Origin of the sequence: Ectothiorhodospira shaposhnikovii (assembly GCF_047222355.1) — a bacterium.
In the GTDB taxonomy this organism is placed as follows: domain Bacteria; phylum Pseudomonadota; class Gammaproteobacteria; order Ectothiorhodospirales; family Ectothiorhodospiraceae; genus Ectothiorhodospira.
On record NZ_CP178333.1, the window covers coordinates 315,172 to 768,099 of the forward strand.

Below are 452,928 nucleotides of genomic sequence, written 5' to 3' on the forward strand. Positions count from 1 at the left end.
TCCCCTTCTCTCTGGCCACCCCCCCCCTTGGAACCTGGCACGGTTTAGGCTATCCTGCGCCACCTTGCCGCAGTCGAAATTTCCCGCATCGGCAGGCGGCGTTTCCCGGCGCACATTCGCCCTGAAACGTGCTAACATCTTCTTTCACGCGCCCGTAGCTCAGCTGGATAGAGTACTGCCCTCCGAAGGCAGGGGTCACTGGTTCGAATCCAGTCGGGCGCGCCATAAAATAGATAGTAAAAACAGCCGCTTACAGGATATCCTGGGCGGCTTTTTTGTTGCCTGGTCACATGGAAATAGTACTGTGTGCCCATCCCCGCGCCCTCCTTCAAAGCACTATGCATGCCTGTGAAAGGCTAGCCAAAAGATATTTTCAGCGGCGTTGCCGCGTCTCGGGTTGAGTACAGGCGCCGAATCAAGGTTCCCTGGAGTGAGGGCGGCATCCTACCTCAGTAGGTGGTAGTGTTCGGGGTCGAACAGATGACGCAAAGCCATCTACGAAACCCATCAATAACAGGAATGCAGAATCGATGGAATTGCCGGATGGTATCTACGACCGGCTGCTCACGGAGTCGTTAAGGGATGCCCTCGCCAGTGTCGCGGACGAGCGGAGCCGTACACTCAAAGGGCTGTCCACCGGGGATGCTTCTGAACGGCTGGTTGAAGCGATAACATCCCAGCTTGGCCGCATACTGGACGACCTGCCAGGTGACGGACAGGAGAAAATCCAGCGCCAACTGGCGCTTGCCAACGCCGTGCTGTTACATGCTCGCCAGCATCTTGATGGCCATGAGGATAGGGGGGATGCCCTGGTTGAGCCATTGCAACTGTTGCATGCCGTCCATCGGCATTCCTCCGCACCCGTGTTGCCGGATACGGGGCTGGCCCTGCCTTGGTTGTTCACAGCCGGCAAGGGCTCGCCATCCCTGTTGTCCGAACTGCGCCGGGAACTCTCCGCCTGCGATCAGGTGGATATTCTGGTCAGCTTCATCACCCTTTCCGGGGTGCGCAAGCTTTTGGATATCCTCCAGTCTGCGACTGCAGTAGGGGCGGATGGCCGACCACGAACCGGGCTGCGTATCCTCACCACCACCTACACCGGCGCCACAGAAGTCCAGGCCCTGGATGCACTGGCCCGGCTGCCAGGTTGCGAAATCCGTGTCTCCCTGGACGGTCGCCGTACCCGCCTGCACGCCAAGGCGTGGTTGTTCCACCGGAGATCAGGTTCCGGCACCGCCTATGTGGGGAGCGCTAACCTCTCGGGTGCTGCGCTGATGGGTGGCCTGGAGTGGACTGTCAAGTTCACCGAGCGCGGGCAGACCGATCTGTTCGAACGGGCCAAGGCCCATTTCGAAACACTTTGGGAGGATCGGGAGTTTCAGCCCTTTGATCCGTACAATCAGCAGCATAGGGAAGCGCTAGGGGAGGCCCTGAAACGGGAATCAGGCGAGGATATCATCGCTCGCCCCACTTATTTCGACCTCGAACCGAAAACCTATCAGCAGGAGATGCTCAATCAGTTGCAGATCGAGCGGGACCACGGGCGCCGTCGCAACCTGGTAGTGGCGGCCACGGGCACCGGCAAGACTGTGGTGGCTGGGTTCGATTACAAACGTACCTGCACACAGGCTGGAGGGTTGCCTCGGTTGTTGTTCGTGGCGCACCGGGAAGAGATCCTTAAACAGGCATTGCGCACCTGGAGGGAGGTCCTGCGGGATCACAGCTTTGGTGAAATATTGGCCGGTGGCCGCGAGCCCGAGCAGTTCGACCACATCTTTGCCACCATCGACAGCGTGACTGCCAGGAATATGGTGGGCCGGTTTGGTCCCGAGCACTGGCACACGGTGATCGTGGACGAATGCCACCGCCTGGCAGCGCAGCGATTTCACGCTTTTGTCAGCGCAGTCAAGCCCAATATCCTGCTGGGCCTGACCGCGACCCCGGAGCGCAGTGACGGCCAGCCGATTCTGCACTATTTTGATAATCGGCCCGACGGCTCACCGGCGGTGGAACTGCGACTCTGGCACGCTCTGGATCTGCAACTGCTCTGTCCCTTCGAGTATTACGCCTGTGACGACGACACGGACTTTTCCACTGTGCCGTGGAATCAGCCCGGGGAACTGGCGGCCATCGACAATCTGGTGACCGGCAATGACGTGCGTGCACGGCTGGTGCTGAATGAATGGCGTCGTCTGGCCGGTGACCCGGCGCGGGGCCGAACCTTGGTGTTCTGTGTTTCCGTGGCCCATGCGCAATACATGACGGACAGGCTCAACGTTTCCGGCATCAAAGCCGTCTGTGTGGTCGGCGCCACGGCACCAGATGAGCGGCGGCGTGCACCGGAGCTTCTTGCACGGGGCGAAGTTTCCGCCATTGTGACCTGCGATCTGTACAACGAGGGTGTTGACCTGCCGCTGGTGGACACCCTGTTACTGCTGCGCCCTACCCAGAGCCCCGTGCTGTTCCAGCAGCAGATTGGCAGGGGCTTGCGGCTGGCCCACGGCAAGGAAAGCTGTCTGATCCTGGATTTTGTGGGGCGGCACCGTCAGGAATTCCGGTTCGATCGACTACTTTCCTCCCTCACCGGTTTGCCTCGCGGGGAGCTGATTGACGCGGTGGAAAAAGGCTTCGGCTCTCTCCCCCCGGGCTGCCACCTGCATCTGCAACGCAAAACGCGTGAACAGGTGCTAGACAGCCTGAGAAGGCTGGTGCAGCAAAACTGGAGACGCCTGCGCACCGAATTGCAGACCTATGCTGCCTTGCGTGGCCGAAACAATATCCGTCTGGTCGATTTCCTGCGGGAGCAAGCCATCGAACTGGAAGATATCTATCGCCGAAGTGGCCGCTCCGGCTGGACCCATCTCAAGCGTGATACCGGGTTGCTGAACCAGGATGCTGGTGCTGAGGAAGCCTATTTCGGGCGTCGTTTCTCCGACCTGCTGCATTTTGATGATCCCGAGCGCATCGATCTGCTGCTCAAGGTGGGAGAGAGCAAGGCAGGCTATCCACCCGGTAGCGATCGGGAACGCCTACTGATGCAGATGCTCGCCTATCAGATCGATGCCCAGCACCATCAGTCTGGCACCGGCGAGGCTTTTCTGCATCGGCTGCATGCCTATCCGGAGCTCATCGCCGAGGTTGGCGAGCTGGGGGAGGTGCTGCAGACACGCTCGCGTCTGCTTCATCGTCCAGTCCCCGGGCTGGACGATGTGCCGCTCTGCCTGCATGGCCGCTATGGTATCCGTGAGATATTGACGGCGCTGGGGTGGCTCACAGCGGAGCGCCGCGCCCCGTTTCAGGCCGGCGTGTTGCCCTTGAAGGATCGCAAGATCGAATTGCTGTTCGTCACCCTGGACAAGCGGGAAGGCTACCATGAGCGCATCGCCTATCATGATTACGCCATCAGCACAGAGCGCTTCCACTGGCAGTCTCAGAATGCAGCCGGGCCTAACACCACCGCTGGGTGCCGTTACCTGGAAAGCCCTGGAAACGGCTGGCGCTTCCAGCTTTTCGTGCGTGCAGCAAAGGGGGACCCCTACCACGCCTGCGGCCCGGTAACCCTGGAGGGTGCGGAAGGTGAAAAGCCTATGAGTATCCACTGGAAACTGGGCATTCCTTTGCCGATCAGGCTGTTTCAGGCATTCAGTGTACTGAGAGAGGCTTGATTCTCGCTCACCAGACACTGCAATGGACACCCCATCCGGTGGGGGCATTGGCAAGTCCTACGGTTTCAATCCCGACGGCAAGATGGGGGTGGGTCGATCGGCGATCCAAAGCATCTGTTCCGTCAGCTTCTGGGGTTATCGTGAGCGCTTTTGCTCTCAGCAGGGTGAGGGCTGTAAAGAGCGGCCTTGATCCACATAAGGGTGCCCGGCGAAGTGGGTCACGGTATGAACCCATCCTTCCCAAAGAACCATGTGGCGTAGGATAAGCAATCATGTTCACGAAGGTGGGTCACCGGATGCGAATGCTTCACGGTCAGCGGCAGTCGGAACCTCGTGGTGCCGCGACTCTGCTTCAGGCGGGGTGAATGAACTCAGGAGAGTCAAGCCAAATGATGCAGGATGATCGTGAGCAGCAACTGCCACACGGGTGGGTCTGATGAGTTCACATGTATCCCCCAGCCTGAAATCACGTTACCGGGGTGTACTGCTCGGCCTCGCAGCCGGCGACGCCCTGGGCACGACGCTGGAATTCGCTTCACCGGGCAGCTTTGAGCCGATCAGCGACATGGTGGGAGGTGGGCCTTTCCAGCTTGAGCCGGGGCAGTGGACCGATGACACCTCCATGGCCCTGTGTCTGGCGCAAAGCCTGGTGGCGCGATGGCTATCTCAGCAGCACCGGTACCTGTTTCGATATCGGCAACACAGTGAAGGAAGCCCTCTCCGCTTACTTGCACAGCCAGAACCCCATCAGCGGCTCGACGGCCAGAAGCAGCGCGGGCAACGGATCCTTGATGCGGCTCGGCCCCGTGCCCCTGGCCTATCGCCGTCATTCCACCCGCGCCATGGCGGCCGCCGCGGCCAGTTCCAAAACCACCCCCGGAGCCCCGGAGTGCCTGGATGCCTGCCGGGCGTTCAGTGGCTTGTTGCTGGCTGCACTGGAGGGCTGGAGCAAGGAGAGACTGTGTACCGCATCCTGGCAGGAACTGCCGGGCTTTGTGGCGGAGGACGAGTTGGAGCCGGCCGTGAAATCCGTGATGCATGGTTCCTATCGTCAGGGCCACCCGCCCCGGATTCGTGGCACGGGCTATGTGGTGCAAAGTCTGGAGGCGGCGCTCTGGGCCTTTTACCGAAGCCAGGATTTCCGCCAGGGTGCGCTGCTTGCCGCCAATCTGGGCGATGATGCCGATACGACCGCAGCGATTTATGGCCAGCTTGCCGGCGCGTTCCATGGCGAGCAGGGCATCCCCGAGGCATGGCGTTCCAGGATAACCTGCGGGGATCTCATGGTGGAGTTGGCGGATGCCTTGCTGTCCCTGTCCGAAGAGGGCAGGGATGGGCCTCATCTGAATACGGATCCGGGAGCGACGACATGACCCTGGTACGCACCAGTGAAATGCACCCTCTGCGGATTGACGCGCTCACTCTGCCCGGAGGTGGCCAGATCGGGATCACCTTCTGTCCTGGAAAGCATCAGCGGGATGCGATGACGGGCCGGTGGAAGCGGGATCTTCAGGCCGATCTCAAGTCCATCCAAGTGTGGGGCGCGTCAGCGGTCATCACGCTCATCGAGGATCACGAATTTGCCGAGTTGTCCGTGCAGGGCCTGGGCGACATGGTACGTGCCCTGGGCATGACCTGGCATCACCTGCCCATCCCGGACATGTCGGTGCCGGATCCGGGGTGGGAGCAGCGCTGGCAGGGTGTGTCCCCATCAATGCACGCGCTGCTGGATCATGGCGGCCAGTTGCTGATTCACTGCAAGGGCGGCCTGGGGCGTGCCGGCACGGTGGCCGCCCGGTTACTGATCGAACGCGGGTATGCCCCGGATGACGCCATGGCCAGGGTGCGAGCGGTCCGGACGGGTGCGATTGAGAATGCGCTTCAGGAGCGGTATCTGTTGGCCGGTTTCCGCCCTGGATAGCGCTGTGCCGACGAGATGCCCTGGTGTTACCTGATGGGAAGACGCCCGACGCAACGAACGGCCAGGGCGAGGGTAACGATCAGCAGCCCGGTATCCTTGGGGCTGTGCACGATTCGGCGGATTCATGGACAAGGCCGCCAATGGACGGCAGCCGCTGCATTGCCCATCTCGACATGGATGCGTTCTATGCGTCCGTGGAATTGCTGCGTTATCCGCAACTGCGGGGGCGGCCCCTCGTGGTCGGTGGACGGCGCGTCACGGCCCCGATGGCCGGCGACGACGGTGTTCTTCAGTTTACCCATCTGCGTGATTACCGTGGGCGAGGCGTGGTGACCACCGCGACCTACGAGGCGCGCGCCCGGGGTGTGCGTTCCGGCATGGGCCTGATGACCGCCGCTCGACTTGTGCCGGATGCGGTTCTGCTGCCCGCTGATTTCACGGCCTACCGGCACTACTCGATGCGCTTCAAGACGGCGGTTGCCTCCCTAGTACCGAGGATCGAGGACCGCGGGATTGACGAGATCTACATCGATCTAACCTCCCACAGCAGCGACCCTGAGCCGATCGCCCTCCGCATCAAGGAGGCGGTGCGTGCGGCGACGGGTTTGTCCTGTTCGATCGGCATCGCGCCCAACAAGCTGCTGGCGAAGATGGCTTCGGAGTTCGACAAGCCGGACGGTCTGACGCGCGTGGGTCCGGCGGATCTGGTGGCCCGGATATGGCCGTTGAAGGCCAGCAAGATCAACGGGATCGGGCCCAAGTCCACAGAGCGGTTGGCGCGTCTGGACATTCATACCATCGGTGATCTCGCCCGGGCAGAACTCGGGCTTTTGCAGGAACACTTCGGGCCCCGATATGCCGCCTGGCTGCACGATGCCGTGCACGGGCGTGACGGCCGGCCGGTGGTCACGGAGGCCGAGCGAAAGTCGGTCAGCCGCGAGACCACCTTCGAGCGTGACCTGCACCCGAGACCGTGCCGAACTCACCGGGATCCTGGTGGCACTTTGCGAACGGGTGGCCGCTGATCTGCAGGCGTTGGGCGTGCGTGGACGGACCGTGGGTACGCGGATTTTCGCACACTGACCCGGGACCACACGCTGCGCGAGCCCGTTCGACGAGCAGGGGGAGCTGGCCTCGAGCCGGGAATGCCTGCGTCGGGCGCCTATGGATAGGCCGTTGCGGTTGCTGGGCGTGCGCGCCCTGGTGCCGGTTGCCGATGTCGCTGAAAATCCTGGAGTCTGGGAGCAGGGCGAGTTGGCCTTCGACGAGTGAAGTTGTTGGCGCCTGGCAAGGCTGGGGACGTGGCGTCGGGATGGATGCCTGCAGTCGACCTTGAGCCGCCGTCGAGCCGTTGCTCACGAACGACTCCTCACTACTGTCCTGCGGACGCCAGAAAACCTCCATCGCGGGCATCCTTTTTTGGGATATTGCAATTCATGCCGGCGACCGGAAGCCCCATAATCTTGCAAGTCCGAAGCAGGCTTGCATTAATCTTCGAGCATTACACATAATGTGTACCATGAGTGCACAAAAAGAGGGAAAGCTGAAGAATGTCTTGAAAGCTGTTCCCGCAGGCTTTGTGGTGGATGCGCGCTGGCTGGAGAACCACGGCGTCAGCCGGTTCCTCACCCGGAAATATGTGGATCGCGGCTGGCTGGAGCGCCTGGAGCGCGGTGTCTTCCGTCGCCCCACGCCGCATTCAGCCCCTCCGGACTGGAAGAGTTGCATCCTGTCTCTCCAGAAAATCATGGGTTATCAAGTCCATGTCGGTGGCATGTCCGCCCTTGACCTCCAGGGTTACCGCCACTATCTCCCGCTGGGCGCGCATCCGCCCGTGTGGGTCTACGGCAGTGACACACCAAGCTGGCTGTCGCGCCTCAACCTCGACGCACCGCTCATCAGCCGCCCCCTGTCCCTGTTCGATGACCCGTTGCTCGGTCTGACGGAATACAAACATGGCAATGCCCCGACGCTGCCCTGGGGCTGGACGCTCCGAATATCCTCGCCCGAGCGCGCGATCCTCGAAGCACTTGACGAACTGCCCGCGCATGAGAGTTTCCATCACCTTGACATGGTTTTCGAGGGGCTGGCGACGATGCGGCCTCGCCAGCTGACGGCGCTGCTGCAGAGCTGCCGCAAGATCAAGCTCAGACGCCTATTCTTCGTCTTCGCCGACCGCCACAAACATGTCTGGCGCGAGCGTCTTGACCCCGGCGACTTCAACCTCGGCACGGGTGACCGCGCCCTGATAACGGGCGGCAAAATCCATCCGCGCTACCGCATCATGGTCCCGCCCGAATTCGTTGATGTCCCAACGGGAGATGCCGATGGCCCGTGACGCCTATAGTGCACAGGTCGCGCTTCTGGTGCGCCTGCTGCCCTTCATCGAGGCGGAACCCGTGTTCGCGCTCAAGGGCGGCACTGCCATCAATCTGTTCTACCGCGACATGCCGCGCCTGTCGGTAGATATCGACCTGACCTACCTGCCGGTCAAGGACCGAGCGGAAAGTCTGAGGGAGATCAACGAGACGCTCGACAGGATCATGGACGCGGCCAACGCCGGCATTCCGCGTCTCCGCGCGCAGCGCATCGAGGGTGGCAGTGGCGGCGCCACCCGTATCCGAGCCCGGCTTGACAGTGCCGAAGTCAAAATTGAAATCTCACCGGTCACGCGGGGCGTCGTGCACGATCCTGAACGCCGCGCCGTATCCCCAACGGTCGAAGATGAATTCGGGTATGCCGCCGTCCAGGTTGTGTCATTTGAGGATTTGTTCGGTGGCAAACTCCATGCGGCGGTCGATCGCCAGCACCCGCGCGACCTGTTCGATATCAAGCTGCTCTACGAACACGAAGGGCTGACCGACGCACTGTTCCGCACCTTCCTGGTTTATATCGCCAGCTCCCCGCGCCCGACGCATGAACTGCTCGGGCCCGGACTGAGCGATCTGCATGAACCCTATGCCAGGGAATTCGTCGGCATGACGACCATCCCGATCTCCGTCGAAGAGCTCGAAGCGACCAGAGTTCGGCTCATCGCCGATATCCGCGGTCGCCTGTGTGACAACACCGCGCAATTCCTACTCGGCCTGCATGACGGCGAACCTGATTTCGAAGCGATCGGATTGCCGCAGGCACAAATCCTTCCAGCCGTCCGCTGGAAACTCTTCAACCTGAAAAAGCTCGCGCACGAGAACGCAGCCAAACATGCCGCGCACCGCATGGAACTCGAAAATCTTTTCCGCAACTCCTAGCCCATGGGGCCGTGAGCTTGTTAGCGAGCAGGGGAAGTCGGGTTTGATGTCTTGGCCACTGCCAGGACCGCCTTGGCGAAAGTCCGCTGTTCGTTGCAAAAAAGTCTCTGGCCTGGCTCGCATCAGTGGCCGCTTCGGGCCGACACCCGACACCAGCCTACCTTCGCATGCAGGTAAAACCGGCTCTGCGGGTGGTGTTGGGGGCCAGACCGTCCAGCATGTAGGCGCTATCGAAGGATTTCAGGTGGACAACCCGGGCCGGTGGGTAGACATTATGGCGCATGAACCCGCATGCGCTGCAGGAGTGGATTGCCGATCTCGCCGAGGCGTTCGCCGTGCCCGGCGTGGCCGCGGGTGTGTGGCACGCCGGGAAGGTGAGTTTTGCTTGCCATGGGGTGACGAGCATCGAGAACCCGTTACCGGTCGATGAGCGCACGCTGTTCCAGGCGGGATCCATTGGCAAGACGTTGACCGCCACGGCAGTGGTCCGGTTGGCCGAGTCCGGGCACGTGGAACTGAATGCGCCGGTACGCCGCTACGTGCCGGAATTGCGTCTGGCGGATTCCGCTGCAACCGTGCAGGTCACGTTGCTTCAGCTTCTGAATCACACCGCCGGTTGGGAAGGGGATTTCTTTCCGGATACGGGGGAGGGTGATGATGCGCTGGCGCGTTTCGTTGCACGCATGGATGAGCTGGAGCAGCTGACGCCGCCGGGAACGGCCTTTTCCTACAACAATGCCGCGTTCTGCCTGGCGGGCCGCGTGATCGAGCATGTCACCGGCGACACCTATGAGACCGCTATACGCAGGCTGATCCTCCAGCCTCTGGGACTGTGTGAGTCCTTCTTCTTTCCCAACGAGGTCATGACGCGCCGCTTTGCCGTCGGTCACAAGCCGTCGGCCGATAGCAGCTTGCAGGTGGCCCGACCCTGGGCACTGCCGCGCAACGGTGCGGCGGCCGGAGGCCTGGCCACCTGCATCGGCGATCTGCTGGCATGGGCCAGATTTCATCTGGGCGATGGCCGGGGGGCGGATGGTACGCGGGTGTTGAGCACTGCGGGGCTGCAGACCCTGCGTGAGCCCACGGTGTGCATGCCGGGTAGCGCGTTTGGAGATGCACTGGGCATCGGTTGGTTTCTGGGCGATATCGGCGGCGTGCGCAGGGTGGGGCATGACGGCAGCACGAACGGCCAGGAGGCCAGTCTGTGGCTGTTGCCGGAACATGACTGGGCGCTGGCCTTGCTGACCAATGCCAGCCCGGGCGGCCTGGGGTTGAATCCGGTGGTCCGGCAACGGGTGCTGGCGGCGTGTACCGGTATCGTCGAGGAAACGCCTCTGCCGGTGTCGGCGGCGTGCGAGGTGCTCACCCCGTATGAGGGGCTATACGGGGGCCGTGGCATGCGTTGCCGGGTCACCCTCGGCGAGGCCGGTGATCTGTTGTTCACCCTGCACAATGACCCCGACATGCTTGCCCAGATGTTTGAGCAGGATGAAGCGCCGTCGCCCCAGCCAACCACGCTGCATGCGAAACTCGTGAGCGGCCATGTGGACCGGTACGTGTTTGTGGACGGGCCACTGCCGGGCGTCACCGGCTATTTTGTCCGTGACGGCCACGGCCACGCACAGGCGTTGCATCTTTTCGGGCGCCGACTGCCGCTTCGGGAGCTGTGATTGCCGTGTTGATGGGAGGAGACCTGAAGGAGAGCCACCCATGAAATTTTCGCAAACGTTCAGAGGGCGGGAGCAGGACATCATTGATCTGTTCCATGCGACCTTTGCCTGCGCCGAGGGCGCGGAGGAGGGCGCATTGATCGGCAATCTGGTCCGCCATCAGATGGCCGGTACCGCCGAGCCGGATCTCCATGTCTTCCTCGCCGAGAGGGATCGAGCCATTGTTGGCGGGGCGATCTTTTCCCGGCTGACCTACGATCAGGACGACCGATCCGTGTTCATCCTCGCACCGGTGGCCGTTGCGAGCGAGTGGCAGGGGCAGGGCGTCGGCAAGAAACTCCTGGCCCATGGTCTGGAAGCACTGAGAAACGCCGGGGTTGACGTGGTGCTGACCTATGGTGATCCGGACTACTATTCGCGTGTCGGCTTCAAGCCCATCAACGAGTCGTTGGCCCCGGCGCCCTTTATCTTGAAGCAGCCCGAAGGCTGGCTGGGACAATCCCTGACAGGTGGGGAGATGGTGCCTTTCAAGGGGGCGCCGCGCTGTATCCCGGCGCTCAATGATCCTGTCTTCTGGTAGGGGAGCAACACGCGCCTTATTCATACCACGAAGGCCCGGCGCAGGCCCATCTGCTCGGGTGCCTTGAGCCAGTCGACCTGCTTGCCCAGGACAATGAGCATCTCCTGCTCGTCACAGTTGTTCTCCAGGCGGAAGAGGGCGGCGACCACGCTGGTCGCGGGTCATACGGGGCGTGCCTCCGCGAGCACCTTGGCCCGGAAGTTCTCGGGCAAGGCGTTGGGGGTCAAAACGTCCACAGGAACACCGAGCAGCTTGCCGAGTTCGTGGCGGATTGCGCCGATGTCGAGCAGGGTCGTATCAGGCGTCGGATCAATCAGGATATCCAGGTCGCTGCCATCCGTGTCTTGGCCGCGCAGGGCAGATCCAAACACCCGAGCATTGCAGGCGCGGTGAGACTCGACCACATGCCGGATCGCGGAACGATTCGAGTTCAAGGCTTCAGAGGGCTTCATGATCTACTCAACGGCTTCAGGCCCGCTTTACCTCTTCCAGCAATTCTGGATGGCGATCCAGCACTCGCAGAAACTTTACCACGGATCGTGGTGGATCGACTTCACCACGCTCATACCGACTAAAGGCGTTCACACCGCCTCCGAATACCTCGGCAGCAGCCTTTTGGGTCAGTTTGAGGCGGGTGCGAATTCGGCGCACCTCCTTGCCCCGCTGCCTCCGGCGTTCAATCACCAGATTATCCATCGCTGAGGCGTACCGAGCCGCGCTGTCACTGTCAGCAAACTCGATCTCCCCACACTGGTCACAGAACCAACCGCGTACGTTGCCCACCTCTTGGGTGAGCCCGTCCAGGCTGGCCTTCACAGTGCGTGTCTCGAGATTCATCTGCCCGGTTTCGCAAAGTGTGCAGGTTCGATTGGTCATCACTATCGCCTCTTGAATGAAATCACAATAGCCCCGTCTGTGCGCCTCCATCCAGCGCTGTTCGCGTAAATGCGCGGATGCCGATCTTGGCCACCTGATCCTTGATGCGCTCGAGCGAGTAGTGGGGGCTACGTTTTTCCATGCCAGAAGTTAACCATATGGGTTAATCCAGACTATACTGGTGGCTCACCAGAGGGTCAATTACGTTCCTCTCTCATCCGCGTGCCCGGCAGCCGGCATCAAAGTCGGTTTCAATTCGTACCCCATGGCCCGATACCCTCGCTGGCGCTTGGCCCACATGCGGGCGAGCTGGGGCTGATCGATCTCGGCGTAGTCGTGGATCCGCACATCCCTTTTTTCGGCATGCTCTCGGTGCAAGCGCCCGGCATATTGCTGCAGGGTGCCTTTCCAGGAGATGGGCATGGCCAGTACCAGGGTATCGAGCGGTGGATGATCGAAGCCTTCACCGATCAGACGACCGGTGGCCAGCAATACCCTGGGCGTGGATTCGTCCAGTGATTCCAGTTCGGCAAACACCGCCGTGCGCTGTTTCCTCGACAGCCGGCCATGCAGCACGAAAACATGTTCGATTTCATTCCCCAAAGCGCCCTGCAATAACGGCAGATGGTCTGTTCGCTCGGTGAGCACCAGCACTTTGCGTCCTTCCCGGTAGGCGGCCAGCACATCCTCAGCGATGCACCGGTTGCGTGCATCATCGGTGGCCAGGGTGCGGAATACGTCCTGTATGGGGGAGTCCGGCGCCAGTTCGGGTGCGGGTAGCATTTTCGGCCAGACTTCGAGCCTTGTTGGACCCGTTTCAGGTCTGCTGGCGGTGTGCCTGATGGGGCCGCACTGCATGAAAATGATGGGGTGATGGCCATCGCGTCGAACGGGGGTGGCCGTCAGACCCACCACGTATTTCGCCCTGGCCTGCTTGAGTATCGACTCGAAGGAGAAGGCTGACAGGTGGTGGCATTCATCAATGATGATCTGGGTGTACTGGTCCAGGAACTCGCCCAGGTCTTCACGGCGTGTCAGTGATTGCATGACGGCGATGTCGATCTGGCCAGAGGGCCTTTTCTTGCCCCCGCCAATGACACCCAGTCCACCTTTGGGAAGATCCAGGAATCCGCCCAGGCGCTCCTGCCACTGACGGAGTAATTCCGTGCGATGCACCAGTACCAGGGTGCTGACCTTTCGCCGGGCGATCAGTGCGGCGGCGGTCACGGTCTTGCCGAAGGCCGTCGGCGCACAGAGTACGCCGAATTCGTGTTGGATCATCTCCCGCATGGCTGCCTTCTGATCCGGGCGCAAGGTGCCGGTGAACCTGGCCTTCACTTTCTGCCCGGCAAGGCGTTCATCCTGCAACTCTGGATGGATCTGGTTCTGTTGCAATAGGGCCAGCACGGCTTCAAGGCAGCCGCGCGGGAGGGCTACATGCCGGGGGAGATTCTCGCAGGTTCGAATCCTGCCGGGCGCGCCATAAAATAGATAGTAAAAACAGCCGCTTACGGGATGCTCTGGGCGGCTTTTTTTGGTCCTGAATCAGACGGCTGAGGTGCTGTGTTACTGATATGTTACCGTGATCATGGCCTCAAAAGCATGAATTGACCGGCTCCTCCCGGGCAGATCGCGATATCAGTGTGCGGCCGTCCTCGCGTACGGTGGCCTGAGATATTCGATAGTGTCATGGGGCAGGGAGGGGCATGCGGGGCTTGCATTGCATTCCGGTAGAGTTCGTTCATGCTACAAGAAGACGAAAGTGCCATGGAGGTGGATAGTGGGTGTGTTTCTCGGACTCAAGATATTTCCAGACCGAATTCACCCGGACGACTGGGGTGACTTCTACGACGATTCGCTCCGATTACTCGTCTCCTTCTCCGAGCCCCTTATCAGCCCTAACCGGAGAATCATCCAGGGGTTCGAGTGCGTCAGCTACTCTCATGACATTGAGAGAGATCTGGACGATCCGATGTCACGCCATTGGCATGTCTCGGGTTCGATGCGGGACATCAGCGTCATGGAGGCGGCCAAGGACCAGCAATACCTGGCCACAGCTCAATCGTTCCGGATGTTCCGAGCGTTGCAGAGGTACAGGAGTCCGGGGGAAGGTTCCAAAGCCGCTGGGATCGTCGACGCGGTGGATGATGAGGCGGGTGAGGCGGAATCCTGCCTGGTCTTTTTTGCCAAGACCCAGGGCCTTGCCTTCCATATTCCCTTGCTCGCAGTTGCCATGCTCGCTGAGCACCGCTTCCCTGACTGCGCCATCACATTTGGCGATATTGATGCGTCGCAGGCTGATCAATCACAGAGCATTGTATTCAGGCACTTGGGCGAAAGGATTCCTCATCCCTTGCTCACCGATTCCTCGCGCCTTCTGGAGAAGGTTCTGGGCCGGCAGGGGGACATCAATGGATTGGAGCAATTCATTCGCGTGTACAGTCCACCCCGGGAAGCAGCATCGCAATTGTTGAAGACTCTTGTGGACCACAATCAATGGGGGCTGGCCCGGGAATGGTTCCTGAAGCACTTCAGGGTGTTATCACCGGGTTCCATCGGTGCCGGGAAGTGCTGCCTCAGCTGGATTCAGGCCACGTCAGATCTGAAGGAGCTGTTTGTGATGACCTGTAAGTCTCCCGCGGGGCCCCAATTCAAGCCCGAAGATGTCCTGAAGTCCCTCGCTGAGGCGGGGATTGGCAGCACCGACGAGGAGATGCGCTGGGTGGTGGAAGCAAACCAGCGCCTGGAGAACGCAGACTCACTCAGTGCCCTCATGGTCAGAAGGGTTCTGAGTCAGTCATCCTTCGCTACTGACCCGCGGCCTCCGGTTGTGGAAGTCGGGGCCCTGAAAGATGCCCTGGTGACCGTTTTTGGTACCGCTGAAGGAGAGCGCCTGATGGTCCGGTTTGAAGAACACAAGAGAGCTTTCCTGGATGCGCTGACTGCCCTCGAAGGGTCCATCGACTCCATCATGGACGAGTCTGATGGCTCCCTTGCAGAAGAGCTCTCCTATGAAGAGGAATTTAAGCGTGACGAGGACATCCTTGGCATTTTTGCTCAAAGCCTGCATCCAGCCTGGTGTTCGGTCAAAGAGTCGACCGATGAGCAAGCCCGTTCCAGCGGTGGGTCTGTGGTCTCGGTCACCCGCCGCTTGTTGTTCAGGGAGTGTGCCTCCCGGCATTTGCCGCTGACGGAGACCGCCTGGGACTGGATCGAAAATGAGCAGGACCGGGACGTGCTGACGCTGCTCCTCACGCTGGTACTCGTCAAGAACCCCGAAATCCACTTCTGCGCAGTCAGAGACTGCGTCATGAACAACAGACACCGCTGCCAGATCCTGGTCAGTGCCCTCAAGGCGCTATCCTCAAGCGACAGCTGAATCCATTCATGGCACCAGGGACGTGAACGACACCACCCATTACTACAACCAGCACGCCGGCCAGTTCATCGCCGACACCCTGCACGTGGACATGGAGCCCCTGTACCAGTGCTTTCTGCGCCACTTGCCGGCCGGCGCGCGGGTGCTGGATGCCGGTTGCGGTGCCGGGCGCGACGCCCTGGCCTTCCAGCGGCGGGGCTATCGGGTGAGTGCCTTTGATGCCAGCGCGGCGCTGGCGGATCATGCCTCACAATTACTCGACCAGCCGGTGCCCGTGCAGCGGTTCGATGAGATGGACGAGGTCGAACGGTATGACGGCATCTGGGCCTGCGCCAGCCTGCTGCATGTGCCCACCGCCGAGATGCCCAGTAACTTCCAGGCACTGTGGCAGGCCCTGAAGCCCGGTGGCGTCCTCTACTGCAGCTTCAAGCGGGGTAAGGGTGAACGTGATCGCAACGGCCGACACTTCACCGATGCCGATGAAGACCAGGTCCGCGTCTGGACTCGGGAACTCCCCGGACTGGCCGGTCTGGAATACTGGTTCACCGAGGATCAGCGCCCGGATCGGAAGGAACAGTGGCTGAACTGTCTACTGCACAAGGCCACCCGTCAACTCATTACCGGTGGTGACGACAACCCCTTCCTGCCCCATCTATGCAGCGGCATTCACCGGGCCGATGCCATCGATATGGCGGTGGCCTTCATCAAGCACACCGGCCTGCGCCTGTTGCTGCCTGATCTGCAGGCGGCGCTGGACCGCGAGGCGGCCGGCCGCCGTCCCGCGCGTATCCGCATCCTCACCAGCGATTACCTGGACATCACCGATCCCCAGGCGCTGCGGGCCCTCATGCTGCTTCAGGAGCAGGGGGCGCAGGTGCGGGTTTACCAGAGCCGGGGCGGCAGTTTTCACCTGAAGGCCTACCTGTTTGCCGGTTCGCAGGATAGCGATGCCCACTGGGGCTGCGCCTTCATCGGCTCCAGCAACATCAGCCGCCAGGCCCTGCAGCAGGGGCTGGAATGGAACTACCGGATCAACTATCCGGGTGACAAGGGCTTTCTGGAAACCCGGGCGCGCTTCCAGGCCCTGTTCAGTGATCCGGCCACCGTGCCGCTGTCGGATGAGTGGATCGACGCCTACGAAGCCCGCCGCATCCCGCCGGAGCGTTCATGGGAGCCGGGCAGCACCGAGTCGGAGCCGCCGCCTACGCCCTCGCACATCCAGGCGCAGGCCCTGGAGGCACTGGCGCAGACACGCCTGGACGGCTACCGGCGTGGTCTGGTGGTCATGGCCACCGGCCTGGGCAAGACCTGGCTCGCCGCCTTCGACACGCAGCAGATGGGCGCCCGCCGGATCCTGTTCGTGGCCCATCGTGAAGAGATCCTCAACCAGGCCGCCGCCACCTTTGCCCGCATCCGCCCCAGCACTCGGATCGGCTTCTATCACGGCCGCCAGCGGGACGCCCGGGTGGATATCCTCTGCGCCTCCATCCAGACCCTGGGCCGGGTGGATCACCTGGAGCGCTTTGGGCCGGGGCATTTCGATTACATCGTCGTGGACGAATTTCACCACGCCGCCGCGCCCACCTATCACCGCCTGCTAAACCACTTTGCGCCCGCCTTCCTGCTGGGCCTCACCGCCACCCCCGACCGCACCGACAACGCCAGCATCCTTTCCTTGTGCGATGACAATCTGGTGTTCGAGAGTGATCTGTTCACCGGGGTGAACGAGGATCTGCTGGTGCCGTTCCACTACTACGGCGTTTTCGACGAGGACGTGGACTACCAGAGCATCCCCTGGCGCAATGGGCGTTTCGACCCGGACCTGCTGGGCAACCGGCTGGCGACCCTGGCTCGTGCCCGTCATGCCCTGAACACCTGGCGGGAACGGGCGCAGCGGCGCACCCTGGCCTTTTGCATCTCCATCCGCCACGCCGATTACATGGCCGATCAATTTGTTCGGCAGGGCGTCAGGGCGGCGGCGGTCTATGCCGATTCCAGGCTGTCCCGGGGTGAGGCGCTGGAACAATTGGCCAACGGCCAGTTGCAGGTGCTGTTCTGCGTGGACCTGTTCAACGAGGGGGTGGACCTGCCGGCCATCGACACCGTGATGATGCTGCGCCCCACCGAATCCCGCATCCTGTTCCTGCAGCAACTGGGTCGGGGCCTGCGCAAGGCCGAGGCGAAGGAGAGACTGGTGGTGCTGGATTTTGTGGCCAATCACCAGAGCTTTCTGCACAAGCCCATGGCGTTGATGAACCGGACCATGACCCATGATGATCTGGCCCGGTTTGCCCGCGATCTGGAAAACGAGAGCCTGGATCTGCCCACGGGCTGTTACGTCAACTACGATCTGCGGTTCATCGATTTTCTCAAATCCCTGGGCGGCAACGACCTTCAGGATCAGTACCACACCCTGCGCGACACCCTCGGCCGTCGGCCGACCCTGACCGAGTTCTACCGCGCCGGTGCCAGCCTGCAGGCCGTGCGTCGCCAGTATGGTCACTGGTTCGGGCTGATCGCTGCCCTGGATCCCAATCTTCAGGCCGAGGAGCGGGCGGTGATTGAGCGGCAGGCGGATCTGCTCCGGGAACTGGAGACCACCGCCATGACCAAGAGCTTCAAGATGGTCCTGCTGGAGGCCTTCCAGGAACTGGATGGCTGGCGGGAGGCGCCCACCCTGACGGATCTTGCTACCCGCTCCTGGCAGGTGTTGCAGCGTCGACGCCCGCTGCTGGCCGACCTGCCGGACGCCTATCAGAACCTCACCGAACCACCGGATGACTGGCTGGGCTATTGGCGAAAGAATCCGGTGTCGGCCTGGGCCGGAGGGTCTTTTTTCACCCTTGAGGGAGATCGTTTCATCGGCGTCACGACGGTGGCTCCAGACCACATTGCCACTCTGACAGCCCTGGTACAGGAAGGGGTGGATTACCGGTTGGCCACCTATGAGGTCAGGCAGGGTCTGGGTGGCGCCACGGTCACGGCCTTGTCCAGCCGCAGGCCGGAACAGGTCTCGCTGCCGTATTTCCCCAACCTCAAGATCGCCTGCGGCCACTTCAAGACGGGCACCGCCGATTGTGAGGAATACCGCAGTCTGCCGCTGGAAGGCTACGGCCGCCTGGATCCCGGTCGGCACTTCATCGCCCGCGCCTCCGGCAACTCCATGAACGGCGGCAAGCAGCCGGTGGAGGATGGGGACTATCTGCTGCTGGAACTGGCCAGTGCCGAGAGTGCGGGCCGGATCACCGGCGACATCCTGGCCATCGAGCGCCAGGATGGGGCGGGCGACAACCAGTACCTGCTGCGCAAGGTGCTCAAGGACCCCAACGGGCAGTATCGGCTCCGGGCCAACAATCCGGATTATGAGGACATCGTGGTCACGCCGGAGCTGCAGGAGCAGTTCCGCACCTTTGCCCGACTCAAGGGCGTGCTGGATCCGTTATCGATGGTGGTGGGGGAGCGGTTTGCCCGAGAGGAGATACCCGGCCTTTTCAACGCGGAGTTCAATCCGGGCAGTTGGAACACTGGTCATGTGGTGCTTGGAGACCAAAAGGTCCATGTGCTGCTGGTGACGCTGAACAAGCAGGGCAAGGCGGCCGATCATCGCTATCTGGACCATTGGGTGGACGACACCCGGTTCCACTGGCAGACCCAGAATCAGACAACGCCCCAGAGCAAGCGGGGCCGGGAGATCCTCCATCATGAGGAGATGGGCATCGGTATCCATCTCTTTATCCGGGAAAACAAGCTGGAGCAGGGGAAGGCCGCGCCATTCACCTATTACGGGTCGGTGCGGTATCTCAAGCACCAGGGCAGTGGACCAATGAGTGTGGATTTTGAGGTGATCCAGCACCCAGGTGGATTTCGATCTGCAAAGCAACTGGATGGGTGAAGAGCACTGGTCGGCTGTCTTGACATCCTTCCCTCCCTCTCGGTGAAGAAACGGCTGGGAGTATCAGTCCAGCGGCAACGCTGGGTGCAAGCATGACCAGGCCAACACAGGTGACGGCGTCCCCAAGATACATTGGGTGGCGCGTAGGGAAAAGACCACCGCTGCGAACCAGCCGAACCGGGTCCTGCGGCTCAGTGCAGGTCACACCTTTGCGGCGAAGTAGGGCGTAGTGCGCCAGCGTGATGCAGCCACCGAAGACCACCAGTAACTGGGCGAGGGGGATAGCTGGACTCGGCCAACCTGGTAGCCCACCCGCTAAGAAGCGCTCAATCACCAATCCGATGAGTACGCTAATGGCTGCCACCTTTGTCCACCACGCTGCTGAATCTTTCAGAGTCATTGTTTCGACTTCCCGATATGGATGCCTGATTTCGGCCCTGAGCGGACATCGGAGGGCTTGGATCTGAGCGGCTGAAGTCGATTCTCTAACGGACACGCCGAACCAGCCTGATCCACATGGGGAGCGCTTCGGGAAGGCCTTCGAGGTTGAAGGGTGAAGGTTTTACGGGTTTCACAAAGTTGGTCTCAGCAGTCGGAATCAGGTGTGGATGAAACTTGGTGCGTCAAGTGATGGACGTCATTGCATGGCGTATACCGATGCTATACGATCAGGAGCGTGATCAAGAGCTTCCGGCACAAAGGCCTTCAAAAATTCTTCGAGACTGGGTCCAAGGTGGGTATCCAGAGCGGGCATGCTGCCAAACTGTCCCGTCAACTCGCTGTGCTGAATCGGGCTAGCACCCCGGAGGACATGAATCTGCCGGGCTGGGCTTTGCACCCACTCAGAGGCAACCTGTCGGAGCATTGGTCCGTTTCGGTCAGCGGCAATTGGCGGCTGACCTTCAAGTTCGATAACGGTGATGCAATCCTGGTCGATTATCAGGACTACCACTGAGGAGGGTCATGATGACGATGCACAATCCACCGCACCCCGGAGAAATCCTGCGAGATGACGTGTTGCCAGCGCTGGGGCTTTCGGTGGCGGCCGCGGCTCGCGAACTGGGCGTCACGCGGGCAGCGCTGTCCCGTGTGCTTCACGGTCACGCGGGTATTTCACCAAAGATGGCTTTGCGCATCGAGCGCTGGCTGGGTGTGGAGCGAGGCGGACGTGCCGAAGTCTGGGCGGGAATGCAACTCGATTACGATCTTTGGCGTGAGCGCCACGGCAAGGCGGCTTAGTGTTGGGACTGCGGGGTATGCGCCCGAAATAACGCGGTACCGGATGGTAAGTTGACCAGTGGATCACCCGACCGCCCCGGCGCTGGTCGACATACGCAATCATCAAGTCACAGTTCATCCCGCAGGGGGCTTGATCTGTGGTCTTCAATCCCATCGCATCCGGGGTATTTCGAGTGGCAGCTGTGAGTACGACTGGAGTCTCTCTACACTTCCACAGACCGTCCGCTATGGGCCGAGTGCCGACCTTCGTCACCTGGCGCCTCCTACCGCTATGCTGTTGTGGAGCGCCCGCGCTCAGTCTCCAGCATGTGGGTACCCAGGGCGGGAGTACCTGCCCGGTAGCCCCCGTATTCCATAGTCCCCACTGATCCTCCATCGTCACCGGTACGATCTCAAGCAATAAGGGGATGTGGCGGATGAGCAGAGGTGTCCGACAGCGCAAGCGTGCTTTCTGGAAGGATCTGGTCCAGCAGTGGGCGGCCTCAGGCCAGAGCAAGGCGGCCTTCGCCCGTCAGCATGGGGTCACGCCCAGTTATCGCAATGGGCGGCGCGATACCCGGAGTGGGTGCTGGGCGAGGCTGAGCCAGGGCGCGCGCCTTCGAAGCCGACAGCCGTGCCGCAGCGGTTTTTGGCGGTCCGCACGGTGGAGGACAAGCCCGATCCCGTGGCCCTGTCGCTGCAGCCCGGGGTTGGACCGGTGGTCGTGGCGCTGGGCAATGGCCGATGGTTGGAACTGTATCCGGGGTTCTGCGCGCAGACCTTGAAACGGGCCATGCAGGTGCTGGAGGCATGATCGGCTGGCCCACGGGGATGGCCATCCATCTGGCAGTGGCGCCGGTGGATTTCCGCAAGGCCTTCGATGGCCTGTGTATCGAGATTGTTGAGGTGCTGGAGCGGGATCCGCTCAGCGGCGAGCTGTTCGTCTTCCGCAACCGGGCCGGCGACAAGCTCAAGGCCCTGTACTGGGATGGTCAGGGCTTCGTGATGATCTACAAGCGCCTCCGGGTCACGCCGCTGATCCAGCCATCGTGCCAACCCCAACAACGCTTTAGAGGTAACCTCGAAAAATACGTTCTGCTCAGTCATGATACAGATCAAGGGTGAGCTTGACCCGCCCGGTCCTGCCTGAACCAGCTACCCCCGGGGTTAGCTGACCCACCCATGCGCTATACTTGTATGACATCTACCCTCATAGGAACGTCCCCATGCTGGCAGTACGCCTCCCTCCTGAAATTGAGCAACGCCTTGAGGCGCTGGCCAAGGCCACCGGTCGCACCAAGAGCTACTACGCCCGCGAGGCCATCCTGGAACACTTGGACGACCTGGAGGACATCTACATGGCCGAGAAGGCCTTGACCCAAGTTCGACGCGGGGAGATGAAGACGCACAGCCTCGAGGACGTGGAGCGCGATCTTGGCCTGGCGGATTGAGCTCACCGACGACACCCTGAAGCAGCTGAAGAAGATCGGTCATGCAGATGCCAAGCGCATCCGGGACTTTCTGCGTCATCGTCTGCAACCGTTGGAGGATCCCCGGCAAATCGGGAAGCCGCTGACCGGCCAGCTGGGAGACCTATGGCGCTACCGGGTGGGCAACTACCGAGTCATCGCGAGCATCGAGGATCATGAATACGGCTTCCCCGCCTGTTGTTTCCCAGATTATTCCACCCTCCTTTTCTCACACGGATTCTGGCTGCAGGCCGAGGGTTTTTCCGGATTATGCCCTCGGCCTTCACCGATGCGTTTGCGCAGATGGCAGATGTTATATTGCCGGGTGGTTTTGAACGGCCCTCGTCCGCCCAGTGATTTCGGGTGCGCGAAAGCCCGGACGACGAATCCCCCTCTGGAGGCTGAGCGATGGACAGACAGCGTGCCCTTGACCTGCTAAGCCGCAGCAAGCCTGAGTTGCAGGCCCGTTTCGGCGTGACCCGACTGGCCCTGTTCGGCTCCACTGCCCGTAATACGGCGAGCAGTGGCAGCGATATCGATGTGTTGGTGGCCTTCGACGGCCCTGCCACCTCCAAACGTTACTTCGGCGTGCAGTTCTACCTGGAGGACATGTTTGGCTGCCCGGTCGACCTGGTCACAGAAAAGGCCCTGCGGCCGGAGCTTCGCCCCTACATTGAACAGGAGCGAGTCAATGTCTGATGCCAGGCAGCGCGAATGGCGTTTCTACCTCGACGACATGATCGATAGCCCCTCCTGGCGCCAGCGTTCCTCTCCATTGTAGAGCACCACCGGCAGGACAGGCGGCAGCTTGCCGCTGGGCGTCAGTTTGTTCTGGCGGATCAGGTCCTGGTAGAGCAGTCCCACATAGTTCATGGCTCATGATGCGCACCGCCATGAACCGGTCCACGCTGCTTTGAAATTCCAGCAGCAGGTACACATACAGCCAGTCCTTTCCCCAGCGGATGCGCCAGATGATGTCATCCTCGCGATCACGCAGTTCGTCGGTCACATAGGAGCCGCTGACCTTCTCCAGGGCTAAATCATTGGCCCGAGGTCAATATCCCGTTGCCCTCAGTTCAATGATGTCGGTGATCCTTTCGCCATCCCATCGATATTGCAGGTGCCTGCCCTGCCGGGTTGGCCCAAGGGCGGGTGGCCTCAGGACACCCGCACACAGACCGCCCTCGGCATCCCTTACACTGGGATAGATGAATCCGTAACGACCTGCTTGTCGGGCCTGAAGTCCCAGATGCTGCGAAGGCCGCCAATCGTGGGGGTCGAGGTAGGGAGTGCCAGTGGGGGCGCAGAGGTCGAGCAGCGGCGCCCGCAACTCTGCCAGATAAACCCGCATTTCCAGGTTGATCGAGGGTTCCGATGATTCACGGAGGAAACGCTCGCGGTGATGACGGGTTTCGGCCACTGCGGTGTGCTCGTCTCGGGCGCAGTAATACACGCCGTAGCCCCCATCGGAAAAACGACTCTGGGCCGGGTAGGTAAAGGCGGCCATGACCGGCGTGTATCCGGGCCCGAATCGGCGATCCTGTTCGGGTACCAGATGGATCTCGCCGGCCGCCTCGCGCAGGCGATTCGAGGTCAGGCCCTCGAGCTCATGGAGGGCCGCCAGATCGCCGGCTTGTCCGGCAACACCCTCGAAGAGGTCTATGGGTGGGAAACGGGAAGGTACGATCCGGTAGCTCTTGGGCCAATGCACCTCCACCTCTGAAAACTGGGCGAGAAGATCAGCCTCGGGCGGCATCCAGATGCTCCCGCACAGCCACCAGGTCTGCTACATGCCCCCCAAGCATGCGTTCAAGGGGGGGGTGTCCGCCAAAGCGGGGGTTGGTGTTCGGTCGTCTCACCCAGCCATGCGCGGATTCGGGCCTTGGCAGCAGGATATGCAGCGCTTTGTAGATGCCGAGAATCAGGGAGAGACGCTCCAGCAGGTTCACATCCGCCTGTACCCGTTCCGGGTCACGCTTCCAGCGTCGATAGGTTGGGCCGGAGACCCCCAGCAGTCGCGCTGCCTCCTGCTCCTTGAGCCCCCATGCCCGGGCAATGTTTGGATAAGCCCGCAAACCGGCGGCAGCCAGTGTCTGGCGTTGCTCCGTCGTCATCGTCTGCATGGGGCACCTCCTGGGAAATGGCCTGTTTCGTTATGGAACACTTGATCGCTCTTTTAATTATAGCGCTCAAATGATCTGTCTGTCTTTCTGGTTCGCGAAGCGCACCATGTGGTGTAAACCATGACCCATGGTCGATGTTGTCACGAAACGTAATTGCGTCTATCAAACGGCGTACCATGTGATCTGGTGCCTGCGAATATCTGGCTTTTGCCGACCCGAACCGGACATCCGGTCTCTGCGGATGAAGGTCTCCAGTGGTGCCCCAAGCGGACCGTCCTGGAAACCACTGGTGCTAAGGCAGGACTGAGTTTGCCGGTGTCGCTGGGTTCAGTCCCAGGCTCTGCCTGGTGTCATGATCACTTGGTCAATTGGCCGTCGAGGGGAGGGTGGCGGTCGCTTTCTCGTGTAGCCCAGGCGTATCAGCAACAGGGGTTGTTCCCCGCTATTCAGTGCCAGGTGAGCTGCGAGCCGCCCGCGAATCGGCTCGACTTCGCAGGGCATGTTGACATGAGCGTGGGCGATGCCCAGGGAGGTCGCAACCAGCGCCACCCGTTCGAAACTGCGGCCCAGGTCAACCCAGTGACGCTTGTCGTGATCCCGGACGATAAAGAGCAGCAGCGCGGAGGCACTGCGGATGGCCTTCTCCTGCCGGGCGGCCTCACTTTCCGGTTTGACCCGCTTCGTCATGATCCAGTATCCAAGCCAGCGGGGAATCGCAGGAAACCCCAAAGCTTGTGCGGTCAGGCCATCCCTTTGCTCCGATGCCTCTCGCCGGGAAAACCGGATCCACGACACGAGTTCCCTAACGAAGGCCGGTTCGTTGAACTGGGCGATGTTGCCCTCCCGGACAAAACCGATGATCGGTTCGATATCCGGATGACCGACCCGGAAGGATCGCACCATCACTGATTCGCAAGGATTGGCCTCCAGAAGCCTTTCAAGATCCGATTCATTGATCGCGCGACCATCGTAAATTCCGCGGTTCGACTGCCGGGCGGGAATCGCCCGGAACAGTGCCTCCACATTCTCCTGAGCCCCCTCACACAGACGAACCCGCAGGCATTCCTTGGGCTCGTCGGGAGGAAAGTAGTCAGTTCGGGCTGAAAGCCCTTGATGTGCGGCCGCAATGCTCAGGTTTTCGAGCGCGCAACCCAGGCTGATGAACAGCGCGTGATTGTCCGGGTCGACGACGGACAGGTGCCGGGACAGGTCGGGGTAGATCCTGATGATGTCTCGATCCACCGAAAACTGCCACGGTTGGGTGTTATGGCCTGACGGGGCACGCACGGCGAACGAGATCAATTCCCGGGCAAGGTGGTTCATCGTCGCAGGGGCTCCCCTCAGTCGGTGTGTGGCCCTGACCAGCTTGTCCATGGAAACGGGCGTTCGTCAGACTCGCCGGTCAGAAAACGGGCGGTGACCGCCAGCCAATGGGCGATGCCTTGGCCGAACCAGGCGATACCCGCGTTGCGCTCGTTGGTGAACAGCATCCAGAAGAACTGGAGGATGGCGCAAATACCGAGCACGGTTTGGGCGAGATTCACCAGGAGCACCAGGATCAGCATGATGAGACCATGAAACCAAAGGTTCTTCGGCGGGGGCGGCACGGTATGGGGCGGCGAGTTCATGGGGCTGGCTCCTGGAGGATGTGGGTAGGGGCGGCGGCACGAGACACGTTCACCGTGTCGGCCTGATACCAAAGATAGCCGTTGTCGCTGCCGAGTGCTTGGCAAAAGAGGATGACTCGCCGGTACTTTCGAGCGCATGCCGCTCAATCCTGTTCTGGTCACAAGCGCATATAGGCGGACTGGTTTTTCGCTGGGCTCAAAACCAGCCGTGAATGCGGGCGTTATGACGGAAGCGCGGGATAAATTGGGCAGTTGAAACCGCGATCAACTTTGATTCGTGGGGTGCTTTGGACGTGCCCGGAATCGTATTCCGACCGGCCGCTCAGGATGAGGGGCAGGGCTGGGGCTGCTCGCGGTTCTCGGAATCGGCCTCCCGCTCGACGAAGGCATCTGGGTCGGGGCGATCGCACTGTTCGCGGTGTTGACGGCGCTGGCGGTCGTGCACGGGTTCCGCCGCCACCGCGGGGTCAGTTTGTCGCTGCTGGCTGCCGCCGGCGCGGTGGGCTGGGATATCTGGCTGCGCCGACGGCAAACAGGCAAGGCTGCTGGGGCTCAGCCGTGGCAGGGCAAACGTGTTGAGAGCCAAGGATCCTGCAGGCGGACGCAAGCGACGCGCGGGGCTTGGGAGGAGTGGCCGCTAATGACCGACTGCAGACTCTTCCCCATATCGGATGGGGCACTATGTTTGCTGATGGCACGGGGAACCTTCGGAAGCTATCCCAAAGACCTCGACGTTTCCGATCAATGGATCGGTGAATCCATCTCCCTTCCCGAATGACCATTTTTCCCCGATACGAATCATTTACGAAACGCGACGCAGTTCCCGGATGCGGGACCCGCAGGCGTGCTACATCCTGCTCAGGACGGCTCACCCCCGGTAATACCACATCGCCTGTGGCAACCTTCGCCTGAGCGAAGATTGCGGGAACACCTGCTCACTTCACAAGGAGGCTGTTTCATGAACAAGTCACTCATCCTTGGATTGACCCTCGTCCTGCTGCCCGGCTTCGGTGCGGCCCAGACGACACCGGAGCTCCCCATCTACGGCAGCCAGCTCATGACCCAGGAGGAACGAAACGAATATCGTGCCCGGATGCGGGCCGCAACCACCCCCGAGGAACGGGCCCAAATTCGGGAGGAACATCATGACCGCATGAAGGCCAGGGCCGAGGAAAGGGGCATTGAATTGCCGGACGCCCCCCCGGGCCAAGGGGGGCGCATGGGACCCGGCGGCGGCATGGGGCCCGGTGCAGGGGGCATGGGTCCGGGTAACGGCATGGGGCCTGGCGGTCGCTGGGATAACTGACTGAGAAAGATCTGCACAAGCCCATGCGGAAAGGCTCCCCTTACTTTAATGCCACCAATTTTTCCGCCACCTCGGTAAGGGTCTTGCCGGTGACGTCGGCGGGCAGGAAAACGTCGCCAGGTTGAAGTTCAAGGCGGGCACACCAGCCGGCAAGCGCGCCGGCCCGCTTGGCGCCGTGGCAGTCCCAGGCATGCACGGCAACGAGCGCCATGCGGCCTATCGGTGTTCGCATCTGCTCCGCGGCGAAGTGGTAGATTCTCGGGTGAGGCTTCCACATGCCGGCCGCTTGCGCGGTGATCACGTGATCAACACACTGAAGCAGTCCGGCACCCTCAAGGAACGATCGCGTGTTATCCGGGCTGCCGACCGTAAGGCAGCCGACGGTGATCCCTGCCTCCGACAAAGTGCGGAGGGCCGGTGCAGCGTCATCGAAGGTGGGCAGCGAGGCGAAGCCCGCGAGGATGTAGTCGATATCGGCTTCGCTGAGGGTCTGCCGCGACTCGGTCCGCAGGGCCTGACGGGCAACCGGCTCGAAGGGGGCGGCATCGCCGGCAAGGCTCAGTGCCATGGCATCGCGTTGGAATCGCATGAACCACGGACCCAGCATGGCTGCCGGTTGGCCTACCTTTTTGAAGCGTTCCGCCAGTGGATCAAGGTCAAGCAGGGTTTCTAACACATCGAAAACGACGACATTCGGTCGAACTGGCATTTGGGGTGCCTCCGTGTCGGCGATTGCGGTAACGTCGGTATGACTCCTGGCATTCTTCCGGCAGCCTACGCTCTCCTCCGGGATGCGTCCAGCGCCGCGCACCGTGGCCTATGCCCGCGTGTCCAGCTTTTGCGCTATAGTGGACCCCGATATCTAGACAGCAGTTTAAGCTCTGAGTGGGGGGCTGAATCGGGATACTAACAAGATGACTGAAAAACGGAAGAGAAACACGTACAACGCTGAATTCAAGGCGAAAGTTGGTCTTGAGGCGATTCAGGGGGTCAAGACCGTCAACGAGATCGGTCAAGCCTACGGGGTCCATCCCGCCCAAGTGACCCAGTGGAAGAAGGCGATCCTCGAGCAGGCTGGCACGCTCTTCGAAGGCAAGCGGGGCCCCAAGCCAGTGTCGGAAAAGGATGCCCCGGACCGTCTCTACGGTGAGATTGGGCGCCTGAAGATGGAACTCGATTGGCTCAAAAAAAAGTCCGGGATCAACCTGCCGTGAACCGTCAAGACTGGATTGACGCGGGTGGCGAGATCTCCATCGTTCGCCAGTGTGCGCTGGCCGGGGTTTCCCGGGCGACCGTGTATGCGCGCTGGCGTTTGTCACCGGATGAGGCCGGCGACCTGCTGCTGTGTGGACTCATCGACGAGATCTACACACGACGGCCGTTCTACGGGAGTCGGCGCATGGTGGTCGAGCTGCGGACCCAGGGCCATAAGGTCAACCGTAAGTGTGTCCAGCGCCTGATGCGTCGGATGGGGTTGGCGGCGATCGCGCCGGGTCCGCATACCAGTCGTCCGCACCCGCAGCACAAGGTTTATCCGTATCGGCTGCGTGGCGTTGTGGTCAACCGGCCCAACCAGGTTTGGAGTACCGACATCACCTACATCCGTCTGGCTCAGGGCTTCGCCTACTTGGTCGCGATCCTGGACTGGTACAGCCGCAAGGTCTTGAGTTGGCGGCTCAGCAACACCATGGATACGACCTTCTGCGTTGACTGCCTCGAAGAGGCCCTGCAGCTGTACGGGCCACCGGAGATCTTCAACAGTGACCAGGGCTCGCAGTTCACGGCTGACTCGTTCACTGGCGTGCTCAAGCGAGAGGGAGTCACTATCAGCATGGATGGCCGCGGAAGGGCCTTTGACAACATCTTCGTCGAGCGACTCTGGCGGACGGTGAAATATGAAGACGTCTACCTCAAGGGCTACGCCAATCTCAAGGAAGTCACGCTGGGACTGATGGACTACTTCGCGTTCTACAACGGCGAACGCCCCCACGCGGCTCTGGCGAACGAGACACCGGATACGGTCTATCGGAACCGGCAGGGCGGAGGCGCACTGATCGTGGATAAGTACGGCCCGTCGGCTGTGACGCCACCCAGTGAAACCGCAGTACCAGGGCAGCGCTGTTCCGCTGCGAGCGAACCCCAAGCTATTGCTTAAACTCGTACTCTTTCTGTCTTGACGATGGGGTCCACTTTACAAGGCCAAGGCAAAACTGGCACGACTGCATGCCCGCATTTAGACACTTCTGAGCAGGTTTGGGTAGGCATGAGGGAACGGTTGTGATTGCCGTGTTGATGGGTGATGGCATATGCCCAGGTTTTTAGTGGCTCGGTATTGGTCTGGTCGAGTCGGGTCTGTGCCCAAGTGGGAATTGCACCGTACTTCTTGACGATCTGTCGGGCAAGCATGCGCCGGGTATCTTCCTCGCGCCCTTGCTCAAGGGCCCCTATTTCCGGAGAGATTCGCAATGCACGGCATGTTCTGGTTGGTGCTATTGGTGGCGGCAGGGGCGTTCTTGTCGTTCTCGGAGATCGCGTTTGCGGCGGCTCGGCGGACGCGCTTGGAGATGCGCGTACGTCAAGGTGATTGGCACGCGCGTCTTGCGTTGCAGCTACGGGAGCAGCCGGGTCGCTTCTTCACGGTCATCCTTGTTGGTGTGAATGTTCTTGGCGTGCTCGGAGGGATGCTTGCAGAGGCGGTCTTGGCGCCTTGGTTTCAGTCGCTGATGGGCGGCGCCGAGCCGTGGCGTCTGTCTGGCGGCTTTGAACTCCAGACCAGTCTTGTGGCCTCAATTGCAGCCTTCTTGCTGGTCACGCTGGCCTTTGTTCTGTTCTCTGACTTGATCCCCAAGCGCATTGCATTGTCAGCTCCCGAGGGCGTTGCGGCGTACACTGCCCGGCCGATGCGCATACTGATCTGGGTACTGCGTCCGGTCGCATGGGCGATCGACGGTCTCGCGACGGCCATCATTCGACGCCTGGGGATCCAACTCACGCAAAAGGAAGCCGTCACCGCGGACGAAATCATCGCGATGACCGAGGCCGCGGCGCAGTCCGGCGAGGTGCTCATTGAAGAGCAGACATTGATTTCAAAGGTGTTTGCACTGGATCAGCGATTGGTTACCTCGTCGATGACGAGTCGCGACGACATTGTTTGGCTGGACCAGCAAGCCCTGCCGGAGCGGCTGTCGGAACTGATGCGCAAGCATCCGCGGCGCCGCTTTCCGGTGTGCGAAAAGTCGCTCGATCGCCCCGTGGGCTATGTCGAGACACACGATCTGCTCTCCCGTCTGCTGGCGGGTGAACCCATGGCCCTCACCCCCGAGACGATCCGGCGGGACCTGTTGGTTTTTCCCGATACGCTGACCCTGCTCGAAGCGCTGGAGGCGTTTCAGGGCGCCGGCCAGGATTTCGCCCTGATCATCAACGAGTACTCGATGGTCGTGGGGCTGATCACGTTACGCGACGTGATGGATACCGTCATGGCCGCGAGCAATTGGGCCGTGGAAGAACGCATGATCGTCCGTCGCGACGGCGACTCCTGGCTCATCAATGGCCTCACCCCGGTGGATGAGGTCTGCTCGGTGCTTCAGATCGAACGCTTCGAAGAAGACGAGAATTTCGAAACGTTGGCCGGGTTCCTGATGTGGAAGCTGCGCAAGATTCCTCGCCGCGCCGACGCCGTCGAGCATGCTGGTTACCGCTTCGAAGTCGTCGCGGTGGAACACTTCCACATTACACAAGTTCTTGCCACCCGCCTAACGCCGCCCGAACCACCTCCACAGTCCAATCTGTAGGTGGAGGGCGAGAATGCGATTGATCGCTTTCAGCCGTGATGATGCTCAACGGGCATCGGGCCTATGAATAGCATCATGGCTAATCCAAGCAAGATGAGCACCACGCCACTATCCGCAGTGGCACCCGGCGTTCTTCTCCATGTCCGGGCTATCTCTTTGTTCCAGCGATGGCTGTCGTTCCGTGCGAAGTGCGTGTGTGCGATGTTCAGGAAGATCACCGTCAGCGCGATATGTTCGAAACCGCGGCCGATGTCGACCCAGTGCCGCTCAGGAAAAGGCAGCGAGTTGTCTGTGGGGCCGCGGCTCGCCAAAGAGATGACCCTGGCCGTAGTCACATCCCGCCGCGATCAACAGGTCCCGTTGCTCGGGTGTCTCCACCCCCTCGGCGATCACCCGCAGACCCAAGCGATGGGCCATGCTGATCATGGTATTCACGATGGTTCGATCCGTCGCGTGATGGGGCATGTTCTGCACGAAGCCCTGGTCAATCTTCAGCAGGTCGATGGGATAGCGCTGCAGGCAGGGGATGCCCGTGCGGCTGATGCCGAACTGGCTCAGGGCAATCTTCATTCCGCTGTCGTGAACCTGAGTGATCCAGTCGTAAATCCGCTGGCCGTCTTCCTGCAGCAGACGCTCGGTGATCTCGATGACCACGCATTCCGGTGCCACGCCAAAGGAACGTAACTGTGCTTTCCATTCATCCACGCCCTGGACATCCCCCAGGCATTGAGCCGACTCATTGATGGCCACTTGCAAGGGGGGGGCGCCACGGCCGGCGTTGAATTGCTTGATGACGGCCAGGGACTCCTTGAATACCCACTGATCGATCCGGTGTAACAGGCCGCATTCCTGGGCCAGACCCAGGAACTGCCTGGCATGGAGTATGCCGAGTTCGGGGTGATCCCACCGCAGCAGCGCCTCGATCATGGCGGTTCGGGTCGTTGCCAGCTCGACAATGGGTTGGAAATGCAGGGAGAACTGGCCCCGCTCCAGGGCCCGAGGCAGATCGATCATCAAGGCATTGCGAAGCGCCAGGGCAGCATTACCCTTGCCTGAGTAATGCTTCAGACGGTGTCCTCCCTCCTGCTTGGCGGCGTACATGGCCTGGTCCGCGGCCCTGAGCAGATCCCTGATCTCGATGCCGTCGGTGGGGCAAAGGGCAATGCCGATACTGGTGGACAGGCTGAGTGTGTGGCCCTCCACGACAAAGGGTTGCTCCATAGCTGTGAGGATCTTGCCGGCCAAATCATCCGCACCGGCATCACCGGCCAGATCCTCCACGATCACCGTGAATTCATCACCGCTGAGACGGGCCAGGGTATCGCTCTTGCGCATGCTCCGGCTGAGGCGCTGGGCGACTTCCACCAGCAGGGCATCACCGACGTCATGGCCAAAGCGGTCATTGACCTCCTTGAACTTGTCCAGATCGAGGAAAAGCAGGGCCAGAAAGTGGCCGTGACGCCGTACCCGCGCGATTCCCTGGCGCAGTCGGTCCTGAAACAGCAATCGGTTGGGCAGGCCCGTGAGCGAGTCATAGTTGGCCTGACGCCAGATGGCTTCTTCGGCGCGGCGCTGTTCGGTAATGTCCCGGAATACGGTGATGTATCGCAGCGGGTGGCCCTGTTCGTCCTTGAGCAAGTGGATCGTGGTCCAAGCGGTGTAATGCACGCCATTCTTGTGACGATGCCCGATTTCTCCCTGCCAATGGCCGATCGTGCTCAAAGTGCGGTCAAGATGCGCATCAAAGCCCTCCGGCTCCTGGTGGGCGCGAATGAGATCGGTGGTCTGTTCGCAGGTCTCGTGGGTGGTGTAACCGGTCAGGCGGGTAAAGGCGGGATTGACCGACACGATCCGCCGGCGATCGTCGGAGATCATCACGGCCTCATCCAGGGCCTCATAGACGGAGGCCGCCACGGCCAGGGTCCGACGGGCTTCCGCCATGGCGGTCACATCCGTGCCGGTCAGCAGACAGTGGGTGGCTTCGACGGGGTGGATCCCGGCCTCGATCTGGAGCACCCGTTGGCCCCCGCCCACGGGGTGAATGGTCACTTCCCGGCGCTGGGTGAACTCACCGGCAAAGGCTCGGCGCAGCAGGTCAATGAGTGCGCCGCGCTGATCCTGGGTGACGAACAGCCCAAGCCGGCGTCCGACCAGTTGCTCACGGGGGATGCCCAGCAGTTGGGACGCGGCCAGATTGGTGTTGAGGATCGTCCCCTCCGGATCCAGGCTGAAATAGGCCACCGGGGCATGGTCATAGAGTTGCTCAAACAGATCCCGGGTGCGCTCCGCCTCTTTCCAGGCCTGTTGCAGGGCTTCGTTTTGCATCTCCAGTTCGATCTGGTGCACCCTTAGCTCGTGAATCAGGGCCTTGAGACTGGCTTGGTCGAGAGTCGGGTCCGCTGGAGGCTGTCTTTGTGCGAGCACCTCCTCTGCCTTGCGTCGCAACTCATCGGCATCTTCGGAGATGTCAGTGCTCATGTTTGCCGGCCTCTTCGTTGGTGCCCGAGCACGACGTCAGAGCCCGGAGTCTTGATTCCAGTGTTTTGGCCTTGGTGATGTCCGAGAAACTGATCACGACACCGGCAATCACGTCATCCAGGGTGCGATAGGGCATGATCTTCACCTGATACCAGCGGCCGTCGCGGGTGGGGATTTCTTCCAGTGAGAACGTCAGCGTTTGCAAGACTTCCCGGGCGTTTTCAAACAGGTCGGGGTAGTCCAGGTCGGTGACGATGTCGCTCAGCGGTCTCCCCACGTCGCCGGGGAGCAACTTGAAGATCTGCTGGGCCGGACTGGTGAAGCGTCGGATGGTCAGGTTGCTGCTCAGGAATATCGTGGCAACGTCGGTGCTGTTAAACAGGTTGTTCATATCGCTATTGGCTTCGGTGAGTTCCTCCAGCTTGGCTTGTAACTGCGCGTTCATGGTCTGCAGTTCCTCGTTCAGGGACTGCATTTCTTCCTTGGAAGTGGTCAGTTCCTCGTTGGTGGATTGAAGCTCTTCATTGAGATCCGTGGCGAAGATCTGCAAGGTCACCTGGCCGGTGGGGGCAACCGTTTCCAGTGCCTCGCGAAAGGCAATGGCCAGAGAATAGGCCTCCTCGCCCGTGGAGCACCCCGCTACCCAGGCCCTCAAGGTACTTAAGGGGCCGGCTCTTTGGATCATGGGGATCAGGGCCTGCTTGATCAGGGCCTCCCAGGCAGGGGGATCCCGGAAAAAGTGGGTGACCCCGATGAGCAGTTCCTGGAATAGCAGGTCCACCTCCTGGGGGTTGTTCCTGAGGTACTGGATATAGCCCGGCAGACTGTCCAGTTGGTGCAGGCCCATGCGCCGTTCGATGCGCCGGCACAGCGTTTTGGTTTTGTAGTGGGTGAAGTCATGGCCGGTACGTGCGCGCAGAATAACGATGATCTCCTCCAGTCCGATGCCCAGGTTCCCATCGCGGGGATGCCATGGCGCCGAGTCACCCTGATGATGTCGCCCCAGGAAGTGGGTGATGCGCTCAAACATGGCACTGGCCGGCAGGACCAGGTCCACCACGCCGGCGTCGATCACGCTGCGTGGCATGTCGGGGAAGCGAGCCTCCTCCGGACTCTGCGCCAGAGTGATGCCACCGTGCTCGCGAATGGCCCGCAGTCCCAAGGTGCCGTCACAGCCGCTACCGGAGAGGATCACGCCAACGCTGCGGGCCTGTTTATCCGTGGCCAGGGAATGCAGAAAAAAATCGATGGGTAGCTTGGCGCCCCGTCCGGCGGGTGGCTCCAGCAGGTGCAGCTGTCCATGCTGCACGGACAGGTTCTTGCCCGGCGGGATGACATAGACCTCGCCCGGCCGCACCGGCATGTGATCCTGTGCCTCCCTTACCGGCAATGGCGTGGCCTTTTGCAGGAGTTCCGGAAGCAGGCCGCCGTGATCGGGGAGTCGGTGTTGTACCACCACGAAGGCCAGCGGACAGTCTGCCGGCACGGGTGTGAGAAAGTGCTCAAGGGCCTCCAGGCCGCCGGCCGAGGCGCCGATGCCCACGATCACGGTCGGGGCGGGGGAAACCATGGGTTCCGGGGGGGGTGCGCCATCCGTCGAGGGGTGGCTGGTGGGTGGAATTGTGCTCTGTGGCAAGGGGTCCTTCCTCGTGCGGTGGCAACACTTGGAAGCATATACCATGGGTGCGAGGATGAAGGAACCGGGAGGGGCAGGGTCACGATGCCCCGCGCCCGGACTCATGCCGCCGCCGGGTCCCAGGCACCTCTCTTGGGTCGGGGGACGCCGGCAGTTCGATGCCTCTTTCCCCAAAACCTCTCAATTAGGGCGGAGCTGGATTAGAATCGACAGCCTTGGCGCCCCGCTCGGCGCCGTTGAGCCCAAGCCGTCACCTCCGTGGCGAACAACCAGGAGTAGAAACCCGCAATGATCATCAAACCCCGTGTCCGCGGCTTTATGTGCGTTACCACCCATCCCCTGGGCTGTGAGGCCAACGTCAAGCAGCAGATCGACTACGTCAAGGCGCAGGGCCCGGTCGCCGCTGGGCCGAAGCGGGTCCTGGTGATCGGGGCCTCCACCGGCTACGGCCTGGCTGCGCGGATTACCGCTGCCTTCGGCTCCGGCGCCGCGACCTTGGGGGTGTTCTTCGAGCGTCCAGGCAGCGAGAAGAAGCCTGGTACCGCCGGCTGGTACAATTCCGCCGCCTTCCACAAGTTTGCCGAGGCCGAGGGGCTGTACGCCAAGAGCATCAACGGCGATGCCTTCTCCGACGAGATCAAGGCCAAGACCCTGGAGACCATCAAGCAGGACCTGGGCCAGGTGGACCTGGTGGTCTACAGCGTCGCCGCGCCGCGCCGCACCCATCCCAAGACCGGCGAGATCTTCAGCTCCACCCTTAAGCCCATCGGCAAGACCGTCACCCAACGTGGTTTGGACACCGACAAGGAAGTGGTGAAGGATTTCACCATCGAACCGGCCAGCCAGGAGGAGATCGACAGCACCGTGGCCGTGATGGGTGGCGAGGACTGGCAGATGTGGATCGATGCCCTGGACGCCGCCGGCCTGCTGGCCGAGGGCGCCCAGACCACCGCCTTTACCTACCTCGGCGAAAAGGTGACCCACGACATCTACTGGAACGGCACCATCGGCGCCGCCAAGAAGGATCTGGACCGGCGGGTACTGGACCTCCGCCGGCAGCTGGCCGCGCGCGGCGGCGATGCCCGGGTGACCGTGCTCAAGGCGGTGGTGACCCAAGCCAGTGCGGCCATCCCCGTCATGCCCCTTTACCTGGCGCTGCTGTTCCGGGTCATGAAGGAGAAGGGCACCCACGAGGGCGTGATCGAGCAGATCGACACCCTGTTCCGCGAAAGCCTGTACGGCAGCGCCCCGGTGCTGGACGACGAAGGTCGCATCCGGGTCGACTACAAAGAGCTGGATCCGGAGGTACAGGCGCGGGTCGAGGCGCTGTGGGGCCAGGTCGAGGACGACAATATCTATCAACTGACCGATCTGGCCGGCTACAAGCACGAGTTCCTGCGTCTGTTCGGCTTCGACGTTGAGGGCGTGGACTACGATGCCGACGTCAATCCGGACGTGGAGATCCGTGGGCTGGTCTGACCCGCCACTGTGCCGGCCCACACGCAGCGGCGATGAGGGCGAGAGCGATGTCAAAAAATAAGAAGCCCAAATGTTGCAAGAAGTACAAAGACAAAGATCGCAAACACTGCAAGGATTGCCCTAAGCGCAAGGGCTGATCCATGGATGGTGTGGTCAGTGGGGCCGGGCAGACAGCTGCTGGGATTTTAAAGGCAATGGGGCACCATCAGGTGCCCCATTCGACTCTGATACAGTCGAAACTACTCACTCCGCCACGAGGCGACCCTCAACTGCCCGGGTGACCGGGGAATGGTTCTCAAATTCAGCGATGAAGGCATCAAGCATCAGAAAGAAGGTGTCCTCGCAGAAATTACCGGAGCGTTTGCAGGCCTGTGCGAGGGATTCATAGAAATCGCCACCGCTCGCCAGGAAGTTATTGGTTACGATGCGGTAGGTCTGATCGAGGGTAACCTCCTCACCACCGATCTCCACACGTGTCACCACGCCGCCATCACGCAGTGAATCCGCGCACGAGGCCGGAGGCAGAACCGCCGGGTCGGCCTGAATGTCCGCAACCGTTGCCAGGCAGTAGGTGACCGTCATGCCCGCGACTTGAGGCCAGGCACCGGTTGAGCGAATACGGTTTTCGCCGGCGTCGTAGGCATGGGTCAGTCCGTTGTCGAGTGCGGCCACCAGCTCCTCTCCAGTGACATCCATTACAACCAGTGAGTTGCCGAATGGCAAGACCGAGAGCGCGTCGCCGTAACTGACATCTCCCGAATCGATCGAGGCCCTGATGCCGCCCCCGTTGGCGAGGGCTGCGTCGACGTTCAGGGGTGCGATCTGATCGAAGTTCAGCATGGTGTCGGTCACCAGGTTGCCCAAGGGCATTTCCTCGTAGCGCATGCGGTTACGGTTACCGTCGAAGACCATCCCAGAGGAGCCGATGATCACATCGGCAAACGCATTCACAGGGACCCGGTAATCCGCCACCTTCTGCGCCAGGTCGGGTTCCTCCGCGATACTCAGTTCAGTCATGATCGGGCCACCGGACCAGTTGACGACCCGACCGCGGTCATCGAATTCCACATCAAGACGCCCAACAGCCCGTGTCCACTCCCATGCGCTGACCACGAGTGTCGTGTTGCCGTCGAGGTCTTCGACCACTGCCGGGTAGGGACCCCGGATATGGCGATGCGTCCACTCCGGCAAATCGTTTTCGTCTCCCAGCAACACATGGTCATGGCCAGATACGATGATGTCGACGCCAGAGAGCTGTCCGGCAAGACGAAGGTCATCGGTGTAGTTGACGTGTGAGAGCAATACGATGTGCCGAACACCGTCGTTGTGTAACCGGTTGACCTCTGCTTGCACGCTGTCGACGTAATCAAGGAACACCACGTCGGATCCCGGGCTGGAAATGTTCTGTGTCGTGTCGGTGATCAGACCAACGATGCCGATCCGGACTCCCGCCTTGTCCACAATCGCGCTGGGCTGAACGCGAGCATCCAGTTCAGGAACACCGGAAAGATCCAGGTTGGTCACCACCACAGGCATTGCAGCTGCTTCGGTGGCATAGTCCACACCCGCGATGGTCACGGGCAGCCCCTCAAGGCGGGCCGCCAAGTTAGCCGGACCCAGATTGAATTCGTGATTGCCCAGCGTGATGGCGTCGTACCCGATGTCGTTCAGGAACATGATCGCATCGGAGGTCTTCCAGGCGTTCCAGAAGATCGTTCCCTGCGAGTAGTCGCCGGCATCCACGAGCAGCACGTTGTCGTCACCGACTTCGGAACGGACCTGGTTGACCACGGTTTTCACGCGGGCCACGCCACCATGTTCGGGGTCGCCGTCAAACGTCGCGGAAACAGGTTCGAGACGGGCATGAATGTCGTTCGTGTGTAGCAAGGTGAGAGTGGCGCGTGGAACCGTATCTTGGTCATTGCTCGAAGAATTTGACGAGTTGCACCCGATCAGCCAGATGGGTAGGCCCGTCAGGAGTAGAGTGAAAATCACCTTTCTCATTGGAAATCAACCCCCTAGGTCTAGTCCCTTCAATGATAAAGTCAGTGTGCCAAGGCTAAGGTCGAGACACGAAGGGGCTCTCTGCACGGGATATGTCGCATGGCAGCCTCTCCGTAAAGTCACCGGATGCAATGCTAGCGTCAGGGTATGACAGCGAAGTGATGGAGGCATGAAGCTCCTCGGACGAAACAATGACAGGGGGCGGCGCCCGCTGTCACGACAACAAAACCGGGCCCTGGTGATGGTCGAACCGCTCATCGTGCTGTCTGAGAGTCGACTGCATGCCCGAGTAAACGGTTGATGAGAAAGAAGTTTGCAGTGGCCGCCGTGCTTGATCCCTTATGCGGGATTGAACATGATGGGCTGGACTCCAAGAACAGGCAAAATAGGCATTCCGGATGTTAGGGGATCAAGGACGCAACATGGCGCACCTGCTACGCATCGTGATGATTCATGGCCATCTCGAAGGGGTGGTCGAGCTGGATGTGGATGGTCACACCAATATCTGCGGCACCAATGCCTCGGGCAAGACGACCCTGCAGCGGCTGGTGCCGGTGTTCTACGGCGAGTTGCCCAACAAGGTGGTGCCCCGGACGCGGCTCAAGTTCGACCTTTTCTACCTGCCGCACCGCAATAGCTACCTGGTCTATGAGTACCGTCGCGAGGCGGGTGATGTCTGTCAAGCGGTCCTCACCCGCAAGAGCGAGGGTGGGGTGGAATATCGCTTCGTCGGTGCTCCCTATCGCCCCGAGGATTATCTGGTCGTGAGCGAGGGGGGTGTGACCGCGCTGGATTACGTCCAGTGGGCCACCGGCCTGCGCCGCCAGGGCATCGAGGTATCGCAGAAACTCGGTGCGAGTTCCGAATACCGCGCGGTGATCCAGAACGATTTCACCCAGCAATACGGCAACAGCCGCGAATCGCTGCGCCTGCGCCAGATGGCGGCCCGCTTCAGCCTGGTGGGTACCGGGCATCGCATCCGCCACATGGAGAAGCTGGTCTCGGCGGTGCACGCCAAGGAGGGCAAGATGGACACCCTCAAGACCATGCTGGCGGCCATCTTCGAGGAAGATGGCGTCGAGCTGCCGGTGACCCGTATCCGCAATACCAAGGCCCGGGAATGGATCGCTCGCATGCGCCAGTCCATGCGTCTCGCCCCCCTGCAACGGGCCCTGGAAGACCTGCAGCGCCTCGACCGCGAGATGGCCGATCTGGAGGCTGCACTGTCTCGGCTACAGCCCAGGCTCAAGGCGGACCTCCAAGGTGCCGAGCGCGCAGGCGCTGACCTTGAGGCTCAGCTCAATGCGCTTCGGCGTGAGTTCCAGGCCCGCGAAGAGGCCCATGAGGAGGCCCGCGGTGCCCTCAACGACCGCATCAGCGAACTGGACAGCGAACTGGATCAGACTCGACGCGTGCTCGACGACCTGCAACGCCAGTTTGAGGCCTTCAAGGCAGCCGATATGCCCGGGCTTGAGCGCGACCTTGAGGCACTGCCCCATTGGCGTGAAGCGTTGCAGCAACTACGTGATCATCTGGAGTTGATGCAGCAGGCGGCGCAGGAGAGCAGGGCACGCCTGAATGCCCGGCTGGTGGAGCTTGGCGATCTGCTCGAACGCCGCGGCGATGAGGCTCAGGCCCGCATCGACGCCCTCGACAAGGAGAAGGAAGCCTGTCGCGAGGCCCGGAGTGAACAGGAACAACGCCTGGAGGCCGACCATCAGGAACGCCGAAGGGCAGTGGATGATGGCTACCGCAGCCGCCTGGATGAGGGGGCCAACCGGCTTGCCGAGCTCAAGGCCCAACTGTCCCATGACGGCCAGACGACCGAGGAGGTCCACGAGGCCCAGCAGGTCCAGGCCCGGGTCGACCAGGCCCAGAGCGAACAGGGAGCGGCGGCCGCCGCGGTGGAGGCGATTCGCGGCGAACTCGAAGCGTGCAAGCGTGAACGGGATCATGCCGAGCAGGATCTGGAGCTTGCCCGTCAGCAGCGCTCCCGGGCCGAACGGCGCCTTGATGGGTTGCTGATCCAGCGTGATCCCGCCCAGGGCAGCCTGCGCCATTTTCTGCGCCACCAACGCCCGGGTTGGGAGCAGAGCCTTGGCAAGGTGATCGCCCCGGAACTGCTTGATCGTCGCGACCTGGCCCCGCAGTTCAACGACGCTGCCAGCGACGATCTTTATGGCTTGGTGGTGGATCTCGCTGCCATCCCCCTGCCTGATCACGCCTGGGATGAGGCCACCTTGCTGGCCGAGATCGAGACTGCCCAGCAGGCGCTGGATCAGGCGGGTAAGGCCGAAGACTCTGCCGAGAAAGCCCTCAAGGCCCGCCATGACAAGGTACAGGAGGCCTCCGCACGGCTCGATCGTGCCCGCGCCGCCCACCGCCGTGCTGCTGAAGACGTGAACTATGCCCTGCAGGCGCGCAACCAGTGCCACCAGCGCCACGAGGCGGCCCGTCAGGCCCGGCGGGCCGCCTGCCGCGAGGCCCTCAAGGAACAGGAGAGCCTGCAGCAGGCACTGAATGAGGAGCGGGAACAGGCCCTGCAGGCGCTGGCCGAAAGCCACCACGCCCAGCGCCAGGCACTCAACGACGAATTCCGCGGGCGTCTCGCCGGTTTCGATGAGCAGATCGCCCAGCACCGGCGCCAGTTGGCCGAGTTCAAGAACGAAAACCGTCGTCAGCGCGAGGAACTCGAGGCCGCCTTCGAACGTGAACTGGCCGAGCAGGGCGTGGACACCGCCAGTCTCAACGAGACCCGCTCACGCTCAAAGGCGCTGGAGCAACGCATTCGTCAGACCGAGGGCCGTCGTGAGGAACTCGAAGCCTACGCGCGTTTCATGCGGGTGGACTGGGGCGAGCGCAAGCCGCATCTGCTGACCCGGCAGACCGAGCTGGGCCGCGAGCACCAGAGTGCCGTGCACGAACGGGAACAGCTCAAGCAGCAGTTCGAGACGGCCCGAAAGGCACATGGGGCAGCGGTTGCCGATCTTGAGAAGCGGCGCGGTGCTGAACAGCAACTGGTCGAGACCCTTGCACCACTGCTCACCCGGCTTGACGACTTGCACCTGGAGCCGGCACCGGCCTCCCAGGGCGAGGCTCCGGGGGATGTCGGCGAGCGCATCGAACGTGTCCGTCAGGCGCTGGCGGATCACACCCGCACCCAGGACGCGCTGCGTCAGGGCTGTCAGAACATGGAGTCTGACCTGATCAAGGGTGCCAGTGCGGATTTTCACGAGACCCTGGCTGCAGAGCGCGCCCGGCTCGACGACACCGGCCCCCGTCGCATGCTCGGTGTGCTGGCCGGCATGCTCCAACTGCTCGAGAGCCGACAGGAGCAGCTCCAGCAGGAAGGACGCAACATGGGCGACGACCTGGACAAGTTCTTCACCGTGTTCCGCGACCTCAACCGACGCATCAACGCTCAGAGCCGACGCCTCTCCGACGAGGTGGCCGATGACCTCAAGCTGGAGGGCATTGGTCGCGCCGAGGTGAAGATCCAGTCCACCATCGACGAACTGGGGTTCTGGGAGCCGCTCAAGCGCTTCACCCAGCGCTACCGGGAGTGGCGTGATTCGGGCCAGCCGCTGCCCGGAGACGACTATCTGGATGCCCTGGCCGACGTGGTGGAGTTGCTGCGCAGTGATCAGCAGTACAGCTTCGAGAGCCTGCTGCGCCTGGAACTGCACCTGAGTGAAGGCGGCACGGACCTGGTGATCAAGAGTGACCGCCAGTTGCTGGAGTCCTCCAGTCACGGCATGGCTTACCTGATCCTGTGCAAGTTCCTGCTGGCCTTCACTCGCCTGTTGCGCGGCCAGGCTCAGGTGGCCGTTCACTGGCCCATCGACGAGATCGGCACCCTGGCCTATCACAACGTGGAGAAGATCTTCGACGCCTGCGACAACAACGATATCCATATCGTCGGTGCCTTCCCCAACCCGGAGTCGGACGTGCTGCTGCTGTTCCACAACCGCTACCTGATTGACCGCGATGAGTCGGATCCCGGCAAACGCCGTCTCAAACGCATCGAACCGCGTCTGAGCCGCCTGGCCCAGCGTCTGCAGGCGCGCGCCGAGGAGGTGTCCCCATGATCGAACAGGGCCCGCTGCTGGAGCGTCTGCTGGCCGGCGAATTCCTCTGCGCGGTGAGCGATGAAACCGCCTTCCGCCACCTTCAGGATGAGACGGTCCGTGAGCAGATCGACGCCTACCTGCGTCCGCTCAATCGTCGTTTGGCCACCAACACCGATGGGAATGTGTATTTCCTGGCCTGGCTGCGGATCGATGAGGCCGCCCGTGAGCAGCTTTCCCGGCAACTCAGCGACACGGTGGGCAGCCTGCTGCCGATGCTGGAGTGGCTGCAGCTGGTGCAGGAGACATTGGGTCGCGACGGTCTGGCGGCCCCCGGGGACGTACTCAAGCCCGCCGACTTCAGCTCCCGCTGCGAGGATCACCAGGGCCTGCGGGATCGCCTGGATCGGCTGGCCTCCGATCCCTTTTTCGGCTCCCAGAGTGACCAGCTGGATGCCCAGCTCAAGCAGGTCTTCAAGCGTCTCAAGGAGCATGGCTACCTGCTGCAGCCCCATGCCGACCGGCAGTACTACGTGGTGACCGGCAAGATCGACTACCTGATTGATCTGGTACGCTTCATCCGCGACGAGGAGCATCTGCCCATCAAGGATCAGTCCTCGTCCAGTCAGCAGAGTCTGCTATGAGCAGCGGTGATCCTCATGCCCTGGAGAGTCGGCTGATCAGCCTGGGTATTGACCGCCTGGGGCTGCTGGGCCGGCACGCCGAGACGCTGATGGCGGGCTACGCCCGCGACGAGGTACCGCTGGAAGGTCTGAGCACCCAGGCCCTGAACCGTCTGCTGGGTGCGCGGATCCTGTGGCGCCCCGACGAACAGGGCGGGGTGAAGCTGGCCCCCAAGGTGCGCGAGCTGATCGCCGAGATGCTGGCCGACGAGGCCCGCCGTCACGTCAATGCCGATGTGGCCGAGACCCTGGAGCTGATGCACAGTCTGGTGCAGAGCTACCGCGAGGCCCGCGACGCCGGCGAATATTGGCGCCAGGAACAGCAGCTTCTGCGCCTGCGCCAGGAGGTGGATGACCTGAACGGTCGTTTCGCCGACGCCATCGACAGCCTGTGGCGGCGCCTCAACAGTGACTTCGGTTTCGTCAGTCGCCTGGGCGACAAGATCCGCGAGAACGAGCGCGCCCAGAAACAGATCGTGCGCCTGCTGGACGGCCTGGAGCTGATCAAGTTCGACGAACTGATCGAACTGGTGGGCAGCGACGGTGCCCTGCGCAAACTGCTGGTCAGCGGCCTGCAGCAGCAACTCACCCACCATTACACCAGCCTGCGGGAGGTGCAGCGGCGGCTGATCGAATTGATGGCGCGGTTCCGTCAGCAGCAGTCGCGCAGCCGGCTGGTGGCCGGCATGGTGGGTTTCCTGCGCGAGCACCCAGGCTTCGTGCCTGGAAACTACGCTCGACGCAGCGAGGTGCCCGAACTGATCAACCGGGCGGCACCCATCAGGCCCGCCGGGGCGGTTGCCCTGGATCACGATGCCGACGCACGCCTGATCACCGAACTGCTGCACTGCCTGCCACGGTCGGTGTCGCGCCCGGAACCGGTCACCGCCGCCGGTGTCGCCGAGTGGCCGGAGGACACCCGGGTGGCCGCTCGCCGGCAGGCCCTCAAGGAAGATGTGGAGGGATTCTATCTGGCGGTGGTGGATCAGGACGGCGAGGGGGTGAGCGCCCTGGAGTATCTGCAGGGGAGCGATCTGGACTGGGACGAGGAACTCTGGCTCTTCCAGGTGATTGCCGAGTATCAGGCGCTGCCGCGAAGCGAGCAGCGTGCCTTCCGGCTGCACCGGGTGGAGACCGAGGCCAGCCCCTTCAACCATCTGCGCCTGATTCACGATGTGCACTTACGGCTGGCGCTACCCGCATGAGCCTTTCAGCGAGTGCCTACCGGCTGTTGCGTGATGTGCGCAGGAAGCTGCGCCAGGAAACCCGCGTCGACAAGTCCCGCGGTGGCAAGGTCATGGCGGAGATCGAGGCCTGGTGCCATGCGCATGACGTGGAATTGGGCATGCGCTGCGCCGGCCGCACCTTTCGCTTCGACCAAGACCTGCTGGCGCAGATCGATACGATCCTTGAGGCATCGAGTTTGCCGACCCTTGCGGTCGATCTTGGCGGCCTGACCACTGCCGAACAGGCCCGTCATGGCAATCTCGAAGAGAAGGGCCTGCGGGAAAGCCCGCGCCACCACCGTGTGCTGGTCAGCCTGCCAGCCGGAGAATCCCGGCCCGGCATCACTCCGGCGCCCCGGGACATCCAGGATCTCGACTGGCGCCATATCGATCTGTCCGCCTTCGATGTCCTCGTTCAGGTGGAGAACCTGGATAGCTTCTACGACCTGGAACCGGGTCTTCCCGTGCTGGCACGTTGGTCCCGTCCACTGCTGCTCTATCGCGGCGACAGTCATTATGGCGGTGGTTTCGGCAGGCTGGCGCAGGCCTGGGCCGGCACGGGCAGGGCGCATGTCTACTTCGGCGACTTCGATGCGGCGGGTGTCCGCCATGCCCTGAGTAGTGGCGCGACCGATCTTTTGCTGCCGCCTATCGCCTGGCTGGCCGAGCGGGCCACCGCCGGGCATCTGCCCGCAGAGCAGCAACCCTGCCAGGCAATCTTGCGTGACCATGCGGCACGCCTGCCCTCGGGGCATCCGCTGGCCGATTACCTGGCCCTCATGCTTGGGCAGCAGCGCGGCCTGCGCCAGCAGTGGTTTGGTGCCCAGCTGATGGTGGTATCACTGGCGCCATCTTCCGCCCCGGACCGTTGATTCATCCAGCCCCGGGTGGATGCAACTGTTCAAGCCCCGGCTTCTCGTGGCTTCGAGAGAGCAATGTTCGCGGCCCGTCGAATGGCATGCCTGAAGCCGCCGATTCCGCTAGGATATCGGCTATTTTTTCGCTCCTGCCCGTCGATGGCGGGCCTTAGCCAAGGATTCGTGGCCATTTCAGTTCAGTTTTTATGGTCATTCTTCTGTAAACAACCCGCGACTGAAGTCGCAGGCTTTATCGTAGGACGAGACAATGCCTATCCCCGACATTAGGCCGGTTTACAGCAGCCCTTGGCGAGACGGCAGTCTCGCCAATCCGCCGATATTAGCGCCTCGGTGGAGAACGGCTACAGATCCTGTGCTCCCACCGCTTTGCGGTAACCTGGGATGCCGGCCACCGGGAACCCCGGTGCGCACCATTGGATTGGGAGCCATGCACAGCGACTTGAACGCAAGTGGCTTGATTTTACCACAGGGTGCGCTTCGCCCAACCGCAATTCCTCCCGCGATTGAAATCGCGGGTTTCCTTGCGGAGGTTCTATGAAAATGCTTGTCAAACCCCTGGTCATTGCCGGCCTGCTTGCACTGGGCGGCTGGTATTACTATGCGCCTTACTACACGGCTTCCCAGATGCAGGTGGCAGTGGAAGCCCGGGATGCGGACAGGCTGGCCCGCCATGTGGACTTTCCGGCCCTGAGGGAAGATGTGCGTCAGAGCCTCAATGAGGTTCTGGCCCAGGAACTGGCGGATTTTCGCCGGGACAACCCGTTCGGCGGGCTCGGTGTGGCGGTGGCGGGTGCGCTGCTCAAGCCGCTGGTGGATGCCGTGGTTTCTCCGGCCGGGATAGCCACCATCATGGAGGGATACATCCCCGAGCCGGATGGTCGCGGCATGAGCTTTACTTCCCAGGGCGAGACCCGCATCCGCATGGGGTATGCGGGTCTGGACCGGTTTGTGGTCACCATCGAAAGCGAGCGTGACCCGATTCAGCAAGTGGATCTGATCCTGCATCGACAGGGGAATTTTTCGTGGAAACTGGCTTCCCTTGGCCTCCCCTGGGCTGCCGAGGTCCGGCCCTAGGGAGGCGGGGACGGCCTCAGTCCGCTTTGTTGCGCTCTTCCATGGGCAGGTAATGGGCGTTTGTGGTCCCCGTGTAGATCTGCCGCGGCCGCGCAATCCGGCTACCCGGCGCCTGGTGCTGTTCCCACCAGTGGGCGATCCAGCCGGGTAGCCGTCCGATGGCGAAGATCACCGTGAACATGTTGGTGGGTATGCCCATGGCCCGCAGGATGATGCCGCTGTAGAAGTCCACATTGGGGTAAAGCTTGCGATCCACGAAGTAGGGGTCCGACAGGGCGATCTCCTCCAACCGACGGGCAATGTCCAGCAGGGGATCGTTGCGGTTGAGTACAGGCACCAGTTCCTGGGCGATCTTCTGCAGCATCTGGGCGCGGGGATCGAAGTTCTTGTAGACCCGGTGACCAAAGCCCATCAGCCGCACCTTGCTGTCCTTGTCCTTGGCCAGCTTGACGTATTCCTCCGGCGTGATGTTGCCCTGGTGGATCTGCTCCAGCATGTTGAGCACTTCCACATTGGCGCCGCCGTGCAGCGGTCCCCACAGGGCACAGACCCCGGCGGCACAGGAGGCGAACAGATTGGCGCCGCTTGAGCCCACCATGCGCACGGTGGAGGTGGAGCAGTTCTGCTCATGGTCCGCGTGCAGGATCAGGATCAGGTTCAGGGCCTTGCTGACGATTTCCGGACAGACGTACTGCTCGTAGGGCTGGGAGAACATCATGTGCAGGAAATTGGGCACGTACCGCATCGCCGGATGGGGATACATGTAGGGCAGGCCCTTGGAATGCCGGTAGGCGTAGGCGGCGATGGTGCGCACCTTGCTGATGAGGCGGGCCGAGGCCTGGCGGAACTGCTGCTCGTCTTCGAGTTCGTGCAGTTCCGGATAGAAGCAAGAGAGGGCGTTGATCATGGCGGACAGGATGGCCATGGGCGGCGCGGCCCGGGGGAAACCCTGGAAGTGATACTTCATGCCCTCGTCGATGTTGGCGAAGCGGGTCAGATCCGCCGAGAAGGAGGCGTATTCCTCGGCCGTGGGCAGGGTGCCGTTGATCAGCAGCATGGCCACTTCGATGAAGGAGGGACTGTCGGCAAACTCCTCGATGGGGATGCCGCGGTAGCGCAGGATGCCCTTATCGCCGTCGATGAAGGTGATGCCGCTCTCACAGCTGCCGGTATTGCCGTAGCCGGGGTCCAGGGTGATGTGGTTGGTCTGGCCGCGCAGGTTGGAGATGTCGATGGCGCGCTCGCCCTCGCTGCCTTCCACCACGGGGAGGCTGATGGTCTGCCCATCCAGTGTCAGGGTGGCGTTGCCTCGGGATGTGGATGGGTTAGGGCTGGTCATGGAAGGACCTCCAGGGCGGGTGAGGGACAAAGTGACGGCCGAGCCGTAAAAGACTCAAGATATGCAATGCGGGCATCACAGTGCAATGGGTCATGCAGGTACCTAAGGCGCTTTCTGCAGACGCTTGAGTCGTTCCATGAGGCCGATGCCTTGTTGTCCCAGTTGTCTGAGCTGATCGGCCAGCTGTTCCTGCGGACCAAAGCGGGCTTCATCGTAGCCATGGCGACGGGTCGGCAAGGGCAGTTCATGCTCACGCATCGTGACGGTATCGTCTCGGCTGAAAAGGGCCTCCGAGCGTGGAGTCGGGGGTGATGGGGATTCTGCCGACGGCATTGTATCGGGTTCATCCCGGGGTGTTTCAGTCTCATCCGGTACCTTGTCAGGCGCCCTGGTATCAAGCCAGCACTGGCTGAACCGACGGCCGGGAGTCTCGACCGGCGGTGCATTTTCCAGGGCATCGGCCATGCGCTGGAATGTCCTGTGGGAAGGGTCATGCTCGGGGAACAGGGCCACGGGATACTGTAGCAGTACGGCGTTGCGCAGGCTCTCATCCCGCTGGATGAAGCTCAGAAAGTTGACTCGGGCCTTGAGGTATTTCTCAACCGCGCCACTGAAGCGCTGAAAGACATTGCGGGCCTCATGCACATCACCGACCATGTTGACCAGAACTTGGCAGTTCACGTCGCCCTGCCGCAGGGCCAGACGCAGCAGGGAATAGGCGTCCGTCAGGGAGGTGGGCTCCGGGGTCAGCACCAGCAGCATGCGGTGAGCGGCACCGATGAACGAAAGGGTGGTCTCGGAAATGCCCGCCGCGGTATCCAGCAGCAGGTAGTCGAACTCGTCCTCGATGCGGGCCAGCTCCCGGGCCAGGTGCTGTTTTTGGTGGATATCCAGGTCCACGCACTCGGAGATGCCATGGGCACCGGGGATCAACTTCAGACCATGGGGGCCTTTCTGGATGACCGCTTCAATGGTGTGCTTGCCCGAGAGTACGTGCTCCAGGCTGTATTCCGGCCTCAGTCCCAGCAGGAGGCTGACATTGGCAAGCCCTGTATCCGCGTCCAGGATGCAGACGCTGTGTCCGCGCATGCAAAGACACAAGCCCAGGTTGACCGCGATGCTGGATTTGCCCACGCCGCCCTTGCCGCTGGTAATGGCGATGACCTGGGGGCGCCGGTACTCCGCTTTGTTTGCCGATCGGGGGTGCGCCGGCGCTTGAGCGGCCTTGGCGTGAGGTTTGTCGAGGAACATACTTTATCTCAAAATCCACACTATATTTGTGATCAAACAGAGTTTAAGTATTCTCCTCTGATCAAGTCATTCCCGCGCGGGCGGGAATGACGGTGGGGAAGCTTTCTTGACGTTATCATTCATCGGTCGGCCGGTCCGACCGGGGGCGTTTGCCACCAGGGGGAGAGCCAGCGGTATGCGCGTAACGACCCGTCGGGCCATTGGATAGTCATGGCCCAGGAAAATTTGCTGATGGAGACGATGCCGAGCCTGCCGCAGGTTCTGCTGAACATTCTGGATGCGATTCAGGACGAGCAGGCCGATCTGCGCAGTTTGGGCGAGATCATCCTGCAGGACCCGGCCATGACCGCACGCCTGGTGGCGGTCGCCAATTCCGCCCACTATGCCAGGGCCGGAGGCTGCCATTCCCTGGATCGCGCCGTCATGATCCTGGGACAGCGCACGGTGAAGAACGTGGTCATGACGGCGGCAATGAAGCAGGTGTTCGATGAATTTGGCCGTCGTCACCGTCGTTTCCTGAAGGAATCCTGGCGTGGCACCCTGGTCACCGCCGCCCTGGCCCAGGCCCTGGCCGCCCTGACCCGTTACCCCCGTCCGGAAGAGGCCTATCTGTGCGGCCTGTTGGTCAATCTGGGACGTCTGGCCCGATTGACTCTGGATGAGGCCCGTTATCCCGCACTTCTGGAAGCGGCAGAGAACGATCAGGACCTGATCCGCCGGGAACAGGCCACCTACGGCGGTAGCCATTGCGAGCTGGCGGCCGGTCTGATGGAGCAATGGGGACTGAGCCCCTTGCTGGCCGATGCGGTTCGCTATCATCTGGAACCGGCGCTGCAGGTGCGGGATGCCCATCACCTGGTGAAGTTGGTGAATCTGGCCCATGGGCTGGGGGCGGGCGAGAACCTCCGTGATGGTGCTCTGGAGGCCGCCGACATCCTGTTCGGGCTCAACGAGGGCTTGAGCACTGAACTGAGGGCCGGGGTGCAGGGAGATGTCCGGCGTCTGGCGGCGGCCCTGGAAATCGATCTTGATGGTCAGGACCGGACGATGTCCGATCGCCACGCCGAGCGGCGGTTGGGCGAGTGTCTGAGCGACCTGGGTCAACTTGACAGGGTGCAGGCGGAGTTGAGTCGGGTGCGGGATGTCAGGCATGGCTGCCAGGCCGTGCAAAAGGTCCTGTTCATGACCCTGGGGGTGGAACACAGCCTGCTGTTTCTCATGGATGCCCGTCAGGGCCTCATGAGTGCATGGATGGATCCCGCCGATGACGCCGCCTTCGTGTTGCCCCTGGAGCGTGGCAGGAGTGCCGTGATCGATACGAACCTTGATCGCCGCCCGCGGGTATTGTCCCGTTCGGAAGAGGAAAGCCTTCCCGTGGTGGATCGTCAGCTCTTCAGGGCCTGTCATGCCGATCTGCTCTGGCTGTTGCCCCTTGTCGGCGGGGATCGTAACGTGGTCGGCGTGCTGGTGCTGGGTGTCCCCGGCGCCCAGTCGGCCCGCCTGGAAGGGCGCCGCGGTTTTGTGTTGGCCCTGGCAGGGGAAATCGCCCGGTTACTGGCCGATGATCTGCAACCTCCCGGGGTTGATGGATCCGATCTGCAGAAGCATGTCCATGAAATCATCCATGAAGCGGGCAATCCCCTGACCATCATCCAGAACTATCTGGCCATGCTGCGCATCAAGCTGGGAGAGACCCATGAGTTGCAGCAGGATCTGGATCTGATCCGTGAGGAGATCGACCGGGTGGGACGGATCCTGCTGCGAATGAAGGACGTGCCGGCGCCGGGCAGGGCCGAGGACTTGCCTCTGGATCCACTGGTGCAACAGGTGGCCGAGATTTTCAGTAATTCCCTATGTCAGACCCGCGGGATACGGCTGTCCCTGAGTCTGGCCGCGGGTGAAGCGGGTACCCTCGGTCACGCCGATCACCTGCGCCAGATCCTGACCAATCTGTTGAAAAACGCCATTGAGGCATTGGGAGAGGGCGGGGAAATCCTGCTTGGGACCCGCGCTCCGGTGAATCTCAACGGCTGTCCATACGCGGAGCTGACAGTCCAGGATGATGGTCCCGGCATTCCGGACTCGATCCAGTCGCGGCTGTTCTCTCCGGTGACCTCCACCAAGGGGGAAGGGCATTCCGGCCTGGGTCTGAGCATCACCCGGCGCCTGATCGACGAGATGGGCGGGAGCATTGTCTGTGCCAGCGGCACGCAGGGTACCCGCTTCCAGATTCTGTTTCCGCTCGATGGTCAGGGATGATGCGACCATGAACATTTCCCGGACCCCGACAGATGAATTCAGCACCGCCTTTTCACGAACCGCAAGACCCTGCCTCCGCCCGCATTCTGCTGGTGGATGACGATCTTCGTCTGTTGTCGAGTCTGCGCTCACTGCTGGAACTGCATGGTTTTCGGGCGGACACGGCGGGAGGCGGGCGGGAGGCCATGGAAAAGCTGCGGGAGCGCAGCTATGACCTGGTGTTGCTGGATCTGGGCATGCCCGAGGTGGGGGGGCGGGATGTGCTGCGCTTCATGGCCGCCGAGCAGCTACCCTGCATCACGGTGGTGGTCAGTGCCAACAGTTCGATCCAGGACATGACGGGGGCGCTTCGGGATGGTGCCTATGATTACCTGAAGAAACCCTATGTCTCGGAAGAGCTGTTGGCGACCGTCCACAATGCCCTGCGTCGAAAGCATCTGGAGGAAATGAACCGCTGCATGCGAGGGCGCCTGGAGCGTTCGGAACGCCTGCACCGGCTGATCGTGAACAATTCTCCCGATATCGTCTTCATTCTGGACGAGGCGGGACATTTCAGTTTCATCAATTCCCGGGTGACGGATCTGCTGGGCTACGAGCGCGAAGCCCTGCTGGGATGCCCGCTATTGTCTCTGGTGGACGAGGAAGACCAGGAAAAGGCGCATTATTTCCTGGGTCAGGTGATGCGCCGGCACCGGGATGTCCGTTCCGTGGAGTTGATTTTGCGTCCTTCCGGGCAGATACATAGCCGAAGACACTTCGAGGTGGCGGTCTGGCCCCAGCAGGAAGAGCTGGAGCATGGTCCCTTCGGTGATATGGCCCATTCCATCTACGGGACCGCCCGGGACATCACCGAGCGCAAGGAATCCGAGGCCTTCATCACTTTTCAGGCCTATCACGACCTGCTGACTCGCCTGCCTAATCGGGCCCTGTTCAAGGACCGGGTCAGCCTTGCCATTGCCCAGGCCCGGCGCAAAGGGGTGCGGCTGGCCGTCATGTTCATCGACCTCAACCGTTTCAAGGTCATCAATGATTCCCTGGGACATACTCTGGGGGACCGGCTGCTGCAGGCAGTGAGTCAGCGGCTACTGGCTTCCATCCGACAGGGTGACACCCTGTCCCGTTTCGGCGGTGATGAATTCACTCTGTTGCTGCCGGAGGTCCAGGATGCCCACGCCGCCGGACAGGTGGCGCAGAAGATCATCGACTGTCTGAGCCGTCCCTTCCAGATCGGTGGTCACGAGCTCTATGTGGGAGCCAGTATCGGTATCGCCCTGTATCCGGAGCAGGGGCAGGGGCTGGATGAGCTGATCAAGCACGCCGACATCGCCATGTACCGGGAAAAGCGTTCCCGCAGGAACGGGTTCCGTGTCTTCGACCCCGAGATGGGCAGCGATGCCCAGCCTCTGCAGCTGGAACAGGATTTTCGGCGGGCGCTGGAGCGGCGGGAGTTTCAGATCCTCTATCAGCCCCAGGTGGATGCGGACCGAGGCCGCTTGGCCGGCGTGGAGGCGCTGGTCCGTTGGCCTCACCCTGTCCATGGTGTGCTCAGTCCTGCGGATTTCATTCCCTTGGCGGAAGAAACCCGTCTGATCATCGACCTGGATCATCTGACGCTGCGTTCGGCTCTGGAAGAGGTGGGGCGGCGTCATCTCGGGGGCTGCGCCGACATGAGACTGGCCGTGAATCTCTCGGCCATCGTGGTCGAGCATGACGATTTCGTTGCGCGGATCAGCGAGACGTTGTCGGAGACCCGTTTCCCGCCCCATCTGCTGGAGCTGGAAATCACCGAAAGCCTGCTGATGAGCGATGCCCATGCCACGGTGGAGAAGCTCGCTGCCCTGAGTCGGCGGGGGATACGCATTGCCATTGACGATTTTGGGACGGGCTATTCGTCCCTGAGCTATCTGCAGAAACTGCCGGTGCATACCCTGAAGATCGATCGCAGTTTCACTCAGGGGATCAACGCCCGCGAAGATCAGTCCTGCCTGGTGAATGCCATCGTGTCCATGGCCAAGGGGCTGCAGATGGGGGTGGTTACAGAAGGGGTGGAGACCGAGGTGCAGATGGATTATTTACGCAGCCTGGGTTGTCCGATGATGCAGGGGTATCTGTTCGGGCGGCCGGCGCCGTTGTCGGACATTCTCGAACGACCGTTGCCGTTGGGTAATCGGGTAAATGGTCACCTTGATGAAGCTCCGCGACAAGCCTAGGGGCGGTCTGTCAACGGCGTGTCACAGTGTCCGGTTAAAGTGACGCACCTATCGCGCCCCGGGATCGGGCGAATTCCCTCCGTTCCGGACCTGTACCGTGACTACCTGCCAGACCATAGAATGCATCCTTGCCCGCGGTGAACTGCATGCCCTGTTCCAGCCGGTCGTAGCCTTGCAGCAAGGCGGGATCATGGGTTACGAAGGCCTGATCCGCGGTCCCTCCGACAGCCCCCTGCATGCCCCGCAGAAATTACTGGCCGAAGCAGCCCGCGCGGGGTGTCTGTTTGAACTGGATCTGCTTTGTCGTCGAGTGATTTTGGCGCGCTTTGCCGAGCTGGGGCTCCAGGGCCGCCTTTTCCTGAACGTCAATCCGGATGTGCTGGCGGATCGCAATGCGGTTCATGGCATGACGCTGCAGCTCTTGCAGGAGAACGGCATCGCCGCTGAGCAGGTGGTGATCGAGCTCACCGAGCAGCAGCCCATCCATGAGTACGACATCATGCGCGAGGCGGTACGACATTACCGGGAAATGGGTTTCGCCATTGCGCTGGATGACTTGGGGGCGGGTTACAGCTGTCTGCGCCACTGGTCGGAGCTGCGGCCGGATTATGTGAAGATCGACATGCACTTTGTACAGAATGTGCACAATGATCCGGTCAAGCGCCATTTCCTGCATTCCATCCGGGAGATTGCCCACAGTCTGGGTACCCGTCTGATTGCCGAAGGCATTGAGACCGAAGCCGAGTACGAGGTGGTGCGCAGCCTGGAGATTCCCTATGGGCAGGGTTATCACTTTGCCAGACCGGCCGCGAACCCGCCGCGGGAGCTGCGTTGTCTTGTTCGGCATCGGGGCGGTGAGATGTCCCGCTTGCGTCACCGGGGAGAGACGGTGGCTGTGCTGGCCCAGACCAATCCGACCACTTCCCCCGAACAGCCCCTGGGTACCACGGTCAGCCGCTTCCAGGCGGAGCCCGGCCTGCATTGTCTCCCGGTCATTCACGACGGCTGTCCCGTGGGCATCATCCGTCGCCATGACATCCTCGCGCTTTATTCACAACGGTTCAGTCGTGAACTGCACGACCGCAGCCCCATCCGTTTCTTCATGAAACGGGACCCGCTGCTGGTTTGTCAGGACCAACCCCTTGAGCAGTTGAGTGAAACCCTGACCGCTCGGGATACCGTCGATGATGAGTTCATCATCATCGACGGAGAGGGCCAATACGTGGGTGTCGGTCGACTGCTGGAGTTGTTGCGCCGGATCACCGCCCTGCAGGTACGTTATGCGCGCTATGCCAATCCCCTGACACAGCTTCCCGGCAGCGTCCCTGTCAATGAGCACGTGGATCGCCTCATCGAGCTGGGCGTGCCCTTTGTGGTGGCCTATTGTGATCTGGATAACTTCAAGCCCTTCAACGATTACTATGGTTATGCCCGGGGGGATCAGGTCATCTGTGCACTGGGAGACATATTGCGGTCCGTGCAGGAGGAAACCGAGGACTTCCTGGGGCATGTGGGGGGAGACGATTTCATCCTGGTGCTGACCGGGGACCAATGGCGCCGTCAGTGCAGGGAGGTGCTGGACCGTTTTGCGGTTTCCGTCACGGGTTTCTACGATGAAGCGGAGCGACGCATGGGAGGAATCCATACTCTGGACCGGCGGGGTGAGGAGCGATTTTTCCCGTTGCTGAGTCTATCCATCGGGGCCGTTCAGGTGTGTCCGGGTGGCTTCCGTTCCCATCTGGAGATCTCTCAGCGCGCTTCCGAGGTCAAGTGCCGGGCCAAGGAAGAGGCAGGCAATACCCTGTTTCTGGACAGGCGCATGGCAAGGGGTGACACCATGACCGGATTCGCCATCGAATCCGCCTGCCGCTCGGAATCGTTGGTGCAGCCATGACCGCTTCACCCGTTCAGTGTCAGGATGGGGACAATCTTCCCTCGGCCCTTTCCCGCCATTTCATCGGGTCTGCCCAGGATCTGCTGATTCACGTGGATCCCGTAACCCCGGGCCATACCAACGAGCAGATTGCCCAGATCTTCAGCCTCAAGCGCCAGCTACAGAATCTGCCGGTGGTGCATGGAGAGCGTCCCATGGGGCTGATCAATCGCAGCCTGTTTCATAACATGATGGCCAAGCCCTATTACCCTGAACTCTACAGCCGCCAGAGCTGCATCGCCTTCATGGACAAGAATCCCCTGGTGGTGGACGTGGATACCTCCATCGACACCCTGACTGCCCTGGCGGTACAAACGGGAGAGAAGGTGTTCGCGGATGGGTTCATCCTGGTGGAGGATGGTTGCTATCGGGGCGTGGGACATGTTCTGGACCTGATGCAGGCCATGAACGATCTACAGGCCCGGCAGCACCGCCAGCTGGTGGACAGTATCGATTACGCCAGCCTGATTCAGTCCTCCCTGCTCAAGTCTTCCCGCCAGGCCCTGGCGGATCGCTTTCCAAATGCCCATTGGGTGCTGTGGCAGCCCAGGGACACGGTGGGCGGCGATATCTTTCAGTGCTTCAACCTGGCGGATGGCTTTCTTGTCGCCGTGTTCGACTGCACGGGCCACGGCGTGCCCGGTGCCTTCATGACCCTGATTGCGGGGGCCGCCCTGGAACGGGCCATAGCAAGCCATGGCCATGATGATCCGGCGCTGCTCCTGGCCTCCATGAACCGTTACATCAAGCAGACCTTGAGCCAGCATAGCGCATCTTCCCGGAGTTCGGAGCATCCGGACAACTCTGATGACGGCCTGGAGGGGCTCATAGTGCGCGGGTTTCCCGACGCCGGTCATGTTCTGCATGCGGGGGCGCGGATGCCATTGATCCGTATCCGCCCGGAAGGCGGGGGGCATGGCGAGGTGATCCGCTCCGAGCGTCGCGGGGTGGGCTACGCGGCTACACCGGTGGATCACGAGTGGCGCAACCAGCGGCTGGACATGGCCCCCGGGCAGCGTCTCTATCTGGCCAGCGATGGGGTGATCGACCAGATCGGTGGTCGTCGACGGATTGCCTTCGGCAAGAAACGGCTTGTCCAGACTCTGTTGGAGACTCGCGCACTGGACATGTCCGGTCAGAAGCATGTCTTCATGCAAGCCTTCAACGAATATCGCGGCCGACAGGTGCTGCGGGATGACCTCACCTTACTCGCCTTGTTGTGGCCTGGTGCCTGAGCGGATGACCCACATGAATCAGTATCTTTCTCCCTGTCACGATCGCCAGGCGTGCATCACTCGGAACCAGGGGCTGGTGTTTTATTACGTCGGCTATTTCTCCCAGAACATCATTAACGCCATCGGTGATGCGGTGCGCCTGCGGCTGGAATGTTCCGAGACTCCGGGTAGTCTGCGCCGCAAGATCTTTTCCATCTTCATCGAAATGGCGCAGAACATCGTCCATTACTCCAGCGATCAGCTGACCCTTGAGTCGGACCGGACGCATGAGATGCGGGCCGGCTCGGTGTGTATCACGCAGGAGTCGGGGCACTTTCTCATTATCTGCAAGAACCCGGTGACCCCTGAGTGGGCACAGCAGCTGCGCCAGGAGCTGGAGGCCTTGCGAGTCATGTCCGTGGACCAGATACGGCAATCGTACCGGGAGCAGCTGCGCCGGGAAGCACCGGAGCACAGCAAGGGGGCGGGGCTTGGGCTTCTGACCATCGCGCGTGACAGCAGCGGACCCATCGAATATGCCCTGGAAACCAATCCTTGCGGGGATGTGCTGTTCACCCTCAAGGCTACCCTCTAAGGTCCGATTCGCAGGAGCGACTTCATGGAAACCAGACTCTATATTCCGCCTTCCCCCAATACCCCCGAAGTGGACTAAAGTGGACCCCATCGTCAAGACAGAAAGAGTACGAGTTTAAGCAATAGCTTGGGGTTCGCTCGCAGCGGAACAGCGCTGCCCTGGTACTGCGGTTTCACTGGGTGGCGTCACAGCCGACGGGCCGTACTTATCCACGATCAGTGCGCCTCCGCCCTGCCGGTTCCGATAGACCGTATCCGGTGTCTCGTTCGCCAGAGCCGCGTGGGGGCGTTCGCCGTTGTAGAACGCGAAGTAGTCCATCAGTCCCAGCGTGACTTCCTTGAGATTGGCGTAGCCCTTGAGGTAGACGTCTTCATATTTCACCGTCCGCCAGAGTCGCTCGACGAAGATGTTGTCAAAGGCCCTTCCGCGGCCATCCATGCTGATAGTGACTCCCTCTCGCTTGAGCACGCCAGTGAACGAGTCAGCCGTGAACTGCGAGCCCTGGTCACTGTTGAAGATCTCCGGTGGCCCGTACAGCTGCAGGGCCTCTTCGAGGCAGTCAACGCAGAAGGTCGTATCCATGGTGTTGCTGAGCCGCCAACTCAAGACCTTGCGGCTGTACCAGTCCAGGATCGCGACCAAGTAGGCGAAGCCCTGAGCCAGACGGATGTAGGTGATGTCGGTACTCCAAACCTGGTTGGGCCGGTTGACCACAACGCCACGCAGCCGATACGGATAAACCTTGTGCTGCGGGTGCGGACGACTGGTATGCGGACCCGGCGCGATCGCCGCCAACCCCATCCGACGCATCAGGCGCTGGACACACTTACGGTTGACCTTATGGCCCTGGGTCCGCAGCTCGACCACCATGCGCCGACTCCCGTAGAACGGCCGTCGTGTGTAGATCTCGTCGATGAGTCCACACAGCAGCAGGTCGCCGGCCTCATCCGGTGACAAACGCCAGCGCGCATACACGGTCGCCCGGGAAACCCCGGCCAGCGCACACTGGCGAACGATGGAGATCTCGCCACCCGCGTCAATCCAGTCTTGACGGTTCACGGCAGGTTGATCCCGGACTTTTTTTTGAGCCAATCGAGTTCCATCTTCAGGCGCCCAATCTCACCGTAGAGACGGTCCGGGGCATCCTTTTCCGACACTGGCTTGGGGCCCCGCTTGCCTTCGAAGAGCGTGCCAGCCTGCTCGAGGATCGCCTTCTTCCACTGGGTCACTTGGGCGGGATGGACCCCGTAGGCTTGACCGATCTCGTTGACGGTCTTGACCCCCTGAATCGCCTCAAGACCAACTTTCGCCTTGAATTCAGCGTTGTACGTGTTTCTCTTCCGTTTTTCAGTCATCTTGTTAGTATCCCGATTCAGCCCCCCACTCAGAGCTTAAACTGCTGTCTAGATATCGGGGTCCACTATAGACTTCGATTTTGCCGCTCGCCGTCTATGCATTCGGGGGGAGTCCTATCCCGAAAGTGCGGTCGGCTTCTATCACGAGATCCTGCAACGTACCCGGGATTTCCTGGGCTCCCTGGAAGAGGGTGAGGTACAGGTGATCATCGAGCTCCGGTATTTCAACAGCTCCAGCACCAAGATGCTGTTCAATCTGGTGGACGAACTCAACGCCGCTGCCAAGCTCGGCAACCAGATTACCTTGGACTGGTACCACGACGCCGAGGACGACACCATGCTGGAGTTTGGCCAGGAGCTGGCGGATGACTTTCCTGAGATCCACTTTCGGACTCTCCCGATAGAGACTTCATGAGCATCGGAACCCCTGCAGATTTTGCGGATGGTGGCCGGGACGGGCGAGGGAAGCCGCCGGATCTCTTTGAGTCCGAAATCCGAGCCCTGGAGACTGCTTGCCAAGCCCTTGACAACGGTAATCATCAGGATCATCGGCGCGCTCTGGAGGCGCTGATCCGGGAGTTCGACCGGGTCATCAGGGACATGCGTCGTCTCATCAACCATGCCGATCGCACGGAGCGGGAGCTGAGCCGGGCCAATCAGCGCCTCACCGAGCTGACCCGCGGCTTGGCCTACCGGAACCGGCACGACGGCCTCACCGGCCTGCTTAATCGGGAGACCCTCATTGACGAGGCGGAAGCCTTGCTGGCGGTCCAGGCAATGGCCTTGATTCTGATGGATATCGACCATTTCAAGCAGGTCAACGACCGCTATGGACATCCGGTGGGTGACCAGATTCTAAGGGATGTGGCCGGGGCCATGCGCACCCTCGCTCCCGAGGATGGCCTGTGCGGCCGACTGGGGGGCGAAGAGTTCGCGGTGATTTTGCCCGGGCAGATCGCCGGTAAGGCGCTGGGCTGCGCAGGTTGCATTGCCGATGCCATTCGTGCCGTGCGCCGGGATGGTCATCCCGGACTTCGGGTGACGGCTTCCTTCGGTATTGCCCTTGCCTCGGCCGGTACTTCCTTTGATCGGCTCTACATTTGCGCCGATGACGCCCTCTACAGGGCCAAGCATAGTGGTCGGGATCGTATCGAGGTGGTGGCAGACTGTATTCGGGGCCTTCCATAACAGCCAGGCCTTCTCCGCCGTGACGGCGGAGAAGGCGCGCAATGAGACTCGGGGGCTCAGCGGGGGAAGCGGTCTCCCAGTCTTTCAGACAGTCTTTCCTGAACCCGGTCGCGGATGCTCTGACCCAGGTTCGGCAGGTGGCTGCCGCAGTGGCGCTGCCACTGATTGGAGTTTTGCATCAGCTCGATGGCCTGGGCCGGAACGAAGGCGCGGCCCTGATTGTTGGCCGCCCGGGGCACATAGACCGCCAAGCCCTCCATCTGGCAGCTCTGGTCATTCCGGTAGAGCAGGTCGGTGCCGGAGGACATGTGCCATTCCCCCATGCGGATGACCGGCTTCTGCGGATTGGAGCGGTCAACCACGGCCTCGGGGAAGTGTTCGTGCACATCCACGAAGAGACGCTGATTGAGGCCGGCGGGGTGGGTCAGGGACAGGTTCAGGCCGAAGGCCTTGGCCACCGCCTGGGCGATTTCCGTGTTGTCCAGGTAGCCTCTGGGGGCGCCGGGGCCGAAGCTCCACAGGGGAACGTCTTCACCGGTGTGACCATGGGTGCTCCAGCCGAAAATGGTGTGGCGCTCACTCACCACGCGGCCGATGGCATAGGTCATGCCGACGCTGGCGGCGGCACTGCGGATGGCGTTCGCATCGTCTTCGGTCAGGCTAATGCCCCAGTAGTTCTGTACCGCTTGACGGATGTCGTCATTGCCCGGGTTGCGGGGCAACTGAGCGGCAATGAAGCCTGCCGTCACCTTCATGCCCTTGAGCGGGTCGATCACCTTTTCCACGGAGGTGCTGGTGTAGTTGCTGGAAGTGGCGAAATTGCCCAGGGTGAGGGCGCCGGTATTATGGTCGGGGACCACAATGATCATGGTCTGGCGGTCTTTCTCGGCGAAGTCCAGGGCGACCCGTACCGCATCGTCAAAGGCCAGGAAGTCCTGCAGCTTGTAGGCCGGATCGGTGGCATGGCCGGCCCAGTCTACCTGACTGCCTTCCACCATGAGGAAGAAGCCGGAGCGATTCTGGGAGAGCAGTTCGATGGCCTTGGCGGTCATCTCGGCCAGGGACGGCTCGGCCTGAGCCTGCTCGGCGGCATTGCCGGGGTAACGATGGCCGTTTTCAAGCAGGTAGCGCCGGTCCAGGTCGGGCATCATGTGACTGGAGGCAAACATGCCCCATACCGGTGTGGTGCGCACGGTGGCCAGTTCCTGGGCGGTTTCCACATACGCATAGCCACGATCCAGCAGGACCTGCCTAAGGTTTTCCCCATCGGTGCGGCTGCCGCCGGCGCTGTTGGGCAGTAGGTGGCGGCTGCCGCCACCGAAGGCCACGTCCAGATTCTGATAGACCAGGTGACGGGTGATCTCGTTTTCGTTATTGCGGTTGTCCACATGCGCCCCGAAGGCAGCCGGGGTGGCATGGCTGATGCGGCTGGTGGCCACCAGGCCGGTGGACTTGCCCTTGAGTTTGGCGCCCTCGAGCACCGTGGCCAGGGGGCGATAGGCCAGCCAGTCCCAGCGATCGGCTTCCGACGCCCCGGGCACGTCCATCGGCAGGGTGTAGTTGCTGATGGCGTCGTCCGGGCGCGGGGCCAGCCCGATGAAGGGTTCAGTGGTCTTGTAACCGGTGGAGAAGGCCGTGCCGGCGGCGGCGGAGCCGGTGATGATCGAGTTGGCCATGCTGGTATTGACCATGCCGCTGGCGATCTCGTCCAGGGCGAGGTTTTCTCCTCGATACAGGCGTCCCAGGGTGACGACGGACTGGGACATGCCGTCCGGGATGAGGACGATGACATTGCGGACCTGGGTGGCATGGGCCGGCGTAGCCAGCCACATGGCGGTCAGGAGCATGGCGGCCGCCGCCGCTGGGCGGGTGGATTTCTTGCGCAGGATCACGGGTCTTGCCTCCCTGAAATAATAAAAGTTCTGGCGTGTTTTCGGATGACCGTCGGTTATTCGCGATCCGACGGATGACATGACCCCATGGGTTCAGTGTCATGAGTCGGAAGCTAGAACTCAGGGATGACAGGGGGGTTCTTTTTTTTTGACGTTGTTTTGAACATTTCAGAAACTCAGCCTGATTTGTCCATAGAAACCGCGACGGGTCTGGGTCGGCAGGAAGGTGGGGGTCAGGGAATAATATTCCGTGCGTTCGGAATCCAGCAGATTCTGGGCTACCAGGGCCAGTTCCAGTTGCCTCTCCGGTCGCCAGGCCAGTCTCAGGTCCATCGTGGTATACGCGTCCAGGGGGGGGAGAAAAGGCTGGTGGCGCCTGTCCACGTGCCTGATCCAGAGGTCCATGTCCATCTGGTGACCGATGTTCCATGCGCTGCGCAAGGATGCGATATGCCTGGGGATGAAGCTGGAAAACAGGCGATCGCCGCCGGTGAATTCACCGATATCGTTGAAGCTGTAGGCAAGCTGGAAACGCAGGGCTTCACCGGCACGCCAGTCACCCGATAGTTCCACCCCCGTGACGGTGAGTTCTCCGCGATTGATGAATTGGGTGGGGGCGATCAGATAGGCATCGTTTTCACCCATCAACAGCATGTCAGGGTCCGTCACCGTCGTTGCTGACCTGAGATTGTCATAGCGATGCACGAAAGCGGTCAGATCCAGGTAGAGACCGGGAGAGGGGTGGCCGCGGTAACCTGCTTCGAAGGCCGTCAGACGTTCCGAGCCGTAGGCATCGTTGCCGCGCACCTCACCCTGTATCGGCAGGTTTGCCAGGGCGTCATCCACCGGTCGATCGAGCCGGAACTGACCCGGACGGGCCACCGTCAGGATATAGTCCGCCGTGCGCTCGCCCCGGGATGGGATGCGTTTGGCACGGGACAGGGATGTCCAGAGACTGTGCCGGGGTGTCACGTTCCACAACATGCGGATCGTCGGCTGGAATTCCGTGCTCGTGTAGCTGTTGTGATCAAGGCGGCCGCCCAGACTCAGGCGCAGCCCCTGATTCAGCAGGATTTCATTTTGTGCAAACAGGCTGGCGATATGGAGTGTTTCCCGGGGCCGATCAAAGCGGGTGGTCAGACCGCCGGAGATGCTGTCGTCGTACCAGCGATAGCCGGCCCCCCAGGTGATGGCATGCCGGTCGGGAACATCCAGGCGCTGCTGGAACTCCAGGTCGACGATGTGCTGTTGCTGATCCGCCAGCATGATCGCCTCCACGTCGGAGTAACTCCAGGAGGCATTGAACCTGATCTCTGAATGTTCCGAGGTCTGCCGGATCAGCTCCCCCTGCAGATCCACGCCGGAGAAGCGGTCGGTGATGGTTTCCACCCGCCGGTAGGTGGGTGGGGAGAGCGGGTCACGGACAACGCCGATACCATCCGAGTCGGCTCGAAACAGACTCCCCGCCATCATCCAATTGTCGCCTGTCTGTCCTCCATCCAGGCGGAAACCGGCGGACAGATGATCCGACCGATCATGGTGATCATCGCCGGTCTCGGTCAGGGAGTCGCGGCCCTCCCGGGTTTGCAGATACACGTTGAAACTCCGGTCTTCTCCCCAGGGGCCGCCCTGCCTCAACAGGGCGAACAGACCGGTATCGTTGCCGAAGCCCGCGCTGACCAGGGTGCCGTGAGCGGCGTGTGAGGAGCGGGTGATGATATTGATGACCCCGTTGACGGCATTCACGCCCCAGACCGCGCCTCCGGGGCCTCGGATGACTTCAATGCGGTCGATGTTTTCAAGAGGGATCTGCAGGGTATTCCACAGTACGCCGGAGAAACTCGGGCTGTAGGCGTTGCGTCCATCCACCAGCACCATGAGCTTGTTGGACAGATACTCCGTGTGACTGCGAATGGAAACGGCCCAGCGATCCTCGCTGACGCGAGCAACGTCCACCCCCGGGGACAGTCGCAGTGCTTCCGGTAGGGAACGGGCTCCCGAGCGGCGGATGTCTTCGGCCGTGATGACATGCACGGCGGCGGCGACATCGGACAGACGCTGGGATCGACGGCTGACGGAGATGACTTCCTGCTGGAGGAGATCTTCCAGGGACAGTTCCAGAAAGTGTTCGATGGCCGCGGCCTGGGAGGGCGGCAGGACACAGCCGAGCATCAAGACGGGGAGTACCATGGAGGGCATTCGTCTTGGGTTTGCCGGTCTGTCCATGATGCGCTCACTCGGTGAATGATGCCGCTGTCGGCCTCGGATTGCGGCTTGCCTCAGATCGAGGCCGGCCCGTCGTTTTTCTTGTGCTTGTCCAGTAGTGCAAGAATCCGATCCGACGATACGGGTTGGCTGAAATAATATCCCTGCAGGGCATGGCAGGATTGCTGTTTCAGTATTTCCGCCTGCGCCAGGGTTTCGACTCCCTCGGCGGTCACCGTGAAACCCAGGCTTTCCCCCAGGGAAATGATGGCTTTTATGATGGCCAGGCTCTCCGTGTCATGGGGCAGGCCGCTGACGAAACTGCGATCCACCTTGAGATTATGCAGGGGGAGTCGCTTGAGGTAGCTCATGGATGAATAGCCGGTGCCGAAATCATCCAGGGAAATCTTCAGGCCCATTTCATGTAGCTCGCGCAGGGTCTGCAGGGTGGTGGCGCTTTCGTCCATCAGGGTGCTTTCCGTGATTTCCATTTCCAGATGAGCGGCCTTCAGGCCGGTGTCCTGAAGGATATCCCGAACGATGTCCGTCAGGACGCCGTGTCTGAACTGTGCCGGGGAAAGATTGACCGCAACCCGCAGGGGATGTCCCCGGGCATGCCAGTGCGCGACTTCCCGGCATGCCGTTCTCAACACCCACTCACCGATGGGGATGATCAGCCCATTGCTTTCAGCCAGGGGAATGAATTCCATCGGCGAGATCATGCCCTGCTGGGGATGTGCCCAGCGGATCAGGGCTTCCACCGACAGGATCCGCCCCGTGCTCAAGTCCAGTTGAGGCTGATAGACGAGATAAAACTCCTGGGCTTCCAGGGCGCGACGCAGTGCCGTTTCCATGTTCAGACGCCGCATGGCCTGATGCGTGAGGGACGGGCTGTAAAACTGAATGTTGTCTCGTCCCAGATACTTGGCATGATACATGGCGGTATCCGCATGCTTGATCAGGGTATCGGCATCCTCGCCATCATCCGGATACACGGCGATACCGATACTGGCGGTCAGCACCATTTCCCGTCCCGTGATGAAGAAGGGCTGGCGCATGAGTTCCTGTATCCGATGGGCCACCGTCAGGGCATCTTCGGGGTGGATCATGTCCGGAATGATCACGGTAAATTCGTCACCGCCGAGGCGCGCCAGATTCATCCCCCGGGATTCATGCGATGGGCGGGATACCGTATCAGTGGGGCGGACGCCCAGTCGCAGGCGCTGGGAGGCATGTTGCAGCAGCATGTCACCGGTGGCGTGGCCGAGGGTGTCGTTGATGTGCTTGAATCCATCCAGGTCCAGGAACAGCACCCCAAGCTGACTGTGGTTGCCGCTGGCGCGGCGAATCTCGCCCTCCAGTCTTTCTATGAGATGTTGGCGGTTTGCCAGCCCTGTCAGGGTATCGAAGTAGGCCAGCCGGTATATCTCGGAGTCGGCTTCCTTGCGCGCCGTGATGTCACGAACCAGACAGAGCGTTTCCTGGCTGTCGATGAGCACGATCCGGGTTTCGAAGTAGCGGGAGGACTGATCCTTCCCCGGGAGCGTGTATTCGATATGTTGCAATCCCCCTTCCGCGCGCACCTGCCTGACTGCGTCCAGATAGGCCTGGGTAACCTCGGTGGGCAGATTGTGTTGCAGGTGGGTGCCGGGCTGGGGGTGGGTATGGTCATCCTGACCGGCCAGCCTGTCCAGTACCATGCCGTCATTGGTGAGACGGAACATGATGTCCGGCAACGCGCTCAGGATGGCCGCGTTGCGGGCATTGGCCCGATGCAGGGCAAGTCGTGTCAGATGGGCACGCCACAGGTATTTCACCCGGTGTCCGATGAGGTTCCAGTGGATGGGCTTGGAAAGGAAGTCCGTGGCACCCGCCTCGAAGGCCCGTGCGATGGAGTCCAGGTCATCCATGCCGGTGACCATGACGATCGGCAACTCATCACCGGCCTGCCGACGCAGGTGGATACAGGCCTGGAAGCCGTCCATGCGGGGCATGTCCACATCCAGTAGCACCATGTCGCAGCGTGTCTGTTCAAACGCGGTCAGGGCCTCCGCCCCATCCTGCACGCTGAACGTGGTGAAGCCGGCCTTTTCCAGGGCGGCACCCATCAGCATGAGTGCAGTGATGTCATCATCAGCCAGGAGAATCCGAGGCATCTCGTTCATGTTGCCGCCCGGATACGATGACTGATCTCATCCAGAGTCGCGTGCGAGAGCGGCTGGAACTCTCCCAGCAGTCTGCCCGCGGCATCCATGCGCTGGTCGCGGGCGCAGGCCTCCAGTTGTCGGCAGATGTTTGCAAGGCGCATGGCGCCGACATTGCCCGAGCTGGATTTCAATGCGTGTGCGGCGCGGCGTAACGACTCGGCATCTTCCGCCGCCACGGCGGTCTTGATCTGTTCTGCCAGCGAGGGGGCGGTGTCCAGAAAGGCCTGAAACACCTTGATGAGCAGATGATGGCCCGTGGATTCATTCAGGCTCCGCAGTTCGGCAAGGGTCCGCGGGTCAAGGAGAGGACCGTCATCAGGCGACTCCGGGGAAAGTGCTGCCTCCGCGCCGCCCATGGCAGGGCCGCCGCCGGCGGGAAGCCATGGTTGCAGGATGTCGTGGAGTTGCCGGAGGGTATGGGGTTTTGACAGGCAGGCCTGCATGCCTGCGGCCAGGCAGTGCTGCTGCTCCTGCTTCGACGTGTTGGCGGTTAGTGCGATGATGGGTACATCCCGGTAACCCGATACCCGTCCCCGGCGTATCGCCGCGGTGGCCTGATAGCCGTCCATCACCGGCATCCGGCAATCCATCAGGATCAGATCCGCCTTGATTGCATCCAGCATGGACAGCGCCTCTTTTCCATTATTGGCAATGCTGTACCTGAGTCCCAGTTGTTCCAGCATGCTGCCGGCGACCAGCTGATTGACCGGGTTGTCTTCCACCAGCAGGATGCGACCAGCCAGCGTCCCGATGTCGTGACTGTCCCGAGCCGGCGCTATCCCATCGGGGAGGTGTTCCGAGACGGCGGGCCCGTCGCTTGCCTGCAGCTTCAAGTGGACAATAAATGTCGAGCCTTGTCCAGGGGTGCTTTGCATGCTGAGGCTGCCCCCCATGAGCTCCACCAGACGGTTGCTGATGGCGAGTCCCAGGCCGGTGCCCCCGTAACGCCGCGTGGTCGATCCATCCGCCTGGGCGAACCGATCGAAGATCTTTTCCCTGGCCTCGGCTGCGATCCCGATGCCGGTATCCTTCACCATGAGAACAATCGTGTCCGCCTGCCCGGATACCCTGTCGACCTCGACACGGACCTGAACCTCGCCCTGATGGGTGAACTTGATGGCATTGCTCAGCAGGTTGGTCACCACTTGTCGCAGCCTTAATGGATCGCCCTGAAACCATAGCGGCCGATCCGCCGGCGAGAAGTCCATCGACAGTTTCAGGCCTTTCCCTGCTGCCGACTCATGGAACAGCTTCACGCAATCCCGGACCAGCGCGGTGAGTTCGAAGTCCAGCAACTCCAGATGCATGTGGCCGGATTCGGCCTTGGAGAAGTCCAGGATGTCGTCAATAATGCTCAGTAGCTGGCGACTGGCCTGGATGGCGGTTTCAGCATAGCGGCGTTGCCTGGCATCCAGTGGTGTGTTAAGCAGCAGCTCGGTCAGGCCCAGCACCCCGTTCATCGGGGTTCTGATCTCATGGCTCATGGTGGCGAGAAATTCGCCCTTTGCCCGGTTGGCGGCCTCGGCCGCTTCCTTGGCCTGGAGCAACTCGAAGGTTCGGGTCGCCACCTCCTCTTCCAGATGTTCCTTTTGCCGACCAAGCCGCCGGTCCCGTTCCTGGATTTCCTCCAGCATGCCGTTGAAGCCCCGTGCCAGGGTGTTGATTTCCAGAAGGTCGGCATCACCGGCCCGAACACCGAGGTCCGCGTCCTGGGTGACACGTCCCATCAGTTCGGTCAGATCCGCAACCGGCCGGATCACCAGCGTTCCCAGGCGGGTCATCAGCATTCGGCTGGCCAGCAGGGCAAGCGCGGCGGCCAGTGCGGTGATCAGGATCAGCACCAGCATCTGCGCATAGAGTGATCGCAGGCCGATGGCGATCTGAATCGCCCCCAGCGTTCTGCCTTCCATCGTAATTGGTTGGGTCAGCCTGACCGTGGTCAGCCCATAGTCCGTGTATTCCCGCAGCCTGACCTGATCATTGATCCGGATAGCGGTGGTGGACTGATAGCGGGCGAAGGGACGGCCATCCCCGTCGTAGATCACTGCCGCCCGAGCATCGGGGGAGTGGCGCAGGGAGGCCAGCAGGTCAAGCGCGGCCTTTTCGTCACCGAACAACAGGCTGGCGGCGGCGTTTTCCGCCAGAACCCGGGTCTGGACGCGGTTGGCATCCACCAGACTGAGGAGATTGACGGTCAGGGCGCCGAGGATGGTGATCACGACCATGATCGTGATTGAGATTCCCAGGGCCGCACCATTGATGCGGCGCAGCCGTTCCGCCAGGGTAAGAGGGCGGTTGCCGGTCGATGAGGTGGGTTTCATTGTTCCACCTCCGTCGCCAGGCGAAGCAGCCTGGAACTCAGGTTCAGGCCTTGTGCCCGTGCCGCCGTCAGATTGGCTTCAAAGGCAATCCGGTTATGCTGCCTGACCATGTTGAGCGCCACACCCTGACGCATGGCGCCCGGGGTATCGGCCACCGTCAGCACGGGTATGCCTTCCAAGGCTTCCAGTATCCGGGAAAGTTGGCCGATGGCGGTATTGCTGATGAACACCATGTGGCAGCTTTGAACTTCGTTCAGCGTCAGGGTGTGGCGGGTGAGGATCGTGCGTGTCCCCACCTGTCTGTGATCGAGCTTGGCCAGGTCCTCACCGAAGGGGTCGCGGCCATGGATGCAGAGGTAAAGGGTGTCTCCGACCTGGTCGGGCCATTCGGTGAACAGGGCAAAGTTGTAAAGAAAGGCGGCCTTGAGCTGGTACTCGGACGGGGGGGCTGACGTGCCGGGTATGGGTAGGCAAAAAAAGAAACACAGAAGGCACAGCGACCGGGTGAGTATTCCCATCTGCCGCGCCTCACCCTTGTGTGACCGCATGTCTCTCCGTGTGCATCGTCCAGGATCAGGGTTGAAAAGGCCCGCCTCGCCAAGTGTTATCGAGTGCGGCAGCCGTCATGAGTGTAGGCTAAGGCGGCTTGCTTGTCTGCTCTCGGTCGGGGCGATAGGCTTGACCCCCTCCTTACTTACACCGGATTCCAGCCATGTTTGCCAGCCAGAGCCGAGAGCAGCTCAGACAGATGTATTGTCAGGCCTGGAGAAAATCCCGGGCCGGGGAACCCTTGCAGCCGTTGGAACAGCAAATCGCCAGGGTGGTTCGGGATCATCCGGAGTATCAGGCCATGCTGGAGGCGCCGGAAGCCGCCTTGGCGGCAGAGTTCACGCCGGAGCAGGGTGCGGTCAATCCCTTTCTGCACATGGGCATGCATCTGGCCATCCGGGATCAAGTGGCCACGGATCGCCCCCACGGGGTTCGCGCGGCCTACGAGCGCCTGCTGCCCCGGCTCGGTCCCCTGGAGGCGGAGCACGCCATGATGGACTGCCTGGGACAGGCGTTGTGGGAGGCCCAGCGGTCGGGGCGGCCGCCTGATGAGGCCGCCTATCTGGAATGCCTTCGCCGCGTCTCCACCCAGGGGGTATGACGCCGCCACCCGGTCGCCCGGCGGGGTCGGATGTAGACAATTTTTCCGCGCGTCATGTGAGTTCTCGGCCCGTGCCCGGCGACGGCGGCTGACTGTCCGAATCCGGGGGCGGCACGGGCGAATGAGAACCGGTCACGCTCTATCTCCCTGTAGAAACTGAGTTTATGGCGCTCATGACTGGTTCCGGAATATCCTTCTAATCCTTGTGAATTCGCAAATCCCCTGCCGAAAAAGCGATTTTTCATCGCCTTTGGTCTTTAATCCGCTTGACCCCGTCAGCGCCGCAAGGTACGTTTTGTCATCAATTGTTCACTGCACAAAAGCCTGGTTATTCACTAAGAAATGTGTTCACCGTGACTTCTCCGATCCTGCAAATAGCGCTGGCAAGCGGTTTCATGGCTGGTCTGGGCATACTCCTGGCCGGCATTCTGGCCATTGCCAATCGACGGCTCTACGTCTTCGAGGACCCGCGCATCGACCAGCTGGAAGACCTGTTGCCGCGCGCCAACTGCGGTGCCTGCGGCGTGGCCGGCTGTCGCCCGTTTGCCGAGGCCCTGCTGGAAGGCCGTCTGGAGCCGGCCCGCTGCACGGTGAACTCCACCGACATGAACCAGCAGATTGCCGACATGCTGGGTGTGGCCCTGGGCAGCCACGAGCGGCAGATTGCCCGCCTGGCCTGCGCCGGTGGTTCCCACGTGGCCGCCACCCGTGCCCGTTATCAGGGCCTCAAGTCCTGTCGTGCCGCCGCCCTGGTTTCCGGCGGCGGCAAGGGCTGCACCTGGGGTTGCCTGGGGCTGGGGGATTGCGAGGTGGTCTGTGATTTCGATGCCATCCGCCTGGACCGCTACGGCCTGCCGGTGGTGGATCCGGTGCGTTGCACCGGCTGCGGCGACTGCGTGGATGTCTGCCCGAAGGACCTGTTCAGCCTGCAGCCGGAGAGTCATCGTCTCTGGGTGGCCTGTCTCAACCAGGATCCTCAGGATGAGGCCATGGCCCACTGCCAGGTGGTCTGCACCGCCTGCGGTCGCTGCGCCGCCGATGCGCCGGAGGGGCTGATCCGGATGGAGTCCAACCTGGCCGTCATTGATTACACCAAGAATGCCCTGGCCTCCCCCGTGGCCATCCAGCGCTGCCCCACGGGGGCCATTGTCTGGCTGGAAGGGCAGGCGCCCCGCAAGGGTTCGGGCGCCCGCAAAGTCACCCGCAAGGAACCACTGCCTCGCATGGAGCCCCTGCCGCGCGTCTGACCGCACGCACGGCAGCACCAGGGCTCGCCGGTCGACATGGCGTCGACCGGCCCTTTGGCATCCCCGCATGGAAGGCGCAGATACCGATTACAAAAACGTGACGGCCAGCGAGCCGGCAGGAGAGAAACGACATGCTGTTCAAGCGCAAGTCATCGCAGGGCTTCAAGTATCAGGGTACCCGCGCGGCCCTGGACGGCAATACCGCCGTCATCTATTGCGAGCGTGAGTCTTCCGATGCGGCGGGGGCCTACCCCATCACCCCGTCCACCCAGATGGGCGAGATGTGGGCGGAAGAGGTGTCCAAGGGGCACATCAACATCTCCGGCCGTTCCCTGGTGTTCATCGAGCCGGAATCCGAGCATGCCGCCGCTGCCGTCACCGCCGGTCTGGCCATGACCGGCATGCGGGCGATCAACTTCTCCTCGGCCCAGGGCGTGGCCTTCATGCACGAGTCCCTGTACGCCGCCGCCGGCAAGCGTCTACCCTATATCCTTAATATCGGTTGCCGTGCCATCACCAAGGCGGCGCTGAACGTGCACGCCTCCCACGATGACTACCACTGCGTGGACGACACCGGCTTCTTCCAGGTATTCGCCAAGAATGCCCAGGAAGCGGCGGACCTGAACATCATCGCCCACAAGGTGGCCGAGCTGGCTCTGAACCCCGGGATCGTCGGTCAGGACGGCTTCCTCACCACCCACCTGATCGAGTCCATGAAGGTACCGGAGCGGGAACTGATCGCCGAGTTCCTGGGCCGTCCCGATGACATGATCGAGTGCCCGACCCCGGCCCAGAAGATGATCTTCGGCGAGAAGCGACGCCGCATCCCGGCCACCTGGGACGTGGACAACCCCATGGTGTCCGGTGCCCTGCAGAACCAGGACGCCTACATGCAGCAGGTGGCGGCCCAGCGGCCCTACTTCTACGACCATGTGGCCGAACTCACCGATCAGTGCATGGAAGAGTTCTATCAGCTCACCGGCCGTCGCTATGCCCGTGCCTCCGGCTATCGCACCGACGATGCCGAGTACCTGATCGTGGGGCAGGGCAGCATGGTGGCCACCGCCGAGGCCGTGGCCGATTACCTGCGCGAAACCCGGGGCATCAAGCTGGGCGTGGTGAACATCACCATGTTCCGTCCCTTCCCCGGCAATCTGCTGGCCGCCCTGCTCAAGGGCCGCAAGGGCGTGGCCGTGCTGGAGCGCACCGACCAGCCTCTGGCGGAAGACCTGCCGCTGATGCGCGAGACCCGCGCCGCCCTGGGCAAGGCCATCGAGAACGGTCTGGCCGGCAAGGGCGAGGCCCTGCCGTATCCCGACTATCCGGCCTTTGATCGCAACGGCGACATTCCTCGCCTGTACTCCGGTGCCTTCGGCCTGGGTTCCCGCGACCTGCAGCCCGAAGGGCTGATCGCCGCCGTGGAGAACATGCTGCCCGAGGGCGGCAAGCGCACCTTCTTCTATCTGTCGGTGGATTTCATCCGCGACCAGGCCGCCAGTCCCAAGCAGGAACTGCACCAGCAGGCCCTGCTGGAGGCCTATCCCAACATCAAGAGCATGGCCCTGCGGGGTTCCGAGAATCCGAGCCTGATGCCCGAGGGCGCCATCGCCGTGCGCCTGCACTCCGTGGGCGGCTGGGGTGCCATGACCACCGGCAAGAACCTGGCCATGACCCTGTTCGACCTGCTGGACTTTCACATCAAGGCCAACCCCAAGTACGGTTCCGAGAAAAAGGGGCAGCCCACCACCTACTACCTCGCCGCGGCGCCGGAGCCCATCCGCATCAGCAACGAGCTCAAGCAGGTGGACGTGGTGCTGTCCCCCGATCCCAATGTGTTCGATCACTCCGATCCCCTGTCCGGTCTGAACAAGGGTGGCGTGTTCATCATCCAGTCTTCCCTGGAGAACCCGGAAGCGGTATGGCGCAGTTTCCCGCCGGCCGCCCAGCGCTATATCCGTGACAACGAGATCCGCGTCTTCTATCTGGACGCCTTCAAGATCGCTCGCGACGAAGCCTCCAACGCCGATCTGCAGTTCCGCATGCAGGGCATCGCCTTCCAGGGTGCCTTCTTCGCCGCTTCCCCGGTGATGCAGCGCAAGAACCTCACCGAGCAGACCCTGTTCAAGGCCATCGAAGAGCAGTTGCAGGAGAAGTTCGGCAGCAAGGGCGCCCGTGTGGTGCAGGACAACCTGCGCGTGGTGCGGCGTGGTTTCGAGGAACTGGTGGAAGTCACCGAGAAGCAGCCCACCACCGACAACCTGCCGGCCCTGGCGGATCGCAGTGCACCGGAAATGCCGGTGATGCTCAAGCGCATGCCTCAGTCCCTGAGTGCCTCCGGCGACATCCATCGCTTCTGGGAGCAGACCGGCAGCTTCTATCTCTCCGGCCAGGGTAATGACAATCTGGTGGACCCCTTCATCGGCATGTCCCTGATCCCGGCCTCCACCGGCATCTTCCGCGACATGACCCAGATCCGCTTCGATTATCCGGAGTGGCTGCCGGAGAAGTGCACTGCCTGCGGCGACTGCTACACCGTTTGCCCCGACAGCGCCATCCCCGGCCTGGTCCACACCCTGGGCGAGGTGTTCGAAACCGCCGTGCGCCGTATCGAGATCGGCGGCAAGCCCACCCGTCACCTGCGCCGTGCCGTGCGTGACCTGGAAAAACGTCTGCGCAATGCCCTGACCCAGGCCGGCGACGGTGCCGACGTGCGCGCCGAGCTGGACTTTGCCATCACCCATCTGCTGGCCGAAACCGACCTGCAGGGTGATGACAAGAGCCGTCTGGAAAAGGAACTGGGCTGGCTCAAGGAGTCCATCGGCGACTTCCAGTTCGCCGCCACCCGTCCCTTCTTCAGCGCCATGGAAAAGCGTGCCAAGGGTAGCGGCGGTCTGTTCTCCTTGACCCTCAACCCCTACACCTGCAAGGGCTGCATGGAATGCGTGCGCATCTGTGAGGACCAGGCCCTGGTGGTGACCCCCCAGACCCCGGAAAGCGTGGACACCATGCGCCGCAACTGGGATTTCTGGATGGATCTGCCCACCACCCGTCCGGACTACATCCGCATCGAAGATCTGGACGAGGGCATCGGCGCCCTGGAAACCCTGCTGCTGGACAAGAAGGCCTACGGTTCCCTGAACTGCGGCGATTCCGCCTGCCTGGGTTGCGGCGAAAAGACCACCGTGCATCTGTTCACGGCCACCGTGACCGCCCTGATGCAGCCCCGCGTCAAGGCTCAGCTCAAGAAGCTGGATGATCTCATCGGCCGGCTGGAACAGCATGTGCGCCTGAAGCTGGCCGAAGGCATGGATCTGTCCAATGTCCAGGCCGTCAACCAGGTGATCGGCGAGCATGCCGACAAGGATCTGACCCTGGCCCGCCTGTCCACCGCCCTGGATGCCGGCGGCAGCCACACCGTCGATCCGGACTGGCTGCAGTGGATCACCGGCGTGCTGGCCAAGCTCAAGGACCTGCGGTGGCGTTATCTGGAAGGGCCTTCCGGTCGTGGCCGTACCGAGATGGGTGTCATCAACGCCACCGGCTGCACCTCCGTGTGGGGTTCCACCTTCCCCTACAGCCCGTATCCGTTCCCATGGGCCAGCCATCTGTTCCAGGACACCCCGTCCATGGCCATGGGCATCTTCGAAGGTCACATGGCCAAGATGGCAGAGGGCTTCAAGGCCATCCGCATGGCGGAGCTGGAGCTGGCCGGTACCTACAACCCGGTGGAGCATGAGCCCTTCTTCGCCCAGTTCAACTGGGAGCAGTTCAGCGACGAGGAATTCCACCTCTGCCCGCCGGTGGTGGGGATCGGTGGTGACGGCGCCATGTACGACATCGGCTTCCAGAACCTGTCCCGCGCCCTGATGTCCGGCATGCCCATCAAGGTGCTGGTGGTGGATACCCAGGTGTACTCCAACACCGGCGGCCAGGCCTGTACCTCCGGCTTCATCAGCCAGGTGTCCGACATGGCTCCCTACGGCAAGGCCTGGAAGGGCAAGGAGGAGATCCGCAAGGAGATCAGCCTGATCGGCCTGGCCCACCGTACCAGCTACGTGATGCAGGGCGCCATCTCCCATGTGACCCACCTGCTGGAGAGCTTCATCGAGGGCCTCAACGCCCGTCGTCCGGCCCTGTTCAACGTCTATGCCGTGTGTCCGCCGGAGCATGGGGTGGGTGACGATGTGGCCTTCGCCCAGTCCAAGCTGGCGGTGGAGTCCCGTGCCTATCCGTTGTTCCGCTACAACCCGGACAAGGGCGTGACCTTCCGTGAGTGCTGCACCCTGGAAGGCAACCCGGCCATCGATCAGGACTGGCCCACCTACACCCTGAAGTATCAGGAAGAGGACGGCGGCGAGGCCACCATGGAACTGCCCATGACCTTTGCCGACTTCGCCCTGACCGAAGGTCGCTTCCGCAAGCACTTCCGCAAGGCGCCGGTGGAGACCTGGAACGACGACATGGTCCCCATGGCTGAGTTCCTGAAGCTGTCCGAGGACGAGCGGGAAGGTCGCTTCCCCTATGTCTGGGCCGTGGATGCCAAGAACCGCCTGACCCGGGTGCTGGTGTCCGAGGAACTGGTGCGTTCCGCCGAGGAACGACTGGAATTCTGGCATCAGCTCAAGGGGTTGTTGGGACTGGATCACGAGGTGGTGGATGTGGACGCCGTGGCGGCCCAGACCCGTGCCGACATGGCCCAGCGTCTCTCCAGTGCCCTGCTGTCCCTGGTCAGCGGCGAGGGCGCCGCGAAGCTGGCGGATACCCTGCAGGCACCGGCGCCCGCACCGGTGGTGATTCCTGCCGCCCCGGCGGCACCGGCACCCGCCGTGTCGGCGGCGCCGGTCAATGGCAGCAACGGCAACGGTCATGCCGCCCAGGGCAATGGACTGGAATACGAGCCGGTCTGGGTGGAGACTACCGAATGCACCGCCTGTGACGAGTGCGTGCAGATCGCTCCCGGCGTGTTCGCCTACGATGACAACCGCCAGGCGGTGGTGACCAACCCCCAGGGGGCGCCGTACAAGGACATCGTGCGGGCCGCCGAGAAGTGCACCGTGATGGCGGTGCATCCGGGCACCCCCTTCAACCCCAACGAGCCCGACGCTGAAAAGCTGATGAAGCGGGCCATGAAGTTCAACTGACCATGGGCCTCCTGTCATTTCTGACGGGGCTCACCTTCCCCCGGGGGGTTCATCCCCCCGGGCTGAAGGAAGACACCCGTGACAAGCCCATTCGTCGGTTGCCCTTTGCGCCCCGCATGGTGGTGCCCCTGCAGCAGCATTTCGGCCGGCCTGCCCGGCCCCTGGTGGTCAAGCATCAGGAAGTGCTGCGGGGACAGCCCATTGCCGAGGCGGATGGTTTCGAGTCCGTGCCCCTGCATGCCCCGGTGACCGGGGTGGTGGAGGGGATCGAACTCATGGCCACATCCCGGGGACCCAAGACCGAATCCATCCTGATCCGTACCGCGCCCGGCGACAGCCAGGCCATCCACTGGGCCCGGCCCCGGGATCTGGAACGGCTCAATCGCCCACAGCTGATCCAGGCCATCCAGGAGATCGGCCTGGTGGGGCAGGGTGGGGCGGCCTTCCCGACTCACATGAAACTGTCGGTGCCGGATGGGTACGATATCGATACCCTGGTGGTCAACGGGTGCGAGTGCGAGCCTTATCTCAGCGCCGATCACCGCATCATGCTGGAGCAGACCGATGCCGTCATCGCCGGTATTCGCATCGCCATGAAGGCTTTGGGTGCCACCCGCGCCGTCATCGGTGTGGAGGATGACAAACCCGATGCCATCGCGGCCCTCCAGGCCCGGCTGGACAAGGAAGGCCCCATCACCGTGGGCAAGGTTCGGAGCAAATACCCCCAGGGCTCGGAGAAGATGCTCATCAAGGCCCTGCTCAAGCGGGAAGTCCCTTCCGGGCATTTCCCGTATCACATCGGTGTGGTGGTCAACAATGTGGGCACCATGGCCCAATTGGGGACGCTGTTGCCCCGGGGCGAGGGCCTGGTGGAGCGGGTGGTGACCGTGGCCGGTCCCGGCATTACCCGTCCGGGGAATTACCGGGTGCCCATCGGGACTCCGCTGCGCTATCTGCTCCAGCACGTGGGGTTCACGGGCAATGACGCCAGCCACATCATCCTGGGCGGACCCATGATGGGTAATACCGTCTCGTCCCTGGACGTGCCCATCACCAAGGGGGTGTCCGGCGTGGTGGTGTTGCCCGACCCGGAGGACGAGGACATTCGCATCCAGCCCTGCATCCGCTGCGGCCGTTGCGTGGAGGCCTGTCCCGTGGGCCTGAACCCCTCCGATCTGGGCAAGCTGGCCGCGGTTCGCCGGTACGAGGTGATGGAGGAGCGCTACCATCTCAATGACTGCTTCGAGTGTGGTTGCTGCAGCTATGTCTGTCCTTCCAACATCCCCCTGGTGCAGTACTTTCGCATCGCCAAGTCCCTGAACCGGGAGCGCCTCAAGTGACCCCGCTGAAAATCGAACTCAAGACCTCGCCGCACTTGAAGCAGGCGGGCAGCGTGGAGCAGATCATGCGCCACGTGACCTACGCCCTTTTGCCCATCTGCGCCTTCTCGGTCTATCACTTCGGCATCAGTGCCCTGGCACTGATCATCACCACCGTGGTGACCTGCGTGCTGACCGAGCACTTGTTCGCCAAGCTCTCCGGCAAGCGCAGCAGCGTGTCCGATTTCAGCGCCGTCATCACCGGCTTGTTGCTGGCCCTGACCCTGCCGCCATCCTTCCCCCTGTGGATGGCGGCCCTGTCCGGTTTCATCGGCATCGCCCTGGCCAAGGTGATGTTCGGCGGCATGGGCTACAACCTGTTCAACCCGGCCCTGGTGGGGCGGGCGTTTGCCCAGGCCGCCTTTCCGGTCTCCGTCTCCACCTGGACGGTGCCGGGTCATCCGGATCGGTTCACCGAATTCCTGCCATCCACCCTGGCCATGCCCTTCACCACGCCGGCGCCGGTGGATGCCTGGACCACGGCTACGCCGCTGGCCCAGTGGAAGTTCGAAGGTGTCCATGTGGAGACATGGTCCTTGTTCACCGGCATGACGCCGGGCTCCGTGGGCGAGACTTCCGCCATCCTCATCCTGCTCTGCGGCCTCTATCTGATCGCCCGGGGCATGATGAACTGGCGCATCCCGGCAGCGGTGCTGGGCAGCGCCTTCGTCACCGCCTCGGTGTTCTACTGGATGGATCCCACGTTTTACCCCACACCCTGGTTCGTGCTGCTGTCCGGCGGCCTGATGCTGGGGGCCATGTTCATGGCCAGTGACATGATCGCCTCGCCCATCACCCGTTCCGGTATCTGGATCTACGGCATCCTGATCGGCTTCCTGGCGGTGATCATCCGCTTCTTCGGTGGTCTGCCGGAGGGGATCATGTACGCCATCCTGCTGGGTAACGCCATGGCGCCGTTGATCGAGCGCATCACCCAGCCCAGGCCCTACGGTACTCGCAAGCGGAGGGACGCGGCATGAGCACGACTCCCCAGACCACTGCCGCGGAACGCCCGGCACCCACCTCCAGCTTCAAGCTGGTGGCCACCCTGGGTCTGATCGCCCTGTTCTCGGGGTTGCTGGTGGTGAGCGTGTTCGAGTTCACCAAGCCCTATATTGCGGAAAACCAGCGTCGTGCCCTGGAGGCCGCGGTCTTCCGGGTGGTGCCCGGCGCGGTGACCCGCCAGGACTTCGTGCTCACCGCCCAGGGTCTGTTCCCGGCGGCGGAGGCACCAGCCCCGGGACAGCGGGTGTTTGCCGCCTACGATGCCGAGGGGAACCTGCGGGGCATTGCACTGCAGGCCTCGGCCCGCGGCTATGCGGATGTGATCCGCGTCCTCTACGGCTATGACCCCTCCTGTCAGTGCATTGTCGGCATGACCGTGCTGGAAACCCGGGAAACCCCCGGCCTGGGCGACAAGATCGAGACCGATGCCCGGTTCGTGGCCAACTTCGAGCGTCTGGATGCTCGCCTCAACCCGGCTGGTACCGGCCTGGCCAATGCCATCGTTACGGTGAAGCAGGGTGACAAGGAACATCCCTGGCAGATCGACGGCATCACTGGGGCCACCATTTCCGCCAATGCCATCGGACGCATGCTGAATGACAGTGCCGGTACGGTACTGCCACAACTGGCGCCGTACTGGACCCTGCTTGAAGGAGGCGCCTGAACATGGCGGCCAATACCGAAAAACCCATCAGTCTGGATACCTTCCTGATCGGTCTATGGCGGGAGAATCCGGTGTTCGTCATGCTGCTGGGCATGTGTCCGGTGCTGGCGGTGACCAACTCCGTGGTCAATGCCCTGGCCATGGGGTTGGCCACCACCTTCGTGCTGTTGTGCTCCACCGCTCTGGTGGCGCTGCTGCGGCGGCACATCCCCAAGGAGGTGCGCATTGCCTCCTACATCGTGATCATCGCCACTTTCGTGACCGTGGTGGACTACCTGATTCATGCCATCAGCCTGGAGATCTATCAGGCGCTGGGTGCCTTCATCCAGCTCATCGTGGCCAACTGCATGATCCTGGGCCGGGCCGAGGCGTTTGCCTCCCGCAACCGGGTGAGCACCACCCTGGTGAATTCCCTGGGCATGGGGGTCGGCTTCACCATTGCCCTGTTGTGTCTGGGGTCTGTGCGTGAACTGCTCGGGGCCGGTACCCTGCTGGGCATCCCGGTGTTCGGCGAAGGCTTCGAGCCCTGGGTCATCATGCTGCTGCCGCCGGGTGGCTTCTTTGTCCTGGGGGCCTGGTTGCTCCTGTTCGCCTGGGTCAAGGAACGGCAGCTCAAACAGAAGACGGCCGGCGCCGGGGAGGCGGGTGTCCATGCACGCTGATTCACTGACCTACATCTTTCTGAATGCGGCCATCATCAACAACTTCGTGCTGGCCCTGTTTCTGGGGATCTGCCCCTTGCTGGGGGTATCCGGCAAGATCAGCACGGCCTTTTCCATGGGGCTGGCCACGGCTTTCGTGATGCTGATCAGCTCGGTGTCGGCCTGGTTGATCAATGAATTCCTGCTGCACTTCAACCTGGAGTTTTTGCGCCTGATCGCCTATATCGCGGTGATCGCCTCGGCGGTGCAGTTGGTGGAGATGACCATCAAGAAGTTCAGTCCGCCCCTGTACCGGGCGTTGGGGATCTTCCTGCCCCTGATCACCACCAACTGCGCCATCCTGGGTGTGGCCCTGTTCCAGACCAACTACGAGTACAGTTTCAGCCAGTCCCTGGTGTACAGCCTGGGAGCCGGCGCGGGCTTCATCATCGCCATCGTGCTGATGGCGGGGCTGCGGGAGAAGCTGGAACTGGCGGATGTGCCGGCCATCGCCCGGGGCGCGGCCATGAGCCTGATGCTGGCGGGTATCCTGTCCCTGGCCTTCATGGGCTTTGCGGGGCTGGGCGGCGGCACCGCATGAAGACCTATCTGCTGGCGGTGGGCCTGATCTTCCTGATGTTCACCGGCTGGGTGCTGGTACAGGCGGCGGCCCGCCGCCTGGCCCGGCGTCACCCGGAGCTGGGTCCGTTTCGGGAGGGGGGCGGTTGCGGCACGGGACAGTGCGGCTGCGGCTCCCCTTGCGACAAGGCCCGGGACGCGCGCGACACCCGGTGAACCACCCCGCCCGCGGGCCCACGGAACTCAGGCGGTAAACCGGGTCTCGATCTCGGCCGCCGCCACCGGGCGACTGAACAGGTAACCCTGCCCCACCGGACAGCCGTGTTTCAGCAGGAAGTCCCGCTGGGCGGTGGTCTCCACCCCCTCGGCAATGACCTCAAGTCCCAGGTTTCCGGCCAGGCCGATGATGGCCCGGATGATGGCGGCATCTTCCGGATGGGCGGCGGGATCGTTCGCCAGATCCTTGACGAAGGACTGATCGATCTTCAGGCTCTGTACCGGCAGGCGCTTGAGATAGTTCAGGGAGGAATAGGCGGTGCCGAAGTCGTCGATGGAGATGCGAAAGCCCATGCGGGTCAACTGGGACAGGATGTCGATGGTCTGTTCCACCGAACTCATGGCGGCGCTTTCGGTGATCTCGAATTCGATCAGCCGGGTGTCCACCTCATACTCCTCCATGATCCCCATGATCCGTTCCAGCAGATCCGTTTGATGGAACTCCCTGGGAGACAGGTTGATGGCCAGGGGCAACAGGGGACGTCCACTGGACTGCCAGGACTTGAGCTGCAGGCAGGCCTGTCTGAGCACCTCGGACCCCAATTCAATGATCAGTCCGGTCTCTTCCGCCAGGGGAATGAACCTGCCGGGCATCACCATCCCCCAGTCCGGATGTTGCCAGCGGATCAGGGCTTCCATGCTGAGCATGCGGTTGTCCCGCATGTCCATGCGGGGTTGATAGTGAAGCAGGAATTGTCCCCGTTCCAGACCCCGTCGCATGGCCTGTTCCAGTTGCATGCGCTCATGGAGTTGTTCGTCCAGGTCGCGGGTATAGAAGTGATAGCTGCGCGGTCCCTGTGCCTTGGCCCGTGACAGGGCGATATCCGCGTGTCGGATCAGGTCTTCGGCACGATGGCTGTCGGTGGGGTACATGGCCAGGCCGATGCTGAAGCCGGTGACCAGCGGGATCTGACCCAACGTAATGGGCTGGGTAAAGGCCATCTGCAGCTTTTCCACCACGGGTATCACATCCCGGGGGGCCTGGAGTTGGGTCAGCATCAGGATGAATTCGTCGCCGCCAAAGCGCGCCACCGTATCGCCTTCGCGCAGCAGCCCCTTCAGACGCTCGGCCACCATGCGCAGTAACTGGTCTCCCTGTCCGTGGCCGAGGGAGTCGTTGACGGTCTTGAAATCGTCCAGGTCCAGAAAGGCGACGGCGAGCAGGGTCCTGTCCCGGCGGGCCTGAACCAGGGCCTGGCCCAGGCGATCCATCATGAGACTTCGGTTGGGCAGCCCGGTGAGCGTGTCATGGAAGGCCAGGAAGTCCAGTCGATCCGTGAGCTGCTTGCGGTCGGTGATGTCTTCCGCGAGCTTGATGTACTGGACGATGGTGCCGTCCTCGTCGCGCACCGGGTAGATGCGGGCCTGTTCCCAGTAGGTTTCCCCCGATTTCTTGCGGTTGCGGAATTCACCTTCCCAGGTATGCCCCTGTCGCAGGGTGAACGCGAGGTTCTGCTGGATTATTTCCTCGGTGGGCGTCTGGGCCAGGGCGCGGGCGTTGACGCCCAGCATTTCCTCCGGGGCAAACCCCGTGACCTCGCAGAAACGCCGGTTGACGTACTGGATGGCGCCGTCCGGGTCGGTGATGACGACGATGCTCGGACTCTGATCCACGGCAAAGGCCAGGCGTTGCAGATGCCCTTCGGTGCGGCGGCGTTCGGTGATGTCCAGGTGTGAGCCCACCATGTGTGACGGTCGACCGTCCGGCCCATGGATCAGCGAGCCCTGGGCCAGTATCCAGCGGTAGGAACCATCCTTGTGGCGCATGCGAAACTCCATGACATAGCGTCGTCCATCGGCGCATTTCAGGTACTCGGCCACCTGCTTTTCCGTGGCTTCCCGGTCATCGGGATGCAGCAATGTCCACCAGGAGGCGTAATCGCTGCCGATCTCTTCCTGGGCGTAGCCCAGTTGCGTCTTCCATTCCTGCGAGTAGTACACCTCGCCGGTCTGTAGGTCCCAGTCAAACAGGCCGATGCGCCCGCCCTTGATGGCTTCCTGAAGACGCAACTGATCCCGGAGCCTTTCCTTGCGTTCCGTGACGTCCCGCAGATAGACCACGGAGACTTCCCAGCCTTCCATGCGCATGGGAACGGCCCGCAGATCGGCGGACAGCATGCCCCGGGTGGCATGGGCGATCTCGATCTCGGTGGGTTCGTCGGGGGCCACCACGAAACCGAAGGTTTCTCCACGCAGTCGCTCAAGGGGGCACCCGAACAGGTGGGCCGCCGCCTGGTTGGCATACTGAATGACACCCTGGGCGTTCAGCAGCAGGATGGCATCGGAGGCCTGTTCCACCATCTGTTCGAAGTGATGGGGGTTGGGTGCGTGGAGGGTTGCCGGGGTGTGTTCGGTGGATGGCTTGTCGGCCGGAGACTGGGGGGACTGGCTCATGGATGTGGAGATGACTCGGGTGATCTCGCGGGCTCTAGGTAGCCGGGACCTGAATCAAGTCCATTTCAGGTGGCTGGAGGTATGTTGGGAAGCAGACTCCATGGTCGGATGATCATAACACGATGACACGTCCGTGTTGGCGGGGACCGGTGGCTTCAATGTCGCCCGCAGGAAAATACTGTAGAATCTCGGCCGGTCGAATCATTCAGAATGCAGTGATCCCCTGAGTGATGATGGCAGGTATTCTCCGCCGTATCCCGGCGCTTCGGCCCCTGAGCCATTTCAATCAAACCTTTCCCGCCAAATGACTCAGAACTCCTCGACGATCATCCGTAACAGAAAGCGCCAGAACAGCATTTTTATCGCGCTGAAGCAGAGTCGGGCGCTGCTCATGATGCATGCCCCGGAACGCAAGCAGCAGGGGCTTACGCAGATCATCGCGTCGGATCTTGAGGGTGAGGCGTTGCTGTTCGACATTCCCAACGATGAAACCTTGGTGAAGGGACTTGAAGAGGGCGTGCGTCTGACGGTGAGAGGCGCTCTGCAGGGGGTGCCGGTGCGCTTTGACACCTATCTTATGGGTCTTGATCGCCATGAGGGAGAGGCGGTGCTGGTCTGTCGGTGGCCCGAGGAACTGGATTACCAGCAACGTCGCAATGCCTTCAGGGTGCAGATTCCCCGCGGCATGGACAGCCATGTTCTGTGGGTGCGGGAGCGACATGGGCAGAACCCGCCCACCGGCGAGATGCCGGGGGAAGTGGCAGAGACCCTGGTCCATGAAAGCCGTCCTTCGGACCTTTCCATCCAGGGTTTGTGTCTGGAGTGCGATTTGTCGGAAGAGATGTGTCCCCAGGTCGGCGATGCCGTGCTGATCCGGGAGCTGCGCATCGGCGGCCAGCAGTGGTCGGATCTTCGCGCCGAAGTCCGCAGCATCAAGCCGGTGGACGGCAGGTCACTGCTCAGGCTGGGCGTGCTGTTTCTGGATCTCAGCCCCAGTGCGGATCGTTCCCTGAACCGACTGTTGATGGAGCTTCAGTACGACGCCGCCCGGCGGTCATGACGACTCGGAGGTCGGCAGGCCCATCAGCTCCCCCCAGCTCATGGGCTGTCCGAACAGATAGCCTTGGAAGATACGGTATCCCATCTTCTCCAGAAAGGCCTTCTGCGCCGGGGTTTCCACGCCTTCGGCCAACACTTCCAGACCAAGCCCCTCGCCCAGGGACAGAGCCATCCGCATCAGGGAGGCATCATCCTCGTGATCCAGTGCCCGGTGCAGGAAGCTTTCGTGGACCTTGATCTGGTCCAGGGGCAATCGGTGCAGATCCCCGAATGACAGTTTCCCGATCCCAAAATCATCCAGCGAAAAGCGCAGGCCCCTTGCCCTGAGTCGCTGCATCCTGGCAATGGCCTCTCCCATTTCCCCGTTCAGGCATTCTTCATTGATTTCCAGGCGGATGCGTCGGGGATCGACGCCGGTTTCATCCACCATGTCCATGATTATGGCTTCCAGCCCTGGCTGACGGAATTGTCTGGGACTCAGGTTGATGGCCAGCACCACGTTGGACCAGTCCCGATGTTCGGACCAGCGTTTCAGATCCTGGAAGCCCTGTTTCATGATCCATTGACCGATGGACAGGATCAGCCCCGATTCTTCCGCCACCGATATCACCTGAGCGGCCTTGATGAGGCCCCGGCGGGGATGTTGCCACCGCAACAGGGCTTCCGTTACCCGGATACGGCCATCGAGGTCATATTGCGGTTGGTAATGAAGGGTCAGTTGTCGATCGACCATGGCCTGATGCAGTTCATGGGCCAGGGCGGAGCGGGTTTCCAGGGATGACTGCATGGAGGGCTCGAAGACGCGCGTGCCACTGCGTCCCTGGCGTTTCATCTCATACATGGCCATGTCGGCCTGTTGCAGCACTTCGTCGGTACTGACCGTATGGCCGTTGAAGAGGCTGATGCCGATGCTGGGGGTGACGACGTGTTCCAGCGTTTTGAGCAGATAGGGCCTGCTCATGGTCTTGAAGATCTTGTCGCCGATCTCCTTGGCCATCTTCATGGCGCCTTCTTCCCGTAACCCGAGATTTTCCAGCATCACCACGAATTCATCTCCGCCCAGTCGAGCGACGGTGTCCACTTCCCTGACGCAGGCCTTGAGGCGATCGCCGACCTGTTGCAGCAGCAGATCTCCCATGCCGTGTCCGTAGGTGTCGTTCAGGACCTTGAACCGGTCCAGATCCATGAACAGCAGGGCACCGTGCTGGCCGCTGCGTCTGCAGGAAACCAGGGCCTTGTCGAGTCGATCCAGCAGCATGCGACGATTGGGCAGCCGGGTCAGGGTGTCATAGAAGGCCATCTGCGCGATGCGCTCACTGGCCTGTTTCTGTTCGGTCACATCCCGGATGACCGCCATGACCTCCCGGTCATTGAGCTTCACCAGGCGCGCCTCGAAGGTGCGCCGGGCGCCGGATACGTCCAGCGTGTATTCCACGAAATGCATGCGGTCCTCCGCCAGGACCCGCCGAATGGCGTCCAGAACGCGGACGGCGATCTCCAGGGGCAGCACTTCGGACACGTTCTTGTGCAGGAAGGTCTCGGGGGATTTGTAAAGGAGGCCTTTCTGACCGGCATGCCAGTCCAGATAACGTCCGTCATGGCTCAGGCGGAACATCAGGTCCGGCATGGCTTCGAGCAGGGCGCGGTTATAGCGTTCACTCTCAGCCAGCGCCGCTTCCGCCTCCTTGCGGCGATGGATGTCTTTGTGCACGCCGATCACCCGTGTGGGTACGCCCTGTGCGTCCCGGCTGATCACCTGCCCCTGGTCCAGAACCCAGAGATAACTACCGTCCTTGCAGCGCAGTCGGTACTCCGACTCATACATTGATGTCAGGCCGTCCAGGTGCCGCTGGAGATCCTTGATCACCCGATCCCGGTCATCGGGATGCAGGCGCTCCCTCCAGGCATCAATCGATGGCGGTACCTCCTCGGGCGCATGACCCAGCATCAGTGCCCAGCGGGGAGAGTGATAGGTCTGCCCGGTGACGGTATTCCAGTCCCACAGGCCCTGATGACTGCCCTCCAGGGCAAAGCGCCAGCGCAGTTCATTGTCCAGGATGGTGGCCTGTTGGGCCTCGGCCTGAATCCGCAGACGGATGTTCTCATTGAAACTGGCCTGGATGCGGGTCGCACTGACGAAGACGAACAGCAGGAAGAGGCAGACAATCAGCCCGGCCATCACGGACAGGGGTTCATCCTGCATCAGCAGGGCAATGGCCAGGGGCACCAGCATGGGGCCGACCAGGAACAGGGTGGACAGCCGGTCGGTGGCCAGGGAAATGATGGCTCCGGCGGTGATGCCGGCGATGGCGAAGGCCAGAAAGGCCTGAAAACTCAAGTCGCCGGACTGGGTGAGCAGGACGCAGCCGATGCCCCAGCCGATGCCGGCGGCCAGGGTGGTGGCCCTGAAGTACCTGAGCCAGACGGGGCGCTCGGGGGTGTCGGTGCGCTGGTAGGCCAGCCACAGTCCGCCCCGGACCAGGGCAACCAGCAGGATGAGGCAGAACCAGCCCAGCAATATGGGGACCGGCAGCACCGGCAGATGAATCAGGGCCAGGATGGCGGCCGCGCCGATGGAGACCGCCACGGTGGCGGGCAGTCCCTCATAGAGGTAGCGGGTCTTTTCGATATGACTGGCCAGTTCGGTCATCGGGACGACTCCCTCTGACGGGTTGACCGACCGGAGTACCCGGTGTCGGGTCCGGTCTGGGAACGGCATCCATCTCGTGTCGGGCAAGCCTGGTTCATGCCCGAGGGCATCGCGTATCCGTTGCCGCGCATCCTGTTTGCATGCCTCGTGTCTCAGCTGCGTGGGTCAGCATGTCACAGCGGATGCACACTGACCATGTCCGGTTGACCCATCGATCCTGCCGCTTGAATCTTCGGTTCGTCACCGGCCTGCGGCGGCGGGTGTCTTGTCCTTGAAATCGCACAGGTCGGCGATCAGGCATTGCCCGCACTTGGGGATGCGCGCGATACAAGTATAGCGCCCATGCAGGATCAACCAGTGATGGGCGTCCCGCTTGAATTCCGCGGGTACCACCTTGAGCAGGCGTGTTTCCACCGCCAGCGGCGTCTTGCCCGGCGCGATGCCGGTCCGGTTGGCCACACGGAAGATATGGGTGTCGACGGCGATGGTAGGCTCGCCGAAGGCGGTGTTCAGCACCACGTTGGCGGTCTTGCGCCCGACCCCGGGCAGGGCCTCCAGGGCGGCCCGCTCATGGGGTACTTCTCCCTGCCACTGTTCCACCAGGATCCGGCAGGTCCTGATGATGTTTTCCGCCTTGCTGTTGTAAAGGCCGATGGTGCGGATATGGCTCTTGAGGCCTTCCAGCCCCAGGTCGAGGATGGCCTGGGGGGTGTTGGCCACGGGAAACAGCAGGGCCGTGGCCTTGTTGACCCCCTTGTCGGTGGTTTGGGCCGAGAGGATCACGGCGATCAGCAGTTCAAAGGGGGTGCGGTAGTTCAGTTCCGTGGTGGGGTGGGGGTTGGCCGCCCGCCAGCGGGTGAAGATCTCCCGGCGCTTGTCGTTGTTCATCGTTCAGCCGTCCGCCTCAGGCCCGGGCCTCCCCGAGGGCCTCGGCGCGACGGGCGGCCCGTTTTGCCAATCGATCATCCACCAGGTTCTTCATGGCCAGCAAAAGGCCCAGGCCGATGAAGGCCCCCGGTGGCAGGATGGCCAGCAGAAAGCCCCGGTAATCCTCGATCAGGGTCACCGTGAGTCCCCGGGCCGCCTCGCCGAACATGAGGTGGGCCTGGTCGAACAGGGTGCCTTGGCCGATGGCTTCGCGCATGCCCCCCAGGGCCACCAGCACCAGGGTGAAGCCGATGCCCATGATCAGCCCGTCGACGAAGGCCTTGGGGATGGTGTGCTTGGAGGCAAAGGCCTCGGCCCGGCCGATGATGGCGCAGTTGGTCACGATCAGCGGAATGAAGATTCCCAGCACCAGGTAGAGTTCATGGAAGTAGGCATTCATGGCCAGTTCGATGGCGGTGACCACCGAGGCGATGATGAGCACGTAGATGGGGATGCGGATTTCCGGCCGCACCCAGTTGCGGATGAAGGAGACGCTGACGTTGGAGGCGATCAGGGTCAGGGTGGTGGCCAGGCCCAGCCCGAGGGCATTGACCACCGTGCCGGAGATGGCCAGCAGGGGGCACAGGCCCAGCAGCTGCACCAGAGCGGCGTTGTTGTACCAGAGGCCGTCGGCGACGATCTTGCCGTAGGGGGTGTCATTCATCAGTGTGCGCCTCTTCATCCGTGTCATCGACGGGCATCGGCTCGAATACCTGTTCCCGATGGGTGTCGAAGTAGATCAGGGTGTCGCGTACCGCGCGCACCACCGCCCGAGGGGTGATGGTGGCCCCGGTGAACTGGTCGAAGATGCCGCCATCCCGTTGCACCGCCCAGCGTTCCACCGGCGGATTGCCCAGTTCCAGGTCGTCAAAGCCCAGGATCCAGTCGGAGCGGCCGGCCTCGATGTCGTCGCCCAGCCCCGGCGTCTCCCGGTGGCTGACCACCCGCACGCCGGCCACGCGGCCGTCCGCGCGCACGCCCACCAGCAGGTGGATGTCACCGGAATAGCCGCCGCGGGCAATCACGGTGAACACCGCGGCCACCGGCTCGTCTCCCAGGCGCGCCCGGTAGACCAGATGATTGCCGCCGCCGAGCAGGGCATGGCCGAGCACGGTGGTGTCGTTGATGATGTCGTTGTCGTATTCACCGTCGGGCAGGATTTCATGCAGGCGGGCCAGGGTGGCCGCCTCCCGGTTGGCTTCGATGCGCTCCGCCGTGCCCATGTGGACCAGGGCCACCAGTCCGGCCCCCACCAGTCCGAAGGCGGCCAGCAGGGCCGTGGAGAGATAGATTTCCCGCAGCACGTCCTAGCCCTCCTTGCCGGCCGTGGTCTTGCCGAAGACCCGGGGCTGGGTGTAATGGTCGATCAGCGGGACCATCATGTTCATGAGCAGGACCGCGAAGGCCACCCCTTCCGCATACCCCCCCCAGGTACGGATGACGAATACCAGCGCCCCCACTCCGGCACCGAAGATCAGGCGTCCCCGGGGCGTGGTGCTGGCGGAAACCGGGTCGGTGGCGATGAAAAAGGCGCCGAGAATGGCGGCACCGCTGAAGACGTGGAACAGGGGGGAGGCGTAGGTCTCCGGATTGATGAGCCAGAACAGGCCGGAGAGCAAGGTGAGGGTGCCCAGCATGGCCACCGGGATCTGCCAGCCGATCACGCCGCGCTTGAGCAGCCATAGCCCCCCCACCAGGAACCACAGGCCGATCCACTCCCAGCCGACGCCTCCCAGATAGCCGAAGAAGGGGGAGTTCTGGATCTCGCTGATGGGGTGTGCCAGTCCCACCCCGGTCTGGATCCGGTCCAGCGGCGTGGCGGCGGTGATCATGTCCCAGGTCAGCCCGTCCGGGAGTGTGCCGGCGAAAATGGCGGCAAAGGTCTGGGGCAGGCTCAGGTTCAGTTCGGCGATGACGGAAGGACTCAGCCACAGGGTCATTTCCCGCGGAAAGGAGATGAGCACCACCACATAGCCCACCATGGCCGGATTGAAGGGGTTGTAGCCCAGGCCGCCGTAGAGATGTTTGGCCACCACCATGGCAAACCCGACCCCCACCAGGGTGACCCACCAGGGTGTCAGCGGCGGCACGGCCAGGGCGAACAGCCAGCCGGCCAGCACCGCGCTCAGGTCGGTGATGTGGGGCGTCAGGGTGCGACCACGCACCAGCAGCATCAGGGCCTCGCAGGCCAGGGCCACGGTGACGGCCAGGGAGACATTGATCAGCACCCCCCAGCCGAAATACCAGGTCATGGCCGCGGTGCCGGGGATGAGGGCCAGCAGTACCTGTCCCATGACCCGGTTGACACTGCGGGCGGGCGCCATGTGCGGCGAACTGAAGGTCTTGAAGCGCATCAGCGGTTTTCGTTGTCGTTTTCGGAGGCCGGCGCGGCGGCGGTGGTGTCCTGGGCGGCCTGTTCGGCCTTGCGGGCCTGAGCCCGCGCCAGGGCGGCACGGATCACCGCCTGCTTGGGATCTTCCCCCCCGTCGGCGGTGGGGGCCGTCTGCTGGGCGGCGGCCTGCTTGCGCTTCATGCGCTCGGCCTTTTCCCGTTCTTCCCGCTCCAGGCGTTCCCGGCGCAGTTCGTGGCGCTGTTTGGCGGCCTCGGCCTGGCGGCGCTCCCGTTCCTGGGACCAGATCTCGTTCTTGGCAAAGCGGTAATACTGCACCAGCGGAATATTGCTGGGACAGACGTGGGCGCAGCAGCCGCATTCGATGCAATCGAACAGGCTGTATTCCTGGGCCTTGTCGAAGTCACGGGCACGGCTGAACCAATACAGTTGCTGGGGCAGCAGGCCGGCAGGGCAGGCCTTGACGCATTCTCCACAGCGGATGCAGGGCATCACCGGACCGGGGCGCTCCACGTCGGCGGCGCGGGCGGCGATGATGCAATTGCCGCCCTTGATGATGGGTACCGCGTCGCTGGCCAGGGCAAAACCCATCATGGGGCCGCCCATGATCAGTCGCTCCACGTCGTCGGTGTAGCCCCCGGCCAGGGCGATCAGGTCCGCCACCGGGGTGCCCAGGTAGACCTGGAGGTTGCGGGGGCGGTGGACCCCGCTGCCGGTGACCGTCACCAGGCGGGAAATCAGGGGTTCCCCCAGGACCACCGCCCGGTAGATGGCGGCCAGGGTGCCCACGTTGTGGCAGACCACGCCGACGTCGGCGGGTAGCCCCTCGCTGGGGACTTCGCGGCCGGTGAGTACGCGCACGAGCTGGCGTTCGCCGCCGGTGGGATAGATGCTGGGAATGGGGACGATGCGGATGTTGTCCCGTTCCTCGCCGCCCAGGGCCTCGGTCATGGCGCGGATGGCCTCGGGCTTGTTGTCCTCGATGCCGATCAGGCATCGCTCGGGTTTCAGGGCGCGGCGCACCAGATGCATGCCGGCGATCACCGTCTCCGCCTGGGTGCGCATGAGCATGTCGTCGCAGGTGATGTAGGGTTCGCACTCGGCGCCGTTGATCACCAGGGTGTCGATCTTTTGGTGGGGGCGGGGGTTGAGCTTCACCGCCGAAGGGAAGGCAGCCCCCCCCAGGCCCACGATGCCGGCATCGCGCACCCGGTTGCGCAGCTTGACCGGATCGATGTTGCGATAGTCCTCGATGGGCGGCATCCGGCTATCGCCCCAGTCATCCTCGCCGTCGGCCTCGATGACGATGCTGGGGGCGGACAGGCCGGAAGGGTGGGGCACCGGCTGATCGCCGATGAGGGCGATGCGACCTGAGGTGGGGGCGTGCAGGTGGGCACCCACATAGGTATCCGAGCGGGCGATGAGCTGTCCCTTCTTGACGTGCTCGCCGCGCTTGACCACCGGCACGGCGGCCTCGCCGATGTGCTGCCGCAGCGGCAGGATCAGCCGCTGCGGCAGGGGCGCGGCGGCCACCGGCTCGGTGGTGCTTTCCGCCTTGTGGTCAGGCAGCTTGACGCCGCCATGGAATCGCCAGAGTGTGTGGGAACTTGCGGTCATGGGTTGTCGTGGTCAGCGGGGGCTTTTGCGCCTCAGGCGCCGGAGCCCGCGGATGCCGGTCGGGCCAGATCCACCAGGCAGAGGCGATCGGCGGCGGTGTCCATGGGGAAGGGCCATTTCCAGGTATTCAGGTCCTGGGCAATGGGCACCATGCGGATGCAGTCCACCGGGCAGGGCATCAGACACAGCTCGCAGCCGGTGCACTGGGTCTCGATGACGGCATGCAGTTGCTTGGCGGCGCCGACGATGGCGTCCACCGGGCAGGCCTGCACGCACAGGGTGCAGCCGATGCAGCTGTTTTCGTCGATACGGGCCAGGGCCTTTTCCTTGACCTTGCCCTCGATGGGCTTGGCGTCGCGCCCGAGCATGTCGGCCAGGGCCATGAGCAGGCCGGTCCCCCCTGGAGGGCAGAGATTGATGTCCGCCTTGCCCTCGGCGATGGCGGCGGCATAGGGACGGCAGCCGGCAAAGCCGCATTGCCCGCATTGGGTCTGGGGCAGCATGTTGTCGATCTTCTCCACCACCGGATCGCTTTCCACGCGAAAGCGGATGGCGGAATAGCCAAGGATCATGCCGAACAAGGCGGACAGCGAACTGATGACTAGGACGGCGGCAAGCATGGGCGATTACGGCTCCTGGCGCGTCGATGGCGGCATCCGGGTCAGGGGGCCAGCCCCAGAAAACCCATGAATGCCAGTGACATGAGGCCCGCGGTGACCAGGGCGATGGCACTGCCGCGGAACGGTACCGGCACATCCGCGGCGGCAACCCGCTCGCGCATGGCGGCAAACAGGATCATGACCAGGGAGAAGCCGGCGGCGGCACCCAGGCCGTACATCACCGACTCCAGGAATCCATGGCTTTCCTGCACGTTGAGCAGGGCGACCCCCAGCACTGCACAGTTGGTGGTGATCAGGGGCAGAAAGATCCCCAGTACGTTATAAAGCAGCGGGCTGGTCTTGTGTACCACCATCTCGGTGAACTGCACTACGGCGGCGATCACCAGGATGAAGGCAATGGTGCGCAGGTATTCCAGACCGAAGGGCGCGAGCAGATACTCGTTGACCAGATAACTGCAGACCGAGGACAGGGTCAACACGAAGGTGGTGGCCAGGCTCATGCCGATGGCCGTTTCCACTTTCTTGGAAACCCCCATGAACGGGCACAGGCCCAGGAACTTCACCAGGACGAAATTGTTGACCAGGACAGTGCTGACCAGGATCAGTAGGTACTCGGACATGGGTCTCCCGCTCTGATGATTGAGTATCCGCTACCGGGCGCGCTGCCTGCAACCGGGCGGGTCATGGGGAAATCGCATGGAATCAGGGCTCCAGCCGGATCTGGTGAAAATCCGTCACCACCGGATGAGAGCCGGAGGCGGCCGCGCCCTGTCGCTGTACCAGGGTGGTCCGCAGGCCGGCTGCCGCCGCGGCATCCAGTTCCCGCGTGTCGTCGCAGAGGAACAGGGCCTCGCCCGGGGCGCACCCGATGCGTTCGGTGATGAGCTTGTAGGCGGCAATATGGGTCTTGCCGCCGATGCGGGTGTCGAAGTTGCCGCTGAACAGGGGGCGCAGGTCGCCCGCCTCGCTGTGGGCCAGGAAGTCTTCCTGGGCGCGTACGGAGCCCGACGAAAAGACATGCAGGGTGATTCCACGGTCATGCCAGGCCCGCAGGCAGGCCACGGCGTCCGGATAGACATGTCCCTTGAAATCCCCCCGGCGGTAGCCTTCTTCCCAGATCAGGCCCTGCAGGGCCTTGAGGGGCGTGATCTTCTGATCCGCCGACATCCAGGCCACCATGCGTTGCATCAGAGCCTCGTCATCCAGGGAGCCACCGGCATAGGCCCGGATGTCGGCCAGCAGGCGCTTCACCTCCGGTACCGTCCGGTGGGTGCGGACGAACTCGGGCAGGTGCTTGACCGCATGGGGGAGCAGCACTTCCCGGGTGAAGGACACCCCGGACAGGGTGCCTTCGATATCAGTGATGATGGCCCTGATCATGGCCGTGATTTCCGGATCTGGATGGGTGTCATCATGGCTTGAGTCTGCGCAGTTGCAGTTCACAGTCAAAGAGGAATTCGAAGGCTTCCACATGATGCCGGGCCTCGGCCGCATCCCGCCCCCAGGTATAGAATCCATGGCCCTCGATGAGGTAGCCGGGGGTGTCCGGGTGACGGTTCATGTGATCATCCACCTGCGCCGCCAGTTGGGGGATGTCCTGATCATTGCCGAAGATGGGCAGGGTGATCGAGGCGTCCCGGCAGGCGATGCCCGGCAGGGTACGGAGGACTTCGCAGTCGGTGAGGGTCAGTTCGGCGCCCTCCACGATGCGGGACAGCACGGTGGCGCTGACGGAATGGGTATGCATCACGGCACCGATCCGCGGGGAACGGCGATAGAGGATGATGTGCAGGAAGGTCTCCGCGGAGGGCTGCTTGCCGGGGGACAGGACGTTGCCGTCCAGATCCACCATCATCAGGCCGTCGTGTCCGAGTTCGCCCTTGTTGCGACCGGATTCCGTGATCACCATGCGGTGATCGTCCAGGCGCGCCGACAGACCGCCGGCGGTGGCCGGCATCCAGCCCCGGTGATAGAAGAAGCTTCCTGCCGAGATGAGTTGGGCGGCACGTGCCCCCAGGTGCTCGTGTGTCTCTTCCATACCTGCCTGATCAAAGGGAAAACAGCGGGTTAATGTACGCGACCCATGCGGCCGCGTCCATCCTGCCGGTCCCTTCGTTCAGGCACAGTGCGAAATGCCCTCCGGGACCTCCATGTTGCGGCACAGGGCTTCCAGGTTTTCCGGGTCCGGGTTCTGGGCCGCCCGCGCCACGTGCTCATGGGTGAGATGCGGGGCGAGCAGGGTGATGAAATCATACATGTAGCCGCGCAGCCAGGCGCCCCGGCGAAAGCCGATGCGGGTGATGTTCTCCGACAGTCCGGGTTCCGTGTCCAGTGCCACCAGGTCGTCGTCATGGCCCTTTTCCAGGGCAATGCGGGCGATGATGCCCACGCCCATGCCGTGGCGTACGTAGGTCTTGATGACATCCGCGTCCGCCGCCGTCAGCACCACGTCCGGGGTGAGTCCGGCGCGGCGGAAATCCGCGTCCAGCTTGGTGCGGCCGCTGAAGCCGTCCAGATAGGTGACGATGGGGTAGTCCGCCAGCCGTTCCAGGGGGATGGCGCCGGCACCGGCCAGCTCATGCCCCTTGGGAACCACCACGCAGTGAGACCAGCGGTAGGCGGGCAGCACGATCACCTGGCCGGAGGCCAGCATGGGCTCGGTGGCGACGATGAAGTCCACCTCGTCATGGGAGAGCATGTCGGCAATCTGCCGCGGCGTGCCTTGGTGGATCTGTACCCTGACCCGGGGGAAACGATGGCGGAAGGCGTCCACGATGGGGGGCAGGATGTAGCGGGCCTGGGCATGGGTGGTGGCAATGCGCAGATCCCCGGCTTGTTCATCCCGGGCCTCTTCCGCCGCCGCGCGGATGTTTTCCACTTCCCTGAGGATGACTTCACTGTATTCCAGCACCCGGCGACCCACGGCGGTCATGCCGGACAGATGCTTGCCGTTGCGCTGGAACAGGGGGACACCCAGTTCTTCCTCCAGCAGGCGGATCTGCTTGCTGATGCCCGGCTGCGAGGTGGCCAGGCGATCCGCGGCTTCGGAGATGTTGAGGTTGTAGCGAGCAATGGCCTGCAGATAGCGAAGTTGCTGGAGTTTCATGTCGAGATTATCCTGTGATCAAGGGCAAATGGCCCCGGATCAATCGGCTCCGAAAGGGAGCGTTGTCTGTATCGGCCCAAGTATACATATATAATCTTGCGTTATGTATCCGCCCCTCCGAGAAACACCCAAGAGGTTTGCTGCCGTCATTCCAGGGCCTTTGCCGTCGCTCCCGCGCAAGCGGGAGACAAGGGTTTTCGGCCCGTGACTGGATTCCCGCTTGCGCGGGAATGACCCGTTCATCATTCCCCCCTGCGGGAGCCGGTCTATCGGTGGATTCAATGCTCGGGCAGGTCAATGCCCTCGAAGATCCGGTCCACGCTCTCCTGGGTCCGGGCATTCAGGGCTTCCTGGACCCTTTCCTCTCCCGCGTGGGGGGCGAGCAGATCCATGAAGTGGCACATGAAGCGGCGCAGGTAGACGCCCTTGCGGAACCCGACCCGGGTAACATTTTCCCTGAACAGTGACTTGGCATCCAGGTAGGCCAGATCCGTATCCTGGCCGGGCTCATAGGCCATGTGGGCAATGATGCCGATCCCCAGTCCCAGTCTGACGTAAGTCTTGATGACGTCCGAGTCCGCCGCGCTGAGCACGATCTCCGGCGCAAGCCCGGCATTGGCAAAGTCCTGTTCCAGACGGCCCCGACCGGAAAAGCCGTGCACGTAGGTGACGATGGGGTAGCCGGCCACGTCTTCCAGGGCCAGGGACTTGACCCCGGTGAGCGGGTGCCCCTTGTCGACCACCACGCAATGGTGCCAGCGATAGGCGGGGATCATGAGCAGTTCCCGGTTCAGGGCGATGGCTTCGGTGGCAATGGCAAAGTCCACTTCACCGGAGGCGGCCATCTGGGAGATCTGTACCGGGGTGCCCTGGTGGATGAGCAGATGCACCCGGGGATAGCGGCGCCGGAACTGGGTGATCAGGGGCGGCAGGAAGTAGCGGGCCTGAGTATGGGTGGTGGCGATGCGCAGGGTGCCCCGCTCCTCGTCCCTGAAGTCTTCCGCCAGGGCATGGATGTTCTGCACTTCACTGAGGATGTTTTCGGCCCGGGCCAGGATCTGGCGACCGGCGGGGGTGACGTGACTGAAATTCTTGCCGCTGCGATGGAAGATCTCCAGCCCCAGTTCCTCTTCCAGCAGTTTCACCTGCTTGCTCACCCCAGGCTGGGAAGTGAACAGGCGCTCGGCGGCCTCCGTCACATTGAGGTTGTTCTCGACGATGGCCTTCAGATAACGCAACTGCTGGAGCTTCATGGGGACCCGGGTCTGTGTTGCTAATTCTATTGGGTGATTACAACACAAATTTATATTCTTTCAACCTGGCTTCGGGGGTTGCTAGATTTGATTTCAATCAAATGAGGAGGACCCGTCATGGCCCAGTCCAGCATCCACACCCCTGCCCAGGCCCATCATCGGGAAGTCGCGCTCAGACGTCGCATGGTGGCGCTGGAGCGGGAATTGCGTCACCTGGAAGAAGAATTGAACCAGGTACACCAAGCTACCGGAGCGCAGGGCCTGCCGAGTCGGCAGCCCCACAACCCCGGGTTCAGTCATCCGATTCCCGTCGCCGCCGGCTGACGGGCGGCCTATTTCACCCGCATGCCCGGCTGGGCGCCAGTATCCGGTGACAGGATGAACAGATCCTTGCCGCCGGGACCGGCGGCCAGCACCATGCCTTCGGACAGGCCGAACTTCATCTTGCGCGGTGCCAGGTTGGCCACCATCACCGTCAGGCGTCCTTCCAGGTCGGCCGGATCATAGGCCGACTTGATGCCGGCGAAGACCTGTCGGGTCTCGCCGCCCAGGTCCAGGGTCAGGCGCAGCAGCTTGTCGGCGCCTTCCACATGCTCGGCCCGGCTGATGCGGGCGATGCGCAGATCCACCTTGGCAAAGTCGTCATAGGTGATCTCTTCCCGGATCGGGTCCCGGGCCAGCGGCCCCTGGGGCTGGGTCGGCGTGGGTGCCAGACTTTCCTTCGAGGCCTCCAGCAGGGTCTGCACCGCCTGCGGGTCCACCCGGGTCATCAGGGGTTCGTAGGCGTTGATGCGGGTTCCCACCAGGGGCTGCCGCACCGCTTCCCAGGTGAGGGCGGGAATACCCAGAAACCCTTCCGCTTTCTCCGCCATGGACGGCAGCACCGGTCGCAGATAGGTGAGAATGGCCCGGAACAGGTTGATGCCCTGGGTGCAGACGGCCTGGACATGGGCCTGACCGTCTTCCTGCTTGGCCAGCACCCAGGGTTTTTGTTCATCCACATACTGGTTGGCCAAGTCCGCCAGGGCCATGATCTCCCGCATGGCCTGACCGAATTCCCGCCGTTCATAGTGTCCGGCGATTTCCTCGCCGGCCCGCACGTAGCGGTCATACAGATCCGGATCCGGCAGGCTGTCGGCCAGGCGGCCGGCAAAGCCCTTGTGGATGAATCCGGCGCAGCGGGAGGCGATATTCACCGCCTTGCCCACCAGATCGCTGTTCACCCGGGCGATGAAATCGTCCAGGGACAGATCGATGTCATCCACGCCGGGGCCGAGTTTGGCCGCGAAGTAGTAGCGCAGGTATTCCGGCTGCAGGTGGTCCAGATAGGTGCGGGCTTTGATGAAGGTGCCCCGGGACTTGGACATCTTCTGGCCGTTGACGGTGAGAAAACCATGGCAGTGCACCGCCGTGGGGGTACGAAAGCCCGCGCCGCTGAGCATGGCGGGCCAGAACAGGGTATGGAAGTAGGCGATGTCCTTGCCGATGAAGTGATGTAGCTCCGCCGTGCTGTCGGCGCGCCACCAGGCATCGAAGTCCAGGCCCTGCTGCTCGCAGTAGTGCTTGAAGCTGGCCATGTAGCCGATGGGGGCGTCCAGCCAGACGTAGAAGTACTTGCCCGGTGCATCCGGGATCTCGAAGCCCCAGTAGGGGGCGTCCCGGGAGATGTCCCAGTCGTTCAAGCCCGCCTCGAACCATTCCCGCAGTTTGTTGCGGATCTCCCCCTGCAGGCTGCCGGAGCCGGTCCATTCCCGCAGCATGGCGTGGAAGTCGCCCAGTTTGAAGAAGTAGTGCTCGGACTCCTTTTCCACCGGCGTGGCGCCGGAGATGGCGGAGACCGGGTTTTTCAGGTCCGTGGGGGCGTAGGTGGCGCCGCAGGCCTCGCAGGAGTCTCCGTACTGGTCCGCCGCGCCGCAGCGGGGGCATTCCCCCTTGATGAAGCGATCCGGCAGGAACATCTTCGCTTCCGGGTCGTAGGCCTGGCGGATGGTGCGCCGGGCGACATGTCCGGCATCCCGCAACCGGGTGTAGATCAGTTCGGCAAAATGGCGGTTTTCTTCCGAATGGGTGCTGTGGTAGTGGTCGAAATCCACCAGGAAGCCGGCAAAGTCCTCCCGGTGTTCCCGGCCGATGCGCTCGATCAGGACCTCCGGGGTGATGCCTTCGCTTTGCGCCTTGAGCATGATGGGGGTGCCGTGGGCGTCATCGGCGCAGACGTAGATGCACTGGTGGCCGCGCATCTTCTGGAAACGCACCCAGATGTCGGTCTGGATGTATTCCACCAGATGGCCCAGGTGGATGGGGCCGTTGGCGTAGGGCAGGGCGCTGGTGACCAGGATGTTGCGGGTATCGGATGTCATGATCTTGGCGGGGGCAGGGAAAATGATTAAAGGTAGCAGGTCGGACGGATCGGGGCCAGTTTGTCGGCCTTTTTCAGCCTGCCCCTGTAGGGTTTGATGTTTTTTCGGGTTAGATTGGACGTCGAACCGTCTGCCGTTTGCAGATGTCAATAAACTCAAGGATCCATCGCCATGACACGCCACTTCATCGCATTACCCCGACACCTGGCCTGGTTCGGCGCCGTGCTGCTCCTGACCGCCTGCGTCACCATCAACATCTATTTCCCCGCCGCCGCCGCCGAGGATGCCGCCCGCACCATCGTGCGGGACGTGCTGGGCGAGACCGTGCGGCCCGCCGATGAGTCCCCGGAAGCCGCGCCAACCGCTCCGGACGCCCGTCTGGACGGCACCTCCCGGCGTGTGCTGGCGCTGATCCTGGACACGGTCATCCCGCCGGCCCAGGCCCAGCAGGCCAACATCAACATTCGCACCGCCACCATCGACGGTCTGCGGGCCTCCATGCGCTCGCGCACGCCGTCACTGCAGCCTCACTTTGCCTCCGGGGCCATCGGCTTCACCCGGGACGGGCTGGTGACCATTCGCGACCTCAATGCCGTACCCCTGCGGGACCGGGCCGCGGTACAGCGCCTGGTGACGGAAGAAAATGCCGACCGCAACGCCCTGTACCGGGAGATCGCCAGGGCCAATGACCGTCCCGAGTGGGAGTCGGACATCCGCGCCACCTTCGCTCGGGTCTGGGTGCAGGAGGCCCCACGGGGATATTGGTACCAGGATGAGCGGGGACAGTGGCGGCAGAAGTAGCCGTCCAGGGTGAATGACTGCATCGGCTACACTTCTTTCCATGTCGGATCGATATCGCCGCCTGGCTCCCTCTCCTCCGCGCCGTTTCCTGGTCACCCTGTCGGCAGCTCTGGTCCTGTGGTGGATCCTGACCGGCGGCGCGCCCGGTGCCTGGGCCATCGGTATCCCGGTGGCCCTGCTGGCTGCCGCCTCGGTCTTTGTCCTGCCGCCGGGGCGGCGCTACCGGCTATCCTTGCGTGGTCTGATGGTGTTCATGGGCTTCTTCCTCTGGCAGTCCTTCGTCGGCGGCCTGGATGTCTCCCGTCGGGCCCTGTCGCCACGGATGCCTCTGGCTCCCGGATTCATCGATTACCCGGTCCGGTTGCCGCGGGGGCCGGCACTGACCTTCTTCATGAACGTGATCGGCCTGCTTCCGGGCACCCTGAGCGTGGGGCTGCATCGACGCCGCCTTCAGCTCCATGTGCTGGATGTGGGGATGCCGCTGCATGCTTCCCTGTCCCGGCTGGAAGATCGGGTGGCGGCGCTCTTTGGTCTGCGGCTGGAGGCTTCGTGACATGACCGTGTTCTGGCTTTTCTGCGCCCTGTTTCTGCTTTTCACCGTTGCCGTGGGCATGGTGCGGGTACTGTCCGGCCCCACGCCGGGAGACCGGATGCTGGCGGCCCAGCTCTTCGGCACCGCCGGGGTGGCCATCCTGCTGCTGCTCTCCCTGGCCATGGAACAGCCGGCCCTGGTGGACGTGGCCCTGGTCTTCGCCCTGCTGGCGGCGGTGGCCACGGTGGCCTTCGTCAGACAGCGGGGTTTGCCACGGCAGGGGGGAGATCAGGCATGATGGGTCAGGTCATGGATGCCGTCAGCATGGGATTGGTGCTGATGGGGCTTGTGTTCTTTGCCGCCGGCAGCATCGGCATGCTGCGGTTCCCGGACGTCTATACCCGGCTCCATGCCTTGACCAAGGCCGACAATCTGGGGCTGGGGCTGGTGGTCGCGGGGGTGGCCCTGCAAGTCGGCAGCCTGCCCCAAGTGTTCAAGCTGATCCTGATCTGGGGCCTGGTGCTGGCGGCCGGCGCGGCCGGGTGCCATCTGGTGGCCCAGCGGGCCCGCCGGCGGGAATCCCATCGGCTCTGACTTCCCTGTTCGTTCATGCGACCACGCGATGCCTGAAGAGATCACCACCTGGTTTTTGATCGGTTTTGATGCCCTGCTGGTCCTCACCCTGCTGGGGGTTGCCTGGCGTCTGCTGGCGGGCGGGGATCTATTCCGGTCCGTGGTCCTGTTCATTGCCTTCGGTTTGCTGCTGTCCCTGGCCTGGGTGCGTCTGTCCGCCCCCGACGTGGCCCTCGCGGAGGCCGCCATCGGTGCCGGCGTCACCGGTGCCCTGCTGCTGGTGGCCCTGGGACGGTTGCGGCGTCTGGAAACCCGGGTCTTCGGGGGAGGAAAAAAGCGATGATCCGGCATCGCTCCGCACCGGCCCTGGTGCCCTTGATGAGCCTGACCCTGGCTGGGCTGCTCCTTGTTGCCGTGCTGGATCTACCGCCACAGCCCGGGCTGGTCGAACCGGTGGCCGGCGCCATGGACCGGGCCGGTGTGGATCATCCGGTCACGGCGGTGCTGCTCAATTTTCGCGCCTACGACACCTTCCTGGAACTGGCGGTGCTGTTGCTGGCCGTGCTGGCGGTCTGGTCCCTGGGGCGTCGTGATCCCATTCCGGCCCGACCGGTGCAGGGGCCGGTGCTGCACGGCACCCTGCGTCATCTGATCCCGGTGGCGGTGGTTACCGGGGGCTATCTGGTTTGGGTAGGCAGCAGCGACAGCGGCGGCGCCTTCCAGGGCGGGGCCGTGCTGGGGGCCGCCGGCGTCATGTTGATGTTGTCGCGTCCCCGCGAGCTGCCCATGTTGCCCGCGCCGCTGCAGCACCTGGGTCTGGCCCTTGGGGTCTGTGTTTTCCTGGCGGTGGGCACCGCGGGTCTGCTGGCTGGTCACGGCTTCATGGGGTATCCCCCCGCCTGGGCCTACCCGTTGATCCTGGGTATCGAACTGGTCGCCGCCCTCTCCATCGCCCTGACCCTGGTGCTGCTGTTCCTGGGAGGGCGCCATGGCCACTGAGCCCGTCAGTCTTCAGATCTACCTCGCGTGCGGCACCCTGCTGTTCGTGATGGGACTGCATGCCCTGGTGGTGCGTCGTCATCTGCTGCTGAAGATCCTCGCCATCAACATCATGGGTTCCGGGATATTCATGGTCCTGCTGGGAGTGGCCGCCGGCGGTGATGGCGGAGTGGATCCGGTACCCCATGCCCTGGTTATTACCGGCATCGTGGTGGCACTCAGCGCCACGGCCGTGGCGCTGGTGCTGATGCTCAGGGTGAAGGCGGCCACCGGCCTGGCGCGATTGCCCCGCTCCGGGCCGGAGGACTGACATGCCGCTGGCCGCTGTCATGGCAGACGTGCTCCTGGCTCCCTGGCTGGTGATCCTGCCCCTGGCGGGTGCCTTGCTGGCGGGACTGTGGCCTGCCGCGGCCCGGTGGTGGGGGCTGCTGACGGCGCTGCTCACCCTGGTCATGGCCCTGCTGCTGGCCCTGCAGGTGCATGCCCAGGGTCCCGTGATCCTGGATCTGGGGGGCTGGGCGCCGCCCCTGGGTATCACCCTGGTGGTGGACGGCCTGGCCAGCCTGATGGTGCTGATGACCGCCGGAGTGGGGCTGGCCATCAGTCTGTATGCCCTGGGCTACCTGGGCGGAACAGACCGGGGCCGCTGGTTCTGGGTCCTCTGGCTGTGGCTGTGGGCGGCCATGAATGCCCTGTATCTGTCCGGGGATGTGTTCAATCTCTATGTCACCCTGGAACTGGTGGTGCTGGCGTCGGTGGCCCTGGTGGCCCTGGCCGGCGGTGCCGCCCCCCTGGTGGCGGCCATGCGCTACCTGCTGGTGAGCCTGCTCGGATCCATGGCCTACCTGATGGGGGTGGCCCTGCTCTACGGGGCTTATGGCACGCTGGATCTGCAGGGGTTGGGTGCCCAGGTGGTACTGTCGTCGGCCCCCATGCTGGCGGCGGTGCTGATGACCGTGGGGTTGCTGGCCAAGTCCGCCCTGTTCCCGCTGCATGTCTGGTTGCCCCCCGCCCATGGCAGTGCCCCGGCGCCGGTCAGCGCGGCGCTTTCGGCCCTGGTGGTCAAGGTGTCCTTCTATCTCATCCTGCGGCTTTGGCTGACGGTCTTCCCGGCATTGCCTCTGTCGGGGCTGGATGTGCTGATGGGGGCGCTGGCCGCCGGGGCGGTGCTCTGGGGCGGCCTCATGGCGTTGCGGGGCCCTCGGCTCAAGCAGGTGGTGGCCTATTCCACCGTGGCCCAGGTGGGCTATCTGTTCCTGCTGTTTCCGTTTCTCCGGGCGCATCCGGAGGGCTGGAAGGCGGTGGTCTTTTTCGCGGTTGCCCACGGGGTGGCCAAGGCCGCCGTGTTCCTGGCCGCCGGCACCCTGCAGCGGGCGGCGGGTCACGACCGGCTGGCGGAGTTGGGGGCGGTGATGCGGGGGCGGCTCAAGACCAGTTTTGCCCTGGGGATTGCTGGTGCCGGTCTGGTGGGTTTGCCCTTCACCGGGGGTTTCATCGCCAAATGGCTGCTGGTGCAGACCGCCCTGGAGGCCGGGCTGTGGATCTGGGCCCTAGTGGTGCTGGGTGGCGGGCTTCTGGCCGGCGCCTATGTGTTCCGTCTGCTGGGGCCGGCCTTTGAGCCGGGCCCCGCGGATCGGGGGCGTCCCTTACCCGCGGTGATGGAATGGGCGCCCCTGGCCCTGGCCCTGCTGACCATCGGCCTGGGGTTTGCCGGTAGCCCGGCCTTGTCGTTGCTGGCCCGAACCCTGGCCGGGGGAGGGGGCTGAAATGGCAACGGGGGGATACATGCTGCTGCTGATTCTCCTGAGCTCCCTGCTGCCCGGGGTGGCCATCTTCTTCCTGCGGGAGCAGCAGTTTGCCCTGCGCACGGCCCTCAACCTGGGGGGCGCCACCCTCAAGTTCCTGCTGATCATTGCCCTGTTGGTAGGAGTGTACCGGGATGGCAAGACCTACAGCCTGAGCGTGAACCTGTTGCCGGGGATCGATCTGGTGCTGGCGGCGGATGCCCTGTCCCTCTTGTTTGCCACCCTCTCGGCGGTGCTCTGGCTGGTCACCACCATCTACGCCATCGGCTACCTGGAGGATTCCCCCAACCGCAGCCGCTTCTTCGGTTTCTTCAGCCTGTGCGTGAGCGCCACGGTGGGGATCGCCTTCTCCGGCAACCTCATCACCCTGCTGATCTTCTACGAGATCCTGACCCTGGCCACCTGGCCCCTGGTGGTACACCGGGGCACGGCGGAATCCTTCCGGGCCGGGCGCATCTATCTGGCCTACACCCTCCTGGGGGGCGCGGTGCTGCTGGGGGCCGTGGTCTGGCTGACCCTGTTGGCGGGTTCCGAGCCCTTTGTCGCCGGCGGTTATCTGCGGCATCTGAGTGCCGACCAGGGTCCGGTTCTGATCATGATCTTTGCCATGCTCATGGCCGGATTCGGGGTCAAGGCGGCCTTGCTGCCCCTGCATAGCTGGCTGCCCCGGGCCATGGTGGCCCCGGCCCCGGTGAGTGCCCTGCTGCACGCGGTGGCCGTGGTCAAGGCCGGGGCCTTCGGCATCGTGCGGGTGCTCAATGATGTCTACGGGGTGGAACTGGCGGCGGATCTGGGGGTGACCCTGCCGTTGCTGCTGCTGGCCATCATGACCATCGTCTATGGTTCGGTGCGTGCGGTGTTTGCCGATGATCTCAAGCAACGGCTGGCCTTTTCCACCGTCAGCCAGGTGTCCTACATCATCCTCGGCGTGGCCCTGGCCGGACCCATCGGTGCCGTGGGGGGGCTGGTGCATCTGGTCCATCAGGGGGTGATGAAGATCACCCTGTTCTTCTGCGCCGGGAATTTCGCCGAGACCCTGGGCATCCATCGGGTGGATGAGATGCGTGGGGTGGGCCGGCGCATGCCCTGGACCATGACCGCCTTCACCCTGGCGGCCCTGGGGATGATCGGCATTCCCCCGCTGGCCGGGTTCATCAGCAAATGGTATCTGGGCCTGGGCGCCCTGGAGGCGGGAATGGCCTGGGTGACCGGCGTGCTGGTGGTCAGCAGTCTGCTCAACGCCCTGTATTTCCTGCCGCCGATCCTGCGGGGCTGGTTCAGTCGCCGGGAGGGGCCGTGGCCCGATGAACGTCACGGGGGACGACGGCTGGAAACCCACTGGATGCTGCTGCTGCCCACGGTGACCGTCGCCGCCATGGCCCTGGGCATGGGGCTACTGGCCTCCCTGACCATCAGTCCCCTGTACTGGGTGACCTTCATCGTGGAATTCGAGTACGGCTACGATCATATCTGGCGCGCCATCTTCGAATGGGAGACGCCATGACCCCGGATCTTTGGCTGCTTCTGATTCCCCTGACCCCGCTGCTGCTGGTGTCTGCCCTGGCGTTACCGGTGGTGGGTCGTCATCTCTGGCGCCTGACCCCGCTGGCGGTGCTGCCGGCCCTGGCGGGTGCGCTGTGGCTGCCGGAAGGGGCATGGGCCTTCTACCCCTGGCTGCTGCTGGGCACGGAACTGGCCCTGGATCCGGTGGGACGCGGCTTTCTGCTGCTCACCGCCCTGCTGTGGGGCGCGGCGGCCGTTTACGCCCAGGGGTATCTGGGGGCAGGTCCGGCCCGGGTGCGTTTCCACGCCTTTTTCCTGTTGGCCATGGCGGGCAACCTGGGGCTGGTGGTGGCGGCGGACGTGGCATTTTTCTATACCAGCTTCGCCCTCATGAGCCTGGCCTCCATGGGTCTGGTGGTGCATGAACAGCGTTTTGAGTCCTGGCGGGCCGGGTGGGTCTATCTGGGCATGGCCCTGATGGGCGAGGTGGCCCTGTTCACGGGCCTGATCCTGCTGGTCCATGATGCCGGCGGGCATGGTCTGGTCCGGGTCTGGGAGCAGCCGCCGGGGACGGCGGCTGTGATCCTGTTGCTGGGTGGCCTGGGAGTGAAGGCCGGGATGGTGCCCCTGCATCTGTGGCTGCCCCTGGCCCACCCGGCCGCGCCCACCCCGGCCAGCGCCGTCCTGTCGGGGGCCATGATCAAGGCGGGCCTGTTGGGCTGGATGCGCCTGCTGCCGCCGGGTAGTGTGCCGGAAGCCCTGGGCACGGTCCTGGTGGTGCTGGGTCTGGTGGGGGCCGGTTATGGGGTGCTGGCCGGGGTGTTTCAGTATCGGGTCAAGACCGTGCTGGCCTATTCCAGCGTCAGTCAGATGGGCCTGATGACGGCGGGCCTGGGGGTGGCCATGCTGCATCCGGCCCTGGCACCCGTGCTGATACCGGCCCTGGTGTTCTATGCCCTGCACCACGGCATTGCCAAGGCCGCCCTGTTCCTGGGGGTGGGCATTGCCCAGCGGGTGGGGCGAACGGCGGCGCTGGCCTGGTTGCTGCTGCCGGGACTGGCGCTGGCGGGGATGCCCCTGACCAGCGGGGCCGTGGCCAAGACCCTGCTCAAGACACCCATGTACGATGCGCCCGTGGATCTGTCCCTGGTGACCCTGTGGCTGTCCACGGCCGCGGCCGGCACCTTCCTGCTGATGCTGCGGTTCTGGGTGCTTGCCGCCGGTGGTTCGCGGGAGCCCCGCCCGGTGCCGGTGTCCCTGTGGATGCCCTGTCTGGTGCTGGTACTGGGCACGGTGGCCCTGCCCTGGGTGCTGGCGCCGGAGGATGCCTTCAAGGCCCTGGCCGTCGAGCCTGCGCTGGCGTTGCTCTGGCCGATGGGATTGGGTTTGCTGATCGGCGGCATTGCCCTGTTGCTGGCCCGTTTCCGGGGCTGGACCCTGCCCCGATGGATTCCCGAGGGGGACTTGTGGGTGCCTTTGGAGCGGGGCGGTCAGGGGGTGCTGGGATGGATTTCCCGTACCCCCGGGTTCTGGCACATGCCGGGCGGCGGGTTCACCCTGGCCCTGGTCCATGGGCTGCCCCGGCTTTGGGCGGCATGGCTGGTCCGGGTGGCCCGGGGCGAGCGCCTGCTGCTGCGCTGGGAGACCCTGGGGCTGCTGTTCATCGGTCTGGTGCTGTCGATGCTGGTGGCGATCTATCTGGGGGCGGTCATGGTCATGTCATGAATGGCCGTTAATCTGTCGGGGTTTTTGACAGTTTCCTGCGTCATACTCAAGCCCCGTTCCTGGTGATCCATGAAAATCACGATCCGATTGATGGCCGGAGCCACCGTGCTCACCGGCCTGGCTGTGCTGTTGTCTGCCGTCACCACGAGCCATGTGGCCGACCGCAGTGCCACCCAGGTGATCGAACATGCCATCGGTCAGCAGTTCCAGACGGTGGCGGATGGTCGTCAGGCACGATTGCTGGACGAGATGCAGGGGCTGGAAAATCTGCTGCAGACCCTGGCCCATGGCCGTCTGGTGCAGGATGCGGTTTACGGCTTCATCCGCCCCTTTGCTTCCTACCGCTACGAGGTCGAGGGTGGGTCCACGGAACAGCTGCGGCAACAGGTGGGTCGGTGGTATGAGGATCGCTATGCGCCCTTGTACGCGGCCCGTACCGGGGGCCTGAGCGCGCCCCTGGGAGATTGGCTGGGGGCCATGTCCCACGAGGCCCTGCTGATCCAGCGCTATTATGTGGCCGACAACCCCCATGACCCGGAAGACCTGAAGGCCCTGGTGGACCGCCGTGACGGCAGCATCTACGGACAGCAGCATCTGCGTTATCACCAGAGCTTGCGGGATACCCTTGAACGCCTGGGGTTCAATGACCTCATGCTCATTGATGCCCAGTCCCTGGCGGTGATCTACTCGGTGACCAAGGGGCCTGTCTTCGGTACCTCCCTGCGCCAGGGGCCTTTTTCTGACAGCGCCCTGGGGGCGTTGGCCCGGGGGATGATGGAGAATCGGGGGGCGGACGGGTTTCGCATGGCCCCCTTCGAGGACTTCTCGGGACGCTTCAATGAACCGGTGGTCTTCATCGGCGTGCCGGTCTTTCATGCCGTCTACAGTCCCGAGCGTCCCCTGGGCATGCTGGTGGCGGAGATCCCCGCGGCGCGTTTCACCCAGATCATGACCAATGCCGGTGGTTGGGTACAGGCGGGGCTAGGGGCCACGGGAGAGTCCTATCTGGTGGATGAACGCCATCGTCTGGTGACCGAGTTGCGGCCCATGCTGGAGAATCGCACGGAATTCCTGCGCCGGTTGCAGGCGGTTCGTCCCGACGCCCTGTCTCCGGATTTTCAGCGCGCCGCCGGCCAGGGCCGGATTGCCGGGCACCTGACCCTGGATACCGGCGCGGTCCGCGCCGCGCTGGCAGGGCATGGCGGCATGGGCCTTGAAACGGATTATCTGGGACGGGACATGTTCATGGCCTGGACCCCCCTGGAGATCGCGGGCCATCGTTTTGCCCTGGTGACCCAGCAGGATCCTCTGGAGATCATGGCGCCATTGACGCAGATGCGGCGGGATCTGAGTGTCGGCGCCGTTTCCGGAGTGATTGTCCTGTCCCTGCTGGCGGCGCTGGCTTCCTGGTGGTTCGCCCGTCTCATCAGCCGCCCGCTGAGGGATCTGGCCCGCAACATCGGCGAAGCCGCCTCCCATCAGGATCTGACCCGTCGTTTTTCCAATGGTCGCCGGGATGAGATCGGCATGATTGCCACTGCCCTGGATGGCCTGTTCCGCGAGTTGGAGTCCTTCGTGGGCGGTATCGTGACCCGGTCGGGGCGTACTGCCGCCCTGGCGGACGGCAATGCCGCCACCAGCGAGCAGTGCCTGTCCTCCGTGCACGACCAGCGGGCCGCCCTGGATGCGCTGGACGCAGAGGCGACCGCCATGGAGTCCGCGACCGATCGTATCGTCGAGCAGATGCAACGGGTTGCCGAATCCGCCTCGTCGGCTACCCGGCTGGCGGAGGGTGGCCAGGCCCAGGTGCGGGACGTGGCCGGACTGACGGATGAACTGGCCCGGCAGGTCACCGAGTCCAGCGCACATCTTCAGGCACTGCAAGTGGCTGCCGGGGATATCGATTCCGTGCTCACCACCATCCGCAAGATAGCCGAACAGACCAATCTGCTGGCCCTGAACGCGGCCATCGAGGCGGCCCGGGCGGGAGAGCAGGGGCGTGGCTTTGCCGTGGTGGCGGAACAGGTACGCGGTCTGGCCGCCGATACCCGCGAGGCCACGGGGCGCATCCAGGGCATGGTGGAGCGTTTGCACGGCAACATGCGGGAGGTGGTGGATGCCATGGAAAACGAGCGGCAGACCGCCGAGCGCTGTGTGACCGAGACCGGCGAGGCGGTGACGGCGCTGGTATCCATCGGGCAGGCGGTGGAGGCCATCCGCCATGTGACCGAACAGGTCTCCGGGGATACCGACGTGCAGCGCGGCAAGACCCTGAGCATGCGCCGGCGTCTGGAGGTTTTGCTGCGGGAGGCCAATCAGACCGAGCTGGCCATGGCGGAGCAGGCCGCGGCTGCCCGGGAGCAGAAGCAAGTGGCGGCGGAGCTGGATCAGGCGGCAGGGTGTTTCAGGATTTCATCGCCCCACGGAGCGTCGCCCCAGGCATCGTCCGCCCCGCCGGTGGCGGGGCCGATCCCTCAGCCCCGGTCGAGGGCCTTGAGGACGGCATCGGCGGCACTTTCCACCACCTGACGGGGCTTGTCCACGCCGATCCACTCCAACCGGCCGTTGTCGATGATCATGGCATAGCGCCGGGAGCGGACCCCCATCTGACTGCCGGTGGCATCGGATTCCAGTCCCACGGCCCGGGTGAAGTCCCCATTGCCGTCGGAGACCATCATGATCCGGTCGCCCACTGCATGGATGTCGGCCCAGGCATCAAGGACGAAGATATCGTTCACCGCCAGGCACAAGAGGCGCTCGATGCCGGCGGCCCGCAGCTGCTCCGCCTTGTGGATGAAGCCGGGCAGATGAACACCGGAGCAGGCGGGCGTGAAGGCGCCGGGAACGGCGAACAGGGCGCTACGGTAGCCACTGAAGAGTTCCGTGGTGGTGATGGGGTGGTCACCTGCCGGTGTCATCACGCGCAGGGTGATCTCGGGGATCTGATCGCCGACCTGGATGGGCATGACGGGCGCTCCTTGAATCAATCCGGGTGGGGCAGTGTAGCCGCTCGTTGAGTAATAGATAAGTATTCACGGGATTGTGCTACAACCTGATCATGTTCACCGGCTCCACCCATTCCGTGACGATGCACAAACGAGGCAGTTCATGTCGGTAACGCAGCAGAGGATCGTCAACCCGCCGGAACTGATCCTGTTCGGGCTCTGGGTGCTGATCACCTTTCTGCTCGGCCTGACAGCATGGTTGCTTGAAGGCGGCGCCAGAGTAGTGATCCTGGATATGCTCCATTGGACTTCCGCCTTTGCCCTGTCGCTGGCCCTGGCATGGCGGGGCATGCGCCTGGCGGCCACGCACGATGCGGATGTGCTGTTCTGGCTCGTTCTGGGGGCGGGGCTGATGCTGGTTGGCCAGTTGGTCTGGAATCTGCAGGTGCTTGCCGGCTGGAATCCTTTTCCCTCCCTAGCCGATGTCCTGTTCCTGGCGGTGGGTCCCCTCTGGATGATCGGACTGATGCGCGCATTGAAGCTGCATCTGCCCGCGGACCGTTTCCATTCCGCGATGCTGGACATCTGCGGAATGGTATTTGCCCTGCTGGCGCTGGTGCTCACGCTCTATGTCCCCCATGGAGAGGAGATTTCCCTGATTGCCCTGCTGGTGCTGGTCTTCTATCCGGTCAGTTTTCTCAGTGCCGCCTTCTTTGCCCTGTTGATGATCCCCGGCATGGCCCTGCGCATGGCGCCGGCCCATCTGCTGCTGATGGTCGGTATCACCGCCTATGGGCTGACCTGGATGCAGTGGAATCTGATGGTGCTGGATGGCCAGCTGCAGGCAGGCATGCTATTCAACATGGCCTTTGGCGTCAGTGCTTTGTTGTTGGGCCTGGGTGCCCGTTTCTGGCGCATCGAGGTTCGACAGGAGCCGGGATATCTGAATGCCTGTGAGAGGGTCATGAATCATGTGCCCCTGCTTGCCATGTTGCTGGCCCTGGCGTTGCTGTTCCATTTCTTTTATGCCTTGACTGAAACGGGGTTTGAGCGAGGCATCATTTTCGTCTGCTGTTTGCTGACGCTGCTGCTGGTGGGGGTGCGCCAGACGCATATGTTAGAGGTGCTGGAGCGCCTGCGTCAGGCGGAAACGGCCATTTTGCAGAATCAGGAGCAGATGTTCCGGCTGGCTCATTATGATGCCCTGACTCATTTGCCAAACCGACTGTTCTTCGAGAACCAGATGGAACACGCCTTGCAAATGGCGGCTCGACGCCATGATCGAGTGGCCTTCATGCTGGTGGACCTCGATCATTTCAAGCAGATCAATGACATTTACGGCCACCGCACCGGAGACATGTTGTTGTGTGAAGCCAGCGCCAGGATCAGTCGTTCGCTGGATGATCGGTGTACCCTGGCCCGCATGAGCGGTGATGAATTCATGGTGATGGTGGAACAGTGCCGATCCAGAACGGAGGTTGCACAGCTGGCCGAAGGGATTCTGCAGGGGTTTTCCAAGCCATGCCTGGAAAGCGGCAGAGAGCCGCATTTTGTCACTGCGAGTATCGGCATCAGCCTGTACCCGGACGATGCTTCCACCGTGATGGAATTGGTCCGAAACGCAGACTTGGCGCTGAATCAGGTGAAATCCAGCAATCGCAACAGTTACTGCTTCTATTTGCAGGAATACACGCTCATCGCCCGTAAGCGCCTGGAATTGAGCACCCTGCTGCATCGTGCCCTGCCGGAAGGACAATTCCATGTTCTGTATCAGCCGCAAATGGATGCGGCCGGGCGGCTTGTGGGGGCAGAGGCATTGTTACGGTGGACCGTGCATGGCCAGCCGGTTTCGCCGGAGGATTTCATTCCCCTGGCCGAGTCCACCGGACTGATCGTACCCATCGGGGAGTGGATCTTCCGGTCTGTCTGTCGGCAGTTGAGGCAATGGCGGCAGGGTGGGGTAGAGATCGGAGCCGTCTCCATCAATATTTCGGCGGTACAGCTACGCCGACCGGAGCTTGCCCGTCAACTGCTGGACATCGCACGGGAGGAAGGCACTTCTCCTGATACCATCATGCTGGAGGTGACCGAATCGGAAATGCTTGATGACGAGGTCATCCCCACCGTGGTGGCCTTGCGGGAGGCCGGATTCGGCCTGTCCATCGATGATTTCGGCACCGGGCAGTCGTCCCTGGTCAAACTCAAGAAACTGCCGGCGGGTGAGTTGAAGATCGACAAGGCCTTTGTACGCGACATTGCCCACGACGAAGGGGATCGTCAGATCTGCGCCATGATTCTGGCCCTGTCCCACGCGCTGGGCCTGACGGTGGTGGCGGAAGGGGTGGAAACGCCGGAGCAGTTTCGACTGCTCCGTGGCATGGGCTGCCATCGCTTTCAGGGATGGCTGTTTTCTCCCGCGGTCGAGGCGGATGCATTGGTAATGGCAATTCCGGGCCTGATGGCTGGACTTCCCGGAAATGATGCCGGAAATACCCCGATCACCGATGGGGCCGCGTCTTGTGACACTGTTTGAGATGCATCGGGCCTTATCTCACATGTGACAGCCTGCTCCCGCGCGGCCTATCATGGTGTCATGCGTATTCTGCAAAGGAGCCGATCGGTGAAGATTGCGGACTATCCCGAGCACCTGAGAAAACTGGTGGAGCAGGGTGACCTGCGACGCATGCCCCGATCCCAGGCCCGGGCGGTGGGTGCGGCGCGGGCGGTCATGAGCATCGGCCGGGAAGTCTCCGCCGGTCAACTCAACCTGCATGCCATGAGCCTGGTCTATACCAGCCTGCTGTCGGTGGTGCCGTTGCTGGCCCTGTCCTTTTCCGTGCTCAAGGGGTTTGGTGCCCACAACGCGGTGGAACCATTCCTGCTGATGGTGTTGGAGCCCCTGGGCGAGCAGGGAGAAGAGATCGCCGCCAACGTGGTGGGCTTCGTGGATAACATGCGGGTCGGGGTGTTGGGTTTTATCGGCCTGATCTTCCTCTTTTTCACTGTGGTCGGTCTGATCCAGAAGGTGGAGACGGCCTTCAATTACATCTGGCATGTGACCTGTCCGCGCGGTTTTGCCCAGCGGTTCGCCAATTATCTCAGCGTGATCCTGGTGGGGCCGGTGCTGATCTTCTCCGCCCTTGGCATCACGGCCTCGGTGATGGCCACGGATGTCGTACAGAGGGCCATGGACTATGGTCTGGTGGGGGAGTCGGTGGCGTTGTTGAGTCGCCTGGTGCCGTATCTGCTGGTGACGATGGCCTTCGCCTTCATTTATGTCTTCGTGCCCAATACCCGCGTGAAACCGCTGCCCGCGCTGACGGGGGCGCTCGTGGCCGCGCTGCTCTGGCAGACCACCGGCTGGGGCTTTGCCTCCATGATGGCCGGGTCCACCCGGTACGATGCCATCTATTCCGGATTTGCCATCGTCATCATGGCGCTGTTCTGGCTGTATCTGAACTGGCTGATCCTGTTGGTGGGCTCCCATGTGGCCTTCTATGTGCAGAATCCCGGCTATCTGCATGTGGCCCAGGGGGTGCCGGTCAGACTCTCGGGGGATCTGCAGGAGCGTCTGGCCCTGAGGGTGATGCGGCTCACCGCGGAACGTTTCTATCAGGGCGAGGGGCCGACGCCAAGGATACAGATGGCCCGGGACTTCAATCTGCCCGAAGAGGCCCTGGCGCCGGTGCTGGAGGCGCTGAAGCAGGCCGGTCTGTTGGTGGCGGCGAGGAAAGAGGACGCAACCTATGTGCCGGGGCGGGATCTGGAACGGATCAGTTTGAAGGAGATCCTGGATTCGGTGCGCGGCTATGGCAGTTCGTTGCTGGATGACGGGCTGCCCGGCGAGGATCGGCGGGTGGACCGGGTATTGAGGGAGCGGGACGAGATGCTGCGGGAGCGCCTGGGCGGCATGACCTTGAAGGCGCTGGTGACCGATGAGGGATCGGTACGGGGCGATAAGGATGGTGCCGGGGATGTGAAGCAACCCTGACCCATCGGGGCCGCGCCCGTTCGTGGACAGGCCCGCTCCTGCGGGTCTGTGTCCAGGACGGGTCTGTCACCAAAATGTCATGCTCTCTTCACAAACCTGACACCGCAGGTTTTCATACTGCCTCACGTCAAGACGGTAGGTAGCCCTTGCGGGCTTCTCGACACACGCACACCCCTGTCCAGAGGAAATCAATGATGAACCTGAAGAAGGCCCTTGTCGCCGGCGTGGCCGCGGCCCTGATGGTTTCCGCGCCCGCCATGGCGGATCGCGTCGACCCCAACCTGCCCGACTACCAGCGCGTCTCCGGCATCTCGGGCAATCTGTCCTCCATCGGCTCCGATACCCTGAACAACCTCATGACCCTCTGGGCCGAGGAGTTCAATCGCTTCTATCCCAACGTCAACATCCAGATCCAGGGTGCCGGCTCCGGCACCGCTCCGCCGGCCATCACCCAGGGTACCGCCAACTTCGGCCCCATGAGCCGTGCCATGCGCTCCTCCGAGATCCAGGCCTTCGAACAGGCCCACGGCTATCCGCCCACGGAAGTGGGTGTGGCCATCGACATGGTGGCGGTGTTCGTGAACAAGGATAACCCCATCCAGGGCATGTCCATTCCCCAGGTGGACGCGGTATTCTCCGCCACCCGCCGCTGCGGCCATCCCGAAGACATCACCCGCTGGGGTCAACTGGGTCTGACCGGTGCCTGGGCCAACCGCGACTTCACCCTCTACAGCCGTAACGCCGTCTCCGGCACCTATGGCTTCTTCCGTGAATTCGCCCTTTGCGGGGGTGACTTCAAGCCTAGCATCAACGAGCAGCCTGGTTCCGCCTCTGTGGTTCAGGGCGTGACCGAGTCCATCAACGGCATCGGCTATTCCGGCATCGGCTATCAGACCGCCGGTGTGCGCGCCATTGCCATCGGCAAGGATGAGTCCCAGCTCTTTGAGCCCACGGCGGAAAATGCCGCCACCGGTGACTATCCGCTGGCCCGTCAGCTGCTGGTCTACGTGAATGCCCACCCCAACCGGGGCATGGCGCCGCTGGAAAACGAATTCGTCAAGCTCATCCTGTCCAAGCAGGGGCAGGAAATCGTGTTCCGTGACGGCTACATCCCCCTGCCGGCCTCCGTGGCCGCTCAGGTGCGCGAGCGCGTCGGTGTGAAGTAAGCGGTCCTTGCGATCGACTGCAAACCGGCCCCGGCGAGGTATCGCCGGGGCCGGTTTTTTTGTGCCTCGCTTCCGTCACTCCCGTCACTCCCGCGAAAGTGGGAGCCCAGGCCTTTCAGTCCACCACTGGATTCCCGCCTTTGCGGGAATGAAGACATGCGTGCCTTTCATGAAATATGACAGTCCGTAACCATACTGTCACTTTCATGGGTTACCGTGCGCGCAAAGTGCAATCCCTTCGGACGGCGATTTCCCCATGACTGATGCATCCATCACAGCCCCGGGCAAGGACAGCAGGCCGTCGGCCACGCTGCTCCCCAGCGGTGAAAAACGTGCACGCCTGCGCAAGTGGCGCTATTTCAAGGACGGTGTGTCCCGCTATGGCGTGGGTGCCGGCGGTATCGGGGTGGTGTTCGCCCTGGGTCTGATCTTCGTCTACCTCTTTTACGAGGTTTTCCCGCTGCTGGTGCCGGCGGATGTCTCCGTCGAAAGCACCTACCAGCTCCCCGGTGATGCCGACGCCGATACCCTGTTTCTGACCCTGGAGCGCTATCAGGAACTGGGGGTGCGCTTTTCCGACCGCGGTATCGCCACCTTCTTTGAAACCGGCGATGGCCGCGTCCGCGCCCAGGCGGCCATGCCCATTCCCGAAGGGGTGGCTGTCACCAGCTTTGCCCATGGCGAGGCTCGCCAGCGACTGGTGGCCTATGGCCTGTCGGACGGCAGCGCCATCATCGGCCGCCATGCCTATGACCTGAGCTATCCGGATGACATCCGTTACATCACGCCCAAGGTGGATTTCCCTCTGGGGGATGACCCGGTGGTGGTGGACCCCCAAGGCAGGGCCCTCACCCAGATTGCCGTCCAGGAAGGCCCCCAGGGTTTCGTGCTGGCGGCGCTCACCGAAGACAACCGTCTGCTCATGAGCCGGGTACGCAGCACCACCAACCTCTTCACCGGGGCCGTGGACGTGCGGCGGGACTCTTTCCAGTTGCCGTCTCCACCCGGTAACACCCGGCAGATCCTGGTGTCAGGGGATCATCGCAGCGTCTTCGTTGCCGATGACCTGGGACAGCTCCATTACTACGACATCTCCGTGCCGGCCAATGCCCGTCTGGCCGATTCCGGCCGGGTGGTTCCCCAGGGACATCAGATCACGGCCATGGACTTCCTGGTGGGCACCCTGTCCATCATCGTCGGTGGGTCCGACGGTTCGGTGTCCCAGTGGTTCCTGGTGCGGGATGAGCAGAATCTTCATCACTTGACCCTGGTACGGGAGTTCGAGCCCCATGCCGCGCCCATCACCGCCATCACGCCGGAACTGGCCCGCAAGGGATTCTATGTGGGAGATGCCTCCGGTGTACTGGGCATTCATTACGCCACCTCCCACCGGACCCTGCTCAAGCGTCAGGTGACCGATGGTCCGATCCTGGACATCGGTCTGTCACCGGTGAATCGGGCCATGCTGGTGAGGGACGAGGCCGACAACATTTTGTTCCTGGACCTGCGCAATCCCCACCCGCAGGCTTCGTGGCAGGCTCTGTGGAGCCGAGTGTGGTACGAGGGGCGCAGTCAGCCCGAATTCATCTGGCAGTCCTCCGGCGCCACCGATGATTTCGAGCCCAAGTTCAGCCTGATTCCCGTGACCCTGGGTACCCTGAAGGCCGCCTTCTTTGCCATGCTGTTCGCCACCCCCCTGGCCATCATGGGTGCGATCTATACCGCTTATTTCATGCAGCGCCACCTGCGCACCGTGGTCAAGCCCACGGTGGAGATCATGGAGGCCCTGCCCACCGTGATTCTGGGCTTCCTGGCGGGCCTGTGGCTGGCGCCGTTCATCGAGTCCCATCTGCCGGCGGTGTTCAGTATCCTCATCCTCATGCCCCTGGCCATGCTGGCGGCCGGCTTCGCATGGACCCGCGTGCCCATGAGCGTGCGCCAGTACGTCCCCCTGGGCATGGAGATCCTGGTGTTGGTGCCGGTGATCCTGTTGGTGGGCTGGCTGTGCGTCGCCGCCAGTCCCCTGATGGAGGTGCTGTTCTTCGGCGGCAGCATGCGTCAGTGGTTGACCGACGTGGGCATTACCTACGACCAGCGCAATGCCCTGGTGGTGGGGATCGCCATGGGTTTTGCCGTCATTCCCACCATCTTCTCCATCGCCGAGGATGCGGTGTTCAACGTGCCCAAGCACCTGACCCAAGGTTCCCTGGCTCTGGGCGCCACCCCCTGGCAGACGGTGGTGGGCGTGGTGCTGCCCACCGCCAGCCCCGGTATCTTCGCCGCCGTGATGATGGGCTTCGGTCGGGCCGTGGGCGAGACCATGATCGTGCTGATGGCCACCGGCAACAGCCCGGTGATCAACTTCAACATCTTCGAAGGCATGCGCACCCTCTCGGCCAACATCGCCGTGGAACTGACCGAGACCGCCGTGGGCAGCACGCACTACCGCATCCTGTTCTTCTCCGCCCTGGTGCTGCTGATCCTCACCTTCGTGGTGAACACGGCGGCGGAGATCATCCGCCAGCGCCTGCGTCAGCGCTACAGCAATCTGTAGGCCGGGGAGGGCATGACATGATGATTTTTCTGGAACTGGACCGGAACATGCCGGGAACAAGCAAATGACTCTCAAGAACTGGTTCAAGAGCGGCAGCCCCTGGGTCTGGCTCAATGCCGGCGCCATCGCCATCAGCATGATCATGGTGGTGGGCCTTTTGGCCCTCATCCTGGTGCGCGGTTTCTCCCACTTCTGGCCCTCGCCGATCCTGATGACGGATCTGATCACCCATGACGGTCGCGAAATTCGCATCGTTGGCGAACTGTCCCGCTCCCAGGTGCTGCCGGCCCAGGTACTGCGGGATGCGGGGGTGCCCATCGATGACGATATCCAACTGGTCACCCGTCACCTGATCAAGCAGGGTAACCGGGATGTCTGGGGGCGGGACTTCGTCTGGTATCCGGAAATCGGCATGAGCCAGTGGTCCTATCCGAGAGATGTCATGCGCCTGGAGCGGCGTGAATGGGGCGATTTCTACGGCTTCCCCGTGCGCATCCTGGAACAGGGCCGCACCGTGGCGGAAGGAGACCAGCTGTGGCCGGAGCTGCAGCAGCGCATTCGCCGCGCCAACGATATCTTTGATGAAATCCGCCGCATCGAGCGACGGGAGATCGGCAACGTCAATCACCGCATGGAGCGGGTGCGTCTGAGCGAGCGGCGCCTGGACCTGCAACTGCGTGAAGGCCGCATCACCGTGGCCGAGCGGGATCAGGGCATGGCGGCCTTGGCCGCCCAGCGCCTGGTACTGGACCAGGAATACGCCGTGCTGCAGGAGCAGCTGGACGCGCTGTACAAGGACGTGCGTCGCGACACCCTGGTGACGCGGGTGATGGATGGTCGGGAATGGGAAATTCCCATGGCCCAGATCATTCGCGCCATCCAGCCGAACGACATGAATGTGTTCAGCAAGATCGGCCTGTATCTCAAGCAGTTCTGGGAGTTCATGAGCGGCTATCCCCGTGAGGCCAACACCGAGGGCGGCATTTTTCCGGCCATTTTCGGTACCGTGACCATGGTGTTCATCATGTCCATCATCGTCACCCCCTTCGGTGTGCTGGCGGCCATCTACCTGCGGGAATACGCTCGCCAGGGGCCGCTGTTGCGGGTGATTCGCATCTCCGTGTACAACCTGGCGGGGGTACCCTCCATCGTCTTCGGGGTGTTCGGCCTGGGCTTCTTCGTCTATTTCATGGGCGGGGCCATTGACCGCAACTTCTACCCGGAGGCGCTGCCGTCGCCCACCTTCGGCACGCCGGGTCTGATGTGGGCGTCCTTCACCCTGGCCCTGCTGACCCTGCCGGTGGTGATCGTGGCCACGGAGGAGGGATTGTCGCGGATTCCCAGCACCATCCGTCACGGCAGTCTGGCCCTGGGTGCCACCAAGGCGGAGACCCTGTGGAAGGTGGTGGTACCCCTGGCCACGCCCGCCATGATGACCGGCCTGATCCTGGCCATCGCCCGGGCCGCGGGCGAGGTGGCGCCGCTGATGCTGGTGGGGGTGGTGAAGCTGGCTCCGACCCTGCCCATCGACGGTAACTTCCCCTTCATTCATCTGGAGCGCAAGATCATGCATCTGGGCTTCCACATCTTTGACGTGGGCTTCCAGAGTCCCAACGTGGAGGCGGCCCAGCCGCTGGTTTACGCCACCGCCCTGACCCTGGTGGTCCTGATCGTGGTGCTGAACCTGACCGCCATCAGCATTCGCAACCATCTGCGCGAGAAATATCGTGGCGAGTCGGATTGATCCCGATCGAAGAGATTCAAGAATATGGACGGCATGACAACCATGACAGAGCAGAACACCATGACCCACGGCGTCACCGCCGGTCTCTTCGAGAACACCGAGCGCAAGCGTCTGCGCCTGGCCGACGAGACCATTGCCCTGGAAGTGCAGGACCTCAACCTCTACTACGGTGAGGCCCAGGCCCTGAAGCGCATCTCCATGAAGGTGGCCGCGAAGCGGGTCACCGCCTTCATCGGCCCCAGCGGCTGCGGCAAGTCCACTCTGCTGCGCTGTTTCAATCGCATGAACGACCTGGTGGATGCCTGCCGTATCGAGGGCAAGATCCTGCTGGAGGGGGACGACATCTATGACCGCAAGGTGGACGTGGCTGAATTGCGTCGCCGGGTGGGCATGGTGTTTCAGAAACCCAACCCCTTCCCCAAGTCCATCTACGAGAACGTGGCCTACGGCCTGCGCCTGCAGGGTGTGCGGGACCGCAAGGTGCTGGACGAGGTGGTGGAGCGATCCCTGCGGGGCGCGGCCCTGTGGGACGAGGTCAAGGACCGTCTCCACCAGAACGCCTTCGGGCTTTCCGGGGGTCAGCAGCAGCGTCTGGTCATTGCCCGGGCCATCGCCATCGAGCCGGAGGTGATCCTGCTGGATGAACCGGCCTCGGCCCTGGACCCGATTTCCACCGCCAAGATCGAAGAGCTGATCTATGAGCTGAAGAAGGAATACACCATCCTCATCGTCACCCACAACATGCAGCAGGCGGCCCGGGTATCCGACTACACCGCTTACATGTATCTTGGCGAGATGATCGAATACGGTGACACCATGACCCTGTTCACCAATCCCAGGAAGAAGGCCACCGAGGACTACATTACGGGTCGTTACGGCTGATCGGCCGTTCTTCACCGACATTTTCGAGGCAATAGCGATGGACAAGAACAAACTGGGTGGTCACTACCTGGAGAAATACAACGAGGAACTGGAGAGCCTGCGCAACCGCGTCCTCGCCATGGGTGGTCTGGTGGAATCCCAGGTGATCGATGCCGTGAACGCACTGGTGGCCGCCGACGTGCGCCTGGCGGATCAGGTCATCAAGAACGATGCCCGGGTCAACAGCCTGGAGGTCATCATCGACGAGCAGTGCGCCGAGATCCTGGCCCGCCATCAGCCGGCGGCCAGCGATCTTCGCTTCATTATCTCCATCGTCAAGACCATCACCGATCTGGAGCGTATCGGCGACCAGGCGGAGAAGGTGGCCCGCATGGCGGTGCACTTGGCGGAGAAGGACAGACCCAAGAATCAGTACGCGGATGTTCAGTCCCTGGGCGAACGGGTGGCGCGTCTGGTGCATGAGGCCCTGGATGCCTTTGCCCGCATGGATGTGGAAGTGGCCCTGGCGGTGGCCAGGGAAGATGCGAACGTGGACCGGGAGTACGAGTCCGTGATGCGCCAGCACATCACCTACATGATGGAAGACCCCCGCACCATCACCCGTGCCCTGGACGTGATCTGGGCCCTGCGGGCGCTGGAGCGCATCGGCGATCATGCCCGCAACATGTGCGAATATGTGATCTACCTGGTGAAGGGCAAGGACGTGCGCCACGTCAGTCTGGAGGAGATGGAAAGGGCTGCCCGGGGCGAGACGCCGGGAGAGGAATAGGCCGCCCTCGCGGGAGTCTCCCGCATCGTGACTGCTGGTGCCCGGCTCTCAGTAGAGCCGGCCGCCGGTCGCCAGATACTGATTGAGCACGGCCACGGCCTCCTCCCGCAGCACCCCTCCCGTCACCCGGATGCCTCGCCGTTCCAGGGCCTGCGGCCAGGCCGCGGGCTTGTCGCCCTCGTCAAACCCGATGGCCCGAACATCCTCGTCCAGGGCCGCGTAGACCAGTTCCCGGATGCCGGACCAGGGCAGGGCACCCATGCACATGGCACAGGGTTCGGCCGATACCGCCAGCCGATACCGGTGTTGCCCGCCATCGCTCAGGTCGTGCCGCCCCACCCTCTGCTGGGCCATGGCCAGTGCCACCATCTCCCCATGCAGGATGGAACAGCCCCGGCTCACCACCATGTTCACCCCCGGTGCCACCAGGGTCCCGTCCTCGTCGAAGATAGCGGCCCCAAAAGGCCCGCCGGTGCCGTGGATCACATTCTGTCGGGACAGTTCGATGGCGAACCGGACCTGTGCCTCGGCGGTCTCCAGCACGGGAACCGGTCCTCGCAGTTGTGTCTGCAACCAGTCGGGCAGGCGGACTGTCAGCTCGGGTAATTCCATGATGCCTCCAGGTGGTCAACTGCCTGGGCTTCATTGTAGGCCTTGCGGGGCGTTCCTGAATCTGGCCGACACTCCCCTTGACCTGCCTCATATTCACTAAAAGAATCAATAGATGAATACAAATTCTTTTTTGATCGTTATCAATTGAAGTAACCTCCTGCAAAGCTCAAGAATGCAGGAGACGGCAGACAATGTACCAACAGGATGAATGGGACCAGGCCCTGCTGCGGGAGCGGGTGGCGGAATTCCGCGACCAGACACAGCGTTTTCTGGCCGGGCAGCTGACCGAGGATGCCTACCGTCCGCTGCGCCTCATGAACGGCCTCTATGTGCAGCGCCATGCCCCCATGCTGCGGGTGGCCATCCCCTATGGTGTCCTCTCCTCGGACCAGTTGCGGGGGTTGGCCCATGTGGCCGAGCACCATGACCGCGGCTATGGCCATTTCACCACCCGCCAGAACATCCAGTTCAACTGGCTCACGCTGGCGTCGGTCCCCGATGTCCTGGCCGAACTGGCCGAGGTGGGTTTGCATGCCATCCAGACCAGCGGCAACTGCATCCGCAACGTCACCACCGATCCGCTGGCGGGACTTTTGCCCGGCGAGGTGGATGACCCCCGGCCCTGGTGCGAGCTGATCCGGCAATGGGCCACCCTGAACCCCGAGTTCACCTTCCTGCCGCGCAAGTTCAAGATCGCCGTCAGCGGCCGCCTGCACGACCGCGCCGCCTGCCGGATTCATGATCTGGGGCTGGAACTTCGGCGGGATGAACAGGAGAAGCCGGGATTCCGGGTCTGGGTCGGCGGCGGCCTGGGTCGAGAGCCCCATCTGGCCCAGTGCCTGCGGGAGTTCCTGCCCGCTGATGATCTCATCGACTATCTCACGGCGGTATTGCGGGTCTACAACCAGGCCGGGCGCAGGGATCATCTCTACAAATCCCGTATCAAGATCCTGGTCAAGAGCCTGGGGATCGAGGCCTTCTCGAATCAGGTGGAAGCAACCTGGCAGGACATTCGTGAAACCCGGTCCATCTCGGCCCTGGCCGCCCTGGCGCGGATCCAGGCCCGATTCACCGAGCCGGCCCATGATCCCGCGCTGGCCGATGACCGGATCGAGCCCACGCCCACCGGGGCTTTTGCCCGCTGGCTCCGGTACAACACCCGTGAACACCGGGTACCCGGGTACCGGGTGGTCTTCATCCTGCTCAAGGGGCTGGAACGGGCGCCCGGCGACCTGACGGCGGTGGAGATGCGCGTGCTGGCCGATCTGGCGGATCAGCACGGCTTCAGCCGGTTGCAGACCACCCATGATCAGAACCTGCTGCTGCCCCATATTCCGGTGCGGGCCCTGCGGGAGGTCTGGCAGACCCTGGACATCCTGGGTCTGGCCAATCCCGGCATCGGCACGGTGAACGATGTGACCGCCTGTCCGGGACTGGATTACTGCAATCTGGCCAATGCGGCCACCCTGCCGCTGGCGCAGCAGATCCAGCAGCGTTTCCAGGATCTGGATTATCTCCATGACCTGGGGGAGGTCCACCTGAAGATCTCCGGCTGCATGAACGGATGTGCCCATCACCACGTGGCGGACATCGGTCTGCTGGGTGTGGAAAAGCAGGGCGGTTCCTGGTTCCAGCTGCTGCTGGGAGGCCGTGCCGGGGCCGAGAGCCGGCTGGGGCGCGTGCTCGGGCCGGCCCTGCGGGCGGAGCAAGTCCCGGACGCCATCGAAACAATACTCGCCCTTTACGCCGCCCGGCGGCTGTCGGGGGAGCCTTTTGCGGAGACGGTGCAACGCATCGGTCTCAAGACTTTCAAGGAAACGGTTTATGAACAACATGATCATTCTCGACGGGCAACTCACCACGGATCACTGGCGCACAGTGAGGGATGACGAATCCCTGCCGCCGGACGGAAACCTGCTGTTCGGGTATGAGCGGTTCGTCGCCAACGCCCTGTTCTATTCCCAGCGCCCCGGCGGACTGGGCGTGATCCTGCAACCGGAAGACAGCCTGGAGCCGATCCTGCCGTGGCTCGGCCGATTGAACCTGATCGGACTGCATTTTCCCCGGGTGGCGGATGGCCGGCACTACAGCACTGCCCGGTTGCTGCGTACCCGGCACGGCTATCAGGGCGAACTCAGGGCGACCGGCGAGGTCTATCGGGATCAGCTGGACTTCATGCGCCGGGTCGGTTTCAACGCCTTCCAGTTGCCGGAGAGTGAAGATCCGCAGGCGGTGCTGAACGGTGTGAGGAGTCCGAGGGCCTATCCGGATCTGCAGTATGATCTGCTCAGAACCGCTTGATCGTCCGGTCTCCAATTTCCATATGGCTTTGGTCAGGCCCCGTTCAGGTCTTTTGGTCTATCCTCCCACGGAAGCCTGAACCTGTCTGCGCAAAAGACCCGGGAGCATCATCATGACCATTCTGAGCAAGATCAGCATTGCCGCCATCATGGGCGCGGCCGTCCTCGTCGGCGGCTGTGCGACGGGACCGACCCAGGAGCAGACCGGGGCGGTGATCGGCGGGGCCCTGGGCGGCGTCATCGGCAGTCAGGTTGGTGCCGGCAGGGGGCGTACCGCCGCCATCATTGCCGGCACCCTGGCGGGCGCGGCGGTCGGCGGTTCCGTGGGACGGACCATGGACGAAGTGGATCGCATGAACGTCTCCCGTGCCCTGGAAACCTCCCCCGACAATCGCCCGGTGGCCTGGCGAAACCCGAATACCGGCCACAGTTTCCAGGCCACCCCCACGCGTACCTACCAGGCCTCGGGTCAGGACTGCCGTGAATATACCGTCATCGGCAATATCGACGGTTCACGGGAAACCATCACCGGCGTGGCCTGCCGGGATGCCCAGGGGCGCTGGATCAATCAGTAGTTCTTTCAATCGATGACCGTAGCCGGTCCGGAGTCAATCATGTCCCCCGCAAAGGATGTTCCATTTTTCCTGAAACCCATCCTGATGCTGTCCCTGTTGATCGGTGCCCTGTCTCTGGGGGGGGTACAGGCGGAAGACGTGGCCATCACCGTCTACAAGGACCCCGACTGTGGGTGCTGTACCCTGTGGGAACAGCACCTGGAGGCCAACGGGTTCCGGGTGGACAGCCGGGAAACCCGTGCCATGGGTCTGGTCAAGGCGCAGGTGGGGTTACCCCGTGCCATGGCCTCGTGTCATACCGCCATTGTGGATGGGGTGATCGTGGAGGGACACGTTCCTGCCGAGGTGGTGCATCGCTTCCTGGCCGAGCGTCCGGCGGGAGCGGTGGGTATTGCCGCCCCGGGCATGCCGCTGGGTTCTCCCGGGATGGAGATGCCCGATGGCCGGACCCAGCCTTATGACGTCATGGCCTTCGATGCCGAAGGCCGCAGTTGGGTCTACAGCTCCCATAACGACGGTCAGTAGCCGAACACTACCACTGGCTCACACATGCTCATGCAACCCGCACTCGCGCTTGAGGCCGAAGAACCGCATCTGTGACGGGTCATCAATCTCATGTACCGAGCGCGTGGTATGGACATCACCGATGGACAGGTAGCCCTCGTGCCACAGCGGGTGATAGGGCAGTTCATGGCGGGTGAGATAGCGGTGCACATCCCGGTCGGTCCATTCGATGATGGGGTGAATCTTCAGCCGCCCATTCTGTGAGGCCACGATATCCAGGTTTGCCCGGGAGGCCGACTGCTGTCGGCGCAGCCCGGCAAACCAGGCGCGTGCCCCCAGTTCACCGAGTGCCCGCTGCATGGGTTCCACCTTGTTCATCCGGTTATAACGCTCGATTCCCTCCAGCCCCTGTTCCCACAGCTTGCCGTAGCGCGCCTCCTGCCAGTGCGGGGAAAGGGCGGCGCGGTACACATGCAGGTTCAGGTTGAGGCGCGAGGACAGTTCATCCACGAACCGATAGGTTTCTGGAAAGAGATAACCCGTATCCACCAGGATTACGGGGATATCCGGTTGTTCACGGGTCACCAGATGCAACATCACCGCGGCCTGCGCACCAAAACTGGAACTGAGCACGATTTGCTCGCCGAAGTGCTCCAGTCCCCAGCGCACCCGGGCCTGCGCATCCAGGGATGCCAGTGTGCGGTTGATGCCTTCCAGGTTTTCGTGGTTGTGCCGTTCAATGGCCGGTGCTGACATGCCGTGTTCCTCCATTCGTCGTTGGAGGTACAGTAGCAAGGATTGCGGATGGTCAAAAAAGAATAAAATGTAACTTATCGATTCATTTTTGATATTTATGGCGGTCTAGCCGGCCAGCCGCAGAGCCCGGAGCTGGGCGGTCTTCTTGTGCTGATGGGCCTGCATCCGCACCAGGATGCTGTCCAGGGTCTGAAGGGCGTCCAGGATATAGGGACCCTTGTTGAGCATGACGCATTCGGCCCGTCCCGCCATGGCGGCGTCCGTCAACTCCGGCCGCGAGATCAGGCCTTCCTTGGCCAGGCTTTCCAATACCTGGGTGGCCCAGATCACCGGCACATGGGCCGCCTCGCAGAGCCACAGGATCTCTTCCTGTATCTCCGCCAGACGTTCTCCCCCGATCTCCACCGCCAGATCGCCGCGAGCGATCATCACCCCCAAGCGGTGGCGCCCCAAGGTGGCCAGGATGATCTCCGGCAGATTCTCCACGGCTCGGCAGGTCTCGATCTTGGCCACGATGCCCAGGCCCGAGCCTCCTCGCCGGGCCAGTTCATCCATGAGCAGCATCATGTCCTGCCGGGATTCGACGAAGGAATAACCCACCAGATCCGCGTGGGCTGCCACGAAACCCAGGTGTTCGAGATCCTGCGGACTCAGGCCGGGCAGGTTCAGCGAGGCGCCGGGGAAATTGATGCCCCTGTCCGGCCGCAGGCGATGTCCCTGGGGACGGCAATGGGTGATGCGGATCATGACGCCGTCGTCAGTGAGGTGATCCACCGTACCGCCAATCTTGCCGTCATCGATCCAGACTTTTTGTCCCGCCTCCAGGGCCGCCAATGCCTCGGGCGTGGTACAGGCAATATGTGCGGGCAGCAGACATTGCCCCCTGTCGTCCACCGTTGCCGGTTGTCCCGGGGTCTGGGTGCGAGTCAGGTGCAGCAGATCATCCTTGAACAGTCGGATCGTGACGGGTTCCAGCGCGGGCCAGTCCAGTTGCAGTGTCTGTATCTCCTGCCAGTCACCCATACCGTTACGGCGTTCATGAACGAAATGGGTGGACTGGGTGAAATAGGCGCCGCGGTCCAGGGTGGCCAGCCGACCGCCATGGTCCAGTGTCTGCACGATGCTCATCCGGCGCTTCTTGCCCCGGGTATCTTCGAAAACCAGTCGGTCACCGGCCTGCATGCGATCCAGACAAGGAGCCGGCAGCAGATATTGATACACACCCTCACCCACAGTCATCAGCGTCCCGTTCGCGGGATTCAGGATGATCTGCGCTGGTTGCATCACCCTGCCAAGCAGGTTGCGCCGTGGTTTGACATGAGAAACCGGCGGGCGATGGGCCAAGGGACCGGTGCGTAGCTTGTGACCCGCCAGATCCATCAGGATCGTACAGCGGGAGTTCAGTCTTCGCTCGGCGGCGCGCAGGTGGCGGATCATGGCGGACCAGACTTCCGGATCATCATGGGCGCAGTTGATGCGGGCGCAGTCCATGCCGGTTTCCATCAGTTTCTGCACCAGATCCTCATGCAGGGCGGCTTCCCTGGGCAGTGTGACCATGATGCGCACCTGCCTTCCGGCCGGCGGGGTTCCGAACAGATGGTCGGCATTTTCCTTGAGCGTGTGCTGACCCCGTTCGAAATCGATCCCTGCGGGTTCGGGATCGGCTTCATGGTTGCGGTGGGTGAGCCGGGTCAGTACCCGCAGCACCTGATTGATGCTGGCCATGACATGGGCTTCCGTGCGCCCCAGGGAAGAGAGCCCCTGTCTTGCCAGGCATGTCTGCAAGGGGCGCAGGTCTATTGCCCTCAATGCCAGATACTGGGCCAGATTGCGGGCGGAAAAGGGAATGATGTCCGGGCAATCGGGATGAAATTTCTTCAGCCGCTGTTCAGCGCCGGACACCACCTCGCTCCTGAGCTTGAGCATGGCATCCGTCAAGGTATTGAGGTCTGCCAGAGAGGCATCCGGGGTTGCCGAGGCGGGGCGCTGAGTCATGGGTTGGAGAACCTGTATCGCGCGTGGCCATTTCCACGCATCCACCCGTGAATACCATGCGGGCATGACAGGCGCGTGAACTTTTACAAAGACACGGCATTGTCAGCAAATTGTCATCGTGAATGCATAGCATGAGCGTGTTTTGCTTATCGAATCTCATCTCGACAATGGCTGGCTGTGAGGAATGATTGTAATGAAACCGAAATTTCCCCTCCTGCTCGCAGGTCTTGTGCTGGTGCTGGGCGTGACGGGTTGCCAGACTGCGCCGGAAAAGTCCCCGATGGCTCAGGGGTCGTCACCATGATGCGCGAGAAGCCCCCGGCTTTAGCCGTGGGGAGGGATAGCGCTCGCCGAAGGCGGTGATTGCTTGTATTATCCTGAGGCCTTCGGAATAATCCATCGATATGGAATACCGGTCCAACAAAAACGTGGTGTTCGCCTGTCAGTACCATGTCATTTTCTGTCCGAAGTATCGGCGGAAGGTATTGGTGGGTGAGGTGGAGAATCGGCTAAAAGCCATTGCGCGTGAAGTGGCGGAAGCCATGGATGTGGAAATCATCGAAATGGAAACCGATCAGGACCATATCCACCTGCTGGTGAGCGTAGACCCTCAGTGGGGCATCCATCGCTTCGTCAAAGCCCTCAAGGGGCTCAGTTCGCGTCTGCTGAGGGCAGAGTTCCCGCATCTTCGGCGCAAGTTGCCGACGCTATGGAGCAATAGCTATTTTGTGACCACGGTGGGCGGTGCGCCCCTGACGGTGGTGAAGCAATACATCGAAAGCCAGCAAACATCCGAGCGCCCGAAAGAGCGCGAGAAGTGGGCACGCTATCTGGAGGCCTTGAGTTGACTGATGCCGCCAAAACCATCATCAAGACCCTGAGCGTGCGGGTGAAAGACCGGCACGCCAAGGTGCTTGATCGCATGGGGTTCGAGGTCAATCAGGTTTGGAATCTGGCCAATGAAATGGCCTATGAGGCTTGGCATGTTCCCGTGCCCGAGGTGGGCTGGATTCAGGGGGGCTGGTTGCATCCCTTTGACATCCAGAAAGCATTGGCCGGAATCAACAAGGCTCGTGGATGGCTGATTGGTTCGGCCACGATCCAGGAAGTGATCGCGGTCCACGGAAAGTCCCGAAAACAGTTCAAAAAAAGCAAACTACGTTGGCGGGTATCCGGTGGCCCTCGTCGCAGTCTGGGCTGGATTCCGTTCAAGTCCCGCGCCGCGCGGTTTGAAGGCGGCAAGGTGCGTTTTGCCGGGGAAAGTTTTGGGGTATGGGACAGCTACGGGCTTGAAAACTTTAAATTCCGTGCGGGGAGTTTTTCCCAGGATGCCCGAGGCCGTTGGTACTTTCATGTGCAGGTGGAGGTTGCTGCTCAGGAAAAATCGGAAGGCTCCAGTGCGGTAGGCATTGATCTTGGACTCAAGGACGTGGCCACCTGCTCGGATGGCGAGCGTTTATCGGCCTCGCAGCCCTATCGAGCTTTGGAAGAAAAACTGGGCATTGCGCAACGGGCCGGAAAGAAAAAACGGATCAAGGCCATCCATGCAAAAATCAAACACCGGCGCAAGGACGCCATCCATAAATTCAGCACCATGCTGGTGGAACGGCATGGTGCCATCTTCGTCGGTAACGTGAGCAGTGTCAGCCTGGCTAAAACCCGCATGGCAAAGTCCGTGCTGGATGCCGGCTGGGGAATGCTCAAGACCCAACTCCAATACAAGGCGATAGCGCGGGGAGCTTGGTTTGAGGAAATCGACGAGGCGTATACCACCCAAGCCTGTTCGTGCTGTGGTCATATCGGCAACAGCAGTCCGAAAGGTAGGACAGGACTTGGAATCAGAGAATGGACCTGTCAGGCGTGCGGTACGCGCCATGACCGCGACATCAATGCCGCAAGGAATATTCTCGCGCTTGGGCACAAGCGTCTCGCAGGAGGAATCCCCCGGCTTTAGCCGTGGCGAGGGTGTCAAAACAGGCTGACATGAAGGGCCCCTTTGATCCTGGAGTATCCCCACGAAATCATGCAGGGATCCCGGCGGCAAACACGGTTCGTATGGTCGATCTGATGCGCTGTAAGGTGTCGTCGAGGATGTTGGCTGATTCTCGCCGCAGCACTCTCAAGCCCAGGAAAAAATGGGATAACACCCGTCGCTTCGCGGTGTTGGGCTGGTAATGACGGTGGCGTCCCTCATGCTCTGCCGCCAGACCCACCAACCAGGCCGCAAAACTGGCCAGGGCGGCAATCAGCAACAGCACATCAAATCTTTGCGCAGAGCGGGAGCGGGAACGATTCACGCCAAGTCCATAATGCTCATTTTTGCTGGCACGAAAATCCTCTTCAATTTGCATCCTCAGCGAATAGAGCGCTATCACCCGGTCGGTGATCTTCGCCCCTCCAAGCAGGGAGGTGGCAATGACCCAGGGCTCTCTCTGCCCAGTTGCATGCGCGCGACTCTTGCCAGCCTGGGCGCGCCGGCCAGACCGGGTCGCATGAATACGACCCTGAAGGCGCTTGCGCAGGCCATACACCTGGCATTCCAGGGAATCGTGGCGGGTCATGGCAAAGGCACCCATGAAGGTCGGCTGATTTTCATCCAGCAAGCATCCCAATTCGCGGGTATTGAGCCAGATGTCCTCGCCTGGCCGCGTCATCTGGACCAGACCTCGCGCTCGGCCCACCCAGTCCCAGCCCAAAGCTTCCACGGCGCGAAACCAGGGTTTCTTGAAACCGGCGTCCGTGACGATCACCGGGCGGACTCCGGCGGGCAAGACCTCCGAGAGGCGCTTCAAAAAGTCCTCCTGGATCTCGCGGTTAGCGTACTTGGACTGAGGGTGGCACTCCTGGTACAGGGTTCTTCCCTGGCCGCCCACGGGCACCGAGGCGCGCAACACGTGAATGCTCTCATCCACCGCCACCGGCGACCAGTCCACCAAGATCACTGGGCGCTCTTCCTGCCCAACCAGCCAGTGAGCCATGGCCTGATAAACCGTCGCCGCCTCTCGATGCATCCTGGGGTTACCGATGAGCCGATCCATCTGCTTGATGCTCGCCTTTTCGGTGATCTTTCGCTGCGATGCCCGGCCAAGACCGGTGACCGAGGTGGTCTGCCCGTCCAGAGCCGCCGCCGTGGCGATCAGCAGCGCGTTGAAGCGGGTGCGGTGAATGGATTGACAAGCAACCCCCAAGTTTGCGTGAATCAGGTCCGTGGCGTGCATCGGTGTGTTTCGTGGCTCTTTTTTGGCTTCGTCACCTTAAAGAATCACGATCTTGCCGGTGCATGTCCACCCCCACCTCCCCTTATCCCACTGTTTCACAAGGAATTCCGCCCGCAAAAACGTGGGGATAGCCCAGCCTTTGATCGCCCTGGATTCAGGGTGGAGGCCTCGGATGGCCGTTTGTGGGTGCTCAAGCCGGGCCAGGAAAAAAGTGGTGAGCACGTGGCCCTGATCGGTGCGGGTCCCCAGGGGATGACAGTGCGTGCCGTGGACCGTGATACCGCGCTGGAATATCTGGCCGCCAAGCCCGGATTCCAGGTAGAGGCGAAGGATGGGCGTCTGTGGGTACTTAAGCCTGGACAGGAGAAGAGTGGCAACCATGTGGCACGTATCGGCGTCGGTCCATTGGGCAGCACTGTCCGTGCGGTAGATGCGGAAACCATGGAAGCGTATCTGGCCGCTCAGTCTTGATTTTTAATTCGCTAATTAAACATATACAATTTGGCCGGTATGGATGCTTGATTTAGAGGAAAATAAAAGCCTTGAAAAGTCAAGTCATTGAGTTTCTGGATTGGTAATAAGTCAAGGCAGGTCAACGAGAAGCGCTCTGAAGTGAATTTCAGAGTGCTTCTTTTTTTGCGCTCCATTTGAATATTTGATGTGGAAACCGGTCTGCTTGCTTGAAACCTTGGATAAGGCATAGTTTGAATACGTCATTCCCGCTTTCGCGGGAATGACGGCAGGGAGGGGGCTTTTTTCCCTGATGTTGGATTGCCTGATGTTGAATTGAATTTGTCAAATGATGTCTTTATCCATCTTTTTGTTTTTTAAAATGCTATCAAAAAGGGTTTTCCTGATAACAGTTCCGGGCCCAATTCTCTCCCATCTGCCGTCTGGGTGGCGTATCCAGTTGGGTTCTTTTGGTAGTTTTTCAGTTTTTAGTAGTGACCATTGCCAGTCTTCAGAATTGATATTTATAGGCGCGTTCTTTTTTGCTTGCGCATCTTCTTGGTGATTTTGGTCTTTGTTTTCCATGAATCTTAATATGTAGCAGTAAATTTCTTCTGCTTCTTCCGCTGTGTATTTGTTTTCCAGGCAGTCTGATATGTTTATTAGTTTGTATGTCAGGTAGGCGCTTGGCGCTCCGTTGGTAATTAAGTCGGCTGGTGGTCTTATGATGCTTAGGTGTGTTTCTTCGTATTTTGTTGGCTTAACTGGGTTATGAATGTCGTGAATTAAGAATGATATGTCGCTCCAATTTACAGTGTCTTGTCTTTTTGATAGCAGTTTCGGGATGTGGACGATTTGATTTTTTTTGTCAAAGATTACGAATCTGTTGTGTTTTTTGTGGTCGGTTATTTTGAATAATAAAATACCCGCGGGTATTAGCAGGATAAGCCACGTCATCCATAGATTTATATTGTAAAAAAATGCCGATATCGGCATGATTACTCCAGCTAGAAGCATTGTTGTAGCGATCGTGTCAATGGTTGAGCTCCAACTGTTGTCTCCGTATATTAATAAGTTTTCATCATGTCTTGCTGGCGCCGGATTTTGTAGTTCATTGTTTTTTATCTTTGCGATATTCTTTTCTGAAATTAGTGATGTATTTTTTTCTTTTGATATCCTTACGTCAGATCTTTTGAAGGTTTCAATTAGTGGTGACTTTATAGTTGATCTTGCGATGCTCATGCTATTTTTATTTATGGTTTGTTGTGTTGACTGATTTTTAGCGATGTCTTTTCGTAAATATATTGTTCGTCGGCCAAGTCTGCTCTATTTTTTCGGTAAGTTCGTTTTCTATCCCTTGTAGCTTTATTTCTATTTTTGTTTTTATTCCATGTATTATTTCTTTTCTTTTTGCTTCTAGATATAAGTGGATTCTTTGTTCTTCTTCTGTTTTTGTTGTTTTTGATTTTGTTTTTTTCGTGATTTTTCTGGTGGTTTTGTAATAATTTAATTGTATGCTGCCGCTGATGTTTTGTCTTTTTATCAAGTTGGGTTGAGTGGATATTATTATTTCGATGATGACTGGGTCTTCCGGGCCTAGATCTTGTGTTTTTCTGTGAATTTTTACTAGATCTTCGTGGGTTTTCGGTTTTTTGTTTTTTATTTTGTTTGACTTGATGTCGTGAATTTTTGTTTCTAGCTTTATTCTTATTGTCGAGATTATTATTTTTTCAATTTCCTTTTTTATTTGGTTTTTGCTTTTTGTTTTTGGTGTTTTTCCAAAGTGGCTATTTATTATTGCCTTTTCTGTTTTGCTTCTTGTGTTAGCTGTTATTATTGCTTGCCCTAATGCGCCAATAGCTAGCGCTGTTAGTATTATTATTCCTGATCCTGCTGGGATGAGAAAAGTTATAGCTCCTGAAATAAATATTAGTGAGCCGCCGAAGGCTTGGCCCATATTTTGAGACTTGATTCCATTTCTTATGGCTATTAAGGCAGTTGCAGACTCTATAAGCCCTGCGCCACGGGTCAATCGTCTGCTTGTTCTTTGTAGCATTCTTTCATGGAAGCTTTTTCTGTTAGCGATTTTTCTTGCTGTCTCTGTTTCTAATTCATTTATTGCGAATATCGCAAGAGTTGATAAGGCGGACATTAGGTTTAGATGTTCTTCAAGTGTTGCATTTTTTGGATTGCTTGCGGCGCTGAAGATGTTTGCTGTGATTATTGGTATTTTTATGGAGTTTGCAGTTGCTCTGTAGTGTGGGCTGGATGTAATATTTTGGCTGATCTGGATGTAGTGTACTGGGTCGATTATTTTTGGTGGTTTCGGTAATTTTATTTTTTTGGACTGAATTATTGTCTGTCCGATTATGTTTGTGCTATTGATTTCTTCTAGTTTGGTTTTTGTTATTTCAAGCCTTACTTTTGTTATCCTACTTAGCATTTCTGCTGTTTCTTGAATTCCTTTCTCTGGTGTTTCAGTGTTTATGTTCAGCGTGGCTTCTGTCAGTGCCTGTAATATGCCTTCAATGGCGCCTGCGGAGAATGTGATTAACTTTAATCGGTCAATTTCCTTTAGGCTTTCTAAGGGTTTGCTTTTTGTTTTTAGTCTTTCTTCGTTTTCAAGCCAGGTGTATAGGATTGATCTTGCTTCGCTATCCTTGCCATTGATAACTGGGATTTCCTCTGTCTCTCCTATCGCTATTTTATATAGATAGCCCAGAGATTCTTGAGACTCATTTTCAAAAACCGCATATCCCCAGTGCAATATCCCTATGGCACGTGTCTCCGGGTTATTGCTGCTGGTAAAATCCTCCATGGATCTTTTAAACTCTATTGAGTTTAGTGTTTTTGCTAATTTTCTTTCTGTTGAGTTTTTTATGTTGTTGGATCTGGTTGTTATTTGATCCAGTTCGGTAAGTCTTCTTTTTATTCTTATGGTGTCCGCTACTTTTGTTAGTTCTGGGTTTTTCTCTATCATTTTCTGGATCAGTCTTCCAAGTGCTATTTCTCCTTTTGTGGCGGATTCTTCAATTTTTTCTAGTGTGGTTAGTTGCTCGTCTAGTTGATTTTTTAAATCTCTTGTCATCTGCAAGGGGTCTTGAAATATTGCTATAAGACAGCTGGAGGCGTCTCGTAATGTGAGCATGTCATTTCTGTCGTCTTGCAGCTGAAAATGTCTACGTGGTTGCCCTCCATGTTCTGCGTTATATCCAAGGCGACCCGACCTTGCGCTATCTCTGCCTAAACATAGAGGTTGAAACCTTTCTGCCACAATCGAATCATTACGGTTAGGCTTATTTGTGTTCATTGATATTGATGAGGATTGATTCCTCAAATCCCCCCACGCCATCCCCCCAAAACCCTCGATCCGTTCCCAGTGCCAGGGGATCTCGCTCATGGCCAGGTGATATTCATGGAGATGTCCTGCCACGTAGTGGGGTAGGAGTATTCTCGCGCCCAGAGGACAGTGCGCAGGCCGCTCGTCCTGGCCCTGCCATTGAGTCAGGTTGACTTCAAACCAACTGCCCTCGGGGCCGGCTTCCAGTTCCCGCCAGAGATGTCCGTCACGAAAGAGGTAAACCCGGCATCCGGGACGTATCGGGGCGGTTTCCCGCTGATCCAGGTCCAGTGCCCGATGCAGGACGATAGCGGCAAACTGATGGTGGTGGCGATGCACCCTGAGTTCCGGGTCACCTGCAAGGTTCCTTTTCCGCGGCATGACTCCACTGGCCAGCGGAACCCGGTAGATGCCGTGAAAGGGATCATCCAGCCGCAATGCGAGGTCGACAGGCGCTTCTTCGAGCCCGGTGAAGATCATCCGATGATGGCCTCGGTGACCGGGTTCCGGTTCGGGGTAGGCTTCCATGTGTCGCTGGGTGGAACCCTGGGTTGTCAATTCCATCAGCAGTCCTTTTCCTTCGGCGCGATCCAGATCGATGTCCAGACGCAGGGCGTAAGGAGATTCCTCGACAGGCGGTGCCTGCAGTATCTCGAGATCGATTTCAGGCGGGGGTGCGCAGCCTGGCTGCATCAAGGGTGCCGGCGGTGTGTTGCGGCAATTGGAAACCATCTGGTCGAATTGCCGGACGGCCGGGCGTCCTTCGAAAAAGACATTGCCGGAAGCGGTCAGAAACTCCGCATGACCCTGCCGGGTACCGGAGCGAAGGCCACCGCAGTGACCGGCTTCGTCGCCTCGACTTCTGGAAAACCGTGAATCCAGGTGGCAGGCGGGGTGACCATTGATGAGGATGCTGCCGGCGGTGCCGACGGCATCCATGCTCTCGGCCACATTCATGTACGGGATGGGTTTGCACTTTTTGCCGATGCGGGTGCGGCAGACGTCGATGGTGGTGAGGATGCCTTCCGAGCCGGCATGGACCGCGCTGCGACCGTTGATGGCGATGTTCCGGTTACCGGAAGTCCGGGGTGAGTCGCCTCCCGCGTGACCGGACTCAGGTTCTCCCGAACTGAGTGGGCGGGTGAGGATGGTGCCCGGAATCAGACCGATGTGAGCTTCAACAGCATCGGCGATGGCTCGAATGTCTCCCGGGTTCAGCCTGCCCAGCAGGACATCACCACCCAGGCCGGTCCGTGGACAACGGCTTGTTCGCCCGCCATCCGGCGTGGAGGTCTCCGGTAGTGTCCAGTCGGGATCAATGCGGCGATAGAGGCCGGCCAGCGTCAGATGCGCGGTTTCCTGTCCTCCGAGCCAGGCCTTGAGTGCCCGCCGGCCTTGTTCCAGAGAGGGGAAGACGGGCAGGCCCTGGGCAATGCCGATACTGCCATTGTCCAGGGCCGCCATGCCCAGGCCCAGGAGCCCCGGGTTCTGGGTGCGCCAGGACAGGCTACCCCCTCGAAAGATGGTGAGAACTTCCGTGTCGTCAAAGTAATGGACCTCCTGATCGGAGGCGCCACCGGCAGCCGTGAACATGGGGGGCGTCCTTGCCTCTGGGATCGAAGAGAATCATTTCCCGGCGTTGTTCAAGGATCAAGTCCCTGGCCTGATTTTTTGGGAAGAGTTCTCATTTTTTTGTTGGATCTGACAGCTTTTGGTCGGCAGCGCAGCCGCTCAGCCACGGGTCACCCATGCGTTGCACCACCCGCCGGCCGCCACCAGTTTGCCGGGGAAGACGGCGCAAGGTCCCCATTCCGCCTGGGATGGATCGCTGAACATCAGGCAGTTGGCGCAGTTATGGCCTTCCTTATAGGCACTGTGGGTGGAATCCGAAGCATTCTCCACATAGCTCATGGCCTTTGCCTGTGCGCTGTTCGGATCCAGGCGTTCTGCCGCCAGGGCTGTGTGCCATGACAGGGGCAGGATGGTGACCGCGGCACCGGCCGCACTCATTTTCAGGAACCGGCGACGCTGCATGGAAGCATTCTTGTCACTCATGTTGCTGTTCTCCTCTATCTCGCTTTTGTCGTGTGCTGACAGCGTCGAGACCTTCTGCAGAGAGCGTGCCATCCTGCTTGCATCACTTCATGGGCGTGATGCCCCGACGACGGACACCCCGTTCCGTTCTTGGTTTATGTGCGCATAAAAGCTTGTGATCTCAATGGTTTTAGCGATCGATGCCGGGGCTTGTCGGGATGCCCGGCGTTGATGCCGGATGCGCACTTTTCCCCGAATCCTGGGGGATCGAATGCGCTGGTGCTGTTCATTCTCTGCGCAAGATGATCATAACCTGCTCACGTCATCGCCGATGACCGCGCCTGTTGACGGCCTTGATTCCATTCGAGCTGAAGGGTGGGGTGCTGGAAGATTTTTTACCAGCCCGGCGTTGGTCGATCTGTTTTTAACCACCGGCCATGATCGTTTCAACCCGGGGGTCAACATAAGAATCAACGATTTACATATGGTTTTTTTGTTGGCCCGCATCCTGCATCAGCAGGCTGGCGAACCTTGCCCCACCATCCAGCAGTCGATGCTGACCTCCAGGTCTGCACAGGGCCTGCGCAATAACAAACAGGGGCAAACCAGAGGGGGTTGTGATGAGGCATTGGTTACTCGTATTCGGCATTGCACTGGCGATGGTGCTGGTACCCGTGGCGCCCGCCTGGGCGGTGGGTGGTGATCCCGAGCGGCCCGTGCGGGGTGTTGACAAGGTGCCCAAGCTGGAGGTGGACCGCTCCGCCCGTATCCAGGAACACGTGCAGCGTATCTTCAGGACACCCCACGCCAACTTCGCGGATGAGCGCACGCCGTTTGCCCAGGGCATGTGCAATCGCTGTCATGGGGCGGGGATGGAAATCTTCTTCAATCCGGAGAAGGAATCCGCCGAGCGCATGAACCAGCCCTGCCTGAGCTGTCATGAGGAGGGCGCCCGTCGCCACTGGCACGGCAGTACCCATGAATTCTCCGGTCTGGCCTGCGTCAACTGCCATGCCATGCACAATGAGCGCCCAAGACTGCTCAAGGCCGATACCCAGCTTGAGGTGTGCGGTGCCTGCCATCTGGATCGTCGCGCCGATTTCGGCAAGCCCTCCCATCATCCGGTCCCTGAAGGCCTCATGCAGTGTACCGACTGCCACAACCCCCATGGCACGCCCGGCCCCAGCAAGCTGATCGGCCATACGGTGAATGAGACTTGCTACAACTGCCATGCCGAAAAGCGGGGACCCTTCCTGTGGGAACACAACCCGGCCCGGGAGGCCTGCACCACCTGCCACGACCCCCACGGTTCCATCCACCGGCCGATGCTGGTCAGCCGTCCCCCCATGCTGTGTCAGCAGTGCCACCTGGGTTCCCATTCCGACGTGGCACTCACCGGGGCGCGGATGGACTTCCGGGTGCAGGGTCGCAGCTGCCTGAACTGCCATAGCCAGGTCCACGGTTCCAACCATCCCCGTGGCTTCGTGTTCAAGGAATGAGGCCAACCGTCACCGGCAACTGCCGGTGGATGAGGTGCGAGGAGAGAATCATGAGCAGAATGTCGAAATCACTCTTGACCACCACGGTCTGCGCCGTGGGTCTGGCCACGCCGTTGACCCTGGCCGCCCAGGAGGGATCAAACCAGATCGTGAGAAAGGAGATCCGGGCCGGCGTCGGTTATCTGAGCGAGGACTCCTTCCGGCTGGGACGCTTTACCGGCGTCGATCAGGCCGGTGTGTTCCTGGATTTGGGGTTCCTGCTGCGCGGGCTGGATCCCCATGACGGTGACACCAATCGCTACTGGCGGCTGGAAGGCCGCAACCTCGGACTGGATTCCCGCGGCTTGAAACTGGATGCCGGCGAACGGGGACGCTACAGCACCTTCCTCTATTACCAGGAAATGCCCAGCTATCAGTATCGGGACGTGGGCACGCCTTACCGTGGGACCGGGTCGGGAAATCTGAGCCTGCCGGCCGGCGGCGGGGCCGCAACGGCCGAGGATTTCCTGAGAGATGTGGATCTGGGCGCCCACCGTCAGCGTCTGAGCGTGGGGGGGCGGGTCAATCTGGATACCCGCTGGCGGGCCAGCACGGCGGTGCATTACGACCGCAAGGACGGCCTCATTGCCCGGGGTGTGAACAACGACTACTTCTGGGCGTTGCAGCGATCCGCCGTGGTACCGGTGCCGGTGGACTACGAGACCACGCGCTTCGAAGCCGATATCACCTATGACGGTGAACAGTTGCAAGGACGGCTGGGGTATCACCTGTCCGTCTTCTCCCAGCGTGACGGCCAGAGCCTGGAGGTCCCCGACGCCACGGTGGCCAACTGGGACAACGCACCGAGCCGCACGGTGGCGCTGGAACCGGACAATCAGTTTCATCAGATCACCGGTTCCATCGGTTATACCTTCACCGACAGCACCGCCCGGGTCGGTGCCGACGTGGCCCTGGGCAGAATGACCCAGGATGAGCGGTTCGTGGAGGCGTTCGCGGGGCTGCCTTCATCCCTGGACGGTCAGATCAATACCACCCTGGTGAATCTGCGGGCCAGCGGCCGTCCCCACGAGCGGCTGAACCTACGCGCGGGGTATCGCTACGACGACCGTGACAACCGCACCTCCGCCTATGACGTGGAACACAACGGACGGACCTGGTCTTCACGTCCGGTCAGTTCCACCCAGCACCGCTATCACGTGGATGCCAGCTACCGGGTGCAGGATCGGACCTATCTAAATCTGGGGGTGGTCAGGGACGAGCGGGAACGGACCTTCGATGACCGGGAACGCACGGATGAAACCGCCTACAAGGCCGGCATTCGCACCCGGGCGATTCCACGCACCACCCTCAGCGCTGAATTCCAGTATGCCGAACAGCGGGGTTCCAACTGGGAGCGGGACACGGCACCCGAAGCCCTGCGCAAGTACTACCTGGCGGATCGTGACCGTCAGAGCATCACCCTGCTGGCCACCTTCCAGGCCAATGGCCGGCTGCAATTCACGCCACGGGTGCAGTGGATCGACGATGACTATTCACGTTCCGAGCTGGGACTGCAGTCCGCCGAGCGCCAGATCTGGGCCATGGATGTCTCCTATGTCCCCACTGACCGGATGACTGCCTTTGCCTTTTATGCCTACGAGAACGTCAAGGCGGATCAGGACGGTTTCCGGGCACCGACCCCGACCCGTCCCGGCGGCGAGTTCTGGCGTTCGCAGCGGGATGAGGACTCCCTGACCCTGGGCCTGGGTGGTGAATACGTGGTTCGCCCGGGCAAGCTGACCCTGGGGACCGAGCTGATTCATATCGAAAGCTCGGGCCGTGCCCGGGTGAGGTCCGAGCTCGGCAACGGCGTCTATCCCAGCCTGGAGGCACGCCTGACCCAATTCAGCCTCTACGGCGATTACCGACTGCGCCAGAACCTGGATTTCCGTTTGCGCTACATGGTGGAGCGTTACCGGGAAAAGGACTGGGCTCTGGATGGCGTGGGCGTGACCGGTGTCGGCAACCTCATCCTGCTGGATCAGGAAAGCCCGGATTACACCTCGCACCTGATCGCGGGCACGTTGCGTTATCGATTCTAGATTATTGATTTTAAAATAATTAATTCGATGGGTTGGGCGATATGGATGAGCGATGTTCGGCCTGGTGCCGGAATCGCTGCGAGCGTCCACGGCGAATCAACCTGGAGGTGGGGAGCATGGCACGAATCAGACGATCGAAAATGGAATACTTCACCGGTGGGGGATCTTCACCCCCGGTCACTCTCAGTGAGGTGGGGCAAGGTCGGTCTCATGGCCGCATGAATGTCGTCGTGAGGAACGGCATGCATCTGGCCCTGGTCACCCTGCTGGCCCTGGTGCTGACGGGCTGTCTAGCCAGCGACAGTGGTTTTGATGAAACCACCACCGGCGGCGGTGGTGGCGGTGGTGGTCTGCCGGCGCTGCCGGGTGATTCGGCCGCCGGCCCGGATCTGCGCATCACTAGCGCACAGGTCAACAATGAGGGGCATCCGGTGGTGGAATTCACCCTGCTGGATGGACGGGGTGCGCCCATCACCGACCTGTCCGCGGCCAGTTTCACCTTTGCCAAGCTGGCCCCCAGGAGCCGGTATGGTCAGGGCTATGACTGGGTGAACTACATCACCCGGGAACGTCCGGTGGCCGATTCCGGGTGGATGCTGGCGGTCTCGGAGAACAATCCCACCGGGGCGCCCATGTTCGGCAATGCCATTCAAGGGAATATCGAGAACAACGGTACCTTGGAGAATCTGGGCAACGGCGAGTATCGCTACACCTACAATCTCAATGTGAATCAGGCCAGCCGGACCATCACCGGCGAGAACGTGGGTCAGCTGTGGCGCTGCGTGGAAGATGGCTCTCATGATAGCCATGAATTCTCCGATCGCCGTCAGGCAGAGACTGAGCTGGGCGAGGCCATCCGCTGTTCCTGGGCGGATGGCACCACGCTGCCCCGGGGGGTTCGCATCGAGGGCAGTGGCAATACCCTGACCTATACGGTGGAATACAACGACGACTGGACCCACCGGGTGGGCATGCAGCTGGGAGGCGGCCTGGTGGCCAACGCCTGGTATGACTTCATCCCGGCCACCGGCGAGCGTCCCACCCATGGGGTGGATGCCACCCGGGACATGATTTCCCTCGACAGCTGCAACACCTGCCACGACGGCACCCTGCGCAAGCATGGCGGCAACCGGGTGGAGCCCCAGTACTGCGTCACCTGTCACAACCCGGGCAGCGTGGATCCGGTCAGCGGCCGCAGCATCGACTTCAAGCAGATGGTGCACAAAATCCATCGGGGACAGTCACTGCCCAGCGTGCGTGCCGGTGTGCCCTATTTCATCCGCAACAACGACTTCAGCAAGCTGCGATTCCCTCAGGCCGTGCATGACAATGGCAACATCGGTCATGTGGGCAACTATGCCTCCCACGGCGTCCTGCCGAATGGCAACCCGATCCCACGTCAGGCCTCCTTCGGCATCGACAATTGCGTGAAGTGTCACATGGGTCAGGAGACCCGGGACGAGCTGGTGCTGATCGCCGGCGGCGAGGATCTGTTGGCCAAGCAGAAGCTGGCGAGGGTGACCCCGGACGGTGACAACTGGTGGGGTCCCACCCGTACCGTCGAGGCCTGCGCCGCCTGCCACGACAACGTGTTCTGGTACAACTTCTCCGATGCCGACGTGGCGCTGCCGGGTGGCGTTCATCCGGATGAGACCCTGCCGGCTCTGCTGGCCCAGCGTTTTGGGGCCTCAACCGAAGGGCCGAGGGGAGACTGGCGCAGCGGCCACCGGACCGGGTTCAATCCGGATACCGGATGGCAGGGTGACGGCACCCTGGCCGGCGCCTTGGGTAGTTCCCTGTTTGTCACTGGGAACTGTGGCGGCTGTCACAACCAGACCCCTGTCGGCGATGCCGCCAACATCGGGTTGCGGGGGATCGAGCAGGGCGGCAACAACCGGGTTCGCGTGACCCGGGCCCACCTGAGTTTCACCCGGGCGGGCATTCGCCAGGACCAGCTCCGGATCGAGCTGGAACCGGCCACCCTGGATCCGGCCGCCGAGACCGTGACCTTCCGCCTGCGGGTGCGGGATGACGCCAAGAACGTCTACCTGAGACACGACGTCAATGCCACCTTCTCCCTGGGCTTCGTCATGGGCTGGCGCGAGGAAGGTTTTGCCGACTTCACCCACTCCAGCGACGTCAATAACAACTGGCCGGGTCGTACCACGGACTTTGGTTGTAATGCCGGTTGCTGGACCAGTGGCTCGGGCAGCAACATCACCATTGCCGGACCCACGGGGAGCGGGTATTACACGGTGACCCTGGATGTGTCCTCCATCATCGACACCATGCCCGAAAACGGCACCGGCTCCATTGCGGTGCAGCATCAGGTGGTGCCGCTGGATGCCCTGGGTGCGGTGGATAGCGTCTGGGATGACAGCCGCACGCCCATCGTCAACGCCCTGCATCGGGTGACCACCTTTGCCATCGGCAACGCGGTTCCGACGCCTCGGCGTCAGGTGGTGGATGTGGAGGACACCTGCCGGTCCTGCCATATCCGTTTCGCCAAGCACGGAGGCAACCGCCGCAACAACCCGGAGCTGTGCGTCCATTGCCACAATCCCAACAATACGGACATTTCCCACGCGGCACGCCGGGGCGTGGAGGGGCAATTCGATGGCAAGCTTGAGGAGTCCAAGGACTTCAAGCGCATGATCCATCACATCCACAGGGCCAACATGGGGGCGGACGGCATCCAGCTGCGTGCCCTGGTATTCGGCGGTCCGGCTCCGCGGGGAGATGAGGATGGTCAGTGGGAGAACGCCCATCACTTCCCGGGCAGCATTGCCAACTGCAATACCTGCCACGTCAACGACAGTTACAAGCTGCCGTTGGCCGAGGGGGTGATTGGTTCCACCCATCGCAGCTTCGACTGGGAGACCGGCAACTTCGCCAATGCCGGTGCGGTGGCCTTCGGTGCCGATAACGAGCTGAATAACCTGGAGCAGCACCGGAAGTTCAGCCCGATTGCCTCGGTCTGTACCTCCTGCCACACCAATCCGGACTGGTTTGAGAACCATATCCAGCCCCGGGGTGGTTCCATGTCCGCCGGTATCAACAACCTGGATCCTGGCGGCGAAAACTGCCTGACCTGCCACGGTCCCGGCGGTGACGCGGACATCAGCCAGGTCCATGACATTCGGCCTCGGTGATGGGATGACCGGGGGGCTTTCAGTCCCCCGGCCATGACAGGTGTTCGTCCTTTTGACCCCTCCCAATGATTTTTCCAGGGAGGGGTTTTTTTTGGAGTTTTTCCACGGATTTCCTGGTGCTGGAGGTGGCATCCCGGGCCGGCATAAAGACCCTGTAACTTGACAGTCATTTTATTTGTGGTTATATGTCCATCACATTTGACAATAATCAAAGGCCGAAAGAGTGCCGGGCCATGTACCCGGCGCCTTGAGAAAAACGGCCGACATGCGACCTGGGGCGAGGAGAGAAGAGTGGACACCATGAGCGGCAATGTCATTCTGATCGGCTGGGACTGCAGTGCTCAAGGCAAGGCAGTGGAACGACTTCTCACGGCACAGGGACTGGCATGCGAGCATCGACCGACGCAAGAGGTCGTCGGCCCCGTGAGTGAGTCCGCGGAGGTTCTGCTGGTACGGGAAAGCGGTACCCGGGCCCCGGGACTGCCGGTACTGCAGGCCCTGCATGACAGCGGCAACACCCGGTCCGTGATCCTGGTGGGGGATCGTCTGCTACCGGAGCAGGTGGTGCAGGCCACCCGGATGGGGGCGCTGGATGTTCTGCCCGAGCCACTGGATACCGATCGGCTGATGGCCGCCCTGGAGCAGGCCCGTCTCAGCAGCCTGAGCGCCCATGTGGACGAGGTCATCCGGGAGGACTGTCCCTCGATCCTCGGCTCCTCTCCCAAGATGGTGGAGGTTTTCAAGCAACTCGGGGTGGCGGCCTCCAATGACCTGAACGTCCTGCTTACCGGCGAGACCGGGGTGGGGAAGGAGGTCTCTGCTTACTGTATTCACCGTCACTCCGCCCGGGCCGGCGGTCCCTACGTGGCCATCAACTGCACCGCCATCCCCGAAGGTCTGCTGGAAGCGGAACTGTTCGGCCATGCCCGCGGGGCCTATACCAACGCCGTCAATGACGGCATCGGCAAGATCGAGGCGGCGGAAGGAGGCACCTTGCTGCTGGATGAGATCGGCGACATGTCGCCCACCTTCCAGGCGAAGCTGCTGCGCTTTCTGGAAGACAAGCATTTTCACCGCTTGGGGGATGCATCCGCCCGTTCCGCCGATGTGCGCATCATTGCCGCCACCAACCGGAATCTGCTGGCCGAGGTGGAGGCCGGACGGTTCCGGCGCGACCTGTATTATCGCCTGGCCCAGTTCCCCATCAGCATCCCGCCCCTGCGTGAGCGGCCCGACGACATCCGTTCCCTGGTACGTGCCTTCGTGGCTGAGGCCAATCTGCGTCTGGGTCTCAAGATCACCGAGGTCTCCGAGGAGGCGGAGGCGGCTGCCCTGAGTTATCACTGGCCCGGGAATGTGCGGGAATTGAAGAATCTCGTCTATCAGGCCGCGGTGCGAACCCGTGTCGGCGGCATCACCGGCTTTCCCTTCGTCGTCGGGGCGGCGGGCGAGTGCCCGGCCGGTCACGAGGTCGGATCGGGTGGTGGATTGGAATCACTGGTGAAGCGGGCGGTGGCCGGGGGGCAGGTGCGGCACCTGCTGGAGGAATTCGAGGCCCTGACCCTGCGCAGTCTGCTGGAGGCCTTCGAGGGCAATCGCAGCCGGATCTCGGAAGAACTGGGCATCTCTCGCAATACCCTCAGGGCGAAACTCAAGGTCCACGGACTTTAATCCAGCAGTTCCAGCCCGCGAGTACGCCAGTTCACCACCGCCGTGTGGGGCACCATGCGGCGGGCCAGCTCAGGGAAATCCTTGCGAATGACCTCGCGGGCAAAATCCGTGAGGAAGCGGGATTCCAGCATGGCCCGCGCCCGGTCCGGGCCGATCTCCTCATAGGGCGCCGAGGTCAGCAGCATGAAGCCGTCATCGGGTATCCGTCCCGCGGCCATGTTGTCCTCGATGATCCCCGCGGCCTTGTGCACGGGGGTGGACAGATCCGGGCTGTAGGGGCCGATGATCAGGGCCGTGTTGGGTACGTGCAGGAAGTCGAACCCCCGGCCGACGCAGATGGCCCATTCCCGATGCTGGATGTCCAGCTCCCGGGGCACGCCCCGCAGGGACTGTACATGGGCCAGGTTACCCTCCAGCAGGGGCAACAGATCCCGCCGCACTTCCGTCGGCATGTCGGGACAGACCGGCATCAGAAGACCTTCCAGATCCGCGGCATTCTCCGTCTCCAGACGGCTGATATCCAGCACCTCGTCCCGGTCACCGTGGATGATCAGGGCATCGCTATCGGTCTCGAAGCCGCAGACCAGCGGGTACACCTGCTGCCGGTCACGGCCGAACAGGGCCTCTGCCTGAGCACGAATCTGATGGGTGTGGGCGATGGCGGCCTCGGTGTCGTAGCCGAAACCGGCACAGCCCCGCGAACAATCGCCCCGGGATAGGTGATCATCAGCAGCACCCGATGCCCGGCGGAAGCCGCATCCTGCGCCATCTCTGCGATCAGCTTGCCCAGAAAGGGCCAGCCCAGATCAAAGCGTCCGCCCAGGTTGCGGAAAGGGCGGATGATGCCCAGCGGGGTGCGGGTGGCGTGGGGGATGTGAATGCGCCCGTCCATGCATTTGAGCACGGCGATGCGGGTGGAATGCCGTGCCAGATAGCGATCCCGGGCGAGAGAGGCCGCCGGGCTACAGAACAGTTCCGAATGCTTGCGGGACAGGTTGATCAGCCACTGGATGCGTTCCTCGATGGGGTAGGTGTGCACCTGCATGTTCTGGGTCGCCGGTCTTGATTTTATGCATGATAACACCAGCGATGGCAGGGCTCTTGAGCCAAGGACACAGCGGTCGGGACCGCCGGTGTCACGCCGGCGGCGTCGGGGCTCAGGCGGACGGACTGGAAAGGCGCAAGGCCGCATCGGTCCGATCCAGCGAGGCCTGAATCTCGGCCTCCCGTTCCACGGCAAAGGCAAGGAAGGCCCGGGCGATCAGTGACAGGTCCCGTCCCTTGGGGTGGACCAGGTACCAGGCACGCTGAATGGGGAAGCCTTCCACATCCAGCATGGTGAGTCGTCCGGCACCGCCGTCCAGGTTCAGGGAGTGCAGGGACAGGGTGGAGATTCCCAGGCCGGCGATGATGGCGTGCTTGATGGCCTCGTTACTGCCCAGTTCCATGCGCACGTTGGGCTTGAGGCCGTGCTTGCTGAACAGACGGGTTACCGCATCCCGGATGCCCGAGCCCGGCTCGCGCAGGATGAAGCGCTCCTGGATGATCCGCTCCAGCGGGATGTTCTTTTCCCCGACAAGGGGATGGTCGGCACGGGCGACAATGATCAGGGGGTTGGGCGCCAGATAGGTGGCCTCCACGGACAGGCCGATGGAGTCCGGTTCGCCGAAGATGTACAGGTCGTCCTCATGGTTGAGCATCCGTTCGATGATGCGGTCACGGTTGCTGACCTTGAGGGAGACATCGATGCCGGGGTAGGTCTCGCAGAAGGCCCCAAGGATCTCCGGGGCGAAATACTTGGCCGTGGTGATGACGCCCAGGCGGAACCGGCCCCGCTTGAGGCCCTTGAGATCCGCCAGACGTATTTCCAGGTCCGCCAGGGTGTCCAGGATGCCCCTGACGGCCTGATAGACCTCCCGGCCTGCCTCGGTGGGTTCCACGTTGCGTCCCGACGGCATGAACAGGGGCGCGCCCACGGTCTCGGAGAGTTTCTTGATCTGCATGGAGACGGTGGGCTGGGTCAGGAACAGCTCTTCCGCGGCCCGGGTGAAGCTGCCCAGCCGGACGATGGCCTCCAGGATCTGCAACTGCCGCAGGCTGGCGTGGCGGATGAACCGGTTGGGCATGTCCGGCTGGCGCGATTCATCCTGGGATCCCGCATCCTCCGTGCCGGTGTCGTGTCGCTCGTCCATGAGGGTCACTCAGTCGGGCCAGACCCGGCGGCCCGGAAGGTATCCGGTGTCGGCGGTTCGGGGCTGTGGCTTGCGGGTGGACGGGCCGGATTTGCCGGCCGTGGCCGGGCTCCGACGGCGCCGGGGCGTGGCCGTGGCCGGACTACCCTGTGCCGTGGGCGTGTGGGTGACTTCCGGATTGGCCCGGGTCGTATCGGCGGATGAGGCGGGGGCCGAGGGCTTTGCGCCAGCCGTGGGCGGTGATTGCTCGTGCTTGGGTTCGGTCATGGGTGCGCCTCGTTGGTGTCCGTGGGCTGGAAGGCATCCAGGGCGTCGACGAAACGGCGTTGTTCGTCGCTCAGTTCGGTGGCGTTGTCGTCGGCATGCAGGGTGATGTTGACATAGGTGCGTCCGAAACTGATGTCGGGGTACACCCCTTCCTGTTCCGACAGTGCCCCGGCCTGTTCCAGAAAGCGGCGTGTGGCCTCGTAGTCCGGAAAAGCCAGACGGCGCTCCAGTCGCAACGGGCGTTCACGGCGGGTCCAGTCGGGATGCATGGGCAGCTCTCCTTCAGAAATAGACACGATCTCCGAAATCATGATGCCGTGTCGGGGCCAGCGACGCCAGCCACTGTTCCAGTCCATGAAATCCATGGATCTCTTCTTCCAGCAGCGCGGCGAAGAAGTCTTCGTGGCCGGCGTCACCCAGACGGCGGCAGCACGTCACGGCATCCTGATAAAGCGCGATGATCTCCCGTTCCAGGCGCAGATCTTCCCGCAGCAGGGCTGCCAGGTCACCGCCCGCGCGGGCCGGACGCAGCTGGGAGGCAGCGGGGGCGAACCCCAGCGCGAGCATGCGCTGGGTGAGACGGTCGGCGTGGTGCATTTCCTCCACCATCTCCCGGCGCAACCGTGCCGCGGCTTCCGGCAGGCCCCAGGCCTCCACCAGCGAGGCCTGGGTCATGTACTGCTGGACTGCCGAAAACTCAAGGCTCAGGGCGCGACCGAGATAGCCGGGGATGCGGGGATGAATGCGGCCGGATGACACCGGACGTCCCATCATCGTCAGGCGGCGCTACCGCCGGTCTTGCCCAGGATCGGCTCCACCTCCCGGTGGGGACGGGCGATGATATGAGCGGCCACCAGGCCGTCACCCACCCGCTCGCAGGCATCGGCGCCGGCCCGCACGGCGGCGTTCACCGCGCCGGTCTCGCCGCGCACCAGCACGGTCACATAGCCGCCGCCCACGAATTCCCGTCCGATCAACCGCACCTCGGCGGCCTTGGTCATGGCGTCCGCCGCCTCGATGGCGGGCACCAGGCCTCGGGTCTCGATCATCCCAAGCGCGATACCGTAGTTGTCATTGGCCATCTTCGTCTCTCCGATCATTCACTTTGATGTGTGTTCATCCCGATTGCCGGGTCATTCGGTGCTGGGGCCGCCCACGGGCAGGATGGGCTCCACCTCCCGGTGGGGGCGGGCGATGATATGGGCGGCCACCAGGCCGTCACCGACCCGCTCGCAGGCATCGGCGCCGGCCCGCACGGCGGCGTTCACCGCGCCGGTCTCGCCGCGCACCAGCACGGTCACATAGCCGCCGCCGACGAACTCCCGCCCGATCAGCCGTACCTCGGCGGCCTTGGTCATGGCATCGGCCGCCTCGATGGCGGGGACCAGGCCGCGGGTCTCGATCATCCCCAGGGCAATGCCGTATTTGTCGCCACTCATGGTGTCTCTCCTGTGTTGTTTCGGATCATCGTTGTCAAAATCCCCGTCATGCCGGTTCCCACTGGTCAATCACCCCGCCCACGGTCAGGTCGGTGAGGATGTCCGCGTTGCCCATGGCATAGCGGGCCGCGGAACCACTGACCAGGAACACCCAGTCACCCGGGCGGGCACCCACCGGATCGGTGGCCACGGCCTGGCGGCCCTGGGGGTCCCGCACCAGACGCAGATCCACATGGGCCAGCCCCGGAATTCGCTGTGTACAGACCACCGACCCCACCACTTGCCGGACTTCCATCAGCTCGACTCCCCGCCGCCGGCTTCGTTTTCCGGCGGCCAGCGGTCGATGATGCCGACGATGGTCAGGTCGCTGGGAAACTCCTTGCTGCCGGCGGCCTCCCGGGCCGCCGAGCTGCCCACGCAGATCACCCAGTCACCGGGGATGCAGCCCACGGAGTCCACCGCCACCTGACGGGAGCTGCCGTCGCGCACCACCAGCAGGTGCTTGTGTTCAAAGCCGGGTATCCGGTTGGTGGATACCAGCGGGCGTTCCACCTGACAGATCTTCATCAGTGTCCTCCTTGTCCGCTTGGGTCCGTGGACGCGGCCACCCGCTCCAGACCGCCGCGGGTGTCACAGTCCCGCACCACCAGCAGGCGGTGCAGCAGGCCGTCCCGGACGAGGGGGGCGTAGCGTTCGGTCATGGCCCGGTCCACCTGCAGGCAGCGGGCGATGGCCCGCTCCCGGGCGCCGGGCACCTGGCCGTGGTAGTCGAATCGGATCACCACCGGGATGGGCAGGCCGTGGGGGTGATTGAGTCCCCCCAGGATGCGGCATCCCACATCCAGGTCGGCGGCACCTTCCTCCACCGTGTGCAGGTAGGCGAAGAAGGTGAGGTTGCGCAACTGGATCTCCTCGAAACCGATGCCCACGCCCATGAAGCGCTCCGCGTGGCCCTGGTCCGGGTAGGCACCGCCGTGACGGCGGTCCACGTAGTCCAGTTGGGACAGGTTGTGTTCCACCAGATGGGCGATCAGCTTCACCATGCCTTCGTCGGGTGCGGCGGGGGCGTGTCGGCGAACCTGCTCCAGAATGTGGCCGCGGGCGGCCTCCGGCGTCATGGACAGGGTCTGACGGTAGATGTCACGGGTATCCAGGCCCGATTGCAGGTCCATGTGCCCACCGGCGTCGGGGACATGGATGCGCAGGGCATCGGTATCCGTGTCCAGGCCGATGAGCAGCAGGGCGACGGAGGCGCCGCAGCAGAATCCGTTTTCCACCGCCTGGCGGAAGGCCTGCAAACGTTCCAGACCGGCCCGGGCCGCCGCCGTATCGTCGGAGCCGTGGGCGGCGCAGCCTTCGTGGGCGGGATGACGGGAGCTGAAGTGGTAGATCACCGTCTTCAGATATCGGGTCGGGGCATCGGCGGTGTTGGGCGTGCCGGCCCGGTAGCGGGCATGCTCCACCTCCACCCATTTGCTCACCGTGTCCTCCACGTCGAACAGGGCGCCGGCGGATGAGCGCCGTCTGACCGCGCCGAAGGGCAGGCGCAGCACATAGCTGATGGCGTGGGCCAGACGACCGTCGGCACAGGGCGTGACGTCCATCAGGTGAAAGCCACAGCCTTGCAGGAAGGTATTGAATGCCCGGGTGTCATGGCCCTTGAGCGGGTCGTGGGCAAAGAAACCATCGGCCATGCGGCAGTAGGTCTCGAACAGACAGGCGGCGTGGAGGCGGGGCAGATCCAGTCCCTTGATCCAGGCATCCGCCAGCAGATGATCCGGCAGCCGGAATCCCAGGGTTTGTTCCGCCAGGGCCTGGGCCTTGCCGACAAAGCCCTTTTCCCGCTGCAGTCCGGCCAGTTCCCGCAACAGCGGCAGGATCCGGTCGAAGGATGACTTCACCGCGGTTTCGTAGGCCTGGAGCCGGTGGTTGGCCGCCTTGTCGGTGAGGGGATGCAACTGAGCTTGGGACCGACCGTTCCCGGCCGGGGATGAAACCCGATGCACATGCCGGGGATGCGCTTCCCGCACCGGCATCGCCTCGGACGGCGGCTCCGTCCGGGCGATCGGCGAGGGCTGGGTGGATGCCGCGCCGCGGCCATGACGACGAACCGTCGGGGCAGTGGCCCAGATCAGACTGTCACGGTGTGAGCGGCGGCGGGTGAGCATGGTGTGTCGGTCTCTGGTTCGTGTGGGTCGGTTTCAGTGGTGGTTTCAGTGGTTTTGAAGGGACAGGGTCCGTGCGGGTCAGCCCCGGGCGCCGCCTGAGTAGGTAACCAGTGATCCTTTTTCCGTATTGCCGCTGCTGCCGGTCACGCGACTCACCGGCGGCGGCACATCCTGGTTACGCTTGTGGGTGACGGCCGGCATGGCACCCATCAGACCGGGCCGGGTGGGATTGCGGCGGCGGGCGGAACTGCCCTCGGTGCCGGTCACCCGGTCGCCCCGTTCCCAGTCATCGCCGGTGATCTTGCTGCCGCTGGACTGGCCTTCCCCGGTGATACGGGCACGGCGGGGTGTTTCCGGCTGGGGATCAAAGTCGGTGGATGCCGCCTCCGGCAAACCCGCGTCCAGATCCCCCAGCGCGGCGGGCAGCCGTTCCGGACGGGCCTGATCGGTACCGGTGATCTTGTCCGCCGCCATGTCGAAGGGGCCGGTGATGCGACCGCCCTGCTGGTCATAGCGGGTACCGGTTACGCCCACGCTGCGCCGTTCACGCTCTACCTGACGGGCCGGCGAGGTGACGGTGAAACCCTGTCCCGGCGTCGTTTCCAGGGGTTGCGGGAAATCCGGCTGACCGGGTTGGGCGGCCAGGGAAGTCCGCTGCTCGATCCGGGCCTGGGCCTCGGGCGGGCAATAGTCCGCGATCTGTTCCGGGCTGGTGTAGGGCGTGCCGGTCACCGCCTGACAAGTGCCCGGTTCGTCGCCGGTCACCTGACGGGAGCGGCCGGGCAGGCTGCCGGAGACGGTGCGACCCCGGGCGGTGGTGGCATGGGTCACCTTGGGCGGCTGGGTCGGTCCCGGCGGCGGCGTGTCGCAGAACTGTTCGTACTGCTCCTGGCCGACGTACTCGTTCCCGGTCACACGGCGGCAGGTGCCCGGCTCGTTGCCCGTCACCCGGGCGCCACGGCCCAGTTCGTTGCCGGTCACCCGACTGCCCTGACCGGTGCGGGTGACATGCACCTTTTCCGGCCGGTTGGGCGGGGTGGTCTGGCAGAATTCGTGAAAGATCTCCGCACCCAGGTATTCAGTGCCGGTGACGGCGCGGCAGGTGCCCGAGTCATCACCGGTCACACTGCGGCTACGCCCCACCCGGGTACCCGTCACCGACTGGCCTGCGGCGGTTTCCGACAGCCCCACCTTCCAGGGCTGATCCTGGGCCGGTCCGGACCGGCCGGGCCGGGTGCGTCCGGCCGGAGCGGTGCGACGGGTACCCATGGCACCGCCCTGGCTGCGCTGGGCCCGCACACTGCGGGCCAGTTCCCGCCCGGACAGGCGGGGATTGGCCTGCCGGGCCAGGCTGGCCGCCGAGGCGGGGGTGCCGGCGGCCGACTTGCCCCGGGTGGACAGGGCGGCGCGCCGGGCCCGGGACTGCAGGCGTCCGGCCGGCTGGGTGTTCGGGGCATTGCGGCGCGGTACGTTCCGGCGACGGTCCTGGGCGGTGCCGTTTCCGGTACGGTCGCTGCTCCGACGGGAGAGGGAATGACTGCGGGTCACGGTCCGCTCGGTCCGGGGTGTGGCGGATTCGTCGTTGCGGCCGCATTGCCCGCCGCACTGGCAACCGGAGGCCGTGGACGGCTGAACGGTGTCCGGCGTGGCGGCCACGGGGGCCTGCCGGACCCGGTCGCTGGAGGTGTCGGCCCGCTTGCCGGCCCGGGACAGGGCGGCACGGCGGGCCAGTGCCTGGGCGCGACCGGAAGCCTCGGCGACCACGGGGCGGGCGGCAGTGGCACGACCACGAGCGGGGGATGTCGCCGTCGGCGCGGACAGGCGGGCACGGGGTGCCGGCCGGCTCACGGCCGGTTCCGGCGCCGGCCGTGGGGCCGCTGGTCGAGGGGCGGCACCCGTGCTGCCCTTGCCCCGGCTGGAGAGGGCCTGGCGGCGCGCCAGGGCGGCCTGGCGCCCGCTGGAACTGCTGGATGGTCTGTTAGCCATGGTCTTTCCCCGCTCGTGGTCTGCCTTGGTCCGTGATCAGCGCCGCCCCTCGAACACCACGAAGGATGCGCCTTGGCACTGGGTGTAGTTGTCGTAGCCCGTGAGCCGCACATGGTGATCCGGGTAGGCCCGATGGCAGGCCTCCAACTCGGCGGCCACATGGTCCAGGTTCACCTCGCCGAAGAAGGGCAGCTTCCACATGGTCCAGTAGTGGTTCATGGAAAAGTCCGGATGCACATGTTCGATGCCCGGCGTCCAGCCCTGGGCAATGATGTAGGCGATCTGGTCAAAGACCTCTTCCTGGGTCAGCGGGGGCAGGAAACCGAAGGTTTCCAGGGTCTGTCGGGTCTGGTAGTCACCCATGGTGTTCTGGAAAGGCATGTCTGCAGGTCCTCATGTTCGGAAGGGGGAGTGATCCGGCCCGGTGCGCGGGATCAGCCCGCGTCCAGCTTGTCCACGGTGTCGAACTCGAACTTGATCTCTTTCCATGTCTCCATGGCGATGGCCAGTTCGGGGCTGTGACGGGCCGCGTCGGTAAGGATCTCGCGGGATTCCCGCTCCAGATCACGGCCTTCGTTGCGGGCCTTGATGCAGGCCTCCAGGGCCACCCGGTTGGCGGCGGCGCCGGCGGCATTGCCCCAGGGATGGCCTTGGGTACCGCCACCGAACTGCAGCACGGAGTCGTCGCCGAAGATGGTGACCAGGGCGGGCATGTGCCAGACGTGGATACCGCCGGAGGCGACGGCGAACACCCCGGGCATGGAGCCCCAGTCCTGGTCGAAGAAGATCCCGCGGGAGCGGTCTTCGGGGATGAAGGACTCCCGCAGCAGGTCCACATAGCCCAGGGTGGAGGCCCGGTCACCTTCCAGCTTGCCCACCACGGTGCCGGTGTGCAGATGGTCGCCGCCGGAGAGGCGCAGGCACTTGGCCAGGACGCGGAAGTGGATGCCGTGCTTGGGATGACGGTCGATGACCGCGTGCATGGCCCGGTGGATGTGCAGCAGCATGCCGTTCTTGCGGCACCACTTGGCCAGGCCGGTATTGGCGCAGAAGCCGCCGGTGATGTAGTCGTGCATGATGATGGGCTGGCCCAGTTCCTTGGCGAACTCGGCCCGCTCGTACATCTGTTCCGGGTCCGGCGCGGTCACGTTAAGGTAGTGGCCCTTGCGTTCGCCGGTTTCCGCCTGGGCGGCGGCCACGGCCTCGGCCACGAACTCGAAGCGGTTCTGCCAGCGCATGAAGGGCTGGGAGTTGACGTTCTCGTCGTCCTTGGTGAAGTCCAGGCCGCCGCGCAGACATTCATAGACGGCGCGGCCGTAGTTCTTGGCCGAGAGGCCCAGCTTGGGCTTGATGGTGCAGCCCAGCAGGGGGCGGCCGTACTTGTTGAGCTTGTCCCGTTCCACCTGGATGCCGTTGGGCGGACCCATGCAGGTCTTCACGTAGGCCAGGGGGAAGCGGATGTCTTCCAGGCGCAGATGGCGCAGGGCCTTGAAACCGAAGACGTTACCCACCAGGGAGGTGAGCACGTTGACAATGGAGCCTTCCTCGAACAGGTCGATGGGGTAGGCGATGAAGGTGTAGAAGGATTCTTTGTCGCCGGGCACGTCCTCGATGCGGTAGGCTCGCCCCTTGTAGAATTCCATGTCGGTGAGCAGTTCGGACCACACCGTACTCCAGGTCCCGGTGGAGGACTCGGCGGCCACGGCGGCGGCCACCTCTTCCCTCGGCACTCCCGGCTGTCCGGTGACCTTGAAGCAGGCCAGCAGGTCGGAATCCAGGGGGACGTAGTCCGGGGTCCAATAGAGTTCGCGGTACTCTTTCACACCCGCGTCGTAGGTCTTCACGCTCATGGTCATCAGCTCCTGTGGTCTGTGCCCCGCCTCTGACGGGAAGGCGACGTTTGCTCTATGGGAAAGCTACAGCAGGAGTGGGTATATCTATAAATCGATTGTTTCTATTTAATGGATTGACAGGAGTCTATGTATGGGTGGGAAGGTCGTGATGACATTTGATGAGTGAGCGTCACGTCTGCACGTCTGCGCCCGTGCCCTTTTACACCGTCATTCCCGCTTTCGCGGGAATGACGGATCAAGTGCTGGGAATGACGGATCAGGTTACGGGAATGACCGACCTTCATACACTCGGGAACCTGTTCAGGCATGGCGATGCCCGAATCCGGAGTACTCATAGATTCAATGATATGAGTCCATTTACGAAATTCGATTATTGTTGAACTGAATCCCCTTCGATAATGGGGCCACTCAATGAGGAAGCCCAGATGCGAGTCTTCAACGAGATCCGGTTCAACAATCTGAAGGGAGACCTGTTCGGCGGCGTGACGGCGGCGGTGATCGCCCTGCCCATGGCCCTGGCCTTCGGCGTGGCCTCCGGCGCCGGCGCGGAGGCGGGGCTTTACGGCGCCATCCTGATCGGCCTGTTCACCGCCCTGTTCGGCGGTACGCCCACCCTGATCTCCGAACCCACCGGCCCCATGACGGTGGTGTTCACGGCGGTGATCGCCTCCCTGATCGCCGCCAATCCGGAGCAGGGCATGGCCATGGCCTTCACCGTGGTGATGCTCACCGGCGTGTTCCAGATGGCCTTCGGGGCCATGAAGCTGGGACGCTACGTCACCATGATGCCCTACACCGTGATCTCCGGGTTCATGACCGGCATCGGCATCATCCTCATCATCCTGCAGTTGCCCGGCCTGCTCGGGCATGCCACCCCGGCGGGGGGGGTGATCGGCACCCTGCAGGGGTTGCCCGGCCTGCTGGCGGCCATTGATCCGCTGGAACTGCTGCTGGGTGGCGCCACCCTGGCCATCCTGCTGTTCATGCCGGCCCGCCTGAAACGCTATCTGCCGCCCCAACTCATCGTGCTGGTGCTGGGAACGCTGGCGGTCATGTACTGGCTGGGCGGTGAGCAGGTAAGGGTGATCGGCCCCATCAATACCGGGCTGCCTTCCCTGCAACTGCCGGTGTTCACGGCGGAACAGTGGCTGATCATCGTGGTGGACGCCCTGGTGCTGGCCCTGTTGGGGTCCGTGGATGCCCTGCTGTCGTCCGTCATCGCCTCCAGCATGACCCGCCATGAATCGAACTCGGACAAGGAACTGGTGGGGCAGGGCATGGGCAACCTGGCCTCGGGTCTGTTCGGGGGCCTGCCGGGGGCGGGGGCCACCATGGGGACGGTGGTGAACATCCAGGCCGGCGGGCGTTCGGCCCTGTCCGGTATCGTGCGTGCCCTGATCCTGGCCGTGGTGGTGATCTGGGCCGCCGGACTCACCGCCAACATCCCTCTGGCGGTGCTGGCCGGAATCGCGGTGAAGGTGGGGCTGGACATCATCGACTGGCGCTTTCTGCGCCGTGCCCACCGGGTGTCTCCCAAGGGTGCCCTGATCCTCTACGGGGTGATCGCCATGACCGTGTTCGTGGATCTGATCACCGCCGTGGCCATCGGCCTGTTCGTGGCCAACGTGATGACCATCCGGCGACTGGCGGACGTGCAGGCGGAGTCGGTCTGCATCCTGCCGCCCCGGCGACCCGAGGATAACGACACCAACGGTCGCTGCGCCGACCTGTCACCGGAGGAACGGGCGCTGCTGGCCCAGGGCAAGGGGCGCTTGAAGATCCTGCATCTGAGCGGTCCCCTGGTGTTCGGCGCGGCGGAGGCGATCACCCGTCAGGAACCCAAGCTGGAAGGGGCCGGTGTGCTGGTGGTGGATCTGGCTCGGGTACCCCATCTGGGCGTGACCACGGCGGTGGCCCTGGAGGCCGCCATCCGGGGTGCCCTGGACGGGGGTGTGCAGGTGATCATGTCCGGGGTGCAGGACCAGCCCAGGGCGCGGCTGGCCCAGTTGGGGCTGGACGCCCTGCTTGGCCCGGATGCCTGGATCCCGGAGCGGCACCAGGCGCTGGCGCAGGGAGCGCAGCGTCTGATGCCGCCGGTACAAGGCCAGTGACTTACCGGCTTTCCAGCGGTGCCTGGTCGCGACGGGCCCTCCACCAGTCGGCCATGTCCTCCAGCAGTTTATAGAACAGCGGCACGAACAGGAGGGCCAGGGTACTGGCCGCCAGCATGCCGCCCACCACCACGGTGCCGATCTCCTGACGGCTGGCCGCGCCGGCACCGCTGGCATACACCAGCGGCAGGCTGCCGACGATGAAGGTGAACGCGGTCATCACGATGGCACGGAAACGCTGCCGTGCCGCGGCCGTGGCGGCCTCGGTGGTGGACATTCCCTCGCGCCGGTTCTGGGCCGCAAACTCCACGATCAGGATGGCGTTCTTCGCCGCCAGACCGATCAGCACCAGCAAGCCCACCTGGAAATAGATGTCGTTGGGGAAGCCCCGACCAAAGGAGGCGATCACCGCCCCCAGTACCCCGAAGGGCACCGCCGAGGCCACGGCCAGCGGCAGGGTCAGACGCTCGTACTGGGCCGCCAGAATCAGGAATACCATCAGCATTCCCAGGGCGAAGGCGGCACCGCCGGCCCCGGCCCCCGCATCCAGCTGGTAGGCCTCACCGATCCAGCCCAGCACGGTGTCCGCGTCCTGATTCAGTTGCGCCGCCACGGCCTCCAGGGCCTCCTTGGCCTGGCCGGTGGTGTAGCCGGGTGCCGGGTCAGCCAGGATCTTGGCCGCCGGGAAGATGTTGAAGCGGTTGATGATGTCCGCGCCGCTGGTGCGTTCCAGGGTCACCAGGGAACTGAGCGGGATCATGTCGCCGCTGCCGGAGCGCACGAATACCCGACGCAGGTCGTCGGCCTGGCTGCGGAACTCACCTTCGGACTGCAGGTTCACCTGCCACAGACGTCCTGAATAGGTGAAGTCATTCACATACAGGGAACCGAAGGTGCTGCGCATGGCATCGAAGACCTCGGTGATGGGCACGCCCGCGGCCATGGCTTTCTCCCGGTCCACCTCGGCGTGGTAGCGGGGGATGCCCGTGGTCAGGGTGCTGCGCACGTTGGTCAGTTCCGGCCGCTCGTTGCCCAGAGCCGCCAGTTTCTGCGCCAGGGCCTCGATCTGCGCCGGGCTGGTGTCTCCCCGCACCTGCAGATAGCCTTCCACGCCGCCGGTCAGGGACAGGCCCATGATCGGGGGTGGGATGAAGGCAAACACATTGGCCTCCTGAATCCCCATGCCCATGCCCATGACGCGGCGGGCGATGGAGGCGGCATCCTGTCCTTCACCCTGGCGATCATTCCAGTCGGTCAGGTTGGCAAAGCCCACGGCGGCATTGGTGCGCAGGGAGCCGGCGATGATGTCGAAGCCGGCAAACGAGGTGAAGTCCTGGATCTCCTCCTGCCCGATGAGCTGGGCGGACAGGGTGTCCCGCACCTGTTCGGTGCGTCCCAGGGCCGACACCGGCGGCAACTGTGCCACCACCAGGGAAACCCCCTGGTCTTCCTGGGGCACCAGTCCCGTGGGCATGCGCTCCAGCAGCCACACGGCACTACCGGTGAAGCCGGCAAACAGCACCACACCCAGTATCCAGCGGCGCAGCAGGAAGGCCACCGTCGCCACGAAGGCGTCGGTGATGCGGTCAAACAGCCGGTTGAAGAGGCGGAACGGCGCGCTGGGCGCGTGGGGTTGCTTGTCCAGCAACAGGGCACACATGGCCGGGGTGAGGGTGAGGGCGACGATGCCCGAGACCACCACCGAGACCGCGATGGTCACCGCGAACTGGCGATACAACTCGCCGGTCAGCCCGCCGAGGAAGGCCACCGGCGCGAACACCGCCACCAGGACCAGGGTGGAGGCCACCACGGCGCCCGCCACCTGCTGCATGGTCTGGATCGAGGCCTCGCGGGCCTTGAGGCCCTTTTCCGCCATCAGGCGTTCCACGTTTTCCATCACGATGATGGCGTTGTCCACCACGATGCCGATGGCCAGCACCAGTCCGAACAGGGTCAGCAGGTTGACGGAAAACCCCAGTGCCTGCATGCCGGCGAAGGTGCCGATCAGGGACACGGGGATCGCCGCCACCGGGATCAGGGTGGCGCGCAGGTGCTGCAGGAACAGGAAGGTGACCAGGATCACCAGACCCACCGCAATGAACAGGGTGATGAACACCTCGCGGATGGAGATCTCCACGAACTCGGTGGTGTCGTAGGGGATGTGATAGGTCAGCCCTTCCGGGAAACGTTCCGAAAGCTCACCCAGCGCGGCACGCACTGCCCGGGCCGTGTCCAGGGCGTTGGCCCCGGGCTGCAGGTAGATGCCCATGGGCACCGTGGGCCGGCCGTTATGGGTGGCGGAGAAGGCGTAGTTCTGCGCCCCCAGTTCCGCCCGGGCCACGTCTCCCAGTCGCAGGGTGCTGCCGTCGGGCTGGGCGCGCAGGATGATGCGTTCGAATTCCGCCGGGTCCGCCAGCTGTCCGCGGGTGGTCACGGTGAAGGTGAAGGCCTGATCCACCGGGGCGGGTTCGGCGCCCAGGCGCCCGGCGGCGAACTGGGCATTCTGCTGCCGGATGGCGTTGGCCACGTCGGACGGGGTGAGATCGAACTGGGCCAGCTTGTCCGGCCGCAGCCAGATGCGCATGGAGTAGTCCTGAGCCCCGAACAGGGAAGCATCTCCCACGCCGGGCAGGCGTACCAACTCGTCCAGCACGTTGAGCAGGGCGTAGTTGCTGATGAAGATGGGGTCGTAACGGCCGTCCGGGGAACTGAGCACCGTCACCAGCAGGATGTTGGTGGAGCGGGCCTGTACCCGCACCCCCTGGTCGCGCACTTGCTGGGGCAGGCGGGGCAGGGCGGCCTGAACCCGGTTGTTGACGTTGATGGCGGCCTGGTCCGGGTCCGTGCCCATCTCGAAGGTCACGGTGATCTGGATGGTGCCGGCGTCGGTACTGGAGGACTCCATGTAGATCATGTTGTCCACCCCGTTGATCTCCTGCTCCAGGGGCGCCGCCACCGACTCCGACAGCACCTGGGCGCTGGCGCCGGGGTAGCTGGCCTGGACCACGATCTGGGGCGGCACCACGTCCGGGTACTGCTCGATGGGCAGCGCCCGCAGCGAGGCCAGCCCCGCGACGATGATGATGATGGAGATGACGGATGAAAAGATCGGCCGATCAATGAAGAAGCGCAACATTACTGGTCCCGTCCCTGAGCGTTCACGGGAGAGACCTTGACGCCGTCACGCAGGCCCACGTGGCCGTTGATCACCAGGCGTTCACCGGCCGAGAGCCCGTCCAGGATCACCTGCCGGCCATCCACCATCGGTCCCAGACGCACGTGCCGGGCGTGGGCGGTATCCTCATCGTCCACCAGGAAGACCCGGGGGCCGTCCCGGTCCTGGCTGACCGCGGTCGGATCGATCAGGAACACGTCCTTGAGCTCCTGCACCATGATGCGCACCCGCACGAACTGACCAGGGACCACCAGACGGTCCGGGTTGGGAAACACGGCGCGGGCGGAGACGGTGCCGGTGCGGGGATCGATGCTGCTGTCGGTGAAGTCCACCTGGCCCGTGTGTTCATACAGGCTGCCGTCGGGCAGCAGCAACTGGACCTCGTGGCTCTGGACTTCTTCGCGCCCCATCATGGCCTGGCGGGCGGTGCGCTGGATGGCGGCATCCTGCTCCGGCAGGGAGAAACGCACATGGACGGGATCATGCTGGGTCAGGGAGGTGAGCAGGGTGCCCTGGCTGATGAGACTCCCCTCGGGCAGGCTTTCCAGTTCCGTGGTGCCTTCGATGGGCGCCACCACAGTGGTATAGCGCAGATTACGCTGGGCATCGGCGACCGAGGCACGGGCCAGATCCACCCGGGCGCGGGCCAGTTCCAGTTCGGACAGGGCCTGATCCCGGTCCCGGGTACTGACCACGTTGCGCTGATACAGGTCGGAGATCCGGTTCCATTCCCGCTGCGCCTGATTCAGCCCGGCCTGGGCGTTGGCCTGTTCCGCCTCGGCCATCTTCAGGGCGATCTCGTAAGGCTCGGGGTCGATGCGGAACAGCGGAGTGCCCTGGCCGACGGCCTGCCCTTCCACGTAGAGCCGTTCTTCCAGAATCCCGTCCACCCGGGCGCGCACTTCCACTTCCCGTGAGCCGCGCACCCGCCCGGCGTAGTCGCCACGGACCTTCACATCCTCCGTGGTCAGGGTGCTCAGGGTCACCGGCGGCGGGGGCATGCCGCCGGACCCGTTACCCGCGGCTTCGTCGCCGCTGCCGCAGGCGGACAGCCAGAGGGCGGCGAGCAGGGTCGCGGTCAGGCCGGCGGCGGGCAGGGCCCGGCGGGTACGGGAGGGGGTGGACATGGAGCGAGTCTCCGGAGCGGGGGTGTTTACAGAAACATACAGACGTGCATGTATAATAGGTCCGAAATTCTGACTGTCAAGCGCGGGAACCATGCGACGCACCAAAGAAGAAGCCGAACAGACACGAAACCTGTTGCTGGATGCGGCGGAAAAAGTCTTTCTGGAACAAGGGGTTTCCCGGGCCAGCCTGGAGGCCATCGCGCGCGAGGCGGGCATGACCCGGGGGGCCATCTACTGGCATTTCCGCGACAAGGCGGCCCTCTACGGGGCCATGCTGGACCGGGTGCGTCTGCCGCTGGAACGGCTGCGGGACGAATTCGTCCGGGAGCCTGACGCGGACCCCGCCGAGGTCATCGAACGGCTCTGTCTTGCGGCGCTGGAGACGTTGGCCGGCGATGCCCAGGTGCAGCGGGTGTATACCATCGTCTTTCACCGTCGGGAGCGGGAGGCGGACAACCAGGTCTGGCGGGATGCGGAACTGGAAGGGCGGCGCCGGGCGGCCCGGGTCATGCTGGAATGTTTCCAGGCGGCCCAGGCGGCGGGGCGACTGCGCCCCGGGGTGACGCCGGAAATGGGGCAGCTCACCCTGGAACTTTATTTCACCGGCCTGTTCTATGCGTGGCTGCTGGAGCCGGAATACTTTGATCTGTTGAAGGATACGCCCGCCATGATCCGTCGTATTCTGGACGGTCTGCTGCTGCCGCCCGGATAGGCCGCGCTTGCGCTACCTTGTCCCGTCCTTTGGATGGACCCGCACACAGTCACCCGACCGAGACGCAATCCATGGAAACTCCCCTCAAGGATCTCTGGCATCACCTGCACCATGACGAAGTGCTCGAAACCCTGGACACCCACGAGCAGCACGGTCTCACGGAACAGCAGGCCCGCGAACGTCTGGCCACCCACGGCCCCAACACCCTGACGGCGGCCCGGCAGACCTCCTGGCTTAAGCGCCTGCTGCTGCAGTTTCACAATCCCCTGATCTACATCCTGCTCATCGCCTCGGCCGTGACCCTGGCGCTTGGGGAATACATCGATTCCGCGGTCATCTTCGGCGTCGTCCTCATCAATGCCGTCATCGGTTTCGTTCAGGAGTCCAAGGCCGAGGATGCCATCAATGCCCTCAAGGGCATGCTCTCCTCATCCGCCGCCGTGGTCCGGGACGGTAGCCGCATCACCATTGCCGCCGCCGATCTGGTGCCCGGCGACATTGTCCTGCTGGCTTCCGGCGACAAGGTCCCGGCCGATCTGCGTCTGTTGTCCTGCCGGGATCTGCAGATCGACGAGTCCGCCCTCACCGGGGAGTCCGTGCCGGTGGACAAGCAGCCCGGACAGCTGGCCCGGGACACGGTGCTGGCGGATCGCGGCAATATGGGATTTGCCGGCACCCTGGTGACCTACGGTACCGGCCGGGGCGTGGTCATCGGCACCGGCGATCGTACCGAGACCGGCAAGATCGCCGGCATGATCAATGACGCCGTCACCCTGGAAACCCCGTTGACCCGCAAGATCAACGCCTTCAGCAGGATCCTGCTTTGGGTGATCCTGGTGCTGGCCGGCATCACCTTCGGCGTGGGCCTGCTCTACGGCCAGGACTGGGTGGACACCTTCATCGCCGCCGTGGCCCTGGCGGTGGCCGCCATCCCGGAGGGACTGCCGGCGGTGGTCACCATCACCCTGGCCATCGGGGTACGCCGCATGGCCCTGCGCAACGCCATCATCCGCAAGCTGCCGGCGGTGGAGACCCTGGGGTCCACCACCGTGATCTGCTCCGACAAGACCGGCACCCTGACCGAGAACCAGATGACGGTGCAGCGGATCATCGCCGCCGATACGGAATTCGAACTCACCGGGAGCGGCTACAATCCCGAAGGCCGGATTCTGAGGGACGGCAGCCCGGTCGAGGCTCCCGCTGCTCACCATCAGGCCCTGTACCATTGCCTGCTGGCCGGCCTGCTGAGCAATGACAGTGAGCTGGTGGAACGGGACGGTCGCTGGAGCGTCCACGGCGATCCCACCGAAGGGGCACTGATCGCCAGCGCCCTCAAGGCCGGGTTCGACCGTCACGACATGCGTGGTCGGCTGCACCGTGTCGATGTCATTCCCTTCGAGTCGGATCGACAGTACATGGCCACGCTGCACCGCCATGATGAGGGCCACCGGGTCTACATGAAGGGGTCGGCGGAGCGGGTGATCGCCCATTGCAATCGGGCCATGAATGCCGAGGGAGAGCGGGTACCGATCCATCGGGAACAATTACAGGCACAAGCGGAGGCGCTGGCGGCCCAGGGTCTGCGGGTGCTGGCCTTTGCCATGGGTGAGACCGATGCCAACCGGCTGGATGTTCCCGACCCGGACAAGGACGAGGATCGGCTGATCTTCCTGGGCCTGCAGGCCATGATCGATCCGCCCAGGGAGGAAGTGATCCATTCCGTGGCCCTGTGCCGCAAGGCCGGCATCCGGGTGAAGATGATCACAGGCGACCATGTCCTCACCGCCCGCGCCATTGCCGAACGCATCGGCATCATCCGGGATGAAGACAAGGATCAGCGACGGGCATTGACCGGGCGCCAGTTGGCGGAGTTGCCGCCGGATGAATTGAGCAAGGCCGCCGACCAGGTCTCGGTCTTTGCCCGGGTGGCGCCGGAGCAGAAGCTTCGGCTGGTGGAGGCCCTGCAGGCCCGGGGCCATGTGGTGGCCATGACCGGTGACGGGGTCAACGATGCCCCCGCCCTCAAGCGGGCCGACATCGGCATCGCCATGGGGATCAACGGCACGGAAGTGTCCCGGGATGCCTCGGACATGGTGCTGGCGGACGACAATTTCAGCTCCATCGAGGCGGCGGTGGAGGAGGGGCGCAACGTCTTCGACAACCTGATCAAGTTCATCACTTGGGTCCTGCCCACCAACCTGGGGCAAGGGCTGGTGATCATGGTGGCCATCCTGCTGGGCCTGACCCTGCCGGTGCTGCCGGTGCAGGCCCTGTGGCTGAACATGACCACGGCGGTGTTCCTGGGCCTGATGCTGGCCTTCGAACCCCGGGAGCCGGGGATCATGGCCCGGGCGCCCCGTCGGCCCGATGCGCCGATCCTCAGCGGCGAAATCATCGGCCGCATCTTCTCGGTCAGTGCCTTGCTGCTGGTGGGGGCCTTCGGTCTGTTCCAGTGGTCACTGGCCCAGGGTGCGAGCCTGGAGGAGGCCCGCACCCTGGCGGTGAGCCTGTTCGTGGTGGTGCAGAGCTTCTTCCTGCTCAACTGCCGTTCCCTCTCCCGCAGCGTGTTTCGCACCCATCCGTTTTCCAATCCCTGGATCTGGTGGGGGATCGGGGCGATGTGGATGGTCCAGCTCCTGTTCGTCTACACACCGTGGATGAACCTGCTGTTCCAGAGCGCGCCGCTGTCATTGCAGCACTGGGGCCTGATCCTGGGCTACGGTGTGTTCGTACTGCTGCTGGTGGAACTGGAAAAGGGGCTCTGGCGGCGCTGGAAACGGGAGGGAAATCCGGTCAGCGCGGGGTCTTGAGCCACTCCCCGAACCGCCGCAGTACCCGACTGCTCTCCGGGGTCGGCCGGATGTTGGCCAGCAGGCCGTCGATCTGCCGCCCCTGTTCCGCCAGCCGGTCCCGGTAGTACATGACGTAATGGGGGGTGATGCGTTCATCGAACTCCGGATGAAACTGCACCCCCCAGGCGCACCCGTTCACCACGAACCCCTGGTGGGCCTCCATGTCGCTCTCGCCCAGGGCCATCGCCCCGGGCGGCAACGCCACCACCGACTGGCTGTGGCTGACCTGGCCGTAGAACCGGCCCGGCAGCACCGAGAACAGGGGGTCTTCGGCGGCCTCGCCGTGGAGCCGGACCTCCACCGTGCCCACCTCGATCCCCCGGGGATTCCAGTCCACCCGGCCGCCCAGGGCGTGGGCCAGGATCTGGTGGCCGAAGCAGATCCCCAGGATCGGCACACCGGCTGATACCGCGCGCGCCAGCCAGTCGGCGGTCTGCTGGATCCAGGGGGCCTCCTCCGTGACCATGGCGCCGGAGCCGGTGATGACCACGCCGACAACGTCCCCCGGTGCCGGCAGCGGATCACCGGCCTGGACATCCACCACCTTCGTTTGGGTTTGGGGCCAGTCCATGCCGGCGGCGATCCAGTCTTCGTAATCCCCGGGAAAGTCCTGAAGAGAGTCGATCTTGGTACCGGTCTTGATGATGAGCAGTGTGTCCATGGGATCTCTCGCGATGCGTCCGCAATGCAGGAAGTCAAGAGATTACTCCAGAAAGCTGCAGTGCATCAAAACCACGACCTGCCAATGAGCCAGCGGGGTCTGGCCGGGATCTGCTCCAGGATCGGGCGCGGGTCATAGGCCACGGCCGGCACCGGTAACCCTGATACATGCGCATCACCAGGCCGGGCGAGGCCATGGGGTTGAGAAAATAGAGCACCACCACCGCGGTCACCACCCCGGTACTGTGAACCGGGCCGCCGATGAGCCAGGCGATGGTCCCCAGCAACAGCACCATGGCCCCCACCAGGGCGAGGGACTGCAGGCGGTTGTGCAGGTGGTGGGCTGTGTGGGGCATGGCGGGGCAGGGTTCGGGTGATATACCCATTGACCCGGTCACCCGGTTTTCGTTCTGCGCTCCCCGCCGTCCTTCACGCCCGATCCAGGCTCTTGCGCAGGTCCTCCAGTCGCTTCACCGACACCTTCTCCACCGTCCCCAGTTCCTGGGCAAACAGGGACACCCGTAATTCCTCGATCAGCCAGCGGTAGCGCGACCACTCGCCGCCGGTGCGTCCGGCCGCCCGGCGGGCCTTGCAGTCCTCCCACAGGGGTTCCACGTCCACCCGGGCGCGCCGGTCCTTGTCCGGCGCATGGTCCAGCCGTTCCATGCGCCGCTCGATGGCCGCCAGATAACGGGGATACTGGGCCAGCCGGTCCGGCGGCGTTTCCAGCAGGCAGTGGGGATGGATCAGGTGTTCCAACTGGTCCCGGATGTCTCCCGCCGCCTCCACCCAGGACAGGGGCAGGGCGCCCTTGAGGCGGGCGCGGATGCGCTGGTAGACGGCCAGGATCTCCCCCGCCAGGGCGCACAGGGCATTGGTTGCGTCCACCAGTTCGCCCCGGCCCGCCTCCAGGCGCTGCCGAAACCCTTCCGCGTCCGTGGGCCAGGGCTCGGCCATGAATACCCGCTCCACCGCCGCAAACACCAGGTCATCCTTGAGGGCCTCGCAGCGATCCACGGGGTTGTACTGCAGGCACAGGCGCTGAATGTCCGGCAGGTTTCGGTACAGGTACTTCACCGGCTCCCTTGCCCCCAGCATGAACAGCCGTCGCAGGCCGGCACGATGGATCTGTCCGGCCCGGGCCGGACTGTCCGCCAGGATCAGGGCCACGCTGTCGCCCCGGTCCTCCAGGGCTGGATAGCCCCGCAGGGTGGCGCCGTGCTGACGAAATTCCACGTACTCCGTCAGGGGGCCGAAATCCCAGTCGGTAAGACCGTCCCGTTCCATGTCCTCGGGCCGGTGAGCCTCGAAGCTCTCCACCGCCCGTCCGGACAAGCTGTCCTTGAGGGCCTGCAGATCCCGGCCGGTCACCAGCGTCTTGCCCTGGGCGTCCACCACCTGGTAGCGCAGTTGAAGATGGGGTTCCAGGCGCTCCGGCTGCCATTGGTCCAGAGGGACGTCGGTGCCGGTGATCTGGCGCAAGGCCCGGGTCAGGGCCGGGATCAACTCGCCCTCGGGCTCTCCCAGCCGGGCCAGGGCCGCCCGGGCGAACTCCGGGGCCGGCACGAAATGGCGGCGCAGGGATTTGGGCAGGGTCTTGATCAGGGCGGCGAGCTTTTCCTCCAGCAGACCCGGCACCAGCCAGTCCCCCCGATCAGGGGCCAGGGCATTGAGGGCCGCCAGGGGCAGGGTGAGGGTGACGCCGTCCGCCTCGTGGCCCGGTTCAAAACGGTAACTCAGGGGCAGCCGCAGGCCACCGCTCTCCAGCACGTCCGGGAAGCGCTCCCCGCCCAGGTTCGGGGCCTCGCGCTGCAGCAGGGTGTCCCGGTCCAGACGCAGCAGGGAGGGATCATCCCGCTCCGCCTGCTTGCGCCAGCGTTCAAAGCCCGCGCCGTCATGGACCTCGGCCGGCAGACGGCCATCGTAAAAATCGTAGAGCACCTGCTCGTCCGCCAGCAGATCCCGGCGCCGTCCGCGGGCTTCCAGGTCCTCGATCTCCCGGATCAGGGCCTGGTTGTGGGCCAGGGCAGGGGCACGGCTACGCAGCCGACCCGCCACCAGACCCTCGCGGATGAACACTCGACGGGCATCCGCCGGGTCCACCCGGCCATAGTTCACCTTGCGCCGGGGGTTGACGATCAGCCCGAACAGGGTCACCCGGTCCCAGGCCGCCACGGTGCCCTGGCGGGGTTCGAAATGGGGTTCATGGTAGTGGTGCTTGAGCAGATGACCCGCCACCGTTTCCAGCCACTCCGGACGGATGGCGGCGCATTCCCGGGCATAGACCCGGGTGGTCTCGGCGATCTCGGCGGCCATGACCCAGGCCGGGGCGCCCTTGAACAGTCCGGAAGACGGATGGATGTGAAAGCGCCGGTTGCGGGCGCCCAGATAGTCGTGCTTTTCCGTCTTCACCCCGACCTGGGTCACCAGCCCGGTGAGCAGGGCCCGGTGGATGGCCGCCGGATCGGCCGGTTCCTGGTTCTCCTTCAGGTCCATCTCCCGCAGGCTCTGGCGTAGCTGGCCGTGCAGATCCTGCCATTCCCGCATGCGGATGAAGGACAGGAAATGCTCCCGGCACCAGGCCCGCAGCTTGGCCTTGGACAGATGGCGGGACTGTTCCCGCCAGGCGGCCCACAGCTTCAGGTAACCCAGGAAGTCCGATCCCGGTTCCCGGAATCGGGCGTGGGCCTCGTCGGCGGCCTGACGTTTCTCGGCGGGGCGTTCCCGCGGGTCCTGGAGGGCCAGAAAGGCCACGATCAGGGTCACTTCCGCCAGGGCCTGCTCCCGGGCCGCTGCCAGCAGCATGGCCCCCAGGGTCGGGTCCACCGGCAGCCGGGCCAGTTGCCGGCCCGTGGCGGTGATGCCGTGGGCATCGTCCACTGCCCGCAGGGTCTGCAGCAGCTTGAAGCCGTCCCGGATCAGACGGGCGTCCGGCGGCTCCACGAAGGGAAAATCCTCCGGATCGCCCAGGTTCAGGTGGGCCATCTGCAGGATCACCGAGGCCAGGTTGGAGCGCAGGATCTCCGGGTCGGTGTACGCCGGGCGAAGCTGGAAGTCCTCCTCGCCGTAGAGGCGGATGCAGATCCCCGGCCCCAGGCGCCCGCAGCGCCCCGCCCGCTGGTTGGCGGAGGCCTGGGAGACCGGCTCCAGGGACAGGCGCTGGATGCGGGAACGCCAGGCATAGCGGGCAATGCGCACCAGCCCCGAATCGATCACATAGCGGATGCCCGGCACGGTGAGGGCGGTTTCGGCCACGTTGGTGGCCAGTACCACCCGCCGGCCGGTGTGGGGGGCAAAGACCTGGTTCTGTTCCGCCGCCGACAGCCGGGCGTAGAGGGGCAGGATCTCCGTATGCCGGGGATGGTGCTTGCGCAGGGCCTCGGCGGCTTCGCGGATCTCCCGCTCTCCGGGCAGGAACACCAGAATGTCGCCGGGACCGGCCTGGGCCAGTTCATCCACCGCCGCCAGCAGGGCCTCATTCAGATCCCGTTCGGTGTCGGCGTCATCCTCGCCGGTGACCGGGCGGTAGCGGATCTCCACCGGGTAGGTGCGGCCGGGGACTTCGTAGACGGGGGCATCGGCGAAGTGGCGGGCGATGCGTTCCGGGTCCAGGGTGGCGGAGGTGATGATGAGCTTGAGGTCCGGCCGCCGGGGTAGCAGACGCTTGAGATAGCCCAGCAGGAAGTCGATGTTGAGGCTGCGCTCGTGGGCCTCGTCGATAATGAGGGTGTCGTAGGCACTCAGTAGCGGGTCCGAGCGCAGTTCCGCCAGCAGGATGCCGTCGGTCATGAGCTTGACCAGGGTGCGGGGGCCGACATGATCGGAGAAGCGCACCTTGAAGCCCACCTGCTCCCCCAGGGGGCTGTTCAGTTCCTCGGCAATGCGGCTCGCCACCGAGCGGGCGGCGATGCGCCGGGGCTGGGTGTGGCCGATGAGGCCATCGGTCCCCCGGCCCAGGGACAGGCAGATCTTGGGCAGCTGGGTGGTCTTGCCCGAGCCGGTCTCGCCGCAGATCACCACCACCTGATGGGCCTGGATCAGACGAGCGATCTTCTCCCGATGGGCGCTGACGGGCAGATCGTCGGGGAAGTTCGGCGAGGGCAGGGCCTGGCGGCGTTGTTCACGGGCCAGGACCGAGGCTTCGATCCGGCCGGTCAGGCGTTCCAGGAGACGGTCGGCGGGTTTGCCGGTCCGGAGCCGGCGGCGGGCGCGGTCCAGCTCCTTGCGAAGGGCGTCATGGTCCCGTGTCAGGCAAAGGGGAATGCGTGCGGCGAGCTGATCGGGGTCCGGGTGAGACATGGAGACGTGTCGGTATGGAGCACTGACGCCGTCAGGCGTCAGGCACCCGCACCATGATGGTCTGGACCTGGTTGGCGTGCAGTCGCTCGCGCATCCGGTTCAGGTTGTCCAGTTCCGTGAACGGTCCCACCTGTACCCGGTGCCAGGTATCCCCGTTCACCGTCACGGGCTGGATGCGGGCCTCCACCCCCATCAGGGCCAGGCTGGCGCGCAGGCGGTCCGCTTCCTGATGGGAGCGGAAGGAACCGGCCTGCAGCAGATAACGGCCGGGCTGCTGCACCGGGGTCGGCGGGGGCGGCGGGCCGCCGGGGGCCGTGCGGGGCTGGACCTGGGGTTCCGGGACCACCACTTCCAGTTCCGGCAGCAGGGTATAGAAGTCGAACCGGGGCCTGGGCGCCTCTTCCGCCGGCTTCTGGGCGGGTGCCTGGGCCGGGCGGGCGGGTTGCGGCTGCTGGACGGGCTGTTGCTGGATCTGGGGCGCCGCCACCGTCGTCGTGGTGGTCGGTGCGTCGCGCTGGGTCTGCAGATAGACCACCGCGGCAGCGAACAGGCCCACCGCCAGACCGGCCACGCCCCAGACCCAGCCGGGCAGGGGTGGCCTTTCTTCCGCCTGTCGGCGGCGGCTGGCCTGGCGCCGGGAGCCGCGGGCCATTACATCTCCTCGGGCGCGGAAACGCCCAACAGCGTGAGACCGTTGGCCAGTACCTGACGCACGGCCAGGATCAGGTTGAGGCGGGCATCCCGCAGATCGGCATCGTCCACCAGGAACTGGTGTGCGTTGTAGTAGGTGTGGAAGTCATTGGCCAGATCCCGCAGGTAGTTGGCCACCTGATGGGGTTCTTCCGCCAGGGCGGCCGCTTCCACCAGTTCGGGGAAGTGGGCCAGGCTGCCGAGCAGGGCGGATTCATGATCCTCCGTCAGCCGGTCCAGGTGGGCGTGGCCGTTGGCCGGGTCATGAGTCAGACCCTTGGCCTGCATCTGTCGCAGCACGCTGCACACCCGGGCATGGGCATACTGGATGTAGTAGACCGGGTTGTCGGCGGACTGGGACTTGGCCAGATCCAGGTCGAAGTCCAGGTGCTGTTCGCAGCGGCGCATGACATAGAAGAACCGGGCGGCGTCGTTGCCCACTTCCTCGCGCAGTTCCCGCAGGGTGACGAAACTGCCGGAGCGGGTGGACATCTGCACCCGCTCGCCGCCCCGGTAGAGGATGGCGAACTGTACCAGCAGCACGTCCAGACGGGCATCGTCCCGGCCCATGGCATGGAGTGCCGCCTTCACCCGCGGCACATAGCCGTGATGATCGGCGCCCCAGACATCGATCACCCGGTCATAGCCCCGGTCGAATTTGTCCATGTGATAGGCGATGTCGGAGGCAAAGTAGGTGGTCTGGCCGTTGTCCCGCTGAACCACGCGATCCTTCTCGTCGCCGTATTCGGTGGAACGGAACCACAGGGCGCCGTCCTTTTCATACAGGGCGCCCTTGTCCCGCAACTGTTCCAGGGCCTTGTTGACGGACCCCTTGTCGGTGAGGGAGCGCTCCGAGTACCAGGTCTCATAGGTGACGCCGAATTCCGCCAGGTCGTCACGGATGTCATCCAGGATGACGTTGAGGCCCAGTTCGAAGACGTAACGGTAGCGGTTGTCGCCCAGCAGCCCCTTGGCCCGCTGGATGACCGCGTCGATGTATTCTTCCTTGTCGCCGCCGTCCGGTTCGTCCGCCGGCAGGCCGTCCATCAGGGCCTCGGTGGTGACGGCATAGTCCTGGCCGTGTTCCTGGAACAGGGTGTCGGCGATGTCCCGCACGTAGTCGCCCCGGTAGGCGTTGGTGGGGAAGTGGAACTTCACCCCGCAGCGTTCCAGGTAGCGCAGCCAGACGCTGGTGCCCAGGATGTCCATCTGTCGGCCGGCGTCGTTGACGTAGTATTCCCGGTGCACATCGAAGCCCACCGCTTCCAGCAGGTCCGCCACCGCCGCGCCGTAGGCGGCGCCGCGACCATGACCCACGTGCAGGGGGCCGGTGGGGTTGGCGGAGACGAATTCCACCTGCACCTTCTTGCCGGCGCCCAGACGGCTGCGACCGTAGGCTTCTCCGGCCTCCAGCACCTGGGTGATCACCGCCAGACGGGCATTACGGCTGATGAACAGGTTGATGAAGCCGGGACCGGCGATCTCCACCTTGTCCAGGATGTCCGATTCGGGCAGATGGTCGATGATCAGCTGCGCCACGTCCCGGGGTTTGCGGCCCAGGGGCTTGGCCAGTTGCAGGGCCAGGTTGGTGGCGAAATCACCGTGGGCCTTGTCCCGGGTGCGCGTCAATTGAACCTCCACCGACCGGTCGGCGGGCAGGGTGCCGTTGCCGGTGAGGGTGTGGAGGGATTGTTCGAGCAGAGCCTGTAATTGAGGTTTCAAGGTTTCGGTATCCGAAGAAGAGCGAACGGCGGGGAAATCTGAACGAGGGCAGATTCTATCGGGAATGGCAAGGGGGGTGAATACCCTTGCCGGGATGAGGCGCCCGGGGAGCGGCCGGGATGGGGCAAAGAGCCCGCGGTTTACTGCAGATCCACCGGGTCCACGTCCACGGACCACCTGACCTTTCTGGCCCCGGGCAGCCGGGGAAGATCGGGCAGCCAGATCGCCAGGGCCTTTTGCAGGTCCTGCCGCCGCCCTGCCTGCAGCAGCAGATGGGCCCGATACCGTCCCGCCTTGCGTTCCATGGGGGCCGGGGCCGGCCCCCAGGCCTGCACCCCCCGGGGGTTGCTCGACTCCAGGGCGTGACGAGCGCCTTCCAGAAACACCCGGGGCGCCTCGGCTGCCGTGGCTTCCGCCCTGAGCAGCGCCAGTGCCGCGTAGGGGGGTAGGCGGGCCTCCCTGCGCTCGGCCAGTGCCGCCTGGGCAAAGGCCCCGTAGCCGGCGCCCAGCAGGGTCAGCAGCAGGGGATGCTCCGGGTGATGGGTCTGGATCAGCACTTCTCCGGGCCGGGTGCCGCGCCCGGCCCGTCCAGCCACCTGCACGATGGTCTGGGCCAGCCGCTCCACCGCCCGGAAATCGGCACTGAACAGCCCCTGATCCGCCTCCAGGATGGCCGCCAGGGTCACGTTGGGAAAGTCATGGCCCTTGGCCAGCATCTGTGTCCCCACCAGGATCCGGTGGCGGCCGCTGCGCACCCCTTCCAGGGCGGATGCCAGGGCACCCTTGCGTCGGGTGCTGTCCCGGTCGATGCGCACCACCGGCCAGGCGGGAAAGTGCCGTCGCAGGGCCTGTTCCACCCGCTCGGTGCCCTGGCCCCGGCCGGCCAGGGGGCGGCCGCAGTCCGGGCATTGAGCGGGCACGCCGCTTTCATGGCCGCAATGATGGCAACGCAGGCGGCGGATGCCCGCATGCCAGGTCATGCGGGCGTCGCAGCGATGACAGTCGGCCACCCAGCCGCACTCATGGCAGATCAGGGCTGGGGCATAGCCGCGCCGGTTGAGGAACAGCAGCACCTGGCCGTCATCCTCCAGGTGCTGCTGCATGCGGTCCAGCAGGGGGACGGACAGGCCCTCGTCCATGAACTGGCTGCGCACGTCCAGCAACTTCAGGCGGGGCGCCGAAGCGCCGCCGGCCCGGCCCGGCAGGGATAGGTGCCGGTACTGCCCCCGCTCCACGTTGGCCAGGCTCTCCAGGGCCGGGGTGGCCGACCCCAGCACCACCGGCACCTGTTCCCGGTGAGCGCGCATCACCGCCAGATCCCGGGCGTGATAGCGGAAGCCGTCCTGCTGCTTCAGGGAAGGATCATGCTCCTCATCGACAATGATCAGGCCCGGCCGTGCCCAGGGCGCAAAGACCGCCGAGCGGGTGCCGATGATGACCCCGGCCTCGCCGCCACGGGCACAGAGCCAGGCGCAGTGACGCTCGCCGTCGCCAAGGCCGGAGTGGAGCACGGCAATGGGGGTATCCAGGCGTGCCCGGAAGCGGCCCAGCAGCTGGGGGGTGAGGGCGATCTCCGGCACCAGCACCAGGCATTGGCGTCCGCTTGCCAACACCTGCCGGATCACCTGCAGATAGACCTCGGTCTTGCCGCTCCCGGTGACGCCTTCCAGCAGATGGCAGGTGAATCGGCCCAGGGTCGCCGCGATGGCGTCCACCGCCTGTTGCTGGGCGGCGTTGAGTGCGGGCGCCGGAGCCGGGGGCGTATCCGCCGGGCTCAGGCAGGGGCGGGCGTATATCCGTGCCAGTCCCTTGTCCACCAGTGCCTTGAGGGACTGGCGGGGATCGGTGTCCTGTTGCTCCCTGAGTCGTTCCAGGGCCAGATCCTCCTTCGCGTCCTGCAACAGGCGCAGCAGGGCGGCCTGACGGGGAGCGCGGGTGAGGGTGGCCGGGTCGGTGCGGTGGCCCGCCTCGGTCAGGGTGCAATACTCGATGCCCCGGGCCTCGGCCGGTTTGCCCTGGCGCAGGGTGACGGGCAGGGCGGCGGCCATCACCTCACCCAGGGGGTGCTGATAGTAGTCGGCGGCCCAGGCGAGCAGGTTCAACAGGGCGGTGTTCAGTAGCGGCCCGGTATCCAGGGTGGCGCCGATGGGCCGTAGCCGGTGGCTCGGCACACTGGATGCGTCACCGTGGCCGATGACCACACCCACCACCTGACGCCGTCCGAAGGGCACCCGCACGCGGGCACCGATGGCGGGCAGGTCGGCCTCATTCGGAGCGGGCAGGTAGTCGAAATACCCCTGCACGGGGGTGGGAACGGCGACACGGAGGATGGTGGGCGCGGAGGACTGAGGCATGGTGGCAAATAATGCCACATCCGCCCGATGATAAAGCTGCTCTCCCCCTGGCGGGAGAGGGGTTGGGGTGAGGGAGTAAAACGAAAAAAGCCCGGCGATGACGCCGGGCCTTGTCACTTTCCGTTGCGGGATCGGGATTAACCGATTTCCTTGATGCTGGAGATCAGCTCGCTGGCGGCCTTCTGGCCGTCGCCGTACAGCATGCGGGTGTTGTCGGCGAAGAACAGATGGTTCTCCACGCCGGAGAAGCCGGCACCCTTGCCACGCTTGATCACGATGACGTTCTTGGCCTGGTCCGCGTTCAGAATCGGCATGCCGTAGATCGGGCTTTCCGGGTTGGAACGGGCCACCGGGTTCACCACGTCGTTGGCACCGATGACGATGGCCACGTCGGCGGTCTTGAACTCGCTGTTGATCTCATCCAGGTCGTAGATGATGTCGTAGGGTACGCCGGCTTCGGCCAGCAGCACGTTCATGTGACCGGGCATGCGGCCTGCCACCGGGTGAATGGCGAACTTCACCGTCACGCCCCGCTCCTGCAGCAGCTGGGTCAGTTCCCAGATCTTGTGCTGCGCCTGGGCCACGGCCATGCCGTAACCGGGGACGATGATCACCTTGTCGGCAAACGCCATCATCACGCCGGCGTCGGAGGCCTCGATCTCCTTCATGGTGCCGGTCACTTCGGACTGATCGCCACCGCTGCTCTCGCCGAAGTGGCTGAACAGCACGTTGGAGATGGGACGGTTCATGGCCTTGGCCATCAGCTGGGTCAGCAGGGTACCGGCGGCACCCACCACGATACCGGCAATCATCAGCGCGGCATTGTCCAGCACCAGACCCTTCAGGCCCACGGCCAGACCGGTGAGAGCGTTGTACAGGGAGATCACCACCGGCATGTCCGCGCCGCCGATGGGCAGGGTCATGAGGATGCCGAAGGCCAGGGCCAGGAGCAGGAACACGGTCAGCAGGGCACCGTTCACCTGAGCGCCGCTGAAGCTGATGATGATGCCCAGCAGCACGGTGGCGCCGAGCACGCCCAGGTTGATCTTCTGTTGCATGTCAAAGCGCAGGGACTTGGTGATCAGGCCCTGCAGCTTGGCGAAGGCGATCAGGGAGCCGGAGAAGGCCACGGCGCCGATGATCACACCCAGCACGGCGATGAACTGGATGGTCCAGCTCAGCTCGTAGGAACCCATCAGGGCCACGATGCCGATACCGGCGGCCGCGCCGCCGCCCATGCCGTTGTACAGGGCGATCATCTGCGGCATGTCGGTCATGGCGACGCGCTTGCCGGTGTACCAGGCCAGACCGCCACCGATACCGATGCCCAGGATGATCAGCAGGTAGTTGATGAAGCCGCGGACTTCAGGGTGCAGGAAGGTGACCACCGTGGCGATGACCATGCCCCAGCCGGCCCAGATGATCCCGCGACGGGCGGTGACCGGCGAGGCCATCTGCTTGAGGCCGACGATGAACAGCACCGCCGCCGCAAAGTAGGCTACGTTGATGATGAAACCCATTTACTTGGCCCCCTTGCTGGACTTGAACATCTCGAGCATGCGCTCGGTCACCACGTAACCACCCACGGCGTTACCGGCGGCCAGGATCACGGCGATGAAGCCCACCCACATCTGGGCCGTGGTTTCGGCGTGGCCCAGGGCCACCATGGTACCCACCAGCACGATGCCGTGGATGAAGTTGGAGCCGGACATCAGCGGCGTGTGCAGGATCACCGGCACCTTGGAAATGACCTCGTAGCCGGTGAAGGCGGCGAGCATGAAGATGTAGAGTGCAACAAAACCCTCGATCACTTTTGATCTCCTTCCACAAGGCTGCGGGTTGCGTCGTGCTTGATCTCACCGTCGTGGGTCAGACAGCTCTTGGCGATGATCTCGTCGTTCCAGTCCAGGTTCAGCTTGCCGTCGGCGAGCACGGGGGACAGGAAGTTGAGCAGGTTCTTGGCGTACATTTCGCTGGCGTGCAGCGGCACCTGGCTGGGCACGTTCAGGGGGCCGTGAATGGTCACGCCGCCCTTGGTGACGGTCTTGCCGGGCTTGGTCAGCTCGCAGTTGCCGCCGCCCTCGGCGGCCAGGTCGATGATGACCGCGCCGGACTTCATGCCGTCCACCATCTTCTGGGGGATCAGCATGGGCGAGGGGCGGCCGGGGATGGCGGCGGTGGTGATCAGCACGTCGCACTGGCTGATGAACTTGGCCAGGGCTTCCTGCTGTTTTGCCTTTTCCTCGTCGGTCAGTTCGCGGGCATAGCCGCCTTCTCCTTCCGCCTTCACACCCAGATCCAGGAACTTGGCGCCGAGGGATTCCACCTGCTCCTTGGTGGCGGAGCGCACGTCATAGGCCTCGACGATGGCGCCCAGGCGGCGGGCGGTGGCGATGGCCTGCAGGCCGGCCACGCCGGCACCGATCACCAGCACCTTGGACGGACGGATGGTGCCGGCCGCGGTGGTGAGCATGGGGAAGAAGCGACAGGACAGGTCCGCACCCATGATGGCGGCCTTGTACCCGGCCACGGCGGCCTGGGAGGACAGGGCATCCATGCTCTGGGCACGGGAGATGCGGGGAATCAGCTCCATGGCGAAGCTGGTGATCTTCTTCTTCTGCAGCGCCTTGACCACATCCGTGTTCTTGTGAGCATGGAAGAAGCCGATGAGGGTGGCTCCATCCTTCATCATGTTCACTTCCTCCTGGGTGGGCGGGGCCACCTTGACCACGATGTCGGCTTCCGACATCAGGGTCTTGGCATCGTCCACCACGCGGGTGTCGGCATAGGCCTCGTCCGGGAACTGGGCATCGCGCCCGGCACCCTTCTGGATCATCACTTCAAGACCCAGTTTGGCAAAGCGCGCGGCGACCGTGGGGTCCAGTGCGACGCGCCGCTCGCCCTGGGCGGTTTCTTTGGGTACGGCTATCTTGATCGGCATGGGTTGACTCCGTCTGCCCGTGCAGGGGTAATGGCCGGATGACGACCGATCCTGACGATGAGGACTGCAACGGTTTTTGGGTGGATGCGAACCAGTTCGGGCGCCGCCGTCAGGCGGGGATGCCCAAAAACAGGGCATGGTAGCGGAATTTTTCCGGCCTTTGAACATCCAATGTCGATCATGTTGGAATCCGGGTACGAAAAATCGTGTCGGACCCTGCCGAACATGGGGGCTCAGGTCAACGAATCAACGGCTTGATAATTGCTTTCTGGGTCCGTTTGCGGCAGAGTCGGGCGGTGCCGGTATAACCTCCCGAGGGTGCAGAGGTGTACGAGTTCAGTCAGCAGGTACTGCGAACTGACGCATCGGGCATGCCGATGGAATGGATCGATTATCAGCATGCGGTGCGGCTCTACCACGCTGAGCAGGTGGCCTACACCTGCGGCTCCCTGTTGTACCGGATTCGTGGCGGCATCAATGCCCGAACCGGCCGGCGCAGTCTGGTGGAGGTGAATTCCATCATTGCCACCCACGGCACCAACAAGGCCGTCAGTCAGGCCTATTCACCGCCACTCAACAATGCGGCCTTGTTCAAGCGTGATGCTCATTTATGTCTTTATTGCGGCAATCACTTTCAGCACCGCGACCTGTCGCGGGATCATGTCACCCCCATCAGTCAGGGGGGGCAGGATCTATGGTGCAACGTGGTGACCGCCTGCAAACGCTGCAACAACCACAAGGCCGGCCGCACGCCCGAGCAGGCCGGCATGCAGTTGCTGGCGGTGCCGTTCATTCCGACCCATGCGGAATACATCTATCTTCAGGGGCGCCGTGTACTGGCGGACCAGATGGAATTTCTGCAGGCTCATTTTCCAAGAACCAGTCCCCTGCGGCTGCGTCCGCGGCAGTAGTGCGCCACGTGTCAGGTATCATCGGCGGCGTGGCCCTGTCCGGGATCTGGTTTCCTTCGGCCTGCCTTGAGGGGGCAGGCTGTCCGTCCGCGGGGCCGTACCCCGGTGCTGGTGCATCCTCGCCGGCCGGTTTACAGTCGCGCCTTATGTCCTGGGGGGAAGGGTCCAGATGGCTCTTGAAGTAGGGAGGAGTACACTCGGCCTTCGCGGCCCCGCACTGCGGGGGGAGGGTGATTCTGTCGCTTCAGCGGCCGATCACGCGGCCCGAGGGTTGTCGTCAAACCATAAAGCAGAACAAGCCATGACCTATATTGGCGAGCCGAATTACCGACATGGGAGTCTCCATAGCCTGGGGGTGCTGATCACCAACCTGGGGACGCCCGATGCGCCCACGCCGCAGGCGTTGAGGCGCTACCTCAAGGAATTTCTCTGGGATTCCCGGGTGGTGGAGGTGCCGCGCCCCGTGTGGTGGCTGTTGCTCAACGGCCTGATTCTCAATACCCGCCCGCGCCAGAGTGCGGCCAAATATGCCCGTATCTGGGGCAAGGACGGCTCCCCGCTGCTCACCATCACCAAGGCCCAGGGCCAGGCGGTGGGCCGCCGAATCGCCGAACGGCTCTACGGGCCGGTCAAGGTGGCGGTAGCCATGCGTTACGGCAACCCCTCCATTCGTTCCGGTCTGGAAGAGCTGCGTCGGGCCGGTGCCCGACGCATCCTGGTGTTGCCCCTGTATCCCCAATATGCGGCCTCCACCACCGGCTCCACTTTTGATGCCGTCACCCGCGCCCTGAGTGAATGGCGCTGGGTACCCGAGACCCGCTTTGTCATGGGCTATCACGACGACGACGCCTACATCGATGCCGTGGCCGCCAGCATCCGTGAGCACTGGGCGACCCATGGCCGGGGCGAGCGTCTGCTGTTTTCTTTCCACGGTATTCCCCGCGACTATCTGGACCAGGGCGACCCTTACCATTGTTACTGTCAGACCACGGCCCGCCTGGTGGCGGAGCGTCTGGAGCTGCCGGAAGATCGCTGGCTGGTCTCCTTCCAGTCCCGTTTCGGCAAGGCCCAGTGGCTGACCCCCTATACCCTGGAGACCATCGTCGGTCTGCCCGGGCAGGGCGTGAAATCCCTGGATGTGGTCTGCCCCGGCTTTTCCGCCGACTGCCTGGAGACCCTGGAAGAGATCGCCGACGAGAGCCGCGAGGCCTTCATCGAGGCAGGTGGCGAGCGATTCAGCTACATTCCCTCCCTCAACACCCGTCAGGACCACACGGACGCCCTGGCCGACCTGATCTGCCGTCATGTGCAGGGCTGGCCCGAAGCGGACGAGAACTATGATCGCGAGGCACAGCGGGAGGCGGGTGAACTGATTCGTGCCCGGGCGCTGGCCATGGGTGCGAAGAACTGAAGCGTAACCGGCGGGGGGATGTGGCAGGAATGCAGATCGGTGGCCTGATCATCGGTGATGAGCTGCTGTCCGGCAAGCGGCGGGACAAGCACATGGATTTTCTCATTTCGGTACTGGCCCGGCGTGGGCTGGAACTGTCCTTTGTCCGTTTCGTCGGAGATGATCCCGGCCTGCTGACCGAGAGTTTGCGTCAGACGCTGGACTCCCAGGCCCTGATCTTCAGCTTCGGCGGCATCGGTGCAACGCCCGATGACCGTACGCGTCAATGCTTCGCCCGTGCCGCGAATGTGGAACTCGGACTCCATCCCGAGGCCGTTGCCATTCTGGAGGAACGCTTCGGCGAGCAGGCCTATCCGCACCGGATCCGCATGGCGGAACTGCCCGTGGGGAGCACGCTCATTCCCAACCCGGTGAATCAGATTCCGGGTTTCAGCATGCGCCACCACCACTGTGTTCCCGGTTTCCCCAACATGGCCTGGCCGATGGTGGAGTGGGTGCTGGACACCCATTACAATCACTTGTTCTCCCGGATTCCGTGCATCGAACGGCTGATCCTGGTCAGTAACACCCCGGAGAGCGAGCTGGTGCCGGTGATGGAGGCGGTGCTGGAGCGGTTTCCGGAGATTCGCATGTCCAGCCTGCCTTCATCGGAGAACGGTTGCCGGGAAGTGGAGCTGGGCATCAAGGGGCTGGCCGATCAGGTGGCCGAAGCGGCCGCCCTGGTGATCGAATCCCTCAACCAGGGCGGCATGCCCTGGGTGGAAAAGCCTCAGTTGTCGCAGATCCCGTCGTAGGCAGGGAAGGGATTGAGGCAAAGCAAAAGGCCGGGCAAATGCCCGGCCTTTTGCTTATGTCGACGGCTTTTTGAGTCCGGCGTTAGTTGAACAGGCTGATACGGGTGGTCACCCAGTCCCGGCGCACGCGGGCATGGTAGAACGCCGCCGCCACATGGATCACGATCAGCGCGATGATGCACAGGGCCACCACGGTGTGGGCCTGGAACAGGGTTTTGGACAGCTCGGGATCCTGGCCGATGAAGCCGGGCAGTTCATAGGTGCCGAAATTCACCGGATTGCCCGCGGCGGCGGTGGCCAGCCAGCCGATGATGGGCATGGCAATGACCAGCACGTAGAGCAGGAAATGCACCAGACCGGCAAAGAAATGCTGGGCGCGGGACAGGTCGATGGCATATTCAGGGGTGCCCTGGCTCACCCGTACCAGCAGGCGCAGGACCATCAACCCCAGGATAGTGATGCCCAGGGTCTTGTGTCCCATGTAGGCATAGCCGGCCATCTCTACCCCGACCAGTTCCACGAGACGTTCATAGCCCAGCGTGCCCAGGGTCATGCCGCCGATCAGGGCCGTGATGAGCAGGACGGCGATCACCCAGTGCAGCAGGCGCAGCAGATAGGAATAGCGTGGTAGCCCGGAGGCCACACCAACAGTCGGATAGGCAGTGCTCATGTTTGCTCCCTTGTGGGTTGTCATCAGCTTGAGTGCGGGCCGACAGGCCTGTTCTCCCCCTGAACCCGTCTGCGGGTATGTGTCTTGCAGACGTGATCAATGCCGACCCTGCAGAAAACCACAATCTAGCTTAGCAGTATCGACGGGTCTTGTTCGGGGTGTCCACGATCTGGGACAAAAAAATGCCCTGAAAATCGTCGGGATGTTCTTTCTTTATCCCCGTCTCGCCGGGATGTCGTGCATCCAGGGCGCGTCGGGACGCCGCACATCCTGGTCACGATAGCCTGCCGGCCGCTTATGGACAGTCCGTCATTGATGCAGCAACATGCCTATATGAATGATTCGTGCCGGAGGTGTCACTATGGCCATCACGACCCTATCCAGTCGAGAGCTTAACCAGAACGTTACCCGCGCAAAGAAGGCTGCCAAGAGTGGCCCGGTGTTCATCACGGATCGCGGCAAGCCGGCGCATGTGCTGTTGAGCATTGAGGAGTACCAGCGGCTGACAAGGCAGCGCCGCAATATTGCTGATGCCTTGGCCATGCCGGATGTTGCGGACATCGAGTTTGAGCCGCTGCGTGTGACCATTGGCACCCAGCCGGCTGATGTCTCATGATGTCAAACCAACGTGGTGGATGGATTGATTGGTGGGCCCGGTCGGACTCGAACCGCCGACGCAGCGCAAGCCGGACGTGACGCCAGAAGATGCGCCATTCCCCAGGCTGGCCGCCACCGAGCAGCAGCGCCCGGAGCATGGCGAACGCCTCGCCCGGCCGCTTGCTCACTGCTATCCATTGGCCACATGGGGCTTATTCTTTCCACGGGTTAATAACCGTTACACCCGCTGCCTCAAAAGGGCTGGTATCCCGCGTGGCCACCGCAAAGCCGTTGGCTGCCGCCGTAGCAGCAATAAAGCCATCAGCTGCTGCAATCGCCAGCCCGGCCTTTTGAGCCTTGGCGATAAGCTCGGCGTAGGTTTGGGTGCAGGGGAGATCAAACGGAAGCACACGTCCGGCAAAGAGCGGCAGTACCCGCCGTTCCAGGCTCTCCAGCAAGCCGGTACGGCGCTTTCCTGCCGGAAGCAGGGCAATGCCCGATCGTAGCTCAGCCACAGTGATGGCGGACAGGTAAAGGGTTTCCAGAGCCTGTGCGTCGATCCACTCGACAACACGAGGCTCTGGCTCCCGGCGCAGTGGCTCGGAGATGACGTTGGTGTCGAGCAGGATCATTCAAAGTTCACCGGCTTGGCTGGCGTCTTGTCACGGACTTGCTCAAACACGGCAAACTCGTTGTCGGTCAGCTTGGCCTGCTTGCCGATGTCGGCCAGTAGCGAACCCAGCTTGATGCGCCCCTCCGGCGCTACAGCAGCCTCCAGGATCTCGCGTACCTCCGCTTCCATGCTGCGCCCATGCAGGGCTGCACGGACGCGCAGGGCACGGTGTACCTCATTGGGAAGATTGCGAACAGTCAGCATGGCCATTGGAGGTGTCTCCCATTGCATTCAGTGCATTCAGTGTATGGGGTTGACTGCACCTTAACAAGATGTGACGCGGCAGCGGCTCCACTCTCGGAGAGCAGGATAGCATCGAGCCCGCCGGGGCAAGTAAGTTCATGTATTTGCGTGGTTTGCGTGGGTATGGATGTCGACCCAGCCGCCCGGATTGTCCCGCTTGGGTGCCCCAGTGGTACCCAGCAGGGGAGGGGGGGAGGCCGTGGAAGCGTTGAGCGGCTGTAAGTGCCTGATTTTATGGTGGGCCCGGTCGGACTCGAACCGACGACCAAGGGATTATGAGTCCCCTGCTCTAACCAACTGAGCTACAGGCCCAAGGGGAAGGAAATCAGGATAGGGGAAGATACAAGAGATCGGGCGGCAGGGGAAGCGTGTCCTTGGCGTTCCGGCCTTTGCGGGGTGTTGCTGTCCGTGGGTGCCTTGTTGCTCGCCGGTCGGCTCCCACGGTTGCATCTGTGGCAATCGGTGTGGGAGCCGACCTGTCGGCGAATCAGGCGTATTTCACTCTACTTATTCCAGGTCCAGGAAGCTGCGCAGCATCTCCGAGCGGGAGGGGTGACGCAGCTTGCGCAGGGCCTTGGCCTCGATCTGGCGGATACGCTCGCGGGTGACGTCGAACTGCTTGCCCACCTCTTCCAGGGTGTGGTCGGTGTTCATGTCGATGCCGAAACGCATGCGCAGCACCTTGGCTTCCCGCGGGGTCAGGCTGGCCAGGACCTCGCGGGTGGTCTCCGACAGGCTTTCCCGGGTGGCGGACTCGATCGGGGACTGCACGTTCACGTCCTCGATGAAATCCCCCAGGTGGGAGTCCTCGTCGTCGCCGATGGGCGTCTCCATGGAGATGGGCTCCTTGGCGATCTTGAGCACCTTGCGCACCTTGTCCTCCGGCATCTCCATGCGCTGGGACAACTCCTCCGGGGTGGCTTCGCGGCCCATCTCCTGCAGCATCTGCCGGCTGATCCGGTTGAGCTTGTTGATGGTCTCGATCATATGCACCGGGATGCGGATGGTGCGGGCCTGGTCCGCGATGGAGCGGGTGATGGCCTGGCGGATCCACCAGGTGGCATAGGTGGAGAACTTGTAGCCGCGCCGGTATTCGAACTTGTCCACCGCCTTCATCAGGCCGATGTTGCCCTCCTGGATCAGGTCCAGGAACTGCAGGCCGCGATTGGTGTACTTCTTGGCGATGGAGATCACCAGACGCAGGTTGGCCTCCACCATTTCCTTCTTGGCGCGACGGGCCTTGGCCTCGCCGATGGACATGCGGCGGTTGATGTCCTTGATTTCGCCGATGGTGAGGCTGGATTCCTCCTCGATGGCCACCAATCGCTTCTGGGCGCGCAGGATGTCATCCCGGTGCTCGGCCAGCAGTTCCTTGTATTTGCTTGCCTTGCCCTTCAGGCACCCATCCAGCCATTCCAGGTTGGTCTCGTTTTCCGGGAAGGTGCGAATGAAGTCCTTGCGGGGCATCTGGCAGGTGTCCACGCACAGGCGCATGATGGCACGCTCCTGGTTGCGGATGCGTTCCACCATCTCGTGCAGGTCGGCGGTGAGCTGATCCACCAGCCGGGGCACCAGCTTGAATTCCATGAAGTAGCGGGCCAGTTCCTCGCGGGCCTGGCGGTATTCCTCACGCTTGTCGGCGCCGGCGTGGGCAATGGCCTTCTCGTACATGGCCTTGAGGTGCGTGAAGCGGATGCGGGCCTCTTCCGGGTCCGGGCCGGTATCCTCGGGGGCGGCGGCTTCGTCGTCGCTGTCGTCCTCATCCCCGTCATCGTCGCTATCGCTGTCGCCGTCGTCGCCGTCATCGGCCGCCTTCACGGAAGGCGTGTCTTCCTTGGGCAGGGAAACGGCGGCGATCTCTTCCGCGTTGGGGTCGATGAAGCTGACCACCACATCGGTGAGCTTGGTTTCGCCCGCTTCCACCTGGTCCCATTCGGCCAACAGGGAGGCGATGGACTTGGGGTAATGGGCCAGGGCGAACAGCACCTGGGACAGGCCGTCCTCGATGCGCTTGGCGATCTGGATCTCGCCTTCGCGGGTCAGCAGTTCCACCGTGCCCATCTCGCGCATGTACATGCGCACGGGGTCGGTGGTGCGGCCGAATTCACCATCCACGGAGGCCAGCGCGGCGGCGGCTTCCTCGGCGGCGTCGTCGTCGGTGGAAACGGAGCTGTCGGAGAGGATCAGACTGTCGGAATCAGGCGCCTGTTCATGGACGGTGATGCCCATGTCGTTGATCATGGCGATGATGTCTTCGATCTGTTCGGGATCGACGATGGTGTCCGGCAGGTGATCGTTCACCTCGGCATAGGTCAGGAAGCCCTGCTCCTTGCCTTTGGCGATGAGCTCCTTCAGGCGGGATTGCTGTTCTTCGTGATTCATGGAAACCTGCTCAAGCTGGGAACTGTGCGCAAACCGGGGAGGCTCTGGCCGGGACTGAAACGTTCAAGTATAGCACCCATCATGGGTGGCTGCCATCTCCGCCCGAAACGGGACGGTACCCTCCTGGCAGCTTCGGCGCCGGGCGCGGCTTACCGGGACTTTCTCGTCAGCAGGGCCTTCAGCTCGGCCTTTTCATCCTCCGACAAGGCCGACCGGGACGCCTTGGCCAGCAGGGCTTCGGTGCGCTGCTCGGTGTACTGTCCGCGCAGGCGGCCCAGGGCATCCCGCAGCAGTGTCGGCACCGATTCTTCCTGGCTGGGCGGCGGTTGCCACTGAGCCAATTTTAGTAGATGTCGTCCGGTTTCGCTGTCTCTCCAGCGCTCCAGCAACCCCGCGGTGGTTAGATTGGGGTTCTGCGCCAGAGTTTCAAGCACCTGAACCAGGACCTTGACCCCGGGGGCTTGCAGATCCTGCAACCAGCGCATGTCGTCCAGCTCCCGGGCCAGCGTCGGTTGATCCAGCAGGATCGACAATGCCAGACGCACCGGCGTGATCTCCAAGCGTTGCCGCCGGTTTGCCGGGGTGGGGCGGTGGGAAGGCGAGGGGGGCGGAGGTGGGTCGGCTTCACGTGGCGCCAGGCCCCGCTCAAACTGATCCGTGGACACGGTGGCCAGTTGTGCCAGTTCGTTGACGATCTGGGCGCGCAGCAGGCCGTCGGGCATGTCCCGGATCAGGCGGGTGGCCTGGGTACCCAGGGCGGCACGGCCTTCCCGGGTGCCGGCATCATGTCGCTGCCTGAGTTCGTCGATGAGGACATCCGACAGGGGGCGGGCCTGGCCCATGCGTGCCCGCAGACCCTCGATGCCTTCCCGGCGCACCAGGGTATCCGGGTCTTCCCCTTCCGGCAGGAACAGGAAACGGACCTGGCGTCCATCCCGCATCACCGGCAGGGTCTGTTCCAGGGCACGCCAGGCGGCCTCCCGGCCGGCGCGGTCACCGTCGAAGCAGAACACCAGATGGGGGACCACCCGGAACAGTCGCTCCAGATGATCCCGGGTGGTGGCGGTGCCCAGCGTGGCCACCGCATTGCGCAGTCCGAACTGGGCCAGGGCGATGACATCCATGTAGCCTTCCACCACCAGCAGTTCCTCCAGCCGGGGGGAGGCCTTGCGTGCCTCGTACAGGCCGTAGAGTTGCTGTCCCTTGTGGAAGACCGGGGTTTCCGGGGTGTTCAGGTACTTGGGTTCTCCCGGCCCCAGCAGACGGGCGCCAAAGCCCACCACCCGGCCTCGGCTGTCGCGGATGGGGAACATGATGCGGCCCCGGAAGCGATCATAGGGTGGACCGCCGTCCCTTTGGGTGGCCAGGCCCGCGTCGAGCAGCTCCTGTTCCTTGAAGGTCTTGCCCAGGGTCCGCAGCAGGTCATCGCGGAGATTGGGGGCAAAGCCCAGGCGGAAGTCCCGGGCAATTTCGCCGGTGAGTCCCCGTTGCTTGAGATAGTCCACTGCTTCCGGGTGGCGGCGCAGATTGTCCGTGAAATGGGTGGCGGCGGCCTCCTGGGCGGCGATGAGGCGTTGGAAGCCTTCACTGTCCCCGCGGCCCGGGCCGCTTTCCCGGGGTACTTCCATGCCGGCCCGCCGGGCCAGTTCTTCCACCGCCTCGACAAAATCCATGTTGTCGTACTCCATCAGGAAGCTGATGGCGGTGCCGTGGGCGCCGCAGCCGAAGCAGTGGTAGAACTGCTTTTGCGGGGTGACGTAGAACGATGGGGTCTTTTCCGCGTGGAAGGGGCAGCAGGCGGCATATTCCCGGCCCTGTTTCTTCAGGGTGACGCGGCTACCCACCAGCTCCACGATATCGGTGCGGGCCAGCAGTTCATCAATGAAGGCTTGGGGGATGCGGGACATGAATGTTCCAAGCCCTTCTCCCCGGTGGGGAGAAGGGCGGGCCTGCGACGGATATCAGTTCGCCATGGCGTCCTGTACCGACCGGAAGCTGCGAATGAACGGCTGATTGCGCCGCACTTCCGCCGGCAGGGCCGGGATGGCGCTACGGGCCGCATCGGCGGAGGCATAGGAGCCGAATACCAGCACATACAGGGTCTGATCCCCGCGCCGCATGGGGAACCAGGCGACATCGCCGGGCAGATTGGTGTTGCGGGCATAGTCCCGAACCGCCGCCTCATTGCCGCTGGCCAGGATCTGGATGGTGAAGCGATCCGGGGACTGGGCGCGAAGCCACTGGGCATCACGGATCCGCTTGCCGTCGGCCGTGGTGGTCGGTGCCGGGGCGGCCGCGGGTGGCGACGGTTGGCGCGGTGCCGCCGGAGCCGGTGGCGTGGGAGCCGGGGCCGGAGTCGGCTGTGCCGGTGCCGGTGCCGGTGCCGGGGGCGGCGTGGGCTCCGGTTCCGGCACCGGTTCGGGCTCGGGTTCCGGCGCCGGCATCGGGGTCGGTTCGGGCGCCGGCCGGGGTGGGGTGATCGGTACCGGTTGAATCGGTACCGGTTGCAGCACGCGATCCTGGGGTGTTTCCGCCGGTGCCGGTCTCGGGGTTTGCTGAGGCAGCATGATGGGCTGGCTGAGGGTGGTCTCGGCCGGATCTTCACGACCCGTGAAAATGCTGGTCAGGATCAGCACCACGCCCACCAGAACCACGCCGGCCACCGCCGGCGCAAACCAGCGTTGCTGCCAGAAGGCCGGTGAGCCGTCGGCGTCGTCGTCTGTTTCATCCTCGCTGTCCCCGGCGGTATCGGTCGTGCCACCGAAAAGGGCGGCCAGGCGCTTGTTGGCCAGGGTGTTGATGCGTCCCGGCAGCCCGTTTGAATCCCGATGGATGGCCTGGATCGCGTCGTCGTCCAGCAGGCGGGGGTTTTCCAGTCCCGCGGCCTGCAGGCGATGTCGCAGGTAGGCGGCCGTTTGCTCCCGGGTAAAGGGGCGCATCTGGACGGTCATCTGGGTTTCCGGGCTGTCCAGGGATTCGTCCAGGGCGCTCAGGTGTTCTTCGATCTCCGGTTCGCCCACCAGCAGCAGGCTGAAGCACTGGTTGGTCTGATCGTGAACCCGGCGCCGAGCCTGGACCAGTTCCGCCAGCACCGCCGAGTCAAGCAGATGGGCGTCGTCGATGGCCAGCACCGGGCGCATGCCCTGCTGGACCATGGCGGCCATGAAACTGTCCAGATGCTCACCGCCCTGGGGCGGGGCGGCATCCTTCCAGTACTGACGCACGGTGTAGTCGATGGCCGCCAGGCTGATGTTGGCGCGGGCCTTGAAGGCGCAGAAGTCCATGCTCTCCCGGCCCTGTCCCAGGATCCGCAGCAGCTGGGTGCTCTTGCCCACCCCCAACTCGCCCTTGAGGATGACGATGTTCTGGTCATTGCGAAGATGTTCGAGGACCACGTTCACCGGCATGTCGGTGGCCGGGTCCGTGTAGAGGAATTCTTCGTTGGCGACTGGACCGAAAGGTTGTTGCCGGAGTCCGAGTCGTTCGAGACAGTCGGCGGACAGCATATCGTTGGCCATGGCTTACCTGGATGTCATGAGAGTGTGTTCGGGTCGAACAGGCGACCGTATTCGGCAATGGCAAAGCGATCGGTCATACCTGCCAGATAGTCGGCGATGGCGCGGGCCCGACCGGCATCGCCGGTCTCCGCGGCCAGGCGCTTCGCCTTGTGTTCGTGTTCGGTCGGCAGCAGGGCGGGGTCGGCCATGTAGGCCTGGAACAGCTCCGTCAGCACTCTGGCTGCCTTGACGGTCATGCGTTTGACCCGGTAATGACGGTAAAGATGCTGACGCAGAAACCGTTTCAACTCAAGGTTATATTCCCGGATCTGTGGACTGAAGCAAATCAGCGGACGAGGTTGCAGGCGCACGGCCTCCAGGCTGTCCGGCGCTGCCGCGAGGATGCGGGCCTGGCTGCTGTCGATCAGATCCGTGACCAGGCGGTTGATCATGCGGCGGATCACTTCATGACGGGTGCGCTTTTCACTCAGATCCGGAAAGCGGGTCCGCACTTCCTGAAAGGCCTCCCGGAACAGGGTGACTTCCATGAGCCGGTCCACGGTGATCAGCCCCGAGCGCAGACCGTCATCCACGTCGTGGTTGTTGTAGGCGATCTCGTCCGCCAGATTGTTGAGCTGGGCTTCCAGGCTGGGCTGGTGACCCTGGATGAAGCGGGCGCCGACATCGCCCAGGGCGGCGGCCGCCGCCGGGGTACAGTGCTTGAGGATGCCTTCCCGGGTCTCGAAGGTCAGGTTCAGACCGTCGAATTCCGCGTAATGGGCTTCCAGCACATCCACCACCCGCAAGGACTGCAGATTGTGCTCGAACCCGCCGTAATCGGCCATGCACAGGTTCAGGGCGTCCTGACCGGCATGTCCAAAGGGGGTGTGTCCCAGATCGTGGGCCAGGGCGATGGCCTCGGTGAGATCCTCGTTGAGGCGCAGCACCCGGGCAATGGCGCGGGCGATCTGGGCCACTTCCAGGCTATGGGTCAGGCGGGTACGGAACAGGTCTCCCTCGTGATTGACGAACACCTGGGTCTTGTATTCCAGGCGACGGAAGGCGGTGGAATGAATGATGCGGTCCCGGTCGCGCTGGAACTGGCTGCGATAGCGGGGTGGGTCCTCCGGGTGATGGCGCCCCCGGCTGTTGCCTTCATGCGCCGCATAGGGGGCAAAGCGCTCGGGGTCCATGACAGGCGCCGGGTGGGTGTTCATGGGTGGGCCAGGGCCTCCAGGGTGTCGTCCAGGGCGCGGGGATCGAAGTCGGCGGTGACCAGCGACCGGCCGATGCCCTGCATGAGCACCAGGCGCAGCCGGCCCTGCTGAACCTTCTTGTCCACCGCCATCAACTCCCGGAAGCGGGCGGCGGAGAGACCCGGCGGGGCCTCGACGGGCAGCCCGGCGGCACTGATCAGGGCGGTGATGCGTGCGACTTCGGACTCGCTCATCCAGCCCATGCGGCAGGACATCCGCGCGGCCATCACCATGCCCATGGCCACCGCCTCGCCGTGCAGCCAGCGGCCGTAGCCCAGGCCGGTCTCGATGGCGTGACCGAAGGTATGCCCCAGATTGAGCAGGGCGCGGCGACCGGATTCCCGTTCATCCTCCGCCACCACCCGGGCCTTGTCGGCGCAGGAACGGCGGATGGCGAAGGCCAGGGCCTCCGGCTCCCGCGCCAGCAGGCGGGGAAGGTGCTGCTCCAGCCACTGGAAGAACTCCGGATCATCGATGAGGCCGTACTTGATCACCTCGGCGATGCCCGCGCTCAGCTCCCGGTCGGGCAGGGTGTTGAGGGTGTCGGTATCGATCAGCACCAGGCGGGGCTGGTGAAAGGCCCCGATCATGTTCTTGCCCAGGGGGTGATTGACGCCGGTCTTGCCGCCCACGGACGAGTCCACCTGGGAGAGCAGGGTGGTGGGCACCTGGATGAAATCGATGCCCCGCTGATAGCTGGCGGCGGCAAAGCCGGTGATATCGCCGATCACCCCGCCCCCCAGGGCGATCAGCACGGCGCCGCGGTCCAGCCGTCGTTCCAGCAGGGCGGTGTAGATCGTGTCCAGGGTCTGCAGGTTCTTGAACTGCTCGCCGTCGGGCAGGATCACCGTCTCCACCGGGCCGGTGTCGGTCCGTGCCAGGGTCCGGGTGAGGGTGTCCAGATAGAGGGGGGCGATGGTTTCGTTGGTGACCACCATGGCCCGGCGGCCCTTGAGGGCCTGGTCAAGCCATGCCGGTTCATCCAGCAGGCCCCGGCCGATATGGATCGGATAACTGCGTTCGCCAAGTTCAACGGTGAGTGTGTCCATGGGGTCATCATACTCGACGTGTGAAAACCAAGGCCAGATGCGTGTCCGCCGGCAGGCTCAGGTCCCCGCGACCTGGTCCGCGCCCGCGCTCCGGGGGCGGGAGGACGTGTCTCGGGGGCGACGAAAACGCCGGGCAATGGCCCTGACCGTGCCGCGCAGGTGTTCCCGGTCGGTGTCCACGATCAGGTCGGCGATCTCCCGGTATAGGGGGTCCCGGGTACGGAACAGCGCCTCCAGGCGGGCGCGGGGGTTGTCGGTCTGCAGCAGGGGACGGTTGCGATCCCGCGAGGTGCGTCGGAGCTGGGTATTCACCGAGGCGCGCAGATAGACCACCAGGCCGCAGCGGGCGAGCCGGGTCCGGTTTTCCGGACGCATCACCACGCCGCCGCCCGTGGCCAGCACGATGCCCTGACGGCTGCACAGATCATCGATCACGGCCGCTTCCCGGTCCCGGAAACCGGTCTCGCCCTCGTATTCGAAGATGGTGGGGATGCTCACCCCCGTGCGCCGCTCGATTTCCTTGTCGCTGTCCACGAAAGGCAGATGCAGATAGGTGGCCAAGTGCCGGCCCACGGTGGACTTGCCGGCACCCATGGGGCCGATGAGGATGATGTTGGTCATGCCGGCCAAGACGGGGAATCCCACTGGTTTCACGTGGTTGCGATGGTGGCATGGAGCGGTGAAGGATGGCAAATACCGCGGACATGTCGGCGGCAACGGAACTGGATTACACTCAGGAAGGACCGCAATCATTCCAGTGCGCACCTCACCATGGAGTCATTCGCATGATGCAAAAGACACTGCTTTCCCGTTCCGTGACGGCCCTGATCCTGCTGCCGACACTCATGCTGGCGGGGTGCGGCCAGACCAGCCATTCCACCGAGGAACGACTGGAGCGCGCCCTGAGCTTTCAGGCAGAAGGCGATCTGCGTGCCGGCATGATCGAATACAGAAACATCCTGCAGGCGGAACCGGAGCACGTGGAAGCCCGCTGGCGTCTGGGGCTGGCTCATCTGGAGTTGGGAGAGGCCGCCGCCGCCGAGAGCGAATTCCGGCGCGCCATGCAGCTGGGTTGGGATGCGCCCGAGGCCGCGGTGCTCATGGCTCGGGCTCAGCAGATGCAGGGTCGCTTCGACAACGTGGTCAGCGGCCTTGATCCGGCCCGGCTGCAGCGCCCGGAGGACATCCGTGACGCCGAAGTGCTGATGGGTTGGGCGCTGCTGGGACTGGAGCGTCCCGACGATGCCGCCGAGTCCTTCCGCAAGGCGCTGGAACTGGCGCCCCGCCATGCCCCCGCCCTGACCGGTCTGGCCCAGGTCCATTTGCTCAAGGGCGAGACGGACCGGGCCAGGCTGCGTCTGACCGAAGCCCTGGAACACCAGCCCGACTACACCGATGCCTGGGACCTGCTGGGGGAGATCTTCCGCGCCCAGGGGCGTCTGGATGATGCCGAACTGGCCTTCACCCGCATGATCGAAAGTGCCGCCATGCCGTACATGGGGCATTTCAAGCGGGCCCTGACCCGCATTGCCCGGCAGGACTGGGAGGGTGCCGCGGCGGATCAGCGGGCACTGGCGCGGCTGGGCGGTGATCTGCCTGCCACGGCCTATATTGATGGCATGATTCGTTTCCACGAGCGTGATTTCCAGGGCGCCGTGCGCGCCCTGGAAACCACCCTGCGTGGCAATCCCGGCTATCTGCCGGCCCTGTTCTTTGCCGGAGCCTCCCATTTTGCCCTGGGCAATCTCCAGCAGGCCGATACCCATCTGGGGCGATTCGTGCGGGTGCAGCCCGACTCGGTCGCCGCCAATCGCCTGCTGGCCGCCGTTCGCATGCAGACAGGACAGGTGGAGGATGCCGAGGTGTTGCTGGATCGGGTCCTGACCCGGGATCCCGCGGACCTGCTGGCGCTGGAACTGATGGCCGGCGTCCAAGCCATGCGCGGTGATGCCGCCGCCGGCATCGGTCTGTTGCGGGAGCGGGTGGCGCTGGATCCGGAATCCATCCCCGCCCGCATGCGTCTGGCCCGGGCACTGATCGAAGGGGGTGACCGGATCGCCGGACTCAAGGAACTAGAATCCCTGCAGTCCCTCATTCCCGATGAGCAGATGCTGGAACTGGCCACGGTGGTGCGCCTGCTGGAAGAACGCAACTTCCAGGAAGCCTTGACCTTGGCTCAGGAGCTGGATGAAAAGCAGCCGGGTCAGGCCGCGCTCAGCAACCTGATCGGCGTGGCCCATCTGGGACTGGGGGATCTGGCCCAGGGCCGGGAGGCCTTCGAGCAGGCCCGCCGCCAGGAACCCGGCAATCTCATTGCCACCCGGAATCTGGCGGTCCTGGCAATGCAGATGGAAGGGCCGGATCAGGCCCGGCAGATTCTGGAGTCCTCCCTGCGGCAGCGTCCCGATGACCATCGCCTGTTGCTGCTGCTGGCCAATCTGGAAGAAAACCGGGGCGACCGGACGCGGGTCGGCCCCTTGCTGGAACGAGCGGTGGCCGCCGCTCCCGAGGCACTGGAACCGAAGATCCTGCTGGCCCGCTACTACCTCAACACCGATGAGTCCCGACGCGCCGTCTCACTGCTGGAAGGGTTGCGCGCCGCCAACCCGGATAATCCCGCCCTGCTGGAGACCCTCGCCTTGTCCCAGGCGGCCTCCGGGCAGATGGACAATGCCATCACCAACCTGCGCCGTCTCACCGAGATCACGCCCCGGAATGCGGAAGTGCATCACCGTCTGGGACTGTTGCAGCAGCAGGCGGGGCGTCAGTCCGAGGCGCGCAGCGCCCAGGCCCAGGCCCTGGAGCTGAACCCCGAGCACCTGGGCGCCCTGGCGGCCCTGGCCAACCTGGAACGGGAGGCAGGGCGCCCGCAGGAAGTGCTCGCCCTGTCCCGGCGCCTGCAGTCCCTGGAGGCCGGCCGCGCCTTCGGCTGGTTGCTGGAAGGGGATGTTCACTACGTGGCTGAGTCCTTCGGCAAGGCGGCCGACGCCTATGAGTCCTCCTATCAGGCCCAGGCCACCACCGAGTCCGCCATCAAGTACTTTGAGGCCCGGCGCCGGGCGGGAGATCTGCAGCAGGCCCGCCGGCTACTGGCCGGCAGGGTGGACGCGGTTCCCGCCGATGCCCAGTCGCGGATGGTGCTTGGCACGTCCTACCTGGAAACGGGGGAATACGACCGGGCGCTGCCCCATTATGAAATCCTGGTGGAGCAGGTACCGGGCAACGCCATCGTGCTCAACAATCTCGCCTTCATGTATCTGAGGCAGGGAGACGAGCGCGCCCTGGCGATGGCCCGGGAAGCCCATCGGCTGGCGCCCGAGATTCCCCACATTAAGGACACCCTGGGCATGGCCCTGCTGGAGCAGGGGGATGCCGCCGAAGCCCTGAGACTGATCCAGGCCGCCCGTGAGGCCCTGCCGGAGGATCCCACCATCGGCTACCACCATGCCCTGGCCCTGCATCACAACCGGCGTTCGGCGGAAGCCCGTTCCGTGCTTGAGTCCGTGCTGGCCGGTTCCGGTGCCTTCAGCGAGCGTGCGGCGGCCGAGGCCCTGCTGACGCAGCTGAAGTGATGGACGCCTGATCCGGCCCTGCCTCCGCGGGGCCGGGTCTTTGTGCATTAAAAAATGTCTCGGGCTGTGTACACTCAAGGATTCAAGGATGAACATCTGGCCAGAGGTGCCGACCCATGTTGCCTGCCTGTGATATGTGTGATGACCGTGCCGGACGGCACCGAGGTTTTTCCCTGACCGAGGTCCTGGTGGCCCTGCTGGTGCTGTCCATCGGCCTGCTGGGGCTGGCGGCCCTGCAACTGAACGGCCTCAAGGGCGTGCACTCCGCCTATCAGCGCACCCTGGCCGGCGTGATCGCCATGGATGCCGGCGAGCGGCTGTGGATGAGTCTGGCCGATGGGAAAGAACCGGAGGACATCCAGGCCGAATGGCTGAGCGACTGGGGGAATGACACAGATTCACCCGGTTACACTCCGGGCAGGGCCACCTTGCCGGGCTTGAGTGCCAGTTCCATTGACCCTGACAATGGGGGATGGATTATCACCGTGCGCTGGTCCGAGGGACGATTTGACGAGCCCTCCGGTCAGTCGGTGTTCGAGTACCGCCTCACCCTGCCTACAGGGGGTGGCTCATGAGCGCACCTTCCTCTTGCCGGATTCCCTTGCCGCGTGAGTCGGGCCTGTCCCTGGTGGAACTGATGGTGGCCATGGTCCTGGGCCTTCTGCTGCTGGCGGGGGTGATCCAGGTCTTTCTGGGCAATCAGACCACTTACCGGGAGACTCAACGCCTGGCCGCCCTGCAGGAGGCCATTGGCTACGGCGTGGACTTCATGGTTCGGGACATCCGGGGCGCCATTGCCCTGGAGGTGGATAACGGGATGCTGCGGGTGACCCGCGACCGGGATCTGGCCTGGTGCGGCGTCGATGCGGGTGTGGGGGATGTCTTCTACTACGTGGCGGCCGGTGGTCTGCGCTGCGGTGACGGCGCCACCCAGAACCATGAGCTGGTGCCGGGGCTGAAGGATCAACCTATTGTAGTCGACGGCGACTTGATATGGAGTAACGGCCAAGTCATCGGCGTCCGTATAGAACTGGTTTTTGAAAGCCGTTCCGCCCCCAATCAGCCCGTCCATGAGCACCCCGTGGAATTTCATGTGGCGCTGCGCAACGCCCTTCTGCCTTACGTTCAATAGCCTCTTGCCTGCACCGAACTCTGAACCAGTTCAAGGTTTTCCGGGTATCGGGTTGCTTTAATGGATGAATCGAGGCGACAGACGGACTTGTCAGGGAGGTTGAGATGTCCATTTCTCCGGTTCGCGAGCGGGGTGCCGTGCTGGTAGTCAGCCTGGTGCTCCTTGTCCTGGCCACCCTTGTGGGCGTGAGCGGCATCAGCACGGCGGTGATTCAGGAAAGGATTGCCGGTAATCACAAGCAGATCTCCGATGCCTTCATGGCGGCGGAGAGAGGTCTTGGCAACGTCGTCAAGGCGGTTGTTGCGGATCCGGAGCCATCCGGCATGGAGTTCTGGAGTTCGAAGGAGGACATGGTCCAACTCATCGGTGCCGGTCGCCACTATGTGGGCGGGGCCGACGGCCCGGGTGCCTACTGGGAGCTCGACGAGAGCGCCAGCATGATTGACGGGCATCAGGCGGAAGTCGTCCTGATCGGCCGCAGTTCCGATTCGGAGATCGCCGCCCAGCGCGCCCTCGTCCTGCAAGTCAGCCGCTGGTTCGATCCCTCTCCCGATTCCGCCTACACCTGCATCGGCGCGGCTTGTGAACAGGATCGGGTGTTGCCCATGCGAAGGTACAGGACCATCCAGTACGATGGCAGGGACTGGACTCCCCCCAGCCAGGTCAGCTGTGAGTCGGGTAGCTGTCAGGCGGAGATCAGCCAGGAAGAGGGTGTCGGGCCCATGGCGGGTATCCACCTGATGCCCCAGGATGCTGGCGACCAAGCAGGTTCTTTCGAACTGCATGATGCCGAAGGCGAAGTGATCGGCAGTCCCCAGCTGAGGATCACTTCACTGCCGTCCTCGCCGAACGAGGGGGGCGTGCGTAGCTGGCAGCAATACCTGCAGACCTTGCTGGCCGGTTCGTCTGATCGCATTATCCATGTGGACCTTGGTGCCTCCGCAGATGCTGACAGTCCAGCGCTTGGCGAGATCATCGGCACAAGCGAGCCCGGGGTCTATCACATCACGGGATCCGGCAGCATTGGTCTTTCCGGAGATGTTCACGGTGCCGGTGTACTGATCATTTCCGGTGACCCTTCCTCCGGTGCGTCACAACAGACGGTCAACCTGTTCCCCTCCAGCGGTTCATTCACGTTTGAAGGTCTGGTTATCCTCCGGGATGGCGTCATCCTCAATGCTGAACAGGCCGACGTCAGCCTCTATGGTGCCGTGGTGGTCATGCTTGGCGAGCATCAGGGTTCGGGCGGCGGACTGGTGGGTAATGTGGATATCCGTTACAGCAGTAAAGCCTTGGCAAAGCTCACCGAGCATCGTCTATGGGATCCCGTGCGCCCCGATTTCACCTGGGCCTGGAAAGAAAAAATGGACCTCTATGCCCTGAATGAGGAAGCCTCTTGATCATGTGCTGAACATGTCGAATTTCTTGACGGCCGTTTTCAATGCGGTCGATCGGGTCACGTGTTTTTTCCTGTAAGCTTATATTTTTATTGATTTTTATTTTTTTGGCCTTATTTTTGCTTTTAGTTGCCCGGAATTCTGTAATTCAAAGAAAAAGGGGCAACTCAATGAGTTTAAGAAGATCAACAATAGCCGTGGCATTGGTTGGGGCGGGTTTGCTCGGTTTTTCCGGGACCAGTTCTGCGATCTCCATTTCGGGTTGGACCGGTGAGGGTAATTTCGGTACATCGGGTGCGGACGGCGTAGTCACGCTTTCTCCCTTCGAAGGTTCCACCCAGTATGGCTGGGTTTCCACTGCGGAGGGGGTAGAAGGTGTCGCACTGGAAGGTATCGGTGGTGAGGGCGTACCCACAACAGGGTCACGGCTGAGAAGCACGATGTTCACTGCCGGCGAGGGGGATCTGCTGGAGTTTTACTTCAATTACGTGACCTCCGACGGCGCGGGCTTTGCCGACTATGGGTGGGCCCGGTTGCTTCTTGATGAGACGCTGGAAGAAGTTGCACTGCTCTTCACGGCGAGAACCACGCCAGCGGGAGATACGGTGCCCGGCTTTGAGATGCCGGAACTCAATGCGACGCTGACCCCTGATGCAAGCCCCATCATCCCTAGTGAGACGACATGGTCGCCACTTGGCAGTGATTCGGGGCGGTGCTTTAGTTCGTCGGGATGCGGACACACTGGATGGATTTTGGCCTCCTACGTCATTGGAGAGGCGGGTCGTTACGTTCTTGAGTTTGGCGTGGTCAACTGGGAAGATACTGCTTATCAGTCCGGACTCGCCTTCGACGGTGCAACCATCGGAGGGGTTGAAATCGGTAATCCTTCACCGGTTCCGGAACCCGCATCCTTGGCCTTGCTTGGGCTTGGGCTAGCCGGAATGGCTGCGATGAGGCGCCGCAAATCCTGATACGTCAACGCGCCCGGAAACCAGTGATTCCGGGCGCTTGAGATCAAGTGTCGTTCTGACAGTTTTCATACTCACCTGACCTCACATTCATGAATACCCACCCCTCGCGGGAATGACAGGAAAGCGTCACTCCCGCGAAAGCGGGAGTCTTGGGTATTCGGCAGTCTTTCCCTGGATTCCCGCCTCCGCGGGAATGACGGCGGGTGGCGCTCTGGTTGGGAATTCTCCGCGGGAATGACGGCGGGAGGGCGCCTTCGCCCGGAATTGTCTCATCTCCACTGTTGATTCTGGTTTGTTATGTTATAACATCTGCCTGGTTTGCCGAATCAACGCACCAGACTGAAACGGAGATGACCATGGCCACGAAACGCCTTCCGCTGACAGCGGCTGCCTTGCTGCTGTTTCCCTTGTCCGGAGTGTATGCCCAGGAGCCGCCACGCGGCAGCACCCTTGCCGGCGCCACCATGACCCCGCTGCCGGCATTGGGCGGTGAACGGGTGTCTTCCGGCAGCGCCTTCAACCCGGATATCTCGGTCATCATCGATACCGTGTATTTGAACGAATTCAGCGGCCATGTGGGCACCCCGGCCGGATTCGGCGGCGGTCATGATCACGACCACGGTCATGATCACGGCCATGACCATGATCACGGCCTGGAGGAGGGCTTCAATTTCCGTTCCGCGGAACTCACCTTCACCGCCTCCGTGGATCATTACTTCGATGCACTCCTCACCCTGCACCTGGATGAAGACCACGTGGAGGTGGAGGAGGCCTACATCACTACCCGCAGCCTGCCCGCCGGCCTGCAGATCAAGGCGGGCAAGTTCCTCTCGGACATCGGCTACATCAACGCCCAGCACACCCATGACTGGGCCTTCGTGGATCGCCCCCTGGTGAACGAATACCTCTTCGGCGACCACGGACTGCAGGAGAAGGGCGTCCAGCTCACCTGGACCCCGAAGACCGCTTTCTACAGCGTCTTCGGCCTGGAACTGCTCCAGGGCGAGACTGCCGGCATCGCCTCCTATGAAGGGCATGGCGAGGGCAAGCCCTTCAGCGACAAGTCCGGTCCCCGGCTCATCACCGGCTTTGCCAAGCTGGCTCCGGATCTGGGCTACAACCACGCCGCCCAGTTCGGCCTTTCCTATGGCCATGCCCGCGCCTTCCAGCTGTCGGACTTCCACGACCACGGCGACCACGGTCATCGCCTGAGCTGGGACGGCACCGCCTGGTTTGCCGGTGTGGACGCCGTCTACAAATACGACGCCGGTCGGTCATTCGGTCATGGGGACTGGGTGGTGCAGGGGGAGTATTACCACCGGGAGATCGATGTGGATTTCCGGAATAACCAGCGTCCTCCGGTGTCCGGCGTGGCCCGCCAGGACGGCCTGTATGTGCAGGCGGTGTACGGCATTGCACCCCGCTGGCAGTTCGGTGTCCGGGCCGATGCCCTGGGCATGACCAACCGCAACACCCTGCAGTGGATGGGACACGGACATCAGGGTTACGAGTCCTTCGGCACCTCCTACCGCTATGCCGCCAATCTGACCTTCCGTCCCACCGAGTTCTCCTTGCTGCGTGCCCAGGTTAACCGGGCAGATTTCGCCAGTGAGGACGATCATGACGAGGATGGCTGGGCCTTCATGCTGCAGTTCCAGGTCGCACTGGGCGTGCACGGTGCCCACCGGTTTTAAAGGAGATCAGGACGATGCACAAATGGCTGGCAGGACTGTTGCTGATGTGTCTGGCCGTCACGGCCCAGGCCTCCCTCCAGGTGGTGGCCACCACCTCGGCCATGGGCATGCTGGCGCAGACTGTGGGCGGTGACGCCGTCACGGTGCGGGTGCTGGCACCGCCGGATCGGGATGCCCATTACCTGCAGGCCCGCCCGAGCATGATGGCGGCCCTGCGCGGCGCCGATCTGGTGGTGGCCGTGGGGGCGGACCTGGAAGTGGGCTGGCTGCCCGCGGCCATCCAGGGGGCCGCCAACCCGGCCCTGAACCCCGGCCGAACGGGTTACTTCGAAGCCGCCGCCCAGGTGGCGTTGATCGACGTCGGCGGTCCGGCGGATCGGTCCCTGGGGGATGTCCATCCCGCCGGAAACCCCCATGTGAACATGGACCCGGTCCGCATGGCCGAGGTGGCCCATGCGCTGTCGGAGCGCCTGTCCCTGCTGGTGCCGGAGGATGCCGCCAGGTTCCGGGCCAATGCCGAGGCCTTTGCCGATAAGGTAGAGGCCCGACTGCCGGCGTGGCAGGCCCGGGTGGCCGGGGCGCCGGGGGTGGTCTTCTACCACAAGGATGCGGATTATCTGGCGTTGCGACTGGGGGTGCCGGTGCTGGGTTACGTCGAACCCGTACCGGGTGTTCCGCCCACCGCCCGGCATCTGCGCGATCTGGTGCGTGACCTGACGGGCCGGGACGGCGTCGTGATCCGGGCCGTTCACCATCCGGAGCGGGGGCCGCGCTTTGTGGCGGAACAGCTGGACTGGCCCCTGCATGCCCTGCCGCTGGATCCACCCCTGGGCGCGGATGCCGAGGCCTATCTGGCACTGATCGACCAGTGGGTGGAGGCCATGGTCGGGAATGCTCGGTGATGCAGCCCCTGCTGGTCTGTGACGGACTGATCGCCGGCTATGACAGGCCGGTGGTCGGTCCGGTCAGTTTCGACCTCTACGCCGGGGAAGTGGTGGGTCTGCTGGGCAGTAACGGGGCGGGAAAATCCACCTTGCTCAAGGCCCTCACCGGTCAGGCCCGGATCTTCGACGGTTGCCTGACCAGGGCACCGGGGCTACGCATGGCCCATCATCGCCAGCAGCCCGTTCGCCCCCGGGAGTGTCCTCTCACCGGGGATGACCTGGTGCGCCTCACCGGGGCCGGTCGACGGACGCCCCCCGGTGACGTGGCCCGGTTGCTGGACTGCCGCATGGATCAGCTCAGTGGCGGGCAGTTCCAGATCGTACAGATCTGGGCCTGTCTGGGCAGTCCGGCCGATCTGATCCTGCTGGATGAGCCGACCAACAACCTGGACCCGGAGGCCACCGCCGGCCTGATCCGCCTGATTCGGGAAGGTCTGGGCGGGCGGACCCTGTTGGTGGTGAGTCATGAAGCCGACTTCATCCAGACGGTCTGCTCCCGTGTCGTGCCCGTGAGTCCGTGATGCTTGAACTGCTTCTGGATCCCTTGTTTCACCTGCCCTTCGTGACCGGTTTGTTGCTGGCACCGGTCGCGGCCATGGTGGGTGTCTATCTGCGGCTGCGGGATGAATGGCTGGCGGCCCTGGCCTATGCCCAACTGGCGGGGGCGGGTGGTGTGGTGGCTGTGGCACTGCACGCACCGGTCATGCTGGGTGCCGTGGTGGCCGCCGGTGGGCTGGCCGTCATCAAGGGCCTGCTGACTCGTCCCGGCAACGACCACTATGTGATCTTCATCCTGGTGGGGTGGGGCGTGGCGCTGGTGGCCTCGGCCTTCAGCGCCCACGGCGACATGGTGGGCAAATCCTTGATGGATGGACAGCTTTATTTCACCGGTCGTCCTCATCTGATGGCGGCCGTGGCCCTGATTGTGGCGGGAGTGCTGTGCCTGCCCTGGTTGTCCGGCTGTCTGCTCATGTCCCGTTTCTATCCGGATCATTTTTCGGCCAACGGCCTCTCGGCGCGGCCGCATCAGATCACGTTCGACCTGCTGGTGGTGGCCACCGTGGCCATCACCACCACCAGCTTCGGTGTCATGGCCGCCTTCGCCCTGCTGTTCGTGCCGGCCTGGATCGCCTGGCGCCTGGCCCGTGGCTGGGTGTGGGTGTTGTGGCTGGCGGCCGGGATTGCCGTGGTGGCCTATCTGCTGTCCTTCGTGCTGGCGGTGGTCCTGGACCAGCCCTTTGGCCCCGTGCTGGTGCTGGTATTGGCGGCCATGAGCCTGCTGAGGTGGTTACCCATGCCGGTGCCGGGGCGGCGCTGAAGCTGGAAGATCCCGAACGGGCCGGTGCCCTGCTGCGCGAGAGCCTGCCCAAGGCCCTCACCGACAAGATGGCTGGTGATCTCCAGCCCGTCGAGGGTTCCTTCATCGACGAGAACCTGCGCGGTACCCACAGTGACCGGTTGTTCCAGGTGGCTCTAAGGGATGGCCGCAGCGCCTTCATCTACACCCTCATCGAGCACAAGTCCTGGCCTGACATGGGGGCGCCCCTGCAACTGATGGGCTACCGCCACCGCATCTGGACCCGCTACGCCCAGGACAAACCGGAACGACTGCGCAAGCTGCCACCCATCATCACTCTGCTGGTCTACCATGGCCGGACCCCATGGAACGTGCCCACCCGCCTGATCGACTGCATCGATGCCGACGAGGATCTGCTGGCACTGCAACGGGATGGCGGCTATGCGGTCAAAGACCTCAACGGCAATACCCCGGCCTACGAGAACTTCTCCGACCACCCCCTGCTGCGGGCAGGACTGGCGGCCCTGGCATGGGCCTTCGTCAAACAGTTTCACCCCGAACAACTGGCCCGGTTACTGCGGGATTTACCCGATGAACACCCCCTGACCCGGCAGATATTGATTTACATCGTCCGGGTCCACACAATGACCGAAGATGAATTCAAGCAAGGGGTGGCCATGGCCAAACCCCATCTCGTGGAGGCACTTACCATGTCGCTGGCTCAGGAATGGATGGATCGCGGCGAAGCCAAGGGGCTCCAGAAAGGCATTCAACAAGGGCTTCAGCAGGGGCTTCAACAGGGGCTTCAACAGGGCGAAGCTCAGACCCTGTTGCGTCAGATCGAGCGCAAATTCGGTCCCCAGGCCAGGATGCACTGCCAACAGCGCGTCCAACAGGCCGGTGAGGCTCAACTCCTCCAGTGGATCGATAACATCCTCATCGCGGAACGCCTGGAAGATGTCTTCCAGAACGATTCCTCCCTACAATAATCTGTCCACCCCGGCATGGATTGCCGGGAACAGCAACTGGGTGAATTCCTCGAAACAGGATTCCAGGGCATCCTTCCACGGGCTGTCATGATCCGTGGGCCGCGCCCATCCCGCGCAGGAATTTCGCTTGGCGGGATGCACGCACCGACCCGGCAAAAGGCAAAAGGCAAAAGGCAAAAGGCAAAAGTGGGTGTCCTTTGGATGTTTAGATGATGAACTACCATCCCTAAACCGCTTGAGCGGTTGTAGGCATGGTTTCCGGTTTCGATGATCTGTGCGCAGTTGGGCGCTTGCCCTTCTGCGACTGACCCTGATCTCCACCGGCGTAGCCGTCCGGGAACGGCGGTTCGGGGCGCACCGCCCCTACCTGTTGAAGAGATTTGCACTGACCGATCACCGTTGTGACGCCGCGTCGGGCAATCACCCGGCTGGCGTTGTGGTCGGCATGATCGGTCTGCCCGCAGCGTTGACAGACAAATCGGCTCTGACTGAGCCGATTGTCGGGATGAATGTGGCCGCAAACGGCACATTCCTGCGAGCTATGGTGCGGCGGCACCACGAGAAACAGCACGTTGTTTCTCGGTGCCTTGTACTGGGCATAGGTTCTGATCTTGCCCCAGGCGCTATGGAGGATGCCCTTGTTGAGCCCCGCCTTGGCGCGGGCACCGTTGGGTGCGTGGCGCCCCCGCTCGTCGGTCTTTGCCTTCGGGCGACGACTCATGGAGGCCACCTTGAGGTCTTCCATGACCACGAGCCTCACCCCCGGCGCCATCACCAATGCGTGACTTGTCTTATGGGCAAAGTCCTTGCGCACGTTGTTGGCGTAGGTGTGGGTGCGGGCCACGCGCTTTTTGGCCTTGTGCCAGCCGGATGAGCCCTTGGCACGTCGCGCCATGCGCCGCTGCCAGCGAAGGCGCTGGCGTTCCTTGCGGGCCATTCGCTGCTTTTGCACCGGGTCGAAGGCATACACCGATCCCGTGCTGGCGTAGGCAAGCACCGCCACGCCGCGATCCACGCCGATGGTGGCCGCGTGCAATGAAGCCTCATCCCACTGCGATAACTCGGCCTGGATCTCTGCAGGGCGCGGATGGATCACATCATCCTCGGTGGCAAATGACACATGCCACTGACCGGCGTTGATGCTGATGACGATGGATGCGGGCAATGTATGAGGCCGATCCGCGACATAGCGCAACCGACCGAGCGGGTGCTTTTTCGTGCCGACCCGAAGGTGATAACCCCCTTCGCCATCATCCTCGAAAGCAAATAACTCCCGCGTCAGCCAGACGCCTTGTTCGCCGCCTTTTCCATGAATCGTTGGGCGACCGGATAATTTCTGGAAGAAGCGACTGTAGGCTTGTTTCCATCGGACCGCGCCATTGCGCAATACCTGGGAGGGCACCTCCCGCAACCACGCCGTATCGGGGCCGATGAACTGGCTGTATTGTTGGTCGATGGGTGGTTTTTGCCCGGTCAGCGACAAGGCTTTTCGGGCAAAGGCACGAAAATAACGGTCTTCTCTGACCTTGCTGTTATAGATGAATCGCTGACAGCCAATCCAACGCAGCAGGATATTTTCCTGCTGGCGACCGGGATAGCAACGAAAGCGATGTCCGATCATGCCCATGCCTGCTATCGTTCCATGAAAACCACCAAGGCGCAACCATGGAAAGTAGCACTAAATCTCGTTCTCACGCCGTTTATGACATTAAGCTGCATGTTGTTTTTGTGACCAAGTACCGTCGCCCTTGCCTGCATGAAGAACTGAGGGACTACCTGGAGGGGGCGTTTTCGGAGATCCTGGCGGCATGGCGTTGTGAACTGATCGAATTTGGTGGCGAGGCTGATCACGTTCACCTGCTGATAGCGATCCATCCGGCATTGAACCTTTCCACGCTGGTCAACAATCTCAAGACAGCCAGCGCCCGCCGCGCCCGCAATCGTTTTGCCGAGCACTTGGCGGCGTTTTATTGCAAACCGATGTTTTGGCACCGCGCCTATTACGTCGGCTCTGTCGGTGGGGCATCCCTGGAGACGGTTCGGGCCTACGTGGAATCACAAGGCACCAAACCCCTCAAAAGAAACCCCGCTTGACCCCCTCCTGGCTAACGCCTAGCAGGGGGAATGCGCGGGGAAATGTTCAACCTCTGTTTGGCAATCCCTATGCAGGCCTCCGTCAATAGTTGCAGGTTGCGCTCTGCCGCACGATATATCAGGGGCGACAGGCCCTGCGGCGCCTGACTCAATGCGTGAAGCTGCTCAAGCTCTTCAGTCAGAGTGGCCAGATGCTCCCGCATGGCGCTCACGTACTCGATTTCCACCGTCAGGTGTTCGGAAGGCAACCGCCAAGTCGTAGTCGCTCGTCTCGGTAGCGGTATTTTTCGCACGAGAGCCATAAAGCCATAGCACGGCTATTTCCCTGTCGGCCGATGCCATTTCCGTCAAGCGTTCCAGTGTTGTTCTCACTTGGATTCTCGTGGCCGGGTTCTGCGGCAGTGCTGTACGAGAGCAAAAGGCAGGTGTCCTTTCGCGATTGGTTTGAGAGCGTCACTCCCGCGAAAGCGGGAGTCCGGGGGATTCGGCAGTCTTTCCCTGGATTCCCGCCTGCGCGGGAATGACGGCGGGAGGGTACCTTCGTTGTGAAGCGCCGTGGGCAAAAAGTGGGTGTCTTTAAAGTCCTCGAACGGCAGTTAGTGTAGCGCAGCCAGCGCGGCTTCCGGGGCCTTGTCCAGCACCTTGAGCAGCGATCTGGCCGCGCCCGTGGGACACCGCTTGCCCTGCTCCCAGTTGCGGATGCTCTCCAGGGGGACATCAATCCGTCTGGAGAATTCGGCTTGGCTTAATCCCAGACGTTTGCGAACACGGCGCACGAAGCGGGCCGTATCCTGCATGCTTGCCTCCTCATCAGCCGCCGCTTGCCTGGCAATATCGGCCTCGGTCGTGGCGTCCACCCGCGCCGGGTCAATGCGCCCGGAAACCAGCGATTCCGGACTCGCGGGATCAATCGTCATTCTGACTGTTTTCATACTGCCTGACCTCACGTTGGTTGGCTTTGCGAGCTGAGATGATACGGATGGCGTTGTTTCTTGGCGTGTAGACCACCACGAATACCCGCTGTTCGATCTTGCCCATCAGTTGATAACGATCTTCGCCATAGCTATGGCGAAGATCTTCATGAATCACGCGGTCTGGGTCGAAGAAGGCTCTGGCGGCGTAGCCGAAGTCGAAGCCTCGCTCGGCAAAACATGCATCGCTCTTGGATTGATTCCATTCGAAATTCATGCGTCAAGTGTAGTTCAATGGCCTAGTCTCGGCAAACCAGGCAACGATATACTAGACCACGGTGCAAAATGGTGGGTGTCCTTTAAATTCGAGTGGGAGGCCACATGAGAGAAAAGATTTACGACTACGATCCGGCGGCAGCCCTTGAAAGTGAAGAGGCGATTGCCGTATTCCTTGCAGATGCGTTGGAAACAGGCGATGCCGCCTACATTGCGAAAGCCGTGGGCGTGGTAGCCCGCGCCAAAGGCATGACGGAACTTTCCCTTGACACCCTCCCCACGGCTAAAGCCGGGTGATTCCTCCTGCGAGACGCTTGTGCCCAAGCGCGAGAATGTTCCTTGCGGCATTGATGTCGCGGTCATGGCGCGTACCGCACGCCTGACAGGTCCATTCTCTGATTCCAAGTCCTGTCCTACCTTTCGGACTGCTGTTGCCGATATGACCACAGCACGAACAGGCTTGGGTGGTATACGCCTCGTCAATTTCCTCAAACCAAACTCCCCGCGCTATCGCCTTGTATTGGAGCTGGGTCTTGAGCATGCCCCAGCCGGCATCCAGCACGGACTTTGCCATGCGGGTTTTAGCCAGGCTGACACTGCTCACGTCACCGACGAAGATGGCACCATGCCGTTCCACCAGCATGGTGCTGAATTTATGGATGGCGTCCTTGCGCCGGTGTTTGATTTTTGCGTGGATGGCCTTGATCCGTTTTTTCTTTCCGGCCCGTTGTGCAATGCCCAGCTTTTCTTCCAAAGTTCGATAGGGCTGCGAGGCCGATAAACGCTCGCCATCCGAGCAGGTGGCCACGTCCTTGAGTCCAAGATCAATGCCTACCGCACTGGAACCTTCTGATTTTTCCTGAGCAGCAACCTCTACCTGCACATGAAAGTACCAACGGCCTCGGGCATCCTGGGAAAAACTCCCCGCACGGAATTTAAAGTTTTCAAGCTCGTAGCTGTCCCATACCCCAAAACTTTCCCCGGCAAAACGCACCTTGCCGCCTTCAAACCGCGCGGCGCGGGACTTGAACGGAATCCAGCCCAGACTGCGACGAGGGCCACCGGATACCCGCCAGCGCAGTTTGCTCTTGTTGAACTGTTTTCGAGACTTGCCATGGACCGCGATCACTTCCTGGATCGTGGCCGAACCAATCAGCCATCCACGAGCCTTGTTGATTCCGGCCAATGCTTTCTGGATGTCAAAGGGATGCAACCAGACCCCCTGAATCCAGCCCACCTCGGGCACGGGAACATGCCAAGCCTCATAGGCCATTTCATTGGCCAGATTCCAAACCTGATTGACCTCGAACCCCATGCGATCAAGCACCTTGGCGTGCCGGTCTTTCACCCGCACGCTCAGGGTCTTGATGATGGTTTTGGCGGCATCAGTCAACTCAAGGTCTCCAGATAGCGTGCCCACTTCTCGCGCTCTTTCGGGCGCTCGGATGTTTGCTGGCTTTCGATGTATTGCTTCACCACCGTCAGGGGCGCACCGCCCACCGTGGTCACAAAATAGCTATTGCTCCATAGCGTCGGCAACTTGCGCCGAAGATGCGGGAAGGCCTCAGGATAACACAAGCAATCACCGCCTTCGGCGAGCGCTATCCCTCCCCACGGCTAAAGCCGGGGGCTTCTCGCGCATCATGGTGAGCAAGGCAACCCAACACTCAAAACGTTGCTGACCGTAATGCGAGCGCTTGGTGTTGATCTGACGGCACGGCCTCATGGGACAACTACATAGCCGTGTATGTCTACAACACCGCCCGCCGGGCCGCGCCCATCCCGCGCAGGAATGACGCAGGATCAGTGTTTACCGAGTAAGGTGTCCAGGCTGTCGGCCGACAGAATCTGCAGGACCCACTCGTCCAGCTGGGTATCCGTGGCTGAGGCCAAGCGTTTATCAGCCCATGCGGGCAGATCGCCAAACTTCAGGGTAATCAACTTGCGTAAAGTGCCTTCGACTCCTTCGTGACGGCCCCGTTCCAGGCCCCGCTCAAGGCCCTGCTTGATTCCCTGCTCAATCGCCAAGCGCTCAATGGTGTTCACGTAAGGCATGTGTCTCTCCTCCTGAATGGCATGGACCGCCTGAACAAATTCGGGTTCCAGTTCTCTTGGCAGCTGGATCATCCAGTCGATGATGTGGAACAGCCGCATGATTTCCCGTCGGTGGTATCCTCGTTCATAGAGCAACCGGATCAAGGCCACCTTCGTGTCCTTGCGCGAGGCACCCTGCTTGAGTCGCTTGGCCTTGATCTGTGCCATCACCACCAGGGCAAAGACATTCTCGCTCGCCTCCAGCCCCGGCCATCGTTCCTCCCAGTCGATCAGCTTGGCGGTGGGGAAGGTGAAACTCAGCTCGCAACCCCAGCGGGCATACCGATAGCACATCGGCCGAAAGCTTGAGCGGGTATCCGCCAGCACCGCCAGGCTCACCACGTCGATGCCGTAGCGGTCCCGCAGACGATACTGATAAGTGTACATCCGCTCGGCAAAGGCGTCTTCCGGCTCACCCTGAACCTCAACATGGATCAGCACCCAGGTCTCCGCCCCGTCACGGGCCTGGACCTTGATCAACTTGTCCGCATGGCGCCGGCCACTCTCGGCATCCGCCGTGATCTGCTGCAGCTCCTTGTCCATGGGGGTATATCCCCGCGACCAGTCCACCTCATCGTGGATCGCCGGGAACAGCAACTGCGTGAATTCCTGGAAGTAGTATTCCAGAGCCTCCTTCCACGGGCTGTCATGATCCGTGGGCCGGGCGGTGTCTTGATCGGTCATGGCCCCACTCCTGTTGGAAGCGAATAGCCTACAACACCGCCCGCCGCTCAAACACCCGCCGGGCCGCGCCCATCCCGCGCAGGAATTTCGCCTGACGGCAGGCCGCATGTTCCACCAGCTTCGCCGGCTTGCCCACCGCGTGGCCGAATGCCTGCAACAGGCTCGTGCCGTGGGCAATGAAGGCCTCCGCGTCCATGCCCAGACGATCCAGCAACTTCGGTGTCTGCGCCGGCATGAATCCCCGCTTGGCGGGATGCACGCACCGAGCCAGCATCTCGGTGGAAAGTGGGTGTCCTTTAGATTCGTCGGGTCATGGGGTGAGGGTCTCAGGGTGGGTGGGGGAGTTCGGCGTAAAGTGGGTGTCCTTTGGATTTTGGATTTTTGGATTGTTCCAGTGTTGTTCTCACTTGGATTCTCGTGGCCGGGTTCTGCGGCAGTGCTTTACGAGAGCAAAAGGCAGGTGTCCTTTCGCGATTCGTTTGAGAGCGTCACTCCCGCGAAAGCGGGAGTCCGGGGGATTCGGCAGTCTTTCCCTGGATTCCCGCCTGCGCGGGAATGACGGCGGGAGGGTACCTTCGTTGTGAAGCGCCGTGGGAGCGGGCCGAGAACAGCCATCAATGAGACGGATCCGGATGCAGGGCCTTCACTTCGTCCAGGGGCAGGCCCGTGACCTGGGCGATCTGCTCATCAGGGAGCACGCCCAACTTGAGCAGATTGATGGCCGTGTCGCGGGCCGCTTCCTGTCGACCCTCTTGCCGTCCTTCCTGCCGTCCTTCCTGCCGCCCTTCCTGTCGACCTTCTTGCAGACCTTTCTGGAACCCTTCTTGCCGTCCCAGCCGTTCAGCCGTATTGATGTAAGGCATGTGATTTTCCTCCTCGATGGCGTAGACCGTCTCTAGAAACTCCCGTTCCAGTCCCTTGGGCAACTGGATCATCCAGTCGATGATGTGGAACAGCCTGAGAATCTGCTCGCGACCGTAGCCTCGCTGGTACAGTAGCCGGATCAAGGCCACCTTGGCATCCCTGCGGGTGCCACCCTGTCGCAACCGCTTGGCCCTGATCTGCGCCATCACCACCAGGGCAAAGACATTCGCGCTTGCCTCCAACTCCGCCCAGCGCTCCTCCCAGTCGATCAGCTTGGCGGTGGGGAAGGTGAAACTCAGCTCGCAACCCCAGCGGGCATACCGATAGCACATCGGCCGAAAGCTTGAGCGGGTATCCGCCAGCACCGCCAGGCTCACCACATCGATGCCGTAGCGGTCCCGCAGACGATACTGGTAAGTGTACATCCGCTCGGCAAAGGGGTCTTCCGGCTCACCCTGAACCTCAACATGGATCAGCACCCAGGTCTCCGCCCCGTCACGGGCCTGGACCTTGATCAACTTGTCCGCATGGCGCCGGCCACTCTCGGCATCCGCCGTGATCTGCTGCAGCTCCTTGTCCATGGGGGTATATCCCCGCGACCAGTCCACCTCATCGTGGATCGCCGGGAACAGCAACTGCGTGAATTCCTGGAAGTAGTATTCCAGAGCCTCCTTCCACGGGCTGTCATGATCCGTGGGCCGGGCGGTGTCTTGATCGGTCATGGTTCCACTCCTGTTGGAAGTGAATAGCCTACAACACCGCCCGTCGCTCAAACACCCGCCGGGCCGCGCCCATCCCGCGCAGGAATTTTGCCTGACGGCAGGCCGCATGTTCCACCAGCTTCGCCGGCTTGCCCACGGCGTGGCCGAATGCCTGCAACAGGCTCGTGCCGTGGGCAATGAAGGCCTTCGCGTCCATGCCCAGACGATCCAGCAACTTCGGTGTCTGCGCCGGCATGAATCCCCGCTTGGCGGGATGCACGCACCGACCCAGCACCTCCACCAGCGCCAGATAATCCGCCCAGGCAAACGGCACCGCCCAGGGCTCCCGGCCGGTGGCATCAAAGGGCATCAGCGGGGCGACGGCAAGGGGCGCCAACCTGTGCTCGCAACGCAGTGCATCACGCCAGTGCGGGATGTCGGTCCCGGTCTCCCCGGACACCCGTGCCTCGTCCCCCTGGACCGAGTGCTTGGCCAATGCCGCCCGCATCCGTGCCTCGGCCCTGTCCGGGCACAGGCGGGCCTCAAGACTGGTGTGCTCGCTGGTTTCCGGCGTGTCGGCGATCCCCGCCCGGATGGGGTTGAGATCCACATAAGCCATGGCACTGAGAATGGCCTGCTCATCCAGCAAGGCCTGGCTCTTGAAACGACCTTCCCAAAACCGCCCCCGAACCCCGTCCTCGGCATTGGCCTTGCGGGCGATGGTCTCGTTGAGCACCCGCATGAACCAGGACAGATCCACCAGACGGGAACGATAGATACCCGCCCACTCCCGAACCTGGGCCAGTTCGGCATCGTGGAGGGTGTCCCGGGCCTGTGGGTCCAGATACCGCTGCACCACCGGCGGCCCGGAGAACACGCTGGTCCAGCGGCGCAATACCGCCTCATCCGACCAACCCTGGGCGCGGCCCTGATCGATCCGCAGCACGATGTGATAGTGGTTGCTCATGACCGCATAGGCCGCCACGTCGATGGCGAAGACGGCGGCCAGTTGCCGAATTCTGGCCTCGATCCAGCCGCGCCGGTGTTCGAAGTTCTGGCCGGTGTGGTGGTCCTGCCCACAGAGGAAAGCGCGGCGGACACAGCGCGACACCACGTGATACCAGGGCGTGTCGGTGACGGATACCAGTTCTGAGCGGGGTCGGGTCATGGGGTGAGGGTCTCAGGGTGGGTGGGGGAGTTCGGCGAAAAGTGGGTGTCCTTTAGATTTTAGCCACATCGATAGCGAAGACGGCGGCCAGTTGCCGAATTCTGGCCTCAATCCAGCCGCGCCGGTGTTCGAAGTTCTGGCCGGTGTGGTGGTCCTGCCCACAGAGGAAAGCGCGGCGGACACAGCGCGACACCACGTGATACCAGGGCGTGTCGGTGATGGATACCAGTTCTGAGCGGGGTCGGGTCATGAGGTGAGGGTCTCAGGGAGGGTGGGGGAGGTCGGCGAAAAGTGGGTGTCCTTAAGATAGCGACAGCCTGAACAGCTACGGCGAAAAGTGGGTGTCCTTTAGATTGCTTTTAGTGGTTGCTCATGACCGCATAGGCCGCCACGTCGATGGCGAAGACGGCGGCCAGTTGCCGAATTCTGGCCTCGATCCAGCCGCGCCGGTGTTCGAAGTTCTGGCCGGTGTGGTGGTCCTGCCCACAGAGGAAAGCGCGGCGGACACAGCGCGACACCACGTGATACCAGGGCGTGTCGGTGACGGATACCAGTTCGGCGAAAAGTGGGTGTCCTTTAGATTGTGGATACCAGTTCTGAGCGGGGTCGGGTCATGGGGTGAGGGTCTCAGGGTGGGTGGGGGAGGTCGGCGAAAAGTGGGTGTCCTTTAGATTTTTTGGGGAGGTTGGCGAAAAGTGGGTGTCCTCTAGATTTGCGAAAAGTGGGTGTCCTTTAGATTTGGGGTGAGGATCTCAGAGAGGGTGGGGAGGTTGGCGAAAAGTGGGTGTCCTTTAGATCTTTTAGGGAGGGTGGGGGAGGTCGGCGGAAAGTGGGTGTCCTTTAGATCTCTTGCAGAGGAAAGCGCGGCGGACACAGCGCGACACCACGTGATACCAGGGCGTGTCGGTGACGGATACCAGTTCTGAGCGGGGTCGGGTCATGGGGTGAGGGTCTCAGGGTGGGTGGGGGAGTTCGGCGAAAAGTGGGTGTCCTTTAAATTTATAGGTGGGGGAGTTCGGCGAAAAGTGGGTGTCCTTTAAATTTATACCAGGGCGTGTCGGTGACGGACACCAGTTCTGAGCGGGGTCGGGTCATGGGGTGAGGATCTCAGAGAGGGCGGGGGAGGTCAACGATAAGTGGGTGTCCTTTGGTTTAGGATCTCGATGTGTCCCTTGCCCAGGTCGATGCGGATCAGGCGCAGCGTCAGGGGTTGGTCACAGACCTCCAGGGCGGCGCAGTCACTGCGCATCGCGGCGCTGGGTGTCCACTGAATCACGGTCTCGGTGTCGCCGGAGGCAACGAATTGCGTGACCTGGGTAGTGAAATTCAGGGTCAGTCGGGCACAAAAAGCCACTTGGGCATGGCGATGGGCAGCGAACAGGGCAAATGAGGGGAAACCACGGTCATAGATGGCCAGATCGTCAGTTCGCAAACCACTGAGCAGGCGTTCGGCCAGGAAACGTTCTCCCATGTACACCGGTGAAAGCTCACAACTCAGCGGCACGCGGGTCAGGACATCCTGGTGGCTGACCAACAGGGCCATCGGTCGCCGGGTTTTGGTCTGGTTGCCCTGGGTGCCAAACTCATCGGCCAGGTCGTCGTTGAGTGGCAGTCGTATCTTGGTGCCATCCACGGCGACGAGCCGGTAGCCCATCCAGCGGCGGGGTGCCTGCACTGCATGGAAGGTGTTCACGGCCTGCTGCTGCAGGCTGACCAGGGCTTCATAGGGAAACTTTTGGCAGGCTTTGGACACCGCTTGCTTGGTGACACGGGTCTCCTCTCCCAAGCCGCGAAACAGCTTGTCAATGCCGAACTGGAGAGAAGGGACCGCGCCGGAGAGGAAGAACAGCGCCATGCGCTTGAAGGTCAGCGAGCGTTGCCGGGAGAAATCCCGGGGGTGGTAGCAGTGCTCCCGGATGAACGTGGGATCACTCACCGATGAGTCGATACGGTTAAGAATTATTCTCATAAAGGCAAGCGGGTTTCTGAAGTGCCGTCAACAAGTTTTTCATGATTTGAATGTCTCAAGCTTTGCCGTGAATTGCTTTTATTTTAACAAAATCATACGGTTATTGTTGTTGGTTAAGTTGACGGTATTGGGCCCATGGGGCGTCCGCGGCGTGATGATCGTCAGATGCTCAATGGAATCCTCTGGATTCTGTGCACTGGCGCGAAGTGGCGTGATCTGCCGGAACGGTTTGGTCCCTGGAAGACTGTGTACGACCGTTTTCGGAACTGGCGAGATGACGGCACTTTCAACAGGGTGCTGGAACGGTTGCATTTACGCCTTCGCCAGGATGGCCTGATGGACTTGGAGACCTGGATGGTCGATTCGACATCAATCCGCGCGACTCGAGCCGCTTCCGGAGGCGGTAAAAAAGGGGGCCTGAAGAACCCGTAAACCATGCTTTGGGGCGTAGTCGGGGTGGCTTGACCACGAAGATTCCACCTGGTGTGCGACCGTCATGGCCATCCGCTAGCATTCGAGTTGTCGCCGGGTCAGGATGCGGATTCGCGATGGTTTACGGCTGTGCTGGAACGTGTTCATTTGCCTGGCGCTTTTGGTCGCCCTGTCAAACGCTGTGACGACATCGTGGCCGACAAAGGCTATGACAGTGACGCTCTTCGGAAATACTGTGATCGCTATGGCATGAGGCCTGTGATCGCCAGCCGAAAGATGCACAGAAAACCACGTCCAGGTCGGAGTCGGGGGTTTGACAAGGCGCGCTATCGACAAAGGAATATTGTGGAGCGCCTTTTTGGCTGGTTGAAGGAGATGCGACGTGTGGGTACCCGATACGACAAGCTCGCCAGGAGTTTCCGTGCCATGGTCTGTCTCGCCTGCATTGTCCGATGCTTTCGATCTTACTTTTCAGACAGAACCTAAACTCCATCCAATGGAGGACCCGCGCATGCCATCAATCACCCTGGAATCGGCCATCCAGCTGACCGGTCTAAGCAGAAGGACCCTCTGGCGGCGCATCGCCACCGGCACGGTAAGGCGCCTGGGCAGGACAGGAGGGCGAGGGCCGGGACATGCCAGGATCGAGCTGGAACTGATCCGCGGGGATATCCCCCTGCCGGATCTGGAAGACGAGGATCTTCAGGTCATCCAACAGGCGGACGCCGGTGACCCCGCTGCCCGCCACGACGTGGCCCTGATGTTGATGGAGGCCGGCTGCCAAGAGCTGGCCATCCATTGGCTGACAGCCGCCGCGAACCAGCAATACCCGGACGCCATGCACTGGCTGGGCCGCTGTCACATCACGGGAGAGGGGGTGCCCAGGGATGAGGCCCTGGGACTCTCCTGGATCCGACGCGCCGCCGAGCGTGGCCACTTCATCAGCCGGTATCAAATTGAAGCCTTGGTGGGTTCGGGAACGGCGCGCTGACGTCTTCCGTCCACTTTGAATGGCCTTTCGTCGCCTGAAATCCCACTAACAGCCTGATTTGCTGTCAAATTAGCTACCAGTTCCTGCTGGAGGTAGCGAAATGAAATCAGTGGCTTCGGTAATGACGATCCTTCTCGTCGCCGTGATCAGCCCGGTTCAAGGGCAGGTGTATCGCTGCACAGGGCCTGATGGTCAGGCAATCTTTTCCCAGGCTCCCTGTGCCCCCGATGCCGAAATCATTGATATCCGCGCGGCTAAATCAGACCCCACGAGTGCTGCGCGCATGCGGGAGATGGCCAGAGCCAATGCCTCGGAAACGGAGCATCGGCAGCGTCTTGCTCAAGCCGAACGTGAACTACGAAGGCTTGAACATGAGCGGCGCGTCAAGCTGGCAGAGGTCGATGAGCGCCATCGTCTCATGCTGATGGAGCAGAGCCGGCAAAACGACACCGGCTGGCTGCGTTCCCTGTCGAAACAATTACGAGAAGTCGAGTCTCTTTATGATCCACAGATCAAGGCTCAGCACGAAGAAATTGCCCGACTGAGAAGTCAAGGGCCTGATTTGTAAATGTTACCAGCACTCATCCGGTGTTCTCACGCCTGCTTGGTTGATGGTCATTTCGTTGCAGTAAGAGAGCACACGCCCCGTTATGCCGGTTGCCGTCACTGTGAAAGTTCCGGCGGACTCGCTTTCTGAAGCAACTGAATAGAATCCCTCGGGGGATGAATTGGGAATATCGCAATTTTCATATGAGAGCTGTGTTGTATAACAGCGCTCAAGCCTTTGCGCCGCATCCAGGAGTGCAACTTTTCCGTCAGTGGCCTGGGTCCTTTCCACATATCTTACATAGGAAGGATAGGAGATCGAGGCAAGGATGCCGATGATGACTACGACAATCATGACTTCAATCAGTGTAAACCCTGCGATGGCTTTTGCGGTGGATTTCAGTTTCATTGGTTGTTGTCTCTGTTGTGATGGTGTTCCCGTGGGTTTGCCGTTGATTATGTATTGATGGCGCTGGTTGTCAAGTCGTTAACTATCCTGCTTGGCCGGTCATTCCCTTTAATCCCCCGTTTGTCGAGTTCGTCAATGAGGTGAGGTTGGTCCTGCTATACTGATCCAAGGTCATTTAAGCCTTGGCTGGTCTTTGTGGTTTTAAATATTGATTCTGGTCTTTTGTAATTTATTTTTTGATTTGGATGTGCTGGTATTCAATGGTTTGTTGGATTCAGGGTCTTTGTTGTTGGGGTATATCACTGATTCATCTGTGGTCAGGACAACCAGCGAAGTATGTAACCGAGCAAAACATTATGGCAAGAGTAATGATTTTTCCCTATCCACGCATGTGTTGCCAGAGAGGTCTTTCTCTCGTTGAAGTCATGGTTGCAGTTGTTGTTCTTTCCATGGGGTTGCTTGGTTTGGCCGCGCTTCAAATCAAAGCGCTTCAATCCGGGCAGTCTGCTTATATGAGGACGGTGGCCAGTGTGATGGCTATTGATGCAGGTGAAAGGCTCTGGGCCTTAAGTGCATACAAGGCGCCTGATGCCGCGGATATCACTGCCTTGGAAACGGCATGGCTCAGTGATTGGCAAGGTCAGGATGCGGGTATTTTTCGTTTGCCAGGAGGGATGGGCTCAAGCATTGCGCTGGATGACGGCACTTACTTGGTTACCGTGGAATGGGATGAGGGGCGCTTTGCCGGTGATGGAGAGCAACAATCTTCTTTTTCTTATCGAGTTAACTTGCTCAGGTGATTCCTGATTAAATGATGGCTGGTCTGGCGCTCATGAAGAAAAAATATTATTCCCGCAGGTTTTCATCCGGCTTCAGCCTTGTTGAATTGATGATTGCAATGGTGCTCGGGCTGATCGTGCTGGCCGGAGTCGGGCATGTATTTTTAAGTGCCCGCATGTCCTATACTGACCTTCAGCGAATATCTGCAATGCAGGATAATGTGGGGTTTCTTTCCGATTATCTGGTAGTCAGTCTGAGGGGTGCCGAAAATGTTGTTTGGGATTCTTCCGACAACAGGCTTGGTTTTCAGAATGGCGATGAAAGCTATGAGTGTTTTTTAGTGCAGGGTCAATTTAGATGTGAAGATGACGATGGTGTTGTGGTGGAGTTGGGAGGGGGCGACGATTTTCTGTTTCAAAGCATGGACGTTGGCTGCATGACATATGATGTCGGCGCGGCAAGTTTTGCTTCTGCCGCTTCATGTGATGTCTCGGATAATGCGGTTTTGGTTCGTTTTGAGTTTTTGGTGGTGTCGGGCGCGGTGGAAAGTGAGCTTGTTTTTAATGTGGCTTTGCGTAATAGAGTGATCAATATGATTTAGATTGCTCTGTGGTTTTCTGTTTTATGTTTTTTGATGCTCAACTGAGGCTTGTTCGAGTCTGATTGTTGCTGGTTTTTTGAGTGTGCTCAATCAGAATTTTCATTTTGTTCTGGAGTTCCGTTATGTACGCACAACAACGAGGTGTGGCGCTGGTTGTAAGTCTCGTCATGTTGCTGCTGTTGACCATTGTTAGTATTGCCAGCATGAATAGTTCTCAAATGAATGAGCGCATGGCTGGTAATCAGCGGCAGATGGCCGAGGCTTTTTTTGCTGCCGAGACAGGCTTGGTTGCAGCGAAGCTGGAGTGTGACGCGGGGAATTGCCCAACCACTGTTACCGATGATTTTAAGCGCAATAATGTAGATATTGAGTGGGTTGCCAATATTATTCCCGCCGGTGATGGTGATCATTGTGAACCGCCGGCGCAGTTTCAAATTGAAAGCACGGGGCGTGTTGTCGCAACAAATGTAGAGAGGGTCTTGTTGATTTGTTATTCCCCCGCCGATCCGGTCCTGAGCAGGACCGCGGCGATCAACATCATAGGCACCATCGGTTCATTCGATACCGCGAATTCCAATGCCCTTAAAGTATATGGCAGAGGGGATGGTGAGGGTGGTTATATTGGTCCGGCCATAGCAACAACGCGGATGGATGCTCAGCGCCAGACAGTGTCCGATGGGGCCGGTGGATGCAAGGAAGTGGTTCCCGAGAAATCAAACTATGACATTATTGTTGAGGATATCGAAGCCAAGGGTCGAATGGATAACTATCATGGAGGGATAGCCGAGGTCGATTTTGATACGCCTTTTGGTAATCCAGAAGCTTTGATGGAGTTTATTTCTCAGATCAAGCAGACAGTGATTGATAATCCTGCCGTCGCGGGTAGCGCTCCCAATAATATGGGGTCTGCCGGATCTTTGAAAATTACCGTGGTCCAAGGTAACTTGGAGCTGAAGGGTAATAATTCCGGTGCGGGTATTCTCCTTGTCGAGGGGAATCTTAGCTTCAGTGGTACGCCTAATTTTGATGGTCTGATTATTGTGACCGGTCAAAGCTTCAATGTATCCGGTGGTGGGAAAGGCGGTAATCTTGGTGGTTCGGTTGTTTTTGCAAATCCGGTGATAGGCTGTGATGGTCAATGGCAGTTTGGTAATGCAGAGGCAAATTTTGAGTTTGATGTTGACGGTGGTGGTACTTCTACTTATCGCTATGACGAAGGTGCACTTGTTGCGGCTCGCGAGTTGTTGAATGAGCAGGCCAAGGCAATGTGGAATCCCGTGGAGTCAGTGGATAACGATGTTGTGGAAAGGCAGGGACGGTCTTCTCTGAGTAGCTGGTCGTATCATTAAACCGTTTTGATTGAATGCTTTTCCTGCTTCTGGAGGAGCTTGGTCGAGAATCCTTTTCCATGTCCGCGATGATGACAATGGTTCGGGATAAGACCAAGCCCCTCCACGGTTGATATTTACAACTTCCTTATTCAGGCAAATAATCCAATATCTGAATATGGGTGACACTGACGGCGTCACCCGACCCCGTGGTGAGATAGCTGATGTACGTCCCCGGCCGGAGCTGCTCAAAGTGCGATCGACCGTCATCCAGGGCGGTGATCTTCAGATTGCTGCTCAGCCTGTAGACGGTTTCATCGATGATGATGCTGCCTCGGGCGATATCCACGGCGTTTATGTTCCCCACGATGCTGACCGGGTCTGCCAGGGTGGTGACCGGCAAGGCACCAAGCGCCGCGAGCAGCATGACCCGCAGGCCCTTGCCGATCCATGGCCCGCCGACGAGGCGGGCGTTGGTGGTGTTGTGCCAATCCATATCCGTTACCTCAGTTGTTGCCAGGACTGACGTCCGTGCATCCGGGGGTCTTCGACCGTGATCCGTCTACCCTGACCGTCAAAGACATAGCCGGACACACTGATGGGGCGCTCTCCCGTGCCGAATTCAAGGCCGGTGGGGGGCGCGTTATTCCAGTGGTCGTCCGCGTCAAACTCGCCGTCTTCGTTCAAGTCAAAGATCACACGGTCCGGCCGTGATCCCGAAAACAGGTTCAGTTCCATCAGGAACCCCCTGCGGCCGGTGCCGCAGGGGTCTTCATCCGGGATCATGGTGGTGAAGCGCACCCGTTGCTCGTTGAAGCCGCGCGGCAGCGTCGGACCACTGATCACCCGTTCCCCCGTGATCCAACTCAGGTCGATGTACCAGCCCCGGTGGTTGGATTGGAGATCGTAGTCGGAGATCCGGCGAAGTGTGTAGCTCCTGCCCCCCGTGGTGTGGGAGCCTTGCGCGACGATTTCCTGCTTGAGGAGCTGGTTACGGCCGCTGATCAGGCTGTTGGTATCCACCAGGCCGTAGATCGTTTGTACCTGATTGCCGGGGCTGCCGCCGTCTTCCACCCGGAAATAGCTGCCGGTGCCGAAGGCCACCATGATGTTGTCGCCGTCTTCGTCAAGGGCCAGCACGGGGGCCGAGGTGATGGGCTGAGGATTGCCGCCAGGGTCCTGGGCCGTAAACAGCTTGGTGGCGGACCACTGACCGGCGTTGTTGTGGCTGAGGTTGAATCGCCACAGGTTACCCTGCAAATCACCGGCATAGGCTCTGGTAGCCTTCAGGCTGCGGTCCGGCCAGTCGGTCCAGCGTGGCGCCCCCAGCCCGTTGGGCGAGCCGCCGCTACCCGTGCCGGTGCTGATCTTGCGGATCAGCTGGCCGTCGCTGAGGCGAACGACAAAAAGCATCGCCTGGTGACTGTTGCTGTTGTAGCCGTTGCCGAAGATGGCGGCCCATTCACCGTTGCTACCGACGCGGGCGATGGTGGGCTGCCCCACGTTGTAACCCAGGTCATTGTCGGTGAATTCCCATAGCACCTTGGTGGGGCCGAAGCTTGACGGGTCGGTGACATCAAGCGCGAAGATGCTGCGCCCGCCAGCCCCCATGGTGCCCAGTAATATGGTCTTCCATTGGCCACCGATCTGGGCCTCGTCGACATAGGCGGTTCCATCCACGTAGAAGCGGTGACTGTATTCCGGGTCCATGAGGCGGGCCAGGGGTGAAAACGAGGTGTTCGGTTCGGGTTTCAGCAACTCGCCGGGGATAAAGGCAAACAACTCCTCTCCGGTATCGGCATCGAAGGCATGCAACATGCCGTCGTTGGCACCGGCATAGATCACCCGCGCCCGTTGTCTGAATGCGGGCGCTCCCAGCAGACGGCTGAAGCCATTGTAGTGTTGTCCGATGAACTGGGGATCCGAGTTGATGATGTCTCCCAGCAATCGGGCCGGTCCGGACTCGGAGCGGCTACGGAAGCTCTGGTGGGCCGCTTCATCGCCGCGCAGCCAGGCTATCCGTTCGGCGGCAAGGTTGTCCTGAGTGCCGTTAGGGGTGTGGTTGAGGGCATTGATCTGGGCGGATGTCAGGGCGCCGGGCTGGAAAGAGATGCCCTGTCCGGTGCCATTGGTGGTGACGATGTTTCGAGCCGCATGCCCTTTGGCACGCAGCTTCTGTTCGGCGTCCCAGCAGGCCGGGCAGTTGCCGTCCAGGTTGCCGCCTTCGCCGATCTGTTTGGATGTCAGGCTGCCGGACCAGTCACCGGACCGAAAGCCGGTGGTGTAGAGCAGGGTATCTTCCTGCAGGACTGCCGAGCTGGCCGCGGCGGAGGTGGCGGAACTTTCCACCCGTCCGATAAATTCCTCCAGCACCGCGGCCAGTTCGTCCGCAAAGGTTTTGGGGTCCGAGGCACTGAAAAAACCGCCTCGGCCATTGATGGCCGCGTGGAGCATGTCATCGATCTTGGCGGAGTCGGCGTCACTGGGGTGGGGGTTGGGCCAGGGCGTGGACAGGGCCGAGTAGGGCGGCGTGGCCGCCTGGAAGGCTTGGTCCTTGTCGATGCTGCCTGATACCCCCAGTCCCACGGTATAGGTGACCATGTGTTGCCAGAAGGCCGGGTTGCGTTCACTGACGGGGACCCGATTGGGAAGGTCGGGGCGAAGGTCGTTTTTCCAGAACTTCATGGCCACATCGGCCAGGGTGTTGCTGTGGCTGTCGGAAAAGGGCGCCGAGACGGTATAGCCGCCGGTGACACCGCCGGGGCCGGTCAGAGTGGTATTGCCGCTGCCATCCTGATTGCCCACGCCCGGGTCGGGGCCGTTCCAGTAACCGTCGGACATGAGAAAGGCGGAGCTATGGCGGCAGCTCAAGTCCTGGCCGCCGCTCTGGCCCGGGGTACTGCTCCAGGGGCCGCGATCATCGGTGCGCTCATAGTATTCGCCCACGCCTCTGAGGGCCATGCGCAGGGGGGTGCCGGCCGCGGGGACCGGCCGGGTGTAGAGCTCATTGAAAAAGGCTTCCCGGTTGCTGCCGGAAAAGGGGCGTACGCCGCTCACCACGGTGCGTGTGCTGATCCCATCGATGTTGCTGTAGCCCTTGTTGATCGCCCCGTAGCCTACCCGCAAGTTTTCCGGTTGGATGGCAAAGGCGGCGCCGATGCCTCCGCGGGCGGCGAAGATGCGGCTTCGATGGTAACTGTACCAGTTGGCAAAGTTCTGGATTTCTTCGGCATACGTGCAGGTGGCGCCGGCGGCATTGGCGCAGTCGGTGCGGTGCTGCCGCCCATGACCGGTGTAACTTTCCGTGGTGGAACGGATTTCCACCCGGGTGTAGCTATCGGCGCTCATCACCGGGCCGCTGTTGTAGTGGTAGTAGAGTGCCGGGTAAAAGGTCTGGCTCGTATTCGTGTGACCACCGCTGCTGTTGAGCCAGTTGGTGGTCTGGGTATTGTCCACCGTCAGGTTGCGCGTCCCGAATTCCGGAAACAGGGGGCGGTTAGGGGCTGCCTTCGGATCGGCGTTGGGCATGGTGGTGCCATTTGCGTTGAACCAGGGCTTATAGGTGATGGCCGGGTTGTAGTAGACGGTGTTGTTGTGGGATGAGCGGAAATAGGCGGTGTTGTTGCTGTGACTGAAACGGACCGTCCTTTGGTTGCTGTACTGCGAACTGCCACCGTGCAGGTTCTGCACCCGGGGGAAGGTCCACATGACGTATTGGCTGTTCAGATCGTTACCAAATGTCTTGGTCAGTTCATCCGGCATGGTTTCCCATTGCATCGATCCCGAGTCGTCGATGATGAAGACCACGTTGGGGTCGACGCTGGCGGTCAGAAACAGGGGAGCGTTGGCGATGTTGACCTGGGCGGCGGCTGGGAGCGCCGTGAACAGTGCCATGCCAAATCCCAGGAGTCCGGCGGACAGTGGGCGGGCCTGGGGCCGCCGTTGGAGGGGACTGGATGTCATCATTGGCAACTCCTGATTACGTGCGTCCGGGGGTCACTAAGGTCTGCAGGGCCAGAGGCAGTAGCTCTGCACGATGGCGATGGCCGAGTTCGTTCCGCCCATGCCACGGGACAGGACGGGATAATAGCTCAGGACACTGCCGGCCCCGGCGGCGCCCTCGCCGGCGATATCGACCGTGTATCCGCGCACCAGCCTCGGGGTGGACACCAGGTATCTAGGGTTTTGCACAAGCTGGGGGTCATTCATCGCGTAGATGCCGGAATGCGTGACGCCATCCCAGTTCCTGGGATCGTTCGGTGTCGCCGTGCCTTCGGCGATCAGCATGTTGGCACCCTCGTCCAGCCAGCGTTCACCGGCCCGCAAGGCGGCCTCGCTGGCCTGAAAGGCCAGGCTGCGGTCCCTCAAATTGCCGGCCATACGTTCCTGGAGTGTCGTCTGCTGGAGTGCGGAGACGCCCACCATGGTCATGAGCAGCAGAAAGACCAGGGCGATGATGAGGGCCGAGCCTTGTTGGCAGGGCGCGGTCTTCAGGGGATGGCCGGTCATGGGGCGACCTCAGCGCAGTCGGTTGCGAATGGCGATGGTGGTGGTGGCCACCTGTCTGACTCGTCGGTCCTCGGCGGTGAAGGCCGCACCATTAAAATAGACGGTTTGAGCCGCGTCGAGGGTATTGTCGGCCGAGGATGCCAGCAGGAGGCTGATGCGTATGCTCAGGACGTTGGGCCAATCATCCGTGGCGGTGACCTGGTCCGCGGTCCGGTAAAGGTTGATCACGCCGTTTCGGTTGGTGTCCACACCGTATTGAATCTGCATGTTTTCGACCCCGGTGACCAATTCTTCCACTTGCCCGGGGAATGTCCGTCGCCAGAGTGCATTCAGGGCCGGGACGACATCGCTTTGGCTGATGAAAAACGTGGTCTGAAGGAAGGACATGACATCGGCGCCTTCTTCGTAGACCTTGGACAGGAAGTTGGTGGTATTACTTGACGAGGCGTGGGCGATGGTGATGGGCGAGGTGTTCTGGGAGACGTTGGTGGCCCTGAAAATATCCATGGATTCGCAGTCCGAGATGATCAGGATGTCTCCGGCCTTCCATTGCCCCACGTTGCTTTCAAGCTTGGCGTTGGCATTGGTATAGTGGACCCCGATATCTAGACAGCAGTTTAAGCTCTGAGTGGGGGGCTGAATCGGGATACTAACAAGATGACTGAAAAACGGAAGAGAAACACGTACAACGCTGAATTCAAGGCGAAAGTTGGTCTTGAGGCGATTCAGGGGGTCAAGACCGTCAACGAGATCGGTCAAGCCTACGGGGTCCATCCCGCCCAAGTGACCCAGTGGAAGAAGGCGATCCTCGAGCAGGCTGGCACGCTCTTCGAAGGCAAGCGGGGCCCCAAGCCAGTGTCGGAAAAGGATGCCCCGGACCGTCTCTACGGTGAGATTGGGCGCCTGAAGATGGAACTCGATTGGCTCAAAAAAAAGTCCGGGATCAACCTGCCGTGAACCGTCAAGACTGGATTGACGCGGGTGGCGAGATCTCCATCGTTCGCCAGTGTGCGCTGGCCGGGGTTTCCCGGGCGACCGTGTATGCGCGCTGGCGTTTGTCACCGGATGAGGCCGGCGACCTGCTGCTGTGTGGACTCATCGACGAGATCTACACACGACGGCCGTTCTACGGGAGTCGGCGCATGGTGGTCGAGCTGCGGACCCAGGGCCATAAGGTCAACCGTAAGTGTGTCCAGCGCCTGATGCGTCGGATGGGGTTGGCGGCGATCGCGCCGGGTCCGCATACCAGTCGTCCGCACCCGCAGCACAAGGTTTATCCGTATCGGCTGCGTGGCGTTGTGGTCAACCGGCCCAACCAGGTTTGGAGTACCGACATCACCTACATCCGTCTGGCTCAGGGCTTCGCCTACTTGGTCGCGATCATGGACTGGTACAGCCGCAAGGTCTTGAGTTGGCGGCTCAGCAACACCATGGATACGACCTTCTGCGTTGACTGCCTCGAAGAGGCCCTGCAGCTGTACGGGCCACCGGAGATCTTCAACAGTGACCAGGGCTCGCAGTTCACGGCTGACTCGTTCACTGGCGTGCTCAAGCGAGAGGGAGTCACTATCAGCATGGATGGCCGCGGAAGGGCCTTTGACAACATCTTCGTCGAGCGACTCTGGCGGACGGTGAAATATGAAGACGTCTACCTCAAGGGCTACGCCAATCTCAAGGAAGTCACGCTGGGACTGATGGACTACTTCGCGTTCTACAACGGCGAACGCCCCCACGCGGCTCTGGCGAACGAGACACCGGATACGGTCTATCGGAACCGGCAGGGCGGAGGCGCACTGATCGTGGATAAGTACGGCCCGTCGGCTGTGACGCCACCCAGTGAAACCGCAGTACCAGGGCAGCGCTGTTCCGCTGCGAGCGACCCCCAAGCTATTGCTTAAACTCATACTCTTTCTGTCTTGACGATGGGGTCCACTTTATGGCTACCTTTTCCTCGATGAGACGACCCACGGGGGGGCGGCCACCGGTCATGATCAGCAGGTCCGTCCCCTCGGTCACGGCACGGCCGCCGATGGTGGTGCCGGCGGGAACGTTGTCTAGCCCATCGAGCAACTGATCGGCGTTAAAAACCACGGAACCGGCCGGGCTGGCGATGATGTTGACATTGACGTTGTCGGGTCTTAAGCAGCCGACGAAGCCGGCCATGCGCACGTCGCGGCTGATCTCGTCGGTGGCAAAGCGGGCGTTTTCCTGGATCACGGACAGCTGTTGCTGGAGGCGGTAGGTCTGCTGGGTGCCCAGGAATAGCTGGATGATTCCGGCGGTGATGATGAGGGCGATGACCATGGCCACCATCAGTTCGACCAGGGAAAGCCCGGTTTCACGGCGTGCGCAAGGCGGCAGGCTGGCGATGTCAGGTCTGTCCATGGCTAAAACAGCCTCGTGCTGAAATCGAACTGCTGAAGGAAGTCGGCGTTCTGGTCTTCCCGTTCATTCCATCGGATGCGGACGGTGACCGTGTCTCCGGCCCGGGTGATGGCGCCGTCCCCGCGGGGAAGGAGGCAGGCCAGCAGGTTTCGCCATTCTTCCAGATCGTCGGAGGCCGGATCGGCACCGGAAGGGGTGAAGTCCGTATCGCAGTTCGGGTTGCCGGAAAAACCGGATTCGTAGGCGCCGGTCAGGTTGGCGCGCATGCGGTCGGTAATGTCGTAGGCCAGGAAGGTTGCCTGGGAGCGAAGCTGGGCATCGTGGTTGAAACGCATGGCGGTGGCTTGCAGACCGGCAAGTCCCAGCAAGCCGATGGCGAGGACCAGAACCGCGACCATGGCTTCGATCAGGGTGTAGCCTTGTTGCGGTGGGGGAGGGAAACACGTGGTGCGACGGCATTCCATTTGCGACTCCCCTTCGATGATCAACAAGGTCCAGAGGTAACGCTGGAGCGTCCCGTATTGTGAATTTCCAGGGTCCGGCGCATGCCGGCCTTTCCGGATGGGCATCCCTGGGGTTTGATTTCCAGGCTGATCACCCCGGCCGGTTCTGTCTTGGCGCCACGGCCATCAAAGCGGATGGCTGCCTGGTTGTTGGGGGTGACCGTCATGTTTTTCATTGCCGGGAACTGCCGCAATATGTCCGTACCGGTGCAGTTTGCTCCCAAATGCACGCACCAGCCAGTGGCAAAATTATTGCCGGTGGCGGTCACGGAAACCTGGCCCCCACGCTTGATGGCTTCGCTGCGCGCCAGGGCGAAGGCGGACACCAGTTCATTGGTCTGCGTGGTGACCCGGTTGCTCTGGATCATCTGGGTAAAACCAGGCACCGCCACGGTCGCCAGGATGGCGGCCACGGCCAGGGTGACCATCAACTCGACAAGTGTGAATCCGTTGGCTCTTTTCATGGAATAGAGTCTAGACGGGTATCGGGCCGCAGTCGCTGCCGGGTCGATGAACGGAATCTTTGGGGGAATAATCGGGACTGCGGTTTTGGGCAATGTTTTGATTGTAAAGGGAAGCGACCACGGGATAGTGTGCGTTGGTCGTTTTCGAGTCCCGTGCGGGGGCATCTCGCCCCCGCGTCAACATGAAATACTATTGAGATTCAAAGTAAATGTTGTAAGGGGAGTGCGGCAAGTTATCGTCGCTTTCCTCGCGGGGCAGGAAGAAGATGCGGGAGCTTTGCACTTCAGTGCCCTGTACCCGGGTGGTGGCCAGAACCTCCATCTCCACCACCTGAGCCCGGTCCTTGGGGTAGGTGAGATTGAATGTCGCCAGCCCGTTTTCATCGGTGGTGACCACGCCGGGCAGGCTGGCAACCGAAGATTCCGGCAGCAATTTGCAGCCTGCCTGATAGGCCTGGAGGTTGTCGGTGACCGCAGGCGTGGGCTCGGGGCCGTCGGCGGGTTCACACCGCCGACGGATGGGGGCGAGCCCCAGGGTGGCACTGACGCGGGTCGTGGTGGACCAGTCATCGTTGAGGTCCCGGGCCACGTTCCGGTTCGTATCCTCGTTGGTCAGTGTATCCACCGGAATCAGGTCACCTTCCAGGTCACGGAACCCGGTGCGATAACGGGTGGGCCAGGCGCGCAGGGAGATATTGACATTTTCCAGGGCACCGCCGTTGATGTCGGTGGCGATGACCGAGATGGGCAGTACGTAGGCGGTGTCGTTGTTGGTGGCGCCGATGGTGTTGGACAGGCCGATGGTGAGGGAGCCCGGCCGATTGGTCAGGGTGACGGTGGTTGTGGCGCACTTGTTGATGGAGGTGATGCAGCCGCGTATCCGCACGCCCTCGCCCGAAGAAGCGGTGCCGCCCGCCAGGAAACGCACGCTGGCGATGCCGTCCGCGTCGGTGTAGGCATAGGGACTGCTGAGGCTGGAACCCTGGCTGGGGCCATCGAACCCGAAGGTGATGAGTTCACCCGGGGGCACGGGAATGTCGTTGGATTGCCCTGGCAAATCACGGGTGGCCGTCAGCGTGATGTCGGCCGTGCTGGTGGAACCTACCGCCAGGGTGGCCGGACTGGCCTGGAGGGATACGTTGGTCTGGTCCGGGATCAGGGGGCTGTCATCAAAGGCGAAGAAGGTGGTGATGGCCCGTTCGCCCGAGCCGTCCTGTTTTTCCGCCGACAGGGTGATGCGGCCGCTGCTGAAGCCGGTGAGGGTGGCGGTGGCCGTGCCGCCGCTGACGGGCACCACAGCCAGATTGGTGCCGCCGTTGATGATGCCGGAGGTGGTGGCCAATTGCAGGTTGCCGGTATAGCCGGGGACCTGAACGGCGATGTCGACCGTTTCCGTCAATTCGAAGGCATCCTCCGGCAATGGGGTGGAGAATTGCACGCCCGCCGCGACCACGGAAACGGGAATGTCCACGGTCAGCCCTAGGCCGGTGAGCCGCAGGGTGCCGGTGCCCAGGGTCTGGGCATCCAGCCTGAAGGTAGCCTGGCCGGTGCTGTTGGTGACCACCGAGGCAGGGCAATCGGCGGTGCCGGTGGTGTTCACCCCGGCATCGGCAACCACCTGGGTAATGGACGGCGCATCGATGCAAAGGGTTTGATTGCTGCCCGGGGTGCCCGCACCGGCGGTGGCGGTGACGGTGACGGTGTCCCGGTCTCCCTGCACCATCGACAGTTGGCTGGGACTGGCGGTGAGGCCGGGGCCGACGAACACAAAGCCGATGGAAGTGCTCAGGCTGCTGTTCTCCACCTGGGCGGTGACCACGGCGTTGCCGGCGAGGAGGCTCTGACTGCTGCCGAGGCGGGCGGTCACGGTGCCGTCTTCCGCGGTGACGGCACTGTTGACGATCAAGTTGTAGCCACGGCTACCGGGCCGGGACCCATCCGGGTCCACGGACATGACCACCGGCACGCCGCCCATGGGGAGGTTCCGGGCATCCTTGACCAGGACGCTGATATCGGCGAAGTCCACGCCGTTGGCGTTGATCTGAACCTTATTGTCGACGGCAAAGGCCTGGATACTGTCGGCGGCCGGGATGACGGTACCTGGTTGATCTCCGCCCGAGAAACCCCCGTCATCTCCTCCTCCGCAGGCGAACAGCAGCAACGCCGCCGCCAGAATGCCGCCGATTTTCACACCTGGAATGCCTGGATGTCTGTTGATCATATTCTGCCCTTGCCCAAGTAGGGATTGCCCACTTGAAGCGACCATATTGAGACTGACGGGGTGCCTGTCACGGGGCGCCCATCGCCTGGTTGTGCGCGCTATCCCTCGGTTCGTTCGTCAACGATTCAACGTCGACTCCTCCACCACCTTCGGCGTCACGAATACCAGCAGTTCCGCCTTGTTCTCGCTTCGGCTGCGCTGCCTGAAGAGCTGGCCGATGATCGGCAGATCACCCAGGAAGGGGGTCTTGCGCAGCTGGTCCAGGCTGGTGATCTCGTAGATGCCGCCGAGCACCACGGTTTCGCCGTTGCGGACGAAGACCTGGGTGTTCACTTCGCGGGTTTCGATGGAGGGGGTGCCCCGGACTTCCCGGGTGCCGGCATTGTCCTTGTTCACCCGGATGTTGAGGATGATGTTGCCGTTGGGGGTGATCTGGGGGGTCACCTCGGTGGACAGCACCGCGTCGATGAACTGGATGGCGGTGGCGCCGGAGGAGGTGGCTTCCTCATAGGGGATGCGCTCACCCTGCTTGATCACGGCGGTCTGGCCGTTGGCGGTGATGACCCGGGGGGTGGAGACGATCTCGCCCCGGCCTTCCACCTGCAGGGCCGTCAGCTCCAGATCCAGCAGTACGTCCGGACGCAGGATGGACAGGCCGATGCTGCCGGCGGGGGAGGTGACGGGCATGTTCACGTTCAGCCGGTCGTTCAGGCTGGGGACGCCCACCGGGAAGGGGGAGCCGGTGCTGTTGAGGTTATTGACGGCATCCCGGATGATGCCGTCCGTGGCGGCCAGCCCGCCGCCGGTGCTGTAGAGGGTGTTGCCGTCCTGCCGCACGCCGGTGACGCCAAAGCGCATGCCCAGGTCGCGGGCGAAGTCGTCGGTGGCCACCACGATGCGGGTTTCGATCAGCACCTGCTGTACCGGGATGTCCAGGGTGCTGATCAGGCGACGGATTTCCTGCAGCTTGTCGGCGGTGTCCTGTACCAGCAGGGTGTTGGTGCGGGAGTCCACGGTGATGCTGCTCCGTTCCGACAGGAACCGGGTCTGCTCGCCGCTGATGATGCCGGCCACGTCGGCGGCCCGGGCGTAGTTCACCTGGATGAATTCGGCCCGTACCGGGGCCAGTTCGGCCGCCTGACGCTGGGATTCCAGTTCCAGCCGTTCGCGGGCGGCGATTTCTTCCGTGGGGGCCACGAAGAGGACATTGCCGTTCTGGCGCAGGGCCAGTCCCTTGGTCTTGAGGATGATGTCCAGGGCCTGGTCCCAGGGTACGTTGCGCAGGCGCAGGGTGATGTTGCCGGTCACGGTGTCGCTGACCACCACGTTGAGGTCGGTGAAGTCGGCGATGAGCTGCAGCACGGACCGCACTTCGATGTCCTGGAAGTTCAGGGACAGGCGCTCGCCGGTATAGACGAAGCGTTCCCGCTCCAGGGCTTCGCGCTCTTCCCGGGTGAGGGGCTTGACCTCCAGGGTGTAGCTGCCTTCGGCCTGATAGGAGAGGACATCGTACTCGCCGGTGGTGGCCACGCTGATGCGCACCCGTTCGGATTCCAGCACGGCGTCGATGGTCTGCACCGGGGTGGCGAAGTCGGTCACGTCCAGGCGCCGTTCCAGTTGTTCCGGCAGGTGGGTGCGATGGAAGGAGAGTTCAATGCGACCGTCCTGTTCGCGTACGTCCACCGGGGTGCGGGGGTCGGTGAGGGCGATGATGACCCGGCCTTCGCCCTCCGGACCGCGGCGAAAATCCACATTGGAGATGCCGCGGGCCTGCTGGGCCGGTGACGGGGCTTCCCGGGTCCGTCCGGGCAGGCCGGAGACCGTCGGCGGGGCGGTTGCCGTGACCGGGGCGCCGCCGGGAGCCAGGGTGAGTACCAGGTCGTTGCCGTCGAGACGGGTGTCGTAGCTCATCATGCGCACCAGGTTGAATACCACCCGGGTGCGGCCGGAGGCCTCCACGCTGTTGACGGACTGGGTCAGGCCCATGTTGATGGTCTGGCTGCGCTGGGGCAGGGCGTTGCGGGTGTCCTGAAAGTCCAGGGCGATGCGGGCCGGGTTGTCGATGGTGAAGCTCATGGGTTCCGGCGGCGGCGCCGAGAAACGCATGATGACCTGGAGCCGATCGCCGGGCAGGGTGTTGTAGATGATCTGCTCCAGGGCGCGGGTCTGGGCGGCGGCGCCTTGCCAGCACAGGGCCAGCAGGCACAGGACCAGCAGGGCGAAGGAGTGCCGGTGGGCGGGTGCCGTCCGGGGCAGGGTGCGTCGCAAGGTTGCCGGTGTCATGCGTCTGTTCCTCGTTGCCTATTCTGTGAGCGCAATGGAGCCGCTGCGCTCCATATAGCCGCCGAATCCGTCCGGCACGATTTCTGTGATGTCGATGCCGCTGGGGCTGATCTGCTGGATGCGGCCGTGGTTCTGGCCCAGGTAGTTGCCTTCGGTCACCCGCTGGATGGTGCGTTCCGGGGTGCGGATCAGCGCCCACTGCATGCCGCCCTGTTCCAGGGTGCCGACCATGCGCAGGGTGTCCAGGGGGAAGCGTTCCAGGTATTCGGGGGTGCGATCCACGTCGATGGTGACGCCGCTGGGGGTGCGGGTTGCGGCTTCGGCCACGCGGGTGATGATGACGGCACTGTCGAAGGGGTCGCGTTCGTGGCCCGGGTAGGTGAAGACCTCATGGGGCACGATCTCGGGGATGGGTTCGATGCGGCCGCCGGGGCGCTGCTTGGTCTGCTCCACATAGCGCTGCAGGTCCGACAGGTCGCTGCCGCAGCCGGTCAGGCCCGGGATGGTGACGGCCAGGAGGCCGGCCACGAGCAGGCCGGCGAGGCCTTGAGGGTGTCTGGGATCAGCCATCGGAGCCTTCCAGGTAGCGATAGGTCTTGGCGGTGGCCTCGATGGTCAGCCGGTTGGAGCCCTGTTCGGGCCGCAGGTTGATGTCGTGCAGGGTGACGATGCGAGGCAGGGCGGCGACGCCGCTGGTGAAGGTGGCCACCTGTTCGTAGTTGCCCTTCATGCGCAGGCGGATGGGCTTTTCCGCATAGAATCCGCGGCGGATCTCGTTTTCCGGGCGGAACAGGTCGATCTCCAGGCCGGAGGCGAGGCCGGTCTGGGAGACGTCCACCAGCAGGTTGGGGATTTCGGTCTGGCTGGGCAGCTGGCGCAGCATGGTGCCGAAGCTGCGGCGCATTTCTTCCAGTTGGTCCTTGTAGGCGTCCAGGTTGGCGGCGCGGCGCTGTTTGGTCTCGAACTGCTGGCGCAGCTGGGTTTCCCGGGCCTCGGCCTGGCGCAGGCGCTCGATCTGGCCCTTGGTGTCGAACCAGTAGCCGGCCCCGATCAGGGCGGCGGCCATGATCACGAGTACCAGGAGGCGCGCCGGCAGGGGGGCCGAGCCGATGGTCTTGAGGTCGATGTTGTTGAGATCGTTGAGATTGAAGCTGCCCTTTTTCATCGGGAGGCCTCCGTATTCTCGGCGCCCGGGGTGGCCTGGCGAACGGTGAGGCGGAAGTCGCTCAGGCGCACGCCCTGTTCCTCACGGGTTTCGATCACCAGCAGGACCGGTTCGGTGAACCAGGGGGAGTCTTCCAGGTTGCGCATGTAGGCGGAGACCCGGGCATTGGATTCGGCACGGCCGGTGATCTCCAGATTGTTGCCGCGCTGGGTGACGGCGGTGAGGTAGGTGCCGCCGGGCAGGGTGTTGACCAGTTCGTCGAACAGTCGGACCACCACCGGCCGGCTGGTCTGGAGTTCCTGGATGATGGTCATGCGGTCCACCAGGGCGCGGCGGGTGGCTTCCAGGTCCTGGATCTCGGCGATCTGCCGGTCCAGGATGCGGATTTCGTTCTGCAGGAAGTTGTTGCGCTGTTGCTGCTGCTGGATGAGGTTGTTGACCTGGACATGGGCCAGGAAGATCGTCACCAGGCAGGCCAGGGCCACCAGCACGGCGATGACGGTGAATTCCTTTTGCTGTTCCTTGCGCCGTTGTTCCCGCCAGGGGAGCAGGTTGATGCGGGACATCAGTCGAAACTCCTCATCGCAAGGCCGCAGGCGATCATCAGTGACGGGGCGTCACCGCCCAGGCGCTGCGGGTTGACGCGGGGGTGAAGGCTCATCTGGCTGAAGGGGTTGCCCACCCGGGCGAGGGTGGCTAGCCGGGATTCGATCTGTTCGTCCACGCCGGGGATGACGGCGCAGCCGCCGGCCAGGATGATCTGGTCCACGTGGGCATGGCTGCTGGCGGCGTAGAAGAACTGCAGGAACCGGGCAACCTGCTGGGCCATGGTGTCCTTGAAGGGTTCCAGTACCTCGGGGACATAGCTGTCGGGCAGGCCGCCGTCCTTCTTGCTGCGGCCGGCTTCTTCGTAGGACATGCCGAAACGGCGCATGATTTCCTCGGTGAGTTGCTTGCCGCCGAAACTCTGTTCCCGGGTGTAGATGATCTTTTGCTTGTGCAGGATGGTGATGGCCGTCATGGTGGCGCCCACGTCGATCACGGCGGCCAGGCCGTCCGGGTCCAGTTCCGGGGCCTGGGCGGCCAGCAGGGGGTAGGCGTGCTCGATGGCGTAGGCCTCCACGTCCACCACCTTGGGGGTCAGGCCCGCCAGTTCGGCGGCGGCCACCCGCATCTCCACGTTTTCGCTGCGGGAGGCGGAGAGCAGCACCTCCACCAGATCGGGATTCTTGGGCGCGGGGCCGATGATCTCGAAGTCCAGGTTGACTTCTTCCAGGGCGAAGGGGATGTACTGGTCGGCCTCGACCTGGATCTGTCCTTCCAGCTCGTCTTCCTTGAGGTTGGCGGGCATGGTGATGACCTTGGTGATCACCGCCGAGGAGGGGACGGCCAGGGCGCAGTGCTTGTTGGCGCTGCCCAGGCGCCGGTAGGCGGTCTTGATCGCCTGGCCGACGGCGTCCACGTCCTGGATGACCTTTTCCATGACCGCGCTGCCGGGCAAGGGCTCCACGCTGTAGCCTTCCACCCGGTAACTGGCGCCTGAACGGGAGAGTTCCACCATCTTCACGGAGGTGGAGCTGATGTCGATTCCGATCAGCGTGGGGCGTTTGCGGGCGAATCCTATCACGGTGACCCCTTCAATTCATTGCGGCACTTGGGCGGACTGGCTTATAGTTTTTTCACGATACTAGACCCAAGTTTTCGGAATTACTACCTTAACGCCCGCCGTTCATCCCCGGGGTGTGCGGTATTTCCGAAGAGTGGTTGCCTTCTCCCGATATCGGGCCGTTTTGTCGAGCCTGCAGGCATTTTCATGCGATTCCTGATCAAATCCCTTGTGTTTGGCCTGATGGCCGTGTTCGGCGTGTTCACCCTGGGGGTGCTCTTCACCGCAGCCGCCTATGCCTATCTGGCGCCCCAGATGCCGGCGGTGGAAACCCTGCGGGACGTCCGGTTTCAGGTACCCCTGAGAGTATACAGCCGGGACGGGCTGTTGATGGCGGAATATGGTGAGCAGCGCCGCGAGCCGATTGCCATTGAGGATGTGCCCGAGCTGATGCGCCTGGCCTTCCTGGCGGCGGAGGATGACCGTTTCGAGAGCCACCCCGGGGTGGATCATGTGGGTCTGATCCGGGCCGCGCTCAATCTGGTGGCCACCGGCGAGAAGACCCAGGGGGGCAGCACCATCACCATGCAGGTGGCCCGTAACTTCTTCCTGGACCGGGAGAAGACCTATACCCGCAAGCTGACGGAAATCTTTCTGGCCATTCGCATCGAGCGGGAGCTGACCAAGGACGAGATCCTGGAGCTGTATCTGAACAAGATCTTCCTCGGGCACCGGGCCTATGGGGTGCGGGCGGCGGCGCAGGTGTATTACGGGGTGGATGTGCATGACCTGACCCTGCCTCAGATCGCCACCATCGCCGGTCTGCCCCAGGCGCCCTCGCGGGCCAATCCCATCACCAACCCCACCCGTGCCGTGGCCCGTCGCAATTATGTGCTGGGGCGCATGCACGAGCTGGGGTACATCGATACGCCCACGTTCGAGGCGGCCCGGCAGGCACCGGAGACGGCCCGGCTGCATAACCCGGTGGTGCAGGTGGATGCGGCCCATGTGGCCGAGATGGCCCGCCTGGAAATGGTGGCCCGTTTCGGCGAGGCGGCCCATACGGATGGGTATCGGGTGTACACCTCGCTGGACCCGGCCATGCAGGGGGCGGCCAGCCGGGCGTTGCGGGCGGGTTTGATGGCCTATGACCTGCGCCATGGCTATCGCGGTCCGGAGGCGGAGATCGACCTGCGGCGGCATGATACCGACGAGGCCCTGGACCGGGTGCTGGCGCAGTATCCCCGGGTGGCCGGGCAGTTGTGGCCGGGGGTGGTGCTTGAAGCGAACGCGGACCGGGCAACGGTCTATGTGGGCCGGGGCCAGCGGGTGACGCTCAATCGCGCCGCGGTGGAATGGGCCAGGCCCTATGTGGATGAATCCACGCGCGGTCCGGCGCCCCGGGGGGTGTCGGATGTGGTGCGTCCCGGGCATGTGGTGCGTTTGCTGCGGGAGGCCGAGGACCGTTGGGTGCTGCGTCAGGTGCCTGCGGTGGAAGGGGCGCTGGTGGCCCTGGACGCCCGGGACGGCGCCGTGCTGGCCCTGGTGGGCGGCTATGATTTCTATCGCAGCAATTTCAACCGGGCGGTGCGGGCGGAGCGTCAGCCCGGCTCGGCCTTCAAGCCCTTCATCTATTCGGCGGCCCTGGATCATGGCTATTCACCGGCCAGCGTGATCAATGATGCGCCCATCGTGATCGAGGATGTCTCCCTGCAGGGGGAGTGGCGGCCGCGCAATTACAGCGGCCGTTTCTACGGGCCGACCCGATTGCGGGAGGCCCTGGCCCATTCCCGCAACCTGGTGTCCATCCGGCTGCTGGATGAGGTGGGGGTGAACCGGGTGCATGGATATCTGGACCGTTTCGGGCTGGAGCCGGCCCGTCATCCCCGGTCGCTGTCCATGGCCCTGGGCAGTGGTTCGGTGACGCCGCTGGAGCTGACCCGCGCCTATGGGGTGTTTGCCAACGGCGGCTATCGGGTGGAGCCCTGGTTCATCGAGCGGATTGAGAATGACGCCGGCGAGGTGGTGTTCCTCAACGTGCCCCGGCGGGTCTGCGAGTCCTCCCCCTGCGAGGCACCGGCGGAGCGGACCATTCCGGCCTCCAACGCCTATCAGATGTACAGCATGATGCGGGATGTGGTGCAAAGCGGCACCGGGGGGCGTGCCCGGGCCCTGGGTCGGGAGGATGTGGCGGGCAAGACCGGGACCACCAACGAGCTGCGGGATGGCTGGTTTGCGGGTTTCGGTGGCAATATCGTCAGCACCGCCTGGGTGGGTTTTGACCAGTACACGTCCCTGGGGCGCCGCGAGACCGGCGGTTCCACGGCGTTGCCCATCTGGGTGGATTTCATGGGCGAGGCGCTCAAGGGTCAGCCCCAGCGGCGCTGGTCCCAGCCGTCCGGCATGGTGAGCCTGCGGATCGACGCGGAAACCGGCGGTCGGGTGACCAGTCGCACCCAGCGGGCCATCTTCGAGGTGTTCACGCCGGAGCAGTTACCGCCGGAGTTGCCCCGGGAGGCGCCGGGTCCGAGGGCGGACGAGCACACGCCGGAAAGCATTTTCTGAAGCTGTCGGGAGGTGCGTCATGTCCACCAATGATCTTCGCGTGCGTCAGATGATCGCCGAGGAGGCGGCCCGCATCATCCTGGACGAGGGGGTGGTGGATTACCGCCTGGCCAAGCGCAAGGCGGCGGACCGGCTGGGCGCGGGTCAGACCCGGAATCTGCCCAGGAACGCGGAGATCGAGGAGGCGGTGATGGAGCGTCAGCGTCTGTTCGAGGATGACGCGTCACGGCTTCAGCTTCGGCATCTGCGGCAGGTGGCGGTGAAGGCGATGCGCATGCTGGAGCCCTTCAATCCCCGTCTGGTGGGGCCGGTGCTGGCGGGGATCGTCAATGGCCGGGATGAGCTGACCCTGCATGTGTTTGCGGACAGTCCGGAGGAGGTCATCTTCTTTCTGCAGGACCGGGGTGTGACCTGGCGGGCGGACGAGCGTCGTTTGCGCAGCGGGCAGGGGCATGTGTTTTATCCCTGCATTGAGTTCGGCGCGGAAGGGGTGGATGTGGATGTGGTGGTGTTCCCGGTGGACGGGATCCGTCAGCCGCCGCCGAGCCCGGTGGACGGGCGACCGATGAAGCGGGCGGGGTTGAAGGTGGTGGAGCAGATGCTGGAGGGGTGAGGGTAGGCCCCTCACCCCGTCCTATCAGCCGGCGTGGTACTGCTTGCCTTCCTCGTGCACGGTTTCCACCAGGGCGGCAACGTTTTCCGGATCGATCTTCGGATGGATGCCGTGGCCCAGGTTGAAGACGTGGCCGCTGCCGTGGCCGAAGCCGGCCAGGACCTTCTTGGCCTCTTCGCGGACCTTGTCGGGGGACGCATACAGCACGGCCGGGTCCAGGTTGCCCTGCAGGGCCACGCGGTCACCCACCCGCTTGCGGGCATCGCTGATGTTCACGGTCCAGTCCAGACCCAGGGCATCGCAGCCGGTGTCGGCCATGATTTCCAGCCACTGACCGCCGCCCTTGGTGAACAGCACCACCGGCACCTTGCGGCCTTCGGCCTCGCGGGTCACGCCTTCGACGATGCGCTGCATGTACTGCAGGGAGAACAGACGGTAGTTCTCCGGGCTCAGGGAGCCGCCCCAGGTGTCGAAGATCATCACGGCCTGGGCGCCGGCGGCGATCTGGGCGTTCAGGTAGGCCACGACGGTGTCGGCCAGCACGCTCAGCAGGTGGTGCAGGGTGGCCGGGTCGTCATACATCATGCCCTTGATGCGGGCGAATTCCTTGGAGGAGCCGCCTTCCACCATGTAGGTGGCCAGGGTCCAGGGGCTGCCGGAGAAGCCGATCAGGGGCACCCGGCCGTCCAGTTCCTTGCGGATCAGGCGCACGGCGTCCATCACGTAGCGCAGTTTGTCTTCCGGGTCGGGCACGCCCAGGGCGCGGATGGCGGCGGCGTCCTGTACCGGGCGCTCGAAGCGGGGGCCTTCACCCTCGGAGAAGTACAGGCCCAGGCCCATGGCGTCCGGAATGGTGAGGATGTCGGAGAACAGGATGGCGGCATCCAGGGGGAAGCGATCCAGCGGCTGCATGGTGACTTCGCAGGCCAGTTCCGGGTTTTCGCACAGGCCCATGAAGCTGCCGGCATGGGCCCGGGTGGCGCGGTATTCCGGTAGGTAGCGGCCGGCCTGGCGCATGATCCAGATGGGGGTCGTGTCCACGGGTTCGCGCAGCAGGGCCCGCAGGAGTCGGTCGTTTTTCAGTTGGCTCATGAGTTCTCGATGCACATGGGGTTAAACCCCCGATTATACGAAGGGTTGTCCGTGTACGTATATGGATGGAGGGGCGTTTACCCGGGGCCAGGTCATGAAAACGGCCGATGTGCCGGTCCTTGGCGGGTCAGGACAGGCGGGTTTTGACCATTCCGCTGACCGCCGCCATGTCGGCGCGGCCCTGCATGCGGGGCTTGAGCAGGTTCATGACCTTGCCCATGTCCCGGACCGATTCGGCACCGGATTCGGCCAGTGCAGCATCAATCATCTGCCGGATTTCATCGTCCGTCAGGGCCTGGGGCAGGTAGGCCTGGATCACCTCCAGTTCCGCCTGCTCCACCTGGGCCAGGTCGTCACGGCCGGCCTGCTGGTACTGGCTGATGGATTCGCGGCGTTGCTTCACCATCTTGTCCAGCACCGCCAGAATCTGGGCGTCGTCGAGTTCGGTGCGGCTGTCCACTTCCATCTGCTTGATGGCAGCCAGGATCAGACGCACCGTACCCAGACGGGACTTGTCGCCGCCGCGCATGGCGGCCTTCATGTCCTCGGTGATCCGGGACTTGAGCGAGGAGGTCGTCATGGCGCGTAGAGGACTTAGTACAGACGCTCGCGGCGGCTGATTTCCTTCGAGAGGCGCTTCATCTGACGCTTCACGGCAGCAGCAGCCTTGCGCTTGCGCACTTCCGTGGGCTTTTCATAGAACTCGCGGCGGCGCACTTCGGTCAGTACACCGGCCTTTTCGCAGGTGCGCTTGAAGCGGCGCAGGGCGACCTCGAAGGGTTCGTTCTCTTTTACTCGCACGTGGGGCATAAAATCGTCACCGTCCGTCAATTCAGTTCACAGGTTCAGGGGCACAGCTACTCCACCTCCGGCGGAGAATCACGCATTATAGGATGGTGCGGACCAAAAACCAAAGCCCCGTGAGTGAAATGAGCCTGAAAAAGTCTGTTGATGCCGAAAACGCCCTGTGTGTCCTGGGGATCGAGACCTCCTGCGATGAGACCGGGGTGGCGGTGTATGACACCCGCCGGGGGCTGCTGGCCCATGCCCTGCACAGTCAGGTGGCCCTGCATGCGGAGTATGGCGGGGTGGTGCCGGAGCTGGCCTCCCGTGACCATGTGCGCCGGGTGTTGCCGCTGGTGCGTCAGGTGATGGGGGAGGCCGGGGTGAGTGGCGATGACCTGGACGGGGTGGCGTTCACCGCCGGGCCGGGGCTTTTGGGGGCGCTGCTGGTGGGGGCGTCGGTGGCCCGCAGCATGGCCTGGGGCTGGGGCGTGCCGGCGGTGGCCGTGCATCACATGGAGGGACATCTGCTGGCGCCCCTGCTGGAGGAACCGGCGCCGGCGTTTCCGTTCGTGGCCTTGCTGGTGTCCGGTGGGCACACGATGCTGGTGGATGTACGGGGTCTGGGCCGATACCGGATTCTGGGGGAAAGTCTGGATGATGCGGCGGGCGAGGCCTTCGACAAGACGGCCAAGTTGCTGGGGCTGGGGTACCCGGGTGGTCCCGCGCTGGCGCGGCTGGCGGAGCAGGGAGACCCGGGGCGGTTTCGTTTCCCGCGGCCGATGACGGATCGGCCGGGGTTGGCGTTCAGTTTTTCCGGTCTGAAGACGCGGGCGCTGACCACGCTACGGGACGGTTCCCGGGATGCCCGGTTGGATGCGGATGTGGCGCGGGCATTCGAGGATGCGGTGGTGGATACCCTGGTGATCAAGTGTCGGCGGGCGATGCAGGCGGTGGGGGCGCGGCGCCTGGTGGTGGCCGGTGGGGTGGGGGCCAATCGTCGTCTGCGGGCGGCGCTGGCGGCGATGGCGGCCGAGGAGGGCGGGCAGGTGTTCTATCCGCGCATCGAGTTCTGTACCGACAACGGGGCGATGATCGCCCTGGCCGGGGCCTTGCGCCTGGCCGCCGGGGCCCAGTGCGGGTTGGAGATTCCGGCCCGGGCCCGGTGGAGCATTGACGAGCTGGCGCCGGTGTAGCACCTTCGGTCGCGCCGTGGGAGCGGCCCCCGGCCCCTCGGGCCGGGGATGTGTCGTCGGGCCTAGGGCTGCTTTTTCTGCCCGATTCTGGGTTCCGTCTTGTTCATGATGCGGCGGATGTTGCTGGCGTGCCTTACATAGATGAAGGCCATCATGAAGCAGGCCGCGATGGTGACCCAGGCATCTCCCATGATCAGCGCCACCCAGATGGGGGCCGAGGTGGCCGCGGCCAGGGCACCGATGGAGGAGGTACGGGTGATGGCGGCGGCCAGCAGCCAGGTGACCAGGGCGCCCAGTCCCACGGCCCAGTGCAGGCCCAGCAGGACACCCAGGCCGGTGGCCACGCCCTTGCCGCCCTTGAATTGGTGGAACACCGGGAACAGGTGGCCGAGGAAGGCGGCCAGGGCCACCAGTGCCAGGGCAAGACCTTCCAGCCCCAGGGCCTGGGCGATCAATACCGGGATCAGGCCCTTGAGAAGATCCCCCACGAGGGTGATGATGGCCGCCTTTTTGCCGCCGGAGCGCAGGACGTTGGTGGCGCCGGGGTTGCCCGAGCCCTGGGTGCGGGGGTCGGGCAGGCCCAGCAGCTTGCAGGTGATGATGGCGGTGGAGATGGAGCCGATCAGGTAGGCGGCGATGGTCAGTATGATGGGCAGCAGCATGGGGTGGCGTATCCTCGCCGGCCTGTTGGGTCGGTCGGGCGGTTGGGTTTGCCGCGCATGATAACCGAGAACATGCCTTAAAGCCCCTCTCCTTTGTGGGAGAGGGGTTGGGGTGAGGGGAAGATCATCTGAATGCAGAAATATACTGGGAATGCGGAAATATGCCGGCCCGGAGGAGGGGTGTGAGTGACTGTTGCCTTGACAACCCATTCCCAGGGTCATGGCCCGAGCCTGACCCTGATCCACGGCTGGGGTCTCAATGCCGGGGTATGGGAGGATCTGGCCCGCGCCCTGGCCGATGATTTCCAGGTCTGTTGCGTGGATCTGCCCGGCCATGGCGCCGCCGCCGATGAAGTCCTGCTGGGGGATCTGGATACCCTGGCGGATCGCCTGGCCGCCACCCTGCCGATTTCCGGGTCCACCCTGGTGGGCTGGTCCCTGGGTGCGCTGGTGGCCCTGCAGGCCGCAGCACGCCATCCGCGGCGGGTTCACCGGGTCATCCTGGTGGCCGGCACGCCGCGCTTCGTGCAGGCCCCGGACTGGCCCCATGCCATGCGCCTGCCGGTGCTGGATGCCTTTGCCCAGGGTCTGGCCGCCCAGTACCGGGTGACACTGAACCGCTTCCTGTCCCTGCAGTTTCACGGTCTGCCCGATGCCCAGGCGGCATTGAAGACCCTGCGTGGCCGTCTGCTGGACAGCCCGCCCACGCCCGAGGCCCTGACCGAGGGGCTGGGACTGTTGCGGGACATGGACCTGCGCCCCATTCTGGCCGCGCTGCCATGTCCGGTGCATGCCGTGTTCGGGGAGTACGACACCCTGGTGCCCGCCGCCGCCGAGGCTTCGTTCAAGGCGCTGCGGCCGGCCATGGGCACCGCCGTGATCGAGGGCGCCGGCCATGCCCCGTTTCTGTCCCGACCGGCCGAATTCGAGGCCGTTCTCCGGAGTTTCCTGCATGACTGATCTCTCCCGATACCGCGTGGACAAGCAGCGGGTACGCGCCACCTTCGACCGGGCCGCCCCGTCCTATGACGAGGCGGCGGTGTTGCAGAAGGAGGTCTGCAGCCGGTTGCTGGAGCGGTTGGCGTGGATCCGGCTGCAGCCGTCGCGGGTGCTGGATGCGGGTACGGGCACGGGGCAGGGGCTGCGCGGGCTGCGTCGACGGTATCGCGGCGCGCGGGCGGTGGGGCTGGATCTGTCGCCGTCCATGTTGCGGCAGGCGGGCAAGGGGGGCGGCTGGTGGCGCAAGCCGGGGCTGGTGTGTGCGGATGTGGAGGCGCTGCCGTTTGCCGATGCCGGTTTTGATCTGATCTTTTCCAGTCTGACCATCCAGTGGTGCAATGACCTGGACCGGACGTTTGCCGGATTCCGGCGGGTGCTGGCTCCCGGCGGGCTGCTGATGTTCACGACCCTAGGGCCGGATACCCTGCATGAGTTGCGTTCGGCCTGGGAGGCGGTGGACGGTCATGCCCATGTGAATGCCTTTCTGGACATGCATGACGTGGGGGATGCCCTGGTGCGGGCCGGATTTGCGGACCCGGTGATGGATGTGGAGCGGATCACGGTGACCTATCCGGGGATGCGGCGCCTGATGCGGGATCTGCAGGCGATCGGGGCCACCAATGCCCTGCTGGGGCGGGGGCGGGGGTTGACCACGCCGTCTCGGTTGCGGGCGGCGGAGGCGGCCTATGAGTCGTTCCGGAATGCCGAGGGTGTGTTGCCGGCGACCTATGAGGTGATTTACGGGCATGCCTGGGTGACGGCGACACCGGCGCCCAGTCCGATGCCGGAGCGGGGAGTGATCCCGATTGCCCGGGGTTGATCAGTCTTTCTGTTGCCCCCATTAATTCCATTGAGTCGAACCCTTCAATTCCTTGGGTTATAGTCAGGTATGAAGCGCGCGCGACCGCCGATTGCCGGGTTCGCAAAATTCCAGGGAACGGTCTATACCCTTAAGTAAAAAAGGGAAGACTCAGAGATCTCGCCATGGCACAGACCCCCTCCGCCGACGTCGACCGCAGTCGTACCCAGGTCGCGCCCTCCGAGCAGTACAACTACGACATCGTCAAGAAATTCGCCATCATGTCCATCGTCTGGGGCGTGCTTGGCATGGGGGTGGGGGTCTGGATCGCCTCGCAGCTCGCCTTTCCCTTCCTGAACTTCGACATCCCGCAGATCACCTTCGGCCGCTTCCGGCCGGTGCATACCACCCTGGTGATCTTCGGCTTCGGCGGCAACGCCCTTTTCGCCACGTCCTACTACATCGTGCAGCGAACCTGCCAGGCCCGCCTGTTCGGGCCGAAGCTGGCGGAGTTCACCTTCTGGGGCTGGAACCTGGCGGTGGCGCTGGGGGTGGTCACCTACATGCTGGGTTACACCCAGGGACGGGAATACGCCGAGTTCACCTGGCAGATCGACCTGCTCATCACCGTGGTCTGGGTGGCCTATTTCCTGGTCTACCTGATGACCCTGCTGCGCCGGTCCCAACCCCACATCTATGTGGCCAACTGGTTCTTCATGGCCTTCATCCTGGCCACCGCCATCCTGCATATCTTCAATAACCTGGCGATTCCGGTGAGCCTGTTCAGCCTGGAGTCCTACTCCCTGTTCTCCGGGGTGCAGGATGCCATGACCCAGTGGTGGTACGGCCATAACGCGGTGGGTTTCTTCCTCACGGCCGCCTTCCTGGGGATGATGTACTACTTCGTGCCCAAGCAGGCGGGCAGGCCCATCTATTCCTATCGACTGTCCATCGTCCACTTCTGGGCCCTGGTGTTCCTGTACATGTGGGTGGGGGCGCACCACCTGCACTGGACGGCCCTGCCGGACTGGGTTTCCACCCTGGCGGCCACCTTCTCCATCCTGCTGCTGCTGCCCTCCTGGGGCGGGATGATCAACGGCGTCATGACCCTCTCGGGGGCCTGGCACAAACTGCGCACCGATCCCATCATGCTGTTCATGATCACCTCCCTGTCGTTCTACGGCATGGCCACCTTCGAGGGGCCGATGATGTCCCTCAAGAGCGTGAATGCCCTGTCCCATTACACCGACTGGACCGTGGGCCATGTGCATTCCGGGGCCCTGGGCTGGGTGGCGATGATCACCTTCGGCTCCATGTATCACCTGATCCCGCGGCTGTGGGATACCAAGCTCTACAGCATCCGGCTGGTCTACGTGCACTTCTTCCTGGCCACCATCGGCATCGTGCTCTACATCACCGCCATGTGGGTGGCGGGGATCGGGCAGGGCCTGATGCTGCGGGCCTTCGATGAGTACGGCAATCTCTCCTACACCTTCATCGAGACGGTGGTGTTTCTCCATCAGCCCTATGTGGTCCGTGCCCTGGGTGGCGGGCTCTTCCTGGCCGGGATGCTGCTGATGGCATACAACATCTACAAGACCGTCGAGCCGGTCAGGCGGGAGGCGGCCCGGCAGGTCGCGTCCGGCCGTACCGAAACGACGGCATCCGCCTCGCGGGCCTGACGGGGGAGCTGCACAGTCATGAAACATGAAACCATAGAAACCAATGCCGGCCTGCTGATCGCGTTGACCCTGGTGGTGATCAGCATCGGGGGGCTGGTGGAGATCGTGCCCCTGTTCTACATCGACGATACCGTGGAGGAGGTGGAAGGGGTGCGCCCCTACACACCGCTGGAACTGCGGGGCCGGGATCTCTATGTGCGTGAAGGCTGTTACACCTGTCACTCCCAGATGATCCGTCCGTTCCGGGACGAGATGCTGCGTTACGGGCATTACTCCCTGGCGGCGGAGTCCATGTATGACCATCCCTTCCAGTGGGGTTCCAAGCGCACCGGCCCGGACCTGGCCCGGGTGGGGGGCAAGTATTCCAACGACTGGCATGTGCGCCATCTGATCGACCCCCGTGCCGTGGTGCCCGAATCCATCATGCCCGGGTATCCGTGGCTGGCGCGCCGGGATCTGCGCTATGACGACATCGAACGACGCATGCGTGCCCTGCGCATCGCCGGGGTGCCTTATTCCCTGACCGAGGAGGAGTTCGCCGCCAACGTGGAGCGCTTTGGCGAGGAAACGGCCCGGCAGCTGGACATTGCCCGCGCCCGGGAGAATCTGGAGGCCCAGGCCCGTCGCGGCAACTATGACGGGGACCCTTCCCGGATCACGGAGATGGATGCCATGGTGGCCTATCTGCAGATGCTGGGGACGCTGGTGGACTTCACCCGGTATGACGAAGGGTACTTCGTGGAATTCAGGTAGTTTTCGGGAGTTCTTATGGATCTCTGGTATTGGATCACGGATCTCAATAACAGCAAGATGGTGGCCCTGCTGCTGTTCTTCAGCACCTTCGTCGGCATCCTGATTTATCTGTTTTCCAGCCGCAAGCGGTCGGAGCGGCTGGAGTCCTACCGGTTCATTCCCTTTGACGACGATGAACCGGATCAAAAGCACCAAGACGGGAAACACCCATGAACGAGCCCGGACACGAGCAGCAGTCGGCCCCCGGCAAGCCGGGGGAAGTGGAGACCACCGGCCATGTCTGGGACGGTGACCTGCGCGAGTACAACAATCCCTTGCCCCGTTGGTGGCTGTGGAGTTTCTATGCCACGGTGGTGTTTTCCCTGATCTACTGGCTGCTGTATCCCGCCTGGCCCATCGCCGGCACGTATACCAAGGGGATTGCCTGGATCAACTACGAGGTGGAGGGCGAGTCCCAGCGCAGTCACTGGAACAGTCGGGCCCTGCTGGTGCGGGATATGCAGACCGGTGACGCGGCGGTGCGCCAGCGGGAGTTCCTGCAGGTGATCGCCGAGGCCGACCATGACACGGTGCTGTCCGATACGGACATGCTGGCGTTCGTGAATTCCTATGCCCGGGGGATCTTCGGTGACTTCTGTGCCGCCTGCCATCAGACCGGCGGGGCAGGCATCATCGGTCTGTATCCGAACCTGGCCGATGACAACTGGCACTGGGGCGGGACCATTCAGGCCATCGAACAGACCATCACCCGGGGGCGGATGGGCTACATGCCTCCTTATCGTGAAACCTTCGATGACCAGCAGGCCGACGCGGTGGCCGCCTATGTGCTGAGTCTGGCCGGACACGAGGGCGGGGACCCGGAGCAGGTATCCCTGGGCGGGTCCATCTTCCAGGGTTACGAAGGTGGCTGTTATGCCTGTCACGGTCGCGAGGGGTTGGGTCTCAAGTCCCTGGGGGCGCCGAATCTGACCAACGACATCTGGCAGAACATCGATGTGACGGGCGCGCCAGGCCATGCCGAGCGTCAGGCCCTGGTCCGGGATCTGATTCTGCGCGGGGTACAGCGGGAGATGCCCGCCTTTGGTGATCGCCTGTCCCCGGCGGAGATCCGGGTGCTGGCCACCTATGTGCATCAGTTGGGCGGGGGGCTTTAAACGCGGTATGGAGATGCAATGTCCGAGCAATACCAGGCCCGTATTCCCATCTATCCCCGCAGTGTCAAGGGTCGTTTTCGCAACCTGAAGTGGGCCGTTCTGGCCCTGGCCTACGGGGTGTTCTTCCTGTTGCCCTGGCTCCGCTGGGAACGGGCATTCGGGCCTGACCAGGCGGTGCTGTTCGACATCCCCGGCAGACGTTTCTATCTCTTCGATCTGCTGGTGCATCCCCAGGACATCTTCTGGCTGGCGGCGGTGCTCATCATCCTGGCCCTGCTGCTGTTCATGGTCACCGGGCTGGCGGGACGGGTGTTCTGCGGCTATTTCTGTTTCCAGACCCTGTGGACCGACGTGTTCATGGCCATCGAGCGGGCCATCCAGGGTGACCGGGGGGCGCGGATGCGTCTGGACCGGTCGGGCTGGACGGCGGGGCGACTCCTGAAAAAGGGGGCAACCCATGCGGTCTGGCTGGGGGTGGCCTTCCTCACCGGGTTGACCTTCACCCTGTATTGGGCCGATGCGCCCGCCCTGACGGCGGCCTTCTTCACCGGACAGGCCCCCTTTGCCGCCTATGCGACCACCGGTTTGCTCACCCTGACCACCTGGCTGCTGGCCGGGGTGCTCCGGGAGCAGGTGTGTACTTACATGTGTCCCTATGCCCGGTTCCAGAGCGTGATGTTCGACCGGGACACCCTCATCATTTCCTATGACCGGGATCGGGGAGAGGGCACCGCGGGTCGGGCCACGTTGCGGGACGGTGGCCGCGACCTTGCCGCGCGCAGGGGGGGCGGGGTGGGTGACTGCATCGACTGTGATTACTGTGTGCAGGTGTGTCCGGTGGGCATCGATATCCGTGACGGTCTGCAGTATCAGTGCATCCACTGCGCCCTGTGCGTGGATGCCTGTGACGCGGTGATGGATCGTCTCAAATGGCCCCGGGGGCTGGTGCGGTACACCTCCGAACATGCCCTGGCGGGACAGCGAACCCGTCTGCTCAAGCCCAAGACCCTGGGTTACGGGGTGCCGCTGTTGCTGATCACCCTGCTGCTGGCGTGGGGGGTGGCCCATCAGGCCCCGCTGGATGCCTCGGTGAGTCAGGTCCGTCAGCCGCTGTTCGTGCGTCTGTCGGACGGCTCGATCCAGAACAGTTACGAGATCAAGGTGAACAACAAGACCCAGTATCCCATGACCCTGGAGGTACGGGTGTCGGGGCTGGACGGGGCGGTGCTGGACATGGGCCGGATCGAACAGGTGATGCTGATGCCGGAGCATCGGACCACGTTGCTGGCCCGGGTGCGTTATCAGGCCCCGCCGGGGGCGGCGCGCCAGCAGGCACTGGTGTTCGAGCTGGTGCCGGTGATGCCGGCGGGTCTGGACCCGGTGCTGGTGGGGTCGCAGTTCATATTGAGATAGGTTTTAACCGGAGACACGATCATGGATTCACTCGTCCTCAGCCTGGGTCTTGGCGTCGGCGCCGCCATGGTGCTGTTCTTCATCCTCTACCGCTTCACCCGGCTGCGGGCCTATCAGGTGTCCCTCACGGTGTTGGCGGCGGTGCTGCTGGTGTTCATCCCCGTTTCCATCGTGTTCTGGCCCGGCGCCGATGTCTTCGCCATCCATCTGGCCCTCTACGTGATCACACCCTATGGCCTGGGCATCATCATGTCCCAGCTGGAAAACCAGAAGGTCCGCGACAGCCGGCAGACCGGTCGGCCGCGCATCCACTGGGCACCCGCCACCATCGTCGGCTTCTTCCTGGTCATCGCCACCGTCAACGGAATCCTCGTGACCCTGGCTCACCAGGGCATGCCCAGCGGCATGGTGGGACGGCTTCTGCCCGAACCCCGCGGCGGCGCCGAGCAGGTGACGTCGTTCTTTCCCGGCACCGCCGCCCACATCTCCCACAAGAACCAGGCCCTGGCCCAGAAATACATGGAACAGGCCCGGATCCAGGCCGAGCGGGGGTGGCAGGTGCGTCAGGGCTGGCTGGAGGCCCCACGTCTGGACAAGGACAGCATCTTTCAGGTGAAGGTCACGGACCGTACCGGCGCCCCGATCAGCCGGGCCCAGGTGATGGGGGAGTTCATGCGCCCCTCCGATGAGCGCCTGGATCAGCCGTTTCAGATGACCGAGATCGGTCCTGGCCTGTATCAGGCCCAGTTGCGCTTTCCCGCTCCCGGCCGCTGGGATCTGCTTTTGCAGGTCCGCCAGGGGGAAAACCTGCACGAACAGCGCGCCGTGACCTCGGTGCGTGAAGGGTGAACGCGGTCCTGCAATCCGCCCTGGAACCCGACGCCCCGGGGGAGGCCCGGGCCTGCTTTCATTGCGGTCTGCCGGTGCCCGCCGGCAGCGATTTCAGCCTGACCGTGGACGGCGAGATCCGGGGCTTCTGCTGCCCCGGCTGCCGGGCCGTGGCGGCGGCCATCATCGATGCCGGTCTGGGGGATTATTACCGCCATCGCACGGAAAAGGCCGGCGCCCCGCCGGATCCCGCCGCGGCCCTGGATGCCCTGGCCCTCTACGACAGCGAGCAGGTACAGCGCGGTTTTGTGCATGTGACGCCGGGGAATTTGCGGGAGGCCTCGCTGATGCTGGAGGGCATCGTCTGTGCCGCCTGCGTCTGGCTGAGCGAACGCCATGTGCAGTCCCTGCCGGGGGTGGTGTCCTTTGCCGTGAACTATTCCACCCATCGCGCCCGGGTGCGATGGGATCAGAGCCGGATCAGCCTCAGCGCCATCCTTCGGGCCATCACGGAGATCGGTTACCGGGCCCATCCGTTTGATCCCGGACGCCAGGAGGCGGTCTTTCGCAAGGAGCGGGACCGGGCCTTGCGGCGTCTGGCGGTGGCGGGCCTGGGGATGATGCAGGTGATGATGATCGCCGTGGCCCTGTGGCTGGGCCATGGGGTGCCCGGCCAGGAAGACATGATGCAGTTCCTGCGCTGGGTGGCCATGCTGGTGGCGGCACCGGTGGTGTTCTATGCCGGTGCCGGTTTCTTTGTGTCCGCCTGGCGGGACCTGCGCCGGCGACGCCTGGGAATGGACGTGCCGGTGGCCCTGGCCATCGGGTCCACCTTCGTTGCCAGTGCCTGGGCCACGATGACCGGGCATCCGGAGCATGTGTATTTCGAGTCGGTGACCATGTTCGTGTTCTTCCTGCTCACCGGCCGCTATCTGGAGATGGCGGCCCGCCAGCGGGCGGGTCAGGCCACCGAATCCCTGGGGCGGCTGTTGCCGGCGGTGGCCACGCGCGTCGGGGACGACGGGGACGAGGAGGTGCCGGTGACCGAACTGCTGCCCGGAGACCGGGTGCGGATCCGGCCCGGGGCACCGGTGCCGGCGGACGGGGTGGTGCTCTCGGGAACCTCCAGCGTGGACGAGTCCCTGCTCACCGGCGAGAGCCTGCCCCGGCGCCGGGCGACGGGGGATGCCCTGGTGGGCGGCACGGTGAATGTGGAAAGCCCGCTGGTGATGCGGGTGGATCAGGTGGGTCAGGATACGGTGCTCTCGTCCATCCAGCGCCTGCTGGAGCGGGCGCAGACGGAAAAGCCCCCCATGGCCCTGCTGGCGGAACGGGGTACGGGTGGGTTCGTGGCGGCGGTCCTGTTGCTGACCCTGGTGACGGGGCTGGTGTGGTGGCTGTGGGTGGATCCGGCCCGTGCCTTCTGGGTGATGGTGACCATGCTGGTGGTGAGTTGTCCCTGCGCCCTGGCCCTGGCCACCCCGGCGGCGATCACGGCGGCCACCGGGGCGCTGACCGGCCGCGGTCTGCTGACGGCCCGGGGTCAGGCCCTGGAACACCTGGCCGGGATCACGGATGTGGTGTTCGACAAGACCGGGACCCTGACCGAGGGGCGCCTGAGCCTGCGGAAGGTGGCGGTGCTGGGGGATGTGGATGAAGCCGGTTGCCTGGAATATGCCCGCATCCTGGAGGCCGGTTCCGAGCATCCGGTGGGGCGGGTGTTTCAGCGGGTCGGATCAAGCGGCGGTCCATCTTCGGCGGAGGCCGCGGCCGCCGGGGAGGTCCGTGCCCATCCCGGCCGGGGCATGGAAGGGGTGATCCGGGGCCGTCGGCTGCGCATCGGCGCGCCGGATTTTGTCCGTGAACTCGGCGCCGATACCCAGGCCGACCCGCGTCTGGTGCGTCTGGCCGAACAATGGCCCCATGGGGGGCATGTGGTGCTGGGCGACGATCAGGGCCTGCTGGCGGCCTTCGTGCTGGAGGACCGCACCCGCCCGGACGCCCTGGAAGCCGTGGCGGGACTCAAGGCACGGGGCATCACCGTACACCTGTTCTCCGGGGATGCCCCGGCGGCGGTGTCCTTTCTTGCCCGGCAACTGGGGATCGAGGATGCCCGGGGCGGGCTGTCCCCGGCGGACAAGCTGACGGCCCTGGAGGCGTTGCAGTCGGCGGGTCGGACGGTGGCCATGGTGGGGGACGGCGTCAATGATGCCCCGGTGCTGTCAAAGGCCCATGTATCGGTGGCCATGGCGGGCGGGACCCAGCTGGCCCAGTCGGGGGCGGACATGATCCTGTATCGGGATCAGCCCGGGGTGCTGCCGGCCGGTCTGGACAAGGCCCGGGAGACGGTGGCCGTGATCCGTCAGAACATCCGCTGGGCCATCGGCTACAACGCCCTGGCGCTGCCGGTGGCGGCGGCGGGACTGCTCACTCCCTGGCTGGCGGCCCTGGGGATGTCCCTGAGTTCGCTGCTGGTGGTGGTGAATGCACTAAGGTTACGGGATTCGCGCTGATGGAGATGCTCTACATTCTGATCCCCCTGGGGATGATTTTTCTCGGCCTGGCCCTGGTGGCGTTCCTGTGGACGGTACGGTCCGGGCAATACGACGACATGGAGGGTCCGGCACACCGGATCCTCATGGATGACGATGATCCGCGGATTCCGCGCCGTCGTCGGGATGACAGACCCGATTCCGGGGAGGGTGAGTGATGAACAAGTTGACGATGCACAAACTGGCTGATTGGGGGCGGGCGCTGCGGCGTCTGCCGGTGCTGAATCACCCCATGTTCAGTTTTGACAATGCGGCCATGACGTTCATTGTGGCGCTGGTGGTGGTGTCCTGGCTGAGTTTTCTGTCCGTAATTCTGTTTGGGCGTTGAGCCGGGGTTGGGGTGAGGGGGGCGGGAACTCTCCAACACGGTTAGCACTCCAACTTCGCGAGTGCTAAACTCGCAGCATTCCGCTTGGAATTGGGGAGGACCGCAATCCATGACAACCGCACTGACTCCGGCTGCCAATCACCTTGCTGTCCCGGTCGGGGATCTGGACAGCTACATCTCGGCCGTCAACCGGCTGCCGGTGCTGGAGGCCGAGGAAGAGCAGGCGCTGGCCCGCCGTCTGCGGGACGAACAGGACCTTGAAGCCGCCCGCAAGTTGGTGATGCATAACCTGCGTTTCGTGGTGCATATCGCCCGCGGCTATTCCGGTTACGGCCTGAACCTGGGGGATCTGATCCAGGAAGGCAACATCGGCCTGATGAAGGCGGTCAAGCGCTTTGACCCGGACATGAATGTGCGCCTGATTTCCTTTGCCGTGCACTGGATCCGGGCCGAGATTCATGAATTCGTGCTGCGCAACTGGCGCATCGTCAAGGTGGCCACCACCAAGGCCCAGCGCAAGCTGTTCTTCAACCTGCGCGGCGCCAAGCAGCGTCTGGGCTGGTTCAGTCAGGACGAGGTGGAAACCGTGGCCAATGATCTGGGTGTCTCCGCCCGGGAGGTGGTGGAGATGGAGTCCCGCCTGGCCGGTCATGACGTGAGTTTCGATCCGGAGCCGGAAGACGAAGGCACCTACACCGCCGCCCCGGCCGATGTGCTGATGGACCACGAGGGCGACCCGGCCATGCTGATGGAGCGTTCCGACTGGGATAGCTATCACCAGACGCGTCTGCAGGCGGCCTTGGCGGCCCTGGACGAGCGCAGCCGGGCCATCCTGGCGCGCCGCTGGCTGGCGGAGGAGAAGGCGACCCTCCATGAGTTGGCGGCGGAGTACGGCGTCTCGGCGGAGCGGATCCGGCAGTTGGAGAACAATTCCATTCGCAAGTTGCGGCAGGCGATGGTGGCTTAGCTCCCGCTTGGGTTCAGGGCATCCTTAACGGGGTTCGATGTGGCGCAGGTGCTGGTTCACCGTGATCCATGATCCCGCCAGTCCCAGCAGGGCGCCCAGGCCGAGCAGGGTCAGGGTGCCCCGAAAACCCAGGCCGTCGAGGCGCCATTCCCCACCGTAGAGCTGCGACAGGGTTTGCACCGGACCGGATAGCAGCAGGATGGTGATCGCCACGATCACCACCGCCATCATGGCACCACCCAGCCCCAGCCATAACCCACCATAGAGAAACGGCCGTCGGATGAAGGCATCCGTGGCCCCCACCAGCTTGGCCACTTCGATCTCTTCCCGTCGATTCTGCACGTCCAGCCGGATGGTGTTGCCCACCACCAGCAGCACGCCCAATCCCAGCAGCAGGGACAGCACCACCATGGACCGTTGCAGCACTTCCATGATGGAAAACAGACGCTGGACCCATTGCAGGTCCAGGAGCGCCCGGGAAACCTCCGGCATGTGGTTCAGGGCATTGACCAGTCCTTCCAGGGCGGCCGTGGAGCGGTGCTCCAGGGCCGGTGTCACCAGGATCAGCGGCGGCAGGGGATTTTCACCCAGGGTATCCAGGGCTTCGGCAAAACCGGAGTGGGCACGGAACTCCTCCAGGGCCTGGGCGCGGGTGACGGGCAGGGCCTCGGCCACGTCGGCCCGCTGGGCCAGACGGGCGGCCAGGGCCGGCAGTTGGGCATCCGCCACCGAATCTTCGAGAAATACCGAAATCTGGGCCGTCTGCGACCACTGGGGCGTGGCCTGTTGCAGGTTGTTCAGGAACACATGAAGCAGGGTCGGCAGGGTCAGGGCGACGGCGATCACCAGCAGGGTCAGGGCGCTGGAGAAAGGGGCACGGTAGAGCTTGCCCAGACTGAACACCAGCGCCCGCAGGTGATTGATGCCATAGGCCTGGAACCGGGCATGGACCGGCGGCAGGGTCAGGGCGCGGCGACGTCTCATGCCTCGGCCTCCCGGCGGTGCAGCCGTCCTTCATGGAGATGCACCATGGGTTTGCCCAGGGACGAGATCAGGTTCAGGTCGTGGCTGGCGATCATGACCGTGGTTCCCACCTGGTTGAAGCGCAAGAACAGCTGCATGATCTCCCGGGACAGGTGGGGGTCCAGGTTGCCGGTGGGTTCGTCCGCCAGCAGGATGGCGGGCTTGTGGACCACCGCGCGGGCGATGCCTACCCGCTGCTGTTCGCCGGTGGACAGGGTGACGGGTTCGGCATTTTCCTTGTGCAGCAGCCCCACCTTGTCCAGGGCGGCGCGGACGCGGCGGGCGATTTCCTGTTGCCGGTAGCCCTGGATCACCAGGGGCAGGGCCACGTTGTCGAAGACGCTGCGGTCGTGGAGCAGGTGGTGATCCTGGAAGATGATGCCGATCTGGCGCCGGAAGTAGGGCACCTGACGGGCGGAGAGGGATTCCAGGTTCTGGCCGTTGACGACGATCTGGCCCCGGCTGGGGCGCTCGATCAGCGAGATGAGTTTGAGCAGGGTGCTCTTGCCGGCCCCGGAGTGGCCGGTGAGGAAGGCCATGGCGCCCCGGTCCAGGCTCAGGTTGATCCGGGACAGGGCTTCATGGCCGTTGGGGTAGCGCTTGGTGACGTTGCGCAGCAGGATCATGGAAGCGCGGACCTAGTCCCGATCCGACAGCAAGGCCCTGGCAAAGTCTTCGGCGTTGAACTCCCGCAGATCCTCGATCTTTTCCCCCACGCCGATGAAACGCACCGGCACACCCACCCGTTCGGCGATGGCGAACAGGATGCCGCCCTTGGCGGTGCCGTCCAGCTTGGTGACGGCGATACCGGTGAGATCCATGGCCTGATGGAATTCCCGAGCCTGGTTGAGGGCGTTCTGGCCGGTACCCGCGTCCACCACCAGCAGCACCTCGTGGGGGGCGTCGGGGGCCTGGCGCTGGATCACCCGCTTCACCTTCTTCAATTCATCCATCAGGTTGGATTGGGTGTGCAGACGACCGGCGGTATCGGCGATGAGCACATCCATGCCTCGGGCCTTGGCGGCCTGCCAGGCATCGAAGATCACCGACGCCGAATCCGCGCCCTGGCCCTGGGCGATCACCGTGGCCTGGTTGCGCTCACCCCAGGTCTGCAGCTGCTCCACCGCGGCGGCCCGGAAGGTGTCGCCGGCCGCCAGCATGACCGACTTGCCCTGCCGGCGCAGATGGTGGGTGAGCTTGCCGATGGTGGTGGTCTTGCCGGCACCGTTGATGCCCAGTACCAGGATCACATAAGGCTTTTTCCCGGCATCGATCGCCAGGGGCTTCTGCACCGGCTTGAGCACGTCCACCATGGCCGCTTCCAGGGCCTTGACCAGGGCTTCGGCATCCTTGAGTTCCTTGCGGGCGACGCGCCGGGTGAGGCCTTCCAGGATGGTTTCCGTGGCCTCGATACCCACGTCGGCCATGAGCAATCGGGTCTCCAGCTCTTCGAGCAGTTCGTCGTCGATGGTCTTCTTGCCCAGGACCAGGCCCGCCATGCCCTCGGTGAGGGTGGAGGAGGTCTTGGACAGCCCCTTGCGCAGGCGGGAGAACAGGCCCGATTTCGAGGTTTCCTCGCCTGTATCGGCCGTTTCGATCTTCTCGGTCTTCTCGATCTTCCCGGTCTTTTCAGCTTCCGCCTGCTTGTCGGCCTCCAGGCCGGGGGATGCCGGGTCGGGCGTTTTCGGCAGACCGGTCGGCATCACCGGGGGGCTGGGTTCGGGCTTGATCTCGGGCGGGGGTTTCAAGGCCGCCGGGGGCGCTGCCGTGGCCGGCGCCGTCGGCTTGGCGGTTTCCTGCCGGGGGGCGGTCGGCTCGATCACCGGTGTGGGCGCTTCGGCGGCGGGTGCTTTCGCGGCCGGGCTGGATGCCGGTTCCGGTTTGGCGGCAGCGGGGCTCACGGGCGGCGGCACCGGCGTGGCCTTGCCTCGGTCCCGGGGAGACCTGATACCCTCAAGGGGCGTGATGATCTCAAGCCCCTCGATGATTTCCAGGGACTCCACGGGCTCGGCAGCCTGCTTGGGCTGGTCTACGGGCTTTTTCTTCTTGCGGAAACCGAACATGCGCTGATGAGGTCTACGGTGTTCAAGAATGCACATCCTACCACTGAGGGACGTCTGCCGAAATGAAACATAAGATGCCGCGCATAGGTCTGCTGCTGCTCCTGCTGGTGCCGCTCTGGCTCCAGGCCGATCAGGGAAGCCCTGTCCATGAATTCATGCTGGATAACGGCATGAAGGTGCTGGTGTTGCCGGATCAGCGGGCGCCGGTGGTGTCGTCCATGGTCTGGTACCGGGTGGGTTCCAGTCATGAGCACGGGGGTATCACCGGGATCTCCCACGCCCTGGAACACATGATGTTCAAGGGTACCGACACCCATCCCGCCGGGGAATTCTCCCGCATCATCGCCGCCCTGGGCGGGCGGGAGAATGCCTTCACCAGCCGGGACTACACGGCCTATTTCCAGCAACTGGCCGCCGAACATCTGGAGACGGCCCTGAAGCTGGAAGCCGACCGGATGCAGCATCTGGCCCTGCCGGAGGATGAGTTCATCCAGGAGATGCGGGTGGTGCGGGAGGAGCGGCGCCTGCGCACCGAGGACAATCCCAATGCCCTGACCTTCGAGCACTTCAATGCCGTTGCCTGGCTGAACAGCCCCTACGGGATTCCGGTCATCGGCTGGATGGTGGACATCGACGAATACACGGTGGCCGATCTGCGGGACTGGTATGACCGCTGGTATGCCCCCAACAACGCCATCCTGGTGGTGGTGGGCGACGTGGAACCGGAGGCCGTGCACGACCTGGCCAGGACCCATTTCGGCCCCATCCCGGCGCGGGATCTGCCGGCGGTGAAATCCCGCACCGAGACCCCGCAGCTGGGCGAACGACGGATCACGGTGCGGGCGCCGGCGCGGGTTCCCTATCTTTTGATGGGCTACAAGGTGCCGGTGATCATGACCGCCGAGGAAGACTGGGTGCCCTATGCCCTGCAGGTGGCCGCCGGGGTGCTGGACGGCGGCGAGAGCGCCCGTTTCTCCCGGGAGCTGGTGCGCGAGCGGGAACTGGTGGCCTCTGCCGGGGCCGGTTACAGCCCCCTGTCCCGGTTGGATACCCTGTTCATGCTCAGTGCCACGCCATCCGCCGGCGTGGACCGGGCCGAGGTGGAAGCCGCCCTCACCGAGGCTCTGGAACGCCTGAAGGATGAACTGGTCAGCACCGCTGAACTGGAACGGGTGAAGGCCCAGGTGGTGGCCAGGGAGGTCTATCGCCGGGATTCCATCCAGGGGCAGGCCATGGGGCTGGGAATGCTGGAGAGCGTGGGGTTGCCGTGGCAGCTGGGGGAGGAGTTTGCCGAACGCATCCGGGCGGTGACGCCGGAGCAGGTGCAGGCGGTGGCCCGGCGCTATTTCGATGTGGATCGGCGCACGGTGGCCTGGCTGGACCCGCTGCCCATTGATCCGGAAAACCCGCCGGGATATTTCGACGGCCATCTGCGCTGATCGTCTGATTCGCCATTCTCAAGGAACATGCCATGACGACATTTTTCTTCCCGTCAGCCCTGAAACGATCCGGATGGACAGGCCTGCTCCTGCTGGTGCTGCTCGTGCCCATGACGGCCTCCGCCGCCTCCGCGGTCCAGCACTGGGAGACGGAAAACGGCCTCAAGGTCTACTTCGTGCCTTCTCCGGCCCTGCCCATGGTGGATGCCCGACTGGTGTTCAATGCTGGCAGCGCCCGGGATGGTGATCACCCCGGCCTGGCCCGTCTGACCAACACCCTGCTGCGGGACGGTGCCGGCGACTGGGATGCCGACACCATTGCCGAACGTTTTGAAGGGGTGGGCGCTCAGTTCGGTGCCACTTCGGAGCGGGACATGGCCATCCTCAACTTGCGCAGCCTGACCGAGCCCGACTGGCTGGAGACGGCGGTGGAGACCTTCGTGACCGTGGTGGGTCAACCCGCGTTTTCCCAGCGGGGACTGGACCGTACCCGGCGCCAGGCTCTGGTTGCCCTCCAGGCCCAGCAGCAGAACCCGGGCGCCATTGCCGGTCGCACCTTCTTTGAGACGGTCTATGCCGGGCATCCCTACGCCCATTCTCCCCTGGGTACCGAGGACGGGTTGGCCGGCATCACCCCGGCACAGCTGAAGTCCTTCCATCAGACCTACTATGTGGCCCGTAACGGCATCCTGGCCCTGGTGGGCGGGCTGGACCGGTCCCAGGCCGAGGCCCTGGCCGAGCGCATCGCCGCCGCCCTGCCGGCGGGGGAGGCGGCCCCGGCCCTGCCCGAGGTGGCCATGCCCGAGGCAGGGCAAACCATCCGGGTAAACTTCCCCTCCGAGCAGGTCCATGTCTTCATGGGGCATCCCGGGATGGCCCGGGGGGATGCGGATCATTTCCCCCTGTATGTGGGCAATCATCGCCTGGGTGGTGGCGGTTTCACCTCCCGGCTGATGGAGGAAGTCCGCACCCAGCGGGGGCTGGCTTATAGCGTCTACAGCTATTTCTCGCCCATGGCGGCGGCGGGACCCTTTCTGATGGGGGTGCAGACCCAGGCCTCTCAGGCGGATGAGGCGGTGGCGGTGATGCGCCGGACCCTGGAGGACTTTGTGGCCTCGGGGCTGGACGAGGATGAACTCAAGGCCGCCCAGTCCAATATCGTCGGCGGTTTCCCCCTGCGCACCGCCAGCAACTCGGGGATCCTGGATCACGTGGCGATGATGGGCTTTTACGGCCTGCCGCTGGACTATCTGGACACCTTCACCGACCAGGTGGAGGCCCTGGATCCGGCCACGGTGAACGAGGCCTTCGGGCGCCGTGTGGATCCGGATCGTCTGGTGACGGTCATCGTCGGTGGGGAGGGTTGATGCGGGCCCGTGTATCGAAGCCGCCCCGGCGCGCCGCGCCGGGGCGGTTGCGCATCATCGGCGGCGAGTGGCGCAGTCGGCGGCTGTCGGTGCCCGATGGCCCCGGCCTGCGTCCCACCCCGGACCGGGTACGGGAAACCCTGTTCAACTGGCTGCAGCCGGTGATCCAGGGCGCCCGCTGTCTGGACCTGTTTGCCGGCAGCGGGGCGCTGGGGTTCGAGGCCGCCTCCCGGGGGGCATCGCGGGTGGTGATGGTGGAGCGGGATGCCCGGGTGGCCGCCCATCTCGGAGCCCAGGTGGAAGTCCTGGAGACGGACCGGGTCCAGGTCATGGCGCGGGATGGGCTGGCCTATCTGGCCGCCTGTGATGAATCCTTTGACCTGGTGTTTCTGGACCCGCCCTACGGCAAGGGGTTGTTGCCCGATTGTCTGGCCCATCTGAGCCGCCCCGGTCTGCTGCGGCCCGGGGCACGCCTGTATCTGGAGCAGGCCCTGTCGGAGCCGGAGACGGAACTGCCGGCGGGGTGGACGGTGTTGCGCGAGACCCGTGCCGGAGACGTGTTCGGCAGGCTGGTGGCCCCGTGACCCTGTTGTCCGCCCTGTGCGACGAGATCTCCCGGGCCTCCGGCAGCCCCTTTGTGCTTCGGGACCGGCGCGGCGCGGCCGGGGGATGCATCAACGAAACCGCCGTGCTGCGGGGGCAGGACGGTCGTGGCTTCTTCGTCAAGCTCAATCGCCCCGATCTGGCCCACATGTTCGCCGCCGAGGCGGAAGGCCTGCTGGCCCTGCGGACGCCGGGGGCGATCCGGGTGCCCGAGCCCCTGTGCCACGGGGTGGTCGAGGGGCGCGGCTTCCTGGTGATGGAGCATGTGCCCCTGGGGGGACCGTCGCGCCCGGCCCTGTTCGGGGAGCAGTTGGCGGCGCTGCACCGGCATGTGGCCCCCCGCTTCGGGTGGCACCGGGACAACACCATCGGCAGCACCCCCCAGATCAACCCCTGGTGTGACGACTGGGTGGTGTTCTATCGGGAGCATCGGCTGGGCTTCCAGATCCGTCGGGCTGCAAAGGTCGGGGGCGGGGCGGGCCTGATCGATGCCGTGGAGCGGTTGATGGAGGGATTGCCGGCCTTGTTTCCGGGCTACCGTCCTGTGGCTTCAGTGCTGCACGGGGATCTGTGGAGCGGCAACCACGACACCGACCGGGAGGGTCGGCCGGTGATCTTCGATCCGGCGGTGTATTACGGTGACCGGGAGGCGGACGTGGCCATGACCGAGCTGTTCGGCGGTTGCGGCCCCGAGTTCTATGCCGCCTATGAGTCTGCCTGGCCCCTGGACCCGGGTTACCGGGTGCGGCGGGATCTGTACAACCTTTATCACCTGCTCAATCACTTCAATCTGTTCGGCGGGGGGTATGCCGGGCAGTCGGAGCGGGTGGCCCGGCGGTTGCTGGCGGAGGTGAGGTGAGGGTGGTTTTCAGGGCAACGGAAATGCCTCACAGGCAGGGCGTGTCCGTATAGCCCGGGGCATCGCAGTAGGCATTCACCGCCGGACGGCCGCCGTTGGCGCCGCTCCAGCGGGCCTGGTGCTGCACCTGGGACTGGCTCAGGCGGGCGGCAGGCGTCACCGGGGGCAGGATGCTGCTCAGGGTGGTGGGACTCATGCCCATGCGCACCTCGTACAGGATCTTGTAAGCCAGCACCCGCTTGACGTAATCCCGGGTCTCGGAGAACGGGATCAGTTCGGCCCAGATATCGGCCGGGACTTCTTCGTCCTGGGGCAGCCATGAGCGCACGCGACCGGCACCGGCATTATAGGCCGCCGTGGAAAGCATGGGATGGCCGCCGAAGTTGTCCAGGTTGCGGCGCAGATAGTAGGTGCCGATGCTCACGTTCAGGTCCGGGTCCAGCAACTGCATGGGATTGCTGACCGTGGCGCCCACATGGGGGGCCATGGCGCGACCGGTATCCGGCATGATCTGCATCAGACCCATGGCGCCGGCATGGGAACGGGCGTCCTGCATGAAGGCGCTTTCCTGCCGGGCCACCGCCATGGCCCAGGCCGGATTGATGCCTTGTGCCGTGGCCCTTTCCATGATCAGGGGGGCATGGGCGAGGGGGAAGCGCAGGTCGATGTCGTCGAAATGCTGGGCGCGGGCGGCGGCGAAGATGGCCCGGTCATGCCAGCCGATCTGTCCGGCGATCAGGGCCAGTGCCTCCAGGTCGCCCCGGTCCCGTTGCTGCAGGCGATTCTGCAGATGTATCCATTCCCGCCGGGCGTCGATGAGACGGCCCAGGGCGAGCATTTCCAGGGAGCGGGCCAGCCCCGGGTCCTCACTCACCCGCGCCATGCGGTCGGGAGTGACGTCCAGCGGACGGTGACCGATGCGGTAGGGGCGTTCCAGACGGTCGGCGGCCAGGAAACCGTAGAAGTTGCGTTCCTCGCTGACGCCGTCGTAGAGGGCCCGGGCACCCCGGTGGTCTCCCATCTGTTCCAGGGCGCGGGCGTGCCAGTAACGCCAGGCGGCCTCCTGCCGGGCCTCGCCGCTCATGCGGGTGACGGCCTTGGCGACGGTCTCCCAGTCGCCCTTGGCCAGGGCGGCCCGGAGCTGCCATTGCCGCAGCAGGTCATCGAACACCGCGTCGGGCAGGGTGGCCAGATAGGGCAGGGCGTCCTGTTTTTCCCTCAGGGTCAGGCGCAGGGCGATGAAGCGCTGGGTCTCGTAGGCGTCTTCCCGGGCCATGCCCCAGTTGCGCCGGTCGGACTCCCACAGGGTCAGGGCCTCGCGGGGGTCGTGTCGGGCCAGCCGGTTGAAACTCTGGGCAATGGCATCGCGGGCCCCCGGGTGGGCATCGGCCCGCCACTGGATGCGGGCAAGGCCGGCGGGGTCTTCGTAAAGACTGAGCCAGCGGTCGGCCCACACCCGGTCACTTTCGGGCATGTAGCGGCGCAGGTAGCGGGCCAGGCCGGGCTGACCGGCCTCCATCGCCAGCCGGAAGCGCTCCCAGGCGAGCTGGGGTGTCAGGCGGCCCGCCTCGCGCCAGGCATTGAACACTGGATCGCACTCGCTGACCTGGGAGCGCCCCACCAGCCAGAGGGTTTCCACGCCGTCCAGGGCCTGGTCACGGCGACCGGTCCTGAGCAGGGCGTTGTGGTACTGGCAGGCGTAGGTGGCACCGAGGCCGTCCTGGTAATAACGCAGGTAGTCTTCCCAGCGACCCTGCCCGGCCAGATGGCCGAGCCAGCGGGTGCGCAGGCGCTGGCCCAGGAGACTGTCGCCCCAGTGCTCCAGGAACCGGTCCAGTTCGGCCGGCTCGATCCGCGGGAAGCGGGCGTTGAGGTCGGCATGGATCAGGTAGGGCAGCAGGGCGTAGTCCTGCAGCTCCCGCACGCCTTGCTGGAAGGCGGCGCGATTGCCCTGCTGCAGGGCACGTTCCGTTTGCACGAAACGTTCGCGCTGGGCGTCGGTGCCGGTGGTGAGGGCCGTGGCCGGGCCGGAGAGGAGGATCAGCAGCGGGAGCAGGTAGCCCGTCAGACGACGCGATGACATGGATGTAACCCCTTCCGGGTGGACCGGCGTAGGCTTGGGGGAATGGCGACCTTGGAGGAACATCGGGTAAGCCCTTTTCCGTCACTCCCGCGAAAGCGGGAGTCCAGAATGTTCGGTGTGTTACCGGATTCCCGCTTTCGCGGGAATGACGAATGCTTTGAATCTTCCTGGTGTGTTCCGAACCCTTCTTAAGATGCGACTTTAAAGTGGCAATCCCGGGTCGTGCAAGGGGGGGCTGCCGTTGCCGGATCTTCAGGCCTCCCGCCACTGTCCCGGCGCCAGTCCGTCCAGGGTCCAGGTGCCGATCCGGTGGCGGATCAGACGCAGGGTGGGGTGGCCCACCGCGGCGGTCATGCGCCTGACCTGTCGGTTGCGGCCTTCATGGAGGGTCAGTTCCAGCCAGGTGACGGGGATGTGGCGGCGCTCACGGATGGGCGGGTTCCGCGGCCAGAGTCCCGCCGGTTCATCCATGATCCGTACCTCGGCCGGTCGGGTCGGGCCGTCCTTGAGCAGCACCCCCGTTGCCAGGGTGTGGAGGGCCTTCGGGTCCGGCACCCCTTCCACCTGCACCCAGTAGGTCTTGCTCATGTGATGGGCCGGATCGGTGATGCGGGCCTGCAGGCGACCATTGTTGGTCAGTACCACCAGACCCTCGCTGTCCCGGTCCAGTCGGCCGGCGGCGTAGACGCCGGGGACGGGAACGAAGTCGGCCAGGGTGCGACGCCCCTGACCGTCGGTGAACTGGGTGAGGACATCGTAGGGCTTGTTCAGCAGAATGACGCGGGTCGGAGGGTTGCGTGGCGGCCGGGCGGGCCGTCGGGGTGCTGGTCCGGGTCTAGAGGCCAAGGGGATGGCTCCCCGCGCTGCCCAGGCTGCCGGCAAACAGCATCAGGCCCAGGCCCAGGATCAGCAGTCCGCCCATGAGGGTGACGGTCTGGCCCGCCCAGGCCATGGCCCGGTATTCGCCGCCGCCCGCCAGTCGGACTGCCAGATGGCGGGCCTTGACGGCCAGGATGGCCAGGACGGACACGGTGATGGCCGTGCCCAGGGACATGGCCAGGACAGCGAAGATGCCCGCCAGCCATAAACCCAGCAGATGGGCGGCCACCAGCACCAGGATGGCGCCGGTGCAGGGCCGGATGCCCACCGCCACGATGGTGGCGATCATGGCGGACAGGCTGCCCGCCTCGGCGGCCTGCCGGGGGGTGACGTGGTGGGCGTGACCACAGCCGCAGCCGGGGCCGTGGGGGTGGGTCACGTCTCGGGGCAGGACGGGACGCAGGCCATGGCCGGCCAGGGGGGCGACGGTGAGCGGTTGCAGCTGGATTGGCGCCGGTGCCGGCGCCCGATACAGCCGCAGATAACCCCGTACCGCCCGAAAACTGAGCCAGGCCCCCAGCAAGGCCACCAGGGCAAAGCTGATCTGTTCCAGCAGGTAGGCCCGGCCCATGGCTTCACGGGCGGCCATGCCGGCGATGAGCAGGACGCCGGATACCAGCACGATGGCGGTGATGCCCTGCAGCATGGCCGAGGCAAAGGACAGGCTCAGGGCGCGCCGCAGGTGCTGGCGGTGGGTGAGCAGGTAAGTGGTGATCACGGCCTTGCCGTGGCCGGGGCCGGCGGCATGGAAGATGCCGTAGAGAAAGCTCACCAGGATCAGCGCCCCCGCACTGGCGGCGCCGGGGTTTTCCCGTACCTGCTGCATGCCATCGGCCAGCCGGCGGTGCAACTGGCGCTGCTGGGTGATGACCCAGGCCACCATGCGATCCCGCAAGCCGGCTTGCGACGGGGCTTCGTCCTCGAACAGCATCAACGGCTGAGCGGGCGCGCTGGGCGGCGGACCGCCGCCGGTCAGCGCCGAGGCATGGACGTGCAGGGGCAGCAGCAGGGCCGCCAGACAGAGGATGATCAGTCGGTGCATCGGATTTCAGCCCGTTCGGCAAAGTGCTTGCCCAGATCCGGGTCGCCGGTCTGGTCGTAATCCAGGGCCATGGCCCTGGCCACCATGACCGGGTCGGGTCGGGGCTGACGGATGCGGATCTCGCAGCGCTCCGAGCCACCCTCCAGATGGGGCACGGTGTTTTCGGCGTGCAGGATTTCAATGAAATAGGTGGGATCGAAGACGGCGTAGCGCAAGGGTGCCCGGACCGGGTCCACGGGCTGGCGGAAATGCAGGCTGAAGCTCAGTGCCAGGCGCCCGTTGATCTCCTTCAAGGTCGGGTTCTCGGCGCGCACGTCGCGGATGACCTGTTCACCGTGATGGATTTCAGTGAAGAAATGGTAGTCGGTGAGGTTCTCGATCACCTGACGGGCGATGTCGGCCAGTTTTTCCTCCCGGGTATCGCCGGCGGCGTTGTGGGCCATCTCGTCCAGCAGGAAGACGCTGTAGAAGGGGTCCATCAGCCAGGTCTGGTGCAGCCGGGTGATGTGCCCGGCCCCATCGAACACGGCGGTGACCTCCAGGTCGATCCAGGCATGGGGATGGGCACCGGCCGGGCCGGCGGGCAAGGCCAGCCCGGCCAGGAGCAGCAGGCAGCAGAGGCAGTGCAGGGGGCGTGTGAGGCCTGGGTATGACATGGTTGCAAACTTGCCTGAAATTCGTCGGGTTATAGGGACAGCGGCCGGGCGGTCGGGGTTCCCGCCAGGCCGAGTTCCCCGTGCAGGGAGCACCATCGGTCCTCGTCGCCGGGGCCGGGTCGCAGGTCCAGGCCGTCGGGCAGCGGTATCCCGCAATGGATGCCCGTCAGCCGCCGGGCCAGGCGCGCCGTGTCCTGGTGGGTTTCGATCAGCGCCATCAGCCGCCGGGCGCCGCGGATGGGCATGTGGCCCACGGCCGGGATGTCCGCCAGCAGGGCATCCAGGGTGTCGGTGCGCCGGAGCAGGCGGGCCGCGGTACTCATGCCCACGCCGGGGATGCCGGGGATGTTGTCCACCTTGTCGCCGGCCAGGGCCAGCTGGTCCGCCACCTGGTCCGGACGGACGCCGAGCAGCTTGCGGATGCCGTCGGGGTCCAGGCGCCGGTTTCGGCGCGGGTCCCACCACAGGTCGCCGTCATGCACCAGCTGGGCCAGATCCTTGTCGCCGGTGGCCAGGATGACCGCGCGTCCCGCACGGCGTTCACGGTCGGCCAGGGTGCCGATGAGGTCGTCCGCCTCGAACTCCCGGCTGGACAGGGTGGTCAGGCCGCAGGCATCCAGCAGTTCACGGCAGAGTCGGAACTGACGTTTCAGGGCCTCCGGCGCCGGCGGCCGGTGGGCCTTGTAGGGGGGGTAGATGGACTGGCGGTAGTGCCTGCCCAGACTTTCGTCGAAGGCGAAGGCAATCCGCTCGGGACGTTCTTCCCGCATCAGGGTGCGGACGAAATTCATGAAGCCCACCACCGCGTTCACCGGTTGACCCCGTGGGCAGGTGAGGGTGTCGGGCAGGGCGAACCAGGCGCGGAAGATGAAGATGCTGGTGTCGACAAGGTAGGTGGGCGTGTTCACGGCGGGATTGTATCAGGACGGGCACGGGGGGAAGGCTTCCCGTGGGCGCGATATCTGTTAACTTGCAGTTCTGATCCCAAAAACTGCCGTCTGTCCGGCGAAGGAGTTGTCATGAAGGTGACCGTAGAGCTGGATGCCACCCCGGAAGAACTGCGTGCCTTTCTCGGGCTGCCCGATGTGGCGCCGCTGCAGAAGGAGATGATGGACGACCTGTCCCGGCGCATCCGCGAGGGCCAGCAGGGTTACGAGGCCCTGGCCCTGATGCAGCCCATGTTGCAGAGCGGCATCGCCAACATGGACGCCATGCAGAAGATGTTCTGGCAGGCGTTTACCCAGAGTGCCGGTGATGCCGACAAGAAGAAATGACCTACCGGTGCGCGGGGTTGCTTTCTGCTAGAATTCCGCCCTTGTTCATCCCATCGAGTACTCTGGAGGTAGTTTCATGAAGAACCCCGTGCGCGTTGCCGTCACCGGCGCGGCTGGCCAGATCTCCTACAGCCTCTTGTTCCGCATCGCCTCCGGCGACATGCTCGGCAAGGATCAGCCCGTCATTCTGCAGCTGCTGGAAATCACCCCGGCCATGGACGCCCTGCGCGGCGTGGTAATGGAGCTGGAAGACTGCGCCTTCCCGCTGCTGGCCGGTACCGTGATCTCCGACAAGCCGGAAGAGGCCTTTGCCGATGCGGATTACGCCCTGCTGGTGGGTGCCCGTCCCCGTGGTCCGGGCATGGAGCGCAAGGATCTGCTGGAAGCCAATGCGGCCATCTTCTCCGTGCAGGGCAAGGCCCTGAACGCGGTGGCCAGCCGTCAGGTGAAGGTGCTGGTGGTGGGGAATCCCGCCAATACCAATGCCCTGATCGCCCAGCGCAATGCGCCGGATCTGGATCCGCGCAACTTCACCGCCATGACCCGTCTGGATCACAACCGTGCCCTGGCCCAGTTGGCCGGCAAGACCGGTGCCGCCACCACGGACATCCGTCAGATGATCATCTGGGGCAACCACTCCGCCACCCAGTATCCGGACATCAGCCAGGCCTCCGTGAAGGGTGACGCCGCTGCCGGCCTGGTGCCCCGTGAATGGTATGAAACCGACTTCATTCCCACCGTGCAGCAGCGCGGTGCCGCGATCATCAAGGCCCGTGGTGCTTCTTCCGCCGCTTCCGCCGCCAGTTCCGCCATTGATCACATCCGTGACTGGGCCCTGGGTACGCCGGATGGCGACTGGGTGAGCATGGCCGTGCCTTCCGACGGCAGTTACGGCATCGAGGAAGGTCTGATCTACTCCTTCCCCGTCACCTGCAAGAATGGTGATTACAGCATTGTGCAGGGGCTGGAGATTGATGCATTCAGCCGCCAGCGCATGACCGTGACCGAGCAGGAGCTGCGGGAAGAGCGCGACGGCGTGGCGCATCTGCTGCCCTGACGGTGTGTCGCCCCCCTTGTCTCCTTGGGGGAGAAGGGGGGTGTTCGGGATTTTTTCAATGTCCGTGACTGGATTCCCGCGTTCGCGGGAATGACGAATCTTTAATTTGCCGGACCGGCACTCCCCTCTGTTTGCCGGGCAAACAGGTCATGTTCCGAGGCGTCGATGATCTCCACGTCGGCCCAGTCTCCGGGACGCAATGCTTCCCCATCTTCCACGAAGACAAGACCGTCGATCTCCGGGGCGTCCGCGCTGGAGCGGGCAATGGCGGTGCCGTCCTCGTCCAGATCGTCCACCAGAACCCGCATCCGCCGCCCCACCTTCTCCGCCAGCCGGGTCTCGCTGATCCCGGCCTGAACCTCCATGAATCGGGCCATGCGCGCCTCCTTGACCGCCTCGGGTACCGTGCCGGGCAGGTCGTTGGCGGGGGCGCCGTCCACCGGCGAGTAGGTGAAGCAGCCCACCCGGTCCAGCCGGGCCTCGCGGATGAAGTCCAGCAGGGTCTCGAAGTCTTCGTCCGTCTCTCCCGGAAAACCGACGATGAAGGTGCTGCGCAGGGTGATGTCCGGGCAGACCTCCCGCCATTGCCGGATTCGCTCCAGTACCCGTTCCGCGGCCGCCGGTCGGCGCATGGCCTTGAGGACGCGGGGACTGCCGTGCTGCAGGGGGATGTCCAGGTAGGGCAGGATGCGTCCATCCGCCATCAGCGGGATCAGGTCATCCACGTGGGGGTAGGGGTAGACATAATGCATCCGCACCCAGACCCCCAGACTGCCCAGGGCCTCGGCCAGGCCCTGGATGTGGGTGCGCAGGGGCTTGCCGCCCCAGAACCCGGTGCGGTATTTCACGTCCACCCCGTAGGCACCGGAGTCCTGGGAGATGACCAGCAACTCCTTGACGCCGGCGGCCACCAGATTCTCGGCTTCCTGCATCACCTCGCCCACGGGGCGGCTGACCAGATCGCCGCGAAAGCGGGGGATGATGCAGAAGCTGCAGTGGTGATTGCAGCCCTCGGAGATCTTCAGGTAGGCAAAATGCCGGGGCGTGAGGCGCACGCCCTGGGGCGGCACCAGGCTCTCGAAGGGGGCATGGGGGGCGGGCAGATGGGCGTGCACCGCCGTCATGACCTGTTCGTAGGCATGGGGGCCGGAGACGGCCAGGACTTGGGGAAAGCGCTCGCGGATCCGGTCGGCGTCCGCGCCCAGGCAGCCGGTGACGATCACCCGGCCGTTTTCCGCCAGGGCCTCGCCGATGGCGTCCAGGGATTCGGTGACGGCGGCGTCGATGAAGCCGCAGGTGTTGACCACCACCAGATCGGCGTCGGCATAGCTGGGGGAGACGCCGTAACCTTCGGCGCGGAGTTGGGTGAGGATGCGCTCGGAGTCGGACAGGGCCTTGGGGCAACCCAGGCTGATGAAACCGACGCGGGGAGGGATGGCAGTGGAAAGCTGGTTCACGGATGACTCGCAAAAGGGGCGGCGGGGTGGCCAAAAGGGCAGTCCGTCCACGCGCGCCTTGTATCTGATGGGAGCATCCAGTATATTGCCGCTCTTTTCTTGGCGCTATACAGGCTTTCGAGGGTGCTTTCATGAAGGCGGATATCCATCCCGATTATCACGATGTCACCGTGAGCTGCAGCTGCGGTAACACGTTCACCACCCGTTCCACCCAGGCCGGTGACAGCCTGCAGGTGGAAGTATGCTCCGCCTGCCATCCGTTCTATACCGGCAAGCAGAAGATCGTCGACACGGCCGGCCAGGTGGACAAGTTCCGTCGTCGCTACGGAATGTAAGATCGGGCCGGATTCATGGCTCGATTGCACGGTTTGAAGACAAGGGCGCTGCTGGTCGGCGCCCTTGTTGCGTCCATGGCGGGCATGGCCCAGGCCGTGACCCTGCCGGAATCCTGCGGTGGACCGGCGGGACGGGTGGAGCAGGCGCGGGTCAACCACGTCCATGACGGGGATACCGTGCGTCTCTCCGACGGCACCCGGGTGCGCATGATCGGTCTGGACACCCCGGAGATCTTCTGGCGGGAGAACAGCGCCGAACCCTTCGGCCACGAGGCCAGGGATGCCCTGATCGAGATCCTGGAGGCCCACGACCACCAGGTATTGCTGGTGCATGACCGGGAGCGGCAGGACCGCTACCAGCGGCGTCTGGCCCATCTGTTCACCCCGGACGGCAGATCCATCCATGCCGAACTGCTGGCCCGGGGGCTGGCGGTGGCGCTGACCATCCCTCCCAATGACTGGAACCTGCAGTGCTACCGGGATGCGGAGGCCCAGGCCCGTGATGCCGGGCTGGAGATCTGGGAGCAGGAACACCTGCGGGTGTTTGCCGCCCGGGAGCTGCCTCCGGACAGCGAGGGGTTTCGTCTGGTGGAGGGACGGGTGGTGCGTCTGGGGGAGAGCCAGCGTTCCCACTGGATCAATCTGGAGGGCAATGTGGCCTTCCGGATCGACCATGAAGACATGACCCATTTCCCGGGGCTTGATCTGGCGACGTTGCAAGGCCGTCAGGTGATGGGGCGGGGAATCGTCTACAGCCACCAGGGGCAGCCGCGCATCCGCATCCGGCATCCTGCCGATCTGCAGATCCTGGACTGAAGCCCGCTCCCGTTTCCCCCCCGAGGCCGGTTACGGTCCCGTGGTGGGAGCGGACCCTGGTGGCGAAGGGGGGCGTTGATTCGCCCCCGCATTCGCCGGCGGGCCGGCTCCCACGGCGTGGCCGGGCGACTTTCCCGTCAGTGGCTGGTGGGGTGCAGGCCGCCGGGCAGGTAACGCCCCAGACCCAGGTGGCTGAGCATCTTCACGGCCTTGGCGCCGGCCCGTTTTCCCAGTACCGCGTGGATGTGGCTTTCCCAGTCTGGTTCCGCGGTGTCCAGCAGGTTCTTGAGGTACAGGCCTGCCTCGGTTTCCCCTTCCAGATCCAGTCGGCGACTGAAGAACAGGGTGTCCGGGTCTTCGCTGCGCGTGGCCAGGCGCCAGAAATCTTCCAGACGACCCCGGATGCGCACATCCCAGTCATTCGGGCTCTTGCAGTCCCAATGGGTGACGCCACCGTCCTTGACCCGGAAACAGATGCTGCCGGCGTGATCGGTCACCGCCAGACAGATGCGCTTGCCTTCCAGCGGACCCAGTTCATCCGCGGCGGGCTGGCCCTTGAGAACGTGGTTCATCAGGGCGGAGAATACCCGGGTGTGGACGGCATCCGGCAGCAGACGAAGGCCGACGCCCAGGGGCAGCAGGATGGGAGGCTTGGGAAGGTGCATGGCGATACCTGTGACTGTCTCGGTATGACGGAATATTCCTGGTAGCCCGAAATTCTAGCCCGTATCGAGGCCGGGCGGCCAGCCCCGTCACGGCGTGCCGGGCAGGGCATTCAGGGCCCGCAGTCGCTCCACCGTGCCCACATCCTGCCAGACCCCGGTGTGATGCCGACCGCTGACCCGGCCCAGGGCCATGGCCGTGCGCAGCAGGGGCGCCAGTGGAAAACGCCCGGGCCGGCAGCCTGAGAACAGTGCGTGACGATACCAGCCGATGCCCGCGAAGGTGAGGCGGGGAAGGCCTTCCGCCAGCACCCTGTCGTCCATGAGCCGGAAGTCTCCAGCTCCGTGATGGGGAGGATTGTCCACCAGGATCAGATGGGCCAGATCGTCCCCCGCCATGGTTGGCGGGTTCAGGGGATGATCCGTCCAGATATCGCCGTTGATCACCAGGAAAGGGTCTGATTCCAGCAGGGGCAGTGCCTGAAGGATGCCGCCGCCGGTTTCCAGGGCCACATCCTCCCGTGAATAGTGGATACGCAGCCCCCAGGCGCTACCGTCTCCCAGGTGGGCGCGGATCTGTTCGCCCAGATGGGCCAGGTTGATCACGATATCCTGATAGCCCGCGGTCCGGAGCCGCGACAGATGGTGCTCAATCAGGGGGCGTCCGGCCACCGTGAGCAGGGGTTTGGGGGTGTGGTCGGTGAGGGGGCGCATCCGTTCGCCCCGGCCCGCCGCCAGGATCATGGCATGCATCAGGGGCCTCTCCGTGTCGGGGGCATTGATGCCGGGGGCAGCAGGATTGCGGCCTGTCCCGACTTGCGCGAGGGCTCCCAGGGCTGGTGCATGCCGTTGCGGGACAGTGCCAGCCGGTGGTCGTGGGGCAGGTGGGTGTCATACCAGGCCCGGACGGGTGCCAGGGCCGGGTGGGCCAGTTCCTGTTCCAGCAGGCGCCACAGTCGCGGCAGGTGACGCAGATAGGCCGGCTTGGCATCCCGCCGCCACAGCCGGGTGAAGACGCCGATGATCTTGGTGGTGCGCTGGGCCCCCAGAATCCAGAAACTGTCGTCCAGGGCGGTGGCATCCAGGCCGGGGAAGGCGTCCCGGTAGCGCGCCATCATGGCCTCGGCCACACCGGGGTCCACGTCCCGCCGGGCATCCCGCAGCAGGGATACCAGGTCATAGGCGGGCGAGCCGATGAGCGCGTCCTGGAAGTCCAGCAGGCCGCAGGCGGCCACCCCCTGACGACCGGGCAGGACCATCAGGTTGTCCACATGGTAGTCCCGCATGACCAGGGTATGGGGCAGGGCGGTGGTTTGGGGCAGGATGTCTTTCCAGGCCGTGATGAAGTCCCGGCGGATTGCCTCGGGACAGCGCTCGCCCATCGCCTCGGGCCAGTACCAGTCCAGCAGCAACAGGGCCTCGTTGAGCAGTACGGCTTCACTGTAGGCTTCGATCCGGTGGCCGTGGTGATGGCTCCAGCCGCGGTGCAGGGCGATCAGGGCGTCCGTGGCCAGGCGGTAGAGCCCGTGCTCGTCGGCGCCGTCGGCGAGGGCGCGGCTGAAGGTGTGATCACCGAAATCTTCCAGCAGCATAAAGCCCTGTTCGGCATCAAGGCCATGGATGCGCGGGGCGCTCAGGCCCAGTTCAAGGAGGAGTCTTGCGACGCGCGCAAAGTCGTCGGCGGATTCCCGGTCCGGGGGGGCATCCATGATCACCCAGCTACGGTTGTATTCCCACAGCCGGTAATAGCGCCGGAAGCTGGCGTCGGCGGACAGTAGCCGGGGCATGGGGGTGTCTTCCCCGATCATTCCCCGCAGCCAGGCATGCAGATTGGCGCGTCGGGTATTGGGGGTGGCACTGGTTTTCATCAGTATGCAGGGCGGGTTCCGGTGGGGGAGCCTCATTATTGCATGCCTGCCGGCTTCGCCAAGGGCCGGTTCGCGATTGCGGAGGGTTTCCACCGGACCCTATACTGCAGGGCAATATCCGGTACGTTTCAAGCACGCATCGCTTACGATGCGGAAGGTATGCTGCATGCCCCCATCCAACTGGGCGATCTGGCCCGGGAGTCCTTATCCGCTCGGGGCCACCTGGGACGGTGAAGGGGTGAATTTTGCCCTGTTTTCAGAACATGCCGAAAAGGTGGAGCTCTGCCTGTTCGATCCCAACGGTCGGCGGGAGCTGGAGCGCATCGAGATGCGCTGGCAGACGGATCTGGTCTTCCATTGCTATCTGCCCGAGGCCCGTCCGGGGATGCTCTACGGGTATCGCGTCCATGGCCCCTATGAGCCGGAAGCCGGTCATCGCTTCAATCCCAACAAGCTGTTGCTGGACCCCTATGCCAAGGCGCTGCACGGTCAGGTGCGATGGAGCGATGCCCTGTTCGGTTACCGAATCGGTTCCAGCCGCGAAGACCTGTTCATGGACCGTCGCGACTCGGCCACCGGCATGCCCAAGTGTCAGGTCATCGATACCGCCTTCACCTGGGGGGATGACAAGCCGCCTCGCACCCCCTGGCACGAGACGGTGATCTATGAACTGCATGTAAAGGGATTTACCGCCCTGAATCCCCATGTCCATACCGCCCTGCGGGGGACTTATGCGGGGCTGGCCACGGCGCCGGTGATCTCCTATCTGCAGCGTCTGGGAGTGACGGCGGTGGAGATCATGCCGGTGCAGGCCTTCCTGGATGACCGGCATCTGGTGGAAAAGGGGCTGCGCAACTATTGGGGCTATAACACCATGGGTTTCTTTGCGCCGGACATGCGCTACTGCGCCTCCGGCCATGTGAACGAATTCAAGACCATGGTGAAGACCCTGCACACGGCGGGCATCGAGGTGATCCTGGACGTGGTCTACAACCACACCGCCGAGGGCAGCCACCTGGGGCCGACCCTGTCCTTCCGGGGCATCGACAACAGCGCCTACTACCGCCTGGTCCCGGAAGACCGTCGCTACTACATGGATTACACCGGCTGCGGCAATACCCTCAACATGCGCCATCCCCGGGTGTTGCAGCTCATCATGGATTCCCTGCGCTACTGGGTGCAGGAGATGCATGTGGACGGTTTCCGCTTCGATCTGGCATCCGCCCTGGCCCGGGAACTGCACGAGGTGGACCGGTTGGGGGCCTTCTTCGACATCATCCACCAGGATCCGGTGCTGTCCCAGGTGAAGCTGATCGCCGAGCCCTGGGATCTGGGGGAGGGTGGGTATCAGGTGGGCAACTTCCCGGTGGGCTGGACCGAGTGGAACGGTCGTTACCGGGATAGCGTGCGGGCCTTCTGGAAGGGGGAGCACGGGTTGATCGGTGACATGGCCTACCGGCTTACCGGTTCATCGGACCTCTATGAGTCCAATGGACGCCGTCCCTATGCCAGCGTCAACTTCGTCACCTGCCACGACGGCTTCACCCTGGAAGACCTGGTGAGCTACAACCACAAGCACAACGAGGCCAACGGCGAGGACAACCGGGACGGGGAAAACCACAACCTGTCCTGGAACTGCGGGGCCGAGGGGGCCACCGATGACAAGGAAGTCCTGGACCTGCGCGCCCGGCAGAAGCGCAACATGCTGGCCACCCTGTTCCTGTCCCAGGGCATTCCCATGCTGCTGGCGGGGGATGAGCGCGGGCGTACCCAGCGGGGCAACAACAATGCCTACTGCCAGGATGCACCGTTGTCCTGGGTGGACTGGGAGCTGGATGAGCATGCCCGGGACCTGATGCCTTTCGTGCAATACCTGATCAGGCTGCGCAAGAATCATCCCGCCCTGCGTCGGCGGCACTTCTTCCAGGGGCGGCCCATCATGGGGGCCGGGGTGAAGGATCTGGCCTGGTTGCGCCCGGACGGCGAGGAGATGAAGGAGGAGGACTGGCTGCAGGGCTTTGCCCGCAGCCTGGGCATGTTCATTGCCGGAGACCTGTTCGAGGAGTACGACGAGCGCGGCCGCCGGGTCAGGGACGCGGACATGATCCTGCTGATCAATGCCGGGCATGAGCCGATCTCGTTCCGGTTGCCGCCGGAGCCGGCCCGCACCCGCTGGGAAGTGTTGCTGGACACGGTCTATCCCCGGGGGCCGCGACCGGACCACCGCATGTTCCATAGCCACGAGGTGTATCCCCTGCAGACACGTTCGGTGGTGCTGATGCTCAATGCCAGCCGCCCGGTACGGCGGCAGAACGGGAGCGATTAGGAAGGCAGTGTCAGGCCAGGCTGACCCGATGCGCGGTTGATTCCATGAGGGACGTCGGCTGGGGCTCGCTGTCGGTGTCGGCTTCCCGGAAGGCAAAGGTCACGTCCGTGTCGATACGTCCGTCTGCGTGAAGCTGCAGCCGGCGGTAAGCCGGGGGCAGGGTGTCGAGCTGGAAATGACGGGTGCGGGGGGCAAACTGCACGCAGGTGGAGGGGGTCCCCATGAGCCGCACGCCGTTGCGAACCTGGTCCACCTGCTGGTGGACATGGCCGAACAGGACGCCACGCACCTGCGGATGCCGGTCCAGTACCTGGAAGAAGTCCTCGGTATTGTGCAGGTTGATGGCATCCATCCACGTACTGCCCACGAACACCACCGGGTGGTGGAGCGAGATCAGGGCATTGCGGGCCGGGTGGCGGGTGAGCACTTCGTCCAGAAAGGCCAGCTCACCCTCGTCCAGCAGGCCGTGGGCGGCGCCTTCCACCACGCTGCAGAGGCTGACGAACAGCCACTCGCCCCGGGACACGGCCTTGCGGCAGCTGAGGTTGTCCTTGCACAGCACGTCTTCCATGAGCTGGGGGTCATCATGGTTGCCGGCCAGGCACTGGATGGGCCAGGGCAGGGGATTGAGCAGGGTGCGCAGGCGGCGATAGGCACCGTGAACCGGGTCATTGACCAGGTCTCCGGTGATCAGCATGAGGTCCGGGGCCTTTTCCCGGCGACGGATCTGGTCCAGAACCTGCCGAAGGCTCTGATCCGTGTCGACGCCGGAACCCATGATGTCTCCGGGCGAATCGCACAGATGCAGATCGGTGATCTGAATGATGCGCTGCGGTCTGGCAAAGGGTCCATTCAGGCTCATTGACGACGACTCCTTGACCCAAACGGGTTCCATCGATACTCAGGCGGTTTGATGCGTGTACGGCAGGTTTGTTTCCGAGTATAACGAAACAGTTTGACGCTGCCTTGACAGGCTGCATGAAACCGGGCTTTCTGGAGACAATCAGTATGTCCAACATCACCACGGACCTGGATCAGCGCCTGCAGGCCTACCTGTGGTCGGTTTCCCTGCGGGAACCCCCGTTGTACCAGCGTCTGCGTGAAGAAACGGCCCATCTGCCGGAACACAACTATCAGGTGGCGCCCGAGCAGGGGCAGTTCCTGGCCCTGCTGGTGGAATTGACCGGGGCCCGGCGAATTCTGGAGATCGGCACCTTCACCGGTTACAGCGCCCTCTGGATGGCGGGGGCGATGCCGGAAGACGGCCGCATGCTCTGCTGCGACATCAACGGGCACTGGACCGGGATCGCCCGCCGTTACTGGGATGAGGCCGGCCTGGGAGATCGCATCGAACTGCGCCTGGCACCGGCCATGGATACCCTGGACGGTCTGCTGGCGGATGGCGCCGCCGGTTCCTTTGATCTGGCCTTCATTGATGCCGACAAGCTCAACTACGTCCATTATTACCGTCGCTGCCTGCGGCTGATCCGGTCGGGGGGAGTGATCTGCCTGGACAATACCCTGTGGTCGGGCCGGGTGGCGGATCCGGATGACCATGCCCCGGAGACGGAAGCCATCCGGGCCTTCAATGCCCTGATCCATGAAGATCCGGCGGTGAGCCTGAGCCTGATTCCCATTGGTGACGGGCTGACCCTGGCCAGGAAGCGCCAGGTCCTCCCCCGGGGATGAAGAAGGGAGGTATACTTGTGCCCTTCAACTTCTCCGGTCTTTTCGGCAGTGAGGATCCGTGATGAACGTCGATCTGCCCGAAGGGTATCGTCCCGATGGGGATGAACCCTATATGTGCCCCAGACACCTGACCTATTTCCGCCGCCAGTTGCTGCAATGGCGTGAAGAGTTGCTGGAGGAATCGGAACAGACCATCCGCAACCTGCAGGAGGAGCAGTGGCGGGAGCCGGATCCCAACGACCGAGCCAGCCGCGAAAGCGATGCCAGCCTGGAGTTGCGCACCCGGGATCGCTACCGCAAGCTGCTGGGCAAGATCGATTCCGCCCTGCGGCGCATCGATGACGGCAGCTACGGCTATTGCGAGGAGACCGGGGAGCCCATCGGCCTGCGCCGGCTGGAGGCCCGCCCCATCGCCACCCTGTGCATCGAGGCACAGGAGCGGCACGAGCGCGAGGAACGGTTCTCCTGATCAGGCCGGCATGCGCCGGGTGGTAGGCAGCGGCTTGATGAAGATCTTGGAATTGCGCTGATAGTTATACATCTGCTGCCGGCTGATGGGCAGCGCCTTGAGTTCACCCGGCTCAAATCCCCGTTCCCGGAACCAGTGGGCGGTTCGTGTGGTGAGGACGAACAGGCGGGTGATGCCCATGGCCCGTGCCCGGGTCTCCAGGTACTCGGCCAGCATCTCGGCACGCCCCCCTCCCCGATAATTCGTGTGGACCGCCACGCAGGCCAGTTCACCCACCTGCTCTTCCGGGAACGGATACAGGGCCGCGCAGGCCAGGATCATGCCGTCCTGTTCGATCACGGCGAACCGTTCGATCTCCAACTCCAGCTGTTCCCGGGAACGGCGCACCAGGATGCCTTCGGCCTCCAGCGGCTGGATGAGTTCCAGGATGCCGCCCACATCCTCGATCCGGGCCGGGCGCAGCCGCTCGTAGCGCTCACCGGTGACCAGGGTGCCGGCCCCTTCCCGGGTATACAGTTCCATCAGCAGGGCACCGTCCTGGCGCCGGTCTACGATGTGCACCCGTTCCACCGCCTGACGACAGGCCGTGATGGCGCTGCGCAGGTGGGCGGCCAGTTCATCGGGAATGGCGCGGGGTCCCTGGAGCAGGGTTTCGGCCTGATCCGCCGTGAGGTGGGTGATGGGGGTCTGGTCCTCGTCCCGCAGCTCCTGGGTGTCGCTGAAGAAGATCAGTTTGTCCGCCTTGAGCGCAATCGCGGCGGCGATGGCCACGTCCTCGGCGCTGAGGTTGAAGATCTCGCCGGTGGGGGAGTAGCCCATGGGCGGCAGCAGGACCATTTCGCCGCACTGCAGGTGGCGCCGCAGGCCCTCCGTATCCACCCGGCGTACCTCGCCGGTGTGCTGGTAGTCCACCCCGTCGCGTACCCCCAGGGGGCGTGCGGTGACGAAATTGCCGGAGGAAACCCGTACCCGGACCCCGGACATGGGGGTATTGGCCAGCCCCATGGACAGCAGGGCCTCGATCTCCACCCGCAGGGAACCGGCGGCATCCTTCACCGCCCGCAGGGCCTGTTCATCGGTGATCCGCAGGCCGTTGACGTAGCGGATTTCCGCCCCCCGGGCCCGCAGGCGTTCCTCGATCTGAGGGCGGGCGCCATGCACCAGCACCAGCCGGACCCCCAGGGTCTGCAGGATGGCGATGTCATGGAGCAGGGCGGCGAACCCCGGCTGCAGCGCCGCCTCGCCGCCGAAGGCGATCACGAAGGTGCGATCCCGATGGGCGTTGATATAGGGGGCGGCGTCGCGGAACCAGGCGACATGGGGGGCGATGGGGGCGTGTTTCAATACCTTGACGTCCTGAAAAGCGAAGTGGAAAGGGTCATATCCTAATGGAAGCCCCTTTGGCCCGACATCCCCGGCGCGACGAAACCGGGTTGATCCTGCGTTTTGCGCCCAACGGGTGTAGAATTCACACCGTCCCTCCCTGCCTGTTTCGGCGTCCTTTCGCCCTGGTCCTCGCTCCCGTGATCCGCCCCGCCCGGCTTTCCGACATCCCCGCCCTGCTGGCGATCGAGCAACGCTGCTTTGCCAGTGACCGGCTCTCCCGCCGCCAGTTTCGCTACCTGCTGACCAAGGGCAAGGCCCACACCCTGGTGTTTGACGAAGGCGAGGGAATTCTGGGGTATGTGCTGCTGCTGTTCAGTCGCGGCACGTCCATGGCCCGCCTGTATTCCATTGCCGTGGATGATGAGGCCCGCGGACGGCGCGTCGGCCGGCAACTGGTGGAGGCCGCCGAGGCGGAAGCCCGGGAGCGGGACTGTGCCTATCTGCGCCTGGAGATCCGCAAGGACAATCAGGCCTCCATCCGTCTGTTCGAGTCCCTGGAGTATCGCCGTTTCGGCGAGTACGGGGATTATTACGAAGACCACATGGATGCCTGGCGCTACGAAAAATCCCTGGCACCTCACCTGCGTCCGGACATGGTGCGGGTGCCTTTCTACGAACAGACCCTGGATTTCACCTGCGGGCCATCCTCGCTGATGATGGCCATGAAGGCACTGGATGCGTCCATGGCCATGGACCGGCGTCTGGAATTGCGCCTGTGGCGGGAGGCCACCACCATTTTCATGACCGCGGGACACGGCGGCTGTGGCCCGTTCGGGCTGGCGCTTTCCGCCGCCCATCGCGGCTTCGGCGTGGAACTGACCCTGAGCGATGAGCGCATGCCCCTGCTGGACTCCGTGCGCAGCGAGGAAAAGAAGGAGGTCATGCGACTGGTGCAGGAGGACATGCTGGACGAGCTGAGGGAGCGATGCGTGCCGCTCCGCTACGGCACCCTGAGCGCGGCGGACCTGCGGGCCCGTTTCGAGGCCGGCGGCATTCCGGTGGTGCTGATCAGTTCCTACCAGATCTACGGCGAGAAGTTTCCCCACTGGGTGGTGGTGACCGGGTTTGATGATCACTTCATCTATGTGCACGATCCCTTCGTGGATTACGACAACGGTGAAACCCCCACGGATTCCATCAACATGCCCATCCTGCAGCGGGATTTCGAGCGCATGGCCCGCTACGGCAAGGCCGGGCTCAAGGCCGTGCTGGTGGTCTATCCTCGTTCCTGAGCCTCCCCCTCACTCATAAGGAGAACATTATTCATGTCGGATCACGTCCTGCTCATCGAGCAGCCGGGGGACTGGAAGCCCCATTTCCCCGAATACCCCGTGGTGGTGGCCGAGGACTACCTCACCAATCCCAGGTATTCCAGCCATACCCGTTTGCGGGTCATCAACCTGTGCCGCAGCCACCGCTACCTGAGCGAGGGGTATTACTGCTCCCTGCTGGCGGAGGCCCGCCAGCACAAGGTGGTGCCCACGGTGCGCACCCTGCAGGATCTGTCCAGGAAATCCATCTACAGCCTGGATACCGAGGACATCGACCGCAAGGTGGCCCGGGTGCTGGGACGCAAGCGCGCCGGCCTGCAGCCCACCGCCTTCGAGATCACGGTCTTCTTCGGCCAGTGCGCCCCCAAGGAAATGCACGAGATCGGCCAGCAGCTGTTCTCCATCTTTCGGGCGCCCCTGTTCAAGGTGGAATTCAGGCTGGTGGGCCAGTGGCGCATCGATGCCATCAAGCCCCTGGCCCTGAACAGCCTGACCCCGGAGCAGGAAACGGCCTTTTTCGAGGCCCTGGACAATTACCTCAAACGCCCCTGGCGCAAGCCCCGGGGGCCGCGCAACTTCAAGTACGATCTGGCCATCCTGCAGAACCCGGACGAGGATCTGCCGCCGTCGAACCGGGCGGCCCTGAACCAGTTCGTTCGCCAGGGCAAGGCCCTGGGTCTGGAAGTGGATCTGATCGACCGCAAGGATTTCGGCCGGCTGGCCGAGTACGACGCCCTGTTCATCCGCGAGACCACCCGGATCGACCATTACACCTACCGTTTCGCCCGCAAGGCGGACAGCGAGGGGATGGTGGTGATCGATGACCCGGATTCCATCCTCAAGTGCACCAACAAGGTCTACCTGGCGGAGTTGCTGGCGGGGCAGAAGGTGCCAACGCCCAAGACCCTGATCCTGCGCAAGGAAAATATCCTGGCGGCCGAGGAGGTGATCGGCTATCCGGTGGTGCTGAAGATTCCCGACGGGTCCTTTTCCCGTGGGGTGTTCAAGGCGGAGGACCGGGCGGAGCTGGAAGAGATCAGCAAGCGCCTGTTCAAGGAGTCGGACCTGATCCTGGCCCAGGAATTCGTCTACACGGAATTTGACTGGCGGGTGGGGATCCTGAACAAACAGCCCCTGTATGTGTGTCAGTACCTGATGTCCAAGAAACACTGGCAGATCGTCAATCACCAGGCCAAGGGCAATCTGCGTCAGGGGGGCTTTCGTACCCTGCCGGTGGAGCAGGCGCCTCCCGTGGTGGTGAAGACGGCCCTCAAGGCCGCCAACCTGATCGGTGACGGCCTGTACGGGGTGGATATCAAGCAGACCGACCGGGGCGTCATGGTGATCGAGGTGAACGACAACCCCAGCCTGGATGCGGGCGTGGAGGATGAGGTGCTCAAGGAGGGGTTGTATCAGGCCATCATGAAGGACTTCGTGCGGCGTCTGGACCTGATGCGGCGGCGGTGATGTATCACGTTTGAAACAGGTGAAAAAATCAAGCTCCGAGTCACGTCACGGCTGTGTCTGGGTGGGTTGCAGGGAAATTTGATCGTGAGCGGTGTAACGGAAATGGAGCAGAATCAGTCTGGTAAAACGGTACTGTTCGACATTTCTGGTAATGTGACGTATTTCAACTTCATGTTCTGAATGGGTTTTCCTGGAATGGCACGGCCATTGCTAATTCTCAGGGGCGGAAGTCGTCAGGTCATGGTGGCCTGCCTGTTCACCGCGATTCCAGTCAGGAGGAATAATTCATGAACATGTTCAAGAAGACCGCGATCACTGCTGCCATCGCACTGACTTTTGGCATTTCGGGGGCCGCCTGGGCTGATGCCTCGAACACCGGTGGCGAAGGAGAAACCGGTGTTCAGAACGCGTGGAGCGCTTCCGATTCGTTCAACAAGTCAGCCACGGACTCCGGTAACGTGTCCTATGCTGATTCCAATAATGACAGCTCGGACAACAGCAAGAGCACGGCCGATTCGTTCAACAACAGCTCGGATAACAGCAAGAGCACGGCTGACTCGTTCAACAACAGCTCGGACAACAGCAAGAGTACGGCTGACTCGTTCAACAACAGTTCGGACAACAGTCAGAACTACAGTGCTGCCGACTCCTTCAACGACAGCTCCGACAACAGCAAGAATTTCAGTACCGCCGACTCCCATAACGACAGCTCGGACAACAGCAACAACATGTCAATTGCGGATTCCGGCAACAAGACCATGACGGATTCCAACAACGACAATTCCGACAACAGCATCAATGTTGCGGCCGAGATCAATGTTTCGGATTCCGGTAATGACAATTCCGACAACAGCAAGGTCATTACCAATACCGACACCACGAATCACACGCTGAACAATACCTGGAGCAACGAGGAGGACAACAGCAAGAACACGTCGATTGCGGATTCCGGCAACAAGACCATGACGGATTCCAATAACGATTTCTCCGACCATTCGGATAATTCGGATAACAGCAAAAATTCGTCAATTGCGGACTCGTTCAACGATTCCTCCGATCATTCGAATAACTCGGATAACAGCGTTGCCAATAACTTTGATAACAGCGTGAACGGCTCGTTCAACAAGACGACGAGCGATTCCTTCAACACCCACATTGCCTCCATGGTGGTGTCTGAAAACGACCTGAGCGGTTCGGTGGCCAACACCTACCTGATCGTCGAAGGTGAGTCCAGCTATACCTCGATGAATTCCCTGGACGGTGGCTTCACCAACTCTGCGGGCATCACCCAGGTGGCCCAGAACAGTGGCGCCAACAGTCTGGTGCAGCAGCAGGTGTCCGTGCAGGCACATCTGGGCCTGCCGGGTAACGGCGGCAACGGCGGAACCGCAACCCAGTGATCCTTTAGTCTCGTGCATGGGGGGCGGTGGGCCGTCTGCTCCACCGTCTCCCGCTTCATCGGGGCCACAGTGACTGGGAGGTAACGGGTCATGTCAGGGTATTTTGAGGGTCATCGCGTTCTCTCCGGCATAACGCTGATCCTGCTGTCGGGGGTGTTGTGCAGCGTATCGGTCCATGCCCAGGAGTTGTCTCTCCCCGGGGCAGTGGACATGGACACACTGGAATCCCTGCGGGCCAGGCAGAACATCTCCTCGGTCCAGCTGAGCGAGATCACCTCCAGCGCAGGCCTGTCCAATACCTACATGGAGGGGGTGATTGCCACGGGCGACAACATCCTGGGTCCGGGGGCGCTGGAGCATTTCCATGGGATCGGCAGTGTGATTCAGAACACCGGCAACAATGTGCTGATCCAGGAATCGTTGATTCTCAATGTCAACCTCAGCCCATAGGTTTTTCGTCCGGGGCCTGATTCCGGCCCTGGGCGGTCTTGCCCTGCTGGTGAGTGCCCAGGCCGGTGTGGCCGGTAGCGTCCACGTTCCCGGTGTGATCGGTAGCCACGATGTGGCCGTCACCAGCCTTCAGGGCATGCGTTTCAGGACGGTAATACCTCAGCGCTACGACTTCAGCTGTGGTTCGGCCGCCCTTGCCACGCTGCTGACATACCATTACGGACGCCCGACCGCGGAGCGGGATGCCTTCGATGCCATGTATCAGATGGGAGACCAGGAACGCATCCGTGCGGAGGGTTTTTCCATGCTGGACATGAAACGGTATTTGCAAACCCGGGAGGGGCTGGCATCGGACGGGTTCCGTTTGCCTCTGGAAACGCTCACGGAGCTGGGGGTGCCGGCAATCGCCCTGGTGACCATCGACGGTTATCGTCATTTCGTCGTGATCAAGGGGATTCAGGATGGGCGAGTGCTGGTCGGCGATCCGGCGCTGGGCATGAGGGATTACACCAAGGCCGGATTTCAGGAGATATGGAGTAATGACATCCTGTTCCTGATCCGGGACCAGGTGACCCAGGGACGGCAGCATTTCAACTCGCCGGTGGGTTGGGAAGCCCTGACCAAGCCGCCCTATGGTACCGCCCTGGCAAGGGACGGATTGTCCAGCTTCCTGCTGGCGCTGCCCAGGCCATCTGACTGGTAAACATTGAGGTATCCGCCCATGCCGCTGTCATGGTTACGCAAGCTGCCCTGGATGCCCACCCTCTGGTTGGCGCTGTGTCTGCCCTCGGTTGTCCAGGGAGCCGATCTGCTGGATCGGTTCAACTGGGCGCGGGTGCCGGACGCGGAGCTGGCGGAGCAGCGTGGTGGCCTGATGCATCGGGGCGGTTTTGAACTGACACTGGGACTGGAACGGATGACCGCCGTCAATGGAGAGGTGGTGGCACATACCGTGTTGCGTGATTCGGCGGGGAGCCGGGCCGCACTGGATGTCCTGGGCGGCATCCATATCACCACCGGTCTGAACGGGCTGAGCGTGGAACAGTTGACGGGCAGCGGCTGGGCAACCGTGATCCAGAACACCCTGAATGAGCAACTCATCGTCAACCATACCATCATGAACATCGGCCTGACCGGCCTGGACCTCTCCCGACTGGAATTGCAGCGTGTCCTGGACGCGGGGCTGATCCAGGGGCTGCGCAGCTACTGAAGCCGGCGAATCCGGTGATGTCCTAGAATCTGATCGGCACCCGCAGGGCCACCTGTGCGTCGGGTGCCGCCGAGGTTGCGCCGATACCGACGGAAAAGTTTACGCTGGTCCGATCGGAGATGCGGTGGGACAGGCCCCAGAGGAAGGTGCCCACCTGGATGCGGTCGAAGGCGGGGTCCAGGGGATCGCCGATTTCACGCCGGGTCTTGAAGACAACGCTGTGATCATAGCCGAAGCTGACGGAGGTCCGGTTGTTGAGTGCGATGCCGGCACCCATGCTCAGCCCCAGGGCATCACCCGGATCGATCTTCCCCTGGCCTCTGCCCACGTCCTTTTCCACGTTCCAGAGGTAGCTGACGTTGCCGTAGATCACAGCCGGGTCCGTGGGGTAGATCATGGTCAGGCTGGGTTGCACGGCCCAGAATCCGGAGCCGGTGGGTTGTTCCACAAAGACTTCGGTGATGCGCTGGCCTTCCTCGTTGAAGATCTCCCGGCGTTCCACCTCAAAAGGTGAGGTGCCGGTGGTGCTCTTGACCCGCAGGTTGCCGATGAAGAAGGGTTTTCCGGTCACGGCCCGGTTGAACTGATAGTGCAGGCCCAGTTCCACGTCCCCAAGGCCGCTGCCGTCCGAACCGGCAATCTGGTCACCGGAGGTCCCCACCAGTATTTCCCGTCGCCGCAGGGATTCCTCTCGCCACACATAAGGTATCCGCAGCCCCACCTCCACCCGGTCACTCAGACCGTAGCGGATGGCAATGGCCGCCGAGAGTGTATCCCGCTGCACCTCGCTGACGTCAATGAGCCCGATGGCAATGGCCGGCAGGATGGTAAAGCCATCGATGGAGACCGTGGTGGATGAACTGTGTACATACTGGAGCGAAGGTTCCACGACCCATTTGCCCCGGGGGGTCAGCAGTCCCCGTTCCTCGAACACCGCCGCCACATCGGCCTGCCGCTGCTCCTCGGGCGGGCGCTCCCCCACGGCTTCAGGGGATTGTGCCCAGGCCGTGGTGCCCGCAAGGCACAGGGAGATGGCGGTGATGGCCGTGAATCCGGGTCTTGGGCACTTTGACATGCAGACATTCCTCTGCGGGAAGGGCGGAGCTTGCATGGTGGACGGGGGGAGATCAGGGGCTGGTGGGCAGCTTGGTTCCGGAAGTCTCCTGTCCGGAGATCATGATTTCATGCCGACGAGCCAGACGATAGAGCGTGATCCGCGAAACATCCAGCCGGCGTGCGGCCGCCGATACGTTGCCCTCGCAGATCTGCAATGCATTCAGAATGGCCTGCCGTTCGGCATCTGCACGGATGGTTTCAAGGCTTGCATGCCTGGAACCGGCAGTCAATATATCCGACAACCCCAGGTCGGCCGGCTGAATGAAGCGGTTTTCACTGAGCACCAGGGCGCGCCGCACCCGGTTGATCAGTTCACGTACATTTCCCGGCCAGTGGTGGTTGCAGATGGCTTCCATGGCGGTGGAGCTGAAGCCCTTGACGGGCCGTGACCGGTCGGTGGAAAACGTCTGGAAGAAGTGTCTTGCCAGCAGGGAGGCGTCGTGACCCCTTTCCCGCAACGGCGGCATCTCGAAACGGAGCACGTCAAGGCGGTAGAAGAGATCTTCGCGAAAGCGCCCTGAATGGACCGCGGCTTCCAGGTCCACGTGGGTGGCGGCAACCACACGTACGTCCACGGTTTCTTCGTGGTCACTGCCAACCTTCTGAACGGTCTGGTTCTGCAGGAAGCGCAGCAGGGCCGCCTGGACTTCCAGGGGCAGGTCACCGATCTCGTCCAGGAACAGGGTGCCGCCATTGGCGGCCTGCACCCGCCCAGCCCGGGCCTTGTGGGCGCCGGTGAAGGCCCCGCGTTCATGCCCGAACAGTTCCGACTGTATCAGGGAGGCGGGCACCGCGGCGCAGTTGATGGCTTCAAAGGGGCCGTCGGCACGGGGAGATTCATCGTGGACCGCCCTGGCGGCCAGCTCCTTGCCGGTTCCGCTTTCTCCCGTGATGAGTACCGGCGCAGCCACCCTGGCCACTTTTTTCACGGTCTTCATCACCTGGATCATGGTCGGGCTTTCACCGATCAGCGGCGTATTGTGGCGCCGGGTATCGGCCGTGGTTGAGTGGAGGAGTTGTGCCATGCCCGCCGCGTGCCCAAGCACCACTTCCAGACGATAGGGGTCGATGGGCAGGGAATGGAAGTCGTGGCAGCACTGGCGCAGGAATTCCCTGATCCGGTTATCCCAGAGCAGGTGAGGTTCCACCTGGGCGACCCATTCCGTATCACTGTGATGATGCAGGAAAGTTTCAAGCGTCGGGAGAATGTCAAGCATATGGGGGTGCAGCAGGAAGGTGCCCACCGGCACGGGCCCCTGCTTGAGCAACTGTTCCGCTTCAGCCAGGGATGTCGCCGAAAGGACAACCCAGTTACTGCCCAGTGGTGGCGCAACGGGTGATTTGGAAAAATCGATCCAGAGCAACCGATGGTAGGATTCTCTGCCAGAGTCCATGTAATACTCCCCTGTGCGCGCCTGTCCCTGGCCTTGTGCGGCGTGCCCGTTTTTAAAGCAATTGCTGCGCCACAGTGTAAGTGGCGTTTATTTACAGTGGCTTATCATTGTTTGACAAAGTGATTAATGTTGCTTATGTAAAATTTTTCGACAATGGTGAGTCTGTCATTGGGGCAGGCCATCCACATGGTGCCCGGGGAGAATCTGATGCTGCCCGAACCATCCCTGGGGCATCTCCAGGGCATAGCGGGCCGCGCCGTCGGAGTGGTGCAGGGTGCGGCTGTGGGGCTGCATCCGGGCGATGTTCAGTATCCGTCCCCGCGCGTCGATGAATGCGACCGAGAGGGGCAGGGGGGTGTTGAGCATCCACATGGCCACCGGTTCGGGCTGTTCCCAGATGAAGAGCATGCCGTGGTCAGGGGGCAGGGACTCCCGGAACATGAGCCCCTTCGCGCGCAGGGGGGCGGTGTCGGCCACTTCGGCGGTCAGGGGATGGTCGCCGATGCGCAGGGAAATGACGGCCAGGTCGGCCGTCGCCGCCGCCCCGTGCCTGTCCTGCTCCTGGGAGGGCAGGCAGGCGGTGATCAGCAGCAGCGTCGACAGCAGCGCCAGGAGTCGCCGGGACATGTTCATCCGTTCTTTTCCGGGAACCCCAGTTCGTTCAGTCGCTCGACCAGGGTGTCCCGCAAGGCCGGGTCGGCGTCCACGGTGACGTTGCCCGTGGCCACGTCCACGTCCACCTGTCCGACGCCGGGCAATTGTCCCAGGCCCTTTTTGATGCTGTTGGCGCAGGCGCCGCACTGGATGTTGCTGAGTGTGAGGGTGATGCTCATGGGTCGGACCTCCCTGATTGGATGGGGCGGGATTTGGGGGATGTATCTGAACGGTTCATTGCCTTGTTTAACAGGATACCGCCCTGTTTGAAAAGGGTCCCCCCTGCGGGTAAACGGGAGTGACGGATAAGTCGGTGGACGGTGTAAACTGTGGGGTCTTGGCAGCACTTCGGAGTTCACCATGCCCCAGTACAGATCCCGCACTTCCACCCATGGCCGCAACATGGCCGGCGCCCGTGCCCTGTGGCGCGCCACAGGCATGAAGGACGGCGACTTCGGCAAGCCCATCATCGCTATCGCCAATTCATTCACCCAGTTTGTCCCCGGCCATGTGCATCTCAAGGACCTGGGCCAGCTGGTGGCCCGCGAGATCGAGAAGGCCGGCGGCGTGGCCAAGGAATTCAACACCATCGCCGTGGACGACGGCATCGCCATGGGCCACGGCGGCATGCTCTATTCCCTGCCGTCCCGGGAGCTGATCGCCGACGCGGTGGAGTACATGGTCAATGCCCATTGCGCCGATGCCCTGGTGTGCATCTCCAACTGCGACAAGATCACCCCAGGCATGCTCAATGCCGCCATGCGGCTGAACATCCCGGTGGTGTTCGTCTCCGGCGGCCCCATGGAGGCGGGCAAGGTGACCCGGGGTGATAAGGTCATCAGTCTGGACCTGGTGGATGCCATGGTGACCGCCGCCAATCCCCAGGAGAGCGACGAAACCGTGATGGAGTACGAGCGCTCCGCCTGCCCCACCTGCGGTTCCTGTTCCGGCATGTTCACCGCCAATTCCATGAACTGTCTCACCGAGGCCCTGGGCCTGTCCCTGCCCGGCAACGGCTCCCTGCTGGCGACCCATGCCGGGCGCCGGGAGCTGTTCCTGGAGGCGGGGCGCCTGGTGGTGGATCTGGCCCGGCGTTACTACGAGCAGGACGATACCTCCGTGTTGCCCCGCGCCATCGCCACCCGCGAGGCCTTCGAGAATGCCATGAGCCTGGACATTGCCATGGGGGGCTCCACCAACACCGTGCTGCACCTGCTGGCGGCGGCCCGGGAAGGGGAGGTGGATTTCACCATGGCGGACATCGACCGCCTCTCCCGCAAGGTGCCCAACATCTGCAAGGTGGCCCCGGCCACTCAGCAGTATCACATGGAGGATGTGCATCGGGCCGGCGGCGTGCTGGCCATCCTCGGGGAACTGGATCAGGTGGGTCTGCTGCATCGGGACGTGGCCACCGTCCACAGTCCCACCCTGGCCGATGCCCTGGCACGCTGGGATGTGGCACGCAGCGATGCCGCCGAGGCCCATGAGCGTTTCCTGGCCGCCCCCGGCGGTGTGCCCACCCAGGAGGCCTTTTCCCAGTCCCGGCGCTGGGACGCCCTGGATCTGGACCGGACGGGGGGGTGCATTCGTTCAGTGGCCCATGCCTATTCCCAGGATGGCGGGCTGGCGGTGCTCTACGGCAATCTGGCCCCGGAGGGCTGTATCGTCAAGACCGCCGGCGTGGACGAGAGCATTCTGAAGTTCTCCGGTCCTGCCCGGGTGTTCGAAAGTCAGGACGATGCCGTGGCGGCGATCCTGGGTGATCAGGTGAAGGCGGGAGATGTGGTGATCATCCGCTATGAAGGCCCCCGCGGCGGGCCGGGGATGCAGGAGATGCTTTACCCCACCAGTTACCTGAAATCCAAGGGGCTGGGCAAGGCCTGTGCCCTGGTGACGGACGGCCGTTTTTCCGGTGGCACCTCGGGTCTGTCCATCGGGCATGTGTCACCGGAAGCCGCCGAGGGCGGCAACATCGGTCTGGTGGAGGAGGGGGATATCATCGAGATCGATATCCCGGCGCGGGTGATCCGCATTGCCGTGGAGGATGCGGAGCTTGAGCGTCGGCGGGTCGCCATGGAGCAGCGGGGCGGAAAGGCCTGGCAGCCGGCTGACCGGCAGCGGGTGGTGAGCCAGGCACTCAAGGCCTATGCCCTGATGGCCACTTCCGCGGCCCGGGGGGCGGTGCGGGACATTTCCCAGTTGCAGGTGAAGCGGTAGGTTTGGGATGGGAGGGCCGGGGATGGGGGCAGGCCCGGCCCTCCCCCGGCCTAAAGGGCGATCGTTTCCTCGTACTCCGGCACCCGGGCGTCGATGCCGTGTTCCTCTCGCAGCAACCCGGCCAGGGCATCCCGGGCCTGGGGTTCTCCGTGAACCATGTAGAACACCGGCTTGCCCTTGAATCCCTTTGCCCAGCTTACCAGCTGACCCTGTCCTGCATGGGCGGAAAAGCCTCCCAGGGTATGTATCCGGGCCTTGACCGCCACTTCGCTGCCCAGCAGCTTGACCCGCTCCACCCCGTCCACCAGCATGCGCCCCAGGCTGCCCCGGGCCTGGAACCCCACGATCACCACGTGGTTCTGCTTGCGCCACAGGTTGTACTTGAGATGGTGGCGGATACGCCCGCCGGTGCACATGCCGGCGCCGGCGATGATGATGGCCCCGGACTTGATCCGGTTGATGGCCATGGACTCCTCCACCCGGCGAGTGAACTGCAGGATGGGCAGTGACGCCTCCAGGGGTTCCCCGGAGGCCTGGCGGAGCTGTTTGAGGTCCTTGCCGTTGAGGGCATCCCGGCGCCTGGCATAGAGCTCCGTGACCTGAATGCCCATGGGGCTGTCCAGAAAGACTTTCTGCTGGGGCAGGCGGCCCTGATGGTAGAGCATGCCCAGGTGGTAGAGGATTTCCTGGGTGCGTCCCACGGCAAAGGCGGGGATCAGGACGTTGCCGCCGTCCCGGTCCGCCTGGGCCAGGATCTGCGCCAGTTCTTCCAGGGTCTCCGCCAGCGGACGGTGATCCCGGTTGCCGTAGGTACTCTCCATCAGGACCACGTCTGCGTGTTCCGGCTGGGCCGGTGTATGCATCAGCGCCGAGTCCGGATTGCCCAGGTCTCCGGAAAACACCAGGTGCCGTTTGCGTCCGCCGTCATCCACGATCAAATCCACGATGGCGGAGCCGAGTATGTGGCCCGCGTCGCGGAAGGTCAGCTGCACGTCCTGGGTCACTGATTCCGGCCGGCCATAGGGCATGGGGTGGCAGAGTGCCAGGGTGGCATCCACGTCGTCCTGGGTATAAACGGGTTCAATCAGGGGCTTGTCTGCCCGTTCCCGCCACTTGTTCTCCCATTCGATGTCCTTGGACATGACGTGGGCGGCGTCCCGCAGCATGATTTCCAGCAGCTCCAGGGTGGAGTCGGTGCAGTGAATGGGGCCCTGGAAGCCGTCCCGCACCAGTTTCGGCAGCAGGCCGGCATGGTCCAGGTGGCCGTGGGAGATGACGACGGCATCCACCGTTTTGGCCAGGTGAGCGAGGGAGCGGCGGTTGGCCTTGTCGGCCTCGGCGCCGCCCTGCTGGATGCCGCATTCCAGCAGCAGGCGGCTGTGTCCGGTTTCCAGCAGATAGCGGGAGCCGGTGACTTCGCCGGTGGCGCCCAGGAAGGTCAGCTTGGACATGTTTTCAGATTCCCGTGTGTTGGTGGATCGGGGCTGCGCCGGCAGGCAGGCTCAGCGCTCCCGGCGATAGATCAGATCCATGCTCTGGGAGTCGGTGCTGGACCTGGTTTCCAGGCTCAGGGTCCGGGAGAGCTGATAATTGAGCATCACCGTGGAGCTCTGTTGGAACAACCCCATGGCATAGCGCAGATACAGCCTGGGGGAGAGATAGCGTCCCATCATCAGGGCGGCATCGTCCAGGTCCGTGCCGGTGTCCACCGCGAATTCGTCCAGGCCCAGTTGCCGGCCGATGCGGTCGGTGATGAAGGCGCCCCGTTCGATACCGAACATGGCAATGGCCGAGGCAATGGCGCCGGCATCCGTCTCGCTGCCACCTGACAGGGGGCGGCCGGTGATCAGAAAGGCGAGGGCCTCGCTGTCTTCCATGGCCGGATCGGAGAAGATCCGTGAACGGGGTTCCTCCAGAGTGCCGATGATTTCGATGCCCACCAGCACCTCATGAATCGGTATGCGACGGGAGGCCCTTAGATTAAGGCCGGGGTTTTCCGGCGGTCCCTGGAACAGGAGCACCCCGCGTTCCACGGTCAGATCCTGGCCATAGGCCCTGTAGCGTCCTTCATTCACCCGCACTTCACCGATCAGCCGTGTGGACATCCCCGGCGTTTCCTGAACCATCACGTTGCCGCTGAGTCGCGCCTCCAGGCCGAAGCCGCTGATGCGAACCTGGTCACCCAGGATCAGGCGTACCCGTGCGATCACCTGCAGGGGCCGGGCCTCCTCGGTGTCGCTATCGAGAATGATCTCGTCCCGGGACACCGAGACCGCCTGCTGGGGTAGCTCCAGCAGGGTGAGGGTGGCCTCGGGAATGGTCAGGTCACCTCGGACGATGACCCGTTCACCCAGCACGGCTATATAAAGGTCCGGGCTGACCAGCAGGTCCACGTCGGGGCGGCGTGCCGCCTGGAAGCGATCGCCCCGGATGTTCAGATTGACGGGGTACTGGTTGTCCGGGTCCAGCAGGACATGGCCGTCCAGGGTCAGCCGCCCGGGGCCGGAGCTTACGCTGCCATCAAGTATCAGGCGTTCCGTTCCGTCGTTGCGGGCGGTGAAGGTCAGTTCATCCAGGGTGATGCCCAGGTCCGGAATGTCCATGCGGCCATCGCTCAGGGTGATTCGGCCATCAATCAGTGGGTTGGACAGCGTACCGGCCAGATCCACGTCGGCGTCGATTCGGCCCGCCGGTTCCCGGATCTGGGGCGCCAGCATCTCCAGCCAGCCCAGTTCGGTGAGGTCGGCCCGGGCATTGCCCGCCAGGGCCAGTTCACCGTCCGTCCCTGGTCGGGCGGTGAATCGGGCACTGACGGTGCCGCCCTCCAGAAAGCCGAACTGCAGGGCCGCCTCGATGTCACGGTCCTGGACCCGCAGATCCACCCTGGCCTGTTGGTAGGGGATGATTTTCTCATCGCCCTCCAGGTCCAGCATGCGCAGGTTGCCGTCGCCGGGCAGTATCCGGGCCTCCAGTTGCAGGTGTTCGTCCAGGCGCAGATCGGCCCGGGCGTCCAGGTAGCCGTCCAGACGCAGATTCTGGGGCAGCAGCGGTGCCAGACCGTCCAGGGCCAGGTCTGACAGGGTCAGCTGGCCCCGGCCACCCTCACGGTCGGACCAGGCGCCGTCCAGGCAGAGGCGGGCTTCATCCTGCAGCAGGCAGAGCTGTCCCAGTTCGGCGCTGCTTGCCGAGGCCTGCAGGGGGGCGGGGGCTTCCAGTTGCCAGGCGCCCGCCAGGGGTTGATCCAAATTGAGGCGGGTGAGGCGACCACGCCAGTCCGGCGGATCCATGGCCGTCAGGCTGCCCGCCAGACTCAGGCCCAGTCTGCCCTGGTCCGCATCCAGGTCCAGGCGGATCCGGTGGTCGTCACCCCGGCCTTCCCCCGCCAGGGTCAGGCGTGTCAGGTCCAGGACCTCTCCCAGGCGCAGGGCCTCGACGGTCAGGTTCAGCGCAAGGGGGCTTTGCGGTGAAAGGCCGGCCTGCAGGTCCAGGTCCATCCGGCCCAGGGCCAGATCGTTGTAACCCATGTCCCGACCCTGGGCCGTGGCGGTGATCCGCGGGCTGTCCAGCGGGCCCTGGATCTGGCCGCGGGCCTGCAAGCGGCCGGTGAGTCCGGGCCACAGGCCCGGCAGGTCCGGTGCCTGCAGGTCAAAGGCCAGGTCCAGGCCCTCGGCGACTTCGCCCTTGGCGTCGAGGCGGTTGTCTCCCACGGCCAGTTGCAGGCCCGGGGATGTCAGACGGTTGCCGGCGACGTCGATCCGGCCCTGACCGCGCACGGGGAATTCCCGCAGGGTGCCGGAGAGTTCCCGCAGATCCACCCGGGTGACGACGCCCAGGGTATCGTCCAGGCGGCCTTCGGTGCCCAGTGCCAGTTGCAGCCGACCTGGCAGATCGGCGACAAACCGGCCGGGCTCCAGGTTCCGGCCCCGAAGGTCCAGGGCCCAGGACAGGCCCTCGTGCCAGTGGATCCGGCCGCTCAGGTCCAGATCACCGGCTTCGCCACGGATCGACAGCGGTGCCGGGCGCAGGGTTCGGGTATCCCCTTCGGCGTTCAGGGTCAGGGCCAGGGTGGGCCATGGGTCCAGGGTGACGGCGGTGTCCAGGTCCAGGACATAGGCATCGGGCCGACCCCGGGTCACCAGCCGGCCCTCCGCCACGGACAGGGGCTGGTCTTGCGCCAGGGTGATGGTGAGGGCCTGCCAGTGGTGGGTCAGGTCCAGGACCAGATCGGTGACGGGATCGTGGATGTCACCCTCGGTGACCAGATTCAAGGGGGCCAGGACCTGGTGGCGGAGTGTCAGTCGGGCCAGGTCTCCCTGGGTGACGAGTTGCCCCCGGGCCTGATCGGCGTCGGGCAGGAACTCGCCGGCAGTCTCGGGCAGGGGCAGGCGCCAGTCCACCCCCAGTTCCATCGGGTAGGGCAGGGCCAGTCCGATGTGACCCGCGGCCAGGATGTCGGCGAGGGGGCTGTCCACGGCCAGGCGGCGGATCAGCACCCGCTCCTGATCCAGATGCAGGGACAGGCGCAGACTGTCCACGGCCAGCGGTTCGGCCTCGGGGCCGGTGCGAAACCGGATCTGCCGGATGTGACCCTCGGGCAGGTTCACCACCACCGGCATGGGGATCGAGTCGGGAAGGCTGAAAGGCTCGTCGGCGGGCGGGGCATCCGGGTCCGGGGTGAGGGTCAGGTCCAGTTCCGCCGCCTGCAGCGTGAGAACCTCGACCCGCAGTCCGGTCAGCGGCAGCAGGGCCACCCGGGCCTCCAGATGGGCCAGTCCGGCGGTGAGGGCTTCATGACGGTAGTGGATGTCCCTGGCCGTCAGGCCCTTGAGCAGGTTGCCTTCCAGGTGCCCGATCTCCAGTTCTCCGGGGATGAAGCCGACACCCACCTGCACCAGGAGCCGGGCGCCGGGCCCGGTGCCCACCAGGAAGGTGAACAGGGTGAACAGCAGCAGAATGATCAGCAACAAAGCCGCAAGAAGACGCCGGATCACAGGTCCATTCCCATGCTCAGGTGCAGGCGGAAATTGTCATCGCTGTCGATGGGGTGAGCGATGTCCACCCGGATGGGGCCGATGGGGGAGCGCCAGCGTACTCCTACACCCACCCCGTAGCGGGCATTCCAGTCATTGAGATGGTTGAAGGCGTTGCCGCCGTCGGCAAACACGGCCACGCTCCATTGATCCGCGAACGGGTAGTCCATCTCGATGCTGCCGCTGGCCATGTGGCGGCCGCCGATGATGTCGCCATCGTCGTTGGTGGGGCCCAGTTTCTGGTAGCCGTAGCCGCGCACGCTGCTGTCACCGCCGGCGAAGAAACGCAGGGACGCGGGCAATCTGGCGAAGTCCTGCACGGCGGTGGTGCCGGCATCGGCCCGTAGCAGCAGGCGTCCTTCTCCCAGGGGCATGATATACCTGGCGCGGCCGGTAGCCTGGGCGAAGCTGATCGAGGACAGTAGATCCTCGGAAGCACCTCTGAGACTGAAATTCAGGCGCCAGCCCTGGCGAGGGAAGATGGGATGATCCGCCTGGACACGGGACATCTGGAATCCGGGCATCAGCAGGGTGGTGCTGTCGCGAACGTCTGCTACTTCATAGTCTTCGCGCTCGAATGTCAGGGACCGGGTCTGGATCCAGCCGGAGGGGAGTTGTCGCAGATGGGCGATGCCCAGACTATAGATGTCGCTCTCGGAGGTGTCGGTGTTTTCGCTCTGATAGCCGGCGGTCAGGTTGATGCGTTCCCGGGCCGGGTCACCCAAGGGGATCTCATAGCCGATCCCTACCTGGGTATTCACCGATGAGACTTCCAGTTCGGCGTGATAGCGGTGGCCGGCGCGGTTGGCGCGATGGTTTTCCACCCCCAGACGCACGCGCGGTCCCTTGTCGGTGCTGGCCCCGACCCCTGCCAGGTAAGACCACTTGTTGCGTGGGGTCAGGGTGACGTGAATGGGGACCTCCAGGTCCTCTGCCTCATCGGTGCGGGGGTCCACGCGCACGTCGCTGAAATAGCCGCTGTTCATGAAGGCCTGCTGCATACTGATCAGGCGGCGACTGTCATAGACATCCCCCTGTTCGAACGGGATGAACCTGCGCACCAGCCGGTCATGAAAGGTGTCCTGCTCCAGCGTGACCGGGCCCAGGAAATAGCGGGGGCCGCTCTCCAGATGGATCACCAGATCCGCTGCCTGTTCCCGGATGTCCACCCGCATCTGACTGGTGGTGATGCGGGCATCCAGATAGCCCCGTGCCGCCGCGTGGCGGTTGAGATTGCCCTTGATCTGCTCGTAGCGGTCGTGGCGCAGACGGTCGCCGGGACGGATGGGAGGAGATTGGACCAGGTCGGCGAAGGTGGGATCCTGTTCCGCCTCGCCGATGATGCGGATGTCCAGGTTGCGGACCCGTACCGGGGGACCGGGTTCCAGCTCCACGTCCAGAGACCAGCAGGCCTCGTCGCGACGGAAGTCCAGGCTGAAGCGGGGCTCGTAATAGCCCAGGGCTCGCAGGGCGCCGCGGATTTCCCGGTCGGCGGCGCGCAGCAGGGGGCGTTCCCGCCATTCGGGAAGATCGCATCCCTCCCGGGCCAGGCCCAGATGGGCGCGAATGTTGTCCGTGATCTCGTCACCCACATCGGAGATGCGGATGCGGGGCTCAGCCCCCAGGACCAGGCCGGGGAGCAGGCCCAGCAGGAGGATGAGGGCGGACAGCGGGCGCCTGATCGGGGCATGGCATCGGGCAGGCGGGTGATGGGCAGTCATCAATGACGGCGTCCTGAGTCTTGTTTCCCTATCAGGTTAGCCGCAAAGGTCGCCGTTCGGGAAGGGGCTGGGTTCAGCCTTTGCCTCGGGTGCGGGTCCTGTGGGGCTTGCCGTTCTGCTCAATGAACTGGATGATGCGGCCGGCCACATCGATGCCCGAGGCGGTTTCGATCCCCTCCAGGCCCGGACTGGCGTTGATCTCGATCACCACCGGGCCGCGGTCGGAGCGCAGGATGTCCACACCGCAGACATTGAGGCCGACGATCTTCGCCGCCCGTACCGCCGTGGCCCGTTCCTGGGGGGTGAGTTTCACCGGTTCCGGGGTGCCGCCCCGGTGCAGGTTGGAACGGAATTCCCCCTCCTTGGCCCGGCGCATCATGGACGCGACCACCTTGCCGCCCACCACGAAACAGCGCAGGTCGGTGCCGCCGGCCTCCTTGATGAACTCCTGCACCAGGATGTTCTGGCGCAGGCCCATGAAGGCCTGGATGACGCTCTCGGCGGCCTTGCGGGTTTCCGCCAGCACCACCCCCACCCCCTGGGTGCCTTCCAGCAGCTTGATCACCAGCGGTGCGCCTTCCACCTCCCGCAGCAGGTCGTCGATGTCGTCCGGGGAATGGGCAAAGCCGGTGACCGGCAGGCCGATCCCTTCCCGGGACAGCAGTTGCAGGCAGCGCAGTTTGTCCCGGGCGCGGCTGATGGCCACGGATTCGTTCACCGGAAACACCCCCATCATCTCGAACTGGCGCAGCACGGCGGTGCCGTAGAAGGTGATGGAAGCGCCGATGCGGGGGATTACGGCATCAAAACCGGTCAGCTCGCACCCCTTGTAGTGGATGCTGGGCTTGTCGGAGGTGATATTCATGTAGCAGCGCAGGGGGTCCAGAACCTGGACCTGATGTCCCTGGGCCTTGGCGGCCTCGACCAGCCGGCGGGTGGAATACAGGCGGGAGTTTCGCGAGAGAATGGCAATTTTCATGCAGGGCTTCAGGCTTGGAAAAGGCGGGCCAAGCTTGAGGCTTTGCACGGGCTTGGGCAAGGGGGGAAAGGCCCTTCTTCCCCGTCGGGGAAGAAGGGCGGGACAACATCAGCCCATGGCCTGCTGCCGGGGGGAGCGGCTGCGGCGGTGGTTCAGGATGACCACCACGCCCTGCCGCTTCACTTCCGGCAGGGACTGCACGATGGCCCGGCCCAGGGGGCGGGGGAGCTGTTCGAACAGGCGGGCCACCGTATAGGTGGGCAGCCCCCCGGCCAGACGAATCGCATCCTTTTGCGAGATATCCAGCAGCACCCGGATCTGGGACTGTTCAGCCAGCTTCAGAAACCGCAGGCGCGCCGCGCCGTATTCTCCCATCCGCACCGCCGTACCCACCGTCTCCAGGGCCGCATCGGTCCACGGCAGGGCGTGGATGGCGTCGTTGGCCGCTTCGAAGGGGGTGGCTGCGTTGTTCATCAGATTGTTCATGTCTACTTTTCCTTCCTGCCCCCGGGGGCATGCTGCAAGGGTATCCGGTTGGGTTCGTGAACCGGTTTCGGGTGGAAGTCATGACACGACGGGAAGAAAAGCCGCATGAACCCCTAACGAAAAACACCGCCCTGGTGGCGGCTGTGATTCATGCGTAAGTTGGGGGGCTCCCGTACGTGCCCTGGATGGGGTTCGGCGCGTCGGGACCGGGAGCCCCGGACGGTCAGATGACCGTGGCGGGGAACTCGTCTCGACGGACGCTGCACCACACCCATGCCGGACCCGAAATGGTCGTCACGCGTGTGCAAGTTGTACAGCAACTGTCCATACGAACACGAAGTCCTCTGTGGCCTGACATGTGCCCCCGGACACGGCCGGGAACGGGCGCAAAGATACCCCTTCGGCAGCGATTTTTAAAGCCCTTCGGGGCGCATTTTTACAGTTTTATTTCATGGGGTCCGATCGGCCCCGGCACGGGGCTCGCCGGCCAGCCAGGAGGCGGTGGAATCCACCAGATAGGCGGCGCATTGCAGGGCGTTGCGGCCCAGCAGCATGCGAAAGCTCATGGTATCCCGGTTGGTGAGGGTGATTTCCACCGCATGGGTCCGTTCGCCGATGATGATCGGGGTGCGGATCACATAGCGTTGCTGGCGGTGACCGCCGGAGTCGGTGACCACCCGCCGGTCCGCCACCGGGGCCTGGCAGTCCACCACCACGTCCCGCCGTCGTCGCAGGGGATGCACGCCGAAACGCACCCAGGGCTGTCCGTCCCGCGTAAAGGGTTCCACGTAAAAGGCGTGCAGGGCGCAGGTGCGGGCGCCGGTATCCACCTTGCAGGTGATGCCGGCCAGCCCCAGGTCGGGGAGGGCGATGCGTTCCCGCCAGCCCAGGCGGGGTTGTGCATCGGTGGGAGGACTCGGGGTGTTCATCATTTTGCGCGAAGTCGGTTGATCCGGTGATGCGTTCAGGAGGATCATACAACGCAATGCCCGTCCCATCGTCGGCAAGGAGGCTGACCATGTCCAGAGCCTTACCCTGTCTGCCTGTCCAGGCCCGTCTCGTCATTGCCGGTCGATCCCTGCCGGTGATGTCGCTGCGGGGTTCGGAATCCCTCAGCGGGGTCTGGCGGGTGTTGCTGGAGGTCATCGGGCCCGGTGTCGAGTATCCGGGCAGGCTGGGTGCCCCTGCCCGCCTGGAAGTGTCCGATGCACACGGCGCCCGCAAGGTGTTCGACGGCATCCTGTGTGCGTGTGGTCCCGTCCCTGGGTTGGATGTCACCTGGGCTGCCCCCCATCGTTTTCGCGTGCTGCTGCGCTCCCGCCTTTACCGGCTTGCCCTGACTCGGCGCACCCGCCTGTTCAGCGATCTGAGTCCGCCCGATCTGGCGGAACGCCTGTTGGCGGCGGCGGGAGTTCGCCTGCAGAGTGAACGGCTGATGCATGCCTACCCCCGTCGCGCCGGCATCCTGCAGGCCGACGAGTCGGATCTGAGCCTGTTGAATCGGGTGCTGGCCAGAGCGGGCATCCATTGGCATGTCACTTCGGGACATGGCCTGGAAACGCTGGTGCTGGTGGATGATCCGGCCGGGCTGACGCCGGCTGCACCCACGGAGTGGACCTGGCGGGGTCAGTCCGGCGGTTGGAGCCGGCAGCCGCCCGGCGTGCTGTCCGTCCATGAACGGATCCGTCCGGTGCCGGGCTGTTTCACCGTCACCGGACGACTGGCGGACGGCCGTGCCTACCGTGCCTCGGCACTGACCGGCCGCGGAGAGGGGGTGCAGGACCGGATCGGGTATGGGCTGCATACGGTGGAGGCGCTGGACCACCGCGCCCGGTTACTGGCGGAGCGGGCGTGTTGCCGGCATCGCACCCTGGCGCTGGAGACCACGGTTCTGGGGCCCGGGGCGGGCGAATGGGGCAGGCTCGGGGAGATCCCCGGCCGTTCCGCCCTCGAGGGGGCCTGGCTGGTGACGGCCGTGCAGCATCATGCCATCGCCGGGGACGACGGTCGGCTCAACTATCTGGGCCGGATGGCACTGGCACCCCGGGATCTGCCCTGGCGGCCACCGGAGCCCAGGCGTTCCTGGACGGTGCCGGATCTGTTGCCGGTGGAGGTGGCGGGCGGCCCGGGGCCGGTCGCCGGGCCGCGGCTGGATGGCGTCGGGTGCTACAGGGTACGGCTGGAGGCGGAAACCGATCCGGTGTCCGTGACGCCGTGGCTGGATCGCATGACCCCTTACGCGGCCCCACCCGGGACCACGGGATCCGCCGGCGGCTGGCATGCCCCCTGGCATCCCGGGCAGCGGTTGATGCTGGTCTGTCTGGGAGGGGATCCCGATGGCTTTGCGGTCCTGGACGGGGCCTTCCCGGATGCCCGCCATCCCTCGCCCGTCAATGGGGAATACCCGGCCGCCCATCGTTATCAAACCCCGGGCGGGCTGACTCTGTTGATGGATGATCACCGGGATGCGCCGGTGCTGCGCCTGCATACGGCGGGTGAACGGCACTGGCTGTCACTGGAGGCGGGGACGGAAGGGCACTTGCTGTCCCTGGTCTGTCGGGAGGGCGCCCTGATCATCCGCGCCGGGCGCTGTCTGCATGTGCGCGGTGGTGGCGACATGAACACCCGCATCGGTGGCGGGCAAGTGGAGCAGGTCCGTGGTTCCGTGCTGCGGCAAGGCGATGGGCACATGCAGGTCCGGTCCGCGAAGGGGTTGCGGGCCTCGGCCGGGGGAAATCTCTCGATGACGGCCCGGAAGGATCTTCGCGTTCGGGCGGGCAGGGGGGTGCGCCTGCTGGCCGGAGGGGATCTGGTGCTGCATGTGGCCCATGGCGGGCTGCAATGGCGAGTGGCGGGGGATCTGCGGGTCATGGCTGGCCGGGGACTCAGGATCGAGCCCCTGGGCACGGCACCGATCCGGATTCGGACCGGTGGCGGCGGCATCACCCTCCTGCCGGGCGCGGGGCAGGTGCTGATCCACGGTCGGGGCGTTCGCCTGAGCGGGCGCAAGCTGGATCTGTGGGGCACCGTGGATACCCGGGTGTCAGGGGCATGACCCGGTTCAGCGGGGAAAGATCACCAGGTGATTGAAACCCAGCTTGAGGGGAATGCGTTCTCCCAGGGCGTAGTTCTCGTGGGAGGGGGCCAGGCACAGTACGGTGTCGCCGCTGCCCAGACGCAGGGTGTAGAGGAAATTGGCGCCGCGGAAGGCCTTGTCGGTGACCTCGCCGAAGATCCTGCTGCCGTCATCGGGCAGGATGTCGTCGGGGCGGACCAGCACGTCCACCGGATCGCCGGGTCGGCAGGCCTCCGGGATCATGCCGGTGATGGCCCCCAGCTCGGTCTCCACCTCGTGCTCGTTGAGTACGGTCCCCGTCAGCATCTTGCCCTGACCGATGAAATCCGCCACGAACCGGGCCGCGGGCTTGTGGTAGAGGTTGTAGGCGGTGTCCCATTGCAGCACCCGGCCGGCGTTGATGACGGCGATGCGGTCGGCAAAGGCAAAGGCCTCGTTCTGGTCATGGGTGACCAGCATGGCGGTGATGTCTTCCTGCTTGAGGATGGCGCGGACCTCCCGGGCCAGGCCCTCGCGCAGTTCCACGTCCATGTTGGAAAAGGGCTCGTCCAGCAACAGCAGCCTGGGTCTGGGCGCCATGGCGCGGGCCACGGCGATGCGCTGCTGCTGCCCGCCGGACAGGGCGTGGGGGTAGGCCGGGCCGTAGTCCGGCAGGCCGATGAGCCGCAGCAGCTCCGTGACCCGCTCCCGCCGGGCCCGGCTGGACTGGCCGCGGATGCCGAAAGCGATGTTTTCCGCCACCGTCAGATGGGGAAACAGGGCGAAATCCTGGAACACCATGCCCACCTGACGCCGCTCCGGGGGCAGAGTCCAGCCAGCCTGGCTCACCACCCGGCCGTCCAGCAGCACCTGCCCCGCACTCGCCGGCTCGAAACCGGCGATGGTGCGCAGCAACGTGGTCTTGCCGCAGCCGCTGGGGCCCAGCAGGCAGCCGATGACCCCCTTGTTCAGGGCGAGGCTGACGTCGTGGACAACGGTGGTACCGTCATAGCCCACGCTGACGTGGTCGATTTCAAGCAGGCGTGTCATGTCCGGGTCTGGAACGGCTGATGGTGCGGCTGATGAGGATCACCGGGATGATCCCCGCCAGGACGATGGCCAGGGCCGCGCTGGCGGAATCCGCCAGCCTCTCGTCCGAGGCCAGCTCGAAGGCGCGCACCGCCAGGGTGTTGAAGTTGAAGGGGCGCAGTATCAGGGTGGCCGGCAGTTCTTTCAAGACGTCCACGAACACCAGCAGGAGCGCGGTGAGCAGGCTGCCCCGCATGATGGGCATGTGGATCTTGCTCAGGACCTGCCGGGGTGGGGTGCCCAGGGAGCGGGCGGCATCATCCATGGACGGCTTGATCTTGGCCAGGCCCGCCTCCACCGTCTGCAGGGAGACGGCCAGAAAACGCACGCAGTAGGAGAACACCAGGGCCACCAGGGTGCCGGAGAGGATCAGGCCGGTGGAGATGCCGAAGGCATCCCGCATCCAGCCGTCGATGGTGTTGTCGATCCAGGCAAAGGGCAGCATCACCCCCACGGCAATGACCGTGCCGGGGATGGCGTAGCCCATTCCGGCCACCCGCACCGCGCCGTTCACCGGCAGGGAGGGGCGCAGCCGCTTGCCGTAGGCCAGCACCAGGGCCAGGGCCACCGCCAGCACGGCGGCGATGGCGGCCAGGGAGACGCTGTTCCACACCAGGCCCAGGAACTCCGGCCGCATCCACATGTGCGGGGTGCGCAAGGCCCACTGCAGCAACTGTCCGGACGGGATCACGAAGCCCAGGATGATGGGCAGGGCGCAGACCACCAGGGCGCCGGCCAGGTGCACGCCCCGCAGCCGGTAGCGAGGCAGACGGGAATAGCGGGCACTGGTGTGGTGGAAACGGGCGCGGCGTCGGGAATAGCGCTCCAGCACGATCAACACCAGCACGAAGGTCATCATGATGCCGGCCAGCTGGGCGGCGGCGCCCGGGTCACCCAGGCCGAACCAGGTGCGGAAGATGCCGGTGGTGAAGGTGGGAATGCCGAAATACTGCACCGTGCCGTAGTCTGCCAGAGTCTCCATCAGGGCCAGGGACAGGCCGGTGATGATGGCCGGTCGGGCCAGGGGCAGGGCCACGCGACGAAAGCCCGCCCAGGGGCCGGCGCCCAGGGTGCGGGAGACCTCCAGCACGCAGACGGACTGTTCCAGGAAGGCGGCGCGACTGAGCAGGTAGACGTAGGGGTAGAGCACCAGGGACAACATGATGATGGCCCCCGGCAGGGAACGGATCTGGGGGAACCAGTAGTCGCCCCAGCCCCAGCCGGTCCACTCCCGCAGCTGGGTCTGTACCGGGCCGGCGAAATCGAGCATGCCGGTGTAGGTGTAGGCGATGATGTAGGCCGGCATGGCCAGGGGCAGCAGCAGTGCCCACTCGAACAGACGTCGACCGGGGAAATCGCACATGCTCACCAGCCAGGCGGTGGGGATGCCGATCAGAAGGACCCCCACCCCCACCCCCGCCATCAGGATCAGGGAATTGGTGACGTAGTCCTGCAGCACGGTCTGGCGCAGATGCAGCCAGACGTCGGAGGCCGGGATGAAGACATGGGCAAAGATCACCAGCACCGGCAGGGCCAGGATGGCGGCGATCAGGGGGACGCCCAGGCTCCAGGCATCGGGACGCTTGAGACGGCTTGACGAGAACCACCCTTGTCGGGATACCGGGTCAGTCCTCATGGGGTCGTCGGGTGGCTGGTCATGGCGTGGCAACGATGGGTCGGCGCTTCGGAAGGGGCATAGTCTACTGGGTATTGGCCGAATGACAAATGATCCTCGGACTGATTCCCACTTAGGGGGTATTCCGGGGCGGTCATTGCCTCAAAACTGTTAAAGCCCTGGGCTCCCGCTTTCGCGGGAGTGACGGAATGGGGATGCGCGGACGTGACGGAATGGGAGGTGTCGGGCATTCCTTGAATACCCTTCTCCCCGTGAGGGGAGAAGGGTACGACTCAGCGCCAGCCGGCCCGGTCCATCAGCCGCACGGCGGCGGCGTTGAAGTCACCCAGCATGCCCAGGTTGACCGCGTCGGCCTGGAATTCACCCAGTTCCGTCAGGGTGCCGCTCCATTCCACGCCGGGCTTGACCGGGTATTCCTGGTTGGCTTCCGCATACCAGCGCTGGGCACTGTCGCTGGCCATGAACTCGATCAGCCTGACGGCGTTGTCGGTATTGCGGGAATGGGTCACCACGCCGGCACCGCTCACGTTCACGTGTACGCCCCGGTCATCCTGGTTTGGCCAGAACACGCCGATGGACTGCGCGGCAGTGCGCTCTGCGTTATCATCGGAATTGAGCATCTGACCAAGATAGTAGGTATTGGCGATGGCCAGGTCGCACTGTCCCGCCGCCGCTGCCCGGATCTGATCCCGGTCGCCGCCCATGGGCGGACGGGCCATGTTGGCCACCAGGCCCCGTGCCCAGCTTTCCGTCTCGGCTTCGCCGTTGGCGATGATCATGGAAGCGGTCATGGACTGGTTGTACACGTTACTGGAGGAACGGATGCAGATGCTGCGGCGCCACTTTTCGTCCGCCAGGGCCTCGTAGGTGGACAGGTCGGCCGGATCCACCTTGCCCTTGACGTACATGATGGGGCGGGCGCGCATGGACAGGCCGTACCAGTAGCCCTCCGCGTCACGGTAGCTTTCGGGAATGGCCTCGTTGAGCACCGCCGACTCGATGGGGCGCAGGACGCCGGCGGCCTTGGCGCTGTTCAGGTTGCCCGCATCCACGGTGATGAGCACGTCGGCCGGGGTATTGCGGCCCTCGCTGCGCAGGCGCTGCAGCAGGGCGTCGGCCTGGGCGCTGACGATGTTGACGCGAATGCCGGTCTGTTCGGTGAACTCGTCCATCAGGGGTTTGATGAGTGCTTCCTGACGGGCGGAGTAGACGTTGACCTCACCCTGGGCCAGGGCCGGCGCGGGCAGGGTGAATGCCAGCGCACAGGCCACGAACAGGGCAGCCGGCTTTTGGAAGGTTGCTTTGACCATGGGGTGAATCACTCCTTGGGTAGTGATGGGCAAGGGATGCTGGGCCGAGACTGGAAGGAAGTCCGGTAAGCGGACTGCAAACAAGAACGAGTGTCATTTGTTTCACGAGTGCTGTCAAGATGCTCCCATGGCCGAGTTATTGCGATCTTGTTAACAGACGTGGGATTCCAGGCGGCCGGCGGTGAAAAAAAAGCGGGTGATTGCTGCATACTGACCCATTATCCCGTGGGGATGGTCGGCGGCGGCGCGGCCTTTTCGGAGCGCCCCTGATATTCTGGAGACATGATGGCTAGCGATGCTCTGAAAATCCCTAAAAAACGCATTCCGGTGAAGGTCTGGGTACACCCGGATGGTTTGGTTCTGGGAGAGATCTTCGTTCACTTGCAAAGCAGCCGGCACGACGGCGAGGAAGAACCGGCGGAAATGCTGAACGGCAGTGATGCCTTCTTCGTGATGCGTAGCCGATCCGGTGAACTGCGTTTCTACAACAAGCATGCCGTGGTCCGTCTGGAATATTCGGCACAAGTTGCCCGGCTTGAAGCCGGTTGTGCCTCCTGTCTGCAGGCTCGCCTTCATCTCATGGACGGTTCCTGCCTGGAAGGTACCATCCAGGAGGTTCTGCCCCCGGGTAATGCCCGTCTGTACGATTACATCAACATCTTCGATCAGCGCTTCGTGCGGCTTTTCCTGCCCGATGAGACCGTGGCACTCGTCAGCAAGGCCTATATCGTGCGGGTGGAAGAGCTGACGGCGGATGATGCGTCCCATGAGTTTTCTGGCTGATTTTCGTGCGGAGCGGCTGATTGCGCGGCTGCTGCAGGCAAGGGATCTGGACAGCACGGACGCGTTGCACCTGCGGAACAAGCTCAAGGCTCTGGGCGTGCCCGCCGTGGAGCGTCTGGTACCCATGCTGCTGAGTGCGGATGACGCCGGAGTCAGAGCCATTGAATGGATGCTCGACGGCTTGCTGGACCCGTCAACCCTGCCCGTGCTCCTGTCCCGTCTGACGGATGCGGGTCCCCGCGGAACGGCGCGGATCACGCACCTGCTCAGCCATGGTCGAGGTTACGACCCTCATCTTCTGGCCGAGGCCTTCAACGACCCCGCATTGCCCAAGGCGCCGCTGATCCAGGCCCTCACCGCCCAGCAGGACCGTCTGGACGGCGGCGTCCTGCTGCGCATTGCCCACCAGCTGCAGCCGGCGGCACGCAATGCCCTGTTCCAGGTCATCGAGGCGGTGGCCGAGCCGGCCATGATCCCCGAGTTGGTCAACCGTGCCTCGGGCAAGGATCCGGCGATGCGACGGCTGGTGGTGAAGGTGTTGGGCCGCTTTGATGTGCCACAGGCCCGCAAGGCCCTGGAGCACGCCCTGCACGACGCCGACAAGGGCGTGCGTCAGGCCGCGCTGGCAGCCCTGGTGGAACGGGGCGTCAGCGTGGATCTGGCGCTCCTGTGCGGTCTTTTGCGGGACCCGGACCTGGGTATTCAGGAGCAGGCCGTGGACGCGGTGATTCGCCGTCATGATCCCGATACCATCACCCACTTGCTGCCGGTTCTTCGGGATGAGTCCGAATATGCCCGTCGGGCCGGGGTGGAAGTCCTCAACAGCATCGGTAGCACCCGTGACGTGAAGCTGTTGCTGAACTCGGTGAAGGATGAGGACTGGTGGGTGAGGGCGCGGGCCGCCGATGCCCTGGCCAGGATCGGCGGTCCGCGGGTGGTCAGGGCGGTGGTGGAACTGTTGCGGGATGATGATGAGTTCATTCGCCGCTCCGCCGTGGAGATCCTCAATGCCACCCGTGACGAGGGGGCGCTGGGGCATCTCATGTCGGCCCTGGATGATTCGGACTGGTGGGTGAGGGAGCGGGCGGTGGATGCCCTGGGGGATATGGGGCACCAGACGGCGGTACCGGCGCTGATCGATCTGATGGAACGGGATACCAGGGCGGCGCCCGCCGTCATCCGTGCCCTGGCCAAGCTCAAGGATGACCGTGCCGTGGAGCCGTTGCTCAAACAGCTGGCCGTGGCCAGTGATGCCATCCGCCTGGACGCGGTCCAGGCCCTGGAGGCGCTGGCGGATTCTTCCAATGTGCAGCGCATTCTGCAGGCGATAACACGGCATGCCTCGGGGACCGAGGGCGAACTGGAAATCACCGGCCGGGATGTCTCGACCCGTCTGAGCAACCGGTTTGCCCTCAACGGCAATGGGGGCGCCGTGATGGAGCGGACCCTGCTCACGGATGAGGTCACCTCCATGCTGGGAGACGATACAGGGAGCCATGTCACCGGGACGGTGCGCCAGATGGCCCGCCCGGCAAGGGCCGCGGGGCAGTCCGCCCTGGATCTGAATGCCCTGGAACCCGGAGACCTGCTGGGGGATCGCTATCGCTTCGTCCGCCGGGTCGGCAAGGGGGCGTTCGGAACCGTCCTGCTCATGGAAGACACCATGATCTCGGAAACCATCATTCTCAAGGTGATGAATCCCCAACTGGCCGCCGACGAGGAGATGATCAAACGCTTCATTCAGGAGTTGCGTCTGTCGCGCAAGATTACCCACGAGAACGTCATCCGCATCCATGATTTCCTGGTGGTACAGGGTGCCCTGGCCATTTCCATGGAGTATTTTCCCTCTTCCACCCTGGGGGCCATTCTGCAGAAAACCAGTCCGCTGCCGGTGTCCCGCGCCCTGCGCTATGCGGAAGATATCGCGGCCGGCATGTCCGCGGCCCACGAGGTGGGTGTCATACATCGGGACCTCAAGCCGGGCAACGTGCTTATCAACGGTCGGGACATCCTCAAGATCGTGGACTTTGGGGTGGCCGCGGTCACCGGGGCGGGCGATACCCGCCTGACTCGAACCGGCATCCTCATCGGGACACCCAAGTACATGGCCCCGGAACAGGTCCTGGGGCAGCCGGTGTCGACGCGCTCGGATATCTATGCCCTGGGGGTGATGCTCTACGAGATGCTGGCGGGACGCCCGCCCTACCTGGGGGAGGACCAGGTATCGATCATGTATCAGCATGTCCAGGGAAAGGCGACGTCCCTGTCAGAGCTGAACTCCGCGATAGACCCCGGGTTGGCCGAGGTGGTGGCGCGGATGATGGCGGTGGACCCGGAGGCACGTTACCAGACCATGGTTCAGGTGCGCGAGGTACTGCATGCCCAGAATTGATGCCTTTCTCAAGCTGGCCCGCGAGCAGGGGTGCTCGGACCTTCATCTGGCGGTGGGATTGCCGCCGTTGCTGCGCATGAACGGGGACATCATGCCCATCCGTTTTCGCGACCTGGCGGCCCGGGAGTTGGAAACCTACATCATGGAGATCCTCACGCCGGCCCAGAAACAGCGTTTCAGCGAGGGCGATGATCTGGACTTCTCCTACGTGACGGAGGAGGTGGGGCGTTTCCGTGCCAATCTCTTCCGCAAGGCAACCGGCATCGGCGCCACCTTTCGCCATATCCCCGCGCAGGCCCCGGATCTGGACAGCCTGGGGTTGCCTTCGGTGGTCAAGCAGCTGATCGAACATCATCAGGGCATGGTGCTGGTCACCGGCTCCACCGGTACCGGCAAGTCCACCACCCTGGCGGCCATCATCGACTACATCAATACCCACCGGGCAGTCAACATCATCAGCCTGGAGGACCCGGTGGAGTTCGTGCACCGGAGCAAGCGCGCCCAGGTGATCCAGCGCGAGGTGGGGAATCATGTCCCCAGCTACGCCCACGGGCTGCGCAATGCCCTGCGCGAGGACCCGGACGTGATCCTGGTGGGGGAACTGCGGGACGTGGACTCCATGATCATGGCCATGATCGCGGCGGAAACCGGGCACCTGGTGTTGGGCACCATGCATACCACATCGGCCGTGAAGACCATCGACCGGATCCTGGACAGCCTGCCCCTGGAGCAGCGGGAACAGGGCAAAACCTTCCTGTCCCAGAACCTGCACGGGGTGATCACCCAGACCCTGGTCAAGTCCGCCGACGGGCGTGGCCGCCGGGCGGTGGTGGAGACCTTGGTGATCAACCGGGCCATCGCCAAGATGATCATGACCGACAAGGTGCACCAGATCCCGACACAGATGCAGACCGGGCGCACCCAGGGCATGCAGTTGCTGGATCAGGCATTGCTGGAGGCCGTGCAGCGCAATGAGATCGATCCGGATGATGCCTACCAGTTCGCGCTGGACAAGAAGAGTCTGCAGCGTTTCGTGACCGATGCGAGCCTGCTGCCCAAGATCGATCTGGCGGGAGGCTGAGGCCCATGCATCATGTGGATGATTATCTCGGCAAACTCATCGCGGCGGAGGGGTCCGACCTGCATCTGGTGTCCGGTGACCCGCCGCGGATGCGGGTGAACGGCGATCTGCAGGTCATCGAGTCCACCCCATTGACCCGGCAGGCGCTGAACGACTTCATGGCCGAGATCCTGCCTCCCGGCGCCCGCGAGATCTTCGAGCGGGATGACGGGGTGGATTTTGCCTATGCCGTGGAGGGTCTGGCCCGTTTTCGTGTCAACCTGTTCCGGCATGTGGGCGGACTGGCCGCCGTCTTTCGCGCCATTCCCTCCAAGTCCCTGACCCTGTCCCAGTTGGGCATGCCGCCGGTGATCAACAGCCTGGGCATGCAGCGCCATGGGCTGGTCCTGGTGACCGGCAAGACCGGTTCGGGCAAGACCACCACCCTGGCGGCCATGGTCAACGACATCAACGAACGTCGCCGGGGGCACATCATCACCATCGAGGACCCCATCGAATTCGTCCATGAACGCAAGCGCTGCCTGATCAGCCAGCGGCAGGTAGGGCTTCATACCAAGGGTTTCTCCGCCGCCCTGCGCTCCGCCCTGCGGGAAGATCCGGATGTGATACTGGTGGGTGAAATGCGGGATCTGGAAACCATCTCCCTGGCGGTCACGGCGGCGGAGACGGGCATCCTGGTGCTGGGAACCCTGCATACCAACGGGGCCGCCGCCACCGTGGATCGCATCATCAACGCCTTCCCCGCCATGAAGCAGGCCCAGATCCGGGCCATGCTGTCCACCTCCCTGCGCGGCGTCATCTCCCAGCAACTGGTGCGTCGGCAGGATGGCCAGGGACGTCTCGCGGCGGTGGAGATCCTGGTCAATACACCGGCGATTGCCAATCTGTTGCGGGAGGGCAAGACCGAACAACTGCTGGGTACCATGCAGTCCGGCGCCCTGATGGGCATGCAGACCATGGATGGTGCCCTGCACCGTCTCCTGGATGCCGGTCTGATCACGGGCCGGGAGGCCTACCATCAGGCCATCGGCAAGGCCGAATTCGAAGCCGTCCGGGAGCAGGACTGAGCCGAAGCCGGGTGACGCCGCCGTGATGCCCGTCCGCACCCGATCCCGTCACCGAAATTGAACCCTCGTCTCCCATCTCGTAAGCTGCCGTAATGACCACGCCCACCTCTCAAGACCTCTGCCTGGACGGCATCCCCCAGGCGGCCCGACCGGGCATTCTCAACCTGGCCCAGGACTATCTGTCCGCCTGTCAAAGCCAGGGTCTGGCTCCCGGCCCCTGGCCCGGGTCCCTGGCCCGGGTCTGGTACCACAGCGAGTTCGTCGCCCGTGTCGCCATCCGCCGTCCGGAAGCATTCATGGCCCTGCTGGCGTCCGGTGACCTGGAGCGGGTCTACGGCGATGGGGACATGTGTCGCCGGGTCCGGGATACCCTGGAGACGGCCGGGGACGAGGCCGGCCTGATGCGTCTGCTGCGCCAGGCCCGCAACCGGGAGATGGTTCGCATCGCCTGGCGTGACCTGACCGGGACGGCCACCCTGGAGGAAACCCTGGATGACCTCTCCACCCTGGCGGATCACCTCATCGACGCCGCCCTGGACTGGCTCCACCAGGACATGGCGTGCCGCCACGGCGAACCCCGGGATGCCGACGGGCAACCCCAGCGTCTGGTGGTGCTGGGCATGGGCAAGCTGGGCGGACATGAACTCAACTTCTCCTCCGACATCGACCTCATCTTCGCCTATCCCCGGACCGGCCAGACCGACGGCGAACGCTGCCTGGACAACCAGCAGTTCTTCATCCGTCTGGGGCAGCGTCTGATCAAGGTGCTCAACGAAAAGACCCCCGACGGCTTCGTCTACCGGGTGGACATGCGCCTGCGTCCCTTCGGCGACACCGGCCCCCTGGTGATGAGCTTCGATGCCCTGGAAGATTACTACGAGAGCCACGGCCGGGAATGGGAGCGCTATGCCCTGATCAAGGCCCGCGCCGTGGCCGGCGACCGGGACAGCGCCGAACAGCTCCATGCACTGCTGCGCCCCTTCATCTACCGTCGCTATCTGGACTTCGGTGCCTTCGGCTCCCTGCGGGACATGAAGGCCCTGATCAACCGCGAGGCGGCGCGCAAGGGCAAGGAGCAGGACATCAAGCTGGGGGAGGGCGGCATCCGGGAAGTGGAGTTCGTCGGCCAGGCCTTCCAGCTCATTCGTGCCGGACGCGATCCCTCACTGCAGTTGCGGGGCATCCGGCCCGTGCTGGAGCGACTGGCGGCCCAGGACCTGATGCCCGCCTACGCGGTGCGCCACCTGCTGGAGGCCTATGATTTCCTGCGCCGCACCGAAAACCGTCTGCAGATGGTGGCGGATCAGCAGACCCACCGGCTGCCCCGGGAGGATCAGGACCGCCTGTGTCTGGCCCTGTCCATGGGGTTCGAGGACTGGGACAGCTTCGAAACCACCCTGGATCGTCACATGCGCCGGGTGCACGGCCAGTTCGAGCAGGTCTTTGCCGCCCCCCAACGGGCCGATGACGATGTCGAACAGGCCGCCCAGCCCGAGGCGCAACGGGATCTGGCGGCCCTGTGGCTGGGCTCCCTCGGCCGGGAACGCAGTCTGGAGGTGCTGGATACCCTGGGTCTGACCGGCCCGGAAAGCGCCCTGGCGGGTCTGGAACACCTGCGTGACTGCAGCGCCTGCCGCAATCTCACCGCCACCGGGCGCGGGCGCCTGGACCGGCTCATGCCCCTGATGCTGGGCGTGCTCAGCGGCCTCAAGGACCCCGACGCCACCCTGGAGCGCCTGTTGCGTCTGGTGCAGACCATCGCCCGGCGTTCCGTCTATCTTTCCCTGCTGGTGGAAAACCCCCTGGCCCTGTCCCAGCTGGCGCGACTGTGCGAGGCCAGCCCCTGGATCGCCGACCATCTGACCCGCTACCCCCTGTTGCTGGATGAACTGCTGGACCCCCGCAGTCTCTACGCCCCGCCCGGTCGCCAGGGACTGATGGATGCCCTCAACGACGAACTGGTGCAGGTCCCCCAGGACGACCTGGAGCAGGTCATGGACCGGCTGCGCATGTTCAAGCAGGTTCAGGTCCTCAAGGTGGCCGCCGCCGACATCATGGACGTGCTGCCGGTGATGAAGGTCAGCGACCACCTGACCTGGATCGCCGAAGTGGTGCTGGAGCGGGTGCTGGGACTGGTGCTGGAACAACTGATCGCCAAACACGGCCGTCCCCGCTGTCTCGTCGACGGCGAGCCCTTCGAACCGGGCTTTGCCGTGGTGGGTTACGGCAAGCTGGGTGGGCTGGAACTGGGTTACGGCTCGGACCTGGACATCGTTTTCCTGCACGACAGCCGGGGGGAACAGGCCATGACCGACGGCGAACGCCCGCTGGACAACAGCGAATTCTTTGCCCGTGTCGGCCAGCGAATACTGCATTTCCTGGGGGTCTTCACCGGGGCGGGGCGGCTTTACGAGGTGGACACCCGGCTGCGCCCCAGCGGTGCCTCGGGTCTGCTGGTGACCAGCGTGCCCGCCTTCGAGGACTACCAGCTCGGCTCCGCCTGGACCTGGGAACACCAGGCCCTGGTGCGTGCCCGTCCGGTGGCCGGGGATGCCCGCATCGCAGAAGCCTTTCAGGCCATGCGTGGCCGCGTGCTGCGCCAGCCCCGGGACGAAGCCGCCCTGCGGCGGGAAGTGCGCGAGATGCGGGAAAAGATGTGGAAGGAACACGCCACCCGCGACCCTGCGTGGTTCGATCTCAAGAGAGACCCCGGCGGTATCGCGGATATTGAATTTATGGTGCAATATCTGGTTCTGGCCCATGCCGCCCGGCATCCCCAGCTCACGACCTGGCCCGACAACATCCGCATCCTGGAGTCTCTGATCGAGACCGGCCTGATGCCCAGGGATGACGCCCTGTTCCTGATGGACACCTACCGGAGTTTCAGGGACCGGATCCACGAGCTGACCCTGCAGGAAATGCCTGCCAGGGTGCCGGTTGTGGACTGGGCGAGGGAACGCGAGCAGGTGCGCGCCTTCTGGCAACGCCTGATGACATAGCAGCGATCATGAAGGGTGTGCGCGCCGGGTTCCGTGCCGCCCCATGTCTCACCCGGGAACCCATACCGAAATACGAGAGGAAACGTTTCATGTCCACCATGGCCGAACGCGATGGTCTGATCTGGTACGACGGCGAGATGGTGCCCTGGCGCGAGGCCAAGACCCATGTACTCACCCATACCCTTCACTACGGCATGGGGGTCTTCGAAGGGGTACGCGCCTACCAGACGGAGCGTGGCCCGGCCATTTTCCGACTGGAAGACCACACCCGCCGGCTGTTCCGGTCCGCCCACATCCTGGGCATGACCATCCCCTACACCCCTGACGAACTCAACGCCGCCCAGGTGGCCGCGGTGCGGGACAATGGCCTCAAGAGTGCCTACCTGCGGCCCATGTGCTTTTTGGGTGCCGAGGGCATGGGGCTGCGCGCCGACAACCTCAAGGTGCACGTCATCGTGGCTGCCTGGGAGTGGGGCGCCTACCTGGGCGCGGAGAACATGGAGCGGGGGATCCGGGTCAAGACCTCTTCCTACAGTCGCCACCATGTCAACGTGACCATGTGCAAGGCCAAGGCCAACGGCAACTACATGAACTCCATGATGGCCCTGCAGGAGGCCCTGGCCTGCGGTTGTGACGAAGCCCTGCTGCTGGACACCGAAGGGTATGTGGCCGAGGGCAGTGGCGAGAACTTCTTCCTGGTCAGTGACGGCGTGATCTACACCCCCGAGCTGACATCCGCCCTGGACGGCATCACCCGCCGCACCATCATGACCCTGGCCGATGAATGCGGTATTCCGGTGCGGGAAAAGCGCATCACCCGGGACGAGGTCTATGCTGCCGACGAGGCCTTTTTCACCGGCACGGCGGCGGAAGTCACACCCATCCGCCAGCTGGATGGCCGCAGCATCGGTCATGGTGGTCGTGGTCCCATCACCGAGAAGTTGCAGACCCTGTATTTCGACGTGGTCAAGGGCCGTCATCCCAAGCACGAAGGCTGGCTGACCTTCGTCTAGGGAAACGCTGGCGTCCAGGGAAGCGCCGGGGGCTTCTTTCACCCCAGGGAACCTGGCCGCCATTCCATTGAAGTTCACCGTTACCGCGGGGAATTTCCCCGCCACTGCAGTGAATTTCCCCGTCACTCCCGCGAAAGCGGGAGTCCGGAATGCCCGGAGGTTGACTGGATTCCCGCCTGCGCGGGAATGACGGCCTGCGAAAGGCCGCCACGGGTCAATAGCAGAAAAACGGAACCGGCAAAAGCTCCGGAAATCCTATAACACGATAACAAAAGGTTCCTTCCATCCGGCTGTGTCAGCCTTCATTCTCATCCCCCAAAGGAGCTCGTCATGCCGAATCCAAAGACCGCACTGAACCAGGACGCCTACGGGACGGCCAACACCCAGGCCGCCGTCAGTGTCAGTCGACGTGACCTGCCCCTGCACTGTCCCGCGCCAGGCACGGCCCTGTGGGCCTCCCACCCCCGTGTCTACCTGCCGATCCAGGATGCCCGGGACGGGCGCATCGTGTGCCCCTACTGCAGCACGGTCTATACCCTGGAAGAGTGATCTTCGGTTCTGGTCTCCCTCCGGCATGTCCTGACCCCGTCATTCCCGCACAAGCGGGAATCCGGCAGGTGACTGAAATCGCTGTTTGATGAAGCATCCATCTCCCGAAGGGTAAGCAGCACCCTGTTTACAACCCATTCAACCAAGGCCAGAGAACCACACCAGCCCATGACCCTGACCCACCTGCAACGCCTGGAAGCGGAAAGCATCCACATCATGCGGGAAGTGGCCGCCGAGGCCGACAACCCGGTGATGCTCTACTCCATCGGCAAGGACAGCGCCGTGATGCTGCACCTGGCCATGAAGGCCTTTCATCCCTCCGTGCCGCCGTTCCCCCTGCTGCACGTGGACACCCGCTGGAAATTCCGCGAGATGTACGCCTTCCGCGACCGCATGGCCAGGGAACTGGGGCTGGACCTGCTGGTGCACATCAACCCGGATGGCGTGGAGAAGGACATCAACCCCTTCACCCACGGTTCCGCCATCCACACCGACATCATGAAAACCGAAGCCCTCAAGCAGGCCCTGGACCATTACGGCTTCGACGTGGCCTTCGGCGGCGCCCGGCGTGACGAGGAAAAATCCCGGGCCAAGGAGCGGGTGTTCTCCTTCCGCACCGCCCAGCATCGCTGGGACCCCAAGAACCAGCGCCCGGAACTGTGGAAGCTCTACAACGCCCGCAAGCACCCGGGGGAGTCCATCCGCGTCTTCCCCCTGTCCAACTGGACCGAGCTGGACATCTGGCAGTACATCCATCTGGAGAACATCCCCATCGTCCCGCTGTATTTTTCCGCCATGCGGCCGGTGGTGGAGCGCAACGGCACCCTCATCATGGTGGATGACGACCGCATGCCCCTGAACCCGGGCGAGACCCCCATGCTGCGCAGCGTGCGCTTCCGCACCCTGGGTTGCTACCCCCTCACCGGGGCCGTGGAGTCCACCGCCGACACCCTGCCGGCCATCATCCAGGAGATGCTGCTCACCCGCACCTCCGAACGCCAGGGCCGGGTCATCGACCACGACAGCGCCGCCTCCATGGAAAAGAAGAAACAGGAGGGTTACTTCTGATGGCTCACGTTTCCGATCTGATTGCCGACGACATCGAGCAATACCTGCACCTGCACCAGCACAAGGGGTTGCTGCGCTTCATCACCTGCGGCAGCGTGGACGACGGCAAGAGTACCCTCATCGGGCGCCTGCTGTATGAATCCCAGATGCTGTTCGAGGATCACCTGGCCGCCCTGCAGGCCGACTCCCGCCGCTGGGGTACCCAGGGGGAGGAGATCGACTTCGCCCTGCTGGTGGACGGCCTGGCGGCGGAGCGGGAGCAGGGCATCACCATCGACGTGGCCTACCGCTTCTTCTCCACCGACCGGCGCAAGTTCATCGTCGCCGACACCCCGGGGCATGAGCAGTACACCCGCAACATGGTCACCGGCGCCTCCACCGCCGATGCCGCCATCCTGATGGTGGACGCCCGCAAGGGCATCCTCACCCAGACCCGGCGCCACAGCTATCTGGTGTCCCTGCTGGGCATCCGCGCCATCGTGGTGGCCATCAACAAGATGGACCTGGTGGATTATTCCGAGCAGGTCTATCGCCGCATCCGCGACGACTACGAGGCCTTCGCCCGACAGATCGGCGTGGAGGCGGTGACCTTCATCCCGGTCTCCGCCTTCAAGGGCGACAACATCGTCAGCCCCAGCCCCAACATGGACTGGTATCGCGGCCCCACCCTCATGGGCTATCTGGAAACGGTGGAGATCGACGAGGACCGCATGCAGGCGGCGCCCTTGCGCCTGCCGGTGCAATGGGTCAACCGTCCCAACCTGGATTTTCGCGGCTATGCCGGCACCCTGGCCGGCGGCGTGGTGCGTCCCGGCGACCGCATCCGGGTCCAGCCCTCGGGCAAGGAGAGCACCGTGGCCCGCATCGTCACCCGGGACGGCGACCTGGAACAGGCGGTGGCCGGTCAGTCCGTGACCCTCACCCTCACCGATGAGATCGACATCTCCCGGGGCGACATGATTTCCGCCGCCCGGGAACCGGCGGGGACGGCGGACCAGTTCGAGACCACCCTGATCTGGATGCACGACGAACCCCTGTTGCCGGGTCGCCAGTATCTGCTCAAGCTGGGTACCCGCACCGTCACCGCCTCGGTCACCACCATCAAGTATCAGGTCAACGTGAACACCCTGGAACACACGGCGGCGAAGAAGCTGGAACTCAACGCCATCGGGGTCTGCAACATCAGCCTGGACCGGCCGGTGGCCTTTGACCCCTACACGGACAATCGGGACACCGGCGGTTTCATCCTCATCGACCGCCTGAGCAACAACACCGTGGCGGCGGGGCTGATCCACTTTGCCCTGCGCCGTTCCCAGAACATCCATCTGCAGCCAGTGGACATCAATCAGGAGGCCCATGCCCGACTCAAGGGGCAGCGGCCCTGCGTGCTCTGGTTCACCGGCCTGTCGGGGGCGGGCAAGTCCACCATCGCCAACCTGGTGGAGAAGAAGCTGCACGCGGAAGGGCGCCATACCTACCTGCTGGACGGAGACAATATCCGTCACGGCCTGAACAAGGATCTGGGTTTCACCGATGCGGACCGGGTGGAGAACATCCGCCGGGTGGGGGAGGTGGCCCGTCTGATGGTGGATGCGGGCCTGATCGTGCTCACCGCCTTCATCTCGCCCTTCCGCTCGGAACGACAGATGGCCCGGGAACTGCTCAAGGACGGCGAGTTCCTGGAAATCTTCGTGGACACCCCCCTGGAAGCGGCGGAGGCCCGGGACCCCAAGGGGCTTTATCGCAAGGCCCGGCGGGGAGAGCTGAAGAACTTCACCGGCATCGACTCGCCCTATGAACGCCCCGAGTCACCGGAGATCCATGTGGACACCACCCGCATGACCCCGGAGGCGGCGGCGGACCTGATCGTGGAGCATATTCGCAACGGGGGCTATCTGGCGCCGTAAGATCCGGTTACTCTCCTTCCTCCCCGTGGAGAAACGGTGCCTGTCACCCTTCTCCCGCCGGGAGGAAGGAGACCGCGTAGCCATCTGGATGCCGCCATGTCCGCACCCCCTCTTGATCGCCTGTCCCGCCTCTTTGAAAAGCGGCGTCTGCGGGCCTTTGCCTCCCTGTTCATCCTCTTCACCCTGGCCGGGGCCGGGCTGGTCTACCTCCTTTTCGACGATACCCCCGTACAGCTGGATCCCCGGCTGTTTTCCCCGCAGATCCTGGCCTTTTGCACGCTTTTGCTGTTTTTATACTTTTTGACCGATGGCCTGCGGCTCTATTTCACCGTTCGCGCCCTGGGTTACCGGCCGGGGTTCGGGTGCATGACCCGCCTGGTATTCGTGAACCTTTTTGTCTCCAATATCACGCCCCTGGCCACCGGCGGGGGCTTTGTGCAGGTACTGTATCTGCGGCAGGCGGGCATGCCTCTGGGTACCGCCACCGCCGCCACCACCATCCGTACCACCCTGGCCATGGTGATGATCTTTGCGGCGGTTCCCCTGGTCCTGATGGCGGTCCCCTCGGTGGCCGACAAGGTGGCCTGGAGCACTGCACTGGCCCTTGCCCTGGGGGTGTTCATCTTCCTCTACCTGGGCTTCCTGTGGATCTGCATTTTTCACACCCGGCTGCTGGCCCGCCCCCTGGATGCCCTGCTGGGACTACTGGCGACCGGTGGTCTCATCCAGCCGGCCGGACAGCGGCGCTGGCACTACCGGATGCGCCGCGAACTGATCCGCCTGCGCCATGGTTTCCGGGGCTTTCTGGCGCGAGGCCACCGTTTTCCCCTGATGGCGGTGTTCAGCACCCTGGTCTTTCTGGTGGTGCTGTTTTCGTTTCCCGTCATCCTGCTCCATGCCCTGGGTTACGACGTGGACTACCTTCAGGTGCTGGCCATTCAAGTGGTGACCACATTCATCAGCTACTTCGCCCCCACGCCGGGGGCGTCGGGGATCGCCGAAGGCAGTTTCGGGCACTTTTTTTCCGGACTGGTGGCGGGTGGGCACCTGCTGCTGGTGGTTCTGGCCTGGCGCTTTCTCACCATCTATCTGGGCATGATCGTCGGTTTGGTCATCCTTCACCGGGATCTGCTGCACCTGTTCCGCAAGGATCTTTCCCGCCGTGAACCCACGTAAGCGCACCCTCGGCATCGCCTTTTTCATCGTTCTGTGCCTGCTCATCCTGCTGGTGGGCTACAAGCTCTATCTGAGTTTTTTCAAGGCCGGTTTCGAGGCCCTTCACGTGGAGCAACTGGAGCGAATCGAGGCCACCCTGGCCGGGCGGGAGGCCTTCAGCTTCGCCGTGGTGGGAAACATCAACAACTCCATCGGATTGTTCGAGCGGCGCATGATCCCCGTACTCAATCGTTCCGATCTACAGTTCATGATTTCGGCGGGCAATGCGGTCGGCGGCGGCGGAGAAGACAACTACCAGGCCCTGTACGGCACCCTGGGGCGGTTACAGATCCCCTATCTGCTGACCTTCGGCGAGGCCGAACACAGTGAGTTCGGCAGTTTCCGTTTCTATGACTACTTCGGCCCCTACTTTTTCTCCTTTTCCGTGGGCGAGGCCGGTTTCATCTTCCTGGACGTGACCGGCAAGACCCCCCATTCCTGGCAGCGGCGCTGGCTGGAAGGGGAACTGGAGAGTTTGTCGCGGACGGTGCGGCACCTGTTCGTCTTCCTGGGCGAGCCCGTCCTGCCCGAGCAGATCATGCACGACCCCGACGCCTTCAATCTCTCCGAACACCCGGCGTTCAGGTCGGACCTGTTGCGCCTGTTCGAGCGCTATGGGGTGGATGCGGTGTTTTCGGCTTCGCTGCCCGTCTATGACCGCCGGTTCCGTGATGGCACCCAGTTCGTGGTGACCGGGGGCGGCGGCGGCCTGTTGTCCGGCGACGAAGCCAGCTACCACCATTTCGTGCGGGTGGATGTGGGGCCCGAAGGGGTGGACATCAGGGCGGTCCCCGTGGACCCGGTGCAGAACCAGGCCCTGCGCCTGCTGGAAAACCTCTGGTTCATCATCCATTCCCTGTTCTATGTGGGCTATGTCAATTTCCTGCTGCTGGTGTGCGTGGTGATCCTGGTGGCGATCCGGCTCTACCGGGCCATCTTCGTGGAGAAAAATTACTACCGGGATTTCGAGCTAGAGGATGTGCCTCCCGCCACCCGGCCTCCGCGGGTGATGATGTTCACCAATAATTATCTGCCCTTCATCGGCGGGGTGCCCATCTCCATTCAGCGCCTGGTGGACGGCCTGACCCGGGGCGGTGCCCTGGTGAGGGTGGTGGCCCCCCGCTACGGGGAGGGGGTGGAGACGGACCCCCGGGTGCTGCGGGTATCGACGTTGCTGGCCTGGGGCGAGGGCGGATCTTTCCGGCTGGCCAATCTCCTGTCGCCCCGGCTGTTCCGTGAAGCGAGGGCCTTCAGACCGGACATCATCCATGTCCACCATCCCTTCTGGCTGGGGTCCCTGGGGTTGTGGCTGGGGCGGAGGCTGAAGGTGCCCGTGGTCTACACCTACCATACCCGCCTGGAGCATTTCGCCCACTATGTGCCGGTGCCGGGGATGCTGTTCAGGAACCTCATTTCCCACTACCTGGTGGAACGGTTCGGCAGCAAGTGCGACGGCGTGATCGTGCCCACCCTGTCCGCGGAAGAATATCTGCACGTGATCGGGGTGCGTTCACAGATCCTGGTGAAGCCCACCGGCGTGGATGTGAAGGCCCTGCAGACGGTGGACAAAGACCGGGTGGACCGGCTGCGCCGCCGCCATGCCCCGGCGGATGAATTGCTGCTGGTGACCGTGTCCCGCCTGAGCAAGGAGAAGAACATTGATTTCCTGCTTCAGGGCGTGGCCTGGGTGCGCCGCCATTCGACGATCCCCTTCCGCCTCCTGATCATCGGAGAAGGACCCGAGCGGGGCCATCTGGAGCAGCGCTGCCGGGAACTGGGCCTGTCGGACACCGTGACCCTGGTGGGCGCCGTGCCCCCCGGCGCGGTGGCCGATTACTACCATCTGGCCGATGTCTTCGTCTTTGCCTCCCAGGCGGAGACCCAGGGCATGGTGATCCTGGAGGCCATGGCCGCCGGTCTGCCGGTGGTGGCGTTGCGCTCCAGCGGGATCGACGACGTGGTGCAGAACGACATCAACGGCTACAAGACCGGCGAGCATCCCGCTGAATGGGGTGGGCGGTTGCAGGCGCTACTGGAGGACTCGGTGCTGCGGGCCCGGCTGTCGGCCCAGGCCCGCCGGTTTGCCCGCCAGTACGACGTGGACCGCATCAGCGAGGACGTTGCCCTGTTCTACCGGCGCCTGATCATGCTGGCGGAGCGCCGGCGCAATGTGGCCTGAGGGAAAACTGCCCGTATTCAGCCATCGAACCGGTAGCCGAACATCTCGATATCCTCCCGGTAGTGTTCCCCCACCATCCGGGCCGTCTCGTCGGTGTAGTAGCGACGGAAGTCGTCCCGCCCCTCCGCCTTGCGCCGATGGGGCAGGGCGACCCGGGGGATGCCGATGCGGTCGCAGATGGTGTCGAAATCCTCCTGCAGGGACTCGTAATGGCCGATGAAGTCCACGATCCGGTTCCCCCGCAGATCCACCACATAATCCCGCTGCAGTTCCCGTGACGTGTCCAGCATGTAGTTCCAGGGGCGCTCCGGATCGAATTTCAGCCTGACAAATTGCTCGAAGGTCTCCACCCCTTCCAGCACATGGGGCCGTTCCTTGCGGATATGAAAGAATGAGCTCACCTGCAGGTCCCAGGGGTTGCGCACGAACACGAACTTGAACAGCCCGTCATAGAGCTCTGCCGGCAGCATTTCCCGGGCGGCAATGGCCTTGGCATGACGGGGAAACTTGGCGCCGATGCGATGCCCGGAGATCTGGTCCAGCTTGTTGGCGAGGAACATGGGCACGCCCCAGGGACCCTGATAGCGGTATTTCGACAGGGTCGCCCGCACGCTGGTGCCGCCCGTCTTGGCGATGTGGACGAACAGGAAGTTGTGTTTCAGGGACAGAAGCATGGGGAATGAAAGTCCGGGTTTGTGTCTGAAATTATGAAAAAGTCTGTTGCCGTTGCGCTCAAGGCGCCTCCAGCCCCATGACCGCCAGATAGCGCTCGGCACTCACCTGTGCCCGATATTCCGCCACTGCCGCCCGCATCTCATCGGCCGGCAACGGCGCTTCCAGCGTCCTGACCATGGCGTCCTCCAGGGCGGTCACATCCGCCACCGGCACCAACGGCCCGTATCGCCCGTCCCGCAGGATCTCCCGCGGTCCGCTGCGACAATCCGTGGACACCACCGGCAGCCCCAGTGCCATGGCCTCGGTGAGGGCGTTGGGAGAACCTTCCCAGGCCGACGACAGCACGAACAGGCGCGCTCGACTCAGCCAGGCATAGGGGTTGGCGGCAAAACCGGGCATCATTACCCGATCCGCCACACCCAGTGAACGGCTCAGGGCCGTCAGGGCTTCCCGATCCCCGCCTTCCCCCAGGATGATCAGGCGCGCCGTCCGACGCGCCTGCATCCCGGCAAAGGCCCGCAGCAGGGTGGGAAAGTCTTTTTGCCGGGTGAGTCGCCCCATGCCGATGATCACCGGATCACCCCCATCCTCCAGCCAGGGATGAGGGGCGGGCTCGGCGGCCAGGGTTTCCAGGTCGGGGGTGATCACCGGATTGCGCACCACATGCACCTTCTCTTCGGGCAGGCCGGTAATCCCGCGCACATCATCGGCCACACCCCGGGACACCGCAATGATGCCGTCCGCCAGGGGATAGAGCCGACGCATGGGGCGGTAACGCATCCACTTTCGCAATCCCGAACGCCCCTCCAGTGCCTCCGACAGGGTGGTGCCCAGGCGGATAAAGACGCGAGTGTCCACGCCGGCCAGCCGTCGGGCCTTGAGCGCCGCCCGACCGGCCCGATCCTTGGCGGCTAACAGCAGGACCGGGCGGTGTTCCCGCAGGTAGCGGGCCAGGGGGGCGATGCTCAGGGCGCTGTGGCGGGTGCCCAGGCGGATGATGTTGACGTTCTCCGGCAGCGCCTGCAGATGCCGGCTTTCCTCCCGGATCAGTACCAGATCAATGGATAGGCCCATGCCCGCCAGTTCCCGGACCAGGTTCAGCACCATGCGTTCGACGCCGCCCTCGCCGGAGAGGGAGATGAGAATGGCCAGATGAGGCAGGGAGAGATCGCGTTTCACAGTCCCATGGCCTCCCGGTACGCCCTGGCGCTATCGGCCACCCGATATCGGGTCACCGCACTTTTCAGGGTCTGCGGGTCTGCGGGATGATCCAGGCAATGACAAATGCCCGTTGCCATGGCCTGTGCATCCCCCACATCCACCAGTCTGCCCAGGCGTCCTCCGTCCAACACCTCCCGGGGACCGCTGGGGCAATCGGTGGATACCACCGGGATGCCCAGGGCCATGGCCTCGATCAGTGCCACCGGCATGCCTTCCCAGCGGGAGGCATGGGCAAAGACCCTCGCCCGGCTCAGGCAGGCATATGGATTGCCCACGAACCCGGGCAGACTCACCCGGTCGGCGATGCCGAGATCCCGAGCCAGTGTCTCCAGGGCTGACCTTTCCCGGCCCTCGCCCAGAATCACCAGCCGGGCCGGGCGCCGTTTCAGCACCAGGGCAAAGGCCCGTAGCAAAGTGGCGTAATCCTTGCGTCGGGACAGTTCTCCGATGGCCACCACCCAGGGATCGCCACTGTCCATGTCCACGGGCAGCGCAGTCGGATCGGCGGCCAGCGATTCCAGATCGTCACGGATGATGGGGCTGGGCACCACCTGCAGGCGGGTGATTCGCTGACCTGAAATCTGTCGCAGATCCTCTGCGCAACCGTGAGAGGGGACCAGCACCCCGTCGGCCCGGGGATACAGATGACGGATAGAGAGCCGTTGCCGCCATCGTTCCAGTGGCTTGCGATCCGCCAGATTGACGGAGACGGTCGTGCCCACCCGCACATACACCCGGGTATCCACACCCGCCAGGGCACGGGCCAGGATGGCGGTGCGATTGACTCGGTCCTTGTCGGTGAGCAGTACCGTGGGTTGGTGCCGCCGCAGATAGCCCACCAGGGCCGGCAGGGACGTGCTCACGTGGGCGCGGCCCAGGGGCACGATCCGTAGGCCCGGCGGGGGATTGGGCAGATGGGGACCATGACCCTCAAGGGTGAGCAGGTCCACCGACAACCCCTGATCCACCAGGGCCGGTAGCAGGTTGCCCATGATGCGGTCCACCCCGCTGTGGCCGGAGGTGGCGAGGAATACCGCCAATTTTCGGGATGGGGAGCCCGGGATCATCGTCTGATTCCCCGTATCTTGGCCTTGAGTATGTCCAGAATGTACAAGCTGGTGGCTTTGGGTAGTGCCATGTACCACCAGTGTCGTTTCCAGCAATGGCATTTTTGTTCGTCAATTGGGATACGGGCGTGAAGGGCAAAGCGAAGGTACTGAATATGGAGACGGAACAGTTGCTTTGGTAAATGATGCTCTCTGTGTAAAGTGATTTCTTCCTGGTAATACAGCGTGAATCCTTGGGGATTGCGAAAACGATAATTGAATCTGTTTGCGCTGATGCCATCCGGCGCATGGCGGTTGATCTGTACTGGAGTGTTAGTGAAGCGAATCATGTATTCATGAGCCATGCGGCGCAATATAAGAGTCGGGCGCATATGACGCTCGCCGGGAAATCTGGGATAGGGATATTTTCTGAGCACCTCAACCCTTAGTGCTTCCCTGCGCTCACCATTCATTCGGTAATGACGGAATATATCCAGATAATTTGAATCCATGAAATCTTTCGGATAGGGGTCCCCGGATAATCTGCCCTCTTCATCCAGGCAGATTCCCGCGACACCCGCAAATTTTTCCCGACTTTCCTGTGGGATATTTTCCCAGTATTTCCAGAGCTGCTTCAGGGCATCAGGTAATAGCGAATCATCAGAATCGAGGGTGATGAAAAGCTTTCCACGCGCCAGTTTGAGAGCATGGTTATGAGCGGCATGCTTGCCCTGGTTTTCTTGCCATGCGTAGGTGATGGGAAAGGGGGCAGTTACCTGCCAGGTTTTCACCAGGTCTATGGTGTTATCTTGGGATCCGTCATCAATGATGATGACTTCAAGATTATTGTAGGTTGAGTCCTGAATGCTTTTTAAAGTCCTTGCCAAAGTGTGGGCGCGATTATAGGTTGGTATGAATATGCTGAAGTCGGGATGAGTTTTTGTTGGGGCCATATTTATAGGTCTTTGGCAGGTGCGGCTCTAGGCATTATCTGAAAAGTAAGATCGGAAGCAACGGGTGATGTAGGCGAGACAGATCGCGGTGCTGAGACTCCTGGTAAGCTTGGGGTATCGGGTCTCACACACCGAATCTCTTTCAAGCAGGTGATAGTTCTTGTCGTAAACCGACTCACCATTTTGGAATCCTGTGATCACATCCACATGCTGGATCGGGTCCAAGTGGTTACCCATGGCCACTGGGATCAATTGTCCCGGTCGTGTCAGAATTTCCAGAAGTTGGGCCAGTGGCGCAGGAGCTTGGAAACCCGGCATCACATGCGCTAGCGCAACACCTTCGCTCAGCTCTCTTGCAGGCATTCGCGCAAGAGTGTTTCGATCTGTTTCTGGAGGGGAACTGGCATCATGTCCAGTGACTGAACACAAAGCGATTTGACCCTCTCATTCCTACGGCAGAGTTCGATGCGTTGTAGGATTTCGTCCTCGCCGTGGTGAGCATGGATGTACTCCCAGTCATTCGGCCCCTTTGTGGCCCGGTCTTGCAAAAAACCGGCATTGGCCACCAAAGCCGCCGGGAAGAACACCTCCCTGCAGCGAAATCGATGGACGATGTTCCTCTCTATCCGATCGTCATGCTCGATCATGTCCCGAGTAAAATCCAGAACGAACGGGTAGGGTGCATGTGCTAGCATGAACATGCGTTTCCTACCAAGGATGGACTGTTCACCACGCACACCCACATAGCCATCACGCTTTGGTGTATTGGTGATCCAGCGGAGAAGTTGGAGCAGTTTCTTGACCGTGTAGCGTTCCTGAAACCGCCCCCGCCATCGCGCACCGTTGTCGTCGAAATAGTCTTGCTCCCGGATTGGTCGCAACAGGAATATATCGTCGTTAAAATAGAGATAACGCTCGGACAATCCGGGTATGCGATGGAGCATCGTCTCGATGGTTGTCGAATTGAATGTGGGCAGAACCTGTTCATGCCCGGCAAAGATGGTCTTGTGATCGACCAGTACCACGTTGTAGTGCCGGGCCTCATCTTCCGTGAGCCATTTGGGGCACTGATCATCCGTGACAAGGAAGATCCGCCGGATCCACGGGGCATTCCGACGGATCAGGCGGATGCAGTAATACAACTCGAACCGGGAGTCCCACCGGGTATTCGCCGTGCCGGGGTGGGGTTGCGCTTCGTGCCCCTCCATTTCCGCCAGCCACCACTCCCGTTTTGCGCGATGCGCCGGGTCCGCCCCATCCACCCAGGTGATGACCGCGTCCACCATCAGACGGCACCCTCATGGCCTGGACACTCCGATCGTGTTTTCGGATAGAGGATACTTCGGGGCGGAAGCTTCAGTCTGAGGCTGCGTCTTGCCTGCAGGCCCGCGGGAAGTCGGGAGAGCCACTGTGTCATTCCGGTTCCTTGCCGGTCGATGTGATGATGCCCCGGTATTTATGGGGCAGCAATTGTTCCAAATAGGCCCTGGCGATCCTGTCGCTGCGGTAGGCCTGGGCTGCCGCTTGCAGGACGTCGGCAACGGTCGGCGTGTCCAGGGCATGGACCATGGCCGTTGCCAGGGCGGTCGGATCGTTCACGGGGACCAGAGGGCCCAAGCGGCCTTCCTCAAGGATTTCGCGTGGACCGTGAGGGCAGTCGGTGGCCACCACCGGGGTGCCGCAGGCCATGGCTTCCACCAGTACGTTGCCGAAGCCTTCCCAATTGGAACTGAGCACCAGCAGTTTTGCCTTGGCCATGTAGGCATAAGGGTTGTCGGTGTTGCCCGGGAGCCTGATGTCGGCCCGTGCGGGCGAGGCCTGGATGCGTCGGGTCAGGGCGTCGCGTTCACTGCCCTCGCCCATTATCAGCAGGCGACAGGGGCGTTGCCGGCAGACCTGTTCGAAGGCTTCGATCAGGGTTATGAACCCTTTCTGGGGTTCCAGACGTCCCACCGCAAGTATGACCATTGGCCCGCCGTCGTCGAGCCAGGGTTCCGGGGCGTCGGCGTGTGCCATGTTCGCCAGGGACGGAGTGATGACCGGGTTGTAGATGACCTGGATGCTGGATCGCGCCAGGCCGGTGAGTTCGGCAAGGTCATCGGCAACCCCGCGCGAGACGGCGATGATGGCATCGGTCCGGACGTAGTGGGTGGCGATGCGCCGTATGCGCCGATCTCGTTTGTGAGTGGGCAAGCGGTTGAAGGTGCGGGAATAGGTGTTGTGGACGTTGACGGCAATCCGACAGGGGTGGCCGGAGAGGCGTCTGGCCCGCAGGCTCAGCACCGTGAGCCGGGTGTTGGGTGTGAGGATAGCGTCGGGACGGTGCCGCCCGAGGTATCGGGCCAGCGCGGGAACTCCCAGCAAGGCATGGGTGGTGGGCAGGGTGTCGATCCTGGCGTATTGCCCGATCTGCTTCAGATAGGGGCCTTCCGACCTTTCCAGCAGGACCCGGCAGTGGATGCCCATGTCGTTGAAGGCACTGGCCAGATTCAACAGGTTGCGCCCGATGCCGCCGTTCAGGTCGGTAGAGAACAAGGTAATTGTAGATGCCTGGGGATGCATGCAGGGAGGGAGTCGCGAAGCCGGTGGCCATTATAGTCCGTGTCCGCTGACAGGGGGCAAGGAGGGAAATCCTGATGCGTTATCTTTACCGTGCCTGCAACTTGTGCATTCATGTCCGGAACCGGACCCGATATTTTTACCCGATTTGTGACTGCATTCCATGAGTGAGGCATTCCTCCCCTCGAATACCCACCACTTGCCTTCGCTCCCTGGAAAACTCAAACCCCCACCAAGTGAATGGGCTTGCCCCGGCCTCGATACCATGTCCGCATAGCCCCGGTCACTGAGTTGTTACAGGGCCTTGCCCTCGGGCCCTGTTCTACCACCTTGAACTCGAACAGCCAGATGTAGCCGTTGAAGTCCACGCTCATCTCCATTTGCCTGAGTCTGTTTGCCATGGGACATGTTCAAAAAGCGTGGGTGGTTGACCTTGGGCGGGTCCTTTCCGTTACTTTCGCGTATGCGGAAGCCGAGGGGAATGGTCCGTGACTGGATTCCCGCTTTCGCGGGAATGACGAGACGTCATTCAAACGGTGGGACGTCATTCAAATGACGCGACGTAATCCACCGGAATAGTGTGCTCAGGGCGCCTGTGAGGATCGTAGCACAATCCTCGCCCCCCCTTGTCGGCACGCCACCCCGGGAAAACACCATCCCCGCGGCTGGGGTAAAATGCCGTCGCTCCCATTTTGGAATCTTCGATGCAGTCCCTGCTGATCATTCGTCTCTCCGCCATCGGCGACGTGGTAATGGCCTCGCCGTTGCCGGCCGTGTTCCGCGCCGCCTGGCCCGATGTGCGCATCACTTGGTTGGTGGAGCCCCAGGTGGCGGGACTGGTGTCCCGGCATCCCCAGGTGGACCGGGTGGTGGTCTGGCCCAAGGCTCAGTGGCGCTCCCTGTTCCGCCGCTTGCGGTGGATCCGTCTGGGGCGGGAGGTGGTCCGATTTGTCCGGGAACTGCGGGCCGAGCCTTACGATATGGCAGTGGATCTGCAGGGGCTTTTGAAAAGCGGTCTGCTCACCCGCCTGTCGGGGGCGCGGGAGCGGGTGGGATTGGGGTCCCGGGAGGGCAGCAGGGTGTTCATGACCCGGGTGGTGCCCCGGGGCGGCGACCCCCGTCGCATCGGTTCGGAATACCGGTATCTGGCCCAGGCGCTGGGGCTTGAGCCGGGTGCCTTCTTCATGCAGGTGGGGCTGCGCCCGGAGGATGAGGCCGTGGGGTGCCGGGTGTCCGAGGCCCAGAGTGCCCGGGGTTATGTGGTGGGCTGCCCGTTCACCACCCGGCCACAGAAACACTGGGTGGAGGCCGCCTGGGCGGAACTGGCCCGGCGCATTCATCAGGCGAGGGGACAGCCTATGGTGTTGTTGGGGGGTCCCGATGACCGGGAGGCCGCCGACAGGATTCAGGCCCTGGCCGGCGCGGCGGTGGACAACCGGGTGGGGCAGACCTCCCTGACCCAGGCAGCGGCCGTGATCCGCCGGGCCGGGCTGCTGGTGGGGGTGGACACGGGGCTGACCCACATGGGACCGGCCTTCGACGTCCCCACGGTGGCCCTGTTCGGGTCCACCTGTCCCTACCTGGACACCGGGCGGGACAACACCGTGGTGATCTACCACGACCTGCCCTGTGCCCCTTGCCGACGCAATCCCACTTGCGACGGGCGTTTTGATTGCCTGACGGGCATCTCGGTGGATGAAGTCATGACAGAGGTGGAGCGGTTGTTGCCGACAACGCCGATCAAGGAGTCGTCCTGATGCGTATCCTGCATGTGGAGACCGGCCGCCATCTGTATGGCGGCGCGCTGCAGGTCCGTTACCTGCTGGAAGGGCTGTCGGCCCGGGGGGTCGCCAATGTGCTGGTGTGCCCTTCGGGGGCGGCCATTGCCGGGGCCTCGGCGGTGTTTTGCGAGGCGGTCCATGAGGTGCCCATGGGAGGGGATCTGGATCTGGGCTTCGTGGGTCGCTTGAAGCGCGTGATCCGGGAGACCCGGCCGGATCTGGTGCATCTGCACAGTCGTCGCGGCGCGGATGTGCTGGGGGGGATCGCGGCCCGGCGGGTCGGGGTGCCGGTGGTGCTGTCCCGGCGGGTGGATAATCCGGAGCCGGCCCCGTGGGCGCGGTTGAAGTACCGTCTGTTCGACCGGGTCATCACCATCTCGGAAGCGATCCGGCAAGTGCTGCTGGCGGAAGGCGTGTCCCCTGAACGGGTGGTCTGCGTGCCCAGCGCGGTGGATATGAATGCCTGGCAGGGGGCGTGTGACCGGGAAGGGTTCCAGGCCGCCTGCGGCCTTGCGCCCGGCGAGCGGGCGGTGGGGGTGATTGCCCAGTTGATTACCCGCAAGGGGCATCGTCATCTGCTGACGGCGGCGCCGGCGATCCTGGCGGCCCATCCCGAGGTGCGGCTGCTGCTATTCGGTCAGGGGCCGCTGGAAGCCCAGCTCAGGGCGCGGATCGAGGATATGGGGCTGGCGGGGCAGGTGCGTCTGATGGGGTTCCGGGATGACCTGGAACGCATCCTGCCCTGTCTGGATCTGGTGGTGCATCCGGCGGACATGGAGGGGCTGGGGGTCTCCCTGCTGCAGGCCGCCGCCGCGGGGGTGCCCCTGGTGGGGACCCGGGCGGGCGGCGTGCCCGAGATCATCGGCGATGACGAGGCCGGTGTGCTGGTGCCGCCGGGGGATGCCCCGGCCCTGGCGCGGGCGGTAATTGATCTGCTGGGGGATCGCTCTGCCCTGCGGCGCCTGGGGGAGGCCGGTCGCCGTCGGGTGGCGGCGCGGTTCTCCGTGGAGGCCATGGTGGCCGGGAATCTGGCGGTTTATCAGGAACTGGTGCATGGATAAAGGCACAATGGGAGAACCACACCGACACTGGGGCTTCTGGCTGCTGTTGGGGTTGGGGGTCTATTTCACCCTCCACGTGATCGTCCGCGCCACCGGGTCCGCGGTGCTGGAGCTGGACGAGGCCGAGCAGGTCATTGTGACCCAGTGGTGGCTGGCCGGGTATTCCGGGCAGCCACCCCTCTATGCCTGGCTGCAGGCCGCGGCGTTCCGGGTGTTGGGCATGGACCTGTGGGCCCTGAGCCTGGTCAAGAACACCCTGCTTTTTCTCACCTGGCTGTTCGTGTTCCTCTCCGCCCGGCGTCTGTTGGGGGATGTCCGACTGGCGGTGCTGGCCACCTTGTCCTTGTTCCTGGTTCCCCAGGTGGCCTGGGAATCCCAGCGGGATCTGACCCATTCGGTGATGGTGACCACGGTGGCGGCCGCATCCTTTTACGCGATGCTGCGTTGGCTGGACCGGCCCCATGTGGGGCATTACCTGCTGATCGGCCTGCTGTTCGGGCTGGGGGTTTTGTCCAAGTACAACTTTCTGGTGTTCGCCGCCGCCGCCGGGCTGGCCCTGCTGAGCTGTGCCCGGGGACGGTCCCTGCTGCTGCATCCGCGCATCCTGTGGAGTGCCCTGGTGGCGTTGCTGGTGATCATGCCCCACGCCCTGTGGGTCTGGCACAGCCGGGATCTGGGCACTCAGTCCCTGGACAAGCTGGATTTCGGGGGCGGATTCTGGCCCTGGTCCGGGCTGGGTTCCCTGGTGCTGGCGGTACTGGGCTTCCTGGCATTGCTGCTGCTGGTCATGGGGGCGGTGTTCCGGCGGGATTTTTTCCGTGCCCTGCTCAAGCGCCGGGGCGGTCCGGCGGCCTTTCCCATCCACCGCTACCTCTGGATCCTGTTGGCTCTGCTGGTGCTGATGGCCCTGCTGGGGGTGTCCCACTTCAAGGACCGCTGGATGCTGCCCCTGCTGCTGGTCTTTCCCCTGTTCGTGTTCGCCATGATGGGCACGGCGGCCCTGACCCGTGCCCGGGTGCGGGCGTATCTTTCGGTCTGTCTGCTGGTGCCCGTGCTGGTGCTGGTGGTGATGGCCTGGCGGGTGCAGACCTGGCCGGTGCTGGAGTCCCAGCATCGGCATGTCTACCCCTTTGACGAGCGGGTGAGCGAGATCCGGGATCTGGGCTTCAGCCAGGGTCTGATCGTGGGAGATCGGGCCTTTGTGGCGGGCAATCTGCGTTTTCGCCTGCCCCGGAGTCAGGCCGTGATCCCGGGGGTGAATCCCGGCGGGCTGCGGTGCAGACCCGGTGATGATCTGCTGGTGGCCTGGGATGCGGACCGACAGCGACAGATCCCCGGTCGGCTTGGGGACTGGCTCACGGCGGAACTGGGCCTGTCCACCGGGGACCTGATGCCCCGGTGGCTGGCATCCGGTGCCGGGGCAGGCCCGGTGATGGGCGTGGTGGTGTTGCCGGGGGTGCTGGAGGGGGATTGCCGGGTGAGTGCTCAATAGTATTTCGGTAATCCCCAGCCGCGCTTGTACTTGAAGCGCCGGTGGGTCCAGAAATACTGTTCCGGCGCCACCCGGATGGCCGCCTCGATGACGGCGTTGATGCGTCGGGCGTCCTGGGCCGGATCCTCTCCGGGGAAGTCTTCAAGGGGCTCGCCGATCACCAGTCGGTAGCCCTGTCGGCCGGGCAGGCGGTAGCCGAAGAAGGGGATGACCGGGGCGCCGCTGATCTTCGCCAGGCGGGCGGTGGCCGGATTGGTGGCGGCGGGGACACCGAAGAAGGGGACGATCACCGCGTTGCCGTTCTTGAAGGCCTGGTCCGGGGCGTACCACAGGGCCTGGCCCTGCTTCAGGACGCGGATGGCGTCCCGGGCCTGGTCGCGGCGGATGGCCCGCAGATAATGGGTCTGCCGGTTCTGCCGGAAGCAGTGTTCCATCACCGGATTTTCGTGGGGGCGGTACATGACGGCAAAGTCCTGATGGGCGCAGAGCAGGCGTCCCGCCAGTTCCAGGGTGGTGAAGTGAGCCGATAGCAGCAGTGCCCCCTTGCCTTTTGCCAGTGTCCGTTGCAGGTGTTCCAGGCCTTCGATACGGGCCAGTCCCTCAAGCGCCCGGTCGCTGCCCCACCAGCTCAGGGGCGTCTCGAAGATGCCCGCGCCCATGGCGCGAAAATGGGCCTTGACCAGGGCCTTTTGCGTCGCCGGGTCCAGGTCGGGAAAACACAGCCCGACATTGACCTCGGCGATCCGCCGCCGCCGCCGGGCCAGCGGGTAGAGCAGGGCGCCCAGGGTCTCGCCGGTCCGGATCTGCCAGTGCCAGGGCAGCACCCGGACCAGGGTGCGGAACAGGGCCACGCCCAGCCACATGGGCCAGTGGACAGGGTGGTACAGGCGGGAGGGGGACTGTTTTCGGGCCATGGGGATGTCTGCGGAGGACTGGCCGCGGATTGTAGCAAATGGGTCCGTGTCCGCAGGGCGATGGAGCGCCCCATGGTAAGATCCTCCCCGGTTTCCTCTGCAAGGTAGTCAAGCCGTGAATCTGCACATGCCCGCCTTTGAACAGGCCCGGATCATGGTGGTGGGTGATCTCATGCTGGATCGCTACTGGTCCGGGGCCACCGCCCGCATCTCCCCCGAGGCCCCGGTGCCCGTGGTTCACGTGAACGAGGTCGAGGAACGTCCCGGCGGGGCGGCCAACGTGGCCGTCAACCTGGCCCGGCTGGGGGTGCAGACCCGGCTGCTGGGCATTGTGGGCGAGGACGAGGCCGGCCATGCCCTGGAAGGGCTCCTGGCCCAGGCCCGGGTGAGCTGTGATTTCGCCCGCTCGTCCCGGGCGACCACCATCACCAAGCTGCGGGTCCTGAGCCGCCATCAGCAGTTGTTGCGCCTGGATTTCGAACAGCCCCTGGAGGCTGCGGATACCGCGTCCCTGCCGGATCGTCTGGCGGGGCATCTGGACGGGCAGGCGGTGGTGGTGCTGTCCGATTACGGCAAGGGGACCCTGACCGAGGTGGCGCGCATGATCCGCGCGGCCCGGGAGGCCCGGGTGCCGGTGCTGGTGGATCCCAAGGGGCGTGATTTCGAGCGCTACCGGGGCGCCACCCTGCTCACCCCCAACCTGGCCGAGTTCGAGGCCGTAGTGGGGCCTTGTCCCCGTGACGATCTGCTGGTCAGTCGGGGTGAACGGTTGCGGACGGACCTGGATCTGGAGGCCCTGCTCATCACCCTGAGCGAGCGGGGCATGCTGCTGCTGCGGGCGGGCCGGGACCCTTTGCACCTGCCCACCCGCGCCCGGGAGGTCTATGACGTGACCGGGGCGGGGGATACGGTGATCGCGGTGATCGCGGCGGCCCTGGGGGCCGGACAGGATCTGGCCCAGGCGGCGGCCCTGGCCAATCTGGCGGCGGGCATCGTGGTGGGCAAGCTGGGCACCGGCTGCGTGACCCCGGCGGAGCTGCGGGCGGCGGTCAGGGGGCATCAGGGCGGTTGGAGTAGCCTGCTGTCGGAGGCGGACCTGCTGCTGGCGGTGCAGGAGGCCCGGGCCCAGGGGGAGCGGGTGGTGATGACTAACGGGTGCTTCGACATCCTCCATGCGGGGCATGTGGCCTATCTGGAACAGGCCCGGCGTCTGGGGGATCGCCTCATCGTGGCGGTGAATGATGACGCCTCTGTGCGCCGTCTCAAGGGCCATGGGCGGCCGGTGAACGGTATGGAGCGACGCATGGCGGTGCTGGCGGGGCTGGCCTCGGTGGACTGGGTGGTGCCGTTCCGGGAGGATACGCCGGAGCGTCTGATCCGGGCCGTGTCGCCGGACGTGCTGGTGAAGGGCGGGGACTACCGGCCCGAGGAGATCGTGGGCGGTGACCATGTCCGTGCCCTGGGCGGCCGGGTGGAAGTGCTGCCGTTCCTGGATGGGGTGTCCACCACCCGGGTCATCGACCGGATCCGGGGCACCTGACGACCCTCTGACCGGCATGCGCGTACTCTATTCCCTGATTCTCTATCTCATCACGCCGCTGGTGCTGGCGCGGTTGCTCCTGCGCAGCCGCGCCAATCCGGATTATCGTCACCGCTGGGGGGAGCGCCTGGGCTGGTCGCCCCGCCTGCCGGATCGGCCCCGGCTCTGGGTGCATGCGGTCTCGGTGGGGGAGGTGGCGGCCGCCGCGGCGCTGGTGGCGGGGCTGCGGCGGCGGTTCCCCGGGCATGCCATCCTGATGACCACCACCACCCCCACCGGTTCCGCCGAGGTGATCCGGCGTTTCGGGAACTCGGTGGAACACTGTTATCTGCCCTATGACCTGCCCGATGGGGTGGCCCGCTTTCTGGCGCGGGCGCGTCCCGAGCGGCTGCTGGTCATGGAGACCGAACTGTGGCCCAACCTGTATCGGGCCTGTGCCCGCCGGGGCATCCCGGTGATGGTGGTCAATGCCCGCCTGTCGGCCCGTTCTGCCCGAGGCTATGCCCGCATCCGGCCCCTGGTCCGGCAGACCCTGGCTCGGGTGTCCGGGATCGCGGCCCGAGGGGAGGAGGATGCCCGCCGTTTTCTGGCCCTGGGTGCCCGGCCCGATCAGGTGCGGGTGAGCGGCAACATCAAGTATGACCTGACCCTGTCCGATGACCTGATCCGGGCCGTGGCGATGTTGCGCGCGCAGGTGGGCGAGCGGCCGGTGTGGATCGCCGCCAGCACCCATCCGGGGGAGGATGAGCAGGTGCTGGCGGCGCACCGGTTCCTTTTGTCCAGGTGGCCCCATGCCCTGCTGATCCTGGTGCCCCGCCATCCGGAGCGTTTCGAGGCCGTGGCGGCCCTGTGCCGGACGCAAGGGTTTGCCGTGGCGCGCCGCAGTGCCGGTCTGCCGCCCAAGGTCGGGGATGCCGTGTGGCTGGGGGATACCATGGGGGAGTTGCTGCTGCTCTACGGAGTGGCCTCGGTGGCCTTCGTGGGGGGCAGTCTGGTGCCCACCGGCGGGCATAACCCGTTGGAGCCGGCCGCCCATGGGGTGGTGGTGGTGACCGGTCCGCAGGTATTCAATTTCACCGAGGTTTACCAGGCCCTGGAGCGGGCCGGGGGTGTGTGCCGGGTGGCGGACGCCGATGGGCTGGCGGAGGCGGTGTCGGCCCTGTGGGCGGACCCGTCGGCCCGCCGTGCCATGACAACGGCGGCCCGACGGGTGCTGGATGAAAACCGGGGTGCGGTGGAGCGGGTGCTGGACTGGGTGGAACAGGCCTCTTGAAGGCCGGTTCGGCTTAACGGATCAGATTCAGGATTTCCTTGAACTTCGGGTGGCGTGAGTCTGCCAGCCATTCAAACAGCACCGACTCGAAATTGGTGATGATCACCCCGGCCCTGGCCATGCGGGCCAGGGCATTGGCCTTGTTGCGCGGATCCCTGGAGCAGACGGCGTCTTCCACCACGAAGACCTGGAATCCGGCCTCCACGAGCAGCAGGGCGGTCTGCAGCACGCAGACGTGAGACTCCATGCCGCAGATCACCACCTGGGGCCGCTCGGCACGTTTCACGGCGCCCATGATGCCCTCGTCGCGGCAACAGGAAAAGGTGGTCTTCTCCAGCACCCGAACCGCCTCCGGCAGCATGCCCTGGATTTCACCGGCGGTGTGCCCGATACCCTGTGGGTACTGTTCGGTTACCGTCACCGGGATGCCCAGCACGCCGGCCCCCTGGGCCAGGCTGCCGGCCCGTCGATAGACCTCACGGCGGGTGTCGGCGTCCATGGCCACGGCCAGCTTTGCCTGGATGTCCACCACCAGGAGCTGGCTGTGTTCGGCACTGCACAGGGGGGAGGGTGGGGTGTGATTCATCATCAGTCCAGCCAGGTGTTGATGGCGAGCAGGTCATCCTCGCTGAGGGTGCCCGCGGCCTGCTTCAGGCGCAGGGTATCCAGCAAATAGGCGTAACGGGCCTCGGCGTAGTCACGCTCGGCCCGGAACACCTGGCGCAGTTCCAGCAGCACGTCCACGGCGGTGCGGGTGCCCACCTCGAATCCGGCTTCGGCGGCCTCGAAGGAGGCGCGGGTGGACTCCAGGGCCTGTTCCAGGGCGTTGACCCGCGAGATGCCGGCATTCACCGACAGGAAGGCGCTACGGGTCTGACGCACGGTCTGGCGCTCGGTCAGTTCCAGTTCCTCCCGGGCGGCGTCAAAGCTTTCCCGGGCCTCCCGGGTGAGGGAGGTGGTGCGGCCGCCGGTGTAGACGGGGACGCGCAGCTGGATGCCCACCTGAGTGTCGCGGCTGTCGAGGAAGTTGTTGGCTATCGGTCCGCCGGGGGCATTGTGAAAATCCCGGTCGGTATAGCTGGCCGAGAGGCCCAAGGTGGGATAATGACCGGCCCGCTGGCGCTTGATTTCCTCGGCGGCCGCCTCGGTGCCGAAGCGGCGGGCGATCAGGGCCAGGTTGGCTTCCAGGGCGGTCTGTACCCATTGATCCATGTTGCCCGGCTCCGGCGAGACCAGGGGCATGCGTTCCGACAGCAGGGCCAGTGCCTCATGGAACTGGCCGGTGATCACCATCAGTTCCTCGCCGGCCAGATCCAGGCGGTTGAGGGCGGCGATTTCCTCGGCCACGGCCAGGTCGAACTGGGCCTGGGCCTCCTTGACGTCGGTGATGGCGATCAAGCCCACCTCGAAGCGGCGCTCCGCCTGTTCCAGCTGGCGTCCGATGGCCTCTTTTTCCGCGCGGGCGAAGGAGAGGTTGTCCTGGGCCGCCAGCACGCCGAAATAGGCTTCCGCCACTCGCAGGATCAGGCCCTGTCGGGTGGCGTCACGCACCGCCGTGGCCTGGGCGATACCCAGGTCCGCCTGGCGCAGGGCCACATAGTTGCGGTGATCGTAGAGGGTCTGGTTGAGGGACAGCTCGAAGCTGCTGGTGCGGTAATCAAAGGAGTCGCCCCCTCGTTCGGTGTCCGTGTAGGCATATCCCAGGGAGCCTTCGATCTGGGGCAGCAGGACCGATCTTGCCTGGGGTCGCTGTTCCAGGGCCGCCCGGAACTGGGCCTCGGCGGCGCGCAGCTGTGCGTCACGTTCCAGGGCCGTACGATAGATCTCCATGAGATCGGTGGCCTGGACGGGTGCGGTTGCCAGGGTGAATCCGACGAGGGCGGCAGCCAGCAGGGTTTTGGGAAAACGGATCATCGGTGTCTCCGGCCCGGGCGGGCAAGAAGGAAATATTCCATCAGTGAATCCTGATTATCCTACCGGGAACCGGGAAAAAATGCATAGGGGATCTGTCGGGACATCAGTAGCAGGGCAGGTTGGGGTCCACCTGCCGTGACCAGGCATCGATTCCGCCGGTGAGGTTGATGATGCGGGTGAAACCCTGTCGCTCCAGCAGCATGCCCGCCTGTCGGCTGCGGATGCCGTGATGACAGATCATCACCAGTTCCGTGTCCGGCGGGATGTCTTCGACCAGGGTCCCGAGCCGGCCGAGGGGAACATGCCGTGAGCCCGGGATGTGGGCAATGTCATATTCCCAGGATTCGCGCACGTCGATCAGCAGCGGGGCAGGGTCCCCGGCCTGATCCAGGTACGCCTTGAGTTGCGGGGCTGAGAGGTGTTGCATGTCTGGCCCGTCGAGAAAGGGACATTACATGGGTCGATCGGGCGATGCCGTACCCGCCCGATCGACCTGGTCCTGGTCAGAAGATGAATTGCGGTCTGGGCTCGAAGCCCGTCAGGGGCTTGAGGCTGGTCTCGAACAGGGTGTGGCGGGTGAATTCGTTCTCGCCCTGGCGCGTCACCAGCATGGCCTCCATCACCGGCGCTTCCCCCACCACGACGAAGAGTCGGCCGCCCGGACTGAGCTGACGTTCGAAGCAGTCCCGGTACCGGGCCATGGAGGCAGTGACGGCGATGACATCGTAATGCCCCCGTTGCCCGGTCCAGCCCTCGGCGGCATTGCCGGTCTCCAGGTGGACATGGGTGATGCCGGCCTTGTCCAGATGTTTTTTGGCGGCGCGGGTGAAGGTCTTATGGATGTCGATGCTGTCCACCTGGCCACCCAGCCGGGCCAGGCAGGCGGTCAGGTAGCCGGAGCCGGTGCCGATCTCCAGGATGACATCCCGCGGCTGGATATCCAGGGCCTGCAGAAGGCGCCCTTCCACGGTGGGACGCATCATGGACTCACCCTGTCCCAGGGGGATTTCCAGGTCCGCGTAGGCCAGTTTTGCGTGGGCCCGGGGCACGAACAGCTCCCGGGGGACGTTCTCCATCACATCCAGTACCTTGGGGTCCAGCACGTCCCAGGGACGGACCTGCTGTTCAACCATATTGAAGCGAGCTTGATCCAGGTTCATGGTGGTTATCTGCCGTCTTGTGATTGTTATGGGAGTCCCAGAGTGGTCCGGTCTCGTGCTTTATCTGACTCGTTGAGTATCCGCAAAGCTGGCGGCGAGCTGCCGTTGGATCGGCAGACTGAAAGATTAAGCCTTCACTAATGTTCCGGCAAGTCCTTGATGCTCTTGTGCAATGCGCAATGATACCGGCCACGGCCGGTCCAATGCAGCATCGGGTTTGTGGCATGCTGCAGGGTCATGATCCGTGGCGATACCCCAGGAGGACATCATGTTTGAAGCTGCCGAACTCGGTCGCAGTCTGTCCAAGGAGGCCTATGGCGCCGCGGTGCCCGAGCTGCGCGCGGAACTGCTGGAGGCCCAGCGTCGGCTCAGGGATACCGATACCGCCGTGATCGTGATTGTGGAAGGGGTGGATGGGGTAGGCCGGGGGGAAGTGGTCAACCGACTCAATGCCTGGCTGGACACCCGCGGGGTGGAGACCCACGCCTTCTGGGAGGCCACCAGTGATCAACAGGCGCGGCCCCGGCTGTGGCGCTACTGGCAGGCGATGCCGGCGCGGGGGAGCATCGGCATCTTCTTCGGTGCCTGGTATTCGGAACCCATTCGTCGGCATATCCGGGATGAATGGGACGAGGCACGGTTGCATGAATCCCTGAGCCGCATCCGCGATTTCGAGAACATGCTGGTGGCCGATGGGGCACTGATCGTCAAGTTCTGGTTCCATCTGACCCGGGATGAGCAGAAAATCCGCCTGAAACAGCGTCTCAAGGACCCTGCCAGCCGCTGGTATCGTCTGCCCAAGGGCAAGGAGCAGGCAACCCAGTATCGTCGCCTGGTGGAGACCGGTGAGCGGGTGATCCGGGAAACGGACAGCGGTCTGGCCCCCTGGTATCTCATCGAGGCCACGGATCGGCGCTATCGGGATCTGACTGTGGGACGCACCCTGCTCGATGCCATCCGCGAGCGGCTGGAACTGGCGGCCGCGCCGAGCCCGCCCGTCACTGCCTCCCATGCCCCCAGCCTGCCGCCGGAAGACAGTGCCCGCATCACCGTGCTGGACCATCTCGATCTGACCCAGACGCTGGATAAATCGGTCTACAAGGAGCGATTGTCCCGTGCCCAGGCCCGCTTGCGGGATCTGGCCTGGCGGGCCAAGGATCAGGGCGTGGCCACGGTACTGGTGTTCGAGGGCTGGGACGCCGCCGGCAAGGGCGGGGCGATTCGGCGGCTGACCGCCGGCATCGACGCCCGGCTGTACCGGGTGGTGGCGGTGGCCGCCCCCACGGACGAGGAAAGGGCCCATCACTATCTCTGGCGCTTCTGGCGGCATGTGCCGCCCCGTGGGCGCATGATGGTGTTCGACCGTTCCTGGTACGGGCGGGTACTGGTGGAACGGGTGGAGGGGTTTGCCGCCGAGGATTGCTGGCGTCGTGCCTATCATGAAATCAATGACTTCGAGGAGCAGTTGACCGAGCACGGCATCGTGTTGGTGAAGTTCTGGCTGCATGTCAGCGAGGAGGAGCAGCTGGCCCGTTTCAAGGAACGGGAGGAAGTGGCCTACAAGCAGCACAAGATCACCGATGAAGACTGGCGCAATCGCCAGCAGTGGGAGGCCTACAAGGCGGCGGTGAACGAAATGGTGATCCGCACCAGTACGGAGTTCGCGCCCTGGACCCTGGTGGCTGCCAATGACAAGCGTTTCGGGCGGGTGACGGTACTGGAAACCGTGTGCCGACGGCTGGAGGCCGTGTTGCGGCAGCCGTCGTCCGAGTAGCTGCCGGTGGGCTGCTTTTCGGTTGCAAACCTTGGCTGCCTGCTATAGCTTGGACGGCCACGAGGCTAGGGGTGCCCGCCGATGGGGCTTGGGCTGAGAAACACCCTTGGAACCTGAACCGGATCATACCGGCGGAGGGAAGCTTCGGATGGGCGTCCGCGCCTTCCGTCTTCCCCGCCTTCACGCGAGGTAGACAGCAGCATGAGTGCCATCCCCCAGGACTTCGTCCGCAAGACCGCCCAGGTCTCCGAAGCGATCACCCGGCCATTTCCGGGTTCCCGCAAGATCCATGTGACCGGCTCCCGCCCCGATATCCGGGTGCCCATGCGGGAGATCACCCTGGCCCCCACCCGGATGGGGACGGGTTCCGAGGACAATCCCGCCATCACCGTCTATGACACGTCCGGTCCCTACAGTGATCCGGAGGTGAAGATCGATCTGCTGCAGGGCCTGCCCAGCGTGCGCGGGGCCTGGATCGAGGAGCGGGGGGATACCGAGGCGTTGTCCGGCCCCAGTTCCCGTTACGGCCAGGCCCGTGCCGAGGACCCCGAGCTGGCCCATTTGCGCTTTGCGCATATCCGCGCCCCCCGGCGTGCCCGGCCCGGCCGCAACATTACCCAGATGCACTACGCCCGCCGGGGCATCATCACCCCGGAGATGGAGTTCGTGGCCATTCGGGAAAACTGCCGCCTGCAGGAGATGCGCGAGGATCCCCGTTACGCCGCCCTGCTACGCCAGCATCCCGGTCAGCCCCTGGGGGCGAACATCCCGGATCTCATCACACCGGAGTTCGTCCGTGACGAAGTGGCCGCCGGCCGGGCGGTGATTCCCGCCAACATCAACCATCCGGAGCTGGAGCCCATGATCATCGGGCGCAATTTCCGGGTGAAGATCAACACCAACATCGGCAATTCCTCCCTGACCTCCAGCATCGAGGAAGAGGTGGAGAAACTGGTGTGGTCCTGCCGCTGGGGCGGCGATACCCTGATGGATCTGTCCACCGGCAAGCACATCCACGAGACCCGCGAATGGGTGCTGCGCAACAGCCCGGTGCCCATCGGCACCGTACCCATCTACCAGGCCCTGGAGAAGGTGGACGGCAAGGCGGAGGCACTGACCTGGGAATTGTTCCGGGATACCCTGATCGAGCAGGCGGAGCAGGGGGTGGACTACTTCACCATCCACGCCGGGGTGCTGCTGCGCTATGTGCCCCTGACCGCCGACCGACTCACCGGCATCGTCTCCCGGGGCGGTTCCATCATGGCCAAGTGGTGTCTGGCCCATCACCAGGAAAACTTCCTCTACACCCATTTCCGCGAGATCTGCGAGATCATGCAGGCCTATGACGTGGCCTTCTCCCTGGGTGACGGTCTGCGTCCCGGCAGTCTGGCGGATGCCAACGACGCCGCCCAGTTCGCCGAACTGGAGACCCTGGGCGAGCTGACCAAGGTGGCCTGGGAGCACGACGTACAGGTGATGATCGAAGGCCCCGGCCATGTGCCCCTGCACAAGGTGAAGGAGAACGTGGACAAGGAACTGGTGGACTGTTTCGAGGCCCCCTTCTATACCCTGGGGCCGTTGGTGACGGACATCGCGCCCGCCTATGACCACATCACCTCCGGCATCGGGGCGGCCAACATCGGTTGGTACGGCACCGCCATGCTCTGCTACGTGACCCCCAAGGAGCATCTGGGGCTGCCCAACAAAGCGGATGTGCGCGACGGCATCATCACCTATCGTATCGCCGCCCACGCGGCGGACCTGGCCAAGGGCTTCCCCGGTGCCCAGGTGCGTGACAATGCCCTGTCCAAGGCCCGGTTCGAGTTCCGTTGGGAGGATCAGTTCAACCTGTCTCTGGACCCGGAGCGGGCGCGGGATTTCCACGACGAGACCCTGCCCAAGGAGGCCCACAAGGTGGCCCATTTCTGTTCCATGTGCGGCCCCCACTTCTGTTCCATGAAGATCACCCAGGATGTGCGTGAATACGCCGCCCGGCAGGGGGTGTCGGCGGAAGAAGGACTGGACCAGGGAATGCGGGAGAAGGCCCGGGAGTTCGTCAAGAGCGGTGCCCGGGTCTATCGGGAGGTCTGAGTTTCCGGTGTCCGTCTAGCGCGGGGGCGGCTGGTATCGATAGGCCCTGGCCTTGCGCCAGGGCGACGACGGCCTGATGCCGGCCGCCCTCAGCATCTCTTCAAGGTCTGCTCCCAACCTGCCCAGTTCCTGGCGATAGGCAATGAGCCCGTCCAGCAGATCCGCGGCCAGCGAGGTCTGGGTCTGCAGGGTCGGGTCGTCATGGTCAGCCCGGTCGATCTGCATCTGTGAAGTGCTCCCGGTGGTGGGTGTGGGATCGCCACGGAAAACCATCCTGGATGAATCACTTGCCGCCGGTATCCAGTCGCCTGGCGGGTATGTCTTTCTTGTGTGTAGTCCAATGGTCGCCACCTTGCCAGTCTCCGGGACCGGGGAAACGGCAGGCGGTATGTTCGGACTGATCAAAATCAGGTTGTTCCCTCGGTGCATGCAGGTCATGATCCGTAAAGGATGGATGGGATAGGCTGGAGTCAGGCTCGACAGGGGAACGGCAACGCATGGCGGAACAGACAAAACTGGAGCAGGAGAACCTTTGGCTGAAGGAGCGCCTTGCCACGCTCATCGCGGCGGCCCGTGACAACGAGCGCAAGCTGGACCGGATGACCGATCTGGAAATGCGCCTGCTGGCCACCGATGATCTGGTGGGTATCCTGTCCCTGTTGCTGGAGGACTTTCCCCGTGATTACGCGCTGGATCACGTGGGTCTGGTGCTCCACGATCCGGATAGCCTCATCAGTGGAATACTGGAAGCGGCCCCCTGCTCCCGCGAACAATGGTCCTTGAGACTGTTGTCCTCCGCCGATCCATTGCAAACCCTGGCGGGTCTTTATCTGGGGGATTATGCCGCCTGTCCCGAGTCTTTGCGCTTCGCCGACCGTGGTGAGCTGTGCAGCGTGGCACTGGTGCCGGTGGAGCGTGCGGGACGCCGTCTGGGGGCGCTGTCCCTGGGCAGTCGCTGCAGCGGTCGCTATGGCGAGGGAATGGATACCTATCTGCTCAGACGTCTGGCGGCGGTGATCGCCATCTGCATCGAGAATGCCTTGGCCGCCTGGCGGCTACGGGAACTGGGGGTTACCGATGCCCTGACCGGGGTGCGCAATCGCCGTTTCTTCGACCTGCGCCTGCAGGAGGAAATGATCCGGGTGGTGCGGGAGCGACAGAGCCTGGCCTGTCTGTTCGTGGATATCGACCATTTCAAGGCTGTCAATGACCGCTATGGTCACGGCGTCGGGGATCAGGTCATCTCGTCGGTGGCGCAGCGGTTGGGGCGGCATCTGCGTGGTTCCGATCTGCTGGCGCGCTACGGCGGCGAGGAGTTTGTGATGCTTCTGCCGGGGCTGGATCGCCAGGAGGTGCGCGCGGTCGCGGAACGGGTCAGGCAGGTGGTCTCCGGCGGGGCTGTGCAGGTGGATGATCACCGCTTGTCGGTGACGGTCTCCATCGGTGTCGCGCACTGGACACCGCAGCGTCTGGCCGGCCAGGATCCGTCCGTCGCGGCACAGGCCCTGTTGCGGGAAGCGGATGAGGCCTTGTTGCGGGCCAAGAGCGACGGCCGCAACCGGGTGGTGATGGCGGGCATGCCGCCCGCGGATGCGGTGTCACTGGAGTTGCTGCCCCTGGGGCTTTAGGTTCCCTCTCCGACTACTCCGGCTCACCGAACTTGTCATTGATCAGGCCTTCCAGGGCCTTCAGGGCAGCTTCGGCGTCGTCGCCTTCCGCAACCAGGCGAACGGTGCTGCCCTTGCCGGCCGCCAGCATCATGATGCCCATGATGCTCTTGCCGTTGACGCGCCTGTGTCCCTTTTCCACTTCCAGGCTGGCATCGAAACTGCTGGCCAGGTTGACGAATTTGGCCGCGGCGCGGGCATGCATGCCCAGACGGTTGATGATGGTGAGTTCTCGGCTGGGCATTTAACTGTGGGTCTCGCAGAGCAGGATACCGTCATGGCCTCCGCTGATGGCCTTGTTGACCAATTCATGCAGGCGCAGATTCGGGTAGTTGAGCACCCGGACCAGCATGGGCAGGTTGATGCCGGCGATGACCTGTACCTTGGGTTGTTGCAGCAGTCGGTTGGCGATGTTGCTGGGGGTGGAGCCGTACATGTCGGTCAGGACCAGCACGCCGTCCCCTTGATTCAGACGTTGGTAAAGGTCAATTGCGCGGTCCAGCAAGATGTCCGGATCACCGGACTGGGACACCGCCAGGCAGCGAGTCTCCAGGGGGATGGAGCCCATCATGGATCGGGCTGTGCTCAGCAGGTCCTCGCCAATGTGATTGTGAGTGATGATGAGAAGTCCGACGGACATGGATGCATACCGATACTGGTTCAGGAAAGTTCGCGGTGACGGGTGCTTACACCGTCGCCTCTGAGCTCACGAAAATGGCGGGAGAGTCGTTCGGTCAGATAGACCGAGCGATGACGCCCCCCGGTACAGCCGATGGAAACGGTCAGATAACTGCGATTGTCGCTTTCAAACCGGGGTATCCAGGTGGTGAGGAAGTCACGCAACGAGTTGAACATCGCTTCCACCATGGATTCGTTCTCCAGAAAACGGATCACCGCCGGATCCTTGCCGGTCAAGGCGGCTAAACCCGGTTGCCAGTGGGGATTAGGCAGACAGCGTACATCGAACACGAAATCCGAGTCTACCGGTGAACCGTACTTGAAGCCGAAGGACTGGATCAGCAGCGACAGCCCTCGCAGGCTGGCCTGACGGACCCGCTCCCGAATGGACTGGCTGAGCTGGTGGACATTGGTGCGGGTGGTGTCGATGGCCAGATCGGCATGGTCGGCAATGACGCCCAGCAGGTCCCGTTCCAGGTTGATGGCCTCCATCAGGGGGATGCCCCGACGGGCCAGAGGGTGACGGCGGCGGGTTTCGCTGAAACGGCGCAGCAGGGTTTCCAATTCCGCGTAGAGGAAAATGATCTGCAGTTCGACACCCATGGCACGGATCTCGTTGACGATGCGACCGAACTGATCGAGTGATTCGATGCCGCTGCGGGCATCGATGCCCACGGCCGCCTCGCTGTAACCGGCCTGGGGGGCTTGTCGAAGCTGGCCGACCACCGCCGGCAGCAGTTCCAGATGAAGATTGTCGATGCAGTAGTAGCCGGCATCCTCCAGGGCATGCAGGGCCACGGTCTTGCCCGACCCGGAGAGTCCGCTGACGATGACGAGTTTCATGAGTCGCTCTGCATCTGACGCCGCTGGCGGGCGGCCAGGTCATCGGCGGCAACATAGCCGCGTAGACGCAGCAGGTGGTTGCGCACCGCCGCCTCTACCATGACCGCCAGGTTGCGACCGGAGGCCACGGGCAGGGTGATGACGGGGACCTGAAGCCCCAGTACCACCCGGTTGCAGCGTCCCCCATGAAGGCGGTCGATGTCGGCGGACGTCACGTCGACCTGGTCTTTCAGGTCGATGATCAGGCGCAGATACTTGCTGCTCTTGATGGCGCTGTCACCGTACATGGCACGAATGTTCAGGACACCCAGTCCTCTGACCTCCAGGAAGTTTTCCAGCACCGGCGGGCAGGTGCCCCGCAGGATGTCCGGGGCAATGCGGGCAAATTCGGGTGCATCGTCAGCAATCAGACGGTGTCCGCGACTGATGAGTTCCAGGGCCAGCTCGCTCTTGCCGATGGCGCTTTCCCCCGTCAGCAGCACCCCGATGCCCAGCACTTCCATGAAGACACCGTGCAGGGTGATGGTCTCCGCCAGCTTGTCGCTGAAGAAATAGCGCAGGATATTGATGATTTCGTGGCTGTGCAGGGTGGTGGAGAGCAGGGGGACGGACTGCCTGTCCGCCAGGGCGCACAGTTCCGGCTGAACCGCCAGACCGTCGGTGACGATCAGGAGGGCCGCCGTGCCGTTCACCAGCTGTTCCAGGATGTCCCGCTGGGAGTTCTTGCGCAGGTTCCACAGATAGCGCATCTCGTCCGGACCCAGCACCTGGATCTGGTTGGGATGGATGATGTTCAGGTGTCCGACCAGTGAGGTACTGCCGTGAGGCGTGGCCTGGTGAGCGATCCGGCGTTCCCTGCCCTGATGACCGGCCACCCAGCGCAGGGCCAGGCGTTCTCCCATGGCCTCGACGACGTGATGGACGGTAAGGGGGGGCGTGGTCACGGTGAGTCTGGGCTTTCGGTATCCCAGTGGTGTACCAGGTCCAGCAGATCTTCCGGTCCTTTGGCGCTACGCAGTCGGGCCAGGGTCTCCGGATCGGAGAACATGCGCGCGAGCAATGCGAGGATCTGCAGGTGTTCGTCGGTACATTCGGTCGGCACCACCAGGGCAAACAGGATGTCCACCGGTTCGCTGTCCGGGGCGTCGTAGTCCACGCCCTTGCCCAGCTTGAGCAGGGCGGCACAGGCCTCGTCGGCTCCGGCCAGCCGGCCGTGGGGGATGGCGACGCCATGCCCCAGGCCGGTGCTGCCCAGGCGTTCCCGGGCCAGCAGGCTGTCGAAGATCTCTCCCTGGGTCAGCCTGGGCAGGTGGCTCGAAAGCATTTCACCCAGCATCTCCAGAGCGCGTTTCTTGCTGCTGACGTCCGGCAGACAGCAGACGCGCTCCGGAGCGAGAAGATCACCGATGTTCATGGATATCTCACCCGACGTGGTTGCGGTGGGAGCCTTCGGCGCGGTGATGGTCCTTGAGCTTCTCCTTGTGCTTGACCACCTGACGGTCCAGCTTGTCGACCAGGGCATCAATGGCTGCATACATGTCGGCATGGGTGGCGTCGGCAAAAATGGTGTTGCCGCTGACCAGCATGTTGGCTTCCGCCTTCTGCTGCAGTTTCTCCACGGTCAGGACCACGTGCACGTCGATGACGTTGTCGAAATGGCGCTCCAGGCGCTGGAACTTGTCATTGACATAGTCGCGCAGGGCGTCGGTCAGGTCCACGTGGTGACCGGTGAGGTTGATCTGCATGAGATGACTCCTTGGTTTGGAATGTGAAAGTGAAGCTGAGGCCTGGTTATGGATTCAGACGAGGCGCTTGCGTTCGTTGGATGGCGGGATCGCCATGGCCTCGCGATACTTGGCAACGGTGCGCCTCGCTACCTGGATGCCCCGATCCACCAGGATCTGGGCAATCTTGCTGTCACTCAGGGGCTTGCCCTGGGGTTCTTCGGCAATCAGTTTGCGAATCATGGCACGGATGGCCGTGGCGGAGCACTCACCGCCGTCGGACGTCCCCACATGGCTGGAGAAGAAATACTTGAATTCGTAAATCCCTCTTGGGGTGTGCATGTACTTCTGGGTGGTGACGCGGGAGATGGTGGATTCGTGCATCTCCAGTTGCTCGGCGATATCCCGCAGCACCAGGGGTTTCATGGCCTCGTCGCCGTGTTCCAGAAAGGCGCGTTGATGTTCCACGATGGCGGTGCCTACACGCAGCAGGGTCTCGTTGCGGCTTTGCAGGCTTTTGATGAACCAGCGGGCCTCCTGCAGGCTGTTGCGCAGATAGACATTGTCCTGGCTGGAATCGGCCCGACGCACAAAGCTGGCATAAAGTGGGTTGACCCGCAACCGGGGCGCGACTTCCGGATTCAGTTCCACCTGCCAGCATCCCTCGCGCTTGCGCACGAAGACGTCGGGAATGATGTATTCCGGTGCGCTGGAGCTGATCAGGGTGCCCGGGCGTGGGTTCAGGCTCTGGATCAGGGCGATCACCGCCTGCAATTCGCCGTCGGCCAGACCCAGTCGGCGCTGGACACCCTTGAAGTCGCGGGTGCCCAGGGCTTCCAGGTGATCACGCACCAGGGTCCTGGCCTCGGCCAGCCAGGGCGTCTCCGGCGCGAACTGCTCCAGTTGCAGCAGCAGGCACTCGGCAAGATCCCGTGCACCCACGCCCACGGGATCCAGGTGCTGGACCATGCGCAGCACGGCTTCCACCTCGTCCAGCTCCAGTTCCATCTCCTGGTCCTGGGCCAGGCCGGCGTGGATCTGCTCGATGGGTTCGGCCAGATAGCCGTCATCGTTGATGGCATCGATGATGGTCATGGCGATGACCTGGTCCCGCTCGCTCAGGGGCGACAGGTGAATCTGCCAGAGAAGGTGGTCACGCAGGTCTTCGCCGGGTGCACTCTGGTTCTCGAACAGGTCGCGACCGTCGTTGTCCATCTGGCCGCCGCCGGCGGTCGGCATGTCGTAGAGGTCTTCCCAGTTGCTGTCCACGGGCAGCTCCTCGGGAATGGTTTCCGAGGGTTCGCTGGTGTTGTCCCGTTCGGCGGGCTCGTCGAATTCTCGGCTCCCCGCATCCTTGTCGGCGTTGTCGGCGCCGGAGGTCATGCCTTCATGTTGGGTGTTTTCATCCATGCCGGTATCCAGGTCGGCATCCGCGCCTTCCAGGGCTTCCAGCATCGGGTTGGTCTCCAGCGTTTCCTGGATCTGGGCCTGAAGCTCCAATGTGGACAGCTGCAGCAGCCGGATGGCCTGCTGCAGCTGCGGTGTCATGGTAAGGCTCTGGCCGAGACGGAGCTGGACAGAAGGTTTCAGCATAGGATGTGGCGTGCCACCGGAATCGTCAGGCAGGAGTTGAAGGGTCCGGGCAGTATCGACGGTGCCTTGCCGCCACGTGCCGGGTCTGTCATCCGGATTATACGTCCTGGCACGAAAAATGTGACCCAGTGTGGGGAAACCATGCGTTGGCTCAAAAACTTTACTTTCATAGTCGGAAATGATCGCCCAGGTAGACCCGCCTGACCTGGGGGTCTGCCAGCACCACTTCCGGCGGCCCCTCGCTGATCAGGTGTCCGTCGCTCAGGATATAGGCGCGATTGCAGATGCCCAGGGTTTCACGGACGTTGTGATCGGTGATCAGTACCCCGATATTCCGGGAGACCAGATGGGTGATGATGCGCTGAATTTCGATCACGGAGATGGGGTCTACCCCGGCAAAGGGCTCATCAAGCAGGATGAAGGCCGGTTCGGTGGCCAGGGCGCGGGCGATTTCCACCCGCCGCCGCTCACCCCCCGAGAGGCTGATGCCCAGGCTCTCGCGGATATGCATGATCTGAAACTCTTCCAGTAGGGATTCCATGTGCTCATGGCGCTGGCCGCGGCTGAGGTCGCGGCGTGTTTCCAGCACGGCAAGCAGGTTGTCTTCCACCGACAACTTGCGAAAGACCGAGGCCTCCTGGGGCAGATAGCCGATGCCCAACTGGGCGCGGGCATGCATGGGCAGGGGGGTGATGTCCCTGCCGTCCAGTTCGATGCGCCCACCGTCGCAGGGGATGAGGCCGACGATCATGTAAAAACAGGTGGTCTTGCCGGCGCCGTTGGGACCCAGCAGGCCCACGACCTCACCGCTGTTCACCTGCAGTGATACACCGTCCACCGGCTTGCGGGCGCGGTACTGCTTGACCAGGTCGTGGGTCTGCAGACGACTCATGGCGTCCCCTCGACAGGGGCGGGGGGCTGTTCCCTGGGCGTGAAGATGGCCTCGACGCGGCCGGTGTCCCCGGTGCGGGCCTCCAGCGTGGCCGTGCGCAGGTCATAGGTGATGCGGCTGCCCCGGAACTCGTCCGTGCCCTGTCGCACGCGGGCATTGCCGCTCAGTTCCATGCGTTGCTCGTTGGGGAGGAACTCCATCCGCGCGGCTTCGGCCCGGACTTCCCGCCCCTGCGGGTCCTGAGTGCGCAGGGTGGCCGGTTGACCTTCTGCGGTCATGCGTTCCAGCACCCGGCCCGGGGTATGGACGGTGACCGTATCGCCGCTGATTTCCGTGGCGCCCTGGGTGATGCGTACGCTGCCCCGGTAGGTGCTGATGCCCCGGTTGTCGTCCAGGGTGGCCGAGTCCGCCTCGATGCGGATGGGCAATGTCCGGTCCACCTGCGCCTGGAGTGGTCCGGCCGGCAGCAGGATGGCCAGGGCAGGGATCATGAACCACGTTCCAAGCCGCCGCCAGGGTGAGCATTGAATCGCTCCCTCGCCGTCTCTCCCGCGCAGGCGGGAGCCCATGCTTTTCACTCCGTGACTGGATTCCCGCTGGCGCGGGAATGACGACCCGGGGGAGGCCGGCCGCATTCCGTTGGACCTGGATTCCCGCTGGTGCGGAAATGACTGACTGGGAACAGCCCTAATGGGGAACATAGACACCCCGTGCTTCACGTTTGAGTTCCAGAACTTCATGCCGCAGGTCCAGGAACAGCCCCAGACCCTCGGCCTCCTGATAGGTTGTCTGCAGACGTGCCGGGGCGTCGGTGACGGCCTGACGGGGACCCGGCCAGAGGGTGGTGTCCCGGGTGGTGATGGTGATCGGGCCCCGCTCGCCCTCGGCAGCGCGGTGGATGTGCACCTCGCCCAGCAATTTGACTTCATCGCCGGCGGGAGAGATCCAGCCCTGTTCGGCGCGCAGGGTCCAGGTGGCACCGGGGCTGTACCGCAAGATCAGTACCGGGGTCTCAAGCCAGCGGGACCCGTCTGCCTGGCGCTGCTCCATGCGCTGGCCGCGGAGCTGGTAACGGGGTTCACCCAGGGAGTCCATATGGATGGCCGCATACTGTTCCAGAAAGAAATCGGTCCCTTCGGTCGCCGCTTCTTCCAGTACCCGGCGGCGTTCATCGGCGTCCCGGGCCAGCCAGAAGCCGACGGCCGCGACCAGAGTCAGCAGCAGGATCAGGAACAGTGAGGGCAGTTTCATCTCAGATAGGCTGCCATGGCGGCCTGCAGGGTGCCCTGGGCCTCCATGATGAATTCACAGACCTCCCGGGCGGCACCGCGCCCTCCTGGTTGTCGGGTGACGTAGTGGGCATGTTCCCTTACCAGGGCATGGGCGTCAGCCACCGCAACGGCCAGGGCGACCCGGCGCATGACCGGGAGATCCACCACGTCATCACCCACGTAGGCGGTTTCATCGGCGCCGACACCGGCATCCGCGAGCAGGCCGCCGAGTGCTTCGAGTTTGTCGCGTCGGCCCTGGACCACGAGCCGGATGCCCAGATCCCGCATCCGGTGTTCCACCACGCCCGAGCGGCGGCCGGTCAGGATGCCCACCTGGACACCGCTGTCCGCGAGCATGCGCATGCCCTGACCATCCTTGCTGTTGAAGGCCTTGTACTGGCGTCCGTCATCGTCCAGGAACAGGCTGCCGTCGGTGAGTACGCCATCCACATCAAAGATGACGAAGCGCACCCGTCGTGCGCGTTCAGTGAGCGTTTCGTTCATGGGGCAACGATACCACGCGTCGGGCAGGAACGGTCAGACCACGCCGGCGCGCAGCAGGTCGTGCATGTTGAGGGCGCCCACCAGGCGTTGACCCTCGTCCAGCACCGGCAGGGCGCTGATCTTGTGATCCTCCATGATCTTCAGGGCCTCGGCGGCCAGCATGGTGGGGGCGGCGGTCTTGAACTGACGGGTCATCACTTCACCGATGGTGGTGGCATGCACGTCCACGCCCCGGTCGAGTGTGCGGCGCAGGTCGCCATCGGTGAAGACACCGATGAGTCGTCGCTGTTCATCCACTACCGCCGTCATGCCCAGGCCCTGGCGGCTGATTTCCAGCAGGGCATCACCCAGGGGGGCATCGGCCCGCACCACGGGGATGCGTTCGCCGGTATGCATGATGTCCGCCACGTGCAGGAGCAGCCGGCGGCCCAGGCGCCCGCCCGGGTGGGAGCGGGCGAAGTCGTCGGCGGTGAAGCCGCGGGCTTCCAGCAGGGCCACGGCCAGGGCATCGCCCATGGCCAGGGCGGCCGTGGTGCTGGCCGTGGGGGCCAGGCCCAGGGGGCAGGCCTCCCGGGCCACGCTCACGTCCAGGTTCACGGTGGCCTCCCGCGCCAGGGTCGAGCGGGGATTGCCGGTGAGGGCGATCATCGGCACGCCCAGGCGACGGATCAGGGGCAGGATGGTGAGCAGTTCATCGGTCTCGCCGGAGTTGGACAGGGCGATGACCGTGTCACCCGGCGTGATCATGCCCAGGTCTCCATGGCTGGCTTCACCCGGGTGGACGAAGAAGGAGGGGGTGCCGGTGCTGGCCAGGGTGGCGGCGATCTTGTTGCCGACATGGCCGGACTTGCCCATGCCCGTGACCACCACGCGGCCGGTGCAGGCGAGCAGGTGTTCGCAGGCGCGGATGAACCGGGCGTCGATGCGGGCCATCAGGCCGCGGATGCCCTCGGCCTCCGTGTCCAGTACCGCCAGAGCAAGTTCGCGGGTCTTTTCCGGATTGAGTTTCATGATGCCGTCATGCTACCAATGCTTCAGGTGGGTTGAGCAAGATTATTTTCGGTCTTCATCGCTTACGCCGCCCCCCCGGCCGGACTCAGGCTCAGATACACCCAGGTCATGTAGCCGATGAAGAGCGCCAGCAGCACTCCGCCCTCCATCCGGTTGATGCGCCTTGGACGCCCCCGGAAACTGAAGGCCATGACGATGATCAGCAGGGTCAGGCCCACCATGACCGGAAAATCCCGCCACAGGGCATCGGCCGGTACGCCGGCGGGGCGGAGCAGACCCGGGATGGCCAGCACGCCCAGCAGATTGAACAGGTTGGAGCCCAGGATGTTGCCCAGCACCAGATCGGGTTCGTTGCGGCGGGCACTCATCAGGGCCGCCGCCAGTTCCGGCAGGCTGGTGCCGATGGCGACGATGGTCAGCCCGATCACCAGGTCGCTCACGCCCAGGGCGGTGGCGATGTTCACCGCTCCCCAGACCAGGGCCCGGGCGCTGATCAGCAGCAGCACCAGGCCGATCAGCAGCCAGAGAACGGCCCTGCCGGTGGAGACCGCCCGCGGAATCTCCGCCTCGAACTCGCCCTGGATCGGGTCGGGGCCGTTGTTGCGTCCCTTGAGGCCGTCCCGCACCATCCAGGCCATGACCAGGATCAGGCCGCCCAGCAGGATCAGGCCGTCCATCCTGCCCAGGGTGCCGTTGAGTACCAGCAGGTAGGCCAGCACGCTGACCCCAAGGACCAAGGGCATTTCCTTGCGCAGGGTGGCGGAGGTGATGGCCAGAGGGGCGAGCAGGGCCGTCATGCCCAGGATCAGGCCGATATTGGCGATGTTGGAACCCACCGCGTTGCCGATGGCCAGCCCGGAGTTGCCCTGCCAGGCGGCAATGCCGGAAACCAGCAGCTCCGGCGCCGAGGTGCCGAAGCCGACGATGGTCAGGCCGATGATCATGGTGGGGATGCCCAGGTTGCGCGCCAGGGCGGCGGCACCGAAGATGAACCGGTCGGCACTCCAGACCAGAATGACCAGACCCAGCAGGACGGCGGTGATGGAAGTGAGCATACAGGTGTTTGCGATAGGGCTGTGGGGGACGGGGCGCCATGGCTGATCGGGCGGATTTTACCCTGGACTTCGGGGTTCGTGACTGGGAACACCCGGCTTGGCTGGCGCAATTCTACCCGGATGATCTGCCGGCGTCCTGGCGTTTGTCGTATTACGCCAATGAATTTCGTGCCGTGCTGGTGCCCAGGGAGCGGCGCCTGGCCGCCGGTGAGGCCGGCATGCGTGTCTGGCGGGACGAGGTGTCCCGGGGGTTCCGGTTCTATCTGGAGCTGTCACCGGAGGACGATGCGGTCGTGCCCGCCAGAGCCGAGGCGGTCCTGGGTGATCATCTGGCCGGCTATGTGATGGCGGCCGGGGCGGCCCTTCCTCCGCCCGGCACGGGCCGGCCCTGGTTTGCATCCCGTGCCGAGTCCGGTTCGGCGCGACTCTGGACCGGCATGGATGCCCCGGGCGCCTGTGGTGGCGTGGGCCTGCTGACACTGGATGGCCCGCCGGACCTGCGGGCCTTGCGTGGGCAGTTGGAGTGTTTCATCCACGGCAGCCCGGCCGGGGCGGGGCTGCTGTTCATGGATGCCGGACCCGGTACGGTGGATCAGGCCATGACCATTGCCGCGCTGCTGGGAGTGGCTTGACAGGACCCGGACGGCCCGGGAACATTCACGGTGCCTGACCACCCGCCCCCCATTCAAACCCAGGACCCGGACCATCGACGCCTCTCCCGACAAGACGCCCTGGATCGAGATCCGTGATCTGCATTTTGCCCGCGGTGATCGCAAGATCTTCGACGGCCTGAACATCACCATTCCCCAGGGGCAGGTGACGGCCATCATGGGCCCCAGCGGCACCGGCAAGACCACGTTGCTGCGGCTGATCGGGGGGCAGCTGCGCCCCGATCACGGCCAGGTGCTGGTGGAGGGGCGGGACGTACATCGTCTTTCTCGCCGGGAGCTGTATCGCCTGCGCCGTCGCATGGGCATGCTGTTTCAGAGCGGGGCACTGCTCACGGATCTGAACGTCTTTGACAACGTGGCCTTTCCCATTCGCGAGAACACCCGCCTGCCGGAGCCGCTGGTGCGCAACCTGGTGCTCATGAAGCTGGAGGCGGTGGGCCTGCGCGGCGCGGTGTCCCTCATGCCCAGTGAGCTCTCCGGCGGCATGGCCCGGCGGGTGGCCCTGGCCCGCGCCATCGCCCTGGACCCGCTGCTGATGATGTATGACGAACCCTTTACCGGCCTGGACCCCATCACCATGGGCGTCATCGTGTCCCTCATCCGTCGCCTCAACGATGCCCTGGGCATGACCAGTATCGTCGTGTCTCACGATGTGGCCGAGGCCGGCTCCATCGCCGACTGGGTCTACCTCATTTCCGAGGGCAGGGTGGTGGATGCCGGTCCGCCGGAGCAGTTGCGCCGGGAGGCCTCGGACTGGTCCCGTCAGTTTCTGGAAGGATTGCCGGATGGTCCGGTTCCCTTCCATTATCCGGCGCCGGATTATCTGGATGACCTCATGGGAGGCGATACACGGTGATGGGACCTTTCCAACGGCTGGGGCGCTCGGCACTGGGCGTGCTGGAACGCCTGGGGCGGGGCCACCTGTTCCTGCTGCGCACCCTGCTGGCCATGGGGACGCTGGTGCGTCGTCCGGGGTTGCTGCTGCGGGAAATCTATTCGGTGGGGGTGTTGTCCCTGCTGATCATTGCCGTGTCCGGCCTGTTCGTGGGCATGGTGCTGGGGTATCAGGGTTACATCACCCTGGTGGACTTCGGTGCCGCCGAGGCCCTGGGTACCGTCGTCGCCCTGTCCCTGGTCCGTGAACTGGGGCCGGTGGTGACCGCGCTGCTGTTTGCCGGTCGGGCCGGTTCCGCGCTGACGGCGGAGATCGGCCTGATGAAGGCGACGGAACAGCTCTCCAGCATGGAAATGATGGCGGTGGACCCGTACAAGCGGGTGATTGCGCCGCGTTTTCTGGCCGGCGTGATCTCCCTGCCGTTGCTGGCGGCGATCTTCAGTGCCGTCGGCGTGGCCGGGGGCTATTTCATCGGCGTGGGGGTGCTCGGGGTGGATGCCGGCGCCTACTGGTCGCAGATGCAGGCCAGCGTGGATTTCCACGAAGACATCATGAACGGCGTGATCAAGAGCATGGTCTTTGGCGTGGTGGCTGCCTGGATCGCCGTATTTGAAGGTTACGATGCCACGCCCACCTCGGAAGGGGTGAGCCGGGCCACCACGCGCACCGTGGTGCACACGGCACTGGCCATTCTGGCCCTGGACTTCATTCTGACCGGACTCATGTTCGGTGATATCTGATAACGGGACGGCAAGATGACGACGCGCAGGATCGAGATCACCGTGGGCATCTTCGTGGCCCTGGGCCTGGCGGCCCTGTTCATGCTCGCCGTGCAGGTGAGCAACCTGGGCGAGTACCGGGGCGGCGACGGCTATGAGGTGCATGCCTATTTCAACAACATCGGCGGCCTGAAGGTGCGGGCCCCGGTGACCATGGCCGGGGTACGGGTCGGTCGGGTGAGCGCCATCACCTATGACGCCGAGCGCTTTCAGGCCCGGGTCAGCTTCACCATCTCCGCCCGCTATGACCAGTTGCCCACGGATACCCAGGCCAGCATCTATACCGCCGGACTGCTGGGAGAGCAGTATATCGCCCTGGAGCCCGGCGGCGAGGATGAGGTGCTGCGGGACGGCGACGTGATCCTGTTCACCCAGTCGGCCCTGGTGCTGGAGGAACTGATCGGCCGGGTGCTGGTCAACCTTACCGGAAACTGATGTGGAGTCCCCTTGTGATGAAGCCCCTTGTCCATCTGACTTTCACGGCCTGTCTGGTACTGGTCCTCAGCCTGGTGCCGGCGGCGGCCACCCAGGACCCGGTGAAGCTGGTGGAGCAGACCTCCGCCCGGGTGCTGGACAAACTGCGGGAAGATCCTGAGCGGACCCGCAATGATCCGGAGTTTCTCTATGCCCTGGTGGACGACATCATCCTGCCGGTGGTGGATGTCCAGGGCATGTCGCGGCTGATCCTGGCCCGGCACTGGCGTACCGCCACCCCCGAGCAGCGGGAGCGATTCACGACGGCCTTCCAGAACATGCTCATGCGCACCTACACCCTGCAGATGGCCGAGCACATGGACAAGGATATCCGGGTCCTGCCCCATCGCAGCCGTCAGGATGATCGCATGGCTTCGGTGGCCACCGAGATCGTGATGGGGCAGGGGCGATCCAACATCCCCGTCATCTACAGCCTGCGGCCCGTGGACGGAGAATGGAAGATTTTCGATCTGACCGTGGAGGGGCTGAGCTTCGTGACCAATTTCCGCACCAACTTCGGTGCCGAGGTGGAGCGCCATGGCCTGGATGCCCTGATCGAGCGCCTGGAGGCCGGTGACGAATCCCTCATCGAGGAGGCCGTTCAGGCCGATGTGGGGGCGAGCCGGTGAGCGATGCGCGGCTGGAGCGCACCGAGGCCGGTATCCGGGTGACGGGTGAACTCACCCTGGTCACGGTACCCGATCTGTGGCGGGAATCCCGAGGCCTGCTCCAGGGTGGGTCCGGCCCCTGCCGGGTGGATCTGTCGGGGGTGACCCGAAGTGACAGTGCCGGCGTGGCGCTGCTCGTCGGCTGGATGAAGGACTGCGCTGGTACCCATGGCGATCATCTGATCTTCACCGGCATGCCCGAGCGCATGCGGGCCCTGGTCGCGGTCAGCGATCTGGAGGACGTGCTGCGGCAAGAGGCCTGATTGCCGGTACTCCCCCCCGGACGCCCTTTTCCGCTATCATCCTTCCCCCTATGGATAAACTGATCATCTGCGGTGGCCGCCCGCTGGAGGGTGATGTACGCATCTCCGGCGCCAAGAATGCGGTCCTTCCCATCCTGGCAGCCACGCTGCTGGCCGATGGCCCCATGACCATCGGCAACGTCCCGCATCTGCAGGATGTCACCACCACCATGGAACTGCTCGGGCGCATGGGCGTGTCCCTGACGGTGGACGAACGCATGCGCATCGAAGTCAATCCCACCACGCTCAACCAGTGCGTGGCGCCCTATGAGCTGGTACGTACCATGCGTGCCTCCATCCTGGTACTGGGTCCCCTGTTGGCCCGTTACGGGGAGGCCGAGGTGTCCCTGCCGGGGGGGTGCGCCATCGGCTCCCGTCCGGTGAACATCCATCTGGAGGGGCTGGCCGCCATGGGAGCCGACATCCGGGTGGAAGGGGGGTACATCCGTGCCCGCGCCAACCGCCTCAAGGGGGCGCGTCTGGTGTTGGACACGGTGACCGTGACCGGCACCGAGAATCTGCTGATGGCCGCGACCCTGGCCGATGGCGTCACCGTCATCGAGAATGCCGCCCGCGAACCGGAAGTGGTGGATCTGGCCAACTGCCTCAAGGCCATGGGGGCCAGGATCTCGGGGGCCGGGACCGACACCATCACCGTGGAGGGTGTGCCGAATCTGCACGGCTGTGAATACACCGTGCTGGCCGACCGGATCGAGACCGGCACCTTCCTGGTGGCGGGTGCCATGACCGGTGGCCGGGTGCGCGCCCGCGATACCGCGCCCAAGACCCTGGATGCCGTGCTGGTCAAGCTGGAAGAGGCCGGTGCCCACATCACTGTGGGGGAGGACTGGATCGAGCTGGACATGCGGGGACGTCGGCCCCGGTCGGTGAGTTTGCGCACGGCACCGTATCCTGCCTTTCCCACCGACATGCAGGCCCAGTTCGTGGCTCTGAATACCGTGGCCGAGGGTACCGCCACCATCACCGAGACCGTGTTTGAAAACCGCTTCATGCATGCCCTGGAGATGCAGCGCATGGGTGCCGACATCCGGGTCGAGGGCAACACCGCCATCATTCGCGGGGTTCCGCGCCTGAAGGCGGCACCGGTGATGGCCACCGACCTGCGGGCCTCGGCCAGCCTGATTCTGGCCGGTCTGGTCAGTGATGGCGAGACCCTGGTGGATCGCATCTATCACATCGACCGCGGCTATGAATGCATCGAGGAGAAACTCTCCCAGCTCGGCGCCATCATCCGCCGCGTGCCCGGATAAGCCCCATGCCAGAACAGACACTGACCATCGCCCTGTCCAAGGGGCGGATCTACAAGGATACCCTGCCGCTGCTGGCGGAAGCCGGGATCGAGCCGAAGGACGATCCGGAGACCAGTCGCAAGCTGATACTGGATACCAACCGTGACGACGTGAAGTTGGTGGTGATCCGCGCCACCGATGTACCCACTTATGTGCAGTACGGGGCCGCCGATGTGGGGGTTTCCGGCAAGGATGTGCTGATGGAGCACGGCGGGGAAGGGTTGTACGAGCCCCTGGATCTGAACATCGCCCGCTGCCGTCTGATGGTGGCGGGGCGTCCGGAGGCCGCGGCGCGGGCCGGCCGCCTGCGGGTTGCCACCAAGTTTGTCAACACCACCCGTCGTTATTATGCCGAGCAGGGTAAGCAGGTGGAGATCATCAAGCTCTACGGTTCCATGGAACTGGCGCCGTTGGTGGGGCTGTCCGACTGTATCGTGGATCTGGTGGACACCGGCAATACCCTCAAGGCCAACGGCCTGGTGCCCCTGGAGCACATTGCCGACATCAGCTCCCGTCTGGTGGTGAACAAGGCCTCCATGAAGATGAAGTCCGCGCGCGTCAAGCGTCTGCTCAAGGATCTTGAGGCGGCGGTGGCGAGGCGGGCCTAGACCGCCTGCCCCCCAATGACGGCCGGCTCCCGCGGTGACTTGTGATTGCCCTGACCGTTTCCCGAGAGGATCATGAAATTCGATGCCATACCAGACCGATGATCTGAGAATCCTGGGTATCCAGGAAGTGTCCCCCCCGGAACAGCTCCACCGGGAGTATCCCGTCAGCGACGAAGCCGCCCGGACCGTTTACGAGTCCCGCAACGCCATTCACCGGATACTCAAGGGGGAGGATGATCGTCTGCTGGTGATCGCCGGTCCCTGCTCCATCCATGACGTGGAGGCAGCCCGGGACTACGCGGCCCGTCTGAAGGGATTGCGGGATGAACTGGCGGCCGACCTGGAAGTGGTGATGCGGGTCTATTTCGAAAAGCCCCGGACCATCGTCGGCTGGAAGGGGCTCATCAACGATCCCGACCTGGACAACAGTTTTCAGATCAACAAGGGCCTGCGCCTGGCCCGCGGCCTATTGCTGGACCTGGCCCGACGGGGCGTACCGGCCGCCACCGAATATCTCGACCTGATCAGCCCCCAGTACGTGGCGGACCTGGTGGCCTGGGGCGCCATCGGCGCCCGTACCACCGAAAGCCAGGTACATCGCGAGCTGGCCTCAGGGCTGTCCTGTCCGGTGGGCTTCAAGAACAGCACCGACGGCAGCCTGCAGGTGGCTGTCGACGCCATTCGTTCCAGCTCGAAACCCCATCATTTCCTGTCCGTGACCAAGGCGGGACGCTCGGCCATCTTCTCCACGGCGGGCAACGGGGACTGCCACATCATCCTGCGGGGCGGCAAGACGCCCAATTACGACCCCAAGAGCCTGGACGAGGCCGCCGAGGCCCTGCAGGATGCCGGTCTGCCGCCCCAGCTCATGATCGACTGCAGCCATGCCAACAGCCGCAAGGACCCGGCCCGCCAGGTGGAGGTGACCCGTTCCGTGGCGGCTCAGATCCATGGCGGCGACCGTCGCATCATCGGTGTGATGCTGGAAAGTCATCTGGTGGCGGGTCGTCAGGACCTGGTGGCGGGCAAGCCTCCCGTCTACGGGCAGAGCATCACCGATGCCTGCATGAGCTGGGATGACACCGCCCCCCTGTTGCGGGAGCTGGCCGCCGCGGTCAAGGCCCGTCGCGGCCGTTGAAGGCCCTGGTTGCCATCCTGTCTGCCTCTGCCCTTCTCCCCCAAGGGGAGAAGGGCGCGCTACACTAGCCAATCCATTCCGTTTCGAGGCGTCCCCATGCCGCAGATCAATCGCCTGGACTCCCGACAAGCCGATTTCCGCGCACGACTGGATCAGTTGCTGGCCTGGGAGAGCGTATCCGACGAGGCTGTGTTCACCACCGTGCGCGACATCCTGGCCGATGTACGACATCGGGGCGATGCGGCCGTGCTGGAATACACGGCCCGGTTCGACCGCCTGGAAAAGACCGCCGTGGCTGAGTTGGAGATCCACCGGGACCGGCTTGACCAGGCCCTGACCCGCATCGCCCCGGCGCACCGGCAGGCCCTGGAGCGGGCCGCGGAGCGAGTGCGCCGCTATGCCGAACATCAGAAACTGTCCGACTGGCAATACACCGAGCCCGACGGCACCGTGCTGGGCCAGCAGGTGAGCCCCCTGGATCGGGTCGGACTCTATGTGCCCGGCGGCAAGGCAGCCTATCCCTCCTCGGTGATCATGAACGCGATCCCGGCCAAGGTGGCCGGGGTACCCGAGGTGATCATGGTGGTACCCACGCCGGACGGACAGGTGAACGACCTGGTGCTGGCGGCGGCGGCCGTGGCCGGGGTGGATCGGGTGTTTGCCATCGGCGGGGCCCAGGCGGTGGCGGCACTGGCCTACGGTACCGGGACCATTCCGCAGGTGGACAAGATCGTGGGCCCCGGCAACATCTATGTGGCCACCGCCAAGCGCATGGTTTTCGGGGCCGTGGGGATCGACATGGTGGCGGGGCCGTCCGAGATTCTGGTGGTCTGTGACGGCCGGACCGATCCCGACTGGATTGCCGCCGACCTGTTTTCCCAGGCCGAACATGACGAGGATGCCCAGGCCATCCTGGTCAGTCCCGACGCGGACTTCCTGGAGGCGGTGGCGGTCGCCATGGATGCCCTGCTTGAACGCATGCCCCGGGCCGAGATCATTCGTACGTCCCTGGCTGCCCGGGGTGCCCTGATCCGGGTACGGGATCTGGACGAGGCCGTGGAGGTGGCCAACCACGTGGCGCCGGAGCATCTGGAGCTGTCCGTGGCCGAGCCCGAGGCCATGGCCCGGCGCATTCGCCATGCCGGTGCCATCTTCCTGGGGCGTCACACAGCCGAGGCCGTGGGTGACTACTGTGCCGGTCCCAACCACGTGCTGCCCACCTCCCGCACGGCGCGCTTTTCCTCGCCCCTAGGGGTCTATGACTTCCAGAAGCGCTCCAGCCTGATTCACTGCTCCGCCGCCGGGGCCTCCGATCTGGGTCGGACCGCCTCCGTGCTGGCTCGGGGGGAGGGGCTGATCGCCCATGCCTGTTCGGCGGAATACCGCATCGACCCCAAGGTTGATGATCGCTGAGCCTGTTCCCATTGCCTGTGTCCACGATACGATGCCCCAAGACGCCCAAGCCGTGACGGCACCTTGCCCGGAACACCTGATCCGGGCCGAGATCCGTGAACTGTCCGCCTACCCCGTGCCCTCGGCACAGGGCCTGATCAAGCTGGATGCCATGGAAAATCCCTATGAGTGGCCGCGGGACTTGCGCGATGCCTGGGCCGAGACCTTGAGTCGGCTGCCGGTCAACCGGTATCCGGACCCGAAGGGCACCGAACTCGTGGCCCGTCTGCGCACGGTGATGGGGGTGCCCGGCGAGGCGGCATTGCTGCTGGGCAACGGTTCCGACGAGCTGATCCAGATCCTGCTCATGGCCGTGTCCGGTCCCGGGCGGGTGGTGATGGCGCCGGAGCCCGGCTTTGTCATGTACCGGATGGTGGCCCGCTGGCTGGGTCTGGAGTTTGTCGGTATCCCCCTCAAGCCGGATTTTTCCCTGGACATGCCGGCCATGCTGGCGGCGCTGGAACGACACCGGCCGGCCGTGATGTTCCTGGCCTGGCCCAATAATCCCACCGGCAATCTCTGGCCGCGGGCCGACATGGAAACGCTGATCCGGGCGGCACCCGGGCTGGTGGTGGTGGACGAGGCCTATGGCCCCTTTGCCCGGGACAGCTTTCTGCCGGACGTGGGCAGCGACGGGCGCCTGCTGGTGATGCGTACCGTCTCCAAGCTGGGGCTGGCCGGACTTCGGCTGGGTTATCTATGCGGGATGCCGGCGTGGATCGGGGAACTGGACAAGGTCCGCCTGCCTTACAACATCAATGTCCTGACCCAGGCGGCGGCGGAATTTGCACTGGCCCATCACGGGGTGCTGGATGAGCAGGCGGCCTGGATTCGCCGGGACCGGGAGGCGTTGTTCAAGGCCCTGGCGGCCCTGCCGGGGGTGGAGCCCTTCCCCAGCGAGGCGAATTTCATCCTGTTCCGGGTGCCGTCCGCCCGGGGGCGGGAGATCTTCGAGGGGATCCGTGCCGGCGGGGTGCTGATCAAGGACCTGTCGGGGCAGGGCGGCCTGCTGGCCGACTGCCTGCGGGTGACGGTGGGGGCGCCGGAGGAAAACGCCCGCTTCCTGGCGGCCCTTGAGGCCGTGCTCTGACGCCTTGGGGCGGTCCCGGATCAGGACGACCTGCGCACGGCCGGCCGCTGACCCACCTCGGTCCGGATCTGTACCGGCCGGCCCTCGCGCACCCCCTGGATAGCCAGGGTCTCGCCGGGCTTGCGGCGGGCAATGAAGTTCAGGGCATCTTGGGCGTCATTCACCCGGTCACCATCCAGGTGCGTGATGACATCCCCGGGGCGGATTCCGGCCCGGGCCGCCGGGCCGCCGGAGAGCACCCCGGCGATGAGGATGCCGCGGGCATCCGGGAGGCCGAAGGACTGGGCCAGTTGCGGCGTGATCTCCTGGACCTCAATGCCCAGCCAGCCACGCACCACGGTGCCCTTTTCGATGATCTGGGTCATCACGTCCCGGGCCAGGTCCACCGGAATGGCAAAGCCGATGCCCTGGGAGCCGCCGGAACGGGTGAAGATGGCGGTGTTGATGCCCACCAGTTCGCCGTGGGCGTTCACCAGGGCGCCGCCGGAGTTGCCCGGATTGATGGCGGCATCGGTCTGGATGAAGTCTTCATAGGTGTTGATGCCCAGGCGACTGCGACCGGTGGCGCTGACGATGCCCAGGGTCACGGTCTGGCCCACGCCGAAGGGATTGCCGATGGCCAGGACCACGTCACCCACCCGCAGGCCGGCGGAGGCGCCGACCACGATGCTGGGCAGGGTGCGCCCGGCCGCGTCGATCCTCAGGATGGCCAGATCGGTCTCGGGGTCTGTGCCGACCACGGTGGCCGCCACGCTGCGCCCATCCGCGAGCAGGGCCTCGATCTCGTCGGCGCCCTCGATGACGTGATTGTTGGTGAGAATGAAGCCCTGGGGGCTGATGATCACGCCGGAGCCCAGGCTGGTCTGGGTGCGCTGTCGGGGATTGTCGAAGCGATCACCGAAGAACTGCCGGAACAGGGGGTCGTCCATGAAGGGGTGGCTGCGTTGCACCACCGTCTTGCGGGTGTGGATGTTGACCACGGCCGGGGCGGCCTGGCTCACGGCGTCGGCATAGGACACCGGACCCGTCATGGGGCCGCTCAGGGTGGCGCGCTCGCTTTGTCGCACCTCCACCACGGGGCGAGGTTCCCGCAGCAGGTCGGGAAAGAACAGCAGCATGAGGGCGGCCACGGCAAGGCCGACGCCCACTACCTGAAGCAGGAAACGACTGATCGGGGTCATGGCAATAACATACCATACTGGTGTAGGGTCATGGCCCGCCAACATTGCAATATGGAGATAAGCTTATGGTCGCTCTGCGGGACCTGATCAGCCATGTCGACACGTTGCTCAATGTGGGCGCATTTACCGACTATAGCCCTAACGGGCTTCAAGTTCAGGGCAGACCTCACGTTTCCCGTCTTGTGACCGGCGTGACCGCCGGTCGGGCGCTGATTGAAGCCGCCATCGAGCAGGGCGCGGATGCCCTGCTGGTTCATCATGGTTACTTCTGGAAGGGTGAGGACGCCCGGATCGTCGGCATGAAGCGGGAGCGATTGCGTCTCCTGCTGGCGCATGACATCAGTCTGCTGGCTTACCATCTGCCCCTGGATGCGCACCCTGAGCTGGGGAATAACGCTCAGCTGGCTGGATTGCTGGATTTTCAGGTGCAGGGCGTCCTGCGTCCCGATGGCGTGGGCTTCTTCGGTGTGCCGGATGCCCCGCTGTCGGCGCAAGCGCTCGGGGAGCGTCTGTCCCGGCGCCTGGGGCGCGAGGCCCTCTGGATTCCCGGTGGTCCGGAGGTGATCCGTCGCCTTGGATGGTGTACCGGAGGTGCTCAGGGCATGGTTGAGAGGGCCGCGGAAATGGGGCTGGACGCCTACATCAGCGGCGAGGTCTCGGAGCAGACCGTGCATGTGGCCCGGGAAGCGGGCATTCACTATTTTGCCGCCGGGCATCATGCCACCGAGCGCTACGGACCCAGGGCGCTGGGTGAGTACCTGGCCAGAACATTAGCACTTTCGCATGAATTTATAGATGTAGAGAATCCTATTTGAATCAGATGGTTGTTGGAGGTCCGGGTGTTTCCTCTTGACGTTGTGGGCGTCTTCGGGAATCCTACTGCGTTTTGAGTGCCCCGACGGGTTGACGGGTCTTTGGATCGGCGAGGGGATTTTCAGTGCCCGGCCGATGAGGGGTGCCCGTGAACCAGCGGTCTTTTTGGAACTCAATTGGAGATCTTTTTGATGGCTAACGAAGGCGTGAACCAGAGTCGACGGCGATTCCTGGTCGCGGCCACCAGCGTGGTCGGCGGTGCAGGTGTCGTCGCGGTGGCCTACCCCTACCTGGCATCCTGGGCGCCCAGTGCCCGTGCTCAGGCGGCAGGTGCACCGGTTGAAGTGGATGTTTCCCAGGTAGAGCCGGGACAGCTCATTCGAGTGGAATGGCGGGGCAAGCCCATCTGGATTACCCACAGAACCCCGCAGATGCTTGAACTGCTGCCCGAAAACCGTCCCCGTCTGTCGGACCCGGATTCCACGGTTGTCTCCCAGCAGCCGGCTTACTGTCAGAATGAAACCCGGTCCATCAAGCCGGAGTATTCCATTCTGATCGGTATCTGCACCCATCTGGGTTGCTCCCCCAGCTATCGCCCGGAACTGGCTCCTCCGGACCTGGGCAGCGAATGGCGCGGCGGTTACTTCTGTGTGTGCCACGGCTCACGCTTCGATCTGGCCGGCCGGGTGTGGCGCAACGTGCCCGCCCCAATCAACCTGGCGGTTCCGCCCCACAAGTACCTGTCGGAGACCCTCGTCCTGATCGGCGAGGATGACGAAGGAGTTGCCGCATGAGAGCCCTAGTAGACTGGATCGACGCCAGATACCCGCTCACCAAGACCTGGAATGAGCATCTGGCCGAGTACTATGCGCCGAAGAATTTCAATTTCTGGTACTACTTCGGGTCCCTGGCCGTCCTGGTCCTGGTGATCCAGTTCGTCTCCGGTATCTTCCTGACCATGTTCTACAAGCCGGACGCCCAGCTGGCGTTCGCCTCCGTCGAGTACATCATGCGCGACGTGGAGTGGGGCTGGTTCATCCGCTACATGCACACCACGGGGGCCTCGGCCTTCTTCATCGTGGTCTATCTGCACATGTTCAGGGCCTTGATGTACGGTTCCTACAAGCGGCCCCGTGAACTGATCTGGATCATCGGCGTGGCCATCTACCTGGTGCTCATGGCGGAAGCCTTCGCCGGCTACATGCTGCCCTGGGGTCAGATGTCCTACTGGGGTGCCCAGGTGATCGTGAATCTGTTTGCCACCATTCCCGTGGTGGGCGGCGATCTGGTGACCTGGATCCGGGGTGACTTCCTGATCTCCGATGCCACCCTCAACCGCTTCTTCGCCCTGCACGTGGTGGCCCTGCCGCTGGTGCTGGTGATGCTGGTGTTCGTGCACATCGTGGCCCTGCATGCCGTGGGTTCCAACAACCCGGATGGCGTGGAAATCAAGAAGTTCACCGGCAGCAACGGTCATCCCGCCGACGGCATTCCCTTCCACCCCTACTACACCGTCAAGGACCTGTTCGGTTTCGGCGTGTTCCTGATCCTGTTCTTCGCGGTGGTGTTCTTTGCCCCCGAGGCCGGCGGCTACTTCATCGAGAAGGCCAACTTCCAGATGGCCGATCCGATGGTGACCCCTGAACTGATCCACCCGGTATGGTACTTCGGCACCTTCTACACCGTGCTGCGGGCGGTGCCCGATCCGTTCCTGGGCGTGCTGCTCATGTTCGGCGCCGTGCTGATCCTGTTCTTCCTGCCCTGGATCGACCGCAATCCGATCAAGTCCTGGCGCTATCGCAGCACCATCCACAAGTTCAACATCGTGTTCTTCGGTCTGACCTTCGTGGTGCTGGGCTATCTGGGTCTGAAGCCGGTGGAGCCCTTCTATGCCGAACTGGGTCTGCGCCTGACGGCCGTCTACCTGCTGTTCTTCTTCGTGCTCTGGTTCCATAGCCAGCCCCGGTCTTCCCTGTTCAGCTGGCTGTCCTTCCTGGTGCTGGTGGGCGGTTACACCTACTGGGATTACCTGCGCCTTGAGGCCGGTGTCGACCAGACTCTGCTGGTGGCCATGTGGTTCATTCCGACCGTGTACCTGGTGATCTGCCTGCTGCTGCCCCTGTACACCCAGCTCAACGAGGAAAAGCCGGTTCCGGCGAGGGTGACTTCGTGATGAAAAAGACAATTGCACTCGTGTTCATGATGGTCTGCGCGGCGCCCGTTGCGGCGCTGGCGGCCGGACCTGCCAAGCCCCTGGATCGGGCCAATATCGACATGACCGATACGGCCTCCCTGCAGCGTGGCGCGGAGTACTTCTTCCAGTACTGCATCGGCTGTCATTCGATCCAGTTCAAGCGCTACAACCGCATGGGCAATGACCTGGGTCTGAGTGACGATCAGCTGCGGGAACGGCTCATCCATACCCGCGACCAGTCCGGTGACCAGACGGGTGTCGGCGAGCTGATCAAGATCGCCATGAAGCCCGATGATGCGGAAGAGTGGTTCGGTCAGCCCGCGCCCGACCTGAGCCTGACGGCTCGCCTGCGGGGCACGGACTGGATCTACACCACGCTGCGCAGCTTCTACCTGGATGACAGCCGTCCCATGGGCGTGAACAATGCCATCTTTGAAGCCATGAGCATGCCCCATGTCCTGTGGGAACTGCAGGGCTGGCAGGCCAACGTGGGTGAAGAGGGTCACATCAAGCTGGAGAAGGTTGCCGAAGGCAAGCTGACCACCGAGGAATACAACGAAGTGGTCCGCGACATCACCAACTTCCTGGCCTATGTGGCGGACCCCGTGAAGGTGGAGCGTCACGAGCTGGGCAAGTGGGTGCTCCTGTTCCTGGCCTTCTTTACCTTCGTGGCCTACCTGCTGAAGAAGGAATACTGGAGAGACGTGCACTGATCGTCGTTCCAGGAAAGGGGCAGGGATGCCCCTTTTTTCCAGCCGGCCGCCTGGATCCTGTCGGCCGACCGACCGGAGAGCCTCCATGGCGTTAATCGCCAATCGTAGATCCGTCATGACGCTCTTTTCAGCACCCACCTGTCCGCGATGTCATTCGGTCAGGATCGTGCTGGCTGAAAAGGACATCACGGTGGACATCCACCAGCTTGAACCAGGCGAAAAGTCCGAAGACCTTTCCGACCTGAACCCCTATAACTCGGTCCCCACGTTGGTGGATCGGGAACTGGTGCTCTACGGCACTCAGGTCATCCACGAATATCTCGACGAGCGTTTCCCCCATCCTCCCCTGATGCCGGTGGATCCGGTGGCCCGCGCCACCGCCCGTCTGGCCCTCTATCGGGTGGAGATGGACTGGTACCGTGGCCTGGAAAGCCTGGATGCCACCTCGGACAAGCAGGCCGCCAAGGCCCGCAAGATCCTGCACGAGAGCCTGGTGGCGGCCAGTGAGATCTTCGCCATCAAGCCCTATTTTCTCAGTGATGAATTCAGTCTGGTGGACGCGGCCATTGCGCCGGTCATGTGGCGACTGCCTCATTACGGGATCCCGCTGGAAAAGCTGCCGGCCCCCATTCGTGACTACGCCCGGCGCATGTTTGCCCGGGATGCCTTCCGGCAGAGCCTGACCGAGGCCGAGAAGGAGATGCACTGACTCCGGTCCCGGCTGTATCCGCACTTCATTGTCTTTCGAGCCTTGCCATGACTTCCAGTCGACCGTATCTCATCCGCGCCATTTATGAATGGATTGTGGATAACGACATGACTCCCCACCTCCTGGTGGATGCCGCCGCGGAGGTGGTGGTACCCCGTGAGTACGTGGAAAACGGGCGCATCGTGCTCAATGTGGCCCCGCTGGCGGTCAGCGGCCTGCTGATCAGTAACGAAGCCGTGACCTTCAATGCCCGTTTCGGGGGTCGCCCCATGAACGTGATGATCCCAGTGGACCGGGTGCTGGCCATCTATACTCGGGAGAACGGCCAGGGCATGATGTTTGCCGAATCCGAGGACGGAGACGAGCCACCGCCTTCCGGCGGGGATGATGACGGTGGCGGCGGCAAGGGCGAAGGCGGGCGCCGCAAGGGACCGAGCCTCCGGGTGGTCAAGTAAGCCTCAGGCGGTTGTGTCCGTGGCAGGGGGAAGGCCCTTGCCCGGATTGAGGATGCCGTCCGGGTCAAAGCTTTGCCTGACCGTATGCATCAGTGAAAGCGCTTCTTCCCCCAGTTCCCGGGCCACGAAGGGGCGTTTCACCAGTCCGATGCCGTGTTCCCCGGAGATGCTGCCCCGCAGGCCCAGCACCAGATCGAATACCCCGTCCAGACAGGCATCCGCCGCCTTCATCTGTGCCGCATCGTCCGGGTCTACCAGTAGATTGACATGAATGTTGCCGTTGCCGGCGTGACCGAAACTGACGATGGTGATGCCGTGGTCGGTTCCCAGGCGCTCCAGTCCATTGATGAGGGCGGGAATCTTCGACACCGGCACCACCACGTCTTCGTTGATCTTCTTGGGCGCAATGGTGCGCAGAGCCGGTGACAGGGCCTTGCGGGTGGCCCAAAGGGCCTTGACCTCGTCTCCGGTGCGGGCCAGTTCCACCGACAGGCAGCCTGTCCCCCGGGCCGCCGCCGCCACCCTTTCCGCCGCGGCATCCAGCCCCGCCGCCAGTCCGTCCACCTCGATCATCAGCAAGCCGCCGGCGCCCGCGGGTAGCGTCGCCTCGGAATAGTGGCGGATCATCTCGATGGCGCGACCGTCCATGAATTCCAGGGCGCAGGGCACCACTGGCTGGGCCATGATGCGGGAGACGGCTTGGGCGGCGGCATCCATGGATTCATAGACCGCCTGCAGGGTGCGCTTGTCCTCCGGCAGCGGGGTGAGTTTGAGGATGGCCTCGGTGATGATGCCCAGGGTCCCCTCGGAGCCGATCAGCAGTCGGGTGAGATCATAGCCGACCACGCCCTTGGTGGTGTGGACGCCGGTACGCAGCAGTTGCCCGCGGCCGGTGACGGCGGTCAGCCCCAGGGTGTTGTCCCGGGGCGTGCCGTACTTGACCGCCCGTGGGCCGGCGGAGTTGTAGGCGAGGTTGCCGCCGATGGTGCAATAGGCGGCGCTGGTGGGATCGGGGGGCCAAAAGAAGCCATGACGGCCGGCCGCATCCTGCAGGGCCTGATTGGTGACGCCGGGCTGGACCACCGCCAGCCGATTGTCCGGGTCCAGTTCCAGGATACGGTCCATGCGCTCCAGGCTCAGTACCACGCCACCCCGGTCCGGGACCGTGGCGCCGGTGGTGCCGGTGCCGCGTCCGCGGGCGATCACGGGCACCCGGTGTTCCCGGCAGCCGCGTACCACGGCCTGTACCTGCTCGGTGTGGGTGGCGAAGACCACGGCTTGAGGGGGGGCATGCAGACGGGAGTTGTCGCCACCGTAGGGCCAGCGGTCGGCGGCCCGGGTCAGCAGGTTGTCCGTGCCCACCGCCGCTTCCAGGGATCGGAGCAGGGCCTCGGGCAGCGGCGGTTGCGTGGGTGGCGATGCGTCGGACAGTGCCATGGCCGGAGGGCTCCCTAGCGGATGCCCAGCAGTTGCCGGTCAATCAGATCGCACAGAACGTGGATCACCACCAGGTGAACCTCCTGAATGCGAGCGGTGCGGTCCGCCGGGGCGCGAATTTCGATATCCCGGTCCGACAGCAGGCCGGCCAGGGCGCCGCCGTCACGACCGGTGAAGGCCACTACCCGCAGATCCCGTTCCCGCGCCGCCTTGATGGCTTCCAGGACATTGGCGGAGTTGCCGGAAGTGGAGATGGCCACCAGCACGTCTCCACTTTGTCCCAGGACCCGGACCTGCCGGGCAAAGACCTGATCATAGGCGTAGTCATTGGCGATGGAGGTGAGGGTGGAGGTGTCCGTGGTGAGGGCCACGGCGGGCAGGCCGGGACGCTCGTGTTCGAACCGGTTCACCAGTTCGGAGGCGAAATGCTGGGCGTCGGCCGCGGAACCGCCGTTGCCGCAGATCAGGAGCTTGTGTCCGCCGAGGAAGGTTTCCAGGATGCACGCGGCCGCCTGCTCGATGGTGTCCGAGAGGATCAGGGCGGCACTTTGCTGGGTTTCAACGGTTTCGGCGAAGGTGCGACGGATGATGTCTTGCAGGCTCATGCGGGCGGGCGACTCAGGGGCTGGCCTCAAAGGCGTTGGGTATCCAGTTCAGACGGTTGTCGGATTCGATGGCCACCACGTCCAGCCGGGCCGGGCGATTGCAGCCATGAATCTGAAGATAAAAGGCCGCCGCCGCCAGGATACGGCGCTGTTTGCGGCCGTTGATGCTGGCGGCGGCGCCGCCGAAGCGGGCGGAGCGGCGCTGACGCACCTCGACGAAGACCAGGGTACCCTGATCGTCCATGACCAGGTCGATTTCCCCCACCTTGCAGCGGAACTGCGCAGTGACAAACCGTAGCCCCTGACGTTCCAGGAAGCTGCGAGCCCGGGCTTCCGCCGCGTCACCCTGGGCTTTGCGGCTCATTGGGTCTGATCCGCCACGGGTAGCTCGGGCTGTCCGACGAGCCGCGGGCGGCCGCCGATGAAGCGTGCCCAGTTCAGGTCCCGGGTGATGTGTCCGTGGGCATCCATGCGTAATCCACCGGTCACTCCCTGGTAACGTTCGTTGGGGCGCTCCGAGAGCCGTTCCAGCAGTGGGAAGATCTGAAGGGCGTCAAAACCCAGGGCTGTCAGGCGGGGGAGTTGGAGTGTGTTGCCCGAGAGCTGGGCGTCCAGGCGCGAGCGCAGTTCCGGGCGGGGGTTGGCGCCTTCCAGCAGCCAGGGGATGTCGGCAAAGACCAGACCGTCCAGATCCTGATCTTGACGGGGATCGGGCCGCCCGGAATACACGTGGGAGGTGGCCAGTACCGGAATCTGTCCGGCGCGATGGAAGCGTAGCTGGGGCCAGAGCAGTCTGGCCTGGCGGGGACTGCCCGACAGGAAGATCAAGTCCACGTCCTCCCGCGGCACGGGCGCTGCGTCCCGCCCGGTACGACCGCTGCGATCACGGATATCGAGCGCGGCGATGATGGAGGCGCCGTAGTCCGATGCCTCCGGCGCAAAGAACTGGGTGCTGATCACCTGGCCGCCCAGGGCCTCGAAGCGGTCACGGAAGGCGCGTTGCAGGCGTTCACCCAGCTCGGTGCGGGGCATCAGGATGACGGCGCGCTGACGTCCTTCCAGGATGGCCCGCTCAGCCGCCTGGATGGCCTCGGCTTCGGGGTTGAGGCCGAACTGATAGAGGCCGGAGGGGTAGGTGGACTGGGGTTCGGCATGGTTCAGCGCCAGGACCGGTATGGGCAGGGATTCGCGCTGGGCAAACAGGGTCACGGCCTGACGGTCCAGAGGGCCGATGACGCCGCGGGCACCATCGGCGATGGCCTGCTGATAGTGGGTCCAGGCGGATTCCGCTTGCTCGCCGGTATCGTGGATGCGCAGTTCCGGCCGGTTGTCGGCGGGGCTGTCGTAGTAGGCGGCGAGGATGCCTTCAAGAATGGCCTGAGCCGCGGTGGAAAAGCGCCCGGTCAGCGGCAGCAGCACCGCCACGTGTTCCGGGAAGTGTCCGTAGGTTGCCCATTGTTGCCGCAGGCGGTCGAGGAAGCGGGGAGTAGCCGGATGACCGTCAAACTGCCTTTGCCATGCGTCCAGTCGTGTTTCCAGGGCCGCCAGTCGCGGCGGGGTGTCGTGGGCCAGTTCCGCCAGGCTCAGCCAGCCGCGGGCCTCGGAGCGGCCACTACGCGCCGTCAGGTCCGGTAATTGGCGGGCCGGGATCTGTTGCAGCATGGCCCACAGGGCTTCCTGGCTAGCCAGACGCTCTTCGGGAGTCTGATACAGGGTGCCCTGACGGATGCGGGTTTCCAGGGCTTCATGCCAGCGGCCCTGGTCGGCGAGGATGCCGGCCCGTGTCTCCAGGATGCGCGCCGCCAGGCCGATGGGGAGGGTGTCCAGGGAAGGGGGCAGGTGGCCCAGGGCGGTCTGCGGATCCCCTTCCATCCAGGTGATGCGGGCATTGAGCTCGGCGCGGCGAGCCTTGCCGACCGTATCCAGATGCCGGTCCTCCACCTGGCTCAGGATCCGCGAGGCCTCCTCAAGGGCCTCCGGCTCAACCGGGGGGCGCAGCAGCAGGTTGACCGCATTGAGCTGGGCGCGCGCCTTGTCGCTCCCCCGCAGTCGCTCCGCGGCCGCCAGGTATTCAGAGGCTGCCGCCCGGTGTGCCCCCTCCTGTTCCAGCAGGGCGGCGCGGGTCAGGATATCCGTGGGCGGGTCCGCGGGGCGGGGCATGCCGGCGCAGGCCGACAGGAGCAATGCAATCAGCAGGGGCAGGACGATATGTCGCATGGCGCACACGGGGTCATGGGTTCTCCCGCCCGGCGGGGCGGGTTAGACTGGCGAACCGTTTTGTGGGGTTTCCAGTATCTTGGCCGGGGTGCAGTGTGTCAATTGAGGCGGGTGTTTTATATGTGGTGGCAACACCGATCGGCAATCTCTCCGACATGTCCCGTCGTGCGCTGCAGATACTGGGGGAGGTGGATCTGATCGCGGCGGAGGATACCCGCCACACGGGTCGGTTGCTGACCCATTTCGGACTGGCCACGCCGCGTGTCAGTCTGCATGAACACAACGAGGAGCAGCAGGTCCCGGCGCTGGTGTCCCGTCTTGCCCGGGGTGAGTCCATTGCCCTGGTCAGTGATGCCGGTACCCCCCTGATCAGTGATCCTGGCTTTCGTCTGGTGGTCGCGGCCCGCGAATCCGGGATTCGTGTCTCTCCCGTCCCGGGGCCGTGTGCCCTGATCGCCGCTCTCTCCGCCAGCGGCCTGCCGTCGGACCGTTTTCTCTTCGAGGGTTTTTTGCCCGCCAGGGAGCTGGCACGGCGCAAGCGTCTACAAGCTCTGCGGGACATCCCCAGCACGCTGATCTTCTACGAGTCCAGTCACCGTATCGGTGATGCCCTCACGGACATGGCCGAAGTGCTCGGGGGGGATCGCCGGGCAGTGGTGGCGCGGGAGCTGACCAAGACCTTTGAGCAGTTGCAGGGGGATACCCTGTCGGGGCTGGTGCAATGGCAGGCGGAAGATCCCAATCACGGGCGCGGCGAGTTCGTGGTGCTGGTGTCCGGGGCCTCACGGCAGGAGACGGGTGAACTGACAACGGAGGCGGAGCGCGTGTTGCGCTTGCTGTTGGGAGAGTTGCCGTTGAAGGCGGCGGCTCGTCTGGCGTCGGAGATCACCGGCATCTCCAGAAATACCCTCTATCAGCGGGGGCTTGAACTGCGTTGAGAATGACGTCTTCAAAGTCTGCTGAGTGGTTTCGCCCGTCTTGTGCTCGGTTCCTGAACTTACATACAATGACGACGGAGCCGGCCAGACAGTCGCTGCGGTTTTGACAGCCGTGGAGGAAAGTCCGGGCTCCACAGGGCAGGGCGCCAGGTAACGCCTGGGCGGCGCAAGCCGACGGAAAGTGCCACAGAAATGATACCGCCGATGGCCTTCGGGCACAGGTAAGGGTGAAATGGTGCGGTAAGAGCGCACCGCGCGGGTGGCAACACGCCGCGGCAGGGTAAACCCCGTCCGGAGCAAGGCCAAATAGGGGTGCATTGGTGCGGCCCGCACTGCACCCGGGTAGGCTGCTCGAGGCGCATGGTGACATGCGTCCCAGATGAATGACTGTCCCCGACAGAACCCGGCTTATCGGCCGGCTCCGCTTCCCTCTTCATGACCCCGGTTCGGCTTGAGCCGGGGCTGTCAATCCCGGGTTTCACTCATCTCTGTTTGAGTGAATTATCGCCTTTATTTTGCAACCCTATGATTAATCTGGAAACCCTGATATGGATGGGGCCGTGTGACCGTGTTCCTTGCAGCAGGTTTTGTAAGTATTTGTGACACAAGCATAAATCTTGAACCTGGTAAGGGCGTTTTTCTTGACACCCCGCTGAGCCGATCCATATAGTGTAGAAAAGTGGATTTATGTGGGGGCAGGTGGAGTTTTCCGACGTTTCGGGGCTTTTCCGAGATGAATGGTCGGATGGATTCCTGCGGGGCAGGCGTTGTGATCGGCAGAGGTGCCCGGAGCGGTCGTGTTCCGAGGGATTACCAATCTGAATCTGGACACCAAGGGACGCATCGCGATGCCGTCCCGGTACCGGGATCTGCTGCTGGAGCATTGTCGGGGTCAGCTGGTCGTTACGGTCCATCTGGACCAATGTCTGCTGATCTATCCCCTGCCTGACTGGGAGATCCTCGAACAGCAAGTGATGTCCCGGCCCAACATGAATCGGCAGGTGCGAAACCTTCAGCGTCTGCTGGTGGGGCATGCCTCTGACTGCGAGATGGATGGCAACGGCCGGATACTGTTGCCGGGTCCCCTGCGTGAATTTGCGAATCTGACTAAACGGGCGGTACTGGTGGGGCAGGGCAACAAGTTTGAATTGTGGGACGAGGATGCGTGGAACAGCAGTCGCGAGGCGTGGTTCCGGCAAGAGGCTCGGGAGGGCGATCTGAGTTCGATCCTGGAGTCTCTGACGCTGTGAGTCATGACCTGGTGGAAAAGACCGGCCATCGTCCGGTACTGCTGGCTGAAACCCTGACGGCCTTGTGCATCCGTCCGGATGGAGTCTACGTGGACGGGACCTTCGGCAGGGGAGGTCATACCGGCGCCATCCTCGACCGGCTGGGTCCAACCGGTTGCCTGATCGCCCTGGACCAGGACCCGGAAGCCGAAGCCGAGGCCCTTGCCCGATTTACGGGGGATGGTCGCTTTGAATTCGTGCGCACCTCCTTCACCCGGTTGCTTCCAGTGCTTGAGGCGCGCGGTCTGGTGGGGCGAGTAGATGGCGTATTGCTGGACCTGGGGGTGTCTTCCCCTCAACTGGATACTCCGGAGCGGGGTTTCAGCTTCATGCGGGATGGTCCCCTGGATATGCGCATGGACCCGATGCGGGGAGAGTCTGCCGCCCAGTGGCTGGCAAGGGCCGATGAGGCAGAGATCGCCGGGGTTCTCAAGACCCTTGGCGAGGAGCGCTTTGCCCGGCGCATTGCCCGCCATCTGGTTGAACAGCGGGCCGTCATGCCCATCGAGCGGACCGGTCGGTTGGCGGCGCTGATCGCCGAGGCCATCCCCCGCCACGAACGGCACAAGCATCCGGCCACGCGCAGCTTTCAGGCGATTCGTCTGTATGTGAATCGTGAACTGGAGGCGCTGGATGAATGCCTGGCGCAGATACCGGCGGCACTGGCGCCGGGAGGACGGTTGGCGGTGATCAGCTTCCATTCCCTGGAGGATCGAAGCGTGAAGCGCTTCATTCGCCGTCAATCCGAGGGGGAGCCGGTACCACGGGGTCTGCCTGTCACGGCGCCGCCACCGGGAAGAACCCTGCTGAAGATCGGTAAGGCACAACGGGCTCGGGAAGATGAGGTGGAAGCGAACCCGCGGGCACGCAGTGCGGTGTTGCGGGTGGCCGAGCGCCTGTCGTGAATCGGCGTCTGGCATTACTGGCCCTGCTGTTTCTGGCGGTGGTCGCCAGCGCCCTGGCCGTGGTGCATAGCAAGCATCAAAGCCGGGTGTTGTTCATTGATCTACAGGCTGAACTGAGATTGCGTGACGAATTGAATATTGAGTGGGGGCAGTTGCAGCTGGAACAGAGTACCTGGGCGACCCATGGACGCATCGAAGAGGAGGCGGGCAGCCGTCTCAACATGCGCCTGCCCGATGCCCGTTCCACCGTTATTCTGCTGGAGTGATTGATGTCGGAGCCCAAGACAACGGTTTCTAGCTGGCGGCGCGGTGTGGTGCTGGGGGCGTTTGCCCTGGCCTTTGTCGCCGTGCTGGCACGTGCCGTGGATCTGCAGGTCCTGCAGCAGGATTTTCTCCAGGGCCAGGGTGACGCGCGTCATCTGCGGGTGGTATCCCTGCCTGCTCACCGGGGCATGATCCTGGACCGTAACGGCGAGCCCATGGCGGTGAGTACCCCCGTGGACAGCGTCTGGGCCAATCCCCGGGAGACCCTGCTTCACCCCGAGCAGCTGGCGGGCCTGGCCCGTGTGCTGGAGATGAATCCGCGGGATCTGCATCAGCGGCTGGCCGAGCGGGCGGAGCGGGAATTCGTCTATCTGCGCCGCCATGTCACCCCGGACGTGGGGCGGCAGGTCATGGCCTTGCGGGTCCCCGGTGTCGCCCTGCAGCGGGAATACCGCCGCTACTATCCCATGGGTGAGGTCTCTGCTCATGTCCTGGGCTTCACCAATATCGATGATCGCGGTCAGGAAGGACTGGAGCTGGCCTATAACACCTGGCTGACCGGTGAACCGGGCGCCAAGCGGGTGGTTCGCGATCGTCTGGGGCGTGTCATCCGGGACGTCGAGAACATCCGTCCCGCCCGTCCCGGGCAGGATCTGACCCTGACCATCGATCAGCGTCTGCAGTACCTGGCCTATCGTGAGCTCAAGGCCGCGGTGCAGGCCCATGGGGCGAGGGCGGGATCGGCGGTGATCCTTGACGCCCGCAATGGCGATGTCCTGGCCATGGTCAATCAGCCCTCCTACAACCCGAACAACCGGGGCACCCTGCGGGGAGACAGTGCCCGTAACCGGTCCGTCACGGATCTGATCGAGCCCGGTTCCACCATCAAGCCCTTTACCGTGGCGGCGGCCTTGGAGAGTGGTCAGTTCCAGAAGGAATCCCTGCTTCAGACCAGTCCCGGCCGCATGCGGGTGGGCCGTCATACCGTCACCGACATCCGCGACTACGGCCTGATCGACCTGACCACCATGATCAGCAAATCCTCCAACGTGGGGGCGAGCAAGCTGGCCCTGGCCGTCGAGCCCCAGCAGCTGTGGGAGACCTTCTACCGGGCCGGTTTCGGTCGCAGTACCGGTAGCGGGTTCCCGGGAGAGGCCGGGGGTAATTTGCGGGATTTCTTCCATTGGCGTGACGTGGAACGTGCCACCATGGGGTTTGGTTATGGTCTGTCCGTCACGCCCCTGCAGTTGGCCCAGGCCTACGGTGCCATCGCCAATGAGGGCGTGATGTTCACCCCTCGCCTGGTGGTGTCCGATGCCCCCCGCGAAGCCTATCGCGTCATGAGCCCCCATTCCGCACAGAGCCTCATGCACATGCTGGAGGTGGCGGTTTCCCGCGAGGGTACCGGCATTCGCGCCTCGGTGGAGGGCTACCGGGTGGCCGGCAAGACCGGTACCGCGCGCAAGCTGGTGGATGGCGGTTATGCCAAGGGGCTCTATCTGTCCCTGTTTGCCGGCATGGCGCCGGCCAGCGATCCTCGCCTGGTGATGGTGGTGATCATTGATGAGCCTCGCGGTGATCAATACTACGGCGGCCAGGTGGCGGCACCCGTATTTGGCGCGGTCATGCGCGGCGCGCTCCGCCTCATGGACATTCCTCCCGACAATCTCCCCGGCCTGAGGTCCGCCGCCCGTTCCTCCGCGGAGGCGCCGGCATGATGCGCCACCCAAGCAACGAACACCGATCTCTGCTTTCATATCTGCTGGCCGGGATGGTGCCGGTCCCGTCTGTCCTTGACCGCCCCGTACAGGGCCTGTGTCTTGACAGTCGCCGGGCAATGCCCGGCGAGGTGTTTCTGGCCGTGGCGGGACATCATCACCACGGCCTGAGTCATGTGCGGGAGGCGGTCCGGCGGGGTGTCGTGGCGGTACTCTGGGAGCCCGCGGCAGCGGTGGAAGATCTTGCCCGGGAGGTGCCGGTATCCTGTATCGCCGTCCCCCGGTTGCGCGAGCGCATGGGTGAACTGGCGGCCCGCTTCCATGGGCATCCTTCCCGTGCCATGCAGGTGGTGGGGGTGACCGGCACCGACGGCAAGACCTCGGTATCCCAGTGTCTGGCCAGTGCCCTGGACAGTGACAGCCGTCCCTGCGGCGTGATCGGCACCCTGGGCAGCGGACGCTACGGCGAGTTGGGGCGGCCGGGCCTGACCACGCCGGATCCCGTATCCCTGCAAGCCTTCCTGGCCGACATGGGGCGTCGCAACCTGCATCAGGTGGTGATGGAAGTGTCATCCCATGCCCTGGACCAGTCCCGGGTGGGCGGGGTGGATTTCGATGTGGCCATCCTGACCAACCTGGGCCGTGATCACCTGGACTATCACGGCACGGTAGAGGCCTACGGCGAGGCCAAGGCGCGGCTGTTTGCCTGGCCCGGCCTGAAAACGGCGGTAGTGAATCTGGATGATCCCTTCGGCCGCTTGCTGGTCGAGCGGGTGCAGGCCCCGGTGCTGGGCTATGGCCTGCGGGCGATGGCCGACGGCCCCGAGCAGGTGTTGGCGACCCAGCCGGAATTTCATGCCGATGGCATCCGTGCCCATGTCACGACCCCGTGGGGCGAAGGCGAGCTGGAAAGCCCCTGGCTGGGATGTTTCAACCTGCAGAATCTGCTGGCGGTGCTGGCGGGGCTGCTGAGTCTTGACGTCAGCCTCACCGATGCCCTGGAGCGGCTGCATCACAGTCCGGCGGTTCCGGGTCGCATGGAGCGTTTTCGCGGCACCCGGGGGCCGCTGATGGTGGTGGATTATGCCCACACCCATGAGGCCCTGGCCCAGGTGCTGCAGGCTCTGCGTGCCCATTGCGGCGGGCGGCTCTGGTGCGTGTTCGGTTGCGGCGGTGATCGCGATCCGGGCAAGCGTCCGCTGATGGCGGCCATGGCTCAGCGTTACGCGGACCAGGTGGTGGTGACCAGCGACAATCCCCGCCATGAGGATCCGCTGGCCATCATCGAGGCCATCTGCGTCGGCTTCAGCGACCTTTCGCGGGTGCATGTGGAAGCCGACCGGGAAGCCGCCATCCGTCATGCCTTCTGTCAGGCGGGCCGGGAGGATGTGGTGCTGGTGGCAGGCAAGGGCCACGAGACCTGGCAGATTTTCGGCGATGAACAGCGTCCCTTCAGTGACCGGACCCTGGCCCGCCGGCTGGTGGAGGGTGAGGCATGATGCAGTTTTCCATGACGCAGGTGGCGGCGCTGACCGGCGGTCGTCTGCATGGCGCCGATGCGATCGTGCGCGGTGTATCCACGGACAGCCGCGGCGTGACGGCCGGGCAACTCTTCGTCGCTTTGAAGGGGCCGCGGTTCGACGCCCATGACTTCATCATCCCGCAACTCCCGGCCGCCGGCCTGCTGGTCAGCCGGGACTCCGGTCCGCGGGACGACAGACCCCGGGTGCTGGTGGACGATACCCGGCGTGCCCTGGCCGATCTGGCCACCGGCTGGCGCCGCCGCTGTCAGGCCCGGATCGTGGCTCTGACCGGCAGCAACGGCAAGACCACGGTGAAGGAGATGCTGGCGGCGATTCTCGGTCACTGCGGCCAGACCTGGGCCACCCGCGGTAACCTGAACAACGATATCGGCGTCCCCCTGACCCTGCTGAACCTGTCGGAATCGGATCGTTTCGGCGTGATCGAGATGGGGGCCAATCATGCCGGCGAGATTGCCCTGCTGACGGGCATTGCCCGGCCCGACGTGGCCCTGATCACCAATGCCGGGCCGGCCCATCTGGAAGGGTTCGGCAGCATCGAGGGGGTTGCCCATGCCAAGGGCGAGATTTTCCAGGGGCTGGGGGATGAGGGGGTGGCGGTGATCAATGCCGATGATCCCTATGCCGACCTGTGGTTGTCCATGAATCCCGGGCGCCGGGTCATCCTGTTCGGCCTGTCGGCACGGGCCGGGGTCCGGGGCGAGATGGATGGCGAGGATCTGCTGATCCACCTGCCGGAAGAGCGGATCCGTGTGTCCCTGGCACTGGCCGGCCGTCACAACCGTCTCAATGCCCTGGCGGCGGCGGCCGCCGCCCTGGCCATGGGGGCGGACGCGACGGCCATCACCCGGGGGCTGTCATCGATGCAGCCGGTGCCGGGACGGCTGGTGTCCCGACCAGGGCCGTCGGGCAGCCGTCTCATCGACGACAGCTACAATGCCAATCCCGCTTCCACCCGGGCGGCGATCCAGGTGCTTTCGGAACAGCCCGGACATCGCATCCTGGTCCTTGGGGACATGGGCGAATTGGGCGAGGACGCAGCCGGCATGCACCGTGAAATGGGTGCACTGGCCCGGTCCATGGGGGTGGAACAATTGCTGGCGGTCGGGCCGCTGAGCCTGCATGCGGTTCAGGGTTTCGGCGCCGGGGCGGAACATTTCGACGACCAGTCCCGTCTGACGGCGGTGCTGACGGGGTGCCTGGGACCCGATGTGGTGGTCCTGGTCAAGGGTTCCCGCGGGCAGCGCATGGAGCGGGTGATCTCGGCATTGATGCCGGAACAAGGGCAGCGACAAGAACAATCGGGAGATAATGGGCATGCTGCTCATTCTGTTTGAGTATCTGAGCCAGTACTACACGGCCTTCAATGTATTCCAGTACCTGACCCTGCGCGCCATTCTGGGCGTGCTCACCGCGTTGCTGATCGCCTTTATGGTGGGGCCTGCCATGATCCGGCATCTGACCCGCTACAAGATCGGCCAGCAGGTTCGCAGTGATGGTCCACAGACCCATTTCAGCAAGGCGGGAACTCCCACCATGGGTGGCGCCCTGATCCTGGTGGCGGTGGCCGTCAGCACCCTGTTGTGGAGTGATCTGAGCAACCGCTTCGTCTGGGTGGTGCTGCTGGTCACCCTGTTATTCGGACTTATCGGCGGGGTGGACGATTACTTGAAGCTGCGTTATGGCAACAGCCGGGGCCTGTCTGCGCGCAGCAAGTTCTTCTGGCAGAGCGTGGTGGCCTTCCTGACCGCCGTGTTCCTGTTCTATACCGCCCAGACCCCCATCGAGACTACCCTGATCGTGCCCGTCTTCAAGGATGTGGCCATTGACCTGGGGCTGTGGTTCATCCCCCTGACCTGGCTGGTGATCGTGGGTTCGAGCAATGCGGTGAATCTCACGGACGGCCTGGATGGCCTGGCCATCATGCCCTGTGTGCTGGTGGCGGGGGCGCTGGGGGTGTTCGCCTATGTGTCGGGGCATGCCATCTTCGCCGACTACCTGGGCATTCCCTATGTGCCCGGGGTGGGGGATCTGACCGTGTTTGCCGCGGCCCTGGTGGGCGCGGGCATGGGTTTTCTCTGGTTCAACGCCTATCCGGCCCAGGTGTTCATGGGCGATGTGGGGGCACTGGCCCTGGGGGCGGCCCTGGGCTTGCTGGCGGTGACCACGCGCCAGGAGATCGTGCTGGTGATCATGGGAGGGGTATTCGTGATCGAGACCCTGTCGGTGATCCTGCAGGTGGCTTCCTACAAGCTGACCGGGCGACGCATCTTCCGTATGGCGCCGCTGCATCATCATTTTGAGCTCAAGGGCTGGCCCGAACCCAGGGTGATCGTGCGTTTCTGGATCATTACCGTGGTGCTGGTGTTGATCGGCCTGGCCACCCTGAAGATCCGTTGAGGACGGCGAGTGACGTGACAGAGCAGGCGACGACATTGATCGTGGGACTGGGCACCACCGGACTCTCCGTGGCGCGGCATCTGGCCGCCCGCGGGGAGCGCTTCTGCGTGGCCGACACCCGCGAATTTCCGCCGGGCCTGGCGGCGCTGCGGGAACGGGTGCCGGAAGTCCGTCTGTTCTCCGGGCCGTTTGACGCGGACACGCTGGCCCGTTTCGAGCGGCTGATCGTGAGCCCAGGGGTGAGCATTCGGGAACCCGCGATCCGGGCCGCCCAGGCCGCCGGTGCCCGGGTGCTGGGTGATATCGAACTCTTCGCCGGGCAGGCCGACGCCCCGGTCCTGGCCATCACCGGTTCCAACGGCAAGAGTACGGTGACGACCCTGGTGGGAGAGATGGCCAGGGCGGCGGGATTGCAAGTGGCGGTCGGTGGCAATCTGGGTACCCCGGCACTGGATCTGCTGGCATCCCGCTCGGCGCCCGATCTCTATGTGCTGGAGCTTTCCAGTTTCCAGCTGGAGACCACTTCCGGGCTCCGGTGCGCGGCGGCCGCCGTGCTCAACCTGTCCGCGGATCACCTGGATCGTTACGAGGGACTGGATGACTATGCCCTCGCCAAGGCTCGTATCTTCCGGCATGCCCGGGTGGCGGTGATCAACCGGGAAGATCCTCGGGTCCGGGCCATGTCCGGCGGCCGGAGCCGGGTGAGCTTCGGTCTCGATGTACCCGCGGAGGGTCAGTATGGCCTGAAAGACCAGGATGGCGGGTCCTGGTTGTATCGGGGGGACGAGCCCTTGCTGGCGGAGGCGGAGCTGCGCATGGCCGGGCGGCATAACACCGCCAATGCCTTGGCTGCCCTGGCCCTGGGCGAGGCCGCCGGCCTGCCCAGGGACGACATGCTGGCGGTATTGCGCCGCTTCGCGGGTCTGCCTCATCGCTGCCGGTGGGTGGCGCATCGGCAGGGCGTCGACTGGTACAACGATTCCAAGGGCACCAATCTGGGCTCCACCCTGGCGGCGTTGGCGGGGTTGCCGGGCAAGGTCGTGCTCATTGCCGGCGGGCAGGGCAAGGGCCAGGACTTCACGCCCCTGCGTGCCGTGGCCGCCGACAAGGCTCGGGCCGTGGTGCTGTTGGGGCAGGATGCCCCGGTCATCGAGCAGGCCCTGGAAGGCGTGGTACCGGTGGTGCGGGTCCATGACATGGATCAGGCCGTGGCCGAGGCCGCCCGTCTGGCCTGTCGCCAGGACAGCGTGCTGCTTTCGCCGGCCTGCGCCAGCCTGGACATGTTTCGTAATTATGAACATCGGGGCGAGGTCTTCGAGTCCGCGGTACGGAGGCTGACATCATGAAGGGCCTTGATCTTCAGGCCACCCGGGACATGGATAGCCGCTTGGCGGTGGAGCTGCATCAGAAGGTGGACCTGGGGCTGGCGGTCACGGTGATGGCCCTGCTGGGACTGGGACTGGTGATGGTGGGTTCCGCCTCCATCGGCATCGCCGAGCGCAGCCTGGGTGATCCCTTCTATTTCCTGCAGCGGCAGCTGATTTTCGTCAGCCTCGGCGTGGCGGCGGCCATCATGCTGTACAACCTGCGCCTGGCCTGGTGGCAGGCCATGGGTCCCTGGCTGCTCCTGTCCGTCTATGTGCTGCTGCTGCTGGTGCTGGTGCCCGGTATCGGCAAGACGGTGAACGGCTCCACTCGCTGGATTTCGGTGGGGTTGTTCAACCTGCAGGTTTCCGAAGTGGTGAAACTGCTCATGACCATCTATCTGGCCGGGTACCTGGTACGACATGCCCGTCAGGTCCGCGAGACCCTGTTGGGATTCGCCAAGCCATTGATCCTGATCATGCTGGCGACGGTGCCCCTGCTCATGCAGCCGGACTTCGGTGCCGCCGTGGTGCTGATGGCCATCGCCCTGGGGATGCTGTTCCTGGGCGGTGCGCGGTTGTGGCAGTTCTTCATGCTGCTGGGTGTCGTGGGCGCGGCGATGGCCTGGTTGGCGATTCAGACCCCTTACCGGGTGGCCCGTCTCACCGGCTTCATGGATCCCTGGACCGATCCCTTCAACACCGGTTTCCAGCTCACCCAGTCCCTGATTGCCATCGGCAGTGGTTCCTGGTTCGGCGTGGGGCTGGGCGGCAGTGTGCAGAAACTCTTCTACCTGCCGGAAGCCCACAACGATTTCCTGTTCGCCGTGCTGGCCGAGGAACTGGGTCTGGTGGGCATTGTGGTGCTGGTGGCCCTCTACGGCTTTCTGCTCTGGCGCAGCTTTGCCATCGGTCAGGCCGCCGAACGGGTAGGGCACCTGTTCGGTGCACACCTGGCCTACGGCATCGGCATCTGGATCGGTCTGCAGGCCTTCATCAACATGGGCGTGAACATGGGCATGCTGCCCACCAAGGGGCTGACCCTGCCCCTGATGAGTTATGGCGGCAGCTCCATGCTGGTGACCTGCGCGGCCATGGGGCTGCTGGCCAGGGTGCACCGGGAAACGGTGGAGAGCGGGGGCTTCAGGCCCCGCCGTCGTGCCTCGGGAGGTGGAGCATGAGTCGTCGTCCCATCCTGATCATGGCCGGTGGCACCGGGGGGCATGTCTTTCCCGGGCTGGCCGTGGCCGACCACCTGCGTGCCCGCGGCGAGACCGTGTGCTGGTTGGGCACGGCCACCGGCCTGGAGGCCCGGCTGGTGCCGGCGGCGGGAATCGAGTTCCATACCCTGCCGGTGAGCGGGCTAAGGGGTAAGGGAGTGGCCGCCTGGTTGCTGGCTCCCTGGCGACTGGGGGTGGCTCTGTGGGCGGCCCTGGGCCTGATGCTGCGGCTCAAGCCCCGTGCCGTGCTGGGCCTGGGGGGATTTGCCTCCGGCCCAGGGGGCCTCATGGCCGCCGCCCTGGGACATCCCCTGGTGATCCACGAGCAGAACGCCATTGCCGGCATGACCAACCGCTGGCTGGCCGGTCGTGCGGACCTGGTGCTGGAAGCCTTTCCGGGCACGTTCCCCGCGAGCCGCCAGGCGGTGGCCGTCGGCAATCCCGTGCGCGAGAACATCCGGGAACTGCCGGAGCCTGACCTGCGCATGGCCGGGCGGGAAGGTCCCTTGCGTCTGCTGGTGGTCGGCGGCAGCCTGGGCGCCCTGGCCCTGAATACCCGCGTGCCCGAAGCCCTGGCGCGTCTGCCCGAGGCGCGCCGACCCCTGATCCGTCATCAGGCGGGGGAGCGCACGCTGGAGGAGGCCCGCCGGGCGTATGCCCGGGCCGGGGTGGAGGCCGAGGTGACGGCCTTCATCGATGACATGGCCGAAGCCTACAACTGGGCGGACCTGGTGATCTGCCGGGCGGGGGCGCTGACGGTCTCCGAACTGGCGGCTGCCGGCGCGGCCGCCTTGCTGGTGCCCTATCCCCATGCGGTGGATGACCACCAGCGTGCCAACGCCCGCCACCTGTCCGAGGCCGGGGCGGCCCGGCTCGTCCTTCAGGATGAACTGGACCCCGAGGCCCTGGCGACGTGGCTGGCGTCCCTGGATCGCCCCCGATTACTGGAAATGGCCCGCCAGGCCCGTTCCCTGGCGCGTCCCGATGCCACCCGTCGCGTGGCCGAGGCCTGTCTGGCCCTGGCCGGGGAAGGAGATCGCCCATGAATGCGCCCAACGCCCTGATCGGCATGCGTCGCATCCGTCGGATTCACTTTGTGGGTATCGGCGGCTCGGGCATGGGCGGCATCGCCGAGGTGCTGGCCAACCTGGGGTACCAGGTCAGTGGTTCGGACATTGCCGAAAATGCCGTGACCCGGCGTCTGGAAGGACTGGGCGTGGAAGTCCGCCTGGGTCATGATGCCGCCCATGTGCGGCAGGCCGACGTGCTTGTGGTGTCCAGTGCCATTCGCTCCGATAACCCGGAACTGCGGGCGGCGCGGGAACGCCGCATTCCCGTCGTGCCCCGGGCCGAGATGCTGGCGGAACTGATGCGTTTTCGCTACGGCATTGCCGTGGCGGGGACCCACGGCAAAACCACCACCACCAGCCTGGTGGCCAGTCTGCTCGCGGAGGGCGGGCTGGACCCTACTTTCGTCATCGGCGGCCGGCTCAACAGCACCGCCAGCCATTCCCGGCTGGGGCAGGGCAGCTATCTGGTGGCGGAGGCGGACGAGAGCGACGCCTCCTTTCTGTGTCTGCAGCCGATGATCTCGGTGGTGACCAACATCGATGCGGACCATCTGGCCACCTACGAAGGGGATTTTTCCCGGTTGCGGGATACGTTCCTGGAGTTCCTGCACCATTTGCCCTTCTATGGCCTGGCGGTGCTGTGTGTGGATGATCCGGAAATCCGCGATCTGATCACCCGCATCGGTCGCCCCATGCTCACTTACGGCATCGATCACCCGGCCGACGTCAAGGCCCGTGAGCTGCGCCCCGACGGCACCCGCACCCACTTCGATCTGTCCCTGCCGGGCCGCGATCGGGCCCTGCCGGTGACCCTGAACCTGCCGGGACGCCACAATGTGCTCAATGCCCTGGCGGCGGTGGCCGTGGCCCACGAGTTGGGGGTGGACGACGGTGCCATCCAGCGGGGGCTGCAAGCATTCCAGGGTATCGGCCGGCGTTTCCAGGTCTACGGCAGTCTGCCCACGCCGGTGGGTGAGGTGATGCTGGTGGATGACTATGGCCATCATCCCACCGAGGTGGCGGCCACCATCGCCGCCGCCCGGTCCGCCTGGCCGGAGCGGCGTCTGGTACTGGCCTTCCAACCCCATCGCTACACCCGTACCCGGGACCTGTTCGAGGATTTTGCCGAGGTACTGTCCGAACCCGATGTGCTGGTGCTGCTGGATGTCTATGCGGCGGGGGAGGACCCGATTCCCGGTGCCGATGGTCGCACCCTGGCGCGGGCGATTCGTACCCGGGGACGGGTGGATCCCGTGTTCGTGGATGCGCCCGAGCGTCTGGTGGACGCCCTGCGGGGCGTGTTGCGGGCGGGGGATGTCCTGCTGACCCAGGGCGCGGGGAATGTGGGGGCACTGGCGGCCAGCCTGCCGACGGCACTGGCCGGCGATGGGGGGGCGCCATGATCGCGGCCCGTCGTCCCGGTCATCTGCGCGGGGAACTGCGCATCAATGAAGCCATGGCCCGGCATACCTCCTGGCGGGTGGGTGGGCCGGCGGACCGCTGGTATCGGCCGGCGGATCTGGATGACCTGGTGCTGTTTCTGTCCGGGCTGCGGGCGGACGAACCCCTGTTCTGGCTTGGCCTGGGCAGTAACATCCTGGTGCGTGACGGTGGTATCCGTGGAACGGTGATTGCCTACGCGGGAGTGTTGGATACCCTGCATGCCCTGCCGGGATACCGGGTGCGGGTCGGGGCCGGCGTGAGTTGCGCCAAGTTGTCCCGCTTCTGTGCCGAGCACGATCTTGCCGGCGGCGAGTTTCTTGCCGGCATTCCCGGCGCCCTGGGCGGGGCCCTGGCCATGAATGCCGGGGCCTGGGGGGACGACACCTGGTCCCACGTGGAGCAGGTCACTACGATTGATCGGCGCGGGTGTCTGCAGGTTCACACCCGGGGGGATTACGAGGTGGGCTATCGCCATGTGCAGGGCAGCCGGGAAGGCTGGTTCGTGGAGGCAACGCTGGCCTTCGCGGCCGGCGACGGTGAAGAATCCCGTCGGCGGGTCAAGGACCTGCTGTCCCGGCGCAACCGGACCCAGCCCATCGGACAGCCGTCCTGCGGTTCGGTGTTCCGCAACCCGCCCGGGGATCATGCGGCCCGGCTGATCGAGGCGGCGGGTCTCAAGGGGATGCGCATCGGCGGGGCCATGGTCTCGGAAAGACATGCCAATTTCATCATCAATACCGGTACGGCCCGTGCCGCGGACATGGAGGCGCTGATGCACCGGGTGCAGACCGAGATTCACGCCCGTTTCGGGGTTGAACTGGTCCCTGAGGTCCGCATCGTGGGTGAATCCGTCGAGGAGGTGGTGTCATGACGCTGTCAAATCAGACCGCTTTCGGCAAGGTGGCGGTACTCATGGGCGGTAGGTCCGCGGAGCGGGAGGTTTCCCTGCGCAGTGGGCGGGCGGTGCTGCAGGCATTGCTGTCGGCCGGCGTGGATGCCCACGGCATCGATGTGGGGCGGGATGTACTGGAGGTCCTGGCCCGCGGCGCCTACGACCGGGCATTCATCATCCTGCATGGGCGCGGCGGCGAGGATGGCGTCATCCAGGGCGCCCTGGAACTGTTGGACATGCCCTATACGGGTACCGGCGTGGCCGGTTCGGCCGTGGGCATGAACAAGCTCATGAGCAAGCGCCTCTGGCGCGGGGCCGATCTGCCGACGCCGGATTACCGGGTGTTGGAATCCGGGTTCGATCCGGTGGCGGTGGTGGAAGCCCTGGGTCTGCCCTTGATCGTCAAGCCTGCCCTGGAGGGGTCGAGCATCGGTATGTCCCGGGTCAACCGGGTGGAGGATCTGTCGGCCGCCTTTGAAGTCGCCGCCGCTTGTGGCGGGCCGGTATTCGCCGAACGCTGGATCACGGGCAGGGAATTCACCGCGGCCATCCTGGATGGTGAGCCGTTGCCCCTGATCCGTCTGGAAACTCCCCGGTCCTTTTATGACTACGAGGCCAAGTACGCCGCCGAGGATACCCGCTATCACTGTCCCTGCGGACTGGACCCCGAGGCAGAGGCCGCCGTACAGGCCCTGGCCCTGGCCGCCTTCGAGGGTGTGTCCGGACGGGGCTGGGGCCGGGTGGATCTGATGATGGATGCCGGGGGCAAGGCCTGGGTGATCGAGGTCAACACGGTGCCGGGCATGACCGATCACAGTCTGGTGCCCATGGCGGCCCGGGCCGCCGGGCTGGATTTCCAGGCCCTGGTAATGAAGATTCTGGCCACGTCCCTGACCCCGGGGGCGCGGTAATGGGGTGTATATGGGCAGATCGATGGCAAGGCGAAGGGTGCAGCGGCCGCCCTGGTGGCGGGAGGCACGCTTGCGCCGCGCCCTGCGAACCCTGCTGCTGGTGGCGGCGCTCATGATGCTCGCCTTTGCCGGTCAGGGTGCCGTGGCTTATCTGATGGAGCCTGATACCCTGCCCATCCGCAGCGTGGAAGTGGAAGGCGAGTTGCGTTACCTGGGGCCGGAGGCCCTGTCCGCGGCCATCACACCCCACGTGCAGGGTGGGTTCTTCAGCCTGGATCTGCGTCAGGTGGAGGCGGCGGTCAAGGCGTTGCCCTGGGTGCGCGGAGTCTGGGTGCACCGGGAATGGCCGGACCGGATCGTGATCCGGATCGAGGAACAGGTTCCGGTGGCGCGTTGGGGTAGCGATGCCCTGGTGAACCAGTACGGGGAACTGTTCCGACCGGCGTCGTCGGAAGCCCCCGAGGGCCTGCCGTTCCTGGAAGGCCGCGAGGGACGTCAGCGGCAGCTCATGGAGCGCTTCCTGGCAGTACAGGCCAGGTTGGCGGATGTGGGCCTGGAAGTCTCCGGGCTGAAGGAAGATGCACGCCGTTCCTGGGTGATTCAGCTCGAGAACGGAGGGCAGGTGCTGATGGGGCGGGGCATGGACGCCGATCGGCTGGATCGACTGGTGCGCATGTACCCGCGCCTGGAGGAACACCGGGACGAGCCCATCAGGCGAATCGACATGCGTTACACCAACGGCATCGCCGTGGCCTGGAAGCCCCGGGAGGGTGGTGCACAATGAGACAGGTTAGGCAGGCAAGGCGAATGAGAGTCATGAATACAGCGTTATGCATCGGGTCGCCACGGGATGCTTCAGTCGCGCTGATCGGCACGGTAGCGGAGATGAAGGCTTATGTCTAAGCGATCCGATAAGGGAATGATCGTCGGCCTGGATATCGGGACCTCCAAGGTGGAGGCCATCGTCGGCGAGGTGAATGACGAGGGGGGAATCGAGATCGTCGGTATCGGTTCCCACCCGTCCCGCGGTCTGAAAAAGGGTGTGGTGGTCAACATCGAATCCACCGTGCAATCCATCCAGCGCGCCATCGAGGAGGCCGAGCTGATGGCCGGTTGCCAGATTCACTCGGTTTTCACCGGGATTGCCGGCAGCCATGTGAAGAGCCTCAATTCCACCGGCGTGGTGGCCATCAAGGACAAGGAAGTGACCACGGCGGACGTGGAGCGGGTGATCGATGCCGCCCGTGCGGTAGCCATTCCGGCGGACCAGCGCATTCTCCATGTGCTGCCCCAGGAGTTCATCATTGATGAGCAGGAAGGCATTCGTGAACCCATCGGCATGTCCGGCGTGCGGCTGGAGGCCAAGGTCCACCTGGTGACCGGTGCCGTGTCCGCGGCGCAGAACATCATCAAATGTGTCCGTCGCTGCGGCCTGGAAGTGGATGACATCATTCTGGAACAGCTGGCTTCCAGCCACGCGGTCCTCACCGAGGACGAAAAGGAACTGGGGGTGTGCCTGGTGGACATCGGTGGCGGCACCACCGACATCGCCGTCTTCACCGACGGGGCGATTCGCCACACGGCGGTGATCCCCATTGCCGGTGATCAGGTCACCAACGATATCGCCGTGGCCCTGCGTACCCCCACCCAGTACGCCGAGGACATCAAGATCAAGTACGCCTGCGCCCTGCGTCAGCTGGCCAATCCCGAGGAAAGTATCGAGGTGCCCGGTGTCGGCGACCGGCCGCCCCGGCGTCTGTCCCGGCAGACCCTGGCCGGGGTGGTGGAGCCGCGCTACGAGGAGCTCATGTCCCTGGTGCAGGCGGAGCTGCGCCGTTCGGGCTGCGAGGAGATGGTGGCGGCGGGCGTGGTCCTCACCGGGGGGTCGTCGAAGATGGAAGGCGTCGCGGAACTGGCCGAGGAGGTCTTTCACATGCCGGTGCGTCTGGGTCTGCCCCAGTATGTCACCGGCATGGTGGATGCCGTGAAGAATCCCATTCATTCCACCGGGGTGGGGTTGTTGCTGTTCGGTCATCAGAGCCGCTACCAGGCCCTGGGGGAAGGGGTCAGGGGCGGTGGCATGAAATCCGTCTGGGGGCGGATGAAGAGCTGGTTTCAGGGCAATCTCTAGCATCGGCGACTGTACCGATGTCCTGGGCAGGGACTGGAAACTAAACAAGCAGGGGCGGTTGGGTCTGCGGGTCTGAATTCGAAGTATGACGGTCTTTCAACGAACATTGTGGTTTTTCAGGAGGTAGTGAATATGTTTGAGCTCATGGATACCTATCCCCAGAACGCGGTCATCAAGGTGATCGGTGTCGGCGGTGGTGGCGGCAATGCAGTCCAGCACATGGTCAATGCCTCCATCGAGGGCGTGGATTTCGTGGTGGCCAACACGGACGCCCAGGCACTCAAGCGGGTGGATGCCAAGACCCTGTTGCAACTGGGTTCACACATCACCAAGGGTCTGGGCGCCGGCGCCGACCCGGCGGTGGGTCGCGAAGCCGCCCTGGAAGACCGGGAGCGCATCCAGGAAGTGATCGACGGTGCCGACATGGTCTTCATCACCGCCGGCATGGGCGGCGGCACGGGCACCGGTGCCGCGCCCGTGGTGGCTCAGATCGCCAAGGAAATGGGCATCCTCACCGTGGCCGTGGTCACCAAGCCCTTTCCTTTCGAGGGCAAGAAGCGCATGCAGGTGGCGCAGTCGGGGATGGAGAACCTGGCCAAGTACGTGGACTCCCTCATCACCATTCCCAATGACAAGCTCTTGTCGGTGCTGGGCAAGAACGTGACCCTGCTGGATGCGTTCAAGGCCGCCAACGACGTGCTGCTGGGCGCGGTGCAGGGGATTGCCGAACTCATCACCCGCCCCGGCCTGATCAACGTCGACTTTGCCGACGTGCGCACCGTCATGTCCGAGATGGGCATGGCCATGATGGGAACCGGTTCCGCCTCCGGTGGTGACCGCGCCCGCGTGGCTGCCGAGGCGGCCATCTCCAGCCCGTTGCTGGAGGATGTGAACATCGCCGGTGCCCGGGGCATCCTGGTGAACGTGACCGCCGGCATGGACATGTCCATCGGCGAGTTCGAGGAAGTGGGCGCGGCGGTCAAGGAGTTCGCCTCCGAGGATGCCACCGTGGTGGTGGGCACCGTCATCGATCCGGAGATGAACGACGAACTGCGCGTGACCCTGGTGGCCACCGGTCTGGGAACCCCTGGCCAGGCGGCACGCCCGACCCGGGAAAAACCGGCCGTCAAGCTGGTCGAGCCCCGCCAGGCGGCCATGGGTGCCCAGGGCCACGGCAATGAGTTGGACATGATGGATTACGACAAGCTGGACCGGCCCGCGGTGATGCGCAAGCAGCAGGGCAATGCCGCTTACGATATCTCCGGCAATCCCAACATGGACTATCTGGATATTCCGGCGTTCCTGCGCAAGCAGGCTGACTGAGCATGGGCAGGTGCAGGGCGGAGCGCACCGCCGGTGTGCTCCGCCGCCCTGAGCCGGCACCGTTTCAGGGCGTGCCTTGCATCAAAACATGCAAGTCAACCCGTCCAGTGGCATAATGTGCGGCTATTTTTCCCCGTTGGGGCGTTCCGGGAGGGTTTCCCCTGGTCTGGCACGCATAATGCACTCATCCTGGTGCGTCACGGGTTCAGAGGACTATCACGTTGATCAAGCAGCGCACGCTCAAGAACACCATCCGCGCCACCGGCGTTGGTCTTCATACCGGTGAGAAGATCTATCTGATGCTGCGTCCGGCACCGGTGAACGCCGGTGTGGTGTTTCGCCGTGTCGACCTGGATCCGGTGGTGGAGATCAAGGCCCATCCCGAGAACGTGGGTGACACCTGCCTGTCCACCACCATGGTGAGCGGCGAGGTGCGTGTATCCACGGTGGAGCATCTGCTATCGGCCGTGGCCGGGCTGGGCATCGACAACCTCTACGTGGATGTCAGTGCGCCGGAGGTGCCGATCATGGACGGCAGCGCCGGGCCTTTCGTCTTCCTGATTCAGTCCGCCGGGATCGTGGAGCAGAACGCCCCCAAGCGTTTCATCCGTATCAGGCAACCGGTGGAAGTGCGCGAGGATGACAAGTGGGCAAGGCTGGAGCCCTTCAATGGTTTCAAGGTGGGTTTCTCCATTGATTTCAAGCATCCCATCTTCAGCGGCGGGATCCAGACGGCGGAACTGGATTTCTCCACCACCTCCTTCGTCAAGGAGGTCAGCCGGGCCCGCACCTTTGGTTTCATGCGCGAGATCGAGGCCCTGCGCAGTCGCCGGCTGGCCCTGGGCGGTAGCCTGGACAACGCGGTGGTGCTGGATGATTACCGGGTCCTCAACGAGGATGGTCTGCGCTACGAGGATGAATTCGTCAAGCACAAGATCCTGGATGCCATCGGTGACGTCTATCAGCTGGGCCATAGCCTGATCGGGGCCTTCACCGGCTACAAGTCCGGTCATGCCCTCAACAACAAGCTGATCCGCAAGTTGATCACTTTGGAAGATGCCTACGAGATCGTGACCTTTGAAGAGGGCGGCGAGCCGCTGCCCATCTCCTACGCTCACGCGGCGGCTACGGTCTGACCGGACCGTGGCTGCGCGCCGCCAGGCGGCGCAGGGCCTGACTCAGCTCCGGGTCGTCCACGGCACGAGCGGCTCCCAACAGGGCGCTGCGCGCCCGCGGGGAAAGCGGGTCGAGCTGACGAGCTCGGGATTCGGACCGCACCGACCCCATCGCCGGGCGCACCCGGATACGGACGGATTTTGCCTGCAGGCCATGGTGTGCCTTGACCTGCTTGAGGATTTCCCGCTGCAGGTAACGCAGTTGGGAAGCCCAGGCGCCGGTGTCCGTCACCAGGATCAGTGCCCCGGCCTCCAGGCCGCCCACCCAGCAGTGTTCCCGCGGCCCCGGTGGCAGCAGATCCCTGACGCTTTGGGTCAGGTTCTCCAGTTCTCGGGCCCGATGCAACAGTTCGGGGGCCAGCAGGGTTCTGGGGCGACGCATGAGCTGAGGGGTTCCTGGTCGGCTGGACGGGATGCCTGCAAGATTACCCGTATCCTCGGTATCGGAGTAGCGAGGATTTCCCACACAGTATGTGGTTGGATTATGATCGTGCCTTCCATGAAGGATGCGTGCCCGCGGCCGGCTTCACCCGGCACGGGTCCTGATCAGAAAAAAGCGGGCTGAGTCAGCATGAACATCATCTTCCTGACAGACAAGGGGACGGGTTCCCGGCGCTTTCATGTCTCACGCTGGTACCATCTCTCCATGCCCCTGGCCGCCCTCACGGTCTGCGGCGGTCTGATCCTGGGGGCCGGTTATCAGGCCGGTCGTCATCTGCATGGCACCACGGACCCCGGCCTCGCGCACTGGAGCGAGGAACTGCGGGAGCAGCGCTATCAGCTGGAATATGCCAGGGATACCGCCGAAGCCGGCATTCAGGCCCTGACCCAGCGCGTGGCCCAGCTCCAGGCCCAGATGATGCGTCTGGAAGCCCTGGGTAACAAGCTGGTGAAGATGGCCGACCTGGAAGACGGCGAGTTCGATTTTGGTGCCCTGCCCGGCCTGGGGGGGCCTGAAGAGCTGCTTCACGAAGCGCCTCCTTCCGATCTGCTGCAGCAACTCGATGAACTGGCGCGGCAGATGGATGACCGGGAGTCCCAGTTGCGGCTGCTGAGCCGTCTCATCCTGTCGGGGCAGTTGGCGGATGAGGTGACACCGGGCGGTCGCCCCGTGGTGTCCGGCTGGATGTCCTCGGGCTACGGCACTCGCACCGATCCCTTTACCGGCCGCCAGGTTTTTCACCGCGGCGTGGATTTTGCCGGTCGCCCCGGCTCCGACATCATTGCCGTGGCCGGCGGCATTGTGATCTTTGCCGACCGCCGGGATGCCTTCGGCAAACTGGTGGAGATCGATCACGGTAACGGTTATGTCACCCGCTACGCCCACAATCAGGAGATGCTGGTCAGCGTGGGAGACACGGTTCGCAAGGGACAGGTGATTGCCAGAATGGGATCCACCGGGCGTGCCACCGGTCCGCATGTCCATTTCGAAGTGCTCAAGGACGGCCGCCATGTCAATCCTCATCGCTTCATTGCCGCCTCGGGTTAGGTCCCGCGAGGTGCCCCACTGCGTCACCATCGCGGATGGGGTATGATGGCGGGCCTCAAGTTCAGCAACTCAGCGCAGAACCCTTCATGGTCACAAGCCTAGTCAGAAAGATCTTCGGTAGCCGTAACGACCGCCTGGTCAAGCGATACGGCAAACAGGTGGGACGGATCAACGAACTGGAAGCCGATCTCAAGGCGCTCTCCGACGAGCAGCTCAGGGCCAGGACCGGAGAATTCCGTGACCGCCTCGGCAAGGGGGAATCCCTGGATGACTTGCTGCCGGAGGCCTTTGCAGTGGTCCGCGAGGCCGGCCGTCGTATCATGGGCATGCGTCACTTCGACGTCCAGCTCATCGGCGGCATGGTGCTCAACGACGGTCGCATCGCCGAGATGCGTACCGGGGAGGGCAAGACCCTGGTCGCCACCCTGTCGGCCTATCTGAATGCCTTGCCCGGCAAGGGCGTGCATGTGATCACGGTCAATGACTATCTGGCTCGCCGCGACGCGGCCTGGATGGGGCGTCTCTACCACGGCCTTGGGTTGAGCGTGGGGGTGATCAATTCCTCCGGCGCCAAGGGCGCCAAGCATTCCTATCTGTATGATCCGGACCATGTCGGCGAGGAGGATGGACATCCTCATCTGCGCCCGGTGACCCGGCGCGAGGCCTATGCCGCCGATATCACCTACGGCACCAACAACGAATTCGGCTTCGATTATCTGCGCGACAACATGGCCTTTCGTGCCGAGGACCGGGTTCAGCGCGACCTGGCCTATGCCATCGTGGACGAAGTGGACTCCATCCTCATCGACGAGGCCCGTACCCCCCTGATCATCTCCGGCCCCACCGGCGAGAACTCCGAACTTTACCAGCGGATGAAGGACATCGTCCCCACGCTGCGGCGTCAGGAAGAGGAAGAATCCGAGGGCGATTATTACGTCGACGAGAAGGTCAAGCAGGTCTTCCTGTCCGAGGACGGCCAGGAACGCGCCGAGCAACTGCTCAAGGAGGCCGGGCTGCTCAAGGCGGACCAGTCCCTCTACGATGCCGCCAGCATCCCTCTGCTGCATCATCTCAATGCGGCGCTGCGTGCCCATGCCATCTTCCAGCGGGACGTCCATTACCTGGTGCGGGACAGACAGGTCCTCATCATCGATGAGTTCACCGGTCGCGTGATGCCCGGCCGGCGCTGGTCGGAAGGTCTGCATCAGGCCGTGGAGGCCAAGGAGGGGGTGCCGATCCAGAACGAGAACCAGACCCTGGCCTCGATCACCTTCCAGAACTATTTCCGCCTCTACAAGAAGCTCTCGGGCATGACCGGGACCGCCGACACCGAGGCCTATGAGTTCCAGCACATCTACGGCCTGGAAGTGGTGGTGATTCCCACCAACAAGCCCATGATCCGCAACGACATGCAGGATCTGGTCTACATGACCCAGAAGGAGAAGTACAAGGCCATCATCGAGGACGTCAAGCACTGCCGGGAACGGGGACAGCCCGTCCTGGTGGGCACCGCCTCGGTGGAGGCCTCGGAAATCCTGTCCGACCTGCTCAAGAAGGCGAAGATCAGTCATGAGGTCCTCAATGCCAAGCAGCATGAGCGGGAGGCCCATATCGTTGCCCAGGCCGGTCGTCCCGGCGCGGTGACCATTGCCACCAACATGGCAGGTCGTGGTACCGACATCGTGTTGGGCGGCAGCCTGGAGGCGGAGCTGGAGGCCCTGGGTCCGAATCCGGATCCGGTCCAGGTGGAAAAGATCCGCGACGAGTGGCGCAAGCGCCACGATCAGGTGCTGGAGGCGGGCGGCCTGCACATCATCGGTTCGGAGCGTCACGAGTCCCGCCGCATCGACAATCAGTTGCGGGGGCGTGCCGGTCGTCAGGGCGATCCCGGTTCCAGCCGTTTCTTCCTGTCCCTGGAAGACACGCTCATGCGCATCTTCGCCTCCGACCGGGTGAAGATGATCATGCAGAAGCTGGGCATGCAGGAGGGCGAGGCCATCGAGAACGCCTGGGTGACCAAGGCCATCGAGAATGCCCAGCGCAAGGTGGAAGGGCACAACTTCGATATCCGCAAGAACCTGCTCGAATACGACGACGTGGCCAATGACCAGCGTCGGGTGGTCTATGAGCAGCGTCGTGAACTGCTGGACTCCCAGGAAATCTCCGACACCATCCGCGCCGTGCGCGAGGATGTGGTGGATCAGACCATCAGTCGCTACATTCCTCCCGGCTCCATCGACGAGCAATGGGACATCCCCGGCCTGACCCAGGCCATGGAGAGCGAGTTCGGTCTCAAGCTGGACATCGCCGGCTGGCTGGAGAAGGACGACGATCTGCACGAGGAATCCCTGCGCGAGCGTCTGCAGGGGGAGGTGAGCGGCGCCCTGGATGCCAAGCGGGCCGTGCTCGGCCCGGAACTGACCCAGCGGATCGAGAAGGATGTGATGCTGCAGGTGCTGGACAGTCACTGGAAGGAACATCTGGCATCCATGGATTACCTGCGCCAGGGCATCGGTCTGCGTGGTTACGCCCAGCGCAATCCCAAGCAGGAGTACAAGCGCGAAGCCTTCGCCATGTTCGAGAGCCTGCTTGAGCGCATCAAGCATGACGTCATTTCCATGCTCATGCGCCTGCAGGTGCAGTCACCGGATGACGTCGCCACGCTGGAGGCCCAGGCGCGCGGCAGTGCCAAGCCGGCCAGCATGGAATTCAAGCACGACCAGCCGGACAGCCCCCTGTCCGCCGAGGACGATGCCGAGGACAAGCCGGAAGACCCGGATCAGGAACCCTACCGCCGGGAGGGGCCCAAGCTGGGCCGCAACGATCCCTGTTGGTGCGGCTCGGGCAAGAAGTACAAGCACTGCCACGGCAGACTGGAGTGATGATCGATGGCCGTGAACCTCAGTGAACCCGTTTCCCTGGCACCCGTTCCCGGGGTTCGGCTCAGCGCCGTGGCCGCCGGTATCCGTTACCGGGGGCGCGACGATCTGGTGCTGATGGAACTGGCGGCGGGCAGTACCTGTGCCGCCGTGTTTACCCGCAATGCCTTCTGTGCCGCCCCGGTGCAGGTGGCCCGGCAACACCTGCTCCAGGGCGGCCCCCGATATCTGTTGATCAATGCAGGCAACGCCAATGCCGGTACCGGGTCCCAGGGTCTGGAAGCCGCTTACCTGAGTTGCGGTGCCGTGGCTGGCTGCACCGGCGTCAGGGCGGCCCAGGTATTGCCCTTTTCCACCGGCGTGATCGGAGAACCTCTGCCGGTGGACCGGATCTCGACGGCCCTGCCCGAGGCCGTGGCCGCCCTGGATGAACAGGGATGGATGCGGGCCATGCGCGCCATCATGACCACCGATACGGTGGGCAAGGGGGCATCGGAAACGGTGCGTCTGTCCGGTGGCGAGGTGACCCTCACCGGGATTGCCAAGGGTTCCGGCATGATCCACCCCAACATGGCCACCATGCTGGCCTTTCTGGCCACCGACGCGCTGGTGGACAAGGCGGTGCTGCAGGCCATGCTGATACGTTGCGGCGATGCCAGTTTCAACGCCATCACCGTGGACGGTGATACCTCCACCAATGATGCCTGCGTGCTGGCCGCCACTGGTGCCTCCGGGGTAGCGGTGGAGACGGAGGCGGACCAGGCCCTGTTCGAGCAGGCGCTGTTGCGGGTCTGTCGGCAACTCGCTCATGCCATCGTTCGTGACGGTGAAGGCGCCACCAAGTTCATCACCGTACGGGTCAGCGGTGCACGGGACGCGGAAGAAGCCCGCCTTGTGGGCTTTGCCGTGGCCCTGTCGCCGTTGGTGAAGACCGCACTGTTTGCTTCGGACCCCAACTGGGGGCGGATCCTGGCCGCGGTGGGCCGTGCCGGTGTGAAGGATCTGGACGTGGACCGGGTGACCATTCATCTGGACGATGTGCGCATTGTCGCCGATGGCGGTCGGGCGCCCGAATATGAGGAGGCCATGGGGCGCCGGGTGATGGCCGGGGCCGAGATCCTCATCCATATCGATCTGGGAGGGCGGGGAGTGACCGAAGCCGAGGTCTACACCTGTGACTTTTCCTACGACTATGTGCGTATCAACGCCGAATACCGTTCCTGAGGGTCATGGCTGAGCCGCTGCGGGTGGCGGTGGCCGCCATCACCAATGCGCGCGATGAGTATCTGATCGCCCGTCGCCCCGCGCACGTGCACCAGGGGGGGCTATGGGAATTCCCCGGCGGCAAGATCGAGCCGGGGGAGACCCTGGCGGACGCCCTGTGTCGGGAGCTGCGGGAAGAACTGGACATCACGCCCCTGCGGTATCATCCCCTGATCACTCTGAATCACGATTATCCTGACCGACGGGTCTGCCTGGAAGTGGTGAAGGTCGACCGTTTCGAGGGGCAGCCCCGGGGCATGGAAGGGCAGCCGCTGCGCTGGGTGTCGGCCGACCAACTGCATGCCCTGGCGTTTCCGGCCGCCAATCGGGCCATCATCCAGGCCCTGACCCTGCCGGACCGTCTGGTGATCACGCCGGATCTGCGCTGCCCGGAAACCCTGCTGGACGGGCTGCGCCGGAGTCTTGAGACCGGCGGCCCGGCGCTGCTGCAGCTGCGCGCGCCACGCCTGAGTCGGGAGGATTTTGCCGCATTGGCCGAGATGGTGATTCCGTTGTGCCGATCCCGAGGTGTGCGGATCCTGCTGAACGCGGACCCCGAACTGGCCGTGTCCCTGGGGGCTGACGGCGTCCATCTCAATGCCCGCCGTCTGGCCACCCTGGCGGGGCGTCCCGATGTGCTGGATCGCCTGACCCTGGTGGGGGCCTCGGTGCATCATCGTGACGAGTTGGCCCATGCGGCCCGACTCGGTGCCCATTTTGTCCTGGTATCTCCGGTGGCGCCGACCCGTACCCACCCGGGTGCATCGGTGCTGGGCTGGCCGGGATTTGCGGCACTGGCCCGGCAGGCGGGCCGACCGGCCTATGCCCTGGGCGGCATGACGGTGGATGACATCGCCACGGCGCGGCATCACGGCGGGCAGGGCATCGCCGGCATCCGGGGGCTGTGGCAAGGGGCGACGGAGGCGGATTGAGTTCCGGTCCCGGGTGAGCGGCGGGGCGATCATCCTTTTGCGACGAGGATACAGGCATGGCGCACTGGTGGAGTTGGTTACTGATTCCCGTGATGTTGGGCCTGGGATACCTGGCCGGAGAACACTGGCTGCGGCCCCTGCTGGCGCCAGGAGATCCGGCAATGTCGGTCATCGAGGCCCCGTCCGGTTGTGAGCTGGACGACCGGGGCTGCCTGATGATGGTGGACGGGGAGGCGATTCGGGTCCGGGGGCCGGCGCGGATTCCACCGTTGGAGCGATTTGTCCTGCACCTGGAGGGCAGTGATTCCCTGGATCCTCTGGAGGTGTCCTACATCATGCCCGGCATGGACATGGGGCTGCACCGGTTTGAATTCCAGTCGGTGGCGGCGGGGAACTGGGAGGCAGAATCCGTGCTGCCGGTCTGCATGTCCGGACGCATGGACTGGCTGGCGCTGGTGCGCGTCCGTCTGGGGGATCAGATCCATGAACTGCGTGTCCCCGTGCAGCTGCGGCGGGAATAGCACGCCGCCCCCGGGTGTCCGGTGGCTACAGTGCGCAGCAGCTCAGCATGAACGGGATTTCCTCGTCGCACTGGGTCGAACGTGACTTCAGGTCACCGGCACGCAGGAACCGCACCGAGAAACGCTGACGTCCGGCGCTGATCTCGGGATAACAGGGGGCGTTGAGGGGCAGGGTGATGCGGATCATCTGCCAGGGTTGGTTGGTATCCAGGTTCTGTTCGTAAAAGCCCCGGCTCGCCGTCATGGGGCGAGGGGCGCCGGCATTGCGGATCAACTGCAGGATCACGCTGACGGCCTCCTGGATGTCTGCAAAGGGCTGGGCCCAGTCCAGCAGCAGCTGTCGCCGTTCCCCGGCGGGACGGGCCAGCCAGTAGTGATAGGCCGGCAGATCAAAGTCACAGGTGCCGCCGGGAATGGCAGTTCGCTGGCGGATGCCGTTGAAGAAATCGTTGCCCTTGACTTGCTGGTCCAGCTGGCCGTTGAGGGCATGGATACCGTCTATGAGTCGGCGATGTTTGTCGATCACCGTGTTCAGTCGGCGTTGGTCCACGCCGGGTTCGGTGCTCAACCGGTTCAGGTTGGTGATCTGTCGTTCGAGTTCCTTGATCAATTCACGTTTTACGTCCACCCGATTGGTGAGATTCATCATCTCGATCAGGGTGAGCAGACTGCCGTGGGTATCCGGCCCCGAGTCATGCTGAAGGCTGTGGTCAAAGCGCTGCATCAGCACTTCAAGACGCATGAACAGGCGCATGCGCTCATGCAGGGGTTGTTCGTAGATGATGGAACCCTTCACTGCAGCGGCTGCCGGGGGGGTGTGAACCACGTATTCATTGTTTTCCGATCTGCGGCCGAAATGAACGAACATGTTACCACCTTGGTAGGATGAGACCGGTGACTTCGGTATCCGGCATCAGTGTGCGACTGCCATCCGGAGGTATTGCTGGTGCAGCGCTTCCACCCGTGCAGGCAGAGCGTCCGCGGATCCCTCGTTGTCGATGACATCGTCGGCCGCCGCCAGGCGCTGTTCCCGGGAGGCCTGGACATCCAGGATGGCCTGGATCTGCCGTGGGGATGCACCGTCACGTCGCCCGGCACGTTCCAGCTGACTGGATACGGAACAGTCCACCAGGAGTACGCGATCGACCCGGTTGCGGGCCCCCGATTCCACCAGCAAGGGTATGACCAGCATGCAGTAGGGCGTCCCGGCCTTTGTTTTTTCTTGATCCATGGCTGCCCAGATCATAGGGTGGAGCAGCCTTTCCAGTCTGTGACGGGTTTGGCTGTTCCGGAATACCCGATCGCGCATGGCGGCCCGGTCCAGGCTCCCGTCTTGCTTCAGAATGGCGGGACCGAAGGCTTCCACCAGTGCAGCCAGCCCGGGCGAGCCGGGCGCCACGACCTGCCTGGCAATGATATCCGAATCGATGACCGTGACGCCTCTCTCTTCGAACAGGCGCGCCACGGTGCTCTTGCCGCTGCCGATCCCTCCCGTCAGTCCAATGGTGAGCATGGGTCAGCCGAGCATGCCGAGGTAGGTCTGTACGATGGTGTCGCCCCAGAGCAGGGCAATCCAGCCCGCGGCAGCCAGATAGGGACCGAAGGGAATGGGCAGATTGCGGTCACGTCCCAGCACGGCGATGAGCACCAGACCCACCACGGCACCCACCAGGGAGGACAGCAGGATGATCAGGGGGAGCATCTGCCAGCCCAGCCAGGCGCCCAGGGCGGCAAAGAGCTTGAAGTCACCGTAGCCCATGCCTTCCTTGCCGGTGAGCAATCGGAAGGCATGGTAGACGAGCCACAGGCTCAGGTAACCGAAGACGGCCCCCAGCAGGCTGCTGGTGGCATCGGTGAACAGCCCTCCCAGATTCAGTACCAGTCCCAGCCACAGCAGGGGCAGGGTGATGACATCCGGCAACAGGGTGGTGCGCAGGTCGATCACGGTCAGGGCAATCAGGGCCCAGGTCAGCAGCAGGGCCGCCGCGGCCACCCAGGTGACACCGAAATGCCAGACCACGGCCATGGATAGCAGGGCCGTGGCCATTTCCACCAGTGGGTACTGGGGAGAGATTCTGGCGCCGCACGAGGCGCACTTGCCTCTGAGGAACAGGTAACTGATGAGCGGGATGTTCTCCAGGGCCGTGATGCGGTGACCGCAGGCAGGACAGGCGGACCGGGGGATGACCAGGTTATAGGGTCCCTGGACCTCTTCGGCATGATCCAGGTTGCCTCCCCGTGACTGCAGCCATGCCCTTGCCTCGCTTTGCCACTGGCGTTCCATCATCATCGGCAGGCGGTGGATGACCACATTGAGAAAGCTGCCCACCATGAGGCTGAAGACACCGGTGAGGGTGAGCAGCAGGGTGGGGCTTGCGGCGAGAAGATCGATCACACCACGGCTCCAAGCTGGAAGATGGGAAGATACATGGCAATGACCAGACCGCCGACGACAATGCCCAGGAAGGCCATGATCATGGGTTCCATGAGGCTGGAGAGGCCGTCGACCATGTTGTCCACTTCCTCTTCATAGAAATCGGCGACCTTGCCCAGCATTTCGTCCAGGGAACCGGATTCTTCCCCGATGGCCACCATCTGTACCACCATGTTGGGAAATACCGCGGAATTCCGCATGGCCTGCTGGAGCTGGGTGCCGGCCGCGGTTTCGTCGCGCATGCGCAGGGTCGCTTCGGAAAAGAGGGCGTTGCCCGTCGCGCCGGCCACCGACTCCATCGCTTCCACCAGGGGGACACCGGCGGAGAACATGGTGGACAGGGTCCGGGCAAAGCGGGCAATGGCGGCCTTGCGCAGCAGTTCGCCCACCACCGGGATGCGCAGGGAGAGCAGGTCGAGCTGACGGCGGAAGGCGGCGGAACGCTGCTTGGCCTGGGTGAACCCGAACACCGCGGCGCCGATACCGCCGAAGATGGCCCACCAGTAGCTCTGGAAGAACTCGGAGATACCGATGACGAACTGGGTGAAGACGGGCAGGTCTGCGCCAAAGCCCTGGAACAGGTCCTGAAACTGGGGAACCACGAAGATGAGCAGGATGGCGGTGACGATGAAGGCCACCACGATCACGGCGGCGGGATAGAACATGGCCTTCTTGATCTTGGCCTTGAGGGATTCGGTCTTTTCCTTGTAGGTGGCAATGCGATCCAGCAGGGTTTCCAGGGCGCCGGACTGTTCACCGGCCCCCACCAGGTTGATGACCAGGTCGTCGAAGTAGGCCGGGTGCCTGGCCAGGGCGCTGGCAAAGGTGGCACCCCCTTCCACGTCCGCCTTGATTCGTAGGATCAGTTCCTGCATGGAGGGATTTTCGTGGCCCCGGCCGACGATCTCGAAGGACTGCACCAGGGGCACGCCGGCGCTCATCATGGTGGACATCTGGCGCAGGAAGATGGCGATGTCCTTGGGGGTGATCTTCTTCTTGCCGCCGAACAGCGGCTTGGGTTTCTTGCGTACCTTGAGCGGGTTGATACCCTGGCGCCGCAGTTCCGCCTTGGCCAGATTTTCGTTGGCGGCGGTGGTCTCGCCCTTGATCCGGACGCCTTTCTTGTCCACCCCTTCCCAGACGAACACCGTCATTGTCTCGGCCATGGTTTAGTCCTTGGTCACACGGTTGACTTCTTCAAGGCTGGTGACACCGGCCTTGACCTTGAGCAGACCGGCCCGCCGGAGGTCGTCGACGCCTTCCGCCCTGGCCTGTTCCGCCAGTTGCATCGAGTTGCCGCCATCGAGAATGATCCGCTGCATGGCTTCGGAAATGGGCAATACCTGGTAGATGCCCACCCGTCCCTTGTAGCCGTTGGTGCACTGGTCACATCCCACCGGCCTGAAGATCTTGAAGCCCTGGTTCACCTCGTCTTCGGTGAAACCCTCCTGCAACAGCACCTCCTTGGGGACGTCTTCGGGCGCCTTGCAATGGTTGCAAAGCCGCCGGGCCAGACGCTGGGCGATGATGAGCAGGATGGATGAGGCGATGTTGTAAGAGGGGACCCCCATGTTGGCCAGGCGGGTGAGGGTTTGGGGTGCGTCGTTGGTGTGCAGGGTGGATAGCACCAGGTGACCGGTCTGAGCCGCCTTGATGGCGATTTCGGCGGTTTCCAGGTCGCGGATCTCGCCGACCATGATGATGTCGGGGTCCTGCCGCAGAAAGGCCCTCAGGGCGGCGGCAAAGGTCAGCCCCACCTTGGGATTCACGTTGACCTGATTGATGCCCGGCATGTTGATTTCGGCGGGATCCTCGGCCGTGGAGATGTTCCGGTCCGGGGTGTTGAGGATGCCCAGGCCGGTATAGAGCGAGACGGTCTTGCCCGAGCCGGTAGGGCCGGTGACCAGGATCATGCCGTAGGGCTTGCTCAGGGCGTTGAGATAGAGTGCTTTCTGGTGCTCTTCGTAGCCCAGGGCGTCGATACCCAGGAAGGCGCTGGTGGGGTCCAGTATTCGCAGCACCACCTTTTCTCCGTAAAGGGTGGGGCAGGTGTTGACACGAAAGTCGATGGCCCGGTTCTTGGAGAGCTGCATCTTGATGCGCCCGTCCTGAGGGACGCGTCGTTCGGAGATGTCCATGCGGGACATCACCTTGATGCGGGCGATGATCCGGGGGGCCAGGTTCACCGGTGGGTGGGCCACCTCGTCGAGTACCCCGTCCAGGCGGAACCGCACCCGAAAGTCCTTTTCATAGGGTTCGAAGTGGATGTCCGAGGCCTTGCGGTTGATGGCATCCAGCAGCACCTTGTTGACGAAGCGGACCACCGGCGTGTCGTCCACTTCGCTTTCGGAAACCTCCGGGCCGCGGTCTTCGGTGTCCGTCATCTCCAGGTTGTCCAGGTCCTCGTCCATGAGGCCTTCCATCATCGAGGAGGCGTCGTTGAGGCTGTCCTCAATCAGCTTGGACAACTTGTCGTGTTCCACCAGCACCGGTTCGGTGGGGATGCCGGTGTTGAACTTGATTTCATCCAGGGCGCTGATGTTCATGGGATCGGACATGCCCACGAACAGCCGATTACCCCGCCGGAAGATGGGCAGGGCCTGATGCTGGCGGATCAGCTTCTCGTCCACCAGTTTGGTGGGCAGGTATTCCTTGTCGAGGGCGTCCAGATCGAACAGGGGGGTACCGAACTCTTCGGCCGCCGCCTGGGCCAAGCCGCGGGCCTCCACGATCTTTTCCGTCACCAGGTAGGCCACCAGGGGTACCCGTTTCTTGCGGGACTGATCCAGTGCCTTGTTGGCGTCGGCTTCACTGAGCAATCCGTCTTGAACCAGGCGCCGGGCAAGCCCGCTCAATGGAATGGAGGCGGCAGGTGTGGACATGGGGACTCTGGGTTTGGGCTGGGGCCTTCTTATCGCATGTTAGTAGCTGTCGTTATCAAGTCAACAAGGACTTTCAGAGATTGCGGGCCGGAATGGGTTGGAAGGCTTGGTTCGGTGGCGCCCTCCCGGACATCCGTGAAAATGGGCTTTCAGGGGGGCAGTCCGAGCTTCTTGAGCCGGTAACTCAGTTGCCTGGCCGTCAGCCCCAGCAGCCGGGCGGCGGTCGCGCCGTGACCTCCCGCCTGTTCCAGGGCGGTCAGCAGGACCTGTCTTTCCTGCTGTTCCAGCTGTTGCTCCAGGGGTTTGAGGGGTTCCCCGGCAAGCGGGGCAGGCGGCGTCACGGCACTGGGCAGTTGCAGGTCCTCCACCCGAATGATGTCGCTGTCGCACAGGGTGGCCGCCCGCTCCAGGATGTTTTCCAGCTCCCTGACGTTGCCCGGATAGTCGTAGGTCATCAGTCCCTGCATGGCATCCGGGCTGAGTCGCCTGGGCGGTTCCTGCCAGCGCTGGGCCAGCCTGGAGAGGATGTGTGACGCCAGATGCGGGAGGTCTTCCCGGCGCTCCCGCAGGGGAGGGACGCGCAATTCGATCACATTCAGGCGATAGAACAGATCCTGGCGGAACCGCCCCGCCTGCACCTCCCGGCTCAGGTCCTTGTGGGAGGCAGAGAGAATGCGCACGTCCAGGGCGATCTCGTGGGCGGCCCCGATGGGCTTGATGGCCCGTTCCTGGATGGCGCGCAACAGCTTCACCTGCATGTGCAGCGGCAGTTCCGCCACTTCATCGAGAAAGAGGGTCCCCCCCTGAGCCGCCTGGAACAGGCCCTGCTTGTCGGCCACTGCACCGGTGAAGCTGCCCTTGAGGTGACCGAAGAACTCGCTTTCCATGAGTTCGGCGGGGATGGCGCCGCAGTTCACCGGCACGAAAGGCCGATCCACCCGGGGACCCTGGCGGTGAATTTCCCGGGCCACCCTTTCCTTGCCGCTACCGGATTCGCCCAGGATGTAGACCGGTGCCTGGCTTCTGGCCAGCTTGAGGATGGTGGCCTTGAGCTGACGCATGGCCGGTGCATCACCCAGGAGATGCTCCTCCCTGGGTGGCTGGTGTCTGGTCGAGGCCGCATCATTGCCTTCACCGTCGCCGGGTTTGCCCAGTTTCAGGGCGCTGCCCACCAGATCCCTGAGGATGTTCAGGTCCACGGGCTTGGAGACAAAGTCAAAGGCCCCCGACTTGAGGGCCTGAACGGCGGAATCCATGCTGCCGTAGGCCGTGATGACCGCCACCGGCAGCTCCGGATAGTAGGCCTGGATGTGCTCCACCAGCTCGATGCCGTCACCATCCGGCAGGCGCATGTCCGTCAGGCACAGATCAAAGGGTTCGTTGCCGAGCAGCCGTTTTGCCTCCCTGACGGTCCCTGCGGAGCGGGTATGGAGCCGCATGCGGCCGAGGGTGATCTCCAGGAGTTCCCGGATATCCGGCTCATCGTCGATGATCAGTACGTTCTGGATGCTCATGCCTGTCGGGAGCGCCGGCCTTCCATGACGGGGGTGGTGGTTTCATGGGGCGGAAACTGAATGCGAAAGCAACTTCCGCCGGTGGGTAGCGGGATGTAGTCGAGCGTGCCGCCATTGTTTTCGCACAGCTCGCGGGAGATGTACAGGCCAAGTCCGGTGCCTTCATTGCCGGTGCTGACGAAGGGCTCGAAGAGTCGTCGGGCAATCGACGGGTTCACGCCGCGGCCCTGGTCGATGATGTCCAGGGTGGCGTGGCGACTCACGTCCCGGGTGCCGCCCTGGATCAGGATGCGCGCGGGCTGTCCGGCCCGGGTGCCATAGCGTAGGGCATTGGTGCACAGGTTCCAGACCACCTGATGCAGTTGCTCCGCATCAAAGCAGGCCCGGGCGTCCTCGGGCCGAATGGACAGCTCCAGTTGCGCGCGTTCCAGGTTGTGGTGCCGGCAGAATTCGTCGGCGAAGCGTTCCAGCCACGGTCGCAGGGCCAGGACCTCGATCCGGGGAGCCTGACGCCGGGACAGGTCCAGCACGTTCTGAATGACCTGGTTCATCCGGCGGCTCTGGTCCTGGATGATGCCCACCAGACGGCGGTCCGCCCGATTGAGCTCATCGGATTCCCCGAGCAGCTGGGCGGCATGACTGATGGCGCCCAGGGGGTTGCGGATCTCGTGGGCGATGCTGGCGGTGAGACGTCCCAGGGATGCGAGCTTGATGGACTGCATCTGTCTGCGCAGTTCCGCCGTGTCTTCCAGCAGGATGACGGTGCCGATGGGCTTGTCCACCCCCAGGCGGGTGAATCGTACCCGTAGTTCGGGGCTGTGCCCGTTGGCCGGGAGGGTCCGGTGACCGGCGCCGGTGGGATGTCGCAGCCACTCCTGCAGGGCACCGTAAAGTTCCGGCGCCAGGCGGCTCAGGTCGCTGGTATCGGCGGTCACCGGGTTGCCCAGCAGCAGCCAGGCGGACTCATTGATCAGGTAAACGTGCCGGTCATCATTGACCACGATGACGCCCGATTGCATGCGGTCGATGATGTGGGCATTGAGTTCGGCCATGTTGGCCAGGTCCACGCTGCGGCGCTGGGCCAGATCCTCGCTTTCCATGGCCCTGCGGGCCAGCACCAGGGCCAGCAGGGCGGTGGCGAACAGGCCGGCCCCCAGCAGGCCGGTCTGGGTGAGGGCGGAATCGCGGCCGGGTTCAAACCAGTAGCCGTGGATCTGCGCCAGCAGCAGGGCGATGGAGGCCAGCGCGGCAAAGAACAGGGCGGGGCGCCCGGGCGCCAGCAGTCCCAGGCCGGCAATGGCCGGGATTGCCAGCATGCCCAGGCCGCTGGTGACGCCTCCGCTGGTGTAGGTGAGCAGGGTGATGAGGCTGATGTCCGTGGCCGCCTGCAGGTAGATCTGCAAGGATGCCGGAAGTCGCCGTAACCGTGCGACAATGCCGAACCCCAGGCTCAGCAGCAGATAGGTGAAGGCGAACAGCAAAAACAGGCGGGGATGGGAACTGCCGAGCGCCTGGGGGCCGGTGCCGAAGACCTCCAGGGCCGTGAGCATACCCGCCACGAAGAAGCGATAAAGACTGAAGAGTCGCAGCGCACGCCAGACATCGCCGGCGGCGCTCCCGACGACGCCATGCTCCGGCATCATCCGGTCCGACAGGAGAAAAGACATGCTGCCCGCATTCTGCGTGGACGTCCGGTCTCACACCACAACGCGGCTCATTCTCGTGTAGACTCTTGCGACAGGGCCAGATCCCGGTGAGACTCGGAGCAGAAGGGTTTGCCGCCTTCCCACAGACTTTCCTCCTCGGGAATGTGCAGGCCGCAGTAATGACAGCGCAGCATCTTGCCGGAGGTCTTTTGCCGGAGCTTGGCGGGATGCTCGGGGCGGGGTACGTCCGGTGTCTTGAGCATGAGCCGGACCACCATGAAGACCAGAACGATGGATGCGATCAAGAACAGGATTTGCATGGCGTGGTGATTCGATTTTGAGTGGTGTATGAGAAGGTACTACAGAACGTGTGTCGGCGGTGAGTCCGTCAGCCCCGAGGCGTCATGTCCGCCGGGGCACCCGCCGTCTCCATCCATACCTTTGATACTGTGAAACTATGAACCTTCATGAATTCCAGGCCAAGGGCCTCTTTCGCGATTATCGGATTCCGGTGCCGTCCGGTGTCTCCATCGAGGGGCTCGACGACCTGGATGATGCCATGAATACCCTGGGAGGCGATGCCTGGGTCGTCAAGGCCCAGGTGCATGCCGGTGGTCGCGGCAAGGCCGGTGGCGTCAGGCTGGTCCGGGGACGTGATGCACTCAAGGCCGCGGCCGAGGACCTGCTGGGTACCACTCTGGTTACCCACCAGACCGGCCCCGCGGGCCTCCCCGTGAACACCCTGCTGATCGAATCCCTCACCGACATCCGGCGTGAGCTCTACCTGGGCCTGCTGGTGGACCGGGCTACCCGCCGTGTCGCCATCATGGCCTCGGCGGCGGGCGGCATGGACATCGAGGAGGTGGCCGCCAGCACCCCGGAGAAGCTGCTGACCCTGTTCGTGGATCCGGTCGCGGGCATCATGCCTTATCAGGGGCGTCGCGTCGCCTTTGCCCTGGGCCTGGAAGGCCGGCAGGTCAATGAGTTCGTGGCGCTGCTCACCCGGCTCTATACCCTGTTCATCGAAGCCGATGCCAGCCTGATCGAGATCAACCCGCTGGTGGTCACCGGAGAGGGCGGCCTGGTGGCCCTGGACGGCAAGATCAACCTGGACGACAACGCCCTCTACCGGCACCCCGCCCTGGCGGCGTTGCGGGACGCCAGCCAGGAAGATGCCCGCGAGGCCAGGGCCAGGGAGCATGAACTCAATTATGTTCGCCTGGACGGCAATATCGGTTGCATGGTCAACGGCGCGGGACTGGCCATGGCCACCATGGACCTGATCAAGCTCCACGGCGGTGAGCCGGCCAACTTCCTGGACGTGGGCGGCGGCACCACCGCGGCCCGGGTGACCGAGGCCTTCAAGCTCATCCTCTCCGACGACTCGGTCAAGGCCGTGTTCGTGAACATCTTCGGCGGCATCGTCCGCTGTGACCTGATCGCCGAGGGGATCATCGCGGCGGTCAAGGAAGTCCATGTGGGCGTGCCCGTGGTGGTACGCCTGGAAGGCACCAACGTGGAGCAGGGCCGGGCCCTGCTGGCGCAGAGTGATCTCAACATCATCGCCGCCGAAAGTTTGACCGATGGTGCCCTCAAGGTGGTGAAGGCCGCGGCCAAGGCCGCCTGACGGGCAGGGGACGAGCGGGCCGGCATGCCGGATTCAGACAGACGAAGCTGACACGGATTCTTCATGAGCATTCTCATCGACAAGCATACTCGGGTCATCTGCCAGGGGTTCACCGGCAAGCAGGGTACTTTCCACACCGAACAGGCCATGGCCTACGGCACGCGGATGGTGGGCGGAGTCACCCCGGGCAAGGGCGGACAGCGGCATCTGGGGCTGCCGGTGTTCGACACCGTGCATGACGCGGTCCGCGATACCGGGGCCAATGCCACCATGATCTATGTCCCGGCCGCCTTTGCCGCCGATGCCATCCTGGAGGCCGCGGATGCCGGGATCGAGATCATCGTCTGTATCACCGAGGGGATTCCCGTGCTGGACATGCTTAAGGTGAAGGCCGCCCTTACCGGCAGCCGTTCCCGGCTCATCGGTCCCAACTGCCCGGGTGTCATCACCCCCGGGGCCTGCAAGATCGGCATCATGCCCGGACATATTCATCAGCCGGGCAAGGTGGGTATCGTCTCCCGTTCCGGGACCCTCACCTACGAGGCGGTCAAGCAGACCACCGACGCGGGCCTGGGGCAGAGCACCTGTGTGGGTATCGGGGGCGATCCCATCCATGGGATGAATTTCGTCGACTGTCTGCGCCTGTTCCAGGAGGACGCGCAGACCGAGGGCATCATCATGGTGGGCGAGATCGGCGGCAGTGCCGAGGAGGAGGCCGCGGCCTTCATCCGCGATCACGTGACCAAGCCGGTGGTGGCCTATATCGCCGGTGTCACCGCGCCGCCGGGACGCCGCATGGGGCATGCCGGGGCGATCATCTCCGGTGGTCAGGGGACCGCGGATCAGAAATTCGCTGCCCTGGAGGCGGCCGGTGTCGCTGCGGTGCGTTCGCCCGCGGAGATGGGGGGGCGGCTCAAGGCCCTGATGGGCTGACGGCCAAGGGTTTCCATGTTCACGGACCACCACCCCGACGGGGTGGTGGTCTCCTGTTGTCACCTGTTTTTGAATGTTCGGACCATGACAGACATCCTCAAGATCGCCCTGGCGCAAATCAACCTTCTGGTGGGCGACGTGGAAGGTAATGCCGAGCGGGTGGTGGCCGCGGCCCGCGAGGCCAGGGACTGCCATGGCGCCGATCTGGTGCTGTTTCCCGAGCTGACCCTGACCGGTTATCCGCCCGAGGACCTTCTGATGCGGGGCACTTTGCTGCAACGCTCCGAGGAGGCCCTCAAGCGCATTGCCCGGGAGGTGTCCGGGATCGATGTGGTGGTCGGTCTGCCCCTGAGGGAATCGGGATACCTCCATAACAGCGCCGCATATCTGCGTGACGGCAAGGTGCTGGCCCGTTATCACAAGCAGGTCCTGCCCAATTACAGCGTGTTCGACGAAAAGCGCTATTTCCATCCCGGCGAGGGGCCATGCGTGGTGGAGGTCAAGGGCCTGCCGGTGGCCCTGGCCCTGTGCGAGGACATCTGGGTCTCAGAGCCGGCCCGCCGGGCCCAGTCCGCCGGTGCCCGGCTGCTGCTCAGTCTCAATGCCTCGCCCTTCCACCTTTCCAAGCACGAGGAACGGTTGGCGGTCCTGCGCGAGCGGGTTCATGAGAGCGGTCTGCCGGTGGTCTATCTGAACCTGGTGGGCGGCCAGGATGAACTGGTCTTCGATGGTCATTCCCTGGCCGTGGACCGGGACGGTGCATTGAAACTGAGCGCGCCCGCCTGGAAAGAGGGGATTTATACCCTGGAAGTGCATTTCGATCGTCGTGACATCAGTTTCAGCGGCGGCATCCTTGCGCCCCCGCCATCCCCCGAGGAGAGCCTGTACCAGGCCCTGGTGCTGGGGGTGCGGGATTACGTCAACAAGAACGGTTTCAGCGGCGCCCTGCTGGGCTTGTCCGGAGGCATCGACTCCGCGCTCACCCTGTGCATCGCCGTGGATGCCCTGGGGGCGGAACGGGTGGAGGCGGTGATGATGCCCTATCACTATACCGCCGGCATGAGCCGGGAGGATGCCGCCGCCCAGGCACGGACTCTGGGGGTGTCCTACCGGGAGATTCCGATCGCGCCCATGGTCGAGGCCTTCATGAACGGTCTGGCGGAGGTCCTGGCCGGTCTGCCCGCGGACACCACCGAGGAGAACATCCAGGCCCGCTGTCGGGGTACCCTCCTGATGGCCATCTCCAACAAGACCGGTCGCATGCTGTTGACTACCGGTAACAAGAGCGAGATGGCGGTGGGCTATGCCACCCTCTACGGGGACATGGCCGGTGGCTTTGCCCCGCTCAAGGATGTTTCCAAGCTCTGGGTCTATCGCCTGGCCCGGTATCGTAACACCCTGGGGCCGGCCATCCCCGAGCGGGTGATCGAACGTCCGCCTTCGGCGGAACTGGCTCCCGATCAGCGGGACGAGGACAGTCTGCCCCCCTACGAGATCCTGGACGGGATCCTGGAGCGCTTCGTGGAACAGGATCAGTCCTTCACCGATATCGTTTCCGCGGGATTCGAGCCGGCCACCGTGCGCCGGGTGATGGGCCTGGTGCTGCGCAGTGAATACAAGCGCCGCCAGGCCCCGCCCGGAGTCCGGGTGACCCGTCGTGCCTTCGGTAAGGACCGGCGCTATCCCATTACCTCCGGCTATGGCCGATTGCTCAGCTAGGGCGATCCCGTGGCACCTTCTTCCCACCTCTGCAGGTAATTGCAAACCATGAAAAAGATTGAAGCCATCATCAAGCCGTTCAAACTGGAGGACGTCCGCGAGGCGCTGATGGAGATCGGCGTGACGGGATTGACCGCCACCGAGGTCAAAGGTTTCGGCCGGCAGAAGGGGCATACCGAGCTGTACCGGGGAGCCGAGTACGTGGTCGATTTCATCCCCAAGGTGAAGCTGGAGATCGGTGTGGATGACAGCCTGGTGGATGCTTGCGTGGAAGCCATTCTGAAGGCGGCCAGAACCGGCAAGATCGGGGACGGCAAGATCTTCGTCACCGACATGGAGCGGGCCATCCGCATCCGCACCGGCGAGGAAAACAGCGACGCCCTGTAAAATCGGGCGGGAGCCTGAAGTGAGAGAGCGGCAAGCTTCGTGGCTATGCCGCTCTCTCCCGACACCCGGCTAGCGGTACGTCACCACTTCATCCAGGCGCCGCCGATGGGAGGATTCCGGCAGTTCCGCCGGGTACCCCACGCAGAGCAGGGCCAGCGGCCGCAGGCCCTGCTCCAGTGACAAGGTGTCGGCCACGGCCTGTTCATCGAACATGCCCACCCAGGTGGACCCCATTCCCGCCGCCACCACCGCCAGTTGGGCATAGGCGGCCACGATGGTCGCGTCCTGAATGGAGAACAGGTCCCGGCCCCGTTCGCCGTACTGTTCGGCCGAGCGTTCCGCATCGCTGCAGAAGACCAGGCAAACAGGAGCTTCGGCGATGAACTGCTGTCCGTGGGCTGCCTCCGCCAGCCCGGTCCGCAGGGTCGCATCCTTCACGCAGATGATGCGGTAGGATTGCAGGTCGCCCGCCGAAGGGGCGGTCACCGCGGTTTCAAGGATCGCGTGCAGCTTCTCCGGTTCCACCGGCATGTCGGCCTGGTAGCGACGGATGGAATGCCGGTGTCTGACGGTCTGAAAGAAATCCCACATCCTCAACCTCCCCCTGTGTCGTGTATGGATCGTCGTCCCGGAATCAGGCGCCCTGCCTCAGTCGTTCGGCCCGCTCCGGAAAATTCAGTTCCAGCACCCGCAGTGCGTCCCCGGCCAGATCGTCGAGCCGCAGCCGCCGATAGGCCTTCACCATGACCTCCAGGGCATCGGGCACCGCTTCGGCGCCTTCATAGTGTTCCAGTACGTAGCGGCCCCGCTGGGCCGCCGCCAGCCAGGCGCCCCGGCGCATGTAGAAGTCCGCCACATGCATCTCATGGGCGGCCAGCCGGTTTCGCAGATGAACCATGCGCTGACGCGAGTCTTCGGCGTAGCGGCTGTCGGGGAACGTGCGCACCAGGGTGCCGAAATCATCGAAGGCGTTGCGCTGGGGGACCGGATCACGGCGTGCCTGATCCTGCGGAATCCAACGATTGAGGAAGCTCTGATCCCGCTCATAGTTGATCAGGCCGCGCAGATAGTAGGCATAGTCCACATGAGGATGCCGGGGATTCATCTGGATGAATCGGTCCACGGCCGCCAGCGCCATTTCCGGCTCCTGGGCCTTGTAATAGGCGTAGGCGATCTCCAACTGGCCCTGCTGGGCGTGACGGCCGAAGGGGAATCGGGCTTCCAGGATCTCGTAGTACTCCACGGCCTGATCGAAATTCCCCCGGTCCAGGGCCGCCTTGGCCTCTTCGTAGAGCTGGCTGGCGGACCAGTCCCGGGTGGGGTCCTGGCGCATGCCGGCGCAGCCGGAGGCCAGGACGGCGATGAGCAGGAGGGTCAAGGCTGGGCGAAGAGCTGTCATTGGGCGCTAAGACGGAAGATAATTGAGGCATTGAGTATAACCGACGGCCCCCGGCACATGACCAGAACCATCAAACTCGCGGGGGAAATCCCGCCCGAACTGGCCGGCAGGCGTCTTGACGCCGTGCTGGCCCAGATGTTCCCGGACTATTCCCGTAGCCGTATCCAGCAGTGGATCGACGAGGGTGCGGTGGAGGTGGCCGGGGAGCGCCCGCACCTGCGTCAGAAGACCTGCGGGGGAGAGCCGGTCCTGATACGGGTGTCACTGGATGACCCGGGCCGGGATGTGGCCGAGGATTTGCCGCTGGATCTGGTGCACGAGGATGATCACCTGTTGGTGATCAACAAGCCCGCCGGGCTGGTGGTGCATCCCGCCGCGGGGCATCCCCAGGGTACGCTGGTCAATGCCCTGTTGCATCATGCCCCGGAACTGGCGCATCTGCCTCGTGCCGGCATCGTGCATCGCCTGGACAAGGAGACCTCCGGGTTGCTGGTGGTGGCCCGCACCCTGGCATCCCATACGGACCTGGTGCGCCAGCTCCAGGCCCGCACCGTGGGTCGGGAATATCTGGCCCTGGTACAGGGCGCCCTAGTGTCCGGCGGCACCGTCGAGGCCCCCATCGGCCGCCATCCGGTGGACCGCAAGCGCATGGCGGTGGTGACGGGGGGGCGGGAGGCCATCACCCATTACCGGGTGGAGGAACGCTTCGCCAACCATACCCTGCTCAGGGTCAACCTGGAAACCGGACGCACCCATCAGATCCGGGTCCACATGGCCCATCTGCATCACCCCCTGGTGGGGGATCCGGTCTATGGCGGACGCCCGCGGTTCCCGGCCGGTCTGTCCGATGAGGCCATGGCAATCCTGCGGGGGTTTCGGCGTCAGGCGCTGCACGCCACCCGTCTCACCCTGGAACACCCTGACGGGTCTGGTTCCCGGCGCTGGGAAGCCGGCCTCCCGGAGGACATGGAGGCACTGCTGCAGGCCCTGCGCACCGGCTGAACCGACCCGTCACCCCGACGAGCGGGGTTTCCCTGATGTGTTCCAGGCGTTATCATTGTTCCGTTTTCGCCGAGCGCGAAAACACTTGTCAGGCAACAGAGGCTTAATTGTCGATGGACAGTTGTTGTAGGTGCATGCGTGGTGAGGCCGTGAGCGGCCACGGACCGGCATGTGACTGCGTCCGTCGGGGCCAGCCCCTCCAGCGGTAATCCACCGCGCCCGGGCTCCCTGATGGACCGCATCGCGTCGGTCGGATCAGGGAAACCGGTATCGCATCATCCCGAAAGTGTGTTGTCATGGGCGCCATGGCGTCCCCGTGCGGGGTGAATGTCTGCCGTCTCCGGGTATCGATGGCCCCGGATCTGCCTGTTTCCCGGTCATCCCGGTCTCTCCCCATGCTGCATCGGCCCTCGAGGCCGTGTCCCAGCGTATTCCGATCGGTCTGCCGCCGCGGCAGCCAAGGAGAGAATCATGACCCGGATCATCAAGAACATGAGCAGGCTGATGAGCCTGGCCCTCAAAACCCTGGAATCCCCGGCCCGCCGCGCCCCCGATGCCAACCCCGTGGCCGAGGCGGTGACCCGTGCCTGTCGCCATGGCGATTTCGGCAGTGCCCGGCTGAGCTTTCTCAAGCTGGCCGGTCAGTCCCAGATCCGGGTACTCCAGACCATGGATGACCGCTCCATCCGCCGCCTGACCCTGGGACTTCCCGATGCCACTCTGGCGCGCCTGTGCGCCCAGGGACCTGCCCCCCTGACTGAAACCATCGTCCGGTCCCTGCCGGAGGGCCGTCGTCGCGGCGTGTCCCTGATGTGCGAGCAGCATCGTCGCCATCAGGCCTGACCGCGGTTGTATGAATCGCCGGTGTTTTTTCCGACTGCATGTTCCAACCGGGCCAAGGCATGGAATTGACTCATATCTACGATCTGGATGAACTGAACGAATACCTCTCCCAGGGGGATCTGTCCGCGGTGCGTGGCTGGCTGGACGAGATGCGCATACAGGACATCGCCCAGGCCCTGATGACCCTGGACGGCGAGGTCCGTCGTGATGTGTTCCGCTTGCTGCCCCCGGGGCGGCGGGCGGATGTCTTTGCCTACCTGGACCCCCATCACCAGCTTCAGCTCATCCGCCAGGTCTCCGTGGACGAGGGGCGTCATCTGTTGTCCGAGATGCTGCCGGATGACCTCACCGCCCTGCTGGAGGACCTGCCCAAGGATGAGGTCCGGCAACTGCTGCGCCTGCTGCCGTTCCGTTCCATTCGTCGTGCCCTGACCCTGTTGGGGTATCCGGAGGACAGTTGCGGTCGGCTCATGACCACAGCCGTGGTGAGCGTGCGTCCTGACTGGAGCATGGCCCGTGCCCTGGATCATCTCCGGGTGCAGGCGGGTCGCGGCGAGACGGTCAACCTGGTCTACGTCACCGATGAGGAGGGCGGATTGCTGGGCGTGCTGGCCCTCAAGCATTTCCTCAAGTCACGGGTGGATGTCCCGGTATCGGAACTCATGACCGGCCGCGTGGTGTCCATCGACGCCCATGCGCCCCAGGAAGAGGCCCTGCGGATGATGCGTCACTACGACCTCCCGGCCCTGCCGGTGGTGGACCGGGACCGTGAACTGCTGGGTATCATCACCGTCGACGACGTGCTGGACGTGGAGCAGGAGGAGAGCACCGAGGACTTCCAGAAGATGGGGGCCGTGGGGAGCCTGCACCTGAGCCTGCGCCAGGCCCATCCCTGGCTTTTGTATCGCAAACGGGTGGGCTGGTTGCTGATCCTGGTGGCGGTGAACATCATCGGTGGTTTCGTCATCGCCGGGTACGAGGAGGCCATCGAGGCTCTGGTGGTGTTGGTGTTCTTCCTGCCCCTGATCATCGACAGCGGCGGCAACGCCGGGGCACAGTCCGCCACCTTGATGGTCCGTGCCCTGGCCACGGGCGAGGTGCAACCCCGGGACTGGTTGCGTCTCTGGGGCAAGGAACTGGGAGTGGCCACCGCCCTGGGGGCGACCATGGCCCTGGCCGTGTCCGGTCTGGGGCTATGGCGGGGCGGCATGGAGATTGCCGTGCTGGTGTCGGTGGCGATGATGCTGGTGGTGCTGGTGGGAAGTCTGGTGGGCATGATCCTGCCCTTGCTTCTGGCCCGCCTGCGCCTGGATCCGGCCACGGCCAGTACGCCGCTGGTGACGTCCATCGCCGACGTGGCGGGCATCATGATCTATTTCGGCCTGGCGGCCACCTTGCTGGGACTCCATGGACAATGACCGATTCACTCAAGCACGCGCCTTTTTTCGAGCAAATGCGTCGACGCGACTGGGAGAGCCTGAAGACGATGCTGGCCTCCCTGCAGAACCAGGACGTGGCGGCACTGAGCCAGGCCTTGCCCGCCGAGGACTGGGTGCCGTTGATCCGGCTGCTGCCCAGGGATCGCATGGCTCATGTGTTTTCCTATCTGAGCCTGGAACAACAGGCCCGCATCCTGGCCGAGCTGAGTGATGATGAAAATGCCCGCCTGCTGACGGCTTCGTCCTACGACGACGTGGCGGAACTGCTGGAGCGTCTGCCGGAGTCGGAGTCCGCCCGTCTCATGGCCCTGTTGCCCAAGCCGCGGCGGCGGGTGGTCAAGGGCTTGCTGAATTATCCGCCCGACAGCGCGGGCCGCCTGATGACGCCCGGTTTCGTGGCCGTGCGTCCGGACTGGACCCTGGAGGCGGCACTGGCCTACCTGCGTGATCATTTCTCCCAGGGCGAGACCGTGAACGTGGTCTTCGTCACCGAGGCGGACGGTCACTTGCTGGGGGCGATCAAGCTCAAGGATCTGCTGTTCGGACCTCCCCGCCGCCGGGTGGACAGCCTGCTCAAGGAGGCGGTGGTCCGGGTGCAGACCCGGGCCGACCAGGAAGAAGCCGCCCGCCTGATTCGTCATTATGACCTGGAAGTGTTGCCGGTGGTGGATGAGCGGGAGGTCCTGGTGGGAATCATCACCGTGGACGATGCCCTGGACGTGGTGGAGGAGGAGACCACCGAGGACTTCCTGCGCATGGGCAGCGTGGGCACCATCGCTCCCGGCCTCAAGGATGCGGCCATGAGTCTGCTCTACCGCAAGCGGGTCGGGTGGCTGGTGATCCTGGTGTTCGTGAACCTGTTCAGCGGGGCGGCCATCGCGGTGTTCGAGGCCGCCATCGAGGCCGTGGTGGCATTGGTCTTCTTCCTGCCCCTGGTGATCGCCACCGGCGGCAACGCGGGCTCCCAGGCCTCCACCCTGATGGTCCGAGCCCTGGCCACGGGGGATGTTCAGTTGCGTGACTGGCTCGGGCTATGGGGCAAGGAGCTGTTTGTGTCCGTTGCCCTTGGGGTGACCCTGGGACTTGCCGTCTGGGGCGCCGGGATCTGGCTGGGCGGGCCGGACGTGGGGCTGGCGGTGGCCGTGGCCATGGTGCTGGTGGTGATTTTCGGCAGCATGATCGGGATGTTGCTGCCGGTGATCCTGACCCGCCTGAAGCTGGATCCGGCCACCGCCAGCGCCCCCCTGATCACGTCCATCGCGGACGTGGGGGGGATACTGGTCTATTTTTCCGTGGCGACGGCCATTCTGCAGCTGGGCTGAGGTCGGCGTCCGCCTGGCGGCGTCACATCTCCCGTCCGAAGGCGTCCTTGAACCGGGCCTTGATGTCTTCAAGGCTCGGACGATGGTTCTGCGGTCCGGTGTGTTCGATCTTGATGGCGCCCATCACCGCCGCCACCCGACCCGTGGTTTCCCAGTCCAGGCCATTCATCAATCCCCACAGCAGGCCGGCCCGGTAGGCATCGCCACACCCGGTGGGATCCTTGATCCGGGCGATGGGCGCGGCCGGGATGCGCAGGGTCTTGCCGCCGGTGTAGATCACCGAGCCTTCCCCGCCCTTGGTGATGATCAGGGCCTCCACCTGGGCCGCCAGCTCCTCGGGGTTCCAGCCGGTGCGCTCACTCATCAGCTGGGCCTCGTAGTCGTTCAGGGTCACGTAGGTAGCCTGTTTGACGAACCGGCGCAGATCCACCCCGTCGAACATGGGCATGCCCTGGCCCGGATCGAAAATGAAGGGAATGCCGGCTTCGGCAAACTGTTCCGCATGCTGGATCATGCCGTCCCGGCCGTCGGGAGAGACGATACCCAGGGTGACGCCCTCGGCGTCGCTGACCTTGTTGAGGTGAGCGTCATTCATGGCGCCGGGGTGAAAGGCGGTGATCTGATTGTCGTCCTGGTCGGTGGTGATGAAGGCCTGGCCGGTGTAGTGTTCGGGGATCATGCGGATGTGCCGGCGGGAGATGTCGCATTCATCCATCCACTGGGCGTAGGGCTCGAAATCCGCGCCCACCGTCGCCATGGGCAGGGGATCACCCCCCAGCAGTTTGAGGTTGTAGGCAATGTTGCCCGCGCAGCCGCCGAACTCCCGGCGCATGTCCGGTACCAGGAAGGAGACGTTGATCATGTGCACCTTGTCCGGGAGGATGTGGTTCTTGAACCGGTCGGGGAAGACCATGATGGTGTCAAATGCATAGGAACCGCAGATCAAGGCAGACATTGGAACTCCTCTGGATGACGGGGGGTGAACGGGGATGAATCCCTGTCCGGATGGGCTGACATGATAGTGATCCGGACCGGTGATTGCGAACCTCCACGGATCTGATGGTCTGAAATGAGATTCGTTTGATCGAAAGATTGCCGATTTCCTGCTAAAAGAATAGCTCTGCAACCATCAAGACACGGGGTATCGTTGTCATGACCAGTACAGCGTGTGCAGTGGCGGGCCGTGACCGCCATCAGTCTCTGGGCGAGGAGATCGCCAACAGTATCAGCCACGGGGTGGCCCTGGCGGCGGCGTTGGTGGGCATGCCGTTTCTACTGATGGAAGCGGTGCGCATCGGCAGTCCGGGATTTATTGTCGGCGTCAGCATCTTTTCCGCCACCATGGCATTGCTGTATCTGGCCTCCACCCTCTATCACGCCTTGCCCCAGGGGCAGGGCAAGCGGGTGTTCAAGATCCTGGACCATTCGGCCATCTATCTGCTGATTGCCGGGACCTACACACCCTTCACCCTGGGTGTGCTTAGTGGTCCCTGGGGCTGGACCCTGTTCGGTCTGGTGTGGGGGTTGGCGGCCCTGGGGGTGTTTCTCAAGTCCCTCAATGGCCTGTCTCACCCCGTCCTGTCCACCGGGCTGTACCTGCTCATGGGCTGGCTGGTACTGATCGCCATCGTGCCGCTCTATCAGTTGATGGCGCCGGCGGGGCTGATCTGGCTGGTGGCCGGCGGCCTGGCCTATACCGGCGGTGTGGTGTTCTATGCCCTGGACCATCGTCTGCCCTACGGGCATTTCATCTGGCATCTGTTCGTGGTGGCCGGGACGGTCTGCCACTACTTTGCCGTGCTCTGGTACGGGGCCGGGGTTGCCGCCTGAGCCTTGTGGGGGGCGGTCAGTGTGGGCAGCGAAGGTCCGTGGCCGGTGACGGGGCGCATTCCCCGGAGGGCGCGGGGTGGGGCCATGCCACCGTGTCCCGGGTCCGCCGGTAGAGTGGCTCACCGGGTGCCAGTCGCAGGGCGCATGCCGCGGCCTCCTGGGCCGCCGGCCCGCAACCGAGGGCATGCAGCACGTGGGCCAGGTTGTTCCAGCCCGCGTGGGAGGTCGGATCGCGGGTGACAAGTGCCCTCAGGGCTCGTTCCGCGCCCTCCAGATCCCCCTGGGCATAGCGGGCATTGCCCAAGCCGATCCAGCCCACCGGATGTTCGGGCCAGGCCCGGGTGGCGGTGAGATAGGCCCCGGCGGCGGCTTCCAGTCGGCCGGTACGCTCCAGGTCATTCGCGGCCCGCAGCCAGCTCAGTGGCGTGGCGGTGGCGGGAAGCCGATCCGGTGGCTGAGCCAGAAAGGCCCAGTATCCGGCGCGGCGCCAGGTGCGCTCGAAGCGGCGCAGGGTATTCACATGGCGTTCGATGGTGCCCGAGCGCAGTATCACGATGCCCTCGTCCAGGTCGTAACCGATGACCACGGCATAGTGCCAGTAGGGCGCCAGGTTCAGTCCCAGATTCTGAAACACCACCACCGGATGCCCAGCCGCCAGCTCCCGTAGCAGGGCATCCATGCGGGGCGGCAGCGGCCATGCCACCAGCTCCCTGGCCCGTGTGGCCGCCAGCATCTCAGTCTGCAGGCTGCCCTGGCGTGCGGGCAGATAGATCTCGCTCACCAGCGCTTGCGGCGTGATCTCGATGCCCTGGACATTGAGCGCCGTGGCCAGGGCGGCGGGACCGCACTGATAGAGATCCTGGGGATGAAACGGGGTATCTTCCAGCTCCACCTGCCGGGGCAGGTCGCCGGGTGGATTGCCGAGCAGGGCGGGGGCCTGCAACCGGGTGGCACAACCCGAGAGCAGCAGGCCGGTCAGGATGATCAGCAGGGCCACGGGGAGCACCCAAGCCCCCCCGTGGCTCCGGCACGGATGGCCGGTGGCGGGAATCAATTCACCGGGCGGACGAAGGGGAACACGTCCGTGGCGCCGATGGCATCGGTGATGATGAAGACGATGAAAATGAGCACCACCACGCCCAGGACGCTGGCGGCCCCGGCCGGCAGTTCCTCCAGTCGCTCATTGAGCTGGCGTACCTCCTCGTCGGTCATGCGGGCGATGCGCTCGGCGGCTTCTTCGTTGCTGACTCCCAGGCGCGCCAGTTGCTGTTGTACATCCGCCCGTTCCAGGCTGGAGAGCAGTTGCGCCCGGTCCACCAGTCCCTGTTCCGTCTGGATCAGACGATCGGTTCCCACCATGCCGGCATGAAGGGGGCTGGTGACGGCGGCCAGCAGCGACAAGATGCACAGCAGGGTCAGCAGGCGTCTGATCAGGGGGTGTCGGGTCATGGAGAAGCCTCGTGGTGATGTGAATGTGGACACGATTTCATTGTCCTGCCCCCGCAACCGCCAGGTCAACCAGGGGAATGTTTCAGGTCGGGGCGAGGCGGTCGAGGCGCTGATGCGTTAATATGACAGGCTTCCCGGGCCTCGTGTCCGCCAGGGTCCCCTCACCCCATGAAACGGGCCTCATCCAAGGAAATCTTCGGCTGGGCGATGTTCGACTTCGCCAATCAGGCCTATACCCTGCTGATCATCACGGTGATCTTCGGGGACCTGTTCACCCGGGTGATCGTGGGGGATGCCCATTCGGACTACCGGCTCGGCAACCTGCTGTGGAGTATCGCCCTGGCGGTCAGTTATCTGCTGGTGGTGCTGTCCGGGCCGGTGGCGGGGGCCATCATGGACTTTTCCGCCGCTCGCAAGCGCTTTTTGTTCGCCAGTTATGTGCTCACCGTGGTCTCCACCTCCCTGCTGTATTTCGTCGCGCCCGGTTACATCTGGCTGGGCATGGCGCTGATCGTGGTATCCAATTTTGCCTATGCCATCGGCGAATCCTTCATCGCCAGTTTCCTGCCGGAGCTGGGGCCTCGCGAGGAGTTGGGCTGGATCTCGGGGTTTGGCTGGGCGCTAGGCTATGTGGGCGGACTGGTGGCCACCGCCTTCGCCCTGGTGGCCCTGGGTGAGGTCAGCGAGGAAAACTTCGAGCGTATCCGCTGGGTGGGGCCATTTGCCGCCGTGTTCTTCCTGGTGGCGGCCATTCCCACCTTCCTGTGGCTGCGGGAACGGGGACGGGCCAGGCGTCTGCCGGGGTTGCGTCAGTACGTGGGTATCGGCTTTCGGCGGGTGAGGGCGACGCTCGGGGATCTGGCCCATTACCGCGATCTCACCATCCTCATGGTGTCGGTATTCTTCGCCATGGCCGGTATCTACATCATCATTTCCTTTACCTTCATCTATGGCGCCCAAGTGATCCAGTGGGATGAAAAGGTCCGGGTCTGGATGTTCATCACCGTCCAGCTCACGGCGGCGGTCGGTGCGCTGGCCTTCGGGTTTCTGCAGGACCGGGTGGGGGCCCGGCGCACCTATGTGGCTACCCTGAGTCTTTGGGTCGTCGCCGTGACCCTGATCTTCGTCACGCCCTGGCTGGGGCGTTTTCTTGACTTTGAAGCCCAGTATGTCTTCCTGGTGGTGGGGAGTGTGGCGGGACTGTGCCTGGGTTCCACCCAGTCGGCGGGGCGTGCCTTGGTGGGGGTGCTGTCGCCCCGGTCGCGGGCGGCGGAATTCTTCGGTTTCTGGGGGCTCTCCGGCAAGCTGGCGGCCATTGTCGGCCTGCTGGGGCTGGGGTTTCTGCAGGTCCTGTTCGGGCTGCATCTGTCGATTCTGTTCTGCGCCCTGTTGTTCGGGCTGGCGCTGCTGGCGGCCCTGAGGCTGGACGAGACGCGGGGGCGGCGGGTGGCCGAGGCGAGGGAGTCCCGTCGCGGATAACATCGGAAACTTCTATTGCCGTAACATCCTGTTATCATCTCCCTCCCCGAAACGCCCGCGCCAATATTCCGGAATCCCAACCCATGACTGTGACCGTCGTTTATCCCGGGACTTTCGATCCCATTACCAACGGCCATGCCGATATCGTGCGTCGTGCCTGCCGGATGTTCGACAGGGTGCTGGTGGCGGTGGCGGCCAATCCCAGCAAACGGCCGGTTTTTACCCTGGATGAGCGGGTGGCGCTGGCGCGCACCGTACTGGCGGACATGGGCGACAAGGTGGAAGTGAAGGGCTTTTCCGGCCTGCTGGCGGAGTTCGCCGCCGCCAACGATTCGCGGGTTCTGCTGCGGGGATTGCGTGCCGTGTCCGATTTCGAGCACGAATTCCAGCTGGCCAGCATGAACCGTCACCTGTCCCCGGACCTGGAGACCGTGTTCCTGACGCCGGCGGAGGAATATGCCTTCATATCCTCAAGTCTGGTGCGGGAAGTTGCCATGCTGGGCGGCGATGTTTCACACTTCGTTGCCGATAGCGTCAAGGCTGCGTTGATTGATCGCTTGCGCTAAACTGTGCGGTCAAGCGCTGAACGCCATATATAACTACATGTGATTGAGTTTGAAGAGGAAAGTGCATTATGGCCCTGATGATTACCGATGAATGCATCAACTGCGACGTGTGTGAGCCGGAGTGCCCCAACGGCGCGATTTCCCCGGGCGATGAGATCTACGTGATCGACCCGGCGCTGTGCACCGAGTGCGTGGGCCACTTTGATGCACCCCAGTGCGTGGAGGTCTGCCCGGTGGACTGCATTCCCCTGGACCCGGACAACCAGGAGACTCAGGACGAACTCATGGCCAAGTTCAAGCGCATCACCGGCGCGGCTTGATCAAGCCGGAAGTTCCTTGATACGACAAGGGGACCCCTCGGGTCCCCTTGTCGTATCCGCGTCGTATCCACGCATCATCCTTGCCCTGTCATTGCCTTTTCTTCCCCGGGCGCCGGGGCGTGCTCAGCGCTCCTGACAGTGCGGGCAGTAGAACGTCGATCGCTGTCCCACCACCACCTGCCGAATTGCCGTGCCGCAACGCAGGCAGGGTAGCCCCGCCCGGCCATAGACCCGCAACTGCTGGCTGAAATAGCCGTGGCTGCCGTCCTCGTGCACGAAGTCCCTGAGCGTGGTGCCTCCCTGTTCAATGGATGCCGTCAGCACGGCACGGATCGCCTCCACCAGTCTGAAGGCCTCGGCCCGGGTGATCCGCCCCGCGGCCCGACGGGGACGGATGCCCGCCAGGAACAGGGATTCGGAGGCATAGATGTTGCCCACCCCCACCACCACATGGCTGTCCATGATCAGGCTCTTGATGGCGGTTCGACGCCGGCGCGTTTGCCGGTGGAGGTAGTCGCCGTCAAACTGATCCCCCAGGGGTTCCGGCCCCAGTTCCGCCAGCAGGGGATGGGGACCTTCCCGGGGATCGAAGCAGAGCAGCGCGCCGAAACGACGGGGGTCATGGAGGCGCAGGGTCTTGCCCGAGTCCAGCGCCAGATCCACATGGTCATGGAGACGGGGAGGGCTGTCATTCTCGACGATGCGAAGGCTACCGGACATGCCCAGGTGCACGAGCAGGGTGATGTCGCCGCAATCCAGCAGCAGGTACTTGCCGCGTCGGTCCACGCCGTGGATACGTCGCTCAAGGATCTGCCGTGGGAGACTGTCCGGTATCGGCCAGCGCAGGCGGGGCTGGCGCACGACCACTCCGGTGATCCGGCGACCGGTGAGGTGGGGCTCGATCCCGCGCCGGGTGGTTTCCACCTCCGGCAGTTCAGGCATACAGGCCTTCGATCTCCACCAGCAGGTCATCCCGGCAAATGTCGCCGCGCAGGTAGACGGCCGGCGCCTGATCGCCCAGGGTCGCCTCCAGGCGGGCCTTGACGGCAGCGGTATCTTCCGCGTGGCGGACGTAGACCTTGAGCATGGACAGGTCGCCCGGGTCGCCGACCCGGTTGCTGATGTCCTCGCCGGCCGAGCGGATCAGCGCGCGCAGGTTTTCGATGATCTCGTCCAGCTGGGTGAGGACATCCGTGTGCAGGGTCTCGTGACCGACGATGCTGGCGGTGCCGGAGATGTAAAGATGGGCCCGGTCGGGCCAGCGCTTGAGGGTGGCGCGGGAGAAGGAGGGGCTTTTGGGCCCGTAGCGGCGCGGGTAATGGAAGGCGCTCACCTGGCGAGGGTTCTCGATCTGGACCCCTGGCTCGCGCCCCGCCAGGAAATAGACCAGTAGGCCCGGTGCCGTGGTGCCGATGGCGGTGGCCGCGGGCAGCTCCCCTTCCGTCAGCGGTACCCGTTCCAGGGCGCGGTGCCGTCCCAGGCAGAAGGCCTGGTAGCGATCCAGTCCTTCCGCTTCCTGATGCAGGTTCGGGAAGTAGTTCCAGATCCGCAGCAGGTGGGGAAAGCCCCGGCCGCGGTGAAAGGCCAGCAGGCGGTCATAGGCATGCTCGGCGGCCTGGTTCATGTCGTGGTTGAAATCCGCTTCGTTCAGCAGGATCCACCCGAACAGGACCTTGTCGGTCCGGCTGTAGCCCACGCCGTCCTCGAAACCGGCGGCAACCGGTTCATCCGCCAGCCACAGCTCCGGTGGTACGGGCTCGACCAGGGGGGGGAGGGCCACGGTCAGTTCCATGGGGCGTGCGGGGTCCGCGCGGTTTTCCCGGCCGAAGCGGATCAGGGCAAGGCGGCAGGGGTCCTGCGGCGGAACTTGCGCTTCGTGCTGGAAACGAATGGTCAGGGGTCTGGAAAGGGGGTTTTGCGCCATGGAGCTATGTTATCGGATCATCCGGCTTCGTCGTATCATGAATTCCATGAAAAGGCCCGCGCGGATACCCGGGGTGCTCGTGTCGACGCCGTCCGACACGATCCGGCGGGTGTGCGCATGAGGCCCTGGAACAGGCAACTTGCAAGGCATCCGGGAACTTTACCATTTTCGGCCCCGGGATGTGTTTCGGCGTGTGCCGTTATGGATGCAGCGGTCGTGATTCTGTTCTAAAAGACACCACAAGCCCTGCTCCCGTCAGAGGAGAAGGCGAATCAACCGAGGAGGAGAAGAACATGTCCAGTCTGCGTCAGTTACGTCAGGGTATGAGTGAGGCCTGGGACAGTCTGCTGGAGGGGTGGCAACGGCTCTACGGTCGCGCCGCCGGTGCCATTACCCGCTTCAGTGTCGGGGAGCGCGGCAGTCGGGGAGGGGAGGCCGAAGATCGGGACGAGCATGAACTCATGGCCCGCAGCGTGGGCTGGGGGGTCATGGCCGCCGAGGTATTCGACGACGACGACAAGGTGGTGGTGCGCCTGGAGGCCCCGGGCATGGACAAGGCCGCCTTCGACATTCAGGTGATCGACGACCATCTGGTGATCCGCGGCGAGAAGAGCGTGCAGAAGGAGCATACCCACGGGCGCTACCACATCGCCGAGTGCGCCTACGGCCGTTTTGAACGGGCCATTCCCCTGCCTGGCCCGGTGGAAACGGATCAGGCCAGGGCTTCCTACGAGCATGGGGTGCTGCGCATCGAGCTGCCGCGTCTTTCGGTCCGGGTGGGGCGTCGTATCCCGGTGAACGTGGGGTAGGTCGCCTTGGAACAGATTCCGGCCCCCATGGGGGAGGTGATCGAACTGCGGCAGGTGCTGCACGAGTCCGGTGTGCCCCTGTTGCGGGTCCTGATCAGGGACGGCGGGCGCTACACCCATCTGGACCTGGATCCGGCCACGGCGGATCGCTGGGGCCGTGTGATGCAGGTCTGGGCCCGGGAGGCGGTGGAGCGGTTGGGCGAGCGTCCGGAAGAATAGGAAAGTGCACGAGGCCCGACAGTCGGGCCTCGTGCACAGGACCTCGCCGGGGCGAGGCCATCAGCCAGGTCGTGCCGGGTACTACTTGATCTTGGCTTCCTTGTGCATCACGTGCTGGCGCACGACGGGATCAAACTTCTTGATCTCCATCTTGTCGGGCATGTTGCGCTTGTTCTTGGTGGTGGTGTAGAAGTGGCCGGTTCCGGCGCTGGACACCAGGCGGATCTTTTCGCGAACACCTTTTGCCATGGTTGCGTCTCCTTAGACCTTTTCGCCGCGGGCGCGCAGCTCGGCGAGGACCGCATCGATCCCCTTCTTGTCAATGATGCGCATGCCCTTGCTGCTGGTCCGGAGCTTGACGAAGCGATTTTCGCTCTCGACCCAGAAGCGGTGTTCATGCAGATTGGGAAGGAAGCGACGCTTGGTCTTGTTGTGGGCGTGGGATACGTTGAACCCAGACACTGGACGCTTACCCGTAATTTGACAGACTCGGGCCATTGGATATTCTCCGGAAAAACCAGGCTGATTTGAATAAAGCCGGGAACGATAGCAGAAGGGGGGGGAAGTCTCAAGCCTGAAGGCGGGTCCCTTCCCTGTGCCCCGGCATGCCTTTATAGTCGCCTCCCATGGATATCGTCTACATTCGCGACCTCAGGGTCAAAACCACGGTCGGCATCTTCGACTGGGAACAAAGCATCCAGCAGACCGTGCGTCTGGACCTGGAACTGGGCTGCGATATCCGCAAGGGCGCGCACAGTGACCACATCGAGGATGTGCTGAATTACAAGGAAGTGGCCAAGCGGGTGATCGAACTGGTGGAAGGCAATCAACGCCGGCTGGTGGAGGCCATGGCCGAGGATATCGCCGGGATGATCATGAGGGAATTTTCCGTGCCCTGGCTCCGGCTCACCCTGGGCAAGCCCGGGGCGGTGCGGGGGGCCTCGGAAGTGGGCGTCACCATCGAGCGGGGTGCGCGGAACTGATGCGGCGTCGGGCTTACATCAGTATCGGTACCAATGTGGATCGAGAGCGCCATGTCAGGGCCGCGGTGGATGAACTCGGGACCGCCTTCGGCCCGGTGGACGTTTCTCCGGTGTACGAGACGGGGTCCGTCGGATTTGCCGGGCGTGCGTTCTATAATCTGGCGGCGGCGGTGGATACCCCATTGCCACCGGCGTCTCTGGTGGCCTGCTTCAAGGCCATCGAGGATCGGTATGGTCGTCAGCGGGGCGGAGATCCCTATTCGGACCGCACCCTGGATCTGGATCTTCTGCTGCTGGGGGACTGCATTCTGGAATCCGGGCGTCTGCACCTGCCCCGGCGGGAAATCACCCGCCATGCTTTCGTGCTCAGACCGTTGGCGGACCTGGCCCCTGATCTGGAGCACCCGATATTGAAGCAGACCATGGCGGTGCTCTGGGCCGGGTTCGATGATCCCGATCAGTGGCTAAGGCCGGTGGATTTTCCCTGGTAGCCGCCACCCACCGGCGACCTATTGCGCCGTGGTGCGTCCGCCGTCCACCGCGATCACCTGCCCGGTGATGTAATCCGCGTCACGGATCAGGAACAGGGCGGTGCGGGCGATGTCGTCCGGGCCGCCTTCCCGCTTGAGGGCGGTGCGCTGGATCATCTCCTCATGGCTGGCCGCGTTTTCCTCCGCCTCGGGCCACAGGATCGCTCCCGGTGCAATCCCGTTCACCCGAACCCGGGGTCCCAGTTCCCGCGCCAGCGACTGGGTGAGCAGCCAGAGTCCGGCCTTGGCTGCGCAGTACACCGGATAGTCCTTGAGCGGGCGCAGGGCATGGATGTCGACGATGTTGATGATGCAGCCGCCCCGCTCCGTCAGGGCCGGCGCCAGGGCCTGGGACAGGAACAGGGGGGCCTTCAGGTTGGTGCCCATGAGATCGTCCCACTGGGCCTCGGTGATGCCGCCCAGCGGGGTGGGGTAGAAGGTGGAGGCATTGTTGATCAGCACGTCCAGGCCACCGAAGGCCGCAACCGCCTTCCGGGCCAGTCGCTCCGGTGCGCCCGGTTTCAGCAATTCTCCCCCCACCAGTCTCACGGAGTTCGGCCGCCGGGCTTCCAGCGCCTTTTGAAGGGCGAGGGCATCGTCGCTGGAACGCCGATAATGGATGACCAGATTCATGCCCTGGGCGTGCAGGCGGCGCGCCATGCAGGCGCCGATGCGCCGGGCGCCGCCAGTGATGAACACGGTTTTGCCTTGAAGTGACGGTGTCTCTTGTTCCACGCTGCTTCCTTCTGCCTGTGTGATGATCCGGCGCCATGAGGGGGCGGCCGCGGTATCCGTGTGGCCCCTCTCGTGGTCGGGTTAAGTTAACCTAACCCTCCTGTCCGACTTTATCAAAAGCTTCGACGATGCCGCTGACCAAGGATTCCCGACTGCCTTCACCCGCGCCCGAGGCCCTGGCCCTGAGTGAGCGCCTGTTGCAGAGGATGCGGCACGAGAGTCGCGCCACCGGGAACTGGCTGTCTTTTCATCGCTACATGGAACTGGCCCTGTACGCCCCCGGCCTGGGTTATTACGCGGCGGGCAGCCACAAGCTGGGCGCGGCCGGGGACTTTGTCACCGCGCCGGAGATCTCCCCCCTGTTCGGTGATTGCATGGCCCGTCAGTGCGCCCAGGTACTGGACGCCCTGGGGGGTGGGGAGATCCTGGAGTTCGGGGCCGGTACCGGCCGGTTGGCGGCCCGGGTGCTGGACACCCTGGCCGGGATGGATGCACTGCCGGACCGTTATCTGATCCTGGAGACCAGTCCGGATTTGCGGGAGCGTCAGCAGGCCGCCCTGTCCACCTTGCCGCGGGCATTGTCGAGCCGGGTCCGCTGGCTGGATGCCATGCCCGAGCCCGCCGGCTTCCGGGGGGTGATGCTGGCCAACGAGGTGCTCGACGCCATGCCGGTGGAGCTGTTCGTCTGGCGCAAGGACGGGGTGCTGAGCCGGGGGGTGCAGGTGTCGGCCTCGGGTCTGGAATGGGCCGACCGGCCCGCCGATGCCCGGCTGGCGCGGCAGGTGAGGTCACTGTACCAGGGGGTGGACGAGTCCTGGGGGGAGGGGTATCTGTCGGAATTCAACCCGGGGCTGGCCCCCTGGCTGGCGGCGGTGTCCGGGGCCATGGCGGCCGGGGTGCTGCTGCTGGTGGACTACGGTTATCCCCGACGGGAGTATTACAGTGCCGAGCGCCGTCAGGGCACCCTGATCGCCCATTACCGCCATCGCATGCTGGAGCACCCCTTGCTGTGGCCGGGGTTGATGGACATCACCGCCAACGTGGACTTCTCGGCGGTGGCCGAGGCCGGTGCCGCGGCGGATCTGTCCCTGCTGGGCTACACCAGCCAGGCCTGGTTTCTGTTCGGCACGGGACTGGAGGCGGCCTTTCAGGCCCGTTGCTCCGAGGATCTCAAGACCCAACTGACGCTGGCCTCCCAGGTGCGCATGCTCACCCTGCCGGGAGAGATGGGGGAACGGTTTCAGGTCATGGCCCTGGGCCGGGGGGTGGAGATGCCCCTGATGGGGTTTGCCCTGCAGGATCTGAGTCACCGCCTCTGACCCGGACGATTCAGGGATCGCCGGCGGCCTGGGCCTCGTGGGCCTGCTTGAGTTCGGTCAGTGCCGCGATGCGCAACCGGCGCAGCGCCTGGGTGATGGCCTGTCCCTTGAGGCCCTGGGCCACCAGTTCCCGGGCCTGGATGTCCAGGCAGCGGGCATGGGCCCGGCGGACATAGTCGGCCTGGGGATAGGGCCGTTCCTCGAACCCGGTCCGGCCCCGGTAATCGGCCTCGCAGGCCAGCAGGATCCCTTCCACGCGCTCGGGTCGACGATAGGCGTCCAGTCCTTCCAGGGTCTTGGCCAGGGTGTCCGGGCGCAGCTCGAAGACCCGGTGCATGTGGCCGTGATAGCCAGCCACCAGTCGGGCCAGTTCCCGGTAGCGGTTGGGGATGCGGTAGCGGTCACAGAGCTGGTCGATCAGCACCACACCCCGTTGCTCATGGCCATGGTGGCTGGGCAGGATGTCCCGGGGGGTGTTGCCCTTGCCCAGGTCATGGGTGAGGGCGGCGAATCGTACCACCGGGTCCCCGGACAGCCGCTCGGCCTGGTCCAGCACCATGAAGGTATGGACACCGGTATCCACCTCCGGGTGATGTCGGGGGGGCTGGGGGACGCCGTAGAGGCGCTCCAGTTCGGGGAACAGCACGGCCAGCGCGCCGCATTCCCGCAGCACCTGGAAGAACCGGGAGGGGCCGGGGCCCGCCAGTGCCCGTTCCGTCTCCTGCCAGACCCGTTCCGGCACCAGGGCATCCACCTCGCCGGCGGCCACCATGCGGCGCATCAGATCCATGGTCTCGGGCGCGACGGTAAAGCCCATGGGGCCGAGGCGGGCAGCGAAGCGGGCCACCCGCAGGATCCGGACCGGATCCTCGGCAAAGGCCGGGGAGACATGGCGTAGCCGTCGTGCCTGAAGGTCCGCCTGACCGCCGAAGGGGTCGATGAGCCGGCCCTGGTCATCCTGGGCCATGGCATTGATGGTCAGATCCCGCCGTTCAAGATCCTCTTCCAGGGTGACATCCGGCGCCGCATGGACCTCGAATCCCCGGTAACCGGGGGCGGTCTTGCGCTCGGTACGGGCCAGGGCATGTTCTTCGTGGGTCCGCGGGTGCAGGAAGACGGGGAAATCCCGCCCCACCTGCCGGTAACCCCCGGCCAGCATCTCCTCCACCGTGGCGCCCACGACCACCCAGTCCCGCTCCCGCACCGGCAGTCCCAACAGGGCATCCCGGATCGCGCCGCCGACCAGATAGATGTCCATGGTCAGCGCGGCCCGCTGCGCAGGCGCTGCAGCCGGGCATGGCGTTCCCGATCACCCAGGTAACCAGGGACGATGGCCTCGATGGCGGTGGGGCAGCCGCCGCCGCCGCGGCAGACGCTGTCCCGACTCATGGAATGGTAGTTATCCAGGCTGAAGGGCTTGCCGGGGACGTATTCCATGATCCGGGCCTGCCACAGGGACAGACCCTCCGACAGGCCCAGGATCAGGCGGCGGCGGGCCATGACCTGGGCGGTATAGCTCACCAGCTCCTTCAGGGTGTAGACGGAGGGGCCGCACAGCTCGATGCGCTGGCCCCAGGTGCCACGGTCTTCCAGGGCATCGACAAAGTGCTGTGCCACGTCACCCACGTAGACCGGCGCGAAGCGGGCGTCGGGGCAGGCCAGGGGCAGGACGGGACTCAGCCGCAACAGGCCGGCGAAACGGTTGAAGAAGCTGTCCGTGGGGCCGAAGATCACCGAGGGCCGGAAGCTGGTGACCCGCACGTTGCCCGCCATGGTATGGACGATATTTTCCGCTTCGCCCTTGGTGCGCAGATAGTGGCTGGGGCCGCTGGCCGCGTCCGCATTCAGGGCGCTCATGTGCAGCAGGCGCTTCACCCCGGCCTCCCGGGCGCATTCAATCACCTTGCGGGCCAGATCCACATGGGCATGACGGAAGCCGCTGCCGTCCCGTCCCCGTTCGTTCAGGATGCCCACCAGGTTGATGACCCCGTCGCAGTCGCTGAAATGCTGCCGCAGGACCCGCGGGTCGTGGCAGTCCGCCTCCACCAGTCGTACCCCGGGGACCACCAGGAGATGCCGGTGACGGCTGACATGGCGGGTGATGACCTTGACCTGGCGGCCGCCGCCGGCCAGTCGTGCCACGACGTGGGTACCCACGAAGCCGGTGCCCCCCAGGACACATATCGTCCGGATGTTCATTGTTCGAATTGTCCTATATGACGAATGCATGCAAGCGCCGTCGAGTGCTGTGATCTGGATTGTGCCCGTGCCGGACATGGGGTCGACCCGCCGGGGACACTATTCCCCTTGCCGATGTCCAACCCGTGAATGCCCGGAACAGGCCCCGTTGATCCTGCAAACAAGCTCCTGTTCCAGGGCTGAATATACTATTGTATGCGCCCTCTGCATCCAAAGGAGTTCCCCCAGTGCCCCTGAGTTCCGTCAATCCCGCCAACGGTTCCGTGCTGCACGTGTTCGAGACCTGGGACCGGCCGCGCATTGACAAGGCCTTGAGTCAGGCCGCCCGCATCGTCCCCGAGTGGCGCGAGATCCCCCTGGATCAGCGTGCCGGACTGGTGCGTCAGGCCGCCCATGTGCTGCGTCATCGCCGGGATCATTTTGCCGTCATGATGACCCAGGAAATGGGCAAGCTGGTGACCGAGTCCCGGGCCGAGGTCGACCGCTGCGCCCTGGTCTGCGACTACTATGCCGATCATGCCGCCGAATTTCTGGCTGATGAACCCATGGCCGCCGGTGAACTCGACGCCCGGGTGGTATTCCAGCCCCTGGGCACCATTCTGGGCGTGATGCCCTGGAACTTCCCCTTCTGGCAGGTGTTCCGGTTTGCCGCGCCGGCGCTGATGGCGGGCAACACGGTGTTGCTCAAGCATGCCTCCAACGTACCCCGCTGCGCCCTGGCCATTGAAGAGGTCTTTCGCGACGCCGGATTCCCCGCAGGCGCCTTCCAGACCCTGATGATCACCTCGGATGAGGTGGGCCGCGTGATCGAGGACCGTCGCGTCCACGGCGTCACCCTGACCGGCAGCGAGGCCGCCGGGCGGGCCGTGGCCGCCGTCGCCGGCGGCGTGCTCAAGCCCTGTGTCCTGGAACTGGGCGGGTCCGATCCCTTCGTGGTGCTGGAAGACGCCGACCTGGACCGGGCGGTGGAGCAGGCGGTGGTGTCCCGTTATCGCAACGCGGGCCAGAGTTGCATTGCCGCCAAGCGTTTCATCCTGGTGCCTCAGGTGGTGGACGGTTTCCTGTCTCGGCTCAAGGACGCGGTGGCGGCGATTCGTCCGGGAGATCCGATGAAGGAGGACTCCGGCATCGCCCCCATGGCCAGAACGGATCTGCGTGATGAGTTGCACCAGCAGGTGCGGGATTCCATTGCCGAAGGCGCGATCCCCGTCATGGGCTGTGAGCCGCTGCCGGGCAAGGGGGCCTGGTATGCCCCCTCCATCCTGGATCGGGTGGTGCCCGGTACCCGGGCCTATGACGAGGAGATCTTCGGGCCGGTGGCCTGCATCCTGCGGGCGGAGGACGAAGACGACGCCCTGCGTCTGGCCAACGACACCCGTTTCGGTCTGGGGGGCAGCGTATGGACCCGTGACGTTGCCCGGGGGGAGGCGTTTGCCCGTGGCCTGGCCTGCGGCAGTGCCTTCGTCAATGCCATGGTGAAGAGCGATCCGCGCCTGCCTTTCGGCGGCATCAAGGATTCCGGCTTTGGCCGGGAACTGGCCCGTCCCGGCATTCGCACCTTCATGAACGCCAAGACCCTGGTCATTCGCTGATCCGTGTCTGAGCCCGCGCCATGGATGTGACCGATCTGGTGGGTGATGCCATCCAGACCTATGGCTACTGGGCCCTGGGTCTGTTCCTGATTGTGCTGGCCCCGGAAGCCCTCATGCCCTTCGCCGGCTTCCTGGCCCATGAGGGCATGCTGGGACTCTGGTGGGCGGTGCTGGCGGGAAGTCTGGGCGGCACCCTGGGCTCCACGCTGATTTACCTGGTGGCGCGCCGGGTGGGTGAGGCCCGGGTCCGCGTCATGCTGCGGCGTCGCGGCCGCTGGCTGCTGGTGCGGGAGTCGGATCTGGACGGGGTGCTGGCGACCTATGGTCGGCACGGTACCTGGATCGTGGCGGGCGGCCGTCTGATTCCCACCGTGCGCAGCCTGGTGTCCATCCCCGCCGGCCTGCTGCCCATGCCCCTGGCCCGTTTCGTCGGTCTGACCTTCCTGGGCACCTTCGCCTGGAATACGGTACTGGCACTGACCGGCTACGCCCTGGGCGCCAAGTGGAGTCTGCTGGAGCCCTACCTGGGCTTCTATGGCTCCCTGGTCTTCGTGTTAGTGTTGGTGATTGTGGTCATCTTTGTGGCCAGGCGTCTGGGAGAGAGCTGGCGTGACGGTGACGGGTGACCGGTGGGGCGGGAGTGAATGATCAGGACGTGGCGGCGCATGGTGGCCGGGCTTTGTATCCTGCTGGTCGTGTTTTTGGGCGCGGCCGGCGAGGCCGGCGCGGCCGGGTTACCCGATGATGCTTCGGTGCTTTCCGCCGCACATCAGGGGATGGTGATTTCCGACATCCGTTTTGAAGGCCGGCGCATCACAAGGGAGTCCGTACTGCTGCAGGAAATCGTGCTCGGGGCCGGGGATATCCTGGATGTCCGTCAACTGGAGCGTGACCGTCAGGCCATCATGAACCTGGGGCTGTTCAAGTCCGTGACGACCCGGACCGAGGAGGAGGGCGGCGAGGTCCGGGTGACCTATCTGCTGGAGGAAAAGTACTATCTTTTCCCCCTGCCGCGACTGAGTCGGACCTCCGACGGGGACCTGCGTTTTGGGGGCGAACTGCGTTTTGACAACCTGTTGGGACTCAACCAGGAATTGCGCATCCTGGCCGAGTGGGAGGATGCCGGTAATGACACCACCGAAGAGGAGTCCCGCACCCTGAGCGTGGACTACGACATTCCCCGGCTACCCTGGACCGCCTGGGGGCTGGGTATTTCCTTCAAGGACCAGTACACCCTGGAATCCGAGTCCGACGACGGCGAATACGGGGCGCATCGGGAAGATGCCCGCCAAGTGGGGCTCTCCATCAGTCGCTGGCTGGATCGCCGCGGCCCCAGTGCCGGCTGGCGGGCGGGTTTGGGCATTAGCTGGGACAGCCGGCGCTATCGCGCCCGGGAGGAAGGCGTGCCCATCCCCCGGGACGGCGAGGACGTGAGCTGGTCGGGCAGTCTGACCTTTTCCGAGGTCAACGACCTGGGGGTGAGACGGGAGGGGGTCGCCTATGGGGCGCGGTTTTCCTGGGGTAGCGACGTCCTCGGGGCCGGGCGCTCCCATCAGCGTCTGGATCTGTTCTATCGCGCCTATCGCCCCCTGCGTGATGATCCCCTGACCGCCAACTTGAATTATCAGGCCCGTTTCGGCATTGCCAGCGGCACGCCTTTCGGTGACGAGGCCTATGCCCTGGGAGGCGGCGGCAATCTGCGAGGCTATCCCCGGGACTACCGGGAAGGCGACGTATTCATGCTGTTGAACGTGGAGTATCTGCGACCGGTCATGGGTAATACCGCACTGCGCGGCGTGGGCTTCATGGACCTGGGCGGTGTCTGGGCGCGGGACGATATCGATCTCTCGGACATCCATGGCAGTGCGGGCCTTGGCATGCGCGTCAACCTGCGCTGGTTCGTGCGGACCCATCTGCGCCTGGATTACGGCTATGCCTTCACCACCGGCGAGACCCGGGTCTATGCCGGTACCAGCCATACCTTCTGAGCGACGGGGTGATTGCCGTGACGGGATTCAAGCGCCCTGAATCGGTGCTGGTGGTGGTCCATGCCCGGGACGGGCAGGTACTCATGCTGCGCCGCCGTCGGCCCGATGACTTCTGGCAGTCCGTCACCGGTAGCCTGGAGTGGGGGGAGACGCCCCTCCAGGCCGCTTGCCGCGAGCTGCAGGAAGAAACCGGTCTGCCCACGGACGGGCTGAAGGATCACCATCATCAGGTCCGCTTCCCCATCGTCCCTCCCTGGCGGTCGCGCTACGCCCCCGACGCGGAGGACAACCTGGAGCACCGGTTCAGCCTGCCCCTGGCGGCCCCGGTCCCGATCCGCCTGAACCCGACCGAGCATCTGGAATTCTGCTGGTTGCCCCGGGCCGAGGCGGCCCGTCTGGCCACCTCATGGAGCAATGCCCGGGCGATCCTGGAGGTCGTCCCCGCACTGCCCGGCGCGTGAAGGTCCCCGCGGAGACGGCCAAGGCTTTGCGGTGCATCGGTGCCGCTATTCCAGTATCCTTTTCGCCCCGTCTTTTTCGAACGAACCAGACAACGAGACTTCACATGGCCGGACATAGTAAGTGGGCGAATATCCAGCATCGCAAGAATGCCCAGGACGCCAAGCGCGGCAAGCTCTTCACCAAGCTCATCAAGGAGATCACCGTGGCCGCCCGCATGGGCGGGTCCGATCCGGCCACCAACCCCCGGTTGCGCCTGGCGGTGGACAAGGCCCTGGACGCCAACATGACCAAGGACACCATCGAGCGGGCCACCAAGCGGGGTGCCGGTGAGCTGGAGGGCGTCAACTACGAGGAGCTGCGCTACGAGGGCTACGGCCCGGGCGGTGTGGCCATCATGGTGGATTGCATGACCGACAACCGCAATCGCACCGTCTCCGAAGTGCGCCACGCCTTCAGCAAGTGCGGCGGCAACCTGGGTACCGACGGTTCGGTGGCCTACCTGTTCGAGAAGACCGGCATCCTCAGCTATCCCGCCGGCAGCGACGAGGAGCGGGTCATGGAAGCCGCCCTGGAGGCCGGTGCCAATGACGTGCTGGTGAGCGATGACGGTGCCATCGACGTGCTGACCAGCCCCGAGGACTACGACGCCGTGCGCGACGCCATGACCGAAGTCGGCCTCAAGCCCGAGCGCAGCGAAGTCACCATGCGCGCCGCCACCGGCAGCAGCGTGGATGACACGGACACGGCCAAGGCCCTGCTCAAGCTGCTGGACATGCTGGATGATCTGGACGACGTGCAGAACGTCTACACCAACGCCGACTTCCCCGACGAGGTCATGCAGGCCCTGTGACGGCACCTATTCGCATCCTGGGGATCGACCCGGGCTCGGTGGTTACCGGCTACGGCATCGTCGATACCGATGGCCGTCGCAGCACCCACGTGGACAGCGGCTGTATCCGGGTCAGGGGCGAGGATCTGCCCACCCGATTGGGCCATATCCTGACCGCGGTCACCGAACTGGTGGGCCGCCACCAGCCCCAGGTGATGGCCATTGAACAGGTCTTCGTCTCCCGCAACGCCGCCTCCGCCCTCAAGCTGGGGCAGGCACGGGGTGCGGCCATCTGCGCGGCGGTGCAGGGCGGGTTGTCCGTGGCCGAGTATGCCCCCCGCTCCATCAAGCAGGCGGTGGTCGGGACCGGCGCCGCCGACAAGACCCAGATGCAGCACATGGTCACCATGATCCTGGGGCTGGCCGCCAAGCCCGCCGCCGATGCCGCCGATGCCCTGGCGGTGGCCCTGTGCCACGCCCACACCCAGGCCACCCTGTCCCGCTTGCCGGCGGGGTATGTGAGGAGATCCCGATGATCGGACGACTGCGCGGCGTGCTGATCCACAAACAGCCGCCCCATCTGATGCTGGACGTGCAGGGCGTGGGCTACGAGCTGGAGGCCCCCCTGTCCACCTTCTATGACCTGCCGGCGGAAGGGGTCGAGGTGACCTTGCATACCCATCTGCATGTGCGCGAGGATGCCCATGTCCTCTACGGTTTTGCCGGTGCCCAGGAGCGGGCCCTGTTTCGCAGCCTGATCCGGGTCAACGGGGTCGGCGCCAAGATGGCCCTGGCCATCCTCTCGGGCATGACCACCGAGGCCTTCAGCCGCTGCGTGATGGACAATGACATCACCCAGCTCACCCGCCTGCCGGGTATTGGCCGCAAGACGGCGGAACGGCTGGTGATCGAGATGCGTGACCGGGTGGCGGCGCTGGGGGAAGGGGCATTCCTGCCCGGTGTGACCGGCGGCGGCGCGCCGGCGCGTCCGGCGGACCCGGTCTCCGACGCGGTGGCGGCCCTTATCTCCCTGGGCTACAAGCCCCAGGAGGCCAGCCGCCTGGTCAGTCTGGTGGAAGAGGAGGCCCGTACCAGCGAAGAGCTGATCCGGCTGGCCCTCAAGTCCACCCTCAACAAGTAGTGATGTGACATGTCCGAGCGCATCATCAGTGCCGACACCACCCCCGACGATGAAGCCCTGGAACGCTCCATCCGTCCCCAGCGTCTGGCGGACTACGTGGGGCAGCCGGTGGCCCGGGAGCAGATGGAGATCTTCATCTCCGCCGCCCGTGCCCGCGGCGAGGCCCTGGACCATGTGCTGATCTTCGGTCCGCCGGGGCTGGGCAAGACCACGCTGTCCCATATCATCGCCCAGGAACTGGGGGTGAACATGCGCCAGACCTCCGGCCCGGTGCTGGAGCGTCCGGGGGACCTGGCGGCCCTGCTCACCAATCTGGAACCCCATGACGTGCTGTTCGTGGACGAGATCCACCGGCTCTCCCCCGTGGTGGAGGAGGTGCTGTACCCGGCCCTGGAAGATTTCCAGCTGGACATCGTCATCGGTGAAGGCCCGGCGGCGCGCTCCATCAAGCTGGACCTGCCCCCGTTCACCTTGGTGGGCGCCACCACCCGCGCCGGCCTGCTCACTTCGCCCCTGCGGGACCGGTTCGGTATCGTCCAGCGCCTGGAGTTCTATTCCACCGAAGACCTGGCCCACATCGTGCGTCGTTCCGCCCGCATCCTGAGGGCTGAGCTGGATGGAGAGGGGGCCGTGGAGATCGCCCGGCGTGCCCGTGGTACCCCCCGAATTGCCAATCGTCTGCTGCGGCGCGTCAGGGACTATGCGCAGATCAAGGCTAATGGCATTATCAGCGCCCAAGTGGCGGATCGTGCCCTGAACCTGCTGGACGTGGACGCCCATGGCTTTGATGCCCAGGACCGGCGGCTGTTGCTGTCGGTGATCGAGAAATTCGACGGCGGCCCGGTGGGGCTGGACAGCCTGGCGGCAGCCCTGGGAGAGGAGCGGGGGACGATCGAGGACGTGATCGAGCCCTATCTGATCCAGCAGGGCTTCCTCATGCGCACCACCCGCGGCCGCATGGCCACCAGTCACGCCTATCGGCACTTTGGTTTGCGAGTGCCCACGGCCCTGGAGGCCCGGGTCGCCCAGCCGGATCTGTTTGCGCCCGCCTCCACCGGGGCGGACCCAAACCCTGAAACCCCCAAACTGTGACCGATCTCCGTGTCTGACACCACCCCATCCCCCACCATGAGCCCCGTTTTTATCTGGCCCGTCCGTGTCTATTACGAAGACACCGATGCCGGTGGCGTGGTGTTCTATGCCAACTACCTCAAGTACATGGAGCGTGCCCGTACCGAATGGCTGCGTCATCTGGGGATCGGCCAGGAACGGCTGCGCCGGGAGCAGGGGGTGATCTTCGCCGTGCGTGCCGCCTCCCTGGAGTATCTGCGCCCGGCGGTACTCGACGACTTGCTGCATGTCACCGCCCGGGTGACGGATCGGCGTCGGGCCAGCCTGGTAATCGAGCACGAAATCCGGCGCCATGACGGGGCCGGCACACCGGAACTGTTGAACCGCGGCGAGGTCAAGATAGCCTGTCTTGATGCCGGGAAATTTACGCCTCGCCCCATCCCCGCCCTGATCGTGGACGCCATGACCGCCGGAGACTCTGAGCAGTGAGTGTCGACCTTTCCCTGTACCGCCTGATTCTGGACGCCAGCCTCATCGTCCAGTTGGTGATGCTGATCCTGGTGCTGGCCTCGGTGTTCTCGTGGATGATCATCGTCCTCAAGTGGCGGGTGCTGCGGGAGGCCCGCCGGGTGGCGGACGAGTTCGAGGAGCGTTTCTGGTCCGGCGTGGATTTGACCCACCTGTATGACGGCATCCGGCGCAAGACGGAGGTCTCCGGGTTGGAGCACGTGTTTGCCGCCGGATTCAAGGAATTCCTGCGGGGGCGCAAGCAGCTGCGCGATCCCGCCGCCGGCGTGCTGGTGACCGGCGGCACCGAGCGATCCATGCGGGTGGCCATCTCCCGGGAAGGCGATGAGCTGGAGTCCTACCTGAACGCCCTGGCCACGGTGGGTTCCACCAGCCCCTATATCGGCCTGTTCGGCACGGTATGGGGCATCATGCACGCCTTCATGGGGCTTTCCGGTGCCCAGCAGGCAACCCTGGCCATGGTCGCCCCCGGCATTGCCGAGGCCCTGATCGCCACCGCCCTGGGCCTGTTTGCCGCCATCCCGGCGGTGATTGCCTACAACAGTTTCTCCTCGGACATCGATCGTCTGGTGGCCCGTTACGACAACTTCGCCGAGGAATTGGCCACCCTGCTGCAGCGTCAGGTGGGTGGTCGCGACCGGGACGAGGTGGAAGCATGAGCGTGCCATCCCCGAGTTCGGTGTACGTGATCAGCTGGGGGCCGCCATGGCGGTAACTTCCCGTCGCGCGGGACGGCGTCGCTCCATGTCCCAGATCAACGTGGTGCCCTTCATCGACGTGATGTTGGTGCTGCTGATCATCTTCATGGTCACCGCGCCCCTGCTGCAGCAGGGCGTGGAGGTGGACCTGCCGGAGGCTGACGCCCAGCCGCTGCAGGACGAGAAGAGTCAGCGGGAGGCTATCGTGGTCACCGTCACCCGCGACGGACAGCTGAGCCTCAACCAAGGCCCCCAGGTGGGGGTCTCCCTGGACCGGGATGTGTTGCGGGAGATCGTGGCCGATCTGTTGTCCCAGCATCCGGGCACCCAGGTTTATGTGCGGGGAGACCGTTTCGTGGACTACGGCCGGGTGGTGGACGCCATGGTCAGTGTCCAGTCCGCCGGTGCCCAGCGGGTGGGACTGATCACCGATCCGCCCGATCTCTCGGCCAGGGACCGCTGATGTCATGTGGTGGTTGCTGCGCCGTCATTATGGTTTGTTCGGGGGCATCCTCGGCATCCATCTTCTGCTGTTCGTGTTGCTGGGGCTGAACATTCATTTCAAGTCCCGTGACGAGGCCGGGGCCACGCAGGTCCATCCGGAGGCCGTCGTGGAGGTCATCGAGGCCGTGGCGGTGGATGGTCGCACCTTCGACCGCATCGAACAGCGGCAACGGGAAACCGAGCAGCGTGCCCGGGCAGAGGCGGAACGCCAGCGCCAGGAGGCCCTGCGGCGGGAACAGGAAGAACGGCAACGCCAGGCGGAAGCCGAGCGTCGGCGCCAGGAGCAGGCCCGGCAGGCGGAAGAGCAGCGCCGCGCCGAGGAGCAGCGGCGGGCTGAAGAGGCGCGTCGCCAGGAAGAAGCCCGACGGCAGGAAGCGGAACGTCAGCGTCGTGCCGAGGAACAGCGCAAGGCGGAAGAGCAGCGCCGTGCCGAGGAGCAACGCAAGGCGGAAGAACAGCGCCGTGCCGAGGAACAACGCAAGGCGGAAGAGCAGCGCCGTGCCGAGGAACAACGCAAGGCGGAAGAACAGCGTCGCGCCGAGGAACAGCGCAGGGCCGAAGAGGCACGTCAGCAACGGCTGGCGGAAGAGCGCGCCGCCGAGGAGCGTCGTCGTCAGGAGGCCGCGGCCGCCGAACAGCGCCGTCTGCAGGCGGAAGAGACCGCCCGGCGCCAGGCCGCCATCCGGCAGGACCAGCAGAATGCCTATGTGGCCGCCATCCGCAGTGCCGTGGAAAGCCGCTGGCATCGCTCGGCCGGTCATCAGTCCGGTTACCGGGCCGTGGTCTACATTCGCCAGGCGCCGGGTGGGTACCTGCACGAGGTCCGGGTGGAACAATGCACGGGTGACCGGGCCTTCTGCGACTCCGTGGAGCGAGCGGTGCGCCTGGCCGAGCCTCTGCCCAGTCCGCCCAGTCCCGATGTCTTTGCCCGCGAGATCCGATTCACCTTCGAGCCCGCCTGAACGGGGCCATGAGATACCGGTCATGATTCAGATCCGACACGTCATCCTTCTGCTGTTGCTCGGCCTGCCTCTGGTGGGGCAGGCGGCCCTCGAGATCCGCATCACCCAGGGCGTGGAGGGGGCCATGCCCATCGCCGTGGTGCCCTTCGGCTGGCAGGGCGAGGCCCAGGCCCCCGAGGACCTGGCCGCCATCATCGGCGCCAATCTCCACCGTAGCGGCCGCTTTGCCCCGGTGGAGCGGCAGACCATGCCCCAACGGCCCACCCGTGCCGATGAACTGGACTTCCCGGCCTGGCGCGGCCAGGGCAGTAATTACGTGGTCATCGGTCGCCTGCAGCCCACCGGTGCAGACCGTTTTGCCGTTCAGTTCCAGCTCTTCGACGTGGCCGGCGGGCGTCAGCTGACCGGCTACAGCATCCCGGTGGAACGGGCCGACCTGCGTCGGGCCGCCCACATGATCAGCGACATCATCTTCGAGCGCCTGACCGGTGAGCGTGGCGCGTTCGATACCCGGGTGGCCTATGTGAGCGTCACGGGACAGGGCAGTGAGCGTCGCTTTGCCCTCCAGGTGGCCGACGCGGACGGCCATCATCCTCGTACCATCTTCCGGTCCGCCCAGCCCATCCTGTCGCCGGCCTGGTCGCCGGACGGTCGCCGGATTGCCTATGTGTCCTTTGAGAACGGCCGTTCCGAGGTCTTCGTGCAGAACGTGGACGGCGGTGACCGCACCCGCCTGGCCGCCTTCGAGGGCATCAACAGTGCCCCGTCCTGGTCGCCGGACGGCCGACGTCTGGCGCTGACCCTGTCCAGGGACGGAGCGCCGGACGTCTATGTGATGAACCTCGCCGACCGCTCGGTCAGCCGGGTCACCCAGAGTCGATCCATCGACACCGAACCGGCCTGGATGCCCGATGGCCGCTCCCTGGTCTTCACCTCGGACCGGGCCGGCCAGCCCCAGCTCTATGAAGTGCCGGTCACCGGCGGTCAGCCCCGGCGCCTGAGCTTTGAAGGCCGCTACAACGGCGGCGCCAGCATTTCCCCGGACGGACGCCGGGTGGCCATGGTGCATGGCGTCGGTGGCGGTTTTCGCATCGCCATCCTGGACCGCCAGACCCGTCAGTTTCGGGTGCTGACCGATGGCCGTGCCGACGAAGCCCCGAGTTTTGCCCCCAACGGCAGCATGATCATCTACGCCACTTCCGAGCGTGGCCGGGGTGTCCTTGCCGCGGTCAGTGCGGATGGCCGGGTCCATCAGCGCCTGGTGTTGCAGGAAGGTGAGGTGCGTGAACCCGCCTGGTCGCCGTTCCGGGAGTGAGTCGAGTCAGACCTGATGTTGCAGTACTCCTTGATCCCCAGGGATCAAGGCCCATAACCCAAACGATACCCCGAGGATCACCTCAATGCGCAGTTCCCATGTCATTAGCCGTTCCCTGCTGTTCGTCCTGATGGCCATCGTTCTCCTGACCCTGGGCGCCTGTGCCTCGGTGGACAAGACCGCGACCACCGACCCGGTGTTGGTGGGTGACGTTTACGACGATGGTCGCATCCAGGGCGACCGTCACTCGGGGGTCGAAACCAGCCCCCTGGGTCGTGATGGTCGCCTGACGGCCGATGCCCTGTCCGACCCCTCCAGCCCCCTGTCCCAGCGGGTGATCTATTTTGAATTCGACCGTGACGACGTCCGCGCCGATTTTGTGGACGTGGTGGCGGCTCACGGCGCCTACCTGGCCCGTCACCCCCAGGCCCGCATCCGTCTGGAAGGTCATACCGACGAGCGTGGTACCCGTGAATACAACCTGGGTCTGGGTGAGCGTCGCGCCCAGTCCGTGCGCCGCATGATGCTGTTGCAGGGGGCTTCCAGTGACCAGATCCAGGTGATCAGCTATGGTGAAGAGATGCCCGCCGCCATGGGCAGCAACGAACAGGCCTGGCAGCAGAACCGCCGGGTGGAATTGATCTATGAGGGCCACCGTAGATGAAGATAACGATGACCGCTGTTCTGGTCGCAACGGCGCTGCTTGCAGCGCCGTTTTCCTCCGTTCACGCCCAGAGCCGTGCCCAGGCCGCGGCTCTGGAGGAGCGCATGCAGCAGCTTGACGCCCGTCTGGAGCGTCTGGAACGGCTGCTGGAAAGCGAGGCCCTGGTGGAGCTGATGCGCAGGGTGGACGGGATGGACCGAGATGTCAGGGAGCTTCGGGGCGAATCCGAAACCCTGCGTCATGAGTTGGAAGGGCTGCGGACCCGTCAACGGGATCTGTATCTGGACGTGGATGGACGCCTGGAAAACCTGGAGCGGGGTGGGGCTTCCGCACCGACACCCACCTCCGGGGCGACGCCCGCCACATTACCGGATGGGTCTGCCGCTGCCGTGACTCCGGAGGCTGGCGATAGCGCGGCCTTCGGCGAAGTGATCGTCGGCGTCGACAGCGATCCCGCGTCGGAGCAGGCGGTTTATCAAGCCGCCTTCGAACTGCTCAGACAAGGTCGGTATGAGCCGTCGATCACCGCCTTTCGCGGTTTTCTGGAGCGTTTCCCCAATGGCAGCCTGGCATCCAATGCCCAGTACTGGATCGCCGAGGCCTATTATGTGACCCGTGACTTTCCCCGCGCCCTGACGGAGTTCAAACGGGTGAACGAGCGTTATCCGGGCAGCAACAAGCAGGCAGACGCCCTGCTAAAGCAGGGTTTCACCCACTATGAGCTGGAGCAATGGGCTGAGGCCCGGCGGGCACTTACCCAGGTCCGGGATCAGAACCCCAACAGTTCGGTGGCCCGGCTGGCGGAACAGCGGTTGCGGCGCATGAACGAGGAAGGGCGTCCGTGACCGCGTCGGGTCGATTGCGCATCACCGAAATCTTTCTCTCCCTGCAGGGGGAGTCCCGCAGCGTGGGTTGGCCCACGGTCTTCGTGCGCCTGACCGGCTGCCCCCTGCGCTGCGGCTATTGCGATACCGCCTATGCCTTCACCGGCGGCGCCTGGATGACCCTGACGCAGATCCTGGAGCAGGTGGCGGGTTACGGCGTGCGCCATGTCTGCGTGACCGGAGGCGAACCCCTGGCCCAGCCGGACTGCCTGCCCCTGCTCACTGCCCTGTGTGATGCCGGGTACGAGGTCTCCCTGGAGACCAGCGGTGCGCTGGATCTTGCCCTGGTGGACCCCCGGGTCATCAAGGTCATGGACCTCAAGACCCCGGCCTCCGGAGAGTCCGGGCGCAACCGCTGGGAGAATTTGCAGTGCCTTGGCCCGGCGGACCAGGTCAAGTTTGTCCTCTGCGACCGTGCCGACTATGAGTGGGCACGGGACAGTCTCCAGGCCCACGACCTGGCAGCCCGGGCGGAGATCCTGTTCTCCCCCGTCCACGGTCGCCTGTCGCCCCGTGAACTGGCCGAATGGATCCTGGCGGACCGCCTGCCGGTCCGTTTCCAGATCCAGCTCCATAAATGGTTGTGGGATGATGCCAGGGGGCGCTGAAGCTCCCCGGAATCCGACATCCCCGATAATGAACACCGTCATTCCCGGTAAGTCGCTTCGTCATTCCCGATAAGTAGCCTCGTTATTTCCGATAAGTAACTTCGTCATTCCCGCGAAAGCGGGAATCCAGAATTTCGGAGAAAACCACCCATGAAAAACGCAGTCGTCCTGCTCTCCGGCGGCATGGACTCCGCCACCGTCCTGGCCCTGGCCAGGGCCGAGGGCTTTACCTGCCACTGCCTCAGCTTCCGCTACGGCCAGCGCCACAGCGCCGAACTGGCGGCGGCAGTGGAACTGGCCCACGGCCTGGGCGCAACGGATCACCGGGTGGTGGATCTGAACCTGGGCCTGTTCGGTGGCTCCGCCCTTACGGATGAAACCATCCAGGTCCCGGACCAGCTCTCCGACGGTATCCCCGTCACCTATGTTCCGGCCCGTAACACCGTGTTTCTCGCCGTGGCCCTGGCCTGGGCGGAGGTACTCAAGGCCCGGGATCTGTTCATCGGCGTCAACGCGGTGGATTATTCCGGCTACCCGGACTGCCGCCCTGAGTTCATTCAGGCCTTCGAGACCATGGCCAACCTGGCCACCAAGGCCGGCGTGGAAGGGGATCGCATCCGCATCCGCACGCCTCTCATCGACCTGAGCAAGGCCGAGATCATCCGCCGGGGCGTGGCCGCGGGCGTGGACTTCTCCCGTACCGTTTCCTGTTACAGCGCCGACGCCGAGGGACGCGCCTGCGGCACCTGCGATGCCTGCCGCCTGCGGGCCAAGGGCTTCGCCGACGCCGGCATCCCCGATGTCACCCGCTACCGCGCCTGAAATCCGACGGCCTCCATACCAGGAAAACTGATCCGGACATACAAAACTCTGAATGTCCCGGTCAGCGGCCTGTTGCACAATGACGCCGACATGACCCAAAGAATCAAGTCGGCCGTCCGATTCGGAACAAGACCGACCCGTCGCCAAAGGCAAGCCTGGCCACCGGGCTGACAGCCGGACCGGGGCAGCACACCCGGCCCCAGGAGGAGATCCATGCTGTTCGAGAGCTTTCCCGCCGCCGCCGCCGCCGTACTGGCCTCCATCTTCGTCCTCGCCTTCATCCTCGGCGCGGTGGCCAACAAGACGAATTTCTGCACCATGGGCGCCGTCTCCGACTGGGTGAACATGGGAGACACCGGGCGCATGAAATCCTGGTTTCTGGCCATGACCGTCGCCATGCTGGGGGTCATCCTGTTCGAGGCCTTCGGACTCATCAGCGCGGATGGAGCCTTCCCTCCCTACCGCTCATCCCAGCTGGCCTGGGTGGAGCACCTGCTGGGCGGTCTGATGTTCGGCATCGGCATGACCCTGGCCAGCGGTTGCGGCAACAAGACCTTGGTGCGTATCGGTGGCGGCAACATCAAGTCCATCATGGTGTTGATGATCATCGCCCTGATCGCCTACTTCATGATCAACCCCTTCCCGGGCACCGCCCACACCCTATATTCACTGCTGTTCTATCCCTGGACCAATCCCATGAGCATCGGTCTGTGGTCCCAGCAGGACCTGGGCTCCTTGGTGGCCGGCAATGAGCATGGCGCCGTGGCACGGCTCGTCATCGGGCTGGTGATCGGCGCCGCCGCCCTGTTCCTGATCTTCCGCAAGGCGGATTTCCGGGGCAGTTTCGATCACATCCTGGGCGGTCTCGTGGTGGGCCTGGTGGTGGTGGGGGCCTGGTATGTCACCAGCACGGTCCAGATCGACGACGGCATGGACGGTCGGCACGGTCTCCAGGCCTACGTCCAGGACTGGGACTTCCTGGCTGATGATCCGGACGGTCGTCCCGGCGAGGCGGCTCCCTGGGCCACCCAGTCCTTCACCTTCATCAACCCCATGGGGCAGACCCTGCGCTATGTGGGGAGCGGTTTCGACACCAGTCTTTTATACATCGGTGTCATCGCCCTCGTGGGTGTGATCGTGGGTTCCTTCTTCTGGGCCATGGTCTCCGGCGCCTTCCGGGTGGAATGGTTCGCCTCGGCGAGGGATTTCTTCAACCACCTCATCGGCGCCGTCCTGATGGCCTTTGGCGGCGTCCTGGCCATGGGTTGCACCATCGGTCAGGGTGTCACCGGCATCTCCACCCTGGCCCTGGGTGGTTTTCTCACCTTTGGCGCCATCGTCCTGGGCGCGGCCATGACCATGAAGATCCAGTACTACAAGATGCTCTACGAGGACGAAGCCACCTTCTTCAAGGCTTTCGTCACCGGCCTGGTGGATCTGCGCCTGCTGCCCGCCCGGCTCAGAAAGCTGGAGGCCATGTAGCTGTTGTCCGAATGCACCCTTCTCCCCCGAGGGAGAAGGGCCGGGGATGCGGGGGCGCCTCACCGTGGAAAAAATACTTGCACTCCCTGAAAAATCCAGTAAGATACCTGCCCTTTCCAGGGGTAACCAACATATCCCCGGATATCGCTTCCCTTCGTGGGTCGTTAGCTCAGCTGGTAGAGCAGTGGACTTTTAATCCATTGGTCGTAGGTTCGAATCCTACACGACCCACCATTCAAATCAGTCACTTACGCAACCCGTCCCGCTTCGCTTGATCTTCGGCTTTCCCCCACGGAACCACCACGGAACCTAAGCCGGATAATTCGGGTAGTGGGTGAGCGGATCGGGCGCGCTGCCGGTGCTGGCTCAGGTGGGCGGCGCTGCCGGTCCCTGAGCCGCCTCCCGGTGCGGCCCTGGGCAGGGCATCCGCTGACCCATGGCCCCGGTCCTGGTGTCACCCGCCATGCAATCGCTGGGCCATGCGAAAATCCAGGCGTTCAGAATCAGCGGCTTGCGATTTGCTGGCCTATGGATTGCTTGCTGGAACGGATCATGCAGCCATGCAGGGATCATTCCACCATGCAAGGCATGCCAGCTTTCCCCCAGGCACAAAAAACCCCGCCACGGGGGCGGGGCCTTGTGCGCTGGTGCTGGTGCTGGTCAGGCGGGGCGGGCGTCCCGCTCCCGATCCACTCGGGCCAGAATCTGGCCAACCACACCCATGAACTCATCCCATTCCGCGTCATCCATTCGGCCCTCCACGCGGGCCTGAACGATGCGCTTCAGGGAATCAAGGGCGCGGTGATTGTTGCTCTCGGTGGTAGGATTGTCGGTGCTCATTGGCGGAACCTCCTTTGCAGGTCAGCCGGTGGGAAGTCCTGGGTGCCGGTGCCAGCCGGTCCCAGGGCGCTTTCAGAATATAGCCCATCGCCCCGGGCCTGTCCCCTCCCTCCGGTGATTCCGCTGGCCCAGCCCGGCCCGCTGGACCCTACCCGGAACCTCCCCATTCCTTCCTCGGCAATCTCAGGTTTTCTAAGGTTCCTTCCTCACGCGGGCGCTGACCCTTACCTGAACCTTACCATTGGCCCCCTTCTGATCGGTGGCCAGACCCTTGACCAAACCTTGACATTGCCCCGGCCTGATCGGGGCCAGACCCTTGCCTAAACCTTGCTATTCGCTCGCCCTCCGAACCCTCGTGGAAACCTTGGGATACCCGGCCCGGCTGGTGCCGGAAGCCTACCCGTCGCCAGCCTGGAGGATGCGCCTTATCTGCCGGTCGGTCAGCCCATGAGAGCGGGCCAGATCATTACGGCGGGCACCAGCGGCGGCGGCGCTCCTGATCTGCTCATTTCGGGCATCCAGGGCGGCCCGGTGCCCCTTGGGGATGGTCACGGCCTCCCCTCCAGCCAGGGCGCATAGCTGCCGGGCGGCGTCGCTGCCGAGGGTGGCCACCAGGTGGGGTGTAGGGGTCATGGGTATGCGGGTTGTGGTGCCTCCGAGAGTATCTTGCAGCTTGCCCGCCAGATCGGGGCCGATAACCTCCCGAAAATCGTCAAACATGCCTGAAACCTCGCAGTTGATGACGCTCCCATTTTACTCGGGCGTCCCGTCATCGGCGCACCAGCCAGGGGTCCCCGGGGCGGTGCAGGGGGTGGGCAGCAGGTCATCAGCGGATACCCCCCGGCGCTCCAGGGCGCGGCGCAGCTTCCGCAGGGCGCGGACCTCGATCTGCCGGGCGCATTCGCGTGAGATGCCAAGTTCCCGGGCCACGTCATCCAGTGTCACTTCCCGGTCCGGCTTGGTGCCCATGGGTTACTGGATGCGCTGAATGTCAGGTTCCCCCGCATGGCAATCAATTCCCGCCTCCCGGGCCTGCTGGATCAGTGCGGCTTCGCTGGCTCCCAGGGCGCGGGCCACGTCCTCGATGCGGTAGCAGGGCGTCCCTCGGTGATCCACTCCCAGGGGCTTCAGGTCGGGCAGGAATTGACGCAGCCCCTCGTGCAGCTTCTCCCGCAGCTCCCGGCGCAGGTAGGGGACAACCTGGGCATCTTCGGACAGCATGACGCAGGCCAGCACACTGTCCCCGGTCTGCCGCTCCAGGGCTTCCAGGCGGTCACTCATGACTTGTCGGCAGTGCTCATCGAACGATCGGACAAAGGCCATCACGGCAGGGTGCCGGTGATACTTCAGGGCCTCGGCCATGCTCTCGGGGTTGTGTGACGCCAGCAGGGTGGTCACGGGGTCCAGGGGGCCATAGCCCACGCCTTCATCGGCGGCGGCTTTGATCTTCTCGAGCTTGGTCATGCGGCGCTCCTCATGGTCAGTGCGTACCGGGCCAGCAGCAGGGCATCCGCCATGTTGTGGTCCCGCTTGCGGCTCAGGTTCAGATCGGGGTGGAACCGGGCGGCAATGGTCCGGCCCATGTCCTTGTCGCTGCCGGCGGGCACCCCTACGGCCTTCTTCCACGCGGTGGGCGGCACCAGCACCAGCGGGATGCCCAGGGCCGCCAGAACCCCGCAGATTGCCCCGGCGGTGTGTCCCAGGCTGAACACACTGGCCACGCCTTGCCCGGGGCGGCTGGCCACTTGCTCCACCACTGCCAGGCGCACGTCCCCGGCAATCGGGCGCAGCAGGTGAGCCAGCCCGGCGGCGTCCAGCTCCCGGCGTACCCGGCCACTGCCGCGGGCCACGGTGGGTAAGTCCTCCAGCAGCTCCACGCGGTGATCGGGGGCCAGGCCAGCCACGGCCCCGGTCAGGCCTGGATCAATCCCCAGCACTAGCCGGGGGCGGTAATCGTTTGCGGTCATCGGTCGGTGATCTCCATCAGCCAAAGGTTGGCGGCCCGGCGGCCTACGTTGTCCTTCCGGTGCGGGACCGGCTCCTGGTCGGCGGCATCCAGCCAGGCGGCCCGGTATCCATCCAGCAGGGCGGCCCGGTTCTGGCGGCCCAGGGTGCGGGCATGGATAAATATCCAGTCCTCCGGCAGCAGGGGCAGGCTATCCAGCGGCCCCGGTTCTCGGTCGGTGCCGGTGTCCAGCACCAGCGGGCAGGCACCAGCGGGGCGGATGAACTGCTGTTCCAGGGCATCCAGCACCACGGCCCTGACCCACTCCATCGGGCGGCTGGCGAAGTCGGGCCAGCCCCCCGGATCGGCATACCAGGCCAGGGCACTGTCCGGGTCCGCTCCCAGCTCCCGACAGGCGGCGGTGATCTTGGCTTGGGCTTGGGTGCGGGTTTCGTCGGAATCCCCATACGCAGAATCCGCACAATACGCAGAACTCAGGGCTTCCCCCGGGTGGGCGTCCGGCTTGCCCCCTTCTGCTGGTGCCGGATCATTGCCAGCTCCCAGCCCTGAGCTCCCATACGCAGAATCCGCAGAATCCGCAGAATTGCCCCCGGCCTGGGGGTTTTACGTATTGTGCGCATTGTGCGTATAGGCATCGGGGGTTG

At 63.7% G+C, this 452,928-nt stretch carries 409 protein-coding genes, 3 tRNA genes, 1 other RNA gene, 12 pseudogenes and 1 riboswitch; of the genes and pseudogenes, 231 read left to right on the forward strand and 194 right to left on the reverse strand.

Translation table 11 applies throughout. From position 1 onward, the window contains the following. Positions 1-148 precede the first annotated feature (148 nt). The 9 genes and pseudogenes from ACLF6L_RS01370 to ACLF6L_RS01410 all read left to right on the forward strand — a co-directional run bounded on the left by ACLF6L_RS01370 (position 149) and on the right by ACLF6L_RS01410 (position 11,087). Positions 149-225, forward strand: a tRNA-Arg gene (locus ACLF6L_RS01370). A 305-nt stretch (positions 226-530) separates the two neighbouring features. Then, the gene (locus ACLF6L_RS01375) at positions 531-3,665 is read left to right on the forward strand and encodes a DUF3427 domain-containing protein (protein WP_412852189.1); all 3,135 of its coding nucleotides are present in this window, start codon (positions 531-533) and stop codon (positions 3,663-3,665) included. 436 nt (positions 3,666-4,101) lie between these two features. Further along, positions 4,102-5,038: pseudogene (locus tag ACLF6L_RS01380) on the forward strand (ADP-ribosylglycohydrolase family protein). Then, the gene (locus ACLF6L_RS01385; protein ID WP_412852190.1) at positions 5,035-5,586 is read left to right on the forward strand and encodes a cyclin-dependent kinase inhibitor 3 family protein; all 552 of its coding nucleotides are present in this window, start codon (positions 5,035-5,037) and stop codon (positions 5,584-5,586) included. The pseudogene ACLF6L_RS01380 and the gene ACLF6L_RS01385 overlap by 4 nt, the downstream one beginning before the upstream one ends. A 140-nt stretch (positions 5,587-5,726) precedes the next feature. After that, positions 5,727-6,611 carry a DNA polymerase Y family protein gene (locus tag ACLF6L_RS01390; RefSeq protein ID WP_412852191.1) on the forward strand — a complete coding sequence of 295 codons (885 nt, stop codon included), beginning with the start codon at positions 5,727-5,729 and terminating at the stop codon, positions 6,609-6,611. Positions 6,612-7,105: 494 nt separating this feature from the next. Beyond that, on the forward strand, positions 7,106-7,924 hold the full coding sequence (locus tag ACLF6L_RS01395) for a type IV toxin-antitoxin system AbiEi family antitoxin domain-containing protein (protein WP_412852192.1): 819 nt from the start codon (positions 7,106-7,108) through the stop codon (positions 7,922-7,924). Beyond that, on the forward strand, positions 7,914-8,837 hold the full coding sequence (locus ACLF6L_RS01400; protein ID WP_412852193.1) for a nucleotidyl transferase AbiEii/AbiGii toxin family protein: 924 nt from the start codon (positions 7,914-7,916) through the stop codon (positions 8,835-8,837). Before ACLF6L_RS01395 ends, ACLF6L_RS01400 begins: the two co-directional genes overlap by 11 nt. A gap of 281 nt (positions 8,838-9,118) precedes the next feature. Beyond that, positions 9,119-10,507, forward strand: a complete 1,389-nt coding sequence (locus ACLF6L_RS01405; RefSeq protein ID WP_412852194.1) for a serine hydrolase domain-containing protein — start codon at positions 9,119-9,121, stop codon at positions 10,505-10,507. Positions 10,508-10,547: 40 nt separating this feature from the next. Further along, entirely contained in the window at positions 10,548-11,087 is a 540-nt protein-coding gene (locus ACLF6L_RS01410; RefSeq protein ID WP_412852195.1) for a GNAT family N-acetyltransferase, read from the forward strand. 20 nt (positions 11,088-11,107) lie between these two features. Here ACLF6L_RS01410 and ACLF6L_RS01415 read toward each other — a convergent pair whose 3' ends face one another. The 4 genes from ACLF6L_RS01415 to ACLF6L_RS01430 all read right to left on the reverse strand — a co-directional run bounded on the left by ACLF6L_RS01415 (position 11,108) and on the right by ACLF6L_RS01430 (position 13,370). Then, positions 11,108-11,236 (reverse strand): hypothetical protein, encoded by a 129-nt coding sequence (locus ACLF6L_RS01415; RefSeq protein ID WP_412852196.1) that lies wholly within the window; start codon positions 11,234-11,236, stop codon positions 11,108-11,110. A 12-nt stretch (positions 11,237-11,248) separates the two neighbouring features. Next, a complete protein-coding gene (locus ACLF6L_RS01420) occupies positions 11,249-11,539 on the reverse strand; it encodes a nucleotidyltransferase family protein (protein WP_412852197.1) in 291 nt (96 codons plus the stop codon). A gap of 16 nt (positions 11,540-11,555) precedes the next feature. Then, positions 11,556-11,963, reverse strand: a complete 408-nt coding sequence (locus tag ACLF6L_RS01425) for a type II toxin-antitoxin system MqsA family antitoxin (RefSeq protein ID WP_412852198.1) — start codon at positions 11,961-11,963, stop codon at positions 11,556-11,558. A gap of 201 nt (positions 11,964-12,164) precedes the next feature. Next, positions 12,165-13,370 (reverse strand): DEAD/DEAH box helicase, encoded by a 1,206-nt coding sequence (locus tag ACLF6L_RS01430; protein ID WP_412852199.1) that lies wholly within the window; start codon positions 13,368-13,370, stop codon positions 12,165-12,167. A gap of 379 nt (positions 13,371-13,749) precedes the next feature. Here ACLF6L_RS01430 and ACLF6L_RS01435 point away from each other — a divergent pair, with 379 nt between their 5' ends. The 10 genes and pseudogenes from ACLF6L_RS01435 (at position 13,750) to ACLF6L_RS01480 (ending at position 22,620) form a co-directional block, all read left to right on the forward strand. Continuing rightward, positions 13,750-15,342 (forward strand): hypothetical protein, encoded by a 1,593-nt coding sequence (locus tag ACLF6L_RS01435; protein WP_412852200.1) that lies wholly within the window; start codon positions 13,750-13,752, stop codon positions 15,340-15,342. 22 nt (positions 15,343-15,364) lie between these two features. Beyond that, on the forward strand, positions 15,365-19,234 hold the full coding sequence (locus ACLF6L_RS01440) for a DUF3427 domain-containing protein (RefSeq protein ID WP_412852201.1): 3,870 nt from the start codon (positions 15,365-15,367) through the stop codon (positions 19,232-19,234). A gap of 676 nt (positions 19,235-19,910) precedes the next feature. Further along, positions 19,911-20,189 carry a type II toxin-antitoxin system RelE/ParE family toxin gene (locus tag ACLF6L_RS01445; RefSeq protein WP_238617829.1) on the forward strand — a complete coding sequence of 93 codons (279 nt, stop codon included), beginning with the start codon at positions 19,911-19,913 and terminating at the stop codon, positions 20,187-20,189. Positions 20,190-20,200: 11 nt separating this feature from the next. Then, positions 20,201-20,473, forward strand: coding sequence for a HigA family addiction module antitoxin (locus ACLF6L_RS01450; protein WP_025281655.1), 273 nt, complete (start codon positions 20,201-20,203; stop codon positions 20,471-20,473). Between the two features lie 416 nt (positions 20,474-20,889). Then, positions 20,890-20,961 (forward strand): annotated as a pseudogene (locus ACLF6L_RS01455) (hypothetical protein); the annotation flags it as partial. 125 nt (positions 20,962-21,086) lie between these two features. Further along, entirely contained in the window at positions 21,087-21,266 is a 180-nt protein-coding gene (locus tag ACLF6L_RS01460; RefSeq protein ID WP_238617828.1) for a hypothetical protein, read from the forward strand. Then, the gene (tnpB, locus tag ACLF6L_RS01465; protein ID WP_238617827.1) at positions 21,263-21,577 is read left to right on the forward strand and encodes an IS66 family insertion sequence element accessory protein TnpB; all 315 of its coding nucleotides are present in this window, start codon (positions 21,263-21,265) and stop codon (positions 21,575-21,577) included. The genes ACLF6L_RS01460 and tnpB overlap by 4 nt, the downstream gene beginning before the upstream one ends. A 101-nt stretch (positions 21,578-21,678) precedes the next feature. Further along, positions 21,679-21,903, forward strand: a complete 225-nt coding sequence (locus ACLF6L_RS01470) for a DUF6290 family protein (RefSeq protein ID WP_025281197.1) — start codon at positions 21,679-21,681, stop codon at positions 21,901-21,903. After that, the gene (locus tag ACLF6L_RS01475) at positions 21,887-22,360 is read left to right on the forward strand and encodes a type II toxin-antitoxin system RelE family toxin (RefSeq protein WP_084307075.1); all 474 of its coding nucleotides are present in this window, start codon (positions 21,887-21,889) and stop codon (positions 22,358-22,360) included. Before ACLF6L_RS01470 ends, ACLF6L_RS01475 begins: the two co-directional genes overlap by 17 nt. Beyond that, positions 22,330-22,620 carry a nucleotidyltransferase family protein gene (locus ACLF6L_RS01480; protein WP_008933016.1) on the forward strand — a complete coding sequence of 97 codons (291 nt, stop codon included), beginning with the start codon at positions 22,330-22,332 and terminating at the stop codon, positions 22,618-22,620. The genes ACLF6L_RS01475 and ACLF6L_RS01480 overlap by 31 nt, the downstream gene beginning before the upstream one ends. 60 nt (positions 22,621-22,680) lie before the next feature. On the opposite strand, the pseudogene ACLF6L_RS01485 reads toward ACLF6L_RS01480, so the two are convergent. The 5 genes and pseudogenes from ACLF6L_RS01485 to ACLF6L_RS01505 all read right to left on the reverse strand — a co-directional run. Then, positions 22,681-22,954, reverse strand: a pseudogene (locus tag ACLF6L_RS01485) (Rpn family recombination-promoting nuclease/putative transposase); the annotation flags it as partial. Between the two features lie 21 nt (positions 22,955-22,975). Beyond that, a complete protein-coding gene (locus ACLF6L_RS01490) occupies positions 22,976-23,677 on the reverse strand; it encodes an RES family NAD+ phosphorylase (protein ID WP_412852202.1) in 702 nt (233 codons plus the stop codon). Beyond that, a complete protein-coding gene (locus ACLF6L_RS01495; RefSeq protein ID WP_238617825.1) occupies positions 23,661-24,044 on the reverse strand; it encodes an MbcA/ParS/Xre antitoxin family protein in 384 nt (127 codons plus the stop codon). The genes ACLF6L_RS01490 and ACLF6L_RS01495 overlap by 17 nt, the downstream gene beginning before the upstream one ends. A 327-nt stretch (positions 24,045-24,371) precedes the next feature. After that, entirely contained in the window at positions 24,372-25,367 is a 996-nt protein-coding gene (locus tag ACLF6L_RS01500; RefSeq protein ID WP_238617824.1) for an Acg family FMN-binding oxidoreductase, read from the reverse strand. 17 nt (positions 25,368-25,384) lie between these two features. Beyond that, positions 25,385-25,672, reverse strand: a complete 288-nt coding sequence (locus ACLF6L_RS01505) for a DUF4389 domain-containing protein (protein ID WP_238617823.1) — start codon at positions 25,670-25,672, stop codon at positions 25,385-25,387. 958 nt (positions 25,673-26,630) lie between these two features. On the opposite strand from ACLF6L_RS01505, the gene ACLF6L_RS01510 reads away from it, so the two are divergent. After that, positions 26,631-26,978, forward strand: a complete 348-nt coding sequence (locus ACLF6L_RS01510; RefSeq protein WP_238617822.1) for a hypothetical protein — start codon at positions 26,631-26,633, stop codon at positions 26,976-26,978. A 40-nt stretch (positions 26,979-27,018) separates the two neighbouring features. Here the strand turns inward: ACLF6L_RS01510 and ACLF6L_RS01515 are convergent, their stop codons facing one another. Beyond that, positions 27,019-27,687 carry an HAD-IA family hydrolase gene (locus ACLF6L_RS01515; RefSeq protein ID WP_238617821.1) on the reverse strand — a complete coding sequence of 223 codons (669 nt, stop codon included), beginning with the start codon at positions 27,685-27,687 and terminating at the stop codon, positions 27,019-27,021. Between the two features lie 205 nt (positions 27,688-27,892). Here ACLF6L_RS01515 and ACLF6L_RS01520 point away from each other — a divergent pair. Together ACLF6L_RS01520 and ACLF6L_RS01525 are read left to right on the forward strand one after the other, a co-directional pair. Beyond that, a pseudogene (locus ACLF6L_RS01520) lies at positions 27,893-29,133 on the forward strand (IS3 family transposase). 310 nt (positions 29,134-29,443) lie between these two features. Next, positions 29,444-30,772, forward strand: a complete 1,329-nt coding sequence (locus ACLF6L_RS01525; RefSeq protein ID WP_238617820.1) for a hemolysin family protein — start codon at positions 29,444-29,446, stop codon at positions 30,770-30,772. Positions 30,773-31,039: 267 nt separating this feature from the next. Here ACLF6L_RS01525 and ACLF6L_RS01530 read toward each other — a convergent pair whose 3' ends face one another. After that, positions 31,040-33,250 (reverse strand): EAL domain-containing protein, encoded by a 2,211-nt coding sequence (locus ACLF6L_RS01530; protein ID WP_412852203.1) that lies wholly within the window; start codon positions 33,248-33,250, stop codon positions 31,040-31,042. Next, positions 33,240-34,820, reverse strand: a complete 1,581-nt coding sequence (locus ACLF6L_RS01535) for a chemotaxis protein CheB (protein WP_412852204.1) — start codon at positions 34,818-34,820, stop codon at positions 33,240-33,242. Before ACLF6L_RS01535 ends, ACLF6L_RS01530 begins: the two co-directional genes overlap by 11 nt. A 354-nt stretch (positions 34,821-35,174) precedes the next feature. On the opposite strand from ACLF6L_RS01535, the gene fabV reads away from it, so the two are divergent. Next, positions 35,175-36,365: an enoyl-ACP reductase FabV gene (gene fabV, locus ACLF6L_RS01540; RefSeq protein ID WP_238617817.1), complete on the forward strand. Its 1,191-nt coding sequence runs from the start codon at positions 35,175-35,177 to the stop codon at positions 36,363-36,365. Positions 36,366-36,608: 243 nt separating this feature from the next. On the opposite strand, the gene ACLF6L_RS01545 is transcribed toward fabV, so the two are convergent. Next, the gene (locus ACLF6L_RS01545; RefSeq protein WP_238617816.1) at positions 36,609-38,369 is read right to left on the reverse strand and encodes a bifunctional metallophosphatase/5'-nucleotidase; all 1,761 of its coding nucleotides are present in this window, start codon (positions 38,367-38,369) and stop codon (positions 36,609-36,611) included. Positions 38,370-38,791: 422 nt separating this feature from the next. Here ACLF6L_RS01545 and ACLF6L_RS01550 point away from each other — a divergent pair, with 422 nt between their 5' ends. The 5 genes from ACLF6L_RS01550 (at position 38,792) to ACLF6L_RS01570 (ending at position 46,297) form a co-directional block, all read left to right on the forward strand. Continuing rightward, positions 38,792-42,457 (forward strand): ATP-binding protein, encoded by a 3,666-nt coding sequence (locus tag ACLF6L_RS01550; protein ID WP_412852205.1) that lies wholly within the window; start codon positions 38,792-38,794, stop codon positions 42,455-42,457. After that, on the forward strand, positions 42,454-43,080 hold the full coding sequence (locus tag ACLF6L_RS01555; protein ID WP_238617814.1) for a condensin complex protein MksE: 627 nt from the start codon (positions 42,454-42,456) through the stop codon (positions 43,078-43,080). Before ACLF6L_RS01550 ends, ACLF6L_RS01555 begins: the two co-directional genes overlap by 4 nt. Next, the gene (locus tag ACLF6L_RS01560; RefSeq protein WP_412852206.1) at positions 43,077-44,324 is read left to right on the forward strand and encodes a hypothetical protein; all 1,248 of its coding nucleotides are present in this window, start codon (positions 43,077-43,079) and stop codon (positions 44,322-44,324) included. Before ACLF6L_RS01555 ends, ACLF6L_RS01560 begins: the two co-directional genes overlap by 4 nt. Next, positions 44,321-45,217 carry a hypothetical protein gene (locus ACLF6L_RS01565; RefSeq protein WP_412852207.1) on the forward strand — a complete coding sequence of 299 codons (897 nt, stop codon included), beginning with the start codon at positions 44,321-44,323 and terminating at the stop codon, positions 45,215-45,217. The genes ACLF6L_RS01560 and ACLF6L_RS01565 overlap by 4 nt, the downstream gene beginning before the upstream one ends. A 546-nt stretch (positions 45,218-45,763) precedes the next feature. Then, the gene (locus ACLF6L_RS01570) at positions 45,764-46,297 is read left to right on the forward strand and encodes a DUF2939 domain-containing protein (RefSeq protein ID WP_412852208.1); all 534 of its coding nucleotides are present in this window, start codon (positions 45,764-45,766) and stop codon (positions 46,295-46,297) included. A 16-nt stretch (positions 46,298-46,313) separates the two neighbouring features. Here the strand turns inward: ACLF6L_RS01570 and ACLF6L_RS01575 are convergent, their stop codons facing one another. Then, positions 46,314-47,636, reverse strand: a complete 1,323-nt coding sequence (locus ACLF6L_RS01575) for a citrate synthase (protein WP_008933002.1) — start codon at positions 47,634-47,636, stop codon at positions 46,314-46,316. A gap of 102 nt (positions 47,637-47,738) precedes the next feature. Next, a complete protein-coding gene (locus tag ACLF6L_RS01580; RefSeq protein WP_412852209.1) occupies positions 47,739-48,887 on the reverse strand; it encodes a MinD/ParA family protein in 1,149 nt (382 codons plus the stop codon). A gap of 210 nt (positions 48,888-49,097) precedes the next feature. Between ACLF6L_RS01580 and ACLF6L_RS01585 the strand changes: the two genes are divergently transcribed. The 5 genes from ACLF6L_RS01585 to ACLF6L_RS01605 all read left to right on the forward strand — a co-directional run bounded on the left by ACLF6L_RS01585 (position 49,098) and on the right by ACLF6L_RS01605 (position 57,098). Beyond that, the gene (locus ACLF6L_RS01585; protein ID WP_412852210.1) at positions 49,098-51,146 is read left to right on the forward strand and encodes an HDOD domain-containing protein; all 2,049 of its coding nucleotides are present in this window, start codon (positions 49,098-49,100) and stop codon (positions 51,144-51,146) included. A gap of 32 nt (positions 51,147-51,178) precedes the next feature. Next, entirely contained in the window at positions 51,179-53,356 is a 2,178-nt protein-coding gene (locus tag ACLF6L_RS01590) for an EAL domain-containing protein (RefSeq protein ID WP_412852211.1), read from the forward strand. 97 nt (positions 53,357-53,453) lie between these two features. Then, complete coding sequence (locus ACLF6L_RS01595) at positions 53,454-55,250, forward strand: bifunctional diguanylate cyclase/phosphodiesterase (protein WP_412852212.1); 1,797 nt, start codon at positions 53,454-53,456, stop codon at positions 55,248-55,250. Beyond that, a complete protein-coding gene (locus ACLF6L_RS01600; RefSeq protein WP_412852213.1) occupies positions 55,247-56,524 on the forward strand; it encodes a SpoIIE family protein phosphatase in 1,278 nt (425 codons plus the stop codon). The genes ACLF6L_RS01595 and ACLF6L_RS01600 overlap by 4 nt, the downstream gene beginning before the upstream one ends. Before the next feature lie 13 nt (positions 56,525-56,537). Next, the gene (locus tag ACLF6L_RS01605) at positions 56,538-57,098 is read left to right on the forward strand and encodes a SiaB family protein kinase (protein WP_008933284.1); all 561 of its coding nucleotides are present in this window, start codon (positions 56,538-56,540) and stop codon (positions 57,096-57,098) included. A 114-nt stretch (positions 57,099-57,212) separates the two neighbouring features. On the opposite strand, the pseudogene ACLF6L_RS01610 reads toward ACLF6L_RS01605, so the two are convergent. Next, positions 57,213-58,453, reverse strand: a pseudogene (locus tag ACLF6L_RS01610) (IS3 family transposase). A 100-nt stretch (positions 58,454-58,553) separates the two neighbouring features. Between ACLF6L_RS01610 and ACLF6L_RS01615 the strand changes: the two are divergent. Further along, positions 58,554-58,868, forward strand: coding sequence for a DUF1987 domain-containing protein (locus ACLF6L_RS01615; RefSeq protein ID WP_412852731.1), 315 nt, complete (start codon positions 58,554-58,556; stop codon positions 58,866-58,868). After that, positions 58,865-59,641, forward strand: coding sequence for a GGDEF domain-containing protein (locus ACLF6L_RS01620; protein ID WP_238617805.1), 777 nt, complete (start codon positions 58,865-58,867; stop codon positions 59,639-59,641). The genes ACLF6L_RS01615 and ACLF6L_RS01620 overlap by 4 nt, the downstream gene beginning before the upstream one ends. Positions 59,642-59,697: 56 nt before the next feature. Here the strand turns inward: ACLF6L_RS01620 and ACLF6L_RS01625 are convergent, their stop codons facing one another. The 5 genes from ACLF6L_RS01625 to ACLF6L_RS01645 all read right to left on the reverse strand — a co-directional run bounded on the left by ACLF6L_RS01625 (position 59,698) and on the right by ACLF6L_RS01645 (position 68,814). Next, the gene (locus ACLF6L_RS01625; RefSeq protein WP_238617804.1) at positions 59,698-61,533 is read right to left on the reverse strand and encodes an alkaline phosphatase; all 1,836 of its coding nucleotides are present in this window, start codon (positions 61,531-61,533) and stop codon (positions 59,698-59,700) included. A gap of 168 nt (positions 61,534-61,701) precedes the next feature. Next, positions 61,702-63,723 (reverse strand): TonB-dependent receptor plug domain-containing protein, encoded by a 2,022-nt coding sequence (locus tag ACLF6L_RS01630; protein WP_412852214.1) that lies wholly within the window; start codon positions 63,721-63,723, stop codon positions 61,702-61,704. An 89-nt stretch (positions 63,724-63,812) separates the two neighbouring features. Beyond that, a complete protein-coding gene (locus ACLF6L_RS01635; RefSeq protein WP_412852215.1) occupies positions 63,813-65,903 on the reverse strand; it encodes a putative bifunctional diguanylate cyclase/phosphodiesterase in 2,091 nt (696 codons plus the stop codon). Further along, positions 65,900-68,266, reverse strand: coding sequence for an ATP-binding protein (locus ACLF6L_RS01640; protein ID WP_412852216.1), 2,367 nt, complete (start codon positions 68,264-68,266; stop codon positions 65,900-65,902). Before ACLF6L_RS01640 ends, ACLF6L_RS01635 begins: the two co-directional genes overlap by 4 nt. Then, the gene (locus tag ACLF6L_RS01645) at positions 68,263-68,814 is read right to left on the reverse strand and encodes a YfiR family protein (RefSeq protein WP_238617800.1); all 552 of its coding nucleotides are present in this window, start codon (positions 68,812-68,814) and stop codon (positions 68,263-68,265) included. Before ACLF6L_RS01645 ends, ACLF6L_RS01640 begins: the two co-directional genes overlap by 4 nt. Positions 68,815-68,978: 164 nt before the next feature. Here ACLF6L_RS01645 and ACLF6L_RS01650 point away from each other — a divergent pair, with 164 nt between their 5' ends. From ACLF6L_RS01650 to ACLF6L_RS01690, 9 genes are all read left to right on the forward strand, one after another. Continuing rightward, complete coding sequence (locus ACLF6L_RS01650; RefSeq protein WP_238617799.1) at positions 68,979-69,416, forward strand: DUF1841 family protein; 438 nt, start codon at positions 68,979-68,981, stop codon at positions 69,414-69,416. 395 nt (positions 69,417-69,811) lie between these two features. After that, on the forward strand, positions 69,812-70,663 hold the full coding sequence (locus tag ACLF6L_RS01655; protein ID WP_412852732.1) for an RnfABCDGE type electron transport complex subunit B: 852 nt from the start codon (positions 69,812-69,814) through the stop codon (positions 70,661-70,663). Between the two features lie 131 nt (positions 70,664-70,794). Beyond that, positions 70,795-75,804 (forward strand): 2-oxoacid:acceptor oxidoreductase family protein, encoded by a 5,010-nt coding sequence (locus ACLF6L_RS01660; protein WP_412852217.1) that lies wholly within the window; start codon positions 70,795-70,797, stop codon positions 75,802-75,804. Positions 75,805-75,806: 2 nt separating this feature from the next. Beyond that, positions 75,807-77,144: an electron transport complex subunit RsxC gene (gene rsxC, locus ACLF6L_RS01665; RefSeq protein WP_412852218.1), complete on the forward strand. Its 1,338-nt coding sequence runs from the start codon at positions 75,807-75,809 to the stop codon at positions 77,142-77,144. Further along, entirely contained in the window at positions 77,141-78,163 is a 1,023-nt protein-coding gene (locus tag ACLF6L_RS01670) for an RnfABCDGE type electron transport complex subunit D (protein ID WP_238617796.1), read from the forward strand. Before rsxC (ACLF6L_RS01665) ends, ACLF6L_RS01670 begins: the two co-directional genes overlap by 4 nt. Continuing rightward, positions 78,160-78,852 (forward strand): FMN-binding protein, encoded by a 693-nt coding sequence (locus tag ACLF6L_RS01675; protein ID WP_238617795.1) that lies wholly within the window; start codon positions 78,160-78,162, stop codon positions 78,850-78,852. Before ACLF6L_RS01670 ends, ACLF6L_RS01675 begins: the two co-directional genes overlap by 4 nt. A gap of 2 nt (positions 78,853-78,854) precedes the next feature. Then, the gene (gene rsxE, locus ACLF6L_RS01680) at positions 78,855-79,514 is read left to right on the forward strand and encodes an electron transport complex subunit RsxE (RefSeq protein ID WP_238617794.1); all 660 of its coding nucleotides are present in this window, start codon (positions 78,855-78,857) and stop codon (positions 79,512-79,514) included. Then, positions 79,504-80,094 carry an electron transport complex protein RnfA gene (locus ACLF6L_RS01685; RefSeq protein ID WP_238617793.1) on the forward strand — a complete coding sequence of 197 codons (591 nt, stop codon included), beginning with the start codon at positions 79,504-79,506 and terminating at the stop codon, positions 80,092-80,094. The genes rsxE and ACLF6L_RS01685 overlap by 11 nt, the downstream gene beginning before the upstream one ends. Beyond that, positions 80,091-80,288: a hypothetical protein gene (locus ACLF6L_RS01690; protein ID WP_238617792.1), complete on the forward strand. Its 198-nt coding sequence runs from the start codon at positions 80,091-80,093 to the stop codon at positions 80,286-80,288. Before ACLF6L_RS01685 ends, ACLF6L_RS01690 begins: the two co-directional genes overlap by 4 nt. Positions 80,289-80,315: 27 nt before the next feature. Here ACLF6L_RS01690 and ACLF6L_RS01695 read toward each other — a convergent pair whose 3' ends face one another. Beyond that, the gene (locus tag ACLF6L_RS01695; protein ID WP_412852219.1) at positions 80,316-82,742 is read right to left on the reverse strand and encodes an EAL domain-containing protein; all 2,427 of its coding nucleotides are present in this window, start codon (positions 82,740-82,742) and stop codon (positions 80,316-80,318) included. Between the two features lie 391 nt (positions 82,743-83,133). On the opposite strand from ACLF6L_RS01695, the gene ACLF6L_RS01700 reads away from it, so the two are divergent. Then, complete coding sequence (locus ACLF6L_RS01700; RefSeq protein ID WP_238617790.1) at positions 83,134-83,802, forward strand: flagellar brake protein; 669 nt, start codon at positions 83,134-83,136, stop codon at positions 83,800-83,802. Here ACLF6L_RS01700 and ACLF6L_RS01705 read toward each other — a convergent pair. From ACLF6L_RS01705 to cysB, 12 genes are all read right to left on the reverse strand, one after another. After that, positions 83,797-86,451 (reverse strand): EAL domain-containing protein, encoded by a 2,655-nt coding sequence (locus ACLF6L_RS01705; protein WP_412852220.1) that lies wholly within the window; start codon positions 86,449-86,451, stop codon positions 83,797-83,799. The genes ACLF6L_RS01700 and ACLF6L_RS01705 overlap by 6 nt on opposite strands. Before the next feature lie 240 nt (positions 86,452-86,691). Beyond that, positions 86,692-87,339: an endonuclease III gene (nth, locus tag ACLF6L_RS01710; RefSeq protein ID WP_412852221.1), complete on the reverse strand. Its 648-nt coding sequence runs from the start codon at positions 87,337-87,339 to the stop codon at positions 86,692-86,694. A gap of 16 nt (positions 87,340-87,355) precedes the next feature. Beyond that, positions 87,356-88,042, reverse strand: a complete 687-nt coding sequence (locus ACLF6L_RS01715; RefSeq protein ID WP_412852222.1) for an electron transport complex subunit E — start codon at positions 88,040-88,042, stop codon at positions 87,356-87,358. Beyond that, positions 88,035-88,682 carry an electron transport complex subunit RsxG gene (gene rsxG, locus ACLF6L_RS01720; protein WP_412852223.1) on the reverse strand — a complete coding sequence of 216 codons (648 nt, stop codon included), beginning with the start codon at positions 88,680-88,682 and terminating at the stop codon, positions 88,035-88,037. The genes ACLF6L_RS01715 and rsxG overlap by 8 nt, the downstream gene beginning before the upstream one ends. A gap of 3 nt (positions 88,683-88,685) precedes the next feature. Further along, positions 88,686-89,732, reverse strand: coding sequence for an electron transport complex subunit RsxD (gene rsxD, locus ACLF6L_RS01725; protein ID WP_008932392.1), 1,047 nt, complete (start codon positions 89,730-89,732; stop codon positions 88,686-88,688). Then, positions 89,732-91,345 carry an electron transport complex subunit RsxC gene (gene rsxC, locus ACLF6L_RS01730; RefSeq protein WP_238617785.1) on the reverse strand — a complete coding sequence of 538 codons (1,614 nt, stop codon included), beginning with the start codon at positions 91,343-91,345 and terminating at the stop codon, positions 89,732-89,734. The genes rsxD and rsxC (ACLF6L_RS01730) overlap by 1 nt, the downstream gene beginning before the upstream one ends. Before the next feature lie 32 nt (positions 91,346-91,377). After that, a complete protein-coding gene (rsxB, locus tag ACLF6L_RS01735) occupies positions 91,378-91,965 on the reverse strand; it encodes an electron transport complex subunit RsxB (RefSeq protein WP_008932394.1) in 588 nt (195 codons plus the stop codon). A 41-nt stretch (positions 91,966-92,006) separates the two neighbouring features. After that, a complete protein-coding gene (gene rsxA, locus ACLF6L_RS01740; RefSeq protein WP_008932395.1) occupies positions 92,007-92,585 on the reverse strand; it encodes an electron transport complex subunit RsxA in 579 nt (192 codons plus the stop codon). Between the two features lie 82 nt (positions 92,586-92,667). Then, positions 92,668-93,345 (reverse strand): acireductone synthase, encoded by a 678-nt coding sequence (gene mtnC / locus ACLF6L_RS01745; protein ID WP_412852224.1) that lies wholly within the window; start codon positions 93,343-93,345, stop codon positions 92,668-92,670. A 31-nt stretch (positions 93,346-93,376) separates the two neighbouring features. Next, the gene (locus ACLF6L_RS01750; RefSeq protein ID WP_008932397.1) at positions 93,377-94,003 is read right to left on the reverse strand and encodes a methylthioribulose 1-phosphate dehydratase; all 627 of its coding nucleotides are present in this window, start codon (positions 94,001-94,003) and stop codon (positions 93,377-93,379) included. Positions 94,004-94,081: 78 nt separating this feature from the next. Further along, positions 94,082-95,071, reverse strand: a complete 990-nt coding sequence (locus ACLF6L_RS01755; RefSeq protein WP_238617783.1) for a LysR substrate-binding domain-containing protein — start codon at positions 95,069-95,071, stop codon at positions 94,082-94,084. A 278-nt stretch (positions 95,072-95,349) separates the two neighbouring features. Further along, on the reverse strand, positions 95,350-96,324 hold the full coding sequence (gene cysB, locus ACLF6L_RS01760; RefSeq protein ID WP_008932399.1) for an HTH-type transcriptional regulator CysB: 975 nt from the start codon (positions 96,322-96,324) through the stop codon (positions 95,350-95,352). 117 nt (positions 96,325-96,441) lie between these two features. Here cysB and ACLF6L_RS01765 point away from each other — a divergent pair, with 117 nt between their 5' ends. Next, positions 96,442-96,648, forward strand: a complete 207-nt coding sequence (locus ACLF6L_RS01765) for a hypothetical protein (protein ID WP_238617782.1) — start codon at positions 96,442-96,444, stop codon at positions 96,646-96,648. An 8-nt stretch (positions 96,649-96,656) separates the two neighbouring features. Here ACLF6L_RS01765 and metG read toward each other — a convergent pair whose 3' ends face one another. Continuing rightward, positions 96,657-98,684 (reverse strand): methionine--tRNA ligase, encoded by a 2,028-nt coding sequence (metG, locus tag ACLF6L_RS01770; RefSeq protein ID WP_238617781.1) that lies wholly within the window; start codon positions 98,682-98,684, stop codon positions 96,657-96,659. 171 nt (positions 98,685-98,855) lie between these two features. Here metG and ACLF6L_RS01775 point away from each other — a divergent pair, with 171 nt between their 5' ends. From ACLF6L_RS01775 to ACLF6L_RS01820, 10 genes and pseudogenes are all read left to right on the forward strand, one after another. Beyond that, on the forward strand, positions 98,856-99,485 hold the full coding sequence (locus tag ACLF6L_RS01775; RefSeq protein WP_238617780.1) for a YdbL family protein: 630 nt from the start codon (positions 98,856-98,858) through the stop codon (positions 99,483-99,485). A 40-nt stretch (positions 99,486-99,525) separates the two neighbouring features. After that, a complete protein-coding gene (locus tag ACLF6L_RS01780; RefSeq protein ID WP_008932403.1) occupies positions 99,526-100,038 on the forward strand; it encodes a Na+/H+ antiporter subunit E in 513 nt (170 codons plus the stop codon). 1 nt (position 100,039) lies between these two features. Beyond that, entirely contained in the window at positions 100,040-100,315 is a 276-nt protein-coding gene (locus tag ACLF6L_RS01785; protein WP_238617779.1) for a monovalent cation/H+ antiporter complex subunit F, read from the forward strand. After that, complete coding sequence (locus tag ACLF6L_RS01790; RefSeq protein WP_008932405.1) at positions 100,312-100,611, forward strand: cation:proton antiporter; 300 nt, start codon at positions 100,312-100,314, stop codon at positions 100,609-100,611. The genes ACLF6L_RS01785 and ACLF6L_RS01790 overlap by 4 nt, the downstream gene beginning before the upstream one ends. A gap of 28 nt (positions 100,612-100,639) precedes the next feature. After that, a pseudogene (locus ACLF6L_RS01795) lies at positions 100,640-101,589 on the forward strand (hydrogenase subunit MbhD domain-containing protein). Beyond that, positions 101,579-101,899 carry an NADH-quinone oxidoreductase subunit K gene (locus ACLF6L_RS01800; protein ID WP_238617778.1) on the forward strand — a complete coding sequence of 107 codons (321 nt, stop codon included), beginning with the start codon at positions 101,579-101,581 and terminating at the stop codon, positions 101,897-101,899. Before ACLF6L_RS01795 ends, ACLF6L_RS01800 begins: the two are co-directional and overlap by 11 nt. A 1-nt stretch (position 101,900) precedes the next feature. Further along, positions 101,901-103,355 carry a complex I subunit 5 family protein gene (locus ACLF6L_RS01805; protein ID WP_412852225.1) on the forward strand — a complete coding sequence of 485 codons (1,455 nt, stop codon included), beginning with the start codon at positions 101,901-101,903 and terminating at the stop codon, positions 103,353-103,355. 1 nt (position 103,356) lies between these two features. After that, positions 103,357-104,898, forward strand: coding sequence for a complex I subunit 5 family protein (locus ACLF6L_RS01810; protein ID WP_238617776.1), 1,542 nt, complete (start codon positions 103,357-103,359; stop codon positions 104,896-104,898). Next, positions 104,895-106,622: a complex I subunit 5 family protein gene (locus tag ACLF6L_RS01815; RefSeq protein WP_412852226.1), complete on the forward strand. Its 1,728-nt coding sequence runs from the start codon at positions 104,895-104,897 to the stop codon at positions 106,620-106,622. Before ACLF6L_RS01810 ends, ACLF6L_RS01815 begins: the two co-directional genes overlap by 4 nt. A 69-nt stretch (positions 106,623-106,691) precedes the next feature. Further along, a complete protein-coding gene (locus ACLF6L_RS01820; protein WP_412852227.1) occupies positions 106,692-109,151 on the forward strand; it encodes a methyl-accepting chemotaxis protein in 2,460 nt (819 codons plus the stop codon). Here ACLF6L_RS01820 and ACLF6L_RS01825 read toward each other — a convergent pair. After that, positions 109,097-109,588: a peroxiredoxin gene (locus ACLF6L_RS01825; RefSeq protein ID WP_238617773.1), complete on the reverse strand. Its 492-nt coding sequence runs from the start codon at positions 109,586-109,588 to the stop codon at positions 109,097-109,099. The two genes, ACLF6L_RS01820 and ACLF6L_RS01825, sit on opposite strands and share 55 nt — an antisense overlap. A gap of 142 nt (positions 109,589-109,730) precedes the next feature. Between ACLF6L_RS01825 and ACLF6L_RS01830 the strand changes: the two genes are divergently transcribed. The 7 genes from ACLF6L_RS01830 to phoU all read left to right on the forward strand — a co-directional run bounded on the left by ACLF6L_RS01830 (position 109,731) and on the right by phoU (position 120,673). After that, entirely contained in the window at positions 109,731-112,100 is a 2,370-nt protein-coding gene (locus tag ACLF6L_RS01830) for a putative bifunctional diguanylate cyclase/phosphodiesterase (RefSeq protein ID WP_238617772.1), read from the forward strand. A gap of 87 nt (positions 112,101-112,187) precedes the next feature. Continuing rightward, positions 112,188-113,558, forward strand: coding sequence for a YhjD/YihY/BrkB family envelope integrity protein (locus ACLF6L_RS01835; RefSeq protein WP_238617771.1), 1,371 nt, complete (start codon positions 112,188-112,190; stop codon positions 113,556-113,558). Between the two features lie 194 nt (positions 113,559-113,752). Next, complete coding sequence (locus ACLF6L_RS01840; protein ID WP_276315701.1) at positions 113,753-114,724, forward strand: PstS family phosphate ABC transporter substrate-binding protein; 972 nt, start codon at positions 113,753-113,755, stop codon at positions 114,722-114,724. 256 nt (positions 114,725-114,980) lie between these two features. Continuing rightward, positions 114,981-117,278 (forward strand): ABC transporter permease subunit, encoded by a 2,298-nt coding sequence (locus ACLF6L_RS01845; RefSeq protein ID WP_238617770.1) that lies wholly within the window; start codon positions 114,981-114,983, stop codon positions 117,276-117,278. 64 nt (positions 117,279-117,342) lie between these two features. Beyond that, positions 117,343-119,022, forward strand: coding sequence for a phosphate ABC transporter permease PstA (pstA, locus tag ACLF6L_RS01850; RefSeq protein ID WP_238617769.1), 1,680 nt, complete (start codon positions 117,343-117,345; stop codon positions 119,020-119,022). A 24-nt stretch (positions 119,023-119,046) separates the two neighbouring features. Then, complete coding sequence (gene pstB, locus ACLF6L_RS01855) at positions 119,047-119,904, forward strand: phosphate ABC transporter ATP-binding protein PstB (protein ID WP_238617768.1); 858 nt, start codon at positions 119,047-119,049, stop codon at positions 119,902-119,904. Between the two features lie 37 nt (positions 119,905-119,941). Beyond that, complete coding sequence (gene phoU / locus ACLF6L_RS01860) at positions 119,942-120,673, forward strand: phosphate signaling complex protein PhoU (protein ID WP_238617767.1); 732 nt, start codon at positions 119,942-119,944, stop codon at positions 120,671-120,673. A 48-nt stretch (positions 120,674-120,721) separates the two neighbouring features. On the opposite strand, the gene ACLF6L_RS01865 is transcribed toward phoU, so the two are convergent. Beyond that, positions 120,722-121,285, reverse strand: coding sequence for a nucleoside deaminase (locus ACLF6L_RS01865; protein WP_238617766.1), 564 nt, complete (start codon positions 121,283-121,285; stop codon positions 120,722-120,724). A gap of 191 nt (positions 121,286-121,476) precedes the next feature. Here ACLF6L_RS01865 and ACLF6L_RS01870 point away from each other — a divergent pair, with 191 nt between their 5' ends. From ACLF6L_RS01870 to ACLF6L_RS01885, 4 genes are all read left to right on the forward strand, one after another. Next, on the forward strand, positions 121,477-123,174 hold the full coding sequence (locus tag ACLF6L_RS01870) for a nitrite/sulfite reductase (RefSeq protein ID WP_238617765.1): 1,698 nt from the start codon (positions 121,477-121,479) through the stop codon (positions 123,172-123,174). Continuing rightward, on the forward strand, positions 123,110-123,586 hold the full coding sequence (locus tag ACLF6L_RS01875) for a DUF934 domain-containing protein (protein ID WP_238617764.1): 477 nt from the start codon (positions 123,110-123,112) through the stop codon (positions 123,584-123,586). The genes ACLF6L_RS01870 and ACLF6L_RS01875 overlap by 65 nt, the downstream gene beginning before the upstream one ends. A gap of 112 nt (positions 123,587-123,698) precedes the next feature. Further along, on the forward strand, positions 123,699-124,160 hold the full coding sequence (locus ACLF6L_RS01880) for an RT0821/Lpp0805 family surface protein (RefSeq protein ID WP_238617763.1): 462 nt from the start codon (positions 123,699-123,701) through the stop codon (positions 124,158-124,160). A gap of 39 nt (positions 124,161-124,199) precedes the next feature. Beyond that, the gene (locus tag ACLF6L_RS01885; RefSeq protein ID WP_238617762.1) at positions 124,200-124,685 is read left to right on the forward strand and encodes a DUF411 domain-containing protein; all 486 of its coding nucleotides are present in this window, start codon (positions 124,200-124,202) and stop codon (positions 124,683-124,685) included. An 18-nt stretch (positions 124,686-124,703) separates the two neighbouring features. Here ACLF6L_RS01885 and ACLF6L_RS01890 read toward each other — a convergent pair whose 3' ends face one another. Both ACLF6L_RS01890 and ACLF6L_RS01895 read right to left on the reverse strand, forming a co-directional pair. Next, on the reverse strand, positions 124,704-125,420 hold the full coding sequence (locus ACLF6L_RS01890; RefSeq protein ID WP_238617761.1) for a phosphoadenylyl-sulfate reductase: 717 nt from the start codon (positions 125,418-125,420) through the stop codon (positions 124,704-124,706). Positions 125,421-125,525: 105 nt separating this feature from the next. Further along, on the reverse strand, positions 125,526-127,415 hold the full coding sequence (locus ACLF6L_RS01895) for a pyruvate kinase (RefSeq protein ID WP_412852228.1): 1,890 nt from the start codon (positions 127,413-127,415) through the stop codon (positions 125,526-125,528). Between the two features lie 404 nt (positions 127,416-127,819). Here ACLF6L_RS01895 and tnpA (ACLF6L_RS01900) point away from each other — a divergent pair, with 404 nt between their 5' ends. Together tnpA (ACLF6L_RS01900) and ACLF6L_RS01905 are read left to right on the forward strand one after the other, a co-directional pair. Beyond that, on the forward strand, positions 127,820-128,263 hold the full coding sequence (tnpA, locus tag ACLF6L_RS01900; RefSeq protein ID WP_412852229.1) for an IS200/IS605 family transposase: 444 nt from the start codon (positions 127,820-127,822) through the stop codon (positions 128,261-128,263). Further along, positions 128,260-129,369 (forward strand): RNA-guided endonuclease InsQ/TnpB family protein, encoded by a 1,110-nt coding sequence (locus ACLF6L_RS01905; protein ID WP_412852230.1) that lies wholly within the window; start codon positions 128,260-128,262, stop codon positions 129,367-129,369. The genes tnpA (ACLF6L_RS01900) and ACLF6L_RS01905 overlap by 4 nt, the downstream gene beginning before the upstream one ends. A gap of 67 nt (positions 129,370-129,436) precedes the next feature. Here the strand turns inward: ACLF6L_RS01905 and ACLF6L_RS01910 are convergent, their stop codons facing one another. Next, positions 129,437-130,633 (reverse strand): IS4 family transposase, encoded by a 1,197-nt coding sequence (locus ACLF6L_RS01910; protein WP_412851734.1) that lies wholly within the window; start codon positions 130,631-130,633, stop codon positions 129,437-129,439. A 159-nt stretch (positions 130,634-130,792) separates the two neighbouring features. Here ACLF6L_RS01910 and ACLF6L_RS01915 point away from each other — a divergent pair, with 159 nt between their 5' ends. Then, a complete protein-coding gene (locus tag ACLF6L_RS01915; protein WP_412852231.1) occupies positions 130,793-131,104 on the forward strand; it encodes a hypothetical protein in 312 nt (103 codons plus the stop codon). 324 nt (positions 131,105-131,428) lie between these two features. Here the strand turns inward: ACLF6L_RS01915 and ACLF6L_RS01920 are convergent, their stop codons facing one another. The 3 genes from ACLF6L_RS01920 to ACLF6L_RS01930 all read right to left on the reverse strand — a co-directional run bounded on the left by ACLF6L_RS01920 (position 131,429) and on the right by ACLF6L_RS01930 (position 136,478). Continuing rightward, on the reverse strand, positions 131,429-132,325 hold the full coding sequence (locus ACLF6L_RS01920; protein WP_412852232.1) for a hypothetical protein: 897 nt from the start codon (positions 132,323-132,325) through the stop codon (positions 131,429-131,431). Between the two features lie 37 nt (positions 132,326-132,362). Beyond that, positions 132,363-136,016, reverse strand: a complete 3,654-nt coding sequence (locus ACLF6L_RS01925) for a PAAR-like domain-containing protein (RefSeq protein ID WP_412852233.1) — start codon at positions 136,014-136,016, stop codon at positions 132,363-132,365. Positions 136,017-136,154: 138 nt separating this feature from the next. After that, positions 136,155-136,478, reverse strand: a complete 324-nt coding sequence (locus ACLF6L_RS01930; RefSeq protein WP_238617754.1) for a high-potential iron-sulfur protein — start codon at positions 136,476-136,478, stop codon at positions 136,155-136,157. A gap of 217 nt (positions 136,479-136,695) precedes the next feature. Between ACLF6L_RS01930 and ACLF6L_RS01935 the strand changes: the two genes are divergently transcribed. The 5 genes from ACLF6L_RS01935 (at position 136,696) to ACLF6L_RS01955 (ending at position 144,860) form a co-directional block, all read left to right on the forward strand. Continuing rightward, positions 136,696-137,160, forward strand: coding sequence for a hypothetical protein (locus tag ACLF6L_RS01935; RefSeq protein ID WP_412852234.1), 465 nt, complete (start codon positions 136,696-136,698; stop codon positions 137,158-137,160). Beyond that, a complete protein-coding gene (locus ACLF6L_RS01940; protein ID WP_238617753.1) occupies positions 137,078-137,956 on the forward strand; it encodes a DmsE family decaheme c-type cytochrome in 879 nt (292 codons plus the stop codon). Before ACLF6L_RS01935 ends, ACLF6L_RS01940 begins: the two co-directional genes overlap by 83 nt. Positions 137,957-138,006: 50 nt before the next feature. Then, the gene (locus ACLF6L_RS01945) at positions 138,007-140,037 is read left to right on the forward strand and encodes an MtrB/PioB family decaheme-associated outer membrane protein (protein WP_238617752.1); all 2,031 of its coding nucleotides are present in this window, start codon (positions 138,007-138,009) and stop codon (positions 140,035-140,037) included. A 218-nt stretch (positions 140,038-140,255) separates the two neighbouring features. Then, positions 140,256-143,189 (forward strand): OmcA/MtrC family decaheme c-type cytochrome, encoded by a 2,934-nt coding sequence (locus tag ACLF6L_RS01950; protein WP_412852235.1) that lies wholly within the window; start codon positions 140,256-140,258, stop codon positions 143,187-143,189. Positions 143,190-143,489: 300 nt separating this feature from the next. Continuing rightward, complete coding sequence (locus ACLF6L_RS01955; RefSeq protein ID WP_238617869.1) at positions 143,490-144,860, forward strand: sigma-54-dependent transcriptional regulator; 1,371 nt, start codon at positions 143,490-143,492, stop codon at positions 144,858-144,860. Here the strand turns inward: ACLF6L_RS01955 and ACLF6L_RS01960 are convergent. The 14 genes from ACLF6L_RS01960 to ACLF6L_RS02025 form a co-directional block, all read right to left on the reverse strand. Next, the gene (locus ACLF6L_RS01960; RefSeq protein ID WP_412852236.1) at positions 144,857-145,456 is read right to left on the reverse strand and encodes a hypothetical protein; all 600 of its coding nucleotides are present in this window, start codon (positions 145,454-145,456) and stop codon (positions 144,857-144,859) included. The two genes, ACLF6L_RS01955 and ACLF6L_RS01960, sit on opposite strands and share 4 nt — an antisense overlap. After that, entirely contained in the window at positions 145,411-145,905 is a 495-nt protein-coding gene (locus ACLF6L_RS01965) for a hypothetical protein (protein WP_412852237.1), read from the reverse strand. The genes ACLF6L_RS01960 and ACLF6L_RS01965 overlap by 46 nt, the downstream gene beginning before the upstream one ends. Positions 145,906-146,017: 112 nt before the next feature. Next, the gene (locus ACLF6L_RS01970; RefSeq protein WP_412852733.1) at positions 146,018-146,986 is read right to left on the reverse strand and encodes a LysR substrate-binding domain-containing protein; all 969 of its coding nucleotides are present in this window, start codon (positions 146,984-146,986) and stop codon (positions 146,018-146,020) included. Between the two features lie 75 nt (positions 146,987-147,061). Beyond that, a complete protein-coding gene (locus tag ACLF6L_RS01975; RefSeq protein ID WP_412852238.1) occupies positions 147,062-147,319 on the reverse strand; it encodes a hypothetical protein in 258 nt (85 codons plus the stop codon). After that, positions 147,316-147,588, reverse strand: a complete 273-nt coding sequence (locus ACLF6L_RS01980) for a 4a-hydroxytetrahydrobiopterin dehydratase (RefSeq protein WP_238617748.1) — start codon at positions 147,586-147,588, stop codon at positions 147,316-147,318. The genes ACLF6L_RS01975 and ACLF6L_RS01980 overlap by 4 nt, the downstream gene beginning before the upstream one ends. Positions 147,589-147,601: 13 nt before the next feature. Continuing rightward, positions 147,602-148,093, reverse strand: a complete 492-nt coding sequence (locus ACLF6L_RS01985; protein WP_238617747.1) for a ferritin-like domain-containing protein — start codon at positions 148,091-148,093, stop codon at positions 147,602-147,604. A 2-nt stretch (positions 148,094-148,095) separates the two neighbouring features. Next, positions 148,096-148,401: a BMC domain-containing protein gene (locus ACLF6L_RS01990; protein ID WP_200171838.1), complete on the reverse strand. Its 306-nt coding sequence runs from the start codon at positions 148,399-148,401 to the stop codon at positions 148,096-148,098. A 51-nt stretch (positions 148,402-148,452) separates the two neighbouring features. Then, positions 148,453-148,758 (reverse strand): BMC domain-containing protein, encoded by a 306-nt coding sequence (locus ACLF6L_RS01995; RefSeq protein ID WP_090208150.1) that lies wholly within the window; start codon positions 148,756-148,758, stop codon positions 148,453-148,455. 46 nt (positions 148,759-148,804) lie between these two features. Beyond that, positions 148,805-149,053, reverse strand: a complete 249-nt coding sequence (locus ACLF6L_RS02000; RefSeq protein WP_238617745.1) for a carboxysome peptide B — start codon at positions 149,051-149,053, stop codon at positions 148,805-148,807. Continuing rightward, positions 149,053-149,325 (reverse strand): carboxysome peptide A, encoded by a 273-nt coding sequence (locus ACLF6L_RS02005; protein WP_200171834.1) that lies wholly within the window; start codon positions 149,323-149,325, stop codon positions 149,053-149,055. Before ACLF6L_RS02005 ends, ACLF6L_RS02000 begins: the two co-directional genes overlap by 1 nt. Then, positions 149,325-150,926, reverse strand: a complete 1,602-nt coding sequence (locus ACLF6L_RS02010; protein WP_412852239.1) for a carboxysome shell carbonic anhydrase — start codon at positions 150,924-150,926, stop codon at positions 149,325-149,327. Before ACLF6L_RS02010 ends, ACLF6L_RS02005 begins: the two co-directional genes overlap by 1 nt. A 78-nt stretch (positions 150,927-151,004) precedes the next feature. Continuing rightward, the gene (locus ACLF6L_RS02015; RefSeq protein WP_412852240.1) at positions 151,005-152,912 is read right to left on the reverse strand and encodes a CsoS2 family carboxysome shell protein; all 1,908 of its coding nucleotides are present in this window, start codon (positions 152,910-152,912) and stop codon (positions 151,005-151,007) included. A gap of 36 nt (positions 152,913-152,948) precedes the next feature. Then, entirely contained in the window at positions 152,949-153,293 is a 345-nt protein-coding gene (locus ACLF6L_RS02020) for a ribulose bisphosphate carboxylase small subunit (RefSeq protein WP_090208164.1), read from the reverse strand. Between the two features lie 53 nt (positions 153,294-153,346). Then, the gene (locus ACLF6L_RS02025; protein WP_238617742.1) at positions 153,347-154,762 is read right to left on the reverse strand and encodes a form I ribulose bisphosphate carboxylase large subunit; all 1,416 of its coding nucleotides are present in this window, start codon (positions 154,760-154,762) and stop codon (positions 153,347-153,349) included. Positions 154,763-155,190: 428 nt separating this feature from the next. Here ACLF6L_RS02025 and ACLF6L_RS02030 point away from each other — a divergent pair, with 428 nt between their 5' ends. Further along, complete coding sequence (locus ACLF6L_RS02030) at positions 155,191-156,876, forward strand: SulP family inorganic anion transporter (RefSeq protein WP_412852241.1); 1,686 nt, start codon at positions 155,191-155,193, stop codon at positions 156,874-156,876. A gap of 1 nt (position 156,877) precedes the next feature. Here the strand turns inward: ACLF6L_RS02030 and ACLF6L_RS02035 are convergent, their stop codons facing one another. Both ACLF6L_RS02035 and ACLF6L_RS02040 read right to left on the reverse strand, forming a co-directional pair. Beyond that, entirely contained in the window at positions 156,878-160,012 is a 3,135-nt protein-coding gene (locus ACLF6L_RS02035) for an efflux RND transporter permease subunit (RefSeq protein ID WP_412852242.1), read from the reverse strand. Further along, positions 160,012-161,178 carry an efflux RND transporter periplasmic adaptor subunit gene (locus ACLF6L_RS02040; protein WP_412852243.1) on the reverse strand — a complete coding sequence of 389 codons (1,167 nt, stop codon included), beginning with the start codon at positions 161,176-161,178 and terminating at the stop codon, positions 160,012-160,014. Before ACLF6L_RS02040 ends, ACLF6L_RS02035 begins: the two co-directional genes overlap by 1 nt. Before the next feature lie 91 nt (positions 161,179-161,269). Here ACLF6L_RS02040 and ACLF6L_RS02045 point away from each other — a divergent pair, with 91 nt between their 5' ends. Beyond that, complete coding sequence (locus tag ACLF6L_RS02045) at positions 161,270-161,890, forward strand: TetR family transcriptional regulator (protein WP_412852244.1); 621 nt, start codon at positions 161,270-161,272, stop codon at positions 161,888-161,890. Positions 161,891-161,961: 71 nt separating this feature from the next. After that, entirely contained in the window at positions 161,962-164,700 is a 2,739-nt protein-coding gene (locus tag ACLF6L_RS02050) for a cation-transporting P-type ATPase (protein ID WP_412852245.1), read from the forward strand. On the opposite strand, the gene ACLF6L_RS02055 is transcribed toward ACLF6L_RS02050, so the two are convergent. From ACLF6L_RS02055 to ACLF6L_RS02095, 9 genes are all read right to left on the reverse strand, one after another. After that, on the reverse strand, positions 164,684-165,403 hold the full coding sequence (locus tag ACLF6L_RS02055) for a glutamine amidotransferase (protein WP_238617736.1): 720 nt from the start codon (positions 165,401-165,403) through the stop codon (positions 164,684-164,686). The genes ACLF6L_RS02050 and ACLF6L_RS02055 overlap by 17 nt on opposite strands. Positions 165,404-165,437: 34 nt before the next feature. Then, positions 165,438-165,758, reverse strand: a complete 321-nt coding sequence (locus ACLF6L_RS02060; RefSeq protein WP_412852246.1) for a hypothetical protein — start codon at positions 165,756-165,758, stop codon at positions 165,438-165,440. A 73-nt stretch (positions 165,759-165,831) separates the two neighbouring features. Beyond that, positions 165,832-169,701, reverse strand: coding sequence for an ATP-dependent RNA helicase HrpA (gene hrpA, locus ACLF6L_RS02065; protein ID WP_412852247.1), 3,870 nt, complete (start codon positions 169,699-169,701; stop codon positions 165,832-165,834). A gap of 31 nt (positions 169,702-169,732) precedes the next feature. Beyond that, positions 169,733-170,353, reverse strand: coding sequence for an SPOR domain-containing protein (locus ACLF6L_RS02070; protein ID WP_238617733.1), 621 nt, complete (start codon positions 170,351-170,353; stop codon positions 169,733-169,735). Further along, positions 170,353-172,113 carry an arginine--tRNA ligase gene (gene argS, locus ACLF6L_RS02075; RefSeq protein WP_412852248.1) on the reverse strand — a complete coding sequence of 587 codons (1,761 nt, stop codon included), beginning with the start codon at positions 172,111-172,113 and terminating at the stop codon, positions 170,353-170,355. The genes ACLF6L_RS02070 and argS overlap by 1 nt, the downstream gene beginning before the upstream one ends. A 140-nt stretch (positions 172,114-172,253) precedes the next feature. Continuing rightward, positions 172,254-174,467 (reverse strand): primosomal protein N', encoded by a 2,214-nt coding sequence (locus ACLF6L_RS02080; protein ID WP_412852249.1) that lies wholly within the window; start codon positions 174,465-174,467, stop codon positions 172,254-172,256. A gap of 137 nt (positions 174,468-174,604) precedes the next feature. After that, the gene (locus tag ACLF6L_RS02085; RefSeq protein ID WP_238617730.1) at positions 174,605-175,987 is read right to left on the reverse strand and encodes an NAD(P)(+) transhydrogenase (Re/Si-specific) subunit beta; all 1,383 of its coding nucleotides are present in this window, start codon (positions 175,985-175,987) and stop codon (positions 174,605-174,607) included. Further along, positions 175,988-176,245 carry an NAD(P) transhydrogenase subunit alpha gene (locus tag ACLF6L_RS02090; RefSeq protein ID WP_050814270.1) on the reverse strand — a complete coding sequence of 86 codons (258 nt, stop codon included), beginning with the start codon at positions 176,243-176,245 and terminating at the stop codon, positions 175,988-175,990. 29 nt (positions 176,246-176,274) lie between these two features. Beyond that, on the reverse strand, positions 176,275-177,408 hold the full coding sequence (locus ACLF6L_RS02095; protein ID WP_238617729.1) for a Re/Si-specific NAD(P)(+) transhydrogenase subunit alpha: 1,134 nt from the start codon (positions 177,406-177,408) through the stop codon (positions 176,275-176,277). 371 nt (positions 177,409-177,779) lie between these two features. Here ACLF6L_RS02095 and ACLF6L_RS02100 point away from each other — a divergent pair, with 371 nt between their 5' ends. The 3 genes from ACLF6L_RS02100 to ACLF6L_RS02110 all read left to right on the forward strand — a co-directional run bounded on the left by ACLF6L_RS02100 (position 177,780) and on the right by ACLF6L_RS02110 (position 180,524). Next, entirely contained in the window at positions 177,780-178,319 is a 540-nt protein-coding gene (locus ACLF6L_RS02100; protein WP_238617867.1) for an HNH endonuclease, read from the forward strand. A 301-nt stretch (positions 178,320-178,620) separates the two neighbouring features. Next, positions 178,621-179,730, forward strand: coding sequence for a ferrochelatase (gene hemH / locus ACLF6L_RS02105; protein ID WP_238617728.1), 1,110 nt, complete (start codon positions 178,621-178,623; stop codon positions 179,728-179,730). A 29-nt stretch (positions 179,731-179,759) separates the two neighbouring features. Next, on the forward strand, positions 179,760-180,524 hold the full coding sequence (locus ACLF6L_RS02110) for a competence/damage-inducible protein A (protein WP_238617727.1): 765 nt from the start codon (positions 179,760-179,762) through the stop codon (positions 180,522-180,524). 82 nt (positions 180,525-180,606) lie between these two features. Here ACLF6L_RS02110 and ACLF6L_RS02115 read toward each other — a convergent pair whose 3' ends face one another. Beyond that, entirely contained in the window at positions 180,607-181,194 is a 588-nt protein-coding gene (locus ACLF6L_RS02115; protein ID WP_238617726.1) for a cytochrome b, read from the reverse strand. Between the two features lie 361 nt (positions 181,195-181,555). Between ACLF6L_RS02115 and ACLF6L_RS02120 the strand changes: the two genes are divergently transcribed. Continuing rightward, the gene (locus tag ACLF6L_RS02120; protein ID WP_412852250.1) at positions 181,556-181,810 is read left to right on the forward strand and encodes a type II toxin-antitoxin system Phd/YefM family antitoxin; all 255 of its coding nucleotides are present in this window, start codon (positions 181,556-181,558) and stop codon (positions 181,808-181,810) included. 193 nt (positions 181,811-182,003) lie between these two features. Here the strand turns inward: ACLF6L_RS02120 and ACLF6L_RS02125 are convergent, their stop codons facing one another. From ACLF6L_RS02125 to aroK, 9 genes are all read right to left on the reverse strand, one after another. Next, positions 182,004-182,423, reverse strand: a complete 420-nt coding sequence (locus ACLF6L_RS02125) for a type II toxin-antitoxin system VapC family toxin (RefSeq protein WP_412852251.1) — start codon at positions 182,421-182,423, stop codon at positions 182,004-182,006. Beyond that, the gene (locus ACLF6L_RS02130; protein WP_412852252.1) at positions 182,420-182,674 is read right to left on the reverse strand and encodes a FitA-like ribbon-helix-helix domain-containing protein; all 255 of its coding nucleotides are present in this window, start codon (positions 182,672-182,674) and stop codon (positions 182,420-182,422) included. Before ACLF6L_RS02130 ends, ACLF6L_RS02125 begins: the two co-directional genes overlap by 4 nt. Positions 182,675-182,942: 268 nt before the next feature. Beyond that, positions 182,943-183,019 (reverse strand) — tRNA-Ile (locus ACLF6L_RS02135). Between the two features lie 195 nt (positions 183,020-183,214). Next, positions 183,215-185,089, reverse strand: a complete 1,875-nt coding sequence (rpoD, locus tag ACLF6L_RS02140) for an RNA polymerase sigma factor RpoD (protein ID WP_412852253.1) — start codon at positions 185,087-185,089, stop codon at positions 183,215-183,217. A gap of 149 nt (positions 185,090-185,238) precedes the next feature. Then, positions 185,239-186,996: a DNA primase gene (gene dnaG / locus ACLF6L_RS02145; RefSeq protein WP_412852254.1), complete on the reverse strand. Its 1,758-nt coding sequence runs from the start codon at positions 186,994-186,996 to the stop codon at positions 185,239-185,241. A 54-nt stretch (positions 186,997-187,050) separates the two neighbouring features. Continuing rightward, the gene (locus ACLF6L_RS02150; protein WP_412852255.1) at positions 187,051-188,607 is read right to left on the reverse strand and encodes an AAA family ATPase; all 1,557 of its coding nucleotides are present in this window, start codon (positions 188,605-188,607) and stop codon (positions 187,051-187,053) included. Positions 188,608-188,621: 14 nt separating this feature from the next. Beyond that, a complete protein-coding gene (locus ACLF6L_RS02155) occupies positions 188,622-189,803 on the reverse strand; it encodes a deoxyguanosinetriphosphate triphosphohydrolase (protein WP_008932933.1) in 1,182 nt (393 codons plus the stop codon). Beyond that, complete coding sequence (aroB, locus tag ACLF6L_RS02160) at positions 189,800-190,891, reverse strand: 3-dehydroquinate synthase (protein ID WP_412852256.1); 1,092 nt, start codon at positions 190,889-190,891, stop codon at positions 189,800-189,802. The genes ACLF6L_RS02155 and aroB overlap by 4 nt, the downstream gene beginning before the upstream one ends. A gap of 57 nt (positions 190,892-190,948) precedes the next feature. Beyond that, complete coding sequence (aroK, locus tag ACLF6L_RS02165; protein ID WP_412852257.1) at positions 190,949-191,512, reverse strand: shikimate kinase AroK; 564 nt, start codon at positions 191,510-191,512, stop codon at positions 190,949-190,951. Positions 191,513-191,676: 164 nt separating this feature from the next. Here aroK and prsT point away from each other — a divergent pair, with 164 nt between their 5' ends. The 10 genes from prsT (at position 191,677) to ACLF6L_RS02215 (ending at position 202,887) form a co-directional block, all read left to right on the forward strand. Next, on the forward strand, positions 191,677-194,463 hold the full coding sequence (prsT, locus tag ACLF6L_RS02170; protein ID WP_412852258.1) for an XrtA/PEP-CTERM system TPR-repeat protein PrsT: 2,787 nt from the start codon (positions 191,677-191,679) through the stop codon (positions 194,461-194,463). Positions 194,464-194,579: 116 nt separating this feature from the next. After that, positions 194,580-195,038 (forward strand): type IV pilus modification protein PilV, encoded by a 459-nt coding sequence (gene pilV / locus ACLF6L_RS02175; RefSeq protein ID WP_412852259.1) that lies wholly within the window; start codon positions 194,580-194,582, stop codon positions 195,036-195,038. Continuing rightward, on the forward strand, positions 195,035-195,595 hold the full coding sequence (locus ACLF6L_RS02180) for a PilW family protein (protein ID WP_412852260.1): 561 nt from the start codon (positions 195,035-195,037) through the stop codon (positions 195,593-195,595). The genes pilV (ACLF6L_RS02175) and ACLF6L_RS02180 overlap by 4 nt, the downstream gene beginning before the upstream one ends. Before the next feature lie 104 nt (positions 195,596-195,699). Then, a complete protein-coding gene (locus tag ACLF6L_RS02185) occupies positions 195,700-196,995 on the forward strand; it encodes a PilX N-terminal domain-containing pilus assembly protein (protein ID WP_412852261.1) in 1,296 nt (431 codons plus the stop codon). Between the two features lie 41 nt (positions 196,996-197,036). After that, complete coding sequence (locus tag ACLF6L_RS02190; RefSeq protein ID WP_412852262.1) at positions 197,037-197,963, forward strand: NF038132 family protein; 927 nt, start codon at positions 197,037-197,039, stop codon at positions 197,961-197,963. 464 nt (positions 197,964-198,427) lie between these two features. After that, positions 198,428-199,657, forward strand: coding sequence for a zinc-regulated TonB-dependent outer membrane receptor (locus tag ACLF6L_RS02195; protein ID WP_412852734.1), 1,230 nt, complete (start codon positions 198,428-198,430; stop codon positions 199,655-199,657). 14 nt (positions 199,658-199,671) lie between these two features. Continuing rightward, the gene (locus tag ACLF6L_RS02200) at positions 199,672-200,559 is read left to right on the forward strand and encodes a metal ABC transporter substrate-binding protein (RefSeq protein ID WP_412852263.1); all 888 of its coding nucleotides are present in this window, start codon (positions 199,672-199,674) and stop codon (positions 200,557-200,559) included. Continuing rightward, on the forward strand, positions 200,559-201,122 hold the full coding sequence (locus tag ACLF6L_RS02205) for an ATP-binding cassette domain-containing protein (RefSeq protein WP_412852264.1): 564 nt from the start codon (positions 200,559-200,561) through the stop codon (positions 201,120-201,122). The genes ACLF6L_RS02200 and ACLF6L_RS02205 overlap by 1 nt, the downstream gene beginning before the upstream one ends. After that, positions 201,122-201,919 carry a metal ABC transporter permease gene (locus ACLF6L_RS02210; protein ID WP_412852265.1) on the forward strand — a complete coding sequence of 266 codons (798 nt, stop codon included), beginning with the start codon at positions 201,122-201,124 and terminating at the stop codon, positions 201,917-201,919. Before ACLF6L_RS02205 ends, ACLF6L_RS02210 begins: the two co-directional genes overlap by 1 nt. Then, a complete protein-coding gene (locus ACLF6L_RS02215) occupies positions 201,886-202,887 on the forward strand; it encodes an Rpn family recombination-promoting nuclease/putative transposase (protein ID WP_412852266.1) in 1,002 nt (333 codons plus the stop codon). Before ACLF6L_RS02210 ends, ACLF6L_RS02215 begins: the two co-directional genes overlap by 34 nt. Positions 202,888-203,113: 226 nt before the next feature. Here ACLF6L_RS02215 and ACLF6L_RS02220 read toward each other — a convergent pair whose 3' ends face one another. Next, a complete protein-coding gene (locus ACLF6L_RS02220; protein ID WP_412851592.1) occupies positions 203,114-204,508 on the reverse strand; it encodes an RNA-guided endonuclease InsQ/TnpB family protein in 1,395 nt (464 codons plus the stop codon). Between the two features lie 44 nt (positions 204,509-204,552). On the opposite strand from ACLF6L_RS02220, the gene tnpA (ACLF6L_RS02225) reads away from it, so the two are divergent. Then, a complete protein-coding gene (gene tnpA, locus ACLF6L_RS02225) occupies positions 204,553-204,981 on the forward strand; it encodes an IS200/IS605 family transposase (RefSeq protein WP_412851593.1) in 429 nt (142 codons plus the stop codon). A gap of 174 nt (positions 204,982-205,155) precedes the next feature. Here the strand turns inward: tnpA (ACLF6L_RS02225) and ACLF6L_RS02230 are convergent, their stop codons facing one another. The 3 genes from ACLF6L_RS02230 to ACLF6L_RS02240 form a co-directional block, all read right to left on the reverse strand. Further along, entirely contained in the window at positions 205,156-205,323 is a 168-nt protein-coding gene (locus ACLF6L_RS02230; protein ID WP_238617476.1) for a nucleotidyltransferase domain-containing protein, read from the reverse strand. A 254-nt stretch (positions 205,324-205,577) separates the two neighbouring features. Beyond that, positions 205,578-205,898, reverse strand: coding sequence for a helix-turn-helix domain-containing protein (locus ACLF6L_RS02235; RefSeq protein ID WP_238617253.1), 321 nt, complete (start codon positions 205,896-205,898; stop codon positions 205,578-205,580). Next, the gene (locus ACLF6L_RS02240) at positions 205,888-206,169 is read right to left on the reverse strand and encodes a BrnT family toxin (RefSeq protein ID WP_238617254.1); all 282 of its coding nucleotides are present in this window, start codon (positions 206,167-206,169) and stop codon (positions 205,888-205,890) included. Before ACLF6L_RS02240 ends, ACLF6L_RS02235 begins: the two co-directional genes overlap by 11 nt. Positions 206,170-206,273: 104 nt before the next feature. Here ACLF6L_RS02240 and ACLF6L_RS02245 point away from each other — a divergent pair, with 104 nt between their 5' ends. After that, positions 206,274-206,465, forward strand: coding sequence for an addiction module antidote protein (locus ACLF6L_RS02245; RefSeq protein WP_412852267.1), 192 nt, complete (start codon positions 206,274-206,276; stop codon positions 206,463-206,465). Here ACLF6L_RS02245 and ACLF6L_RS02250 read toward each other — a convergent pair. The 10 genes and pseudogenes from ACLF6L_RS02250 to ACLF6L_RS02295 all read right to left on the reverse strand — a co-directional run bounded on the left by ACLF6L_RS02250 (position 206,452) and on the right by ACLF6L_RS02295 (position 213,615). After that, positions 206,452-207,561, reverse strand: a complete 1,110-nt coding sequence (locus tag ACLF6L_RS02250; protein WP_412852268.1) for an RNA-guided endonuclease InsQ/TnpB family protein — start codon at positions 207,559-207,561, stop codon at positions 206,452-206,454. The two genes, ACLF6L_RS02245 and ACLF6L_RS02250, sit on opposite strands and share 14 nt — an antisense overlap. Then, positions 207,558-207,734 (reverse strand): annotated as a pseudogene (locus tag ACLF6L_RS02255) (IS200/IS605 family transposase); the annotation flags it as partial. The pseudogene ACLF6L_RS02255 and the gene ACLF6L_RS02250, both read right to left, overlap by 4 nt. Before the next feature lie 237 nt (positions 207,735-207,971). Then, a complete protein-coding gene (locus ACLF6L_RS02260; RefSeq protein ID WP_238617257.1) occupies positions 207,972-208,946 on the reverse strand; it encodes a hypothetical protein in 975 nt (324 codons plus the stop codon). Positions 208,947-208,974: 28 nt separating this feature from the next. Beyond that, positions 208,975-209,205 (reverse strand): hypothetical protein, encoded by a 231-nt coding sequence (locus ACLF6L_RS02265; protein ID WP_412852269.1) that lies wholly within the window; start codon positions 209,203-209,205, stop codon positions 208,975-208,977. Between the two features lie 355 nt (positions 209,206-209,560). Then, positions 209,561-210,532, reverse strand: a complete 972-nt coding sequence (locus ACLF6L_RS02270; protein WP_412852270.1) for an Rpn family recombination-promoting nuclease/putative transposase — start codon at positions 210,530-210,532, stop codon at positions 209,561-209,563. Between the two features lie 28 nt (positions 210,533-210,560). Beyond that, positions 210,561-211,679 carry a transposase gene (locus tag ACLF6L_RS02275; RefSeq protein WP_412852271.1) on the reverse strand — a complete coding sequence of 373 codons (1,119 nt, stop codon included), beginning with the start codon at positions 211,677-211,679 and terminating at the stop codon, positions 210,561-210,563. A 61-nt stretch (positions 211,680-211,740) separates the two neighbouring features. Continuing rightward, positions 211,741-211,929: pseudogene (locus ACLF6L_RS02280) on the reverse strand (transposase); the annotation flags it as partial. Positions 211,930-212,041: 112 nt separating this feature from the next. Further along, a pseudogene (locus tag ACLF6L_RS02285) lies at positions 212,042-212,233 on the reverse strand (transposase); the annotation flags it as partial. Between the two features lie 279 nt (positions 212,234-212,512). Next, positions 212,513-212,620: pseudogene (locus tag ACLF6L_RS02290) on the reverse strand (Type I secretion system protein TolC); the annotation flags it as partial. Between the two features lie 185 nt (positions 212,621-212,805). Continuing rightward, the gene (locus ACLF6L_RS02295) at positions 212,806-213,615 is read right to left on the reverse strand and encodes a transposase (protein ID WP_412852272.1); all 810 of its coding nucleotides are present in this window, start codon (positions 213,613-213,615) and stop codon (positions 212,806-212,808) included. A 198-nt stretch (positions 213,616-213,813) separates the two neighbouring features. Between ACLF6L_RS02295 and ACLF6L_RS02300 the strand changes: the two are divergent. From ACLF6L_RS02300 to ACLF6L_RS02310, 3 genes and pseudogenes are all read left to right on the forward strand, one after another. Then, a pseudogene (locus ACLF6L_RS02300) lies at positions 213,814-214,566 on the forward strand (IS5 family transposase). 25 nt (positions 214,567-214,591) lie between these two features. Then, complete coding sequence (locus ACLF6L_RS02305; protein ID WP_412852273.1) at positions 214,592-215,071, forward strand: tetratricopeptide repeat protein; 480 nt, start codon at positions 214,592-214,594, stop codon at positions 215,069-215,071. Between the two features lie 100 nt (positions 215,072-215,171). Further along, positions 215,172-215,639, forward strand: coding sequence for a DUF4124 domain-containing protein (locus ACLF6L_RS02310; RefSeq protein WP_412852274.1), 468 nt, complete (start codon positions 215,172-215,174; stop codon positions 215,637-215,639). Between the two features lie 3 nt (positions 215,640-215,642). On the opposite strand, the gene ACLF6L_RS02315 is transcribed toward ACLF6L_RS02310, so the two are convergent. Further along, positions 215,643-216,026, reverse strand: coding sequence for a type IV pilin protein (locus ACLF6L_RS02315; protein WP_412852275.1), 384 nt, complete (start codon positions 216,024-216,026; stop codon positions 215,643-215,645). Between the two features lie 356 nt (positions 216,027-216,382). Here ACLF6L_RS02315 and pilV (ACLF6L_RS02320) point away from each other — a divergent pair, with 356 nt between their 5' ends. From pilV (ACLF6L_RS02320) to ACLF6L_RS02330, 3 genes are all read left to right on the forward strand, one after another. Further along, positions 216,383-216,826 (forward strand): type IV pilus modification protein PilV, encoded by a 444-nt coding sequence (pilV, locus tag ACLF6L_RS02320; RefSeq protein WP_412852276.1) that lies wholly within the window; start codon positions 216,383-216,385, stop codon positions 216,824-216,826. An 11-nt stretch (positions 216,827-216,837) separates the two neighbouring features. Next, on the forward strand, positions 216,838-217,407 hold the full coding sequence (locus ACLF6L_RS02325) for a PilW family protein (protein WP_412852277.1): 570 nt from the start codon (positions 216,838-216,840) through the stop codon (positions 217,405-217,407). A 122-nt stretch (positions 217,408-217,529) separates the two neighbouring features. Beyond that, positions 217,530-218,756: a pilus assembly PilX N-terminal domain-containing protein gene (locus tag ACLF6L_RS02330; protein ID WP_412852278.1), complete on the forward strand. Its 1,227-nt coding sequence runs from the start codon at positions 217,530-217,532 to the stop codon at positions 218,754-218,756. A gap of 127 nt (positions 218,757-218,883) precedes the next feature. Here the strand turns inward: ACLF6L_RS02330 and ACLF6L_RS02335 are convergent, their stop codons facing one another. From ACLF6L_RS02335 to ACLF6L_RS02350, 4 genes are read right to left on the reverse strand one after another with little or no spacing between them, the layout of a single operon-like run. Next, on the reverse strand, positions 218,884-219,231 hold the full coding sequence (locus tag ACLF6L_RS02335; protein ID WP_238617264.1) for a PilY2 family type 4a fimbrial biogenesis protein: 348 nt from the start codon (positions 219,229-219,231) through the stop codon (positions 218,884-218,886). Between the two features lie 5 nt (positions 219,232-219,236). Beyond that, complete coding sequence (locus ACLF6L_RS02340) at positions 219,237-222,701, reverse strand: pilus assembly protein (RefSeq protein ID WP_412852279.1); 3,465 nt, start codon at positions 222,699-222,701, stop codon at positions 219,237-219,239. Positions 222,702-222,734: 33 nt separating this feature from the next. Continuing rightward, a complete protein-coding gene (locus ACLF6L_RS02345) occupies positions 222,735-223,244 on the reverse strand; it encodes a PilX N-terminal domain-containing pilus assembly protein (protein WP_412852280.1) in 510 nt (169 codons plus the stop codon). Between the two features lie 9 nt (positions 223,245-223,253). After that, positions 223,254-223,751, reverse strand: a complete 498-nt coding sequence (locus ACLF6L_RS02350; protein ID WP_412852281.1) for a PilW family protein — start codon at positions 223,749-223,751, stop codon at positions 223,254-223,256. Between the two features lie 150 nt (positions 223,752-223,901). Here ACLF6L_RS02350 and ACLF6L_RS02355 point away from each other — a divergent pair. Further along, positions 223,902-225,055 (forward strand): annotated as a pseudogene (locus ACLF6L_RS02355) (IS3 family transposase); the annotation flags it as partial. A gap of 76 nt (positions 225,056-225,131) precedes the next feature. On the opposite strand, the gene ACLF6L_RS02360 reads toward ACLF6L_RS02355, so the two are convergent. The 9 genes from ACLF6L_RS02360 to ACLF6L_RS02400 form a co-directional block, all read right to left on the reverse strand. Then, positions 225,132-225,629, reverse strand: coding sequence for a PilW family protein (locus ACLF6L_RS02360; RefSeq protein WP_412852282.1), 498 nt, complete (start codon positions 225,627-225,629; stop codon positions 225,132-225,134). A gap of 2 nt (positions 225,630-225,631) precedes the next feature. Continuing rightward, positions 225,632-226,093, reverse strand: coding sequence for a type IV pilus modification protein PilV (pilV, locus tag ACLF6L_RS02365; RefSeq protein WP_412852283.1), 462 nt, complete (start codon positions 226,091-226,093; stop codon positions 225,632-225,634). A gap of 20 nt (positions 226,094-226,113) precedes the next feature. Next, positions 226,114-226,596, reverse strand: a complete 483-nt coding sequence (locus ACLF6L_RS02370) for a GspH/FimT family pseudopilin (RefSeq protein ID WP_412852284.1) — start codon at positions 226,594-226,596, stop codon at positions 226,114-226,116. A 190-nt stretch (positions 226,597-226,786) separates the two neighbouring features. Then, positions 226,787-228,787, reverse strand: coding sequence for a hypothetical protein (locus tag ACLF6L_RS02375; RefSeq protein WP_412852285.1), 2,001 nt, complete (start codon positions 228,785-228,787; stop codon positions 226,787-226,789). 147 nt (positions 228,788-228,934) lie between these two features. Then, complete coding sequence (pilQ, locus tag ACLF6L_RS02380; RefSeq protein WP_412852286.1) at positions 228,935-231,100, reverse strand: type IV pilus secretin PilQ; 2,166 nt, start codon at positions 231,098-231,100, stop codon at positions 228,935-228,937. 18 nt (positions 231,101-231,118) lie between these two features. After that, the gene (locus ACLF6L_RS02385) at positions 231,119-231,670 is read right to left on the reverse strand and encodes a pilus assembly protein PilP (RefSeq protein WP_238617272.1); all 552 of its coding nucleotides are present in this window, start codon (positions 231,668-231,670) and stop codon (positions 231,119-231,121) included. Beyond that, positions 231,663-232,265, reverse strand: coding sequence for a type 4a pilus biogenesis protein PilO (locus tag ACLF6L_RS02390; protein WP_238617273.1), 603 nt, complete (start codon positions 232,263-232,265; stop codon positions 231,663-231,665). Before ACLF6L_RS02390 ends, ACLF6L_RS02385 begins: the two co-directional genes overlap by 8 nt. Beyond that, positions 232,262-232,831 carry a PilN domain-containing protein gene (locus ACLF6L_RS02395; protein ID WP_412852287.1) on the reverse strand — a complete coding sequence of 190 codons (570 nt, stop codon included), beginning with the start codon at positions 232,829-232,831 and terminating at the stop codon, positions 232,262-232,264. Before ACLF6L_RS02395 ends, ACLF6L_RS02390 begins: the two co-directional genes overlap by 4 nt. Beyond that, positions 232,831-233,892 (reverse strand): type IV pilus assembly protein PilM, encoded by a 1,062-nt coding sequence (locus ACLF6L_RS02400; RefSeq protein WP_238617275.1) that lies wholly within the window; start codon positions 233,890-233,892, stop codon positions 232,831-232,833. Before ACLF6L_RS02400 ends, ACLF6L_RS02395 begins: the two co-directional genes overlap by 1 nt. A 186-nt stretch (positions 233,893-234,078) precedes the next feature. Here ACLF6L_RS02400 and ACLF6L_RS02405 point away from each other — a divergent pair, with 186 nt between their 5' ends. Then, positions 234,079-236,436, forward strand: coding sequence for a penicillin-binding protein 1A (locus ACLF6L_RS02405; protein WP_412852288.1), 2,358 nt, complete (start codon positions 234,079-234,081; stop codon positions 236,434-236,436). A 19-nt stretch (positions 236,437-236,455) separates the two neighbouring features. Further along, a complete protein-coding gene (locus ACLF6L_RS02410) occupies positions 236,456-237,049 on the forward strand; it encodes a hypothetical protein (RefSeq protein ID WP_238617277.1) in 594 nt (197 codons plus the stop codon). Between the two features lie 24 nt (positions 237,050-237,073). On the opposite strand, the gene hemE is transcribed toward ACLF6L_RS02410, so the two are convergent. From hemE to rpsU, 3 genes are all read right to left on the reverse strand, one after another. Beyond that, complete coding sequence (gene hemE / locus ACLF6L_RS02415) at positions 237,074-238,141, reverse strand: uroporphyrinogen decarboxylase (RefSeq protein ID WP_238617278.1); 1,068 nt, start codon at positions 238,139-238,141, stop codon at positions 237,074-237,076. A gap of 127 nt (positions 238,142-238,268) precedes the next feature. Further along, positions 238,269-238,721, reverse strand: coding sequence for a GatB/YqeY domain-containing protein (locus ACLF6L_RS02420; RefSeq protein WP_238617279.1), 453 nt, complete (start codon positions 238,719-238,721; stop codon positions 238,269-238,271). A 14-nt stretch (positions 238,722-238,735) separates the two neighbouring features. Next, positions 238,736-238,951 carry a 30S ribosomal protein S21 gene (gene rpsU, locus ACLF6L_RS02425; RefSeq protein WP_008931893.1) on the reverse strand — a complete coding sequence of 72 codons (216 nt, stop codon included), beginning with the start codon at positions 238,949-238,951 and terminating at the stop codon, positions 238,736-238,738. Positions 238,952-239,106: 155 nt separating this feature from the next. On the opposite strand from rpsU, the gene tsaD reads away from it, so the two are divergent. Continuing rightward, entirely contained in the window at positions 239,107-240,120 is a 1,014-nt protein-coding gene (gene tsaD, locus ACLF6L_RS02430; RefSeq protein ID WP_412852736.1) for a tRNA (adenosine(37)-N6)-threonylcarbamoyltransferase complex transferase subunit TsaD, read from the forward strand. A gap of 62 nt (positions 240,121-240,182) precedes the next feature. Here tsaD and plsY read toward each other — a convergent pair whose 3' ends face one another. Continuing rightward, the gene (gene plsY / locus ACLF6L_RS02435; RefSeq protein WP_412852289.1) at positions 240,183-240,782 is read right to left on the reverse strand and encodes a glycerol-3-phosphate 1-O-acyltransferase PlsY; all 600 of its coding nucleotides are present in this window, start codon (positions 240,780-240,782) and stop codon (positions 240,183-240,185) included. A 186-nt stretch (positions 240,783-240,968) separates the two neighbouring features. Between plsY and bioH the strand changes: the two genes are divergently transcribed. From bioH to rpoH, 12 genes are all read left to right on the forward strand, one after another. Then, positions 240,969-241,742 carry a pimeloyl-ACP methyl ester esterase BioH gene (bioH, locus tag ACLF6L_RS02440; protein ID WP_412852290.1) on the forward strand — a complete coding sequence of 258 codons (774 nt, stop codon included), beginning with the start codon at positions 240,969-240,971 and terminating at the stop codon, positions 241,740-241,742. Next, positions 241,735-242,601, forward strand: a complete 867-nt coding sequence (gene bioC / locus ACLF6L_RS02445) for a malonyl-ACP O-methyltransferase BioC (protein ID WP_412852291.1) — start codon at positions 241,735-241,737, stop codon at positions 242,599-242,601. Before bioH ends, bioC begins: the two co-directional genes overlap by 8 nt. A 164-nt stretch (positions 242,602-242,765) precedes the next feature. After that, positions 242,766-244,262: a cytochrome-c oxidase, cbb3-type subunit I gene (gene ccoN, locus ACLF6L_RS02450; RefSeq protein WP_412852292.1), complete on the forward strand. Its 1,497-nt coding sequence runs from the start codon at positions 242,766-242,768 to the stop codon at positions 244,260-244,262. Between the two features lie 18 nt (positions 244,263-244,280). Further along, entirely contained in the window at positions 244,281-245,015 is a 735-nt protein-coding gene (gene ccoO, locus ACLF6L_RS02455) for a cytochrome-c oxidase, cbb3-type subunit II (RefSeq protein ID WP_412852293.1), read from the forward strand. Between the two features lie 15 nt (positions 245,016-245,030). Beyond that, the gene (locus tag ACLF6L_RS02460; RefSeq protein WP_200173293.1) at positions 245,031-245,228 is read left to right on the forward strand and encodes a cbb3-type cytochrome oxidase subunit 3; all 198 of its coding nucleotides are present in this window, start codon (positions 245,031-245,033) and stop codon (positions 245,226-245,228) included. Then, positions 245,225-246,169, forward strand: a complete 945-nt coding sequence (gene ccoP, locus ACLF6L_RS02465) for a cytochrome-c oxidase, cbb3-type subunit III (RefSeq protein WP_412852294.1) — start codon at positions 245,225-245,227, stop codon at positions 246,167-246,169. Before ACLF6L_RS02460 ends, ccoP begins: the two co-directional genes overlap by 4 nt. An 18-nt stretch (positions 246,170-246,187) precedes the next feature. Beyond that, positions 246,188-247,582: a cytochrome c oxidase accessory protein CcoG gene (gene ccoG, locus ACLF6L_RS02470; protein ID WP_412852295.1), complete on the forward strand. Its 1,395-nt coding sequence runs from the start codon at positions 246,188-246,190 to the stop codon at positions 247,580-247,582. A 21-nt stretch (positions 247,583-247,603) separates the two neighbouring features. Further along, entirely contained in the window at positions 247,604-248,431 is an 828-nt protein-coding gene (locus tag ACLF6L_RS02475) for a FixH family protein (protein ID WP_200173287.1), read from the forward strand. Continuing rightward, positions 248,428-250,923 (forward strand): heavy metal translocating P-type ATPase, encoded by a 2,496-nt coding sequence (locus ACLF6L_RS02480; RefSeq protein WP_412852296.1) that lies wholly within the window; start codon positions 248,428-248,430, stop codon positions 250,921-250,923. Before ACLF6L_RS02475 ends, ACLF6L_RS02480 begins: the two co-directional genes overlap by 4 nt. After that, positions 250,923-251,120, forward strand: coding sequence for a cbb3-type cytochrome oxidase assembly protein CcoS (gene ccoS, locus ACLF6L_RS02485; protein ID WP_200173283.1), 198 nt, complete (start codon positions 250,923-250,925; stop codon positions 251,118-251,120). The genes ACLF6L_RS02480 and ccoS overlap by 1 nt, the downstream gene beginning before the upstream one ends. Next, positions 251,120-251,290, forward strand: coding sequence for a hypothetical protein (locus tag ACLF6L_RS02490; RefSeq protein ID WP_200173398.1), 171 nt, complete (start codon positions 251,120-251,122; stop codon positions 251,288-251,290). The genes ccoS and ACLF6L_RS02490 overlap by 1 nt, the downstream gene beginning before the upstream one ends. A 109-nt stretch (positions 251,291-251,399) precedes the next feature. Next, positions 251,400-252,257, forward strand: coding sequence for an RNA polymerase sigma factor RpoH (gene rpoH, locus ACLF6L_RS02495; protein WP_238617291.1), 858 nt, complete (start codon positions 251,400-251,402; stop codon positions 252,255-252,257). A gap of 24 nt (positions 252,258-252,281) precedes the next feature. Here the strand turns inward: rpoH and ftsX are convergent, their stop codons facing one another. The 3 genes from ftsX to ftsY are packed head-to-tail and all read right to left on the reverse strand — an operon-like array spanning position 252,282 to position 254,983. Next, positions 252,282-253,241, reverse strand: a complete 960-nt coding sequence (ftsX, locus tag ACLF6L_RS02500) for a permease-like cell division protein FtsX (RefSeq protein ID WP_238617292.1) — start codon at positions 253,239-253,241, stop codon at positions 252,282-252,284. Beyond that, entirely contained in the window at positions 253,238-253,906 is a 669-nt protein-coding gene (ftsE, locus tag ACLF6L_RS02505; protein ID WP_238617293.1) for a cell division ATP-binding protein FtsE, read from the reverse strand. The genes ftsX and ftsE overlap by 4 nt, the downstream gene beginning before the upstream one ends. 12 nt (positions 253,907-253,918) lie before the next feature. Next, a complete protein-coding gene (gene ftsY, locus ACLF6L_RS02510) occupies positions 253,919-254,983 on the reverse strand; it encodes a signal recognition particle-docking protein FtsY (protein WP_412852737.1) in 1,065 nt (354 codons plus the stop codon). 434 nt (positions 254,984-255,417) lie between these two features. Between ftsY and ACLF6L_RS02515 the strand changes: the two genes are divergently transcribed. Genes ACLF6L_RS02515 through ACLF6L_RS02530 form a run of 4 tightly spaced genes read left to right on the forward strand, consistent with a single transcriptional unit; the run spans position 255,418 to position 259,611 of the window. Continuing rightward, positions 255,418-256,782, forward strand: coding sequence for a M16 family metallopeptidase (locus ACLF6L_RS02515; RefSeq protein ID WP_412852297.1), 1,365 nt, complete (start codon positions 255,418-255,420; stop codon positions 256,780-256,782). A gap of 32 nt (positions 256,783-256,814) precedes the next feature. Continuing rightward, positions 256,815-258,149: a M16 family metallopeptidase gene (locus ACLF6L_RS02520; protein ID WP_412852298.1), complete on the forward strand. Its 1,335-nt coding sequence runs from the start codon at positions 256,815-256,817 to the stop codon at positions 258,147-258,149. Further along, a complete protein-coding gene (gene rsmD / locus ACLF6L_RS02525; RefSeq protein ID WP_412852299.1) occupies positions 258,149-258,733 on the forward strand; it encodes a 16S rRNA (guanine(966)-N(2))-methyltransferase RsmD in 585 nt (194 codons plus the stop codon). Before ACLF6L_RS02520 ends, rsmD begins: the two co-directional genes overlap by 1 nt. Further along, positions 258,730-259,611 (forward strand): fructosamine kinase family protein, encoded by an 882-nt coding sequence (locus ACLF6L_RS02530; RefSeq protein ID WP_412852300.1) that lies wholly within the window; start codon positions 258,730-258,732, stop codon positions 259,609-259,611. Before rsmD ends, ACLF6L_RS02530 begins: the two co-directional genes overlap by 4 nt. A 28-nt stretch (positions 259,612-259,639) precedes the next feature. Here ACLF6L_RS02530 and ACLF6L_RS02535 read toward each other — a convergent pair whose 3' ends face one another. The 5 genes from ACLF6L_RS02535 to ACLF6L_RS02555 form a co-directional block, all read right to left on the reverse strand. Continuing rightward, complete coding sequence (locus ACLF6L_RS02535) at positions 259,640-261,694, reverse strand: transglycosylase SLT domain-containing protein (protein WP_412852301.1); 2,055 nt, start codon at positions 261,692-261,694, stop codon at positions 259,640-259,642. A 252-nt stretch (positions 261,695-261,946) separates the two neighbouring features. Beyond that, positions 261,947-262,471: a pseudouridine synthase gene (locus ACLF6L_RS02540; RefSeq protein ID WP_412852738.1), complete on the reverse strand. Its 525-nt coding sequence runs from the start codon at positions 262,469-262,471 to the stop codon at positions 261,947-261,949. 58 nt (positions 262,472-262,529) lie between these two features. Continuing rightward, complete coding sequence (locus ACLF6L_RS02545; protein ID WP_412852302.1) at positions 262,530-263,615, reverse strand: nickel/cobalt transporter; 1,086 nt, start codon at positions 263,613-263,615, stop codon at positions 262,530-262,532. Further along, the gene (locus ACLF6L_RS02550; RefSeq protein WP_412852303.1) at positions 263,603-264,271 is read right to left on the reverse strand and encodes a DUF1007 family protein; all 669 of its coding nucleotides are present in this window, start codon (positions 264,269-264,271) and stop codon (positions 263,603-263,605) included. Before ACLF6L_RS02550 ends, ACLF6L_RS02545 begins: the two co-directional genes overlap by 13 nt. A 29-nt stretch (positions 264,272-264,300) precedes the next feature. Next, positions 264,301-265,179 (reverse strand): 5'-3' exonuclease, encoded by an 879-nt coding sequence (locus ACLF6L_RS02555; protein WP_412852304.1) that lies wholly within the window; start codon positions 265,177-265,179, stop codon positions 264,301-264,303. A gap of 111 nt (positions 265,180-265,290) precedes the next feature. Here ACLF6L_RS02555 and ACLF6L_RS02560 point away from each other — a divergent pair, with 111 nt between their 5' ends. After that, complete coding sequence (locus tag ACLF6L_RS02560) at positions 265,291-265,545, forward strand: DUF6489 family protein (RefSeq protein ID WP_200173263.1); 255 nt, start codon at positions 265,291-265,293, stop codon at positions 265,543-265,545. A 76-nt stretch (positions 265,546-265,621) separates the two neighbouring features. Next, positions 265,622-266,602 carry a malate dehydrogenase gene (locus ACLF6L_RS02565; RefSeq protein ID WP_412852305.1) on the forward strand — a complete coding sequence of 327 codons (981 nt, stop codon included), beginning with the start codon at positions 265,622-265,624 and terminating at the stop codon, positions 266,600-266,602. Positions 266,603-266,703: 101 nt separating this feature from the next. On the opposite strand, the gene rimO is transcribed toward ACLF6L_RS02565, so the two are convergent. Next, complete coding sequence (rimO, locus tag ACLF6L_RS02570; RefSeq protein ID WP_412852306.1) at positions 266,704-268,059, reverse strand: 30S ribosomal protein S12 methylthiotransferase RimO; 1,356 nt, start codon at positions 268,057-268,059, stop codon at positions 266,704-266,706. A 131-nt stretch (positions 268,060-268,190) separates the two neighbouring features. Here rimO and rpmE point away from each other — a divergent pair, with 131 nt between their 5' ends. Both rpmE and ACLF6L_RS02580 read left to right on the forward strand, forming a co-directional pair. Continuing rightward, a complete protein-coding gene (rpmE, locus tag ACLF6L_RS02575) occupies positions 268,191-268,394 on the forward strand; it encodes a 50S ribosomal protein L31 (RefSeq protein WP_008931923.1) in 204 nt (67 codons plus the stop codon). Between the two features lie 15 nt (positions 268,395-268,409). Next, positions 268,410-269,210, forward strand: a complete 801-nt coding sequence (locus ACLF6L_RS02580; RefSeq protein ID WP_412852307.1) for a thermonuclease family protein — start codon at positions 268,410-268,412, stop codon at positions 269,208-269,210. Positions 269,211-269,347: 137 nt separating this feature from the next. On the opposite strand, the gene ubiT is transcribed toward ACLF6L_RS02580, so the two are convergent. From ubiT to ACLF6L_RS02595, 3 genes are all read right to left on the reverse strand, one after another. Continuing rightward, a complete protein-coding gene (ubiT, locus tag ACLF6L_RS02585; protein WP_200173257.1) occupies positions 269,348-269,875 on the reverse strand; it encodes a ubiquinone anaerobic biosynthesis accessory factor UbiT in 528 nt (175 codons plus the stop codon). 87 nt (positions 269,876-269,962) lie between these two features. Then, positions 269,963-270,625, reverse strand: coding sequence for an N-acetylmuramate alpha-1-phosphate uridylyltransferase MurU (gene murU, locus ACLF6L_RS02590; RefSeq protein WP_412852308.1), 663 nt, complete (start codon positions 270,623-270,625; stop codon positions 269,963-269,965). Further along, positions 270,625-271,740 (reverse strand): aminoglycoside phosphotransferase family protein, encoded by a 1,116-nt coding sequence (locus ACLF6L_RS02595; protein ID WP_412852309.1) that lies wholly within the window; start codon positions 271,738-271,740, stop codon positions 270,625-270,627. Before ACLF6L_RS02595 ends, murU begins: the two co-directional genes overlap by 1 nt. Before the next feature lie 166 nt (positions 271,741-271,906). On the opposite strand from ACLF6L_RS02595, the gene glgX reads away from it, so the two are divergent. Then, entirely contained in the window at positions 271,907-274,066 is a 2,160-nt protein-coding gene (glgX, locus tag ACLF6L_RS02600; protein ID WP_412852310.1) for a glycogen debranching protein GlgX, read from the forward strand. Between the two features lie 10 nt (positions 274,067-274,076). Here the strand turns inward: glgX and cpdA are convergent, their stop codons facing one another. Continuing rightward, the gene (gene cpdA, locus ACLF6L_RS02605) at positions 274,077-274,928 is read right to left on the reverse strand and encodes a 3',5'-cyclic-AMP phosphodiesterase (protein ID WP_200173249.1); all 852 of its coding nucleotides are present in this window, start codon (positions 274,926-274,928) and stop codon (positions 274,077-274,079) included. Positions 274,929-275,074: 146 nt separating this feature from the next. On the opposite strand from cpdA, the gene ACLF6L_RS02610 reads away from it, so the two are divergent. Then, positions 275,075-275,755 (forward strand): O-methyltransferase, encoded by a 681-nt coding sequence (locus ACLF6L_RS02610; RefSeq protein WP_200173247.1) that lies wholly within the window; start codon positions 275,075-275,077, stop codon positions 275,753-275,755. A 61-nt stretch (positions 275,756-275,816) separates the two neighbouring features. Beyond that, on the forward strand, positions 275,817-276,224 hold the full coding sequence (dksA, locus tag ACLF6L_RS02615) for an RNA polymerase-binding protein DksA (RefSeq protein ID WP_200173245.1): 408 nt from the start codon (positions 275,817-275,819) through the stop codon (positions 276,222-276,224). Here dksA and argA read toward each other — a convergent pair whose 3' ends face one another. After that, complete coding sequence (gene argA / locus ACLF6L_RS02620) at positions 276,225-277,568, reverse strand: amino-acid N-acetyltransferase (protein ID WP_412852311.1); 1,344 nt, start codon at positions 277,566-277,568, stop codon at positions 276,225-276,227. 179 nt (positions 277,569-277,747) lie between these two features. On the opposite strand from argA, the gene ACLF6L_RS02625 reads away from it, so the two are divergent. The 6 genes from ACLF6L_RS02625 to ACLF6L_RS02650 all read left to right on the forward strand — a co-directional run bounded on the left by ACLF6L_RS02625 (position 277,748) and on the right by ACLF6L_RS02650 (position 283,408). Beyond that, positions 277,748-278,842, forward strand: a complete 1,095-nt coding sequence (locus tag ACLF6L_RS02625) for a GNAT family N-acetyltransferase/peptidase C39 family protein (protein WP_008931934.1) — start codon at positions 277,748-277,750, stop codon at positions 278,840-278,842. 33 nt (positions 278,843-278,875) lie between these two features. After that, a complete protein-coding gene (locus tag ACLF6L_RS02630) occupies positions 278,876-280,348 on the forward strand; it encodes a RimK family protein (protein ID WP_412852312.1) in 1,473 nt (490 codons plus the stop codon). A 287-nt stretch (positions 280,349-280,635) separates the two neighbouring features. Continuing rightward, positions 280,636-281,748 carry a hypothetical protein gene (locus ACLF6L_RS02635; protein WP_412852313.1) on the forward strand — a complete coding sequence of 371 codons (1,113 nt, stop codon included), beginning with the start codon at positions 280,636-280,638 and terminating at the stop codon, positions 281,746-281,748. Between the two features lie 90 nt (positions 281,749-281,838). After that, on the forward strand, positions 281,839-282,198 hold the full coding sequence (locus ACLF6L_RS02640; RefSeq protein WP_412852314.1) for a hypothetical protein: 360 nt from the start codon (positions 281,839-281,841) through the stop codon (positions 282,196-282,198). After that, a complete protein-coding gene (locus ACLF6L_RS02645) occupies positions 282,179-282,901 on the forward strand; it encodes a C39 family peptidase (protein WP_412852315.1) in 723 nt (240 codons plus the stop codon). The genes ACLF6L_RS02640 and ACLF6L_RS02645 overlap by 20 nt, the downstream gene beginning before the upstream one ends. 18 nt (positions 282,902-282,919) lie before the next feature. Beyond that, positions 282,920-283,408 carry a hypothetical protein gene (locus tag ACLF6L_RS02650; protein ID WP_412852316.1) on the forward strand — a complete coding sequence of 163 codons (489 nt, stop codon included), beginning with the start codon at positions 282,920-282,922 and terminating at the stop codon, positions 283,406-283,408. A gap of 22 nt (positions 283,409-283,430) precedes the next feature. Here the strand turns inward: ACLF6L_RS02650 and ACLF6L_RS02655 are convergent, their stop codons facing one another. The 4 genes from ACLF6L_RS02655 to ACLF6L_RS02670 form a co-directional block, all read right to left on the reverse strand. Further along, positions 283,431-284,483 carry a transporter gene (locus ACLF6L_RS02655; RefSeq protein ID WP_200173232.1) on the reverse strand — a complete coding sequence of 351 codons (1,053 nt, stop codon included), beginning with the start codon at positions 284,481-284,483 and terminating at the stop codon, positions 283,431-283,433. Between the two features lie 52 nt (positions 284,484-284,535). Then, positions 284,536-285,918, reverse strand: coding sequence for a sigma-54 dependent transcriptional regulator (locus ACLF6L_RS02660; protein WP_200173230.1), 1,383 nt, complete (start codon positions 285,916-285,918; stop codon positions 284,536-284,538). Between the two features lie 165 nt (positions 285,919-286,083). Next, positions 286,084-286,545, reverse strand: a complete 462-nt coding sequence (locus ACLF6L_RS02665; RefSeq protein WP_412852317.1) for a DUF192 domain-containing protein — start codon at positions 286,543-286,545, stop codon at positions 286,084-286,086. 2 nt (positions 286,546-286,547) lie between these two features. Beyond that, entirely contained in the window at positions 286,548-286,751 is a 204-nt protein-coding gene (locus ACLF6L_RS02670; protein ID WP_412852318.1) for a heavy-metal-associated domain-containing protein, read from the reverse strand. Positions 286,752-286,932: 181 nt separating this feature from the next. Here ACLF6L_RS02670 and ilvD point away from each other — a divergent pair, with 181 nt between their 5' ends. Then, on the forward strand, positions 286,933-288,789 hold the full coding sequence (gene ilvD / locus ACLF6L_RS02675) for a dihydroxy-acid dehydratase (protein WP_412852319.1): 1,857 nt from the start codon (positions 286,933-286,935) through the stop codon (positions 288,787-288,789). 50 nt (positions 288,790-288,839) lie between these two features. Here the strand turns inward: ilvD and ACLF6L_RS02680 are convergent, their stop codons facing one another. From ACLF6L_RS02680 to ACLF6L_RS02705, 6 genes are all read right to left on the reverse strand, one after another. Beyond that, on the reverse strand, positions 288,840-290,240 hold the full coding sequence (locus ACLF6L_RS02680) for an MBL fold metallo-hydrolase RNA specificity domain-containing protein (protein WP_200173223.1): 1,401 nt from the start codon (positions 290,238-290,240) through the stop codon (positions 288,840-288,842). A gap of 51 nt (positions 290,241-290,291) precedes the next feature. Then, positions 290,292-293,780, reverse strand: a complete 3,489-nt coding sequence (locus ACLF6L_RS02685; protein WP_200173221.1) for a translocation/assembly module TamB domain-containing protein — start codon at positions 293,778-293,780, stop codon at positions 290,292-290,294. Then, the gene (locus ACLF6L_RS02690; RefSeq protein WP_412852320.1) at positions 293,777-295,540 is read right to left on the reverse strand and encodes an autotransporter assembly complex protein TamA; all 1,764 of its coding nucleotides are present in this window, start codon (positions 295,538-295,540) and stop codon (positions 293,777-293,779) included. The genes ACLF6L_RS02685 and ACLF6L_RS02690 overlap by 4 nt, the downstream gene beginning before the upstream one ends. Before the next feature lie 73 nt (positions 295,541-295,613). Further along, positions 295,614-296,519: a 30S ribosomal protein S6--L-glutamate ligase gene (gene rimK / locus ACLF6L_RS02695; RefSeq protein WP_238617324.1), complete on the reverse strand. Its 906-nt coding sequence runs from the start codon at positions 296,517-296,519 to the stop codon at positions 295,614-295,616. A gap of 108 nt (positions 296,520-296,627) precedes the next feature. After that, entirely contained in the window at positions 296,628-297,005 is a 378-nt protein-coding gene (locus ACLF6L_RS02700; protein ID WP_238617325.1) for a hypothetical protein, read from the reverse strand. 449 nt (positions 297,006-297,454) lie between these two features. Then, positions 297,455-297,934 (reverse strand): ATP-dependent zinc protease, encoded by a 480-nt coding sequence (locus ACLF6L_RS02705; protein WP_412852739.1) that lies wholly within the window; start codon positions 297,932-297,934, stop codon positions 297,455-297,457. 89 nt (positions 297,935-298,023) lie between these two features. Between ACLF6L_RS02705 and ACLF6L_RS02710 the strand changes: the two genes are divergently transcribed. Continuing rightward, positions 298,024-300,060: a type VI secretion system Vgr family protein gene (locus ACLF6L_RS02710; RefSeq protein ID WP_412852321.1), complete on the forward strand. Its 2,037-nt coding sequence runs from the start codon at positions 298,024-298,026 to the stop codon at positions 300,058-300,060. 6 nt (positions 300,061-300,066) lie between these two features. Here the strand turns inward: ACLF6L_RS02710 and ACLF6L_RS02715 are convergent, their stop codons facing one another. The 3 genes from ACLF6L_RS02715 to ACLF6L_RS02725 form a co-directional block, all read right to left on the reverse strand. After that, on the reverse strand, positions 300,067-301,110 hold the full coding sequence (locus ACLF6L_RS02715; RefSeq protein ID WP_238617327.1) for an ABC transporter ATP-binding protein: 1,044 nt from the start codon (positions 301,108-301,110) through the stop codon (positions 300,067-300,069). After that, positions 301,094-302,785, reverse strand: coding sequence for an ABC transporter permease (locus tag ACLF6L_RS02720; RefSeq protein ID WP_238617328.1), 1,692 nt, complete (start codon positions 302,783-302,785; stop codon positions 301,094-301,096). Before ACLF6L_RS02720 ends, ACLF6L_RS02715 begins: the two co-directional genes overlap by 17 nt. A gap of 272 nt (positions 302,786-303,057) precedes the next feature. Continuing rightward, positions 303,058-304,095 (reverse strand): Fe(3+) ABC transporter substrate-binding protein, encoded by a 1,038-nt coding sequence (locus tag ACLF6L_RS02725; protein WP_238617329.1) that lies wholly within the window; start codon positions 304,093-304,095, stop codon positions 303,058-303,060. Positions 304,096-304,380: 285 nt separating this feature from the next. On the opposite strand from ACLF6L_RS02725, the gene ACLF6L_RS02730 reads away from it, so the two are divergent. From ACLF6L_RS02730 to ACLF6L_RS02780, 11 genes are all read left to right on the forward strand, one after another. After that, the gene (locus ACLF6L_RS02730) at positions 304,381-304,878 is read left to right on the forward strand and encodes a hypothetical protein (RefSeq protein WP_238617330.1); all 498 of its coding nucleotides are present in this window, start codon (positions 304,381-304,383) and stop codon (positions 304,876-304,878) included. Further along, entirely contained in the window at positions 304,862-307,270 is a 2,409-nt protein-coding gene (locus ACLF6L_RS02735) for a HEAT repeat domain-containing protein (RefSeq protein ID WP_412852322.1), read from the forward strand. The genes ACLF6L_RS02730 and ACLF6L_RS02735 overlap by 17 nt, the downstream gene beginning before the upstream one ends. Then, the gene (locus ACLF6L_RS02740) at positions 307,257-308,351 is read left to right on the forward strand and encodes a type IV pilus twitching motility protein PilT (RefSeq protein ID WP_238617332.1); all 1,095 of its coding nucleotides are present in this window, start codon (positions 307,257-307,259) and stop codon (positions 308,349-308,351) included. Before ACLF6L_RS02735 ends, ACLF6L_RS02740 begins: the two co-directional genes overlap by 14 nt. A gap of 5 nt (positions 308,352-308,356) precedes the next feature. Next, complete coding sequence (locus ACLF6L_RS02745) at positions 308,357-309,418, forward strand: type IV pilus twitching motility protein PilT (RefSeq protein WP_412852323.1); 1,062 nt, start codon at positions 308,357-308,359, stop codon at positions 309,416-309,418. A 92-nt stretch (positions 309,419-309,510) separates the two neighbouring features. Further along, positions 309,511-312,417 carry a bifunctional [glutamate--ammonia ligase]-adenylyl-L-tyrosine phosphorylase/[glutamate--ammonia-ligase] adenylyltransferase gene (gene glnE / locus ACLF6L_RS02750; protein ID WP_412852324.1) on the forward strand — a complete coding sequence of 969 codons (2,907 nt, stop codon included), beginning with the start codon at positions 309,511-309,513 and terminating at the stop codon, positions 312,415-312,417. A gap of 89 nt (positions 312,418-312,506) precedes the next feature. Then, a complete protein-coding gene (locus ACLF6L_RS02755; RefSeq protein ID WP_200173197.1) occupies positions 312,507-313,430 on the forward strand; it encodes a branched-chain amino acid transaminase in 924 nt (307 codons plus the stop codon). Between the two features lie 330 nt (positions 313,431-313,760). Beyond that, a complete protein-coding gene (locus tag ACLF6L_RS02760; protein ID WP_200173195.1) occupies positions 313,761-313,979 on the forward strand; it encodes a zinc-finger domain-containing protein in 219 nt (72 codons plus the stop codon). Between the two features lie 168 nt (positions 313,980-314,147). Further along, positions 314,148-315,047, forward strand: coding sequence for a sulfate adenylyltransferase subunit CysD (cysD, locus tag ACLF6L_RS02765; protein ID WP_200173193.1), 900 nt, complete (start codon positions 314,148-314,150; stop codon positions 315,045-315,047). Further along, positions 315,047-316,954 (forward strand): sulfate adenylyltransferase subunit CysN, encoded by a 1,908-nt coding sequence (gene cysN / locus ACLF6L_RS02770; protein WP_200173191.1) that lies wholly within the window; start codon positions 315,047-315,049, stop codon positions 316,952-316,954. Before cysD ends, cysN begins: the two co-directional genes overlap by 1 nt. Before the next feature lie 96 nt (positions 316,955-317,050). Beyond that, positions 317,051-318,130, forward strand: coding sequence for a lysylphosphatidylglycerol synthase transmembrane domain-containing protein (locus ACLF6L_RS02775; RefSeq protein WP_200173189.1), 1,080 nt, complete (start codon positions 317,051-317,053; stop codon positions 318,128-318,130). Continuing rightward, positions 318,117-320,348, forward strand: coding sequence for a glycosyltransferase (locus tag ACLF6L_RS02780; RefSeq protein WP_200173187.1), 2,232 nt, complete (start codon positions 318,117-318,119; stop codon positions 320,346-320,348). Before ACLF6L_RS02775 ends, ACLF6L_RS02780 begins: the two co-directional genes overlap by 14 nt. 17 nt (positions 320,349-320,365) lie before the next feature. Here ACLF6L_RS02780 and ACLF6L_RS02785 read toward each other — a convergent pair whose 3' ends face one another. From ACLF6L_RS02785 to ACLF6L_RS02810, 6 genes are all read right to left on the reverse strand, one after another. Then, positions 320,366-321,022 carry a sulfotransferase family 2 domain-containing protein gene (locus tag ACLF6L_RS02785; RefSeq protein ID WP_412852325.1) on the reverse strand — a complete coding sequence of 219 codons (657 nt, stop codon included), beginning with the start codon at positions 321,020-321,022 and terminating at the stop codon, positions 320,366-320,368. Positions 321,023-321,080: 58 nt separating this feature from the next. Then, positions 321,081-322,202, reverse strand: coding sequence for a glycosyltransferase (locus ACLF6L_RS02790; protein ID WP_412852326.1), 1,122 nt, complete (start codon positions 322,200-322,202; stop codon positions 321,081-321,083). Continuing rightward, complete coding sequence (locus tag ACLF6L_RS02795) at positions 322,199-323,311, reverse strand: glycosyltransferase (RefSeq protein WP_412852327.1); 1,113 nt, start codon at positions 323,309-323,311, stop codon at positions 322,199-322,201. Before ACLF6L_RS02795 ends, ACLF6L_RS02790 begins: the two co-directional genes overlap by 4 nt. Further along, positions 323,308-324,243: a glycosyltransferase family 2 protein gene (locus ACLF6L_RS02800; RefSeq protein WP_412852328.1), complete on the reverse strand. Its 936-nt coding sequence runs from the start codon at positions 324,241-324,243 to the stop codon at positions 323,308-323,310. The genes ACLF6L_RS02795 and ACLF6L_RS02800 overlap by 4 nt, the downstream gene beginning before the upstream one ends. A gap of 344 nt (positions 324,244-324,587) precedes the next feature. Continuing rightward, positions 324,588-325,529 (reverse strand): stealth family protein, encoded by a 942-nt coding sequence (locus ACLF6L_RS02805; protein WP_412852329.1) that lies wholly within the window; start codon positions 325,527-325,529, stop codon positions 324,588-324,590. Positions 325,530-325,656: 127 nt separating this feature from the next. After that, the gene (locus ACLF6L_RS02810) at positions 325,657-326,778 is read right to left on the reverse strand and encodes a glycosyltransferase (protein ID WP_412852330.1); all 1,122 of its coding nucleotides are present in this window, start codon (positions 326,776-326,778) and stop codon (positions 325,657-325,659) included. Positions 326,779-327,506: 728 nt separating this feature from the next. Between ACLF6L_RS02810 and ACLF6L_RS02815 the strand changes: the two genes are divergently transcribed. From ACLF6L_RS02815 to ACLF6L_RS02825, 3 genes are read left to right on the forward strand one after another with little or no spacing between them, the layout of a single operon-like run. Continuing rightward, positions 327,507-328,559, forward strand: a complete 1,053-nt coding sequence (locus tag ACLF6L_RS02815) for a glycosyltransferase family 9 protein (RefSeq protein ID WP_412852331.1) — start codon at positions 327,507-327,509, stop codon at positions 328,557-328,559. Next, a complete protein-coding gene (locus ACLF6L_RS02820) occupies positions 328,559-329,644 on the forward strand; it encodes a glycosyltransferase family 4 protein (protein WP_412852332.1) in 1,086 nt (361 codons plus the stop codon). Before ACLF6L_RS02815 ends, ACLF6L_RS02820 begins: the two co-directional genes overlap by 1 nt. Continuing rightward, entirely contained in the window at positions 329,637-331,136 is a 1,500-nt protein-coding gene (locus ACLF6L_RS02825) for an ArnT family glycosyltransferase (protein WP_412852333.1), read from the forward strand. The genes ACLF6L_RS02820 and ACLF6L_RS02825 overlap by 8 nt, the downstream gene beginning before the upstream one ends. Here ACLF6L_RS02825 and lpxL read toward each other — a convergent pair. Next, on the reverse strand, positions 331,130-332,050 hold the full coding sequence (gene lpxL / locus ACLF6L_RS02830) for an LpxL/LpxP family Kdo(2)-lipid IV(A) lauroyl/palmitoleoyl acyltransferase (protein ID WP_238617350.1): 921 nt from the start codon (positions 332,048-332,050) through the stop codon (positions 331,130-331,132). The genes ACLF6L_RS02825 and lpxL overlap by 7 nt on opposite strands. 115 nt (positions 332,051-332,165) lie before the next feature. On the opposite strand from lpxL, the gene hldE reads away from it, so the two are divergent. Together hldE and waaA are read left to right on the forward strand one after the other, a co-directional pair. Further along, a complete protein-coding gene (gene hldE / locus ACLF6L_RS02835; protein WP_238617351.1) occupies positions 332,166-333,590 on the forward strand; it encodes a bifunctional D-glycero-beta-D-manno-heptose-7-phosphate kinase/D-glycero-beta-D-manno-heptose 1-phosphate adenylyltransferase HldE in 1,425 nt (474 codons plus the stop codon). Positions 333,591-333,606: 16 nt separating this feature from the next. Further along, the gene (gene waaA, locus ACLF6L_RS02840; protein WP_412852334.1) at positions 333,607-334,863 is read left to right on the forward strand and encodes a lipid IV(A) 3-deoxy-D-manno-octulosonic acid transferase; all 1,257 of its coding nucleotides are present in this window, start codon (positions 333,607-333,609) and stop codon (positions 334,861-334,863) included. Positions 334,864-334,876: 13 nt separating this feature from the next. Here waaA and ACLF6L_RS02845 read toward each other — a convergent pair whose 3' ends face one another. The 4 genes from ACLF6L_RS02845 to ACLF6L_RS02860 all read right to left on the reverse strand — a co-directional run bounded on the left by ACLF6L_RS02845 (position 334,877) and on the right by ACLF6L_RS02860 (position 337,937). Further along, entirely contained in the window at positions 334,877-335,449 is a 573-nt protein-coding gene (locus ACLF6L_RS02845; RefSeq protein ID WP_412852335.1) for a hydrolase, read from the reverse strand. Between the two features lie 2 nt (positions 335,450-335,451). Beyond that, on the reverse strand, positions 335,452-336,777 hold the full coding sequence (locus ACLF6L_RS02850; RefSeq protein ID WP_238617354.1) for a TolC family outer membrane protein: 1,326 nt from the start codon (positions 336,775-336,777) through the stop codon (positions 335,452-335,454). 103 nt (positions 336,778-336,880) lie between these two features. After that, the gene (locus ACLF6L_RS02855) at positions 336,881-337,204 is read right to left on the reverse strand and encodes a rhodanese-like domain-containing protein (RefSeq protein WP_412852336.1); all 324 of its coding nucleotides are present in this window, start codon (positions 337,202-337,204) and stop codon (positions 336,881-336,883) included. A 76-nt stretch (positions 337,205-337,280) separates the two neighbouring features. Next, positions 337,281-337,937 carry a protein-L-isoaspartate O-methyltransferase family protein gene (locus tag ACLF6L_RS02860; RefSeq protein WP_238617356.1) on the reverse strand — a complete coding sequence of 219 codons (657 nt, stop codon included), beginning with the start codon at positions 337,935-337,937 and terminating at the stop codon, positions 337,281-337,283. 268 nt (positions 337,938-338,205) lie between these two features. Between ACLF6L_RS02860 and pap the strand changes: the two genes are divergently transcribed. Both pap and thiC read left to right on the forward strand, forming a co-directional pair. Beyond that, a complete protein-coding gene (gene pap, locus ACLF6L_RS02865; RefSeq protein WP_238617357.1) occupies positions 338,206-339,711 on the forward strand; it encodes a polyphosphate:AMP phosphotransferase in 1,506 nt (501 codons plus the stop codon). Between the two features lie 57 nt (positions 339,712-339,768). Further along, positions 339,769-339,868: riboswitch (TPP riboswitch) on the forward strand. Between the two features lie 44 nt (positions 339,869-339,912). Next, entirely contained in the window at positions 339,913-341,802 is a 1,890-nt protein-coding gene (gene thiC / locus ACLF6L_RS02870; RefSeq protein WP_238617358.1) for a phosphomethylpyrimidine synthase ThiC, read from the forward strand. A 15-nt stretch (positions 341,803-341,817) separates the two neighbouring features. On the opposite strand, the gene ACLF6L_RS02875 is transcribed toward thiC, so the two are convergent. After that, positions 341,818-342,027, reverse strand: a complete 210-nt coding sequence (locus ACLF6L_RS02875; RefSeq protein ID WP_238617359.1) for a hypothetical protein — start codon at positions 342,025-342,027, stop codon at positions 341,818-341,820. 272 nt (positions 342,028-342,299) lie between these two features. Here ACLF6L_RS02875 and ACLF6L_RS02880 point away from each other — a divergent pair, with 272 nt between their 5' ends. Further along, positions 342,300-343,430 (forward strand): DUF484 family protein, encoded by a 1,131-nt coding sequence (locus ACLF6L_RS02880; protein ID WP_412852337.1) that lies wholly within the window; start codon positions 342,300-342,302, stop codon positions 343,428-343,430. A 13-nt stretch (positions 343,431-343,443) separates the two neighbouring features. On the opposite strand, the gene ACLF6L_RS02885 is transcribed toward ACLF6L_RS02880, so the two are convergent. The 13 genes from ACLF6L_RS02885 to ACLF6L_RS02945 form a co-directional block, all read right to left on the reverse strand. Then, complete coding sequence (locus ACLF6L_RS02885) at positions 343,444-343,713, reverse strand: HPr family phosphocarrier protein (RefSeq protein ID WP_238617361.1); 270 nt, start codon at positions 343,711-343,713, stop codon at positions 343,444-343,446. Then, positions 343,714-344,109: a PTS sugar transporter subunit IIA gene (locus tag ACLF6L_RS02890; RefSeq protein WP_008930932.1), complete on the reverse strand. Its 396-nt coding sequence runs from the start codon at positions 344,107-344,109 to the stop codon at positions 343,714-343,716. 20 nt (positions 344,110-344,129) lie between these two features. Beyond that, positions 344,130-344,990 (reverse strand): RNase adapter RapZ, encoded by an 861-nt coding sequence (rapZ, locus tag ACLF6L_RS02895; RefSeq protein ID WP_238617362.1) that lies wholly within the window; start codon positions 344,988-344,990, stop codon positions 344,130-344,132. After that, on the reverse strand, positions 344,987-345,934 hold the full coding sequence (gene hprK / locus ACLF6L_RS02900) for an HPr(Ser) kinase/phosphatase (RefSeq protein ID WP_238617363.1): 948 nt from the start codon (positions 345,932-345,934) through the stop codon (positions 344,987-344,989). Before hprK ends, rapZ begins: the two co-directional genes overlap by 4 nt. Further along, positions 345,931-346,404, reverse strand: coding sequence for a PTS sugar transporter subunit IIA (locus ACLF6L_RS02905; protein ID WP_238617364.1), 474 nt, complete (start codon positions 346,402-346,404; stop codon positions 345,931-345,933). Before ACLF6L_RS02905 ends, hprK begins: the two co-directional genes overlap by 4 nt. 7 nt (positions 346,405-346,411) lie before the next feature. Then, positions 346,412-346,735, reverse strand: a complete 324-nt coding sequence (hpf, locus tag ACLF6L_RS02910; RefSeq protein WP_238617365.1) for a ribosome hibernation-promoting factor, HPF/YfiA family — start codon at positions 346,733-346,735, stop codon at positions 346,412-346,414. Between the two features lie 54 nt (positions 346,736-346,789). Beyond that, on the reverse strand, positions 346,790-348,307 hold the full coding sequence (locus ACLF6L_RS02915; RefSeq protein ID WP_412852338.1) for an RNA polymerase factor sigma-54: 1,518 nt from the start codon (positions 348,305-348,307) through the stop codon (positions 346,790-346,792). Positions 348,308-348,473: 166 nt separating this feature from the next. Next, the gene (lptB, locus tag ACLF6L_RS02920; protein ID WP_008930938.1) at positions 348,474-349,199 is read right to left on the reverse strand and encodes an LPS export ABC transporter ATP-binding protein; all 726 of its coding nucleotides are present in this window, start codon (positions 349,197-349,199) and stop codon (positions 348,474-348,476) included. Further along, complete coding sequence (gene lptA / locus ACLF6L_RS02925) at positions 349,196-349,690, reverse strand: lipopolysaccharide transport periplasmic protein LptA (protein WP_238617368.1); 495 nt, start codon at positions 349,688-349,690, stop codon at positions 349,196-349,198. Before lptA ends, lptB begins: the two co-directional genes overlap by 4 nt. A 196-nt stretch (positions 349,691-349,886) precedes the next feature. Further along, complete coding sequence (gene lptC / locus ACLF6L_RS02930; protein ID WP_238617369.1) at positions 349,887-350,450, reverse strand: LPS export ABC transporter periplasmic protein LptC; 564 nt, start codon at positions 350,448-350,450, stop codon at positions 349,887-349,889. Beyond that, entirely contained in the window at positions 350,447-350,974 is a 528-nt protein-coding gene (locus ACLF6L_RS02935) for a KdsC family phosphatase (RefSeq protein WP_008930941.1), read from the reverse strand. Before ACLF6L_RS02935 ends, lptC begins: the two co-directional genes overlap by 4 nt. Before the next feature lie 33 nt (positions 350,975-351,007). Then, positions 351,008-351,985, reverse strand: a complete 978-nt coding sequence (locus tag ACLF6L_RS02940; RefSeq protein WP_238617370.1) for a KpsF/GutQ family sugar-phosphate isomerase — start codon at positions 351,983-351,985, stop codon at positions 351,008-351,010. Between the two features lie 62 nt (positions 351,986-352,047). Continuing rightward, positions 352,048-353,040, reverse strand: a complete 993-nt coding sequence (locus tag ACLF6L_RS02945; RefSeq protein WP_238617371.1) for a calcium/sodium antiporter — start codon at positions 353,038-353,040, stop codon at positions 352,048-352,050. 38 nt (positions 353,041-353,078) lie between these two features. On the opposite strand from ACLF6L_RS02945, the gene ACLF6L_RS02950 reads away from it, so the two are divergent. The 11 genes from ACLF6L_RS02950 (at position 353,079) to hisC (ending at position 362,427) form a co-directional block, all read left to right on the forward strand. After that, positions 353,079-353,672 (forward strand): hypothetical protein, encoded by a 594-nt coding sequence (locus ACLF6L_RS02950; RefSeq protein ID WP_238617372.1) that lies wholly within the window; start codon positions 353,079-353,081, stop codon positions 353,670-353,672. A 73-nt stretch (positions 353,673-353,745) separates the two neighbouring features. Further along, positions 353,746-354,567: an ATP-binding cassette domain-containing protein gene (locus ACLF6L_RS02955; protein WP_412852740.1), complete on the forward strand. Its 822-nt coding sequence runs from the start codon at positions 353,746-353,748 to the stop codon at positions 354,565-354,567. Then, positions 354,567-355,346 (forward strand): lipid asymmetry maintenance ABC transporter permease subunit MlaE, encoded by a 780-nt coding sequence (gene mlaE, locus ACLF6L_RS02960; RefSeq protein ID WP_412852339.1) that lies wholly within the window; start codon positions 354,567-354,569, stop codon positions 355,344-355,346. The genes ACLF6L_RS02955 and mlaE overlap by 1 nt, the downstream gene beginning before the upstream one ends. Positions 355,347-355,361: 15 nt before the next feature. After that, on the forward strand, positions 355,362-355,820 hold the full coding sequence (gene mlaD, locus ACLF6L_RS02965) for an outer membrane lipid asymmetry maintenance protein MlaD (protein ID WP_238617373.1): 459 nt from the start codon (positions 355,362-355,364) through the stop codon (positions 355,818-355,820). 17 nt (positions 355,821-355,837) lie between these two features. Beyond that, a complete protein-coding gene (locus ACLF6L_RS02970; RefSeq protein ID WP_412852340.1) occupies positions 355,838-356,488 on the forward strand; it encodes a phospholipid-binding protein MlaC in 651 nt (216 codons plus the stop codon). Continuing rightward, on the forward strand, positions 356,485-356,790 hold the full coding sequence (locus ACLF6L_RS02975; RefSeq protein WP_238617375.1) for a lipid asymmetry maintenance protein MlaB: 306 nt from the start codon (positions 356,485-356,487) through the stop codon (positions 356,788-356,790). Before ACLF6L_RS02970 ends, ACLF6L_RS02975 begins: the two co-directional genes overlap by 4 nt. A 50-nt stretch (positions 356,791-356,840) precedes the next feature. Continuing rightward, positions 356,841-358,100, forward strand: a complete 1,260-nt coding sequence (gene murA, locus ACLF6L_RS02980; RefSeq protein ID WP_238617376.1) for a UDP-N-acetylglucosamine 1-carboxyvinyltransferase — start codon at positions 356,841-356,843, stop codon at positions 358,098-358,100. A gap of 5 nt (positions 358,101-358,105) precedes the next feature. Then, the gene (gene hisG / locus ACLF6L_RS02985; protein ID WP_238617377.1) at positions 358,106-358,747 is read left to right on the forward strand and encodes an ATP phosphoribosyltransferase; all 642 of its coding nucleotides are present in this window, start codon (positions 358,106-358,108) and stop codon (positions 358,745-358,747) included. Positions 358,748-358,829: 82 nt separating this feature from the next. Beyond that, entirely contained in the window at positions 358,830-359,885 is a 1,056-nt protein-coding gene (locus ACLF6L_RS02990) for a 3-deoxy-7-phosphoheptulonate synthase (protein ID WP_008930952.1), read from the forward strand. A gap of 96 nt (positions 359,886-359,981) precedes the next feature. Continuing rightward, positions 359,982-361,298, forward strand: coding sequence for a histidinol dehydrogenase (gene hisD, locus ACLF6L_RS02995; RefSeq protein WP_412852341.1), 1,317 nt, complete (start codon positions 359,982-359,984; stop codon positions 361,296-361,298). 31 nt (positions 361,299-361,329) lie between these two features. Continuing rightward, positions 361,330-362,427, forward strand: a complete 1,098-nt coding sequence (gene hisC / locus ACLF6L_RS03000; RefSeq protein WP_412852342.1) for a histidinol-phosphate transaminase — start codon at positions 361,330-361,332, stop codon at positions 362,425-362,427. Between the two features lie 20 nt (positions 362,428-362,447). Here hisC and ACLF6L_RS03005 read toward each other — a convergent pair whose 3' ends face one another. Then, a complete protein-coding gene (locus ACLF6L_RS03005) occupies positions 362,448-363,608 on the reverse strand; it encodes a Do family serine endopeptidase (RefSeq protein WP_412852343.1) in 1,161 nt (386 codons plus the stop codon). Positions 363,609-363,673: 65 nt separating this feature from the next. On the opposite strand from ACLF6L_RS03005, the gene ACLF6L_RS03010 reads away from it, so the two are divergent. The 6 genes from ACLF6L_RS03010 (at position 363,674) to ACLF6L_RS03035 (ending at position 368,492) form a co-directional block, all read left to right on the forward strand. Further along, on the forward strand, positions 363,674-364,423 hold the full coding sequence (locus tag ACLF6L_RS03010; RefSeq protein ID WP_412852344.1) for a Nif3-like dinuclear metal center hexameric protein: 750 nt from the start codon (positions 363,674-363,676) through the stop codon (positions 364,421-364,423). A gap of 189 nt (positions 364,424-364,612) precedes the next feature. Beyond that, positions 364,613-365,215, forward strand: coding sequence for a ubiquinol-cytochrome c reductase iron-sulfur subunit (gene petA / locus ACLF6L_RS03015; RefSeq protein WP_238617382.1), 603 nt, complete (start codon positions 364,613-364,615; stop codon positions 365,213-365,215). Continuing rightward, on the forward strand, positions 365,212-366,594 hold the full coding sequence (locus ACLF6L_RS03020; RefSeq protein WP_238617383.1) for a cytochrome b: 1,383 nt from the start codon (positions 365,212-365,214) through the stop codon (positions 366,592-366,594). Before petA ends, ACLF6L_RS03020 begins: the two co-directional genes overlap by 4 nt. Further along, a complete protein-coding gene (locus ACLF6L_RS03025) occupies positions 366,594-367,328 on the forward strand; it encodes a cytochrome c1 (protein WP_412852345.1) in 735 nt (244 codons plus the stop codon). Before ACLF6L_RS03020 ends, ACLF6L_RS03025 begins: the two co-directional genes overlap by 1 nt. Before the next feature lie 85 nt (positions 367,329-367,413). Then, entirely contained in the window at positions 367,414-368,037 is a 624-nt protein-coding gene (locus ACLF6L_RS03030) for a glutathione S-transferase N-terminal domain-containing protein (RefSeq protein WP_238617385.1), read from the forward strand. Between the two features lie 47 nt (positions 368,038-368,084). Further along, entirely contained in the window at positions 368,085-368,492 is a 408-nt protein-coding gene (locus ACLF6L_RS03035; protein ID WP_238617386.1) for a ClpXP protease specificity-enhancing factor, read from the forward strand. 3 nt (positions 368,493-368,495) lie between these two features. On the opposite strand, the gene ACLF6L_RS03040 is transcribed toward ACLF6L_RS03035, so the two are convergent. Genes ACLF6L_RS03040 through ACLF6L_RS03055 form a run of 4 tightly spaced genes read right to left on the reverse strand, consistent with a single transcriptional unit; the run spans position 368,496 to position 372,751 of the window. After that, positions 368,496-369,929, reverse strand: coding sequence for an FAD-binding oxidoreductase (locus ACLF6L_RS03040; protein ID WP_412852346.1), 1,434 nt, complete (start codon positions 369,927-369,929; stop codon positions 368,496-368,498). Positions 369,930-369,943: 14 nt separating this feature from the next. Further along, entirely contained in the window at positions 369,944-370,534 is a 591-nt protein-coding gene (locus ACLF6L_RS03045; protein ID WP_008930963.1) for a phosphoheptose isomerase, read from the reverse strand. A 13-nt stretch (positions 370,535-370,547) separates the two neighbouring features. Then, positions 370,548-370,898 carry a YraN family protein gene (locus tag ACLF6L_RS03050; RefSeq protein WP_008930964.1) on the reverse strand — a complete coding sequence of 117 codons (351 nt, stop codon included), beginning with the start codon at positions 370,896-370,898 and terminating at the stop codon, positions 370,548-370,550. Continuing rightward, on the reverse strand, positions 370,895-372,751 hold the full coding sequence (locus tag ACLF6L_RS03055) for a penicillin-binding protein activator (RefSeq protein ID WP_412852347.1): 1,857 nt from the start codon (positions 372,749-372,751) through the stop codon (positions 370,895-370,897). The genes ACLF6L_RS03050 and ACLF6L_RS03055 overlap by 4 nt, the downstream gene beginning before the upstream one ends. Before the next feature lie 155 nt (positions 372,752-372,906). On the opposite strand from ACLF6L_RS03055, the gene rsmI reads away from it, so the two are divergent. The 19 genes from rsmI (at position 372,907) to lpxC (ending at position 393,296) form a co-directional block, all read left to right on the forward strand. Next, a complete protein-coding gene (gene rsmI, locus ACLF6L_RS03060) occupies positions 372,907-373,689 on the forward strand; it encodes a 16S rRNA (cytidine(1402)-2'-O)-methyltransferase (protein ID WP_238617485.1) in 783 nt (260 codons plus the stop codon). Positions 373,690-373,765: 76 nt separating this feature from the next. After that, positions 373,766-374,116: RNase P RNA component class A (rnpB, locus tag ACLF6L_RS03065), an RNA gene on the forward strand. Between the two features lie 370 nt (positions 374,117-374,486). Further along, positions 374,487-374,939 (forward strand): division/cell wall cluster transcriptional repressor MraZ, encoded by a 453-nt coding sequence (gene mraZ, locus ACLF6L_RS03070; RefSeq protein ID WP_008930967.1) that lies wholly within the window; start codon positions 374,487-374,489, stop codon positions 374,937-374,939. An 11-nt stretch (positions 374,940-374,950) separates the two neighbouring features. Then, positions 374,951-375,883: a 16S rRNA (cytosine(1402)-N(4))-methyltransferase RsmH gene (gene rsmH / locus ACLF6L_RS03075; protein WP_412852741.1), complete on the forward strand. Its 933-nt coding sequence runs from the start codon at positions 374,951-374,953 to the stop codon at positions 375,881-375,883. Next, the gene (gene ftsL / locus ACLF6L_RS03080; protein ID WP_238617389.1) at positions 375,880-376,149 is read left to right on the forward strand and encodes a cell division protein FtsL; all 270 of its coding nucleotides are present in this window, start codon (positions 375,880-375,882) and stop codon (positions 376,147-376,149) included. The genes rsmH and ftsL overlap by 4 nt, the downstream gene beginning before the upstream one ends. A 3-nt stretch (positions 376,150-376,152) precedes the next feature. Then, positions 376,153-377,865, forward strand: coding sequence for a peptidoglycan D,D-transpeptidase FtsI family protein (locus ACLF6L_RS03085; RefSeq protein ID WP_412852348.1), 1,713 nt, complete (start codon positions 376,153-376,155; stop codon positions 377,863-377,865). Continuing rightward, the gene (locus tag ACLF6L_RS03090; protein ID WP_238617391.1) at positions 377,862-379,364 is read left to right on the forward strand and encodes a UDP-N-acetylmuramoyl-L-alanyl-D-glutamate--2,6-diaminopimelate ligase; all 1,503 of its coding nucleotides are present in this window, start codon (positions 377,862-377,864) and stop codon (positions 379,362-379,364) included. Before ACLF6L_RS03085 ends, ACLF6L_RS03090 begins: the two co-directional genes overlap by 4 nt. Then, entirely contained in the window at positions 379,361-380,743 is a 1,383-nt protein-coding gene (locus ACLF6L_RS03095) for a UDP-N-acetylmuramoyl-tripeptide--D-alanyl-D-alanine ligase (protein ID WP_412852349.1), read from the forward strand. The genes ACLF6L_RS03090 and ACLF6L_RS03095 overlap by 4 nt, the downstream gene beginning before the upstream one ends. Continuing rightward, complete coding sequence (gene mraY, locus ACLF6L_RS03100) at positions 380,724-381,806, forward strand: phospho-N-acetylmuramoyl-pentapeptide-transferase (protein WP_238617393.1); 1,083 nt, start codon at positions 380,724-380,726, stop codon at positions 381,804-381,806. Before ACLF6L_RS03095 ends, mraY begins: the two co-directional genes overlap by 20 nt. A gap of 14 nt (positions 381,807-381,820) precedes the next feature. After that, entirely contained in the window at positions 381,821-383,152 is a 1,332-nt protein-coding gene (gene murD, locus ACLF6L_RS03105; protein ID WP_238617394.1) for a UDP-N-acetylmuramoyl-L-alanine--D-glutamate ligase, read from the forward strand. Then, positions 383,149-384,351, forward strand: a complete 1,203-nt coding sequence (ftsW, locus tag ACLF6L_RS03110) for a putative lipid II flippase FtsW (protein ID WP_238617395.1) — start codon at positions 383,149-383,151, stop codon at positions 384,349-384,351. The genes murD and ftsW overlap by 4 nt, the downstream gene beginning before the upstream one ends. After that, positions 384,348-385,436, forward strand: a complete 1,089-nt coding sequence (gene murG / locus ACLF6L_RS03115) for an undecaprenyldiphospho-muramoylpentapeptide beta-N-acetylglucosaminyltransferase (protein WP_412852350.1) — start codon at positions 384,348-384,350, stop codon at positions 385,434-385,436. The genes ftsW and murG overlap by 4 nt, the downstream gene beginning before the upstream one ends. Continuing rightward, positions 385,433-386,863 carry a UDP-N-acetylmuramate--L-alanine ligase gene (gene murC, locus ACLF6L_RS03120; protein WP_008930977.1) on the forward strand — a complete coding sequence of 477 codons (1,431 nt, stop codon included), beginning with the start codon at positions 385,433-385,435 and terminating at the stop codon, positions 386,861-386,863. Before murG ends, murC begins: the two co-directional genes overlap by 4 nt. After that, complete coding sequence (gene murB / locus ACLF6L_RS03125; RefSeq protein ID WP_238617398.1) at positions 386,860-387,774, forward strand: UDP-N-acetylmuramate dehydrogenase; 915 nt, start codon at positions 386,860-386,862, stop codon at positions 387,772-387,774. Before murC ends, murB begins: the two co-directional genes overlap by 4 nt. Then, a complete protein-coding gene (locus ACLF6L_RS03130; RefSeq protein ID WP_238617399.1) occupies positions 387,771-388,706 on the forward strand; it encodes a D-alanine--D-alanine ligase in 936 nt (311 codons plus the stop codon). Before murB ends, ACLF6L_RS03130 begins: the two co-directional genes overlap by 4 nt. 22 nt (positions 388,707-388,728) lie before the next feature. Further along, positions 388,729-389,490, forward strand: a complete 762-nt coding sequence (locus ACLF6L_RS03135; RefSeq protein ID WP_412852351.1) for a cell division protein FtsQ/DivIB — start codon at positions 388,729-388,731, stop codon at positions 389,488-389,490. 111 nt (positions 389,491-389,601) lie between these two features. Further along, entirely contained in the window at positions 389,602-390,837 is a 1,236-nt protein-coding gene (gene ftsA / locus ACLF6L_RS03140; RefSeq protein ID WP_238617401.1) for a cell division protein FtsA, read from the forward strand. Positions 390,838-390,969: 132 nt separating this feature from the next. Then, complete coding sequence (gene ftsZ, locus ACLF6L_RS03145; protein ID WP_412852352.1) at positions 390,970-392,160, forward strand: cell division protein FtsZ; 1,191 nt, start codon at positions 390,970-390,972, stop codon at positions 392,158-392,160. A 221-nt stretch (positions 392,161-392,381) separates the two neighbouring features. Continuing rightward, positions 392,382-393,296, forward strand: a complete 915-nt coding sequence (gene lpxC / locus ACLF6L_RS03150) for a UDP-3-O-acyl-N-acetylglucosamine deacetylase (protein ID WP_238617403.1) — start codon at positions 392,382-392,384, stop codon at positions 393,294-393,296. On the opposite strand, the gene ACLF6L_RS03155 is transcribed toward lpxC, so the two are convergent. Further along, on the reverse strand, positions 393,286-393,717 hold the full coding sequence (locus tag ACLF6L_RS03155) for a DciA family protein (protein WP_412852353.1): 432 nt from the start codon (positions 393,715-393,717) through the stop codon (positions 393,286-393,288). The genes lpxC and ACLF6L_RS03155 overlap by 11 nt on opposite strands. A 189-nt stretch (positions 393,718-393,906) precedes the next feature. Between ACLF6L_RS03155 and ACLF6L_RS03160 the strand changes: the two genes are divergently transcribed. From ACLF6L_RS03160 to ACLF6L_RS03180, 5 genes are all read left to right on the forward strand, one after another. After that, positions 393,907-394,824 carry a M23 family metallopeptidase gene (locus ACLF6L_RS03160; RefSeq protein ID WP_238617405.1) on the forward strand — a complete coding sequence of 306 codons (918 nt, stop codon included), beginning with the start codon at positions 393,907-393,909 and terminating at the stop codon, positions 394,822-394,824. Positions 394,825-394,910: 86 nt separating this feature from the next. Then, a complete protein-coding gene (gene secA / locus ACLF6L_RS03165; protein ID WP_238617406.1) occupies positions 394,911-397,706 on the forward strand; it encodes a preprotein translocase subunit SecA in 2,796 nt (931 codons plus the stop codon). Positions 397,707-397,712: 6 nt separating this feature from the next. Beyond that, positions 397,713-398,927, forward strand: a complete 1,215-nt coding sequence (gene argJ, locus ACLF6L_RS03170) for a bifunctional glutamate N-acetyltransferase/amino-acid acetyltransferase ArgJ (RefSeq protein ID WP_238617407.1) — start codon at positions 397,713-397,715, stop codon at positions 398,925-398,927. Between the two features lie 5 nt (positions 398,928-398,932). Then, positions 398,933-399,898 (forward strand): Nudix family hydrolase, encoded by a 966-nt coding sequence (locus tag ACLF6L_RS03175; RefSeq protein WP_238617408.1) that lies wholly within the window; start codon positions 398,933-398,935, stop codon positions 399,896-399,898. Positions 399,899-399,954: 56 nt separating this feature from the next. Further along, positions 399,955-400,419, forward strand: a complete 465-nt coding sequence (locus tag ACLF6L_RS03180) for a hypothetical protein (RefSeq protein WP_412852354.1) — start codon at positions 399,955-399,957, stop codon at positions 400,417-400,419. Positions 400,420-400,444: 25 nt separating this feature from the next. Here the strand turns inward: ACLF6L_RS03180 and zapD are convergent, their stop codons facing one another. From zapD to ACLF6L_RS03220, 8 genes are all read right to left on the reverse strand, one after another. After that, positions 400,445-401,287 (reverse strand): cell division protein ZapD, encoded by an 843-nt coding sequence (gene zapD / locus ACLF6L_RS03185; protein ID WP_412852355.1) that lies wholly within the window; start codon positions 401,285-401,287, stop codon positions 400,445-400,447. Positions 401,288-401,332: 45 nt separating this feature from the next. Further along, on the reverse strand, positions 401,333-401,932 hold the full coding sequence (coaE, locus tag ACLF6L_RS03190; protein ID WP_412852356.1) for a dephospho-CoA kinase: 600 nt from the start codon (positions 401,930-401,932) through the stop codon (positions 401,333-401,335). Between the two features lie 3 nt (positions 401,933-401,935). Next, positions 401,936-402,751, reverse strand: a complete 816-nt coding sequence (locus ACLF6L_RS03195) for a prepilin peptidase (RefSeq protein ID WP_238617487.1) — start codon at positions 402,749-402,751, stop codon at positions 401,936-401,938. Positions 402,752-402,810: 59 nt separating this feature from the next. Then, complete coding sequence (locus ACLF6L_RS03200) at positions 402,811-404,019, reverse strand: type II secretion system F family protein (protein ID WP_238617412.1); 1,209 nt, start codon at positions 404,017-404,019, stop codon at positions 402,811-402,813. Between the two features lie 3 nt (positions 404,020-404,022). Next, the gene (gene pilB / locus ACLF6L_RS03205; protein ID WP_238617413.1) at positions 404,023-405,735 is read right to left on the reverse strand and encodes a type IV-A pilus assembly ATPase PilB; all 1,713 of its coding nucleotides are present in this window, start codon (positions 405,733-405,735) and stop codon (positions 404,023-404,025) included. A 149-nt stretch (positions 405,736-405,884) separates the two neighbouring features. Continuing rightward, complete coding sequence (locus ACLF6L_RS03210) at positions 405,885-407,249, reverse strand: sigma-54-dependent transcriptional regulator (RefSeq protein WP_238617414.1); 1,365 nt, start codon at positions 407,247-407,249, stop codon at positions 405,885-405,887. Then, positions 407,246-408,916 (reverse strand): sensor histidine kinase, encoded by a 1,671-nt coding sequence (locus ACLF6L_RS03215; protein WP_412852357.1) that lies wholly within the window; start codon positions 408,914-408,916, stop codon positions 407,246-407,248. Before ACLF6L_RS03215 ends, ACLF6L_RS03210 begins: the two co-directional genes overlap by 4 nt. A 47-nt stretch (positions 408,917-408,963) precedes the next feature. Then, positions 408,964-409,215, reverse strand: a complete 252-nt coding sequence (locus ACLF6L_RS03220; protein ID WP_238617416.1) for a PP0621 family protein — start codon at positions 409,213-409,215, stop codon at positions 408,964-408,966. A 137-nt stretch (positions 409,216-409,352) separates the two neighbouring features. Between ACLF6L_RS03220 and sucC the strand changes: the two genes are divergently transcribed. From sucC to ACLF6L_RS03240, 4 genes are all read left to right on the forward strand, one after another. After that, positions 409,353-410,522, forward strand: coding sequence for an ADP-forming succinate--CoA ligase subunit beta (gene sucC / locus ACLF6L_RS03225; RefSeq protein WP_238617417.1), 1,170 nt, complete (start codon positions 409,353-409,355; stop codon positions 410,520-410,522). Between the two features lie 63 nt (positions 410,523-410,585). Beyond that, the gene (gene sucD, locus ACLF6L_RS03230) at positions 410,586-411,455 is read left to right on the forward strand and encodes a succinate--CoA ligase subunit alpha (RefSeq protein ID WP_238617418.1); all 870 of its coding nucleotides are present in this window, start codon (positions 410,586-410,588) and stop codon (positions 411,453-411,455) included. Positions 411,456-411,539: 84 nt separating this feature from the next. After that, positions 411,540-413,174 carry an NAD+ synthase gene (locus ACLF6L_RS03235; RefSeq protein WP_238617419.1) on the forward strand — a complete coding sequence of 545 codons (1,635 nt, stop codon included), beginning with the start codon at positions 411,540-411,542 and terminating at the stop codon, positions 413,172-413,174. A 48-nt stretch (positions 413,175-413,222) separates the two neighbouring features. Next, positions 413,223-413,561, forward strand: a complete 339-nt coding sequence (locus ACLF6L_RS03240; RefSeq protein WP_008931000.1) for a P-II family nitrogen regulator — start codon at positions 413,223-413,225, stop codon at positions 413,559-413,561. Positions 413,562-413,630: 69 nt separating this feature from the next. On the opposite strand, the gene ACLF6L_RS03245 is transcribed toward ACLF6L_RS03240, so the two are convergent. Both ACLF6L_RS03245 and ACLF6L_RS03250 read right to left on the reverse strand, forming a co-directional pair. Next, a complete protein-coding gene (locus tag ACLF6L_RS03245) occupies positions 413,631-414,152 on the reverse strand; it encodes a nitroreductase family protein (protein ID WP_008931001.1) in 522 nt (173 codons plus the stop codon). A 43-nt stretch (positions 414,153-414,195) separates the two neighbouring features. Then, the gene (locus ACLF6L_RS03250) at positions 414,196-414,960 is read right to left on the reverse strand and encodes an outer membrane protein assembly factor BamD (RefSeq protein WP_412852358.1); all 765 of its coding nucleotides are present in this window, start codon (positions 414,958-414,960) and stop codon (positions 414,196-414,198) included. A 57-nt stretch (positions 414,961-415,017) separates the two neighbouring features. Here ACLF6L_RS03250 and rluD point away from each other — a divergent pair, with 57 nt between their 5' ends. The 4 genes from rluD to mgtE (ACLF6L_RS03270) all read left to right on the forward strand — a co-directional run bounded on the left by rluD (position 415,018) and on the right by mgtE (ACLF6L_RS03270) (position 419,566). Continuing rightward, positions 415,018-415,962 carry a 23S rRNA pseudouridine(1911/1915/1917) synthase RluD gene (gene rluD, locus ACLF6L_RS03255; protein WP_412852359.1) on the forward strand — a complete coding sequence of 315 codons (945 nt, stop codon included), beginning with the start codon at positions 415,018-415,020 and terminating at the stop codon, positions 415,960-415,962. 471 nt (positions 415,963-416,433) lie between these two features. Then, on the forward strand, positions 416,434-416,805 hold the full coding sequence (locus tag ACLF6L_RS03260) for a hypothetical protein (RefSeq protein WP_008931004.1): 372 nt from the start codon (positions 416,434-416,436) through the stop codon (positions 416,803-416,805). Between the two features lie 59 nt (positions 416,806-416,864). Next, a complete protein-coding gene (mgtE, locus tag ACLF6L_RS03265; protein ID WP_238617422.1) occupies positions 416,865-418,223 on the forward strand; it encodes a magnesium transporter in 1,359 nt (452 codons plus the stop codon). Then, entirely contained in the window at positions 418,220-419,566 is a 1,347-nt protein-coding gene (gene mgtE, locus ACLF6L_RS03270; protein ID WP_412852360.1) for a magnesium transporter, read from the forward strand. Before mgtE (ACLF6L_RS03265) ends, mgtE (ACLF6L_RS03270) begins: the two co-directional genes overlap by 4 nt. Before the next feature lie 22 nt (positions 419,567-419,588). Here the strand turns inward: mgtE (ACLF6L_RS03270) and ACLF6L_RS03275 are convergent, their stop codons facing one another. After that, on the reverse strand, positions 419,589-420,521 hold the full coding sequence (locus tag ACLF6L_RS03275; protein ID WP_238617424.1) for a carbohydrate kinase family protein: 933 nt from the start codon (positions 420,519-420,521) through the stop codon (positions 419,589-419,591). 197 nt (positions 420,522-420,718) lie between these two features. Between ACLF6L_RS03275 and trhA the strand changes: the two genes are divergently transcribed. Next, positions 420,719-421,396, forward strand: a complete 678-nt coding sequence (trhA, locus tag ACLF6L_RS03280) for a PAQR family membrane homeostasis protein TrhA (protein WP_238617425.1) — start codon at positions 420,719-420,721, stop codon at positions 421,394-421,396. A 16-nt stretch (positions 421,397-421,412) separates the two neighbouring features. On the opposite strand, the gene ACLF6L_RS03285 is transcribed toward trhA, so the two are convergent. Further along, the gene (locus ACLF6L_RS03285) at positions 421,413-422,402 is read right to left on the reverse strand and encodes a PA2778 family cysteine peptidase (RefSeq protein ID WP_412852361.1); all 990 of its coding nucleotides are present in this window, start codon (positions 422,400-422,402) and stop codon (positions 421,413-421,415) included. 44 nt (positions 422,403-422,446) lie between these two features. Further along, on the reverse strand, positions 422,447-422,845 hold the full coding sequence (locus ACLF6L_RS03290; RefSeq protein WP_008931010.1) for a DUF6627 family protein: 399 nt from the start codon (positions 422,843-422,845) through the stop codon (positions 422,447-422,449). Positions 422,846-423,013: 168 nt separating this feature from the next. On the opposite strand from ACLF6L_RS03290, the gene ACLF6L_RS03295 reads away from it, so the two are divergent. The 3 genes from ACLF6L_RS03295 (at position 423,014) to ACLF6L_RS03305 (ending at position 425,210) form a co-directional block, all read left to right on the forward strand. After that, a complete protein-coding gene (locus ACLF6L_RS03295; protein WP_412852362.1) occupies positions 423,014-424,324 on the forward strand; it encodes an MFS transporter in 1,311 nt (436 codons plus the stop codon). Between the two features lie 83 nt (positions 424,325-424,407). Next, positions 424,408-424,890 carry a pantetheine-phosphate adenylyltransferase gene (coaD, locus tag ACLF6L_RS03300; RefSeq protein WP_238617428.1) on the forward strand — a complete coding sequence of 161 codons (483 nt, stop codon included), beginning with the start codon at positions 424,408-424,410 and terminating at the stop codon, positions 424,888-424,890. 68 nt (positions 424,891-424,958) lie between these two features. After that, positions 424,959-425,210 carry a YfhL family 4Fe-4S dicluster ferredoxin gene (locus ACLF6L_RS03305; RefSeq protein ID WP_008931013.1) on the forward strand — a complete coding sequence of 84 codons (252 nt, stop codon included), beginning with the start codon at positions 424,959-424,961 and terminating at the stop codon, positions 425,208-425,210. A 123-nt stretch (positions 425,211-425,333) separates the two neighbouring features. Here ACLF6L_RS03305 and mutM read toward each other — a convergent pair whose 3' ends face one another. Both mutM and ACLF6L_RS03315 read right to left on the reverse strand, forming a co-directional pair. Continuing rightward, positions 425,334-426,152 carry a bifunctional DNA-formamidopyrimidine glycosylase/DNA-(apurinic or apyrimidinic site) lyase gene (mutM, locus tag ACLF6L_RS03310; protein WP_008931014.1) on the reverse strand — a complete coding sequence of 273 codons (819 nt, stop codon included), beginning with the start codon at positions 426,150-426,152 and terminating at the stop codon, positions 425,334-425,336. Further along, the gene (locus ACLF6L_RS03315) at positions 426,145-427,134 is read right to left on the reverse strand and encodes a hypothetical protein (RefSeq protein WP_412852363.1); all 990 of its coding nucleotides are present in this window, start codon (positions 427,132-427,134) and stop codon (positions 426,145-426,147) included. The genes mutM and ACLF6L_RS03315 overlap by 8 nt, the downstream gene beginning before the upstream one ends. A 293-nt stretch (positions 427,135-427,427) precedes the next feature. On the opposite strand from ACLF6L_RS03315, the gene ACLF6L_RS03320 reads away from it, so the two are divergent. Continuing rightward, positions 427,428-427,943 carry an Hsp20/alpha crystallin family protein gene (locus ACLF6L_RS03320; protein WP_238617430.1) on the forward strand — a complete coding sequence of 172 codons (516 nt, stop codon included), beginning with the start codon at positions 427,428-427,430 and terminating at the stop codon, positions 427,941-427,943. Positions 427,944-427,949: 6 nt separating this feature from the next. After that, positions 427,950-428,162: a DUF6967 family protein gene (locus ACLF6L_RS03325; protein WP_238617431.1), complete on the forward strand. Its 213-nt coding sequence runs from the start codon at positions 427,950-427,952 to the stop codon at positions 428,160-428,162. An 81-nt stretch (positions 428,163-428,243) separates the two neighbouring features. On the opposite strand, the gene rpmG is transcribed toward ACLF6L_RS03325, so the two are convergent. Together rpmG and rpmB are read right to left on the reverse strand one after the other, a co-directional pair. Then, the gene (gene rpmG, locus ACLF6L_RS03330) at positions 428,244-428,411 is read right to left on the reverse strand and encodes a 50S ribosomal protein L33 (protein WP_412852364.1); all 168 of its coding nucleotides are present in this window, start codon (positions 428,409-428,411) and stop codon (positions 428,244-428,246) included. A 12-nt stretch (positions 428,412-428,423) separates the two neighbouring features. After that, entirely contained in the window at positions 428,424-428,660 is a 237-nt protein-coding gene (gene rpmB / locus ACLF6L_RS03335) for a 50S ribosomal protein L28 (protein WP_008931019.1), read from the reverse strand. Positions 428,661-428,788: 128 nt separating this feature from the next. Between rpmB and folB the strand changes: the two genes are divergently transcribed. Both folB and folK read left to right on the forward strand, forming a co-directional pair. Next, positions 428,789-429,145, forward strand: a complete 357-nt coding sequence (folB, locus tag ACLF6L_RS03340) for a dihydroneopterin aldolase (RefSeq protein ID WP_008931020.1) — start codon at positions 428,789-428,791, stop codon at positions 429,143-429,145. Continuing rightward, the gene (folK, locus tag ACLF6L_RS03345; protein WP_238617432.1) at positions 429,145-429,636 is read left to right on the forward strand and encodes a 2-amino-4-hydroxy-6-hydroxymethyldihydropteridine diphosphokinase; all 492 of its coding nucleotides are present in this window, start codon (positions 429,145-429,147) and stop codon (positions 429,634-429,636) included. Before folB ends, folK begins: the two co-directional genes overlap by 1 nt. An 18-nt stretch (positions 429,637-429,654) precedes the next feature. Here folK and ACLF6L_RS03350 read toward each other — a convergent pair whose 3' ends face one another. Further along, on the reverse strand, positions 429,655-430,335 hold the full coding sequence (locus ACLF6L_RS03350) for a pteridine reductase (RefSeq protein WP_412852742.1): 681 nt from the start codon (positions 430,333-430,335) through the stop codon (positions 429,655-429,657). Between the two features lie 203 nt (positions 430,336-430,538). Here ACLF6L_RS03350 and ACLF6L_RS03355 point away from each other — a divergent pair, with 203 nt between their 5' ends. Further along, entirely contained in the window at positions 430,539-431,729 is a 1,191-nt protein-coding gene (locus ACLF6L_RS03355; RefSeq protein WP_238617433.1) for a class I SAM-dependent methyltransferase, read from the forward strand. Positions 431,730-431,739: 10 nt separating this feature from the next. On the opposite strand, the gene ACLF6L_RS03360 is transcribed toward ACLF6L_RS03355, so the two are convergent. Together ACLF6L_RS03360 and ACLF6L_RS03365 are read right to left on the reverse strand one after the other, a co-directional pair. Next, positions 431,740-432,987, reverse strand: coding sequence for a multifunctional CCA addition/repair protein (locus ACLF6L_RS03360; protein WP_238617434.1), 1,248 nt, complete (start codon positions 432,985-432,987; stop codon positions 431,740-431,742). Between the two features lie 2 nt (positions 432,988-432,989). After that, positions 432,990-433,928, reverse strand: coding sequence for a complex I NDUFA9 subunit family protein (locus ACLF6L_RS03365; protein ID WP_008931025.1), 939 nt, complete (start codon positions 433,926-433,928; stop codon positions 432,990-432,992). Between the two features lie 227 nt (positions 433,929-434,155). On the opposite strand from ACLF6L_RS03365, the gene ACLF6L_RS03370 reads away from it, so the two are divergent. From ACLF6L_RS03370 to ACLF6L_RS03460, 19 genes are all read left to right on the forward strand, one after another. After that, a complete protein-coding gene (locus tag ACLF6L_RS03370; protein WP_412852365.1) occupies positions 434,156-435,520 on the forward strand; it encodes an NAD-dependent succinate-semialdehyde dehydrogenase in 1,365 nt (454 codons plus the stop codon). A 20-nt stretch (positions 435,521-435,540) separates the two neighbouring features. Continuing rightward, the gene (locus ACLF6L_RS03375) at positions 435,541-436,146 is read left to right on the forward strand and encodes a DedA family protein (protein ID WP_238617436.1); all 606 of its coding nucleotides are present in this window, start codon (positions 435,541-435,543) and stop codon (positions 436,144-436,146) included. Between the two features lie 18 nt (positions 436,147-436,164). Next, positions 436,165-437,508: a BamA/TamA family outer membrane protein gene (locus ACLF6L_RS03380; RefSeq protein WP_238617437.1), complete on the forward strand. Its 1,344-nt coding sequence runs from the start codon at positions 436,165-436,167 to the stop codon at positions 437,506-437,508. Positions 437,509-437,525: 17 nt separating this feature from the next. Continuing rightward, positions 437,526-437,969, forward strand: coding sequence for a dihydroneopterin triphosphate diphosphatase (gene nudB / locus ACLF6L_RS03385; RefSeq protein WP_412852366.1), 444 nt, complete (start codon positions 437,526-437,528; stop codon positions 437,967-437,969). 104 nt (positions 437,970-438,073) lie between these two features. Then, on the forward strand, positions 438,074-438,820 hold the full coding sequence (locus tag ACLF6L_RS03390; RefSeq protein WP_238617439.1) for a YebC/PmpR family DNA-binding transcriptional regulator: 747 nt from the start codon (positions 438,074-438,076) through the stop codon (positions 438,818-438,820). Beyond that, complete coding sequence (gene ruvC, locus ACLF6L_RS03395; protein ID WP_238617440.1) at positions 438,817-439,335, forward strand: crossover junction endodeoxyribonuclease RuvC; 519 nt, start codon at positions 438,817-438,819, stop codon at positions 439,333-439,335. Before ACLF6L_RS03390 ends, ruvC begins: the two co-directional genes overlap by 4 nt. Continuing rightward, positions 439,332-439,940 (forward strand): Holliday junction branch migration protein RuvA, encoded by a 609-nt coding sequence (gene ruvA, locus ACLF6L_RS03400; RefSeq protein WP_238617441.1) that lies wholly within the window; start codon positions 439,332-439,334, stop codon positions 439,938-439,940. The genes ruvC and ruvA overlap by 4 nt, the downstream gene beginning before the upstream one ends. Before the next feature lie 9 nt (positions 439,941-439,949). Further along, the gene (ruvB, locus tag ACLF6L_RS03405; protein ID WP_238617442.1) at positions 439,950-441,032 is read left to right on the forward strand and encodes a Holliday junction branch migration DNA helicase RuvB; all 1,083 of its coding nucleotides are present in this window, start codon (positions 439,950-439,952) and stop codon (positions 441,030-441,032) included. Positions 441,033-441,068: 36 nt separating this feature from the next. Further along, a complete protein-coding gene (gene ybgC, locus ACLF6L_RS03410; protein WP_238617489.1) occupies positions 441,069-441,500 on the forward strand; it encodes a tol-pal system-associated acyl-CoA thioesterase in 432 nt (143 codons plus the stop codon). After that, a complete protein-coding gene (tolQ, locus tag ACLF6L_RS03415; RefSeq protein WP_008931035.1) occupies positions 441,497-442,198 on the forward strand; it encodes a protein TolQ in 702 nt (233 codons plus the stop codon). Before ybgC ends, tolQ begins: the two co-directional genes overlap by 4 nt. A gap of 46 nt (positions 442,199-442,244) precedes the next feature. Continuing rightward, on the forward strand, positions 442,245-442,700 hold the full coding sequence (gene tolR / locus ACLF6L_RS03420; protein ID WP_238617443.1) for a protein TolR: 456 nt from the start codon (positions 442,245-442,247) through the stop codon (positions 442,698-442,700). Between the two features lie 4 nt (positions 442,701-442,704). Beyond that, positions 442,705-443,703 (forward strand): cell envelope integrity protein TolA, encoded by a 999-nt coding sequence (tolA, locus tag ACLF6L_RS03425; RefSeq protein WP_238617444.1) that lies wholly within the window; start codon positions 442,705-442,707, stop codon positions 443,701-443,703. Positions 443,704-443,725: 22 nt separating this feature from the next. After that, positions 443,726-445,018 (forward strand): Tol-Pal system beta propeller repeat protein TolB, encoded by a 1,293-nt coding sequence (gene tolB, locus ACLF6L_RS03430; RefSeq protein ID WP_238617445.1) that lies wholly within the window; start codon positions 443,726-443,728, stop codon positions 445,016-445,018. Positions 445,019-445,103: 85 nt separating this feature from the next. Continuing rightward, the gene (pal, locus tag ACLF6L_RS03435) at positions 445,104-445,682 is read left to right on the forward strand and encodes a peptidoglycan-associated lipoprotein Pal (RefSeq protein WP_008931039.1); all 579 of its coding nucleotides are present in this window, start codon (positions 445,104-445,106) and stop codon (positions 445,680-445,682) included. Positions 445,683-445,690: 8 nt separating this feature from the next. Continuing rightward, the gene (ybgF, locus tag ACLF6L_RS03440) at positions 445,691-446,527 is read left to right on the forward strand and encodes a tol-pal system protein YbgF (protein WP_238617446.1); all 837 of its coding nucleotides are present in this window, start codon (positions 445,691-445,693) and stop codon (positions 446,525-446,527) included. Further along, the gene (gene queE / locus ACLF6L_RS03445) at positions 446,524-447,174 is read left to right on the forward strand and encodes a 7-carboxy-7-deazaguanine synthase QueE (protein WP_412852367.1); all 651 of its coding nucleotides are present in this window, start codon (positions 446,524-446,526) and stop codon (positions 447,172-447,174) included. Before ybgF ends, queE begins: the two co-directional genes overlap by 4 nt. Before the next feature lie 150 nt (positions 447,175-447,324). Next, positions 447,325-447,996: a 7-cyano-7-deazaguanine synthase QueC gene (gene queC / locus ACLF6L_RS03450; protein WP_412852368.1), complete on the forward strand. Its 672-nt coding sequence runs from the start codon at positions 447,325-447,327 to the stop codon at positions 447,994-447,996. Between the two features lie 213 nt (positions 447,997-448,209). Beyond that, positions 448,210-449,478, forward strand: a complete 1,269-nt coding sequence (locus tag ACLF6L_RS03455; protein ID WP_238617449.1) for a YeeE/YedE family protein — start codon at positions 448,210-448,212, stop codon at positions 449,476-449,478. A gap of 158 nt (positions 449,479-449,636) precedes the next feature. Further along, positions 449,637-449,712: transfer RNA gene (locus tag ACLF6L_RS03460), tRNA-Lys, on the forward strand. Positions 449,713-450,138: 426 nt separating this feature from the next. Here ACLF6L_RS03460 and ACLF6L_RS03465 read toward each other — a convergent pair. The 6 genes from ACLF6L_RS03465 to ACLF6L_RS03490 form a co-directional block, all read right to left on the reverse strand. After that, complete coding sequence (locus ACLF6L_RS03465; protein ID WP_412852369.1) at positions 450,139-450,318, reverse strand: hypothetical protein; 180 nt, start codon at positions 450,316-450,318, stop codon at positions 450,139-450,141. A gap of 396 nt (positions 450,319-450,714) precedes the next feature. Next, entirely contained in the window at positions 450,715-451,038 is a 324-nt protein-coding gene (locus ACLF6L_RS03470; RefSeq protein ID WP_412852370.1) for a Mor transcription activator family protein, read from the reverse strand. A 33-nt stretch (positions 451,039-451,071) separates the two neighbouring features. Further along, positions 451,072-451,287: a sigma factor-like helix-turn-helix DNA-binding protein gene (locus ACLF6L_RS03475; RefSeq protein WP_412852371.1), complete on the reverse strand. Its 216-nt coding sequence runs from the start codon at positions 451,285-451,287 to the stop codon at positions 451,072-451,074. Positions 451,288-451,290: 3 nt separating this feature from the next. Further along, complete coding sequence (locus tag ACLF6L_RS03480) at positions 451,291-451,782, reverse strand: hypothetical protein (RefSeq protein ID WP_412852372.1); 492 nt, start codon at positions 451,780-451,782, stop codon at positions 451,291-451,293. Further along, the gene (locus tag ACLF6L_RS03485) at positions 451,779-452,285 is read right to left on the reverse strand and encodes a hypothetical protein (protein ID WP_412852373.1); all 507 of its coding nucleotides are present in this window, start codon (positions 452,283-452,285) and stop codon (positions 451,779-451,781) included. Before ACLF6L_RS03485 ends, ACLF6L_RS03480 begins: the two co-directional genes overlap by 4 nt. Beyond that, on the reverse strand, positions 452,282-452,593 hold the full coding sequence (locus ACLF6L_RS03490) for a hypothetical protein (protein WP_412852374.1): 312 nt from the start codon (positions 452,591-452,593) through the stop codon (positions 452,282-452,284). Before ACLF6L_RS03490 ends, ACLF6L_RS03485 begins: the two co-directional genes overlap by 4 nt. Positions 452,594-452,928: the final 335 nt, after the last annotated feature.

What these genes read in the sequence shown, in the direction of transcription:
- ACLF6L_RS01375 (WP_412852189.1), top strand. Translation starts at nt 531, where the DNA reads ATGGAATTGCCGGATGGTATCTACGACCGGCTGCTCACGGAGTCGTTA.
- ACLF6L_RS01385 (WP_412852190.1), top strand. Translation starts at nt 5,035, where the DNA reads ATGACCCTGGTACGCACCAGTGAAATGCACCCTCTGCGGATTGACGCG.
- ACLF6L_RS01390 (WP_412852191.1), top strand. Translation starts at nt 5,727, where the DNA reads ATGGACGGCAGCCGCTGCATTGCCCATCTCGACATGGATGCGTTCTAT.
- ACLF6L_RS01395 (WP_412852192.1), top strand. Translation starts at nt 7,106, where the DNA reads ATGAGTGCACAAAAAGAGGGAAAGCTGAAGAATGTCTTGAAAGCTGTT.
- ACLF6L_RS01400 (WP_412852193.1), top strand. Translation starts at nt 7,914, where the DNA reads ATGGCCCGTGACGCCTATAGTGCACAGGTCGCGCTTCTGGTGCGCCTG.
- ACLF6L_RS01405 (WP_412852194.1), top strand. Translation starts at nt 9,119, where the DNA reads ATGAACCCGCATGCGCTGCAGGAGTGGATTGCCGATCTCGCCGAGGCG.
- ACLF6L_RS01410 (WP_412852195.1), top strand. Translation starts at nt 10,548, where the DNA reads ATGAAATTTTCGCAAACGTTCAGAGGGCGGGAGCAGGACATCATTGAT.
- ACLF6L_RS01420 (WP_412852197.1), bottom strand. Translation starts at nt 11,539, where the DNA reads ATGAAGCCCTCTGAAGCCTTGAACTCGAATCGTTCCGCGATCCGGCAT.
- ACLF6L_RS01425 (WP_412852198.1), bottom strand. Translation starts at nt 11,963, where the DNA reads ATGACCAATCGAACCTGCACACTTTGCGAAACCGGGCAGATGAATCTC.
- ACLF6L_RS01450 (WP_025281655.1), top strand. Translation starts at nt 20,201, where the DNA reads ATGACGATGCACAATCCACCGCACCCCGGAGAAATCCTGCGAGATGAC.
- tnpB (WP_238617827.1), top strand. Translation starts at nt 21,263, where the DNA reads ATGATCGGCTGGCCCACGGGGATGGCCATCCATCTGGCAGTGGCGCCG.
- ACLF6L_RS01470 (WP_025281197.1), top strand. Translation starts at nt 21,679, where the DNA reads ATGCTGGCAGTACGCCTCCCTCCTGAAATTGAGCAACGCCTTGAGGCG.
- ACLF6L_RS01480 (WP_008933016.1), top strand. Translation starts at nt 22,330, where the DNA reads ATGGACAGACAGCGTGCCCTTGACCTGCTAAGCCGCAGCAAGCCTGAG.
- ACLF6L_RS01490 (WP_412852202.1), bottom strand. Translation starts at nt 23,677, where the DNA reads ATGCCGCCCGAGGCTGATCTTCTCGCCCAGTTTTCAGAGGTGGAGGTG.
- ACLF6L_RS01495 (WP_238617825.1), bottom strand. Translation starts at nt 24,044, where the DNA reads ATGCAGACGATGACGACGGAGCAACGCCAGACACTGGCTGCCGCCGGT.
- ACLF6L_RS01500 (WP_238617824.1), bottom strand. Translation starts at nt 25,367, where the DNA reads ATGAACCACCTTGCCCGGGAATTGATCTCGTTCGCCGTGCGTGCCCCG.
- ACLF6L_RS01505 (WP_238617823.1), bottom strand. Translation starts at nt 25,672, where the DNA reads ATGAACTCGCCGCCCCATACCGTGCCGCCCCCGCCGAAGAACCTTTGG.
- ACLF6L_RS01510 (WP_238617822.1), top strand. Translation starts at nt 26,631, where the DNA reads ATGAACAAGTCACTCATCCTTGGATTGACCCTCGTCCTGCTGCCCGGC.
- ACLF6L_RS01515 (WP_238617821.1), bottom strand. Translation starts at nt 27,687, where the DNA reads ATGCCAGTTCGACCGAATGTCGTCGTTTTCGATGTGTTAGAAACCCTG.
- ACLF6L_RS01525 (WP_238617820.1), top strand. Translation starts at nt 29,444, where the DNA reads ATGCACGGCATGTTCTGGTTGGTGCTATTGGTGGCGGCAGGGGCGTTC.
- ACLF6L_RS01530 (WP_412852203.1), bottom strand. Translation starts at nt 33,250, where the DNA reads ATGAGCACTGACATCTCCGAAGATGCCGATGAGTTGCGACGCAAGGCA.
- ACLF6L_RS01535 (WP_412852204.1), bottom strand. Translation starts at nt 34,820, where the DNA reads ATGGTTTCCCCCGCCCCGACCGTGATCGTGGGCATCGGCGCCTCGGCC.
- fabV (WP_238617817.1), top strand. Translation starts at nt 35,175, where the DNA reads ATGATCATCAAACCCCGTGTCCGCGGCTTTATGTGCGTTACCACCCAT.
- ACLF6L_RS01545 (WP_238617816.1), bottom strand. Translation starts at nt 38,369, where the DNA reads ATGAGAAAGGTGATTTTCACTCTACTCCTGACGGGCCTACCCATCTGG.
- ACLF6L_RS01550 (WP_412852205.1), top strand. Translation starts at nt 38,792, where the DNA reads ATGGCGCACCTGCTACGCATCGTGATGATTCATGGCCATCTCGAAGGG.
- ACLF6L_RS01555 (WP_238617814.1), top strand. Translation starts at nt 42,454, where the DNA reads ATGATCGAACAGGGCCCGCTGCTGGAGCGTCTGCTGGCCGGCGAATTC.
- ACLF6L_RS01560 (WP_412852206.1), top strand. Translation starts at nt 43,077, where the DNA reads ATGAGCAGCGGTGATCCTCATGCCCTGGAGAGTCGGCTGATCAGCCTG.
- ACLF6L_RS01565 (WP_412852207.1), top strand. Translation starts at nt 44,321, where the DNA reads ATGAGCCTTTCAGCGAGTGCCTACCGGCTGTTGCGTGATGTGCGCAGG.
- ACLF6L_RS01570 (WP_412852208.1), top strand. Translation starts at nt 45,764, where the DNA reads ATGCTTGTCAAACCCCTGGTCATTGCCGGCCTGCTTGCACTGGGCGGC.
- ACLF6L_RS01575 (WP_008933002.1), bottom strand. Translation starts at nt 47,636, where the DNA reads ATGACCAGCCCTAACCCATCCACATCCCGAGGCAACGCCACCCTGACA.
- ACLF6L_RS01580 (WP_412852209.1), bottom strand. Translation starts at nt 48,887, where the DNA reads ATGTTCCTCGACAAACCTCACGCCAAGGCCGCTCAAGCGCCGGCGCAC.
- ACLF6L_RS01585 (WP_412852210.1), top strand. Translation starts at nt 49,098, where the DNA reads ATGGCCCAGGAAAATTTGCTGATGGAGACGATGCCGAGCCTGCCGCAG.
- ACLF6L_RS01590 (WP_412852211.1), top strand. Translation starts at nt 51,179, where the DNA reads ATGAATTCAGCACCGCCTTTTCACGAACCGCAAGACCCTGCCTCCGCC.
- ACLF6L_RS01600 (WP_412852213.1), top strand. Translation starts at nt 55,247, where the DNA reads ATGACCGCTTCACCCGTTCAGTGTCAGGATGGGGACAATCTTCCCTCG.
- ACLF6L_RS01605 (WP_008933284.1), top strand. Translation starts at nt 56,538, where the DNA reads ATGAATCAGTATCTTTCTCCCTGTCACGATCGCCAGGCGTGCATCACT.
- ACLF6L_RS01620 (WP_238617805.1), top strand. Translation starts at nt 58,865, where the DNA reads ATGAGCATCGGAACCCCTGCAGATTTTGCGGATGGTGGCCGGGACGGG.
- ACLF6L_RS01630 (WP_412852214.1), bottom strand. Translation starts at nt 63,723, where the DNA reads ATGGTACTCCCCGTCTTGATGCTCGGCTGTGTCCTGCCGCCCTCCCAG.
- ACLF6L_RS01635 (WP_412852215.1), bottom strand. Translation starts at nt 65,903, where the DNA reads ATGAACGAGATGCCTCGGATTCTCCTGGCTGATGATGACATCACTGCA.
- ACLF6L_RS01640 (WP_412852216.1), bottom strand. Translation starts at nt 68,266, where the DNA reads ATGAAACCCACCTCATCGACCGGCAACCGCCCTCTTACCCTGGCGGAA.
- ACLF6L_RS01645 (WP_238617800.1), bottom strand. Translation starts at nt 68,814, where the DNA reads ATGCGGTCACACAAGGGTGAGGCGCGGCAGATGGGAATACTCACCCGG.
- ACLF6L_RS01650 (WP_238617799.1), top strand. Translation starts at nt 68,979, where the DNA reads ATGTTTGCCAGCCAGAGCCGAGAGCAGCTCAGACAGATGTATTGTCAG.
- ACLF6L_RS01655 (WP_412852732.1), top strand. Translation starts at nt 69,812, where the DNA reads ATGGCTGGTCTGGGCATACTCCTGGCCGGCATTCTGGCCATTGCCAAT.
- ACLF6L_RS01660 (WP_412852217.1), top strand. Translation starts at nt 70,795, where the DNA reads ATGCTGTTCAAGCGCAAGTCATCGCAGGGCTTCAAGTATCAGGGTACC.
- rsxC (WP_412852218.1), top strand. Translation starts at nt 75,807, where the DNA reads ATGGGCCTCCTGTCATTTCTGACGGGGCTCACCTTCCCCCGGGGGGTT.
- ACLF6L_RS01675 (WP_238617795.1), top strand. Translation starts at nt 78,160, where the DNA reads ATGAGCACGACTCCCCAGACCACTGCCGCGGAACGCCCGGCACCCACC.
- rsxE (WP_238617794.1), top strand. Translation starts at nt 78,855, where the DNA reads ATGGCGGCCAATACCGAAAAACCCATCAGTCTGGATACCTTCCTGATC.
- ACLF6L_RS01685 (WP_238617793.1), top strand. Translation starts at nt 79,504, where the DNA reads ATGCACGCTGATTCACTGACCTACATCTTTCTGAATGCGGCCATCATC.
- ACLF6L_RS01690 (WP_238617792.1), top strand. Translation starts at nt 80,091, where the DNA reads ATGAAGACCTATCTGCTGGCGGTGGGCCTGATCTTCCTGATGTTCACC.
- ACLF6L_RS01695 (WP_412852219.1), bottom strand. Translation starts at nt 82,742, where the DNA reads ATGAGCCAGTCCCCCCAGTCTCCGGCCGACAAGCCATCCACCGAACAC.
- ACLF6L_RS01700 (WP_238617790.1), top strand. Translation starts at nt 83,134, where the DNA reads ATGATGCATGCCCCGGAACGCAAGCAGCAGGGGCTTACGCAGATCATC.
- ACLF6L_RS01705 (WP_412852220.1), bottom strand. Translation starts at nt 86,451, where the DNA reads ATGACCGAACTGGCCAGTCATATCGAAAAGACCCGCTACCTCTATGAG.
- nth (WP_412852221.1), bottom strand. Translation starts at nt 87,339, where the DNA reads ATGAACAACGACAAGCGCCGGGAGATCTTCACCCGCTGGCGGGCGGCC.
- ACLF6L_RS01715 (WP_412852222.1), bottom strand. Translation starts at nt 88,042, where the DNA reads ATGAATGACACCCCCTACGGCAAGATCGTCGCCGACGGCCTCTGGTAC.
- rsxD (WP_008932392.1), bottom strand. Translation starts at nt 89,732, where the DNA reads ATGCGCTTCAAGACCTTCAGTTCGCCGCACATGGCGCCCGCCCGCAGT.
- rsxC (WP_238617785.1), bottom strand. Translation starts at nt 91,345, where the DNA reads ATGACCGCAAGTTCCCACACACTCTGGCGATTCCATGGCGGCGTCAAG.
- rsxB (WP_008932394.1), bottom strand. Translation starts at nt 91,965, where the DNA reads ATGCTTGCCGCCGTCCTAGTCATCAGTTCGCTGTCCGCCTTGTTCGGC.
- rsxA (WP_008932395.1), bottom strand. Translation starts at nt 92,585, where the DNA reads ATGTCCGAGTACCTACTGATCCTGGTCAGCACTGTCCTGGTCAACAAT.
- mtnC (WP_412852224.1), bottom strand. Translation starts at nt 93,345, where the DNA reads ATGATCAGGGCCATCATCACTGATATCGAAGGCACCCTGTCCGGGGTG.
- ACLF6L_RS01750 (WP_008932397.1), bottom strand. Translation starts at nt 94,003, where the DNA reads ATGGAAGAGACACACGAGCACCTGGGGGCACGTGCCGCCCAACTCATC.
- ACLF6L_RS01755 (WP_238617783.1), bottom strand. Translation starts at nt 95,071, where the DNA reads ATGAAACTCCAGCAACTTCGCTATCTGCAGGCCATTGCTCGCTACAAC.
- cysB (WP_008932399.1), bottom strand. Translation starts at nt 96,324, where the DNA reads ATGAAGCTCCAGCAGTTGCGTTATCTGAAGGCCATCGTCGAGAACAAC.
- ACLF6L_RS01765 (WP_238617782.1), top strand. Translation starts at nt 96,442, where the DNA reads ATGGCCCAGTCCAGCATCCACACCCCTGCCCAGGCCCATCATCGGGAA.
- metG (WP_238617781.1), bottom strand. Translation starts at nt 98,684, where the DNA reads ATGACATCCGATACCCGCAACATCCTGGTCACCAGCGCCCTGCCCTAC.
- ACLF6L_RS01775 (WP_238617780.1), top strand. Translation starts at nt 98,856, where the DNA reads ATGACACGCCACTTCATCGCATTACCCCGACACCTGGCCTGGTTCGGC.
- ACLF6L_RS01780 (WP_008932403.1), top strand. Translation starts at nt 99,526, where the DNA reads ATGTCGGATCGATATCGCCGCCTGGCTCCCTCTCCTCCGCGCCGTTTC.
- ACLF6L_RS01785 (WP_238617779.1), top strand. Translation starts at nt 100,040, where the DNA reads ATGACCGTGTTCTGGCTTTTCTGCGCCCTGTTTCTGCTTTTCACCGTT.
- ACLF6L_RS01790 (WP_008932405.1), top strand. Translation starts at nt 100,312, where the DNA reads ATGATGGGTCAGGTCATGGATGCCGTCAGCATGGGATTGGTGCTGATG.
- ACLF6L_RS01800 (WP_238617778.1), top strand. Translation starts at nt 101,579, where the DNA reads ATGGCCACTGAGCCCGTCAGTCTTCAGATCTACCTCGCGTGCGGCACC.
- ACLF6L_RS01805 (WP_412852225.1), top strand. Translation starts at nt 101,901, where the DNA reads ATGCCGCTGGCCGCTGTCATGGCAGACGTGCTCCTGGCTCCCTGGCTG.
- ACLF6L_RS01810 (WP_238617776.1), top strand. Translation starts at nt 103,357, where the DNA reads ATGGCAACGGGGGGATACATGCTGCTGCTGATTCTCCTGAGCTCCCTG.
- ACLF6L_RS01815 (WP_412852226.1), top strand. Translation starts at nt 104,895, where the DNA reads ATGACCCCGGATCTTTGGCTGCTTCTGATTCCCCTGACCCCGCTGCTG.
- ACLF6L_RS01820 (WP_412852227.1), top strand. Translation starts at nt 106,692, where the DNA reads ATGAAAATCACGATCCGATTGATGGCCGGAGCCACCGTGCTCACCGGC.
- ACLF6L_RS01825 (WP_238617773.1), bottom strand. Translation starts at nt 109,588, where the DNA reads ATGCCCATCCAGGTCGGCGATCAGATCCCCGAGATCACCCTGCGCGTG.
- ACLF6L_RS01830 (WP_238617772.1), top strand. Translation starts at nt 109,731, where the DNA reads ATGTCGGTAACGCAGCAGAGGATCGTCAACCCGCCGGAACTGATCCTG.
- ACLF6L_RS01840 (WP_276315701.1), top strand. Translation starts at nt 113,753, where the DNA reads ATGAACCTGAAGAAGGCCCTTGTCGCCGGCGTGGCCGCGGCCCTGATG.
- ACLF6L_RS01845 (WP_238617770.1), top strand. Translation starts at nt 114,981, where the DNA reads ATGACTGATGCATCCATCACAGCCCCGGGCAAGGACAGCAGGCCGTCG.
- pstA (WP_238617769.1), top strand. Translation starts at nt 117,343, where the DNA reads ATGACTCTCAAGAACTGGTTCAAGAGCGGCAGCCCCTGGGTCTGGCTC.
- pstB (WP_238617768.1), top strand. Translation starts at nt 119,047, where the DNA reads ATGGACGGCATGACAACCATGACAGAGCAGAACACCATGACCCACGGC.
- phoU (WP_238617767.1), top strand. Translation starts at nt 119,942, where the DNA reads ATGGACAAGAACAAACTGGGTGGTCACTACCTGGAGAAATACAACGAG.
- ACLF6L_RS01865 (WP_238617766.1), bottom strand. Translation starts at nt 121,285, where the DNA reads ATGGAATTACCCGAGCTGACAGTCCGCCTGCCCGACTGGTTGCAGACA.
- ACLF6L_RS01870 (WP_238617765.1), top strand. Translation starts at nt 121,477, where the DNA reads ATGTACCAACAGGATGAATGGGACCAGGCCCTGCTGCGGGAGCGGGTG.
- ACLF6L_RS01875 (WP_238617764.1), top strand. Translation starts at nt 123,110, where the DNA reads ATGAACAACATGATCATTCTCGACGGGCAACTCACCACGGATCACTGG.
- ACLF6L_RS01880 (WP_238617763.1), top strand. Translation starts at nt 123,699, where the DNA reads ATGACCATTCTGAGCAAGATCAGCATTGCCGCCATCATGGGCGCGGCC.
- ACLF6L_RS01885 (WP_238617762.1), top strand. Translation starts at nt 124,200, where the DNA reads ATGTCCCCCGCAAAGGATGTTCCATTTTTCCTGAAACCCATCCTGATG.
- ACLF6L_RS01890 (WP_238617761.1), bottom strand. Translation starts at nt 125,420, where the DNA reads ATGTCAGCACCGGCCATTGAACGGCACAACCACGAAAACCTGGAAGGC.
- ACLF6L_RS01895 (WP_412852228.1), bottom strand. Translation starts at nt 127,415, where the DNA reads ATGACTCAGCGCCCCGCCTCGGCAACCCCGGATGCCTCTCTGGCAGAC.
- tnpA (WP_412852229.1), top strand. Translation starts at nt 127,820, where the DNA reads ATGGAATACCGGTCCAACAAAAACGTGGTGTTCGCCTGTCAGTACCAT.
- ACLF6L_RS01910 (WP_412851734.1), bottom strand. Translation starts at nt 130,633, where the DNA reads ATGCACGCCACGGACCTGATTCACGCAAACTTGGGGGTTGCTTGTCAA.
- ACLF6L_RS01920 (WP_412852232.1), bottom strand. Translation starts at nt 132,325, where the DNA reads ATGAGCATCGCAAGATCAACTATAAAGTCACCACTAATTGAAACCTTC.
- ACLF6L_RS01925 (WP_412852233.1), bottom strand. Translation starts at nt 136,016, where the DNA reads ATGTTCACGGCTGCCGGTGGCGCCTCCGATCAGGAGGTCCATTACTTT.
- ACLF6L_RS01930 (WP_238617754.1), bottom strand. Translation starts at nt 136,478, where the DNA reads ATGAGTGACAAGAATGCTTCCATGCAGCGTCGCCGGTTCCTGAAAATG.
- ACLF6L_RS01935 (WP_412852234.1), top strand. Translation starts at nt 136,696, where the DNA reads ATGCGCACTTTTCCCCGAATCCTGGGGGATCGAATGCGCTGGTGCTGT.
- ACLF6L_RS01940 (WP_238617753.1), top strand. Translation starts at nt 137,078, where the DNA reads ATGAGGCATTGGTTACTCGTATTCGGCATTGCACTGGCGATGGTGCTG.
- ACLF6L_RS01945 (WP_238617752.1), top strand. Translation starts at nt 138,007, where the DNA reads ATGAGCAGAATGTCGAAATCACTCTTGACCACCACGGTCTGCGCCGTG.
- ACLF6L_RS01950 (WP_412852235.1), top strand. Translation starts at nt 140,256, where the DNA reads ATGAATGTCGTCGTGAGGAACGGCATGCATCTGGCCCTGGTCACCCTG.
- ACLF6L_RS01955 (WP_238617869.1), top strand. Translation starts at nt 143,490, where the DNA reads ATGAGCGGCAATGTCATTCTGATCGGCTGGGACTGCAGTGCTCAAGGC.
- ACLF6L_RS01965 (WP_412852237.1), bottom strand. Translation starts at nt 145,905, where the DNA reads ATGCAGGTGCACACCTACCCCATCGAGGAACGCATCCAGTGGCTGATC.
- ACLF6L_RS01970 (WP_412852733.1), bottom strand. Translation starts at nt 146,986, where the DNA reads ATGCCCAACCGGTTCATCCGCCACGCCAGCCTGCGGCAGTTGCAGATC.
- ACLF6L_RS01975 (WP_412852238.1), bottom strand. Translation starts at nt 147,319, where the DNA reads ATGACCGAACCCAAGCACGAGCAATCACCGCCCACGGCTGGCGCAAAG.
- ACLF6L_RS01980 (WP_238617748.1), bottom strand. Translation starts at nt 147,588, where the DNA reads ATGCATCCCGACTGGACCCGCCGTGAACGCCCGTTGCGACTGGAGCGC.
- ACLF6L_RS01985 (WP_238617747.1), bottom strand. Translation starts at nt 148,093, where the DNA reads ATGATGGGACGTCCGGTGTCATCCGGCCGCATTCATCCCCGCATCCCC.
- ACLF6L_RS01990 (WP_200171838.1), bottom strand. Translation starts at nt 148,401, where the DNA reads ATGGCCAATGACAACTACGGTATCGCGCTTGGGATGATCGAGACCCGA.
- ACLF6L_RS01995 (WP_090208150.1), bottom strand. Translation starts at nt 148,758, where the DNA reads ATGAGTGGCGACAAATACGGCATTGCCCTGGGGATGATCGAGACCCGC.
- ACLF6L_RS02000 (WP_238617745.1), bottom strand. Translation starts at nt 149,053, where the DNA reads ATGGAAGTCCGGCAAGTGGTGGGGTCGGTGGTCTGTACACAGCGAATT.
- ACLF6L_RS02005 (WP_200171834.1), bottom strand. Translation starts at nt 149,325, where the DNA reads ATGAAGATCTGTCAGGTGGAACGCCCGCTGGTATCCACCAACCGGATA.
- ACLF6L_RS02010 (WP_412852239.1), bottom strand. Translation starts at nt 150,926, where the DNA reads ATGCTCACCCGCCGCCGCTCACACCGTGACAGTCTGATCTGGGCCACT.
- ACLF6L_RS02015 (WP_412852240.1), bottom strand. Translation starts at nt 152,912, where the DNA reads ATGGCTAACAGACCATCCAGCAGTTCCAGCGGGCGCCAGGCCGCCCTG.
- ACLF6L_RS02020 (WP_090208164.1), bottom strand. Translation starts at nt 153,293, where the DNA reads ATGCCTTTCCAGAACACCATGGGTGACTACCAGACCCGACAGACCCTG.
- ACLF6L_RS02025 (WP_238617742.1), bottom strand. Translation starts at nt 154,762, where the DNA reads ATGAGCGTGAAGACCTACGACGCGGGTGTGAAAGAGTACCGCGAACTC.
- ACLF6L_RS02030 (WP_412852241.1), top strand. Translation starts at nt 155,191, where the DNA reads ATGCGAGTCTTCAACGAGATCCGGTTCAACAATCTGAAGGGAGACCTG.
- ACLF6L_RS02035 (WP_412852242.1), bottom strand. Translation starts at nt 160,012, where the DNA reads ATGTTGCGCTTCTTCATTGATCGGCCGATCTTTTCATCCGTCATCTCC.
- ACLF6L_RS02040 (WP_412852243.1), bottom strand. Translation starts at nt 161,178, where the DNA reads ATGTCCACCCCCTCCCGTACCCGCCGGGCCCTGCCCGCCGCCGGCCTG.
- ACLF6L_RS02045 (WP_412852244.1), top strand. Translation starts at nt 161,270, where the DNA reads ATGCGACGCACCAAAGAAGAAGCCGAACAGACACGAAACCTGTTGCTG.
- ACLF6L_RS02050 (WP_412852245.1), top strand. Translation starts at nt 161,962, where the DNA reads ATGGAAACTCCCCTCAAGGATCTCTGGCATCACCTGCACCATGACGAA.
- ACLF6L_RS02055 (WP_238617736.1), bottom strand. Translation starts at nt 165,403, where the DNA reads ATGGACACACTGCTCATCATCAAGACCGGTACCAAGATCGACTCTCTT.
- ACLF6L_RS02060 (WP_412852246.1), bottom strand. Translation starts at nt 165,758, where the DNA reads ATGCCCCACACAGCCCACCACCTGCACAACCGCCTGCAGTCCCTCGCC.
- hrpA (WP_412852247.1), bottom strand. Translation starts at nt 169,701, where the DNA reads ATGTCTCACCCGGACCCCGATCAGCTCGCCGCACGCATTCCCCTTTGC.
- ACLF6L_RS02070 (WP_238617733.1), bottom strand. Translation starts at nt 170,353, where the DNA reads ATGGCCCGCGGCTCCCGGCGCCAGGCCAGCCGCCGCCGACAGGCGGAA.
- ACLF6L_RS02080 (WP_412852249.1), bottom strand. Translation starts at nt 174,467, where the DNA reads ATGCCTCAGTCCTCCGCGCCCACCATCCTCCGTGTCGCCGTTCCCACC.
- ACLF6L_RS02085 (WP_238617730.1), bottom strand. Translation starts at nt 175,987, where the DNA reads ATGGGTTTCATCATCAACGTAGCCTACTTTGCGGCGGCGGTGCTGTTC.
- ACLF6L_RS02090 (WP_050814270.1), bottom strand. Translation starts at nt 176,245, where the DNA reads ATGCTCGCCGCCTTCACCGGCTACGAGGTCATTTCCAAGGTGCCGGTG.
- ACLF6L_RS02095 (WP_238617729.1), bottom strand. Translation starts at nt 177,408, where the DNA reads ATGCCGATCAAGATAGCCGTACCCAAAGAAACCGCCCAGGGCGAGCGG.
- ACLF6L_RS02100 (WP_238617867.1), top strand. Translation starts at nt 177,780, where the DNA reads ATGCCGATGGAATGGATCGATTATCAGCATGCGGTGCGGCTCTACCAC.
- hemH (WP_238617728.1), top strand. Translation starts at nt 178,621, where the DNA reads ATGACCTATATTGGCGAGCCGAATTACCGACATGGGAGTCTCCATAGC.
- ACLF6L_RS02110 (WP_238617727.1), top strand. Translation starts at nt 179,760, where the DNA reads ATGCAGATCGGTGGCCTGATCATCGGTGATGAGCTGCTGTCCGGCAAG.
- ACLF6L_RS02115 (WP_238617726.1), bottom strand. Translation starts at nt 181,194, where the DNA reads ATGAGCACTGCCTATCCGACTGTTGGTGTGGCCTCCGGGCTACCACGC.
- ACLF6L_RS02120 (WP_412852250.1), top strand. Translation starts at nt 181,556, where the DNA reads ATGGCCATCACGACCCTATCCAGTCGAGAGCTTAACCAGAACGTTACC.
- ACLF6L_RS02125 (WP_412852251.1), bottom strand. Translation starts at nt 182,423, where the DNA reads ATGATCCTGCTCGACACCAACGTCATCTCCGAGCCACTGCGCCGGGAG.
- ACLF6L_RS02130 (WP_412852252.1), bottom strand. Translation starts at nt 182,674, where the DNA reads ATGGCCATGCTGACTGTTCGCAATCTTCCCAATGAGGTACACCGTGCC.
- rpoD (WP_412852253.1), bottom strand. Translation starts at nt 185,089, where the DNA reads ATGAATCACGAAGAACAGCAATCCCGCCTGAAGGAGCTCATCGCCAAA.
- dnaG (WP_412852254.1), bottom strand. Translation starts at nt 186,996, where the DNA reads ATGTCCCGCATCCCCCAAGCCTTCATTGATGAACTGCTGGCCCGCACC.
- ACLF6L_RS02150 (WP_412852255.1), bottom strand. Translation starts at nt 188,607, where the DNA reads ATGGCCAACGATATGCTGTCCGCCGACTGTCTCGAACGACTCGGACTC.
- ACLF6L_RS02155 (WP_008932933.1), bottom strand. Translation starts at nt 189,803, where the DNA reads ATGAACACCCACCCGGCGCCTGTCATGGACCCCGAGCGCTTTGCCCCC.
- aroB (WP_412852256.1), bottom strand. Translation starts at nt 190,891, where the DNA reads ATGGACACACTCACCGTTGAACTTGGCGAACGCAGTTATCCGATCCAT.
- aroK (WP_412852257.1), bottom strand. Translation starts at nt 191,512, where the DNA reads ATGACCAACATCATCCTCATCGGCCCCATGGGTGCCGGCAAGTCCACC.
- prsT (WP_412852258.1), top strand. Translation starts at nt 191,677, where the DNA reads ATGATGCAAAAGACACTGCTTTCCCGTTCCGTGACGGCCCTGATCCTG.
- pilV (WP_412852259.1), top strand. Translation starts at nt 194,580, where the DNA reads ATGTTGCCTGCCTGTGATATGTGTGATGACCGTGCCGGACGGCACCGA.
- ACLF6L_RS02180 (WP_412852260.1), top strand. Translation starts at nt 195,035, where the DNA reads ATGAGCGCACCTTCCTCTTGCCGGATTCCCTTGCCGCGTGAGTCGGGC.
- ACLF6L_RS02185 (WP_412852261.1), top strand. Translation starts at nt 195,700, where the DNA reads ATGTCCATTTCTCCGGTTCGCGAGCGGGGTGCCGTGCTGGTAGTCAGC.
- ACLF6L_RS02190 (WP_412852262.1), top strand. Translation starts at nt 197,037, where the DNA reads ATGCGGTCGATCGGGTCACGTGTTTTTTCCTGTAAGCTTATATTTTTA.
- ACLF6L_RS02195 (WP_412852734.1), top strand. Translation starts at nt 198,428, where the DNA reads ATGACCCCGCTGCCGGCATTGGGCGGTGAACGGGTGTCTTCCGGCAGC.
- ACLF6L_RS02200 (WP_412852263.1), top strand. Translation starts at nt 199,672, where the DNA reads ATGCACAAATGGCTGGCAGGACTGTTGCTGATGTGTCTGGCCGTCACG.
- ACLF6L_RS02205 (WP_412852264.1), top strand. Translation starts at nt 200,559, where the DNA reads ATGCAGCCCCTGCTGGTCTGTGACGGACTGATCGCCGGCTATGACAGG.
- ACLF6L_RS02210 (WP_412852265.1), top strand. Translation starts at nt 201,122, where the DNA reads ATGCTTGAACTGCTTCTGGATCCCTTGTTTCACCTGCCCTTCGTGACC.
- ACLF6L_RS02220 (WP_412851592.1), bottom strand. Translation starts at nt 204,508, where the DNA reads ATGATCGGACATCGCTTTCGTTGCTATCCCGGTCGCCAGCAGGAAAAT.
- tnpA (WP_412851593.1), top strand. Translation starts at nt 204,553, where the DNA reads ATGGAAAGTAGCACTAAATCTCGTTCTCACGCCGTTTATGACATTAAG.
- ACLF6L_RS02230 (WP_238617476.1), bottom strand. Translation starts at nt 205,323, where the DNA reads ATGGCATCGGCCGACAGGGAAATAGCCGTGCTATGGCTTTATGGCTCT.
- ACLF6L_RS02235 (WP_238617253.1), bottom strand. Translation starts at nt 205,898, where the DNA reads ATGACGATTGATCCCGCGAGTCCGGAATCGCTGGTTTCCGGGCGCATT.
- ACLF6L_RS02240 (WP_238617254.1), bottom strand. Translation starts at nt 206,169, where the DNA reads ATGAATTTCGAATGGAATCAATCCAAGAGCGATGCATGTTTTGCCGAG.
- ACLF6L_RS02245 (WP_412852267.1), top strand. Translation starts at nt 206,274, where the DNA reads ATGAGAGAAAAGATTTACGACTACGATCCGGCGGCAGCCCTTGAAAGT.
- ACLF6L_RS02260 (WP_238617257.1), bottom strand. Translation starts at nt 208,946, where the DNA reads ATGACCGATCAAGACACCGCCCGGCCCACGGATCATGACAGCCCGTGG.
- ACLF6L_RS02270 (WP_412852270.1), bottom strand. Translation starts at nt 210,532, where the DNA reads ATGACCGATCAAGACACCGCCCGGCCCACGGATCATGACAGCCCGTGG.
- ACLF6L_RS02275 (WP_412852271.1), bottom strand. Translation starts at nt 211,679, where the DNA reads ATGACCCGACCCCGCTCAGAACTGGTATCCGTCACCGACACGCCCTGG.
- ACLF6L_RS02305 (WP_412852273.1), top strand. Translation starts at nt 214,592, where the DNA reads ATGCCATCAATCACCCTGGAATCGGCCATCCAGCTGACCGGTCTAAGC.
- ACLF6L_RS02310 (WP_412852274.1), top strand. Translation starts at nt 215,172, where the DNA reads ATGAAATCAGTGGCTTCGGTAATGACGATCCTTCTCGTCGCCGTGATC.
- ACLF6L_RS02315 (WP_412852275.1), bottom strand. Translation starts at nt 216,026, where the DNA reads ATGAAACTGAAATCCACCGCAAAAGCCATCGCAGGGTTTACACTGATT.
- pilV (WP_412852276.1), top strand. Translation starts at nt 216,383, where the DNA reads ATGGCAAGAGTAATGATTTTTCCCTATCCACGCATGTGTTGCCAGAGA.
- ACLF6L_RS02325 (WP_412852277.1), top strand. Translation starts at nt 216,838, where the DNA reads ATGATGGCTGGTCTGGCGCTCATGAAGAAAAAATATTATTCCCGCAGG.
- ACLF6L_RS02330 (WP_412852278.1), top strand. Translation starts at nt 217,530, where the DNA reads ATGTACGCACAACAACGAGGTGTGGCGCTGGTTGTAAGTCTCGTCATG.
- ACLF6L_RS02335 (WP_238617264.1), bottom strand. Translation starts at nt 219,231, where the DNA reads ATGGATTGGCACAACACCACCAACGCCCGCCTCGTCGGCGGGCCATGG.
- ACLF6L_RS02340 (WP_412852279.1), bottom strand. Translation starts at nt 222,701, where the DNA reads ATGATGACATCCAGTCCCCTCCAACGGCGGCCCCAGGCCCGCCCACTG.
- ACLF6L_RS02345 (WP_412852280.1), bottom strand. Translation starts at nt 223,244, where the DNA reads ATGACCGGCCATCCCCTGAAGACCGCGCCCTGCCAACAAGGCTCGGCC.
- ACLF6L_RS02350 (WP_412852281.1), bottom strand. Translation starts at nt 223,751, where the DNA reads ATGGATATTTTCAGGGCCACCAACGTCTCCCAGAACACCTCGCCCATC.
- ACLF6L_RS02360 (WP_412852282.1), bottom strand. Translation starts at nt 225,629, where the DNA reads ATGGACAGACCTGACATCGCCAGCCTGCCGCCTTGCGCACGCCGTGAA.
- pilV (WP_412852283.1), bottom strand. Translation starts at nt 226,093, where the DNA reads ATGGAATGCCGTCGCACCACGTGTTTCCCTCCCCCACCGCAACAAGGC.
- ACLF6L_RS02370 (WP_412852284.1), bottom strand. Translation starts at nt 226,596, where the DNA reads ATGAAAAGAGCCAACGGATTCACACTTGTCGAGTTGATGGTCACCCTG.
- pilQ (WP_412852286.1), bottom strand. Translation starts at nt 231,100, where the DNA reads ATGACACCGGCAACCTTGCGACGCACCCTGCCCCGGACGGCACCCGCC.
- ACLF6L_RS02385 (WP_238617272.1), bottom strand. Translation starts at nt 231,670, where the DNA reads ATGGCTGATCCCAGACACCCTCAAGGCCTCGCCGGCCTGCTCGTGGCC.
- ACLF6L_RS02390 (WP_238617273.1), bottom strand. Translation starts at nt 232,265, where the DNA reads ATGAAAAAGGGCAGCTTCAATCTCAACGATCTCAACAACATCGACCTC.
- ACLF6L_RS02395 (WP_412852287.1), bottom strand. Translation starts at nt 232,831, where the DNA reads ATGTCCCGCATCAACCTGCTCCCCTGGCGGGAACAACGGCGCAAGGAA.
- ACLF6L_RS02405 (WP_412852288.1), top strand. Translation starts at nt 234,079, where the DNA reads ATGCGATTCCTGATCAAATCCCTTGTGTTTGGCCTGATGGCCGTGTTC.
- ACLF6L_RS02410 (WP_238617277.1), top strand. Translation starts at nt 236,456, where the DNA reads ATGTCCACCAATGATCTTCGCGTGCGTCAGATGATCGCCGAGGAGGCG.
- hemE (WP_238617278.1), bottom strand. Translation starts at nt 238,141, where the DNA reads ATGAGCCAACTGAAAAACGACCGACTCCTGCGGGCCCTGCTGCGCGAA.
- ACLF6L_RS02420 (WP_238617279.1), bottom strand. Translation starts at nt 238,721, where the DNA reads ATGACGACCTCCTCGCTCAAGTCCCGGATCACCGAGGACATGAAGGCC.
- rpsU (WP_008931893.1), bottom strand. Translation starts at nt 238,951, where the DNA reads ATGCCCCACGTGCGAGTAAAAGAGAACGAACCCTTCGAGGTCGCCCTG.
- plsY (WP_412852289.1), bottom strand. Translation starts at nt 240,782, where the DNA reads ATGCTGCTGCCCATCATACTGACCATCGCCGCCTACCTGATCGGCTCC.
- bioC (WP_412852291.1), top strand. Translation starts at nt 241,735, where the DNA reads ATGACTGATCTCTCCCGATACCGCGTGGACAAGCAGCGGGTACGCGCC.
- ccoN (WP_412852292.1), top strand. Translation starts at nt 242,766, where the DNA reads ATGGCACAGACCCCCTCCGCCGACGTCGACCGCAGTCGTACCCAGGTC.
- ccoO (WP_412852293.1), top strand. Translation starts at nt 244,281, where the DNA reads ATGAAACATGAAACCATAGAAACCAATGCCGGCCTGCTGATCGCGTTG.
- ACLF6L_RS02460 (WP_200173293.1), top strand. Translation starts at nt 245,031, where the DNA reads ATGGATCTCTGGTATTGGATCACGGATCTCAATAACAGCAAGATGGTG.
- ccoP (WP_412852294.1), top strand. Translation starts at nt 245,225, where the DNA reads ATGAACGAGCCCGGACACGAGCAGCAGTCGGCCCCCGGCAAGCCGGGG.
- ccoG (WP_412852295.1), top strand. Translation starts at nt 246,188, where the DNA reads ATGTCCGAGCAATACCAGGCCCGTATTCCCATCTATCCCCGCAGTGTC.
- ACLF6L_RS02475 (WP_200173287.1), top strand. Translation starts at nt 247,604, where the DNA reads ATGGATTCACTCGTCCTCAGCCTGGGTCTTGGCGTCGGCGCCGCCATG.
- ccoS (WP_200173283.1), top strand. Translation starts at nt 250,923, where the DNA reads ATGGAGATGCTCTACATTCTGATCCCCCTGGGGATGATTTTTCTCGGC.
- ACLF6L_RS02490 (WP_200173398.1), top strand. Translation starts at nt 251,120, where the DNA reads ATGAACAAGTTGACGATGCACAAACTGGCTGATTGGGGGCGGGCGCTG.
- rpoH (WP_238617291.1), top strand. Translation starts at nt 251,400, where the DNA reads ATGACAACCGCACTGACTCCGGCTGCCAATCACCTTGCTGTCCCGGTC.
- ftsX (WP_238617292.1), bottom strand. Translation starts at nt 253,241, where the DNA reads ATGAGACGTCGCCGCGCCCTGACCCTGCCGCCGGTCCATGCCCGGTTC.
- ftsE (WP_238617293.1), bottom strand. Translation starts at nt 253,906, where the DNA reads ATGATCCTGCTGCGCAACGTCACCAAGCGCTACCCCAACGGCCATGAA.
- ftsY (WP_412852737.1), bottom strand. Translation starts at nt 254,983, where the DNA reads ATGCCGACCGGTCTGCCGAAAACGCCCGACCCGGCATCCCCCGGCCTG.
- ACLF6L_RS02515 (WP_412852297.1), top strand. Translation starts at nt 255,418, where the DNA reads ATGCCGCGCATAGGTCTGCTGCTGCTCCTGCTGGTGCCGCTCTGGCTC.
- ACLF6L_RS02520 (WP_412852298.1), top strand. Translation starts at nt 256,815, where the DNA reads ATGACGACATTTTTCTTCCCGTCAGCCCTGAAACGATCCGGATGGACA.
- rsmD (WP_412852299.1), top strand. Translation starts at nt 258,149, where the DNA reads ATGCGGGCCCGTGTATCGAAGCCGCCCCGGCGCGCCGCGCCGGGGCGG.
- ACLF6L_RS02535 (WP_412852301.1), bottom strand. Translation starts at nt 261,694, where the DNA reads ATGTCATCGCGTCGTCTGACGGGCTACCTGCTCCCGCTGCTGATCCTC.
- ACLF6L_RS02545 (WP_412852302.1), bottom strand. Translation starts at nt 263,615, where the DNA reads ATGCACCGACTGATCATCCTCTGTCTGGCGGCCCTGCTGCTGCCCCTG.
- ACLF6L_RS02550 (WP_412852303.1), bottom strand. Translation starts at nt 264,271, where the DNA reads ATGTCATACCCAGGCCTCACACGCCCCCTGCACTGCCTCTGCTGCCTG.
- ACLF6L_RS02560 (WP_200173263.1), top strand. Translation starts at nt 265,291, where the DNA reads ATGAAGGTGACCGTAGAGCTGGATGCCACCCCGGAAGAACTGCGTGCC.
- ACLF6L_RS02565 (WP_412852305.1), top strand. Translation starts at nt 265,622, where the DNA reads ATGAAGAACCCCGTGCGCGTTGCCGTCACCGGCGCGGCTGGCCAGATC.
- rpmE (WP_008931923.1), top strand. Translation starts at nt 268,191, where the DNA reads ATGAAGGCGGATATCCATCCCGATTATCACGATGTCACCGTGAGCTGC.
- ACLF6L_RS02580 (WP_412852307.1), top strand. Translation starts at nt 268,410, where the DNA reads ATGGCTCGATTGCACGGTTTGAAGACAAGGGCGCTGCTGGTCGGCGCC.
- ubiT (WP_200173257.1), bottom strand. Translation starts at nt 269,875, where the DNA reads ATGCACCTTCCCAAGCCTCCCATCCTGCTGCCCCTGGGCGTCGGCCTT.
- murU (WP_412852308.1), bottom strand. Translation starts at nt 270,625, where the DNA reads ATGCATGCCATGATCCTGGCGGCGGGCCGGGGCGAACGGATGCGCCCC.
- ACLF6L_RS02595 (WP_412852309.1), bottom strand. Translation starts at nt 271,740, where the DNA reads ATGAAAACCAGTGCCACCCCCAATACCCGACGCGCCAATCTGCATGCC.
- glgX (WP_412852310.1), top strand. Translation starts at nt 271,907, where the DNA reads ATGCCCCCATCCAACTGGGCGATCTGGCCCGGGAGTCCTTATCCGCTC.
- cpdA (WP_200173249.1), bottom strand. Translation starts at nt 274,928, where the DNA reads ATGAGCCTGAATGGACCCTTTGCCAGACCGCAGCGCATCATTCAGATC.
- ACLF6L_RS02610 (WP_200173247.1), top strand. Translation starts at nt 275,075, where the DNA reads ATGTCCAACATCACCACGGACCTGGATCAGCGCCTGCAGGCCTACCTG.
- dksA (WP_200173245.1), top strand. Translation starts at nt 275,817, where the DNA reads ATGAACGTCGATCTGCCCGAAGGGTATCGTCCCGATGGGGATGAACCC.
- ACLF6L_RS02630 (WP_412852312.1), top strand. Translation starts at nt 278,876, where the DNA reads ATGTCGGATCACGTCCTGCTCATCGAGCAGCCGGGGGACTGGAAGCCC.
- ACLF6L_RS02635 (WP_412852313.1), top strand. Translation starts at nt 280,636, where the DNA reads ATGAACATGTTCAAGAAGACCGCGATCACTGCTGCCATCGCACTGACT.
- ACLF6L_RS02640 (WP_412852314.1), top strand. Translation starts at nt 281,839, where the DNA reads ATGTCAGGGTATTTTGAGGGTCATCGCGTTCTCTCCGGCATAACGCTG.
- ACLF6L_RS02645 (WP_412852315.1), top strand. Translation starts at nt 282,179, where the DNA reads ATGTCAACCTCAGCCCATAGGTTTTTCGTCCGGGGCCTGATTCCGGCC.
- ACLF6L_RS02650 (WP_412852316.1), top strand. Translation starts at nt 282,920, where the DNA reads ATGCCGCTGTCATGGTTACGCAAGCTGCCCTGGATGCCCACCCTCTGG.
- ACLF6L_RS02655 (WP_200173232.1), bottom strand. Translation starts at nt 284,483, where the DNA reads ATGTCAAAGTGCCCAAGACCCGGATTCACGGCCATCACCGCCATCTCC.
- ACLF6L_RS02660 (WP_200173230.1), bottom strand. Translation starts at nt 285,918, where the DNA reads ATGGACTCTGGCAGAGAATCCTACCATCGGTTGCTCTGGATCGATTTT.
- ACLF6L_RS02665 (WP_412852317.1), bottom strand. Translation starts at nt 286,545, where the DNA reads ATGTCCCGGCGACTCCTGGCGCTGCTGTCGACGCTGCTGCTGATCACC.
- ACLF6L_RS02670 (WP_412852318.1), bottom strand. Translation starts at nt 286,751, where the DNA reads ATGAGCATCACCCTCACACTCAGCAACATCCAGTGCGGCGCCTGCGCC.
- ilvD (WP_412852319.1), top strand. Translation starts at nt 286,933, where the DNA reads ATGCCCCAGTACAGATCCCGCACTTCCACCCATGGCCGCAACATGGCC.
- ACLF6L_RS02680 (WP_200173223.1), bottom strand. Translation starts at nt 290,240, where the DNA reads ATGTCCAAGCTGACCTTCCTGGGCGCCACCGGCGAAGTCACCGGCTCC.
- ACLF6L_RS02690 (WP_412852320.1), bottom strand. Translation starts at nt 295,540, where the DNA reads ATGACTGCCCATCACCCGCCTGCCCGATGCCATGCCCCGATCAGGCGC.
- rimK (WP_238617324.1), bottom strand. Translation starts at nt 296,519, where the DNA reads ATGAAAATTGCCATTCTCTCGCGAAACTCCCGCCTGTATTCCACCCGC.
- ACLF6L_RS02700 (WP_238617325.1), bottom strand. Translation starts at nt 297,005, where the DNA reads ATGAACAATCTGATGAACAACGCAGCCACCCCCTTCGAAGCGGCCAAC.
- ACLF6L_RS02705 (WP_412852739.1), bottom strand. Translation starts at nt 297,934, where the DNA reads ATGAACACCCCGAGTCCTCCCACCGATGCACAACCCCGCCTGGGCTGG.
- ACLF6L_RS02710 (WP_412852321.1), top strand. Translation starts at nt 298,024, where the DNA reads ATGTCCAGAGCCTTACCCTGTCTGCCTGTCCAGGCCCGTCTCGTCATT.
- ACLF6L_RS02715 (WP_238617327.1), bottom strand. Translation starts at nt 301,110, where the DNA reads ATGACACGCCTGCTTGAAATCGACCACGTCAGCGTGGGCTATGACGGT.
- ACLF6L_RS02720 (WP_238617328.1), bottom strand. Translation starts at nt 302,785, where the DNA reads ATGAGGACTGACCCGGTATCCCGACAAGGGTGGTTCTCGTCAAGCCGT.
- ACLF6L_RS02725 (WP_238617329.1), bottom strand. Translation starts at nt 304,095, where the DNA reads ATGGTCAAAGCAACCTTCCAAAAGCCGGCTGCCCTGTTCGTGGCCTGT.
- ACLF6L_RS02730 (WP_238617330.1), top strand. Translation starts at nt 304,381, where the DNA reads ATGGCTAGCGATGCTCTGAAAATCCCTAAAAAACGCATTCCGGTGAAG.
- ACLF6L_RS02735 (WP_412852322.1), top strand. Translation starts at nt 304,862, where the DNA reads ATGAGTTTTCTGGCTGATTTTCGTGCGGAGCGGCTGATTGCGCGGCTG.
- ACLF6L_RS02740 (WP_238617332.1), top strand. Translation starts at nt 307,257, where the DNA reads ATGCCCAGAATTGATGCCTTTCTCAAGCTGGCCCGCGAGCAGGGGTGC.
- ACLF6L_RS02745 (WP_412852323.1), top strand. Translation starts at nt 308,357, where the DNA reads ATGCATCATGTGGATGATTATCTCGGCAAACTCATCGCGGCGGAGGGG.
- glnE (WP_412852324.1), top strand. Translation starts at nt 309,511, where the DNA reads ATGACCACGCCCACCTCTCAAGACCTCTGCCTGGACGGCATCCCCCAG.
- ACLF6L_RS02755 (WP_200173197.1), top strand. Translation starts at nt 312,507, where the DNA reads ATGTCCACCATGGCCGAACGCGATGGTCTGATCTGGTACGACGGCGAG.
- ACLF6L_RS02760 (WP_200173195.1), top strand. Translation starts at nt 313,761, where the DNA reads ATGCCGAATCCAAAGACCGCACTGAACCAGGACGCCTACGGGACGGCC.
- cysD (WP_200173193.1), top strand. Translation starts at nt 314,148, where the DNA reads ATGACCCTGACCCACCTGCAACGCCTGGAAGCGGAAAGCATCCACATC.
- cysN (WP_200173191.1), top strand. Translation starts at nt 315,047, where the DNA reads ATGGCTCACGTTTCCGATCTGATTGCCGACGACATCGAGCAATACCTG.
- ACLF6L_RS02775 (WP_200173189.1), top strand. Translation starts at nt 317,051, where the DNA reads ATGTCCGCACCCCCTCTTGATCGCCTGTCCCGCCTCTTTGAAAAGCGG.
- ACLF6L_RS02785 (WP_412852325.1), bottom strand. Translation starts at nt 321,022, where the DNA reads ATGCTTCTGTCCCTGAAACACAACTTCCTGTTCGTCCACATCGCCAAG.
- ACLF6L_RS02795 (WP_412852327.1), bottom strand. Translation starts at nt 323,311, where the DNA reads ATGATCCCGGGCTCCCCATCCCGAAAATTGGCGGTATTCCTCGCCACC.
- ACLF6L_RS02800 (WP_412852328.1), bottom strand. Translation starts at nt 324,243, where the DNA reads ATGGCCCCAACAAAAACTCATCCCGACTTCAGCATATTCATACCAACC.
- ACLF6L_RS02805 (WP_412852329.1), bottom strand. Translation starts at nt 325,529, where the DNA reads ATGGTGGACGCGGTCATCACCTGGGTGGATGGGGCGGACCCGGCGCAT.
- ACLF6L_RS02815 (WP_412852331.1), top strand. Translation starts at nt 327,507, where the DNA reads ATGCAGTCCCTGCTGATCATTCGTCTCTCCGCCATCGGCGACGTGGTA.
- ACLF6L_RS02820 (WP_412852332.1), top strand. Translation starts at nt 328,559, where the DNA reads ATGCGTATCCTGCATGTGGAGACCGGCCGCCATCTGTATGGCGGCGCG.
- ACLF6L_RS02825 (WP_412852333.1), top strand. Translation starts at nt 329,637, where the DNA reads ATGGATAAAGGCACAATGGGAGAACCACACCGACACTGGGGCTTCTGG.
- lpxL (WP_238617350.1), bottom strand. Translation starts at nt 332,050, where the DNA reads ATGGCCCGAAAACAGTCCCCCTCCCGCCTGTACCACCCTGTCCACTGG.
- waaA (WP_412852334.1), top strand. Translation starts at nt 333,607, where the DNA reads ATGCGCGTACTCTATTCCCTGATTCTCTATCTCATCACGCCGCTGGTG.
- ACLF6L_RS02845 (WP_412852335.1), bottom strand. Translation starts at nt 335,449, where the DNA reads ATGAATCACACCCCACCCTCCCCCCTGTGCAGTGCCGAACACAGCCAG.
- ACLF6L_RS02850 (WP_238617354.1), bottom strand. Translation starts at nt 336,777, where the DNA reads ATGATCCGTTTTCCCAAAACCCTGCTGGCTGCCGCCCTCGTCGGATTC.
- ACLF6L_RS02855 (WP_412852336.1), bottom strand. Translation starts at nt 337,204, where the DNA reads ATGCAACACCTCTCAGCCCCGCAACTCAAGGCGTACCTGGATCAGGCC.
- ACLF6L_RS02860 (WP_238617356.1), bottom strand. Translation starts at nt 337,937, where the DNA reads ATGAACCTGGATCAAGCTCGCTTCAATATGGTTGAACAGCAGGTCCGT.
- pap (WP_238617357.1), top strand. Translation starts at nt 338,206, where the DNA reads ATGTTTGAAGCTGCCGAACTCGGTCGCAGTCTGTCCAAGGAGGCCTAT.
- thiC (WP_238617358.1), top strand. Translation starts at nt 339,913, where the DNA reads ATGAGTGCCATCCCCCAGGACTTCGTCCGCAAGACCGCCCAGGTCTCC.
- ACLF6L_RS02875 (WP_238617359.1), bottom strand. Translation starts at nt 342,027, where the DNA reads ATGCAGATCGACCGGGCTGACCATGACGACCCGACCCTGCAGACCCAG.
- ACLF6L_RS02880 (WP_412852337.1), top strand. Translation starts at nt 342,300, where the DNA reads ATGGCGGAACAGACAAAACTGGAGCAGGAGAACCTTTGGCTGAAGGAG.
- ACLF6L_RS02885 (WP_238617361.1), bottom strand. Translation starts at nt 343,713, where the DNA reads ATGCCCAGCCGAGAACTCACCATCATCAACCGTCTGGGCATGCATGCC.
- ACLF6L_RS02890 (WP_008930932.1), bottom strand. Translation starts at nt 344,109, where the DNA reads ATGTCCGTCGGACTTCTCATCATCACTCACAATCACATTGGCGAGGAC.
- rapZ (WP_238617362.1), bottom strand. Translation starts at nt 344,990, where the DNA reads ATGAAACTCGTCATCGTCAGCGGACTCTCCGGGTCGGGCAAGACCGTG.
- ACLF6L_RS02905 (WP_238617364.1), bottom strand. Translation starts at nt 346,404, where the DNA reads ATGAACATCGGTGATCTTCTCGCTCCGGAGCGCGTCTGCTGTCTGCCG.
- hpf (WP_238617365.1), bottom strand. Translation starts at nt 346,735, where the DNA reads ATGCAGATCAACCTCACCGGTCACCACGTGGACCTGACCGACGCCCTG.
- ACLF6L_RS02915 (WP_412852338.1), bottom strand. Translation starts at nt 348,307, where the DNA reads ATGCTGAAACCTTCTGTCCAGCTCCGTCTCGGCCAGAGCCTTACCATG.
- lptB (WP_008930938.1), bottom strand. Translation starts at nt 349,199, where the DNA reads ATGAGTCGTCTGCAGACCCACGACCTGGTCAAGCAGTACCGCGCCCGC.
- lptA (WP_238617368.1), bottom strand. Translation starts at nt 349,690, where the DNA reads ATGATCCCTGCCCTGGCCATCCTGCTGCCGGCCGGACCACTCCAGGCG.
- lptC (WP_238617369.1), bottom strand. Translation starts at nt 350,450, where the DNA reads ATGAAACTGCCCTCACTGTTCCTGATCCTGCTGCTGACTCTGGTCGCG.
- ACLF6L_RS02935 (WP_008930941.1), bottom strand. Translation starts at nt 350,974, where the DNA reads ATGAACGAAACGCTCACTGAACGCGCACGACGGGTGCGCTTCGTCATC.
- ACLF6L_RS02940 (WP_238617370.1), bottom strand. Translation starts at nt 351,985, where the DNA reads ATGAAACTCAATCCGGAAAAGACCCGCGAACTTGCTCTGGCGGTACTG.
- ACLF6L_RS02945 (WP_238617371.1), bottom strand. Translation starts at nt 353,040, where the DNA reads ATGCTCACTTCCATCACCGCCGTCCTGCTGGGTCTGGTCATTCTGGTC.
- ACLF6L_RS02950 (WP_238617372.1), top strand. Translation starts at nt 353,079, where the DNA reads ATGGCTGATCGGGCGGATTTTACCCTGGACTTCGGGGTTCGTGACTGG.
- mlaE (WP_412852339.1), top strand. Translation starts at nt 354,567, where the DNA reads ATGGGACCTTTCCAACGGCTGGGGCGCTCGGCACTGGGCGTGCTGGAA.
- mlaD (WP_238617373.1), top strand. Translation starts at nt 355,362, where the DNA reads ATGACGACGCGCAGGATCGAGATCACCGTGGGCATCTTCGTGGCCCTG.
- ACLF6L_RS02970 (WP_412852340.1), top strand. Translation starts at nt 355,838, where the DNA reads ATGAAGCCCCTTGTCCATCTGACTTTCACGGCCTGTCTGGTACTGGTC.
- murA (WP_238617376.1), top strand. Translation starts at nt 356,841, where the DNA reads ATGGATAAACTGATCATCTGCGGTGGCCGCCCGCTGGAGGGTGATGTA.
- hisG (WP_238617377.1), top strand. Translation starts at nt 358,106, where the DNA reads ATGCCAGAACAGACACTGACCATCGCCCTGTCCAAGGGGCGGATCTAC.
- ACLF6L_RS02990 (WP_008930952.1), top strand. Translation starts at nt 358,830, where the DNA reads ATGCCATACCAGACCGATGATCTGAGAATCCTGGGTATCCAGGAAGTG.
- hisD (WP_412852341.1), top strand. Translation starts at nt 359,982, where the DNA reads ATGCCGCAGATCAATCGCCTGGACTCCCGACAAGCCGATTTCCGCGCA.
- hisC (WP_412852342.1), top strand. Translation starts at nt 361,330, where the DNA reads ATGCCCCAAGACGCCCAAGCCGTGACGGCACCTTGCCCGGAACACCTG.
- ACLF6L_RS03005 (WP_412852343.1), bottom strand. Translation starts at nt 363,608, where the DNA reads ATGACCCCGATCAGTCGTTTCCTGCTTCAGGTAGTGGGCGTCGGCCTT.
- ACLF6L_RS03010 (WP_412852344.1), top strand. Translation starts at nt 363,674, where the DNA reads ATGGTCGCTCTGCGGGACCTGATCAGCCATGTCGACACGTTGCTCAAT.
- petA (WP_238617382.1), top strand. Translation starts at nt 364,613, where the DNA reads ATGGCTAACGAAGGCGTGAACCAGAGTCGACGGCGATTCCTGGTCGCG.
- ACLF6L_RS03020 (WP_238617383.1), top strand. Translation starts at nt 365,212, where the DNA reads ATGAGAGCCCTAGTAGACTGGATCGACGCCAGATACCCGCTCACCAAG.
- ACLF6L_RS03025 (WP_412852345.1), top strand. Translation starts at nt 366,594, where the DNA reads ATGAAAAAGACAATTGCACTCGTGTTCATGATGGTCTGCGCGGCGCCC.
- ACLF6L_RS03030 (WP_238617385.1), top strand. Translation starts at nt 367,414, where the DNA reads ATGGCGTTAATCGCCAATCGTAGATCCGTCATGACGCTCTTTTCAGCA.
- ACLF6L_RS03035 (WP_238617386.1), top strand. Translation starts at nt 368,085, where the DNA reads ATGACTTCCAGTCGACCGTATCTCATCCGCGCCATTTATGAATGGATT.
- ACLF6L_RS03040 (WP_412852346.1), bottom strand. Translation starts at nt 369,929, where the DNA reads ATGGCACTGTCCGACGCATCGCCACCCACGCAACCGCCGCTGCCCGAG.
- ACLF6L_RS03045 (WP_008930963.1), bottom strand. Translation starts at nt 370,534, where the DNA reads ATGAGCCTGCAAGACATCATCCGTCGCACCTTCGCCGAAACCGTTGAA.
- ACLF6L_RS03050 (WP_008930964.1), bottom strand. Translation starts at nt 370,898, where the DNA reads ATGAGCCGCAAAGCCCAGGGTGACGCGGCGGAAGCCCGGGCTCGCAGC.
- ACLF6L_RS03055 (WP_412852347.1), bottom strand. Translation starts at nt 372,751, where the DNA reads ATGCGACATATCGTCCTGCCCCTGCTGATTGCATTGCTCCTGTCGGCC.
- rsmI (WP_238617485.1), top strand. Translation starts at nt 372,907, where the DNA reads ATGTCCCGTCGTGCGCTGCAGATACTGGGGGAGGTGGATCTGATCGCG.
- ACLF6L_RS03085 (WP_412852348.1), top strand. Translation starts at nt 376,153, where the DNA reads ATGTCGGAGCCCAAGACAACGGTTTCTAGCTGGCGGCGCGGTGTGGTG.
- ACLF6L_RS03090 (WP_238617391.1), top strand. Translation starts at nt 377,862, where the DNA reads ATGATGCGCCACCCAAGCAACGAACACCGATCTCTGCTTTCATATCTG.
- ACLF6L_RS03095 (WP_412852349.1), top strand. Translation starts at nt 379,361, where the DNA reads ATGATGCAGTTTTCCATGACGCAGGTGGCGGCGCTGACCGGCGGTCGT.
- mraY (WP_238617393.1), top strand. Translation starts at nt 380,724, where the DNA reads ATGCTGCTCATTCTGTTTGAGTATCTGAGCCAGTACTACACGGCCTTC.
- ftsW (WP_238617395.1), top strand. Translation starts at nt 383,149, where the DNA reads ATGAAGGGCCTTGATCTTCAGGCCACCCGGGACATGGATAGCCGCTTG.
- murG (WP_412852350.1), top strand. Translation starts at nt 384,348, where the DNA reads ATGAGTCGTCGTCCCATCCTGATCATGGCCGGTGGCACCGGGGGGCAT.
- murC (WP_008930977.1), top strand. Translation starts at nt 385,433, where the DNA reads ATGAATGCGCCCAACGCCCTGATCGGCATGCGTCGCATCCGTCGGATT.
- murB (WP_238617398.1), top strand. Translation starts at nt 386,860, where the DNA reads ATGATCGCGGCCCGTCGTCCCGGTCATCTGCGCGGGGAACTGCGCATC.
- ACLF6L_RS03130 (WP_238617399.1), top strand. Translation starts at nt 387,771, where the DNA reads ATGACGCTGTCAAATCAGACCGCTTTCGGCAAGGTGGCGGTACTCATG.
- ACLF6L_RS03135 (WP_412852351.1), top strand. Translation starts at nt 388,729, where the DNA reads ATGGCAAGGCGAAGGGTGCAGCGGCCGCCCTGGTGGCGGGAGGCACGC.
- ftsA (WP_238617401.1), top strand. Translation starts at nt 389,602, where the DNA reads ATGTCTAAGCGATCCGATAAGGGAATGATCGTCGGCCTGGATATCGGG.
- ftsZ (WP_412852352.1), top strand. Translation starts at nt 390,970, where the DNA reads ATGTTTGAGCTCATGGATACCTATCCCCAGAACGCGGTCATCAAGGTG.
- ACLF6L_RS03155 (WP_412852353.1), bottom strand. Translation starts at nt 393,717, where the DNA reads ATGCGTCGCCCCAGAACCCTGCTGGCCCCCGAACTGTTGCATCGGGCC.
- ACLF6L_RS03160 (WP_238617405.1), top strand. Translation starts at nt 393,907, where the DNA reads ATGAACATCATCTTCCTGACAGACAAGGGGACGGGTTCCCGGCGCTTT.
- secA (WP_238617406.1), top strand. Translation starts at nt 394,911, where the DNA reads ATGGTCACAAGCCTAGTCAGAAAGATCTTCGGTAGCCGTAACGACCGC.
- argJ (WP_238617407.1), top strand. Translation starts at nt 397,713, where the DNA reads ATGGCCGTGAACCTCAGTGAACCCGTTTCCCTGGCACCCGTTCCCGGG.
- ACLF6L_RS03175 (WP_238617408.1), top strand. Translation starts at nt 398,933, where the DNA reads ATGGCTGAGCCGCTGCGGGTGGCGGTGGCCGCCATCACCAATGCGCGC.
- ACLF6L_RS03180 (WP_412852354.1), top strand. Translation starts at nt 399,955, where the DNA reads ATGGCGCACTGGTGGAGTTGGTTACTGATTCCCGTGATGTTGGGCCTG.
- zapD (WP_412852355.1), bottom strand. Translation starts at nt 401,287, where the DNA reads ATGTTCGTTCATTTCGGCCGCAGATCGGAAAACAATGAATACGTGGTT.
- coaE (WP_412852356.1), bottom strand. Translation starts at nt 401,932, where the DNA reads ATGCTCACCATTGGACTGACGGGAGGGATCGGCAGCGGCAAGAGCACC.
- ACLF6L_RS03195 (WP_238617487.1), bottom strand. Translation starts at nt 402,751, where the DNA reads ATGGTGGGCAGCTTTCTCAATGTGGTCATCCACCGCCTGCCGATGATG.
- ACLF6L_RS03200 (WP_238617412.1), bottom strand. Translation starts at nt 404,019, where the DNA reads ATGGCCGAGACAATGACGGTGTTCGTCTGGGAAGGGGTGGACAAGAAA.
- pilB (WP_238617413.1), bottom strand. Translation starts at nt 405,735, where the DNA reads ATGTCCACACCTGCCGCCTCCATTCCATTGAGCGGGCTTGCCCGGCGC.
- ACLF6L_RS03210 (WP_238617414.1), bottom strand. Translation starts at nt 407,249, where the DNA reads ATGAGCATCCAGAACGTACTGATCATCGACGATGAGCCGGATATCCGG.
- ACLF6L_RS03215 (WP_412852357.1), bottom strand. Translation starts at nt 408,916, where the DNA reads ATGTCTTTTCTCCTGTCGGACCGGATGATGCCGGAGCATGGCGTCGTC.
- ACLF6L_RS03220 (WP_238617416.1), bottom strand. Translation starts at nt 409,215, where the DNA reads ATGCAAATCCTGTTCTTGATCGCATCCATCGTTCTGGTCTTCATGGTG.
- sucC (WP_238617417.1), top strand. Translation starts at nt 409,353, where the DNA reads ATGAACCTTCATGAATTCCAGGCCAAGGGCCTCTTTCGCGATTATCGG.
- sucD (WP_238617418.1), top strand. Translation starts at nt 410,586, where the DNA reads ATGAGCATTCTCATCGACAAGCATACTCGGGTCATCTGCCAGGGGTTC.
- ACLF6L_RS03235 (WP_238617419.1), top strand. Translation starts at nt 411,540, where the DNA reads ATGACAGACATCCTCAAGATCGCCCTGGCGCAAATCAACCTTCTGGTG.
- ACLF6L_RS03240 (WP_008931000.1), top strand. Translation starts at nt 413,223, where the DNA reads ATGAAAAAGATTGAAGCCATCATCAAGCCGTTCAAACTGGAGGACGTC.
- ACLF6L_RS03245 (WP_008931001.1), bottom strand. Translation starts at nt 414,152, where the DNA reads ATGTGGGATTTCTTTCAGACCGTCAGACACCGGCATTCCATCCGTCGC.
- ACLF6L_RS03250 (WP_412852358.1), bottom strand. Translation starts at nt 414,960, where the DNA reads ATGACAGCTCTTCGCCCAGCCTTGACCCTCCTGCTCATCGCCGTCCTG.
- rluD (WP_412852359.1), top strand. Translation starts at nt 415,018, where the DNA reads ATGACCAGAACCATCAAACTCGCGGGGGAAATCCCGCCCGAACTGGCC.
- ACLF6L_RS03260 (WP_008931004.1), top strand. Translation starts at nt 416,434, where the DNA reads ATGACCCGGATCATCAAGAACATGAGCAGGCTGATGAGCCTGGCCCTC.
- mgtE (WP_238617422.1), top strand. Translation starts at nt 416,865, where the DNA reads ATGGAATTGACTCATATCTACGATCTGGATGAACTGAACGAATACCTC.
- mgtE (WP_412852360.1), top strand. Translation starts at nt 418,220, where the DNA reads ATGACCGATTCACTCAAGCACGCGCCTTTTTTCGAGCAAATGCGTCGA.
- ACLF6L_RS03275 (WP_238617424.1), bottom strand. Translation starts at nt 420,521, where the DNA reads ATGTCTGCCTTGATCTGCGGTTCCTATGCATTTGACACCATCATGGTC.
- trhA (WP_238617425.1), top strand. Translation starts at nt 420,719, where the DNA reads ATGACCAGTACAGCGTGTGCAGTGGCGGGCCGTGACCGCCATCAGTCT.
- ACLF6L_RS03290 (WP_008931010.1), bottom strand. Translation starts at nt 422,845, where the DNA reads ATGACCCGACACCCCCTGATCAGACGCCTGCTGACCCTGCTGTGCATC.
- ACLF6L_RS03295 (WP_412852362.1), top strand. Translation starts at nt 423,014, where the DNA reads ATGAAACGGGCCTCATCCAAGGAAATCTTCGGCTGGGCGATGTTCGAC.
- coaD (WP_238617428.1), top strand. Translation starts at nt 424,408, where the DNA reads ATGACTGTGACCGTCGTTTATCCCGGGACTTTCGATCCCATTACCAAC.
- ACLF6L_RS03305 (WP_008931013.1), top strand. Translation starts at nt 424,959, where the DNA reads ATGGCCCTGATGATTACCGATGAATGCATCAACTGCGACGTGTGTGAG.
- mutM (WP_008931014.1), bottom strand. Translation starts at nt 426,152, where the DNA reads ATGCCTGAACTGCCGGAGGTGGAAACCACCCGGCGCGGGATCGAGCCC.
- ACLF6L_RS03315 (WP_412852363.1), bottom strand. Translation starts at nt 427,134, where the DNA reads ATGGCGCAAAACCCCCTTTCCAGACCCCTGACCATTCGTTTCCAGCAC.
- ACLF6L_RS03320 (WP_238617430.1), top strand. Translation starts at nt 427,428, where the DNA reads ATGTCCAGTCTGCGTCAGTTACGTCAGGGTATGAGTGAGGCCTGGGAC.
- rpmG (WP_412852364.1), bottom strand. Translation starts at nt 428,411, where the DNA reads ATGGCAAAAGGTGTTCGCGAAAAGATCCGCCTGGTGTCCAGCGCCGGA.
- rpmB (WP_008931019.1), bottom strand. Translation starts at nt 428,660, where the DNA reads ATGGCCCGAGTCTGTCAAATTACGGGTAAGCGTCCAGTGTCTGGGTTC.
- folB (WP_008931020.1), top strand. Translation starts at nt 428,789, where the DNA reads ATGGATATCGTCTACATTCGCGACCTCAGGGTCAAAACCACGGTCGGC.
- folK (WP_238617432.1), top strand. Translation starts at nt 429,145, where the DNA reads ATGCGGCGTCGGGCTTACATCAGTATCGGTACCAATGTGGATCGAGAG.
- ACLF6L_RS03350 (WP_412852742.1), bottom strand. Translation starts at nt 430,335, where the DNA reads ATGGCGCGCCGCCTGCACGCCCAGGGCATGAATCTGGTCATCCATTAT.
- ACLF6L_RS03355 (WP_238617433.1), top strand. Translation starts at nt 430,539, where the DNA reads ATGCCGCTGACCAAGGATTCCCGACTGCCTTCACCCGCGCCCGAGGCC.
- ACLF6L_RS03360 (WP_238617434.1), bottom strand. Translation starts at nt 432,987, where the DNA reads ATGGACATCTATCTGGTCGGCGGCGCGATCCGGGATGCCCTGTTGGGA.
- ACLF6L_RS03365 (WP_008931025.1), bottom strand. Translation starts at nt 433,928, where the DNA reads ATGAACATCCGGACGATATGTGTCCTGGGGGGCACCGGCTTCGTGGGT.
- ACLF6L_RS03375 (WP_238617436.1), top strand. Translation starts at nt 435,541, where the DNA reads ATGGATGTGACCGATCTGGTGGGTGATGCCATCCAGACCTATGGCTAC.
- ACLF6L_RS03380 (WP_238617437.1), top strand. Translation starts at nt 436,165, where the DNA reads ATGATCAGGACGTGGCGGCGCATGGTGGCCGGGCTTTGTATCCTGCTG.
- ACLF6L_RS03390 (WP_238617439.1), top strand. Translation starts at nt 438,074, where the DNA reads ATGGCCGGACATAGTAAGTGGGCGAATATCCAGCATCGCAAGAATGCC.
- ruvA (WP_238617441.1), top strand. Translation starts at nt 439,332, where the DNA reads ATGATCGGACGACTGCGCGGCGTGCTGATCCACAAACAGCCGCCCCAT.
- ruvB (WP_238617442.1), top strand. Translation starts at nt 439,950, where the DNA reads ATGTCCGAGCGCATCATCAGTGCCGACACCACCCCCGACGATGAAGCC.
- ybgC (WP_238617489.1), top strand. Translation starts at nt 441,069, where the DNA reads ATGAGCCCCGTTTTTATCTGGCCCGTCCGTGTCTATTACGAAGACACC.
- tolR (WP_238617443.1), top strand. Translation starts at nt 442,245, where the DNA reads ATGGCGGTAACTTCCCGTCGCGCGGGACGGCGTCGCTCCATGTCCCAG.
- tolA (WP_238617444.1), top strand. Translation starts at nt 442,705, where the DNA reads ATGTGGTGGTTGCTGCGCCGTCATTATGGTTTGTTCGGGGGCATCCTC.
- tolB (WP_238617445.1), top strand. Translation starts at nt 443,726, where the DNA reads ATGATTCAGATCCGACACGTCATCCTTCTGCTGTTGCTCGGCCTGCCT.
- pal (WP_008931039.1), top strand. Translation starts at nt 445,104, where the DNA reads ATGCGCAGTTCCCATGTCATTAGCCGTTCCCTGCTGTTCGTCCTGATG.
- ybgF (WP_238617446.1), top strand. Translation starts at nt 445,691, where the DNA reads ATGACCGCTGTTCTGGTCGCAACGGCGCTGCTTGCAGCGCCGTTTTCC.
- queC (WP_412852368.1), top strand. Translation starts at nt 447,325, where the DNA reads ATGAAAAACGCAGTCGTCCTGCTCTCCGGCGGCATGGACTCCGCCACC.
- ACLF6L_RS03455 (WP_238617449.1), top strand. Translation starts at nt 448,210, where the DNA reads ATGCTGTTCGAGAGCTTTCCCGCCGCCGCCGCCGCCGTACTGGCCTCC.
- ACLF6L_RS03465 (WP_412852369.1), bottom strand. Translation starts at nt 450,318, where the DNA reads ATGAGCACCGACAATCCTACCACCGAGAGCAACAATCACCGCGCCCTT.
- ACLF6L_RS03470 (WP_412852370.1), bottom strand. Translation starts at nt 451,038, where the DNA reads ATGTTTGACGATTTTCGGGAGGTTATCGGCCCCGATCTGGCGGGCAAG.
- ACLF6L_RS03475 (WP_412852371.1), bottom strand. Translation starts at nt 451,287, where the DNA reads ATGGGCACCAAGCCGGACCGGGAAGTGACACTGGATGACGTGGCCCGG.
- ACLF6L_RS03480 (WP_412852372.1), bottom strand. Translation starts at nt 451,782, where the DNA reads ATGACCAAGCTCGAGAAGATCAAAGCCGCCGCCGATGAAGGCGTGGGC.
- ACLF6L_RS03485 (WP_412852373.1), bottom strand. Translation starts at nt 452,285, where the DNA reads ATGACCGCAAACGATTACCGCCCCCGGCTAGTGCTGGGGATTGATCCA.
- ACLF6L_RS03490 (WP_412852374.1), bottom strand. Translation starts at nt 452,593, where the DNA reads ATGGAGTGGGTCAGGGCCGTGGTGCTGGATGCCCTGGAACAGCAGTTC.